Below are 326,991 nucleotides of genomic sequence, written 5' to 3'. Positions count from 1 at the left end.
TGATGTTGAATGTTTATGCAAATTTATAACGATAAATTATTATACAATGAAAAAAGAGAACAGCATTAGCAGAAGATCATTTCTGAAAAGTTCAGCCCTAGCGGGTGCGCTTGGAGCAATTGGAACAGGTAGTACAGTTGGTGTATTAACTTCTTGTGGTGGAGGTGAAAGTGCGAACGCAATAAAGCCTTTGAAAGAACCCGGTACTTATTACGTGCCCGAATTACCAGATCTGGCAACTGATGGAAAAGAACTAAAAGCTGGTGTAATCGGTTGTGGCGGACGTGGTTCCGGAGCCGCTTTTAACTTCTTGAACGCTGCGAACGGCGTTACGATCGTGGCTTTAGGCGATACGTTCCAAGAACGTGTCGATGATTTGGCAAAGAAATTAAAAGATGAGAAAGGAATTGATGTACCGGCTGATAAACGTTTCGTCGGCTTGGATGCGTACAAACAAGTGATTGATAGCGGCGTAGATGTAGTGATCGTCGCCACTCCTCCCGTATTCCGTCCAGTTCATTTCCAATACGCCACAGAAAAGGGCAAACATTCCTTCTTAGAGAAACCTATCTGTGTTGATCCGGTTGGTTACCGTACCATTATGGCTACCGCAAAACAAGCTGCGGCAAAGAACTTATGTGTCGTAACCGGTACTCAACGCCATCACCAACGCAGTTATGTCGAGTCTTACAAGAAGATCATGGAAGGATTGATCGGTGAGATCACGGGCGGTACGGTTTACTGGAATCAGAATATGCTTTGGTATCGGGATCGTCAACCGGGATGGAACGATTGCGAATATATGATCAAGGACTGGGTAAACTGGAAATGGCTTTCCGGCGACCATATCGTAGAGCAACACGTACATAATATAGATGTATTCACTTGGTTCAGCGGATTGAAACCAGTCAAGGCTGTAGGTTTCGGTTCTCGCCACCGTCGTATCACTGGCGACCAATATGATAACTTCAGCGTTGATTTCACAATGGAAAATGGTATCCATATGCATAGTATGTGCCGCCAGATAGATGGTTGTGCAAATAATGTAAGCGAATTCATCCAAGGAACCAAGGGATCATGGAGCAGTGACACGATGGAGATCAAGGATTTGGCAGGAAACGTTATCTGGAAATATGATAGCGAGGCCGAAAAAGCGAACTTCAAGCAAACTGACCCGTATACATTAGAGCATGTAAACTGGATCAACTGCATCCGTGGTGGTAAACAAATCGAGCAAGCTTCTGAGACTGCTATCTCCAATATGGCCGCAATCATGGGTCGTGAGTCCGCTTACACGGGTACCGAGACCACTTGGGATGCCATGACTGCCTCTGCATTGGATTACACTCCGAAAGATTTGAACTTAGGAAAGATGGATATGAGCGGCTTCATCGTTCCTGTTCCGGGTAAACCAATCGACAAGAAATAATCCAGACTGTTTATGACATTAAATAGAAGAAACTTTTTAAGAACCTCCTTATCCGGCGCTGCTTTAGCGGTAGGAAGTACAGCCTTGGCCTCCTGCTCTTCCAAGCCGGCAAACACTGCCAAAGGAGAAAAAGGGAGCGACAAGCCCGGCAAGGACCTTGAATTAAAGCTTTCTTTCCAAGAGGGAATCGCCCCGGGTGAAAGTTTGAACGAGAAACTTGATTTTATGGAGAAGTTGGGCGTTGTAGGTTTTGAGCCGGGTGGCGGAGGATTAGCCAGCCGGGTAAACGAGATCAAGCAGGCCTTAAACGGACGTAATATCAAAGTGAGTGCCATTTGCGCCGGCTTCAAAGGCTTTATTCTTTCTACCGATCCAGCCATCCGCAAGGAATGCATGGATACGATGAAAGAGATCATCGCCGCAGCCAGTGAATTAGGTTCTACGGGCGTGATTATCGTTCCTGCCTTTAATGGTCAAGTCCCCGCCTTGCCTCATACGATGGAGACACGGGATTTCCTTTGCGAGCAATTCAACGAGATGGGAACTTTCGCCGCCCAGCATGGGACTAGCGTCATCTTTGAACCTTTGAACCGAAAAGAGTGTTTTTATCTACGTCAAGTAGCCGACGCCGCCTCTTTATGCCGGGATATCAATAATCCGGGTGTACGTTGCATGGGCGACTTCTGGCATATGACATGGGAAGAGACCTCTGATATGGGAGCCTTTATCTCCGGTGGAGAGTATCTCCAACACGTACACGTGGCCAGCCGCAAACGTCGCAGCATGCCGGGTGAGGATGGAGATGCCGATAACTATATCAATGGCTTCAAGGGATTGAAAATGATTGGTTATAACAACTACGTAAGTTTCGAGTGCGGATGTCAGGGAGACCGTAACGTGGTAGTCCCCGCCGCCGTCAAGTTATTACGTGAACAATGGGAACAAGCTTGGTAAGATGCCTTTAGTATATCCAAATATGCAATTGAGTGAGGTGGTGGAAGAACACCCCTCACTCATTCCCGTAATCAACCGGTTTGGGATTCGTCTCGGGCTTGGCGACAAATCGGTGAAGACGCTCTGTGAAGAACATTCGCTGGATACGGACTTTTTATTGACAGTGATCAATACCTTCCTCAACGAGGAGTATTTTCCGGAGAAGAAGTTACAAACTTTCCATACATCGCAGATCATTGATTACCTGACAAAGACGAACCAATACTATTTACGTTATCAGCTTCCCAATATAGAACGCCATCTAGGTTCCTTTATCTCGATGAGTACGCCCGGTAATCCTACTCTTGGATTGATAGGACGCTTCTTCTCCTCGTTCAAGGAAGAACTCATCGCCCGCATTGAGAAAGATGATAAGATATGGTTCCCCTACTGCATGTCGTTAAGTAAAAAGCTGGGAAAAGAACCGGCGGGAACGATCGATGGATTGCAAATCACCTCCGAGCAACGTACGGAAGATACCATCGAGGCCCTTTTAGCCGACTTAAAAAGTATCATGGTCAAGCATCTTTCGGGAGATTACGACGAGAATTTATGTTATGCCGTCCTCTTCTCCATCTGTAGTCTGGAGAAAGATATCAAACAACACAACCGGATCCGGTATCGAATCCTTACCCCCATGGTCTCGGCCATGGAAAAATTATGTATCTAACGATCTGAAATGCATCGAAACAAACAAATAGCGATCATACTGTCTGATACCCTAAGAAGTATTGGGCTGCAAAGCTTGCTGACCGACTACTTCCCCCCGGTAGAGGTTTGCTATTTTCCAAATTTCGAGATGCTTTCCTCCACAGGAAGCGACACCTACGATTACTATTTCACCGATTCAGATACCCTTGTGCTCAACGCAGATTTCTTCCTCCCGAGAAGAAACAAGACCGCCCTCCTCATCGACAGCAGCGAAGAACACGGGGCGCTCTCGTCTACGAACCGTATCACGTTACGTTCCTCCCAAGAGACCATTATCGAGCAATTGCAACAATTATTTACGAGCGACAGCTCCGGCAACACCACTACCGAAAACAACAAGGACCTATCCAGCCGTGAGGTAGACGTACTTCAACTGATCGTAAAAGGCATCACGAATAAAGAGATCGCCGATAAGCTGAACATCAGCCTGAACACCGTCCTTACCCATCGTAAGAACATCACCGCCAAGCTGGGCATCAAGACCGTATCCGGCCTCACCTTCTACGCCATCATGAACGGGATCATCTCCGGCGACGATATCGAACTATAGCGAAGCCAACAAACCAGCTTTCAAAATCACTACATCTAGTGATTGACCATCCTGTTTCTTTACCGTTTCTTCGCGATTGAAAAAATATACTAACAAAAGAAATTCGATGAAGAGACACTACTTAGGTATCATCGCCCTAGGTGCGTTGGGGCTGCAAAATGTATACGCCGAGGACATCAAGGCTAACGAGAACGACACGATAAAAACCTATAACATGGGTGAGGTAATCGTGACCTCATCCACGAAGGAGACAAATAATCTCCGCACGTTACCCGGTTCCGTATCGATCCTTTCCCCACAAATGATCTCCGGCAGGCAGATCGACGCACTAAAGGATATAAGTTCTTTCGTCCCGAACCTATACATGCCGGATTATGGGGCAAAACTAACCTCGGCCATCTATATCCGCGGTATCGGAGCCAGAAGTAGCGGACAATCCGTGGGCTTATATGTAGACAACGTGCCTTATCTGGATAAAAGCACCTTCGATTTCGAGCTGACCGATATCCAACGCATCGAGGTATTACGAGGGCCGCAAGGAACCTTGTATGGTCGTAACGCCATGGGGGGCATCGTAAATATCTATACCATCTCCCCGTTCGATTACCAAGGAAAGAAACTCTCCCTATCGGCCGGAAGCTACGGGCAATATAAAGTCAAGGCCTCCCATTATGCTAAGTTGAGCGAGACCATCGGATTCACCGCCGCTGCTTACTATGACCATAGCGACGGCTTCTACACCAATGCCTACGATGGGAAAAAGATCGATAAGGAAGACAATGTAGGCGGCCGATTCAAGTTAGAAGGTCGCTTCAATCCGAACTTCCGTGCCTCCTACTCCCTTTCCGTAGATTATACGGATCAAGGAGCGTTTCCATATGGCATGTTCATCGGAACCGGAAATACCGATCACAAGTATGTAAATCCTATCAATATCAACGATCCCAGCTCTTATAAACGGACTGTTATCGCCAATAACCTGTCCCTCGAATACCGAAATGAGCACGTGATACTGAGCAGCACCACCGGTCATCAATATTTCAAGGATGACATGAAGATGGATCAAGACTTCTCCCCTCTCTCGATCTTCACCCTCAACCAAAAGCAAAAGCAAAACGCTTTCAGCGAGGAATTGGCGATCAAGAGCAACACGAGGAATAATTACCAATGGTCCTTCGGACTCTACGGTTTCTACGATGATCTACATACGGACGGCCCGGTCGATTTCAAAGAAGATGGGATTAAGACCGTTCTCCAGCCCGTATTCGATCAATTGAAGAAAGATCACCCTAAGATGCCCTATCTAAAAATACTGGACGATCATCTTTATATTCCGGGTTCTTTCGACACCCCTTCTTACGGCCTTGCATTGTATCACCAATCCACTTATAACAACTTGTTCACGGAAGGTCTGTCAATTACCGCCGGTATCCGCTTGGATTACGAGAAGCAAAAGATGGATTACAATTCTGAGGCTAAGATGAGAATGGGTTTCGGCTTCGTAGAAAACGGACCGGTTATCGACATCGAGAAACTTTTCCCGATCCCAACCACCGTGATGGACGCCAGTGTCTCCCAAGACTTCTGGCAAGTACTTCCGAAAATATCTTTAAAGTACGAATGCTCGCCAAACACGTTCACCTATGTATCGGTAGCGAAAGGTTATAAGACCGGGGGCTACAACGTACAAATGTCGGCAGACGTGATGCAAAGCCAGATGCAATACGATATGATGAGCGCTTTCAAGGACATGATGCCGATCGAGGTCAAAGAACCTACCCCCATCGAGGAAGTAGCCGCCTACAAACCGGAGAAAAGCTGGAACTACGAGATCGGTATCCGTAGCGAGTTGCTATTCCAACGCCTAAGCGCAGAATTGACAGGTTTCTATATGGACATTAAAGACGTGCAGCTGACCAAATTCGTAAATAGCGGAAACGGCCGTATCCTCACCAACGCCGGGAAAGCAAAAAGCTACGGTATAGAGGCCTCCTTGCGTGCCCGCATCATCGATGGGCTAACCGCCGACGTTAATTACGGTTTCACCCATGCTACGTTCCGGGATTACAACAACGGGAAAGAGGATTTCAAGAACAACTTCATCCCATATACCCCACGTCATACCCTCAACGTCGGACTGCAATACACCCGCCTGTTCCGTAACGCATGGATAGACCAATTCTCCGCCTCCGCCCAATTCAGCGGTGTCGGAAAGATCTTCTGGACCGAGCGAAACGACATCTACCAGAAATTCTACGGAACGGTGAACGCAAAGGTAGGCGTACGCAAAGGTATCGTCAACGTAAACCTATGGAGCCGTAATATAACGAACACCCATTACTCTGCATTTTATTTCGAGTCATTCGGGAATCCGTTTATCCAACTGGGTAAGCCCTTCCAGATTGGTGCGGAGGTGGCGATCGCCTTTTAAGCGCAAGCATTCAATAGAAATAAAAAACGGGAGAGCCGGTTCTTATACCAACTCTCCCGATAACATTATTCTTAGTCTTCGACAGCCTACAGAGCAAGAGCTATAATACGTCTCTTCTAGTAAACGAATCCCCCTATATATATTCCATCCTTAGCCTCGAATATAAAACTATACAGATCTTTTTATAGATTCCTCAAAAGAAACCACATTATATTTTCCATCAAAATCATTACTTAATGACAAATCATAAGCATCATCATCAAAAGCACGTTGTACAAAACGAATCAGTTTTATACCTAGCCATACGAAAGGATTTAATAATGTAGTCAACCATATTTTATGACCACTATATTTCGCTATAGCATTTACCATAACAGAAGTGGAAGCGTACTCTATATTCTGCGGACAAAAAATCCCCTTAGAATTATTATCAATCAACAGTCTGATAAATTCACATAGATTATCAATAAAAATCAAGCTCTTTCTCTGCGGATAATCAGGAAACACAGGCAACTTTTGCCCGTATTTCACTAGTAAAGGATAATTCCCTTTGCAACCTTTACCATATATCGCTGGTGGACGAACACTGCATACCGCAAACGAATCGTCATTCATGGATTGAATAACTTTATCCGCCTGCAGTTTACTATCTCCGTAAAAGCTAGAAGGATTCTCATTATTCTTATCTGTGACAATACCACAATCATCTCCATAAACGTTCATTGACGACAAGAAAATGAATTGCTTCACTCCTGACTCTCTTGCTGTTTGGCATATATCAATCGTCATATCCCGATTAATCGAATAGAACAAATCCCTTAAGTCTTCCGTAATTTTTATATGAGCAATACCAGCGACATCTATCACTACATCAAAAGAAGAGAAATCTGTTTTCTTCCATTCATTATTTATTGTTCCAATAGAAGCAACTTGGTATTTTGAGGGGAATCGGTTTAACCAGTTTTCTATATTTGTCCCAATATAGCTACCGGCTCCTGTTATCAGCACTCTTTTCATTACTCTTATATCATTTGAAACTCTCCCAATCTCTTATAACAGCATCCCATGGTCCTCTATCCTCCTTGTCATATATATACACACACTTTGCATCTTTAAAATCACGCAACCATTCAGCTATAGAACATAAACCACCTTCTACACGCTTACTATAATCGATAATTTCACTCATGGAAGTAAAAGGCTCGAACTCTTTACGATCATTCGGATCAATATATCCGTTCATCATACCTTTCACCCAAAGATAAGGTAATGGCATTCCTGCAAATTTACAAGTAGGATTCCATGCCGATGCGCGGAAGTTTGTTTCCATGAAATAATAGGTTCCATCCTTATCAATCAAGAATTCCACTTCAAATACTCCTTCAAAACCAATCTCTTCAAACATGGCTTGCAGCCTGATTTCCATATCTTTATCAGTAAACATACAGACATCATGAAACGGACTATAATATCCTTGAATCAGATATTTCCACTTCATCTGTGTAATAATCTGCATTTCTTTACCATTTTTGATGGTATAACCCTCAAGTGCCATTTCATTTTGCTTATCGACAAAATGTTGTAACATAACGAGTGGACACGTTATCTTTTCTAAAGCCTCCACAAGTTCCTGCTTATTCTGACAAATAAACACATCAGATTTCCAACTACCCAAATTTGGAGAAATATCTTTAGTTATAATAGGATACCAAAGCCCATCTGGTACAGGATCTCCCTTTTTAATAACATACGAATCAAGTACATTAAATCCATGTCGTTTTGCACACTGTTGAATTTCATACTTATCCATGAATTCATTAATACGTCCGTTACGTCCTGCATTGTAAGTGATAAACTTATCTTTCCACTCCTCAAAGTGCAAATCAAAATAGCCTACAGACTTATCATCCGAAAACAGGATATAAGGTTTTTTTCCTGTTTCTTCAGATAGTCTTCCATATTGATTTATCAATAGCAGAAAACCATCTTTAACCGAATCTACACGGTGAAGCTCCGAGATGTATTTACTTTTTGTAGCCACCTCATATCTACGTTTTACAGAAATATATACAGGATTAATTCCTTGTTCGCCAAAAGCACGGATCATATTCAAAGGATTGTAATGCTCCAACGCAAACACAATAACCAAATGCCCATTATAGCTATTATTCATTATTACAATTATTTATTTCTATATTTACTTTCATTTTTATAAACACCTTCTCCTGTAACTACAACCTTAATAACTCCGAAGAAGGTCTTGAAGTCCAACCAAAAGCTCTGTTGCTCCGCATAATCAGCATCAAGCACCATTTGAACATCACGCTCTGCCGCTCTGTCATAGACATCAACAGTACAAAACATGCCAGGCATAACATCATAACGTTTGCAGAATCTAGCATTGTTCTTATATGGATTGAACTCAAAATCTAAAATCGGTCTCGGGCCGATAATAGCCATCTGACCAAGTAAAATGTTAAACATCTGAGGAAGCTCATCCAAACTTGTTCTTCTCAATACAGCACCAACTTTTGTAATACGAGTATCATCCGCACTAGTTACAACTCCACCTTTCTCAAAAGCACCATCACACATAGTACGAAACTTATAAATCCTAAAAGGTCTTTGTCCTTTACCAAGTCTTACTTGGCGAAACATAATGGGGCCTTTGCTGTCTAATTTAATTGTAATAGCAATAATAATCATAGGGATACAGCAAACCATCAATCCAAAAAACGAAAGTAATATTCCAATCAGTGGCTTAAAAAAGTTCTTATACATAAATAATGGTATTAACACTAAATTCTCCTCAAAGTACATTCAAAAGCTTCCGCATAATTCGTTCCCCACTGGCTACCCCTAACAGTGGCAAGACCTGTAATATATTCGACACTACGAGGATGCGGATAAGGGCGCATCACACCTCTGTACATTCCCAATGCCATAATCTTGGCATTCACTCCTTCTTTACCAACTTCCACGTAACAATTAGGACGGAACAGATTCATAGCGTTATTAATAGCCCATTCCGTGCAACTTGGCACCTCCATATACCAAAATTCATTCACTCGTTTCACCTCGGGCCTACGTTGGAACAAACGGATAGCTTCCTGACAAGCCATAGAAGTCTGCAAATGATCATTGTTTGTATCAGCGGGATGATGAGTAATGACAATATCTGGCAGACTCTCTTTGATAGCACTTTCAATAAACTGCACCAATTTCAAATGCGGCACCGTATTCATCTCTATATTAGGGAATACTCCTTCATATATTTTGTTTATTCCAAGAAATTTGGAAGACGCATTCAAGTTATTGTTTAATTCCTTATCCTCTGGACGGAAAGCCCTCGCTCTAGCTTCTGTACACATTAGACATACATCCACTATATGTCCCTCTCTAGTCCATTTGTAAATGGCCCCACCTGCACCTAAAACTTCATCATCAGGATGTGCTGCTACTATTAAATATTTCATAAGTATGGTACAATTAAATATTTTGAAATTTCCTTGGTTACATATGTAAAGAATCTACAGATTAAACCCCTAATCTTCTAATAAAATCGATTTTTTTAGATTATCTAAAATCTGACAAATAGAGTATTTTGGCTTCCAACCAAGAGCACATAATTTATTAGTAGACAACCTCAGTTTAGTTTCTGGAGCATATCCCATCTCGTTGTTAATCTCCAACTTAACTTTAATATTTGGATTGATTTTTTTTTGTATATATAATGCCAAATCTTTTGCAGAAATATAACTATCTTCATTTGCAACATTATAAGCTTGACCGTTATTTCCATTAAGAAGAATATACAGAATGGCACTTATTGCGTCCATAGTATAACAATATGGCCTAGCTGCATTTCCTGAAGAATGCAAAATAATATCTTTATCTTGAACAGCCAATCTACAGAATTGAACTATTACACGATTATCATCATTAGACACTCCAGCTCCTGTTGTTTGAGTTAATCTTGCTACTTTTACATTTACGCCATATTCCGAAGCATACAAACAGCAAAGATTTTCCGTAGCTCTTTTTGCCATAGGGTAACTACTACGTACAGCCATTGGTTCTAAATAGCCTTGAATATCTTCAGTTACAAGTATAGAATCATCCGTAATAGTCCCATACACTTCTAAAGAAGATAAATATACGAAACTCTTAACTTCTGACTTTCTAGAAAATTCCAAAAGATTACGAGTTGCTTGATAAATAATATCAAAAGTTTCTACCGGATGCTCTACAAAAAATTGGCTAGATGTTGGGGCTGCGCAATGAACTATATAGTCAATTGTACCAATTTCACTATAATCAAACTGACTTAGATCACACTCTATAAAATGAATATTCTTTAATTCAGCCTCATCAAACAGATCCACACCTTTCTTAATATTTCGTACTGGTGCTATAATATCAATATCCTGTTTTATTGCAAGTAAAGAATGAGCTAAGATAGAACCTATTAATCCTGTACATCCAGTAATCAAGAATCTTGAATGAGATAATCTATGTGATAGCTCAAATGATTGTGTAAAATCTCTTATATTCTGTTGAAGAACCACATTCATACTAGAACCCAAATATTTGTTGATTTTCATGAACTTCAACCATAGCCCTAAATATAAAATAATCAGTAGGTGTTGTTATTTTAATATTTTCCATAGGCCCCATTATTGTATTCATTTTATAGCCCATAGAACTCATTAAGGTACAAGAATCTATATAATCATGCCTATTCCTTTCTAATACTTTCTTATGAGCTTGCAATATATCATTCAATCTAAAGCTTTGAGGAGCACGGGCAATTTTAGAATGCTCCCGAGAAGGAATATCTAACGAACCATCATCTTGCGTAACAATAAAAGTCTCAGTTGCAGGAATACAAGTTATGCAATTACCCTTATCGTTAACCATGTTGATATTATCTGTTATAGTCTGCTGTGTTATAAGAGGTCTTACACCATCATGTATCAAAACATTAACATCATTCGCTTTTAGTTCTTTTGCATATTTCTCGGCAGCACAAAGACCATTATAAATACTATCTTGTCCAGTTTCACCTCCTGGCACAATACTTACGACTTTTGTGATCTCAAATTTCCTCAGTTGCTTTTCTAAGAAAGGAATCCAAGCTTTAATACAAACCACACAAATCGCATCTATATCAGGATGAGTATCAAATAATTCAAGGGTATAAATAATAACCGGTTTTCCTCGTAGTTCAAGGAACTGTTTGGGACGAGATATAGTGTTCATTCTTTTCCCCGAACCACCCGCAAAAATAATAGCAACATTCATAGTCATTCGTTTACATCTACTAGATAATATATTCCTCTATATTTTGTATAAGACTCATTTAAATCAATAAATTTTATAACTTCATATCTTGAAGACATATCTATTGATATATCTTTAGGAAGTGACATATAGTCTCCATAAATACACTTCATATAATAATCATATCCTGCTGGAATTTTAACCATATGCCCTTCAAATACCGCATCTACAGTATTAAAAATATCTCTATCATACAATCGGAATAATCCCTTAAATGATGATACAGTTTCTTTCACATATTTAGCTGTAAAGAAATCATATTGAGTCATTTTATCTTGATGTTTCTTCCAAATCTTATAACGGTTTTGTGAAGATCTAACAAGAGATAATAGAATTTTAGTAGGCAATCGCAAAAAAGAGCCTTGATTATCAGGAAGTCTTTGAACATTAAACACAGAAAACATTATAGAGTGATATATTTGTAAGGCTCTCTCTACTTTAGAGCTCGGACATCCTTCAAAAGGAATCACATCTATATAAATTCCATGATATATATCTTCATTCACTGAATGTCTGTTAACATAAGTAGTCCGTACATCAACTAAATTCATTGCTGCATGATGATAATTAACTTTTTCATCTGTACGGACAAGTACATAATGGCTGGTATCTGCTACTTGATCCCAAATCTCATACAATCGTTCGTAATCTTTTCTTGGTAAAAAGACATCCAAATCGTCATCCCAAGGTATAAATCCTTTATGACGTACAGCGCCCAGCATAGTCCCACCACCACACCAGTATGTAAGATTATTCTCCTCGCATATTTTTTTGAAATACAAGAAGATTTCCAAAAGCTTTAACTGCAATTGACGTACGGTGACTCCCTCAGAGAGCTCATAGTCCCTATATCTCTGATATTGGCTCATAACGATTTCTTTATAAATGCTTCAATACTTTGATAAAATCGATACCACAAGACCTTTGATAACGACACATGGAACGGCATGATTTTCATTCGCTTATAATCTTTTACTATTTTTCCCCAAAGCAAGCTAGGATCATGGAATATTTTATGAATATCATCTTTATAACTATGACTAAAATTTGCACCTACTACATTGGTTCCGTGTTGACGATATAAAATCGTGCTCTCATCTATATAGTCATATACACCCTTCTTAATGAGAATATATTCAACCCAATTATCATGAGCTCCCATAGTACCTTCAAATTGTCGGTAAGGAAGGAGTAATTTCTTAGCCGCAAGATTGAACATCTGTGTACAGCCATACGAGGCATGTCTATTTGTCCATTGTTTGTAAAAATCATATACAAAATCAGGATTACGATTATCCCCTTTCCAAAGTGATGGCATCAATACGGTTAAATCAGCGTCAACAACAGTCAAGTCCGTAAAGACTCCAATAGCTGTATTTTCACCATATTTTTGCTCCAATTCTCTAAGATATGAATAGGTTCGCTCTATTTTATTTTCCATCCATACATCATCTTGATCACAGAACATATAATAATCAGCATCTACGACTTTTAATAAATACATAAATGAACGTCCAGCTCCCATATTCATAAACTCATCACGTAAAAGATGAATCTTATTCGGATTTTTCTTTGCATATTCTTGCAAAATCATCCTTGTATCATCTGTAGATCCATCATCTCTGATATATAGTAACCACTCTTTATTTGTTTGTTTCAATATAGATTCTATTTGCTCTTTAATAAATAATGAGCCATTATAAGTGGACATTAGAATTGCAATCATAATAATTTGTTTTTATAAAAAAATAAGAACATGAAAAACATGCATAAACGCTAAAAATAAATACACATCATATCCAAAGATATAAATACAATCTCATTCAACAATAAAAAGGTTAAGAAGCTATATACCTTATCTAGAACCACTCTTCCAACTCGTAAAGACAATTTTCATTCGCTCCTCCACTATCTTTTCCTTATAACCAAAGCAAACATCCTCATTATTTCATAGTTTTCAATACTTTTGCAGGTATACCTCCTACTACACTATAAGGTGGTATATCTTTTGTCACCACCGAGTTAACACCGACAATACATCCTTTCCCTATACGTACTCCAGGAAGGATAGAAACATTATCGCCTAACCATACATTATCTTCAATTACTGTACCTTCTTTGTAAATTAAAAGTCGATCTGCCGGCGGTATATCATCAGCTACAGATCTACCATGTGCATTGTCTGTAATCAAAACATTACGTCCCATAAGTACCCCATTTCCGATTTTGATGGAATAAATAGCTGTAATTTTAGCATTCATCCCAATATGACAATTATCGCCTATTGTAATAAAAGGATAAAAATTCTTTTGTACTCGATAAGAATTGTATGCTGTGAGCTCCATATTCTTATCTAAGAAAGTATTCTTTCCGATAGAGATATATTGGGCACCTTTTAAATAACAAAATTTAGGATTAATAAGACTTCCCGAGCCAAATGATTTAAAAAATCTCTTCATTACTCCCGTATAAAAACATCTCCAGAGAAATGGAATGAGACGAAAAATAATACTATAATTACAAACATAAGATAAACATCGCCCCATATTTACAAGTAATGATACTGTTATTTCTTTTATATTTAGCATTCTATTTTCTATAGAAAAAATAATAACGAAACAAGACGGGAAAAAAACAAAAATCGAGTAATTTGTTTCTAATCCCATATTTTCTACATAAAAAAGCATAAAATCGAAAACGAATAATCAGCATATGCCCCCCTTTAAATCCTTGAACAATCTCCTCTAATCTCCGTAAATAAGGGAGAGCATCATTACCACCTACTATAATCTTTCTAAAAAAGAAAATAGAACGATTCTTCAACACATGTTCATAGGATTTGCCACAATAGGTTCGCACTTCATCTATATTCTTTTGATAGAAATAAAGATGAGATTCAAAGTGTGATATATCGGTAATACATTTACTTATTGAACTTATATCGGCCAACACACGATAATAATAATCAGGCTTTACCTTTTCATAAGAAGAAGCATAATCATACTTTAATCCCAACATAATACTTTGGATATTAAAATCAGAATCTTGTAGAGATTTTAACCGTTCATCCCACTCTATACCATATTTTCGTAAGGAATCACTCCGATATATATTATTCCATACTACAAAAGGAAGATGAGGCAGTAAAAATAGCAACAAATCATCTTTAGTCTTAGGTGGTAAACCATAACGAATCGTTCCATCATTGTACTCCCTCTGAAAAGTAGCTGCTGGAAATATAGAAAAATCTAATTCGGAATGAGCTTCCATAAAACAAATCCGCTGAGAAAGACAATATGGAGCTATATAATCGTCCGAATCAAAAAAAAGAATATAACAACCTTTCGCTTGTTCGAAACCTATATTTCGACAAGTCTGGGCACCCTTTGGCAAACGATTTCGCTTAAAAAAACGAATTCGCTTATCTGATTTTTGAATGTGCTGCAATAAAGTGAGCGTTTTCTCATCAGAGCCATCATCAACCAATAGTAATTCCCAATCTTGATAATCTTGAGCTAGGATGCTATTTATCATCGTTTGTAACAATTCCCCTTTATTGAATACGGGGATTACAATAGATGCTATAGGAACCATTACAATATATTTATTAAATTGCCTTTTACCTTATAATTCAATAGATAAAAAAGCGTTACCAACAGAATGACAAACACTTATCATATTAACTTTAGATTGATCAAAAATATTGGAAGAATAGATAAAATTCATACTATATATTTTTGTCATAATAAAATATAGATACCGCACACAAAAACACCCATGATTCTATTTCTAAAAGCCAATAAGGACGTTGCCAAAACGACATAATAAAAAGAAGAAACATTCCAAATGCTAATCGTGAAGGAAAAGCATAAATCACAGACAAGAAGAACAAAAATAAAAGAGACAGACCAATAAACCCATTAGCCATAATGAAATTTCGGTAAGAGCTGTTAGCCGTATTCGCAAATTTTTCATTCATAAAAGTACTTCCTTTTCCTACAAGATACTCAGAAGTACTCAATTTGTCATATGTCTGCATAAAATCGTAAGTATTTCTGTTATTGCCCTGTACACCTTTTTCTTCATCATAGGCCAATCGATTTATAATCAAATTCTGGATAATTCCATCTGGACTATAGGAGAGATAGCACCAACCTACACAAACAAACAAAACGATCACTAAACTCATCTTACTAATTTTGCGAAAAGAAATCTCTGGTATCAACTCATATATGAACCACCCTGCTACCAATAAAACATAAGCAGCTAAAGAAAAACTAAAAATTAACGAAATTAACATAATTACGTTCCGGAAATCCTTCATGCTATATCTATTAATATAAAGCAACAGAGCACAAAACATCCCCAAATGTCCTGGTTCAGTAAAAATACTATGGAAACGTAGAAAATCACCATATGCCGTTATAAAAAAGTAATAGTTAAGAAATGGAGGATACCATGTATTGATTGGATGCCTAATCTCCATTGGCTGTAAAGGGAATTCCAAAAAGATGATAAAGACATATGCTACAAAAGAAATAAAAAGAATCAACGAAATAATATTGATAGTAAGATCCTTGAGACGTACTTTTTCTTCCTTTTGCATCGAAACAATAAAGAATAACGGAAGAATACGCTTGATAAGCTGAACAACAGGAGTTTGAAGCTGTTCTGCTTGATAAATCCCCATCCATAAGTAAAATAAAAACAGAAAAAAGGCTGGCAGTCTATAACGATTTGAAATCTTGCTCCTTAACAAAATACGACAAACAAGGAACAACATAATAGAGATGTTACCAACCAGTATATCCCCCCACAAAAACCATGGATAACATGATTGAAAAATAACAATAAACGCAAACAGAACACTACACTGCGACAATATATGTTGTGAAGTATATTTTTTCATAATTTTTATTCTACCAATAAGTACTATTTTCAATGCCTACAAAATGACAAACAAAAGAAACAAAATATATTCCATTACATATGATTCCAGACAACGCAATGAAACTTAATAAATTAATAGACCGATACCTATTTATCTTTTTATCCCTAGTAAACCAAACCGTTTATTTCTATAAATCAACGATATAAAGCAAAAAACTTCCACTGCCACAGCCATCACCGTCACTGTGTACATATTAATATTTTCTATCACCCACAACAAGCCTATTCCTGCCAAGAAAAACAAACAATTACTGACCATTACCCGCATATAAACCGATGAATATCCAAATGGGACAAGGCGATTACCTCCCATAAAAATATTAAAAGAGACAAAAATCGCAGATACGCCCAATAATCGCATAATGACAGACGACTCCTTTATATATTCACCAGAGAAAAAGCGTACGATCCATTCACTTCCGGCAAACAAAGCGACATAAGCCAACGTAACAACCCCTGCCACCAAAAACATCACACGATTAACAAAACTAACATTACGTTCACGAGAAATCTTCGGGAAAACTGCTTGCGCCATCATGGAAATAGGTAACTTCATCAAATATAACATTTTATCCGCCATATCATAAATAGAAACCTCGGACATTCCCAAGAAGGAACCAATCAGCAATTTGTTTACGTTCACATAAATCTGGGTAGACACGATTGACACAAACAAAGGAGCACTCTCCTTATAAGCTAATTTTAAATCCCTTATTGGTATTACCGATAAGTTTATCCTCTCCTTTCCCAAAACGATATACAATGACAAACAACCCGCCAACATAGCTCCGATACCATTCAACAATGGAACCCATAAATAATCCTCCCGCTCACGAACAAATAAGAATATAGCGACCACGAACAGCAAACGGGCAGACAGGTTCACGATAGTGATATACTTCATCTTCTCGATCCCTTGGAAAAACCAGATGGGTAGAAGAAGCTCATTAAATGTCAATAAGAAAGAGAGAACATAGACCCAATAATAATCCTTGAAAAACGGAACTAAACTTATAATCAATAAATATACGACAAGGCAAATAAGCCATAATATCAATTTACATAAGTAAGTAGATGATACAATTCTAGATAAAAGCACTTTATCCTCCTTATAAACCGCCACTTTCCTCGCCCCAGACATATTGAATCCGAAGTTTATCACCAACGAGACATAGTTTATAATAGCTTGAGCAAATACGATCACACCATACAATTCCAACCCTATAACACGCAACAAATAAGGATAGGTCAACAAGGGGAATAGGATCGTAAATACCTGCAATATACTTAGGTACGAAAAATTCGCTAATACGGTTTTATTCCTACTTAGTTTGTCTTGAAAAAATACCATCTTATTAAATACGGGCTAATCCCTGAAAAAAATATCCCTTGTATAAACCTTCCCCGCTACATCATCCAAACAATTGTTATAACGATTAGCTATGATAGCATGGCTCATCTCCTTAAATCGGGCTAAGTCATTCACGACCATACTGCCAAAGAAGGAAATTCCATCTTCCAAAGTTGGCTCATAGATGATAATTGCCGCCCCTTTCGCCTTGATACGCTTCATCACACCTTGGATAGAGGATTGACGGAAATTATCACTATTCGATTTCATCGTCAAGCGATAGACTCCGATCACACACTCCTTCTCCTCTACCTGCCGGAAACTGTTCCGGTCGCTGTAACCGTAATAGCCGGCCTTGCGCAATACCTGATCTGCAATGAAGTCCTTACGAGTTCGGTTGCTCTCCACGATGGCACTCATCATGTTCTGAGGTACATCTTGATAATTAGCCAATAGCTGCTTGGTATCTTTAGGCAGGCAATAACCTCCATATCCAAAACTGGGGTTGTTATAGTGCGTACCGATTCGTGGATCCAAACCTACACCTTGAATGATCGCTTGCGAATCCAATCCCTTCACCTCCGCATAGGTATCCAACTCGTTGAAATAGCTTACTCGCAAAGCTAGATAAGTATTAGCGAATAATTTCACAGCCTCTGCCTCTTTCATTCCCATGAACAGGGTAGGTATATCCTGCTTGATGGCTCCTTCTTGTAACAAGGCTGCAAATATTCGGGCCGCCTCTTCCAATGCCGGAATATCAGCAATCTTACTTATCGCCTCGTTCTCAGCGTTGAATTGTTCATCAGCTATCAGCTTCGGCGTTCCCACGATAATTCGGCTTGGATATAAGTTGTCGTATAACGCCTTGCTTTCACGTAAGAATTCGGGCGAGAATAGTAGATTCAATTTCGAAACTCCCCTATTGGCATATTTTAAGTAAAGACTCCGGCAATAGCCCACAGGAATAGTCGATTTAATGACCATTATGGCCTCCGGATTAACACTTAGCACTAAGTCTATCACATCCTCTATATGATGCGTATCAAAGTAATTCTTCACCGGATCGTAGTTCGTAGGAGCTGCGATGACAATGAAGTTTGCCTCCCGGTATGCGGAGGCTCCATCTAACGTTGCCGTAAGATTTAGCTCCTTCTCTGCCAAGTATTTTTCTATGTATTCATCCTGTATGGGAGATTGCTTACGGTTAAGCATCTCTACCTTTTCTGGAATGACATCCACTGCTATTACCTGATGATGTTGTGCCAACAAAGTGGCAATACTTAGTCCTACATAACCAGTTCCGGCTACGGCTATCTTGATTTCTTTATTCATTTGATTGTTTTTTCGTTAGCACCAAACATTTCTCATCTTTCTGATTTTCAAAAAAGATGAAGTATTTATCAACCTACTCCTCCCAAACTCCGGCCTGCTTATCCCAAAGCTTAGCATTTGTACTAGACTGGAAGACTTTTTTCGGGGAAGATACAACAGGATTCACAGTTAAGTCATTTGTTTTATATCGGGAGGGACAGGAAGTAAGTGTTCAAATTAGGATATACTTCTTAATTAGGACACTTTTGAAGTGTCCTAACTGAGTTTGGTAAAAAAATTACGTTTAGGTTCCTTATTCGATAACCCAATCCCCCAACGTATGCCGCTCACTATCAAAATTAATCCCAACCTTTACGATCGGCAACCCACAAAGGGCGAAGCGCTCCGGGTAATTGCGCAAATTGATTTGCTCAAGGGCTATATCCGCGGTCTTGTTTAACTTCAATTCCACGACATAGAGTGTTGTCGGTGTGCGCATCACCATATCCACACGGCCTTTCGGGGTACGGACTTCCACGTTCACATACATTCCTAGCAGGCTGAAGATCGTGTAAAGCAAGGACTGGTAATGGCCCTCGTAATCCGTATTGTCACATTGGGGGATGGTGGACAGGAAGGTCTGCAACAGACGCAGGGCATCGTCCATCCGCTCTCCAGCGATCGCCTCGAAAAGAAGGGCTACCGTAGTAAGTCCATCCGCTGTGTATTGATGCAAATAATTGGGCAATAAACTCTTCATCAATCCCATACGTACCTCCTTGTTTGGGATGTCGAGCGTGTACAAATTCGTGAGCGAGGAATAATCCTTTATTGTGATGTAACCGCTCTGATAGAGCAATGGCGTAATATCGACCATCCGTTCCGTGGGTGCGTCAAACGACTCTGCCAAAACCTTGCGTGCGCCTATTTGCTGGGGTTTCACGTGATACTTGTTCAGCATCTCGATCAAATAGGTGGGCGTACCGCTACCGAACCAATAGGAATTTAGTTTACTGTCGGCCAAGGCGTTCAACAGGCTAAACGGGTTGTATATATCGGGCGAGGGCCACGTGAAATGGTAACCGTCATAATTCGATTTCAAGGCACCCAAGGCACCCTCCGGAGTAACGCCGAGGTTGTCGGCCAAACGACCGATATCCTCGCCCATCTGCTCACGCATTTCCTCCTCCGTGATGCCACAGAGGGCGGCGTACTCCGGGAGCATGCTGATGTTCTTTATATTGTTCAACTCACTGAAGATGCTCAATTGGGAGAACTTGGTAATTCCGGTCAAGAAAACAAAACGCAAATAAGGATCGCAGGCTTTCAGCGGACTATAGAAGTTACGCATCACGTCGCGAAGCTTCGGCAGCTCCTTCTCCTCATGCACCACGTCCAGCAAGGGAGCGTCGTACTCGTCGATCAAGACAACCACCTTTTGACCGGTCTGGGCGTAGGCACGTTTGATGAGACTTTCCAGACGTTGGTTCGTATAAATAGCGCTCTCATCACGTCCGTATATCTGCTCGTAACCATACAATTTCCTCTCCAGCTCACTCAGAAGCCGATCCTTGTCCATATGCTTCGCCGTGCTCATGTCGAAATGAAGCACCGGATACCTTGTCCACTCCTTCTCCAGGCGCTCGATGGCCAAGTCCTCGAACAATTCCTTTCGCCCCTCAAAATAACTATGGAGCGTAGAAGTAAGCAACGACTTCCCGAAGCGGCGGGGACGGCTCAAGAATATATAACCAGACGCACCGTGTGTCATTCGGTAGACCAATTCCGTCTTATCTACATACACATAATTCCCCTCTCTCAATTTGGAGAATGTCTGTATTCCTATCGGATATAATCGCCGCCCTTCCATCTTCGTCTCTGTTTATTGGTTCGTCAAGACAAATATAACGTTATTTCCCTAAACGATCAATTTTCAACCCTCTATTTTTCCATTCCACGCCTCATCGCCCTATACACCTCCTTGAGCGCCCCGGCCCCATACCCCATGAACTCCGGTTCATCCATCTCTACGCATAGTTCTTGTACCAAGCGGGTCAGACTCTGGGGATTGATACTCTTTTTTTTTCGCTTTGCTGTAGGTGGCGGTGCCTACGTGGGCCTCCGCACAAAACTCACGGATGGAGATTCCTAACCGCTTACGTGGAAATTCCACTAACTCATCAAATAAAATCTGGTTCAAATCTAAATTTTCCTTCATACTATGCTAATTTTCATTAAACAATCATTCGATATTTCAGCCTATAGGCTGAAACGCAGAATCAATTATTAGCAATAGCTTTAGAAAATTAATCTGAAATCCTATTGATATGGACCAACAAATGTCTTACTTCCTTCCTCCCATCACCAACACGCTTCCTACCGGGAACTGTACACTACGGGAAGTGTACCGATGGATCACCGAGGATAAATCTCTCGAGACGGTTACCAACGAATTACGCGCCTTCATCCGGGAAGGCCGGATAGCGGAATACCGCCAACTCAAACAGCGACAACTGCCGTTCGTAACGCCCCACGGCGTTTTTTCCCGTCGTAAGAGCGACGCTCTCATCTCCGCCTCGGGGTTGGTAGTGGTCGATATCGACCATCTCGCTTCTCTCGAAGAGGCCGAACAGCTCCGAGACCGCCTCTTTGCGGACCCCTATCTCGGGACCCGACTCGCCTTTGTCAGCCCCGGAGGACTGGGAGTGAAGCTTTTCATACCCGGAGACGAGACCGTTCGATGGGCCATGAGTTACATACAGCTCCTGTATGCCGACACCTTCAAGGGTGAGGTGGATACCTGTGGCAAGGATATCGCCCGCTGCTGTTTCTTGTCTCACGATTCTAACGCTAAAATATTCATACCATGAACAACGATCTTTCCAAACTAGTAGAAGCGGTACGGACGGCCCATGCCGACATCGCCCCCACTTACGCCGAGTATGTACAATTGGCTTTCGCTATCGCCACCGATTGCGGGGAGGCAGGACGTAGCGACTTCATCAGTCTCTGCGAGCCATCGCCCAAGTTCAACGCCCTACACGCCAACATGCTTTTCTCCAGTGCCTTGCGCACCGGAAACCAGAATGTCCATCTGGGCACCGCTTTCCACTTGGCCAAGCTGGCGGGCGTGGAAATAGGTTTCAAGTTTCAAGGTTTCACGAAACCCTTTTCCTCACACACACGTGTGAGTACATATAATACAGCCAATACGGTAGATCAAGCCCACGAGACCAGCGATCGGGAAACCGAGGCAAACGACGCCCCACTCCACATCGGCAGCGAGCCTTACACCTCCCTGCCACGGCTGGTACCCGGCTATCCATGGCCCTCGTTGCTACGGGACATCCTCGGTTTCGCCGATAATGCCGAACAGCGGGATATCCTTTTGCTCACGGCTCTCACCGCCCTAGGCGCCACCTTGGGCAAGACAGTACGTTGCCTCTATGGGATGCATTGGATCTATCCCTGTATCCAGCTCTTCGTGATCGCTCCGCCCGCATCGGGTAAGGGCATCATGGCGTGGCTGCGTAAGTTTATCGAGCCTATCCACCGGGAGATCCGCCAACAAGTGGACCTAGCGATGAAACAGTACCGCCAAGATTTGGCGGCCTATCATGCCTTAGGCAAGGAGAAAGCCAAGATGGAGATGCCCCAGATGCCTAAAAACAGTATGTTTATCATCTCCGGCAACAATACCGGGACGGGTATCTTGCAAAATATCATCGATTCGGACGGCACCGGTATCATTTTCGAGACCGAGGCGGATACCATCACCACCGCTATCGGGGGTGATTACGGGCATTGGAGCGATACGCTCCGTAACGCTTTCGACCATGCCGGGCTCTCGTTCAACCGACGGACCGATAACGAATACCGGGAATGCGACTCCACCTTCCTCTCAATGGTGCTCTCGGGTACGCCCGGACAGGTAGCGCCGCTTATCCCCTCGGGCGAGAACGGGCTCTTCAGCCGTGAGGTCTTCTACTACAAATCGCAGATCCGGGAATGGATCGACCAATTCTCCGTCGACGAGGTAGACGCCGAGAAGGAATTCCACCGGATGGGCTACGAGTGGAAGGCCACGATCGATCAGCTCAAGTGCCGGGGTACCATTACCTTGCGCCTCGACGAGCGGCAACAAGCCGCTTTCAACGACAGCTTCGTACGTCTTTTCCTGCGTGCCCGGCAATCCAACGGGCAGGAGATGAACAGTTCCGTGGTACGCCTCGCCATCAACCTCGTACGTTTCATGGAGGTGGTAGCCATGCTTCGTGCCTTGGAACAACCGGAACTATTGCTGCCGGCCCAAGGCATCAACAGCGACAACCTAAAGGACAAGATCATCGGAGGCTGGGAACTCCATATCACCGACGATGACTTCGCCGCCCTTCTGACAATGGCGGAGCCGCTCTACCTCCACGCCACCCATATCCTCTCATTCCTGCCTACCGGCGAGATCACCAGCCGAGGCCTCTCGGAAAAGGACAGTCTGCTCAGCTCCATGCCGGACGAGTTCACCACCGTCCAATGGATGGAGGCCGCCGAGCATGCCAACATCCCCAAGAACACCGCCAAGACATGGCTACGCCGACTATGCGACTCCGGAGCCCTCCTGCATGGCGAGCATAAAGGGATTTACTTGAAACCCTTATAATGTACGTACGTGTGTGTGAGGAAAGAGGGTTCATGAAACCTTGAAACTTGAAACCCTCCTATAGTCATTTTAAAATTCAATACAGATGAAAAAAATAGATCTCGCCCGTCAATATTGCCTGACAGGCACCCCTTCGAACGCTTTGCATAAGTTGAACCGATATATCCGTGACGTGAAAGGACTGAAAGAGGCCCTTATCCGTCATGGTTATCATTCGAAAGACCGCTCCATCACGCCGAAGCAAGTACAGATATTCTATGATTTTTTAGGGGAACCCTAAAATTCTTCTCCTAGAGCGAATAGGTGGAAACAAATGGTATATCCGGGCTTTCCGCCTATCGTATCTTTGCTACAGAAACAAAAACATCAACCTTGTCTCCTATGCGCTACTTTAATTATCAAGAGTTTGAAGACTCCGCCACGGCCCGGCGAGACGGGATCGACAACAGCCTCACCCCAGTGGCCCGGAGGATGGTCACGATCCTTGTGGAAATGCTACTAGACCCGCTACGGCGGGTCTGGGGCAGACCCATCGTCATCAGTAGCGGCTATCGCTGCCCCGAATTGAACATCCTTATAGGGGGAGCCAAGCACAGTCACCATCTCCTCGGTTGCGCCGCCGACCTGATAGCCGGCTCTCCAGATGATCATCGCCTCTTGTTCCGACTGATACAAGAGACGCACGAGCTGTGCGGACTCGAGTTCACTCAGCTCATTCTAGAGCCCGGCGCCCGATGGATCCATATCTCTTACGTACCCGGCAACCTTCGCTGTCAGGTTATCGATAAAGAAAAGTCACCTAATTGACTTAAGTCTTTCAAACCGAAGACTTAAATCAAGGAGCACGAAAAGCCAAGTCATCAAGCGTGAGGACTCAACTCATCATCCCCCAAGTTCTTTATGTATCACTTAAAATATCTTACGATTATGTCATTAAACTATTCCATTGCCATGATGGGCAACCCGTTGAAAAAAGAGGAACCCAAGAAAGCCTACGCCAAGGCGCAAACCAACGGCGAGCTCAGTCTAAAAGAGCTATCTACCCTGATAGCGAGTAAATGCACGGTGCACCAAGCCGACGTTTCGGCCGTGCTCATCGCCACCACCGAGTGCATGCTGGAAGGTCTGAAAGCCGGTAAGCAGGTGAATTTCGGCGATCTGGGTGCCTTCCGCCTCCAGATCAATTCCGGGGGAGCGCCAAGTGCCGACCTGTTCACCTCCGACTATATCAAGGGGGTGAACATCCAGTTCGTCCCCGGCGAGGAACTTCAAGTCATCTTCCAAGGCCTCAAGTTCAACCTCGTCCCCACCCGGGCCGCCCAAGCCGCCGTCATCAAGGCCCAGAAGGCCGGTAAGACAACAGTGGATATCTCCGGTAAGAACGGCTCCTCGGACTCCGAGTCGCCTGACGAGATTTAGTGTTACTTTTGGCTTGGCAGCCAATTGGCGTGTTACTTTTGGCTTGACCCAAAAGTAACCAAAAGGTCAAGGCTGACGCTGACGGGCTACTACGAGACCTGCGCTCGCTGTCGCATCCCAACTCGCTTCGCTCAGACAGGGATGCTCCGGACGCTCGCTACGGTCTCTTCGCTTCACGCCCGCCAGCTAAGGCCGTGCGAAAGGAAAGCGTCGCTTTCCTCTTATATCCTCCGTGGTATTTTAATTCTCAATTCTCAATTCTCAATTCATAAATTATAAATCAAAAATTCAACCATCATGATCACACAAACCTATCCTGCTCCGGAAACCTCTAAGAAGAGCGTTTGGAGCATTATCTTAAAAGTCATCATTGCCGTGGCCACCACAATCGCCGGAGCATTCGGACTACAAGCCTGCCAGATGCTCTAGTTTAAAGTTGGCTCTCACTCTTCACATCCCTCTTTACATTTAAGTACATGTGCGCATATCATATACATAATATAATACTTACAAAAGAGGGGGATGTGAGACCTCCTCACAGAGCCGGAAGGCTCTACATCCGGCCTAAGCGGACGGGCGTAAAGCGGAGAGACCGAAGCTAGCGGCAGGAGCGTCCCTGTCTGAGCGAAGCGAGTTGGGATGCGACAGCGAGCGTAGGTCTCGGAGTAGCCCGTCCGGTTAAGCCTTGAACTTTTGGTTACTTTTCTTTCAAGAGAAAAGTAACGACAAGCTATCCATCCAAGACCTCGTACTTAGAGTGCCGGCTTTTGAACTCGGGGACGATCGCCTTCATCTTGCCCACGATGGCCATATCGTCCCTCGAGCGGCCTAGGCCGACGAGTTCATCTATATCTTGGCAAACCGTATCATAATCGTACTCCCGTACCTTGGCGATCTTGATCTTCGGATGGAAGGTAGGCAACGTGATCTCCTCGTCGTTCAGTACCTCCTCGTACAGCTTCTCGCCGGCACGAAGACCCGTAAACCGGACCTCTACGTTCTTGGCGCCCGAAAGCTGAATCATACGTTTCGCCAAGTCGATGATACGCACGGGCTTGCCCATGTCGAAGACGAAGATCTCCCCACCGTTACCCATCGTACCCGCCTCCAATACCAACCGGCAGGCCTCCGGGATCAGCATGAAGAAACGGATGATATCCGGATGCGTCACTGTCACGGGACCGCCCTTGGCAATCTGTTCACGGAACAATGGGATCACGGAGCCGTTAGAACCCAGCACGTTGCCGAAGCGGGTCGTAACGAACTGCGTCACGCCTTCCACATGGCCCTCCTTGATCGCCTTGTCGAGGCTCTGCACGTAAATCTCGCAGATGCGCTTCGAGCAACCCATCACATTCGTAGGATTCACCGCCTTGTCCGTGGAGATCATCACGAACTTCCTCGTGCCATACTTCACGGCCAAGTCGGCGATCACACGGGTACCGTCCACGTTGTTACCCACACTCTCGCAAGGATTATCCTCCATCATCGGAACGTGCTTATAGGCCGCCGCATGGAATACATAGGCGGGGCGATGCTCCGAGAAGATCTCCTCCATGCGAGACTTGTTAGCGATGTCCGCCACCAAGGTATAGGCGTTGATATCCCGCCAATCCCTCGCCATCATCAAGCGGATGTCGTGCAAGGGGGTCTCCGCCTGATCTACCAAGATCAAGCGATCCGGAGTGAACGAGGCGATCTGGCGCACCATCTCGCCACCGATGCTGCCGGCGGCTCCCGTTATCAGGATGCGTTGACCACGAAGCAAGCGGCCCACCGCCTCCATGTCTATCTCTATCTTTTCCCGGGGAAGCAGATCCTCGATCTCAACCTTCCGGAGTTGTGTATGCGTCAAATCGCTCCTGCCATCCCATTCTTGCGCCGCCGGGGTCACGTAGATCTTGATCCCCGCCTCCGCCAAACGGGCCACCATATCCGGCTGTTCCCGGATGGAGTCGCTCTTCAAGGGGGAGACGAAAAGGATCGTCGCCCGCTCCCGGCGCATCGCATCGATCAGCTCCTCATCGAAAGGGTACACACGCACTCCCATCAATATACGATTCTGCATGTTCCCGGCCTCCGAGACGAAGCCTGCCAGCACGTACTGTGCGGGATCTTGGTTCTGGATGCTCTTCGCCAAACTGATACCGCCCTGCTTCACGCCGAAGATAAAGGCACGCTCAGCCTTCGACTGACGGAAGGTTGTCACGTAGAAATACTTCACGAACACACGCATCGCCCACATCAAGCTCATCGCCAGCAGGGAGGATAGCACAAGGTCTCGTTTACGGATATACACCAAGTAAGGCGAAAAATCCGTAAACTCTTGGAAGGTCACCACGCAAACCACACCGAACAGCACGGCGAAGCCCACCCGTTGCAAATCCACGAAGGAAGAGTAACGAATGATGCCCGAATACGTACGGAACAGCCTAAAGCCCACCAGATAAGGCACTAGGCAAACACCCCACGTGAGCGACAGGTGCCAAAAGATGCCCATCGTGGCGAAGATCCCGTTATTCAAGGCATATACCAGCAAGCCTGAAAACAGGATCACCAAGCAATCCAGCAGGATAATACTCCAATACGGCAACGCTTTCCTTGAGAAATACCACGTTGAGAGTTTAGAAAAAAGGTTCATCATGAATAAAATTTGGGGTTCATGTAAGCTGGGGCAAGCCCTCCACCTCACCGGCATGCCATCTTCGGTAGTCAGTCAAGGAGGATTCGGGGACGGTCAGCACCACGTAATCCGTCTCGTCCCGCCTCAAAATATGTTTACGGGCGTACGAACGCAACGAGCGATCCGTCACGGACACCATCACGATCGGGAACGGGTAGGCGAACAGGCGCAGCGGCGTGATCTCGCTATCCGGGAAGGTGAGACACAACTGATAGGCAGAACGCTCGAAAGCCACCCAATAAGGACCCGTACAATATAAATGGATCGAGGTACGGTTCATGCGCTCACGATCCATGATCTCGTTCAGATGCTCGTTTAGTAACGTAACCAAGCGTATGCCAGAAGGAAGAGAAGGCATGTTTTGAATTTTTAATTTTCAATACCCACGTGTTTTAGCCAGCGGTCGTAGTCGGCTAACCGACGGATCAAGGATAATTTACTCTTCTTCGGGGAGGATTCCCGACTCCACGGATCAATCAACTCGTGCGCACGATAATAATAGATACTGCTATCCGTACAACCATAAAGCGTAAGTAGTAATAATGCCAACGACTGCTCCGCACGGATCAAGGGTAAGAACGAGACGATCGTTCCGATCAACGACTTTTGCCGCTCCTCGTCCCCTAGTATCGTATAGGCGGGCAACAAGAGGGAATAGAGCTTGCACCGCATCACGGCAGAATCCAGCTGCAACTCCCCATAGGCACGCAAGGTCTCGGTCGCCAGCTCACGGTCTATAGCCGTAACGCCACCATCCCCCCAATGACGGCCCAACGCCTCATGAAGACCATTTTGTATCCGGGAATTGTCCAAACGGGTATATACATGCTTGCCTTCCTCGGCCAAGCTGATCACCTCATACTCGCCCGGCTGAACACGCAATAAAGGAACCCACATCCAGTTGTCCACGCATACCATTACCTCCCGCTCGCCAACACCGGGCTGTATTACTACACTTGCCTCAACACCTTTGAAACGACCATCCGTAATGCGTATCCGGTCACCTTTACGCAAATAACCCGCTTCCGGCACATACACCGGAAGCTCATCCGAGTAAGAACGAGCCACCCAACGCAAGTTTTCCATCTCACGATCGGAGACAAAAGGATATGAGCCACGGCCATCCACGCTAGGCAGGAAATTATACAAGGGAAAATCTCGTTTCAAACGGAAGATCTCATACACAGAAGAGCGGATAAACACATAATTGTAGAGCAACGGACGGTGAGTCTCCACCAAACGCCCCTCACGGCGATGCATCTCCACGAAAGAGGGGGCGAAAAAATCGAACGTAGGCTCGCCCAAACGCACCCTGCGATCTAACTCCTTCCGCAAACCCTTGGCTGGACCTTTGTGACAAGCGGGAAGAGATAACACATACCATCTTACGGTGTGGACATCACGCAATGGTAAAGGGGGAAGATCATGACCCATAGATACTTCAATGCCATATCAGCACATTCTATTAATACGCTGATAATCTAATACTTAAATCAAACATTCTTTTCTATTCCCGAAAATTTTAAAGCAATAGAAACCATGTCAATATCTCTTCTATCGGGACGTGGAAGATCGGCTACTTGGGAAGTAGCGTAAAAGATAGGAAATGATTATTACCCAGTTGTAGAGACGGAGCGTGCTCCGTCTCCCACCGTCTGGCAGTAATTTAAAATACCCATTTGAGGGGATGAGACGGGGCACGCCCCGTCTCTACACGATGTTCGTACGATTTTTTTGGGAGACGTGATGATGCAGGAAATATGAGGTCGTTTCGTCTCCATTGTCGTGCCCATACACCACGAATAGAAACGAAAAATTGAGGAAAGATAAATTCAGAAAACAAACAAAGCCTACACAAAGCCTAAAAATTGTTTGTTATTCGGTGTTTTTTACTAAATTTGCGGCGTGGAAGATTACGCTACTTCCCAAGTAGCCGATCGCCTACCCCACCTTTGATACATTATTATATATGCTCTCGAAGCAAGCCTTGTTCACCGCAGACATCTTATCCAAAGAGAAGCTCTTCAAATAGATTTGCGTCGTCTTGATCGATTGGTGTCCCAGCAATTCGCTGATCATCTCGATCGGTACACCCTGTTCCTTCAAGGTCGTGGCGAAAGAGTGACGGATTGAGTACGAGGTAACCATTTCCGTCACACCACAGGCATTTGCCAGTTCCTTCAAGGAACTGTTGAAATCAGCCAAGGCAGAGGTATATTCCCGGAAGGCCTCTTCACCCGTTTTCGTCCCACTCAAGAAAGTGAATAGATAAGGAGAATCCCTAAGCGTGTCGGTCATTAACGCAGCCAACAACTCCTTGGCCACAGGCTGTATCTCGACCAACATCGGCGTACCCGTCTTCTGGCGGTTATACCTCAAGACACCACTCCGGATATCACTCTTTTTCAAATGAGCGAAATCGACAAACGCCATACCGCAAAACAAGAACATCAAACACAATGCCCGCTGTGTTTTCCGCAGCCCCGAATCATCCAACGGAGCGGTCATCAACAAACGCAAGGATTCCGTAGGCAACGCCTTCTTCTGTTTGCTTTTCACTCCCATGAAAATCCCCTTGAACAAATAACGGGAAAAAGGAGCCTCCCCATTCTCCATCGCCAACCCATACACACGGCGAATCCTACGCATATAGGTAGACACCGTATTCCACGAGCATTCCCGGTCCCGCAAATAGTCTTGATACCTCAAAAGCATTTCCCGGTCGATACGGGTATAAGGAATCACCTCCTGCCCACAAAAACGCAGGAATGAATTCAAGGCATCTTGATAACTCTTGGCGGACGAATAACGTCCTTGCTCTCTCAATCGGGCTATATACATCCGCATACCCTCCGCTAAATCATACTGTTTCATATTTTCACGTATAAAAAAAGTAAATTACAATAAAAAACACGGTTAATTCGTGATTGTCTACTTACATTTGCAGAAAAACAAATACCATGGACAAGATCGTAGAAATAGCCCGGTTCACCTATCCGGCGGATGCCCAACCGCTGATGGCCCTGTTGAGGTCGGAAGGGATAGAATGTTATCTCCGCAATGAGTTAAGCAGCCAGATCATGGCCGGTTACGTAGACGTAGGCGGCGCACGGGTGGAGATTCTGGAAAGCGACGTTCCCCGAGCCATGAAGATCATGGAGGAAGGCGGTTACGACCTACCCCGGGAAGACGAGCAAGCGGAACCGGTAGAACAAGTCGCCGGATTCGCACGTCATATCCCTTTTCTACGAAAATATCCCTTAGAGAAACAAATCATGATCCTATTCGTCATCATAGCTGTCTTTTTGGCTTTGGTGATTTACTTCGGATCGCTTATTTCATCAAACTAAACAAATGTAATCAATGGCACGCAGAAAGATAACAAATAGTCAAGCCGTATGTATCACCTTACTATGGGGTGTCTTATGCTACATGCTGCTTGTATACAGCGAAACGATCAATTTCGACGTCATATTTGCCCTTGTAGCCTCCGCTATCATTGTGTTCGTTCCGATCTATAAGAATTTCAAGCATAGAGACGAATAACATTTCGTCGTTTTTTTAAACTTAATATATCTAAATGATATTTTTTATGCATTTTCTCTTTCAATTATTTGCTAGTGTCAAAAATTAGCTTACCTTTGCCACGTCGTTAAACAAACGGCGTACGGATAACAAAATGGTATAACATTCTAAATATAAAATTCAGTCATGAAGGCAAGTGAAGTTTTAGACAACTTGAAAAGAAGATTTCCGAACGAACCGGAATATCATCAAGCAGTATCAGAGGTTTTAGGGACTATCGAGGAAGCTTACAACGAGCATCCGGAATTTGAGAAAAGCAACTTGATCGAGCGCCTTTGTATCCCCGATCGCATTTTCTCTTTCCGTGTAACTTGGATGGACGATAAAGGACAAATCCAGACGAACATGGGTTACCGTATCCAGCACAACAACGCTATCGGCCCGTACAAAGGCGGTATCCGTTTCCACGCTTCCGTAAACCAATCGATCCTTAAGTTCTTGGCTTTTGAGCAAACGTTTAAAAATTCACTGACTACATTGCCGATGGGTGGTGGTAAAGGAGGTTCCGACTTTAGCCCGAGAGGAAAGTCAAACGCTGAGATCATGCGTTTCTGCCAAGCCTTCATCCTTGAGTTATGGCGCCATATCGGTCCGGACACGGATGTTCCCGCCGGCGATATCGGTGTAGGCGGACGTGAGGTCGCTTATATGTATGGAATGTACAAGAAATTGGCTCGTGAGAATACGGGTACATTCACGGGTAAGGGTATCGAGTTCGGAGGTTCCTTGATCCGTCCGGAAGCTACAGGTTACGGAAACGTATATTTCTTGTTGCAGATGCTGAAAACCCGCAACATTGATATCAAGGACAAGGTAGTTTGTGTATCAGGTTCCGGAAACGTGGCTCAATATACGGTAGAGAAATTAATCAGTCTTGGAGCGAAAGTTGTCACGATGTCTGATTCCGACGGTTATATCTATGATCCGGATGGTATCGACCGTGAGAAACTGGATTATATCATGGAGTTGAAGAACTTGTATCGTGGCCGTATCCGTGAATACGCGGAGCAATACGGATGCAAATATGTACAAGGCGCTCGTCCTTGGGGAGAGAAATGCGACATCGCTATGCCGAGCGCAACCCAGAATGAGTTGAACGGCGACGATGCCAAGACTTTATTGGCCAACGGTTGCTTCGCCGTATCCGAAGGCGCTAACATGCCTTCTACGCCAGAAGCTATCGACGCATTCCTTGAGGCCAAGATCCTTTACGCTCCGGGTAAGGCCGCTAACGCAGGTGGTGTATCCGTTTCCGGTCTTGAGATGACTCAGAACGCACAGAAGTTAAGCTGGAGCAGCGAGGAAGTAGACCAGAAACTTCAGAGCATCATGGAAAACATCCACGAGCAATGCGTAAAATACGGAAAGCAAGAGGATGGTTACGTAAACTACGTGAAAGGCGCCAACGTAGCCGGCTTCATGAAGGTAGCTAAGGCTATGATGGCACAAGGAATACTCTAGGTAATTGAAAATTGAGAATTGAAAATTAGTTAGAGAGGAGAGATTGATGATCATATAAGCGAGGGGGATAGGCTTTGAGAGGCTATTCCCCTTTCTTATTTCCGACGAAGTCCCAATTTTCAATTTTCAATTCTTAATTTTCAATTAAAAAGCGGTATCTTAGTGCCGTAAATCGATAAGTATGATAACAGAAGAACTTAGGAAGCTATACCAATCATATACCGGATCACCGGCAGAGGAAATAACAGAGTTACCGTCATCCGGCTCTAACCGCCGGTATTTCAGGATAAAAGGTCCTGAGACGTTGATTGGAGTTAGTGGCACTTCTACTGAGGAGAACGAGGCTTTTATCTATATGGCAAAACATTTCCGGGAGAAGGGCTTACCCGTACCGCAAGTATATGCCAGCTCGGACGACCATTCATTTTATATCCAAGAAGATTTAGGAGATACGCTTCTTTTCAACGCCATCGAGAAAGGCCGTAAAAGCAGTGTATTCGACGAGGAGGAACGCCGTTTATTACACAAGACGATCACCAAACTCCCCGACATCCAGTTCTTGGGGTCCGACGGTTTCGATTTCTCGTATTGCCATCCGCAAGCCGAGTTCAACCAACGGTCTATCCTTTGGGACTTGAATTATTTCAAGTACTGTTTCTTAAAGGCTACCGGGATGGAGTTTCAGGAAAATCGTCTGGAAGATGATTTCTTGAAGATGAGCGACGTATTGTTACGCAGTTCCTCCGCCACGTTCCTGTACCGTGATTTCCAGTCACGCAATGTTATGGTAAAGGATGGAGAGCCTTGGTTTATTGATTTTCAAGGTGGACGAAAAGGCCCGGTTTATTACGACGTGGCTTCCTTCCTTTGGCAGGCGAAAGCGAAATATCCGGAGGATCTGAGGAATGAATTACTATCGGATTATATCACGGCCCTACGTAAATATATCCCGGTAGACGAAGCTTACTTCCATAGCCAGCTGCGCCATTTCGTCCTGTTTAGGACCTTGCAGGTATTGGGGGCTTATGGTTTCCGGGGATATTTCGAGAAAAAACCCCATTTCATCCAAAGCGTCCCGTTCGCAATCGAGAACCTGCGGCAGTTATTGAAGAATGACTATCCGGAATATCCCTATTTATGCTCCGTCCTTCGTGAGCTTACCGGGTTGAAACAATTCACGGACGATATCCAGAAACATATGCTGGAAGTAAAGGTCATGAGCTTCGCCTATAAAAAAGGAATCCCGAACGACCCTAGCGGGAACGGAGGTGGATTCGTATTCGATTGCCGTGCGATAAATAACCCCGGTAAATACGAGCGTTACAACCATTTCACCGGTTTGGATGAGCCAGTGATCCAGTTCTTGGAGGATGACGGGGAGATCACGAACTTCCTCGAGCATGTCTACCATATCGTAGACGCCTCGGTAAAACGATATATGGATCGTGGATTCACCAATTTGATGATTTGTTTCGGATGTACGGGAGGACAGCACCGTTCGGTCTATTCCGCACAGCATCTGGCGGAACATCTTAACACCAAGTTCGGAGTAAAAGTACATTTAGTACATAGAGAACAAAATATAGAACAACTCTTTAACCCTACATTATGAAAGCTATGATTTTCGCGGCCGGTACTGGTTCCAGACTGAAGCCGTTAACCGATCACACGCCAAAAGCGCTTATACCTATCGGGGGCAAACCGATGCTAGAACACGTCATACTGAAACTGAAATCCTCCGGTTTCGACCAGATCGTGATCAATATCCACCATTTAGGCAACCAGATCGTGGATTTTCTGGAGGCGAACAACAACTTCGGTGTCCGGATCGAAATCTCGGACGAGAGCGATTATCTGCTGGATACGGGAGGAGGAATCAAGAAGGCCACTTCTCTTTTATGCGGGAACGAGCCTTTCTTGATACATAATGTCGATATCTTATCGAACGTGGATCTCAAGAAACTATACGATACCCATGTACAAACGAACCCGTTGGCTACCTTACTCGTCAGCCAGCGCAATACCTCACGTTATCTATTATTTAATAAGGAGAATAGACTGTGTGGTTGGCGTAATCATGAGACCGGCGAGGTAAAATCTTACTATCCCTATTTTGACCCGGATCAACACAACGAGTACGCCTTTAGCGGAATCCACGTACTCTCGCCCAAGATATTGGAGCTGATGGAAGAATGGACCGGAAAGTTCTCTATCATTAACTTCTATCTGGCTATTTGCGCCAAAACCGATATCAGGGCTTATATGGCGGATAACCTAAAACTATTGGATATCGGCAAGCCGGAAACCTTGGCCGCCGCCGAGGAATGGCTACGACAAAACATCTAACAAAATATTTCACACATGAAAAAAACTAGTTTTATCTACTTACTCTTGTTGATCGCGCTGGGCCTCAGCTCTTGCCAGCAAGAGAAGACTTTCAAGGTTCTTCAATTCAACATCTGGCAGGAAGGCGCTGTCGTAAAAGGAGGCTTTGACGCTATCGCTGACGAGATCGTAAGAAGTAACGCCGATTTCGTTACGTTAAGCGAGGTACGTAATTATCATCAGACCCGTTTTTGCGACCGGATCGTGGAAGCGTTGCAGCAAAGAGGACAAACGTACTATTCTTTCTACACCGAGGATTCCGGTCTGTTAAGCCGCTACCCGATCACGGATAGCACGACCGTCTATCCCTTGAACGATGACAGGGGTAGTATGTACAAGGCCATTACCCACATCGGCGATACCGAGGTAGCTCTTTACACCGCCCATCTGGATTATCGCAATTGCGCTTATTACGATGCCCGTGGATACGACGGAAATACATGGGACGAGGAACCTCCTGTCACCAATCTGGACACACTCCTATGGTTGAACGAGCAATCTGTCCGTGACGACGCTATCGCTTGCTTCCTGAAAGAGGCGAAAAAGGATCGGGAAGCCGGACGGATCGTTATCCTCGGAGGAGACTTTAACGAGCCTTCCCATCTGGACTGGACCGAGGCGACCAAAGACATGAGAGACCACCAAGGATTGGTTGTTCCTTGGCACGTATCCGTCATGCTGGAGAAAGACGGCTTCAAAGATACGTACCGTGAGATCTTCCCGAACCCTGTAACTCATCCGGGACTTACCTGCCCGGCAGACTGTAAGGATATCGCTTTAGAGAAATTGGTTTGGTCGCCGAAAGCGGACGATAGAGATCGCATCGATTTCATCCATTACGCTCCATTCGAGGGATTAACGCTTACAGATGTATGTATCATCGGTCCGAAAGGTGACATCCTCCGTGGGCAAAGAGAGACGGAAGAGACCTCCGACCCGATCATGACTCCCCTTGAAATCTGGCCTACCGACCACAAAGCAGTTCTTGCCACTTTCCACTTGAAATAAAAAATGGATTCGCGAGACCCGTCTTACCGGCTCGTCTCGCAAATCCACAAACAACTATCTTCTCTTGAAACGCTATCTTTTTATGGTTTCAATACCACGCCAAGACTTTTCTTCCCATCCATCTTAATCGTAATCGGAGCATCAAAACGTACATGACGAAGATATTCCGTCTCCTCTACGGCAGGTTGCGCATTCAAGAACGCCTCATCGAACCAACCATCTCCCTTAAATGGATTAACCGTAAAATAGCCCACTCCGAACGAAGTCAGGTTCTGGAAGAAATGGGTACCTTGACTCGGGTCTACCCGATAATTCTCCAATCCGCATTCCACGATCACCCGTGCGTTACTGATATGCGGCCATTTCACCGGGATACCCAACCAAGAGTCGCTGCTCCCCCATCGACCGGGGCCGACTAATACGTATCCTTTCTCCTGATCGGTAAACGAACGGTTCATCTTCTCGATCTCATAAGCGATCAACTGATTATTGGATGAATTAAAAGCGCCCGTCTTCACATAGATAATATCCTGTACGTCGCCAACGATACCATGCCCCAAAACACTGGTAGAAGAAAGGATGGTTTCCTCGTTCTTCACCAAGCTCAGATCCTCGTCCATAATCTCTTTATTATCTACGATCGGACGGATTTGCAACAGATAGAAAGTCGCCCTTGTATGATCCGACGGGTCCATGTTGACAGCGAACTCAATCTCTACCGGACGGCCCATTTCCTGCTGCCCGATCCGTAAGATCTGATCCAACGTATCCGCCAGCGGGAACACATCATGCTGTAGGATATTCACGAAAGAAAGGATCTTACGACCGCCCGGATAATAACCGTCACGGATAATCTGATCGTACGGATCGTATGTAGAGACAATATATTTCAAGGAACCCTCAGCGTCCGCCTCCTTCAAGCCCAGCTTCACCAAGTTAAAGGCATCATCCACCGAGAAGGCTTCCGCCATATTCTTCAAATCCAAGGCATAGAAACGAGTCTGCGTTTCCCTAAGAGCGAAATCCATCGTACTCATCTGCAAGATGCTATGGGGATGTCGGGGAGAGAAACGCAAGGTTTGCCCGCCATCGACGATATACTTACCCAATCCCAAGGCGATATTCGCGATCCCATCTTCCGCCTTCTCGTTACCGATCGGATAGAAATTCAAGGAACGGGCCACGCCCGACATCGTCGGATAGAAATGATCATTATAACGGGAGCCCACCACTTCTTGCAAGACGATAGCCATCTTCTCCTGATCGATCAAGTTCGAGGTAGCCGTCATATACGCCTTACTATCCTTATAAAAGACAGAAGCATACACCGCCTTGATAGCGTCGCTCACCGTACGGAGCATATCGTATTTCTCCTCGATCTTAGGTACCATATACGTAGAATAGATCCCGGCGAAAGGTTGATAATGCGAATCTTCCAGCAGGCTGGAGGAACGCACGGCGATCGGGCTTTTCACCACATCGAAGAAAGCCATCAAGTCCTCGATTAAACGGGAGGGCAAGCTGGCCCGCAAGAAATACCGGAGGATCGTCTCGTCGTCCGCATCGCCCAGCGCTACCGGATACAACTCGTTCGTCTCCATGAACTCGTCGAAGATATCGGTACAGATCACGACCGTCTTCGGGATATTCACGGCAAAATTATCACTCTCCAGCTTAGGGTATCGCTTCACCATCGCACCGATAAAGGCAAGACCTCTACCCTTACCTCCCAGCGAACCGTCGCCGATACGGGCAAAATTACTATACTCATCAAAACGATCCTTCTGATAAACCGCCACGACACCCGTGTTCTTCATCCGGCGATATTGCACGATCAAGTCGAAAATCAATTTCCGGGCCTCATCCATATCCTTATAGTCACTCACGTCCACATGCTTCAAAACCTCGGCGGGCGGAAACATGGCACGGGAATAAAAGAAACGGGAGAAATGATTCCGGGAGAGATGGTAAACCAGCGAGTCGTCGGGAATCTGAAAGACTTTCTTTTGAAGGTCTTTCAAATCCTTGATGCGCATGATCTCCTCTTTCGTATGCGGATTCAAGATCACGAAATCGCCGAAACCGAAACGCTGCATGATCTTCTTTTTCAAATCCTGCGGATAACTCTTGGAATTCTTATCGATAAACGAGGCGTTCAGTTCCTTCGCGTACACATGGTTGCTGGCCTCCGAAGATTCCAGCACGAAAGGAATGATCAAACCCGTTTTCCGTACATACTGTCCGAACTTATAACCGGCATACGGATCTTTCACGCCATTGTGCATAAAACTCATATCCGAGATAATACCCAACATATTATCCCGATACTGATCAAAAATACGTACCGCCTCCTCGTAATTCCGGGCCAATTTGATCTTCGGACGACCCCGCATACGCAACGTACGCTGGTGATCGTTCAACGCCTCCTTCGCGAACATTTGGCTCTGCTCCAGCACGAACTTATATAAATGAGGCAAAGCGGACGAATAGAAACGAATGGAATCCTCCACCAACAAGATGATCTGTACGCCCACGCTGGCCGTATCGTCCGGAGCGTTCATCTTATCCTCGATCAACTTGATAATCGCCAGTAACAACTCCGAGTTACCCAACCAGCTGAACACATAATCGATAGCGCTCAGATCCTCGTTGGCGATCCGCTTAGACACCTCTTTCGAGAAAGGAGTCAATACAACGATCGGGATATTCGGATAATGCACCTTTATCTCGCTCGCCGCAGCGAATATATCCCGGTTATCCATATTCGGCATGCAAATGATCAATTCGAAGTTCCGGTTCTTCAACTCATTCAAAGCCTCCTCCTCGGTAGTCACCTGCGTAAACCGGGGTGGGTAACGGAGGCTTAAGGAAGTATATTCGTTAAATATCTGCTCATCTACACGCCCGTCATCTTCCAGCATGAAGGAATCATATTTCGTAGCGATAAGCAATACATTATATATACGCTTATTCATTAGATTGGCAAACGGGGTGTCTCTGAACACCAAGTCTTTTAAGTTCGGTATACCGCTCATAATAGATTCTGATAGAATTATTCGAGTCAAATGTAAGGAAAAATAATAACTATTGAAACATGAAAGTACGCATTCTGACTCTAACTGAAGATTTTTAGGTTTTCACTGATAAAAAGTAAGCGAAACTCTTGGCCATTCCAAAGAATTACCTACATTTGCCAACAGAATGTTATCCTTTTAAAGAATATAAATGCTATGAAGACTGAAGTTATTTTATCAGCGCTAGAGGCAAAACATCCGGGAGAAAAGGAGTATTTGCAAGCAGTAAAAGAAGTGCTTTTATCAATTGAGGAAGTGTACAACCAACATCCGGAATTTGAGAAAGCGAAAATCATTGAACGCCTAGTTGAGCCGGAACGTATTTTCACTTTCCGTGTGCCTTGGGTAGATGATAAAGGTGAGATACAAGTTAACTTGGGATACCGTGTTCAGTTCAACAACGCGATCGGCCCGTACAAGGGAGGTATCCGTTTCCACCCGTCCGTTAACTTGTCTATCTTGAAATTCTTAGGATTCGAGCAAACATTTAAAAACGCTTTGACAACCCTTCCGATGGGTGGTGGCAAAGGTGGTTCCGATTTCGCTCCGAGAGGAAAGAGCGACGCCGAGATCATGCGTTTCTGCCAAGCGTTTATTCTTGAATTATGGCGTAATCTTGGTCCGGACAGGGATGTTCCGGCTGGCGATATAGGCGTAGGTGGCCGTGAGGTTGGTTATATGTACGGTATGTACAAGAAATTGGCTCGCGAGAACACAGGTACGTTCACGGGTAAGGGCATGGAGTTCGGAGGTTCTATCCTTCGTCCGGAAGCTACCGGCTTCGGCGCTCTTTATTTCGTACATCAAATGCTGGAGACTCACGGAATCGATATCAAGGACAAGACGGTCGCCATCTCCGGTTTCGGCAACGTGGCTTGGGGTGCCGCAACAAAGGCAACCGAGTTGGGCGCTAAAGTGGTTACTATCTCCGGTCCTGACGGATATATCTATGATCCGGCGGGTATCTCCGGCGAGAAGATCGACTATATGTTGGAATTGCGTAATTCCGGAAATGATATCGTAGCTCCTTACGCAGACGAATTCCCGGGCTCTACCTTCTATCCCGGCAAGAAACCTTGGGAACAAAAAGTAGATATAGCCTTGCCATGCGCTACCCAGAATGAGTTGAACGAGGCTGACGCTCGTAAGTTGATCGAGAACAAGACTTTGTGCGTAGCTGAGGTTTCTAACATGGGTTGTACGGCTGAGGCTGTAGACTTGTTCATCGAGCATAAGCAATTATTCGCTCCGGGTAAGGCTGTCAACGCCGGTGGTGTGGCTACTTCCGGATTGGAGATGACCCAGAACGCTATGCATATCTCATGGACTGCCGCCGAGGTAGACGCTAAATTACATCAGATCATGAGCGCAATCCACGAACAATGCGTAGCTCACGGTAAAGATGGCGAATATATCAATTATGTAAAAGGCGCAAATATCGCAGGCTTCATGAAAGTAGCGAAAGCTATGATGGCTCAAGGTATCGTATAAGAATAAGGTCAGTTTAGGCTAAATAAAAACATAGTTATGAATTCTTTGAACCTTAGTTATGGTTTGAGAATTTCATAACTATGTTTTTTAAGCTCATATCAGCGGACTTTCCCGGGGTTCTTAGCGATAAAATCCTTCCATCCCGTATACTTCTTTTCCGAGATCGGATTATTGGTTTGGAAATAATGACAAACAGCCGCCGCCAACCCATCCGTAGCGTCCAATTGCGGAAGCATAGACTCATCCGGTATCTTCAGATAGCGTTGTAGCATGCCGGCCACTTGTTCTTTCGCCGCATTTCCATTCCCCGTGATCGAGAGCTTGATTTTTAGAGGGGCGTACTCGAAGATCGGGATATCCCGCTCCAAGGCCGCCGCCATCGCTACTCCTTGTGCCCTTCCGAGTTTCAACATACTCTGTACGTTCTTCCCGAAGAAAGGCGCCTCGATAGCCAACTCATCCGGATGGTATTGATCGATCAAGGCCAAGACCCGTTCGAATATCTTACGCAGACGGAGATAATGATCCTCATATTTATTCAATTGCAGGATTCCCATAGCTTCCAGCTTCGGTTTATTCCCCTCGATCTTCAAGATTCCGTATCCCATCACGATCGTACCGGGGTCTATGCCTAATATAATACGGTCCTTGATCATTTAGGTAGCTCTATATCTTCCAACAGGGTAGAGAATCCTGCGATTTTCTCTTTATAACGTCCTATCAAATCTTGCTGCAAGGCTCCGCCTTCCTTACGCACCCACTCATTCAACGAATCGATATCCCTCGTATGAAACTGTACGGAAAAACTTTCACCTTCCTCATTCCGCGAATCCAAGATCCGTCTCAAATAAGGACTATAAAGGATACCGCTCTCGGAGGCTTTCGGTATATAACTATTCTTCAAATATTCCAGACACTCATCCACGATATCCTTATGGATATGAAAAGTCGTATTATAAACTATCATCTTCTTTCCTTTCTCTTGAAATTTCTTATACAAAGATAGCGCATATATCAAGAAAAGCCTTATATTTGCACATGAATTAACAAGACGGGGCATTAGCTCATCTGGCTAGAGCGACAGACTGGCAGTCTGTAGGTGATCGGTTCGAGTCCGATATGCTCCACAATTTAGCATATATCAAACATTTAGGGAATATCCAGCAACGGGTATTCCCTTTTGTCATTGATACTCTCTATGAGGCTTAGCAGGTATTGGTGTATTAGGTATCAGCCAACCTCTTGTCATAGTCACATATTCTGGGTAATCAGTTAAGACATGCGGCATTTAGTTTAAAACTCTTCTATACCCACACATTTATTTATTTTTTGTGAAGGAGGAATAACTCTTGAAACAGAAGGCTGTTGTGTATAGTTTTGCATAAAGGTTATTTTTAAGGGAAACTACAATATATTATTAATCCTAGCCCAATAAAATCAAGGCCAATTGTAATTGGTTTACAACACCTAGAAAATAATATTATGCAATGTAAAAATGAGGAAACCTTACGAGAAAAACAAGAAAGCCCCACTTTAAAATAAAGCAGGGCCAAAATTATTGTCAAACACTTCGAGCTTAAGCAAACTTAAGCGCAGTTTCATTTATCCTCTTACTCAAATCTAGCAGAGCTTCCGCAAAACGTTTACGTTCCTCTTCCGTAAATTGAGCGGGTTTACCATTAACCTTATTTCCATTTAAACGCTGGTAAAGCCAGTTCTTACTTTTTCCAAAATAAGCCTTCGCTATATAACTCAAAGAGATTGCATTCGCGACATCTCCTAATTCCAAAGCAAGTTTAACATCCTGCAATTCATTCTTAATCGCACGTAATCCTTCACGAGTAGAATCGACAAAAGCCTCACGTTCTTCCCCGGGCATTGATTCCATCTTACGGGCACGCTCTTCTTGAAACATCGCACGCTCCTCGGGAGACAGACTTTGGAACTTTTCAAAATCAGCCTGCATGTCCGCAGTTGGTAAAAATTTTGATAAGTCTCTCATAAATATATTATTTTTATCCCCCCAAAAGAGGGGTCTTGTTTATTACTCAGTTTTTTAGTTTTTCTTCGATCTCCGCAATCATATCCAAAATATCATTGATATATTGCTCGAACTCTGGATCTCCTTTTATTACTCGATTCCCTGTATGGAATTCAAAAAGCAACTTTAGGTTTTCCATTTGTTGAACGAGCTTCTCTCGCTCTTCTTTTGTCATCGACTTAAAATTTATCGTTAATACTCGTTTGGGTTGACAGCACAAATCTAATAATCCAAAGATTATTATACAAATAATCTTCGGATTATTTTCTGCAGTTTTATAGTACTAACAGATCATACCTGCACACCAACATTTGCTGAATGAATCCAGCTCTTCCCTCACTATTAGCAAGAAGGAATATAGGTCGTTATCCCTGCCTTGAATTGGTATGATAACGCTCAGAGCCGCATCTAGCATCTTATCGCCTTTACAGGATAAGGCTTGTACCCTTTTCTCCACCTCAAGGCATAATTCCACCTTGTCTGGCTCAGAACACCTTTGAAGTTTCACCATCAATTTCATAATGGCTCTACAATCGTACAATAAGGAAATTCGTTCTACAAAAGTGAATAATCCCATAAGACAAAATTTAAAGTTGCTTACCAGTTCCCTCTGGTAAGCTATTAAACACAAAAAAGGCGCAGGAACTACTGAATACTACCATCGTGAGGCTCTCGACTGCCCATCTCTAAGTAATAAACAATAGCCCTACGCCCCTATGGAGTATATTGTCCTTTCACAATGTGGAAAGGTATATAACAACATAGCGAGCGAGGACGTTCTTGCCTATTATCCTTAGAGATTGAAATTGTCGAGATTTCACGATAGGATAATATGTCAAACGCACTTCGTTAACTAAATATGTCTTCCATCAGTGACCTAACGCCTTAGGTGTGACGGACTATAATGAAAAGTTACTAAATCGTTTGAATTGGAAAGAACTTATGGCTTATTAAATGCAAGGTAAACTTAATGAATATATCTAGGGGGGGGTAGACATGAGGTCGTTCTTCTGTCCGGAATTAAAGGTAGGACATCTAAACTTGGAGCCCTATCGAGGAGTTAATTGTATGTAAATGGTATGTATTATCAACACAAAAAAAGGCAGCTACCATTACGATAGCTACCTTATCATGAAGAGCCGAAAGCCGGACTTGAACCGGCGACCTACGCATTACGAATGCGTTGCTCTACCAGCTGAGCTATTTCGGCAACATTTGTTTCTTTATTTCGGGCGCAAAGATACAGGGTTTATTTGACATCTGCAAGAAGATTCGCTAAAAAATCATCTAAATCCGCATCTAAATCTTTTAATAGAGGATCGTCCAGACGAAGCATATCATCGTCTATGAAGAGAAGTTCCTCTATCACAACAAAATCTTCATCAGTCAAGCTAACAGAAAGAGGTTTCATGAACCGGGGAGCGTCAAAAATATTCTTGGTGGATAAGATCGTAAGGACCGCCTTCACCGAAGCGGCAACTCGCTTATTGAATGCGTTCTCCTCCTCGTTCGAGTTCACCCAATCGAAGATAACGATCTTTTCGATCAAATGCTCCTCATCATCATAAATTTGCAGTTCCCCGCTTTCCGCATCGGCCTGCACATATAAGTCGCTTATAAAATTACCGGACTCATCCTTGGCCAGCTTTTCAATAGCCGACGTAAAAGCATTCTCGATGAGGGATTGAACCTTTGCTATATTTGCGTTCATATATTAATTCTCCTTTATTCGAATATGCGTCAAAAGTAATAATAATTCACCGAATAACGCCGTTAATCCTCACCAAATTGCACATTTAGTTTCTTATCGGAACGAATTCGTTCGGCCAACGCCTGCACATAGAGTTCCAATAATTTGGTACTCTTATCATTATCACCACTATTACGCTTGAATAAATCGTATGATTTATGAGCCCACTCATAGGCTTCTTTTAAATCTCCTCTCATCTCATGGCATAGGGCCAGATTAGAGGCCGCCTTCGCCCGGCTTTTCCAGTTTTCCGTACCCCGGTAAAGCCCGGACCAACGATCTTCCGCCATATCCCATTTCTCATTAGCCGCATAAGCGGAAGCCTCTTTCCAACGTGAACCCATTCCGGTAAAGTACCAACGAGTCTCCTTCTCCCAATGAGGAACAAAATTAGCGTAGACCTTCGCCCCGAAATATTTACCGGCCCCACGCAAAGCATTCTCCGGAGAGGGCAATACCTTATCCAAGATCGGCATATAATCCGCACTTTCCGCCCAATAAATACTATCTTTCATATGTACCGTCGCCAGTGGAGCCTCACGATCGGGAACGTAACTGCGTATCACGCCAGCCATCTGCACGTCGATCATTCCCATTACATACCCTTCGCCCAAGGTACCTACGCTTTTCTTCATATCGAACAGCAAGCGGTCGATGGAGATAACCGCATCGGCACCGGTCTCATCGCATAGCGACGCTACTTGCCCTTGGGTAAGTTTCGTATCCAGAAACGCCTGATTATCTTTTCGAACCGCATCATGGTAAAGCAATACGTCGTTAAAATAAGAAGCCTCCACGATAGCCTCCCCTAAAGTACGGCAAGCGTCAAACAGCGCACTATCCGCTTTCGCTTTGCAAGTATCCTGCTTTTCTCCCTGCAAGGTGTATTCGTAACCCGCATCCTCCGGTTGGGGAACGGCATTGTTTACGATAAGTACCTTGGCGACATTCTCAGGAAACGTCACCTCCGCAGGATTATACGTCTCGATACCTACATAATTAATCGTGCTACAAGCGGACAACAAACCCGCTATGCCTATAAAAAGAATGCTTCTCATCTTCATCTATTTAAAAGGGGGCGATTTACGCCCCCACATTATGTCAAATCACTCACAGCCTTGAAATAGCCGATAGACTCCGCGATCCCCAAGAATGGGTCTTTCATGTCTTTCTCGTATTCCAAGCTACACATTCCCGTGTAATTAACTTCCCGCATCATACGGATCAGCGCAGGGAAGTCGATCTTTCCACGACCGATCTCGATCCCGACTCCCGCCTTCGAAGAATCCGTCACGTCCTTGATATGCATATCAAACACCCGGGTATGGTATTTCTTCAAGTCGGCCACAGGATCACAGCCGTTTCGCAAGTCATGTCCGACATCCAGACACATACCGATACGGGGATCTAAATCCTTCGTATGCTCCCAAACGTCCGTAGCGTCGGGATACGTCTTAATATCAGGACCGTGTAAGTGGATGGCGTAATGGAAATCATATTCCTTCACTTTCTTATCCACATAGGGTAAAAGCTCGTAATTCGGGACACCGACGATCAACTTCACTCCTACCCGCTTCGCATAATCAAACGCACGGTCTATCTCTTCCTCGCTCTTCATATAAATAGGACCTACGGCATATCCCGTCACTTTATGGGCAGCGCATTTATCATGAAAAGCCCGAATCTGCTGATCCGTACTATTCAACGGCAAATGGAAATCCTTGATGCAAAGATAATGGATATCTAATCGTTCCAACGTCTTCAACGTCGTATCTAAATCAAAATTAACGAAAGTATATCCCGCCATTCCCAGATGGAATGGATTTACGGCCTTCGGAGCCTTTGGTTTTACAGGGTCCGGCAAAGCGGCCCGGGCGATCGTGGAAGTACCTAATAAAAGGGCACCCGCCAATCCTTGTTTAAAAAATGTACGTCTTGAGTGTTTCATGGTCTATTACAATATTATATATAATGTATACTGTTTATCGTGGGAAAATAACGCTAAAGGTAGAACCTACCCCTTGCTTGGAAGTCACTTCTATACGACCGCCGAGCTTTGTAACCAAGGCCTTCGAGATAGCCAATCCCAGCCCGACTCCATTGGTCCATTCCGTCAACTTGACAAAACGATCGAAAACCCGTTCCAATTGGTCATCCGGGATTCCCTCGCCTGTATCCATCACATAAAAGCGGATTCCCTGCTCCGTCACGTCATACCCGAAGCAAATATAACCTTTTTTCGTGTGCTTGATAGCATTCGTCAATAAATTAGTGAGGACTTGTGTTAATCTACTCCGATCGGTATAAAGCGTAAAAGGTTGGCAATCAACCAATCGAAGTTCTACATTTTCGGGCATGCGTAATAAAATGATACTATAGATATCTTTCATTAAAGCCCTCATTTCATGATTTGCCAAAACGAAATTCAACGTATTCGACTCGATTTTCGATATATCCAATACGTCTTCTATCAAGCGTTGCAACAATTCATTATTACTTTGTATAATATCGGAGAGTTCATGACGAGTTTCCGCATCTTCCTCATCAGCGATTACTTGCGAGAATCCGACGATGGCGTTCAATGGCGTCCTGATCTCATGATTCATGTTTGCCAAAAACGCAGATTTCAGATGATCAGCCTCCTCCGCTTTCTCTTTCGCGATCTTTAATCGTACCCCCGCACGATGACGGGTATAGGCGACTATACCCAAGCCCACACAAAGTAACAGTATCAAGATAAATCCCTCTCCAAGCATCAAGATACGGACATGCGACTTTTCCGCCTCTAGCTCCAGTTTCTTACTTTGTACCTCTAGTTTTTCCACCTCTCGTTGGGTTTTCAGCTTCGCTAAATCCTCGTAATATTTTACCCGCATAATCGAGTCGTGCACTTCTTTAGAATCTCTGTAAGCCCTAGCCGCTTCCATCCCTCTTCCAAGCTTATAATAGAGATCCGCCTTAAAATCCTCCACTGAGATCCAATCACTAAAGCGTTTCTTATCCAAGAGCATTAGTTCCAATTTGTTCGCCAAATCAATAGCCTTCTCATATTTCCCCGCTAAAGCGTAATAATTCATCCAAAGGAATTGAGGCAGAATTTGTTCGGCATTCATATTATTCTTCTTTTCGATATCCTCCATCATCCTCAAGTGCTGATAAACCAAGGAAGGCTCTTTTTCCGTCACGTAATACTGGGCCGAGTAATAATGATAGCGATCTTTTAAAAAAGCGACAGTATGTTCCGCATCCAATTGAGTAATGCCCTCTTTTTCGCACTCTTGTATACAAGAATCCAATTTATTCAAATACTCCAATCGCAAATCCTTCGTAAGCAACAGGCGTAACACGTAATACCAACGCATCCTAGAAACCTTACGTTCTTCCATGCTAGATAAGATCTCCCGGCTTAATTGAATACCCTCCTCATCCAATCCTATATTAAAATAGAAATTCGCTAAAGCTTGGTTTGCCATATCCACCCCATCCGGATAGTTAAAACGGGTCGCAAGATTCTTCAAGCTATCCACCTCCCGGATTACCAATCCCTGCATCCCCTCATTCGCTAAAGAATAGATATTCCATCCCTTCGCCCTACATAATTCCTCGATCCGGTTAGTCGCGATGAAAAGAGGTTCCGCTATTTTCAAATATATACGTAAGCTATCCGGATCTTGCATATAGTAATAACGCATCAAAAATAGGAAGGCATTTCCTTTGTAATAATCGTTACGTTGCCTCTTTGCTTCTTCCAGTAGCAAATCCGCATATACTTTATATACCTTGTTGTGCGTATTGGCATAAAGTAATTCGTTCAAGCGTATTAGTTTACTACTATCCGGTAAAACCTTGATTTCTCTTCGTAAGCTATCGACAAACGTGTCACCTTTCGCCCTATCCGAAATAAGCAAAGTTAAAATCAACGTCCAACAACCAATAAAAAGCAATCTCTTCATATATACCTTGAAAATTAGCACGACTATCTATTATTCAAATGTATCAAGGGCAAGCTCACGAAAAAGACAGATCCTTCCCCTAGCTTCGAGGTAGCCCATATCTTCCCTTGCATTTGCCCAACCAATCCCTTACAGATAGCAAGTCCAAGGCCGACACCTTTACCCCAATCATCCAGTTGTACAAAACGACTGAATATGGAATCAACCTTATCCTCAGGTATTCCCTCCCCACTATCTTGTATGAAGAACTCGACAAAGCCATCGGTCTTTTTATATCCAAAACGGATAAAGCCTTCCTGCGTATGCTTGATAGCGTTTGTCAGCAAGTTCGTCAAGATCTGAGTCAGCCTGTTCCGGTCTGTCTCCATCTCTAGATCCTCGCAATCATCCAGCAGAAGCTCCACCCCGTCGGGCATACGTAGCAAGATCACATTGTAAATCTCTTTCATCAAAGAAGGGATGTTCAATTCTTTATAGATAAGAGACATCGTATTGGACTCTATCTTCGAGAGATCCAACACATCTCCAATCAAGCGTTGAAGCAATTCGTTATTATTCTGTATGATATCGGCAAACTCTTGCCGGGTCTCCTTATCTTCCTCATCGACCAATACTTGCGAGAAGCCTACAATGGCATTTAACGGGGTACGTATCTCATGGTTCATATTCGCAAGGAAGGCGGATTTCAAACGATCGGCCTCCTCCGCCTTATCTTTCGCCTTCTCTAGTTGCAAACCATATTTATGACGGGAATAGGATATATACCCCAGAGAGCAACAGATCAAGAGCAACAAAGAAAGGCCTCCGCCCATGACCAACAATTTCGTACGCGAATGAGCGGCCTCCAATTCCATTTTCTTATTCGCCAGCTCTAACTTATCGATATCATGTCGCGTGCGTAAGTCCGCCAAATCCTTGTAGAACTTGGCGTTGGTAACCGAATCCTTCATCAAGATGTATTCGTGATAGGTCTTGGCCGCTTCCATCCCGCGCCCGACATCATAACAAAGACTCGCCTTATTCTTCATTATCACCAATGCTCCGACTATCCGTCCCCGTTTTAGGCAGTAGTCGATCAGCTCATTAGCTAAAGCGACTCCTCTGTCATAATCTCTCGCCGTCTGGTAATAGAGTAAACGTATATTAGCGAGCGTATAATCCTCATTCCGGATGTTATTATCTTTTACCAGTTTTTCCGCCTGAGCCAAATGTTTAGATATCATCGAGAGATCCTTCTTATCAATACCTAATAACGCATAGCTTCGGTGATACAGATACTTGACATAATACAACGGATTATCGATATCTAGCATCTCGATCCCTTTTTCCTCACAATCCGCTATATAGCCCTCAAGTTTCTCCAAGTAGAAAAGCCTCTTTGTCTCATTGATATCCTTATTCAGCAAATGTCTGACAATCGTAAATCGCTTAGCCAAGGGAGCGTCCCTTTCCTCCATAGCCCGTAAGACATCCTCATATAGGGCGATCCCCTCTTTGGTGAGTCCCGTGGCAAAGTAAAAATCCGCCAACGCTTGGTTCGCCATATCGATACCATTCGGGTAGTCGAATTTTGCGGATAATGCTTTTAAGGACTCAACCGCAGAAATCACGCTATCAGTTTCCCCATTATTTGACAAAGCATAAATATACCACGCTTTCATGCGGAATAAATCATCGTAGCGTTTATAATTCAGAAAGATAGGTTCGACTTTCTGCATGAAGAGATACATGCTATCGATATTCCTTGAATAATAATAACGGACTATCTGGAACAAGGCATTTCCCTTGTAGGTGTCATTTTTCTGCCGCTCGGCTTCCTCGAGCAGTCGATCCGCATAATACTTATAGTTCAAGCCATTTCCTTTGTCGCTGGCCAATTCATCAAGCTTTTCCAGCTTACTCACAGCCGGTAAATTCGCCACGATTTGCTCCAAACTATCTACATCGCTAGCCGCAGACACTGAGCCTACGAGTATTGGTGAAAGGGATAAATATATAATAAATAGTATATTTCGCATTTAAAGTTTACAAAATAGACATCAATTAGTTAACGTGTGGCAAGTTAGTAAAATTTAGACAACGGCGTATCATTATTTACAAGTTTAATATTATAATTTTCAACTCAATCAACAAAAAAGCCTATATCAATCAAAGAAAGATTGATATAGGCTCTTATTTCAAAGAAACAGCTGTTCTCTTTATTTTGTCAAGGCGGCGATACTTTCCTCGATAGACTTAATCTTCGATTCGGCATCGGCCTGCTTTTTCTTCTCCATCTCGATTACTTTCGCCGGGGCTTTGCTTACGAAATTCTCATTGCCTAATTTCTTCATGACAGAAGTCAAGAAACCTTTTTGGTATTTCAATTCTTCTTGAAGCTTAGCCAACTCTTCTTCCACATTGATCAGATTGCCTAAAGGTACGGCATATTCAGTCGTACGTACCAAGAACGATACAGCGCCGGCCGCTTTCTCCTCTACCTTGGAGATGGAAGAGAGGTTACACATCTTAGCGATCACAGCGTTGAATGCCTCATTGTGCTCACCCACGATCTGCAATTCCAGCGCATCCTTATTCGGTATATTCTTTTGCAAACGAATTGTACGGACACCGCCAACGATCTCTTTCACGATCTCGAAAGCATCCAAATAAGCGCTATCCGCAACAGCTACTTCCGGCATTTGGGCAACCATCAAGCTCTCACCTTCCTTACGAGGCTCAAGGGCTTGCCATAATTCCTCGGTAATAAACGGCATGAAAGGATGAAGCAAACGAAGCAAGGCATCGAAGAAACCGAGTGTAGCCTCATAAGTAGCCTTGTCGATCGGCTGCTGATACCCCGGTTTTACCATCTCCAGATACCATGAGGAGAACTCATCCCAGAACAATTTATAGACAGCCATCATCGCCTCGCTCAGACGATATTTACTGAAAGAATCGTCTACCTCGGCGATTGTCTTATCCAGCTGCATCTTGAACCATTTCACGGCGATAGCGGAAGCCTCCGGCTGGGCGATCGTATCGTCTACCGTCCAGCCCTTCACCAAGCGGAAAGCGTTCCATATCTTATTATTGAAGTTACGTCCTTGCTCGCACAAAGCATCATCGAAAGGAATATCATTTCCGGCAGGAGCCGCGAGCATCAAGCCCATACGTACGCCGTCCGCACCGTATTGCTCGATCAATTGCAACGGATCGGGAGAGTTTCCTAAAGATTTGGACATCTTACGTCCCAGCTTATCGCGAACGATACCCGTAAAGTAAACGCTCTTAAACGGCATTTTCCCTCTGTACTCATAGCCGGCCATAATCATACGGGCTACCCAGAAGAAAATAATATCCGGTCCGGTTACCAAATCACTGGTCGGATAGTAATAATTGATTTCCTCATTATCCGGGTTATTGATACCGTCGAACAGGGAGATCGGCCACAGCCAAGAAGAGAACCAAGTGTCCAATACGTCCTCGTCCTGACGCAAATCAGACATGGTCAGATTCGGGTTACCGCATTTCTCTTTCGCCAGTTCCAAAGCTTTCTCTTCCGTCTCGGCTACCACGTAACCGCCTTCCGGCAAGAAGTAAGCCGGGATACGGTGCCCCCACCAAAGCTGACGGCTGATACACCAGTCCTTGATATTCTCCATCCAATGGCGATAGGTATTCTTGAATTTCGGCGGATAGAACTTGATATCGTCGTTCATGACCGGCTCCAAGGCGATCTGGGCTAGATGTTCCATCTTCAAGAACCATTGCATAGACAATTTCGGTTCGATAGGCACGTTCGTACGCTCCGAGAAACCCACCTTGTTCTCGTAAGCCTCTACCTTCTCCAAAAGGTCAGCGTTACGCAAGTCTTCCTCGATTTGCTTGCGGACATCAAAACGATCCATGCCCACGTACAGGCCAGCGGCCTCGCTCAGCGTACCGTTATCGTTGAATATATCGATAGAAGGCAAATTATATTTCTCGCCCAACATATAGTCGTTTACATCGTGTGCCGGGGTCACTTTCAAACAGCCCGTACCGAACTCTATATCTACGTAATCATCCTCGATCACCGGAATCTCACGGCCTACCAGCGGAACGATCACTTTCTTTCCTCTCAGATGTTGGTTCTTCGGGTCGTTCGGGTTGATACACATCGCCGTATCTCCCATAATCGTCTCCGGACGGGTAGTGGCGACAATGGCGTATCCCTCCTCGCCTACGATCTTATAGCGAAGATAGTACAACTTACTATGCTCTTCCTTATAGATAACCTCCTCATCGGACAGGGCCGTCAACGCCTTCGGGTCCCAATTCACCATACGGACACCCCGGTAGATCAAACCTTTCTTATATAGATCGACAAAAACCTTGATAACGCTCTCCGAACGTTTCTCGTCCATCGTGAACGCCGTACGATCCCAATCGCAGGAAGCACCCAATTTACGAAGCTGCTTCAAGATAATGCCGCCATGCTCTTCTTTCCATTCCCAAGCATGCCGCAAAAACTCGTCGCGAGTCAGATCGGTCTTCTTGATTCCTTGCCCAGCCAAACGATTCACCACTTTCGCCTCCGTTGCGATCGAAGCATGGTCCGTACCCGGTACCCAACAAGCGTTCTTACCCATCATACGGGCACGGCGAACCAAGATATCTTGGATCGTATTGTTAAGCATATGTCCCATGTGCAATACGCCGGTGACGTTAGGGGGCGGGATTACAATCGTATACGGCTCACGGCCGTCTGGCTTTGACTTAAAGAAGCCGTTATCCAACCAATACTGATACCACTTCCCCTCTACTTCAGCGGGATTGTACTTACTAGCGATTTCCATATTTTTATAACTAATTAGTCTTTACACATTTCTCGATCCGCGAAAGTACAAAAAATATAGACAAAAAACGCTGAGCATCGGGAAATATAGTCGGCCGAGACAATAGGCATTCCCTGTCGGACACGCCACTATTCTACAAACCACGACGTGGTTTATACAGACCAAGCCGTGGATTGTACAGATCACGACGTGATTTATAAGGACCACGCCACTATTTTGAAAATAGAGTGAATGGCAATTACTTTTACATCCGGGGATTTGAAGGTTTATTCCTATAACAAGCAAACTATTTATAACGGTTTTTCTATTCCGCGCTATTGCAGTTTCGCGTAAATGCCTGTATCTTCGCGTACTATAAAAAATAGATATGAGAAAGCGATCTGAGTATAAAGGAGGGGATAATCGACGTAAACCCTCTAAAGAACGACGGGTAACGGTGGGTGAAAGTAACACTTTGCTACCTTTCCTGTTCGAGTTATTAAAAGAACAGAGCCGTTCATCCGTGAAAGGATTATTGAGCAGGGGACAGATCTCGGTAAACGGGAAAGTCACCCGGCAGTTCGATGCCCCGCTGAACCCTAACGATACGGTCGGAATCAACTATGGAAGAGGGAAGGTGGAATTCAACAACCCGTTACTTAGAATTGTTTGGGAAGACGACGACCTCATCGTGATCAACAAGCGGGAAGGTTTGCTATCCGTATCTACCGATCGTATCAAGGAGCGTACGGCCTACCGTATACTGAGCGATTACGTGAAAGAATGCGACCCTCGCAACAAGATATTCGTCTTGCACCGTCTGGACCGAGACACATCGGGTATCATGATGTTCGCCAAGAACCAGAAGGTAAAAGAGCAACTACAGTCCAACTGGAGCGAGGCTATCACGCAACGGACCTACGTGGCCGTGATAGAGGGACGACCGGAGAAAGACACGGATTTGATCGTATCCAACCTCGTGGAGAACAAGCATATGCAAGTGTACGTGACACAAGATGGTGACGGGAAGGAAGCGATCACACGCTACCGCCTCCTGCAAACGAACAATCGCTATTCGCTCGTGGAACTCGATCTGGAGACGGGACGCAAGAACCAAATCCGTGCGCAGATGCAATCCATCGGCCATCCGATAGCCGGAGACTCTAAATACGGGGCGGAGACAAATCCCGCCGGACGCTTGATGCTCCATGCCCGCAGGCTCTGTTTCATCCACCCGGTAACAGGCGAGGAGATGCGCTTCGAGACACGGATCCCGGAGAAATTCACATCGACAGCAAAGTAATCTATCAATAAAGGACAAAACAATGAAGAAGCTCATCAGTTCAATCATGCTGGCGCTAATAGCGCTGGTAGCGCAGGCACAAATACTTACGCCTGTCAAATGGAAAATTAAACTAGACGACAAGGGGGGCGCACCCGAGAAAGAGATCGTCTTTACCGCCACGGCGGACAAAGGTTGGCACCTGTATGACATGAACCTGCCGGAAGGAGGTCCTGTATCTACATCTTTCACATTCGAGACATTGAATGGAGCTGAACTGATTGGCCAACCGGTTCCTTCTGTAAAGCCGACCACGGTTTACGACGAGCAATTCGCCATGAACCTTCGTTGGTATCCGGGTACGGTATCGTTCATCCAAAAACTAAAGGTTACCGATCCCGCTAAATTCAAGGTAGAGGGCGAGGTGGAATTTATGGCTTGTAATGACGAGACTTGCCTTCCCCCAGATCAAATACCTTTCTCTTTCGATAAGAAAAGTATCCATGTAGATCCAGCTCTGGCAGCTAATAGCTCGACTACAGAGGTGGATAAAGAGGACGCCACGACCGTACAGCCGGATACGCAGGTCGTAGCGGAAGATGCTAGCGAGTTGAACACTCCGGACCCTGCCGCTAAAGAGACACCGGCTACGACATCCCCTAAAGCGTCCGACAGCTTAACCGACAGCCCGAATCTTTGGTCTCCGGTGATCGACCAATTGAAATCGTTCGGCGACGCTACGGTATCGGCGGCGGATACCTCTTGGTTATTCATCTTCTTCGCGGGTTTCTTGGGAGGTTTGATCGCCTTATTGACTCCTTGCGTTTGGCCGATGATCCCTATGACGGTTAGCTTCTTCCTAAAACGTACGAAAGATCGTAAGAAAGCGATTCGCGACGCTATCACCTATGGATTATCTATTATCGTAATCTATTTGGTTATGGGCTTGTTGATTACCGGTATCTTCGGTGCGAGCGCATTGAATGATTTATCAACGAACGCGATCTTTAATATCCTGTTCTTCTTGTTGCTGGTAGTATTCGCAGTCTCCTTCTTCGGAGCCTTCGAGCTGGTATTACCTGCGTCATGGACTAGCAAATTGGATAGCAAGGCCGATTCAACGACCGGCGTATTGAGTATATTCTTTATGTCGTTCACGTTGGTGTTGGTATCTTTCTCTTGTACGGGTCCGATTATCGGGACCTTGTTGGTACAGGCTGCTTCTATGGGTACGGCGGTAGGACCGGCTATCGGTATGTTCGGTTTCGCCTTGGCGTTATCCATCCCGTTCAGTGTCTTCGCCATCTTCCCGAATATGCTGCAAAGTATGCCGAAATCCGGCGGATGGTTGAATTCAGTGAAGGTCGTATTGGGCTTCTTGGAGTTGGCATTGGCTTTGAAGTTCCTTTCCGTAGCGGACTTAGCGTATGGCTGGCGTTTACTAGACCGTGAGGCTTTTATCGTGCTTTGGATCGTGATCTTCAGCTTATTGGGTGTTTATTTATTAGGAAAGATCAAGTTTAGCCATGATAGCGAAGTAAAATATGTATCTGTTCCTCGTCTGTTTATGGCGATTATCTCTTTCGCTTTCGCCATTTACATGGTTCCGGGACTTTGGGGCGCTCCGTTAAAGGCGATCAGCGCATTCGCTCCTCCGTTGTATACACAAGATTTCAATCTATACAAAAACGAGGTACACGCCGCGTTCGACGATTATGAATCCGGTATGGCTTATGCCAAGAAGGTAAATAAACCCGTCATGATCGACTTCTCCGGTTTCGGTTGCGTAAACTGCCGTAAGATGGAGGCTTCCGTTTGGACGGATCCTAAGGTGAAGCAAATGCTAGAAAATGATTACGTGCTAATCACTCTCATGGTAGACGATAAGACGAAACTCCCGCAACCCATCGAGATCCAAGAGAACGGAAAGACTCGTAAGCTGAAGACGATCGGTGATAAATGGAGTTATTTGCAACGAAGCAAGTGCGGTTCTAACGCCCAGCCATTCTACATCTTATTGAATGACGAGGGACAGCCGCTCGGACCTTCATACGCATTCAATGAGGATGTTTCCAAATACATCCAGTTCCTTCAAAACGGATTGAAAGAATTCAAGAAAGAACAACAATAAAACACATACAGAGGGCCGGGTTCTACCCTGCCCTCTTTCTTTTACAATCATTATCGAATAAGTAAATAATATGGCAACTAGAGAAGAGAAGATGGAAGCCTTCGGGCAATTACTCGACATTCTGGATGAATTACGGGTAAAATGCCCATGGGATCGTAAACAGACAAACGAGAGCCTCCGCACGAATACAATCGAGGAAACCTATGAATTATGCGAGGCCCTGATGCGTGAGGATAACACAAACATAAAAAAGGAATTAGGAGACCTGTTATTGCACATCGTCTTTTACTCCAAGATCGGCGAGGAAAAAGAAGCTTTCGATATCAAGGATGTCTGCGACAGCCTTTGCCAGAAACTGATTTACCGCCATCCACACGTATTCGGAGATACCTCCGCCGATACCGCCCAAAAGGTAGAGCAAAGCTGGGAGCAGCTTAAGTTGAAAGAAAAGGGGGGTAACAAAACCGTGCTGGAAGGTGTTCCCGCTTCCCTCCCATCCGTAGTAAAAGCGCATCGTATCCAAGATAAGGCCCGTAACGTAGGTTTCGACTGGGAACAACGGGATCAAGTATGGGATAAGGTACAGGAGGAATTTAATGAGTTGAAAACCGAGATAGACAGGATGGACGCAGATAAGATGGAAGCTGAGTTCGGAGATCTCTTCTTTAGCTTGATCAACGCTGCCCGCCTATACAAAATAAATCCGGACAACGCATTGGAACGCACGAACCAGAAGTTTATCCGCCGTTTTAATTATCTGGAGGAACATACGATCCAAGAAGGTCGTTCCTTGAAAGATATGACATTGGAGGAAATGGACCAACTATGGAATGAGGCCAAGGCCAAAGGCTTATAAAGCTAGGATAAGGGCAAAACAAAAGGGGAACCGACATCACGTCGCCACCCCTCCCTTAACTTAAACGCCAAAACTAAATCTAAACAAAAAACACAAATAATGATAATATTTTACTTTTTCTGTTTTTCTTCCTTCTTGTTGTCCCGACCACTCTTCATAAAATTCCGGACAAACTTATATTCCGCATTTCGGTATTTATAGACCTTTTCGGGAGAAAGTATCTTCTTGAATCTCTCAAAATACTCTTTTTCCAACTGTGCCTCTTTTATCTCAACATCCAGACATTCGTCTATCACTTTGTTATAATCAGCATCTGTCGGATTCTCCTTATGTCGAATTTCTTTTGATAACTTACGACATTCACGACCTACCTCAAATTTTTTCTGTCGCAACTCATTGCATAAAGGAATAAATTGTGCAGCTTCCTCAGGTGTAAGGCCAACTTCAGCCGTAATAAAAGCATTCCGCCTTGCTTCGAACGCTTCTCTATCAAAATGTCTTTGCTCTTTCTTCTCTTGTGCCGTAGCATTGAAAGAGAGTAGAACCGAAATCGCTACAAATGTAATGAAAAATATTTTATTCATACAAGTATTATTACAAAAATCTTCGATAAAATTACTATTTTAAACTTTATTCAGAATAGGAAAGTTCCTCATCTAAGAGATAATTGGCGTACTGAGCTTCCAAATACTCCAAATACTCCTCATCTTCTTCCGCTTCAATAGCGTCTAAAGCCGTTGTCGGGACTTCCGTCCGGACCAGTAAAGAATCAGACGCAGTACTACCATCGGAACCGTTTATTCCCACGATAGCCTTGAAAAACAAACCAAGACCAGCGAATACCGCAGCCATGTACAACCACGGACGAACACGATCCATTAAGGAAATCCGTTTCGCCCTCTCCTCCGGCTTCTCGGGGAGCTGACTCATGATCCGCTCCGTAAGCCCTTCCATATACCCTTCCGGTACAGTGAAAGGATTAGTTCCTTTCAAGCGATCTAGGTTGTTTTCTTCTTTTTTCATACTTTTTCTCTTTTTATATTGCTTTGACTGCGATTCGGGCAAAAGGTTTAAACCTCTTTTGTTAAAAACTCCTCGATTTTTTTCACCGCATGATGATACGAGGCCTTCAAAGCCCCGACAGAGGTACCTAGTATCTCGGACATCTCCTCGTACTTCATCTCCTCGTTATACTTCATATTGAAAACCAAACGTTGTTTCTCCGGCAAGGTAAGAATAGCGTTTTGCAATCTTACCTGTATCTCGTCACCATCGAAGTATTCATCCCCTTTCAAACGTTCCAGCAAAAAGGTATCCGCATCGTCGATAGATACGTTATTCATATTTCGCTGTTTATTCAGGAAAGTAATGCACTCGTTGATCGCGATCTTATAAAGCCATGTAGATAATTTGGCCTCACCACGAAAAAGCTCGATGTTCGTCCAAGCTTTCAAAAACGTATTTTGGAGTAAGTCGTTCGCATCCTCATGATCCAGTACCATCTTTCGTATATGCCAATACAACTTCTCGCCATACAAGCTTACGACCTTGGCGAAGGCCTCACGTTGTCGGGCCGGGTCCCGGAGCTGTACTACAATTTCGTCTTCTGTATAGGATTGCATTTTTTCTATTTTGGGAAGTGCCCAGAACAGGACTCGAACCTGCACGATCGCAAAACCACTCGCACCTGAAACGAGCGCGTCTACCAATTCCGCCACCTGGGCTTTTTTTAATCATTCTGAAGCGCAACCTATCGGTATTGCGCATACAAAGGTAATCGTTTTTTCCAATTAGCAAGCAAATGAAAATAAAAAAAGCGACCGTCCCTTCCGGAACGGCCGCCCATATCATTAATCACGGGAGTCGATTACATCATACCGCCCATTCCGCCACCCATACCCGGGTTCATCGGAGGCATAGCCGGAGTCTCTTCTTTCTTCTCTGCGATCACACACTCTGTAGTCAAGAACATACCAGCGATAGAAGCTGCGTTCTCCAATGCTACGCGAGTTACCTTAGCCGGGTCGATTACACCAGCCTCGCACAAATTCTCGAAACAGTCCTTACGAGCATTGTAACCGAAGTCGCCCTTGCCTTCCTTCACTTTCTGAACGATAACGGCACCTTCCTTACCAGCGTTAGCTACGATCTGGCGAAGCGGCTCCTCGATAGCGCGCTTAACGATCTCGATACCTGTAGTCTCGTCCTCGTTGTCGCCCTTCAGGCCTTCCAATGCATCGATAGCACGGATATAGGCAACACCACCACCGGGCACCGTACCTTCTTCGATAGCGGCACGAGTTGCGTGCAATGCGTCATCCACACGGTCTTTCTTCTCTTTCATCTCAACCTCAGAAGGAGCACCTACGTAAAGAACAGCTACACCTCCGGCCATCTTAGCCAAACGCTCTTGCAATTTCTCTTTATCGTAATCAGATGTCGTGTTCTCCATCTGGATCTTGATCTGGCCGATACGAGCTTGGATAGCCTCCTTGTCACCAGCACCATTTACAATGGTAGTGGTATCTTTGTCTACCGTGATCTTCTCAGCGGTACCTAACATATCCATTGTAGCACCTTCCAATTTCAAACCTTTCTCCTCAGAGATAACCGTACCACCTGTCAATACAGCGATATCTTCCAACATAGCCTTACGACGGTCGCCGAAGCCCGGAGCCTTGACAGCGCAGATCTTCAAGGAACCACGCAGACGGTTCACTACCAATGTAGCCAAAGCCTCACTGTCGATATCCTCGGCGATGATCAAAAGAGGACGTCCGCTCTGTACGGTCGGCTCAAGGATAGGAAGAAGGTCTTTTAATACGGAGATCTTCTTGTCATAGATCAAGATATACGGATTCTCCATCTGGCACTCCATCTTCTCTGTATCCGTTACGAAGTACGGAGAGATATAACCGCGGTCGAACTGCATACCCTCAACTACGTCAACTGTAGTTTCAGTACCTTTAGCTTCCTCAACCGTGATAACACCTTCAGTCTTCACACGTTGCATAGCCTCCGCGATCAACTTACCGATAGCCTCGTCACCATTTGCGGAGATCTTCGCTACATGCTCGATCTTCTCGAACTTATCACCTACAGCCTCAGCTTGGTTAGCGATGCTCTCTACAACCTTAGCGACAGCCTTGTCGATACCACGTTTCAAATCCATCGGGTTCGCTCCGGCAGTAACGTTCTTTAAACCGACACCAATGATAGACTGAGCCAAAACCGTAGCTGTAGTCGTACCGTCACCGGCGTTATCGTTTGTCTTGGAAGCCACTTCCTTAACCAATTGAGCACCCATGTTCTCGAACGGGCAAGTCAACTCTACTTCTTTAGCAACCGTTACACCATCTTTCGTGATGTGAGGAGCTCCGAATTTCTTCTCGATAATTACGTTACGACCTTTCGGGCCTAATGTTACCTTAACGGCATTAGCCAACTCATCCACACCTTTCTTCAAAAGGTCGCGGGCATCCATATCGTATTTAATCTCTTTTGCCATGATTGTATTTCTTTTTAATATTGTTGTTTATAAAAATGAATTAGATAATAGCTAAAACGTCTGCTTGGCGCATGATCAAGTATTTCTCACCGTCTAGTTCGATTTCCGTACCCGCATACTTACCATACAATACGTTATCACCAACCTTTACAACCATCTCCTCGTCTTTCGTTCCGTTACCTACGGCTACAATCTCACCCTTTAAAGGTTTTTCCTTTGCTGAGTCAGGAATAATAATTCCACCTAATGTTTTCTCTTCCGCAGCGGCCGGCTTAATCAGCACGCGGTCTGCTAATGGTCTAATGTTCATTTTCTTGGTATTTTAAATGTTAATAATATTACTTTTTTAGTTATGAACTTTATGTTCACGCCTAAGCCTATGCGAATAGTGTGCCAAACGAATTCACCCGGGTTCGACTGACAATATTTCGGACGAAATGGACAAATATCCGAAGAGATAACTGACAACTTGTCTTTTTGCATCTCTCAAAAGGATAATCAATCGACCAGCAGCGTATTCATGGAATATGCTTTTACGATCGGAGTATAGACTCGATCGCCGATGCGAATGGAAAGAGAATGATCATCACTGGTCTCATTGGCGATAATCAAGGCGATACTGTTATCCGGGTTACGGAATGCCAGCAGATTCGTATAGGCTCCTTCCGTTTCTAATTTATACGCACCGGGCTGGACATAATGGCTGACATGTTTCATCACGTAGTATTCCGGAGTATATCGATAGCTCTTGGTTTGCGGATCTACGACAACCAATGAGTTTTGCGCCCATCCCCAACGACTGATCCCTCCATTTTCCAAAGATATATTCCAATACATATAGGCAGAAACGCCATTATCCAGAAAATGTCGCATCAACCCCCAAGAATACATGGCACCCTTCCAATCGTTCTTGCCATCTCCACATTCTTGCTCGGTTTGGTAAAGCTTCAACCCGGGATAACGTTTGTGGATTCCGGCGATAGCTCCCTTACCCGCCCATTGGAAACCGACACCTTTTACATATTTACCACTAGCGGGATCTGTCAATACCGTATCAACAAGCGACTCATTCGCACGTTCCATCGTGCCGAACATAATTTCCACTCCTTGAACCTGCATGGCCGGCCCGAGATAATTACCGATAAAATTAGCCAAAGAAGCCGATGTCCAACAACAACTCGGGAATATTTGCGCAGAGTTGAACTCGTTCTGAGGCATTACGGCAAAGATTGGAATTCCTTGTTTCTTATAGGCCTCGATAAATTTAGAGAAATAGAGGGCATAGGCTTTCAGGTAAAGAGAGTCTTGGATAAACATATCCATCCCCTCATGGCCGACCTTATCGGCCGGCAAGCCATTTCGATACTTCTCGTCATAATTCTCACCCGTATAGGCAGAGGCATAGTGTTTGTTATATTTCATCCAAGCGGGAGGGCACCACGGGGAAGCCCACAAGCGTAAGTCCGGCTGATATTTCCGAGCGTTCTTGATAAAAGGGATCAAGGTTTGTTGGTCATTGGCGATGGTAAAATGTTCCATCGTGAAATCACCGTCTACCTCATCATACGAATACCAATCACGGGAGAAATCATTTGCTCCTACAGGCATCCGGCAAATCGTGAAGTTGGCTCCGACTCCGGGGAAGAAAAGCTCTTCCATGATTTCCTCGCGTACACTTGGCTCCAGCTTACTCAAGGAAAGCCAACCCAGTTCATTAAAACAGGCTCCGAAACCATCGATTTGTTGTTGATGCTTTTCTGTTAGAATTGTTATATCAATATTAGGTATCGTATCCGCAAGGGCGGAGATCAGATCGGGTTGCTCAGCCCAAGGGGTATTCTCGGTTGTCGTTACCCACTCGGCACGGGGGGTGAAAGAGCAGGAAGAAAGGTATAAAGATATTGAGAGTATAAAAACAGGTATTTTCATGGTCGTTTCATTAATTTATAAGTTTAGAACCATTTAAACACGGACTACACGGATGACACGGATAAATACTAATACCGTGTCATCCGTGTAGTCCGTGTTCCATAATCCACTATTCTCTAAAAGCGTTCTATCAGCTCCTCGATAGTCACAAGGGTTTGCTCACCCGTGAGCATATTCTTTAAGTTGATTTTATTCTCAGCCATCTCATTCTCTCCGACTATCGCGACGAACGGGATTTTCTTAGCGTCCGCATATCCCATTTGCTTTTTCATCTTAGCAGGCTCCGGATATAGCTCCGTACGAATACCGGCCTTGCGAACCTTAGCGATCAGCGGCAATAAATGAATCTCCTCTTTCTGTCCGAAGTTCACGAATAGAAGCTGTGTAGTCTTCAAAGACCCTTCCGGATATAAATCCAATTGGTTCAATACATCAAAGATACGATCAGCGCCAAAAGAGAAACCGACACCAGATACGCCTTCCATGCCAAACACCCCTGTCAGGTTGTCATAACGACCACCACCCGTGATACTACCGATCTGTACGTCCAAGGCTTTCACCTCGAAAATCGCACCTGTATAATAGTTTAAGCCACGAGCCAATGTCAGATCAAGCTCTAATTCCGCACGGATTGGCGTATGAGAGATGCGCTCCAAGATAAAATCCAATTCGGCTACACCTTTCAAACCAGTCTCAGACGCAGATAATACCTCTTTCAAGGTAGCGATCTTTTCTTGATTTGAACCCTGCAGCATAATGATCGGCTGCAAACGCTCGATCGCCTCCTCGGGTAAACCCTTGGAACGAAGCTCTTCATTCACGTTGTCCAAGCCAATCTTATCCAGCTTGTCGATAGCTACCGTAATGTCTACGATCTTATCCGCCTCGCCTATAATTTCGGCAATACCGGAAAGGATCTTACGATTGTTCATCTTGATACACACACGAATGCCAAAGCGATGGAACACCTCGTCCATAATCTGGATCAGCTCCACCTCATTGATCAAAGAATCAGAACCCACAACATCGCCATCACATTGGTAGAACTCCCGGTAACGTCCCTTTTGCGGACGATCTGCACGCCAAACCGGTTGGATCTGGTAGCGTTTGAACGGAAAACTGATCTCATTACGATGTTGTACCACATAACGAGCGAACGGAACGGTCAAATCATAACGCAAGCCTTTCTCACAAGCCTTAGCAGCAAATCTCAACGGGTTCTTTTCCATTAACTCCTCATCTGAGATGCCCGCGAAACAATCTCCGGAATTCAATATCTTGAAAAGGAGCTTATCCCCTTCCTCACCATATTTCCCCATCAATGTAGAAAGGTTTTCCATGGCAGGAGTCTCTATTTGCTGGAAGCCATACAAGTGAAATACTTCACGGATCGTGTTGAATATATAATTACGTTTCGCCATTTCCTCCGGCGAAAAGTCCCGGGTACCTTTGGGTATGGAAGGTTTTTGCATGATCTTATGTTTTAAATGATTATTCTGTCCGCAAAGGTAATGTTTTTGCTCGAAATAAATAAGAAAATAACAATGCCCACTGTAAGGAGCTTACAATCGCAGTTATAAGCATCTTACAATGGGCATTCTAACATCTTTATAATGGGCATTCAAAGAAAGCCTCCTCCGAGACTTATCAATCCCTGCTTCTTCCCCCCAAGAATATCATTATATAATATAATAATGTAGCAAGCGAACCTAACGCGGCGACCACGTACGTATAAGCGGCGGAACGTAAAGCGTCCTCTGCCTTATCATGCGTATAAGCATTTGTTATACCGGCATTGCTCAACCACGCTAAAGCACGTTGGCTGGCATTGATCTCGACCGGAAGCGTGATAAAGCTAAATAGCGTAGTCGTAGCGAACAAGATTATACCGAATAACAATAGCTGAGGAAACGTATGCAATAATAACATACCACCCAGCAACACCCATGTCATAATATTAGAGGCGAAACTAACAACCGGAACCAAAGCCGAACGCATCCGTAACGGAGCGTAAGCGGTAGCATGCTGCACAGCGTGACCGCACTCATGGGCGGCAACCGCAGCGGCGGCGATACTATTGCTATAATAAACCGACTCACTCAAGTTCACCGTCTGGTTAGCGGGATTGTAATGGTCCGTCAGATGTCCGGGTGTAGAAATCACCTTTACATCATAGATACCATTGTCATGCAACATCTTCTCAGCGACATCTTTTCCTGTCATGCCATTCGGCATAGGGATTTTCGAATACTTCTCAAACTTGCCCTGAAGGCGGGATGACACCAGCCAACTCAATAGCGCAAATCCAATAAATATAATCCAATACATACTCATAAATTTCTATCTTATTTAGTTTTATAAAACAACGACAAAAAGTTTGCCAAAGACAAAAATGGCAGGAGACACCCCTAGAGGAATGTGGTCTTCTGCCATTTTGTACGATTTATAACGAGTTTATTCTTCTGTATATCTGACAATCGTCTGCTCACGATCCGGTCCTACGGAAACGATCTTCACAGGCACACCCAGTTCTTCCTCCAAGAAAGAAAGGTAAGCGTTGAACTCCTCCGGGAACTCGTCCTCGCTCTGCATCTTCGTCATGTCCGTCTTCCAACCCGGTAACTCCACGTATACAGGTTCGATCGTATCATCGATCTCATACGGGAACTCATTAGTCTCGACACCATTCATCTTATAAGCCACGCAAGCCTTGATCGTATCGAAGGTATCCAACACATCACTCTTCATCATGATCAATTGGCTTACACCGTTGATCATCACGGCATATTTCAAGGCAACCAAATCAATCCAGCCACAACGGCGTTTACGTCCCGTAACCGCACCGAACTCATGGCCTAATTGACCGATCCTATCTCCCACCTCATCAAACAACTCGGTCGGGAACGGACCGCTACCTACACGTGTACAGTAAGCCTTGAAGATACCATATACCTCACCGATATTCCGGGGAGAAATACCCAGTCCCGTGCAACATCCGGCACAGATCGTGTTAGAGGAAGTCACGAATGGATAAGAACCGAAGTCTATATCCAGCATCGTACCTTGAGCGCCTTCCGCCAAGACCGACTTACCTTCCTTCAAATAGTTATTGATGACATGCTCGCTATCAATCAATTTGAATTGTTTGAGGTAGTTCAAGGCCTCCATCCATTGAGCCTCCATCTCGGTTATATCATATTCATAGTTCAATGAACGCAAGATCGCTTCATGTTTTGCTTTAGCGGCCGCATATTTCTCTTCGAAGTTATGCAATAAATCGCCCACACGAACACCGTTACGGCTAATCTTATCCGTATAAGTCGGGCCGATACCCTTTCCTGTCGTACCGATCTTTCCGGAACCTTTCGCGGCCTCATAAGCGGCATCCAAGATCCGGTGAGTAGGTAAAATTAGGTGAGCTTTCTTAGAGATATAAAGCTGCTTGGTGATATCGTGACCACTCGCTGCCAATGATTCCGCTTCCTGCTTGAACAATAACGGGTCCAGAACGACACCGTTACCGATTACGTTTATTTTTCCACCTTGGAAAATACCGGAAGGAATCGAACGTAACACATACTTTTCCCCGTTAAACTCCAATGTATGTCCGGCATTAGGGCCTCCTTGAAAACGAGTTACCACATCGTAATTCGGAGTCAGCACATCGACAACCTTGCCTTTGCCCTCGTCGCCCCATTGCAATCCTAACAAAACGTCTACTTTCATCTTTTCTATATTTATTATAGGCTATTAATATTCTTATTTAACTGACCTTTGCTGCTTAAACTTGCATTTACTGCACAGGCCATAAATGTACAAACAATAATACTCCGGCGTAAAACGAGAGACTTTCAAGTTTCTCATATCCGCTTTCAACGCACTGTTTCGCAGCTCCCGGATGGCCCCGCATCTCGTACAAACCAAATGCAAATGCGTATCGGCATAAATCCTCAACTCATATTGCACCGACTGGACGGTTATTTGATGACGCACCACCAAACCGGCATCAACCAGTACATCCAACGTATTATAGAGTGTTGCCTTACTGACATGGAAGTTGTCTTGCTCCAACCGATCCGAAAGCATACACACATCAAAATGACCGGGAAAAGCACATATCTCCTTGAATATAGCATATCTCTCCTCGGTTTTCCGCAGTTTCTTCTCCGTTAGATATTCGGTAAACAACGCACGTATTTCCGTATAAACTTTCGCTTCCATCTCCTAAAGACCGCACAAACGACAAAGTTAGCGCATTTATTTTAAACGCAAAGCCTTACCGATAATATTCAAACTCGAATTTTAATTCATTATAGATTTCTTGTAATTCCGGCGTGTTTCCCGCAGCCTCCTGAAATTCCTTGAAACCGTCTAGGATCCTTTCCGCATTCCCCTCGGATTGACGCCCATAAAACTTCATGGCTTGAATAGACGCTTGTTTCTCTTTCAGCGTAGACTTAAAACCCTTAGTCTCCGCTAAGCTGCTTAAGGTTTCTACCAAAAAAGATCCTAAAACCACAGAAGACAAGCTACCACCTCGCTTGAAATTCTCGGCCCAAGTAAGAAAGGCGACCGTGCGGGCGAACTCATTTTCCTTATCAGCAACCAGATCAAACGTGAAGTCCTCCATATAAGGCAGATGAACGAACAAGTTCCGGCAACAATGCTCCGCGATCTCTAAATAAGGAATCTCCTTGACCCAACGTTTCGCCTCATCCAAAGGCAACGTCTCGGCAGGTTGGAGAAATGTCGCCAAGATCTTAAACTCACGAATATCTTCTTTCCATAGAGCCGCCGCCAGTTCTCCATTCGGTTTATGCTTGCGGGCGATTTCTTTTATTTCGGGGTATGGAACCCCGAAATTTAACTTATATACGATACCTTTCTCACGCATACTCGTAGAAATCACCCCGTTCATCGCCAAACGAAGTTGCTTGCGGATCTCCCTTATCTCGTCTTGTAAACTTTCCATCTATTAATTATTATAAGTCGGCAAGAAAGAATAATCACGGCCATAACGAAGCATCTGATCTGTATAACCTTCCGTGTAGTCCAAGACAATATCAGTAACCTCACCGTTAGAGTTCTTTACCTCTTTCATCACAGGGTTGACAAAACCTTTATAGGGAGCCAAGTTTAACTTAGCATAGCGCTCCAAGACCTCCGCATGCAGTTCCGGATCTACTTTCACGCCGTATCCTTCAACAAGATTCTTTCCGGCCGCATAGTCACCCTCACTCTTGATACGTTGAATCTCAGCGAGCAATGTTCCAAACAACTCACGTAACCTCGGATAGTCATTCACAACCACATAGGTCTTTCCATCCCGTTTTTTCAGTTCGATCACATTCGCTTTCTTCCCTTTCTCGTAAGCCCACTTAGCGATCAACTGACGGTTACGCATATGTGCCTCCTCTACATTCTTGCCTAACTCGATACGAACCAACTGGGTCATCAAGCCATTCATTATATATTTATAGTATTCCGATTTATAAGCCTCGCCGTCCGGAAGCAATCCCAGTTCCACCAGCTTCGGATCTGCCAAATAATACAGGCCAAACAAATCCGCACGGGTTTCCTCCAGTGTAGAGCTATAGGCTTTCAGCGCATCCGGGTCCGTATTTTCCAGCAATTTACCGGAACCATGTCCCAGACACTCATGTAAATCCGTATGTAGATTATCCGTTAAGAAACCGTACTGCCTCATACCGTTCCGCTCCACGTCACTCCATACAAACTCTTCGCTAAAGCCATTTCCCTGAGATGCCTTATCATAAGCCTCCGTGATATTCTCTATCGTAACAGACTTCGAGCCATGATCTCGACGAATCCAATCCGCATTTGGCAAATTGATACCGATCGGGGTAGCCGGATAGCAATCACCTCCCAACATAGATACCGTGATTACCTTAGCGCTGACTCCTTTCACCTTCTCTTTCTTGAAACGCTTATCTACCGGAGAATGATCCTCAAACCATTGCGCATTATCACTGATGATTTTCGTACGCTTAGTCGCCTCCTTATTCGTAAAATTCACGGTAGACTCCCAGCTTGCTTTCATTCCTAACGGATCCCCATAAGTCTCGATAAAGCCATTCACGAAATCCACCTCCGAAGCTGTATCCTCTACCCAAAGGATCGAATAAGCATCGAACGTCTTCAAATCGCCCGTTTGATAATATTCGATCAATTTCCCAATGATCGCTTTCTGCGTATCATTCTCGGCGAAAGGCAAGGCTTGTCGCAATTGATCTACGATTTTTTCTATCGCGGCGGAATAAAGCCCTCCTACTTTCCAAACCTTTTCAACGACCGTACCGTTCTCTTTTACCAAACGGCTATTCAACCCGTAAGAAATCGGGGAAATGGTATCCTTTCCCATTTTCATTTGCGCATAGAAGTCCTCTACCTCTTTTTGACTGATGCCTCCCCCGTAATAATTATTAGAAGAAGCTTTGATCAGATCACCGTCACCGCTTTGTACGCTACGCTTTGGCATAACGCCCGGATCAAAGATTACCGGAGCGATCTCGATCATGAACTGATCCACGTTTTGATTCTCACGAAGAGGTAACTTCTTAGCGTCGATTTGGTGAATACAATCCATCAAGAACTCAGGAGAAAACCCCGGGGCAAACTTGTCCAACGCATAATGATGATGGATACCACTGGAGAACCACACCCGTTTCAAATAGGTTTCCAAAGCCTTGAATTGAGGGTCCTCCCGATCTCCCTTATAATTCGTATAAATAGCCTCCAGTGTCCTGCGGATCGCCAGATTATAGCGTCCATTCTGATCGAAGAATATATCACGTCCCATCAAGGCCGCTTCGGAAAGATGATATAATAGTTGCTTTTGTCGCAAGGACAGGGATTCGAAACCCGGAACTTTATAGCGAAGAATCTCCAGATCAGCGAACTGATCCACTACATAATTGAACTCCTTATCGGAATTTTGAGATGCCGTATCCGACTGTTGGCCTGTACAAGCCGTCATAACCATAGCTGTCATAAGCGATAACATTATTTTTTTCATATCTTACTACGATTTGCTTTTCCTATAATATATTACATCTAAAGTACATAGTTTGAAGGCCCGCATTCCAATAAGGGCCAACCGCAAAGATAGAGAATATACAGTCAATATCAAAGGTTTGAGATTTTTTCTCTACTTTTGTAAGTTCAAAAGCAAAGACAAAAAAGAGAATGGAAATAGCGGCATTAGTTTCAGGAGGAGTAGACAGCTCTGTCGTAGTGCATCAACTCAAAGAGGCAGGATACGATCCGACCATCTTCTATATCCGTATCGGTATGGAAGACAAGGATGGCTATATCGATTGCCCGGCGGAAGAGGATATCGAGATCACCTCATATATCGCCCGCAAGTATGGATGCCGGTTCGAGATCGTCTCCTTACACGACGAGTATTGGGATCGGGTGGTAAGCTATACGATCGAATCTGTCAAACGCGGTCTTACCCCTAACCCGGATATGATGTGTAATAAATATATCAAGTTCGGTTGTTTCGAGGAAAAATGGGGCAAGGATTTCGATAAGATCGCTACCGGTCATTATGCCACGACCACGGAGATAGACGGCAAAATATGGCTTTCTACCGCCAAGGACCCGGTAAAAGATCAGACTGATTTCTTAGGGCAAATCACCCGCCTACAGATACAGAAACTCATGTTTCCGATCGGGCATTTAATGAAAAGCGAGGTACGTGCCATCGCCGAGGCCCAGAAATTGCCGAGCGCCAAGCGTAAGGATAGCCAAGGCATTTGCTTCTTAGGCAAGATTAACTACAACGACTTTATAGAGCGTTATTTAGGGAAACGCCCGGGAAAAATCGTGGAACTAGAGACAGGTAAGGTCTTGGGTAAACACAATGGATATTGGTTCCATACGATCGGCCAGCGTAAGGGATTGGGATTAAGTGGCGGCCCTTGGTTCGTTATCCAAAAAGACATTAAGCGAAATATCATTTATGTCTCCAACGGCTACGACCCGGAAACGCAATATGGTAAGGTGATCAATATGCAAGGCTTCGATTTCATCACGGAAGATCCATGGGGAGAATTTGAGGGTGAGAAAGAAATCACTTTCAAGATCCGTCATACCCCGGAATTTACGCATGGCTACATCCGTCGTATCGGAGATCTATATCGTGTAGAATCCGACGAAAAGATTCAAGGTATCGCTCCTGGCCAATACAGTGTAATCTACGACAAAGACCATCACTTATGTCTGGGCAGCGGCATGATTATTGATGAGACCAAGTAACACATATTCAGATTTATTCTAAATAAAAAACGGTCGCCTCCAAAAGGAAGCGACCGTTTTTATTTTTCTATCTTATTCTATTAAATAGCATATAAAGAGCTGATAGACTCACCACTACATACACGACGGATCGCCTCTGCAAACATGTCAGCGACAGATAACACCTTTACTTTCTCGCATTTCTTAGCGTAAGGAATAGAATCCGTAAAGATCATTTCCGTTAAAGCGGACTGATCTACACGAGTAGAAGCCGGATCAGACATCACAGCGTGGCTGGCGATAGCACGAACAGACTTCGCACCATTCTCCAACATCAAGTTCGCGGCTTTCGTAATTGTTCCGGCCGTATCCACCATGTCATCAACCAAAAGGACATCCAAGCCCGTCACATCACCGATAATACGCATCTCGGCCACCTCATTGGCACGCAAACGAGATTTGTGGCAAATGACCATCGGCAAGCCTAAATACTTAGAATAGCTGCTGGCACGTTTCGTACCACCAACATCCGGAGTCGCGATACACAAGTTATCCAAAGGCAAAGACGTCTTGATATAATCCAAGAATACGGAAGAAGCATATAAGTGATCCACCGGCACATTAAAGAATCCTTGGATCTGATCCGCATGAAGGTCCATCGTAATCAAACGATTGATACCTGCCGTGCTCAACATATCAGCGATCAACTTAGCGCCAATAGAAACACGAGGCTTATCCTTTCTATCCTGACGAGCCCAACCGAAGTAAGGGACTACAGCAATGATTGAATGTGCGGAAGCACGTTTAGCCGCGTCAATCATCAGAAGCAACTCCATCAGATTGTCTGAATTAGGGAATGTAGATTGTACTAAGAATACATCTCTACCGCGGATAGACTCTTCATAAGAAACAGAGAACTCACCATCGGCAAAGTGCTGGATATTCATCTGTCCCAGAGGACAACCTAAACTGTTGCAAATTTTCTCTGCAAGATACCGGGAGTTCGTTCCCGAAAACACCAAGAAAGGAGTTTGTGCACTCATTATTCCGAATATTTATCTTAAAGTGAATAGATTTGAATTGTGCCGCAAAAGTACAAAACTTATTTACAATAACCTCTTTATATTTGGAAAACTTTCGCAGTTTGTAGAACTTAAATCAAAGAAAAAAGTCATCTAGCTTCATCGGGCAAGTATGTTAAGTTACTTTGCCATTTCACTTAAGTTACTTGCCCGATGAAGCTAGATGTCCCGTATCAACCACCTAACTCCACCAACGAATTATCTATACAGCACACCTAAACTTTTCAAGAAAGCTCTTATTTATGGAGAAAAGAGAACTTTAGCATCTTACCGGAATAAGCAGGGAGTTTCACTTGATAAGGATAAGCGTCTGTTAGCGTACTGATAGTCGTTTCCCCGGTTAACAAGTCGGTCAATTCAGCCGGTTTGTTATCCTCAAAATCAAGAGCCTTGAATGCCTCGACCGGGATATTTACCCATACACATTGGTCGGCACGGTCGAAATTCACGACAACCAGAAGTACCTCGTTCTTCCATTTGCGCAAGAACGCATACTGACGGTTCGGATTGAAATAAGGATTACCGGAGTTCGCGTACATCAAATCATAAAACGCTCCCTCGACAATAACCGGCTCGGATCGTACCACATTCAATAACTTAGCGTACATCTCACGCAACGAGCGTTCTGCCGGCGTTAATTTAGCCCCATCAAAGAGTCCATTATTATTCCAGTTTCGCAAACTCTCGACGCTCCAATAATCGAAGATGGTCGTACGGCCATCACGTCCACTGAAACCTTCCGCGTCCATTCCTCTTTCGCCAAGTTCCTGACCACTATAGATCATAACCGGATTCGTATTCATGGCAGCGGAGACAATCATGCCCGGAATACCCGGACGAGCATCCCCCGCAAAGAAATCAGAAGCGACACGCTGTTCATCGTGATTCTCCAAGAAATTCAACATATTTTTCTGGATTCCCTCCAACGATTGCCAACAATGCGATATATTACTAGCCGGAGCCTGTCCGCACATCACCGCACGAACCGTATCATAAAGACCAACCTTGTCATACAAATAATCAAAGTGTCCCGTATAAATATAATTCCTATACTCATCCGGATTATACACCTCCGCTATAAAGATCACATCACGCACCTTCTTCACCTGAGGAATCACCCAGTTCCAAAACTCTACCGGGACCATCTCAGCCATATCACAACGAAAACCATCCACCCCCTTATCAGCCCAGAACAACAAGATCTCCAACATTTTCTCCCACGTATTGGGAATGGTATTGAAATGGCAAGCACCACCGTGCATATAATCCACGCCGTAGTTCAGCTTCACCGTCTCATACCAATCGTTCTGGCTTGGATAGGCATCGAAATGATTGTTACCGGTCACCTTCGCCGGAAACTCACTATAGGCAAAATCCTCCTCACGCTGCGGATCAAAACGAAGCGTCAAGGTCTGCCCCGGAAGATAATAAAAGTTATTATTCACATCAAAAGCCTTGGACACATTATCCGTTTGACCTAAGTCCTCCACGAAAGGTTCCCGTGCGTCCGAGAAATATTGACGTGCCACATGGTTGGGTACAAAATCGATAATAACCTTCATCCCAGCCTCATGCGTACGTTTCACCAAATCCTCGAACTCACTCATACGGTTCTGGATATTATCCGCCAAATCCGGATCTATATCATAGTAATCTTTTATAGCATATGGAGATCCGGCCTTACCTTTTACTACGGCAGAATGGTCTTTCCGGATGCCAAACATGGTGTAATCGGTTTTTGTAGCGTGCTCTATCACCCCTGTATACCATACATGAGTAACACCTAGTTCTTTGATTTTGGATAAAGCCAAAGGAGTAAAAGCCGAAAACTTACCCACTCCATTCTCGGCTAAACTACCATTCATTACAGGAGATGGTCGCAGATTCCCAAACCAACGCGGGAATACCTGATAAATTACCATCTTGTTTTTTTGTTCCATTGCGTTCATCTATATATAAAGTTTTTGTGGGAAAGCGCTTTGTCCAGACAGACGATTTGTCACGGCATCAGGCCTTTCTTTCTTGCCGCGATCGCTTTCACCAAGGTTTCATATTTATTCTCATCCAACACTTTCTCAAAGCAACGGGCAGCGGCGGAATAGCCAATATTACAAATCACGTCTACATTCTCAAGATCGAATGTCTTATATAAGCCAAACTCCTCCGCCTCTATTAAGACATCACACATCTCTCGATCCTCCAGCGTATTTGCCCGGAACATATAATGATAAGAGCGCTCGGCGATATGGAATATGGTCTGCTTATATTTTTGCGGGATCAACGGGCTTACGTTCACCCCGATAATACGCTCACATTCCTCACGGATGATGGAGACCGGAAAGTTGTGAAATAATCCTCCATCCACATAATGAACGCCATTGATGACTACAGGACTGAAAATAATCGGGATACTACAAGAAGCTGTCACCGCCTCAACAATAGGACCACTCCTAAATTCATGGCTTTCGCCATTATCCAAATCAGTCGCGACAATCACCATCGGAATCTGCAAGTCCTCGATGTTCTTGGTCCGCAAGTGTCGCCTCAAGAAATAACGAAAGCGCTTACTATCGAACAAACCCGCCTTCGGAATCTGCAACTGGGCGAATTCCGAGAACTCACGTCCGGTAAAAAGCTCTTGGATCTCCGCCGCCGAATAGCCATCGGCAAACAAGGTGCCCATTAAAGCTCCCGCACTGGTACCGACTATAATATCCGGTCTTAGCGCACATTCTTCCATCATTCGAAATACGCCGATATGCGCAAAACCTTTCGCTCCGCCTCCGCTAAGCGCCAAGCCCAACCTATAGGGTTTATGGTTTGTCTCTTCTGCCATTTATTTCTTGTCTCTTAATCTGGTAACAAATATGCTGTTTTTTTTAATTAGAAACATTATTATTAGGGAAAAAGTTTCCATCCTCTTTTATTTTTGCTACATTTACACGGAAAGCAAAGGTGTTGTCACATTGTTTTCTTAAGTATAACATTAAATCTACCATGTTATGATTACGAGTATTTTCTGGATTATTCCGTTAGCGTCTGTCCTAGCGCTAGCATTTGCCTGGTTCTTCTTCAGGCAAATGATGAAAGAGAGTGAAGGAACTGAGTTGATGAAAAAGATCGCCTCCTTTGTGCGTGAAGGGGCGATGTCGTATCTGAAACAGCAATACAAAGTAGTCGCCTCGGTTTTCGTTGTCCTAGTAATCTTATTCTCTATTATGGCCTATGGCTTCCATGTGCAAAACGAATGGGTCCCGATCGCCTTCCTGACAGGAGGTTTCTTTTCCGGATTAGCGGGTTTCTTAGGCATGAAGACAGCGACTTATGCCTCGGCCCGTACGGCGAACGCAGCCCGCACTTCCTTGAACAAAGGCTTACAAGTCGCTTTTCGAAGCGGGGCGGTCATGGGCTTAGTCGTTGTAGGACTTGGATTGCTGGATATCTCATTCTGGTATATCCTGTTAAATGCTTTCATCCCAGACGAGGCTTTGGACCCGACCCATAAACTCACCATTATCACGACAACCATGCTTACATTCGGAATGGGTGCCTCCACGCAAGCCTTGTTCGCACGTGTGGGAGGAGGAATCTATACGAAAGCCGCCGATGTCGGAGCGGATTTAGTAGGTAAAGTTGAGGCTGGGATCCCGGAGGATGATCCTCGTAACCCGGCGACAATCGCCGATAACGTAGGCGACAATGTAGGTGACGTCGCCGGTATGGGAGCCGACCTATATGAATCTTATTGCGGTTCCATCCTAGCGACCGCCGCATTGGGAGCCGCCGCGTTCGTTTCTTCCGGAAGCGTAGAATTACAATATAAGGCGGTTGTCGCCCCAATGCTTATCGCTGCTGTCGGTATCATTTTATCTATTATTGGTATTTTCGCCGTCCGTACGAATGAGAACGCGACGATCAAGCAACTATTGAAAGCCTTAGCCATAGGAACGAACTTGAGTTCCGTATTGATCGCTATCTCCACGTTCGGGATTCTTTATGTATTAGGCATGGAGAATTGGTTCTGGATCGGTTGTTCCGTGATCGTAGGTCTGCTAGTCGGAATCGTGATCGGGCAGGCGACGGAATATTATACCTCCCAATCCTATAAACCGACCCGGCTCGTCTCCGAAGCGGGACTGACTGGACCGGCAACGGTTATTATCTCCGGTCTCGGACTGGGGATGCTCTCTACGGCCATCCCGGTACTTGCCGTCGTGGTCGGTATTATTTGTTCCTTCTTGTTCGCCTCCGGATTCGACTTCACGAACGTGGGCATGGGATTATACGGAATCGGTATAGCTGCCGTAGGTATGCTATCGACCTTAGGTATTACGTTGGCTACAGACGCTTACGGTCCCATAGCGGATAATGCCGGAGGCAACGCCGAGATGTGTAACCTAGGGAAAGAAGTCCGCAAGCGTACAGACGCATTGGATTCATTAGGAAATACGACTGCCGCTACAGGTAAAGGTTTCGCTATCGGTTCCGCCGCGTTAACCGGCTTGGCTCTGTTGGCCTCTTATGTAGAAGAGATCAAGATCGGTTTGCTCCGTTTAGGAGAGACCGTCCTGAACTTTACCGATGGCAGGAGTATCGAAATATCTAAAGCCTCATTCTCGGACTTTATGGTATATTATGATGTTACCTTAATGAATCCGAAGGTGCTGGCCGGAATGTTCCTAGGTTCCATGATGGCATTCATGTTCTGTGGCCTTACGATGAACGCTGTAGGACGTGCGGCCGGGCACATGGTGGAGGAAGTTCGCCGTCAGTTCAAGGAAATCAAGGGTATTCTGACTGGAGAGGCACAACCGGATTATGCCCGTTGCGTTGAGATCTCGACGAAAGGAGCGCAACACGAAATGGTACTTCCCTCCGTTTTAGCTATTATCGCCCCCATCTTAACCGGACTCATATTTGGTGTGACGGGTGTTGTCGGATTATTGATCGGTGGATTAAGCACGGGCTTCGTATTAGCCGTATTCATGGCGAACGCCGGAGGAGCATGGGATAACGCGAAGAAATTCATCGAGGAAGGAAACCACGGCGGCAAGGGTAGCGAGGCGCATAAGGCAACCGTTGTCGGCGATACGGTTGGCGATCCGTTCAAAGACACTTCCGGCCCGAGTTTGAATATCCTTATCAAGCTGATGAGCATGGTAGCGATCGTGATGGCGGGATTGACGGTGGCTTGGAGTTTGTTTTAATAGTTGACCGTTAGTAGTTGGCAATTGACAGTTAGAGAAGTAAATTGACAAATTAATAGAGAAAACTAAATAATTGTCAATTGCCAACTGTCAATTGTCAACTGTTTTGTATTTTTGCGTCGTAAAAACATAAAACAATTCAACAATGTCAATCTCACGCTTTAATGCTGTGGAGAAGGCATCCAACCGAAAGGCCGTGGAAGCCGTTACTCCCGAACACAAAGTATCTGAGTACTATGGCGAGAATGTCTTCAACCGGAAGGCGATGCAAAAATATCTCTCCAAGGAAACGTACAAAGCCTTGACCCACGCCATTGACAATGGCACACCTATCGACCGGGAAATCGCCAATCATGTGGCAGCCGGCATGCGTATGTGGGCACTGGAAAAAGGAGTCACTCATTACACCCACTGGTTTCAACCGCTTACCGATGGCACCGCCGAGAAGCACGACGCTTTTGTAGAACACGATGGCAACGGCGGCATGATCGAGGAGTTCAGCGGCAAGTTGCTCGTCCAGCAAGAACCGGACGCTTCCAGTTTCCCGAACGGTGGACTTCGCAATACCTTCGAGGCCCGCGGCTACTCCGCTTGGGACCCTTCCTCTCCCGCTTTTATCGTAGATGACACACTTTGTATCCCAACCGTATTTATCGCTTATACCGGTGAAGCGCTGGATTATAAGACCCCGCTGATCCGCTCTATCGAAGTATTGGGAGAAGCCGCCAAAGACGTATATCAGTATTTCGATGAGGATGTCAATAAGATAATTACTTACCTTGGTTGGGAACAGGAATATTTCCTTGTTGACGAGGACTTGTATTCCGCCCGTCCGGACCTCTCACTGACCGAGCGTACCTTGCTCGGACATGAGAGCGCGAAGAACCAACAATTAGACGACCATTATTTTGGCGCTATCCCCTCTCGTGTACAAGAATTCATGAAAGACTTGGAAACCGAATGCTATAAACTAGGTATCCCGGTAAAGACCCGCCATAACGAGGTAGCCCCCAACCAGTTCGAGCTAGCTCCTATTTACGAGGAATGCAACCTTGCCAACGACCATAACCAATTATTGATGTCGGTCATGAAACGTGTCTCCCGCCGTCATAATTTCCGTGTATTATTGCACGAGAAGCCATTTAACGGGGTAAACGGTTCCGGTAAACACTGTAACTGGTCTATGGGAACAGACAAGGGTGTAAACTTATTCTCTCCGGGTAAAGACCGTGAGGACAACCTGCGCTTCATCACCTTCGTGGTGAACACCATCATGGCCGTTTATAAATACAACGCTTTATTAAAAGCGAGTATCGCTTCCGCCACGAACGCACACCGCCTAGGCGCGAACGAGGCACCTCCCGCTATCATCTCCACTTTCCTCGGAACGCAAATCAGTGATATCTTGGATAAGTTCGAGAATAGCTCTATCGAGGACGCTATCGAGGTAGACGATAAAAAGGGCTTGCATCTTGGCTTCGGGCAGATCCCCGAACTGCTGTTGGACAATACGGATCGTAACCGTACCTCTCCTTTCGCCTTCACCGGAAACCGTTTTGAGTTCCGTGCCCCGGGCTCTTCCGTGAACTGCGGATCGGCCATGTTAGCGTTGAACTCCGCCGTTGCCTATCAATTGCAACAATTCAAGAAGGACGTAGAGGCTTTGCAAGCGGAAGGAAAAAGCAAGGAAGTAGCGATCTTCAAGGTGCTGAAAGCCTATATCAAGGAATCTAAGCCGATCCGCTTCGATGGAAACGGTTATTCGGACGAATGGAAAGAGGAAGCTGCCAAGCGAGGTCTGGATTGCCAAAACAGTGTTCCCTTGCAATATGACGCTTATCTTAAACCGGAGTCGATCGAGATGTTCACGTCTACCGGCGTACTTACCCAGAAAGAATTGGAAGCGCGTAATGAGGTAAAATGGGAAGTCTATATCAAAAAGGTACAGATCGAGGCTCGGGTATTAGGGGATTTATCCTTGAACCATATCATCCCGGTAGCCGTTCGCTACCAGAGCGTATTGCTGGATAATATAGCGAAGTTGAAAGAGACATTCGGCGATGACCCGGAATTCCGCGATATGTCGGAAGAACCCCGTCGCTTGGTTCGTAAGATAGCCGGACATATCTGTGCCGTGACCAAGAAAGTGGATGAGATGGTAGAGGCCCGCAAGAAAGCGAACCGCTTGACCGATATGCGGGAAAAGGCGATCGCTTACCACGACTCGGTAGCCCCTTATTTGGATGAGATCCGTGACCATATCGATGATCTGGAACTGATGGTGGACAACCAGATGTGGCCGTTGCCGAAGTATAGGGAACTCCTGTTTATCCGATAAAAAACACCAGTACTGGCGTTGCCTTGCGCCAGTATCGGCATAGCCTCACACTGATATAGGCGCAGCCTTATACCGATACTGGCATAAGGCTACGCCTATACTCCCGTTTACCACTTCACATAAGAAGCATTCATCAAGAAGTCATAATCATGTTTCATCGCTTGCAGCGGTGTCATATTATAACGCTCTTGCTCTATGAAGTAATCCTCTAATCCGGCTTTCTCCGCCACAGCGAATAAGGATTTGAAGTCTACGATTCCGGCGCCCATCTCCGTGCTGCCCTTTCCATCCGCATTCGCGTCTTTCAAGTGCCAGTTGGCGAAACGACCGGGATAACGGTTCACGTAATCATGACATTTAAAACCGCCATACACTAATTGAGCCGTATCGATCTGGAAAGTAACCAGCCCTTTGTCCGTATTCTCGATCATCACGTCGAACGGGATCTTCCCTTCCAGCTCATGGAATTCATCCACATGGTTATGGAAAGCGAAACGCAACCCGTTCGCCTTCGCGATCTCACCACATTTATTAAATTGATCCGCTAAACGCTTCACGTCCGAAAGGCTCTTGATATCTTTGGAGGGATAACCCGCCTGAACAATCCATTTACAGCCTACCTCTGCCGTATCGGCGGCATTCTTTTTCCAGAAGTCCCATCCCTTGGTATCACCCTCCGCCAGCAAACCGCTTCCGGTATGGGAACCTACCATACGGGCACCCAGATCCGCCAGATATTTCTTCATCTCGGCCGGGGATTTCCCGTAGAATTTGCCATCCCGGTAACCGGCGGCTTCCATCCGTTTATAACCGATATCCACCAAAGCCTTCATCGTACCGTCAAAATCCGTCTTCAAGTCGTCCCGGACACTATACAACTGTACACCTATCGCTTTCTCTTTCTTAGCCAAGATAGAGGCAAAGCCATTCGGTACTACACTCAGTGCAGCCACAGCGGCACCCGCTTTCAAAAAATTCCGTCTCGTTATCATCATACTATTCTTTAAGATTAACGTCGCTAAAGGTAGCAAAATTATTTCTACTTTCGCGCACATTTAAACAAACGATCATGCAAGGAACAAAAAATCTGACCGAAGGGGTCATCTCCCGGCAACTATTCAATCTGGCGATGCCGATCATGGGTACCTCATTTATCCAAATGGCCTATAGCATCACCGACATGGCTTGGGTAGGCCGGTTGGGAAGCGAGGCCGTAGCCGCTATCGGCGCCGTTGGTATCCTTACTTGGATGACGAACTCGATCTCTTACTTGAATAAAGTAGGCTCGGAGGTGAGTGTCGGGCAAAGTATCGGGGCGCAAAACGTGGAAGATGCCCGAGGATTCGCTTCCCATAACCTAACGATCGCCTTGATCCTCTCGCTTTGTTGGGGATTCTTGCTATTCGTTCTCGCTCATCCGATTATCGGCTTCTACAAACTGGAGGAACCGATCGCGTTGAACGCCGTGGAATATTTGAGAATCGTCGCTTCCGCATTCCCATTTATCTTCCTCTCGGCGGCGTTTACCGGGATTCATAATGCGGCGGGATTGAGTAAGATTCCATTTTATATCAGCGGAACAGGTCTTTTACTGAATATGGTGCTAGATCCTTTATTTATACTCGGCTTCCATTTGGGCACGGCGGGCGCGGCTTGGGCTACGTGGATCTCCCAAGCGGTGGTTTGCGGACTATTCGTCTATCAGCTAAAATGCCGCAATAAATTGTTCGGGGGATTCCCTTTCTTTGTCCGTTTAAAAGAACGCTACACCAAGCGGATCTTCCAATTGGGCCTGCCAGTAGCGTTATTAAATACATTCTTCGCGATCATCAATCTTTTTATGGCTCGTACAGCTTCCACCTACGGAGGGCATATCGGTTTGATGACGCTTACGGCAGGCGGACAAATGGAGGCGATCGCATGGAACACCTCACAAGGCTTCAGTACGGCCCTCTCCGCTTTCACCGCCCAGAACTACGCCGCACGCAAGAAAGAACGTATCTTGACCGCTTATCATACGACGCTTAAAATGACTTCTATCATCGGTGTACTCTGCACGTTGTTATTCGTCTTTTACGGTAGCGAGGTCTTCTCGCTGATCGTGCCGGAGCAAGCCGCTTATGAGGCCGGTGGTATATTTCTCCGGATCGACGGATATTCGATGATCTTCATGATGCTGGAGATTACCACGCAAGGCATGTTCTACGGTACCGGCCGAACGGTTCCGCCGGCGATCATCAGCATCTCGTGTAACACCTTACGCATACCTTTGGCCATCGGGCTAGCGGCAGCGGGACTGGGTATTACGGGTGTTTGGTGGGCGATCAGCCTTTCCAGCATGCTAAAAGGTATCGTCGCTTTCATTTGGTTCAGTATCTTACAGAAGAAGATCTTGTAAGCGGAACAATTCTTACCGATTTTCCGTACATTCGCGATTAAAATGACAATTAATTAAAAAACAACCGATATGGATAACAAATTCAAACCGGAAACCCTGTGCGTACAGGCCGGTTGGCAACCCAAGAAAGGAGAACCCCGTGTCCTCCCGATCTATCAAAGCACGACATTCAAGTATGAGACGAGCGAGCAGATGGCTAAATTGTTCGATTTGGAGGAAAGCGGCTATTTCTATACCCGCCTTCAAAACCCGACAAACGAGGCTGTAGCCGCCAAGATCGCGGCGTTGGAAGGTGGCGTGGCCGCCATGCTGACCTCATCCGGGCAGGCCGCTAGCTTTTTCGCTTTCTTCAATATTTGCGAGGCTGGCAATCATATCGTAAGCGCTACCAGCATTTATGGAGGTACTTATAATCTACTGGCCGTTACCTTGAAGAAGCTGGGCATCGATTGTACGTTTATCGATCAAGACGCGAGCGAGGAAGAGATCTCCAAGGCTTTCCGCCCGAACACGAAAGCGATGTTCGGCGAGATGATCTCCAATCCGGGCGTTATGGTATTGGATGTGGAGAAGTTTGCCCGCATCGCCCATAATCATGGCGTACCCTTGATCGTCGATAATACGTTCGCCACGCCGATCAATTGCCGTCCGTTCGAATGGGGAGCGGATATCGTTACGCACTCCACGACTAAATATATGGATGGCCATGCCACGAGCGTGGGCGGTTGTATCGTGGACAGCGGCAATTTCGATTGGGAAGCGCATGCCGAGAAGTTCCCGGGACTTTGCCAACCGGACCCTTCTTACCACGGATTGACCTATACCAAGGCATTCGGGAAATTAGCGTTCATCACGAAAGCGACTAGCCAACTGATGCGTGACCTCGGAGCGATCCAATCCCCGCAAAACGCATTCCTATTGAATCTAGGATTGGAGACCTTGCATCTTCGTGTACCGCAGCATTGCAAAAACGCCTTGGCGGTAGCGCAGTGGCTACAGAAATGTGATAAGGTAGCTTGGGTTCATTATCCGGAATTGGAAGGCAATCCGTACCATGAACTCGCCAAGAAGTATCTACCGAATGGCTCTTGCGGTGTATTATCCTTCGGATTGAAAGGTGGACGTGAGGTGGCGATCAAGTTTATGGATAGCTTGAAACTCGCCGCTATCGTAACTCACGTAGCGGATGCCCGTACTTGCGTGCTTCACCCGGCCAGTCATACGCACCGCCAGTTGAGCGATGAGCAATTGATAGAGGCTGGCGTAGCTCCGGACTTAATCCGCTTCTCTGTAGGTATTGAGAGCGCCGATGATATCATCGCCGATATTGAGCAAGCGCTCAATAAATAAGACATCTGTGCCATGCTGATGAAACGCTTGTGCCATCAGCGTGGCACGCTTGTGCCATCAGTGTGGCACGCCTGTGCCATCAGCATGGCACACCTGCATCTACAGCACGGTACTGCTATAAGTTCCTAGATAGGCAGGAATCTCCCCAGACGCGCCACCCAATTTGTCGTAATCCTCCCTAGGCTCGTTACCGGATGTTCCTCACGCAACAAATCCTCACGGAACTCACGAAGAATAAGCCAATCCGCCTGTTTCACCCAATGCCGGAAGACCGGATTCTCCACATGACTTTCCGAAATGGATAATAACACGTCCAGATCAAAACAATCAGCGACAACGCCTGCGCCAGACAAAGAGGCATCGTAAGCATTGCAAGCTTGCTCAATATGTGTAGGAACCATCAATACAGGTTTATTCAGATACATCGCCTCACATACGGATTCGAACCCGGCGGTCGTAGCATAAGCCTTCGCCCCCAACATATAACGTAGAAACAACGTATCATCCAGCTGATGGAAAGAAAGGCAATCGTCTATTTTCACCTCGGCTCGCTGATCTTTCTTATCCCAAAAGAAATGCATCGGAACCGAAGGATGACGGGAATGCCAAGAACGGATCTCCTCACTAAACCCGCTATTCAACAAATAACCATGCAAATAACTGCCGTTCGAGGGAACCGCATCCAAGACTTCTTGCCTTAATAAAGGAGGAACCACGACTATTCCTCCCAACGGCGCCTCACGCATCTTCCGGAAAGACAAGGCTAATTTTTTGACGGAGCCTATCGCCGTTAATCTCGTAAAAAATCGTAGCGACGCCAACGACAATGTGCTCTGCTTCGGGAAAACGAAGTCCGGATGCAAGAATAGATATTGATGGGCGATACATACCATCGTTGCTTTCGGACGGAGAATCAAGTAAGTCAGCCCCGTCAATAGCTCGTAGAAATTCACGACAACATCCGCATCCGTCTGCCGAATCATCCGGTCGATATAACGGATACTTCCCATGTATTTATGCAGACGCAATACATTATATAATACGCTACGCATCAAACTCACTTGTTTATTCTTAGCCGTCGGTAAAAAATTCGGACTCTCAAACGGATATACCGGCGATTGTATCTTATTCAAGAAGAAATCCGGCAAACGGCGGGCCGGGCTTTTTCCTACCAACACACCAACGATCTCATGTCCTTCGGCCATCAATTTCTGGCGTAAGGATAACGCTTGGGTCAAGTGCCCACGTCCCTCACCTTGTATGATAAACAGAATTTTCATACGGCATCCGCATATAGTTGTACATTATTATATGTAACAATATCCCACTCTCCTTGTTCATCCTCCACGAGAGCGGTCATGCTTTCCACCCAATCGCCGGAATTTAGATAATGCACATTACCATACCATACGCTCGCCGCTTGATGAATATGGCCGCAAATAATCCCATCCAAATGCTTGGCCTCCGCTAAGCGTACCAGCTCTTTCTCAAACTCCGAGATATAAGAGACCGCACTTTTCACCCGGTGTTTCACCTCTTGGGATAAAGAGAAATAAGGTTTTCCTTGCCGCTCTCTACGATGATTGTAAACCTTATTCAACCACAATAAAAAAGTATATCCCACATCCCCGAGCATGGCAAGCCAACGCATATGGGTCGTAACCGTATCGAAAATATCGCCATGTGTCACGAAATAGCGTTTTCCTTGTCTCGTCTTCAGTAAATAATCCTTTACGATCGATATATTGGAGAACTTAAAAGGAGCCAAGCTATCGAGAAAATCATCATGGTTCCCCACTACATAGATAATCTCCGTACCCCTTTTCTCCATCATCTTCATCAATACCTTAAAGAAATCGGTATGCTTTTGTTTCCAGCGTTTACCGGATTTCTTCAATTGCCAGCCATCGATGATATCACCATTCAAAATCAATCGATCGCAATCTACGTGCTTGAGAAAACGGGTGACCTCCTCCGTCCGGGAATGTTCCGATCCCAAATGGATGTCAGAGAGGACAATAGTCGGATAGTACTTTCTTAATATCATCTTTTCCTTGTTTAAGATGATACAAAAGAACACTTTCGGTATTACAAGTTCACGACAACCTAATGAAAAAGACATAACAAAAAGGCCAGCTCTTCACAAAGCCGGCCTTTTCTCGTTTAACTTTAAATATTAAAAAATTATGATGACATTTTACTTTACCTATTCTTCTGATTGAGTAGCCTCGTAAGCCTTTAACAACTTCTCTTGTACATCGGCAGGAACTAACTCGTAACTAGCGAACTTCATCGTAAAGGAAGCACGTCCGCCCGTAATGGAGCTTAGTGAAGTAGAATAGTTAGACATCTCTTTCAAAGGAACTTTCGCCAATAGTTTCTCAAATCCCTTCTCGCTATTCATACCCATAATCAAGGCACGGCGTCCTTGCAAGTCACTCATCACATCTCCCAGATAATCAGCAGGAACGGAAACCTCGACATCGTAAACAGGCTCCAAGATCTTAGGGCCAGCCTCCTTGAAAGCGGTACTGAACGCATTGCGTCCGGCAAGCATGAAAGAGATCTCATTACTGTCTACCGGGTGCATCTTACCATCGTATACGCAAATACGCACATCGCGAGCATACGAACCCGTCAACGGCCCTTGCTCCATACGAGCCATGATACCTTTTAGGATAGCCGGCAAGAAACGAGCGTCGATAGCACCACCAACGATACAGTTTACGAACACGACTTTACCACCCCAATCCAAATCAATTATTTGAGTATCACGAACATTCATCTTATACTCCTGTCCGCCGAAACGGTAGGTATCCGGAGCAGGCATACCTTCATAATAAGGCTCGATAATCAAGTGAACTTCACCGAACTGGCCTGCGCCACCAGATTGTTTCTTATGGCGGTAATCCGCACGGGCCGCTTTCGTAATCGTCTCACGATACGGGATCTTCGGCTCCAGATATTCGATCGGCAATTTATCATTATTCTCGATTCTCCATTTCAATGTACGAAGATGGAACTCACCTTGACCGGAAACGATTGTCTGCTTCAATTCCTTGGACTGCTCGATTACCCATGTCGGGTCTTCCTCACGCATACGTATCAAGATTTCCATCATCTTCTCGGCGTCAGCCTCATTCACCGGCTTGATAGCACGACGATATTTCGGATCCGGATATTTAATGAAGTCGAAACGATAATCACAACCCTTTCCGTTCAATGTATTACCACGGCGAACATCCTTTAACTTAACGGTCGCTCCAATATCACCCGCCACCATTTCCGTAACCGGGGTACGAGTTTGTCCGGCTACCGCAAATAACTGTGCGATACGCTCCTTGGAACCACGATCGGCATTCATCAAATCGTCACCTTCTTTTACTTTTCCTGATATCACTTTAAAATAGGAAACCTGACCAATATGAGGTTCCACGGTAGTCTTGAAGAAGAACAAGCTAGTAGGACCATTCGAGTCCGGAGTCACCTCTACGCCTTCCGTAGTAATCAGACGAGGCATCTTGTCGGTACAAGGAACCACGTTACCCAAGAACTCCAACGTACGACGAACACACATATCACGACCGGCACATACGCAGAATACCGGGAACATACCGCGAGTAACCAAGCCCGCACGGATACCGGCACGCATATCATCCTCGCTCAACGCACCTTCCTCGAAGAATTTCTCCATCAACATATCGTCGTTCTCAGCGGCGGCTTCCACCAAGGCTTGATGCAGCTCCATCGCCTTATCCATTTCCTCGGCGGGGATTTCCAATACATCAGGAACTCCACCTTCCGGTTTCCAACGATACATCTTCATTTTTAATACATCCACCACGGCATTGAAAGAAGAGCCGCAGCTAATCGGATATTGGATCGGAACGATCTTACTGCCCCAACGGTCTTTCAACTGGGCGATGGTTCCCTCATAGTCGGCTTTATCATTATCAAGCTGATTGACAACGAAAATCACCGGTTTATGAAATTGTTCAGTATACCGGAACTGGTTAATGGTTCCAACCTCAACACCGTACTGGGCATTCAATACCATCAGTGCCGTATCCGTGACATTCAGAGCGGAAACAGCTCCTCCCACGAAATCATCCGAACCCGGACAATCGATGAAATTCAGCTTCCGATCCTGCCACTCAACACTGAAAACGGTTGAGAAAACTGAGTATCCATACTCTTTCTCAACCGGGAAATAATCGGACACCGTATTTCCTGCCTCAACGGAGCCGCGACGTTTTATAACTCCACCCTCGTAAAGCATAGCTTCAGCGAGAGTGGTTTTCCCAGAGCCCGAACTTCCCAAGATAGAGATGTTCTTAATTTCATTTGTTTGGTATACTTTCATGATATCAGGATTTATTTGAGTTTAACAATACGTTTATTTGGCGTGAATCACTTTCACGAGGGCGCAAATTAGAGATTGTAAAGGAAAAAAGCAATTATCGCCCGGTGTTTGAGAACTATGTTGTGCAGCAGCAAGGTTTTTTGAAATTTAAATTATATCTTTGTGTAAAGATATAATTGTGTCCATACAGATGGCAGGTTTATACATCCACGTTCCTTTTTGCGCCAAGCGGTGTTTATACTGTGACTTTTTTTCCAATACGGAGATGAAGTATAAAGAGCCGTATATAAACGCACTTATAAAAGAGATGGAATTGCGGAAGGGATATATAGGAAACGAAGCATTAGAAACCATTTACTTCGGGGGAGGCACCCCCTCTCAATTAGACGAGAAGGATTTTGGCAAGATATTCGAGGCCATCTATCGTCATTTTGATGTAGCCAAGCAAATGGAGATTACCTTAGAGGCGAATCCAGATGACATGAAACGAGAATATGTATCGCTTCTCCGTAATTATCCTTTTAACCGGGTCAGTATGGGTGTACAGAGTTTTCATCCGGAAGATTTGCGTTTTCTGAATCGTCGCCATGACCGGGAACAAGCGATTAAAGCAGTAGAACTATGCAAGGAATATGGGATTACAAATATCAGTATCGATTTGATCTACGGACTCCCCAACCAAACGCAGCAAGCATGGGAAGAGAATTTGCGACAAGCGATCCGGTTGGATGTTCCCCATCTTTCCGCCTACCACCTCATTTACGAGGAAGGTACCGCACTTTACAAATTGCTGGAAGCGGGAAAAGTGACCCCCATAAACGAGGAGTTAAGCGTCTCGTTCTTTTCCACATTAATAGATCGGTTGGCAGAAGCAGGCTATTTGCATTACGAGATATCTAATTTCGCCCGTCCCGGGTTCTTCTCCAAGCACAATAGCTCCTACTGGACCGGAAAGAAATATCTAGGCCTCGGTCCTTCCGCCCATTCTTATAACGGGATAGACCGGGAATGGAATCCATCTTCTCTACCTATATATATAGACGGTATAGAAAATGGGCATCCGACAATAGAATCCGAGGATTTAGACCTATGCACCCGGTACAACGACTTCATCATCACCGGCCTTCGAACCATGTGGGGAGTCTCTTTCGCTGATATCCAGACAAAATTTGGCAGGAAGCTCCTTTCTTATTGTCAAAAGCAAGCTCAACCCCATATCAACCAAGGTCTCTTATTACAAACCGGTGACAAATTGATTTTATCCAAGTCAGGAATCTTCGTTTCCGACGGAATCATGAGTGATCTACTTTGGGTATAAAAATTAACAAAACCACCGCTTTCCCCAACAAACCTGTTAGTTAAAAGTACATTTCCTGCACATTTTCACGATTTTTGAGAAATAAAACGACGCATATTAAAAAACTATTACATATATTTGCAGCATCAAAAACAGCAAACAGTGCCATATTTGTATATAATATCAGGTTGCAACGGAGCAGGAAAAACAACAGCTTCCTTCACTATTTTACCAGAAATGCTAAAATGTAGGGAGTTTGTTAACTCAGACGAGATAGCCAAGGGACTTTCCCCTTTTAATGCAGACAGTATAGCCGTCGCCGTTGAAGCTAGTCGTATTATGTATAAGCGGATAAAGGAACTCATCGGTGCTGGTGAGACTTTCGCAATGGAAACTACGCTGGCCACCCGTTCAGTCGCAAACCTGATACGGGAAGCACAAAGGGAAGGTTATTATGTTACATTGCTTTACTTCTGGCTGAATACGCCGGATCTAGCCGTGGAACGTGTGAAAATGAGGGTAGCCGCCGGAGGTCACAATATTCCGGAAGCAACGATACGGCGTCGGTATGAGGCCGGTATCCACAATTTATTCGAGCTATACCTTCCTATTAGTGACTATTGGATGATAACTGATAATTCGATGTCTCCCATGGAAGTGATCGCCAAGGGATTCAAGAATGATAAAAGGGAAGTGTATAATCTAGATATTTTTACAAAACTTGAACATCATGAATGAGCAAGAAGTTAGAGAATTCGAAGAGAATATAGTAAAAGGTGCAAATATAGCTTTTCAGCGTTTGGTGAATCAGAAGAAGAAGGAAGACGGAGAGTTGGTATTCTCTCGTAACGGTCATATCTTCAGAGTCAAAGCTGTTGATCTTGACAAGATTTATTAAGTTATAGATATACATATACAAAAAGAGGAGACGTATCTTTCAAGGATATGTCTCCTCTTTTTGGCTTTATAGAAAAAGGAACTTAGGTTCATGGGCGAAGTATGTTAACATACTTCGGCATTTCAGTTAACATACTTCGCCCACGAAGTTAACTTACTTCTCTATCTTGAGAATTCCATCTCGTTCAATAAATAACCGGCTCCGGCATATTTATCGATTACGAATAGGACATAACGGATATCTACGATAATACTGCGTTGATAATCGGGCAGATATTGGATATCCCCTCCTACTCCTTCCCAGTTACGGTCGAAATTGATACCGATTAACTCTCCTTGTCCATTCAATACCGGACTACCGGAGTTCCCTCCCGTTGTATGGGTCGTAGCACAGAAGGCAACCGGCATTTTACCGTTAGGCATCTTATAAGGGCCAAAGTCTCCTGCTTGATATAATTCCTTCAAACGAGCAGAAACCACAAATTCCCAATTCGTAGAATCCTCCTTCTCCATGACGCCGTCTAAAGTGGTTTGATGACCATAATAATCGCAATCACGAGGACTGTAACCTTTCACCTGCCCATAAGTCAGACGAAGCGTAGAGTTTGCGTCCGGAAAACTAGCCAAGTCTCCATACATCGCTAAAAGTCCTTTCACATACGCACGATGGGCGATCGCATATCCGGCATCAAAATCAGCCAAGGCCTTATCTAACGCCTTTTTCTCATCCTTTACGGATTGTGCGAACAGAATCATCGGATCTTCTCTCAAAGTTTTGACAGACGGATGCTCCTTGAACGCATTGAAGTTCTTCTCGCTACCATAGATCGATTTATCAAACAGATAATCAACGAATTTATCCACATCCCCCTTAAACTTGCTATCGATTACGGAAAAATAAGCCGGCTGCGACTTCGGAGCGACCAAACGCCTATATTCCTTTAACATGACTTTTGCTATCTTCTTATCAACCATCGGCGCATAATCCTTATCAGCGAAACGGTGGAAAGCCCTCTCCAATTGAGTGACCTGTTTTTGCTGCTCGGAACGATCTTTCCCCTCCAAAGCCTCACAAACAGTCTCGATATCGGTCGGAACTTTGGAGAACTCGATGCCACGGCTCAATGCCTCATCCAACATCCAACTACGGAAACGCAAATCCTTACGATCATTAACGATCTGCTCCAATGTCAGAAGCGCTTCCGGATAAGCAGGCTCACACATCTTCTTCGACCAAGCGATCAAACGATCCTGCTCATCGTTTTTCACCTGCTCAAAATTACGTTTGTTGATCGCCCAGTTACTACCGATCGCATTCTTATAAGCGTTCGTAGAACCCGCATACTTACTAGCGTATTGAATCCGGACTTGCGGATCTTTCAGCATTTCTTCCAGCATCGCCTCTTGACGGAGATTACGGATATTGATACGTACCGCATTATCTATATCCCGACGTTCGGCTACCTCCCATGAGGTATAGTATTTATTGGTACGACCGGGGAAACCCATGATCATGGCATAATCGTTCTCCTCCACACCTTTTAAAGAAAGCTTTAGCCAACGTTTCGGACGAAGCGGGACATTGGTTTCCGAATAAGGTGCCGGATTTCCGTTCGCGTCGGCATACACACGGAAAAGAGAGAAGTCTCCGGTATGGCGAGGCCACATCCAGTTATCCGTATCCGCCCCGAACTTACCGATAGAGGAAGGGGGAGCACCGACTAAACGGACATCCGAATAGACCTTCTTGGTAAACATATAGTACTTATTACCTCCATAAAAAGCCTTGATCTCGACTTCCGTACCGGGGTTATCCTGTAAGAACTTCTCACCTACTTTCGCTTTAGCGAGGCCATTCAAGTACTTAGCGGACAAGAATTCCATGCTGTTCGGATCCGTGATCTTTTTCAGTTCCGTCCTCACATAATCCGTCACGTCGTCGATCTTATCGATAAAAGTAACCGTCAATCCCGGATTCGGAAGCTCCTTATCACGAGACATCGCCCAAAAGCCGTCCGTCAGATAATCATGTTCCAAGGTACTATGCCGTTGGATGCTACTATAACCACAATGATGATTCGTCAGCACCAACCCGTCCGGAGAGATCATCTCGCCCGTACAACCACCGCCAAAACGAACCACGGCGTCTTTCAAGGAAGGAGCCTCGGCGCTATACACTTCCTGATCGCTTAATCGCAGACCAAGGGCCTGCATCTCCGCAAACTTTTGTTGCTTCAATAAAGGGAGCAGCCACATGCCCTCATCGGCCAAGACCGGAAACGCCAATATAGCGGCCGCTACAGATAAAAAGAGTTTCTTCATGTATTTGAACTATTAAAAGGATGTTTTGTCAACATTGAATTATAATAACGGCGATCTCCACTTACCTCCTTACCCAGCCAAGCCGGTTTCTCAAAAGGCTCGTCCTCAGACGATAACTCGATCTCCGCAAGGATCAACCCTTCATTCGCTCCGTGGAAAACATCGACTTCCCACGTATGGCTGCCTCTGGGAACCAGATAACGAACCTTGTCGATCGCACCCGGCTCGCAAAGCTCCAACAACCGCTCGGCATCCACCAGAGGAATCTTTTGCTCAAACTCATAACGGCTCAAGCCTTTCTCATCCGAAGCGCCTTTGATCGTTAGGAATCCCTCCTCTCCCCGGATACGAATACGAACCGTACGTCCGGGCTGTGAGCAAATATATCCCTGCACGATACGGGTGGAGCTAACAGCCTCCGGTAAGAAATCACCGGAGACCAAGAATTTCCGTTCTATCTCAATGGCCATGTTGCGAGGTATCAGCCTTAATCGTTACCATCGTCGCACCAAAACCATATTCGCGGAAAGAAGCATCTTGAAAATAATGTTGTTTATAACGGGTCTTCAAATCCTTCTCGATCGCCTTACGCAGCACGCCATCGCCTTTTCCATGGATAAAGACAATCTTCTGTCCGTTATTAAGAGCGTACTGATCCATCACCTCACGGAATTTTCCCAACTGGTACGTCAGCATATCCGCATTGTTCAATCCATTCGTATTATCCAACAATTCGGTTATATGCAAATCGATCTCAAGGATAGCGCTATTCGTCGGCTTCTTTTTCACGATTTGCCGGGGAACCCTACGTTCCTCACGAACCTTTTGCTGCATAGCTTCCTTCAACTCTGCCGCAGAGACCAATAGTTCTCTCTCGGGCAAGTCATTGCGGATAATCGGATAAATCAAGGCATCCTCCTCAAAGAAATCATTCTCCATAAAGCAGTGAAGCTTGTAGAACTTAACCGTATCCAAGCGCAACTCTACAGATACGGCGTTTTTCAACGAATAGGGTTTATCCTTCTTGAAAGCGATCAGTTGCACGCAGATCCTTTCCAGATCATTCAACTCCGGCTTACCGAACTCCTCTAGGAATATTTTCGTATTCGGCTCGATAATCCCGTTATAACGGCTTGTCCAGCTATTATTCGTCCGGTTCATATAATTGAAGAACAAATAGTAATTGCTATCATTCACGAAATACGTCTCATAGCCGCATTGCTGGAACGCCTTCGGATCGACCGGGAGATAAGCCAGATACACATTCAGACGCTCTCCCTCCGGTGTCTCCTCGACCTTTTCCTCTTTGGGTTCAGGCTTCTTTGGGGAAGGAGTCTCTACCGGAGCCTGTACTTTCGGACGGTTCGAGCTATGCACTTGCATATCATTACCCCCAACCACGACACATTCCTTGATCAAGGCAGGAACCTCAAACCCATCCTCATCCTCAACCAACACTTGGTCCTTTCCACGGAATCCACGTACGACTCCACCTCCCACACTATTCAGGAAGCGAACTTTATCACCTATTTGAATACTCATATTCTATACCTTATTATATTATGCGCACAAAATTAGGGAATAATCCGCGAATCCGAAACCTATTTACTACTTTTGCACCCGGAATCCATACAAACGGATGTTTTTTAACAGGACAGAAGAAGTAATGAAGACGCAAGAAATACGTATTGAAGATTATAACTATTCGTTACCGGACGAACGAATCGCGAAGTTCCCATTGCCTAAAAGGGATGAGTCCAAACTTTTACTCTACCGTAACGGGGAAATAAGCGAAAGTATCTTTAAGCATATCACGGATTATCTTCCCCAAAACACCTTGATGGTATTCAATAATACCCGGGTCATACAAGCCCGCCTACTTTTCCAGAAAGAGACCGGCGCACGCATCGAGATTTTCTGTTTGGAGCCCATCGAGCCTCATGATTACGCCTTGATTTTTCAAGAGACCCGACGCTGTAGCTGGACTTGCTTGGTTGGCAACCTTAAGAAATGGAAAGAAGGCACTTTATCCAAAACGATCTTCATTAAGGATGAACCGGTCGTGCTGACAGCGGATAAGAAAAAGTCTCATGGTGACACACATTTGATCGAATTCACTTGGGATAATGAGGCTTATACGTTCGCAGATATCTTGGATGCCGCCGGGGTCTTGCCGATTCCTCCTTATTTGCACAGGGAAACAGAGAAGAGCGACCTACAGACCTATCAAACAGTTTATTCTAAGATAAAAGGCTCCGTCGCCGCACCGACCGCCGGACTTCATTTCACTCCGGAAGTACTTGCCGATATAGATGCTCGGGGCATCGGGCGGGAAGAAGTCACCTTGCATGTCGGAGCGGGTACCTTTAAACCGGTAAAAAGCGACACGATCGAAGGTCACGAGATGCACACGGAATTTATCTCCGTCCGCCGCAGTTCCATCGAACGTATCAAAAGCAACCTTGGAAATATCATCGCCGTAGGAACGACTTCCGTACGGACCTTGGAAAGTCTCTATTACATGGGCGTGATCCTAGATAATAACCCGGAAGCGACTTCCGAAGATCTCGTCGTAAAACAATGGATGCCTTACGACACCAATAACAACCGGCTGACAGCGGAGCGATCCCTTCAAAACATCCTCGATTATCTGGATAAGCATGATGCGGATACGCTGGTAACGGCTACGCAAATCATCATCGCCCCGGGCTATGAGTTCAAGATCGTAAAAGGAATCGTCACCAACTTCCACCAGCCCAAAAGCACCTTGCTCTTGCTGATCTCCGCTTTCGTAAAAGGAAACTGGAAATCCATCTATGAGTATGCCTTAGAGCACGATTTCAGGTTCCTGAGTTATGGGGATAGTTCCTTGTTATTGTAACAAACATACAATAAGATCCCATACAATTCGTTATATTTGCACGAATATATTCCAGATTGAATGAAAGCGCATTTTACTATATATGTTTTATTTTTGCTTATCGTATCTTCCTTGTATTCCTGCAAATCGGCGAAGTTGAGCGATGCCGAGGAGAAGCAGCGTATCGGGGAATACTATGAGGCAGCCGCCATTTATCGTAAGGTTTACACGAAAACATCCCCGAAGAAAAGGGATTTGCGCGGCTATATCGCTTACCGTATGGCCGAATGTAACCGGTTGATCAATAATACGGCGAAAGCGACTAGCGCCTATATGAACGCCATCCGCTATGATTACCCCGATAGCACCGTCTACCTACGCATGGGACAGATGTTACAGAAGACCGGACGTTATCCGGAAGCGATCAAGAACTACGATATCTATATGGAGAACGATCCTAGCAATTTATTAGCCATCAACGGCATACAAGGATGCGAGTTAGCTCCCGGATGGAAAAAGAACCCTACCCGCTACGAGGTAAGACGCATGGATAAATTCAATTCCCGCCGGGGAGAATTCAGTCCGATGCTGGCCGGAGATAAATACGACCAACTATACTTCGCCTCCTCCCGCTCGAAAGACAAGGACGCGAAAGTCAGCGCCATCACCGGGCAAAATAACAATAACCTCTTCCTTGTCAAGCAAGACGAGAAAGGGGCTTGGCTGGCTCCCGTAGAGCTCGAAGACGAGGTGAATACGGAATACGACGAAGGAACCCCCTCTTTCTCCCCCGATGGAAACACGATGTATTATACCTATTGCGCCCAAGATCCGGAAGGCCCTCGTACCGCCGAGATTTACATATCTACCCGAAGCAGCGCCAAATGGGGAAAAGGAACCCGTGCGACAATCGTAAAAGACTCGGTTACCGCCCTCGGCCATCCCTCCATCTCGCCGGACGGCAAATACTTGTATTTTGTATCCGACGCCGTGGGCGGTTTCGGCGGCAAGGATATTTTCCGTGCCCGGGTAGCGGGAAACGATTTCGGCCCGATGGAGAACCTAGGAGAAGAGATCAACACGCCGGGAGACGAGATGTTCCCGTATGTCCGGGATTCCGTCACCCTTTATTTCGCGTCCAACGGGCATCCGGGAATGGGCGGTCTCGATCTGTTCAAGGCCACGCAAGACAGTACGGGGAAGTGGAAGGTCGAGAACCTAGGAGCCCCCATCAATTCTATGGGAGACGATTTCGGTATCACCTTCGCCGGAAAAGAGGAACGGGGCTTCTTCTGCTCCAACCGCAACGACGCACGGGGCTATGACCATATCTATTCCTTTGAACTGCCTACGATCACCATCTTCATCGAAGGAATCGTAAACGATGTGGATGAATATCCGATCGAGGACGCTACCGTACGCATCGTCGGAAAAGACGGACTGAACGTGAAAGTCCCGGTCAAGAAAGACGGAACCTATCGTGTCGAGTTGGAACGAGACATCCGTTATGTCATGATGGCCAGCGCCCGTGGTTACCTCAACCAGAATTACGAGTTGCATACCGGCCCCGAGGAGAAAAACGAGACGTATATCGTGGATTTCTTCCTCTCTCCGATCAGCAAGCCGGTTGTTATCGATAACATTTTCTACGATTTCGATAAAGCGACCCTTCGTCCGGAATCCAAGAAAGCTTTGGACGAGATGATCAAGATGCTGAACGATAACCCGAACGTAACGATCGAACTGGGTGCCCACACGGACCGGAAAGGTACGGACCAGTATAACGAGCGTTTGGCTCAACGCCGTGCGCAATCGGTCGTGGATTACCTAATAGCGGGAGGTATCGAGGCGGCTCGTCTGGAAGCGAAAGGATATGGAGAAAGCGTTCCCAAGACGATCAATAAGAAGATGGCTAAACAATTCGATTTCTTGAAAGAAGGCGATGTGCTTACCGAGGAATTCATCCTTGCCCTGCCGCCGGAACAACAAGAGATCGCCGACCAGATCAACCGCAGAACGGAATTCAAGGTCTTACGTACAAACTATAACTTATTTTGAGGGAGCAAAGAGCGTGATCTCCTTAAAAGAGACTGGCCAATCGATCGCACTCATCAGCACATCGAAGGACAGGCGTTGCTGATAAGAGACCGAGGACTCCCTTGAATACAAGTCATGAGCTACCAAACCGATCATCATCTTAACCTTATAATGCAATTCCTTGGATAGTACCAAGCAGGCAAGTACACTCAAATCTCTCGCTTCTTCCCAATCCCGATCCGCAAAACACATCTCCTTTTGAAGTGCCGGATAATGACGAGTCCGCATGATCAGATCCGGATCACGGACCTCACACGCACCTTCCACTACATCCAATAATATACGACAGACAGCCAAACGTTGCTTTTTAATTACCTCCATATACGTTTCCCTCAAACCGGACCGTTCACCTTGTTCGGTATTTCTATATGCTACAAAAAAGAAGCGTGGGAACTGTTAATCTACTATTCGAAACTGAGGCATCGCCAAACACCCATCGGACAAATAATAAACAACAGCCCACGCCTTATTACGTATACTATTAGGCAGTATATATAACAAGCGTGAGCGTTTAGTTGCCTATTATCTCTGTCCGACTTGAAACTTGGCGATTTTCAGTTCCAAAGATAATATCTTAAACGCTTATCGTAATCACACTTTGATTCATAAACCCTTGAATTTCCACAAGAGTTTACTTTATCGATACAAATATAACGCTTTTTCTCATACATCATATGGATTTATTTTTCTCTTTTAAAATCTATTGGGAAAAGATAGCGTATACTCTCTAGCGATAAATTCTTCCACTATAAACAAGATGCTTCCGTGAGTAAAAAAGAGAAGCGCATATACATACTATTTAATGTATATGCGCCTCCACCATTATTTGGATATTTCCAAATCCGGAACTTTCTTCCTTATTTACTCTACCGAGAACTTATAAATACACTCACTCGCATATTTCTCGCCCGGACGAAGCACTACACTCGGGAATGCCGGTTGGTTCGGGCTATCCGGGTAATGTTGAGTCTCCAGACATAGAGCGCCACGATGCGGGTAAACCACACCTAACTTGCCTTTATCACCCGCTTTCGTCATTGAGTTGCCGGCATAGAATTGAAGACCCGGCTCGTTGGTGTAAACTTCCATAACGATACCGCTTGTCGGAGATACAACTTTAGCGGCTACCTTATTGATATCGCCGGCGGCGTTCAATATCCAGTTATGATCGTAACCACCACCGTAAACCAATTGCGTAAACGGATTGTCGATATCAGCGCCTACCACTACCGGTTTGCGGAGATCCATCGGAGTGCCTTCCACGGGTTCGATACCGGTCGGGATCAAAGTCTCGTCCACCGGGTTATATGTATCCGCATCGATCATGATCGTATGATCCATGATTTGCGAGCCGGGAACACCGGAAAGGTTGAAATAACTATGGTTTGTCAAATTCACGACAGTAGGTTTATCCGTCGTAGCCTCGTACTTAATATCAACGGCGTTATCATCCGTCAACTTATAGATCACCTTGATATCCAGATTACCGGGGAAACCTGCCTCACCGTCTTTCGATAGATAAGTCAACTCCAAGGTTTGGTCATCGATCTGTTTCGCGTCCCAAACTACCGCATGATATCCTTTCGGACCTCCATGCAAGCAATGCCCATTATTATTCTGTGGAAGTTGATACTCCGTTCCGTCCAACGTAAACTTACCATTCGCGATACGGTTGCCATAACGTCCGATCAAACCACCATAGTTATTATCCGGAAAAGCTACATACTGAGCGATATTATCATACCCAAGCACAACATCCGTCATCTTACCGTTCTTATCAGGCACCATCACGGAAACCAAGCGTCCGCCCCAATTCGTTACGCAAGCCTCAGCCCCTTTCTTATTCTTCAACACATACAAAGCAGTCGGCTTACCATCTACCTCAGATACAAAATCCGACTTCATCAAACCAGAAAGAGTGGCCTCTTCCGTAGCCGCCCTCTTCTCATTCTTACCTCCGCATGACAATAACATACACATTGCCATGACCGCAAAACAAAGTTTTTTCATCTCTTACCTTTAAAATTAATAAATGTTATTCTTCGGGCAAAGATACGCATTCTATCCACATGAGGTCCAATATCCTTACGCATTTTCTCGGGAATCCTTACCGATTTCTACTCGAAGTACTACACCCTTCCTCTTGACATCTTAATCATCCACCAATTGGTAGATGATCATGCAACAGCCGTTGGAAGATCATGCAACAGCTGTTAGATGATCGTCCAACAGCTGATAAATAAGCTAGACCTTCATACAAATCCCCTAATACCTCCCGAAGAAACAGCCAAGGATACATGAAGAAACCGTTTGAATCCTCAACCGATTTCATATTTTGACCCGTTATTCTAGTATAATACGATTCACTTTTGTACATTTGCACACTATTGTAATAAGTGAGTAATGAAACAATATTTAGAGCTGCTCAATAGAGTGCTTACCGAGGGAGTTAGAAAAGAAGACCGGACGGGTACGGGAACGATCAGCGTATTCGGTCATCAGATGCGGTTCAATCTGGAAGAGGGATTCCCGCTACTCACTACCAAGAAGCTGCATCTGAAGTCTATCATCTACGAATTGTTATGGTTCCTGAATGGAGATACCAACGTAAAATATCTGCAAGATCATGGCGTACGCATCTGGAACGAGTGGGCCGACGCGGATGGTAGCCTTGGGCATATATACGGTTATCAATGGCGGTCATGGCCGGATTATAAAGGAGGATCTATCGACCAGATCACCGAGGCCGTGGAGACGATCAAGCATAACCCGGATTCACGACGAATCATTGTAAGCGCATGGAACGTGGCGGACTTAGACAACATGAACCTGCCTCCTTGCCACGCTTTCTTCCAGTTTTACGTGGCGAACGGACGGTTGAGCCTACAATTGTATCAACGTAGCGCGGATATTTTCCTTGGCGTTCCGTTCAACATTGCCTCCTATGCCTTGTTATTACAAATGATGGCACAAGCTACCGGCCTTAAAGCGGGAGATTTTGTTCATACGTTGGGAGACGCCCATATCTACAGCAACCATTTGGAGCAAGTTAAGTTACAATTGACACGTGAGCCACGTGCGTTGCCACGTATGGAGATCAACCCGGACGTAAAGAGCATCTTCGATTTTAAGTTCGAGGATTTCAATTTGACCGGATACGACCCGCATCCCCACATCAAGGGAGAAGTGGCCGTCTGAGAATTGGCAGTTGACGATGGACAGTTGACAGTTAATTCATAAATCATAAATTACAAATCATAAATCAATAAGTCTATGAGTACAATTTCTATCATCGCAGCAATCGCAGATAAAAGCGCGATCGGAAAGAATCAGCAATTATTATGTCACATGCCTTCAGACATGAAGCGTTTCAAGGAATTAACCACGGGACATGCGGTAATCATGGGACGTAAGACATTCGAGTCTCTCCCTGTAGCGCCACTGCCCAATCGGAAGAATGTCGTATTGACGACTATGCCCGAGGCTGGTTTCGTGAATTGTTTCGCTTGCGAGTCTATGGGGGCCGCTCTGGATTTATGTGAGAAAGAGGACGAGATATTCATTATCGGCGGCGCGTTGGTATACAGACAGGCTTTGAGAATAGCCGACAAGATGTATATTACCCGCATCCATCATGAGTTTCCCGACGCGACCTCGTTCTTTCCCGTCGTAAACTGGGACCTTTGGGAAGAGACTGAACGTGAGGAGTATCCCGCAGACGAGAAGAACCCTTACCCCTACACCTACATCACCTACGTGCGCAAAAAATAAACATTAACGTACGTTTTACAACTTTTTGCTCTTTCTTTGTATCTATATAGGAAAGGTTTATTGTTAAACTTATAAAACCCAAAAGATATGAAGATAAGAGCAATTATTTTATCTGCCCTGATACTTTGCGGCATCTCGGCGGTTATTATGTATAGCCGGGCCGCCCAGCCTCAACAAAAAAGTTCTGTTATCACGCAAGCTATAAACGATAAGAATACCCCTATGGTGATCAAGAATCTTATCCTTAAAATGAAAGAACAGATGGAGGTAAACGATGATCAGTTCCCGGAACTGATCAAGGAGGTGGAGAATTACACCAACAGTTGCGCCGACTCGGCTTCCGTGGCGGTATTACATTCCATGCTGGCGGAGATGTATCAGAATTACTACCAACGGAACCAGTGGACCATCAACCAAAGAACCCAATTAAGCGGTTATATCCCGGAGGATATCCGGGTATGGACTTCCAACTTATTCACGGATAAGATCAAGGAAGAGATCGATTTATCATTGCGACCTACGGCTTTATTGCAAAATACGCCTGTCAGCAAGTTCAAGGATATTCTGGAGATCGGAAAGGACTCGCAAACCCTGCGTCCGACCCTCTATGAGTTCCTTGCCTTCCGGGCACTGGACATCCAACCGACCGTACAGATCTATAAAGACTTGATCGCCTTTCAAAATAAGGAGCCGAATATGAAATCGGTCCTCCTTACGGAATTGGATTACCTACGATTCCTTTACGGGGATAAAAGGGATAAAGAGTCTTTCGAGGCTTACATGAACGCATTGGATGAGCTTTACAGGAACTTAGCTTCTCAAAACTATGCCACCGAGATCTTAATCGCTAAATTGGATTTGGTTAGCGGCAGTATGTTTCGTTACGTCTCTACCCAATGGGATTCTATCAAAGCGGAAGAGGTGAAACTATGCGAGGAGGGTATCAAGCGGTATTCCGGTTACCCTCGCACGGCTATCTTAAAGAATCGCTTGGCGCAATTGGAACAACCTACTTTATCCGTATCTACAAACAATACGGTTTATCCGGGACAGCAACTGGGGATCAAGCTGGAATATAAGAATGTACAGAAAGTCATCGTACAAATCTATCGAAGCTCGAAAACACCTTTACAAGCGGCAGCCCATACATCCGCAAAAAAATCAAGTAGCAGCACCTTGGGACAACTCGTAAATGAGAAGACATTCTCTTTGCTACTGCCCAACAGCTATTCGCAGCAAGATACAACCTTACATATATCTATGGATCAACCGGGATTGTATGAATGTGTCGTAACCGTACCCAGACAACAGCTAAAGACGATCAATACGGTTAGCGTAACCCGATTGGCCGCGATCTATCGTAATCTTTCCGGTAATAAACAAGAGGTCATGGTTACCGACTATCTTAGCGGGAAGCCTGTTGAGGGGGCTATCGTTACCTATTACGGAGGTCAGCGTCGTAGCTTGCAAGAACTGGGTACCGTCAAGACAGACCGGGAAGGCTTGGCCACGCTTCCGGCGAACAGTCAAGTATTGGCGTTCCAAGCCAGCAGACCGGGAGATACCAACGCTATGTTGACAAATATCTATCCGATGGGTTCCGGCCGTCGATCGGAAAAGAACCCGGTAGAAGTCTCAATCTTTACGGATCGTGGGCTTTACCGTCCGGGACAAACCATTTTCTTCAAAGGTCTCGCCTATGTAAAAGACTCGAACGACCCGCATGCCGTGGCCGGACAGCCTTTTACGGTGACCTTATACGACGCTAACGGGAAAGAGATAGCCCAGAAGAAAGTCACGACCAATGAGTTCGGTTCTTTTAACGGAGAGTTCTCCCTCCCCAAACAGACCCTAAGCGGTGTCTTCCGGTTAAGTACCGGACAGATGAGCGTATATATTCATGTAGAGGAATACAAACGTCCGACTTTCCAAGCGTACTTCCTCCCGATCAAGGGAGATATCGCTTTCGGCGATTCCGTTACCATACAAGGCAAGGCGGCTACATTCTCCGGCGTGTCACTGCCCAGCGGAGATGTCACTTGGCGTATTACACGCAGGCCCTTCCTGTTGTGGAGGTATTTCCGTCCGAGCGCTCCGACACAAGTTGCGGAAGGGAGTACTACCCTTTCCGGCGATGGGACATTCAACGTATCTTTCCGTCCCCAAAAAGAGGAGGATACGAATCCATACGCTTCCGCATACCAGACCTACGAGGTATCGGCTACCGTAACCGATAGCAAGGGAGAGACCCAAGAGGCGAATTACACCTTCTCGGTAGGAGAATCCAGTATCGTCTTATTCACGAACCTACCGCCACAAATCGAGAAAGACTCGGTAAAAGCCGTAGTCGAAGCCCGGACAATCAATGGGGAGATGGTTTCCACCTCCGGTACTTTCAAGATCGTAGAACTGATCGCGAACCGATCCGATAAGAACAGCGGAGAGAGCTATAAAGAAGGCAAGCAAGTAGCTTCCGGTAGCTTTACCAGTGGCAAGGAGATCAGTCCAGCTATTTTCAACCCATTGCCCTCCGGACGTTATCGCATTTTAGTAGAAGCCAAAGATAGCCAAGGACGACCCAGTAAAAACCAGTCCGATTTCATCCTATACGGAAAGAACGACAAGCGTCCTCCCGTATTTACCCATACTTGGCTGCTGAAAGAGAAGACAACTTGTTTACCCGGGGAGGAAGCGGAGATCGTATTCGGCACCTCCGACAAGGACGCCTACGTACTCTATGAATGGTTTGCCGGAAATAACCGCATCCATCACGAGTTGATAAAGCTAAGCGACGCGAACCATCGGTTTAAGATCCCGTTCAAGCCGGAATATGGAGAGGGAATCATCGTATCCTTTACGTTCGTAAAAGAGGGTGAGCTATATATTACCCAAGTACCCGTAGAGCTTCAGCTACCCAACCGGCAATTAACCATCAAGCCGATAACCTTCCGGGATCGTTTACTTCCGGGAAGTAAAGAGAGCTGGAAATTCCGTATCACCGACGCGGACTCCACGATCGTATCCGCCGAGGTACTGACCAGCATGTATGATGCCTCGCTAGATAAAATCATACCATTCAATTGGTATTTCTCCCCGCGGCGAACGATCCTGCTACAAGCTCCCCGTTTCTCAACCGGAGCCGGATTCCAGCGTAGTTATCAATATGACCAGACAGAGGCCAAGTATATAAAAGTACCTCAATATCAGTATGACCGTTTAAATTGGTTCGGTCTATTCAAGGAGATTGTCATACGAGGATACGGCTCCAGCAACCGGGCTTTCGCCACGGGAGGTATCATGTTGAAATCCGCGGCAGCCCCAGTAGTGGCGGAATCCATGAACATCATGGAAGACAGCGCCGTGTTAGAAGAGCCTAGTGTGGAATCTACGGAAGGGGAACCCGTGTTCAGCCTATCCGATCCTTTCGCCAAAGAGAGCAGCCAGCCGATAAGTCCGGAGCAAATCCGGCAGAACTTCGCGGAAACCGCCTTCTTCTACCCGACCTTACAAACGAACGAGGAAGGAGACGTATTCGTAAATTTCACCCTGCCGGAAAGTAATACGACTTGGAAACTACAGATGTTGGCCAATACCAAAGACCTAAAATACGGTCTGCTTACGAAAGAGGTCATTAGCAGCAAACCCTTGATGGTTCTACCGAATCTGCCTCGTTTCGTCCGCCAAGGGGATGAGGTCAGCATCAGCACGCAAGTCATCAACAATTCCAAGGAAGCGGTATCCGGCCGTGTACGCATCGAACTATTCGATCCCGCTACAGACCAACCGATTATCTGCTTGAGCAAGTCACAACGTCCGTTTGAGTTGCAACCGGATAGCATCGCTACTGTAAGCTGGATAATCCCGGTCCCCAAACAGATCAGCCTACTGGGCGTACGTATCCTAGCCGACTCTGAAAAGGGAAGCGACGGGGAGCAGCAGATCGTACCGGTTCTTTCCAATCAATTGCTTATCACGGAAAGTACCCCGTTCTATTTGCTCAAGGAAGGAGAGAAACAAATCCGTATCTCCGGGAACTCGGAGGGAGCGACACCGTTCCGTCTCACGCTGGAGATGACCGGGAATCCGATTTGGTACGCGGTACAGGCATTACCAACGATCACACAGCCGAACAATGATAATATCTTATCTTGGTTTGCCGCTTATTACAGCAATACGTTGGCTTCCTATATCGCCCAAGCCCATCCCCGCATCCAGAAAGTGATCAACCAATGGACCGCCCAAGGAGGGAATGCCTCTACCCTCTATTCAAACTTGGAAAAGAACCAAGAGCTGAAGAACATACTCTTGGAAGAGACGCCTTGGGTACTGGCCGCCGATAACGAGACAGAGCAAAAACAACGCTTGTCTTTATTGTTCGACCTAAACCGTGCGGACGGATTACGGGAAGCGGCCTTGCAACAACTGATCCAACAACAGAACGAAGAGGGTGGATGGAGCTGGTTCAAAGGTTTCCCCGCGAGCCGTGCGATCACGCTTTCTATCCTGAAAGGTATGTCACAGCTTGTACAGCTAAACGCGATCCAATATGGGCAAGCGGAGAAAGAGATGCAAATGAAGGCCCTCAAGTTCTTGGACAAAAGTATGCAAACGGATTATGAGAACTTGCTGAAATACGATAAGAAATGGCAAAACGCATGGCCCTCGCCGGAGCAGGTAGAGTTCTTATTCGTCCGCAGCTCCTACCGGGATATCCCGGAACTGGGAGACGCCCGGGAAGTGATCCGTTTCTATACGAACCAAGCGGAGAAGCACTGGAATCAATATTCTTTAATCAGCAAGGGCGAAATCGCCTTGTTAATGCATCGAAACGGTAAAAAGGAGGTGGCGACAGCGATCCTGACATGGCTAAAGAAGACCGCTACGATCTCCGAGGAGAAAGGTATGTATTGGGCAAACAACCGCAGGGGGAGTGATTATTTCACCTCACCGATCGACACGCATTGCTTATTAATGTCCGTCTTTAACGAGATCGCGCCGGATACCCAGAATACAAACCGGATGAAACAATGGTTGCTAAACCAGAAACGTACACAAAACTGGGAATCCGTACCCGCCACGGTAAACGCCATTTACGCCTTGCTACTCACGGGTAGTGATTGGCTGAACACGCAAAACACCTGTGTAGCGACATGGGACGGCAAGACCTATAGTACAGCGGAAGGGGAAATCGCTACCGGTTACCTCAAAACGATACTTCCGAACGAGCCGGCAAATAGTTCCGCCAATCCCGTGCTCTCGATCCGCAAGGAAGGAAACACGCCGGCATGGGGAGCTGTTTACGAGCAATACTTCCAAGAGATCGACAAGGTAAAAGGACAAAAAGGGGTGTTGAGTGTCGAGAAGAAATTATTCGTCGAGACCAATAACGGTACCAACCGCCAAATCCGTCCCGTAACGCCGGAGCAGCCGCTCCGCATCGGAGACAAGGTAATCGTTCGGCTAACGATCCGGACAGACCGTGAAATGAATTACGTATTCTTGAAAGATCTACGTGCGGGCTGCTTCGAACCGGCCGATCAACTTTCCGGCCCGGAATCAAGAGACGGTATCTGGTATTACAGATCCCCGAAAGACGTATCCGAGAATTTCTTCATCAATCGTCTGCCGGAAGGTACGTTTGTCTTGGAATATCCGGTCTACGTATCCCGTAGCGGCGAATACGCCGGAGGTATCAGTACGATTCAATGTATGTACGCCCCGGAATTCGTGTCGCACACCGCCGGAGAAAGCTTGCGGATCATGCCCTAAACAAGCCTTTTCTTACAATGCCCGTTCTAACCTCCTTACAATGCCCAGTATAAGGAGGTTAGAATGGGCACCGTAAGAAGGTAAGAATGGGCATCGCAAGAAGCGTTATCTTCCTCTAATTTTCAATTTTCAATTCTCAACTTTCAATTGAAATGACTATCTTTGTAATTCGAATTAAAACTAAACGATAAGATGAAACAAATAGTTTTTATTTTCATGGCGATCCTGTTAGCGACAGGAATGGCTTCGGCTCAGAAGAAAGCAGTTATTTCCGCGGAAACAACCAGTTTCGACTTCGGTACCATCAAGGAAGCGGACGGAAAAGTATCCCATACGTTTGAAGTATCCAATACAGGCGATATGCCTCTGGTCATTACACGTGTAATCGCGTCTTGCGGATGTACGACCCCGGAATGGCCGAAAGAACCGGTAGCTCCGGGTAAGAAAGCCCAGATCAAGGTTACTTTCGATCCGGCAGGACGTCCGGGTCCTTTCACAAAGACCATTTCCGTATACAGTAACGGGAAAACCGGAAGCTTCATCATGAACATCCGGGGAGAGGTTGAATAAGAAATACGTAAAAAACCCCCAATTGGAATGCTGAATATAAAAAGGTTGATCCTTGCTCTTACAGCAATTATATCTATAACGACAGCTTGGGCACAACAAGGCGCCCAAATCTTGTCGGACGAGTTGACTTATAATTTCGGGACAATAGCCGAGGCCGATGGATTCGCCAGTCATACTTTCACCATAAAGAATACGGGAGACGCCCCTTTGGTCATCACCCGTGTTACTGCGTCATGCGGTTGTACACGGCCTGAATGGACCAAGTCGCCGATCGCTCCCGGTAAGACCGGTGAAGTTAAGATAACGTATAATCCGAAAGGACGCCCCGGCCCGTTTTATAAAACCGTATCGATATTCAGCAATGGAAAGAAAGGGAGTTACAGCCTAGCCATTAAAGGGAATGTCACCCCGAAACCTTCGCAACCGGTCTTTACGTATCCTTATTCTATCGGTGATCTGAAGCTGCATACGAAGACTGTTCTATTCAGCAGTATCCGTCCGGAGGAAACGTTGGGCGAGAAGATCAACATTAAGAACGAGGGAAAGACCTCGGCTACGATTCATCTGGGTAAAGTACCTCACTATCTCAACGTACAGGTGAACCCGGCTACCCTTCAACCGGACGAGGTCGGTGCCATTACGATCCTTATGGATGCCAAGGTCTTGAAGCGGAAAGGACGAGTCTCTACGCTTTTGCCGGTCATGGTACAGAACGCCGGAAAGAAGGAAGTATCCGGAGAGATCCAGATCTCCGCCAACGTGATCGATAATTTCAGCAAACTATCCGCTGCGGATAAAGCCCAAGCCCCAATAGCGGAATTATCCGGCACTTTACTGGAATTCGGCAAGCTACCGAACAAGAAAAACATCGTTCCGTTGATCGGTGGTAAAGTATCGGGTACATTTGAGATTACGAATGCCGGAAAGACTCCGCTCACGATCTACAGCGTCACTTGTGATGATGAGCGTGTCGATTTGTCCGGCGGCAAGAAAGAACTTAAACCGGGAGCGACCGCTACTTTCAAAGTAACCTTGCGACCGAAAGAGATAAAGACAAAACTTGAAGCACTTATTAATGTCGTATGCAACGACCCGAACGGGCCTATTCGCTTGATCAAGGTCACCGCATATAAATAATGAATTATTAATATGGAACATCCAGAAAACGATGATCAGTACAAGGGATTGAAAGTGAATAAGGGCATTGCGGATGTCCCTACCGTAAATCCTTATATAAAAAAGCGTGCCCAACGCAAGGTATATACGCCTTCCGAATTCGTGGAAGGTATCTTAAAAGGGAATATCACGATACTCAGTCAAGCGGTTACCTTGGTGGAAAGCTCTAAGCATGAGCACCAACAGGTGGCGCAGGAGATTATCGAGAAATGTTTGCCTTTCGCTGGAAAATCGGTCCGTATCGGTATTACGGGTGTTCCCGGAGCGGGAAAGAGTACCTCTATCGACTCTTTCGGCATGCACTTGATCAACCAAGGGCGTAAGCTTGCCGTACTAGCGATCGACCCGAGTAGCGAACGCTCGAAAGGTAGTATCCTAGGAGATAAGACTCGTATGGAGGCCTTGTCGAGAGAGAAAAACGCCTTTATCCGTCCTTCACCATCCGCAGGCTCCTTAGGGGGGGTCGCCCGTAAGACCCGTGAGACGATCGTATTATGCGAAGCCGCCGGTTTCGACACCGTATTCGTAGAGACCGTGGGTGTTGGACAAAGCGAGACGGCCGTACATTCTATGGTGGACTTCTTTCTATTGATCCAACTTGCCGGTACCGGCGATGAATTGCAGGGTATCAAGCGAGGTATCATGGAAATGGCGGACGGTATTATTATCAATAAAGCGGATGGAGACAATATCGATAAGGCGAATCTCGCCGCCGCTCAGTTCCGGAACGCCTTGCATCTTTTCCCACCTTCGGAATCAGGTTGGTTCCCGAAAGTATTGACTTATTCCGGTTATTACAACATAGGTATCAAGGAAATATGGGATATGGTCGGAGAGTATATGGAGTTCACCAAAAAGAATGGCTACTTCAACTATAAACGTAACGAGCAAGCTAAATACTGGATGTACGAAAGCATCAACGACACGCTGCGGGATAAGTTCTACCATAACCCGGCGGTAGAAGGCATGCTGGAACAAACAGAGAAGCAAGTCTTGAACAACGAGATCAGCTCGTTCGTGGCAGCCAAACGAATGATTGATTTATTCTTGGATCATATCGCTACGAAATAAAAGTATAAGAATGTCGCACGATCGGATCATGCGACACTCTTTTTCACTTGAACCTTACATCAATTCCTTTATCTTCTTTCGCTTTCACGGCCAACGTGCGTCCTTGTCTCTTTACCTCTCCTGTGATGAATTCAGGTATATTGTAGGATTTCATAAAGCGAAAATAAAAATCCGTATCCTTCTGGGGTAACAGGAAAGGTTTGCAAGCCTGTCCTTTCTCATCGATATAAGCGATAAACGGTCTTGTATACAAACCATCCATCCGCCGGCTGCTAAACACGATCCAACGGCTATCGCTACTCCATGAATGATAGCTTTCCACATCGTCGCTATTCGCCGCCTCCAATGGATAACTTCGCAGAGTCGATAAATCAATCATGTACAAATCGGCATCCTTATGCCAAATAGAGAAATTCCCATAACCGGACAAGGTATAGAGCAAATACTTTCCATCCGGGGAAACCCGGGGAAAAGAAACGCTTTTATCGATCTCCGATGCCTTATACAAAGTATCGACTACCGTCCCGAAACGGCGTGTAGCGGGATCGAATGAGACAGAGCATAGATCGTATCTCACTTGATCGTATTCCTTGGGCATCGTACGGGATTTAGCCGAACAGAAATAGAGCGTATTTCCATCCGGGGAAAATGTAGGGAAAGTCTCGAACGCTCCCTCTGAAGACAGCAGCGGAGAAGTCACGATCTCATGCTTTTGCGTATCATAGACGACTACATCCGAGGCTGAGTCGAATACCTCCACCCGATTCCTATCGTTCATATGAAACGCTTGCTTGGTTTTATTCACGGAGAAAGCGACATATTTTCCGGAAGGATGCCAAGAAGGATAGACTAGCGGAGAAAGGGTCTGATCGGTCTTCGTATTCAGCTTCTCCACTTTATCTCCATCGATCAATAAGGTACAAGAGTAGGTCTCACGCATATGGAAAAGCATTTTCTCCGGATTCTGCATACAGAAAGAATGGCAGTTCATACAGTTATTGCCGCTCATCTTATTTTCGATGATCGCGTTCTCCGTATAATTTTCCAAGTTACGTTGATAGATACCCATACGGTTCCACAACTCATAGCCCGGTTCGATTAAACGATAAGCCAACCAACCATCGACCGGCTCCTTCGCCACCTTGATGATGAAGGGGGCATACGCGATCCATTCATCATTCACGAAGGCTTGTACGGTTACATTCAGATGATTCCCGGAAGCGGCACGCAACAGCCTTTTCCAACCGGAGGCCGGGATCACGAAACAAGCGTCTTTCCCGGTCTTGATCTCTAATTTCTCCGGGCCACATTCGAGAATGGCACGGGCCTCAACGCAAGCATCTTTCAGCTTAAAATTCAAGGGAGCTATATTCGGCGGGATTGTCACATCCACATAATCCGGAAAGATCTCCGGCTTGACTTCCAGATTCTTCTGTATACGTACCGGACCGGAACAAGCCATCAAGCCCAGAATCATCCACAGACATATACATCTTATTATATACATTTTTCTCATCTCCTATTTAAACATATAATAATACCAATAGGTATCGCCATAAGAGCGATACATCAAACCGGGCAGCGCATTACTATTATTCCGCCCAGCGAGCACTTGCCTCTTATAATCGGTGAATCGCCCTACGATAGATTCCGAGACACCGAAACGTTTCCAGTAATCCGGATCTTTCTCCGATAGGATGATGACCGCCTCTTGAAAAGAGACCGGTAAAGAAGGGAGTAAATCCGTTCCGTAATAGGTTTCCACCAACGTCTTAAAGCGCGTCACATCTTTTGCTAAAAGATAGAACACGCCGGCATAGTGGAAAGCGGCTTTATTGGAAGGATTCTGCTCCGCCAAGCGAATCAAGTCCGTGTCGAATCCATCCATCTGGATCAGATGATTCTCAGCTAGCAGGTTCCTGCGCATATTCCCCAATAGAGGATCTGTCTCGACCGCCTCATCATTATACAGGAATTTCCGCTGCGCTTTGGCCCAATCCTTATAATAGAAAGTATTCTCTAAGACAGCGATATATTTCTCCGCGACCGGATAGGCTCCATAAATCAAGTTCGTTTGCACCAAACGTTGCGTCATGCGGGGATTTCCATCACATAAAGCGCCGATATTACTCTCGAATGCCATCTCTTGAGCCGCGGCGACATTTCCCATCGTAAAATAAACATCACTCAACAAGGCGGATATGGTGGTCGATTTATTCCATGCCACCATTAATCCACGAGGCCCGTGCTGCGTGTACTTAAACGCCTCATCCGCCAGAATACCTTTCCGGGCCAAAGCCATATTTTGGTAACATAAATAGAGTTGATTAGTGGTCGGCTCCTTACATGATACCAAGATCCGGTCCCATTGCTCTGTCCGGGTAAAATAGTCCATCATCTTCAAGCGGTATGATTTCTGTTCGCCATATAGATCGAAGCCTTTCCAGAAGATAAGCCCTAAGATAATGAATTGGGAGATTCCCAGCGCTAGACGCTTTTTACCAGCCCATGATTCCTTGTTTTTACAGAGGCAGGTTACAACCAACGCCGCATAGAAAGCGATCCATGAGAAATAAATTACCTTATCCGGCACCAAACGGAAATAATAATAACTATCCGGTAAAAAGACAAAGCGGTATTCTCCGATCACCGAGTAACGCACACATAATCCACCCAAGATCAACACGATCATCGGTAAAATCGCAGAATAATACCAACGGGGCGTCCGGCTCATGGCCTCATATCCGACCATGGATAAGGCAAACAACAAAGAGACCGGCCCGGCCAACCCAAAGAGTAACAGGGAGGCAAACAGACTTGCTATCAAACGAGGTATGAAATTCCTTATCCCTAAAACGAGATATAAAGCAAGCAGCATCATACCGAAGGCGACCGTTCCTTGAAACCTGTAATTAAAATCCCATTGCACAAACAACAAAGATAGGACGGGAAGCCAAGCCCATAAAATACCATGGCTTCGCGGATCGATCCGCCTCAAGATCGCCCAGAACAAGGCCCCTAGGCCTGTCAGCAGGGCCGCCGTTATCATAGCTCCCACATTCGGGAGAATGAAGAACTGCACCAAACAACCGGAGAGAACCATCGCTAAACCTCCCGGTTGCATTAACTTATCGATAATAAAAATGGGAGTCAACTGGAATAACTGGTTCTGCTCGACACAATAAAAGTGGTACTCACTGAATATCCTCAAGAAGATAAACAGAAAGACAAATACGATTACATGCAAGGCCACGCCGCTATACTTCTTCATGATATCAGGTTCTTCAAATAAAAACCCGGATGTACGCAATCGCTACATCCGGGTTCCTATTCGTATAAATATATGCCTTATTTAGATTGAAGAAACACGGAGCGTGTTCAACAAATCCCGGTTAATAGGCTTATCATTCTTGATCGCTTTAGAGAACGGTACATAGACGATCTGGTCGTTCTGGATACCCATCATCACGTTACGCTGGTCATCCAACAAGGCATCGATCGCGGCCACACCCATACGAGTCGCCAAGATCCGGTCTTGTGCCGTAGGAGAACCACCACGCTGCAAGTGACCTAAAATAGAGACACGCACGTCGAACTGCGGATATTCCTTCTTCACACGCTCAGCGACACCCATAGCGCCACCGGTTACCTCACTTTCGGCAACCAATACGATACTACTGTTCTTGGACTTACGGAATCCATTCTCGATCATCTCGGCCAATTGGTCTTTCTCCAAGGAGATTTCCGGGATAATAGCGGCTTCGGCGCCAGAAGCGATCGCTCCGTTCAACGCCAAGAAACCGGCGTCGCGCCCCATAACCTCCACAAAGAACAGACGATCATGCGAGGTAGCCGTATCACGAATCTTATCCACGCATTCCATGATCGTGTTCAAGGCCGTATCATAACCGATCGTCGTATCCGTGCCATACAAGTCATTATCAATCGTACCCGGCAATCCTACGATCGGGAAATTAAACTCCTGAGCGAAAATACGCGCTCCCGTCAACGTTCCGTCACCACCGATAGCGATCAAGGCATCGATCCCATGCTCTTGCAACTTATCATAGGCCTGTTTTCGTCCCTCGGGAGTCTTGAACTCCACGCAACGGGCGGTCTTAAGAATTGTTCCACCGCGTTGAATTATATTACTGACATTTTGTGTCTTAAACTCTTCAATCTCATCTAGGATCAACCCTTTGTAACCACGGTAAATACCTTTCACTCTCATTCCGTTATAAATAGCGGAACGTGTTACCGCACGAATAGCGGCATTCATTCCCGGGGCATCACCTCCGGACGTTAAAATACCAACACACTTTACTGTAGACATAGCGTCATTGATTTTAATGTTCTCCGGCAAAAGTAGTAAATATTTAGTTATCCTTCTGTCTTTCTCCCGGAAAGTTCACGTAATCTTAATCAAAATATCATTCCGAAGCATTCAGTTCCTTGATCCGGACCGCCACTTCCTCCATCAACCACTTGGGAGTGGATGTAGCGCCGCAAACCCCGACCCGGCGCACGCCCTCGGGCAAAGGCTCGGTAATCTCTGATACCTCGGAAATAAAAAGCGTATTCGGGTTCGCTTTCCGGCACTCCTCGAACAGCATCTTTCCGTTGGAACTTTTACGACCGGCCACAAAATAGACCCAATCGTGGCTGGAGGCGAACGCTTTTATATTCGGAAGACGATTCGCCACCTGACGGCAAATCGTATCGTAATAATTAAACTCCACCCCTTCCGCCATCCGCTGCTTGATCTCCGCCACTACCGCCTTGAATCCATCCAAGGACTTCGTGGTTTGGGAAAACAGACTGATCGCACGGGTAAAGTCCAGACGATCGAGGTCTTCTATTTTCTCGATAACAATCGCCGTGCCTTCCGTCTGGCCCACCAAGCCATTCACCTCCGCATGGCCTTTCTTTCCATAGATAACCAACTGGGTGTTATTCGCCCGGGTCTCTTGATAACATTTATGGATCTTGCGCTGCAAACGCAAGACGACCGGGCAAGTAGCGTCTATAATCGTGATATTGTTTCGCTTCGCTAAAGCATAGGTAGAAGGCGGCTCGCCATGCGCCCGGAGCAACACCTTCCGGTCTCTCAACCTTGAAAGTCCCTCATGGTCGATCGTATGCAGCCCCATATGCTCCAACCGCTCCACCTCCAAACTGTTATGAACGATATCGCCTAGGCAATACAGCGTATCCGTATTACCCAGCTCCCGCTCCGCGCTTTCTATGGCGGTGACAACCCCAAAGCAGAATCCGGAATCTTTATCTATCTCGACTTCTATCATATCTATAATATCATTAACAAACAAGCACTTACAGTTTTCTTAATTTTCAATCACAAGAAACTAAAGTTTCTTCATAACAAAACTAGAGTTTTCCCTAAGAGAAACTTTTGTTTCCTAGTAACGAAACTATAGTTTTCATTCGAAGAGACAAAAGTTTCTTTATAGGAAACTCCAAGCACTCGTTTATGAACCGATCGCTTTATGATATTGTTCCAGCAACCAAGCCTTTTGCTCGTCCAAAGTCATATGGGAATTATCCAATACCAAGGCATCATCAGCTTGTCTCAAAGGACTTTCCTCCCGGGTTGAATCTATATAATCCCGCTTCTTCACATTCTCCAGCACTTCCTCGTAAGAAGCGGGGATCCCCTTCGCCTCCAGCTCATCGACCCGGCGCTTGGCACGTACCTCCGGCGAGGCCGTCACGAAAAGCTTCAACTCCGCGTCCGGGAATACGACCGTACCGATATCACGGCCATCCATCACGATGCCTTTCGCCTTCCCCATCTCTTGTTGCTTAGCGACCAACGCACGGCGCACAAAGCCTAGAGTGGCTACCGGACTCACTTTATCCGCCACTTCCATACCACGAATCTCTTTCTCTACATTCACACCGTTCAAATAGGTATCTGGCCGGCCGGTCTCCGCATTCAAACGAAATGAAATATCGATATCATGGATAGAAGCCTTCAGCTCTTCCTCCTTAATCTTCTCTCCCTCAAAAAATCCATGCTGGATGCAATACAAAGTCACGGCCCGATACATGGCACCCGTATCGATATACGTATATCCGATCTCCTTGGCAAGATCTTTTGCCATGGTACTTTTGCCACTGGAAGAGTGGCCGTCTATAGCGATAACTATTTTCTTCATATATATACTAATGTATAGGTTTATTCTGTCACCTTCTTAAAATCGGCCAAGGTCGTAGATACGCTAATCATCATCGACATGGCGGACGGATGATATTTCGCCAGCGAGAAGCCCACGTCAAACATCTTGATCCTTACGCCTGCGCCAGCCGAGAAGCCGGAGAAACTTCCCCCGCCTTTCAACTTCATATCCATATTGACCTTCGGATTGAATCCTACGCCTACCCAAAAGTTCTCGGACGGGATAAAATCCACGCCGATGATAAAATGCTTCGCCAACGTCTTAACGAAAGAATCCCCTTCATACTCTTTATCCGTATTATCGATATAATCGAACTTCCAACGGTTCAAGTATTGGGCCGTCAAAGAAAAACGAATCGGGGCATGCGCCATTTTCTGCGTGATACCCATCTGGATATCCCAAGGCATCTTTTGTCGCTCATCCTCGTAAGCTTTCAGTTGCGCGCCGATATTCTTCAAGGCAAAACCAAAGGAAAAGCCCTTATCCGAATTATAATAACTCAATCCCGCATCCACGCATAAACCGATAGAGGTATAATCAGCCAGCCCCGAATACAAGAACTTCAACGACAATCCACCCCGCCAACGCTCGCTCAAGTCGCGGGAGTAGAAACCATTCACGCTGATATCTTTCGCCGAAAGACTTGCTCCGGTCACGACATTATCCGGCAACACCTCCTGGATATCGCCATAGCTTATAAACGTAGCGCCTACGCCCCAAGCCCCTTTCTCGCCATGCGCTTTCGTGAACAAGGCACTCCCTACGTTGATATCCGAGATGTAATTCATATAATTCAAGTTGATCATCCCATCCATCTCCGCGCCTAGCAACGCCGGATTATGAAAAATAAGTGAAGGATCTCTTTCTACCAACGCCACGGTATGCCCACCCAAGGCGTTAGCCCGGGTCGAGGTCGGGAAACGTAAGAAAGTATACGCCTCGCTCCCGTTTTGCGCTGAGACAGACAGTGTAACAACGAATAAAATCAGTATAAATAGTTTATTTCTCATATTTTCATGCAAAAAATCGTTCAAAGATACATTAATTCGGAAAAATGTTTTTACTTTACACCCGCAAATCTCAGAAATACGGATTTCACATTAACAGAAACGGGAAAAATGCCAAAAAGGTATATAATCGCTCTCATTTTTGTTTGATATATGAAATAATTTGTATTTTTGCAGAAGTGAAAAACACTTATAAATTATTATAAACGTATGGAAATTAAAAAATCACCGAAAGCGGACCTTGAGAAAGGTAAGACCCTAAGCATCCTTATGGGATTTGTAGTGGGCTTAGCTGTCTTGTTCGTGGGCTTCGAATGGAGTACCCGCGATGTAATGGTCGTTCAGGCTAGCGAGGGTGTAGCAGACATCATCGCTGAGGAAGAAGTGGAAATCACGAGACCGGAGAATACGCCTCCTCCACCTCCACCACCTCCAGCACCAGTTGTAACCGAGGTTTTGAACGTTGTTGAAGATGACGTTGAATTGGAACAGCAGGATATCTTATCATCAGAGGATGACCAAACCTCAGCGCAGGAGGCTGTTTATACTCCCCCCGCAGTTGTAGAAGAGGAAGAAGAGTCCGCACAACAGATCTTTACAGTTGTAGAAGAAATGCCGAAGTTCCCCGGTGGAGACGCAGAATTGCTGAAGTTTATCGCTAAATCAATCAAGTATCCGGTAATCGCACAGGAAAATGGTATCCAAGGTCGTGTAATCTGCGCATTCGTGGTTAACCGAGACGGATCAGTAGTAGACGCTGAGGTATTACGTGGTGTAGACCCATCATTGGACAAAGAGGCTCTTCGTGTGATCGGTACCATGCCTAAATGGACTCCGGGTAAGCAGAGAGGTAAACCAGTACGTGTTAAGTATACTGTGCCTATCACGTTCAGATTGCAATAGTATAACATTAAACATATCAAAAAGGCTGCTTCATTTTCGCAGCCTTTTTTTATTTCATAACTCCATTAATTGATACAGCTATGTTAGCATTCGAGAATATACTTCAAAGAATAGAGAGCGAGATCTCTCAACTACAATTCACCAATCCTCCCAAGAGCTTATACGAGCCGATAGAGTACATCTTGTCCCTCGGAGGGAAAAGAATACGTCCGGCGTTAACGTTGATGGCATGTAATATATATAATAATAGTATAGAGAATGCGATCAAGCCCGCTTTAGGTCTGGAAGTTTTCCATAACTTCACCTTGCTGCACGACGATCTGATGGATGAAGCTGATAAAAGAAGGAACAAACCTACCGTACACAAGGTATGGAATGCCAATACGGCGATTCTTTCCGGAGATGCGATGCTAATAGCGGCTTATCTATTAATCGGATCAACGGAACACGGTCACCTCAAACAAGTGTTGGATTTATTTACGCAAACCGCGGCGGAAATATGTGGCGGCCAACAATTCGACATGGAATTCGAGTCTCGCATGGATGTAAGCGAGGAAGAATACATCGAGATGATCCGGCTAAAGACAGCCGTACTACTGGCCTGCGCCCTTAAGACGGGTGCCCTACTCGGAGGTGCCTCACAGGAAGACGCAAGCAACTTATATGCGTTTGGTATCAATATAGGTCTAGCGTTTCAACTGCAAGATGATTTACTAGATGTATATGGTGACACCGCCACTTTCGGGAAAAACATTGGCGGCGATATCCTTTGCAACAAGAAAACATTCTTATTGATCAACGCTCTCAGACTGGCCAATAAAGAACAAGTGGAAACTCTCCGTAGCTGGATGGATAAAAAAGAATTCGACCCGGCTCAAAAGATACAGGCATTCACCTCTATCTACAACGAATTGCAGCTAAAACAATTAACAGAAAATAAAATCCAAGCCTATTACGACGCATCCGTAGAGAACTTAAACGCTTTACAAGTCGCCCCCGAAAAATTAACGATCCTAAAAGAGGTTTGTGATCATTTAATGCATAGACAATCCTAATCCATGAGCTTAATAGACACACATTGCCATTTATATCTGGAGGATTTCGATCCGGAGCAAGACGAACTGGCTCAAAAAGCAAAAGACTCAGGTATCGACACCCTGCTTCTGCCAAACGTAGACCTGACGACGATTGACAGAATGCACGATTTATGCGATCGATACCCAGAGTTCGCTTTCCCTATGATGGGATTGCATCCGACCAGTGTGGATAGCAATTATATCGATATCCTAAAACAAACGGAATCCTATCTATCTAAACGTACTTATTGCGGTATCGGTGAAATCGGGATCGATCTATATTGGGATAAGACTTATTTGAAGGAGCAACAAATCGTTTTCGAGGAACAACTGCGTTGGAGCATCGATCTGAACCTGCCCGTAGCCATCCATACCCGTGACGCATATCCGGAAGTTCTGGAATGCATACATAAAGTCGGAGCGGAAAGACTTAAGGGCGTATTTCATAGTTTTACCGGCACAACGGAAGAGCTGGAAGAAATAAAGAAACTGCCCACCTTCAAGATCGGGATAAACGGGGTTGTCACCTTTAAAAATTCAAAACTGTCCGAAGTCATCCGGCAAACGGATCTTGAAAAGATACTCTTGGAAACAGATGCCCCCTATCTTTCACCAGTCCCCTACAGAGGTAGACGGAATGAGCCTACTTACATATGGAAGACGGCCGAGAAAGTGGCGGAAACATTCGGCCTCACGCTAGAGGAAACCGTAAACGCTACTCGAAAAAACACATTAGAATTGTTTAAAAGCCTAAATAAACCCATATAGACACTTTTTTTCGAATGAAGTCAAAATTTATTTCGCGGATATTGTGTATATGTCAAGCAAAAACTATAGATTTGTGCACTGAAAAGATTGCATATGGGAATTTTTTCGTATTTTGCGGTCGTTTTAGAAGAAGCTAGGCGAATAATTGGAGAGATGCTCGAGTGGTTGAAGAGGCACGCCTGGAAAGCGTGTAAACCCCTAAAGGGTTTCGCGGGTTCGAATCCCGCTCTCTCCGCAGTGGAGAATACCATGAATTAATTAACAATAAAATAAAAACAAATAAGAGAATTATTAATCTTAAAAATTAAACACACAATGAAAAAGTTATTTGCAAAAGCATTCTTGGGTTTATGTGCCCTTGGAACTTCTACCGTAGCATTCGCACAGGATGCGGCTCCAGCAATTGAAGGAGGTATGTATCAAGCATTAAAGACAAAGTTTATCGAAGGTGGTGCCGACTTCATGAGTTTGGTCGCTATCGCTTTGATTTTCGGTTTGGCATTCTGCTTAGAGAGAATTATCTACTTAAACTTGGCTGAGACAAACTCCAGCAAACTGTTGAAAGGTATTGAGGATGCTTTAGACAAAGGTGATGTTGAAGGCGCTAAAGCTATCGCTCGCGACACAAGAGGCCCTATCGCTTCTATCGCTTACCAAGGATTGATGAGAATTGACCAAGGTATTGACGTTGTAGAGAAATCTATCGTTTCTTACGGTGGTGTTCAAGGCGGTCTTTTGGAAAAGAATATGTCTTGGATCACATTGTTTATCGCAATGGCTCCGTCTTTGGGATTCTTGGGTACTGTAGTAGGTATGATCATGGCGTTCGATAAAATCGAGCAAGTTGGTGATATCAGCCCGACGGTTGTAGCAGGTGGTATGAAAGTGGCCTTGATTACTACTGTAGGTGGTTTGATCGTAGCCTTGATTCTTCAGGTATTCTATAACTATTTGTTAAGCAAATTGGAGGCTATTTTGAACCAGATGGAAGATGCTTCTATCTCTTTGCTTGACTTGGTTATCAAATACAACGTCAAATTCAAAAAATAATAACGAATTATGGCAGTTACTAAAATAAGAAAAATATCCAGTTGGACTTTACTGATAAGTTCTATTATCAGTATCATTGTGCTGGGTATGTTTTATGCGGGTGGAGTCGTTGACCCTGCCGCAGAAATGAAAGAACCCATCTATACAGGGTTATTGATTAACTGGACTTCTGTATTGTTCTTCGTGACAATCATCAGTACAGTATTGTTTGCGGTTTGGCAATTCTTGACTTTGCTGAAGACTAACGCTAAATCAGCTATCATGTCTTTGGTAGTATTAGTTTGTTTCGTAGCCGTATTGTTCATCACCTATACAATGGGTGACGCGACTCCTTTAGCAGGCTTGAACGCAGACTCTCAAGTTTACAATACTCCGGGTTGGTTAAAGATCACAGACATGTGGATCATGTCTACAATCGTACTTTTGGTTCTGATCGTAGCATGTGTAGTTTGGGGTTCTGTAAAGAGAATCATGGGTAAATAATAGTAATAACGAACTGATAAAACAAGAAAGAAATGGGTAAGAAAAGAAAGACACCGGGTATCAATGGTTCTTCTTCGGCCGATATCGCTTTCATGTTGCTTATCTTCTTCCTTATTACTACATCAATGGATACAGATAAAGGTTTGGCAAGACGTTTGCCGCCCCCTGTACCTAAAGATCAGAAGAACGATACCGATGTTGACATCAAAAAGAGAAACTTGTTGGTTGTATTGATCAACAGTAATAACCAGATTCTCTGTGGTGATCAATTTGTCGATATCAAGCAATTGAAAGAAAGAATCAAAGAGTTCATTGATAATCCTTACAATGACGAACATAAGCCTGAACGTGTTGAGGCTGATGTTCCATTCTTCGGAAAGATGATGGTAACGAAGAACCACGTAATTTCTTTACAGAATGACCGTGGTACCGAATACCAAGCTTATATCGATGTGCAGAATGAAATCGCGGCTGCTTATAACGAATTGAGAAATAAGGTTTCTAAGGAAAAATTCGGGAAGAATTTCGCTGATTTGGACGAAGAACAACAAAAAGCTGTACAGCAGATTTATCCGCAAAAGATATCAGAAGCTGAACCTAAAAATTATGGAGGTAAAAAGTAATGGGAAAGTTTAGTAAAGCGGGCGGTCGTGAAATGCCCGAATTGAATACATCATCATTACCTGACTTGGTGTTCGCTTTCTTGTTCTTCATCATGATGGTAACATCTATGCGTGAGGTAACATTGAAAGTAGAGTTCCATGCTCCACAAGCTACAGAGCTTCAAAAATTGGAGAAGAAATCTTTGGTTACATTTATCTATGTAGGTAAGCCGACTAGAGATTTGAGAGCGAAGATGGGTTCTGAGACTCGTATCCAGTTGAATGACGCTTTTGCAGAGACTTCGGAAATTCAGGATTATATCGCACAAGAAAAGTCCAGTATGAAAGAAGAGGACCAGCCGTTTATGACAGTTTCTATCAAGGCTGATAAAGAGACCAAGATGGGAACGATCACCGATATCAAGCAGGCTCTTCGTGAGGCATACGCATTGAAGATTAGTTATTCCGCAGCACAACGTGTAGAGTAATAATTATTCAGATATAGCATTATAAAAAGGGGCGGGATTTATTTCCCGCCCCTTTTTTATTCCACTCCATAAACGTTTTGGTGAATAATGGTCTTAACTCGCTCAAAAGATTGCTCAAGATCAAGTTCCCCATGAGTCATCAAACGCATTTCTAAAAATGCCTCTCCCTTACGATAGGGAGGTTGGAAATATACATGGTGATCCAAGACAAACCCCAGACGTTCATAAAAACCGATTCTACGTTTACTCATCTCCTCTGTCGGCATCTCTACCTCTAAGACAACCGGATCTTCGTGGAGAGCTAAAAAACTTGTCATTGCTTTTGCTCCGATTCCTCCGTTACGAGCGGACTCGTCGATTGCGAAATGCTCCGCATAAACAAAGCCCTCAAATTGCCATCCCGTAATGAAACCCACATAAATACCATCCCGTAGCAAGGCATACATCTCGAAACGGCTATCTTCCTCCAAAAGCTTACGTACCAAAGAGAAATCACGACGCTCTTCCTCGGGGAAAGAACTAGTATATGTTTTCTCTACTAGATCCAATAAAGGATCGGCTATCTCCCGGACAGGCTTACTAATTATTACATGATCTTCGCTCATAAAAAAAATACTTAATAATTGAATAAAGAATGCTTACAAAATCAAAATAATCTACCATAATCTTTAGGTGATTATAAGATTATCATTATATTTGTATTAAATATGAAAGATATAATCTAACAGTAATACAAATATACTGAATATATGGCACATCATCAACTAGATGAACTGGACGAGAAGATACTTAAACTAATCATCGGCAATGCGCGTATGCCATTTTTGGAAGTAGCGAGGGAATGTAACGTATCCGGAGCGGCTATTCATCAACGCATACAAAAGCTGACTAATTTAGGGGTTATCAAAGGTTCAGAATTCATCGTGGATAACACAAAAGTTGGGTATGAAACTTGCGCATATATGGGGTTATTCCTAAAGTCTCCCGGACAATTTCCAAGCGTTACCGAAGCGCTGTTGCAGATACCGGAAGTCGTGGAATGCCATTATACAACGGGGCAATACGACCTGTTTATAAAAATATACGCAAAGAACAACCAGCATTTGCTAAGCATCATCCACAACAAGCTTCAACCATTGGGCTTGGCTCGCACCGAATCGCTTATATCCTTTAAGGAGGCATTCAAAAGGCAAATTCCTATTGATCTGGACGACGATTAAACAAAGGAAGCTATATAAGAAAAGGGTCCGTAATCCGGTTGAAACCGGTTACGAACCCTTTTTATCATGATCACTAAGCGCTATTAGAACTCAGCGTTATTCGGTGTACGCGGAAAAGGTATCACGTCACGGATATTTCCCATACCCGTAACGAACAACAAAAGACGCTCAAAGCCCAAACCGAAACCAGAGTGAGGCACCGTACCAAAACGGCGAGTATCTAAGTACCACCACATATCCTTCATCGGGATGCCCAATTCGTCAATACGACTCATTAGCTTATCATAGTCGGCCTCACGCTCGGAACCGCCGATGATCTCTCCGATCTTCGGGAATAATACGTCCATCGCACGTACCGTCTTTCCATCCTCGTTTTGCTTCATATAAAAAGCCTTGATCTCTTTCGGGTAATCCGTTAAAATTACCGGACGTTTGAAGTGATCCTCCACTAAGAAACGTTCGTGCTCGGAAGCCAAATCTACACCCCAATAAACAGGGAACTCAAATTTATGTCCTTTAGCGACAGCCTCTTCCAATATCTTGATTCCTTCAGTGTACGGCAAGCGAACAAATGAGTCTTTCAAGACCCCTTCCAGACGAGCGATCAATTCCTTATCGAACATATCGTTCAAGAACTTGATATCCTCCATACAGTTATCCAACGCCCATTGTACGCAATATTTAATGAACTCCTCGGCCAACTCCATATTGTCCGTGATATCATTAAAAGCGACTTCCGGCTCAATCATCCAGAATTCCGCCAAATGACGAGGCGTATTTGAGTTCTCAGCGCGGAACGTAGGGCCAAACGTATAAATCTGTCCCAAGGCTGTAGCTGCCAACTCACCCTCCAACTGTCCGGAAACCGTCAAGCTAGCCTGCTTGCCGAAGAAATCGTCCTCATAAATGATAGAGCCATTCTCATCCTTTTTCAAGTCGTACAAATTTTTGGTAGTAACTTGGAACATCTGTCCGGCACCCTCACAGTCGGAAGCCGTGATGATCGGCGTATGGAAATAGAAAAAGCCTCTATCATGGAAAAACTTATGGATAGCGTAAGCCATATTATGACGAATACGGAATACCGCTCCAAATGTATTCGTACGAGGACGCAAATGAGCGATCTCACGCAAAAACTCCATGGAGTGTCCTTTTTTCTGCAATGGATAAGTAGCTGGATCAGCCGTACCGAAGATCTCAATCTCGGTAGCCTGTATCTCCACATTTTGCCCCTTACCTTGGGATTGTGTCAAGATACCATTTACGCTGATACTAGCTCCCGTGGTAATCGGTTTCAAGAACTCATCACCCAATTTATCTACATCCACAACGATCTGAACATTATTAATTGTAGAACCGTCATTCAAGGCGATAAAATTCACCTGTTTGCTACCACGGCGGGTACGTACCCATCCTTTCACATTCACGGTAGTACCGAAAGCGTCGCTTTTCAGCACGTCAACAATTTTTGTTCGTTTAATTGTTTCCATCTGTATCGTTTTTTGTTATTCGAAAGCTCCCATCCTAAGAGCGTTCACTTCCCTTTCATTTAAGTAACGCCATTTACCGCGGCCTAAGTTCTTCTTAGTCAAACCGGCGAAATAAACACGATCCAATTTTGTCACATGATATCCCAACGATTCGAAAATACGGCGCACGATACGGTTACGGCCGGAATGGATCTCGATACCCACTTGGCTCTTATCGTCCTCGCTAGCATAGCTGATAGCGTCCGCATGGATCTCTCCATCCTCAAGCTCAAGGCCGTTGGCGATTTTCTCCATATCCTCGATAGCCACGTTCTTATCCAACCACACATGGTAGATCTTCTTCTTCTTGAAAGATGGGTGAGTCAATTTAGAAGCTAAATCACCATCGTTCGTCAACAACAAGACTCCTGTCGTATTTCGGTCCAAACGGCCTACCGGATAAATACGTTCTTGGCAAGCGTTCTTCACCAAATCCATCACCGTCAGGCGTTCTTGAGGATCATCAGAAGTCGTTACGCAATTCTTCGGCTTGTTTAATACAATATATACTTTGCTCTCAATCTGAACCGGCTTCTCGTTAAATGTAACAACATCTTGACGAGTAATCTTAGTACCCAATTCCGTTACCACGACATCGTTTACCTTAACAGCCCCTTTCTGGATAAACTCATCCGCCTCACGACGAGAGCAAACGCCAGCGTTAGATAAGAATTTGTTCAAACGAATCGGTTCGTTCGGATCCGCCAAGACTTCCTTATACTTGATCTGTTTCGGACGCATGTTGTAACCCTGCTGTCTTTGGAAACCACCTCCTCCACCGGGACGGCGATTATTATTGTAAGAAGGACGGCGATTATTTCCATATCCACCACCCCCTTGACGATTACCGCCATAAGAGTTATCGTTACCATACGAACGTCTGGGTGCGTAACCGTCCCCGCCGCTTGAACGTGAATCATTGTAATCAACCCGGGTATCACCTACTCTAGGTCTTCTTTTCTTCATACCATCCGCAGACATTCCCTCTCCGGAAGGACTAGCGGAATAAGCCTTTGCCGGGCCATCATAATTCGGACGAGACGGACGATTGTATTGTCCTCCCCCATTCCCATACGACGGGCGGTTATTTCCATAAGACGAGCGGCCGCTGTTGTAGCCACCTTCACGGTTGTTGCCATAAGACGGGCGATTATTTCCATACCCACCTTCGCGATTGTTGCCATAAGATGGACGACTATTACCATAGCCCCCCTCACGGTTGTTGCCATACCCGCCTTCACGGTTATTATCGTAAGAACGCGGACGGCTCGAACGATCCCCGTATGAAGGACGGTTATTTTCTCCATAAGACCGATACGGTCTACGTTCATAGCTACCCTCAGGTTTATTATAACCCTGATTGTAAGGTCTTCTTTCACCTTCTTGGTCTGTGTTTTCCCGTCTGATACTTGGTATCACTTTTTTTGGACGCGGTTGAGATTCATCTCTTTCTTCTGTACTCATTTGTTATAAATTAAACAATGGTTAAAAACTTGGTAGCCTCACGGCTACCTGTATTATCACTAAATTCCTGTATAATTATGAGGCGTTATAGCCCTTAATTCATCTTTAATCCGGTCGCTAACATTCAAGGTTTCGATAAACTCCTTGATAGATTGCTCCGTAACAGTCTGGTTCGTACGTGTCAAAGCTTTTAATGCCTCGTAAGGCTTCGGATAACCCTCACGGCGTAAGACCGTCTGGATACCCTCGGCTACCACAGCCCAGCAATTATTCAAATCCCTACTTAGGGCGTTCTCGTTCAATAACAATTTACCCAAGCCTTTTGTTAAGCTCTTGAAGGCAATTTCTATATGTGCCAAAGGCACGCCTACGTTTCTCAACACGGTAGAATCCGTCAAGTCTCTTTGTAAACGAGATACCGGCAATTTCGTAGCCAAATGCTCTAAAATAGCGTTAGCGATCCCTAGATTACCCTCAGCGTTCTCGAAATCAATCGGGTTCACCTTATGTGGCATAGCAGACGAACCGATCTCACCCGCCTTGATCTTTTGCTTGAAATACTCCATGGAGATATATTGCCAGAAGTCACGATTCAAGTCGATCAAGATCGTATTGATACGCTTCAAGCCATCGAAGATCGCTGCCAGATTATCATAATTAGAGATCTGGGTAGTCCACTCCTCACGTTTCAAGCCTAACACCTCACTAACGAACTTATTACCGAATGCCCTCCAATCATAATCCGGATACGCTACATGATGTGCATTGAAGTTTCCTGTAGCGCCACCGAATTTAGCGGAGATAGGAACGGCCTTTAACAATGCCAACTGTTGCTCCAAACGGTAAACAAAGACCATCACCTCCTTACCCAAACGAGTCGGAGATGCCGGTTGCCCATGTGTCTTAGCCAACATCGGGATATCCATCCATTCCTCGGCGTATTTTTTCAAGGCGCCGATCACCTCTTCCAAACCCGGATAATACACCTCTTGCAAAGCATCCTTGATCGATAAAGGCACAGATGTGTTATTAATATCCTGAGAAGTCAATCCAAAATGAATAAACTCGTGGTATTTCTCCGCAAGGAAATGATTTGTTTTTTCCTTAATAAAGTACTCCACCGCTTTCACATCGTGGTTTGTCACGCTCTCGATCTCCTTCACTCGTAAAGCGTCCTCCTCCGTAAACTCCTGATAAATCTTCCGGAGCCCCTTTTTTACTTCCGCCGCATTTAACTCGCTTAATTGCGGAAGAAACTCAGATAGAGTAATAAAATACTCGATCTCAACTCGCACCCTATACTTGATAAGTGCGTATTCTGAAAAATAAGCCGCCAGATTCTCAGCCTTATTCCTGTATCGCCCATCCACGGGCGAAATAGCAGTCAGTGTCGATAATACCATATACATTATTAATATAGAGTCGCAAAGTTAAGTCTTTTCCATTGAATAATAAGGTAAGCAATCGTTATTTTTAACTAAATGCCCCGTTTTTAGGACCATCAGACACTTACGTAGCCACATCCAAACAAAATTCATATTCATCCACATTTTTTCGTCAAAAAGTTTGGTGGTAATAAAAAAAGCCGTATCTTTGCAGCGCTTTAGAGAGATAAAGCGAACGAAAAATAAGTTTAAAGGGCGTTTAGCTCAGCTGGTTCAGAGCATCTGCCTTACAAGCAGAGGGTCGGCGGTTCGAATCCGTCAACGCCCACCTTTAAATTTATTATTTCACCGAAAGGTTTTCGGGCGTTTAGCTCAGCTGGTTCAGAGCATCTGCCTTACAAGCAGAGGGTCGGCGGTTCGAATCCGTCAACGCCCACCTTTAAATTTATTATTTCACCGAAAGGTTTTCGGGCGTTTAGCTCAGCTGGTTCAGAGCATCTGCCTTACAAGCAGAGGGTCGGCGGTTCGAATCCGTCAACGCCCACTTTTAATTTATTATTATACCGAAAGAACTTCGGGCGTTTAGCTCAGCTGGTTCAGAGCATCTGCCTTACAAGCAGAGGGTCGGCGGTTCGAATCCGTCAACGCCCACAGAAAATAAAGTCTGTTAATCATTAGATTAACAGACTTTTTTATTTATTCTCAACCGCACATTCACGCTTACTTCTGCTTTCGAGACAGAGGAACAGCTATCAGACGATCTAACGAGAATTTTCCGGGTCCCGTTATATACATCAGGATAAAAACCACCAAATAAATGAATGCTAACTCTTTCAAAGAAAATGGGTCATTCCCATGGATGACGAAAAAAGCCATTCCCATGGTAAAAATCATGGGGATCATCGCAAGCCGATAAAGGGCCCCGAATATAAAACCGATGGAGCAAGCAAGCTCCCCAAATATCGCAAGGCCCAAAGATATTGAATGCCCTACACCTAACGGATCAGGAAATGAGGCCGACATACTATCGAAATTTGTCCACTTTTGCATCCCATGAGATAATAGTAATCCACCGAAAAGCAAACGAAGCGCCAACAATAGTAATGAAATAGCCGTTCCATCCGGCTTCATTGGAAAAAGAAATTTGTAAATTACTGACATACTCTTCTGTTTTTAATCTTATCATTCTGTCTTTCTGATTATAAAACAAAATCAAGTTAAGGTTAGTTCAGTAAATATCCGTTTATAATCGGGGCTAAACTAAAAAAGCCCCCTTGATTTTTCAATCAAAGAGACTTCCTTTCCTTCGTGACCCGGGTGGGACTCAAACCCACGACCTTCAGAACCGGAATCTGACGCTCTATTCAACTAAGCTACCGAGCCAAAGACTGCGCAAAAGTACATATAATATCTTATTTAAACAAGTACAGGATAGAAATATTTCACTTCTGATATTTTGCATATAAGTCTTTTGTATATTCTGCCATTTTGCAAATAAAAACGATCATATTCTTGTTATTTTGCCATTAATCATTATCTTTGCCGCACATATTTTACAAACACAAAGTACAACAAGTATATGAGCTATCTTATTAAACCCGCAGGGTATAAAGCCTTACTTAACTTATCCCAGACTGAAATGGGAATCAAGAAGATCAAGGACTTTTTCCAGCAAAACCTCTCATCCGAGCTACGCCTAAGACGCGTAACCGCACCGTTATTCGTACTTAAGGGCATGGGTATCAATGATGATCTCAACGGGACTGAGCGAGCCGTTACTTTTCCAATCAAGGATTTAAACGACTCTAAAGCAGAGATCGTACACTCACTCGCCAAATGGAAACGACTGACACTCGCCGATTATCACATTGAAGAAGGTTACGGTATTTACACCGACATGAACGCCATCCGCTCAGACGAGGAGCTAGGCAATTTACACTCTTTATACGTGGACCAATGGGACTGGGAACGTGTAATGAGCGAAAGCGAACGTAAGATCGATTTCCTCAAGGAAATCGTCCGTCGCATATATGCCGCTATGGTCCGTACCGAATATTTAGTTTACGAGATGTTTCCTCAAATCCGCCCGACGCTCCCCCAACAGATTCATTTCATCCATTCCGAGGATTTGTTACAAAAATATCCTACCTTTACACCGAAAGAGCGGGAAGACGCTATTACCAAGGAATACGGGGCCGTATTCATTATCGGTATCGGATGCTCGCTAAGCAATGGAGAGAAGCATGACGGACGTGCTCCGGACTACGATGATTGGTCTACGATCGCCGAGAACGGACAAACCGGATTGAACGGGGATTTATTGGTTTGGGATGATGTACTAAACCGTTCTATGGAACTATCCTCTATGGGTATCCGCGTTAATAAGGAAGCCTTGCTACGCCAGTTGGATATTTGCAAAGCCGGGGAGAAAAAGGAACTATATTTCCACAAACGCCTCTTGAGCGGTGAACTTCCGCAAAGTATCGGCGGTGGTATCGGACAAAGCCGGTTGTGTATGTTCTATCTTCGTAAGGCCCATATCGGAGAGATACAGGCAAGTATCTGGCCGGAGGAGATGCGCAAGGAAGCACGTGCGGCTGGAATGATGCTTATTTAGTTAACAGCCAACTATTATATTATGGATGTAAAGATTGAAGAAAGCTGGAAAAAACGGTTAGCCGACGAGTTTGAAAAAGATTATTTCAAGCAATTGACCGATTTCGTTAAACAAGAATACCGCCAAGGTACTGTTTATCCTCCCGGTCCTTATATGTTCAACGCTTTTGAGCACTGCCCGTTCGATAAAGTGAAGGTCGTTATCCTCGGCCAAGATCCTTATCACGAGCCGGGACAGGCGCACGGACTTTGTTTCTCCGTGCAGGATGGGGTACCTTTCCCCCCTTCCCTCATCAATATATTCAAAGAAATACAAGATGATTTAGGGCATCCGGTTCCAACAACCGGCAATTTGATTCGTTGGGCAGATCAAGGCGTATTACTGCTAAACGCCACGCTCACGGTACGAGCGCATCAAGCCGGTTCCCATCAAAATAGAGGTTGGGAGACCTTTACCGATGCTGTTATTCATCGTCTGGCGGCTGAAAGAAGCCATATCGTTTACATATTATGGGGTTCCTACGCACAAAAGAAAGGTGCTTTCATCGATCCATCCCGTAATCTGGTTCTTAAATCAGCCCATCCGTCCCCTCTTTCCGCTTACCGGGGATTCTTCGGAAACAAGCATTTCAGCAAAGCCAATGATTATTTAATCGCAACTGGGCAAACTCCCATCGAATGGTAAGATCATTGAGAATTGAAAATTAGCTATACAATCCAATAATTTTCAATTCTCAATTTTCGGTTCTTAATACCACTGCTGTCCATCCCTATAATTACTTCTCTTATCATACTTCAAATCTTTCAATAAAGCAGAGCTTACAGCGATACTGAATGTATAGGATTTATAAGGACCAACCGGAACGAAACTAGCCGTCATTTGCCAGCAGTGCAAGTTACGAGTTACGTTACAAGTCATATAAGAAATCTTCTTAGCGTCAAAATCATAAGTAGCGTTAAAGTTAAAACGCCAGTTCTTTGTCGGCTGGATATTTCCGTTAAAGCTCAAAGAGTGAGTCAAGGCGTAATCATACTCCAGTTTAGAACGATTAAAATCACCATACCGCAAACTCAAACCATAACTAAACGAGAGGCTCCAAGGAATCTTGGAAATTAAATAGCCATCGGCATCTGTCTCACCGGTCTCTTTCTTTTTGCCCAACAGACGGCCACCACTTTCCTTGTTCTCGCCTTCTCCTCCTGCATCCGGGTTCAAGCCATCCGGATCTGCATTCGGATCCGTGGATGCCGATTGATTCCCAGATTTATCCGATGAACTATCACCTCCTCCAAACAACTTCTTAAACGTATCATTATTAAATGTATAAGAAAAACTGGTGCTAGTCCCTCTCAAACGACCAATACCCTTTCCTGCTTTCCAACGGGGAATATCGACACGCCGCCCATTCTCATCGTACGTATAGGTATCGAACTGACCATTCAAGTTCAACGTATAACTCTTGGATAATTTCAAACGTAAACCGACACTCAAGTCACTCCACTTAAATGAATCCGCCGCCATATTATAACTCATGCCTAACGACAGCTTATCGATCAGACTAATTTTCTTGAATCCAGTAGAGTCCTTATCCGAACGCACCTTCATCTCGATATTGTTATTTACGTCAAAACTGATATTTCCTTGTTTTCCCGTTCCCGGAACGCCATACATATTATGAGCGAACGGAGAATACGTATATTCACGATCCTCACCATTCGCGTCTTGATATACATAAGTCTCATAAAAACCAAAACGAGAAGAAGCGAAGTCCGGCTGGGCGCTTACCGTAATAGACGGCTCGAAGCGGTGACGGATCATCTCAACCTTATTACCCAAGAATGGCAACGGTTTATAAAAACCATACAAGGTAGTAGACGCAGAGATAGAAGCGTTAAAATCGTAAATACGATAAAAACCATACGTAGTGTCGCGGGCTACCAAAGCCTGTTTCTGCGTATCATATTCCTGTTCGATCTTGCTGGTGTACCAACGTTCCTTGTAATTGAAAGAGGGAGAAATATTCAAGTACTTGAGCACGGAGAATGTAGCGCTTACCGGAATCGAGTGCTGCATAGCATTCTGCCAATCTTTGATCAAATTCGATTTGAATAATAAGTTTTCTTTTGTCGTTATACTATTACTAAACGTACCGGAATAACTCATGGAGATCTTCTCGTACCAACGCTCCTTCCCGACCGGATGTTTCCGCTTGAAAGGGAAGATACGGCTCATCGTAACCGTCATGCTAGGCAAGGTTACGGCGATAGAAGAGTCACGGGTCGTCTGGTTTATACTCATCGTACCGGAGATCGTGAACGGGTTATTCGGGAAACGTTTCGTTACGTTGATGGATGAACTCTTCGTATTCTGGTTCACATCGGCATATCCATTCGCATTCGGGTATAAACTGTTCTGATTATTACGGTCATACGAAGAGGTCGAGAAGTTTACGCTCGCCGAGAAAGACAGATAAGGATTCGCCTTAGGGTCTTGCGTATGCGTCCAGTTAACCTTGAAGTCCTTGGATAAATTATAGTCTGGCAAGCCCTTATCTCCCAATTTCGTCACCAAATAAGAAGCATTAAAACTGCCCGAGAATTTATAACGTTTGCGGTAAGCCGACTTGGCCGACAATCCCCAAGATCCCTTGGTATAAATCTCTCCCAACAAAGCCAAGTCCATATAATCGCTCAAGGCGAAATAATATCCACCGTCACGCAAGAAGAAACCTCTGGTAGACTCGTCTCCGAAAGTCGGCATAATAATACCGGATGAATATGTACTCGAGAACGGGAAGAAACAGAAAGGTAACCCGATCGGATACAACGGCACGTCCTCCAAGACCAGATAGACCGGACCCGTTACGATATTCTTTTTCGGGCGCACCTTCGCTTTCGTCATCTGGATGTAAAAGTGAGGATGCTCATGCTCGTCGCAGGTCGTATACTTACCACCCACCATGTTCAAGATATCCCCTTCCATCTTTTTCGTTCGCCCGGCGGTAACATACCCTTCGCCCTGCTGGGTAATCACGTCCGTGATATATCCTTTCTTGGTACCAAAATTATACCGCATCGTCTTCGACTCATACTGCTGATCGCCCTCCTTAAACAACGGATAGCCAAACTCCTGCCCGATAGAGTCGAGTCCAAACTTAGCGAACACGATGCTACTATCCATATTCATCTCAATCAATTCGGACTGCAGCTCGATATTCTGGTATTTGACATCGCCTTCCCCGTAAAGATATGCCCAGTTGCCAGCCGTCATCACGATAGAATCGGTCGCTTGATAACTGACCGGAGCATCTAGCCCGGTCTGCTTTTCTGGAATCGAATCTCCCGCTAACGTTGTACTATCCGTAGGAGCCACCAAGAGAGAATCAGTCTGCGCCAAGCTATCGGCAGGAGCGACAATCTCCTGCGCCTGCACGCCCAAGCCTCCCAAGAGGAAAACGAATAGAATGATTAGGACTCTATATATCAAAAACATTACTTCGTTCTTTGCAGTGTGTTACAGCGTGCAAATGTATAATAAATAAACGAGCCCTTATGCTTTTATTCCCCTAAAAAGAGTTTACACCAGTGTTCAAACTGCTCAACTGTCTCATTTCCATACTTGGATAAGCTCTGTTTTATCTTATCAGCCGGTTTCTCTTTCGTCAATTTAGTCTTGCTAAAGAATTTATCAGCGAAACAGATCAATTGTTCTTCCAATGACACGGGACGCATATCCCGATGTGGAACAGGCAGGTTCCGTTCCTCGATCATGGCAAGCGAAAGCCCCGTTCCCGTATGCCTCTCGCAAACTAAGGCGTGGCGAGGATACCCCTCTTTCCGCATTAAATCGGCTCCCAGATAGCCATGGCAGATATAATCGGCCTCCCCATGGCAATCGATATCCGGTGCGTTACACAAAAAGATCCCTATGTCATGCAACATCGCCGCTTCCTCAATAAAAGTCAGATCCAGATTCATCTCCGGATGCAAACGGGCCAATGCTAATGCCTTATCCGCCACGCTGCGGCTATGAGTCACCAAAATCCGGTAGGCATCCGAACTTTCCGGATAATATTTCTTTATTATATCAAGAGGTTTCATCCTATTTATTTTTTTGCGAGACAAAAATAAACAATCTCTCTCACATATACTACTTCTCATCACTGATACCCCTGAAACCAATTGCCCAGTTTCAAATCTTTTATATCCGCACCTGTTTCCCGTTCGCCTCTCAAATACTCAGAGAAGTAATCGACCATCCGCCAGTAATAATACTCATTATAGTCATCAAAATGATGACGTTTTCCCGGTACGATCAACATATCAAAGCGTTTGCCAGCCTTGATCAACTCGTCCACGACAACAATGGTATTCGCCGGATGCACATTATTATCGATATCGCCATGGATCAATAACAGATGGCCTTTCAAATTCCTCGCCAATTCCTGATTGGTCGGGATGCGAATATCGAACGAGATATTTCCCATATCATCCGTGATCTCCTTTACCCCATGATGTTTCTCTCCCCACCACCGGTTATAAATGTTATTGTCATGATTGCCGGCACAAGATACCGCTACCTTAAAGAAATCCGGATAAAGCAGCATAGCCGCTGTAGACATGAAACCGCCACCGGAGTGTCCGTGTATGCCGACCCGGTTGATATCCATGAATTTATATCGAGCGCACAACTGCTCAATAGCTACTTTATGATCCGCCATCGGATAATCACGCAAATTTCCATATCCATAATTATGATACCACTTGGAGCGACTGGGATGCCCTCCCCTATGTCCCATGCACACCACGACAAATCCGGCTTGCGCCAAACGATCCGTACGAGGATTCATCGGGATGTAGCGAAAGAAAGTTCCCTCCTGTTGCGGTCCGGGGTATACATAGTTAATGACCGGATATACTTTCGTGGAATCAAAATCAAAAGGCTTATACATGACACCATACAAATCGGTCACCCCGTCGGCCGCCTTTACCGAAAAAGGCTCAGGGAATTTATAACCTGCCATGAATAATTGGGAGAAGTCACTCTCCTCCAAGGTCATCAATCGGTTACCTTGGTTATCATACAATGCCGTAGCCGGGATCGTATTGACACGAGAATAGTTATCCACGATATATCGCATGGATTTATCCATAGAGACCAGGTGGAAATAATCGCCCGGAGTAATCAGCTTTAAGCCCGAACCATCCAGATTCACCCGATACAAATGCTCGTAATAAGGAGTCGTATCTCCCTTTTCCCGGGCATTCGCCTTGAAGTAAACGACTCGATTCTTACTGTCCACGTCTACGATGGCGTCCACATGCCAAGGTCCTTTGGTGATACGGTTTTTCAAATTTCCTTGCGCGTCATATAGATACAGATGCGCCCAACCATCCCGTTCGCTCCAATGGATCAATTCCTTACCATTATCGGTCATCGCTAGCGGGCGGGTTTCCATAGAGGTATTTAGACGTTCCTCAATGATCGCTTTTACCGAATCCTCCCCGATCGTATACGAACAGATATCCACCCGTTTCATATCCCGGCTGACACGGGTCAAATAGAAGGTCTGGTTATCTCCCAACCAGATCGAGTTCCGAGTGAGTCCCGTACGCTCCTTATCCGGTTTGGAGGCTAGATTAATTATTTGATCTTTAAAACAATCCACCCGGATTTCTTTCCGCTTTCCGGCATTTTCCAAATCAAAGAGATATAAATGAACGATTGGAGAACCCGCCTCTCCCGGCATCTGATATTTATAGGTCTCAAGTGTAGGACGAGGTTTGGCGATCGAGTTAATCACCCATAAATCTTGCACCTCACGTTGATCCGACAAAGTCGCGACGAAATAACGACCATCGGGAGACCAGTTCCCCATTACATATTTCCGCTTATGGTCACATAAAGTATCGGTATTCAAGAAGGTCCGGGGCATACCAAAGCCAAAATCTTTTTCGCCATCCGTAGTCAAGGCGATCTCGGATATCGTCTTATCCTCCGGATTCTTCACGGCTTTCTCATAATCCTCATAACTCATGACATACAGATTCAGATCTTTCGCGAAGACGACCCGCTTTTTATCCGGCGATATATTCGCCCAACGGATTTTAGCAGGAATCTCGTCTTTCGTAATCCGAGTCAACCGGGAGGACGGATAATCATACGAGAAAAAATAGTTCCCGTTCGTACCCTTTATCGAGAAAGTAAACGTGCGATCATCTTCCTTTAAGCGTAAATCCTCGATAGGAAGTTGTTGTCCGGTAAAAGGCTCTCTCACGATCTCGCTTATCTGTGCCGCCAACTCATCCCGATCGAATAATAATCGTTTATTTCTCGAATCGGGGTCCACCAGATACCAGTTTGTCCCCTCACTCGTCTTATACTCGTACCAGAATTTGTCACTATTATTAAAATAATTGGGGGTAAGGGTATAAGAGAAAAGTAACTGTTCCGCATTCGACGGGGCGAAACGGCGTGCTTGCGTATATTCCGGCAGGACATCTTGCGCATAGGTGAAAGACGCCCACGACAAACTCAAGAAGGCTACCGCATAAAAAAGTGTTTTTACATTCATATTCTTAGTATTGTCTGTTATTCGCCTCAAAAGTATAAACTTTCTGTGAAAAACATTTCGTACTTTTGCGGTTAGTATACAGTTATTATATATGTAATGAAACAGATCTTTATATTTCTAGTCATACTTTTTAGCCTGACGCCAACGGTCTATTCACAAAACGCCCCGTTAAAGCTAGGTGCCGAGCGGATGGATGTCGTCACTCGTTTACTGAAGGGCAAGCGGGTAGGATTAGTGGTCAACCAGACTTCCATTTTGGAAAAGCGGCAGATTCATTTATTAGATGCGCTAGTAGCGGAAGGCGTAGACGTTAAGAAGGTGTTCGCTCCGGAACATGGATTCCGGGGAACCGGTGATGCCGGAGAGGAGATAAAAGACAGCCGGGACTTGAAAACAGGCATCCCCATCATCTCTATTTATGGGAAAAACAAGAAACCGTCCGCCGAGCAACTGGATGACCTCGACGTGATTGTTTTCGATATACAAGATGTAGGTGCCCGTTTCTATACCTATATCAGCACGATGCATTACGTGATGGAAGCCTGCGCCGAAAACAACAAAGAGTTTATCGTGTTGGACCGCCCGAACCCGAATGACTTCGTAGACGGACCGATCCGCCAGAAAGGATTCGAGTCTTTCGTCGGTGTCGATCCGCTCCCGATCTTGCACGGTTTGACCGTAGGGGAATTGGCATGGATGATCAATAAGGAAGGCTGGCTGAAAAGTGCGCCCGATACCTGCCGGTTAAAGATCGTAAAGATGGAGAATTGGAAACACGGAGATCCCTATTGGTTGCCGGTCAAGCCCTCTCCGAACCTCCCGAATGACCAGTCTATCCGCCTGTATCCGTCGCTTTGCTTTTTTGAGGCTACGAACGTTAGCGTGGGAAGAGGAACCTATTATCCGTTTCAAGTACTAGGTTTCCCGGACCCTAAATACGGGGATTTCACTTTTACCCCGACCTCCTTGCCCGGATTCGATACCAATCCCTTGCAAAAGGATAAAGTATGTTACGGCATCGATCTGCGGGAATATCCGTTCGAAGGAGGATTAACCTTGCGATTCTTCCTCGACTTCTACAATAAAGCGGGAAAGGATCAAGCCTTTTTCTTCTCCCGTCCGAACTGGTTCGATTTATTGGCAGGCACGAAGCAGCTCCGCTACCAGATCGTAAGGGGCTTATCCGAGAAAGAGATCCGGGAAAGTTGGAAACCCGAGCTGGATCAATACAAGGCCATGCGTAAAAAGTATTTACTTTATCCGGACTATCCTACTCAAAATAAAAAATAAGAACGAATGAATTATTGGGAATCGCATACCCAAGTCGCCGTACGTTTCCGCCGATTCGACCGGAAACGTTACGCCGCGTTCCGGAGTATGCACAAAGTCATTAACATTGGAGTCGTAACAGCAAGCACGTTACTATTCGCCCTGCCCGACACGGCGCAAGCCCAAAAGGTAATCGAGCCTAACCGGACCGGCGAGGAAGCTTCCGTAGAGCTGGAAGAGGTAGAAGTTACCGCCTCCCGTGCGCCTATCGCACGGAACCAAGCGACCAAGATCGTGACAGTCATTCCCGCCCGTGAGATCGCGGCGGCGCCTGTCACCAGTATCCAAGATCTTTTAGAATATGCCGCGGGAATAGACGTCCGGCAACGAGGAGAAGGAGGCACCCAAGCCGATATCTCCATCCGGGGAGGGACGTTCGACCAAATAGCGGTTCTCTTAAACGGGGTCAACCTCTCCAACCCACAAACCGGCCATTATAGTTTTGACCTCCCGGTGAATCTCTCGGACATAGAGCGCATCGAGGTGGTATCCGGCCCTTCTTCCCGTATATTCGGGGCCAGCGCTTTCGCCGGAGCGATCAATATCATCACGAAAACAGGAAAAGAGAACAGGATCTCGACCGACAATTACGCCGGAATGCATAAGCTCTGGAAACTGGAGGCTGCCATCAATCACGCGACCACTCATTTCGGACAGCGCCTTTCCGCAGGGTATGCCTCGTCCGGAGGGTATATAGACAATACGGACTTCAAACAATTAAATCTTTTTTGGCAATCGGAACTTAAAAGCGAGGAGGCCGATTTCCAATTCCAAGCCGGATACAACGACAAAGGTTATGGAGCGAATAGCTTCTACTCCGCTTCCTATCCCAACCAATACGACAAGACTCGCCGCTTCTTCCTCTCCGCCGGAGGAGAAACACATGGCAAAATCAAGTTCACCCCCAAGGTATACTGGACCCGACATTTCGACCGGTACGAGTTGTTCCGTAGCGATCCCGCCGATTGGTATACCGGGCATAATTACCATGAGACGGAAGTATTCGGAGCCAACCTCAACGCCACGACACAGTGGAAACTAGGAAGAACCAGTATGGGCGTGGAATTCCGAAACGAGGGAGTAAAGAGTAATGTATTAGGCAAGCCGATGAAGGAACCGCAGGATGTTCCTTTCGAGAAAGAGGGGCAATATCTAAAAAGCGATAACCGAAGTAACATCAGCTACTTTCTTGAGCATAACGTATTATTACGCCGCTTCACGTTGTCAGTCGGGGTCTTGGCAAACTATAATTCGGCCTTAAACGAAGGGATTCATTTCTATCCGGGAATAGATGCCAGTTACCGTATCGGGGACAATGTCCGTCTGTATGGGAGCTGGAACCGGGCATTGCGCATGCCGACTTTCACCGATCTTTATTATGAGGGTAAGACGAATAAAGGAAATCCGGACCTAAAACCGGAAGAAAGCGAGGCTTTCGAGGTCGGACTGAAATACAACACTTACTTCCTCCGGGCTCATATAGCCGGTTTTTACCGAAAAGGCAAGAACATGATCGATTGGGTGAAAGAGAAACCGGAAGATATCTGGGAAAGCCGAAATCTGACAAAAGTCGATAACCTTGGTTTCGAGACTAACCTGAGTTTATTACCGAGGGAACTGGGCAACGAACGGTTCTTTATCCGGAAAATAGAACTGGGATATGCGTTTATCCATCAAGACAAGGATAGTGAGGGGTATATATCGAATTATGCGTTAGATTATCTGAAGCACAAGTTCACGGCTCAATTAAGCCATTCTATCTGGAAAGGTTTTTCGGCCACTTGGTATGTCCGTTGGCAAGACCGGGCAGGTAGTTATACTAAATACGAGAATCTTAAGCCGGCTTATGAGGAACCTTACTCTCCTTATTGCTTAGTAGATATGAAAGTAAATTGGGAATATCAGCGGTTAAATCTATATGCGGAATTAAATAATCTGCTCAATTCCACTTATTATGATCTGGGAAATATCCCCCAACCGGGTATTTGGTTTAAGGCAGGATTCCGTTATAGTTTCAAATATTAATACCCAGTTGTAGAGACGGGGCGTGCCCCGTCTCTACAACTGGGTGATTTTATTTTTGCTTTTTGATCACCAACAACTTATCATTATTGGTCCCGAACAAAGCGATTTCCGTAACAGGAGCCGCCTCACCCTGTGCCTCAAAGCGCACCACCTTATTAAGCGCTTCCAGCAACTCACGTTCGCCGCTCATATCCGGGCAAGCCATTCGGGTAGTCGCTACCTGTGGGAACTTAATGATATTTCTATAAGCATCATTATATTCGATCTTCCCCATCAACCGATTGCAACCGGCATTTCCCGAAAGCCCTTGACGAGCCACGTCGAACACCAAAACCTGATGAGTCTCCTCGGGATTCAACGTCTTACCGTTCATCTCCACGACACCCCATTCACCATCCAGATCCGAGAAAGAAGCTACCACCGCTTTCTTGGATTTACAGCCGGCGAACAAACCGACGCCTACCAAAAGCAGGCAAATATAAAAAAGACCTTTTCGCATTAATTTCTCTCCAATACTAATAATACATTACCATCTTGGTCTACCAGCAACATCTCATTCTCATCTTTTCCGGCCTTCACGGAACGAACCTGATCCATCGATTGAAGCACGCTCGTCTCCAAATCCATATTCGGACAAGCCATCATCGTCGTAGCGCCCGGAGCGATCGTAATAGAAGATACATCTTCCGGATCTAACGTGATCGTCGTATTGAATAAATTACAGCCTGTATTTCCATGTAATTTCTTCTCAGCCATATTGAAGTCCATCTGCGGCAGGCCTTCTTCCAAGACTTTCTCACCTTTCACTTCTACCACATTCCATTTACCTTCCAACTTCTTCACATCTGTCTTGACGTCTGAACAAGAAAACATCATCCCAACGAAAGCGGGAAGCAAAAACGCATAAAACAATACCTTTTTCATCTTCATCATAATCTTTTATAAAATATCTATTGTAATTAGTAAGACGCAAATAGAAGGCGAAATGTTCCCAAGAGCACCCTGTTTTAGCTTATATTAACAGGATTCTTGATTAACATCCTCTTTTTCCACTTCTGCGTTCGCCACCGCAAACAGAGTACCGCTCCCCTGGAACACTCGTCCAAAGCAAAAGCGAACCACATCCCCGCTAAGCCTAATCCGAACACGATACCGAACATATACCCGCAGAACACGGCAAAGAACCACATACAGAATAACTCGATAATTACCGGGACCACGACGTCGCCTACCGAACGCAAGCAGAATAAGAACAGCAGTACCGTGGCCCGCCCTTGCTCCAAGAGTACATCTACCAGCAAGGCTCCCATCGCGATCGTTATAATCGCTTGATTCTCAGTAAATATCCCCAATAAAGGACGTCCCAGCAGATAAACCCCGGTACTAGCGACTAACGTAATCAGCAACGACCTCCTCCAAGCATACCAACTCAATAAATAAGCGGCTTGCTTCTTCCTCGCGCCCACCAAATTGCCGGTACAAATAGAAGTAGCTTGCGCGATCGACAAAGAAAAGATATAGCCGATTATTACGATATTCATCACATAAACACGAGCTGTCAAGTACTCATTACCCAGCATATTGATAAAGTAGACAATCGTCACCTGCGAGGCATCATACGAGATTTGTTCCGCTGCCGAAGGTAAACCGATCTTCAACACATCTTTCAACTTCTGAAACGGGAACGGACGGAAATAAGCCAAAGGGATACGAGGCACCAACCGCTTGAACAGCATGATAAACAAAAGTGTCATCGCCACTCCCCGGCAAACAGAGGTAGAGATAGCCGCTCCTTGTACACCGAGGGCAGGGAAACCGAAATGGCCAAATATCAACGCATAATTTCCAAACACATTCAATACATTGATCAGCAAGGTCACCTGCATCGCGTAATTCGGCTTGTTCGCCGCACGGAGCACCGCCGATATCGTAAAACTAACCGCTTGGAAGAAGCCGAACCCTCCGACAATGTGCATATAAGTCTCAGCGTCCGGCATCAGATCCGGACGGATATCCATCAGGACCAACATCTCCCTACCGAACAAGAAAAGCATCAAGCTGATCAAGCAACCTACGCCGGCGTTAAACAACAAGGAGGTTCCTAACACCTGAATAAAACTCTTATTATCTTTCGCCCCAAAATAGAGGGCGCACATGACAGACGTTCCGGTCGTGGTAATATTGAACAGCAGAAATACCATGTTCAGCAATTGATTAACCACACCTACCGCTGCCACCGCATTATCGGAATGATGGCTCAACATAAGCGTATCCACCACGCCTAAAGTCAACATCAGCAAGGTTTCCAGAAAGATAGGCCCTGTTAATTTAAATAATTTGCCTCTCAGCCCTCTCGGGGCACGGAATAGTCTATACATGTCCATTGATCTGCTTTCTACCTAAACACCTTTTTACGAGTCCGCGAAGGTACAAAGCTTTACGCTAAATAGGTTTCGCTATTTCTATTATTTTCCGTAAGTTTGTATCCGGTTGAATAATTTTTGATGAACAAACGAAGACAAATGGACAAGAAACTACCTATATGTATCGTATTAGCCATGTTGATGAGTTGTTTCTCCTGCAAACAGCCCCAACAGCCCACGGAAGACGCAGACATGGATACGCTGTGGGTGGATAGCTCACAACATCTGTATCAATACGGCATCTGTATCGATTCCTTGGACGTAAAAGAGTATTTGATGAAAAACGGGGATAATCCCGCCTCCATCTTCTCCGGGCTGGGCTTCACGGCCTTGAAAGCAGACAGTATCAGCAGGGCATCCACCCATGTCCTCGATCCGACGAAACTGCGAGCCGGCATGCATTATTACACATTTTCCACGGTAGATTCCTTGGAGACGATCCGATATATCGCCTTCGCCAAGTCGCTGACCGATTATGCCGTAATCGACTTGACCGGAGATACGATCAACGCCTATGAATTTAATAAGCCGATCACCCTCAAGAAAAAATATACGGAAGGAGTATTAAACTCTTCCCTATGGAACGTGATCAAGGCCAACGGAGGTGATCCGTATCTGGCGATCAAGATATCGGACGTGTACGCTTGGCAAATCGATTTCTTCGATATCAAGGATGGAGACTCCTTCAAGGTTCTATACAATGAGGCTTACATCGACGATACCACCGCCTTGAGCATCGCCTCTATCGAGGGGGCTATCTTTACGCATCAAGGCAAGGATTTCGTGGCGATTCCTTTCACCCAAGACAGTATCTTCGAATACTTTGATGAGGAAGGGAACAGCCTTCGCAAAGCGTTCTTGAAAGCACCATTAGACTTTTTCCGGATCACATCCCGTTTTACGAACGCTCGTTTCCACCCGATCCTCAAACGATACCGGGCGCATCATGGGGTTGATTACGCGGCACCGGCCGGTACACCGGTACGCAGCATCGGAGCTGGTACAGTTATCGCCAAGGGATATCAAAACGGCGGGGGCAATTTCCTGAAAGTGAAACATAACTCCGTATACACCACGACTTATATGCACTTAAGCCGCTTCGCCAAAGGAATCCAAGTAGGCAGCCATGTGCAACAAGGCCAAGAGATCGCTTATGTAGGCTCCACCGGACTCTCTACCGGACCGCATCTAGACTTCCGTGTCCACAAAAACGGGCAACCTATCGATCCGCTAAAAATGGAAGCTCCCCCTTCTGAACCGGTGAAACCGGCCTATAGAGATAGTTTCGCTTTCGTTAAGCGGCAAATCTTGGCGGAAATAGATAGCTTTCATGTAGCCACAGTTAGTAAAGCATCTGTTATATATGAGAAAGATAGTATCAACCATTTAAATAACTAGCGTATGAAATTCTTGGGGAATATAATATGGTTACTCTTCGGAGGGATTATAACAAGTGTAGAATATCTGATATCCAGCCTAATACTAATGATAACGATCATTGGTATACCTTTTGGCCTCCAGACCTTAAAATTAGCGATACTGGCTTTATGGCCTTTTGGCAGCCGTGTCGTAGACGAGGGGAATTCCGGAGGATGCCTGTCACTTATCATGAATGTGATCTGGATATTCGTCGGAGGCTTTTGGATTTGCCTTACGCATCTGGGATTCGGCCTTTTGCTATGTATCACGATCATCGGCATCCCTTTCGGCATGCAACATTTTAAGATGGCAGCTTTAGCCTTGGCGCCTTTCGGAAAGAGCATCCAATAAGGGAACGTCTGACTTTTCTGTAGAAGACAGACATCCGGCAAGAATTTAGGCTAGGATAAGGTATTATACCTATTTCTTTCTATACCTATACATTCTCGCTCCTTATTCTATTTCATAAATCACGGTATGGTACGTACAGACCACGCCTTGGTTTGTATAGATCAAGCCTTGGTCTGTAGAGTTCACGGCGTGATCTGTAGAATTATACTAGATATTCAAATGAATTCATCCGATATCTTTCAAGTATTCATAAAGAAGGAGGGAAGTATAAATAGCGTTCATATACATCTCCCTCATAGGGCCTAGGGGCGTTATAGCTCGATCTGGGAAACCGAAACCGGAGTATTCATGAAGATAGAGGCCGCCTCAGAAAACTTCTCTGCCGACTCCGTGGTAAGAAAACGGCAACTTCCTCCCTTCGTGAGTTTACGATCCATTTCCGGGTGACGCCCTAAATAATCTCGCAAACTCTCCGCTACATGCTCGCCTTGCGAGAATAGAGTGATTCCGGAAGGAAGAAAAGCACGGATCTTATCCATCAAAAGGGGATAGTGAGTACATCCCAAGATAAGCGTATCGATTTGCGGATCTACGGATAATAGATGGTCGATATACTTTTTCACGAAATAATCCGCTCCCGGAGAATTAAACTCATTATTCTCCACCAAAGGAACCCACATGGGGCAAGCTTCGCCTGTCACTTGGATATGTGGGTACATCCTGCCGATCTCTATCGTATAAGAATTGGACGTAATCGTACCGCTCGTACCTACGATACCGATATGTTTAGTACGGCTGATCGTATCCACTAACTCAACTGTAGGACGGATGACTCCCAATACACGACGATTGGGATCCCATGTAGGCAAGTCTTTTTGTTGGATCGTACGAAGCGCTTTCGCGGATGCCGTATTACAAGCCAAGATCACCAATTGGCAACCCGACTCAAACAAGCGCGATACCGCCTGACGGGTAAATTGATAAACGACCTCGAACGAACGGGTTCCATAAGGAGAACGTGCGTTATCGCCCAGATAAACGTAATCATAACCGGGCATCAACTGATGGATCTTATCGAAAATCGTAAGTCCGCCATAACCTGAGTCAAAAAGACCGATCGGACCGGGAGTTTGTGGAAACATATCAGAAACCTTCTTTTATAAAGTACAAAGGGTGCAATCCTTTCGGAAAACACCCCCTCTTTTATTCTATAGAATAAATTTTCTCGCTAATTACAAACCGAGTTTCGTACGAACAAACGGAGTTGCGTCTACTGCGTTAGTACCCGTATAAAGCAAAGCTGCCGGATCGATGATATACGTATATCCCTTCTCCTCGCCTACCTTCTGGATAGCCTCGTGCAACTTCTGTTGGATCGGTTGCAACAATTCCTGTTGTTTCTTTTGTACGTCTTGCTGAGCTACCTGAACGAAGTTATCCATACGTTCTTGGATATCTTGAATCTCTTGCATTCTTCTCAACTTGATATTTTCTGTCAATGAATCTTGCTGCGCTACGAAGTCTGAATATTTCTTTTGGTATTCATCTTGCATTTGCTTCAATTCAACTCTATATTTCTCATTCAAGTCTGCCATTTGTTTTTCCATACCAGATACCTCCGGCATAGCCATAAACACCTCTTGAGTTTTTACAAACGCAATTTTAACTTCCTGAGCGATAGCTCCCAACGGGAGAATCATCAACAATAAAACAATAAGTTTCTTCATTTTTACTATATAATTACTTTGTTATTAATCAAGCTTTCACACTTTTCATGCATAAAGCGCACAAATGTAAGCATTTATTTTGAATATCCTAACTTAATCAGCACTTCATTACTGATATCGATCTTCGGAGAAGCGAAAATAATGCTCATAGCTGAAGCTCGATCCCAAACAATTTGATATCCCTTGTCTTCCGAGATTTCTTTCACCGCATTATACACCTCGTCTTGAATCGGTTTCATCAAACTCTCGCGTTTCTTATATAACTCACCCTCAGGACCGAAATATTTACGTTTCAGATCTTGCGCCTCTTGCTCTTTCTTCACGATCTCTTCCTCACGTTTCGTTTTCATCTCGGCGGAGAGGAATACCAGATCGCTCTGATAATTCTTATACATATTCTGAGCTTCTTGCTGAATCGCTTCCACCTCATTTTGCCATTTCTTGGAAACTTGGCTCAACTGCTCATTGGTCATTTCGTAAGCCGGAATATTCTTCAATATATATTCCATGTCGATTAAAGCGAACTTCTGTGCCATGCCGGCAAAAGAACAAAGCAACATCAGACAGCTCAATGTGATAATCTTTTTCATACTCTCTTTATTTATAGTTCTACTTTATGACTGCAAATATAACAGAGGGTTTACTTACAGCCTACCAATATTCGTTAAAAGTATTTATTTAAATGTAGAGACGGGGCGTGCCCCGTCTCCACATACGGAACACGCCCCGTCTCTACATACGAAGCTATACCCGATCTATATTTTAGAATTCCTGTCCGATGATAAAGTGCAGGTTACTACCGCTACGTTTACTATTAGATCCATAATTCGGCTCGTCGAAACCATAAGCCCAGTCGAGTCCCATCAAACCGATCATCGGCAAGAATATACGGACACCGACACCAGCGGAACGTTTCAAGTTAAACGGATTAAAATTCTTCAAATCAGTCCAAGCGTTACCAGCCTCCACAAATACCAATCCGTAGATCGTAGAGGAAGGCTCCAGCAAGAACGGATATCTCAACTCCATAGCCAAACGAGAATAAGCGTATCCATAAGAGTTGTAACCACCATTACCGGCGATACTACCATTCTCATAACCTCTCAAACCGATCGTTTCCTGAGCATAGGTACTGGAGTAACCACTCATACCGTCACCACCCATATAGAAGGTCTCGAACGGAGACTTCTTATTTTTATTATAAGTACCTAAGAAACCATACTCAACACGGGTCATCAATACCGGCGTACGTTTCACGGTCAACGGAGCCAACGGAGAGAATATCTTCGCTTTGAACTTCCATTTATGATACTCGATGAATTTATATTTATCCGGGTCTGAGCTTGACATCGCTCCATAATCCTTATTATCAAACAAAGAATAAGGAGGCGTAGCCGCTACGGACAGCATAAATTGTGAACCCTTACGAGTATACAACGGGTTATCGATAGAGTTACGTTGCAACATCAACTCCAAGTTGATATTATGGCAATTTCCGTTATTAACCAAGAAATAATCCCAATCATGCATCATATACAGCTGATAGTTCAACGTCGCCATGAACTGGAAGTAGTCATCCGGCCAATTCAAGCGTTTACCATAACCAGCCGCTAAACCGAACATCATGATAGACTTATCCGGGTCGTAAGCATACTCATAACTATTATTGTAACCATAGTTGCCGTAATAGTTGCTACCATAGCCATAACCGCCCCCATAATAACCGGGATAACCATAGCCATAGCCCGGATAGCCATAACCATAACCGGAATTGGTCAAGTAATTGCTACTGATATCGGTTTGCTTTGAGAAATAAGCGCTGACAGACAATGTATTCGGTCGTTTACCGCCGAACCAAGGATCCATGAAGGAGATGCTGTAAGCCTGATAGTAACGCCCGTTCGTCTGGCCGCTCAAGGTCAATGTCTGTCCCTCACCTTGCGGGATGATGCCCTTATAGGTTTTCGGGTTCAAGAAGTTCTTCATAGAGAAGTTCGTAAACTTCAAACTTAACTTACCGATCACACCCGTCTGTCCCCAACCAGCGGAGAACTCGATCTGGTCATTCGCCTTGGAAACCAAGTTATACTCAATATCCACGGTTCCATTCTCAGGATCAGGCAGCGGCACCGGATTCATGTTTTCCGGGTCGAAGTGTCCCATCTGGGCCAACTCACGAACGGAACGCATCAAGTCGTCACGGCTGAACAACATACCCGGCTTGGTACGCAACTCACGGCGAACGATATCCTCATACAAACGGTCATTACCATTAATGATAATACGGTTGATCGTCGCCTGCGGACCCTCTTGGATACGGATCTCTAACGAGATAGAGTCATTCGCTACATCCACCTCTACCGGATCGGCGTTGAAGAACAAATAACCGTTATTAAAATAGACATTCGAAACGGCATCATCATCCGTACTCAAACGTTCGTTCAATTTCTTTTGATTATACACCTCGCCTGGCTTCATACCCAACACGGCCATCAAATAGTCCGTAGAATATTGCGTATTACCCACGAAGCGAATATCTTTCAAATAGTATTTCTCACCTTCATCCACTTTCAAGAAGATATCTACCTTCTTCTCGTTAAAGTTCGCTACGCTATCAAACAACAATACGGCGTCGCGATAACCATGCTCGTTATATTTAGCGATTATATTTTTCTTATCGTTCTCATATTCCTCAGTCGTGAACTTCTTCGTGCTGAACATCTCCATGATACTGGTTTTCCAGTCGTTCGGCAAGCTAAACTTCTCGTTCGTCTTCTTCATCGCCTTCTTCAACTCCCGGGCGGTCAGTTTTTCGTTACCCTCAAAATAGATACGATGGATCTTGGTCTTTTCATTCTTATCGATATTGATATCCACGATCACCTCGCCCTCGTTCGCGGGATCGTCCTTTTGCTCGATCTCGACATCCACGTTCTTAAAGCCTTTGCCATCGAAGAACTTCTGGATCACGATCTTGGCACGGTCCATGACGTTCGGTGTCACCTGAAAACCTTTCTTCAAACCCAGCTTCGCCTCCAAGTCCTCACGCTCGCCTTTCTTGATCCCGTGGTAATTGACTTGCGAGATACGCGGACGCTGCTTCAGCTGGATCTCCAGCCAAATCTGGTCGCCCTCGATCTTCGTTGCCAAGATCTTCACATCCGAAAACAAGCCATGTTTCCAAAAACGCTTCACTGCTGTAGTGATCTCTTCCCCCGGCACGGTAATCTCATCGCCTACCGACAAGCCCGAGAAGCCGATCAACACAAAATCATCATAATTCTTGATACCCGTAATCTTTATATCCGCGATCTTGTATTTCTTCGGAGCTAACGAGTACGAAATGACCGGCACTTCTGCCGGCGCCTCAACTTGGGTAGTGTCTATTTCTTGGGCAAACGCACCGCAAGCGAAACCCAAGCAAATAAAAAACAGCACTATTCTTTTGTACATATAACAGCTATTGTTTATAAGATTAATTGCTCACTTGTCTTACCGAAACGACGCTCACGTTGCTGGTAATACAATATAGCCTCATACAACTCTTCTTCTCTGAAATCCGGCCAAAACACATCCGTAAAGAAGAATTCAGCATATGACAACTGCCATAGCAAGAAGTTACTGATGCGTTTCTCTCCTCCGGTCCGTATCAAAAGATCGGGATCGGGGATATTTTTGGTCGTCAAGTGGTCCGAGACCATAGCCTCGGTTATATCATTGGGGTTTATTTTCTGTTCCAAGACCTCTTGGGCGAGTTGCCTAGCCGCTCTGGTGATCTCCCACCGGGAAGAATAACTAAGCGCCAGAACAAGTGTGGTTCCCGTGTTCGCCGAAGTCATATCGATACATTCTTGCAATGTATTATACGCATCCTCACGCAAGCGGGAAAGGTCGCCTATGGCGGTAAGGCGGACGTTTTTCTTCATCATGTCCGGAGTCTCCCGGTGAATGGCGGAGACCAACAAGCTCATCAATGCTTGGACCTCTTCTTCCGGACGATTCCAGTTCTCGGTAGAGAAAGTGTACAACGTCAGATATTTCAATCCGAGTTGAGTGACCGCATCCATAATCTTACGGACCGAAACGACGCCTTCCTGATGCCCGAAGCTACGGTCTTTCCCCTTCGCCTTGGCCCAACGTCCGTTCCCGTCCATAATAATTGCCACGTGCCGTGGCAAGCGATTCTTGTCTATTTTCTCAATCAACGACATTTTTTATCTTACTAATATTCACTTATATTTTTCGCATTGTTACAAGTACGGCACCTCGGGCCGAAATCCCATGTAACAGACAACAACAAGAAAGAGTACCAATCTTTATTCTTAAGAGCGCTACCCTTAACACCATACGGATCGTCCAACATGTCCTTTCCCTCTAGGCCATCGCCAAATAACTTACGAAACGAGAACTCGCACCCTAAATTAAGGCGGTTCTTGATCTTATATTTCATGCCCACGCCTAAAGGAATATTCGGGCTGGCGAAAGTCTTCCCGCCACCCGGAGCCACCGTCAGCCCAATGCCCACCAAGACATAAGGAGAGAAACGCTTCGCCCCCGCATAGTCGAACTTATCGCTATACGGGAAAAAGTTGAACTCCGCCTGTCCCCCCAACTCCATGATACTACGGTTGAAAGAGGTTTGGGCATTATTCGGAAAAACGTTCTCCATACCTTCGGTCTTACCGGAAACCTGTCCCCACATCAAGTTGGCTTTCAAGGCCCAACGAAAGTTGATGTTATACCGGAACACGGCTCCCACCGCCGGATTCATTCCTTTAAATATCGTATTCTTGTTGGCGTCACCCATATAAAAGGCACCACCAGCTATACCACCGATCTCGTACTTATATTCCTGCGCCCAAAGCGTAGGGACCGTACCCGCTAATAGGATGATTATGAGAAGCCGCTGAAAAAAAGTTGAAGTCATAAGCCTTGCTGTTATATATACCACACTTCTTTTTCTAACGCTAAAAGCCTCATAAAATTATACATCTCCTATCGAACTTTTCTATTCCTTCGGGATCAAACGATTGATACGGCCTCTCCAAAGTTGGTTCAAGTCATTGGAACCAGTGCTGGTCTTTCCCCCGAAAATGTTCACGAAATTCTCTTTATCCACAATAATTGAGGAAAAGCCTCTCGCCGCATAGTCGGTCGGTAACACCACCATCGAGTCGATCAACGACCAAGAAATACCATAATCTATCGATTGATACATATCTTTCAATGCCTTGTTCGAAGCGTCGATACCTCCGATCAAGAAAAACTTATCGTCATAATTCGTGATCATCGCTCCCTCACGCTTCGTGAAGTTTGCGTCACCGGAAGCCATCAACGCCCAAGAGATACCATCCATGGTCGCCCAAGTCGTATTAACCACTTGGTTGTCCGCGGTACGTCCGCCGGCGGTCATCAAGTACTCATGATACATTGCGGCATATTGGAGATTGCTAAATCCGGTAACAGGGAATCCGCTAGCCACCGCATCTCCGGCGATCCACTCCATGGATTCGTTCATCGCATAGAACGCTAGCTTTCCTTCCTGATCCACGATCGTAGCTAAGGCGGAAGGCTGTTTCGTGCCCTGCTTCACGCTACCCAAAACGTATTTCACGGAAGGGGCGTTCTCTACAGCGCTCCAAGTCAAGCCATCCTCGGATCTATATAATGTGCCATTTGTAGCCGGCACATATAAAGCATTGTTATACTCAGTAATCTGGGAGATCAAAAGCCCATCGGAAGGCAGACCGGCCAAGGATAATGACTGCCAGCCCTTAGGCGCACTTACCGAAGCGTAATATAATTGGTAAGGTTTACCGGACTCGGCGGGTTTCACATACATAAAGTAATTCTCCGATCCATTATAATCGTAGGTTACCACCTTCTGATCCTTCACGGTAATGCCAATCATAGGATTCGCGTACATACTCCAAACCATAGAGTCCGGAACCACTTGATGGATATTCACCTGCGCCATATAGACTTTTGTCGTGACTTGGTCATACGCATGAACCACGAACTTTACCGGAGCGGAGAAATCGATGGAATCCGACAAACTACTTAAATAATAAGTGGAATCGGGATAAGCCTCGGGACTAGCCTCCACGCCACCTATCACTGAAGAATTAGCGAACCCAATCTTACAAACCACTTTCTCGATCTTCGTACCAAAAGGTAAAGAGTCTATATTAAAAATCCGTCCCGTTAGCTGGTCTATCGTAAACTTCACAGTATCCAACCCCGACACAGAATCATGACTTAATGAAAAAGTATGTATCTGGCAATTCTTAATAGCTTCTACACCAACGATTTCATCTGACTTCAAACAAGAAGACAGCACTAACGCAAAACAACCTGTTATAAATAGTACTAATTTATTTTTCATCAAAAACATAAGTTTGTCGCATATAAAGGCACAAAAGTAGAAACATTTTTTGCTTTCACCCTAATACCTGCTAATATTTATAATATTTTAGTTGATTATATGAGCCTTAAAATTCATAGTTATGATTTTTCGAACTCATCGTTATGATTTAAAATTTCATAGTTATGATTTTTAATGCTCATAACAGAACGTCTAGAGATGCCGCTAACAGCCTCCTTTCCAAGCATCGGCGCATGCACCCCTTGATACAGGCGAACCGGAGCTGTTTCCACCCTCGCCTCGTCCCACACATCCGCTTCCACGAAAGAATTAATCAACTGGGCCCCACCTTCCACCAATAAGGAATCCAACTTCCGGGCAGCAAGATGATCTAGCACTTGCCGGATCACCGGGCCCTCGAAATCTATCCGGATATACTCCATGTTCTCTCGGTTTTCCACTTCCTTCTCCGTAAATATTAATGTACGTGAGAAACCATTCAGCAACCGATAAGAATCGGGAATAACGAGCCGGCGATCCAATACGACCCTAACCGGAGAATTACCGGACCAATGGCGCACGTTCAATGAAGGATTATCCAATAAAGCGGTCCGTGTACCGACCATGATAGCCGCCACCTCCGAGCGAAGTTTATGCACCAAGCGTGAAGTCTCCGGAGAAGACAAAACCGTGACCGGCTCCGACACGTCCGTACGCAAACGATCGATAAACCCATCCTCGCTCTGCGCCCATTTCAAGATAATATAAGGACGGCCTTTCGTTTGTAGCGTCATAAACGCCTTGTTCAACGCACGGGCTTCTTCCTCCATCACGCCTGTGACGACCTCGACACCAGCCTCACGCAACATCCGCACGCCTCGCCCCGACACCTCGGGAAAAGGATCCAAGCAACCGACCACCACCCGTGGAATCCCTTTCCGGATAATCAACTCGGCGCAAGGAGGCGTCTTCCCATAATGAGAGCAAGGCTCCAGACTCACATAAATCGTACTGTCTTTCAACAAAGACTCGTCTTTCACGGAAGCGATAGCATTCACCTCGGCATGCGCCTCCCCACATTTCCTGTGAAATCCCTCACCGATAATACGGCCCTTATGCACAACCACCGCACCAACCATCGGATTCGGACTGACATTTCCCCTCCCTCCTTTGGCCAACTCGATGCAACGAGCCATGTATTTCTCTTCAACCTCTACCATAATCTTTGCATATAAACGGTTTTTACACTACTTTCGCGATAAAACAAGAGTAAGATATGACTGAGACCATCGCCTACATCCGAAATTCCCTCAAAGATATTTATCCTCCCGGCGAAGCCCAAGCGCTCGTCCGGCTCATCATGGAACGTGTTTGCGGTCTTTCTACCCATCAACTCCTGTTAGGCAAAGGTAAAGAATTATCTGATACGGAGAAATTTAAAATCAAGGAGATTGTAGAAGGACTGCGTTTATACAAGCCCATACAATACTTATTAGGCATAGCGGATTTTTACGGGATGGAGTTTAAGGTGACGCCGGACGTATTGACTCCCCGCCCGGAAACCGCCGAGTTGGTCGAGCGGATCATCACGGACTACCGAGGCCAAGCCCCTCGTATATTAGATATTGGTACGGGAAGCGGCTGTATCGCTATTTCCTTGGCGAAACATCTTCCGAAGGCTGAGGTAGCGGCGGTAGATATATCGCCCGAGGCACTTGCCGTGGCCGAGGAGAACGCCCGACTGAATCAAGTTTCCGTATCTTTTCTCGAATTGGATATCCTTTCCGAAGGTTATCCCAGTTTCATGCAAGGAAAACTAAAGTTTCACGTAGAAGAAACAAAAGTTTCACGTAAGGAAAACAAAAGTTTCACGTACATGAAACCAAAATCCCATACGGAAGAAACCGCTGTTTCTCCTATAGGCAACTTCAATTGCATCGTCAGTAACCCTCCTTATATAATGGATAAGGAGAAAGCGACCATGGAAGCGAACGTTTTGGAGAACGAGCCTCACCTGGCCTTGTTCGTTCCCGATGACGATCCGCTTCTCTTTTACCGGGCCATCGCCCGCTTCGGACAAAGGCATTTGGCGGAAGGCGGGCATCTATACTTCGAGATCAACGCCCTTTGCGGAAAAGAGACCGTAGCGATGCTACGTCAAGAGAATTACACCGAAGTCGAATTAATACAAGATTTATACGGAAAAGACCGTATCGTAAAAGCAAAAATATGAAAGAGATAACCGAACCCGAGATGTTGCACCGGGCAGCCGCCTATTGCTCCGCCGCCGAACGCTGCATACAAGACGTACAGAAAAAGATCGATGCCGCCGGACTTCCTCCCGACGCCTCCGAGCGTATCATCGCCCGATTGCTGAAAGAGCGGTTTATCGACGAATCCCGTTACACCCGTTTCTTCGTGAACGATAAGCTACGGTTCAATAAATGGGGACGGGTAAAAATAGGCTACGAGCTTTATAAGAAAAACATCCCCTCCCCGATCCGGGAAGAATCGCTCGCCGCCATCGACGAGGGAGAATACCGTTCCATCTTACTCGATTTACTAAAAAGCAAAAAGAAATCGACCAAAGGAAAAGACGAGCGGGACCTATTCAACAAGTTACTCCGTTTCGCCGCCGGACGAGGTTTCGAAAGCCGGATCACGTTGGATTGCCTAAGCCAATTATTCAAAGGAACAGACTGCGAGGATTATGCCGACGACATGGAATAATCTGCTCAACCTGTTTTTCCCAAACTTATGTAAAATATGTAAACGACCACTCGTCGAGGGAGAAGAACAAATTTGCCTGAAATGCCTATGCGACCTGCCGCACACGGGATATCATCAACTGGTGAACAACCCCGTCGAGCAACTTTTTATCGGAAAGAACCGGATCGAATATGCCACCGCTTATCTACGATACGAGAAAGGCGGAAAAGTACAAAGCCTGATCCACTCGCTCAAATACCATGATAATAAAGAGCTGGGCTATCTACTCGGACGGCAGATAGCGAGAGAGCTCCAAGCGGATCACAGCCCGATATGTACCGTAGACCTCCTTATCCCCGTTCCCCTGCATCCCCGCAAAAAACGGCAAAGAGGTTACAACCAGTCCGAATGGATCGCCTCCGGCATCCGTTCCATATGGGATATCCCCATCGATACGCGAAGTCTAGCCCGCACCACCCACACAAGTACCCAAACTCGTAAGGCCATTTACGACCGTTGGTTAAATGTATGTTCTATTTTTAATGTCATTCATCCGGAAAGCTTAAAAAACAAACATATCCTGCTCATAGACGACGTGATCACAACCGGAGCCACGATTTCCGCTTGCGCAAAGGCTTTATCAGGGATTCCGGGCATACGCATCAGCATTTTAGCCCTATCTGTCGCATAAATATTAATAAAAAATTAACGTACGATATTCAAGGTAATGTCATTCAGTTTATCTATTTTTGCAAACTGATATAAATATAGGATTGTATGAAAACACTGGAAAGTTTAGTAGCAGAAAAATTATTAAAGATTAAAGCCGTAAAGTTGCAACCGGCCAATCCGTTTACTTGGGCATCCGGCTGGAAATCTCCGATCTACAATGACAACCGAAAGACTCTTTCTTATCCGGTCGTTCGTAGCTTCATTAAATTGGAGTTGGCTCGTGTGATTAGTGAAAAATTCGAGAACGTAGATGCCATTGCCGGTGTTGCTACAGGCGCGATCGCTCAAGGTGCTTTAGTAGCCGATTTATTAGGATTGCCATTCGTATACATCCGCTCTACGCCAAAGGATCATGGATTGGAAAACCTTATCGAGGGAGAATTGAAACCGGGTTCTAAAGTAGTGATCATCGAGGATTTGGTATCTACCGGAGGTAGTAGCTTGAAAGCCGTACAAGCCGTACGTAACTTTGGTTGCGATGTTGCGGGTATGGTAGCTATCTTTACCTATGGATTCCCTGTAGCGGAAGCCGCTTTCAAAGACGCTAAAGTAACATTGACTACATTGAGTAACTACGACGCTGTCTTGGAAGAAGCTGTCCGTACGCATTACATCGATGAGTCTGAGATCGCGGTTCTTCAGGAATGGCGTAAAGATCCGGCTAGCTGGGACCCGAAATAAGTAATAAACAAAAAAACACTCAATGACTGAAGAATTTGTGAGTGAGGTCAAACAGATCCCACACAATGATGAACGTATCTTCACGATGTTGTCCGATCTTTCCAACTTGGAACGTATCAAGGATCGCATCCCGCAAGATAAAATAAAAAATTTTGAGTTCGACAGCGATACCTGTAGTTTCGCTGTCGATCCCGTTGGTAAGATTACCTTCCAGATCGTAGAAAGAGAGCCGAATAAATTAATCAAGTTCACGACGACCAACTCTCCTGTTCCCCTTTTCTTGTGGATACAATTGAAACAGGTGGCCGAGGACGACACACGGTTAAAAATCACGGTTCGTGCCGATCTGAATCCGTTCTTGAAACCAATGGTATCGAAACCTTTGCAAGAGGCTGTGGATAAAATCTCGACCGTTATCGCCTCCTTGCCTTATTAATTCCTTTTTCATTATGGCTCAGAAACTTTGGGAAAAAAATGTACAGGTAGATCATGAAGTAGATATCTTCACGGTAGGTAAGGACCGTGAGATGGATCTTTACCTCGCTAAATATGACGTATTAGGCTCTATGGCGCATATCACGATGCTGGAAAGTATCGGTTTGTTGACCAAAGAGGAACTAAACGTCTTATTAGCAGAATTACGGAATATATACGCCGTAGCGGATCGTGGAGAATTCATCATCGAGGAAGGCATCGAGGATGTGCACTCGCAGGTGGAACTCATGCTTACACGCCGTTTGGGCGATATGGGCAAGAAGATCCATAGCGGGCGTTCCCGCAATGATCAGGTTCTATTGGATCTGAAACTTTTCACCCGTTCGCAAATACAAGAATTGGTTGAGTTGGTTTCCGGCTTGTTCGACGTTTTGATCTCCCAGAGTAACCGGTACAAGGATGTACTGCTTCCCGGATATACGCATCTACAGGTAGCTATGCCCTCTTCGTTCGGACTTTGGTTCGGCGCTTACGCGGAGAGCTTGGTAGATGATTTGCAACTTATGCAAGCCGCATACCGTATTTGCAACCGTAACCCGCTGGGTTCCGCCGCCGGATATGGTTCATCCTTCCCGCTAAACCGCCAGATGACTACGGATTTATTAGGTTTCGACTCGCTGGACTACAACGTGGTATACGCTCAGATGGGACGTGGCAAGATGGAACGCACCGTAGCTTTCGCTATGGCGGGTATCGCCGCTACGCTCTCCAAGTTAGCGTTCGACGCTTGTATGTTCAATAGCCAGAACTTTGGCTTCATCAAACTGCCGGATCAGTTCACGACCGGCTCCAGTATCATGCCGCATAAGAAGAATCCGGATGTATTTGAGTTGACACGTGCCAAATGCAATAAGCTTCAAGGCTTGCCTCAGCAAATCATCTTGATCAGCAATAATCTTCCTTCCGGTTACTTCCGGGATCTCCAGATCATCAAGGAAGTCTTCCTACCGGCTTTCGACGAGCTGAAGGATTGCTTACGCATGGTAACTCATATGATGCGTGAGGTGAAAGTGAACGAGCATATATTGGACGATGATAAATATTCTCTATTGTTTAGCGTGGAAGAAGTGAACCGCCGTGTCTTGGCCGGAATGCCTTTCCGTGACGCTTATAAGCAAGTAGGTTTGGATATCGAGGCCGGTAAATTCGTTCCTTCGAAGAGCGTTAACCATACACACGAAGGCAGTATCGGTAATCTATGTAACGAACCAATCGCCACCATGATGCGTAGCGTGATAGGTTCTTTCTCTTTCGAACGGATGAACGAGGCTGAAAAGAAATTGGTCTATGGATAAGATAAGACGGATATTTCCACTTTTGATCTTGTTTACGCTATTATCTTGCGCAGATACGATAGAAATACGTATCCCCACTCGTCAAGTCTATATTGAGCTTGATCTATCTTTTAATGATAAAGTCTTAAGTGCAACAATGGCGCATAAGATATACACACAAAAAGATGCAAATCAATATGGAGAAAAAATGGGCTTTGGTGGTGTCTTAGTTTATCATGGTTTATCTAGTATTGGTACAAGCACTTTCTATGCATTTGATGCCGCTTGTCCTTATGAAGCATCAAGTAACGTAACAGTAGAAGTTGAAGAATCTGGTATATATGCGATTTGCCCAAAATGTGGCAGTAAATATGAGTTATTAAATGGCTTCGGTAATCCTGTAGAAGGACCTAGCGCAGAAGCTAAATATAGATTACAACCATATACAGTCGAAGTTAATGGTAATATTATTCGCATTTATAATGATTTTTTTCGCTAAAAGATTTGGTAGTATAAATATTTGTACTACCTTTGCACTCGCAAAAGAGAAACAAACAATGCGGAAGTAGCTCAGTTGGTAGAGCATAACCTTGCCAAGGTTAGGGTCGCGGGTTCGAGTCCCGTCTTCCGCTCAACTCTTAGAGAAGAGGTGGATGCTCGAATGGTGGAATCGGTAGACACGAAGGACTTAAAATCCTTTGGCCATTGCGGCTGTGCGGGTTCAAGTCCCGCTTCGAGTACGATCTAATTTAATTGCGGAAGTAGCTCAGTTGGTAGAGCATAACCTTGCCAAGGTTAGGGTCGCGGGTTCGAGTCCCGTCTTCCGCTCGCTTCCAAAAGGCCTCGCTGTTCGAAAGAATAGCGGGGCTTTTTATTTCTAAAATATAATCGTATCTTTATCTTCAATTAAAGTGAGGGTTATGGAATTACGTACAGCGAATGTTACCCGATATATCATGCCTCTGCGGGAAGGCGGATCATTGCCTGCTTTAGCGGAGGCAGACGATGAGTTTAAATATGTCGTTAAGTTCCGGGGAGCCGGACATGGGACAAAAGCCTTGATAGCCGAGGTGATCGGAGGTGAGATCGCTCGTTGCTTGGGTTTCCATGTACCGGAATTGGTCTTCCTGAATCTTGACGAGGCTTTCGGGCGGTCGGAAGGTGACGAGGAGATACAAGACTTACTACAAGCAAGTCAAGGGCTCAATCTGGGATTACATTTTTTATCCGGAGCCTTGACTTTCGATCCGGTAGTCAATCGTGTAGATCCCAAACTCGCCTCACAAGTCGTATGGCTCGATGCTCTTTTGACAAATATAGACCGCACGGTCCGGAATACGAATATGTTGATATGGAATAAAGAACTTTGGCTCATCGATCATGGAGCTTCCTTATTTTTCCATTTCTCATGGGTAAATTGGCAAAAACATGCGATCGGCCCTTTCATCCATATCAAGGATCATGTATTATTGCCACAAGCGACGCTGCTGGAGGAAGTAAACAAAGATTTCAAACGTATCTTAACGGAAGAGAAAATTCGTGAGATCGTAGGTCTAGTACCCGACGATTGGTTGCATTGGAACGATAGTCCCGGTACGCCTCAAGAGATACGTGATGTATATATCCGGTTTTTAATTGACCGAATCGCCCATTCTGACACGTTTATAAATGAAGCTCGACATGCAAGACAAACACTTATATGAATATGCCGTAATCCGTATCGTACCGAAAATCGAACGGGAGGAGTTTATCAATGTAGGCCTTATCATGTTCTGTAAACGGCCTAAATTCATCAAGGCTCGCTATCATGTAAACGAGGAGAAACTTCGTCTGTTCACATCAGATATAGATAAGGAATCTTTGTGTACGAATCTCCACGTTTTCGATAAGATATGTTCCGGCGCGAAGGATGGAGGTCCTATAGCCAGCCTAGATATTCCGGAGCGCTTTCGTTGGCTTACCGCCATAAGAAGTGCCTCTATCCAAACCTCGCGTCCACATCCCGGTTTTTCCAACGATCTAGAACAGACATTTGAGAGATTATTTCAAGAATTAGTCTTATAGATAATAAACATAAATCTCCGTATCACGATAAAAGAAAAAAGACGGATCGTCCAAACAACCCGTCTTTCCTTATAGAACTAATAGATATTATACTTATCCTCTTAAGTCCGCATCCATAGCGGCGGCAGCCTTACGACCGTCTCCCATCGCCAGAATCACGGTAGCTCCACCACGAACGATGTCACCACCGGCATACACATCGCCTAAAGCGGAGCGCATACTGTCTTCCTCCACTACGATCGTACCCTTCTTGCTCACCTCCAAGCCTCCAAAGGCACGGGGTATTAATGGATTCGGAGATACACCGACGCTAACGATCACCTCATCCACATCGATTGTTTCGATAGCTCCCTCGATAGGTACCGGACGACGGCGACCAGAGGCATCCGCCTCACCTAGCTCCATCTTCTGCAAGCGCATCTGCTTAACACGACCTCTTTCATCTCCTATATATTCAATCGGATTATGAAGCGTCAAGAACTCTACACCTTCTTCCTTCGCATGTTTCACCTCTTCCAGACGGGCAGGCATCTCCTCCTCGCTACGACGGTAGACAATCATAGCACGCTCAGCGCCCAGACGGCAAGCAGTACGGACAGAGTCCATAGCTGTATTGCCACCTCCGATCACGGCCACCTTCTTCCCTTGTAGCACCGGCGTATCACTTTCCGGATTCGCCGCATCCATCAAGTTTACACGGGTCAAATACTCGTTGGACGACATCACGCCCACAAAGTTCTCACCCGGAATGTTCATAAAGTTAGGCAGACCGGCGCCACTTGCCACGAACACGCCCTTAAAGCCATCCGCATGCAAATCATCATAACTGATCGTCTTACCCACGATACAATCTTTCTCAAACTGTACGCCCATCTTACGAAGGCCATCAATCTCCACGTCCACGATCTTATTCGGTAGGCGGAACTCCGGGATACCATATTTCAATACACCACCGATCTCATGCAATGCCTCGAACACAGTCACATCATATCCACGCTTCGCCATATCTCCGGCAAAAGACAATCCGGCAGGACCGGAACCTACCACGGCAATCTTGATACCGTTCTTCTCCGCAATCTCCGGAACCGAGATATTACCGCTCTCACGTTCGTAATCAGCGGCGAAACGTTCCAAGTAGCCAATGGCAACCGCTTCCTTACCCATTTTCAAATGGATACACTTGCTCTCACATTGTTTCTCCTGCGGACAGACACGACCGCAAACAGCGGGCAGGGCACTTGTCTCTTTCAAGGTCTTAGCGGCCTCCAAGAATTCCCCACGCTCGATATTCTTGATAAAAGTAGGTATATTGATATTTACCGGACATCCCTGCATACAAGTAGGATTCGGACAATCCAGACAGCGCTCGGCCTCTTGCATAGCCTGTTCTTTTGTCAAACCTAAGTTAACTTCCTCCAAACGGGTACGACTCCGGTATTCCGGGTCCAACTCGTTCATCTTCACACGGGGGATATCCGCACGTTCTTTATTTTTCTTGCTTTTGCGAAGCGCCTCCCGCCAAGGTTCGGCACGACGAGCAGCGATTAATTCTTCTGTTGTCATGATTCAATTACGTGGTTTCGTTATTTCTTCTCTATATCCTTATAAGCGCCGAGGCGCATGATCATCTCATCAAAATCCACTTGATGAGCATCGAACTCCGGTCCGTCCACACAAACGAACTTGGTCTTCCCGCCTACCGTAATACGGCAAGCACCACACATACCCGTTCCGTCCACCATGATCGTATTCAAGGAAGCTACGGTAGGAATCTCGTATTTCTTTGTAAGAGCGGAAACGAATTTCATCATAATAGCCGGACCGATCGTAACGCATAAATCCACCCTCTCCCGGTTGATCACGCTCTCCACGCCATTCGTCACCAAGCCTTTCATACCATACGATCCGTCATCGGTCATGATAATTACCTCATCCGAGTTTTGGCGCATCTGCTCCTCAAGGATCACCAAGTCCTTGGTACGGGCCGCCAATACGACGATCACACGATTTCCTGCCTTATGGAAAGCCTCCACGATCGGCAACAACGGAGCGACACCTACGCCACCACCGGCACAAACAACCGTTCCAACCTTCTCGATATGGGTAGCCTGCCCTAACGGACCCACCACATCCGTGATATAGTCACCCTCGTTCAATTCACAGATCTTACGGGATGAGCCGCCTACCGCTTGGATCACCAAGGTGATGGTACCTTTCTCGGTATCCGCCCCGGCAATGGTAAGAGGTATACGTTCGCCTTTTTCGCCAACCTTCACGATCACGAAGTGACCGGCCTTGCGGGAGCGGGCGATCAAAGGAGCCTCGACTTCCAGCTTCACCACGTTGGCTGAGAAATGTTCTTTACTTACAATCTTATTCATTATAATCGCTACTGTTGATAGTTTGTCTTGTTTTGCTGGCAAAAATAAGATAAAAAAGTGAATATAGCCCTATTTTCCTTAACAAAAGGCTTTATTCAAACAAACCTTCATCACGCACTAACATCAAAATAGCGGAATGAGGAACAATCAAGAACTTCTCGTCATTAAAATTGATCTCGTAAGCGGCATTTTGCAAATAGACAGCCAAATCACCTTCACGGGCTTGAAGCGGCAAGTATTGCACCTCCTCCCCTTTCTTTTTCTCCCAGACCTCATGCTCCTCAGATTGAGAAGGCAACGGATATCCGGGCCCCGTCTTTATGATATAACCCGCTTGTATCTTCTCCCCTTGTTGAACCGAGGGAGGCAGATACAATCCGGTCTTAGTCTGGCTCTGTGGATTCTTAGGCTTGATCAATACTTTATCGCCTATCATCAGAAATTTATCGATGTCTTTTTGATCTATGGATAGTTGCATGATTATAAGATGTTAAATTTTTATTTCGCGAACTTACGGAAAGTTTACCGAACAAAAAACCCTGTTCATCGAATAATTCCGCCAGTTCACTGATTCTATTTTTTATACTTCTCTCCTTAATTTACATTTGCACCGTTAGGACTTGTGAAAGCCCTAACAAACCGGTTCATCATACAGACCGGCAGAATAGGTAAACATTAAAGAAAAGGACACCTGCCGGTGTCCTTTTTCTTTGCCCAGACGGATAAAAAACAAAAGAATTCCACCAAAAGTTGTTCGCCGATTAAAAAGGCTTTTTCACCGAATAGATAAAGGCATTCATTGATTTTTATTGGTCTTCGTCTAAACAAACCTTAATATTGCCTCAGTTTACTAGACTTTATTAACCTATTTATTATGAAACACAGACATGCGATCTTTAAAAGCAGGCTAGGATTGGCCTTATGCTTTTTATTGGCAGGCGGTGCTATCATACCGCAAAGTTCCGTATTAAAAGCGGAAACCTCCGTTACGCAACAATCCCGGAAAATAACGGGTACGATCACCGACGCTAAAGGAGAGCCCCTATTAGGTGTTAACGTAGTCGTAAAGGGTACCACGAACGGAACGATCACCGATCTGGATGGTAAATACGTATTAGAAGTAGAGCCGAATGCCATTCTGGTCATCTCTTACATCGGGTACGTAACTCAACAAACACCTGCAAGCGGGAACGTCATGAACATTATCTTAAAGGAAGACACCCAAAATCTAGACGAGGTAGTCGTTGTCGGTTACGGTACCCAACAGAAAAAGGACATCACAGGTTCCGTAGCGGTTATCGATACCGAAGAGCTATTGGCGTCTTCCGGTTCTTCCGCTACACAACAGTTGCAAGGTAAAGCGGCGGGCGTAAACATCGGTACCTCCGGTGCTCCCGGTTCAGCCACGATGGTACGCATCCGAGGTATTAATTCCATCAATGACAACGGACCTTTGTATGTTATCGATGGCGTATCCACTCGTGACCAAGACCTAAGCTCTATCAATCCCAATGACATCGAGAGTATGCAAGTATTGAAAGACGCCTCTTCCGCTGCGATCTACGGAGCGCAAGCAGCGAATGGCGTCATTTTGATCACGACCAAGAAAGGGACAAAAACGGGACAACCGAGATTAACCTATGACGGATATTACGGTTTCTCTAAAACAGGTAAACGCTATGACGTCTTAAACGCTTATGACCGTATTGATGTTGAATGGCAAGCCTCGAAAAACAATCTGGACCTAACGGGAGCTAGCGCCAACGGAGAATTACCTTACCACCAGCAATTTGGAAGCACTTCCGACTCTTGGGTTAATCATCTCCCTAATTACATGACCGTAACCGGCGCCGGTGGTAGCACCTCCATCGATCCTAGCGATTACGATCAAGCGAACAACGTTGTCTATGCGCCCGTAGGCGATACGAACTGGTGGGATGAGATCAGTCAACTCGGTTGGATGCAGAATCATCAGCTATCCTTGTCCGGAGGTACCGATAAAGGGCAATACACCATGAGCATGAACTATTTCGACCAGCAAGGTACCGCTATCGAATCTTATTTCACACGCTATCAAGCACGTGCTAATTCGTCGTATAACGTCCGCCCATGGTTGCGATTCGGAGAGAACCTAACTTATAGTTTTAGCAAAAACAACGGACTTAGCTTCTCAGGTACAGAGTCCAACATCTACTCATGGACTTATCGGGCCTCTCCTTATGTACCGGTTTATGACTATGCGGGCAATTATGCAGGCTCCTTATTCGCCGGGACCGGCAATTTCCAGAATCCTGTAGCTATTCGTGAAAGGAATAAGGATAATTATGCCACTACCCAACGTATATTTGGCAACGTATATGGAGAGGCAGACCTATGGACTGGACTGACTTTTAAAACAAACTTCGGTATCGATTATCGTAATGACTATTCTTACTCGATGACTAAAAACAACCCGGAGTTCTCCGAGTCCGGCGGTCAAAATAACTTTTACGAAAGTAATTACTTTAATTATCGTTGGGTTTGGACCAACACGTTATCTTTCAGCCGGACATTCAATGAGATCCATTCCTTGAACATCTTATTGGGAACAGAGGCTATTCGGGACGGTTTAGGCAGATCCCTCAACGCACGTAGATATAACTATTTATTCGAAGACAATACCAATACATACACCTTGGATATGGGCGAGAACAATAGCCAACGTACCAACTCTTCCACTTACAATGGAGAATTCGCGCTATTTGGTATGTTTGCCCGTGCAGACTATGGATATAAGGATAAGTATCTATTAACCGGTATTATCCGCCGGGACGGTGTTTCCCGTTTCTCGGAAAATAATCGTTACGGAGTCTTTCCATCTATCTCCGCCGGTTGGCGTATGTCAGAGGAGGCATTTATGGAACCAAGCCGAGATTGGCTGGACGACTTAAAGATACGAGCCGGTTACGGCGTCACGGGTAACTCAGAGATTCCTGTCGCAACTAATTTCGCCAATTTGTTCACGACCAGCACCTCCTATACGAATTACGACATGACCGGAGCGAACAATAGCGAGACAACCGGATTCCGCCTCAGTACCTACGGTAACACTGATACGAAATGGGAAATGACCAAGATGGTCAACTTGGGTCTGGACGCAACCTTCCTGAATGGTAAATTCAGCGGTTCATTCGAATGGTATACGAAGAAGACATCCAATATGTTGATACAAGCGGCCTACACCTCGATGGCCGGAGAATCCGGAAGCCCTTATATCAACTTCGGAGATATAAAGAACACCGGTTTCGACTTCATGTTTAATTACCGTGACCGAAAAGGAGACTGGGCATGGGATCTATCCTTGAATTTATCCCATTATAAAAATGAGGTCTTGAAACTCGCAGAAGCTGACGATTATTCTCTATGGGCTAGCGGTACGCGCATCGAAGGATACGTAACCCGTACGACAAAAGGACATGCCGTGTCTGAATTCTGGGGGTTGAAGCAAAATGGTTTTTATGAGTCCGTAGCCGATGTTATGGCAACCAAGCCATTCGGACAAAGTGATATCACAGAGGCAGACGCTGCCGCTTATGTCGGCCGCTTCCGTTTCGAGGACTTGAACGGAGACGGCAAATTGGATGATAGCGACCGGACCTTTATCGGCTCTCCTCATCCGGACTTAACCGGAGGCCTCAACGCCACGTTAACATGGAAAAACTGGGACTTTACTATGTTCTGGAACTTCTCTATCGGCAATGACTTATATAATAACACAAAATATTTTACCGATTTCTGGACTTTCAACGGTAATAAATCCTCACGCCTCAGAGATCAATCATGGACATTGAATGGCGATAACAGTAATGCTATCCTTCCTATGCTGAATACGGAAGATAACTATTCCGGAGCTTATTCTAGCTCTTATTACGTAGAAGACGCCTCCTTCTTACGCCTGAAAAATCTCGTATTGGGATATTCCTTGCCTAAGGAATTACTCAAGAAGGCTGGTATCCAGAATCTCCGCCTGTATTTACAAGCCGAGAATATCCTTACGATCACCGGATATACAGGCTTAGACCCAGAGTTTACCAACGCTTATTTACGGCAAAGCGATTCTGACAACGATGGAGCCGGACGTGTAGACTTAAAAAGAGGAGTCGATATGGGAGGCTGGCCTACAACCATGCGGTTCTTATTGGGCGTGAATTTTACTTTCTAAATCCATTTTATAATAAAAACGACTAGTATGAGACATAAAATATTAATAGTAAGCGCAGCTACTTTATTTACCTTGAGTTCTTGCGGTGAAGATTTCCTGTATAAAGCTCCTCAAGGCAGTATTGACCAAGAAGCATTAACAAATGCTGAAGGGGTTGAGTTATTGGTGGTCAACGCTTATGCCGGTTTGACCCGGCCGACCGGATATGACAATATGTTCAATTGGGTATTCGGTGGTGTATACGGAGGTGACGCTAATAAAGGCTCCGAATCCAATGACCAATCCGTATTGAACTCCGTAGAGACGTATGCCGTCACGGCCACAAACGACTATTTACAGAATAAGTGGAAAGACGCATATTATGGAGCACAACGTTGCAACTTAGCACTCAATGTGATGAAAGAAGCGGCAGACATGGATGAGACAACCAAGGCCTACCGGACCGCGGAGCTAAAATTCTTACGTGCCCTATTCATGTTCGAAGGGGTAAAGATTTTCGGGCCGACCGGCATGCCCTATATCGACGAGACGATCGCCGCTGAAGAAAATGACCCGAAAGTTCATAACGGTACGGACATCTATCCTAATATTTTAGCAGACGTAGAAGCGGCCATCGAAGGATTACCCGAAAAACAGACCGAAGTGGCACGCCCTACGAAAACAGCGGCAAAAGCGTTAAAGGCTAAAATACTAATGCAACAAGGTGATATGACAGCCGCCAAACCGATCTTGGCCGATATTATCGCAAACGGATTAAGCCCTAAAGGAGAGAGATTAGCCTTACAAGATGATCTGGACGCAAATTTTAACGCAACTACCGAAAATGGGAAAGAGTCTATTTTTGAGGTACAATTCTCTGTCGGAGCCAATAATAACGGGAATTACGGATTTTTACTGAATTATCCTCATAACACAGGCCCCGGTGGATGTTGCGGATTTTATCAACCCTCTTACGAACTGGTAAACTCATTCCAAGTAGACGAAAACGGACTTCCTTATCTTGATGGAGAGTACAGAAATAAAAAATCCGTAACAGAACGTGTTACCGATTATGATTACATCTCTAAGAATGATAAAACAATCGCCGTGGACCCTCGTTTAGATTTCGCCGTAGGACGTATGGAGATTCCCTATAAAGATTGGGGATTGCCTGCTAATGATTGGATACGAAATGTAAGTAGCGGTGGTGTATTCCTACCGAAAAAGCATGTCTATAGCAAAGCGGAACAGGATGCCGGATTAGCTGGCTCCACCTATTCATCCGGCTGGGCTCCCGGTTCTGCCATGAATTTACAATATCTATGCTTACGTGATTGTAAATTGTTATACGCGGAATGCCTAGCGAACGACGGAGAATTAAGTGCCGCCATGCAGCAAGTAAACGATATCCGTGAACGTGCAGCCAAACCGGACAATATCATTTATCTGGAAGACGGAACGCCTGCCGCCAATTATTTAGTGAAACCTTATCCATCCAGTCACGCCGCATTCAGCAACAAGGAAACTTGTATCAAGGCGATTCATATGGAACGTAAGCTGGAACTTGCGATGGAAGGACAACGATTTTTCGATCTGGTTCGTTGGGGAGGTGATTATATGAACAAGGAATTGACGGCATATATAAATTATGAGAAGCAATACCTAACTAAATTCTATGGTGTATCCGCTCCAACCGCTTCTAAGACGATGTTCCCGCTTCCCGAGACAGAGATCCAGACCGCAGGAAACGATGAGAACGGCCAAGCTTATCTGGTACAAAATGATGCTTGGAAATAGTCCAATCTCATCCTTCTTATAAACAGAAAGGCGGGCTTCCCGAAAGAAAGTCCGCCTTCACGATTCTTTGTATCTACATTAAATAGAACGTCCCTTGAACACATTCGACTCGCTCGAAGGATAGAGATTTCCCGTAAAGGATATACGGTTGCTATTAAAGTTAGGCGATACCGTGGCAGTACATTTATTCGTACCTTTCGCCATACGGAACGTAACCCTAGCGGATACCGCTACACCCTGCACATTCATCTCGTACATAACGTTTCCTTTTTTGTCAGTCTTCATCTGTACACCGGAAGTTGTTCCATCAACCGTTATACCTCCTATTCCGTTAGGACCGGCCGCCGGAGTATTAAACGCTAACTGAATGGTAGCCTTCTCACCCTTCACCGAAACGAAGTTCGTGTTCGGAGTAACATAAACAAAACTACCGCGCTTAAACTCTATACGATCCGCTTCCAATACGAAATCCTTATTCTTCAAAGCTTGCACCGCTTGTTCAAACAATGCGTTAGCCTCGGCTTCCTCCGCAGCTTTCTTCGCTGCCTTCTCTGCTTTCTTTGCTTCTTTCTCGGCCTGCTTCGCAGCTTTCTCTGCTGACTTGTCCTGCTGTGCCATCATCGACCCTGCACCAAATAATAAAACGGCGAGCAATAATACAATCTTCTTCATATTAACTCATTTTTAAAGGTTTGTCTATAAAAGTACTTTTATACATACAATAAAAATACAATTAACATCGACATAAGTTCATCTTTAACCCTTATTTTTCACGTTTTTAACATGATACCATAAAAAGCCCCATGCGGTTACCGCCGCGATGAAATCGGAGAAAGGTTGCGCTAGCCAAACGCCATCCAATCCCCAGATCGGAGGAAATAGCAGAATAGCCGGTATCAAGAATAAAACCTGCCGACTTAGACTCAGAAACATCGCTTTCCATGCGACACCGATACTTTGAAAAAACTGGCTGATCGTAATCTGGGAACCGACAACGAAAAAGACCAGCATCGTCAGACGTAATCCATTATCCGTAATCGACACCAATTCGGCATCCGTCGAGAATACGCTAACGATCAGTCTCGGGAATAATAAACTGACGATACATCCTACCCCTGTAATCAAGGTCGATACTATAATAGACAACCGCAAGGTAGCCAATACCCGGTCATGATGCCCAGCGCCATGATTAAACCCGACAATCGGTTGCATCCCTTGGGCGATACCGATAATCAACATAACCAGCAGCATGGCGATACTGGAAATAATACCGCTGGCACCAATCGCCAAATCGCCTCCATTCTCTTTCAACGCATGGTTCATGATCACCACAACCACACTGCCCGCCAGCTGCATGGAAAATGGAGACATGCCGATCGTAAATATATTCCAAATAATGGAACCTTTCAACCGGAAATATTTCGTATGGAAACGTACAATACTATCCTTGCTGATAAAATGACTCATCACGAAAGCGGCACCGGCGGCCATGGAGATCACCGTAGCGATAGCGGCACCCTGTATCCCCATATCCAGCCAGAAGATAAAGATCGGGTCTAGGATCACGTTCAATACGGCACCGATCATCATCGTGAACATCGCCTTTTTCGGATATCCGGAAGCACGCATCACGGCATTAAAGCTAAAGCTTAATGTAGCCAGCAAATTACCCGGGATAGCGATATATAAATAGTCTTTCGCATAAGGTATCGTCTGCTCGCTTCCTCCGAACCACGTTAACAAATCATCCAAGAAAATCATACTGGGGATAATCGTCAAGGCTCCGATAATGAATGTCAAAGTGAAAGCGTTTCCTAATACATTATCTGCCAGATCATTCGCCTTACGGCCTAGATGAATGGAGACCCTTGTAGCGGCTCCCGCACCGATCAACATTCCAAATGCCTGCATAAAGAGTAGTATCGGGAAAGTCAAAGTCAATCCGGAGATAGCTAGCGCACCCACTCCTTGTCCGATAAATATACGATCTACGATATTATAAAGAGCATTAACCATGGTCCCGATAACGGCGGGAATCGCGTAATGTACCAACAAACGGCCTATATTCTCATTTTCCAGCCGCCATGTAATCTCATTTGACATATATAACTTATGATTTATGAATTATGATTGAGATCATCTCCGCCACACTTCCTACGATTCTCGTGCCCTCTTCCGCAGGGAACTGAATACGCAGGCTATCCGGAGCATTACAATAAACACTTATATAATCCTCGCTAACCAACGAGGGCTTAAAGCCATTCCGGATCAAGGCATTCCCAACCCAATAAGAAGTCATAAAATCCCCCTCAACCCCAATAAGCTTTGTTGGAGCTGCCGTATTCAATTTCCCGGTATTCGGATCAAACACGATTCCTTCCTTGCTAAAGAAAGTCTCGAAAGCTCCTCCCATAATCAAGTCCTCCGGCGTTCCACATGCCATTGGGCGACTTTTCTCCTGTAACCATAGACAGTCTCCCAGCTGGATCGCCAAATCAAGATCATGCGTCGATAGCAGAATCGCTTTTTGTTGCTCTACCGCTAAAGTATGTAACAAGACCATAGTCTCTATCCGACTTGTCACATCTAAAAAGGCCGTCGGCTCATCCAACAATATGATGGGGCATTGCTGTGCCAGCGCTTTGGCGATCATGGCTTTCTGACGCTCGCCATCACTAAGTTCCGACACATAATTATAAGCCTTATGAGCGATACCGGCGGCAGCAAGCGATTCCTCGATAATCCTGCGATCTTCCTGCCTTAATTGTCCGAAAAAGCCGGTATAGGGATGTCTTCCTAAAGAGACCAACTCGTAAACCGTTATTCCACCGGCATTTGTCTTCTCCGTGAGAACAACACCTACCATCCGGGAAAAATCACCTTGCGAGTAAGAGGCCAACGGCTTTCCTTTCAATTCGATCTCGCCCCCCAGAGAGGGCTGGAAGCCGCACAGCGTACGCAATAAGGTAGACTTTCCCGCACCATTCAACCCGAGAAGGCAAGTCACCTCGCCCGGATATAAATTCAAGTCGAGGGCATCATGCACCAACTTTAGGTGTCCACCTTTCAAAACATATCCAATACTCAGATTTCTTGTCCTTATAACTGGAATCCTTTCCATAACCACTAATTAAAATATTGAATATTTTTCCGGTTCACGATTACGTAAATAATAACAGGCGCCCCAAGCATAGGGGTAACGGCATTCAATGGCAGGATCGTATTACTGCCCGGTACCACCATCAGCATATTACATAGAAGAGCAACGCAGGAACCTGTCAGCATTGTAACTGGCACCAACATCTTATGATTGGAAGAGCCTAACATCAACCGGGCGATATGTGGAACTGCTAATCCGACAAAGGAAATGGGGCCGCAAAAAGCAGTAGTTGTAGCCGTTAATACTCCCGTACACAAAAGAATCGCAATCCGTGTTCGTTTGATCCGGATACCTAAATTAGCGGCATACATTTCTCCCAATAATAAGGCATTCAAAGGCTTGATCAGCAAGATCGCTAATAACAGCCCGATTAACGCACAAGTTCCAAAGAATGGTAATTGTTCCAAGGATACACCGGAAAAATTACCAAGCCCCCACATCACGAACGCATGTACCCGGTCTGTAGATGAATAATAATTCAAGATAGAAATAACCGAAGAAGCTAGATAGCCAATCATGATTCCGATAATCAGAAGCATGACATTATTCTTCACTTTTGCCGAAAAATAGATAATCAGTCCCAGTATCACGCAAGCCCCCACAAAGGCCGCGAGGATTACCGCCATATATCCGCTGATCGGCCAATCCGTGAACTGCCCCAACGTACCACCGAAATAGAGCATGATAGCGGCTACTCCAAGATTAGCGCCATCACTAATGCCCAATATGGAAGGTCCCGCCAACGGATTCCGGAACAATGTCTGTAATAGCAACCCGCTGGTAGCCAAGGAAGCCCCCGCCAATAATGCGGTTATAGCCTGAGGCAAACGAGATTGCAACACGATATTCTGCCATGCGATCTTATCAGATCCCTTCCCCAGCAAAATATCCATCACGTGATCCAAAGGAATCGGTACGGCCCCATACGCCAGCCCTCCCACAAAGAGCACCAAAAGAACCACCCCCAACAACGGATAAAAAAGCAGTGCTTGTTTGTTCATGGCGCGAAGGTATACAAAAAAGCGGAGTTATGTTATACTTCTCCCTACCTCACGAAGAAAACCAAAATATTGCTCACGTACGCAATTATTAGGAATACACATTCTTAAACGATCGCCTCGAGTACCACACATCGTAAGCAAACCGTAATAATAAAGTAGACTACGGAAATTATCTATATCCGTTACCCGTTCGGCAGGAAAGGATGTATGTAAGTCCACCAAGATCTCTCCTTTTGCCGCGATTTCCTCGATGGTACCCATACGATTTTCCTCCTGTACAGAGTCACGATCAATACGTGCCAGCATCTTCAGCTTACTATAGTCCGTTCGGATATTCTTATCGGCCATTTCTACCGGGGAACAATGAAAATCAACTTGCCAACGTAAATAATACAAAGTCATATCACAGTTAAAAATCCGATCGTCACCCAAGCTCTCTCTTGCGAAACAGTAATTATCATACCAAGGCTTCATTTCCGTAATCATAGCCTCAGCATCCCCTTTGAGCATATCGTTCTGCTGATAATAACGGAACATCTCACGAACATCCGTTTCATCAAAACCCATCATGACATTAAAACGAGGATCTACCGAGATATTCCAGTCTATATTATATCCACTCGACAAATCATCCAGCGTCACAGGGCTTACCCCCATCATGAATATACGGTCAAACATTCCCTTGAATTGTTTGAAATACTCCCGGTAGAAACCACTGGCGTGAGTCAAGTCATGAAACATTCGCTGCCCATGCTCACTCAATATCACATTGGTAAAGTTGTCGTACTCATCTATAATGAGATACAGGGGATATCCCTTTTCCTTCGCTTTTACCTCTATGTAAGCCAGCTTAGACTTCGCGCTTTCTATATGCTCGACGGTCTCCTTAAAATCAGCGTCATAATAAGCTGCGTACACATGCGCGAACTGATTAATGATTAAGCCACAATAGTCATTGAAGCTTGTCATCAGGTCCGCTCCCGGCATCGAACAGCCCGCTTTAGAGAAATCGAAATAAAGTACCTGATACTTATTCCTTTCACCGGTTGGATGCGTACCAATCCAGAGATCTCCAAAATATGCATCAAAATCATCCTGACGCAATATATCATAATACGTACGCATCATGCTAAGGAATACGCTCTTGCCAAACCGTCTCGGACGGATCAAGAAAAGATAGCTAGGCATCTTCTCGATAAGCGGAAGGTACATCGTTTTATCCACGAAATAGAAATTACCATTCCTTATTCGATTGAAATCTGATATTCCGTAAGGGATTCCTTTCACTTGACTCATACTGAAAATATTTTGTTGTTTGGCAAAGTTAAGGCATTTTATGGAACAAGCATTATAATATAATGAAAGATGATACATCTTATCGCTGCAACATGATACATCTTGTTATTGTAAGATGATACATCTTATAGGGAAAAGACGCATCATCTTTCATGGGGATAAATTTGGTAGGGTCCCATACGCCAGTCCCTCTGCAAAAAGCCTCAAAAGCCCCCCTAATAATCGATAAAAAAGCAACGTCTGTTTGGGGCAGTAGAACCTCAGTGGGGATAGGCGTATGAGTTAGCTATACCCACCCTTTTGATCAAGGAGAATTTCATCCGTATCGGCACAAGCGATAAGCACTAGTGCCTAGGACCTGCACAAGTAGTCCTTACGGCCCACGCCGGTAGTCGCGCATAAAAAAGGTTGTGCCAGTGTTTTGGCACAACCTTCTGCTCTTGTCTCTTTTATTTTCCAATGGATCTTCGGATTCATAGAATCCAAATACATCAGATTATACAAAACGAGCTAGACAAAGTATAAGCATACCTCATCTAGCTCCGAAAAATCCTTATTTGAACGCAGGATAACCCGGGTTCTGAGTCAATTTATCGTTAGATTGATAAGCATCTTGAGATATAGGGAACAATTTCAAATAAGCATCTGTCTTTCTCACACAATTTGAAGCAGCCCACATACCTTTGTCATAGACCCCGAAACGGATATCATCCTGACGGTTGTGCATCTCCCAAGACAATTCGAGTCGACGCTCAAGAAGGATATCATCCAGCGTAACAGTAGCGTAATTGTGATTGGAATCACCAAACGCACGTTCACGGACTTGATTAACCAAGCTTGTGGCCTCAGACGCACTACCACCACTACGAAGCAATGCCTCTGCTTTCATTAAAAGAACATCCGCATAACGGAACACATGGAAGTCATTACCCATAGCGTCTGTCAAAGTCGTTGAGTACGGCCATTTTTGGCAACGTGCGCCATCGTGCTGATTTACCGCTCCCCAAGTTGTTCCATCATATTCCGTACCAGCCAACATAGTAACATCGATCGTATGGTTCAACAAGAAACCATGGTCTGTCTCAATAGGCTCACCGGTCGAGGCATTATACATCTGGCCGATCAAGAATGTAGCTTCCTTACGAGGATCGTCATCAGAGAACAATTTAACATATTCCGGCTGCGCACAAACACCATTCCAAGCAGAAACACCGTTAGAAAGAGCCAACTGATCTTTGTAGTGCAACGTACGGTTCATCAATTGCCAACGATTATCCTTATCCGTATCCGTCTCTGAGAACGGAGCGGCCAAGATCGCCTCACGAGAACTCTCGTTCGTCAAGGAGAAGTTTGCCTTAAAGTCCGGCTCTAATATATAACCCATCGCCATCACCTTGTCGCAACACTCTGCGGCCATCTGGTAAGCATTGTTACAACTTACACCCCAAGCTTCCGCATTCAAATATAATTTAGCCAACAACGTATAAGCTGCACCTTTCGTAAACTTAGCATAACCATTTTCACGACCCGGACAAGTTTCCGCAATCTCTGTCACTTCTTTAATCAACCAATCAAACACGGCCTGGCGAGGTTGGCAAGCCGGAAGTTCCTTATCCGCATAATCAGTAACCAATGGAATATTGCCCCAATCGTCCATCATCTTGTAAATCCAAAAAGCACGGATACCTCGGATTTCAGATGTATATAGAGACATCTGTTCGTCCGATAAGAAATCAGAAGATTCCACTACCTTCAAGTTGGCATTACAAGTACCGATAGCCTCAGAAGCCGTAGACCATGCTCCCTTGATCACAGAAGTCTGCGAAGTCCATGTGTGCATGTAGATCTCACGATACTGACCACCATCATACCAGTCGCCACCCTTACGGGTAGGAGTAACAGCATCAGATCCCGACATCACATCCAGCGCAATAAAATTTCCATCCGCAGGATAATTCTTCAATGTCTTATACACGGTCCCTACCAACACACTGATCTCCGAATCAGTATAACCGAATGAATCCGCAGGGACATTATCGTATACCGTTTCATCCAAGTTCGTACACGCTGGCATAGAAAAAAGGAGAGCCGTGCCAGTCAAGAACGATATTATATTTCTTTTTTTCATAACGAATGCATTTAAAATTAGAATGATAAGTTAACACCAAATGTAAATGAACGAGCCTTCGGCATATAGTTACGCGGTTCGATACCCGGTGACAGACCGGCATCCGTATCGCTAGCCTCGCCACGGAAGAGTTCCACTTCCGGATCCAAACCGGAATAGCTTGTGATTACGAACAAGTTCTGAGCAGCTACATAAATACGGGCTTTGTCTAGCCAATCAATCTTCTTCGTATTGAATGTATAACCAATAGACATATTATCCAAACGGGCGAAAGAGGCATTCTCCAAATAATATGAGCTTACACGTGAATTCTCTCTCAGTAACATCAAGTCATCACCTTTCATAGCGTTAGCTCCGGCTACATAGGTATTATTACCATAAGCGGCACGCGGGTTGTTCAACAACTTGCCACCGATCTGCCCACGTAAGAAGAAGCTGGCATCCCAATTCTTCCAAGTGAAGGTATTGTTCCATCCAAATGTCAAATCCGGCTGGGAATCACCTACGTATGTACGGTCATCGTCCGAGATTTGTCCATCCTTATTGACATCTTCCATAATAAACTTACCGTTTTCATCAATGCCGTTACATTTCAACATAAAGAACTGACCGACCGGATAGCCTTCCTCTACCACATGAGAAGTCACGCCGGAAGCGCCGCGGATCCACGGATCACCTACATAAACACGGCTTGTTGAAAACAGGTCGTTAGACAACTTCGTGATCTCATTCTTATTGTGAGACAAATTAATAGAAGTATTCCAGTTAAAGCTCTTATTTCGGATCACGTCTAAGTTCAACATGACCTCGATACCCTTATTGCTCATATCACCAACGTTGGCAGCGATCTTTTTATACACATACGTTGGAGTCGGTACAGCATAGTCATAAAGCATATCGGAAGTCTTCTTACTATAATATTCTACCGTACCGCCCAAGCGACCGTTAAATAACTGGAAGTCTACACCAATATTAAACATAGCAGTTGATTCCCACTTCAAATCCGGGTTCGGGTTCTGCGTGATACGGAAAGAGGTAGATGTACCACCACCGTTATAATAAGTACCATACGGCTGATATAACTCCAAGCTCTTATAAGGCTTCAAACCATCTTGATTACCTGTCACACCATAACCAGCACGCAACTTCAAGTCGTTCAACCAACTGATATCCTGCATAAAGGCCTCTTGAGAAATACCCCAAGCAGCAGATACAGACGGGAACCATCCCCATTTATGATTAGCACCGAACTTAGAAGAACCATCACGACGCATCGTAGCGGTGATCATATATCGCTCATCGTAGCTATAGTGCGCACGAGCAAAGAAAGAGATCAATTTATAGTCATTCTTGCTGGAAGTCACATTACCGATCTTCAAATCGTTACCAGCTTGGATAGAGTTGGCACCCATAGATGCTACAGAGAACTGTGTTGCCAAAGATTCTTGCGACTGATAACCGTTGGTTTCCCAAGAATAACCCAGCAAAGCGTTCAGTTTATGTTTTTCCTCCGCACCGAAAGACTTGTTATAGTCGGCCGTCCATTCCATCAACTCACGATCCCATACGAAGTTACGTCTCTTGGCATAGCCATTCGAGCTATCACCCAAAGAGTTTCCAGCACCACCACCTAACGCATTGTCGGGGCTTTCCCATTGGCTATAATCGCTAGTATAACGACTCTTATATAAGTTCGCCTTTACGTTCAGGCCCTCAATTACTTCAAACTGCACATCGCCTTGTCCATAGAAATAATTATTTTTGAATAATTTGTAGTTTTCATCTTGGGCTTTCACCATGTTACCTTGGTTATAAGCGTTGTCGTTACCCGTAAAATAAGAGCCATCCTCATTGTAAATCGGAACGACCGGAACATTATTGTAAGCAGCGATGAAATAGTCGGCAAACGTAGCTTGCATATCTGTCAAGGTAGCAGCTCCCGTCAAACCAATACGCAAACGATCATTGATTGCTCGTTGCTGGAATTGGAAGCGGAAACTGTGACGCTTCATCCAGTTATCGCGAGCGATACCCTTACGGTCTAAGTAAGTATAAGACGCACGATAGTTACTTTTGGAAGAACCTCCAGACAATGACAAGGCATGATTCTGAGAAATACCCGTACGTAATAAAGCACCGAACCAATCAGTATCAGCGTTATATTTGTCATATTGCGAGATGTCACTACCCAATTGTTTGTTCACATCACGCCATTCGGAAGCATTCAGCATATCCGGTTTGTTAGCAACCTTATCCATTGTCACATAACCATCATAATTAATCTGAGTCTTAGCTCCCGAACCTCTCTTGGTCGTAATCAAGATAACACCACCTGCGGCACGAGAACCATAGATAGCAGCAGAAGAGGCATCCTTCAATACGGAAATAGACTCGATATCTGAAGGAGAAACCGTAGACATATCACCACCGGGAACACCATCGATAACGATCATAGGACCTTGATCGTTTTGCAAGGTAGAAGTACCACGCAAACGAATCTGAGAGCTACGAGTCACATCACCAGAGCCAGAAGTAATCTGCAAACCAGCCACTTTACCTTGTAGCAAATCTGAAGCATCACGATTAACACCCTTGTTGAAGTTTTCCTCGGAGACATTGGCTACAGATCCGGTAATCTCCTTACGAGTCTGCGTACCATAACCGATCGCAACAACCTCACCCAAATTTACTACGGATGGAGCTAATTTAACGTCCACTTTGTTACGTCCTTTAACACCTTCTTCCAAAGTGTTATAACCAATAAAAGAGAATTGAAGAACGGCTTTTTTCAAGTCGTTAAGCGTTAGAGTGTAATTACCGTCAATATCGGTAATCGTACCATTGGTAGTCCCCTTTTCTACAATGTTCGCACCGATGATGGGCTCACCTTGTTCATCTAGAACTTTTCCTTTAACAGCGCCAGATTGGGCAAAAGCCGCTGTCATGCAAAAAGACATCAACACTGAAAGTATCACTACCTTACAGCGTCTGAAAGAATCAAATGTTTTCTTTCGTTGCATAATTACTTAATTTTTAGGTTAACAATCATTGAATTCACAAACACAATTGAGAATTTTCGAGGCAAATATAATAACTTTTTTAAAATTAAACCATGATAATGTAAAAAAACATTACATAAAACCATCCATACTTTGTTTTGATGATTGATTTATTTCACTCTATTGTGTAATACTCATATGGTACCTGATATACCTAGATGCTACCATGCTTGATTTTTTATTACGGAAAAATATTGAATATGTTTGATATTAACAAAGTATACGTAGCATGATTCTAAACCATGGTACTAGATGAACTTGGTGAACCCATCATCGGTGCGAACATCGTAGAAAAGGGAACTACCAATGGTACTATCACTGACATGGACGGTAACTACAGCCTTACCGTAAATGATTTAAAAAAGGCTGTTCTTCAAGCATCCTTTATTGGTTATAACACGATCGAAGAGAGTGTTAAAGGACGTAGCACGGTAGAGATTAAGTTATCTCCATCCGTAGTAAACTTAGGAGAGGTCGTGGCGATCGGTTACGGTACGCAGACCCGTAGGGAGATCACAGGATCCGTGGCGAACGTATCCGAAGAAAGTTTTAACAAAGGTATCACACGTGACGCTTCCGACTTGTTGCAAGGCAAGGTAGCTGGTTTGACGATCACTTCCGGCTCCGGTGATGTGACGCGTGGATCTACGATGCGTTTGCGTGGTACATCCACGTTGCAGAACGACCAAGGTCCGTTAATCGTTATCGATGGTATTCCCGGTGGTGATATGTCGACGGTAGCTCCTTCCGATATCGAGTCTATCTCCGTCTTGAAAGATGCCTCCTCCGCCGCTATCTACGGCTCTCGTGCCGCTGGTGGTGTAGTATTGATTACGACCAAGAGAGGTTCTGGCTCCAAGACACAAATCAGCTATGATGGTTATGTTGCCTTTGATCAGATGGCCAATAAGCCCGATTTAATGAATGCGGACGAATGGAGAGGTTACGCAAATAGCAAAGGTCTAGACTATAGCGTATACGACCAATATGGTGCCGACACAGATTGGTTTGATGAACTGACTCGTACCGGAGTTTCTCAGAACCATTCAATCTCTTTGTCTGGTGGTGGTTCTAAGAACAACTATCGTGCGTCCTATACCTATTTGGATCGAAATGGTATCATGCGCGATAACGATATGCAACGCCATAGCTTCCGCTTCCAGTTCCAGCAGCGTGCGATCAATGACCGTTTGCGTATTGGTTTGGCTGGATCTGCTACCTTGACAGACTCACATGTTCCGAATGGTGACAACTTCGTGTTGGCATACAGCATGTTGCCTGTTTACCCAGTTTATAACGCTGATGGTTCTTACTTCACGAAAGTTAATGCGGAGTATGACCAAGGTAATCCTGTTCAAAACCAAAATCTGAACGAGCGAAAAAACAGCAACGTTTATTTTTATGGTGCCGGTGATATCCAATTTGAGATTATCAACGGATTGAACATCAAGGCAAATTTATATAAGAGCCGTTTCTCTAATGAGTATAGCCGCTATGACGACTCTCGTACGACGGTCGGACAGGGTAATAATGGCTTTGCGCAAAAACGTAATCGGGCATGGGATCGTAACTTGATGGAGTGGACTTTGGACTACAATAAGTCTTTTGGTGCGGACGAAAAACATAAATTGAATGCGATTCTCGGTTACTCTTGGGAGGATAACACATATTCTTATTTCTTCGCTCAAAACCGCAACTTTTTGATCAACGATTTGTCATATAACGCTTTGCAATCCGGAGCCGGATTAAAGACAGGCGACGTTGAGTCTGGTAAGAACTACTACAAATTGATCTCTATGTTCGCCCGCGCTCACTATAGCTATGACGAGCGTTATATGATTACGGCTACCGTCCGTCGAGATGGTTCCTCTAAGTTCGGTGCGAATCATAAATGGGGTACGTTCCCCTCTGTTTCCGCAGCTTGGGGTATCTCACAAGAGGCATTCATGCAAGACGTAAACTGGATCAATGACTTGAAGTTACGTGCGGGCTACGGTGTTACCGGTAACCAAGATGGTTTACAGCCGTATAAGAGCATGGAGCTTTATGGCATGTCCGGTATCTATTATGACAATGGTAATTGGGCTACATCTTATAAGATTTCCCAGAATGCCAACCCGGATTTGAAATGGGAGTCTACGGCTATGTTAAACATCGGTTTAGATTTCTCTTTGTTCAATGGCCGTTTAGGTGGTACAATCGAATGGTATGACAAACGTACATCAGACATGCTTTATACTTACAAGGTTCCGACTCCTCCGTATGTTTACGACCGTATGCAAGCCAATGTAGGTGATATGAAAAATACAGGTATCGAGGTTTTGTTAAACTTAGATGTGATCCGTAACAAGACATTCAACTGGAATATGTCATTGAACTTGTCCCACAATAAGAATGAAATCACGAAGTTGTCAAGCGATCTTTATACGACAGACCGTATTTATACAGGCGATCCATGGATCCGTGGTGCTTCTGGCGTAACTTCTCACGTAGTAGAGGAAGGCCGTCCCGTAGGACAATTCTTCATGCTGGAATGTACGGGTATCAAGGACGGAAAATATATCATTACGGATTTGAACGGTGATGGTGAGATCTCGGACGATGACCGCACATACGTAGGAGACGCACAACCAGACTTGACATTTGGATGGCAAAATAATTTCACTTGGAAGAACTGGGATTTCAGCTTCTTCTTCCGTGGAATGATCGGCAACAAGGTATTGAACAACCCGCGTGCGGCTTATGCGAATAATACGTACTTGATCGGTACAAACGCATTAGATGATGAATTGACTTATACGATGAAAGAATCTTCTCGCGTATGTTCTTATTATTTGGAGAATGGTTCGTTCATCCGTTTGGATAACTTGGCCTTAGGTTACACCTTCGATACGAAGAAGATTAATTGGTTGGATAAAGCTCGTCTTTATTTCGCCGCTCAGAACTTATTCGTAATTACTGGATACAAAGGTTTAGACCCAGAGGTTGAATTGTTCCGTGGTGAATCTTCCGATACGGATGCTGGTTTGTCTCCGGGTATTGAGCCTCGTCAATTCTTCCCGAAGGCACGTACCTTCACATTGGGTGTTAATTTAACTTTCTAAATTAAATCGTTATTAATTATGAATAAAAAATCAATTATATCATTATTTACTGGTGCTGCACTAATGTTTTCCATGCCCTCCTGTACGGATTTGGATGAAACGGTGTATGATAAGATTCCAGCAGAAAACTTCGGTAAAACCGATGGTGAAATCAATTCGATCATTGGCCCTGCATACAATACATTTAAAAGATATTTCTCTGACGCATGTATTGCTTTATCGGAATGCTCAGGAGATATGGCGGTCGTACCTACCCGTAAAGGTGGTGACTGGTATGATGGTGGTCAGTATCGTGAGTTACACATGCACGCATGGACTGCGAATACCTCAGCCGTGAAAAACGCATGGTCAAGATCTACGGAAGCGATCTCTGCTTGTAACTTAATTTACGAGACTATTAGTACTTCCGCATTGGAAGAATCCGCAAAAGCTAGAGCGTTAGCGGAAATCCGCGGTGTACGTGCGTTCTGGATTTATTACCTGATGGATAATTGGGGAAATGTTCCATTGAGTATAGATTACAATGACACAGAACTGCCCACTTGCAAAACAAGGAAGGAAGTTTATGATTGGTTGGTTAAAGAGGTAAACGAGATCAAGGACTTGCTTCGTGAAGATGTTTCTGACGCTAGTTATGGAAAATTCACGAAAGGTGCCGCTTATACCTTATTGGCAAAGTTGTACCTAAACGCAGAGGCTTGGGGCGTAGACTCTCCTCGATATAAAGAGGCCGCTGACGCTTGTGATGTCGTGATGGGGCTTCCTTATATATTAGAGGCTAACTGGAAAACAAATTTCCAAGTAAATAACCAACAATCAAGAGAAGCTATCTTGGCTTGCTGCTTTAGTGCGAACGATACGGAATGGCAAAATCAATTACATTACCGTACTTTGCACTATAAAGATAATATACCTCTTGGAGCTACTTTCAGCGCATGGAACGGTATTTGCGCACAGCCGGATTATGTATTGCTATTCGACAAGGAAGATCCTCGCTATGAAGGCTCTTTCTTAGTAGGTCCAAGTATCGACCCTGCTACTGGGAAAGTGTTGATCACGGCACACGACCGTCCTTTGATACACACTCCGGAAGTTACAGTTATCCCCGGAACGGAACGTGATGGTACGATTTGGGGTGACGTGAACCAAGAAGACGGCGCTCGTTGTAACAAATGGACTTTCGATAAGTCCTTAACTAATGCGATGGAGAATGATTTCCATATCTTCCGTCTGGCTGATGTATATTTGATGAAAGCAGAGTGTTTGATACGCACAGGAGGCAACAATGCGGAGGCTACACGTTTGGTCAATGCGGTCCGCGAACGTGCTTACGGTAACTCTAACCACAATTACGCATCCGTAGATCTAGAAAAGATCGCCTTAGAACGTAAGTTCGAGTTGGCATGGGAATGCCACGCACGTCAAGACAATATTCGCTTTGGAACTTTCCAAAACGCTCGTTGGCTGAAATCTGAAACGAAAGGGAAAGACTACATGAATATCTTCCCGATCTCTCAAGACGCATGGCAAACGAACCAGAACTTAAAACAGAACCCGGGTTATCCCGCATTCTAAAATATTCTATGGGCTAGATGAGACTTTTTAGGTTTCGTCTAGCCCTTTTTGTATAATCTTAAAATAATACGAACATGAAGAAGTATTTGATTTTACTTGCGATGTTACTCGTCGCCGTTGCGAACTATGCGGAAAAGCCCGCTAATTATGTGGAAGCCTCCCAAGAAGCGTATAGAGCTTCTGACCCTCTGATGCTAGAAGGATATTTTACAGGTGATACTTTCTCCGGGCAGATTGAGTTGATGACCGCAAACCAGATTCCCGGATACAATACACCCACAAGGCTTACAATTGTCGTAAGTAATCCCGTATTATCTTCCTATAATTGGTCTGTCTCCGGTAATGGTATATCATCTTATATCTCTGATAGCCATTTATGTGAAATATTCTTCAAGACAGGAGGATCACGTGGCTGTACGGTTACTCTATCAGGTCCTCTTGCGTCTACCGGTCAACAGGTGACAAAGGTTTTCGGATTCTATTGATGTTGAAAGTGAAGACATTCTTAGAAAGTAATGCCCCGTCACCAACTTATTCGTAAGTCTGTGACGGGGCGTTGCTTGTTTTGTATCTTCTATTATTCTATTGGATATTTGTCAATACCATAGACCTTTTTTATATGAGGATCAATGTAGTAGATTCTTTGCCTCTTCTTGTCCCCCGATCTTGAATATTGCGCTCTTACCTACTAGGCGTTTGAAAGAATGAACGTGTGCCCAAATGCTTATGGGCATTAGGGGAGCGTTACAGTATGTCCGATACCCTATCTGTCAGGAACTACCGCTCCATCCTCTCCTTCTCCTTTATCAACCCATTCCGATACGCATAAAGCAGTTTCTCCAAGTCCTTGATCTGGCTTTGAAGATCCGCACCCTTATCCGTATCTTTCACCATCTGGCGATGGGAGCTTAATTCTACCACGATCGTAGTGGATTTGATATCCAAGCCTTCCTCGATCGCTTTCGCCCGGGATTCGAAGGGTTCGTGTTGCACAAGCTGGAAACCACGGGAGTGATATACTAATGTATAGCCCGCGATACCGGTTTCCAAATGATACGGACGGGAGAAACCGCCATCGATTACCAACATCTTGCCATTCGCCTTGATGGGATTCTCACCTTGATTGGAACGGACAGGGACATGTCCGTTGATGATATGCCGATGCATACCGGTCACCCCAAACTCATCCAATATCCTATCACAAATTTCCTCTTGCTCTCGTAACGTATAATAAGCGCCTTTTTCCTCCTTATGAGTCTCGGCCTCTTCGATAAAGGCACGCTCGAAAGTAGCCATCTTGCTTTTATCGAATAACGGAGAGTCCTTGCCGCCCCAAAGATACCAGATATAATCATGCGCATATTCCACTTCTTCCTGCTCCCCGGTCTTGAAATAAGCCGTACGGATCAGTTGGTCTACACGGTCCAACAAAGCACGGCCCTTATAATCCTGCCCCAAGATACGTACTGACTTAAACGTCCCATCCGGATTCATCGGGATAGAGGCATGAAACAGTAAATTGGAATTACAAACCTGATACATTCCCCCATGCCGGAAGAAACAACGCATATGCTTTTTCATCTTCTCGCTGCTCTCAAAAGAATGCAAGATCTTTCGGATCAAATCCTCCTCCTCAATAGAAAGACGATACGGATCTTTCGGGTCTAAAGTAGGCCAGTTAGTATCTTTAAGCGTATAATCCTTTCCATCGATATGAACCACTCCCCGCTTCAGATCGATATGGTGCAACAACATCCGGTCATCCATCTCAAACTCCGGACGGCGGCGGATGATCTCACCCTCCAGCTTGAACTGGATGATGGTGATCGCCTTGTGCATCTGGGCGATCAAACGGGTGGTCTTCTCATCCATTGCATTATCGGCGAACTTTGTTTTCGGCATGAATAACGCACAAGGGTCATCCCCGTACGCCTCCATCGCGAAAGTGGCCAACGGCAAAAGATTGATGCCATATCCATCCTCTAAGGTAGCCATATTACCAAAGCGTAAACACATACGAATCACGTTGGCGATACTTACCAAATTACCGGAAGCGGCTCCCATCCATAAGATATCATGATTACCCCATTGAACATCGAAATTATGGTAATCGCAAAGGATATCCATGATCAGATGAGCGCCCGGACCCCGATCGTAAATATCGCCGATGATATGTAACAGGTCGATTGTCAACCGTTGGATCAAGTTACACATAGCGATAATGAAATCGTCCGCACGTCCCGTGGAGATGATCGTACAAATAATCTGATCCACATAAGCGGATTTATTCGGCTCTACGGAAGACTCGTGCAATAACTCCTGAATAATATAGGAGAACTCCTTGGGTAAAGCCTTACGTACTTTCGAACGGGTGTATTTGGAGGACACGTTCCGGCAAACACGTACCAATTGATTCAAGGTCACTTGATACCAATCTTCCAGATCTTGCTCTTGGCTCTTAATCAGTTCCAGCTTATCCTCCGGATAATAAATCAAGGAACAAAGCTCCTTCTTCTCGGATTCCCGGAGCGTATTACTGAAAATCTCGTTCACCTTGCGCTTTACGGCACCGGAAGCGTTTCTCAGCACATGGCTAAAGGCTTGATCCTCGCCATGTAAATCACTCAAGAAGTGCTCCGTACCCTTCGGTAGGTTCAAGATCGCCTCCAGATTAATGATCTCCGTACTGGCATCCGCGATCGTCGGGAAACTCCGTGCCAACAATTGCAAATACCGTAAATCATTTTGTACAGATTCGGCTATAATATCTTTTGTCATCTTATCTCTTATTTATACGCGAATATAAATAGATCCGGTCATTTAAACCGAACCTGCTCCGGTTTATTTTTCTCGGCTACTTGCTGGATCTCATAGGGGCTGACCTCTACGGCGCCTTTCGTCAATTCCGGAATATTGTAGGAATACAACTGATAGTCATACTTATCCGGATCTTCTTGAGGCAATAAGAACGGTTTCGAAGGCTTACCATCTTTCCCTATATAACAAATATAAGGTAAAGTATATAAACCGTTATCCCGGCGGCTACTAAATACGACCCAATCACTATTACTACTCCAAGAATGATAGCTATCCGTATCCGGGCTATTCAACGCAGACATATCCATCGCTGTCCGATTCTCCAAATCCATCATCCGGATCTCCGCATCCGGGTGCCAAATAGGGAACTGCCCATAAGCGGTTTCCGTGTACATCAGGAAACGCCCATCGGGAGAGATACGGGGAAATGTATAGCTCAAGCTATCCGCATGTACCAACGTATCGATCGGGAAGCTGATCTCGCCACGATCCGGATCGAACGCGACACGGCAGAGATTATAACGTACCTTATCATAATTCTCCGGCATCTTCTGGGCCGGGGCCGTACAGAAATAAAGCCATTTACCATCCGGAGAGAACGCGGGGAAAGTCTCGAATGCATCTTTTGTGATCAATGAGGCTTTCGAAAGGATTTCTTTGTTTTTCACGTCATACACCACCACATCGGACTCCAAGTCGAACACTTCCATCTTTTTCTCTTTCACGGAATGGAAAAACTGTTTGATATCATTTACCGATGTGGTGATATAGCGCCCGGAAGGATGCCAGAAAGGATACGTCATATTACTGATCGTCCCATTCGTTTTCGTATTCAATTTACTGATTTTCTTGTCTTGGACAATATAAGTTCCCCCATTCGCCGCACGCATATGGAACATCATCTGCCCCGGATCTCCCATACAGAACGAATGGCAGTTCATACAATTATAGCCGGTCATATCGTTACGGATAATCGGCTGTTCGTCAAACGACTCCAAATTCCGCTGATAAATACCCACAATATGCCATTTCTCGTATCCCGGCTCTATCAAACGGTATACTAAATGAGAGTCGATCGCTTGATCACTGATATAGACAGAGAATGGTGCCCATTTAGTCCACTCATCACCTATCTTCGTGGCGATCGTAACAAAAAAGGCTTTTCCACGGTTCGCACGTGTCAAGCGAATCCAATCCTTCATCTTAAAACGGATCGTATTTGTCCCATGATATTCAAATACTTCCGACTCACTACCTTCTATTTTCGCATAGCATTCATCCGCTGGTACATTTATCCGGAAATTCAACGGAGCTATATTATAAGGTATAGTCGTCCCTTTATAATCCGGAAAAATAGGAGGCGGGGACATACGTTCGTTCGTGACATTCGTAATGCCTTCCGGATGCAAGGACCAAAAGCCTAAATATACGACTATAGTGAGAACTTGTATTATTAGATATCCGATCACAAAATTTCGGACGATCTTTCTTTTCTTTGTATTATCCATGTATTATTGTCGTTTAGGAGTCGGGATAAATTGAGCGTAATAATAATAGGTATCACCAAACTGTTGCTTCAAGGCTGCCGGCGGCATAGAGCGTGCCACTTTCATGAATTGCAGGAAGCGATTCTGCACCTCCTGACTGATCGGGAAGCTCCGGAACGCCTCCGGATCTTTCTGTACGGCCGCGAAGAACAAGCAAATAGCTTCTTGATAAAGCACCGGGAATGCCTCACCCCGTTCTTTCATCAATTCCATATAATGCATAAAAGTCATCAAATCCTTATAAACCAAAAGATATCCCATCCCATATTCGAAAGCCGGACGGTTATCGGCATGATCGTCGATCAAAAAAGCCAATGCGTTCGGAAAGATCAAGGTCAGGTCCAAAGGATTATCGGTAATCGGAAGCATCGCCCGTTTTGCCGCTATCCAATCTTCCGACGCACAAGCCACGGAGTCCAATAATGGACGTTGAGCGGTTGCCCAATCCCGGTAATGCGGGTTCGATTCCAGTATCTTGATATATTTTTCCGCCGCACGATATTCGCCGGTTACCAGATAAGTCTCCACCAAACGCTTCATCAAACGAGGTTGCACGCAACGTTGTGAACTTAATACCCCCACAAAGGCGAAACGTTGGGCGGCGTTCACTTGCCCGACTTGCCAAGCCACCTCACTCGCCTCGATCAATCCCATCCGGCTTTTCGGATCGTGCGGAATAAAACCACCCTCACCGATCTGGGGGAAACGCATCAAATCGGAAGTAAAACGTCCGGTTTTAGACAAAGCCAAGTTCAGATAAATTAAGGCATCCATATCCCGGACCGAATGCGCACGAGCATGTGAGACAATCTTCTGCCATTCTCCCAGCCGTGCATAGTAATCATACCGATAGGCCTGCTCCATCGGGTCTTTCTTATAGAGAATCCCGGCGACCATCGCTATCAAAAGAAAAACGTAAGAAACGATTCGTTTCCAAGATTCCTTACGGATAAAAACCCGGTTCCTTACATAATAAAGAATTAAAACGATCAAAGGATACAAAAGCCCGATATATCCTAAAGAATTAGGTATCGGATATTCGGGATGGCATAGATGTTTGCTGAAGAACGCTTCCCGCATCGGAAGAATATAAACCGTACGCATGGCGATCAACGGTAGCAAACCTCCCCAAGCGATAGCGATAATGGCTACTCCAAAACGAGCCTTATCCTCTTTAGCACAACACTCATAAACCGCGATCAATAAGGCCAACAATAAATTAGCGGGTGCCGCAAAAAAAATAAGAGCCCCCCAAAAACAAGAAGCCAAAGAGATAACGAAGCCAATCAATCTTGATTGAAGTATACAAATACGCAAGAACCTGCACGAAAGCGAGCATCGTCAACAAGGCGATTGACTCCTGCGGATAGATCCAAATTAAAAAAGAGGGAAGAATAGCCGCCAACATAGAGGCACGCACCCCACAAGCTTTTAAGTAAAGGAAAAAACAGCCGGAGATCAGTCCTAATAATAAAGCGATCACTACCGAAGCCCCATAAGGATGGATAAACGCAAGCGATAAGAACTCAGTCACATATTCATTCAATCCACCCGGTTCGGCCAATCGGTCTTGGAAATAACTACCGGTAGTCTGAAACATCATATACTGCTCCAGAAAACGATACCAATACCGAAAATTCAACTCTATGAATAGGAAACTACCTATAATAAAAAGGAATAGTATAATGGTATTATTGTTAACAAATAGTCTATTCTTCATTCTCCAACTGTTTTTCGGATCGTAAAGATAGAAAGTATATAGAAGACGGCAAAAGAAAAAGTTTAATTATTATATTGAACACGGAATACACGAAACACACGGACTGATACTATATACCTCAGTGTATCGCTGTGTGTTCCGTGTGTTCCGTGTTCAATCCTGTACTTACATCTGCTGCTCGCCGCCGCCAGAGCCGCCGCTCTTCACATCATCGTTATTGATACCGCGTTTTACTTTCTTGATAGCATCTTTCAAGGTACCGAAACGATAGGATACGCTAACTTGTAACATGCGCATCGTTCGGTAATTGGTCTCACGGCGGAAGAACGTATCGTCTGAAGAAGTGTTTTCCATCTTCATTCGTTTCCAGAACGGGTTCTGGAAAGACAACTGAACCGAGAGCTTTTTCTTCAAGAAATCCTTATTTACGGAGATTCCCGTAAAATAGAATGGAGAACGTTTACCCTGCAACTGAATCCAAGGAGAGAAATATCCTCCATGCAAGTTCAAGCGAAAATCCATCGGGAAATTAAACTGCGTACCGGCGAATATACGTCCGCTGAAACCACTGTTCGCCATATCATTCATATCGCTCTTCAAATCCGTATAATCCACACCTCCATTCATATAAATACGGAACAAAGGAACCGGGTTCCAATTTGCGTATACGAACAAGCCCGTAGATTGTTTCTTTCCTATATTACCATAAGTAGTCTGGAAAATACCCGGGTTCTTCGGATCGATAAAGGTATATTGCTCGATCGAATTATTCACGAACGTATAAGTAGCGCTCGCGTTAATGCTGAATTTCTGGGCGAACATACTATAGTTCAAGTTAATATTATTACTTTTCTCAGAGTCCAGATTCGGGTTACCGAAGGATATATTCTGCGGATCCGCATTGTTTACATAAGGATTCAAATACCAGATACCCGGACGCTGGATACGCATATTATATCCCAAGCGAAGCTGTTGCGCCATGCTCAGTTGATAAGAGATCGTAGCGTTTGGCACCACGTCGAAATAATGGGTGTCAAAATTCATATCGGGAGCCATCTCGTATTTCACATCCAAAGAAGTTCCTTCCGCACGGACACCCGCTTTCACGCCAAACTTATCAAACTTCATCGAATAGCCCAGATAAGCGGAATAGATATGTTGGGTATGACGGAAATGGCTATCCTTGGAAGTAACATCTTCCCATATATTCAGCGAATCGTTGAAAGCGGTACGATCTGTATTACTCCGGCTCTGGCGGAATATGTATTTCGCGCCAACCTCCAAGGTCTGGTCCTTCCATGTAGGAGTCGTATAATCCACCTGTCCGGTGTGCTCATTCGTAGAAGCCTTATTGATATTATTTTGCGGATAGCCGAGCCAAGGATTGTAATTCACGACATTCTCTAATTCCGTATAATCCTTACTATCATTCGGAGAATGGCTGAAACGGTAAGAGACCGTCAGCAACTCATCTTTCTTATGGGTAGAGTGCTGGTAATCCACGTTCACGTCCGTAGAACCAAATGTCTCTGTCGTTTCCGAGTTACGGTTATAACTGTAGACCGGATTATGATTGATATCCTGCATATTCACGTTATACTCCGAGAAACTTTTCATCTCGCCACGGAATAAGTTCGCGCCAACGGTCAATAGATTCAAAGAGTCGATCTCATAACTTCCCTCCAAATAACCGAATTGGAACGGTCCACGGCTCTTTCTACGTCCATTTTGTGTCAAGAAGTGTTCCCCGTCATTTTGCAAATCTTCCCGTACGGAGTTAGCGTCATTCCATGGGTCCCGCTCCCGATTATAGTTATAGTTGGCGGTAAGTCCTAATTTTCCGGCTTTTAGAGATACATAACCACCACCGCCTACACGCCCCAACGAACTACCGTTCACACGAACCGTACCAGTATATCCTTGTAGAGCATTTTTCGTTGTAATGATATTAATAATACCACCGATACCCTCGGCGTCATACTTAGCGCCCGGGTCTGTGATCACCTCTATGTTTTTCACGGAATTGGCCGGCATACTCTTTAATACCTCAGCAGGATTATTACTCAACAGGTTAGAAGGTTTACCATTCATGTAGATCTTGAAGTTCGTGGAACCTTTCAATTGGATTTGGTCATCTCCATCCACGGTTACCATCGGCACTTTGCGCAACATATCCAACGTATTGTTGGTCTGTGCCTCGGGGTCATCTTCCAAGCTATAGGTAAGTTTATCGATCTCAGCCTTCACCAAAGGTTTCTGCGCCGTAACCGTCACTTCCCCCAGCCGCTGGTTATCCTCCTGCATATATAACTTACCCAAATCCAAGTTCCTCTGTTTATCCGAGATCGTAAATGTTTTCTCGGCAGGAGCTTTTCCTATCGATTGCATAGAGATGATGTATTTGCCGGCACTGCTTAAAGGTGTCTGAAACTTACCATCCACATCACACGCTAAAAGCTTGACCGGCTTATCGGGGGTTTTCGCTAAAGCAATTCTCAACGTCGCATAGGGTACGGACTCGTTACTCAGCGAATCTAACACCTGTCCCTTAATTGAATAGGAACCGGTTTTATCAGCCTGCGCATACAGAGGAAGCGCAAGGAACAGTACCCAAAATAAGGCAAACAATTTTTCTTTCATACGTTCATCATCTATTACATAATACTATACTTATCTCTCAACTTTTTGTACTAAATCACACTGTTTACGATTGATTCGTACAAATAAAGACATTAATATACGTTCGTAAGCATTTTTTCCTCACAAAAAGTCTGAAAAAACTTTATTTTCATACAAAGACGAGCTTTGATACCGATAAGTTGCATATTTCCTCATCTATATCCTTTATGAACCGCTCTCCAAAGCCTTTACATCATCGTTCTTTATACCACGTTTCACCTTCTTGATAGCGTCTTTCAAATTACCGAAACGATAGGAGATGCCTATACCAAATGTACGCGTCGGAGAATAGCTGATATCTTGCCTATGGAAAGTATCGTCGTAGATCGTAGCCTCCATTTTCCTGCGTTTCCAAAACATATCGTAAAAATAGAGGGATACGGACAGTTTCTTCTTCAAAAAATTCCTGCTCACATAGACTGTAGCGAAATTCAACGGCGAACGCCTCCCTTGCAGCTGTATCGCCGAAGAGATAAAGCCTCCATTCAGATTCAACCGGATATCGAGTGGTAAGTTAAACTGAGCCCCGGCGAAGACACGCCCGCTAAAGCCACTGTTCGCCATGTCATTCTTTTCGCTCCTCAAATCCGTATAGCTCAAGCTTCCATTCAAGTTAACGCGGAACAGGGGGATCGGATTCCAACTACCGTAAACAAAAAGGCCGGTAGTCTGCCTCTTCCCGATATTCCCGTAAGTAGTCCGGAAAATTCCTGGATCCGCCGGATCGATAAACGTATACCGCTCGATTGAGTTATCTATAAATGTATAAGAGATACTTGTATTGAAACTGAACTTTTGGGCGAATATACTATAATTCAGGTTCACACCGTTACTCTTCTCCGAATCCAAGTTCGGGTTACCATAAGAGATGTTCTGCGGATCCGCATTGCTCACATACGGATTCAGGTACCAGATACCCGGTCGTTGGATACGCATATTATATCCCAGACGAAGCTGCTGGCTCATACTAAGCTGGTACGATACGACAGCGCTTGGCACCACGTCGAAGTAATCGTTCCCGAAATTCATATCCGGTGCCAGCTCATACCTCACTTTCAAGGAAGTCCCTTCTGCCCGCGCACCAGCTTTCACCCCGAATTTCCCAAATTTCATCGTATATCCCAGATAGGCGGAATAGATCTGTTGCGAATGATCGAAATGGCTATCTGCGGGAGTCGCCTCCTCCCACATTTGCGATGTCTGGTTGAAGGCCTTACGATCCGTATTACTCCGGCTCTGACGGTAGATATACTTTATGCCCGCCTCCAAGCTCTGATCTTTCCAAGTAGGTGTAGTATAGTCAAACTGCCCGGTATGCTCGTTCGTCGATGCCTTATTGATATTATTTTGCGGATAGCCCAACCACGGCTCGTAGTTACGAATATCCGTCAACTCCGTATAATCCTCGTTATCGTTCGGGGAACGACTGAAACGGTACGAGAGAGTGAGTAGTTCGTCTTTCTTGCGCGTGGAACGCTGATAATCCACATTCATGTCAGCTGAGCCGGACTTGCGGCTCGATTCCGAATTACGATTATAACTATAAACGGGGTTCCGGTCGGCATCCAGCATCTTCACCGCATATTCCAAGACGCTCCTCGTGGTTCCGAGGTACAGACCAATCCCTACAGTCAATAAGTTCAACGAATCGATCTCATAACTACCTTCCAGATTCCCGAAATGATAAGGGGCTCTCGATTTACTACGTCCCACCTGATTCAGATAATGTTCTTCCTTATTATTCAGATCCTCACGCATGGAAGAAGCATCGTTCCAAGGCGTATTGTCACGGTCACAGTTGTAATTGGCAGACAATCCGAACTTGCCGGCTTTCAGCGACAGGTAGCCGCTCCCGAAGATACGCCCATTGGTGATGGTGTTCAAACTTACCGATCCCGTATAACCCTGCAAGGTGTTTTTCACCATGATGATATTGATAATCCCCCCAATTCCCTCGGCATCATACTTCACACCCGGCTCCGTGATAACCTCGATGTTCTTCACCGAGCTTGCCGGCATGCTTTTCAACACTACCGACGGATTATTGCTTAACAAATTCGATGGCTTACCGTTCATGTAAACCTTAAAATTTGAAGACCCCTTCAACTCAATCTTATCCTCACCGTCCACGGTAACCATCGGGACCTTACGAAGCATTTCAAGCGTATTATTGGTCTGTGCCTCAGGATCATCCTCCAGACAGTAAATGATCCTGTCGATCTCTGCTTTCACCAAAGGTTTCTGCGCCGTGACCGTAACCTCTTCCAAACGCAGGTTATTATCCTGCATAAACAGCACGCCGAGATCCATGACTTTCCGTTCATCCGAAAGGGTGAATACCTTCTCTGCCGGAGCCTTCCCGATAGATTGCATAACGATAATATACGTTCCGATGTTATTCAGCGGAGTCTGGAACTTCCCATCTATATCACACGCCAACAGCTTGATTGGCTTCTCCGGTGTACTTGCCAAAGCGATTCTCAATGTGGCATACGGTACGGATTCATTTGTCAGTGAATCCAGCACCTGGCCTTTAACCGTAAAAGAACCGGCTTTATCCATTTGCGCATACAGCGGAAGCGCAAGGAACAGTACCATAAATAAGGTTAACAACTTTTCTCCCATACATGCGTCACTTATTACAAAACACAATATATTCCACTCATAACACTGCGTTTACGATTTATTCGTACAAATAAAAACATTATAAACATTCGTTGGCTATTATTTCTCACAAAAAGTCTAAAAAAAGAAATATATCATTATTTTTGTACATCTAATTTTCTAAATAACAACATTATGAGAACTATTTTTTGTGTATTAGCCACTTTGATGTTAGGTCTAGCCGGTATGCAGGCCCAGAGTTTAAAAGCCATTAAGTTGAATGCCCCCGACAAGACCCGAGGCGCTTCGGTGATGAAAGCCTTGGCCAATCGTCACTCTGAACGTGAGTTCGCCAACAAGAAGCTCAGCCAGCAAGACCTTTCTGATTTGATGTGGGCCGCTATCGGTATCAACCGGGAGGATGGAAAACGTACCGCCGCTTCCGCCTTGAACAAGCAAGACATAGATGTCTATGTACTTATGGAAGAGGGCGCTTATTTGTATGATCCAAAGGCCCACCAACTAAACCCGGTAGCGGAAGGTGACCATCGTCCGTTAATCGGTGGCAAGCAAACCTCCGTGAACTCTGCCCCTGTTTGCCTGTTGATGGTTTCTGATATTTCTAAGTTCGGCAACGTGGGCACACCGCAAATGCGCGAGCGCTTTGGAGCGTTAGACGCAGGATTGGTCTCTCAAAACATCGCCTTGTTCTGTTCCGGATGTGGTTTGGTTACGGTTCCCCGAGGTAGCATGGAGGCTGATGCTTTGAAAAAAGTGTTGAAGCTATCCGACTCCCAAATCCCAATGATTAATCATCCCGTGGGTTACGCGAAATAATAGGATTATACACGTAGGCTCACGAGAATAATCTTGTGGGCTTACGAGGATTCCTCACCGTGTTGCTGGGTGAAAAAGTGAGCATCATTGAATTACTCGAGAGCAAAGGTAATCAACTCACCGCCGACGATAAGTTCAACAAGGTAGACATCAAGGCCAGAAACCATATATTTACGTCCTTAAGAATACGGTCTTACAACACAACTTAGGGGCGTAAATATACAAGCCAAGCGATCAAGGCCAGCAGAACGAATATGATCACCAAGATCGTATTCCCCCACCGGATCAAAAAAGAAGGCATCTCGCCGATCATGTTGCGGACTTTCTCGCTACGCAACTCGATACGGTCTTGATCCGATTCCGCTTTTTTCTTCATCTCATTGTATGTTGACATATCCTTAACTCCCCAACTCTAATTGATTCTTCACTAAATTATAATAAGCACCCTTGCGATCGATCAGCACGTCGTGGGTGCCTACCTCCACGATACGGCCCTTGTCAAGAACGACTATTTGATCGGCGTTGCGTACGGTACTTAATCGATGGGCGACGATTATGACTGTCTTACCCCGGTAAAAGTCCGTCAAATTCTCTACTATAGCACGTTCATTATTCGCATCCAACGAATTCGTCGCCTCATCGAAAAAGAGATAAGAAGGGTTCTTATAAACCGCACGGGCTATTAAGATCCGTTGACGCTGGCCTTGGCTTACGCCTTGACCATCCGAACCGATAACCGTATTATATTTCAAGGGGAGACGATCGATAAACTCCTCTATATTCGCGATACGGGCCGCCAACAACAAACGGACCTTGTCTATCTCACCGTCATCAACCGCTATATTGCGGGCGATGGACTCGGAGAACAGATAACCGTCCTGCATCACAGCACCGCACTGGTCGCGCCACCACGACAAGCTAAAGGAACGCAGGTCATTGCCTCCCACACGGATATCCCCCACGACCGGGTTATAATAGCCCAGCAATAATTTGATCAACGTAGTCTTACCACTGCCACTCGTACCCACGATCGCCGTGATCTTCCCGCTTGGGATACGGAGGCTCACTTGGTCCAGCACCTTCGGGGAATGGATGCCCTCATACTGGAACGTCACGTTACGGATCTCCACATCCCGGTTATTCCCGTTAAAGCCCGTTATCATGCGCTCTTCCGTCTCCTCCTCCTCCCGGTCGCGGATCTCGCTCATCCGTTCCAGACTAATCTTCACGTCTTGCCAACTATAAAGAAACTGCACGAACTGTTCCACCGGAGCGTTCAACTGCCCGATAATATACTGTATAGCCAACATCATACCCAACGACAGGCTCCCCCCGATCACAGCCGTAGCGGCAATCACCGTAATCACGATATTCTTTACCTCATTAATCAAGATACTGCCGGCCTCCTGACTCTGTTGCAGCCGCATCGATTCGATGTTCGTCCGGAACAAGTCCGCTTGTATATCCTCCCATTCCCAACGGCGGCGGCGCTCACAATGCTGGAGCTTGATCTCCTGCATGCCGTTCAGCATCTGCATCGTCTTCGACTGGTTTCGGGCCCGCTGCTCAAAATAGGTATAATCCAGCAACCGGCGTTTCTTCAAGAAAAGCGTCACCCATATCGCATATAAGGCGCTACCTAGCACGAATATGCCAAATATCAATCGGTTATAATAAAGCAATACCCCCCCAAACACGATGAAACTGAAAGCGGAGAAGAGCACCGTCAATGTCTGCGCCGTGAGAAAACGTTCCACCCGTTCATGGTCGTGGATACGCTGCAACAAGTCTCCCGTCATTTTCGTATCGAAAAACGACATGGGCAAACGCATCAACTTAATCAAGAAATCGGAGAGCAAGGAGATATTCACCCGAGCGCTAATATGCAATAAGATCCAACGGCGGATAAAGTCCACGGAGGCACGGCTCAGCACCAGCATCAATTGTCCCACCAAGATCAGATAGATCAAATTCAAATTCTTTCCGGCTATCCCTTTATCCACAATCGCTTGCGTAAGAAACGGGAAGATCAATTGCAAGACGCTGCCTAGCGCCAGTCCGAGCAACAATTGGATAAAGAAACGTTTATAGGGTTTCATGTATCCCCACAAGAAACGGAAAGGATCTTTCCCCGTATGCCGTTCATCTTTCCGTTCGTAAAATGCGGGAGTCGGCTGCAAGGCCATCAATATCCCTTTTTCCTCCCCTCTCGAACGGGTACTGATCCACGCATTACGAAACTCATCCTCATTGATCCGTAATAGATTCTTGCCGGGATCGGCAATATAGAAAACATATTCACCATCCCGTTTCTTTTTAGCGTCATAGAGTACGACGAAGTGATCCTGGTTCCAATGGAGGATACAGGGGAAAGGGCGTTGATCCACCATCTTCCCCAGGGTCATTCGTCCACATATCGTACGGAATCCTATATACTCGGCGGCATCAACCATACCCAACAAGGAAACTCCTTCTCGAGAGACAACGCAAAGCTTTTGCATCGTCTCGGCGGAATACTCCTTGCCGTGGAACTTGGCGATCATACGAAGGCAAGTGGCACCGCATTCCATGGAGTCTGGTTGTTTGATATGAGGGAATTTGTTCATTTTTTTATTCACATCTTATTACTTCATTTCACAATTCACAAGAAAAAATAATGCACACAGAAAGCTTCTTTTATTTTTTTGTAAAAAATATCAGTGTTCAAACCTAATGAATACTGTTTGAATTCTTCTTGTGAGACAGGCATTACCTTCTTCGATGGAAAAACAGATACAGTAAAATGATTTTTCATATAATCTAGGTATCTTGTAATCTTTAAAGCACCTAGGTTGTTTTCACCGTAGAAGAAAGTCTTGTTATGAATAGACTCTTCGATTTGAGACAGCAGAAATATCCAAAAAACATTTTTAGCGGTAGAGCCTATAAATGAGTTACCCAGCAAAGGATGTATCTTTAGCAAATCACAATGTCCTTTTGGTTGGTTAGTGAAAAATAATTGAGAGTCGTTGAATAATGGCGATATTGATTGGAAACATTCGGTGTCTAAATTAACATAGAGTCCTCCATGAAGATACAATATCATGTATTTAGCTAGGTTTAAACGTTGCCGTTGGGTAAATACAGATTTATACAGCAGATAGAAATCAGAGAAATCAGAGAATAGTAAGCTCTCAACCTCAGCTGAACACCAAAGATGATAGTCCCAATCAGGATTATACTTTTTCCATGTATTGGAAAGTATCCTTAGATTACAGGGCATCATGTCCTCACTGTCTGCAATCCATATCTGATGTATGATCTTATTCATTAAAAACTAATTATTTTATGATACTACGTACAATGTTAAAACAGATGATCTTGTTTCCTGACAGGATTTGATCCAATAGTAGATTAGATTCAATAGGTAAACAATCTACCATAGTAGTTAGGTCACTAACAAATAACTCATCAAACCACGGGATGTTTTTATCGTTTAATACAGTCTTTCCATAATTGTAGTAATGAATTAGACCTTGCAATCCTGTATCAAATGAGAGATCCTCTAGTCTACGCAAGTCTTGCCGTAGGATATATCTATTAATACGTAAAATTGTTTCGGTTATATCTTTGTGTAGAAAACCATTTTCCAACAAATACACCAATCCCCAAGCTACACCAGCCAAACCTGTAGCTAAATCAACAGATTCTTTATACGAGAGATTCTCTAATAAATCCATAAGCAACCCTTCCGCTAATTCATTATACTCCGATTCTCCACTATAGTTACTATAATGGAAGAACAATATAATCATTCCCATTTTCCCATTGTATAATCCGACATTTGAGATTAAGTCCACCCTAAACAATGCTTGATGTGTTGCTTTAATAACCGTGTCTCGATCCAAATCAAATAAAAGATTCCGTACCATCCGTATTGTCATTTTTCTTATAAACACTCAGCTTCTTATCCCAAGCCCCGAAAAAATAATGCGCACAAAAGGCATTCTTTATCTTTCCATAGAATAAATCAGAACCAACACCTTTCCTATAGTTTTGAAAATCCTCCTTACAGACGGGAGAAACCAAATAAGAAGAAAGCGTAGATGCACCATATTCATCCCTTAACTGATTAATAAGCCTAGATAACATATATGGACCAGTAGTATTCAATACGATATCATCTCTATAGATCCTGTTTTTAACAGTAAAATCTATATCAGACAAGATGCGTAACCAGCCCTTATGATTATTAGATGAACCCATAAAGGCGTTTCCTACCACTCTCTGCTTTGATCCATTAAAACAGACCCAATGCTCAGGAGGTTCCATTCCCAAAAAGAATGACTTGTTTTCTACAAGAGGGTCTATAGATTTAAAACATTCAATATCTAAATCCACATAAACTCCACCATGGCAATATAAAATCATGTATCGAATCATATCCAATCTCTGTATATTAAAAGGTAAAGAATGATAAAGATTAGCCCACTCTGGGAAATAAGAATCCACCAATTCTACCATCTCCTTTTTATTCCAAAGGTGATATTCCCAATTTGGGTTAAATCTTTTCCACGTACATGAAAGGATCCTCAACTGGAAAGGTACATTATCACCATCCCATATTTGATGTATTACTTTTTCAATAGCCATAATCAAAACCTATCCTCATTAGCTAAAGATTCATACTTTTTGTTTATCTCAAGAAATGAGTCGAAACCCGATTTTAAAATCGTAGAGTACTCCTTTATGAGATTTTCCAACATTTTTCGATGCTCTAGCATGATCTCCGTAGCATTCCTAAGATAGATGCCACAGGTCTCTCTTAGCATATTGTATATATCATTCTTTAGATCTGAAGGAAATAAAGTCTCTAGTATAAGTAACTTATTATAGACAAAATAGTTTAGATCCATTTCGTATGGGAAACCAGTTCTGAATATATGGCCAATCTCCGTATCCTTGATAAGATAACATCCTCCTCCTTCCATCCAAGCTTTGATACTGATGTAGGGTTCCTCAAATCCATATTGTTTCAATCCTTCATAGCCTCTTATATACTGCCAATATCGTTTTGAGGAACAATAGGTTGCACCATATACACTGGGTATTTCAACAATCTCACGTTCGGGATGCAAATCTTTTCTCATCCACGTAGGATTTAAGATGTTATTCTTGTCTTGGAAATTGATATATGCGCCAAAATGCGGTTTTCCTTCGACAAAGTTTCCATTCAAGTCTAACGTCTTGCAATTAGCGCAATACACCGCTCGTTGATTGTCACTTGTCACCTCTACGATTCTTTTCCACCAGTCATTATCATAGAATCGCATATGTCCATCTACAGTCAAAAAATAATCGGTCTCTATCATTCCGATACCTAAATCTCGAGAAAAAGCAGGTCCTAAACGTTTTTTATTCACCATGTACTTAACCTTATATACCCTTCCGATCTCCTCATAATCAAAAGAGTCGGTCGAGGCATCATTGATCAGCAGGATGTCCACATTATCTCTTGCTGTTTCCCTAATGCTTTTAACGGTCTCGCATATTTCAGCACCTTCATTCAAAAAGGGTATGATTACTGTTAAATTCCTCATGGTTTTTGATCTTAATAAAAATATTCATCTATCTGTATATCCTAATCATTTTACGATTCCTGCATCTTCATCCACATAATTATAGATTTGTTTCTGCGATCCCTTGTACTTACGCCCTAGGTCAAAGTTCCAAGCAATACTGAGCCTTACCTGGTTTCCCTCGTTTCTTACGTAAGAAGCCGTACTCTTTTGAACGTACGCTGAGTTCAGTAACTCTTTTTGGGGTGTCCCATCTGGCAAGAACAGATTTTGCACGCTCAACTCATATTGTATGGATTTATGTCGATAGCGGAGCGAGATGTTTGCTCGAGCAGGAAAAATCAGAACTGTCTCACCTGACTGCATCTTTGACTTGATCGTATAAGAGGCAGATAAAGACCAGTCCTTATAATTTCCTTCCAATTGGAAGCCACCAAATGTATTGGTCAAAGATTGCTCAAAATTGTTTCCTTTGTCTATATATCGGTTCAGTACGCCAAAAGCAGACAGATTCAATCGATCTCTCACAACCTCCCAATTTGCATACAAATACCCTTGGATATGCTGATGGAACTTTTGATTCTCCGGATGATACTCTAAATAATGATGGCCTTGGTCTTCCCGCAGGTAAATAGAATTATTTATGAGGTTACGAGTGTACTGGTAGAACAACCGAGGGGCGAAGGAGAAAGCACCCTTACGAAAATTGAACGTAAAATTGTTGGCATAGGTCTCAGCAGGAACCACATTTGGATTTCCGACAAACAATTCATAAGGGTTTTGCCATTGCTTGAAATCACTCATATAATTCAGAGTAGGCAAAAATTGCAACATAAAAAAGTTATACCTAAATGAGATATTCTCCTTGAAAGAATAGGCTAGTGTTAGTATCGGTCGAAACTGCCACTTCGAAAAATGGGTATCCTCTTCCTTGAAATATATCCTAGAAAAGCCTGCCCCTACTTGATAGCTGAACTTGCTTAATGCACCTTGCAACTGGGCATACCCATACACGTCCGAATTATTCATCGTATTGGTAACATCCGCTCCCTCCATGGTATAAATATTCTCTGTGTGAGATTGCGTAAAGCGTAATCCGACGGAGAAATCAATAGCTTGACTGAACCGGTTCTCATAGATGGCTTCTGCTTGCAGAGTTTGTTTCTTTCCATCTGTATTGTATGAATAGTTATACAGGGATTCATTCTGATTATTTTCTTGATAGTTTCGAAAATAATCAGAGGAAATATACGTCGCTACCACATTAGTTAAAAAAGTTTGATTCTTACCGAGTTCTTGTTGAAAATAAAGATCAATTGATGGCGTATAATTTCTGTTTTTCGTATGAAGTAAAGAGGTGTAATTCATTTTGTTTAATTCATCTATTACATTTTGTTTTGAAACTTGATCAGGTACGCTAAATTGATTCCGAAAAACCACGTTAAAGACAGTCTTTTCCTCATTGTGCCAATTGTAAGAAAGAGATAGGTCATGTCTCTCCGATTTTATGGGTTCTTTCACTCCCTCTTTGGATAATACAAGTTTTTGATTCGGCAAAAACAGCTTCAAGTACTCATCCTTAAAACTGTCTTTATACTTCGAATAGGAGATACGGTAATTCAAGCCCAACTCCGACTTTCGGTTGTTGTATTTTAGAAAAACTTGGTCGTTCGTATAAGGTGAAGTAAGAGCTATCTGAGCATTTCCTCCAAGGGATAATCCATACTCTATTCGTTTCAGAACGAAATTTATCACGGTGCCGACATTGCCATAGCGCATGCCTGGCAAATCGATATATTCCACTTTTTTAATCTTTTGTGGATCGAGGGCAGTAATCTCATCTATTGTCACCTCAATATCATTAATGCGTAATTGTACGGGCCGATCGTTAATGGACGAAATTGAACGATCGCCCACATTTACGATTAATCCCGGCAGCATGAGTTGGTGAATCATCTCCAAGGCAGAGAACGACCTTTCTACGATTCCTATAGGGGGGAATATCACCTGTCGGTCCATTTTCGTATAATTGTCTGCCGAAACCACAATCTCATCCAATTGTTGAGTGACCGGAATAAGCTCGATAGTTCCAAAGTCTAGATTCTCCTGCGCATTCCTTACGTCTATCAAGGTTGAACGAAATCCTATATTGGAAAAACGCAATACATAATCGCCTACTTTGGGAATATTAATACGAAACTTTCCATCCGCTTGCGTTGCATCCTGGGAGACAACAACCGAGTCGGAATTTAGCGTAAGAATACTTACGCCCTCGATACATTCACCTGTTTCCTTATTAACGACTATTCCTGTTACAAGAATTGCATGAATATGAAAACTCACTAGCAAGGAGAAGAAAAGCAATAATTGTTTCATAGCACATTATCTATTTAAGGTGTAATCTTTGTTAGATTTTAGATTTCTTGCTTTGCAGAAACATTTGCTCCGCCCAAAGAAGTAGATATTTGTCGATAGACATACCCATATGTTGCATGGAGCATACTTTATGCAAATCTTTCCAATTTAACTCCATACACTTTTGGCTGCAAGGTCCCATACAAACAGGAAGCATCTTACAAGCCAAGCACATAGGATTCTCAAATGTAGTTCTACCAAGCCTTTTTGACAGAGTAACTTGATTCCACACGATATCTCCCGCATGGGTTAATATGCCTTCTGCATTTTCTTTCTTTAAGGTTCGCCCATTACAACGGTATACATTGCCATCATAATTTATGATGGCAAAATCATAATCTTCCGCAGGACAGGAATAATCTCGAATTTTCATATTCCCAGACTGAACCGTAAAGCCTTCTTTTTGGAATTTACGAATTGTTTCTAGCAATAAGGATCGTTGCTCTTTATCACCGGCAGATTCCATTGTTTGCCAGACACGTTCCATGTGGACTAAAAATTTACTACGATCCAAGCCTTGTAAATCCTTGATCAAAGGATCTATATTTCCCAAAGTCGCATCATCATAATTTATTCGAAGGGTTACCACAAAATCTTCTTCCAAAGCAGGAATGTTATCAGAGATAAGGTATAATGAATCCAGTATTTTATCGTATGTTTCCGCATTATTGATTTTCCCTATACGCACTTTGTCATGTTTCTCCTTGTTCCCATCCAATGTTATTTGAAACACAGGATTCGTTGATCGCAATTTGTCTATATTTTCCTTATTGATAAGGGTTCCATTGGTTATGAAAAACGAAGTGTAGTTTACACCAGCTCTTTTACAGATCTCACGAGCCTTATCTGCTAAAGGATATGCTATCTCATCGAAATAGAGTAAAGGTTCTCCTCCAAAGAAACTCAAAACGAAAGAGTCCACTTGTCTTAACTGAACTTTTTTCTCTATGTATTTCAATATGTTTTGCTTTACTTCATCGCCCATCTTCGAGTTTGCCACATGGCTCTCATAGCAATACCAACATTTTAAGTTACAGTCTTGAGTAGGATAAACCATCAATCGTAATCTTCGGCTAGGACTAAATGTCGCAATTTTATGCTTCAGTCTTATTTCTGCCAACTCATCCCGTTCGTCAGAGATCAAGAAACCACTACTTACTAAAGTATCATAATGCGATTTAAATGTTCTCTTGAAATCAGACTCTGCCATAGACATGAATGAGTCATATACATGATTACTTACACAGATGAGAGTATGTGTAAATGAGTTATAACAAATAACAAAACCTTTTTGCTTAACAAAGATATTATAATTACTTTTTTTCATAAACGTTTTCTTTTATGGCTACACAAAACTCGAACGCAGCGGTTCTAATATTAAAAATATCCGAACCGCCGTTCCTTTGATTAAGCCCCAGAGCAACCCGTTCCACATGTGTTACCACAATTATTACCACAATTGGTTCCACAGACACTACCACAATTAGATCCACAGCTACGTGTAGCCCCACCTCTTACAAGAAAAAGCTCATCATCAGAAAGGACAAGATCATCAAATAGTAGTCGTTCTTCTTTCTCTATTTGTCTCATAACATTATAGTTATAAAGTCTAAAATTCTCTCTCTAACACTTTTCCAAAATGGCAGAGAGTTTAACCAAAATGGAAATGTATACAACAGAATAAAATCGTCTTCCAAGAATGATATTTAAGGTTCTTTGAGGAAATATGGCACACCTCGTCCATTCTCAACCCAATACCATTCGTCTGTCTCTTCATCATAAATCCATTCACCACCCTTAATGGCGGAAAGTTCTTCCTTCGACAACAAATCACCAGTTTCCATATCTATATGCTTTTTAGTCTGTTACAAAAATATAAGTAAAATTTCGTACTATATCTAACAAACACCTAATTTTTGTCTAACAAAAAGCTAACAAAACGAGAAAAACGTATCTTTTTTAAGATTATTCATTATCTTCACATCCAAAATAACGAATATATCATGAAACACTCCTTATATATTACGACCATTATGTTGCTAGCCTTAACACTCTCCCAAGGATATTGGTTATACAATATATATAACGCTGAAAAATATAAAACGCAAGAAATCCTTGAAGAGCTATTCGAAGAGGCTATCAAGCAAGAAATGTCCAAGCGAATGGTTCGCAACAAACCGAAAGACCTCAGCAACCCCAAAAGAATCATAAGAAGAGCTAGTGATATGACACCAGAGGAACGAGCCAAGCTAAAAGGAGATACCATAACCTTATCACAAATAAAAAATCGGAATCTAAAAGATAACTATGCCGACCTTTTAACGCAACGTATGCAAGACGGTCTACGTAATGCGAATAAACCCTTAAAACCAAATGTATTAGACAGCCTATTCAATAAAACATTAACTGATCACAATTTACAAGCAATATCTTATATAGAAATATCAGACTCTACCCGGCAAACCGTAAATACGGTAGGAAAAAAATTCAACCTTTCATTTTATAAGTTCCAAACAGAAAAGCTTCCGATAGGAACGCAAGGATTACAATATGTACAGGCTTTCGTTAAATTACCTCTTTCTGACATTGTCCAACGAATGCTCTTGGCTTTTACCGTATCTTGTCTAATCATCCTTACCTCGGCGAGCTGCCTATATTATTTATTAAGAACAATACGTAAAGCCCACGCCCAACTCCGAGACCGTGAAATAGCCGTTCACAGCGCCATCCACGACTTGAAATCCCCGCTGAACACAACATATGCCTCTATAGATTTTATCGCTAGCCAAGAGAAAGAGCCGATGAAAGCTAACATATTAAATATCGGAAAAACACAAATCCGACAATTGATAGAGATCATCGAATCCATGCTATCCCTACTGAAAACAGCGGATGGAAAAGAGAGCGCACGAAGGTCGTCTATAGAAATCAAGTCATTTATCGAGCAAACGTATCAAGCGATAGTTAGGCTCTATCCTAACAAGAACCCCTTGTTCAAGCTTGAGAAAAGCGAGGATTTCCCCGACATGATCGAAGCTGATACCGTTCGTCTGGAACGTTGCCTACGGAATTTGCTAGAGAACGCATTGAAATATTCGGATGACGATGTACGAATCACCGTAACGTTGACTATGAAAAACAACCATTACCGAATAGCCATAAAAGACACCGGTTGGGGAATCCCCAAGAAAGCCCAGAAGAAACTCGGACAACAATTCTTCCGGGTGAAACAAGCCGACAAGCCAGCGCAACCGGGATATGGATTAGGGTTGAGTAGCGTAATGCTAATGGCTAAAGAAATGGGCGGCTCCCTAACTTTTCAGAGCGAGAAAAATGTAGGTTCAACATTTTTCATTAACTTGCCGGCCGAAAACACATAACACGATATGGAAGATAAGCTGAAAGTGATCTTTATTGAAGATGACCCAAACCTTGGATTAATCATCGTATTGGCCTTGCAAAGTAAAGGATACGAGGTTTACTACGCCAACACGTTAAGCGGTATTCAAGACATGATAGAAAAAGACTACCCTAATATCCTGCTTCTCGATCTGGAAGTTGGCAATCAAAACGCATTGGATTATTTGCCTTTTATTCGTTCAAAGCATCCTTCATTGCCTGTACTGATAGCCTCTTCCCACAACGAAGGGGAGGAAATAACACGCTGCTATGAAGCCGGAGCTAATCATTACACCAAAAAACCGTATGATATACAAGAAATAGATTTCCTAATCCAAAGGTTTTGTAAAAAGGCCAGTCCGATATCAAATAGTATATCTATTGGAGATTACCAACTGGAACTCTCCACTCATAAATTATTCTATAAACAAGAACAGTCAAAAACATTAAGTCCTAAAGATTTCAAGTTATTCTATCTGTTATCCGAGCAATTAAATCAGCCAGTAAGCAGAGAAAAGCTTTTTCATGAAATATGGGATGGGCAAGAAGTTCATGATAGCCTAAACAACAGCATCTCGCGTTTGCGCAAATTATTGGAAAAAGATACCACACTTTCAATAGATGCCGTAAAAGGAGTTGGATATATATTATCAAAAAAAGACCAACTCTCCTCATCGTAATTAAGGGGGCTTATTGTAGATTTCTAGATACGCCCTTGTTCCCTATCACATGATTCGGGAAAAACACGTACGACTTTTTTGAAAAACACGTACGACTTTTCCCAAAAACACGTACATGTTTTGAGTAAAAGATCATCCTGTTTTTAGCATACTAACAATCAGTATATTATATAATTCTTTTCATTACCAAACTTATTGTTTGGAATTTATATCGATCCTATAGGGACGTAGCGTGCAGCGTTTGCTACCTAAAGAGTTTTCATTATCTTCGCGGAAAATTAATTGAGATGTGGACGTTCTTTATCATACTTCCAATCCTGTATCTTGCAGGGAATATTTACATTTATCTAAAGGGAAAACAGGCTTTGAAAAGCCAGTCTACCGGAGTTAAAGTGTTGTTATCCATTGTTTTTTGGGGAGGAGCTTTATCGTTCTTCAGTAGTTTTCTATTCCGGAATCTGGATATGCCGGCTTCTTTCGCTCAAACGGTTTCTCAAGTAGGAACAGGATGGCTCGTGTTCACTTTATACATGGTATTGGCCTTGTTAGTATTTGATATCTTACGGCTTTTCCACCTACATTTCAAATACTCATTCTATTTATCCTTATTCTTAACACTCAGCTTATTAGGATATGGAAACTATAATTACCAACATCCTGATACACGAGTTATCAACATGGTTATCAACAAACCGGCCAATACCGATGGACAGCCGCTGAAGGTCGTAGCCATTAGCGACATACACTTAGGATACGCTACCAACAAGACAATGCTTGCCGGATATGTGGATATGATAAACGCCCAACGCCCGGACATCGTTCTTATCGGTGGAGACTTGATAGACAACAGTGTCGCACCTCTGCGATACGAGCATATGGAAGAGGAACTGTCCAAGATCTACGCCCCATTAGGCGTTTATATGGTACCGGGTAACCATGAGTATATCAGTGGCATAGAGGATAGCGAGAAATTCATAGCGCAGACGCCCATCGTACTTTTAAGGGATTCCGTGGCTATCTTGCCCAATCAGATCCAACTCATAGGACGGGACGACCGGCATAACAAAGGACGGAAAACTTTAGGTCAGCTTACCGAGAACCTTGATAAAAGCAAACCTGTTATCTTACTAGACCATCAACCCTACGATTTAGAGAAAACGGAAGAGGCTGGCGTAGACTTACAGTTTAGCGGACATACACATCGAGGACAAGTATGGCCGATGAACTGGATCGTGGATCATCTGTTCGAATTAAGTTACGGGATTAAAAAAATCGGAAATAGTACGATTTATGTCTCATCCGGCTTATCTTTGTGGGGACCGCCTTTCCGTATCGGAACGGACAGCGAGATGGTGGTGTTCAATATTACATTCAAAGAGTAAAGATGAAAGTATTTATTCAATCGATCGTAGCGCAGCTATTACTAAATCCGTATATTTTCTGGAGAGGATATCAAGCGCTTCCTCCTAAGAAAAGTTGCCGGATTCCTTTTATCTTGTTTTTCGTACTCGAACTATCGCTTTATTTTTTCGGATTTATTTTTAGGAATGAACTACCTGATAACGTGATAATCACGATCCAATACATCTGTAACACTTGGTATATAGCGTCCATTTATATCACTTTATCTCTCTTGGTACTTGAGTTGATCAGGCTCTCCCAACGTATCAAGCCATGGTTCCCCAAATGGATGAAAGAGCATTGGCAGCAAACCAAGCTAACCCTGTTTTTTCTTATCGTATTCGGTGTTACCGGTTTAATGATTCACGCATACCATACGGTAATGAATCCGATTGTTAAGAACGTATATATCACGTTGCCCAAAGCCGCGGGGGATCGGGATAGCCTGACTATTGTCATGATGAGCGACTTACATATCGGAGAGGTTATCGGGAAGGACTTGGTACAAAAATATGTGGCGCTCAGCAACGCACAGCATCCGGATATGGTGGTATTAGCGGGGGATATCATGGATTATGAATCCCGGTTCGCAGAAAACGCCCACATCGAGGATGATTTAAAACAATTAAAAGCTCCGTTGGGCGTATATATCGTTTACGGGAATCATGAATACCGGGCAAACCGGAACGCGAAATATCGTTGGCTGCAAAAGACCGGAGGTACGCTACTAATAGACTCGGTGGTCCAACCGGACTCAACTTTTTATTTGATAGGGAGGGATGATTTCATCAACAAGAAACGAAAACCGCTTCATTCGTTGATGGAAGGATTGAATACGGAGAGACCGATTATTGTATTAGACCATCAACCTTGGTCGTTCGCCGAGATGAATATGAATGGGGTGGATTTGGGGCTGCACGGACATACGCATAACGGGCAGTTATGGCCTTATCCCCTGCTGATGAAACTTGTGTATGAATGCCCGTACGGATATTATAAGAAAGGGCCTACGCAATTCTATGTATCTTCCGGCATTGGTATAGCAGGACCTCCTTATCGGGTGGGAACCGTCTCGGAATTGGTCGTATTGCATATCCGCTTCAAAGCCCCCAAACAGACTGGCGAAAGAGGGAAAAGCACGATGCCCATTCAAGGGAGCTGACAATGGGCATCGTAAGCTGGCTTGAATGGGCATCGGCAGAAACCCGCTTATTCGGTACCCTTGGTGGCCGCTTCCAACTCAACCGGCACGCTCAATGTACGCCTGTATAAATCCGGATCGCCCAATACCTCCAACGCTTTCTCCAATACAAGATCATCTTTCAAGCTTTCTTGCAACTCTCCTCGTTGGTAATAATAACGTTTTACGATCTCGGCGGCCATTACTCGTTTCACCTCATCCTTGAAACGATCGAAATCTTTTTCCAGATTAGGAGTCAGCTTAGCCTCTAATTCCTTGAACGCAGTAGAATCCTCCTCCAGATACCCCTCGAACTCAGCCACTTCTTTCAAGTTCTTCAATACTTTCTCGCTTTGGCGGTCATAGGTGAAATTCTTGGACTTGGCGTATTGCTTCAAAGCTTCGAAATCCTCATCGGAAACCGTAAATTCCTCGATGGGAGCGATCGTCTTATGCTTTTGTACCCAATCCGTAACGAAGTCGAACAAGACCGTATCCGCCGCCAAATAATACATCATGGTAGGCACTTTCGGCTCCTTCACCTCAAACTCCGGACGTACGCCACCCCCATCACGAACCGGACGCTTCTTGGACGTATAGAATACGGAAGTCAAGCTATCCGGAATAGCAGCCACGCTACCATCCTCTTTCCGGTGCGAATAATCGATTTGCTGGATGCAACGACCACTCGGGATATAGTATTTACTCATCGTGATTTTCACTTTCCCATTATAAGGCAGGTCACGAGGAGCTTGCACCAACCCCTTACCAAACGAACGTTGTCCCACCAACACGGCACGATCCATATCCTGCAAAGATCCCGATACGATCTCAGCGGCGGAAGCCGTACCTCCATTGATCAATATAGCCAACGGCATTACCGTATCCAAAGGCTCCGTAGAGGTTCGGTACGTACGATCCCATTGCTTGATCTTTCCTTTCGTTGAAAGCACCTCGCTGCCTTTCGGTACGAACATACCTACGATTTGTACGGCACCTTCCAGCACGCCGCCGCCGTTACCGCGCAAATCCAGTACCAAAGACTTAATATTATGATTTTTCTTTAAATCCAAGAATGCCTCTTTCACCTCTTGAGCACTCTTGATAGTAAATGCCTTTAGATAAATATAACCGATACTGTCATTCTTAACCCCGTAGTAAGTAACTTGAGGTGTCGTGATCTGCTTACGGGTAATCTCGAACTTCCGGGGTTTCTTCTCGCCCGGACGTTGGATCGTCAAAACCATCTTCGTATTCGGAACACCTTTCAACAACTCGCTGACCCGGGAGTTTGTCGCCTTGGAAACATCGATCGTATCGATCGCCAAGATCAGATCGCCCGGCTTCAGACCCGCTAAATCGGCCGGCATTCCCTCGGTAGGCTCGGCAATCATCACGCCTCCCTCGTTGTTACGCTGACGGATCAAGGAACCGATACCTCCGTATTCGCCGGTCGTCATCAGACTCAATTCCTCCGTTTTTTGCTCAGGATAGTATTCCGTATAAGGATCTAAACCAGCCAACATTGCCTCGATTCCCCGCTGAACGGTTTTATCCACATCCACTGAATCCACGTAGAACATCTCTACTTCTTTCAATAAAGAATTGAAAATGTCTAGGTTCTTACTCACCTCAAAGCGGTTATCTTTTTGCGCCCATCCCGGCACTACGCTACTTGCGACGAACAGCAAGCAAAATAAACCTATAATTCCTCTTCGTTGAACCAATCTGTACATACAATATTTAGTTAATTAACGGCATAAATGTAAGGAATAATACGCCGCCTAAGCCAATATCCCTTTTACTTTTAACTTTATTTGTTCCCATTTATCATACGGAATCTCCGGGCCAACCACGTCGATCACATAGCCCGCCAACATCGATCCGATGCGTGCGGATTGTACCAAAGACGCTCCTATGGATTGACCGTACAAGAATCCGGCGGCGAAGTTATCACCGGCGCCAGTCGTATCAACAGGCTTGCCCCCCTCAGCCGGGACAGAATAAAATTGACCATGACTACCGATCAAGGCACCTTCCTTTCCCAAAGTGACCAATGAGACCTCTACCAACTCAGACAAGGTATGTACGGCCTCAGCAGCCTTCTGCCCGGTAAAAGCCTCAGCCTCACTCTCATTAGAGAACAAAATATCCACATATTTAGGAATGATATCCTCCAGCATTCCTTTAAAAGCATTCACGATATTGAAGTTCGACAAATCCAGCGCTACTTTCAAGCCCAACTTTTTAGCCTTCTCCATCGTAGAACGAACCAACGGTTCGTTTACGAGCAAGTAACCTTCTATATAAATACATTGATATTTACTTAGCATCTCCTCGGTGATCTCATCCGGGGTTATTGTCGGGGCCGGGCCAAGGAAAGTCCCCATCGTACGTTCCCCATCCGGAGAAATCATCACCGTACAGCTACCTGTAAGTCCGTCCGTCTTGATAAAATAGGAAGTGACACCCGCTTTTTCCAACGCATCCTCATAAAATCCGCCGATCGAATCATCCCCGATCTTACCGATAAAACCGGAATTCGCCCCTAAAGAAGACATCGAACGCATCGTGTTGCAGACAGATCCTCCCGGGGTTTGCGTACGTGGCAAGCCGGCTAAAGTTGTACGGATAGCGATCATTTGTTCCCTGTTAATCATATCCATAGCTCCTTTCTGTATCCCGATTTCCGATAGGACATCATCATTTTCAAGCCTCAATAAAACGTCAACCAAAGCGTTTCCTAAACCTATTGTATTCATTTTTTCGTAATTTTTTTCGCAAAGATATTGCATATTTCGAAAATACCCCGTACTTTTGCAGTGCAATTTCAGAAAGGGGTTACGGAATAACCTTTGAAAGAGCGAAAAATTCTTCCTTAGCTCAGTTGGTTAGAGCATCTGACTGTTAATCAGAGGGTCCTTGGTTCAAGTCCAAGAGGAAGAGCGAAAAGACATCGGGAAAGACTGAAAAACATTCTTCTTTAGCTCAGTTGGTTAGAGCATCTGACTGTTAATCAGAGGGTCCTTGGTTCAAGTCCAAGAAGAAGAGCGAAAAGAGTTTTCATATAGAGATTAAAAAGTTAAAAACTGATTCTTCCTTAGCTCAGTTGGTTAGAGCATCTGACTGTTAATCAGAGGGTCCTTGGTTCAAGTCCAAGAGGAAGAGCAAAAAGAGAGAGATACCTATTAATAGGTATCTCTTTTTTCTTTTGTTCTTTTTCCGTTATTCACAGGGTTTTCAACAGGGTTATTAACAACCCTGTAATCCTCCTACCCTCTCCAAGCGATTAAAAATAAGTTCTTTAATTCTTCCGCAAGGACTCCACGACGCATATTGGGAAGATGAACGTTATCCCGCAAATCAGCGGGCATGTCTTTAATAAGTACATCCGACTCCTGCGAAGCCTTATAAATAAACTCCGTATCAAATAAAAAGCGATTCACCTGAGTTGAGGCCAAAAACGATTTTCCCCGCTGGTTAAAACCTTTCAAACCTCCTTGAGCATCCGTATGCGTTAATCCTAGAAGCGTAAAATTCAATATACGGGAAGCATAACTCATAATCTTTCTTCGAGTACTTAAATGGGTATAATAAGTATGATTCCGCACGGCGATAACGACATCATATCCCGATTCCAACCATTCTACCATCCGGCAGATAGAATCCGCCTCATACGGAAAATCATAATCCGTATATAAAGTAATGGATGAGGTGGAATGAGACAAGCCAGCCCTAACAGCGGCTCCTTTTCCCTTATTCGTATCATAACTTACGATCATCGTATCAGGGAGAGCCTCCAGAAGACGTCCCACCGCATCCTTCGTAAATCCTCTCTTCGAAGCGTCATTCACGACGATAAAACGAAGTGAGCGACCTTTAAGCATCTTTACCAATTCCGCATGTTTCTCGATCATCAAACGTTCCCAGCCTTCTTGTGGGTTATAACAAGGCAAGATAAGGTCGATCGCCTCCTCTTTACCCGGGAGAGTCTTCGGCCGATGAAGCGGCTCTGAAAAATCCAATGTCAATTGCTCCCATACGATCTTAAACCAGATCAACACACAAGGTAGTGCTTTCAACGCATAAGGAATAACATACGTTTTCCGGATATAACAGGGAAATATATCTGTAGGGGAAAGGGATGTCAGAATAAAACAGAAAACGAATAGTACCGTATTCAAGACAGGAGTCGTCTTACGGGTAGGCGTACCTATATACCAAAGGCAGACGGCTATCATGGCTCCCAAATATCCGCTATTCTCTGTTCCGGAGCTAAAAAGAACCATGAACAAAAGAGTAGAGCAAAGAAAATGCATGCGGAACCGCCGGTTATCATATTGATTTATCCTAAAATAAGGAGCAATAAATAAAAGTAGCCCGGGGATAACCAACCAGAGATCACTATACGTATTGACTCCCGAAATCTTACGAACCATCCCCAACAAAGAGATATTTGTATAAGGAGTAAATAAATTCTCTACATTCTTATCGAGAAGTACCTCATACCATTTCACGTATTGACTTACCACATATTGAGGAGACGTATATAACATCGGAAGAACATACAAGACTATGCCCCAGAAAATAAGTCCTTTCAAAAAGGCGATCCGGCGTTTTGAGAATAGCAGGAAAGCAAGACCGACAATGCCATAAATCTTAGTCATCGTACCCAAGACAATCATTAGCGCCGCCCAAAACTCCTGTTTCCGCTCAATAAAAATAAACGAGAATAAAATCATGCCGGCTATGGCTATGTTAAATTGCTGCATAAGAACACACGTAAATAACTCATTCAAGCATACCCAAATGACAAACGCCTGTTTCCAATCCGCCAATCCGAGTTTACGGATAGCCATATAAAGCAGCAAGCTATTCGCGAGACACCATAGCAACATCCCGATATAAGGAGAGAAGAGGGAGAAAGGCGCTATTATAGCCGTAAAAGGAATCCCGTATAAAAACCGGTCGTGGTATTCATTCGGATAATATATATAAAGGTCTTTCAACTCTAACGCATGGAAAAAGGAAGCCCTATAAATCATAAAGTTATTATAAGTCCTTCCCACAGGTAATTTCAATAAGCAAGCGACAAGGGCCGTCGCAAACCAAACAAATCCGACAAACCTCGGATTCTTAAATATCGGGCGTCTAAAAAATACTCTCAACATATCCTTTTTTATTCGTTACAACTCCACTTTCAAATAAAACTTCTGACAGCCTATATGTTCAAAAGACTCGCCAACGCATAAAAACCCCTATCTAAAACAGTAGAAAAAACGTAAAAAGCATTTTTTTAAGTATTATCTTCGCGACATGGGAAAGAATAAATTAGCTAAGTTTGACGATATGGCGGGCTATCCGCACGTATTCCAATACCCTTTCGCCGCCCTACAAGAAAAAGGGTTTGATATGAAAGGACAGTGGCATGAACGTTTTTTCAAGAACGACCATCCTATTGTTTTGGAATTGGGATGTGGAAAAGGGGAATATACCGTAGGTTTGGGAAAGCTTTTCCCAAATAAGAATTTTATTGGTGTCGATATCAAGGGAGCACGTATGTGGACCGGCGCGAAAGAATCGCTGGAAACCGGGATGAAGAACGTGGCTTTCCTACGTACGAGTATCGAATTGATTTCCTATTTCTTCGCTCCGGGCGAAGTAGCCGAGATCTGGATCACATTTCCAGACCCTCAAATGAAAAAGGTCAACAAGCGTCTGACTGGAACCCGTTTTATGAAAATGTATCGGGAAATCCTTTCCGGAGATGGTATTATCCATTTAAAAACGGACAGTAACTTCATGTATACCTATACGTGCGAGATGGTAAAAACGAACCATTATCCCGTATTGTTCAGTACAGACGACCTATATCATTCCAATCTGGCGGATGAGATCTTATCCATCAAGACCTATTACGAGCAACAATGGCTGGATCGTGGCTTAAACATCAAATACATCAAATTTGTTTGTGAGGAAAGAGAGCGATTGGTGGAACCTGACGTAGAAATAGCGTTAGATCCTTATCGTAGCTTTAATCGCAGTAAACGAAGCGCTTTGGCTTCTGGTAAATAAAAGAATGACTTAAAAAAATCAACAGATATGACAATCTATCCGAATCTGATTATTGAGGCGTTGAAGAACGTTCGTTACCCGGGTACGGGAAAGGACATCGTTTCCATGGGCCTCGTAGAAGACAACATTCGTATCGATGGTATGAATGTCACCTTCTCGTTATTATTCGAGAAGCCAAATGATCCGTTTATCCGCTCCGTAGTAAAAGCCGCGGAGACAGCTATCTTAACCTATGTAAGCCCGGAGGTGAATATCAAGGGAAACATCACGGTAAAAGCCCGTCAGTTAGCTCGCCCGGAACCGGATAAATTATTACCGCAAGTAAAAAATATTATCGCCGTATCTTCCGGTAAAGGAGGAGTTGGTAAAAGTACCGTTGCCGCTAATCTAGCTGTCGCATTGGCTTTACAAGGATATAAGGTAGGATTGCTGGATGCCGATATATTCGGGCCGTCCCAACCCAAGATGTTCAACCTAGAAGAGGCTCGCCCTTATATGGAAGAGGTAGAGGGCAGGGAACTGATCAAGCCGGCCGAAAATTATGGTGTCAAGATGTTATCCATCGGCTTCTTCGTAAATAAAAACGACGCGGTCCTATGGCGTGGAGCAATGGCTAGCAACGCATTGAAGCAATTGATCGGCGACGCCAACTGGGGTGAGCTTGATTATTTCTTAATCGATTTACCTCCCGGAACGAGTGATATCCATTTGACAATGGTACAAACACTAGCGATAACCGGAGCCGTGGTGGTAAGTACGCCGCAAGAGGTTGCTTTAGCGGACGCTCGTAAGGGTATCAGCATGTTCACTGGAGATAAGGTTAATGTCCCTGTTTTAGGATTGATCGAGAATATGGCTTGGTTTACCCCTGCGGAATTACCGGAAAACAAATATTATATATTCGGAAAGGAAGGTTGTAAACGCCTAGCTGAGGAACTGAACGTGCCGTTACTGGGACAGATTCCTATCGTACAAAGTATCTGCGAAGGAGGAGATCAAGGTAAGCCGGTAGCGTTGAACCCGGACTCGATCACAGGAAAGGCATTCCAAGAATTGGCCGAGAATGTAGTCAAGCAAATAGACTATCGCAACGAGCATCTGGCTCCGACAGAGCGAGTAATTGTAACCAAGAAATAAAGATGATTTATACGTATATACGTGTGGTCTCGCACGTATATACGTATCGTCCTACACGTACGCTCGCATGGGCCTACGCCTATATACGTATCAGCCTATGCGAACGTACGTATAAATTCAGCCCACAATATACTTGGCTTTCTTACCGCAAATCTTCCTGATACCCAATACGATCAACCAAGATACAGCGAATGCTACCACAGAAGCGGCAGGAATCTGTAAACCCAATGGGATATTCAAGGCTCTCGCCAACAGCACACTGGGTCCCGTAAAGAAATAATGTACCATATAGATACCGAAACCGCATATGGTTAAGTTCGCCAACATTCGCTTAATCGTATCCGACTTAACATTTACCTTCTTCGCCAGTAAGAAGATAGGAATCGTCATCATCACCACATTGGGAGAACAATAATAAAAGAATAACTCTAACTGTTCCTCCGTGTAAGCAGGCAAAGCGGTCGTATAGCGGAAACCGAAGAAAGTAATGGCATAGCCTACGACAAACATAGGAATGCCTATCCCAACGATCTTTCCTAACGACCAATCATGATTCCTCAGATAATGCCCCAATAGCAAGTAACCGTTAAACCCGGCGAAATAATAAAGCATACTGAATTCATTCCATGAGCATCCACCCCAAATGTAAGGAGATACGAATTCCCGATAATAAGGAATAAACAAAGTCACTCCCCAACCTGCCAGAAACCATAATTTCGCCTTATCCGAAACTTTCTCGACCCAAGCGGAGAAGATCGGCAAATAAAGATATAAACCTATCAGTAAATAGATATACCACATATGTACATCCAACAATGAGAAATTGAACGGTATCTGGGCGATATAGCCTAAAGACACACTCAACGATTGACGAGTCACCTCTTCTCCCGAATAAGGGAAAAAATCAAGAATAAGTTCCGGCCTCAAACCAAGCAGCCCCGTAAACCAAGGAAATAAATTATAAATAACAGACCAAATCAAGAAAGGCCAGAATACACGCAATATCCTTTTCTTATAGAAAATAGAAGTCTCTTCCCGGACCGGTAGCAACAAGGCTCCCGTAATCATAACGAACAGAGGTACACAAGGACGAAGAAAAGCCCCATAGGCAGCTCCCCAAAACTTAATATTCCCAATAATCGGAGAATCTCCGGGATAGAAATTAAACGGGTCTGTACAATGACAGCAAACAACAGTAAACATGGCTATCAAGCGTACGACATCCAGCCAAACTACGTGTGTTTTCACGGTAGGATTTGTTACATTTTGCATAAAGTAGATCGATTGTGTTTAGATTGACGGCGAAAATACAAAATAATCCAGCCGAATAGGAGATTCAGCTGGATTTCTAACCTCTATTAACGATATTCATTAATATACAAAGTCTTTCCTACGAATAAACGCCACCGTACGATGTATTTCCGTGTACATGATAATATCCTCATCGATAAATGGCACCTCTTTCCGGTAATCCTTCAAGAACTTCTCTAATACCGGAGAAGTCCTAGCCGGACGACGGAACTCGATTCCTTGTGCCGCATTCATCAACTCGATCGCCAAGATATGATCCAAATTGTCCATGATCTTAAACAACTTCGTCGCCGCATTCGCTCCCATACTCACATGATCCTCTTGCCCATTACTGGACACGATAGAATCGCTGCTCGCCGCATAGCAATACATCTTATTCTGGCTTACCATACTGGCAGCCGCATATTGAGGGATCATGAAACCGGAGTTCAGGCCGGGATTAGCGACCAAGAACTCAGGCAATCCCCGCAAACCCATGATCAATTGAGCGACACGACGTTCCGATATATTTCCTAACTCAGCCAAGGCAATCGCCAAGAAATCATAAGAAATCGCCAAGGGCTGACCGTGGAAATTACCGCCGGAAATAATCTTATCCTCCTCCGGGAAGATCGTCGGATTATCCGTCACGGAATTTACTTCGGTAAGCAGGACATTCGCCACATAATTGATAGCGTCCTTCGTAGCCCCATGCACTTGAGGGATACAACGGAATGAATACGGGTCCTGAACATGTTCCTTTTTCCGGGCGATAAACTCACTTCCCTCCAATAGCCGTCGAAAAGCGGCCCCGGTCTCGATTTGTCCGGGATGCGGACGCATCTGCTGGATACAATCCATGAAAGGATCGATACGCCCATCGAAAGCCTCCAAAGATAAAGCGGCGATCAGATCCGCTTTCTTGGACAGGCTAAACGCACGCATCAAGGCGAATACGCCATTGGCGCTCATAAATTGCGTACCGTTCAATAAAGCTAACCCCTCCTTGCTTTTCAGCTTCACAGGCTTCCAAGCGAACTCGTCCAATACGCTGATCGCTTCCCGTTTGCGGCCCTTATAATAAACGTCACCCACGCCGATCAGAGGCAGGAACAAATTCGCCAGAGGCGCCAAATCACCGGAAGCACCTAAAGAGCCACGATCATACACGATCGGAAGCACGTCATTATTGAAAAAATCCAGAATACGTTGTACGGTGATCACCTGTACGCCACTATGCCCCAACGAAAGGGCATGCGCTTTCAATAACATCATCAAACGGACGATCACCGGACTTACCTCATCCCCTACGCTACAGGCATGACTTTTCACCAAGTTCTCTTGCAAGGTGCTCAATTCGTCCGGAGAGATATTCTTATTACATAAGGAACCGAAACCGGTAGTAATCCCATACAAAGGCCCCTCCTGCTGCTCGATTTTATGATCCAAGTAATCCCGGCAACGCTGGATGCGCTCCTTCACCTCGAGTGAAAGCTCCAACTTCATATTTTGAGTAAGTATCCGTTCGACTCCCTCAAAAGAGAGAGGCTCGGAACCCACATAATAGACATTGCTCATATGCTATAATTTAGTCTTCACCCAATCCAATAACTTTTGCTCTACACGGATAGCGTTCGCCTCCAGTTCATCCGCTTTCTTCCGCATCTTTCCGACGAACACCTCGTCTTGGATGGACGTTAAGTTAATTCGGACATTCAATAAAGCCCCCAATACACAAGTACGGGCAGCCATCATCGCCACGCAAGCATCCGTGACGGCATTCTGATTACCTTTGTGAGCCACATAGATAATCGTCTCCATTACGGAACCGATCTCCTCCGCCACCCTCATCGGAACAATAGCCGCCTCTTTAGTAGCGCTCTGTATCGCATTCGTACGGATCACCTGTTCGTCAGGCGTTTCTTTCGGCAACTTAAAAGCTGAGAATACACGATCATAAGCCTCGCTGTCCTTATCAATATATTCAGTAAGACGCTCACGGATCAAAGCCGCCTCGATAGCGATCGTTTTCATTTGTCCTTCCACTTCCGCATATTTCTTTTTGCCAACAGTCAGATGGGCCACCATCTCTGTCAAAGCTGCCGCTATAGCGCCATTCAAGGCAGATATACTTCCACCACCGGGAACGGGAGCACTACCCGCCGTTTCCGCCAAAAAATCTTTAATTGTCAAGTCTGCTAACATAGTATTTTGATTTAAATGATTCAACAATTCTTATCTTACATCATATAAAGTTCCCCGTCCTTAATTACGGTATCCACGAGATTCATTCCCACATGATAAGGTAGAAACTTATAAGACGGGTATTTCAGCAAGATCACGTCCGCACGTTTTCCCACGCTGATACTTCCAATCTCGGAGGCACGTCCCACAGCTGCGGCTCCATTAATGGTCAATGCCGTTACCGCTTCTTCAGGGGTCATCTTCATATAGATACAGGCCAAGGCTATCATCATCGGGATCGAGGCAGAGAAACAACTTCCCGGATTTAGATCGGAAGCTAAAGCCACCGCACAACCGGCATCTATCATTTTCCGGGCAGGCGCATACGGCTCATTCAAGGAAAAGGCAGTCAGCGGAAGTAAGGTAGCTACGACACCCGCTCTTGCCAGACGTTTGATGCCTGTATCCGATATATGTAATAAATGATCAGCACTTACACACTTCAAGGAGGCCGCCAGTTCCGCCCCTCCGAAAGGAACGATCTCATCCGCATGCATCTTCAATTTAAAACGATGATGACGGGCGGCACGAAGCAAGCGCTCACTCTGTTCTAACGAGAAAACGCCTTTCTCACAAAACACATCACAAAACGTAACCGTATGTTCGGCTCGTATGGCAGGAAGAACTTCCTCGATCATATAATCCACATAATCGTCCGTACGACCGGCAAATTCAGGAGGAACAGCATGAGCTCCCAAAAAGGTCGATACGACATCCATCGGATGAGACTCATTCAGGTCCGACATGACACGAAGCTGAACTAATTCTGTTTGCAAATCCAAACCATAACCACTTTTCCCCTCCACCGTGGTAACACCCATGGAGAATAACTCATCCAAACGTTCTTCCCCTCTGTCCCATAGTGTATCGAAATCACTTTCACGGGTAGCTTTCATCGTATTCACGATACCTCCACCACGCTCCATGATCGACATATAACTATCTCCCCGCAATCGCCAAGAGAACTCCTCCTCCCGGTAACCGCCAAAGATAAAATGCGTATGGCTATCAACAAATCCGGGTAACACCGCTTGGTTCTCCGCCCGAATCTCCAAATAATCCTCCGCATGGATGTTTCGAAGTACCTCCTCCGTAGGTCCTACATGCGTAATAACCCCATCAGACATCGCTACGGCTCCATCCTCGATAACGCCTAAATCAGACATCTCCGCTCCCCGTCGTGCCTTATCCCCATGACAAGTGACGATCTGGGCAGCATTCCTGATTAATATCTTGCTATTCTCCATACGCTATTCCATAATACGAGCTTCCAACACCTGATTCATTGAGAAATCCTCCAATCCCAAATAGTAAGAGGCCGTATCGATCAACGCCTCCATAGGAACCAAGCCGATAATCTCACTCCCCACCACCGGAACACCATATCTGCGAGCTTCGATACGAACTAACTCGAAGGCCCGGTACAAGGCCGTACGGGTATAATCGGTCATATTAATAGAGACCTGTACGATACCACGTTCCTTCAACTCAACCCCCATCGCTTTACAATAGCGTAAACCTCCGCCGATGAAACGGATTTTCTTCGCTATATCCGTAGCGATCTGCAATTGATTCGTTCCTAAGTTCACATTATAGGCGACCAAAGGCATGCGGGCACCTATGGCAACCGTACCGGCTGTCGGATGTCTTTCGGCCGGACCAAAATCAGGTTTCCACTCCGGTTGATGGATTTTCTCTGCCATCCCCTCAAACTCTCCTTTACGGATCGCCGCCAGATTCTCCCGGTAAGGGGCGGAAGCCGATTTCTCATATAAGAAGACCGGCACGGCATAACGAGCGCCCACTTCCTCCCCTACTTCCTTAGACAAGGCGATCGCCTCTTCCATCGTACATCCGCGAATCGGTATAAAAGGAACAACATCTACGGCCCCCATTCGAGGATGTTGACCGCTATGCTTGTTTAAATCGATCAGCTCAACGGCAACTCCAATGGCCTCCAATACGGCTTGTTTTAAAGCGACTGGCTCCCCTACCACGGTAACAACCAAGCGATTGTGATCCTCATCATTACTATAGTCCAACAGTTTAACACCCGTCTTAGCCCGGAAAGGCGCTACGATCTTATCTATCTTCTCCAGATCCCGTCCTTCACTGAAGTTAGGGACACATTCCATAATCTTATTCCAAGTACTCATACCTTTTTATTTAATGATGTTTGTACGATTTCATGAATAAACGCCCTCTCCGGGATATACGGGAGGGTAATATGATACTGTTCGCCACGGTTCTCATTGAAAGTAGCGCTCGTACGCATCGCATTCGGGTTACGAGCCCATGAGCGACGGGCGACACCCCCCATCACGTCCCATATCATAGCAGAGCGAAGTATCTCGTCCACCCGCTCACTACCATCGAGAACCATACCGAAACCTCCGTTTATCGCCTTACCGATACCAACCCCTCCACCATTATGAAGAGCGACCAAGCTCATACCCCGGGCGGCATTTCCAGCGAAGCACTGCACCGCCATATCAGCCATCACATTGCTTCCGTCCCGTATATTAGAGGTCTCACGGAATGGAGAATCCGTACCGCTCACGTCATGATGGTCTCGTCCCAACATAATCGGGCCTACCTCCCCATCACGTACCATTCGGTTAAACTCAAGGGCGATCTTCAAGCGCCCCTCAGCGTCTTGATATAAGATCCGGGCTTGCGTACCCACCACCAAACGGTTCTTCTCCGCGTCACGTATCCAATTATAATTATCCATATCCTGCCCTCTTCGAGTCGGATCGATACACGCCATAGCCGCATGATCCGTGCGAATCAAATCTTCCGGCTTACCGCTTAAACATACCCAGCGGAAAGGGCCATACCCATAATCAAATAATTCCGGCCCCATGATATCTTCCACATAAGAAGGCCATATAAAACCATCTTTCTCGTCCACACCGTTACGGGAAATCTCATGTACACCGGCATCATAGATCGCTTTCATGAAGGAGTTCCCATAGTCAAAGAAATAGGTACCCCGGGCAACCAGACGCTTGATCACCTCGAAATGTCGCTTCAACGTTTTATCGACCAAAGCACAAAAGTCTTCCCGGTGATGAGCCAATAATTCCGTACGTTCCTCAAACGTCACGCCTGCCGGACAATAACCACCTTCATAGACCGCATGACACGAGGTCTGGTCACTCAAAAGGTCGATGGAAAGCCCCTGTTTATCGGCATATTCCAATAAATCCACGATATTGCCATGAAAAGCGATAGAGATCGGTTCTTTCTTACGAATCGCCTCATCGGCTAAGGAGAAAGCTTTCCCCATATCATCCGTCACATGCTGGACCCATCCTTGGCATCGGCGTGTCTCGATACGGGAAGCGTCTACCTCGGCGATTATACTGGCAGCACCGGCAATCACGGCGGCTTTAGGTTGAGCGCCACTCATTCCTCCTAAACCGGAAGATACAAACAGATAGCCTCGCAAATCCTTATCTTGTGGAATCCCTAATTTCTTACGTCCGGCATTCAACAAGGTATTAAACGTACCGTGTACGATACCTTGCGGGCCGATATACATCCAACCTCCGGCCGTCATCTGTCCATAATTAGCGACTCCCATCTGGGCGGCGACATGCCAATCCTTTTGGTTATCGAACATTCCCACCATCATGGAGTTCGTGATAATCACCCGTGGGGCATCCGGCTTGGAATGAAACAATCCCAGAGGATGCCCGGATTCGATCACCAAGGTCTGCTCCTCGGTCAGCTCCTCCAAATACTTCTTAATCAAACGATATTGCATCCAATTCTGGCAGACCTGCCCAGTCTCGCCATACGTAACCAACTCGTAAGGGTACAAAGCGATATCAAAGCAAAGGTTATTATCGATCATTACTTGAAAGGCCTTTCCCTCGATACATTTACCTTTATATTCAGAGATAGGCTTCGCTTTCAGGTCTCCCTGCGGACGGTAGCGATAACCATAGATCCGTCCCCGGGTCAATAATTCCTCCATGAACTCAGGAGCTAGCTTCTCATGTAATTCAACAGGGATGTAACGAAGCGCGTTCATCAATGCCGTTTCTGTTTGAGCGGGCGTAAGCGAATAGCCGCGATCGGGAGCACGGCGAATACCGGAAACGAAGGAAGGATATTCCGGCAAATAGTTATCAAGATGTATTTCCATAACGTGAATGATTTAGTAGGTGCTTACAATCTGCAAGGAATTTCACGGATTCAGCGCCGACAAGTTAGCGATTATCCAAATCCCAGCCAATTATCATTCCATGTTTAGAAGCATAAAAAAGCCCCCGTCTCTCTCATCCACCCTAAGGGAAAGAAAGACGGGGGCATAATTATAATTGTTCAGTAGTAGAAGTTGTTTCGTAAATACAATAGTCCGTTAGTTTTCACAAAAGAAATCAAAAATAAGTTTTGACAGCAAATTCAAATTGTTCTATGAATATCTTCTTGAAAGCGGCAATGTTATTCTGTTCATAGAATATCAGCATAGCTTTTTTGTAGTCTATGGAATCAACCGTTCTGAATGAGATTGGGCAATAACCATTGGCTATCAGTATGGCATTGCTTGTGATACGGGCAGTACGTTTGTTTCCATCCGAAAATACCTGAATATAAGAAAGGAGAACCAGTGCAAGTAATGACTTCTCAAAGATATTGTCTTTGCCATTGATAAGTTTACAGGAATCTTCCAATGCCTCACGAATCTGGAACTCGTTATCAAGGGGACGATAGTTCGTACCTGTGATACCCACACGTCGGCATCGTATGTTTCTTTCCACACCTAAGTCCTTGGTCAGTAAAGAATGGATGTCCTCTATGCGGTGGACGGATATTTCCTTAAGATAGTCGGGCACATTGAGAACAAAATCAAGCGCATCCTTGTGATTGAGCAGCATGATAGCTTCTTCCCTTGTCTTACCAGTAGCTTCCTGTCTTTCTTTCAGCAGGCGCTCCGTTTCTAGCAGGGAATAAGTATTGCCCTCGATTTGTGAAGATTTCCACGACAGGTCAACTCCCAGTCTTTCCATCTCCTTTTTGTAATCTGTTTCAGAAAGTTCTTCAAGGTGGGTTCTGAAAATAGACTGAGCTTTATCCAAACGTTTACATTCCTCTTCTGTGAAAAGTGAAACCTTTGGCAGAATCTGTTTTATGAGTTCGAAATTGAAATTTTCCTGCACAGTACGATCATCCATTTCATTCTTGAAATAGGTATCAATATCCAAAGGCATCGTTACCTGAGCTTGTGGAGTAAGCGAGTATTTGGTAGCAGGTCCTTTTCCATACACTTCTATAAGACCTTTGCTGACAGCATCAGCCAAGAGTCTTTTCATGGTGCTGTCGCTTGGTGCATTTACCAGCATGGAAGCTATCGCTCCTCTATTTGATAGCGGATGATAGTGCAATACCTGTAGGATTTCTGTTTCGATAGTCATAACATTCCTTTCACTAAATCGGCTCAAAAGTACTAATTTTCCTTGAACTATCGGCTCAAATTGAGCCGATATTCGTATCTTTACCGCAATATTTGAGCCGATTTGCAATATTTTCCCAATACCCAATGCGTAGGAACACGATCCTAGCTCTCTCACACATGGTCATAAACTCCGCTCTCGAATAGAGTAAGACTTTGGGACGAAGGAAAAGTTCAGCTAAAGAACACAAAAAGGGTACATCAAAAAATGACACACCCTCCTCGTAACAAAAATAAAATCTTTATGATTAGCCTTTACTTAGGCCTACGCATTGAAACGAATTTAGCTCATGAAAGTTGTTAAAATCAACGCTCAATCAAGCCCCTTATACCTCCAACGATATACTCAATATCCCGATCCGTTACATACGGACCGGAAGGCAAGCACAACCCGACCTTAAACAAAGATTCGCTCACCCCATTCACGTAAGCCGGACAATCCTTATAGACAGGTTGCTTATGCATCGGTTTCCACAAAGGACGGGATTCTATACCCATCGCGTCAAGTCCCACACGCATCGCCTCGACATTGGCATTCGGCTCGCAATCCGTATGTGCGTTCACCGCTGCGTGAGTCACACCGCCCGCACCACCAACAGCACCTTGTACCGTTGCTTGATAAACATTCTCCTGCCCTTTCACCCTCAATAAAGGATCCAAGACAATCGTATTCAACCAATAGTTACTATCAAAACGACCGGAAGGATTCTCATGCAAGGTGATCCCTCTCACATCCTTCAACAGTTCCCGGTATAAATCACACGTATGCTTATGATGAGCCACATGAGCATCAACCACCGTCATCTGACCACGCCCGATACCCGCACAAATATTCGACATCCGATAATTATACCCGATCCGCTCATGCTGGTAATACGGATAAGCCTCCCGAGCCTGCGTAGCGTAGAACATGATCTCCCGCTTAGCCTCCTCATCCGGACAAATCAACGCACCATCACCACTGGTCGTAATCATCTTATTCCCAATTCTATAAATTTTGTTCGCAGCGAAGATATATCTTTCAATTAATAGCCATTTTTGACTGCTTACATAATTAAATCTACGTTAAACTGTTTCAATTATTTAGGAAGGCAACATAGAAGGTTCTCGATAATGTACTCAACGTCTTCCTCAGTCATCTTTGTGTTCAGAGGAAGTGTAATCTCGTTCTCAAAGAATTTGTATGCATTAGGATAATCCTTGATATCAAGGCCCTTTGCTTTATATGCGGTCATCATCGGGAGTGGCTTATAGTGTACGTTGGTTGCGATACCACGCTCTGCCATCTGCTCAATGATGCTGTTGCATTGCTCACGTGTTTTACCAGGAAGACGAGTGATGTAAAGATGACCACTACCAGCCCAATCTGCACCATAATGCTTCAAGCCTACAATGCCATATGGAGCCAGAGCTTCGTCATAACGCTCAATGTACTTCTTACGCTTAGCCAACATCTCAGGATAACGCTCGAACTGGATAAGCCCCAGAGCAGCCATAATGTCAGTCATGTTGCACTTGTACCAAGGGCCAATGATATCATACTCCCAGGCACCCAACTTTGTCTTAGCCAACGCATCCTTATTCTGACCATGGAGCGAGAAGAGCTGTGATAGACGATAGATGAATTCATTCCAAGTCTCACCCTCTATGAAAGGTACAGGACTTCCGCAATACACTTGCTGGCGTTCCACCTTCTCGTTTCCGAAAGGCAGGTTCCATGTCATTGCGCCACCCTCTGCAGTAGTGAAGTTCTTAACAGCATGGAAAGAGAATGAAGAGAAGTCCGCAATCTCACCAGCCATCTTACCATGGCGAGAGGCACCAAATGAGTGGGCACAGTCGTTAGAAACCACGATACGTCCCATCTTAGCCTGAATGTCATTAGCAGGACGATAGAGCGCCTTGATCTCTAGGCGGTTCACCACTTCAAAAATCTTCTCTACATTAGCGCATATACCAGCCAAGTCAACAGGTACAATTACCTTCGTACGCTCAGTGATTGCTGCAGCCAGCTTCTCGTAGTCCATCTCAAAATCCTGATGATCGTTACCATCATTCTCTGCATAAGCCGCCGGACGGATATCCACCATCTTTATGGTAGCACCCACATGATCAACCACCGAAGCAGATGCTGTATAGGTATATGCAGGCATAATCACCTCGTCACCAGGACCAACGCCCATCACATGGAGCACCATCTCCATGGCAGCCGTAGCCGAGTTCAAACATACAGTTTTCTCCGTATGAACATATTCCGAAATTATCTTCTCCAACTTCTTTGTACGAGGGCCAGTAGTTATCCAACCACTAAGGATTGCGTCACGAACCTCGTGGGCTTCAGCCTCCGTCATATCTGGGGGTGAAAAGGGAATTTTCCTTCTTTTCAAATCAGTACTCATTATACTTGTTTTTAAAAATTAATCTCGTATTTATCTCTCAGTAATAATCTCTTTAAATGTTTGGAAAATAAGTTTGATATCATACCAGAATGACGCATTCTGCACATATTCCAAATACAGCTTTATCTTCTCCTGCATAATCACGTTGATATAATAGTCCTCAGGATCTTTTGCTTTTTCCATCAACTCATTCTCATTGCGGAATTTAATTGAGGCAGGGTCGGTGATACCAGGACGAACATCCAAAACATGCATCTGTTCCTCTGTCCAGTAGTTTACATAGTGACGAACCTCTGGACGAGGACCGACAAGACTCATCTCACCAAGAAACACATTAATCAATTGAGGGAACTCGTCCAACTTATATTTTCGTATAAAATATCCAGAACGAGTAATTCGAGGGTCTCGACCTCCAATAGTTACCAAAGAGCCCTTATCTGAACCTACACGCATCGAACGAAACTTAAAAATACGGAAATCATTATTATTTCGTCCTACACGAACCTGACGATAGAACACAGATCCCTCGGAATCCAACTTAATCCAGATTGCCATAATGAGGAATATGGGACTTAATACCAGTAAACCGCAGCCACTGGCAAAAACATCAAATAGCCGTTTCATATATACGTTTGATTATTCAAAAAAAAGAGATGCTTTTCGGTTAATATTAAGGTCATCATTGTACAAAGTAAACGCTATCCAGTTCTAATATACAACAGTTGGAAGAGAACCTGTCATTGTGACTATAGCTTCATTATCAAGCGTCCACTTACTCCTAACTATGAATGTACTCAATGAATGTAAGTATTGGAGTTGAATACACTATTGACTATTTTGTCAACTTGTATCACTTATATCGTACCGTTATCAACGTGAATATTCTGACCAGTGATACTCTCTGCCTTCTCGCTTACAAGGAAAGCAACAGTTTCTGCAACTGAACGGATACTAGTAGCTGCCTTGAGTGACGTACGGGCATAAATCTTGCCTCTTTGTTCCTCTGTAAGAGTAGAGCTCATAGCGGTTGCCATGAAGCCAGGAACTACGACATTTGAGCGGATGCCGAGGGATCCCCACTCGCGAGCAGTATCCTTTGAGAATGCTTCGAGTGCACCCTTAGAAGAGGCATACATTGCCAATCCCTTGTAGCCTGTGTGAACAGAGATAGAAGAGATATGTACAATAGATCCCTTCACCTTGTGAAGAATCATGTTGCGAATAACATTCTTGGTCATCATCATTGGAGTGAAGACATTCACGTTGTACATAGCCTGAAGTCGCTCCAAATTGAGGTTGGTCACAATGTCATCGTATGCAACAGCTGCATTATTTACATAACCGTCAATCTGTACCTTGTTGCTACAAAAGTCTTTGAAGACATTATGGCGTACGTTTTCACAATCAGCAAGGTCAACACTCTTGAAGAAGACGTGATCAGGGCACTCTGCTTCCAGAGCCTTGAATTCATCGGTATAGCTACGAGCAATACCATATACGTTGTTGCCTTGTTCGAGTAGGACACGACAAATTTCGAGACCTACGCCACGAGAGCAACCTGTAACAATAATATTTTTACTCATGATCGTTTGAGTTTACCGGTTCTTGTTAATTCGAATTGTTCTACAAACTTAATTCTGCGTGGAATCTTGAAATCCTGCAGCTGTGAGGTAAGCGCCTTCTTAATATCAACATTGGTGAGTTCAGAACTATCTTCCAACTGGATGTCAGCACAAAGCACGCTACCGAGGACTGAATTTGCCCTACCATAGACAAGCACTTGCTTCACGCCATCGATTGCTCGAAGGACATTCTCCACTTCTCCTGGATTGACCTTGTAGCCTCCCACATTGATGAGCTCGTTCTTGCGACTCTTGAAGCGGAACAGTCCTTGCTCCTTGTCTACCCACTCGATGAGATCACCAGAGTGATAGTAATTACCCTCGAACTTGAAACTGTCGGAACGTCCAAGAAGTGACTTATGGATAAGCAGCTCGTCATCAACAACTGTAAACTTATCGCGAATCTTCTTTGGTATCTGGAAGCAATCGCCCTTGGCTGCGAACAACGATCCTGCCTCGGTTGAGGCATACACGTTATTAATCTTTGCCGTTGGAAAGATCTTCATAATGGAGTCATACAGATGCTGTTCAGACTTCTCGCCACCCAAAGTGACACGAATCACGCTCTCGTATGCATGCTCGAAAGGGAGGAGCAAACGATAGAATGTAGGAGTAGCTGACACATGAGTAATCTGATACTTGCCAATCAGCTCGTAAACATCAGCCCTCTGCTTGTTGAACACGTTGATGAGGGTATTCTGGTTCTCGAATGCTTGAAAGAACACCTGTAGACCTGCCATGTGAGTAGGGTTGTAGGCATACGCCCACACCTGGCCCTTGTACTTATCGCCAAGACGAACGCTACGAGTCAAGGTGTCAACGGTATGCACCACCTTCTTAGGCTGACCAGTAGTTCCTGAGGTGAAGATGGTGATCTCTGATGAAGACTGCTGAAGCGAAGCCACCACATCGTCCATCGAAGCAAATGATTTCTGCTCGATAACTTTTGTCTGGTTCACCTCATTCTCGTCCACACCATCAATCTCCGAAGGATTCAAGTCCGAATCCAATAGAACCAGAGGTCTATTTGCAGTCAGAGCACGGATTAGGTTAACGAAATAGACGTATACATCCCTTGTCTTGAGCAAAGGACAATATTCTATCGCATGATTAAGCGAGCAGAACAAGTCCTCGTATGTATAAGTCTTATCGTTATCTACAAGAAATACTGCCATTGCATTTAGCTAAGTTTTGCATAAATCTCACCAACAGTATTAACGAGACCATCCTCGAAGATGTCAATATCGAACTCATCCTCGATGCGAACGGTAAGTTCTGCGAGATCGAATGAAGTAAGGCCTAGATCGTCACGGAGCTTATCACCCTCGTTGAGGGTTACAACAGCTTCCATATTCTTAGAAGCACGAATATCATTAATAACTTCTAATACTTTAGTCTGCATAATGTTTTATTTATTAATTGGTTCATAGAATTTTGTTTCAGAAAGGTCAGCAGCGACACTACCCCAAGACAGCCCCACACCAAAACCACACATAATGGTCTTTTTGAGGTCATATTGTTTCTGACTGCAAACATCACTCAGCAGAAATGGTATGGTAGCAGGTCCAGTATTGCCATAGTCCTTGCAGTTGGCAGGGGCCACTTCAGCAGCAACTTTTAGTTTTTTACGAACATAGTTTACCATAAATTCATTTGCCTGATGAAGGGCATAGAATCCTACATCTTCCTTTACCCAATCCATGTACTCAATTAGTGAGTTCACATTTTTATGTACCTCGGTTATTGCAAAATTAAAAATGGCCATACCATCCATGAAAAGGTCATTCATAGTACGGCCATTCTTGTCCTCATCCCACTTTAGAACGCTTGTTTCCTCAGAAACTGGCAAACGGAAACCTCCAGCAGGAACTATCAAACGATCAGCTCCACTTCCATCACTTTGAATATGGAAGCCCATAGAAGTATTTCCTACGGTTACAAGGCTCGCGGTACCGCAATCACCGAACACCATTCGAAGTGATTTATCATTAGGATTCATCATGCGTGATGTCGTATCACCAGCCAATACGAGTACATTCTTGCAAGCACCGGTAGTTATCCAAGAAGCAGCCTGAAATAAACCATAAATAAAGCCAGAGCAACCATAATGAATGTCAATACAAACAGTGTCCTTTGACAAACCTAAACGGTCTTGAAGTGCAATAGACGTTGAAGGCAGAATCCAATCGCACGTCTGGCTAACGAACACAAGTCCGTCAATCTCATCCTTATTGATTCCATCCTTTTCCATTAACGCTTCAGCTGCCTTCTGGCACATGTCAGAAGAACACATGTCTTTGTCAGCAATGCGAGCACGTTCTACACCTGTTGCCTTCATAATGTTGGCTACCTCCGTATCACCATACTCTGCACCAAGAGAAACCATTTCTAGAATATTCTTTGGCAACCATGAAGCCACGGCCTTAACCTGAACATTGTTAAGAATTACTTTCATAATTATTCATGATTATTGAAGGGTAAAACCACCATCTATCACAAGATTTGTGCCTGTAGTGAACGAAGAAGCGTCACTTAGAAAATAGATAATGGCATGTGCTACCTCTTCTGGTTTGCCAAATCGCTTTAAAGGGTATTTCTTCATTTCTTCAGAAAGTTGCTCCTCTGAAATAGTTCCTGTATCCCAAATATGTGTATTTATTATACCTGGACATACCGCATTTACTCTAATATTTTTACTTGCAAGATCCAATGCAGCATTCTTAACAAAACCACACACGGCAGCCTTAGATGTAGAATACATAACGTTGCCAACTCCTGCAATAACAGGTCCAGAAATAGACGAAGTAAATACAACAGATCCATTCTTTTCTAGTTTTTTCTTTTTCAATAATTGCTGCATCAAAAGAATTGGAGCCAAAGTATTGACAGACATTATCTGCTCCATTTTATCACGAGTGATAAAATGAGTCGGTAGTATGATGGAAAGTCCCGCATTATTGACAAGTCCATCAATTGATGGGCATTTCTCAACAATTGTTGAAATATCAACATCACATGATAAATCAGCCACAATCATTAAATGACCATTTCCCATCAATAAATCATAGGTCTGCTGTAATTTGGCCTCATTACGACCAGTCAATACAACCTTGGCACCCATCTTAGAACACTCAATGGCTGTAGCTTTTCCTATACCAGAGGAGGCTCCTGTCACCAAAATAGTTTTACCCTCAAGTGAAAAAGGATTATACATACAGTTCACTTCTTTGAAGATATTAGTTCAAAGAGTTCCTGGATAGTGTTGGTCTTGCGCATTTCGTCAGCCCTAAGCTGTACCTCATACTCATCATCCACCATTGCCATCACGCTAAGAGCAACCATGGATGACCATCCATCTAATTCTCGGAAGTTTGTTTCAGCACTAATTGTTGAAGCATCAAGATCGTCAAACTGATCTGCAAAATTCACAATAAAATCTTTCATTGATGCAATTTTTAAATGTTAATCGTAATTTTATTATATAAATCTGAATTTTATCTTTGTTAAATCATATACCATCTCTGTTCTTTCTCTGCCGTCAGGGAGTGTAAATGTAGAAACAACCTTAGCTCCATTAATCTTATGAAATTTAAAGATCTGCTTATTAATTGTATCTACTTCAATAAATAAATCTTTCACTCCCAATGTTTTCATAATCGACATGAACATGTCATTCATAGAAATTGCGGCTTCAGGATCTTTTCTATTTGGCAACCATCCCCAATATTCACCTCGGGCACCTTTAGAAGAGACATAATGATTATTTGATTCACCTTTAGTTGATTTGAATCTATCAATTGCTGCCTTAATTAATTTCGGGTTTGATATTGCAGAGGTAAATAATGGCCACAGAAATGAAAATTTGTTATCACGCATTGATTTCATCTGCTTACTTGCATCTAGTGAACCGCTGCTAAAACCTACTATCAGTCCGTTCTCATCTTCTGCACAAACTATAACTTCGTTTGGATCATTAAGCATTACCTTATAATATTGCTTAAGGAAAGAATAATTTACCTGCGCAAAAAAACCTTGGTCATATTTATCTCTGATGTGCAAGTGAACATAAGCAATTTGCTTTGCATCACTTGGCTTAGCTAATCTAAATCGAATATTTGCCATATATCAAAATATTTTACCAATAACAACCACCCTCTACCGCAAAAGCATTCTTAGGTCTATCTTTGGCATCAGGATAAACGAAATACTCATTGATATAAGGCTTAAATTCATCATTCTCTTCATATCGCTTGCAAGTTATTCCAAATAGAAACTGAAGCACACCTCCCATGTGAACAGCCTTTTTGCCCATACGTTTGATATGAGCAGCCAGCGGAAGGGCGTATGCGCCACATCCTAGCAGAGCAATATCAAAATCCTTCTTGTCAATTTCGCTTTTCATCCAGTCAAGTGCATCGAACCAAGTGTCAAAGCCAACAGGATTGCCTGCAATTGACTGCACAGCCTTAATGGTCTGCAATGAAGTAAACTCAGGCAACACCTCGCTGTTCTTGAATAGTTTCTTCTTTTTGTTTTTGTACTGACTCTCGATGGTCTCAGAAAAAGGATGCACTACAAGAATCTTTTTCCCTTTTAGAGAATAGGTCCAAGGATGTTGCTGGGAAAAAAACGAATCCAAAGTTGACTTATGGACATATTTTTTATGATTAAACCAATTACTAAAAAATAGTTCTTCGATTCGCCACCTTACGAACAAGTCTATATCTTTGCAATCTTCTTTATAAAGAAGATAAAACTGTTTAAGTGTTCTCATTGAAACTGGGAAAAAACCGGCATTCATTCTCATATTTCTCTTTGATCTTGACAATAATGGAAAACTCAAAGGAAAATATCGGATTAAAAATAATGCTTGAAACTCAACACTTCCTATTCTTGATATCATGCTTGGATTCTCAGATTCGAGCAGCCGAGATATTTCTCTGATATCAGTCTCTAAATCATGTTTTCTGGGTCCTAAGAATTCATGAATACGATCTGCAAATTCAAATGTTCTATACTTCACAATATTAAATTTTAATCCATGTAGGCAAATACAAATCAGAATATTCCAACGTATTATGCCATTTATGTGGGCATATAATAAAACAATTTTTACGCTGGTTCAAGTATGCACCCCACCAAGAGAATGAACTGTTTGCCAATATGTTGCATCTAGCGATGGACAGGAGTTGCATATCGCGATAACTATCGGCACCTCGGTTGTGTGCAATAAAATGAACCTTTGCATCACCAAACTCATTCCTCATATTTTCCATACACCATTTCTGGTCATTTGAGAAAATAAAGAACTCTGGGCTAGTAATCAAGTTATAGGCCTCACGTATTGCATTACGATAATAATCAAGTGTGCATATACCTCCAAAAGAGGAAGATCCGACATAATCACCACGACGAATGTGTACAGTCACAGAGTTATCTTGTTTGAGAAGAGGTTCCAATTCCAAATTCTCCTTTGTATCGAATGGACGAAAAGTAAACTCTTTAAGAATCCTATCACGATATTTATCAAAGTAGAGTGGAGTCATCCAGTAACCATCAAAATAGCAGTCATCTATTACAGACAAAGCCTCTGGTATAAACACATACGGCTGCTGATCTGTCACAAACTCTGTCTTTCGCTTTGGAAATATGCGACGAACAGCTCGAGCAAGAACTTGATTAGGAATATAGAACGAAACCTTCATCAAATCCTTCGGTCTGGCAGGTTCTAAAGTCGCATTCGGGAATACCTTGTCTATCTCATAACCATTATGATAAAAGTTATTGCCATGATAAACCTTAATGAAAGCATTTTTATAATGTTGAGTATCAATAAAAACCTCCTCATTGGGATATTTCGCCTTCAACGCTACAGCAAAAGCATACTGAAACATCTGGTTACCTAGACCTCCTATGATATTTACGATTTTCATATACTAATCTTCAAAAATTTTTAATCTTGCAAAGGCTTCATCTAGTATCATTTCTACATCATATTCCCTTGCTGTAAGAATTGCATTTTTCCTTAATTTTTTGCGCAAATCAATATCTGAAATAAGTCTATTCATTGCGGTAGATAATGCTACTGCATCCTTAGGGGGAATAAGCAATCCATTATAACCATCAACAAGGACTTCACCATTAGCATGGAAGTCTGACGCAATAACTGGCACACCAGCTATGAATGCATCTAACAATGTTCCAGGAAAACCTTCACCCTTGAAATATGTAGGGAATAGTAAAACATCATACTCGGATAGTTGTTTATAACCATCTTCTACACTCACATCAAGAAAGCCTTTATAATTAATATTTAGGTAATAAAAATCCTTAAAATAGCCTTCATCATATGGAGGCACTAAAGTTCCGTAAATATCTAAACAAATGTTTTTATTACCTAAAGACTTAAATGCTTGGATTATTTCTTCGATTCCTTTTTGTATTAATACTCTTGAAAAATACACAAAACGTATTTTCTCAAAAATAGCTTTATCAATTGTTGGTTTAAATATTACTGGTTTAAAATTCGGAACCATTGCACAGTTAGTAATTGATAATTCCTCTAGGTCACGTTTCAAATAATTACATTGAACTACTACTTTAGTAAACACATCATATACTCTTCGGTTTTTAAGAGATACGTTTTTGAGATCTATTGCCAAATCTCCTCCTGCAACCCAATAGAAAATTCTCCGTTTTAGATGAGTTAAATTTAGTATTTTTGCTATATAATAAGCACCTCTAGTTGATATTGACAGAATGATTGGCTCACTTCTTTTAGTTCTTACAATATATATTAGAGACATAATTAACGACAATACGGATTTTTTTTTCCAAGTATCAAAGACTCTACAGTCAACATTTTTAGAGAGTATATATCTCAAAAAATGCTGATTCTTTGTTTGCACACCACCACCTGTACTTGGGCTATTTAATTGAATACTTCCTATAAAAGTTAATCTATTCATACTTTTTTCCACCTTAATTTGTTGACAAAGTAAATCCAATTTGCTTTGCAGGAACACCTGCTACTATTACATTATTAGGGATATCCTTATTTACAACAGATCCAGCCCCAATAACAACATTGTCGCCAATTGTTATAGGTCCCAAGATTATTGCTCCGACAGAAATATAAACATTGTTTCCTACATTGATACTACATTTAGAGCCAAAATTCATAGCATTACGTTTTCCAAATAAAACATTAGGAAGAACTGTGCAATTTTCTCCAATATGAATCCAACTATCACAACGAAGAAAACCTAGATGTACAATCATGACACCTGGCCCAAAAGTATTAGGAGCAACAAACATATTTGATTTTATTCTGCTGTGATTGTATCTATATTTCCAATACAACAGAAATACCCTCTCCAATAGAGTACGTTTTTCTAAATTTAGGTAAAATTCATAATGCCTCAATACACGAAAAAATTCATATATATAATAATTTTCATATCCTCCCAATCTTTTTATCATACGCTTATAAAAAGTCTGGGAACCAAACCCTAGATTATCTCGCTTTAAATATTCTTGCAGATCTTTTCTTGTAAATATCATAAACGTGATGTTTAGTTCTGCTTATTAGGGGGTTATCGCAAGAACCCCCGATAATTGATCTTTATATTAGATAATCGAGAATATATGTAGGCTGATGGAATAAACATATAATACATATACCTAAAGAAATTCACAGACTGTGATCTCACCAATGAGAAAAAAATGCATCCCATAATTGCGAACATAAATCGATTAAATCTTTCATTATTAGTTAAAATAAAACGATTCCATATTGACAATCCTAAACCTATCACCAATCCATTATATACAAACCCTAAAAAGCCACAAAAGATATAACCTTCAGCAAAAGGATGAAAAGCCCATCCCTGAGAGGCGCTTACTTGAGAACTAGGAAAAAGAGAATCTGCAATCAAAAAATATAACCAATCACCTCCCAATAATGGAAATGTTTTTATAATCTGAGAATTAATAACCATTAATGGATCAATAATATTTTTGCCAATAACACCAACCAAATTATACGCTGGCGCTGTATAATCTTGTTTAAGTAAAATTTCTTCCAATGTCCCCTCATTAACACCTCCTCTTAACGAATAAGTAAAACTCGCTAAATATAGAAACGTAATAGCGATAAAAGACAAAACAAAAACTTGTTTAATCCTTATCTTACGTCCATATATCCATAAAAGTACAAGTCCCAATACAACTGCAAGGATATCAGAACGAGATCCTGATAGAATATTATAGATAGTATAAAGTAGAATATTATATGCAGTAAAAACTTGCATATACCATTTTTTCTGTTCCATAGCAACCATTGGGAATATCACGAAAGCAGGCAACCACTTAAACATTTGGTCAATTATAGTCATCAAAATATTCTCGTTTCCCATCGATCCATTTTCCACTAAGGATTGGTAAGAAATTTTCACCATATTGGTAACTAATAAATATGAACTTAAAAAACTAAACACAAGAACAAAAAAATAAACTATTGATTTTGAATTTCTCCTCCTATAATATACAACATTATAGACCTTATGAATTTTGGATGTATGATTTAGGACTATAAATAACGTAATCAATGAAAAGTTAACAAACCAATACAATTCACACCAAACATCTTTTCCCCAGTATGCATCATATAGATATGGAAAAAATCTATAAGTAATTTCTGTCGGTAATAAATACAAATAAAGAACCATACAAAAAATGGCATAAAATCTATTCCTATTCCATAACTTCAATATACATGATACCCATACAAAAACTTGAAAACACAACAATATTATATCCATATTAATATCATCCATAGGATTAAAAGTTTAGCAATTAATCGAATTCCAATATATATAATTAACTAAGCAAAAACATTGTACATTATCATCAACACAAGCCATTCATCACTAACAATTACAATTAGATAATCATAGCCAAACACCAATAAAATATCATCAAAAAACTTTCAAAAAAGTTTACTTTTTATCACATGTGCAATTTTTTCATTGACAGACAAAATCATTTCATTAACTAAAATCTTGCATAAAAGCAAATCTGCTAAAACTGTATACAAGACTCCACTTATCAGTAAACAAACTATATTATTCAAATAATAATTGAGAATATTTTTATAAAAGAGATACAAGAATATTGCAATTAAAATTAATAAAACAATTTGACTAAGCAACTTTACTATATCTTTAAACCAAAACACTTTTGCTAATGAATTTATATAAAATAGAGAAATCAAAGCAAACAATCCCATAGATATAGTCTCAACAAATCCAACAAAGATATAATTTACTTGTGTTGAAAATATAATCGAAGAAAAAAAGAAAATAAATGTTACTAACCCACTAAAAACCGCAAATATTTTTTGCTTATTTAATGAATAAAAAACATTCCTCGTCAAATTCATTATTGCAATCAGCACTCCATTCACAAGATATATAGGAAGAACTGAAGATAATCCAATAACAGCTTCATTATCAAATTCCCCTCTTAAAAAAAGAACACTTATTATTGGGCAAGCAAATACGGATGCAAAAACAGCAACAAATGTTGAAAAAACAACGACGGCTTCTATTTGTTTCCAAAAATTAATAAATCCTTGGTTAACTATTTCCTTATTCTTTGAAGAAAGAGACCTAGCAAGATCAGGGAAAGAAACGGTTGACAACCCCATACTTGCAGCAACAGAAAGAAAACCGCAAAAACTATGAGAATAACCTAAAAGCGAAACGCCACCTTCATAATCTAGTTGTCCGGCCCACAAATATGCAATTGAAGCAAACGAATGGAATGGAAAAAAAGATATAATTATTAGTATAATATTTTGGACAACTACAAAAGAGTCCATTTTGGTATACGATTGGGATTTCTTGAATAAATTACCATAATATCGATTTACTATATAAGAAATAAAGGCTGAAAATAGCATACCAAAAGCAATAGAATTTACTCCTATAACCTGATGAAGAATAAGCACAAATAATATAATAAAAATGTATACTAGTAACTGAGATAAAGATACAATTAAAAAATTTTTGAAATAATTTTGAACAGAAGAAAGAAAACCATTAACGATTGACATGTATGCATTAATCCACAATAAAAAAGCCAACAATAAAGAAAGATTATAATATGTTTTTTCTATGGGACCAACAATGTAATCCATATTAAAATATGTAATTACAAAGCCAACAACAGCTATAAGCAATGCTATTTTTGATACACACTCTTTTATAGTCCAAATATAAGAATCTAACTCAACTGAATCTATTCGAGCAAAAATAGGGAAAAACAAAGATGAAAAAACAGCACCAGACGCACCTGTTATAATCGCAGGAATGGAGAGCAACGAAAAATAAATATCCATCTCTTTCCCTGAGCCAAAGAAATAGGCATACAACAATTGGCAAACAAAGCCTAATATACCACAAACAATAAAAATAAGACTAATAACGAATGTTTTTTTCATACATTTACATATGTCAACCTTCAGAACATCGTATTACAAATTCCTAAATCCGACAGAAACAATGAAATTTTACTTTGAAAGAAATGTTCCGATACTAAACAGTAACATGCATATCATAAAGATCCAATATTGAGGAGTACTTTCAAGAGTCTCCCTTTTATTCATTACGCATGAAAAAAATCTTTGGAATTCTTCTTTTTCTGTAAATAAATTCTATCGCTTATGATATAACTTCATCATATCTAGGAATGGCAAAGTTCTGATTGATATTATTGTCTTCGAACATGAAGTTCTATGGCTTCTCGATGATTATGGCAAAATATCTTACTGTCTAACACCACAAGTGCCTGGTATCTACCTCCACCGAAACCATGCATTTTCCACGCAAACACGTCATATCCTTGCCTTCTATGACAGAACAACCCTCCTTTTAAGGAGCTATTTGAAGCCGTTGGTGGTATGAACCACATACAAATGTACTACCTATACAACGACTTTCCAAATTGGAATATTACTTTACGATACCTTTTTCAAGATACTCAGCAAGGTTCATCTTGCGAACACCTTCAGCAGCATGATCAGCAGCGACTTTAGCCATATCATGCTTAACCATGAGCTCGACGAGTTGCTCGAAGGTGGTGGTCATAGGATTCCAACCAAGTTCATTCTTAGCCTTGGTTGGATCGCCCCAGAGATTCACCACATCGGTAGGACGATAGAAATCTTCAGATACGGCTACAACGACCTTGCCTACAAGAAATTCAGGGCCAGATATTACAATACCTTTCTCATTAATGCCTTCACCTTCCCAACTAAGTTCTATACCAGCGTGATGGAAAGCGAGAGTAGCAAACTCACGAACAGTATGCTGTACACCTGTAGCAATAACGAAATCTTCTGGCTTATCGTGCTGGAGGATAAGCCACATACACTCAACATAATCCTTGGCATACCCCCAGTCGCGAAGGGAGTCTAGATTGCCAAGGTAGAGGCAATCCTGCTTACCCTGGGTAATGTGTGCAGCAGCGAGAGTTATCTTGCGGGTTACGAATGTCTCGCCTCTACGCTCAGACTCGTGGTTGAAGAGGATGCCTGAGCAACAGAACATATCATATGCCTCACGATACTCCTTCACAATCCAGAAGCCATAGAGTTTAGCGACAGCATATGGTGAATATGGGTGAAATGGGGTATTCTCGTTCTGGGGAACCTCCTCTACCTTACCATAGAGCTCAGAAGTTGATGCCTGATAAATCTTACAGCTCTTCTCAAGGTGATTGGTACGGACAGCCTCCAGTATGCGAAGAACACCTGTTGCATCTACCTCTGCAGTAAACTCAGGAGCATCGAAAGACACTTGAACGTGAGACTGAGCAGCCAAGTTATAAATCTCTGTCGGCTGCACCTTGTCCACAAGCTTCACAAGCGACATAGAGTCGGTGAGGTCAGCATAATGCAGGTGGAAATTTGGAGTTCCTTCGAGGTGCGCGATACGCTCACGGAAATCTACTGATGAGCGGCGGATGATACCATGGACCTCATAGCCCTTGGCCAAAAGAAATTCAGAGAGGTAGCTACCGTCCTGTCCAGTAACACCTGTGATAAGTGCAATATTCTTTGACATAATTGTATTTTTTGCGTTATTGAATTGTTTTCAACTTATGCTCTCCTCGTACCATTCGAAAAGCTTCTGAACACCATCTTCAATATCAACCTTATGTGTCCATCCAAGAAAATGAAGCTTGCTGACATCTATGAGCTTACGCATAGTACCATCAGGTTTAGCGGTATCAAACTCAACTGTTCCGGTGAAACCTACTGCCTTGACTACAAGTTCTGAAAGCTCGCAAATGGTGATTTCCTTCCCTGTACCCACATTGATGTGACAGTTGCGGATCTCGCCAAGGCTTGGGATTGCGCCACCACGACCAGTTGAGTGGTTGCGATCAACTACACCATCCGCTTTGTTGCCGTAATGGACTGATGAGTATTTCTCGATACCAATGATGTCGGAGAAGTTAACGTTGAGAAGAACGTGAACTGATGCGTCTGCCATATCCTCACTCCAGAGGAACTCACGAAGAGGCTTACCTGTGCCCCAGAGGTTCACCTTGTTGTGCTCTATACCATAGAAGGAAAGGACTTTGAGAATCTCAGCTTCTGAACTGTTGCCATCAATGACATAACGATTTTCCTTGATATTTGCTCCTACAGGACGAATATTGAGGTCTTTGCGAATAGCTTCCCAATTACCATCGTTGATGAGCTTTGCGAGATAAACCTTACGCATCATGGCTGGCATAACGTGCGAATTCTCCAGATGAAAATTGTCATTAGGACCATAGAGGTTGGTAGGCATTACGGCAATATAGTTGGTACCGTACTGGAGATTGTACGACTCGCACATCTTGAGACCAGCAATCTTGGCAATGGCGTATTCCTCGTTGGTGTATTCCAATTCACTAGTGAGGAGGCAGTCCTCCTTCATGGGCTGAAGCGCATTCTTAGGATAGATACAGGTAGAGCCAAGGAAGAGGAGTTTCTTCACATCATGAGCATATGCCTCGGAAATAACGTTGCACTGGATCTTCATATTCATCATCAGAAAGTCAGCACGATAAAGACTGTTGGCCATGATGCCACCTACAAAGGCAGCTGCTAGTACTACAGCATCAGGCTGCTCCTCATCGAAAAACTTTTTTACAGCATACTGATCTGTGAGATCAAGATCCTTGTGAGTGCGACCTACGAGATTGGTGTAGCCTCTCCGCAAGAGGTTGTTCCAAATTGCGGAACCTACGAGGCCCCTATGGCCTGCAACATATATTTTGCTTGATTTATCTAACATATGATTAATTTGAAAATAAAAAAGCGTGTTTCACTCTGAATTATTTTTATTGTGCGGAATAATCATTGAACCCACAGATCCACATACTATAATGCAGATTCAAATAAAATAATATATCAATTACTCTTTAAGGAATGCACAAATGGTCATTTATCAACGCATATATAATATGTTGAATACCATTCTGCAAATGCTCTAAGACCATCACGCAAAGAAGTTGATGGCTTAAATCCAAAATCTTGTTCAAGAGGTGTAGTATCTGCATATGTTACAGATACGTCACCAGGCCGCATTGGGACAAGTTCCTTGTGAGCCTCAAAATCGTAGTTCTGCGGTAGCACCTTGGCACGGATGAGCTCCTCCTGTAGGATAGAGACGAAGTCAAGAAGGTTTTCAGGTGAATTGTTACCGATATTATATACTTTGTACGCTGGGATTGGAAGTCCATCTTCTCCATTCTGCTTCTCGGGAGCGTGCTGCATGATGCGAACTACACCCTCGACGATATCATCGACATAGGTAAAGTCACGCTTGCAGTTTCCATAGTTAAAGATCTGGATGGTCTTGCCATCACGAAGCTTGTTGGTGAATCCGAAGTAGGCCATATCAGGACGGCCTGCAGGTCCATATACAGTGAAGAAACGAAGACCTGTTGATGGGATATTGTAAAGCTTCGAATAAGCGTGTGCCATAAGTTCGTTACTCTTCTTGGTGGCAGCATACAGGCTGACTGGATTATCCACCTTGTCATCTGTTGAATATGGAACCTTCTTATTAGAACCATAGACTGATGATGATGATGCATATACCAAATGTTCAACTTCATGATGACGGCAAGCTTCAAGAAGGTTGTAGAAACCGATAAGATTGCTCTCTATGTAGGCATCAGGATTGGTGATAGAGTAACGAACTCCTGCCTGAGCTGCGAGATTTACGACAACAGCTATCTTGTTGTCAGTAAATATCTTCTCGACAGCAACCTTATCTGAGATGCTTGCATGAACAAACTCCCAATCTCGGTTAAGAGCCTCTATTTCTTTGAGACGCTCGTACTTGATGTTGACATCGTAGTAGTCTGTGATGCTGTCAATACCGATTACCTTGATATTCTTTATATCCTTAAACAAACGCTTAACGAGATTAGATCCGATAAAGCCTGCTGCTCCAGTAACGAGAACGGTCTTGCCCTCAAGATTTACATTATACTGTACCATGAGTTAATCACGCTTAAATATGTCACGAGTATAAACCTTCTCAATCACATCATCGAGGCATGAGTCATAGCGGTTGGCGATGATGGCCTTTGACTTCTGTTTGAACTCCTCAAGATTGTTGATTACCAGAGAGCCGAAGAATGAAGTACCATTTTCAAGAGTTGGCTCATAGATTATGACCTCTGCGCCTTTGGCCTTGATACGCTTCATGATACCCTGGATTGCAGACTGGCGGAAGTTGTCAGAGTTAGACTTCATAGTCAAGCGGTACACACCGATAACACATTCATGCTCTTTAGCGGCATCCCATACAGCATTTTCATTGTAATAGCCAGCCTTGCGAAGTACGGCATCGGCAATATAATCCTTTCGGGTACGATTAGACTCCACAATCGCAGACATCATAGCCTGTGGCACGTTTTCATAATTGGCAAGAAGTTGCTTGGTATCCTTTGGGAGACAATAACCACCATAACCAAATGACGGGTTATTGTAGTGAGTGCCAATACGTGGATCGAGACCAATGCCATTAATAATTGCCTGTGAATCGAGCCCCTTTACTTCCGCATAGGTATCAAGCTCATTGAAATAAGAAACTCGAAGAGCGAGATAGGTGTTGGCAAAGAGTTTGACAGCCTCTGCTTCCTTCATACCCATGAATAGAGTCGGAACGTTCTCCTTGATTGCACCCTCTTGAAGAAGATTCGCAAAGATCTTGGCGTAATCTTCCGCATTTGGATTGCCAATAGCTGCAATTGCCGCATTCTCCTCATCCCAGTTTCTATCTTGATCAGAGGGGAGTACTTTAGGATAGCCCACGATAATTCTCGAAGGTTCCAAATTATCAAGTAAGGCCTTGCTTTCACGAAGAAACTCTGGAGAGAATAGAAGATTGAAATAATGTCCCTTAAGAGATGGATCTGTCATAAACTTGAGAGCATACTTCACATAAAGCGAACGGCAATACCCAACAGGAATGGTTGATTTAATGACCATCACGGCATCCGGATTGACGTTCAATACCAAATCGATCACATCCTCTATATGATGTGTATCGAAGTAATTCCGCAGCGGATCATAATTGGTGGGAGCCGCAATGACTATGAAATCGGCATCACGATAAGCCGCCTCGCCATCAAGCGTAGCTCGCAGGTTCAAATCTTTCTCAGCGAGATATCGCTTGATATACTCATCTTGAATCGGTGATTTCTTACGGTTGATAAGATCCACCTTCTCCGGTATCACGTCCACCGCTGTCACCGGATGATGTTGTGCCAGCAAGGTAGCGATACTCAATCCCACGTAACCGGTTCCGGCCACGGCGATCTTGATTTCTTTATTCATATTGATTATTTTTTTTTTAGCCCTAAAGTACTTTTCATCTTTCTGATTTTCAAAAAGATGATTCACAGTTAAGTTGTTTGTTTTATACCAAAAGTAACAGGTAGTAAGTATTCAATTTAGGACATACTCCTCATTAAGACACTTCAAAAGTGTCTTAACCGAGTTCAGTAAAAAATATTGCGTTTACCTTCTTTATTCAATCACCCAATCCCCCAACGTTCGCTTCTCCGTATCGAAATTGATCCCAACCTTTACGATGGGTAATCCGCAAAGGGCGAAGCGCTCCGGGTAATTGCGCAAATGGATTTGCTCAAGGGCTGTATCCGCGGTTTTATTCAACTTTAATTCCACGACATAGAGGGTGGTCGGGGTGCGCATCACCATATCCACACGGCCTTTGGGGGTACGGACCTCTACGTCCACATAATTGCCTATCAACGTAAAAATCACATAAAGCAATTGTTGGTAATGTCCCTCGTAATGCGTATTCTCGCAATAGGGGATCGTGGAGAGAACCGTGCGCATCAAAACTAAAGCGTCGTCCATATCGCCATTATAAATCTTCTCCGCCACCAACGTATTCAACTCGGCGGGGCGTTGCACATAGTTAGGCAACAAGCTGCGCATCAAGCCGATCCGAACCTCCTTGTTCGGGATATCCAACTGATACAGGCCGCTGAAACGGGGATGCCGAAGCACCGTCTTCGGTGTTTCTTTTTAATCATATAAAAGATTTTTTATAGGCGGATTTCAAGAGCGACGTGATGTCGGTTTTGTCTTCCGCCTGTATTTTTGCTATCGAAAAAAATACGATTCATTCAATTGATATAGAAGTTTTTAGGTGTAATAATACTAAAAAAGCACTTCGACTGTCCGAGTGGCAGCATCATGAAACATCTAAGAGAGTTCGTAACTTCAGTACCTGAATACCGTAGAACCGGGAAAGGCAATTTCAAGCATAAACTTGAAGACATACTTATGCTTGTCATATTGGGCAGGCTCAGTAAGTGCATTACCAAAACCGAGATACTCGAGTTTGGCAAACGTTATCCTATATGGATAATTAATCGACAGGATGAGATGGCGAATCAATTCAATCCAACTCCTCAAACTGGGAGTTCTGGCTCTTGAACTCAGGGACGAAGGCTTTCATCTCCTTCACCATCAAAAGGATTTGGACACGGAGAGACAATTCGGTTAATACATTAATATGTTCTACTACATCCTTATAGATATACTCACGAACCGCCGCTACTCGAATCTTCTCGTGAGGGGTCTCTTTCGTGTTCTCCTTGTTGTTCAGTAGCTCTTCATACAATTTCTCGCCGGGGCGAAGACCAGTATACTTGATCTCGATATCCTTGTCTACCTGCAACCCGGACAGTTCAATCATGCGCTTCGCCAAATCCGCTATCTTCACCGGCTCACCCATATCGAAGATAAAGATCTCACCGCCCTTACCCATTGTACCGGCCTCTAATACCAGACGACAAGCCTCCGGGATGGTCATGAAGTAACGGATGATATCGGGATGGGTGACCGTCACGGGACCTCCTTGAGCGATTTGTTCACGGAAACGGGGGATAACCGACCCATTGCTACCTAGAACATTGCCAAAGCGGGTCGTAATGAAACGTGTCTCGCCTTTCACCTCTCCTCGCTCAATCGCAAGGCTCAGACTCTGTACGTAGATCTCGGCCAAGCGTTTGCTACATCCCATGATGTTCGTGGGGTTCACCGCCTTATCCGTACTGATCATCACAAATTTCTCCACGCCATAGCTTACAGCGGCATCTACCATCACACGAGTACCGAACACGTTTGTTCGGATCGCCTCGCAGGGGTTCTCTTCCATCAAGGGGACATGCTTGTAGGCCGCCGCATGGAACACCACTTGGGGGTGCCAGTTGCGGAACACATAATCCACACGGTCCGGGCTGCGAACATCGCCGATCACCGGAACAAAGTTCAGTTCCTTGTATTTCTCTTCCAATTCCAAACGAAGATTATGCATCGGGGTCTCAGCGGAGTCGAAGCAAACCAACTTCTTAATCGGAAAATGAGCCAGCTGGCGACAGATCTCGCTACCGATACTGCCGGCGGCTCCCGTGACAAGCACGGTCTTCCCTTCCAACAGATTGCCGATCTCATCCAGATTGATATGGATCTCCTCACGACCTAGCAAATCCTCGATACGGATCTCTCGAACAGAACGCTTCGCCTCACCTCCACGTAGCTCCTCCATCTCCGGGACTACCAATGTCTTCAAGGAGGCCTGCTCGCAATAACGGATCAAACGGTCACGCTCCTGATGGGCAACCTTTATATTGGGGAAGAGAACGCCATCCAAGCTGTTGCGAGGGATCAAGCGATACAGATCCTCCACGTTCTCGATCTGGTAGACCGGTAACTCCGCGATCCGGATGCTTTTCTTGGAATTGCCAAAGGAAAGGAAGCCCATGATGCTATAATTCTGCATGAATACCTGACGGTTCGCCGAGGTAGCGATCATCACGCTCTCCTCCTCCGTGCCAAAGACCAGTACCCGCTTGCGTTTCTTGCCGAGTTGCAGGAGGACGCTGTTATAGACATTGATCACGAAGACACGCAACGTGACCAACATCACGATCGTCAACGTACTGTCCATGATTCCACCCAACCAATAGATAGAAGGGCTGAAACGGGCTTTCAACAGCCAAAGCAGCAGGAACATTAAGAGCGACTTGCCGATCGCAGCACCACCGATCCGCCACAAGCCACGCAGCGTGGAATGGCGAATAACCCCATGATATGCTTTGAACAGCAAGAACGAAACGATACTGCCCACAAATGAGGAGAGGCCTACTTTCAGCACATCAGACTCTCCTATACGTATATGCAGAATGGAGAACATTCCTAGTACGCCCAGCAACGACACGGAGAGCGAAACGAAAAGGTCCGCACTAAAAATGATCCAACGGTTGATATACCGCAAATTCACCAGACGGCCTAAGGCCAATCGCCATCTGCCCTTATGAAAATCCATCATTTGTATTTTGTTTGTTTTATATTCAGTGCCCTAACTTTTCCCAACGGCGGCGCCTGTGACTCGTGGCGTCCCGAAGCGGCGGGCGTAATACAGCTTTCCGTCCGCAAGATCGTACCATCACCTTGGTGGATGATTTGGATCGCATGGGTTGCATTGGGCAGGATCTGCACATTACAACCGTAGATATGGAAGACGAAACGTGCTTGTTCCGCCCGCTCATGGTTTTCTGTCATATCGTAATTTTTTCAGTAAGGTTATCACTTTTCGTTTCCCTTGGAAAACGAGGTATATATGAATTGCCCTGTGAAATATATATCAATTGCCTAACGCAGTATATATCCTCGGGCATATGCAGTATATCTTCTCAAAAACGGCCAGTTGAGCGGTGTCTGAGACGACTGCTCCACGCATCGTTGATACGGGCACGGATGTTGCTGACGCTTTTACCCTTCGTGATTCGGGGGGTGATGGGTAGAAAGAGGCGGATGAAACGCTCTTTGACCATCTCCTCGGGGGTTATTTTCAGCTCGTTCTCTTGCATGACCAGAATGACTTGGGCCAACTCGGTAACTGTCCGGCACTCGACGATCTGCGCAAGATAGCGTTCCAGATCCTCTTCTTTATTTATATAGGCACGAAAACGGATCGTTTCAGGCATGAGACCGGATCTACCGTCCCCCTCTTCTAAGGAGGTCTCCCCGCAATATTCCCCCACATAGAAGTTCTGGATGGCTTCCGTAGCGTTGGGGAGTATCTGGTTATTGCCGCCGTGTATGGTAATTGTTATATCAGACATAAGGTATATATGAATCGTTTGTCAATGAAAAGTAAACAGTTTGTCAACGGTTATCAACGGATTTGATTTCGCTATCCGGGGGTTGTACTTTCGCATTGTCAACAATAAGTTTAATCTTTTAAAAAAAGAAGTATGATTAATTATTCAACTTACATGTGGAAAAGTCCACTGGATGAGACCGCAAAGGAACAGGCGTACGCCAAGAACCAAGTGACGAAAGTGATGAGTTTCGATGATTTCGTGAAGCACATCTCAGATCACAACGGTGTTTTCACACGCGGCACGGTAAAAGGCGTGGTAAGCGACACCTGCTCATGCCTAGTGGAACAATTGCTGAACGGCTACAAGGTACAATTCGGCGAACTAGGAATCTTTAGCATCTCCATTACCTGCGAGCCGGCCGCTACACTCAAGGACTTCTCCAGCGATAATATCAAGGCGGTGAACATTCTATTCAATCCGGGTATAGACTTCGAGAACCTACGTTCTAAGGCAGAATTCAACCTAGTAACCAGCCGTGCGATCCAAGCCGCCTCGCTGAAGGCGGTAAAGGAGAATAAAGACACGGTAGACTTGGCAGCGTTGAAGAAAGGAGACTCAGAATCTCCCGATGAGATCTAAATCCTACCATTGAGAAATACGGCTCTTAAACCATGAAGCTTATTTTATTCATTTATTTAAAGACTACAAGTATGAAAAAAACAAATTGGAAGAGCGTCTTGCTCTACATCATCCGTATTGTCGAACTGGTCATCACCGGTGCCGCCGGTGGAGCCGCTAGCGGTTGGATCGGATGAGAACCATCACGCTGATTATCGTGCATTGCTCTGCCAATAGGCAGGGCAGCACTTTACGGATGATGGACATCGACCGCCTGCATCGCTCACTCGGCTGGAAAGGTTGCGGATATCACTTCGTTATCCCGACCGATGGTACGATCGAGACCGGTAGGCCCCTTGAACAAGTGGGCGCTCACTGTAAGAACCACAATCGGTACAGTATCGGGGTTTGCTATATCGGAGGACTCGCCAACGATGGAAAGACTCCCATGGATACCCGAACGGAAGCCCAACGAGAAGCCCTACAGGGTTTGCTTCGTGAATTGCATCAGCGATTCCCCAAAGCCCTGATCGTGGGACATCAAGACTTGGACCCGTCGAAATCCTGTCCCTGTTTTAATGTAGTGAGCGAGTTTTCCGATTAGTTTAACGCAGGGAGTCCCTTCACCTCCCTCGTATGCCATGCTTGGTAGGCGGGAGCGGAGAGTTCAGGTACAGTCAATAACTTGTAATCCGCCCCGTTCTGCTTAGCTATATGTTTTCGTTCATACAAACGAAGGGAACGATCCGTTACGGAAACCATGACAACCGGAAAAGGATAAGCGTACAGGCGCATCGGCGTGATCTCACTATCCGGAAAGGCACGACGCAATTGATAAGCGGAACGTTCGAACGCAACCCAATAAGATCCTGTACAATATAAATGGATCGAGGTCTGATTCGCACACTCACGATCCATGATCTCTCTCAAATGCCCTTTCAGCAATAGCATCAAACGGATACCGGAGGGAGTTTCGCTTTCCTTTCTCATGACAGTCTACTATTTAATGTTTTAACCAAATATCGTAATCGTGTAAACGCTGTATCAACAAGGCCTTGCTTCTCTTAGGCGAAGGGTCATCCCGCCAGGGATCTACCAGCTCATGCGCCATATGGTAATACAGGTTGCTATTCGTGCAGCCGTAAAGCGTGACGAGCAGTAAGGCACGAGAATTCACTGCCTTAACCAATGGAAGCATATTGCGTAGGGTGGAATGCAAGCGTTCAAACTCCTCTTCCTGAGCCAACAGCTTATAGGCCGGAAGGAGTAATGAGTAAACCTTGCAACGCATCACATCGGTCTCCACACGAAGGGAGGCGTAGCCCTTCAGTACCTCATGAGCCAAAAGCTCGTCTTCCTTTCCCAATTTGCCCGAGAGATAATAACGCCCCAATGCCTTATGCATACCTTCCGATAAACGATCGTTATCCAAATGGGTATAAACGTGCTTGCCTTTCGTATTCAACTCGATCAGCTCATACTCGCCTTGCCTTACCTCAAATAGAGGAACCCACATACAGTCAAGGATACGTACCATGACATCCTTATGACCTCCACCCGGTTGCACCACCACCTCAGCCTCCATCCCCATGAAAGAACCCGAGGTGATACGTACACGGTCACCTTTCAGCAAGCGACCGCTATCCGGTACGTACACCGGAAGCTCATTGGAATAAGATTCTGCCATCCAGCGTAAGGTCTCCATCTCATGATCTGACAGGTAAGGGAAATAAGAGTGTTCGCCCACGGATACCCGAGGAAGAAGATTATATAAGGGCATGATACGTTTCAAACGGAAAATCTCATTCTCCGAAGCATGGATAAACACATAGTTGTATAAAAGAGGCTTCCTCGTATTGACCATCTTGCCTCCCACCTTGCGAGCCTCGACATACGAGGGGGCAAAGTACTCGAACAAGGGTTCCCCACAACGTTTACGACGGGAAAGCTCGGCATCTAATCCTTTTGACGAATAGATATTATCACGTCCCCCAACAGCGGTAGGAAGCGTCAGTACGTACCAGCGTACAGCCTCCTGGCTACGGCGATTGCGTATATGCTTCATAGCTCTATCTGAGCTATTACTTGTCATGATATTCATTGAGGAAGATAATTCAGAGCCTTATCAAGATATTCTTGTAATACCCTAATAAATAAACACTTATATGAAAACAAAAAGGAATTACTGAAAATTTGCATCCCTTCAATACTCATGCTACTTGGCGAGTAGCCTTAACAAGAGGAGTAAAAGGATATCCCTTAGTTGTAGAGACGGAGCGTGCTCCGTCTCATCCTCTCAAAATGGTATTTTAAGTTACTATCAGGCGGTGGGAGACGGAGCACGCTCCGTCTCTACATGATGTATGTAGAATTTACTTCGGATAACGTGATGATTTCGGGAATACGAGGCCATTTCGTTTCTATTGCCATGTCTATACATCAGAAATAAGAACGAAGATTTAAAGAGAATCAAGGTTGAAACACAAACAAAGCCTAATGTTTGCTTGTGTTATGTTATTTTTTACTACATTTGCGGCATGAAATGAACGCTACTCGCCAAGTAGCAGTCAGTTTGGCTACTCGCCAAGTAGCGTACTTTTCTTCACCCTACTTTCGGCGCATAATTATACACACTCTCGAAACAAAGTTTGTTTACGGTCGAGAGCTTTTCTAAAGAGAAACTCTTCAAGTATATTTGCGTAGTCTTGATAGATTTATGCCCTAACAGTTCACTGATCATCTCAATCGGTACGTTTTGCTCCTTCAAGGTCGTGGCGAAAGAGTGACGAATCGTGTATGAGGTAACCCGAGTACGAATACCGATGGATTCCGACAGTGTTTTCAATCTGCGGTTAAAACCTCCTAATACGGTATTATATTCCTTGTAGGCATCCTCACCGGTCTTCATTCCCTCTAAAAATGGAAACAGATAGGGCGAATCCTCGGTTGTATCGGCTGCCAACTCATTCAGCAGCCCTTGTGCCTCCACTGGAATCTCCACCTGTATAAGGGATCCGCTTTTCTGCCGATAATAAGACAAGATCCCTTCCTTGATATCCTCCTTTCGCAAATGCGCCAAATCTACGAAAGCCATCCCGCAAAACAAAAACATCAGGCAAAAGGCTGATTGGGTCCTCTTCTGTTGCGGATCTGTCACCGGGCTTGTCATCAGCAAGCGTAAGCTTTCCGAAGGCAACGCCTTTTTACGTTTACTCTCAACCCCCGTAAACACATTCTTAAACAAATGAGGAATATAGGCAGCCTCACCCACCTCTACGGCTAAATTATAGATGTGACGAATCCGGCGCATATAAGTAGATACCGTGTTACGAGAACATCCCTTGGCCAACAGCCAAGATTGATAACGCAAAAGTGTATCCCGATTAATATACGCATAAGGAATCTCTTCCCGGCCACAAAAACATTTAAACGACCTCAACGCATCTTGATAACTCTTCGCCGTGGAATAACGCTTTTTCTCACGCAGGCAGGTGATATACGTAAGTACACCCACCACAAAATCATTCTCATTCATACTTTATCTCCTTAAGAATTAATACATAAAAAAATCCTCTATCTCTCCGTTTACACGGGAAAGATAGAGGATCTTCATAAAATCCTTAAAGAAATATATTATTTTCCGGCTTTCTCAGCAGCAGCTTTCTTATTGATCTTCTTCTTCTGCAACTCGTAAGCGATCGGAGTAGCGACGAACAAAGTAGAGTATGTACCGATAATGATACCTAATAAGATAGCGAACGTAAAGCTTCGGATCGTGCTACCGCCCAAGATGAAGATACACAATACAACCACCAACGTAGTCAATGATGTATTAAATGTACGACACAAGGTAGAGTTCAACGCATCATTGATCACTTGATAACGATCACGCTTCGGATACAAAGCGATCGTCTCACGGATACGGTCGAATACAACCACGGTATCATTGATAGAGTAACCGATAATCGTCAAGATAGCTGCGATAAACGTCTGGTCTACCTCCATTGAGAACGGAAGAACCTTCCATAACAAGGTATAGAAAGAAATGATACACAATGTAGTCGTAGCAACAGAGGCGAACGCACCAACAGAGAATGACACATCACGGAAACGAAGCAGGATATAAGCGGCCATACAGATCATGGCGAAGATTACCGCTAAGATAGCGCTATTCTTGATATCGTCTGCCATGCTAGGACCCACCTTCTGCGAACTCTGTATGAAAGTAGTCGTGAACTCATCTAATGTAGTTCCCTCCGGAAGTAAGGACTTCACGCCCTCAAACAATTTATTCTCGATCTCTTGATCTACCGTAGGATCATTGTCTTCGATCTTATAGTTGGTAGATACACGCACTTGATCCGCTGTACCGATCTGGATAACACTAACAGAACCGTCTAACTGGGCATCCAGCATATTACGAACATCGTCTGTCTTCACCTCTTGACTGAAACGGATCACGTAGTTACGTCCACCCGTGAAATCGATACCGTTATTCAAACCGATCGTCATCATAGAAATAGCACCCAATACGATAATAGCGGCCGGAATCAAATAACCGACTTTGCGAGCACCCAAGAAATTGATCTTCGGGTTTGTCAGCAAGTCTTTCGTCAGAGAAGTCGTGAATGTCACGTTCTTCAATTTATCTTTCGCTAACAATGCCTCATAAACGATACGAGTCAAGAACACGGCTGTAAGGAAGGAAGCGAACAAACCGATGATCATCGTCGTAGCGAAACCACGGATAGGACCCGTACCGAAATAGAACAATACGATACCGGTAATGATAGATGTCAAGTTTGAGTCGAAGATAGCGGAGAACGCATTGCTGTAACCGTCGGCGATCGCCTTTCCTAAAGACTTACCGGCGCGAAGTTCCTCTTTCGTACGCTCATAGATCAATACGTTCGCATCGACTGCCATACCTAGCGTCAACACCATACCGGCAATACCCGGCAAGGTAAGAACCGCTTGGAAAGAAGCAAGGATACCCATCGTGAAGAAAATGTTCAATACCAAAGCACCATCGGCGATCAATCCCGGTACCAATCCATAGAATGCGCACATATAGATCATCAACAACACCAATGCCAACACGAAAGAGATCACACCGGCATTGATAGCCTCTTGTCCTAATGACGGACCAACGACGTCTTCTTGAACGATATGTACGGAAGCAGCCATCTTACCCGATTTCAATACGTTCGCTAAGTCCTTCGCCTCTTCCGGTGTAAAGTGACCGGTGATTTGTGAACGACCTCCCGTGATCTCATCGTTTACGTTCGGAGCGGAATAAACCATCTCATCCAAAACGATAGCGATCTGGCGACCGATATTCTCTTTCGTCAAACGAGCCCAAGCCTTAGAGCCTTCGGCATTCATAACCATGTTAACCATTTGCTCTGAACGACCGGCTTGTTGCATAAAGTCAGCGTTAGCATCTGTTACTACGTCACCACCTAAAGCGGGACTTCCGTCACGGTTCGTTACCTTCAAGGCATATAACTCAAAGAACTGCTCTTTATCATCGATCGCCTTTACACCCCATTTTAAAGCCAAGTTACGAGGCAATACCTCTTTCACTTGTTTCATGTTCAGGTATTCGCTGATCTTCTCCATATCTTTTGCTTGAGCGATACCTACCGTCGAACCCGGAGACAACTGACCGTTGTACTGGCTAATCTGCAATAAAGCAAATAATGGATGTTGCTTAGCGAACTCTTCCATGCTTTGATTAGCTTCCGTATCTTTTTTATCTTGACCAAGCTCAGCCAACAAAGAATCGGCCTCACTTACATTCGCATCAGCGGCATCAGCGATTTTCTCAACATTATCGGTAGCTACAGAATCAGCGGAAGCCTCCTTACTTAGGATAGTAGCCAATACATTATCAGCGGCAACCAATTGTTGATAGATTTCCGGTAACTTATAAGTTTCCCAGAATTCCAAGTTAGCGCTACCTTGAAGCAACTTACGAACACGTTCCGGTTCTTTCACACCCGGCAACTCAACCAAGATACGACCCGCCGTCTCCAAACGTTGGATGTTCGGAGAAACTACACCGAAACGGTCGATACGAGTACGCAGTACGTTGAATGAGTTATCAATCGCACTCTGCAACTCTTGTTTCAAAACAGAAACAACCTGAGCGTCTGAACTCTGGGGCGTGATTTTATCTTTTAACTCGAATGTACTGAAAATAGCGGAAAGACGTGCGCCGCTATCCAACTTCTTATACTCCTCAGCGAAAAGGTCGATGAAATCTTTTTGGCTAGTCGCTTGATGCGCGTAAGCTAAATCCAACGCCTTGTTGAAATTCTCGTCTTGGTTGTTGTTAGACAACGAACGGATTACATCCGCCACGTTCAACTCAAGGACAACGTTCATACCGCCCTTTAAGTCAAGACCTAAACTAATTTCCATTTCACGGCATTGCTTAAGCGTATAGCCTAACCATACCTTCTGAGTAGATAGTGAGTCTAAATAAGCACTCTCTTTCGCAGGATCTCCACCCGCATACTCAGCGGCTTTACTGTTGTAATGTTGCGTCACGAACGAGAACGACAAATAGAACAAACAGACAAGCGTAAGTAACACCGCGAAGACCTTTACAAATCCTTTGTTTTGCATCTGAATCTTAGGTTTATGTTATTACATTATTTATATTCGTTTTTTCACAGGGTGCAAATATAGACTTTTTTTCTTTGATAAAGAGCAATTAGTATAATTATTTGTCACGCTCATAGTTTATTTCAAACGCAAATGTATATCTTTGGGGCTAAAATAATAAGGAAAATATACCATGAAACAGTTATTATTCGCTCTGTTATTTATCCCCGCCCTGCTATTCGCGCAAGAGGATCAACACTATCTGGCAGGGGCCGTTCCGGTTGCAGACGGTAAAGTCGTTTTTACCCGAGAGATTAATGCCCCCTCTTTAAGCAAGGCACAAATCTACCAACAACTATTAAAATGGGGACAAGAAAATTTTAACACAAAGGAAAGTAGAGTAGCTTATCAAAATGAGGCAAAAGGCGAGATCGCCATTATCGGGGAAGAATATATAGTATTCTCCAGCACAGCCTTATCCCTCGATCGGGCGATGATGAAATACCGTATTATCATTGAATGCAAGGAACATGCTTGTACCCTGCAACTTGCGGGCATCCGATATGAATATAACGTGTCTTACCAGAACGAGCCGGAGAAATACCTAGCCGAGGAATGGATCACGGACGAGTATGCCTTGAATAAGAGCAAGACGAAATTGAACCGTATCAGCGGTAAGTTCCGTAAGGCCACGATTGACTTCGCGGATAAGACGTTTGATAGCGCAGCCAACGCATTAGGCGCACAGTTGCTGACAGCCGCACCGGTAGAACCAGTATCCGCTCCGCAACGGGAAACACGACCTGTGGCACCGATGGAAGGTTTCGTAGCGTTCCAAGCGGACAAAATACCCAGCACGATCCTCCAGATGTTACCGGACAACGCTTTACAGATCAAAGCCGTAAAAGGAAATACGACCGACGCAAACGTTGAATGGAAAGGCATAGGCAATATGTTCGGTAAAACGATCAGTACAATCTCCATATCCAAAGATAGTCCTGCTTATAAAGCGATTGGCAATAACGACGTATATCGATTATCCTTCTCCAAGCCCGGCACATCTGCCGATGCGCCATGGATTATTATCGAGTGCCGTAAACAAGGCGAGACCTCCGAAGGACAGCAAACGATGTTAATCGGCGAGATTACGAATGTATGGATCAAATAACGAAAAAGAGAGTTGCATTTATGAAAAAGATTCTATTATTAATATATATGATGTTCCCTGTGCTAGTCATGGCGCAGGGGCATAAAGGCGAGGTAGACGAATGCGCCCCCATGAAAAACGGGAAGGTATGCTATAGTGATGATGTAGAGATCGAGAATACCTCTAAACTAGAAATATTCAACGCTATTAACGCATGGGCTAAGAAATCTTATGGAAAAGATGTCTTCTTATCCAACGTAAACTCGAACAAGAACAAAGGGACCATCTTCGTAAGCTCTAAGGTTGAATTATTGTTGAATGATACAGACAAGACTATCATTAAATATAAAATGCGTATCACCTGCTTCGACAACCGATACACGATCGAGGCGAGCGATATCGTATATCAATACGATCCGCTAAACGATAAAAAGTACAAGACCTATAAAGCGGAAGATGTGATCGCCAATAATGGGGATAGCAATACGATAGCGCTGATCAAAGATCCTAAGCTATTCTGTAACGCTACCTTCTTCTTTGTCGAGAACTTGTTCGCCGACGTATTTGACGCTGCGCAGAACGCAGAATCCGAGTGATGAAACCCTTTTATTCAAGTTTCAGATAACACCATAACGGGTAGTGGTCTGAATAAGCGACCTTATCCACGGAACAATTCATAGAGGTCATGTTCGGGGAATGCAGGATATTATCGATACGGAACCAGAAGAAATTTTGATTATAGGTAATACCCATTCCCCGGCCAGACTCGGCAAAGGCATCCGTCAAATCCCCTTGGATCGTACGGTGCGCATAAGAAATAGGCGTATCATTAAAGTCACCGCATACCAAGACATAATCTCCTTTAGCGTTCTTAATCTCTTCTGATACCGCTTCCGCTTGCTTAGCCCGAATCCGGAAAGCAGGTCCTAGCTTTTGCTCGAACGCTCCTTTCAAATCGTCCAACCCATCCGAGCTAAAGCTCTTTATAAGGGATGAATAACGGGTCCGATCCTCCATCGTCAGTTTAAACGATTCCAAATGGTTATTAATCAAGGTCAACTTCTTTCCCTTGATGTTCACTTCATGTACGGAAGAGCCGTTATAATCCGAATCGTATTTCACCATCCGGGAATTCGACAGCGGATATTTGGAGAACACAGCGATGCCGAAACTCTGGAATTTCGTGGAGCTTTGATAAAATACGGAACGATAAGGATACATGCTCAACGCATCATAGATCTTAGAGGCAGTAAGGCTCTTCTCTGATTTAGCCGTGGCATATTCCTGCAAACAAACAATATCCGCGTCCGAGTTAGCGATATATTGGATAATCTTGTTCGGAGCTATCTTCGTATGATTCTTGTACCCAAAAGCCATCACATTATAAGTCAGCACCTTCAGTACCTCTTCCCGAGGAACATCCTTATGCGAGTGAAACGGAAAATAGCGTTTCACGGGACCCCAACATAACAAGAAGGAGAATATGCCGATCAATAAGAACTTCCATTCCCATAAGAACAGCCAATAGATAATAAAGCAAAGATTGACTACACATAAGACAGGAAAGGCTAATCCCAGATAAGATAACGTCATACTCGTCTCAGGAGACACCCGATCCGAATAAGCCGAGACTATCAACAATACGACAGCCACCACATTCGCTACGACGAATAAGAATTGAAGAAAAATCCGTAGAGTTTTCATAAGTATCTGTTATTTCTTACTGGCGTCGAAAAGTCGCTTTTTCTCTTCAGCGGAAAGGCTCTCATAACCGGAACGTTTCAATTTATCCAGTATAGTATCTAGATCCACCGACTCCTGATGTTTGCGTGCGTTATACTCATAATCCGTCTCGTTACGTTTATAAGTCACACGCATCTTCGGTTTCCGTTTGCCCAAATTCACGAACCAGTCGATCAACCGATTCATTGGAGCGGTCAAGTCCTTTCCATTACGAATACGGGAAGCGAACCACATACCAAACAAAGCCCCGCCGATATGGGCGATATGTCCTCCCGCATTATCAGAAGTCATCGCCAACAAATCGATCACCAGCGTAAAGATAGCCAAATAAATTAATTTGATCCTTCCGATCAAGAATAAATTAATCTCCAAATCCTTCCGGTAAAACGACACAGCGAAAACGATCGCCATAACAGATGCCGAAGCCCCCATCAAATAGCTAAAAGAGGCCACGTTCTGGAAATAAGGGAAAATATTATAAGCAAGGACAAACAACACCGCACCGGCAAGACCTCCCAATATATACAAGCCTCCCAACTGCCGCTCACTGAAGAAATTCAAGAACAATCCCCCGAACCAATACAACCAAAGCATATTGAACAAGATATGCAAGAAGTCAAAATGAGTGAACATATAAGTAAACAACGTCCACGGACGGAAGAGCAAAAGTTCCGGAGAAGCCGGCAACTGCAAATACTGCAAGAAAGGCACCCCTTGCACATTAAAGAGCATAAACAATACGCTGGCCAAACGTATCAAGATAAACAAGCCTACATTTATATATATCAGTTTCGACAGGATATTACCCGACTGAAACGTACGCTTCAAATTAGTAAAAATACCGTCCATTGTCTGCATCTTTCTTTTTCCAATAACGAATTAAGAAATAACCGAATAACATACCCCCCAAATGAGCGAAATGCGCTACCGTATCGCCACCAAAACTAGCCACACCCATAAATAGTTCGGCAAGACCATAAAATATTACGAAATATTTGGCTTTAATCGGGATCGGTATGAACATCAAGTACAAAGGAACATTCGGGAAGATCATCGCGAATGCCAACAAGATTCCGAATACGGCACCCGAAGCGCCAATGGTCACGAAATAATTCAAGAACTCGCTTTTGCTGATAATCTGGGCTCCATTCAAGTTTATCATGTCTTGGCTAGCGAAGATCACATCCCGCAAATTAAAGAACCATACCACCTCTTGTACCAAACCGGCGCCTATACCCGTCACGAAGTAAAAAATCAAGAAACGTTTGGGGCCCCATACGTTCTCCAATACCCGGCCGAACATATAAACGGCGAACATATTAAAAAACACATGCGCGAACGAATGGGTATCGTGCATGAACATATAAGAAACGATCTGATAAGCCTTGAAGTCGGTAGCACCCGGGAAGTGAAGCCCTAATAAATCCACCAAATCGATGCCGACTTTCGGCAGTGCAAGGCTGGCTACCCAAAATAGCAAGTTTATAATGATAAGATTTTTCGTTACCGGCGGGATACTATTCAAGAACCCCGAATTTGTCTGATTCATCATATACTACGTTAATTTAGCGGCAAAGGTAAATATATTTTAGCCGTTTTTGCCCATAATAATACTAAAACATATGTAAATCGGTAAAAAAAGTAGGTTTTTCTTTTGTGATATTTCAAAATAAAACTACATTTGGAGCCGTCTATCGGTTATCATAGTTTTGTTTAATATATTAACAGTCAAACCATCATGAACAAATCAGAATTTATTAGTGCAGTCGCTGAAAAATCAGGTCTCAGCAAAGTGGATGCTAAAAAGGCAGTAGAAGCTTTTGTTGACACAGTTTCTAACGAATTAAAAGAAGGCGGTAAAGTCGCTCTACTTGGCTTCGGTTCATTCTCAGTGTCAGAGAAGGCCGCTCGTAAAGGTGTTAACCCGAAAACTAAAGAAACCATTGAAATCGCAGCTCGCAAGGCCGTGAAGTTCAAGGCTGGTGCTGAATTGAACGAGCTAATCAAATAAGAAACACCATTATTCTCTATAGAAGAAGGATACGATGCAAATTGTATCCTTTTTTTGTGTACCTTCGCGTACAAATAAAATCCGAATTATAGTTAGACGAATATGGTTATCGAACAACAGATTACCGGAGCTATCATAGCCGGCATCAAAGAGCTGTACGGAGCGGATGTCACCGCTAGCCAAGTGCAGTTACAAAAAACGAAAAAAGAATTCAAGGGGCACTTGACCCTAGTCGTATTCCCATTCCTTCGCATGTCGAAGAAATCTCCGGAGCAGACCGCTCAGGAAATCGGTGAGTACTTGTTGAGAAACGAGCCAGCGGTAGCTGAATTCAATGTAATCAAAGGATTCCTTAACCTGACGGTCGCTTGCTCTTGCTGGATCGATTTACTAAACTCGATCAATGAGCAGCCCGCTTACGGTATCATTCCGGTTACCGAGCAGTCGCCTTTGGTTATGATCGAATATTCCTCTCCCAATACAAATAAACCGCTTCACTTGGGCCATGTCCGCAATAACTTATTAGGATACAGCTTATCGAAGATCATGAAAGCGAACGGTAACCAGATCGTAAAGACGAATATCGTAAACGATCGTGGTATCCATATCTGTAAATCCATGTTGGCTTGGCAGAAATGGGGAAATGGAGCTACCCCAGAGTCTACCGGAAAGAAGGGTGACCATCTGATCGGTGACTTTTACGTATTATTCAGCAACAAATTAAAAGAGGAGACCCATGCGTTAGAAGCGAAAGGCCTTACCAAGGAAGAAGCCGAGGCTCAATCCACCTTGATGGCGGAAGCCCGTGAGATGCTTCGTAAATGGGAAGCCGGAGACAAAGAGGTGCGTGCGCTTTGGGAAATGATGAATAATTGGGTATACGCCGGGTTCAACGAGACCTATAAGATGATGGGCGTAGATTTCGATAAGATTTATTACGAGTCTCAAACCTATCTGGAAGGAAAAGGCAAGGTGATGGAAGGCCTAGAGAAAGGGATTTTCTATCGCCGTGAAGACGGCTCCGTATGGGCTGATTTGACGAAAGACGGGCTGGATGAGAAATTATTGCTTCGTGCGGATGGAACTTCCGTCTATATGACGCAGGATATCGGTACCGCCAAGCTGCGCTTCGATGATTACCCGATCAATAAGATGATCTATGTGGTAGGGAACGAGCAGAATTATCACTTCCAAGTATTATCGATCTTATTGGATAAGTTAGGCTTCGAGTTCGGCAAGGGATTGGTCCACTTCTCCTACGGAATGGTAGAGCTACCGGAAGGTAAGATGAAGAGCCGTGAGGGAACGGTCGTAGACGCCGATGATTTGATGGCCGAGATGATCAGTACCGCACGCGAGATTTCCCAAGAATTAGGGAAATTGGACGAGATGACTCCGGAAGAGGCTGAGAATATCGCCCGAATCGTAGGTCTTGGCTCCTTGAAATATTTCATATTAAAGGTAGACCCTCGCAAGAATATGACGTTCAACCCGAAAGAGTCTATCGACTTCAATGGGAATACGGGACCGTTCATCCAATATACCTACGCCCGTATCCGTTCCGTATTGCGCAAAGCGGCGGAACAGGGCATCGCATTACCGGAGCAGTTACCGCTTACTTTCGCCATTTCCGAGAAAGAAGAGAACCTGATCCAAATGATCGCCGATTATGCGGAGATCGTGAAAGAGGCAGGTAAGCTATACAGCCCGGCCTGTGTCGCCAACTATATTTATGATCTGGTAAAGGAATACAATCAATTCTATCACGATTTCTCCATCCTTCGCGAAGAGAATCCGGAATTGAAGAACTTCCGTTTAGTCTTATCCGCCAATGTAGCTAAGATCGTGAAATCCGGTATGGATTTATTAGGCATCGAGGTTCCGGAAAGAATGTAACGATAGAAGATGAACATAAACGAGAAAACAAGAAAGGCTCTCCTTCGATTTCAACAAAATGAAATCACGGAGAGCCTTCTCTATACGCAACTCGCCGCTATCGAGAAAGATCCAAGCAACAAGGAAGTATTACTACAGATAGCGAATGACGAGAAAGGACATTATACGATCCTGAAAAAGTATACGGGGCAAGAGATCTCCCCGAATAAATTACGCGTCACCAAATACTACTGGTTGGCACGTATCTTGGGGATTACTTTCGCCATTAAGCTAATGGAAGGTAGCGAGGAAAGCGCCAAGAATGATTACGCCTCTTATGATGAGTATCCGGATTTGCAACAAATCGCACGTGACGAAGATGAGCATGAGCAGAGGTTGATCGCCTTGATCAATGAGGAACGGTTGGAATATATGGGTTCTGTCGTACTGGGGCTAAATGACGCTTTAGTAGAATTTACAGGTGCTTTAGCTGGCTTTACCCTTGCCTTGAGCGACTCTAGATTAATAGCGTTGACCGGAAGCATCACTGGAATAGCCGCCGCATTATCCATGGCTTCCTCCGAATATCTATCTACCAAGTCCGAGAATGGAAATGAAAACGGGAAACATCCTGTTAAGGCATCGATCTATACGGGAATAGCTTATATCTTTACGGTAGTCGCCTTGGTCGCTCCATTTATCTTTATATCGAACGTATTAATGGCTTTAGGGCTTATGCTCATCATAGCGTTAAGCATCATCGCCCTTTTCAACTATTATTATTCCATAGCGAGAAGCGAGAGTTTCCGGAAGCGTTTTACCGAGATGGCAGTACTTAGTTTTAGCGTGGCCGCATTAAGCTTCTTGATCGGATATGCGTTAAAAGAATTTACGGGCATCGATGTCTAAAAAAATCATAGTTATGTTTTGAAAAATTCATAGTTATGAGTTTAGTAAATCATAACTATGAATTTTTAGAGCTATAATCAAGCCTTTTTCCGTGTCGTACGTTTCTTCGTCGCAGCAGGTTTTTCTCCCGCCTCGGCGATTATCTTCTGGCATTCCTCCAAGGTCAAGTTCTCTGGTTTCTCTATCGTCTTAGGAATTCTGTAATTCTTTTTCTTATAAGAGATATAAGGGCCGAAGCGACCATTCAAGATTTCCATTTCCGGATCCTCATCGAACTTCTTGATAAATCGTTGCTCATCTTTTTGTTTTTTTGCCTCGATCAACTCGATAGCTTCCTCGGCTGTTATCGACAAAGGATTCAAGCCCTTCGGTATGGATACGAACTTTCCGTCATGACGGATAAATGGGCCAAAACGTCCGACAGCGGCAACCATGACCTTACCTTCATATTCACCGATCGTACGGGGTAGATCAAACAATTTCAAGGCTTCTTCCAAAGTAATCGTCTCGATAGACTGCCCCTTCATCAAGGTAGCGAATTGAGGTTTAGGAGCCTCTTTATCCTCTGGGTGCGCCTGCCCGATCTGTACGACTGGGCCATAACGACCGATCTTCACGAAAACAGGTTTGCCGCTCTTCGGATCGATACCCAATTCACGCTCACCCACTTTATGCTCCGTACGGACAGAGGCTGCCTCTTCCACGATCGGATGGAATAGTTTATAGAATTTATCGATCGCGTCCGTCCATACCATCTCGCCTTCCGCTACGGCATCGAATTCCTTCTCCACGCTCGCCGTGAAGTTATAATCCATAACACCCGGGAAATACTCCATCAAGAAATCATTCACGACCGTACCGATATCGGTTGGCATCAACTTATTCCGGTCCGCTCCTACGATCTCCGTCTTTTGGACTTCCTTGATCGTATGCTGAGCCAAGGTTATGATATTATAAGTACGCTCCGTTCCTTCCTTATCCCCTTTCACGACATACTCCCGATTCTGGATCGTCTGGATCGTAGGCGCATAGGTAGAAGGACGACCGATTCCCAATTCCTCCAAACGGCGAACCAAACTTGCTTCCGTATAGCGGGGAGGACGTTGCGTGAAACGTTCGGTAGCGACGATGTCCTTCATACTCAATACCTCGTTCAAGGTAACCGGAGGAAGAAGGCCGTTTTCCTGTTCCTTCTCATTCTCGTCATCAAAACTCTCGCGGTACACCTGAAGGAAACCGTCGAAAGTAATGACCTCACCGGTAGCCACGAACTTCTCTTTCTTGCCGCCGATGCCTACGGAGATCGTCGTACGCTCCAACTCGGCGTCCGCCATCTGGCAAGCGATCGTACGTTTGCGGATCAATTCGTATAATCTCTTTTCCTGAGCGGTCCCGCTTATCTCATCATGGCTGATATAGGTCGGACGAATCGCCTCGTGCGCTTCTTGCGCTCCCTTGCTCTTGGTATGATATTGACGGAATTTATAATATTTCTCACCGTAGGTATCCAAGATAGCTTCTTTTGCCGTCCCCAAAGCCAAATCACTTAAGTTCACGGAGTCAGTACGCATATACGTGATCAATCCGGACTCATACAGGCGTTGGGCGATCATCATGGTCTGCGAGACCGAATACCCCAACTTACGGGCGGCCTCCTGCTGCAAGGTAGATGTCGTAAAAGGAGGGGCTGGTGTCTTACGCACCGGCTTTTTCGAGATATCATCGATCGTGAAAGAAGCGTCCTTGCAAGATTCAAGGAATGCCTCCACCTCTTCCTTATCTTTCAAACGACGGTTCAGCTCCGCCTTGAGGATTGTCGTACCATCCGGCAAGATAAAGCTAGCGATCACACGGTAGGCGGCCTCCGAGACAAACTCGTTGATCTCTCGCTCCCGCTCTACGATCAGACGTACGGCAACCGATTGCACGCGCCCCGCGGATAAAGCCGGCTTCACCTTACGCCAAAGAATGGGGGATAGCTCGAAACCCACGATACGGTCTAAGATACGACGGGCTTGCTGCGCGTTCACCAAATCGATATTGATATCTCTCGGCGTCTCGATCGCATGTAATATAGCGTTCTTGGTAATTTCATGAAAAACGATACGTTTCGTATTCTCAGGTTTCAATCCTAATACCTCATATAAATGCCAAGAGATGGCCTCTCCCTCCCGGTCCTCATCGGAAGCCAACCAAACCTGCTCGGCTTTCTTCGCTTCGTTCTTCAATTCGGTCACGAGTTTCTTCTTGTCAGAGGGAATCACGTATTCCGGGGCATAATTGTGTTCGAGGTCTATACTGAAATCTTTCGTTTTCAAGTCGCGGATATGACCATAGCTAGACATAACCTTATAGTCCTTTCCGAGGAACTTCTCGATGGTTTTTGCCTTGGCGGGTGACTCCACTATTACCAAATTCTTTTGCATATCTATTTTTTGCTGGTTAGAAATCGGGTGCAAACTTACACAAATAATTAACGTACGCGGTATATCGGTCACTAAAAAAGCGTTTTTTCCTATACATTATATATATAGTCACTCGTTTCTATTTACCTTCGCGAGACAAAATCAAAAGGTTATTCAAAAATATGGAAGAGATAAAGCGACTTATTTCAGAGAATAAACTAGAAGAAGCGATCCGGCTCTTGGACGCTTACCTCACGGAGCAACCGAGATCCGACGAGGCTTGGTTTCTCCTCGGAAAAGCTCATTATAAACTAGGCAACGTACGCCTAGCCCTCAACAGCTACCTACAAGCGATAGAGATCAATCCGGAAAGCCCGGCACAAGCGGCCTACGATATGGCGATCAAGGTGCTGGATTTTTATAATAAGGATATGTACAACCATTAAGAAGACAGAGCACCCGTACCCAAATAAATTCTAGAAGTACAAGTAACTCGACTTTATGCATTTATGAAGTTAGTTGTTATTGATATAGCGTTTATTTGTATAATGCTCATTTACAACCTATAACGTAAGCTCTTCATAATAGGCATCGTTAAAGGCTTACAATGGGCATTATAAAGTGCTTATAATGGGCAATGTTAGGTGCTAAGAATGCCCATCGTAATTTGTAGAGACGGGGCGTGCCCCGTCTCTACAAGATATACAATGAATTTATGTTTCTTTAGATTTCAATCTTCCATGGGAGTAATCGTATAGTCATGCGGACAGAAGAAATGATAAAAATACAGAAAATGCTTTTTTCATATAAGTAAACTTTAAGAAATTACCTTTATCCAAATGATTATCCTTTATAAGTCAGCGCCAACATCGTAATATCATCGCTCTGCATAGCGCCGTTCACGAATGATTGGACGGATTCGGATATACCTTCGATCATGGATTTGGGGGATTGGTTCTTTACGGAGCTACAAGCCTCTACCAAACGGATATCTCCATATTGCTCATTCCGCAGGTTCATCGCCTCACTGATTCCATCCGTATAGAGGAACAAGCTGTCTCCCGCCTCCAGTTTCAAGGATTGTTCTTTATAAGCTAATCCCGGCACGACTCCCAAGGCCATCCCACCAGTCATCGGCAAAAGAGATACCTTATCGTTCTTACGAATCCAAACCGGACGATTATGCCCCCCATTGCAATAAACCACGTCGCCCGTATGGATATTCAAGATCGCATAAAAAGTAGTGACAAACATCCCATTGACACTCTCACGGCACAATAGATCATTCGATTCCTTCATGCAGACCGCCGGGGAAAGCTGCCTAAGCGCCGTAGCACGGATCACCGTACGGCTGATCGCCATGAAAATAGCGGCGGGAATCCCCTTATCCGACACGTCAGCGATCGTAAAACCCAGATGATTATCGTCCACCAAGAAGAAATCATAGAAATCACCCCCCACGGCTTTCGCCGCACTCATGGTCGCATAAAGATCGAATTGCTTATATTGCGGGAACGGAGGGAACTGCTTCGGCAAGATCGATTGCTGTATCTCACGTGCCACGTTCAAGTCGTATTGTATCTCCTCTAGCTGATGATGTTCCTTTTGGGCCTCCTTGATAAAAGAAATCTGCTCGACCGCCTTCTCGATCGTACGTTCCAGATCCTCCATATCGATCGGCTTGGTAGCGAAGTCGAAAGCACCATGGTTCATGGCGGTACGAATATTCTCCATATCCCCGTAAGCCGATACGATGATACATTTCAAGGCCGGGTTACGCATCTCGTTAATCTTCGTCAGCAATGTCAAACCATCCATCTCCGGCATATTGATATCGCTCAATATGATATCAAAGTCCGGATGGTCCAACATCATCCTCAACGCCTCCAAGCCATTATGGGCAAAGGAGAACTCATACTCTCCCTTACGGATCTTCCGACGGAAATATTGGGTTAGCAACGCTTCCAGATCCTGTTCGTCGTCTACGCTTAATATCTTGATCGCCATAATTCTTCTGTTTATTTCGTTAATGGAATAAGGAATATGAAACGGGTAAACTCACCCTCTTTCGATTCCACCTCTATCTTCCCGTCATGCTTCTCCTCTATAATGGATCGAGTGATAGATAGCCCCAAGCCAGTTCCCTCTCCCACCGGTTTCGTGGTGAAAAACGCGGAGAATATCTGCTCCCGGATATTCTCCGGCATACCGATACCATTATCCTCGATACTTAATCTTAAAGAATCTCCCTCCTTCCGTAGATCCACGGATATAACCGGCTCATACCCGATCGGCGAGAGCTTGGATTTACTATAGACCGCATAGCAAGCGTTATTCATGACATTCAATACCGCACGGCTCAAATCCTGCGGGATCACTTTCAGCATCGGAAGCCCCTCCTCGTAATGCTCCCGGATCGCAATATTGAAACCTTTATAGTTCGCTCGCATCGAATGATAAGCCAGCCAAACATATTCCTTCACCAGATTCTTGATATCCGTAGGGATGTACTCGTCATCCTTCCCTCTGGAATAAAGCAAGATACCCCGGATGATACTTGTCGCCCGGTTTCCATGTTCCTCGATCTTCTTCAAGTTACCATGCAAATCGTTAACGATCTCGCTAAACTCCTCATGCAAGGCGGTCAGCTTCTCCCAAGATTCCGGAGGTAAGACATCTTTCTCTTCTTCTAATATATCTTCCAAGTCATCCACTAACTTAGAGGACAGCTTACTGAAATTGATGACAAAGTTGAGCGGATTCTGGATCTCATGCGCAATCCCGGCACTCAACATACCTAAAGAAGATAATTTCTCTAAGTTCTTCACTTGCAAACGTAGCCGTTCTATTTCCTTACTCTGGTCTTCCATATCTATTCCTCCTCTTTAGGCGGTGTAATTGTTTTCGGTTGATATACAGGGATCGTAATTAGAAACTGGGTATATTCTCCTTTCTTACTCTCCACCTCGATGGTTCCCCGATGGTTTTGCACGATCTCACGGCATAGGTAAAGCCCTACGCCGGCCGCTTCCCCCGTTGTCTTTGTCGTGAAGAAAGGAGCGAATATCTTATCTTTTATATTCTCGTCGATACCGGACCCGTTATCCCGGATCGTTATTTCCAGCATATCCTTATTGACTTTCAATCCAAGGAATATCTCCGGACTAAAAGTCACGGTCTCCGATTTCTTCAACAGGGCATACATGGAATTTTTCAATATCCCGGCCAGAACCTTACTGAACTGCTCCACGTTTACCTCCATCATCAAAGACAGCGTCAAATTATCGAAAACAATCCGGATATTCTTCTCTTGAATATCCTGCTCATACGTTTTCTTCAATTTATCCAAGGCGATCCGGCATAATCCGTTTATGTTGGTAAGCGTAAGATTACCTCTTCGGTCTTTCAGCAATTCCTCCATCGCCTTAACGATACGGACCGTATTGAAACCATGCTCAGAGATCTTCTCCAAATTACTGGTCATCATATTCAGCAAATCTACCGAGTCATCATACACATCCGGTTTCAGATGCTCTTTCTGACTATCCAGATTTTCCCGGAGATCCTTGGCCAGCCCCGATGTCAGATTCGCGAAGTTATTGATATAATTCAGTGGGTTCAAGATACGGTCCACCAAACCTTGGGTCAATTGCCCTACGGTAGCCATCCGTTCCTTACGGACCAGCTCGTCCTGCGCCTCACCCAAGGCTTTCAAAGCCGCCGCCAATTTCTCGGATTCCTCTTGGATCGCGTCTTTCTCCGAACGGATCTCCTGCGTACGCTCCTCTACCTCTTTTACCAAATACTCTTTTTGTTTGAGTTTCCGCTTGAAAACCAACTTAGAGATCTGGCAAAACAGAATCAAGAAAAGCAATCCGATCCATTCTTGATGACCGAACTTCACAGATACACAAATACCGACCAAGCTACCCAGCGTAACCCGCTCGCAAAGTTTAATCCGCCTTTTTAACCGATCGATCTCAGTATGTAAATCCTGTATCATGATGAACCTCCTTTCCTAACTATAAATAGGCAACGTAATCGTAACTTCCGTATATTTATCTTTCTCCGACTCGATAGCGATCGTACCCTTATGGTTCAACACGACCTCCCGACTCAAGTAAAGACCTGTTCCTGCCGCTTCCGCGGTCGGTTTGGTGGTAAAGAACGGAGAAAAGACTTTCGTCTTTATCGTTTCTTCTATACCGACGCCATTATCACGGATAACCACTTGCAACTTATCCGCTTGAATACGCAATACCAACGAGACAGAAGGCTGATATCCCGGCTCTCCGGCCTTTTTCAAGACCGCATATATACTATTATCCAATATCTGCGACAAGGCTTTTCCCATCTGATCGATATTCACCTCGATTGTCAACGGTACGGAAAGCCCGGAGAATGATAGATCTACTTGATTCTTCTCGATCTCCTTCGCGTAATTCTTTCGCAAGATATCCAGATTGACCCTACATAAATCATTAATATCCACGCAGGTTCGATTCGCCGAATGATCTTTCAGCAATTCTTCCATCGCTTTTACGATTCGCACCGTGTTATCACCATGCTTGGCGATCTTATCCAGATTGCCGGTCAAAAGAACCAGCAGTTCTTGCGTATCATTATAATTATCGTGTTTACCGGTCTCTTCGTCCTCATCGATATTCTGCTTGATATCTTTCGCTAATGCGGCAGACAAATGAGCGAAGTTATTGATATAATTCAAGGGATTCAAGATACGATCCACCAGACCTTTCGTTAATTGGCCGATCGATGCCAGACGTTCCTTACGAACCAACTCGTCCTGAGCGTCCGCCAAAGCAGAAAGGGCACGGGATAGTTTCTCCGACTCCGCTTGCATCGCATCCCGCTGGAAACGCAATTCCATCGTCCGCTGCTCCACGAGATTAGAGACGAACTGTCTTTTTCGCAGACGGAATTGCGTATAATACTTTAACAGGAATAGAAGGACTACGGCTCCCACCAAATAATAAACCAGTTCTTCCTTCTTCTGGTAAACCGCCAAGGCGATCCACGCCGTCCCGATCACGGTCAGCGTCTCGATCACCCGCATCCTCCAGCGAAGGCTTTCCAGTTGTTTGATATTTATGTCACCCATCCTTCCTATTTTAAGTGTTAGAAATTGATATTCACGCCAATCATCGCACTAAAGCTTTGCAAAGGATATCCGTAATATACCTCATACTTCTGGCAAAGGATATTATTCAACTTAGCGTAAACACCAAAGGTATCGTTGAAGGTATAGGTACCTGTTAGGTTTAGCTCGTTGATGTTGTTCATCTTATACTCGCCCGCTCCACCTAATTGGGTATAACGTCCAGTAGCCAAATAATAGTCCAGCAATACGGAGACATTCTTTACCGGACGAACCGTCAAGCCTGCCGTCACTTCCATCTCAGGTTTGCCCCAAGCATGGGCTAGTTCCCCGTTAGCTTCCCCACCAATCCATGTATCACCAAAATTCGCTTTCCAATTATTATATACTCCCTTTAAAGACACATCGAACAATTGTTGATAACTATACTTCAAGTTAGCGCCAATAAAAAGCTGTTTCGTATCGATATCAGACATAGCCTCGCTGAAATTCCCGAAGTGATCTCTATCATAAATTCTCGACGGCAAGAAAAGCACATCGCTGCTCGTTATCTTATAACCGGCGAATACATCGAACCAAAATCCCGGAGCCACGCCACTCTTTATACCTAAAGTAGCATCCAACCAATTACGGGAGGGGGCGATCTCTTTTGTAGGATTTACATAACGATTCACCAAAGAGGTCTCATACATACTATTGGAATATAACTTACCACCAGCGTTTAAGTAAAGCAAGGTCTTATCTGCCACCTCTATGTCTGCCGCAATATTGGGTGAAGCCATGAACTTACTATTATCACCGGTCACCAACATCACATTAGCACCCAATTTCAAGTTCCAGCTATCCCCCTCTACCTTATAATATGGGGAAAGGATTACTTCCGCATGATTCTCGAACTCATAAGTATAATAGGTACCTGATGTAGTTTCTTTTTTTCCGGGTAAACTATAGTTGAAATACTCTACCTGTCCACCCAAGCCAATCCGCATATTCCCGTTAAAACCGGCATTCAAATCGAATTTAGCGTCAAAAGTATGTTCTGTAGGACCATCCGCTGGTTTGCCCAGCCCGTATTTATGGGAGAAATTTATATAGCCCAAATCCAGTAAGTACCCGAACGGCGCATCTTCCTTCGACTCAAATCCGATATTAGCAGCTATCGTCTGGTTTACTTGGTTTGTTTCCCGATCCACTCTATCCAAACTACCCTCTGCCATCATAGACCAAGCATCCGCAATAGGCAGTCCATAATAATTAAACGCCGAATATCCGTACTTCGCACCAATACTAAATATCGTCTTATCAAAAACATGCTTGAAATTGATGCCTCCCAGATTATCGTTGATCTTCGCCTTCACCTTCTCATCGTCCATCTGAATATATTTCACCTTTCCATTCGTAGAACGATGTGAATACCAAATATTCAACTTATCCTTCTCGGTACTCAAGATATGATATCCCAAATCACCGTTTATATTCAGATATGTGCCTACACCGAAGTTAAAATATCCCCGGCGCTTGTTGTTATCCATCTGCGTCATGATATTTCCGGAAGGCAACAAACTAATCTCTTTCTGCGGATCGGCGGCGATCGTATAATTCGAGTAATCGATCGGGATCTTACGAACCTCCGGCTCTTTCACCACGGGAAGCGTATTTACCTTGCTGGCGTCCTGCACGGAAGGATCATACTCCCGTTCAAGCGTCATCTCTCGGTTCAGGTTCTTTTCTTTCGTAACATCCTCTTGCGCACTCGCAGCAGCAGCCGAACCCAGCAAAGCTACCACACACAACGCCTTTACATTATATATAGTCTTCATCGCTTTCTTTTATTTCTTTAGTTTACCCAATCTGTCTTCGATCATCGCGGCGATCTCATCATCGCCCTTGTAGTTGTTTTGCAAACTGGTCAGATATTGACGAGCTTGAAAATCATCACCTTGGCGGATATAAATATCAGCCAACAAGATAAAGCCCCGTGCCAACCAATATTGGTGAGGCGTACCGTTCTCGATGAAGTTCATCAAGACAGTCTCGGCATTCTTATCATCCTTATTATCATAATACAATTGAGCCAATAGATATTTAGCCTCCGCCCCGTGTATCGTACGGGTATCCTTGCTGATCTCTTTCAAGTCGGCCAACGCCTTGTTCTCCTGCTTCAAGCTGATATAAGCCTTCGCACGGACATAACGGGCCTCGGACATAATCTCGGGAGATAGCTTCGGTTCCTTCAGTAAATCGTTGGCGGCAAGCAAAGCCTCTTGCGGCTGACCGGTCAACTCGGCGCAACGCATCAAGCCCAATTTAGCGGCCTCCTTATTCTCCGGATTCTCCGCTACCGCCTGTAGGTGTTTGAAACTTTCCATAGCGGCGGCGTAATCCTTATCCAGATACTCGATCTCAGCTTTACGAGCCCAAGACTCTTCCCTGAATTTCGTATCACCGCTCTCCAATACCAACGAGAACAGACGTTTCGCCTCCTCCAGATCTTTCTTGGCAAAAGCGATACTTGCCAAATAGAAATTAGCGTTCGAGCTAAACGCTCCCTGCGGGAAGGTTTGCAAATAATTCGTCAAGCTACGACGAGCGCCCTCATTATCGCCTCGCATAAATAACTTCTCGGCTGCCAAATAGGTCAAGGAGTCTTGCTCACTCACCTCGAAACGAACATTTCCACCTAATGAATTCGCATAGGCGGCAAACGAATTGATATCGTTCAACTCGATATATACGGACTTCAAGTCTTGCAAGGCCACTTTCGCCTCCTCGCTACCCGGATAATTGCTAATCACGCTCTTATAAGCCTCGGCCGCTTTCTCCGGCTGATTGTCGTTGAAGTAAATCAAACCAAGCTGTACGCCGGCCTTACGAGCCAGACTGCTTTGCGGGAAATCACGCATCAATTGCTCAAAGCTTGCCGCAGCCGCTTGATTATTATCCAATAACACGTAAGAACGTCCTTTCTCGAACAAGGCATCATCCACATATTGTGATTCCGGGAAATCACGGATCAAACGATCCATTACGCTGATCTTTCCCTTATAATCTTTCTGTAACCCAAGCAAGAAACCCTTCTGATACACCGAATAATCTCCGGCGGACGGTTGCAATTGCGCCGCACGGGTATAATTCTCTTCCGCCATAGCGAACTGACGGTTGTGGAATAAACAATCGCCGATACGATTATAAGCGTCCGCATAAGCCGGAGTCTGCTGATTGCTTTCCAGATTCACGTATTGACGGAAGCGGTTCAACGCCTCTCCATACTCTTTCAATTTGAAGTAGCTGTAACCTAAGTTATAATGTGCCAAGGCATACATATCCGTATTACGTTGGCGGGTATTATTCAAATAGGTACGATAATCGGAAATCGCCTTATTATACTCACCTTGACGATAATAAGATTCCCCACGCCAGAAATAAGCGTCGTTACGAGATTCCAGATTATAAGCGCCCAGTGAGATCGCACGGCTGAAAAGATCGACCGCCTTATCCAATTCCATATTCGTGAACGCCTGCGTTCCCAACTGGAATAAGATATCTTGTTTCGCCTCCAAGATCTTCGTACTCGGATGCTTGATCTTATCGATAGAGTTCAGAGCCGCTTGATAGTTCTTGGTAGTCAAATAAACCTCCACCAGATAATCGTTTACCTTATCGGCATATTTGGAATTCGGGAAATCATTCAAGAAATCCTCGAAGATTGTCACCGACTCGCCAAAGCCCGTGAAAGCGGTCTCGTGGATCAATAAAGCGTAATTATACATAGCCGCCTCTTTCACTTGCTTATCGAAAGAAGAAGTCGCGGCAGCCTCGAAGGCCATACGGGCGTTATTCTTATCTTTTAATTTCAGATAACTTTGCCCCAGATACAGATAAGCGTTCTGCGAAAGGGCGTCGTTCTCACGAACGGTCCGTCCCAAAGCGTTCACGGCGCTACTGTAATTACCCTTATTGTAATAACATACGCCCAAGATATATAAATCGCCCCTCAACGGGCTATCCGTCGAGGATACATATTTACTCAGCATATTAATCGCTTGATCCTCATTTCCCAGATGATAGTAGGCGTTACCCATGATACGGTAAACCTCGCTATTGTTCTCGCTATCCGGATAAGAGGCTAACAATTCCTTGCCTTCGCTGATCACTTTCTCGTATTTATTCTGTATAAAATAAATTTGCGTGATATAGTACAAAGATCGCTCCTTATAATCAGGCAAGTCCTTCAAGCGGGTAAATTCCACCAAGGCATTGTTGTATTTACCGGTCGCGTAATCGATATAAGCGACATAATAGGTAGATGCTTCCCGGTACTTCGTTCCGATCTGCTCGATCCGTGCGAAATAACCACGGGCCTTCTCCATATCCCCGGTTTGCAACAAGGAATAAGCCAAACGGAAACAATAAGCCTCCTGTTGTTCCGGACTTAGCATATCAATGTTCGATTCGTTAAACCAAAAGATAGCTTTCTGATACTCTCCCAGTCCGAAATGGGCGGAACCGATCAAGAAGTTCACCTCGTCCGCATGACGGGAAGCCGGGTACACATCCAGATAATCTTTCAATAACTCAACGGCATTGGGACGACCTTGCTCATAAGCAGAGTAGACCAACATATAATCGGCTTCTTGAATCAAGTCGGCATCCGTGGAATGCTGTTTATACGCCTCCAGTTTATCGATGCAACCTGAATAATTCTTCAAACTAAACAACTCCTTGCCTTCGACAAACAAACGGTTCGGCGCATCAAATTGGTACGATCTCTGCCCGCTTGCCATGTGGCTGCCTACTACCAGACACAGCGGAATAAGTATTCTTTTCATCACTCATTTGCTTTTTAATACAAGCACTTACTTCAGTGCCTATTCGTTCTAATTCGCAAATATAAGTAATATGCGCCAAACAGCAGGCAAGTTCTATCAATATTTACCAAGATAGATCGGTACCGCCTTTCGGATAGAGTCTAAACCGAAGTCTTCCGGATTCACATCCTCCGGGTGAAGGATCACGATCTCGGCGGCATCATCTTCCGCATGCACGTTATTGAAATCATCTACCAAACACTCATAAAACATATCCAGCGTATGCACCTCAAAGCCGGAATACATATATAAATTAGGCAAGGAAAACAAATAACGACAATTCTGGATATGCAACCCCGTCTCCTCCCTTACTTCCCGGCGAGCGGCCTCCTCCCCCGACTCAAACATATCGACGAAGCCACCGGGCAAATCCAATGTACCCTTAGCCGGCTCTTTTCCTCGGCGAACCAGCAATAACTCCCCCTTAGCGTTCTTTATGAAACAAGCGACAGCCGACGACGGGTTGAAATAATAAACAAAACCGCACGCCATACATTTTTTCGCTTTCTCGTTATGTTCCACGAAAGCTTTTGCCCCGCAAACCGGGCAAAACTGAAATTGATACAACGGATGTCTCATACTTTATGATTTATAATTCAATTAAAAACAACAAGCCGCACCTAAATATAGATGCGGCTTGCCTTATTTCGCAAATGTCTTTTCGTTATACGCAAAACCGGATTTAGACTTCCAAACCAGCGCTTTGGTCTCTTACTTCCCAACCCAAAGCACTTGCTCCTAATACGGCAGCATCGCTCTCTTTCAATTGAGAGAATAATAATTTAGTCTTACCTGCGTAAACTTTCAACATATTTTTCTCCATTGAACGTTTAATCGGGTTCATGATCAAATCACCAGCTTTCGTAAGACCGCCAAACAAAATGATAGCCTCCGGGCTAGAGAATGCTACGAAATCAGCGAAAGCCTCTCCCAACATAGAGCCGGTAGCCTCGAAAATCTCAAGAGCGATCTTATCATTCTTCATAGCTGCGTCGTATACGTCTTTTGAAGTGATTTCATCCGGATCCAAGTCGCGAAGAACACTCTCGTCCTTACGGATTTCCAGATATTCACGAGCCGTACGAGCCACACCGGTAGCTGAAGCATAAGCCTCCAGACATCCTTGGCGACCGCAACCGCACTGACGACCATTGTTACGACGCATGATAACGTGGCCCAACTCGCCGGCAAAACCGTCATGTCCGTATACCAAGTTACCACCGATTACGATACCGCTACCCACGCCAGTACCCAAAGTGATCACGATAAAATCTTTCATACCGCGAGCGGCTCCATAAGTCATCTCACCGATAGCGGCAGCGTTGGCGTCGTTTGTTAAAGCAACAGGAATACCATCGATCTGTTCGCTGATCAATTGAGCCAAAGGAATCTTACCTTTCCAAGGCAAGTTCGGAGCGAATTCGATACATCCGTTGAAAAAGTTTCCGTTCGGAGCACCTACACCCACACCTTTAATCTTATCCGGACCACCAGCCTGATCAATAACAGACTTCAGACCTTTAGCAAGTTCCGCTACATAGTCATTAACGTCTGCATATTTACCAGTCTTAATTGATCCACTATACAAGATTGTTCCTCTTGCGTCAACTACACCAAAAACAGTGTTGGTACCACCTATATCGATACCTACTACATAAGGCTTCTCCATGATTTTATATTTAGGATTAATAATGATTTTCCTCTTTCTGGGTAGCAAATATAAGAGGTTTAACACAAGTTGCAATACGATTTGAAGAAAATTTTACAGATTCCTGTCATTTTATCTTCTTTTTTCGAAAACTTATGTTAAGCAACATTGTTATATAATAATGGAGAATTATCGCAACGGTAATATCTCGATCCAATAGTCATCCGGATCATTAATAAAATACAATCCCATCTTGGTATTCTCGAAGCAAACCGCTCCCATTTCCTTGTGGTATTTACGTACCTCCTCATAATCGCCGGCTACCCGGAAACAAAGATGGCTCTCATTGTCGCCTAGCTCATAAGGTTCTTTCCGGTCACGCAGCCAAGTCAGCTCCATCAAGAAACCGGTTTGCTCATCCGTTAAATAAACCAATATAAAAGAACCGTCTTCTGCGACCTTTCGATGATGCTCTTTCAATCCCAACGCTTTGTTATAAAAAGCGATACTTTTCTCCAAATCCAATACGTTAATATTGAAATGGTCAAATCTGCCTTTAACTTCCATACCTAAATAAATTTATATGTTTTCTAAAACCTATACATTAATAATATATTATATATCGGTACCCTCACCCGGTACAGAAAGGACAACATACCGGCAACCTTTCGATTCGGCATACGGGGCAAAAGCCATGACCTCCGCCGGACGTTCCCAGAAATGCATCGGCACAAAGATACCGGTCTTTATCCGGTCGATGAATTGTTGGGCACCTCGCATAAAATCGGTCCCTAAGCGGGGATCTACCGGAAACATGACAACATCCATCGCCTGCGTATATTTCGCTATTATATCCAGTTCTTTCAGGTAATTCCCTTCCGCCTCCGCAACTTCCTGTGGAGTAGACTCATCTTTCCAATGCCAATTATTCAAGTCTCCGGCATGAAAAATCAGTTTACCTTGCGCCTCGATCAAAAAAGAGATACCGACATCGGTCGATCCGAACGCCCTAATCGTTAAATGCTCATCTTGGTACACATCTCCCTTCTTCATATAAAAAGCGTCCTCGGCTTTTGCCCGGCGGCGTTTCAAGATATCCTTGGAGAAAATATATTTGATATCGTCTTTCTCCTCTTTCCATTTCAACACGTCCGGATTAAAATGATCCGGATGGAAATGTGATGCCAAGACGTACAACGTCCCCGGACGTTTTAATAGCTCCCCACGCACAAACCCCTTCGCCGGGCCCGGATTCGTATCTTTGAAATAATCGATCAAGATGGAGAAGCCTTCCGCCTCTACAACAAACCCGCTATGATAAATATACACCAGTCTCATCCTATTCTCTTTATTTGTTTATTAAAAAACACCGAAACCCTCCGGGTTGTTGACTTCATGCCGCAAATATACAAAACGGTCAGACATATCACATGCCTGACCGATACAGATTATTAACCTACGATTTATTTCCAATTCTCATTCTGGACTAAAACGCCTTCCATGGTCACGATTTGATCATTCGGGATCGGAAGAGTTACCCATTTAGCGTTATAAACGCAGTTGGCAAACTTTCCGAGATGCCTCTTCTCGTAAGTGATATAATTACTTATCTCATCGTACGCTATTCCCCAACGAGCTAAGTCGTACCAGCGATGACCTTCCATCGCCAACTCTAATTTACGCTCGAAACGTAAAGCGGCTAAAGCACCATCCTTGCTGTTGAATTGCGAATCCGGATACAAACCTACACGATAATTAGCCGCAGCGTTCGAATCCAACTTCCCATTCACTTTATCATCCAAGACATAAGATGTAGAAGTGGGCAACATCGTGGCAGCATCAACGCCCTTCACATACGAGTTTGCCGCACGGGCACGTACCTCATTTATATACTTCCCGGCCTCCTTATAATTTCCGTCGTGAATCAAGACTTCGGCATACCAAAGTAAAACATCCGCATAACGGATCAAATGGTAATTCTTGGCTGTAGAACTCGTCTCCGTAGATACGCTCGTACCGCCTTTATCCGCTTTTTTCGGTTGCCGCTTCTTATTCATATAAGGACCACCATTCGCGATATCACGTACCCACCCATCCAAGATAGAAGGAACCGTCCAGTCCCAATAAGGGACATCAAAACGACCGGTACTGATATCCAGACGAGGATCGGTAAAAACCTCTAAATCCGTATGTGGAATATTATCTGTCAAGGTAGTCAACGCCGGTTTATCTTGATATGATTTATCCAGATACGGCAAACCACTCTCGTCTACGATATGTGAGTTTACCAACTCATAGGAAGGTTGATAGAAACCCCATCCGGATGTACCCATACCTCCCGGAGGAGCCGTATGCCATGAACCTTCGATAGAGTTCGTGATTACCTGAGAACCAGAGATAGTCCGCTGTATATCGAACACGGACTCACCGCTCCAATCGGCACTACCTGCCGTAAACAAATCCTCATAAGTATCCGCTAGTTTGAATTTCGTGCCATTATTATCCTGCCCATTCGCGATAATAGCCTCCAATAAAGCCTTGGCATCCGCCCAATGATCGGAAGTACCATTCGTACCGTTATAGGGTGAAGACTGATACAGCCTCAATTTTGCCAAGAAAGCGGCGGCGGCCCATTTATTGACACGCCCTTTATCGCTCGCCCAAATATCCGGCAAGTTATCATAAGCGAACTGTAAATCCTCAGCCACCTTATCCCATATGTAAATATAATTGCCAGACTCATCCACATTGGAAACTTTTGGGTTTACATCGCTAGCGAACTCCTCGCTTCCCACGTAAGGAATAGCGGCACCAAATAATTTCATTCCCTCAAAATGCCAGAATCCGCGGAAGAATCGGGCTTGGGCGATCGCTTCGGTATAAAAATCCTTTGATACGCCTTTTACGGAGGAAAGCTCGTCCTTGATTTTATCGATCATATTAATCACGTTGTTCGCACGATAGACACCTTCATAAACCACTTTCCATTTGGTATTCAAATATCCGTTGTCCGTAGTGATCGCATACGTTTCCAAGTTCGTAAAGTCAGACTGGTCCGTAAACGTAGACCCTTTATTCGCGCTTCCACCCAGTACATCGCCATAGGCATAATTTGTCAAAGGAGCCGCAAAATACTCCTGTGTAAGCATCGATGAATACATTCCTGTAATCGCATAATTTACGCCTTCCTGATTCAGTAACTCTTCTTCACTGACCGCACCCACCGGCTTCACATCCAAGAAGTCAGAGCAAGAGGTCATCGCTCCTAATGAAGACGCCACTAACATTGAATATATAAATAGTCTTTTCATACTGTTTTTTTTAATCGTTATCAATATCCTTATCGAAAATCCTTTTAGAAAGAAATATTCACGCCTAAAATGAACTGGCGTGGCATACCATAAGAACCGTAGTCGATACCTTTCATCATATCGTTACTGCTATCTTCATTATTGCTACGAACCTCCGGATCCAAACCTGAATAGCCTGTTAATGTAAACACATTGGAAACCTGACCGTAAACACGAATCTTCTCAAATTTGATCTTATTCAAGATACTCTTTGGCAACGTATAACCGAGCGTCAATGTCTGCATACGCAAGTATGAACCGTCTTCTATATAAGTAGAATTGGATTCATTAGCCGCCTCCGTACCTTCATTAGATGTACCAGCCCATAATGGATAGATACCATCCGGGTTTGTAACGGGATCCCAAGAGTTTTCCAAGCGATCTTTAGAGAAGTTACTTTGTAATGCCCCGAAATGCGTATAATACTGATAATGTTTATACAAGTCGTTACCTACAGAGAAATAAAGGAATGTACTCAAATCAAAACCTTTCCAACCAACACTAAGGTTCACACCTCCCGTGAAGTCCGGATGCGGATTACCGATAATCGTACGGTCTTCCGCCCCAATCTTTCCATCTCCGTTCACGTCACGAATCTTATAACGACCTACCCATGATTGAGGATTCAAGCTGGCCTCGTCCGCCACGGCATACGGTAAAATCGTTTTTCCATCCGCGGTCTTATAGTTCAGCACATCTTGTTCACTCGTATAGATTCCGTCCACTTGATAACCGTAGAACATCGCTACCGGTTGACCAACCGTGGTGATGTTTACCTTACTCAAACGCGTATTCGTAAATAGATCCGAGGAACCTAATTGGGTAACCTTATTCTTATAGGTTGAGATATTGGCGTTTACCGAGTAACTAAAATCACCGACTTTATCTCTCCAGCCCACACTGAAATCAAGACCTTTATTCTGCATATCGCCAATATTGATCTTTGGCTTAGTAGCGTTACCGGCCAAAGCGGACCAGTTAGCGTTCACCAACAAATCTGAAGTCTTCTTAATATAATAATCGATACTTCCGGTCAAACGATTATTCAACGCCGTTACGTCTAAACCGACGTTAAACATCTTGGTTGTTTCCCACTTAGCATTCACATCACCCAGATTTGAGATCGCATAGCCCGGAGACGCCCCTGAATCCGCACCTGTGATTCCATATAAATAATCATTTCCGGTCGCATATTGAAACGCATAATTATAGGCTCCGATATTAGAGTTACCGGTCGTTCCATAACCCGCACGCACCTTTAAATCATCCAACCACGTACGTGTCTTTTCCATAAAGACCTCATCCGACATACGCCAGCCTAAAGAAAGAGAAGGGAATGTACCCCAGCGGTTATCCTCGCCAAACCGGGAAGAAGCATCCCGGCGAACCGTTACAGTTGCCAAGTATTTACCTTTATAGGAATAATCGCCACGGAAAAACAAGCCGAACATCGTACTTTTATCAAACATTTTTCCTTCATTCTTCATATTGTCGGAAGAACCATTGTTTAATATCCATGTATTGGGATTATTCTCGAAGATATAATCATAGCGAATGGCTTTCATACTTCGTCCCACACCAAATTTCATAGCTTCCGTACCGATCATAAATGTCACGTCATGATCTTCATTGAATTTCGTCTTATAAGTCGCCGTATTGGTCCACTGATAATCCAACCTCCAATTCGCGTTTTCCTCCAGATAATTTTGAGATTGCCCCTCTTTATTGGTAGCGATCGTCTTCTCACTCAACGCTTGGCTCCACATACCCATCAAACGAACACTGAACTGCGTACGAAGACTCAGGCCTTTGATCGGTTTCAACTCGGCGAAAGCCGCACTTTGCAATCGCATGAAACGAGTCCAATCATCCTGTTGATTCATGGCTGTCTGATAAGCCGTATTCGCACGTCCACCTTCCGAGGCCTGTGATCCCGCATAATCGCCACCTACATTATAAACAGGTACCCATGGCTGGATCGTATATGTTTGGGCGAATACGCTCGCATCCCCTTGACGACCCCGCTCACCGCCCATCTCCATTACGGCGATATTGGAATTCTGGCCTATCGTGAAATATTTATTCGCGTTATAAGTAGAGTTGGCACGCAGTGAATAACGTTTAAAGAAAGAAGAGATAATCGTTCCTTCCCGATTAGTATAGCCTAAAGAAGCCGAGTAAGTTCCTTTCTCTCCACCTCCTAATAAAGAGATCTGATGATCCTGTACTTTACCCGTACGAGTCACCATATCATACCAATTCGTTCCTTTCTGGGCCTCCGCTTCCGAATATCCATCTTCCAACATCTGGTAATAAGCGGAGCGTGACCACGAATTACTACCATCCGGTTTATAGGAAGCCACCCACGCATCGATACTACCAAACTGCGAGATTACTTGATCTTTTGATAAACCGGCCGGTTTAATCGCATAAGGCATCGTCAATTCATCTTTATCGTTCAACGATCCGAATTGAGGATGAGCGGTGGGTGTTTGTCCGCGATAATCCCGCACGTTTCTCATACCTTGTGCTTGCCATTCCATCGCCTCCCATCCATTCAACAAATCATAACCACTATTCGCCATCTTCGCCACACCAAAGTAACCATCATAAGATACTCGTACCCGGCCGCTTTTAGTTCCTTGCTTTGTCGTGATAATGATTACACCATTCGCTCCTTGCGCACCGTAGATCGCAGTAGCGGAAGCATCTTTCAAGACTTGCAAAGACTCGATATCATTCGGATTGACCGCATCGATATCCACATTCGAGACACCGTCCACAACAATCAATGGGTCCGAACCATTCAACGAGCCGACACCACGGATACGGATAGTCGTCTCACCACTAGGTCCACCCGAGTTCGAGATATACACACCGGAAGCCTTTCCTTGCAAGGCTTCTGAGAATGTCGCTACCGGAGTCTCCTTCAACTCTTCCGTAGATACGACAGCGACAGATCCCGTAATATCTTTCTTCGCTTGGGTACCATAACCTACAACAACGACCTCATCCAAGGCTTGTGTGTCTTCCGCTAATTTTACTTTGATATTGTTCTGGCTATTCTTCAGAGAGATCTCTTGAGTTACATAGCCAATGTAAGATACCACCAATATGGTATTATCCGGCACACCATCAAGTATGACCCGTCCGTCCATATCGGAAATATTTCCGATAGTTGTCCCTTTAATAAGGACATTCGCTCCAACAATTGGTCCAGCTTTGTCTGAAATAGTGCAAGTGACTCTACGTCCATCTTGTTGCAGGGCATTGCCCCTTACGTCTGGTACTAAATCGCCTACTTCTGTGGCCATAACTGGACTTGTGCCACATAGAAACAAAGAGGCTCCTAGAAACACCTGTTTCCATAATACTACATTTCTCATACAACATTAGATTTTAAGGTATAAATCAATAAAAAACACAATCTAACAGCAAAATGATCTTTCTATATACAATAACATTCTAGATTTCAGCAAATTCTTGAATACTTATGGTCTAAATGTTTTTTCATAAAACGACTAATCGAAACGATCGTTTAAATCTTGCGTTTTTGAAAAGAGGAAATGATGATTTGAAAAAGAAAATCTTTTTTTAGATCGATGAAGGGTTATCTCTCCCATTAGCAATAAGATAAAATAAAAAAAAATCAACAAAAAGTTGCACGTGTCGAAAAAAAAACAGACCTTTACAAACGACTAATAGAAACGATCGTTTAGACTAGTCGTTTTTTTAGTATTATGAAAGATAGCAAGAAGCGGCTTTTATCATTAAAGACATGATAATGAAGAAGCTACACAAATGAAGTTGAGAAGAAGAGAATGATGTTTGCCTATTTTGAGATGTAAACAGATGTAACATACCCTAGAGGTATGGCAGAGTAGTGAATTCATTTTGTTAAAAGTCTGTGTTTTTTATTTTATTATACCTTAAATTCTAAATTTGTATGAGAAATGTTGTATCATGGAAGCCATTAGTCTTAGGAGCTTCTTTTCTTCTGTACGGAGCCGGAACTGCTTTTGCTACAGAAACAGATTATTTGTATCCAACATCCAGTACAGGACTTATGAGCGTACAGCAAGATGGACGACAAGTTAACTGTACCATCGTAGACAAATCTGGCCCTATCCTCGGAGCTAATGTAGTCGTAAAAGGGACTACTATCGGAAACATCTCGGACATGGACGGTCGTGCTATAATCGACAATGTGCCCGCAAACGCAGTCTTAGTAGTATCTTACATCGGATACGTAACTCAAGAAGTGCATCTTAAAGATAACCAGACCTCTATCAAAATTACATTAGTAGAAGACTCCCAAGCCTTGGACGAGGTTGTCGTAACGGGTTATAGTACCCAAGCGAAGAAAGACATTACCGGATCCGTGGCCGTAGTCTCTACAGATGACTTAAAAGAGACTCCAGTATCCAACTTCGCCGAGGCCTTGCAAGGCAAGGCAGCCGGTGTATTCGTACAGGCTGGTGGCGGTCCGTTGGGTGAGACTACGATCCGTATCCGTGGTGTAGGCTCCGTGAATGGTTCCGACCCGTTAGTGATCGTGGATGGTGTATCCGGTGTAGATATCGATGCCGTGAACCCGAACGATATCGAGTCCATGCAGATCTTGAAGGATGCCGCCGCCGCCGCCATCTATGGAGCGAAAGGAGCGAATGGCGTTATCATCATCACCACCAAACAAGGAAAGAAAGATGACCGTGTAAAGGTTTCTTACAACGGTTATTTCGGTGTGGCCAAGATGGCTAATAACGGTTATGATCTATTGGACGCATGGGAAGCGATGGAATTCCAAGAAGAAGGTCAGCGTAACCTGTTGAAATATCGCGGTTTGACCACGACTCACGCACAGTTCGGCTCAATCGGAGCAGATGGTTCAGGCCATTTAACAATGCCTTACGCACTGAAACCTGCTGGTTATAGTAAGGATCAAGTCATTCAAGAGTTTGGTTCAATCGACGCATGGATAAAATCCTATAAGGATGACGGAACAAACACATGGTCTCGTTCCGCTTACTACCAAATGCTGGAGGATGGTTATTCAGAAGAAGAAGCTCGTAAAGGTACAAACTGGTACGACGAGGTAGTACAGACCGGTAAGGTGCAGAACCACGAGATCTCAGTAACAGGTGGTGGCGAGAAGGCTACCTACTCGGTAGGTTTAGGCTACATGAACCGTGAGGGTACAATCAAGGAGTCTTGGTTCCGCCGTTATTCTTTGCGTGCAAATACCAACTTCTTCGTAAACAAGTGGTTCAACATCGGACAAAATACGAATCTCGCCGTAATAGAGAACTCCGGTGAGCGGGGGCGCCAAGGTGACGACAACACATTCGGTAAGACTTTCTCCATCCAGCCGTGGGTACCTATTTATACGGTAGGTGGAGACTATGCGGGATCCGTGAACAATGAGGGTGGACGTGCGGAAAGTGCCGTGATGTCTGTTAACCACGGTAAGGATAACCGCCGTCGTTTCTTGCGTGCGCAATCCGCTATCTATGCGGAGATCAAACCATTGGAAAGCATTGGTGAGGACTTGACGATCCGTACGCAGTTCAGTGCCCGCTTAAGTGGCGCTTGGGACTTTTGGATGAACAAGCGTACTATCATGACCAACAAGGAGGGACGTAACAACAACGAGTTCTACGAGAACGCCAGTTATTGGTTAGGCTACCAATGGACGAATACGGCCACTTATAAAAAGACAATCAACGAAGACCACTCAATCGGCGTAGTATTAGGAACAGAAGCTATCCGCGAGGGCTTAGGCCGCGTGATACAGGCCGGCCGTATTGATTACCAGTTCGAGGATGACCCGAACACATGGCAAATCGACAACGGTTCTGCCGCCAACTTACGTAACAGTGGTTACATGCACTCACCCAGCACCATGTTTGGTATCTTCGGACGTGCTGATTACGCTTACCAAGGCAAATACTTGGCTACCGTGACCGTTCGTCGAGACGCATCCTCTCGATTCTCCGAGAAAAACCGTTGGGGTACATTCCCTTCCATATCTTTGGGATGGCGTATGTCAGACGAGAATTTCATGGAAAAGACTCGTACATGGTTAGACGACTTCAAGTTGCGCGCCGGTTACGGTACGACAGGTAACTCTAATATCGGAGCATACAACTGGGCATTCCGCTACGGTACAGGTAACACGTGGCTCTATAGCATCACCGGTAGTGATACGGACGTAATGACAGGATACGGTGTTACGGCCTTAGGTGATATCGATGCGAAGTGGGAAACCTCTAAGATGTTGAACGTAGGTTTCGATGCGACAGTCTTCGACCAACGCTTAGGCATCAACTTCGACTGGTACCTAAAGAAGACCTCCGATATGTTGATCGATGCGAACTGGTCTGCTTTGGCTGGTAACGCAGACAAGCCTAAAGTAAATATCGGCGACATGGAAAATAAGGGTGTTGACTTGAATTTGACATGGCGCGACAAGGTCGGCGAGGTAGATTACTCGATTGGCGTGAACCTTTCTCACTATAAGAACAAATTGACAGAGATCGGTACGGAAGCCGGTATCTTCGAAGGTACTCGTATCTCCAACATGAATGTCATGATGAAGGGGTATGCGGTTGGTATGTTCCACGGTTATCAGGTGGATGGTATCTACAAGAGCGAGGATGAGGTTCGCAACTATAAGAATGATGCTGGAGGCGCAGTATTACCATACGGTACGGCAGACGCCGCTTCGTTAAATCCGTCTCAATACGTAGGTCAATTCAAGGTGAAAGATGTGAACAACGATGGTAAGATCGACGCAAGTGACCGTACATTCATCGGTAACCCGCATCCGGACTTGACTGGTGGTGTTAACCTAAGCGTAGGCTGGAAAGGTTTCGACTTGAGCACTTACTTGTACTTCTCCGTAGGTAATGACATCTTTGCCATGTATAAATACTATACACACTACGGTTCTTTGCAATCTGCTTATTCAAAAGATCGTCGCGACAACTCTTGGAGCCCGGAGAATCCAAACGGAATCTACCCGATGTGGGCAACCGCTACAGGAGAAAGTACGATTGCGGCCAACGAATCTAATTCCAGCTACATAGAGGATGGTTCCTTCTTGCGTATGCAAACATTAACGTTGGGTTATACCTTGCCGAAAGCATGGATGAACAAGATCAAATTCGACAAGATCCGTATCTATGGTCAGATCTCTAACGTATTCACATTGACCGGTTATTCCGGATTGGATCCTCAGGTTCGTACGGATGATGGTTCCGGTAATTCTAAAGACCGTAACATGGGTACAGACTATGGTTCATACGGTATGCCACGTCAATTTATCCTTGGAGTTAATGTTACGTTCTAAAACTAGGAATGAAAATCTGATTATATTAACAATTAAGTAGAACAATAATGAAAAAAATATTTATATATTCCGCAATGGCGGCAGTTCTAGCCTTAGGAAATACGTCTTGTTCGGATTTTCTAGAGGTCAAACCCGCTGGTTCAGTAAGTGAGCAAGATTTCGTGTCAGCGAAAGGGGTAGAGCAATTGGTGACAGGTATGTATGCAAAAATGCACGACAACTCCTATTTCGAGGCAACATTGAGTAACTATGTATATGGCGACGTGATGGGCGGTAGTGCCAATAAGGGCTCCACGTATCAAGACCAACCGGACTTCACAAGTTTGGAGACCTATACGTTTACCACAGACAACGGTTACCTAAACGTGAAATGGAAAAAATGCTATAACGGTGTTTTCGTGGCAAACAACGTGATCAAGTTGGCAGACATGGCCAAAGAAGAAATGTCAACGGTCAATGGAGAGGCGAAAGACAACTATACGGAAACGATCGCACAGGCACGCTTCTTCCGTGCTTTCTGGCATTTCGAGGTTGTAAAATTATTTGGAGCCGCTGTTCCTTACGTGGACGATCTGGCTATGCAAGAGAACGTAAACCCGCAGGTTTCTAATGTAGACGAGAGTGGTAACTACATTTATATTTGGGATAAGATCATCGATGACTTACAATTTGCGTACGACAATCTTCCAGATCGCTGGACTACCGACAAGGGGCGTATAAACAAATGGGCCGCAGGTGCCTTATTGGCAAAAGTAAAAATGTATCAATCTTCTCCATACGATGGAAAGAACGGCTCACAAAACCGTTGGACTGAGGTCAAGAGCCTTTTGGAGGAAGTCATGGCGAACGGTAAAGACAATAACGGCACAAAATACAAATTGGCTGACACATATGAGGAGCTTCACATCGCAGGTGAAGCCGATTGGACTGGCGAGTCTGTATTTGATATCCAAATGGCAATCACTGGTACTGTGGAAGAAACTTCCAGTATCAACGGACCATGGCACATCGGTTTTAACGGTGCGTTAGGTACAGGAGGTTGGGGATTCTATCAGCCCTCCAACGATTTGGTAAACTCACATATCGTTGACGCAAACGGTCTGCCGATGATGGATGGTCAGTATAAAAACAGCCCTGCGCTTACGACGCTAGACGCAAACAACATTCCTCATACGGATCTAACGGTTTACACCGACCCGCGTCTGGATGTTTCAACCGGACGTTTCAATACTCCGTTCTGGGATTGGACAGTTCCTTCATCTTTGGATGGTTGGGTACGCGATTATAGTAATGGTGGCTTGTACCTGAACAAGAAGAACATCCCGCGTAAGGCAGACAAGGGTAGCTTGTCTATCGTAACAGTAACGAACTCTTCTGCGAAGAACTTCCACCTGATCCGTTATGCAGACGTATTACTATGGTACGCCGAGGCATTGATTGAAACAGGCAACCATAAGGAGGCCGGTAAATATATCAATCAAGTCCGTGCCCGTGCCGCCAACGGATATGTAAAGGCTGCCGATCCGAATAATGGTATGGCAGAGACTACATCCTCATATGTATTAGAGGACAAGGTAAACGGAAAGACTCTATCGAATGCCGCGGCTAACTACCGTATCGGCTTATATCCCGATTCTCAATTCGCTTCCAAAGCATCTGCGACGCAAGCGTTACGTTGGGAACGTAAGATTGAGATGGCTCTTGAAGGTCACCGCTGGTATGATTTGGCTCGCTGGGGTATCATCGCCGATGAGTTGAACAGCTACGCTTCTTATGAAAAGAAATTCTTATTGAAATATGCGAATAGCGTTTACAACGCAAAATGGTGCGTATTGCCTATTCCATTGAATGAGATTCAAAAGATGGACGGCCTCTTGGTTCAAAATGAAAATTGGAAATAAACAAGTGGGTTAACATTAATATCGGGTAACCAGGCATGTGATATGTGTGGTTACCCCCTCACAAAAGCGAAAAGCGAATGCTTATTCGCTTTTTTCATTTTAAATACATATCTTTGTTTGACTTTAAATCATAATGAAACGTATACTCTAGCCATGAGATATAAACAAATACTCTTCGGTTTGATACTGTTTGCCATATTAGGGGTTTTCTTGCAAATAACCAGCAAGTTTCATTTCTTTTATATCGAGCAGCTTCAACTATTCCAATTTTCCGGAGACTATCTTGCGGATAAAATCAGTTATCCGGGAGGTTTATCTTCGGTCATCGGGGAATTTTTGACACAATTTTTTATCACCCCTTATCTCGGTCCCTTTATCTTTGCCGCATTGCTCACTGGCATAGGGCTTACCATGAGGGCTGTCGTAAGACAAATCACCCCGGAAAAAGAGTTGTATCTGATTTACTTACTCCCCGTCTTATCCTTATTATTGGCTCAATACGATTTCAATTACTTACTACAAGGAACAGTGGCCTTTTTAATTTGCCTACTTTGTTTGAATGGGTGGATACGGATCAATAACTTTCGATTCCGATTATTTACGGCCCTACTTATCACACCTCTACTTTTCTGGATAGGAGGGCCTATAGCCGGATTATTCACGGTCTGCGCATTCATCAAGGAATTATTCGGCCAATTCAAACAAGGAGTTGTCTTCTTGGTGATCCCCATCGAGTTTACACTCATAGCGACCAGTTGCGTATGGGCGACAGTCATTACCGATTATCATTTCGCGTTCCTACCGGATGCCTATTATCATCCGATCTTACAAGCTCCGAATGTCATATATTTTTCCTGGGTCAGTTTGCCGCTTTCGCTGATCTTCGCATTTACATGGCCTAAAGGCACTTCGAAAAAGAGAGATTGGATAGAGATCTCCGTACAACTTATCATAATTCTCGCACTTTGCAGGTTCGGGATACCAAAATATAATGATCAAAAATCTTATCAACTAAAGGAACTAGATTATTATGCCCGAAACGGACAATGGGATCAAATCATCCGGAACTGCCAAGGTCCGATCAAGAATTACTTATACTTGACTTACCTAAACAACGCCCTTGCTGAGAAAGGCGAGTTAGGAAACCGGATGTTTGCGTTCGATCAACACGGGCCTCAAGGATTATTAGCCTCTTGGAATAAGACTTCTTCCGTATCGACCTTACTTAGCGACGCCTATTTTACGCTTGGAGAAATCGCCTTATCGCAAGAGATGGCATTTGAAGGATATGTCACCGTGATTGGGGCCGGTAATCCCCGGAACCTACAACGTCTAGTCCAAACCAACTTGATTTACGGTACATATCCAATCGCAGAGAAGTACATCGATATATTAGAGAAGACTTACGCTTATCACGACTGGGCAAAACGACATAGGGAATTTCTATATAATGATAAAGCCATAGAAGAAGATCCGGTACTGGGGATTAAACGAAAAGGACTTCCCCTTCGTAACAACCTTTCCGGTGTAAACGGGTTAGAACATGATTTATTGATCCGGGCAGAACAAAACCCGGAGAATCAGATTCCCATCCAATTTGTCGGAGCCATCTATCTTTTATCCAAGGATATGAAATCTTTCCAAACATTCATTGAGAAATATTACGGTACATCTACACTTCCTTCCCTTCCGACGAGTTTCCAAGAAGCGGTTATTTTACTAGCCGAGAAAGACTCGGATTATTGGAGACGGTTCAACGTGTCCGAAAATGTCATCCGGAAATTCACAGGTTACAGGAATCTTGTATTGCAGAACCGGAATAACCCACAGCTACCCCAATTGATAAAAAACTCTTTTGGAGACACCTATTGGTCTTATTACCTTCTTAAATGATTCATTGCCATGAAAAAGCACTATCTATATATTATATGTGTATGTTTTATCGTACTGGGGATATTTTCATGTTCAGACACGGTTCCGGTAAGCAAGGAAACCTCTGAGAAACCGATATTATACCCAGATTACGCAGATGTAACGATACCGAATAATATCGCTCCCCTGAATTTTAAAATACAGAATGCACATACGGAAGCGTTCGCTGTTTTCTGTTTTGAGGAAGTGAAGTTGCAGGTGAAAGAAAAAAAGGGGCAATTCCATATTCCTGCCGCCAACTGGAAAAAGCTACTTAGGAAAGCGACAGGCAAAACGATACAAGTAAAACTTTATGCTAAGGATAAGGAATGGCTGAGCTATCCGGAATTCTCGTTGTTTATCGCACAGGAACCTATGGATTCCTATCTAGCCTACCGTCTGATAGAGCCCGGATATGAACTTTGGAACCAGATGGGTATTTACCAACGGAGCCTGGAAACCTACGAACAAAGTCCCATTATGGAAAATAAACACAGTGGACAAAATTGCATGAATTGCCATTCATTTTGTATGCAAAACCCCAACAAGATGTTATTCCACATGAGAGATAAATACGCCGGGACTTATTTGATAGACGGAGATAAAATAGAAAAATTAAATACGAAAACGGAGCAAACAATTTCCCCCTTGGTTTATCCCTCTTGGCATCCCTCCGGGAAATACGTGGCATTCTCGGTAAACCAAACGAGCCAGAGCTTTCATTCCAATGACAAAAACAGGGTCGAGGTTTTCGATAGCCAATCGGATGTAGTGGTGTACGATACCGAGAAACATGAGATCATCAGTACTCCCGCTATTCGTACGAAAGAGGCTTTTGAGACATTCCCTACCTTTTCCCCCGACGGAAGAACGCTTTATTTCTGTACCGCCGAGGCACGTTCGATGCCCCACGAGTATTCGGAGGTAAAGTATAATCTTTGCTCCATAGCGTTTGATCCGGTAACAAGGAGTTTCGGATCAAAGATAGACACATTATATAATGTACGAGAGAATGGAAAAAGTGTCTCTTTTCCCCGTGTCTCTCCCGACGGGAAATTCTTGTTATTCACCTTATCGGGCTACGGGAACTTCTCTATCTGGCATAAAGACGCTGATTTATATCTTCTGGATATCGAGAGTGGTTTTTTCCATCCCTTACGAAACGCGAACAGCACAGACACGGAGAGTTATCATTCGTGGAGTAGCAACAACCGATGGATCGTTTTCAGCAGCCGACGAATCGACGGATTATATACCCGACCTTATTTCGCCTATATCGACGAGAGCGGAAATGCCTCCAAACCGTTCCTATTACCACAGGAAGATACGGATTTCTACCACCGGTTCATGAAATCATATAACATACCTGAATTTATCACAGGAAAAGTATCATCTAATATACGGAAAATCAGTAAACTTGCCAAAGGAAGTAAGGGGATTGACGTTACTTATCATAAATAAATCGAATCTGGGAAACATACATAAAGTAAAAAGAACATGAATAACTTAAGCAAAAAGATCACACCTATTCTTCTGCTCTTATTATGCACCAGCCTTCTAGGGTTACATTTACAAACCACTCAAGAAGCAACCTTCTTTTACCGGGAACAACAGCAGATTTTCCTGTTCGATACCGAATATGTATTGAATATACTTAAGACAATTGGAGGATTGGCTACGATTTGCTCCCAATTTATTATACAGTTTTTCAAGGTGCCGCTGATCGGATCGCTGGTGACCGCCTTGATCGGTGGAATCTCCGGTTGGTTATTCTGGCTGACCTTACGAAAGATACATCCGGCATTATATCTTATGCCCTTGGCCTTTCTCCCCATCTTATTCCAATATCTTTACCTAATGAAAGATAGCTATCATTATGAAGGGCTGATAGCCATGTTATTTTGGTCATTGGCTCTTAGCCTGTACAGTTACGGGACACGAAAATTTAATTGGACGTACCGTACCTTAATCGGTTGCTTGCTGGCGACCGGATTGTTTTACACGATGGGATCTGTAGCTATATTATTCGCCCTTAGCATCTTACTATTTGATATATTACAAAAAAGCGAACGCTGGTACGCAAGCTTCATCCCTTTGATCCTGCTGCTTATCGTAGGTTCTCTATGCGTTCTAGGGGGCAGTAAACCCGATTATGACTATGTATTTTGGATGAAAGATTACGTAGAGTATTTCATTGATCTGGAACCATTCTACGGTTTCTCTTGGCAAGTAGCGTTACTCGTTATGCTTCTATTCTCCCTATCACGTTATTTAGATCACATAAAAACCTATTTAAAAGCTTTAGTAGCCGTAGCATTACTTGCCTTATCCGGTATGTATTATACGCAAACGGCTCTTCAACAGAGGAATAAAGATTTCTATACGTTGATGCAAATGTTTCATTACATAGATACCGAGCAATGGGACGCCATAATCTCGTCCACCGATCTGAACTATAATAACTATTTACACCTGAATTGCTTAAACCTTGCCTTATCCCACAAGGGTGTCATGCAGACTGATTTATTCAAATACCCGCAAAGCGGAATACAATCTTTGGTCTCAAAGTACCAAGCGCATATAGAGGAAAGTTTCCTGTTCAGCCAGATATACTACCATGTAGGAATCACGTCCTTGGCATACAATTTCGCTTTTGGTACCTCGGTAGGAATTACATACGGCAGTCCCGTCATGACTAAATTATTAATAAAATCCCATTTGATATACGGACAGTATCCCGCGGCCGAGAAGTTTATATCCTTATTGGAAAAGACATGGGCCTATCACGAATGGGCCTCCTCGCAACGAAAGTTCTTATATAATGACCAAGCGGTGGAGAGCGACCCGGAATTAGGTACAAAAAGAAAAAGCCTATCCAGCGACAAAGACCTTTTCGCCAATATAATCGGATTGTTTGATAACCTAATGATTATATTGGAAGAGAATCCCCTGAATAAAGCCGCATTGGATTATACGATCGGTACGTTATTATTATCGAAAGACCTGCCCGCTATAAAAACGTTTGTTGAAAGATTCAGTGGGACGGAAGTACTCCCCGCATTACCCGAACCCTTGCAACAAGCCGTGATCTCTTATGCGGAGCATGATCCGGAATATTGCCGCAAGTATGGGGTAACCGATAAAATCCTGTCCGAGTTCTCGATATTCAAGCAACGTGTATTGGGACTAAGGCATGCCCGACAAAATGTAGCGACTGGAATAGCCGACTATCAACCTACTTTCTGGTACTATTTGATACTCTCTAAATAAAACACATATGGAAAGACAGACTTACACAAATACAAACCGATATCTTTTCCTTTTTCTCATCGCCTTGATGGTTTCATGCTCCAAAAGCGACGTACAGATCGCCAAGAGTCTAAACAAGGAAATCGCCATTTATCCGGATTACAAGGATGTGACCATCCCTGTGAACATCGCCCCGCTCAATTTCTCTATCGCCGATAGCAGTGAGCACTGCCTTATCATTAAAGGGGAAAAGACTCAACTCCAAGTCTATAGCGATGAGGGGCTCTTTGAGATCCCACAAAAGAGATGGAAAGCCTTATTGAAAGAGAATGCCGGAAACCAAATAGAATTGACCATCGCTAAACGCATACAGGGCGAATGGAACGCCTATACGCCTTTTCATATGGACATCGTAAATGATTCCATTGATAAATATATAGCCTATCGGTTATTAGCCTTGAGTAATGATATGTGGAACAGGATGGGTATCTATCAACGAAACTTGGAGAATTATGACCAAAGCGTGATTTATGAGAATAACCTAACCGACTATAACTGCGTAAACTGCCACACGTTTTCCTCCGGGAACCCGGATAAAATGATTTTCCATATGCGAGGCAAACACGCCGGTTCCGTACTGATTGATGGAAAGAAAATCACCAAGCTAAATACCAAGACTCCCGAGACCGTCTCAAACTTTGTCTACATGTATTGGCATCCGAATGGTAACTATCTGGCGGCCACCGTATGCGATACCTACCAAAACTTCTTCATCAATAATCCCAATACGCTGGAAGTATTGGATCATAACTCCGATATCGTGATCTACGACGTGAAGAAGAACGAGGTATTCTCTTGCGAAGCGTTAAATTCCAAAGACGCATGGCAAATATTCCCAGCGTTCTCTCCCGACGGGAAGAGCCTCTATTTCAGTTCGACCGCCGCCGTAGATTCTATTTCTAAGAATTTCAGACAAATGACCTACAGCCTATGCCGTGTCGACTTTGACCCGGAAACCCGCACCCTAGGCCAGCAAGTAGATACTTTATACAATGGCCGGGCCAACCACAAAAGCGTATCCTTCCCTAGAATCTCACCGGATGGTAAATATCTGGCTTTTACCCTACAGGAATATGGCGGTTTCGGGGTTTGGCATAAAGACGCTGAATTATATATGATCCGCCTATCCGACGGAAAGACGTACCCGCTGAGCGAGGCGAACAGCGCCGAAGGAGAAAGCTACCATTCATGGAGCCACAACAATCGTTGGCTGGTATTTAGCAGTCGCAGGTTGGATGGATTATACACACGCCCGTTCTTTACCTATATCGATGATAAAGGTACGGCCCATAAACCATTCCTCCTGCCGCAAAAAAATCCCGTAAAATATTATAAAGACCTGTTGTGGACTTACAACCTCCCGGAGTTTATACAAGAAAAGGCCCAAGTAGATACGCATGCCGTGATGGAAACCATGAGAAATACAAAAGGAATCCAAGTAAAATAAGAACAATAGCTAGGGTGGGCGAAAGGAGATAAGGATGTCTGTTTGGTTAAATCTACCCACCCTTAGCTATTGATCTGTTTGCTCACTCTTTTATCTTCACCGAGAATAGAAATAGAGCGTTTCAAATCAACGCCCATATTTCCATTTGTTGTATTCATAAAATAAGTACAAACTTTCGGCAATCAGATTTCACTCTTTAGTGAAACAAACATATGTAATCTGCGTTTATAGATTATCAAATGTCTCTTTAAAAACTTGAGACAAAAATAAACTATTTTGATAGAAAAATAGGTCTGTAAATATTCACATTTTATTCACAACACACACCAAAACGTTCATTTATCCTAGGAAGCATCACAATTTAACATCTAACCGCTCCATCATCACTCCGGTCTTCTCCCTTGCCTCCGTCACATCCAAACCACGAGCCAGCAAGACGGCCATACGGCGATGTCCATGAACTTCCGGTTTTCCAAAGAAACGCATCTGCGTATCGGGTTGTTCCAAGACCTTATCCAGATTCCCCAAAGACAACCGGTCACTGTCCCCTTCCACTACGACGGCACGGGAAGCTCCCGCTCCATGAAACACGATATTAGGGATCGGCAAGCCAAGCACCGCACGGGCGTGCAAAGCGAATTGAGACAAATCTTGCGTAATCATCGTCACCATTCCGGTATCGTGCGGACGGGGGGAAACCTCGCTGAATATGACATCGTCTCCTTTAATGAATAATTCCACGCCGAAAATACCACGTCCGCCTAAAGCCTCGGTGATCTTACCGGCGATCTCACGGGCTTTCGCTTTAGCGGCAAGGCTCATGGCTTGCGGTTGCCAAGACTCCCGGTAATCACCGTCCACCTGAACATGTCCTACGGGTTCCAAGTAAGACGTTCCTCCGATATGCCGAACCGTCAGCTGGGTAATCTCATAGTCGAAATCCACGAAACCTTCCACGATCACCTTACCCGCTCCAGCACGTCCGCCTTCTTGGGCGTACTGCCAAGCACGATCGATATCCTTTTCCTCACGAACCACGCTCTGTCCGTGTCCGCTCGAGCTCATGATCGGCTTCACCACGCAAGGCATACCGATTACCTTCACCGCTTCCTTAAATTCCTCCTCGGTCTCGGCGAAACGATACGGCGAGGTAGGCAAGCCCAGCTCCTCGGCCGCCAAGCGGCGGATTCCCTCACGGTTCATCGTCAGCCAAGTGGCACGGGCGGTAGGAATCACATGGTATCCCTCTTCCTCCAGTTCCATCAAAGTACGGGTAGCGATCGCTTCCACCTCCGGCACGATATAATCCGGTTTCTCTTTCTCGATGATCTCCCGCAAGGCATCGCCATCCAGCATGGAGACCACATAGGAACGATGCGCCACTTGCATGGCCGGAGCGTCCGGATACTTATCCAAGGCGATTACCTCCACGCCATAACGCTGCAACTCTATTACAAACTCTTTCCCCAATTCGCCCGAGCCACAAAGCACGACTTTAGTTGCCGTAGCCGATTTGGGCGTACCAATTGTTACCATAAATCTTTCTGCTATTTGAATTTCGCCGCAAAGGTAAGGGTTTAGATAAAGATAGCCTAGGGCTTTTTTCTTTATCTATTAAGTGGAAGAAGCAGAGAGATTCATTATCTATCAGTTGTTGGACGATCATGCACCAACTGTTGGATGATCGTCTACCAATTGGTGCATGATCGTCCAACGGATGGTAGAAGATGTATACATATAGTACCGGCACGTAAAGTTACCGCACGTACAAGTTAATAGATATAGATGGTAGAGCTAAACCTTTTCGATCAAAACCTTTTGTTAATATTACATAATTATAAGTACCTTGCGATACAAGGTATCTTAGTAAAGCATATATTTGTGACCAAATGATAAAAGTGTTCACCAACAGTGTAACTTATTTAGCAAACTGTACGTCTAATATATAAAGTAACTACATAATATGATGATTCAACTGAGAGGAATAAACAAAACGTACTTCAACGGAGCCCCCCTGCACGTTTTGAAAGGTATCGACCTAGATATAGAGAAGGGAGAGATGGTATCTATTATGGGAGCGTCCGGTTCCGGTAAGTCAACCTTATTGAATATCTTAGGGATATTAGATACGTACGACACGGGCACCTATCAATTAAACGGGCAGTTGATTCAGAATCTCAGCGAAAGTCGTGCCGCCGAGCTCCGGAACCGAATGATCGGCTTCATCTTCCAATCATTTAACTTAATCTCGTTTAAGAACGCAGTGGAGAACGTAGCTCTCCCACTCTATTACCAAGGGGTCAGCCGGAAAAAAAGGAATGCCATGGCACTGGAATACTTGGACATGGTGGGATTGAAAGATTGGGCGGAGCATATGCCGAATGAGATGTCCGGTGGACAGAAGCAACGGGTAGCGATCGCCCGGGCCTTGATCGCCAAGCCGCAGATTATATTGGCCGACGAGCCTACCGGGGCATTGGATAGTACCACGACCGTGGAAGTGATGGAACTCCTCCGTAGCGTAAACCAAGAAGGTATGACCATGGTGATCGTTACCCACGAGCCATCCGTGGCGGAAGCTACCGACCGGATTATCCGGGTAAAAGACGGATTGATTGAATACACCGTAAACGAAGAATCGCATGTTTGATTTTGACAATTTTAGGGAAATATGGAGCACGATAAAGAAAAACAAGCTCCGTACCTTCTTGACCGGTTTCGCCGTATCATGGGGGATCTTTATGCTGATTACCCTGTTGGGAGCGGGAAATGGGTTGAGAAACGGCATCATATTCAACTTCCGGAGGTTTTCCGCCAATACCGTGGAGGTTTGGGGGCGCTATACCACCATGCCTTATAAAGGTAACCCCACGAACCGCAGGATCGAGTTCAAGGAAGCGGATCTCAGCGGCATCAAGATGGCATTCCCGGAAATAGAATACTGCTCGGCTACCATTTCGCAAACAGATACCATCTCGTATGGGGAAGAATACATCGTGGGCGACCTGCGGGGCGTATCCGAGGATTACAATTCCATTATATATATTAATGTAGCGAGCCAGAACGGGCGCTTCATCAATAAGATGGATATGAACGCTACACGCAAGGTAATCATACTAAGCCCCCGTATGGCGGAAGTGCTATTCCGTAACGAGGACCCGCTGGGTAAATACGTGAAATGCGGCAATATGATGTATCAAGTTGTCGGTATCTATGATGATGACGACAAGAGTAACAACGCACCCGCATATATACCGTTTACCGTAGCGCAACAACTTTATAATAAAGGCTTCGGGTTCGGCTCCATTTACTTTACGGTAAACGGGGTCTCCACCGAAGAAGAGTGCAAGGATTTCGAGAACAGGTTCCGGTCGTATATGGCCCGTAAGCACATATTCGACCCGACAGACAAGAACGCAATCGGTATGTGGATGACCGGCAATGAGATCCGTATGTTCAATACGATGACAGACGGTATCTTGCTCTTCATCTGGATCGTAGGTATCGGCACCTTGATGGCTGGTATCGTAGGGGTTAGCAACATCATGTTGATCACCGTACGCGAACGGACCCGGGAGTTCGGCATCCGGAAGGCGATCGGGGCGAAACCGGCCTCGATATTGAAGCTTGTCATCGTAGAGTCCATCATGATCACCGCCATATTCGGTTACATCGGGATGCTGATGGGAATCGGGTTGACGGAGCTAATCGACTATGGCATGACGATGAGCGGGATGAACAACGCTTCATCCGGAGGAAATCCCGGCGAGGATCTTACCTTATTCCGGCACCCGACCGTCAGCTTAGGGATATCGCTGGCCGCTACCGGGGTGCTGGTCGTAGCCGGGGTACTGGCGGGCTATTTCCCCGCTCGCAAAGCCGTGAATGTATCCGCTATTGAAGCCATGAGAACAGAATAAACCGAAAAGATATGTTTGACATAGACAGATGGACAGAAATATGGGTAACCATCACCCGCAACAAGACACGTAGCTTGATGACTTGCTTCGGCGTGTTCTGGGGAATCCTTATGCTGGTATTGTTGCTGGGTACCGGATCGGGATTCAAGAACGCCATGTTCAAGAGCGTCAACGGATTCGCAACGAATTCGCTATTCTTCTACGCCGATCGCACCAGCGAACCCTACCAAGGATTCAACAAGGGGCGAAACTGGAACATGAGGAACCGGGACATAGACGCCATCATACGAGACGTACCTAGCGTACAGGATATCTCCCCCATCCTTTGGGGCAGCCGCTCGGAAAAGAATATCGTTTACGGGATAATGACCGGAACGTTCAACGTGAAAGGCATATATCCGGCTTACTTCAATATCGATACGCAAGACCTATACTATGGCCGTTTATTGAATGAGATCGATATGCGGGAAAAGCGCAAGGTTTGCTTGATCGGCACGAAGATCAATGAGGTATTATTCCACAACGAGGACCCTTGCGGCAAATATATCCGGGTGAACGGGCTTTACTACCAAGTAGTAGGAGTGGTCAACCAAAGGGCATCGGGCCTGAATCTGGGCGGCCGGGGAGAAGAAACCGTCTTCATTCCGTTCAATACCATGCAGCAGACCTTGAACCAAGGCGATATCCTGCATTTCCTCGCACTGAGCGTGAAACCGGGATATCCGATTGAGACGACGATCGAGCAGGTCAAGAATATCATGAAGACGCAAAATCAGATCGCACCGACCGATCCTCAGGCGATAGGCGTAGTCAATATCGCCGCACAATTCAAGACATTCAATCTACTGTTTACAGGTATCGACATCTTGGTCTGGCTGGTCGGTATGGGTACCTTGCTATCGGGTATTATTGGTATCAGCAATATCATGATGGTAACGGTAAAAGAGCGCACGAGGGAGATAGGCGTACGAAGGGCTTTGGGAGCCAAGCCATTCGACATCATCTCGCAAGTCATGAGCGAGAGCTTGGTGCTGACTGCCTTGGCGGGCTTACTGGGATTAAGCGCCGGAGTTTTCTTCTTGGATTTGCTGGATAAGATATTGTCCGCCAATCCGACGAACGATCCGACCTTGCTGAATCCCGGCGTAAACATCCAAACGGCGGTAGCCGCCGCAGTGGTACTACTGATAAGCGGTTTTATGGCCGGACTGATTCCCGCATGGAGAGCCATGCAGATCAAAGCGATAGATGCCATCCGAGATGAATAATAACGAATCGATAATTAAAATAAAACTATATAATCATGAAGAATCGCATCGTAAAGAAAATCCTACGTATTATCTTATTAACGATCGTAGGTGCGGCGGTAATAGGCACATTCTATTTCTTATGGAAGAAGGCGCAACCGGTAATAACCGTTTATGAGGTCGTAACCCCCAAAAGGGATACGGTAGAGACCAAGACGGTGGCCACCGGAAGCGTGGAACCTCGCTACGAGGTAGAGATCAAGCCGCAGATATCCGGTATCATCTCCGAGCTAAGGAAAGAAGCGGGACAGATGGTACAGGCCGGGGAGATTATCGCCACGATCAAGGTCATACCGGAGATGGTACAGCTAAATAGCGCTGAATCCCGTGTAAACGTAGCGGATATCTCCCTAAAACAGGTGGAGGAAACCTATAAGAGAGATGAGCTGCTGTTCAAGCAAGGTGTTATCGCCCAAGAGGATTTCGATCTCTCGAAGGCCAACTACTTAAAGGCGGTCGAGGAGAAAGAGAACGCGCAAAGCGCGCTGGAAATTATTCGTGACGGTATCGCCAAGAACTCCAATGTAGCCAGTACCACGCAGATCCGTAGTACCATCACCGGTATGATACTGGATATCCCGGTGAAAGTAGGTAACTCCGTTATCCAAGCGAACAACTTCAACGACGGTACGACAATCGCCACGGTCGCCAACATGAATGACATGATCTTCAAGGGAAACGTAGACGAGACCGAGATCGGGCGCATTCACGAGGGAATGCCTATCAAGCTTACGATCGGAGCCATGGAAAGCCGTTCGTTCGAGGCCTTGCTGGAATATGTATCACCCAAAGGCGTTGAGAAAAACGGAGCCATTCAATTTGAGATCAAGGCAGCCGTGACGATCCCCGAAGATGCTTTCATCCGTGCGGGATATAGCGCCAACGCCGAGATCGTGCTAAAACGTGCGGAAGACGTTCTTACGATCCCGGAAAGCACGGTCGAGTTCCAAGGGGATTCCGCATTCGTTCAGTTAGTTAAACAAGAGCAACCGGAGCAAGTCTTCGAGAAACATCCGGTAAAGGTAGGTCTGTCCGACGGTATCAAGATCGAGGTTCAAGAAGGACTGGCCGCGACCGATAAAGTCCGGGGCGCAGCTATTGACCCGAATAAGAAATAAAAGAAAGATTGTATGATGAGAAGAAACTTATATATACTGGCAATCGCTTCCTTCCTGTCCGGAAACTATGTTTTCGCTCAGGATGCGGTGAAGCAATGGAGTCTGGAGGAGTGCATCCAATATGCCATCGAGCATAATATCGACTTAAAGCAAAAGGAGCAGGAACAGGAAAGCCGAAAGGTAGACTTACATACCAGCAAATACAGTTGGCTCCCGGCCCTAAACGGCAGTCTTGGACAGAGCTTCCAGTTCGGACGCTCCACGTCTAAATCCGGGGTGATCGTGGACCAGAACGCCGCCAATTCCACATTGGGGATCAATCTGGACATGCCTTTATTTGACGGGTTAAAAATACCGAACGATATCGCCGCCCGCAAACTTGATCTAAAAGCGTCTATCGAGAACTTGAATAAGGCGAGAGAAGACCTATCCATCAATATAGCTTCCTACTACCTGCAAGTACTTTATAATAAAGAGCTGCTGAAAATAGCGCGACTGCAAGTGGAACTGGACAAGGAGCAGGTGAATAAAACGGAGGCCATGGTGAACGCCGGAAAGGTGCCTCTTTCCCAACTGTATGATATCAAGGCCCAATTAGCGAAAGATGAGGTCACGCTTACCGAGTCGCAAAACAATGTGAACCTCGCTTTATTGGATCTTGCGCAAAGTCTGGAACTAGAGCGAAGCGACCGGAATTTCGATATACAGACTCCTGTAATTGAAGATGCTGTGGCTGATAATATGAGCAGTATCCTACCTCCGGAAAACATTTACGATCATGCGGTTACGTTCAAGCCTCAGATCAAGGAACAACAGTATTTGCTAGAGAGCCAAAAGAAAATGTTGCGTGTCGCGCAAGCGGGCTATTACCCCAAGTTAAATTTCGGGGCTAGTTACAGCAATGGATATTATCATTCTACTTCCGGAGGTGAATTTGCCGATACTCGTTCCTTTAGCGAGCAGTTTAAGCAGAATGGGCAAAAGATCGTCGGATTCTCATTGAGCATTCCACTTTTCAACCGCTTCCAAGTACGCAATAGCGTTCGTACCGCAAGGATCAACATTATCAACCGGGAATTGCTGATGGAAAATACAAAGAAAACATTATACAAGGAAATCCAGCAAGCGTACTACAACGCAACGGCTTCCCAAGAGAAATATACGGCTTCCGACAAATCCGTCACGGCGAGCAAGGAAGCGTTCAATTATGCCCAAGAGCGTTACAACGCAGGTAAAAGCACTGTCTTTGAATTTAATGAGGCTAAAACAAAATACGCGCAAAGTCTAGCGGAACAGGCACAGGCCAAATATGATTTTATCTTCCGTACGAAGATTCTAGATTTCTATAATGGCAATCCGATCCGTTTATAAACGTTAATTAACACTTCATTTTTTTCATTATACACACAAAGTTTAAGGGAAGATGGTCTTTATGGACATCTTCCCTTTCAGCATCCATTAAGGCATTTAGTCTGCACAGAACTACAGTTAAAATACTTATCAAAAAAATGTACATACCAAGACTCTAGAAATTCACAGCCGCAAATATACTAATTTTTATTATAAAAAAGCAAACTGTTATAAAACATTCTAAAACTAATATAATATTGATTGATATTGCCAAATTCAATTTAGTTGTACTGGGGATCTTGTTGCATTATGATAGCTGGCAGGAGAGTTTTTGGTCTTGGCTATCTGTCTGTTAATTATGCTGTTAAACATAGTTCTGTGCAGACTATGGTCTCTCGAAAAAATAATGTGTGTCTAATTAACAAACAAATTCATTCTATGAAGCACAAATTAACGCTTGTACTACTCTCATTCTTTCTGGGAGTGCAGTGTATGGTCGCCCAGCAAATGAAGGTGACCGGTGTAGTGATTAATGAAGATGATGGGGAGCCTGTTATAGGTGCATCCATCGTAGTAAAAGGAACCACTATTGGAACCATTACCGATTTAGATGGTAAATTTGAGTTAGAAACTCAGAAAGATGCTAAGCTAATTATTTCTTATGTAGGTTTACGGACTCAAGAAACTACAGCTCAGCAAAACATGAGAATTGTTCTTTCTTCAGATTCTCAAGCTATAGATGAAGTTGTTGTCGTAGCTTATGGTACCGCAAAGAAAAGTTCTTTTACAGGTTCCGCATCCACGGTGGGTGCCGCTTTGATGGACAAACGTCCATTGAGTAACGCCCTCTCCGCATTAGAAGGAAACACTTCCGGAGTACAAATGACTTCCTCTATCGGACAACCGGGAGAAGCTGCTAAGGTAACGATCCGTGGTTTTGGTTCTGTAAACGCGGATAATGCTCCTTTATATGTAGTGGATGGCGCCATCTTCAGTGGTGATATCTCTTCTATCAGCCCATCTGATATCGAATCAATGACAATTTTAAAAGATGCCGCTTCTACATCTTTGTATGGATCTAGCGCAGGTAACGGTGTGGTTTTGATCACGACCAAGAAAGGTTCTACCAGCAGTGGCGCAGGTGTTACCTTGAGTATCTCACAAGGTTGGTCTAGCAGAGCTTATAACGATTACGCAAAAGTAGGTGTATACGATTATTATCCTTTGCAATGGCAAATGTTGAGAAACGCAAATATGTCACTCGGACAAAGTGCTGCCGACGCTGCCGCTAATGCTTCTAAAGATATTATCAACAAATTAAAATATAATCCTTTCGTAGGAATCGCCAATGACGCAATCGTGGGCACAGACGGTTTATTGAATCCATCAGCCTCGGCTTTAAAATGGGGTGAGGACCTTGATTGGGAAGATGCCGCTTACCGTACCGGACATCGCCAAGAATATAATGTAAGCTACAATACAAAAACAGAAAAGAGCGACACATATGCTTCCATAGGCTATCTGAATGATAAGGGATATATGATTAAGACAGACTTTGAGCGTTACAACGCACGCTTGAACTATAATATCTATCCAGTGAAATGGTTCAAGAGTGGATTGAATTTAGGTTTAAGTCGCACAAATTCCAATTATTCTACTTCTACTTCTAGCAACTCCGCTGGTTATGGTAACTTATCTCGTTTCATTCGTTCTATGGCACCGATCTATCCGGTACATAAGCATGATATTGAGACAGGGGCTTATTTGGATAAAGAAGGAAACGTAGTTACTGATCCGGCTTTATATACCTATGATTATGAAGGAGCCCGTATCTCCAGCAATGGACGCGACGGTATCGCTGAGGCCCTGTGGAACGATCGCTTGATGTCTACCACAAACTCTAGTGCCCGTACTTATGTAACGATCACTCCGATCGAAGGATTGAACTTAACAGTGAACTACGCATTTGACAATAAGGATGAACGCCGTAGAGTATATGAGAACCCAGAGGTAGGTGACGGAACCGCAGGACCGGGACGTTTGAACATCCGAAATAGAAACTACTTGACCCAGACTTTCAACCAATTGATCAATTACACAAAGACTTTTGGTAAACATAACATCGAAGCTTTGTTAGGCCATGAGAACTATAGCTACCGCTTCCAACATAACTATGGAATGAAGACCAACGAGATCGTTTCCGGAACATACGAGTATGGTAACTTCGTAAACGTAAGCTCAATGGAGTCTTACACACGCGAATATAAGAAAGAAGGATACTTCGCTCGTTTGAACTATGATTTCGATGATAAATATTATGTAACAGCCTCGTATCGTCGTGACGGTTCCTCTCGCTTTAGCAAGGATAACCGTTGGGGTAACTTCTGGTCATTCGGAGCATCTTGGCGTATCAGCCAAGAAGATTTCATGGAAAACTTGACTTGGGTGGACAATTTGAAACTGAGAGCATCCTACGGTGAAACCGGAAACGATGCCATCTATTATACAGATGATGACACACAACAGGATTACTATCCTTATCAAACCTTGTATAATTTGGGTATCAACAACGGTTCGGAAGCAGGTCTCTACTTCCCGACTATGGCAAACAATAATTTGAAATGGGAGACACAGGTTTCTACCGACGTCGCTTTAGAATTCGGATTGTTCGGTCGCTTAAATGGTACGGTCGAGTTCTTCCGTAAGGCCTCCAGAGACTTGTTATTCAATGTTAGCCAGCCGTTATCCAGTGGTGTCGAAAAGATCGTACAAAACATTGGTAAAGTTCGTAACCAAGGTGTGGAAATCGACTTAAACTACCAAGTATTAAAATCAAAAGATTGGAAATTATCAGTCGGCGCAAACGCTACATTCATCAATAATAAGGTGACTCGTCTGCCTGATGCCAACCGGAAAGATGGTATCATCAAAGACTCTAAGAAATTGATGGAGGGACATTCAATCTATGAGTTCTGGTTACGTCAATGGTGGGGTGTTAATCCTGATAACGGAGATGGATTGTATATCTTTGATGCCGAAAACAACACCGATGCGAATGGTAATATTAAAGATGCGGTAAAAAAGACACTTGTAGAGAAAGATGGTCAAGTATTGACAAACTCTTATAGCTATGCGAAATATGATTTCAGTGGTTCTGCCGTTCCGAAAGTATATGGTGGTTTCAATATCAATTTGAGCTATAAGGCATTCGACCTTTCTACCGTATTCTCTTATTCATTAGGAGGTAAGGTGCTTGACTCGAGTTATAGAGGATTGATGGATGTAGGTGAGTTCGGTTATGCGGTGTCACCGGATCTACATAACGCATGGACAACTCCGGGCCAGATCACAGATGTACCTCGTTTGGACAATAACTCAGGTCATGCGACTAGCATCGGACAATCCTATTCTACACGTTGGTTGACAAACGCAAATTACTTGAACTTGCGTACTGTAACTTTGGCTTACAACTTGCCTAAGTCTATCCTAAACGTTATCAACATCAAGAGTGCACGCGTCAATGTCAGCGCAGAGAACTTATTCATGTTGAAAGCCCGTCAAGGTCTGAATCCGCAAGCTAACTATGCCGGAGTATCTTACAATGAATATATGCCGGCTAAGAACTTTACGATCGGTTTAAATGTATCGTTCTAAATTCATAATACATCAAACAAAGGAAAAGATATGAAAAATATACAATTATTCAAACACATCGCAGCAGGACTGCTTCTAAGTGGCTCTCTGGTCGGCACAAGCTGTTCCAGCGATTATATGGATACAATCCCAACCGAGAACGTTTCATTCACGACAGTATCCACTTCGCTCGACAATCTTTATCTTGCACTGAACGGTATTCATCGTAAGATGGTATCTCAAGACTTAGGCAACCAAGGTTTGGGAGGTGAGCCCGGTTTCATCATCGGTCGAGAAGCGTTGGCTGATGATTTGACATGGGACACGCAGACTTGGCATCAAGGTTTCTTAAACTGGAGTTATCCAACGAACGCAACAAGTTCGTACAACTCCGGTGAGTGGGAAACTTATTATAAGTTCATTTTGAATGCAAACAACATCTTGAAAGCGTTGAATGATAACTTTAGCGATGAGTCAAAACTCACAGATAGCGAAAAAGCGCTTGCGAACCATATCAAGGGCGAGTGTTTGGCAATTCGTGCATGGAGTCATTTCAATCTAGTACAATATTATGCGAAACCATATCGTAACGGACAGGACAACTCTCAACCGGGAGTTCCTTATCGTACGAGTCCGGAAATCGAGCCTATGGCACGTAATACGGTAGAAGAGGTGTACACGAAGATTCACGGGGACTTAGACGAAGCGTTGAACTTATTGGCAGACTATGAGCCAAATGATAAGAATCATTATAGCCTAGCATCGGTTTACGGATTGAAAGCACGTGCTCTTCTGACTCAACAGAAATACGCAGACGCAGCTACGGCCGCAGTGAATTCTATCAATGAAGCAGAGAAAGATGGCTGTAAGATCATGTCTCAGTCTGAATTGATGAATGGTTTCGCTAATATCACTTCCGCTACGAAAGAGGCTATGTATGCCGCTATGACGCAGAATGACCAAACAGTTTATTTCTACTCTTTCTATGCGTATATGTCTTGGAACTTCAACTCCAGCTCTATCCGCACAGGTATCAAATGTATCAGCCAAAGTACTTACGACTTAATGTCGCCAACCGATCTTCGCCGTCAATGGTGGGATCCGACAGGAAAGGCAGAAGTACCCGCAACTTCTTACAACCAGCGTGTTTATCAGAACCGCAAGTTCACGGCACGCTCTACAGCTGATGCTGTAGGTGATTTTGCCTTCATGCGTATCAGCGAAATGTACTTGACAGCAGCCGAGGCTTTCGCTCGTTCCAATCAAGACGCAAAAGCAAAGGAATATTTGCAAGCCTTGTTGAAAGAACGTGATCCAGAGTACAAGGATTTGGGTAACACAGGCGCAAAACTAGCGGATGAGATCATGACACATCGCCGTATCGAACTTTGGGGCGAAGGTTTCCGTTGGTTCGACTTGAAACGTCTAGGTTTGCCATTGGATAGAACCGGTTCTAATTTTGACGCTACTTTCTGTGGCTTCTTGCACAAGGATCCGAATGCTGATGGCTGGATCTTCGAGATTCCAAAAAAGGAAACAGATTTCAACGACTTGATCGAAAAGAACTATTAACACTCTTTTTACGTTAACTTACATTAATCACAATCCCCAAAGTATACTTTAACAGGTTATCTTTGGGGATTTCTTATATCACTATTTATGAAAACAAATCATTTATTTTCAGCTCTGCTCTCTTTAGCGCTTATATGTCCTGGAATAGCGCAAGAAACACATTATCAACGTCCTCCTGCAGTTATCGAGGAAGTGGCCTTGGCCAAGCTTTCTCCTATCATCCGAATTAGTGATAACAATCAGTGGGCACTCCAGTTAGAGCGTTCCCCGTACCGGTCTATCGCCAAGCTTGCGCAACCGGAGCTTAAATTAGCGGGAATGCGTATCAGTCCCGAAACATTCAATACGAGCCGGCAAGCCGAATATACGGGTGCCAGTTTAATGAACATCGCTACTCAAGAAGAAATCAAGATAGAAGGAATTCCTGACAACGCAGTAATCACAGAAGCCTCATTCTCTCCTTCATCCAATAAGGTAGCTCTATTCGTGGAAGAAGCGGATGGCGTATACCTTTATATCTGTACCCCGGAACAGCCCATAGCGCAGAAAGTAAGTACCCGTAAAATCAACGCGACAAGTGGAGCGGAGATCTTATGGATTAGCGACAATGAGTTTATTACGCTTATGGTTCCGGGAAACAGGGGTAAGGCACCAAAGAAACCCACAGTTCCATCCGGTCCCATCATTCAAGAAAGTACTGGAAAGGTGATGCCCGCTCGTACCTATCAAGACTTGCTGAAAAATCCATACGACGAGCAATTATTCGACTATTATTTCACCTCCCAATTGGTACGTATAAAAGAGGGCATTGTGTACGAGATCGGAAAACCGGCAATCTACGGCAGTACGCTTTCATTATCCCCGGATAAATCTTTGCTACTTATCGCGACAGTTCATCGTCCGTATTCCTATCAAGTACCGGTATATAACTTCCCACAAAAGTTCGAGGTCATAGACTTACAAGGCAATTCCATTTATACGTTAGCGGATAATCCAACCGTCAATATTCCGATGGGATATGACACGACCTCGCCTTATCCCCGTCAATTCGGATGGAGATCGGATCAACCGGCTACCGTTTACTGGGCGGAAGCGCAAGATAAAGGAGATCCTAAGCAAAACAAGACTGATTTCATGGATATTATCTACCAAATAAGCTATCCGTTCAACAGCGAGAAACAGGAAGTCGCAAAGACAGAGAAACGTTTCCGCAACATCCTGTGGAATGACGATGCTTTCGCTTTATTGATCGAGACTTCCCGGGAGACTCGAAAAAACAGGACATTTACTTTTAAGCCTTGCTCTTCTGAGTCTCCGGTTCTATTATTCGATGTATCCACCGACGATAATTACAACAATCCGGGAAATCCACTTACGGTTAAAAATGCGTATGGCAAATATATCGTTTATACCAATAAAGCCCACAATGAGTTATTGATGCTTGCCCAAGGTGCCTCTCCTAAAGGGGATATGCCTTACCTTAGCCGTTACAATTTGAAAACAAAAAAGAACACGGAACTTTGGCGCTGCGAGGACGGATATTATGAGACCATCCTAAAGGTAGCGAATCCGGAAAAGCTGCAATTGATCACTTCACGTCAATCCATTACAGAACCGGCGAATCTCTGCTCTCGTGACTTGAGAAAGAAAAAATTCGCTCAATTGACTCATTTCGCCAATCCATATCCGGCCATGGCAAACGTTAGTAAACAAAAGATTAAATATAAACGTGCCGATGGATTGGACTTAACCGCAACGGTATATCTCCCTGCCGGATATGATAAGGCAAAAGAAGGCCCGCTACCCGTCTTGATGTGGGCTTACCCAAGAGAATACAAGAGCAAGGCCGAGGCATCCCAGGTACGTGGTTCCCAATACATGTTCACGAACATCAATTACGGATCACCAGTCTATTGGGTATTGAGAGGATACTGCGTAATGGAGAATGTCGAGATGCCGATCGTAAGCACGAGCGAGGGAGCGGAGCCAAACGATGATTTCATTGAGCAATTGACAATGAACGCCGAGGCGGCCGTAAAAGTTATTTCCGAGATGGGTGTAGGTGATCCGAATCGTGTAGCCGTAGGAGGACATTCCTATGGAGCTTTCATGACAGCGAATCTATTAACACATACCAAACTGTTCAAAGCCGGCATCGCACGTAGCGGGGCTTACAACCGTACGCTTACCCCGTTCGGCTTCCAAACAGAGACCCGTACTTATTGGGAAGTACCGGAAATATATAATGCCATGTCGCCATTCATGTCTGCCGATAAACTACATGGAGCTTTATTAATCATACATGGTGAGATGGATAACAACTCCGGAACCTTTCCGATCCAATCCGAGCGCCTGTTCAGTGCCCTAAAAGGCCACGGGGCGATCGCACGTTATGTCGTATTGCCCTATGAGAGTCATGGCTACGCCGCCAAAGAGAACATATTACATCTATTGTATGAATGTGACCTATGGCTGGATCGTTACGTCAAGAACGCAAAAAAGTAAGTAGTACTGACTTTGCCAATGAAGTATATATCCTCTGGCATGAGAAGTATATCTCCTCTAACCAATGAAGTATATCTTCTATGAGGAAGCCAGCCGGCAGCCACCAATTGCCCTAAAACAACGATGCCCATCGTAAGGTTATAAGAATGCCCATCGTAAACTCCTTACAATGGGCATTCTTAACTCCTTATGATGGGCATTCAAAGAAAGCCCTATCTGAGATTCGTTTATTTTAGCAATGAACAAGGACAAAGATGATCCTTCTCGATATCCTTGAAATAGTTATAAGTACCTACCTTAAGATCCGCGCAAGCCGCCTCATCGCAAACAATGATTCCCTTCGGATGCAACTGCAAGGCGGTAATTGTCCACATTTGGTTCACGGCACCCTCAACGGCTTGTTGCAACGCACGAGCCTTGTTATGACCATTTACCATGATCAATACCTCCTTAGCGTCAAGAACCGTACCTACACCAACCGTTACAGAAGTCTTCGGAACTTTATTCACGTCATTATCAAAGAAACGGGAGTTAGCGATAATCGTATCTGTAGTTAACGTCTTGATACGAGTACGAGAACTCAAAGATGAACCCGGCTCATTGAACGCGATATGGCCATCAGGACCGATACCACCCAAGAACAGGTCTACGCCACCGACCGCTTTCATGCGAGCCTCATAAGACGCACACTCAGCCTCCAAATCCTCGGCGTTACCATTCAAGATATTTACGTTCTCCGGTTTGATATCGATATGACTGAAGAAATTATTCCACATGAAAGAATGATAGCTTTCCGGATGATCTTTCGGAAGGCCGACATACTCATCCATATTGAAAGTGATCACGTTCTGGAACGATACGACACCCTGCTTGTTCAATTCAATCAGGTTCTTGTACATACCCAGCGGAGAAGATCCGGTAGGCAAGCCCAGTACGAATGGTTTTTCAGCGGTTGGATTCGCGGCTTTGATCTTCGCTGCTACATAATTGGCAGCCCATTTTGAGAGTTGCTCGTAATTAGGTTCGATAATTAATCTCATAACGTTACGCTTTTTTTAATTGAAAATTGAAAATTGGAAATTGAAAATTAAAGGATTCCCAATCTACGCATCTCGCCTTTCTTTTGTTTATAAATTAGATCTATTGTTAATAGCTTTCGTTTTATCTGTTGTCGGAGCCTTTAGACTTTTCAATTCTCAATTCTCCATTTTCAATTTCCCAGCCATTTCCTTGCCCAAGGCTAAACACTCCTCGTATTTAGTAGCGCTTAAACCTTGCTTCTGCTCAACCGGCGTACCGACAGTCTCCCACTTCATCTTCTCGCCAAAAGCCGCCAAACGTTTCACGGCGGCTCCAGCCCATGTGAAAGACCCGAAATAACCGAAAATACGATTTTTCACCTCACGCAACTCGATCTTACTCAACACAGCTTCCACCTCTGGGAACAATTGATTGCTATAAGTCGGGCTACCTACGATAACTCCCTTATATTTGAACACATCTTTCAAGATATAAGAAGAAGGGCTTTTGCTAACATTATGCATCACAATATTCTTGATGCCATTATCAGCCAAAGAAGCGGCGATCGCCTCAGCCATCTGCTCCGTGTTACCATACATGCTGCCATAAATAATAACCACGCCTTCCTCACCTTCGTAGCGGCTCATACGGTCATAGATATCGATCGCTTTCGACGCATATTCACGCCAAACAGGTCCATGGGTAGAGCAAATCGTCCGGATATCCAAGCCCGAAAGCTTCTGTAATGCCCTTTGTACTGGACTTCCATATTTTCCGACAATGTTGGAGTAATAGCGAATCATCTCTTCCCAATAATGCTCCACGTTCATCTCCGTATCGATCACACCACCATCCAATGTGCCATACGTACCGAACGCATCCGCAGAGAATACGATTTTATCCGTAACGTCATAAGTAACCATCACTTCCGGCCAATGCACCATCGGAGCCATATAAAATACAAGCTCATGACGACCCGTATTCAAGGTATCACCCTCTTTCACCTCAAACAAGCCTTCCTTGATGCCATGATATCCTTCCAGCATTCCGAAAGTCTTATTGTTTCCGACAATCTGTACGTCCGGATATTGCTGACGCAACAAACGGATACTTCCCGCATGATCCGGCTCCATATGATTTACCACGAGATAATCCAAAGAACGTCCGTCCAAGGCATCCGCTACTTTTTTCAAGAAAATATCAGAGTAACAAACATCGACCGTATCTATCAATACGGTTTTCTCGTCTACGATCAAGTACGAGTTATAGGAAACGCCGTATGGCAACGGCCACATATTCTCGAAGAGGGCCTTTTGACGGTCATTAACTCCTACATAATAAACTTTATCCGCAATTTCTTTTAACTTGTACATCTTTTTTAATTGATAATTGATAATTAAAAATTGAAAATAACAAAGCGTGTGCTCTCTAATTTTCAATTCTCAATTTTTAATTTTCCATTTCTTAGCGCTCTCCAGACAAACCAGCACCCTGCCAAAACAAACGGGATACTTAGCCATTGCCCCATATTCAACATCATTCCAGCCTCGAAAGGCTCTTGGTCATTTTTCACGAATTCGATGAAGAAACGAGACCCGAATACGCATATCATAAATACGCCGAAGATAAGTCCTTGCTTTTTCCATGCCTCTTTCTTGAAATATAGCCACATACAGATAGCGAACGTCACCAGATAACAAGCGGCCTCATACAATTGCGTCGGATGGCTCGGAGCTGTAAAAATAGGCTCCGCCCCCATTCTCCATGCGTGTAAATTATCGATAAAACGAAATCCCCAAGGCAAATCAGTGGAATGACCGTAAATCTCATGATTCATCAGGTTTCCCAGACGAATCATAGCAGCTACCAATCCTGTCGGAACCACCAACTTATCGAAAGCCCATAACATACTTTTATGGCTTACTCGCTTCGAGTAGAAATAAATGGCGATAATTATACCTAACGTACCACCATGGCTAGCCAATCCTCCCTCCCAAATCTTGAAAATCTCAATCGGGTTGGCTAAATAATATTCCGGCGCATAAAACAAACAATGCCCCAAACGGGCACCAATCACCGTACCGAGCATCGTATAAATCAAAAGGGAATCGATCCATGCGGGCGGCAGTCCCTCTTTTTTCCACATCCGCTCTACAATCATATAGCCAATAGCGAAACCGATCGCGAAAGCCAATCCATACCAACGAATCTCCCGGGAACCGATGGTAAAGATAGCGGGATCGGCAGTCCATGTAATAAAGTCAAGCATAATTATTTCAGTTGGCAATTGACAATTGACAGTCGACAATCGCAAGTCAGGATTTCCCGAACTGTCAATTGCCAGCTGTCAACCATCAACTTATATTAAACGAGTCTTCTAATTAAGTTCTCTCCCTCGCCGTACAGCATATCGATTATCGGCAATTCGATCATCGTATATGCGCCCGGTTGTTGCTTCAAGCTCGCACGGGCGACAGAAACTAAGATCTGAGCGGTCAAGGCAGGGTTATTGATCTTCATATCGAATTCGATCAACTGGTTCTGAGTCTTGCCCGATACACCTTTACGAACCAAGTTCACGCCATGTCCCATATCCAACAGGTTATCAACACATTCAACCTGCATTACATGAGTCTCATCATGAGCGAAATAATCATCCGCCTTGATAGCGGCAGACACTTGCTTGAAATCGTATCCGTCTTCCACCTCGATATAAACCATACGACGGTGCACGCCCGTTCCCAAAGGAATCGTCATACTTAAAGCCGCTTTCACGCCTTCGATAGCCTTCACGGCAACCGTATGCCCCATACTCATTCCCGGACCGAAGTTCGTATAAGTAATACCTTTCGGCACCATCGCTTCTAACAAAGCACGTACCACAGAGTCGCTTCCCGGATCCCAACCGGCAGAAATTACAGCTACCGTATTATGAGCCTTCGCTACAGCATCCAAAGAACGACGTAAATCCACGATACCTCCGTGGATATCGAAACTATCCACCGTATTGATGCCTAAAGCCAGAATCTCTTTCGCATGCTCTTCCACGCTGCGTGTAGGAGTAGCCAAAACCGCTACGTCAACCTTATCTAACTTGGTGATGCTATCAGTAACCGTGTATGCCTTCAACTCGTCCGGAATATCATTCGGATTACGACGAATAATACCTGCTACCTCAAAATCCGGGGCAGCTTCAAGGGCCTCTAACACATATTTCCCGATGTTGCCATAACCTACGATGGCGGCTCTAATTTTCTTCATACTCTAGTTTTTACTTTTCAACCAACCGCAAAGTTAGACATAATTTAGAGCTTTAACAATAAGGAATACAGTTTTTATATCATTTTCAGAATGATATAGATCCTCACTCTTTCACGAATGAATCCGGATAGGTAGTAAGCTGCTCTACACCGGCTTTCGTACGAATCCAAGTCTTGAAGGTGCGGGCTCCCTCGTTCAATTCGATTATACGAGCTCCGTTAGGCAAATGTATGTATTCCGTCGGACCTCCGGTAAAACGACCGTAAGCCAATAGAACATCATGCCAGCAAACCGCATAATCGTCATCATGATCATGGCCGACAAATACCCCCATCACGTCCCCATTTTCTTTAATCGCCGTAAATAAACCGGAATTCAACGCCGGAGCGCATGCCTTTTCTCTACGTATGCCATATAGTTGGGCATTCTCATCGGAAGCCGCTTGATTAAACTCCGGCAATGCGATATGGAAGAAAGCCAAAGAAGGAACCGGCTCTCCCCCGTTATTCCGGGTAAACTCCGCGCTTTTCTTACAATACCAATCGATCTGGTCACGCTTAATATAATCGTATCCTTTTACCCCCTTGATAGTTGAATAGGTATTCGAATCGATGCAATACAAGACGAAAGCATCTTTCTTTCCGTCAGAGGAACGTACGGTCAAGGCGTAATTACCCACGCCTGAGATTTCGGGAACCTCATCCGCCGTTAAACTATACGGTAGGCTTTCGGCTACTTTCAGCAACTCCTCTTTTGTCGCCCCCTGCTCATTATCATGATTTCCGAAAACAATGGAGAATGGTATTTTACGGTCGGAGACTGTCTTCAATACATTCCGCATATTTTCCAACGCAGGCTTGCTATAGATAATATCTCCCGTAAAAATCACCAAGTCCGGTTTCTCGTCATCCAACACTTGGTTCATACGCTCAAAAGCGATGTCCGAACGAGGGTCTTGCCATTTCACATGCAAGTCCGTAAACTGTACAATCTTAAACTTCTTATCCGGATTAAACTTCAACCCCGGTTTTTGGGCAAATCCCAAAGAACTCAAGCCGGCGGCCAATAACAAGGCCCCGGCAAACATCCACTTTCTCACACTCATCAAATCTCGTGTTTTTTGTAATTAATAATTATTTATTCCTTTCCGAAACAAGCGTCGAACGCATGGGCGGAAGGTTGGAAATCCACTCTCTTCACCAATTCGCAAGATTCCCGTGCCCCATGTTCCCGATCCATAGCGCTATCTTCCCATTCCACGGAAAGCGGACCTTGATAGCCAATTGAATTCAAAGCACGGATAATCTCCTCAAAATTAATCTTTCCTCGTCCTAAGCTACGGAAATTCCAATATCGACGGGGATCGCCGAAAGTAACATGACCGCCGAATATACCCACCTGCTTAGGGGTATCACTCCAATATACGTCCTTCATATGCACATGGAAGATACGCTCCGGAAACTGATAGATGAAATCCACATAGTCCACCCCTTGATATCCTAGATGACTCGGATCATAGTTAAAACCGAAAGCAGGATGGTTATTTACCGCCTCCAATGCCCTGCGTGCGGAAAAAGTATCGAACGCGATCTCTGTAGGATGTACCTCCAACGCAAAACGTACACCCAGTTTCTGAAACTCATCCAAGATGGGCGTAAAGCGACGGGCGAAATCATCATACCCCTTTTGTATCATAGCGTCCGTTACCGGAGGGAAAGAATACAAATAATGCCAAATAGAACTACCCGTAAAACCTACAACCGTATCGACTCCCAACATCTTTGCCGCATGGGCGGTCCGGATCATCTCCTCGGTAGCCCGTTGGTGAACCCCTTCCGGATCGCCATCTCCCCAAATGTAATCCGGCAAGATTGCCTTATGACGCTCATCGATATTATCGCAAACAGCTTGTCCAACCAGATGGGTAGAGATCGCATAAAGCCGTAAGTCATATTTCTTTAACAGATCCTTGATTCCTTGATAATAAGCCGTATCCGTACGTCGGACATCCACATGATCGGGAAGTCCCAATTCCACACCGTCGTATCCGAATTCTTTCGCTTTTTGACAAACTGTTTCTAGTGATAAATCTCCCCACTGGAGGGTATATAATGTTACAGGACGTGCCATATATAGTATTATTTTTAGTCGATTATTTTTATCCATTTATTCTCTGTCGATCCGGTAGCTACAATCGTCTCGATAAACCGCATGCCACGGACACCGTCTTCGGCGGAAGGGAAATCCAAGGTCTCAGGAGCCGGTTCCTCACCAGCCAGAATCGATCGCAAAGCCAAGGCGAAATTCCGATACAAATTAGCGAATGCCTCTATATAGCCTTCCGGATGCCCGCCCGGCGTACGGGAATTATGAGCGGCGATACCCGACATATATCCATTGGAAGTACGGATGATCTCCACCGGACGATCCGGCCAACGCATAACCATCGTATTCGGTTCTTCTTGACGCCATTCCAACCCACCTTTCTCTCCATACACACGAATATTCAAGCCATTCTCTACACCTACGGCGATCTGACTAGCGGTCAGCACCCCTTTCGCGCCTCCCTCATAACGGATCAATGCCGCCCCATCATCATCTAAAAGACGATCCGGCACGAAGGTATTCAATTCACCGCATAATTCCACGGCCTTCAGCCCTGTTATATATTCCGCCAGATTAAACGCATGAGTCCCGATATCCCCCATGCAACCAGCCTTGCCCGACCGACCGGGATCCACCCGCCAAGCCGCCTGCTTATTAACATCAGCGCAATCATTATATAGCCAGCCTTGAGGATATTCCACATAAATACGGCGTATCTTACCTAAATCCCCCCTGCGTATCCTTTCCCGAGCCTCCTTCACCATCGGGTAAGCGGTATAGGTATGAGTCAGCATAAACAATTTTCCGGTTTCCTTCACTTTGTCTCGTAATTGCTTCGCCTCATCCAAGGTATATGTCATCGGTTTATCCAGTACGACATGGAAACCATGTTCCAACGCCATCATGGCCGGACCGAAATGCACATGATTCGGGGTAACAATAGACACAAAATCCATCCGTTCGCCTTCAGGCAGGGCGGCCTCTTTCTCTATCATTTCCTGATAAGATGCGTAAATACGATTATCCGGTAAAAATAAAGATTGTCCGGTAGCCAATGAATTCTCCGGGCGAGAACTGAAGCATCCACAGACCAACTCGATCTGTCCGTCTAAATTAGCGGCGATACGATGAACGGCCCCGATAAACGAGCCTTGTCCTCCACCGACCATTCCCATTCTGATTTTTCGTTTCATGGTATTATTCCGTTTTATTAAACTAAGGTAATTACATTGTTGATTCACAAAGCTATGAAAAATAACCCTGCATACGCCAATTTAACAGCTTAATATTTTTTAATTCACAAAATATATCGTTCCTTTGCGTCAAACATTTACCAAAAATATCAACTATGAAGAAAAATGAATTAGTGGCTATCGCCTGTCTGCTTTGTTTTTGTTGTTGTAATGGAACGGAAAAGGAAGTACCTAACCCCGACCTACAAGAGGAATTATCCCCCATACAGTTTACGATCGATTTACAAAAGGAAGTATTACCCTTCCCCGTAACCAAGAGTATTCCCGAGCTGAATATCCCTGAGCCTATTCCCAAAAATCCCGATGCCGAGGAAGATCCTTCTACACCGGATATCGACCCGGATAATTTATACAACCGGATCGATTATATCGTATACCAAAGCGGAAAACCGGACATTCTGGTAAAACATAAGCAATTCACGCCTCAAGATCCGGATTTCACGATCATTTATGATTCACTGCCCTCCGGCAACTATCATATTTGTTTCCTAGCCCACTCAGACAAGAATATCTCCGTGTCCGGACAAACCGCACTATTCAGTAAAGTATCAGATACGTTTCATCTTTTTCTCACCCAAGAAGTACAAGCGGGAGAAAGAATCATTAAAGATATCACCTTACAAAGAATCGTCGGCAAAATAGAGTTCATATCCGCCGATGCCGTACCTAAAGCCCTAAAAAGCTTCACGATAAATGTCTCCAATTATCAAAACAAGATTGATTTAACCACCGGGAATGGCATTTCTCAAAACACGCCTTATACACAAACCGACACTTTTAACGACTCTGATATCGGGAAAACAAATTTCTCCCATTCCTTCTTCACGTTTATCCCGGCTCCGGAATTCATGCTCAAAGCACACCTCTCGGCCAAAAATCAGATAAATGAAGTAACCCGGGAAAGAGAGGTTAATGACATCCTGCCTCTCAAAAATCACATTATTCGTTATACTGGGATTCTCTACACCCCGAAGGAATCAGACGATACCTTCACCCTTGATATATTAAACGGTGGCAAATGGGATAGCCCCATCGACAAAGATCTAAAAGATTAATACAAAGCCGATGTGCCAAATTTGACACACCGGCTACCTTTTTCCTAACCTTCACACTTATTTTGCGTCTTCTATCTTGAAGAGAGCGTTAAATCCCGTCAAACTAAAGGTCTCACGAACCACATTCCGCATACCGATCAAACGTAAAGACCCTTTCTTGGCAGTCGTCATTTTTTGTAATATTAAAAACAATCGGAGGCCCGCACTACTCACATATTCCAAATCAGAACAATCGACACATACTTTTACTCCCGGATTCTCCCATACCGGCAAAACCTTTTCCTCGCATTCGCGAGCCGTATTCGTATCCAATCTTCCTTTGATCTTAATTACAGTCTCTTCACCTTTTTGGTCAATAACTACTTCCATATCTTTATATTTTATTCGGTTATTTTTTTCTTCATGATAAAGACATTCCGCTCATCTACTCTCTGATAAGAGACCTCATCCATAATCTTCTTGATCAAGAAAATACCCAACCCTCCGATTGGACGGTCTTCGGCAGATAAAGTAATATCAGGGTCTTTTCTTAAAGTCGGATCGAAAGCAATCCCATGATCTATCAAAGTCACGATCAATTCCCCACCTTCCCTGACCAACGAAATGTCTACGGCATCCTCAACATCTCCCTTATACGCATAAAAAATTATATTTGAGACAGCTTCTTCCATCACCAGATTCAGGCTCATCATGAAAGCGGTGCTTAATCCCAATTCTTCTCCAGCTTCCTCCAAGAACTGATTCATCATGGAAAGCTCATGAATATCGTTCTTAATGCGTAATGTTTTTTGCATATATCTGAAAATTTTGCGCTAAAGATATAAAAAAAAGAAATATCCTTTCCTTAAATTTGTATCTTTACCTCCGAATAGTATTTAAAGGTATAGAGTTATGGCTAAAAGATATTTAATAAACATATTCTTATTGATCGCCGTCTTATGCGGGTTCAGTAGTTGCGAGGAGGATCCGTATTATGATCCGTATGAGGAAATCACCTATGATTTATGTAATTATGTATGGACAGATTGGTTTGTCGTAGACGGTTTAGATTGTGAGCAGCAACTTACATTTAATCCGGATGGGAAAGGATGGGATACAAGAATTTATCATTACCCAAGCGGACGCATAGATCGAGAGGAAATTCCATTCTACTGGGACTGGGACAATTACTATACCGATATACTTTATATGGACTATGAAGACGGCCAGACGGTCTTGAAGGACATATGGATAAGCGGCCGAACTTTTGAATGTCAATACAATGGCGAATGGGTGACGTTTAAAGCCTATTAAATGATACTCACCTCTGTTGCGATCATATTAAGGGTATTATCGAATCCGCTTGGTAATGTTTTCCAAAAGCAATTAACCAATCGGTATAACCACCCTTTATTAATCAACTTCTTGACATTCCTACTATTGAGCGTATTCTGTATCATCCCGGCGATCCAAGTTCGCTGGCTTGAGTTGCCTTTCGAATTCTGGAAATATTGTATTCTAGCCGGAATCGTGGGAGCTACCGGGAATGGATTCTTAGTAAAAGCTTTACAATGCGGGGATCTATCGGTACTGGGCCCCATCAATTCCTACAAATCCGTAGTAGGTATTATTGTCGGTATCTTCTTATTAGGGGAGATCCCGAACCTATGGGGTATCGCAGGAATGTCACTGATCGTATATGGGAGCTATTATGTTTTGGATACGATGGATGAGCATTTTTCCTTGGCTCTTTTAAAACGGAAAGAGATTCAATACCGGATATGGGCTATGGTCCTTACAGCTATCGAGGCGGTCTTTATCAAGAAAATCATCTTATATTCATCCACCACCATCTCGTTCATTGTTTGGTGTTGGTTTGGCGCGATTTTCTCTTTCGCTCTTTTATTCGCTTTCAAGGTCCATCTTGTCAAAGAATTCAAGCGAATCAAAATACGGGATCTTTCCTCCTACTTTTATTTGGTCCTTTGTATCGGCACCATGCAATACACCACCAATTACGTATTCGATCATATGGAGGTAGGTTATGCGTTAGCCTTGTTCCAACTCTCTACGATCGTAAGTATCTTCTTAGGATACCGTATATTCAAAGAGGAAAATATAACGAAGAAATTGATTGGCTCCGTTATCATGGTAGCGGGATCGGTCATGATCATCTTATTAAAATAATACATTGAGCTTATTTACAGATCAACCGTTCTATCTTATCCTTAAGCGGAAATAGATCTGTTTGAATGGTTCCCCACACTATCTCATCCCGAATCTGATAATACCCATGCACTAACACATGGCGCATGCCTATGACCTCATTCCATGCGATCTCTTGATGTTCCTCCCGAAATTCCTTTGTAATCAAATAAGCCGCCTCCCCTATAATCTCCAAATTCTTGATGACCGCAAAACGCAATATCTTGTTCCTGGAATACTCCTCAAAAGTCACATCTGTCGTGAACTCAATGACATTATTTATCGCCTCCAGCATATGCCGTAGACGTGTATCGTCTTTAGGCTTCTCTCTCATATACCAATATTTTATCCCGATCTACAGAAGAAACGGCAAAATCCTTCAATTGTCCTTCCTCCACCAAATCAACCTTACGATGCAACAATTGGCTTAGAGCTTCCACCATACCAGCATACTTGAATAATGTAATACGAGCGTGGGAGTCAAAACGAACCAGAATATCAATATCGCTATCCTTCGTCTCCTCTCCACGTGAACAGGAACCAAACACCCATGCTTTCTCTATTGGTTGCAAAGAGAAAAAGCCTCTTAGCTTATTAATTATCTGTTGTTTCATCTTTTAGTGATTACCTTGCGCAAATATAAACAATATTCTCACCACAAGAAACAACCTGCAGTAAGAAAACGCTTATTTTATTTACTCTCTCTTTATACAAGAGACAAAAAAACGTTTAACAATAAGGAGATCAACTTACTTGTTTTGACCAAGTTTGATAAAAAAGAGAGGAAATAAAAGTAGTCTCGCCGGGAATACCAATAATCACTATAAACACCTATAAATCAATTTAATAATTTAAGACAAAGATCCTGCGGTAAGAATAGCGGTAATAAAACCTCTCCTTAATCGTATCTGTAAACATCACATTTGCACTGCGAAATCAATATTTATATCCAAATTACACTGCCATACAGCGGTATCGCAAGTAGTTTATTTAACTCATAAACATCCAAAGGGAAACAGAGGAATGATAGAAGCCCCCTGCTGCCGTCCACAGGTACAAGGCCTCCCCCTAACAATCGAACCCCAGTTATCTACCACGCTCCATATTCTATGCATGCCGTACCCTTCTGGGGATCTATACGCATTGTGAAG

The 326,991-nt window shown here is 44.4% G+C and carries 263 protein-coding genes, 15 tRNA genes and 4 pseudogenes; 109 read left to right on the top strand and 173 right to left on the bottom strand.

Going from position 1 to position 326,991, the window contains the following annotated elements:
• Positions 1–46 precede the first annotated feature (46 nt).
• The 5 genes from DWY79_RS06860 (at position 47) to DWY79_RS06840 (ending at position 6,114) form a co-directional block, all read left to right on the top strand.
• Entirely contained in the window at positions 47–1,429 is a 1,383-nt protein-coding gene (locus DWY79_RS06860) for a Gfo/Idh/MocA family oxidoreductase (protein WP_036616106.1), read from the top strand.
• A 12-nt stretch (positions 1,430–1,441) separates the two neighbouring features.
• Positions 1,442–2,383 (top strand): sugar phosphate isomerase/epimerase, encoded by a 942-nt coding sequence (locus tag DWY79_RS06855; RefSeq protein WP_122369070.1) that lies wholly within the window; start codon positions 1,442–1,444, stop codon positions 2,381–2,383.
• Between the two features lie 22 nt (positions 2,384–2,405).
• On the top strand, positions 2,406–3,092 hold the full coding sequence (locus DWY79_RS06850; RefSeq protein WP_005858717.1) for a LuxR family transcriptional regulator: 687 nt from the start codon (positions 2,406–2,408) through the stop codon (positions 3,090–3,092).
• A gap of 9 nt (positions 3,093–3,101) precedes the next feature.
• Complete coding sequence (locus DWY79_RS06845; protein WP_087346345.1) at positions 3,102–3,683, top strand: LuxR C-terminal-related transcriptional regulator; 582 nt, start codon at positions 3,102–3,104, stop codon at positions 3,681–3,683.
• 106 nt (positions 3,684–3,789) lie between these two features.
• On the top strand, positions 3,790–6,114 hold the full coding sequence (locus tag DWY79_RS06840) for a TonB-dependent receptor (protein WP_122369069.1): 2,325 nt from the start codon (positions 3,790–3,792) through the stop codon (positions 6,112–6,114).
• Positions 6,115–6,282: 168 nt separating this feature from the next.
• Here DWY79_RS06840 and DWY79_RS06835 read toward each other — a convergent pair whose 3' ends face one another.
• The 15 genes from DWY79_RS06835 to DWY79_RS06765 all read right to left on the bottom strand — a co-directional run bounded on the left by DWY79_RS06835 (position 6,283) and on the right by DWY79_RS06765 (position 21,290).
• Positions 6,283–7,131 (bottom strand): NAD-dependent epimerase/dehydratase family protein, encoded by an 849-nt coding sequence (locus DWY79_RS06835; protein ID WP_012056202.1) that lies wholly within the window; start codon positions 7,129–7,131, stop codon positions 6,283–6,285.
• A 10-nt stretch (positions 7,132–7,141) separates the two neighbouring features.
• Positions 7,142–8,287, bottom strand: coding sequence for a biotin carboxylase (locus DWY79_RS06830; RefSeq protein ID WP_122369068.1), 1,146 nt, complete (start codon positions 8,285–8,287; stop codon positions 7,142–7,144).
• An 8-nt stretch (positions 8,288–8,295) separates the two neighbouring features.
• Positions 8,296–8,895: a sugar transferase gene (locus tag DWY79_RS06825; RefSeq protein ID WP_122369067.1), complete on the bottom strand. Its 600-nt coding sequence runs from the start codon at positions 8,893–8,895 to the stop codon at positions 8,296–8,298.
• A 17-nt stretch (positions 8,896–8,912) separates the two neighbouring features.
• Positions 8,913–9,590, bottom strand: coding sequence for a PIG-L deacetylase family protein (locus DWY79_RS06820; RefSeq protein ID WP_122369066.1), 678 nt, complete (start codon positions 9,588–9,590; stop codon positions 8,913–8,915).
• Positions 9,591–9,659: 69 nt separating this feature from the next.
• Entirely contained in the window at positions 9,660–10,718 is a 1,059-nt protein-coding gene (locus DWY79_RS06815; RefSeq protein WP_227805602.1) for an NAD(P)-dependent oxidoreductase, read from the bottom strand.
• A complete protein-coding gene (locus DWY79_RS06810; protein ID WP_036616126.1) occupies positions 10,690–11,418 on the bottom strand; it encodes a 2-C-methyl-D-erythritol 4-phosphate cytidylyltransferase in 729 nt (242 codons plus the stop codon). Before DWY79_RS06810 ends, DWY79_RS06815 begins: the two co-directional genes overlap by 29 nt.
• A 2-nt stretch (positions 11,419–11,420) precedes the next feature.
• A complete protein-coding gene (locus DWY79_RS06805; RefSeq protein WP_122369065.1) occupies positions 11,421–12,326 on the bottom strand; it encodes a phosphorylcholine transferase LicD in 906 nt (301 codons plus the stop codon).
• On the bottom strand, positions 12,323–13,183 hold the full coding sequence (locus DWY79_RS06800; protein WP_121773136.1) for a glycosyltransferase family 2 protein: 861 nt from the start codon (positions 13,181–13,183) through the stop codon (positions 12,323–12,325). Before DWY79_RS06800 ends, DWY79_RS06805 begins: the two co-directional genes overlap by 4 nt.
• Positions 13,184–13,400: 217 nt before the next feature.
• Complete coding sequence (locus DWY79_RS06795; protein ID WP_158593839.1) at positions 13,401–13,916, bottom strand: DapH/DapD/GlmU-related protein; 516 nt, start codon at positions 13,914–13,916, stop codon at positions 13,401–13,403.
• Positions 13,917–14,046: 130 nt separating this feature from the next.
• Positions 14,047–15,051, bottom strand: a complete 1,005-nt coding sequence (locus DWY79_RS06790) for a glycosyltransferase family 2 protein (protein WP_122369063.1) — start codon at positions 15,049–15,051, stop codon at positions 14,047–14,049.
• Between the two features lie 133 nt (positions 15,052–15,184).
• Positions 15,185–16,366, bottom strand: coding sequence for a hypothetical protein (locus tag DWY79_RS06785; RefSeq protein ID WP_121773133.1), 1,182 nt, complete (start codon positions 16,364–16,366; stop codon positions 15,185–15,187).
• A gap of 132 nt (positions 16,367–16,498) precedes the next feature.
• On the bottom strand, positions 16,499–17,758 hold the full coding sequence (locus DWY79_RS06780; protein WP_122369062.1) for an oligosaccharide flippase family protein: 1,260 nt from the start codon (positions 17,756–17,758) through the stop codon (positions 16,499–16,501).
• 15 nt (positions 17,759–17,773) lie between these two features.
• Complete coding sequence (locus tag DWY79_RS06775) at positions 17,774–19,093, bottom strand: nucleotide sugar dehydrogenase (RefSeq protein ID WP_122369061.1); 1,320 nt, start codon at positions 19,091–19,093, stop codon at positions 17,774–17,776.
• Between the two features lie 292 nt (positions 19,094–19,385).
• Positions 19,386–20,942, bottom strand: a complete 1,557-nt coding sequence (locus DWY79_RS06770; RefSeq protein ID WP_122369060.1) for an ATP-binding protein — start codon at positions 20,940–20,942, stop codon at positions 19,386–19,388.
• Positions 20,943–21,089: 147 nt separating this feature from the next.
• Complete coding sequence (locus DWY79_RS06765) at positions 21,090–21,290, bottom strand: hypothetical protein (protein ID WP_005868570.1); 201 nt, start codon at positions 21,288–21,290, stop codon at positions 21,090–21,092.
• A gap of 109 nt (positions 21,291–21,399) precedes the next feature.
• Here DWY79_RS06765 and DWY79_RS06760 point away from each other — a divergent pair, with 109 nt between their 5' ends.
• The 6 genes from DWY79_RS06760 to DWY79_RS22550 all read left to right on the top strand — a co-directional run bounded on the left by DWY79_RS06760 (position 21,400) and on the right by DWY79_RS22550 (position 25,577).
• Positions 21,400–21,942: a BT4734/BF3469 family protein gene (locus DWY79_RS06760; RefSeq protein WP_122369059.1), complete on the top strand. Its 543-nt coding sequence runs from the start codon at positions 21,400–21,402 to the stop codon at positions 21,940–21,942.
• Complete coding sequence (locus DWY79_RS06755; RefSeq protein ID WP_122369058.1) at positions 21,939–23,729, top strand: DUF3987 domain-containing protein; 1,791 nt, start codon at positions 21,939–21,941, stop codon at positions 23,727–23,729. Before DWY79_RS06760 ends, DWY79_RS06755 begins: the two co-directional genes overlap by 4 nt.
• An 85-nt stretch (positions 23,730–23,814) precedes the next feature.
• The gene (locus DWY79_RS06750; RefSeq protein ID WP_005868558.1) at positions 23,815–24,009 is read left to right on the top strand and encodes a DUF4248 domain-containing protein; all 195 of its coding nucleotides are present in this window, start codon (positions 23,815–23,817) and stop codon (positions 24,007–24,009) included.
• A 101-nt stretch (positions 24,010–24,110) separates the two neighbouring features.
• Positions 24,111–24,536, top strand: coding sequence for a D-Ala-D-Ala carboxypeptidase family metallohydrolase (locus tag DWY79_RS06745; protein ID WP_122114813.1), 426 nt, complete (start codon positions 24,111–24,113; stop codon positions 24,534–24,536).
• Positions 24,537–24,656: 120 nt separating this feature from the next.
• The gene (locus DWY79_RS06740; RefSeq protein WP_005868556.1) at positions 24,657–25,148 is read left to right on the top strand and encodes a DsbA family protein; all 492 of its coding nucleotides are present in this window, start codon (positions 24,657–24,659) and stop codon (positions 25,146–25,148) included.
• A gap of 297 nt (positions 25,149–25,445) precedes the next feature.
• A complete protein-coding gene (locus DWY79_RS22550) occupies positions 25,446–25,577 on the top strand; it encodes a smalltalk protein (RefSeq protein ID WP_005868555.1) in 132 nt (43 codons plus the stop codon).
• 301 nt (positions 25,578–25,878) lie between these two features.
• Here DWY79_RS22550 and DWY79_RS06725 read toward each other — a convergent pair whose 3' ends face one another.
• The 4 genes from DWY79_RS06725 to DWY79_RS06705 form a co-directional block, all read right to left on the bottom strand.
• On the bottom strand, positions 25,879–27,792 hold the full coding sequence (locus DWY79_RS06725; protein WP_008777944.1) for a nucleoside-diphosphate sugar epimerase/dehydratase: 1,914 nt from the start codon (positions 27,790–27,792) through the stop codon (positions 25,879–25,881).
• A 16-nt stretch (positions 27,793–27,808) separates the two neighbouring features.
• A complete protein-coding gene (locus DWY79_RS06720) occupies positions 27,809–28,189 on the bottom strand; it encodes a hypothetical protein (protein ID WP_008772577.1) in 381 nt (126 codons plus the stop codon).
• Positions 28,190–28,200: 11 nt separating this feature from the next.
• The gene (locus DWY79_RS06715) at positions 28,201–29,265 is read right to left on the bottom strand and encodes a transcription termination/antitermination protein NusG (RefSeq protein WP_005858746.1); all 1,065 of its coding nucleotides are present in this window, start codon (positions 29,263–29,265) and stop codon (positions 28,201–28,203) included.
• Positions 29,266–29,772: 507 nt separating this feature from the next.
• On the bottom strand, positions 29,773–30,705 hold the full coding sequence (locus DWY79_RS06705) for a site-specific integrase (RefSeq protein ID WP_005858747.1): 933 nt from the start codon (positions 30,703–30,705) through the stop codon (positions 29,773–29,775).
• A gap of 86 nt (positions 30,706–30,791) precedes the next feature.
• Between DWY79_RS06705 and DWY79_RS06700 the strand changes: the two genes are divergently transcribed.
• From DWY79_RS06700 to DWY79_RS06675, 6 genes are all read left to right on the top strand, one after another.
• Positions 30,792–31,181: a DUF2007 domain-containing protein gene (locus DWY79_RS06700; protein WP_005858748.1), complete on the top strand. Its 390-nt coding sequence runs from the start codon at positions 30,792–30,794 to the stop codon at positions 31,179–31,181.
• 13 nt (positions 31,182–31,194) lie between these two features.
• Positions 31,195–31,377, top strand: coding sequence for a hypothetical protein (locus tag DWY79_RS06695; RefSeq protein ID WP_005858749.1), 183 nt, complete (start codon positions 31,195–31,197; stop codon positions 31,375–31,377).
• A 165-nt stretch (positions 31,378–31,542) separates the two neighbouring features.
• A complete protein-coding gene (locus tag DWY79_RS06690) occupies positions 31,543–32,877 on the top strand; it encodes an NADP-specific glutamate dehydrogenase (protein WP_009017039.1) in 1,335 nt (444 codons plus the stop codon).
• A 181-nt stretch (positions 32,878–33,058) separates the two neighbouring features.
• Positions 33,059–34,489: an RNase adapter RapZ gene (locus tag DWY79_RS06685; protein WP_005858754.1), complete on the top strand. Its 1,431-nt coding sequence runs from the start codon at positions 33,059–33,061 to the stop codon at positions 34,487–34,489.
• Positions 34,486–35,223 (top strand): nucleotidyltransferase family protein, encoded by a 738-nt coding sequence (locus DWY79_RS06680; RefSeq protein WP_005858756.1) that lies wholly within the window; start codon positions 34,486–34,488, stop codon positions 35,221–35,223. Before DWY79_RS06685 ends, DWY79_RS06680 begins: the two co-directional genes overlap by 4 nt.
• A gap of 15 nt (positions 35,224–35,238) precedes the next feature.
• The gene (locus DWY79_RS06675) at positions 35,239–36,270 is read left to right on the top strand and encodes an endonuclease/exonuclease/phosphatase family protein (RefSeq protein WP_008779375.1); all 1,032 of its coding nucleotides are present in this window, start codon (positions 35,239–35,241) and stop codon (positions 36,268–36,270) included.
• A gap of 80 nt (positions 36,271–36,350) precedes the next feature.
• On the opposite strand, the gene DWY79_RS06670 is transcribed toward DWY79_RS06675, so the two are convergent.
• Positions 36,351–39,305, bottom strand: coding sequence for a PEP/pyruvate-binding domain-containing protein (locus DWY79_RS06670; protein WP_022193195.1), 2,955 nt, complete (start codon positions 39,303–39,305; stop codon positions 36,351–36,353).
• A 195-nt stretch (positions 39,306–39,500) separates the two neighbouring features.
• On the opposite strand from DWY79_RS06670, the gene gdhA reads away from it, so the two are divergent.
• Positions 39,501–40,835 carry an NADP-specific glutamate dehydrogenase gene (gdhA, locus tag DWY79_RS06665; protein ID WP_005868539.1) on the top strand — a complete coding sequence of 445 codons (1,335 nt, stop codon included), beginning with the start codon at positions 39,501–39,503 and terminating at the stop codon, positions 40,833–40,835.
• Positions 40,836–40,933: 98 nt separating this feature from the next.
• On the opposite strand, the gene ruvC is transcribed toward gdhA, so the two are convergent.
• Both ruvC and DWY79_RS06655 read right to left on the bottom strand, forming a co-directional pair.
• Positions 40,934–41,491, bottom strand: coding sequence for a crossover junction endodeoxyribonuclease RuvC (gene ruvC / locus DWY79_RS06660; protein ID WP_005858764.1), 558 nt, complete (start codon positions 41,489–41,491; stop codon positions 40,934–40,936).
• Positions 41,488–41,802, bottom strand: coding sequence for a DUF4286 family protein (locus DWY79_RS06655; RefSeq protein ID WP_005868538.1), 315 nt, complete (start codon positions 41,800–41,802; stop codon positions 41,488–41,490). Before DWY79_RS06655 ends, ruvC begins: the two co-directional genes overlap by 4 nt.
• An 86-nt stretch (positions 41,803–41,888) precedes the next feature.
• Between DWY79_RS06655 and DWY79_RS06650 the strand changes: the two genes are divergently transcribed.
• Positions 41,889–41,962: transfer RNA gene (locus tag DWY79_RS06650), tRNA-Ala, on the top strand.
• Positions 41,963–42,411: 449 nt separating this feature from the next.
• Here DWY79_RS06650 and DWY79_RS06645 read toward each other — a convergent pair.
• The 10 genes from DWY79_RS06645 to DWY79_RS06605 form a co-directional block, all read right to left on the bottom strand.
• Entirely contained in the window at positions 42,412–42,837 is a 426-nt protein-coding gene (locus tag DWY79_RS06645) for a DUF5053 domain-containing protein (protein WP_008772583.1), read from the bottom strand.
• Positions 42,838–42,883: 46 nt separating this feature from the next.
• On the bottom strand, positions 42,884–43,051 hold the full coding sequence (locus DWY79_RS22705) for a hypothetical protein (protein WP_008772584.1): 168 nt from the start codon (positions 43,049–43,051) through the stop codon (positions 42,884–42,886).
• A 108-nt stretch (positions 43,052–43,159) separates the two neighbouring features.
• Entirely contained in the window at positions 43,160–43,453 is a 294-nt protein-coding gene (locus tag DWY79_RS06640) for a hypothetical protein (RefSeq protein ID WP_122377459.1), read from the bottom strand.
• A 560-nt stretch (positions 43,454–44,013) separates the two neighbouring features.
• A tRNA-Thr gene (locus DWY79_RS06635) sits at positions 44,014–44,086 on the bottom strand.
• Positions 44,087–44,125: 39 nt separating this feature from the next.
• Complete coding sequence (locus tag DWY79_RS06630) at positions 44,126–44,587, bottom strand: hypothetical protein (RefSeq protein ID WP_122143979.1); 462 nt, start codon at positions 44,585–44,587, stop codon at positions 44,126–44,128.
• A gap of 62 nt (positions 44,588–44,649) precedes the next feature.
• Positions 44,650–45,684: a DUF6340 family protein gene (locus DWY79_RS06625; protein WP_036618298.1), complete on the bottom strand. Its 1,035-nt coding sequence runs from the start codon at positions 45,682–45,684 to the stop codon at positions 44,650–44,652.
• Between the two features lie 38 nt (positions 45,685–45,722).
• The gene (locus tag DWY79_RS06620; protein ID WP_122369056.1) at positions 45,723–46,574 is read right to left on the bottom strand and encodes a sugar phosphate isomerase/epimerase; all 852 of its coding nucleotides are present in this window, start codon (positions 46,572–46,574) and stop codon (positions 45,723–45,725) included.
• 34 nt (positions 46,575–46,608) lie between these two features.
• The gene (locus tag DWY79_RS06615) at positions 46,609–48,579 is read right to left on the bottom strand and encodes a HAMP domain-containing sensor histidine kinase (RefSeq protein ID WP_122369072.1); all 1,971 of its coding nucleotides are present in this window, start codon (positions 48,577–48,579) and stop codon (positions 46,609–46,611) included.
• Between the two features lie 23 nt (positions 48,580–48,602).
• Positions 48,603–50,540 (bottom strand): sensor histidine kinase KdpD, encoded by a 1,938-nt coding sequence (locus DWY79_RS06610; protein ID WP_233563945.1) that lies wholly within the window; start codon positions 50,538–50,540, stop codon positions 48,603–48,605.
• A gap of 237 nt (positions 50,541–50,777) precedes the next feature.
• The gene (locus tag DWY79_RS06605) at positions 50,778–53,399 is read right to left on the bottom strand and encodes a valine--tRNA ligase (RefSeq protein WP_005868508.1); all 2,622 of its coding nucleotides are present in this window, start codon (positions 53,397–53,399) and stop codon (positions 50,778–50,780) included.
• 367 nt (positions 53,400–53,766) lie between these two features.
• Between DWY79_RS06605 and DWY79_RS06600 the strand changes: the two genes are divergently transcribed.
• The 3 genes from DWY79_RS06600 (at position 53,767) to mazG (ending at position 57,647) form a co-directional block, all read left to right on the top strand.
• Positions 53,767–54,681 carry an RluA family pseudouridine synthase gene (locus tag DWY79_RS06600; protein WP_005868506.1) on the top strand — a complete coding sequence of 305 codons (915 nt, stop codon included), beginning with the start codon at positions 53,767–53,769 and terminating at the stop codon, positions 54,679–54,681.
• Between the two features lie 22 nt (positions 54,682–54,703).
• Positions 54,704–56,791: a cytochrome c biogenesis protein CcdA gene (locus tag DWY79_RS06595; RefSeq protein ID WP_122369054.1), complete on the top strand. Its 2,088-nt coding sequence runs from the start codon at positions 54,704–54,706 to the stop codon at positions 56,789–56,791.
• Between the two features lie 70 nt (positions 56,792–56,861).
• Entirely contained in the window at positions 56,862–57,647 is a 786-nt protein-coding gene (gene mazG / locus DWY79_RS06590; RefSeq protein WP_005858781.1) for a nucleoside triphosphate pyrophosphohydrolase, read from the top strand.
• A 110-nt stretch (positions 57,648–57,757) separates the two neighbouring features.
• On the opposite strand, the gene DWY79_RS06585 is transcribed toward mazG, so the two are convergent.
• The 13 genes from DWY79_RS06585 to DWY79_RS06525 all read right to left on the bottom strand — a co-directional run bounded on the left by DWY79_RS06585 (position 57,758) and on the right by DWY79_RS06525 (position 70,120).
• The gene (locus tag DWY79_RS06585) at positions 57,758–58,231 is read right to left on the bottom strand and encodes a hypothetical protein (RefSeq protein WP_005858783.1); all 474 of its coding nucleotides are present in this window, start codon (positions 58,229–58,231) and stop codon (positions 57,758–57,760) included.
• A 46-nt stretch (positions 58,232–58,277) separates the two neighbouring features.
• On the bottom strand, positions 58,278–58,670 hold the full coding sequence (locus tag DWY79_RS06580; protein WP_009017030.1) for a hypothetical protein: 393 nt from the start codon (positions 58,668–58,670) through the stop codon (positions 58,278–58,280).
• A gap of 47 nt (positions 58,671–58,717) precedes the next feature.
• Complete coding sequence (locus DWY79_RS06575; protein ID WP_008772592.1) at positions 58,718–59,269, bottom strand: RNA polymerase sigma factor; 552 nt, start codon at positions 59,267–59,269, stop codon at positions 58,718–58,720.
• Between the two features lie 18 nt (positions 59,270–59,287).
• Positions 59,288–59,371 (bottom strand) — tRNA-Leu (locus tag DWY79_RS06570).
• Positions 59,372–59,514: 143 nt separating this feature from the next.
• Entirely contained in the window at positions 59,515–61,155 is a 1,641-nt protein-coding gene (gene groL, locus DWY79_RS06565; protein ID WP_122369053.1) for a chaperonin GroEL, read from the bottom strand.
• Positions 61,156–61,195: 40 nt separating this feature from the next.
• Positions 61,196–61,465 (bottom strand): co-chaperone GroES, encoded by a 270-nt coding sequence (locus tag DWY79_RS06560; protein WP_005858788.1) that lies wholly within the window; start codon positions 61,463–61,465, stop codon positions 61,196–61,198.
• Positions 61,466–61,653: 188 nt separating this feature from the next.
• The gene (locus tag DWY79_RS06555; RefSeq protein ID WP_122369052.1) at positions 61,654–63,084 is read right to left on the bottom strand and encodes a glycoside hydrolase family 30 beta sandwich domain-containing protein; all 1,431 of its coding nucleotides are present in this window, start codon (positions 63,082–63,084) and stop codon (positions 61,654–61,656) included.
• A 116-nt stretch (positions 63,085–63,200) separates the two neighbouring features.
• A complete protein-coding gene (gene hisS, locus DWY79_RS06550) occupies positions 63,201–64,556 on the bottom strand; it encodes a histidine--tRNA ligase (RefSeq protein WP_005868495.1) in 1,356 nt (451 codons plus the stop codon).
• A gap of 175 nt (positions 64,557–64,731) precedes the next feature.
• Entirely contained in the window at positions 64,732–65,418 is a 687-nt protein-coding gene (locus DWY79_RS06545; RefSeq protein ID WP_005868492.1) for a zinc metallopeptidase, read from the bottom strand.
• A 120-nt stretch (positions 65,419–65,538) separates the two neighbouring features.
• Positions 65,539–66,810 (bottom strand): adenylosuccinate synthase, encoded by a 1,272-nt coding sequence (locus DWY79_RS06540; RefSeq protein WP_122369051.1) that lies wholly within the window; start codon positions 66,808–66,810, stop codon positions 65,539–65,541.
• Between the two features lie 33 nt (positions 66,811–66,843).
• Positions 66,844–67,305: a Fur family transcriptional regulator gene (locus tag DWY79_RS06535; protein WP_121961214.1), complete on the bottom strand. Its 462-nt coding sequence runs from the start codon at positions 67,303–67,305 to the stop codon at positions 66,844–66,846.
• Positions 67,306–67,360: 55 nt separating this feature from the next.
• Positions 67,361–68,056, bottom strand: a complete 696-nt coding sequence (locus DWY79_RS06530) for a DNA alkylation repair protein (RefSeq protein ID WP_121961215.1) — start codon at positions 68,054–68,056, stop codon at positions 67,361–67,363.
• A 3-nt stretch (positions 68,057–68,059) separates the two neighbouring features.
• Positions 68,060–70,120 (bottom strand): dihydrofolate reductase, encoded by a 2,061-nt coding sequence (locus DWY79_RS06525; protein ID WP_199705197.1) that lies wholly within the window; start codon positions 70,118–70,120, stop codon positions 68,060–68,062.
• 170 nt (positions 70,121–70,290) lie between these two features.
• On the opposite strand from DWY79_RS06525, the gene mnmA reads away from it, so the two are divergent.
• Positions 70,291–71,367 (top strand): tRNA 2-thiouridine(34) synthase MnmA, encoded by a 1,077-nt coding sequence (mnmA, locus tag DWY79_RS06520; RefSeq protein ID WP_005868490.1) that lies wholly within the window; start codon positions 70,291–70,293, stop codon positions 71,365–71,367.
• Positions 71,368–71,447: 80 nt separating this feature from the next.
• On the opposite strand, the gene DWY79_RS06515 is transcribed toward mnmA, so the two are convergent.
• The 3 genes from DWY79_RS06515 to DWY79_RS06505 form a co-directional block, all read right to left on the bottom strand.
• Positions 71,448–72,389: a ribose-phosphate pyrophosphokinase gene (locus DWY79_RS06515; RefSeq protein WP_008772599.1), complete on the bottom strand. Its 942-nt coding sequence runs from the start codon at positions 72,387–72,389 to the stop codon at positions 71,448–71,450.
• 275 nt (positions 72,390–72,664) lie between these two features.
• Positions 72,665–74,368: an alpha-amylase family glycosyl hydrolase gene (locus tag DWY79_RS06510; protein WP_008777935.1), complete on the bottom strand. Its 1,704-nt coding sequence runs from the start codon at positions 74,366–74,368 to the stop codon at positions 72,665–72,667.
• A 59-nt stretch (positions 74,369–74,427) separates the two neighbouring features.
• Positions 74,428–75,264 carry a patatin-like phospholipase family protein gene (locus tag DWY79_RS06505; protein WP_057326598.1) on the bottom strand — a complete coding sequence of 279 codons (837 nt, stop codon included), beginning with the start codon at positions 75,262–75,264 and terminating at the stop codon, positions 74,428–74,430.
• A gap of 166 nt (positions 75,265–75,430) precedes the next feature.
• On the opposite strand from DWY79_RS06505, the gene DWY79_RS06500 reads away from it, so the two are divergent.
• Together DWY79_RS06500 and DWY79_RS06495 are read left to right on the top strand one after the other, a co-directional pair.
• Positions 75,431–77,635: a sodium-translocating pyrophosphatase gene (locus DWY79_RS06500; RefSeq protein ID WP_057327919.1), complete on the top strand. Its 2,205-nt coding sequence runs from the start codon at positions 75,431–75,433 to the stop codon at positions 77,633–77,635.
• 145 nt (positions 77,636–77,780) lie between these two features.
• Positions 77,781–79,973 carry a glutamine synthetase III gene (locus DWY79_RS06495; protein WP_048928163.1) on the top strand — a complete coding sequence of 731 codons (2,193 nt, stop codon included), beginning with the start codon at positions 77,781–77,783 and terminating at the stop codon, positions 79,971–79,973.
• A 107-nt stretch (positions 79,974–80,080) separates the two neighbouring features.
• Here the strand turns inward: DWY79_RS06495 and DWY79_RS06490 are convergent, their stop codons facing one another.
• Complete coding sequence (locus tag DWY79_RS06490) at positions 80,081–80,968, bottom strand: TIM barrel protein (protein WP_008772604.1); 888 nt, start codon at positions 80,966–80,968, stop codon at positions 80,081–80,083.
• Positions 80,969–81,042: 74 nt separating this feature from the next.
• On the opposite strand from DWY79_RS06490, the gene DWY79_RS06485 reads away from it, so the two are divergent.
• Together DWY79_RS06485 and DWY79_RS06480 are read left to right on the top strand one after the other, a co-directional pair.
• Positions 81,043–82,371, top strand: coding sequence for an MATE family efflux transporter (locus DWY79_RS06485; protein WP_057326597.1), 1,329 nt, complete (start codon positions 81,043–81,045; stop codon positions 82,369–82,371).
• 69 nt (positions 82,372–82,440) lie between these two features.
• On the top strand, positions 82,441–83,721 hold the full coding sequence (locus DWY79_RS06480) for an O-acetylhomoserine aminocarboxypropyltransferase/cysteine synthase family protein (protein ID WP_122369049.1): 1,281 nt from the start codon (positions 82,441–82,443) through the stop codon (positions 83,719–83,721).
• 125 nt (positions 83,722–83,846) lie between these two features.
• Here DWY79_RS06480 and DWY79_RS06475 read toward each other — a convergent pair whose 3' ends face one another.
• From DWY79_RS06475 to DWY79_RS06465, 3 genes are all read right to left on the bottom strand, one after another.
• A complete protein-coding gene (locus tag DWY79_RS06475; RefSeq protein ID WP_122369048.1) occupies positions 83,847–85,001 on the bottom strand; it encodes a glycosyltransferase family protein in 1,155 nt (384 codons plus the stop codon).
• Positions 84,998–85,768 carry a UDP-2,3-diacylglucosamine diphosphatase gene (locus DWY79_RS06470; protein WP_005868472.1) on the bottom strand — a complete coding sequence of 257 codons (771 nt, stop codon included), beginning with the start codon at positions 85,766–85,768 and terminating at the stop codon, positions 84,998–85,000. Before DWY79_RS06470 ends, DWY79_RS06475 begins: the two co-directional genes overlap by 4 nt.
• Positions 85,769–85,927: 159 nt before the next feature.
• Positions 85,928–88,084 carry a translation factor GTPase family protein gene (locus DWY79_RS06465; protein ID WP_122369047.1) on the bottom strand — a complete coding sequence of 719 codons (2,157 nt, stop codon included), beginning with the start codon at positions 88,082–88,084 and terminating at the stop codon, positions 85,928–85,930.
• A gap of 190 nt (positions 88,085–88,274) precedes the next feature.
• On the opposite strand from DWY79_RS06465, the gene hemW reads away from it, so the two are divergent.
• From hemW to DWY79_RS22700, 3 genes are all read left to right on the top strand, one after another.
• Positions 88,275–89,402 carry a radical SAM family heme chaperone HemW gene (hemW, locus tag DWY79_RS06460; RefSeq protein ID WP_122369046.1) on the top strand — a complete coding sequence of 376 codons (1,128 nt, stop codon included), beginning with the start codon at positions 88,275–88,277 and terminating at the stop codon, positions 89,400–89,402.
• A gap of 117 nt (positions 89,403–89,519) precedes the next feature.
• Positions 89,520–90,119 (top strand): zeta toxin family protein, encoded by a 600-nt coding sequence (locus tag DWY79_RS06455; RefSeq protein ID WP_005858862.1) that lies wholly within the window; start codon positions 89,520–89,522, stop codon positions 90,117–90,119.
• Positions 90,112–90,279: a hypothetical protein gene (locus tag DWY79_RS22700; RefSeq protein ID WP_005858864.1), complete on the top strand. Its 168-nt coding sequence runs from the start codon at positions 90,112–90,114 to the stop codon at positions 90,277–90,279. The genes DWY79_RS06455 and DWY79_RS22700 overlap by 8 nt, the downstream gene beginning before the upstream one ends.
• A gap of 161 nt (positions 90,280–90,440) precedes the next feature.
• Here the strand turns inward: DWY79_RS22700 and DWY79_RS06450 are convergent, their stop codons facing one another.
• From DWY79_RS06450 to DWY79_RS06440, 3 genes are read right to left on the bottom strand one after another with little or no spacing between them, the layout of a single operon-like run.
• Positions 90,441–92,600 (bottom strand): S46 family peptidase, encoded by a 2,160-nt coding sequence (locus DWY79_RS06450; RefSeq protein ID WP_057326595.1) that lies wholly within the window; start codon positions 92,598–92,600, stop codon positions 90,441–90,443.
• Complete coding sequence (locus DWY79_RS06445; RefSeq protein WP_005858868.1) at positions 92,597–93,070, bottom strand: CYTH domain-containing protein; 474 nt, start codon at positions 93,068–93,070, stop codon at positions 92,597–92,599. Before DWY79_RS06445 ends, DWY79_RS06450 begins: the two co-directional genes overlap by 4 nt.
• Positions 93,060–94,142 (bottom strand): DUF2027 domain-containing protein, encoded by a 1,083-nt coding sequence (locus DWY79_RS06440; RefSeq protein ID WP_122369045.1) that lies wholly within the window; start codon positions 94,140–94,142, stop codon positions 93,060–93,062. The genes DWY79_RS06445 and DWY79_RS06440 overlap by 11 nt, the downstream gene beginning before the upstream one ends.
• 124 nt (positions 94,143–94,266) lie before the next feature.
• On the opposite strand from DWY79_RS06440, the gene DWY79_RS06435 reads away from it, so the two are divergent.
• Both DWY79_RS06435 and DWY79_RS06430 read left to right on the top strand, forming a co-directional pair.
• Positions 94,267–95,481 (top strand): S-adenosylmethionine:tRNA ribosyltransferase-isomerase, encoded by a 1,215-nt coding sequence (locus tag DWY79_RS06435; RefSeq protein ID WP_122369044.1) that lies wholly within the window; start codon positions 94,267–94,269, stop codon positions 95,479–95,481.
• Between the two features lie 60 nt (positions 95,482–95,541).
• Entirely contained in the window at positions 95,542–97,518 is a 1,977-nt protein-coding gene (locus tag DWY79_RS06430) for an OmpA family protein (RefSeq protein ID WP_122369043.1), read from the top strand.
• On the opposite strand, the gene DWY79_RS06425 is transcribed toward DWY79_RS06430, so the two are convergent.
• Positions 97,510–97,878 carry a hypothetical protein gene (locus DWY79_RS06425; RefSeq protein ID WP_036618242.1) on the bottom strand — a complete coding sequence of 123 codons (369 nt, stop codon included), beginning with the start codon at positions 97,876–97,878 and terminating at the stop codon, positions 97,510–97,512. The two genes, DWY79_RS06430 and DWY79_RS06425, sit on opposite strands and share 9 nt — an antisense overlap.
• 540 nt (positions 97,879–98,418) lie before the next feature.
• On the bottom strand, positions 98,419–99,567 hold the full coding sequence (locus tag DWY79_RS06420; protein WP_122369042.1) for an aldose epimerase family protein: 1,149 nt from the start codon (positions 99,565–99,567) through the stop codon (positions 98,419–98,421).
• Positions 99,568–99,960: 393 nt separating this feature from the next.
• Here DWY79_RS06420 and DWY79_RS06415 point away from each other — a divergent pair, with 393 nt between their 5' ends.
• The 6 genes from DWY79_RS06415 to meaB all read left to right on the top strand — a co-directional run bounded on the left by DWY79_RS06415 (position 99,961) and on the right by meaB (position 109,914).
• Positions 99,961–100,755: a thymidylate synthase gene (locus DWY79_RS06415; protein WP_005858887.1), complete on the top strand. Its 795-nt coding sequence runs from the start codon at positions 99,961–99,963 to the stop codon at positions 100,753–100,755.
• A gap of 75 nt (positions 100,756–100,830) precedes the next feature.
• Positions 100,831–101,328, top strand: coding sequence for a dihydrofolate reductase (locus DWY79_RS06410; RefSeq protein WP_005858889.1), 498 nt, complete (start codon positions 100,831–100,833; stop codon positions 101,326–101,328).
• A gap of 87 nt (positions 101,329–101,415) precedes the next feature.
• Positions 101,416–107,097 (top strand): alpha-2-macroglobulin, encoded by a 5,682-nt coding sequence (locus tag DWY79_RS06405; RefSeq protein ID WP_122369041.1) that lies wholly within the window; start codon positions 101,416–101,418, stop codon positions 107,095–107,097.
• A 192-nt stretch (positions 107,098–107,289) separates the two neighbouring features.
• Positions 107,290–107,667, top strand: coding sequence for a DUF1573 domain-containing protein (locus tag DWY79_RS06400; RefSeq protein WP_005858893.1), 378 nt, complete (start codon positions 107,290–107,292; stop codon positions 107,665–107,667).
• Positions 107,668–107,694: 27 nt separating this feature from the next.
• Positions 107,695–108,804, top strand: a complete 1,110-nt coding sequence (locus tag DWY79_RS06395) for a DUF1573 domain-containing protein (RefSeq protein ID WP_005867942.1) — start codon at positions 107,695–107,697, stop codon at positions 108,802–108,804.
• A gap of 12 nt (positions 108,805–108,816) precedes the next feature.
• Positions 108,817–109,914 (top strand): methylmalonyl Co-A mutase-associated GTPase MeaB, encoded by a 1,098-nt coding sequence (gene meaB, locus DWY79_RS06390; RefSeq protein ID WP_005867941.1) that lies wholly within the window; start codon positions 108,817–108,819, stop codon positions 109,912–109,914.
• A 43-nt stretch (positions 109,915–109,957) separates the two neighbouring features.
• Here the strand turns inward: meaB and DWY79_RS06385 are convergent, their stop codons facing one another.
• The 6 genes from DWY79_RS06385 to porQ form a co-directional block, all read right to left on the bottom strand.
• Positions 109,958–111,430, bottom strand: coding sequence for a PD40 domain-containing protein (locus tag DWY79_RS06385; protein WP_122369040.1), 1,473 nt, complete (start codon positions 111,428–111,430; stop codon positions 109,958–109,960).
• Positions 111,431–111,433: 3 nt separating this feature from the next.
• Positions 111,434–113,185 (bottom strand): DUF6057 family protein, encoded by a 1,752-nt coding sequence (locus tag DWY79_RS06380; protein WP_122369039.1) that lies wholly within the window; start codon positions 113,183–113,185, stop codon positions 111,434–111,436.
• An 81-nt stretch (positions 113,186–113,266) separates the two neighbouring features.
• A complete protein-coding gene (gene pfkA, locus DWY79_RS06375) occupies positions 113,267–114,247 on the bottom strand; it encodes a 6-phosphofructokinase (protein WP_005858904.1) in 981 nt (326 codons plus the stop codon).
• Between the two features lie 97 nt (positions 114,248–114,344).
• Positions 114,345–115,217, bottom strand: coding sequence for a 4-hydroxy-3-methylbut-2-enyl diphosphate reductase (locus DWY79_RS06370; RefSeq protein WP_009276154.1), 873 nt, complete (start codon positions 115,215–115,217; stop codon positions 114,345–114,347).
• 183 nt (positions 115,218–115,400) lie between these two features.
• The gene (cmk, locus tag DWY79_RS06365) at positions 115,401–116,090 is read right to left on the bottom strand and encodes a (d)CMP kinase (RefSeq protein WP_005867936.1); all 690 of its coding nucleotides are present in this window, start codon (positions 116,088–116,090) and stop codon (positions 115,401–115,403) included.
• 20 nt (positions 116,091–116,110) lie between these two features.
• Positions 116,111–117,121 (bottom strand): type IX secretion system protein PorQ, encoded by a 1,011-nt coding sequence (gene porQ / locus DWY79_RS06360; protein ID WP_022193218.1) that lies wholly within the window; start codon positions 117,119–117,121, stop codon positions 116,111–116,113.
• A 207-nt stretch (positions 117,122–117,328) separates the two neighbouring features.
• Between porQ and DWY79_RS06355 the strand changes: the two genes are divergently transcribed.
• The 8 genes from DWY79_RS06355 to DWY79_RS06320 all read left to right on the top strand — a co-directional run bounded on the left by DWY79_RS06355 (position 117,329) and on the right by DWY79_RS06320 (position 122,488).
• Positions 117,329–118,021 (top strand): energy transducer TonB, encoded by a 693-nt coding sequence (locus tag DWY79_RS06355; protein WP_048928203.1) that lies wholly within the window; start codon positions 117,329–117,331, stop codon positions 118,019–118,021.
• An 80-nt stretch (positions 118,022–118,101) separates the two neighbouring features.
• Entirely contained in the window at positions 118,102–119,076 is a 975-nt protein-coding gene (locus DWY79_RS06350; RefSeq protein ID WP_122369038.1) for a polyprenyl synthetase family protein, read from the top strand.
• Between the two features lie 3 nt (positions 119,077–119,079).
• Positions 119,080–119,865, top strand: coding sequence for a TatD family hydrolase (locus tag DWY79_RS06345; RefSeq protein ID WP_048928151.1), 786 nt, complete (start codon positions 119,080–119,082; stop codon positions 119,863–119,865).
• A gap of 147 nt (positions 119,866–120,012) precedes the next feature.
• Positions 120,013–120,100: transfer RNA gene (locus DWY79_RS06340), tRNA-Ser, on the top strand.
• An 80-nt stretch (positions 120,101–120,180) separates the two neighbouring features.
• Positions 120,181–120,915 (top strand): MotA/TolQ/ExbB proton channel family protein, encoded by a 735-nt coding sequence (locus tag DWY79_RS06335; RefSeq protein ID WP_005867929.1) that lies wholly within the window; start codon positions 120,181–120,183, stop codon positions 120,913–120,915.
• Positions 120,916–120,924: 9 nt separating this feature from the next.
• On the top strand, positions 120,925–121,398 hold the full coding sequence (locus tag DWY79_RS06330; RefSeq protein ID WP_005867928.1) for a hypothetical protein: 474 nt from the start codon (positions 120,925–120,927) through the stop codon (positions 121,396–121,398).
• Between the two features lie 32 nt (positions 121,399–121,430).
• Complete coding sequence (locus DWY79_RS06325) at positions 121,431–122,021, top strand: biopolymer transporter ExbD (RefSeq protein ID WP_005858924.1); 591 nt, start codon at positions 121,431–121,433, stop codon at positions 122,019–122,021.
• Entirely contained in the window at positions 122,021–122,488 is a 468-nt protein-coding gene (locus DWY79_RS06320; protein WP_005867927.1) for a biopolymer transporter ExbD, read from the top strand. The genes DWY79_RS06325 and DWY79_RS06320 overlap by 1 nt, the downstream gene beginning before the upstream one ends.
• A 56-nt stretch (positions 122,489–122,544) precedes the next feature.
• Here the strand turns inward: DWY79_RS06320 and DWY79_RS06315 are convergent, their stop codons facing one another.
• Positions 122,545–123,093 carry a GNAT family N-acetyltransferase gene (locus tag DWY79_RS06315; protein WP_122369037.1) on the bottom strand — a complete coding sequence of 183 codons (549 nt, stop codon included), beginning with the start codon at positions 123,091–123,093 and terminating at the stop codon, positions 122,545–122,547.
• A 144-nt stretch (positions 123,094–123,237) separates the two neighbouring features.
• Between DWY79_RS06315 and DWY79_RS06310 the strand changes: the two genes are divergently transcribed.
• Positions 123,238–123,708 carry an Lrp/AsnC family transcriptional regulator gene (locus tag DWY79_RS06310; protein ID WP_005858930.1) on the top strand — a complete coding sequence of 157 codons (471 nt, stop codon included), beginning with the start codon at positions 123,238–123,240 and terminating at the stop codon, positions 123,706–123,708.
• Between the two features lie 83 nt (positions 123,709–123,791).
• On the opposite strand, the gene asnS is transcribed toward DWY79_RS06310, so the two are convergent.
• Genes asnS through purB form a run of 3 tightly spaced genes read right to left on the bottom strand, consistent with a single transcriptional unit; the run spans position 123,792 to position 128,104 of the window.
• Positions 123,792–125,198 carry an asparagine--tRNA ligase gene (gene asnS / locus DWY79_RS06305; RefSeq protein ID WP_008772638.1) on the bottom strand — a complete coding sequence of 469 codons (1,407 nt, stop codon included), beginning with the start codon at positions 125,196–125,198 and terminating at the stop codon, positions 123,792–123,794.
• Between the two features lie 15 nt (positions 125,199–125,213).
• Positions 125,214–126,701, bottom strand: a complete 1,488-nt coding sequence (locus DWY79_RS06300; protein WP_122369036.1) for a pseudouridine synthase — start codon at positions 126,699–126,701, stop codon at positions 125,214–125,216.
• A 59-nt stretch (positions 126,702–126,760) separates the two neighbouring features.
• Positions 126,761–128,104 (bottom strand): adenylosuccinate lyase, encoded by a 1,344-nt coding sequence (gene purB / locus DWY79_RS06295; RefSeq protein ID WP_122369071.1) that lies wholly within the window; start codon positions 128,102–128,104, stop codon positions 126,761–126,763.
• A 235-nt stretch (positions 128,105–128,339) separates the two neighbouring features.
• Here purB and DWY79_RS06290 point away from each other — a divergent pair.
• The 4 genes from DWY79_RS06290 to DWY79_RS06275 all read left to right on the top strand — a co-directional run bounded on the left by DWY79_RS06290 (position 128,340) and on the right by DWY79_RS06275 (position 128,737).
• A tRNA-Val gene (locus tag DWY79_RS06290) sits at positions 128,340–128,414 on the top strand.
• A gap of 33 nt (positions 128,415–128,447) precedes the next feature.
• Positions 128,448–128,522: transfer RNA gene (locus tag DWY79_RS06285), tRNA-Val, on the top strand.
• Positions 128,523–128,555: 33 nt separating this feature from the next.
• Positions 128,556–128,630: transfer RNA gene (locus DWY79_RS06280), tRNA-Val, on the top strand.
• 32 nt (positions 128,631–128,662) lie between these two features.
• Positions 128,663–128,737: transfer RNA gene (locus tag DWY79_RS06275), tRNA-Val, on the top strand.
• A gap of 69 nt (positions 128,738–128,806) precedes the next feature.
• Here the strand turns inward: DWY79_RS06275 and DWY79_RS06270 are convergent.
• Both DWY79_RS06270 and DWY79_RS06265 read right to left on the bottom strand, forming a co-directional pair.
• Complete coding sequence (locus DWY79_RS06270) at positions 128,807–129,247, bottom strand: DoxX family protein (RefSeq protein WP_005867918.1); 441 nt, start codon at positions 129,245–129,247, stop codon at positions 128,807–128,809.
• 148 nt (positions 129,248–129,395) lie between these two features.
• Positions 129,396–129,469 (bottom strand) — tRNA-Arg (locus DWY79_RS06265).
• Positions 129,470–129,665: 196 nt separating this feature from the next.
• Here DWY79_RS06265 and asnA point away from each other — a divergent pair.
• Complete coding sequence (gene asnA, locus DWY79_RS06260; protein ID WP_005858945.1) at positions 129,666–130,703, top strand: aspartate--ammonia ligase; 1,038 nt, start codon at positions 129,666–129,668, stop codon at positions 130,701–130,703.
• A gap of 21 nt (positions 130,704–130,724) precedes the next feature.
• Complete coding sequence (ung, locus tag DWY79_RS06255) at positions 130,725–131,387, top strand: uracil-DNA glycosylase (protein WP_057327877.1); 663 nt, start codon at positions 130,725–130,727, stop codon at positions 131,385–131,387.
• A 63-nt stretch (positions 131,388–131,450) separates the two neighbouring features.
• Here ung and DWY79_RS06250 read toward each other — a convergent pair whose 3' ends face one another.
• The 3 genes from DWY79_RS06250 to DWY79_RS06240 form a co-directional block, all read right to left on the bottom strand.
• A complete protein-coding gene (locus tag DWY79_RS06250; RefSeq protein ID WP_122369035.1) occupies positions 131,451–134,195 on the bottom strand; it encodes a putative LPS assembly protein LptD in 2,745 nt (914 codons plus the stop codon).
• A 65-nt stretch (positions 134,196–134,260) separates the two neighbouring features.
• Complete coding sequence (locus DWY79_RS06245) at positions 134,261–134,803, bottom strand: HDIG domain-containing metalloprotein (RefSeq protein WP_005867908.1); 543 nt, start codon at positions 134,801–134,803, stop codon at positions 134,261–134,263.
• Between the two features lie 59 nt (positions 134,804–134,862).
• Positions 134,863–137,277, bottom strand: a complete 2,415-nt coding sequence (locus DWY79_RS06240) for a DPP IV N-terminal domain-containing protein (RefSeq protein WP_122369034.1) — start codon at positions 137,275–137,277, stop codon at positions 134,863–134,865.
• Between the two features lie 96 nt (positions 137,278–137,373).
• Here DWY79_RS06240 and DWY79_RS06235 point away from each other — a divergent pair, with 96 nt between their 5' ends.
• Complete coding sequence (locus DWY79_RS06235) at positions 137,374–138,567, top strand: exo-beta-N-acetylmuramidase NamZ domain-containing protein (protein WP_122369033.1); 1,194 nt, start codon at positions 137,374–137,376, stop codon at positions 138,565–138,567.
• Positions 138,568–138,573: 6 nt separating this feature from the next.
• Positions 138,574–140,631 carry a TonB-dependent siderophore receptor gene (locus DWY79_RS06230; RefSeq protein WP_122369032.1) on the top strand — a complete coding sequence of 686 codons (2,058 nt, stop codon included), beginning with the start codon at positions 138,574–138,576 and terminating at the stop codon, positions 140,629–140,631.
• A gap of 49 nt (positions 140,632–140,680) precedes the next feature.
• Here DWY79_RS06230 and DWY79_RS06225 read toward each other — a convergent pair whose 3' ends face one another.
• The 3 genes from DWY79_RS06225 to DWY79_RS06215 form a co-directional block, all read right to left on the bottom strand.
• Positions 140,681–141,130 carry an META domain-containing protein gene (locus DWY79_RS06225; protein WP_008772651.1) on the bottom strand — a complete coding sequence of 150 codons (450 nt, stop codon included), beginning with the start codon at positions 141,128–141,130 and terminating at the stop codon, positions 140,681–140,683.
• Positions 141,130–141,555, bottom strand: a complete 426-nt coding sequence (locus DWY79_RS06220; RefSeq protein ID WP_005858961.1) for an META domain-containing protein — start codon at positions 141,553–141,555, stop codon at positions 141,130–141,132. Before DWY79_RS06220 ends, DWY79_RS06225 begins: the two co-directional genes overlap by 1 nt.
• Before the next feature lie 83 nt (positions 141,556–141,638).
• Positions 141,639–143,009 (bottom strand): MATE family efflux transporter, encoded by a 1,371-nt coding sequence (locus DWY79_RS06215; protein ID WP_044545557.1) that lies wholly within the window; start codon positions 143,007–143,009, stop codon positions 141,639–141,641.
• 126 nt (positions 143,010–143,135) lie between these two features.
• On the opposite strand from DWY79_RS06215, the gene DWY79_RS06210 reads away from it, so the two are divergent.
• Both DWY79_RS06210 and DWY79_RS06205 read left to right on the top strand, forming a co-directional pair.
• The gene (locus tag DWY79_RS06210) at positions 143,136–144,452 is read left to right on the top strand and encodes a M23 family metallopeptidase (RefSeq protein ID WP_370449925.1); all 1,317 of its coding nucleotides are present in this window, start codon (positions 143,136–143,138) and stop codon (positions 144,450–144,452) included.
• A gap of 3 nt (positions 144,453–144,455) precedes the next feature.
• Complete coding sequence (locus tag DWY79_RS06205) at positions 144,456–144,824, top strand: YccF domain-containing protein (protein ID WP_005858967.1); 369 nt, start codon at positions 144,456–144,458, stop codon at positions 144,822–144,824.
• A gap of 311 nt (positions 144,825–145,135) precedes the next feature.
• Here DWY79_RS06205 and murI read toward each other — a convergent pair whose 3' ends face one another.
• The 8 genes from murI to ribD all read right to left on the bottom strand — a co-directional run bounded on the left by murI (position 145,136) and on the right by ribD (position 154,135).
• Positions 145,136–145,966 (bottom strand): glutamate racemase, encoded by an 831-nt coding sequence (murI, locus tag DWY79_RS06200; RefSeq protein ID WP_122369030.1) that lies wholly within the window; start codon positions 145,964–145,966, stop codon positions 145,136–145,138.
• Positions 145,967–146,056: 90 nt separating this feature from the next.
• Positions 146,057–146,551, bottom strand: coding sequence for an OmpH family outer membrane protein (locus tag DWY79_RS06195; RefSeq protein WP_005858972.1), 495 nt, complete (start codon positions 146,549–146,551; stop codon positions 146,057–146,059).
• Positions 146,552–146,625: 74 nt separating this feature from the next.
• Positions 146,626–147,141 (bottom strand): OmpH family outer membrane protein, encoded by a 516-nt coding sequence (locus DWY79_RS06190; RefSeq protein WP_005858974.1) that lies wholly within the window; start codon positions 147,139–147,141, stop codon positions 146,626–146,628.
• Between the two features lie 172 nt (positions 147,142–147,313).
• Positions 147,314–150,004 carry an outer membrane protein assembly factor BamA gene (gene bamA, locus DWY79_RS06185; RefSeq protein ID WP_122369029.1) on the bottom strand — a complete coding sequence of 897 codons (2,691 nt, stop codon included), beginning with the start codon at positions 150,002–150,004 and terminating at the stop codon, positions 147,314–147,316.
• A gap of 14 nt (positions 150,005–150,018) precedes the next feature.
• Positions 150,019–150,762 carry an isoprenyl transferase gene (locus tag DWY79_RS06180; protein ID WP_008772657.1) on the bottom strand — a complete coding sequence of 248 codons (744 nt, stop codon included), beginning with the start codon at positions 150,760–150,762 and terminating at the stop codon, positions 150,019–150,021.
• Positions 150,763–150,773: 11 nt separating this feature from the next.
• Positions 150,774–151,478 carry a DUF6089 family protein gene (locus tag DWY79_RS06175; protein ID WP_122369028.1) on the bottom strand — a complete coding sequence of 235 codons (705 nt, stop codon included), beginning with the start codon at positions 151,476–151,478 and terminating at the stop codon, positions 150,774–150,776.
• 81 nt (positions 151,479–151,559) lie between these two features.
• A complete protein-coding gene (locus DWY79_RS06170; protein ID WP_005867894.1) occupies positions 151,560–152,936 on the bottom strand; it encodes a DUF6242 domain-containing protein in 1,377 nt (458 codons plus the stop codon).
• Positions 152,937–153,055: 119 nt separating this feature from the next.
• The gene (gene ribD / locus DWY79_RS06165; protein ID WP_005867892.1) at positions 153,056–154,135 is read right to left on the bottom strand and encodes a bifunctional diaminohydroxyphosphoribosylaminopyrimidine deaminase/5-amino-6-(5-phosphoribosylamino)uracil reductase RibD; all 1,080 of its coding nucleotides are present in this window, start codon (positions 154,133–154,135) and stop codon (positions 153,056–153,058) included.
• A gap of 56 nt (positions 154,136–154,191) precedes the next feature.
• On the opposite strand from ribD, the gene DWY79_RS06160 reads away from it, so the two are divergent.
• The 12 genes from DWY79_RS06160 to DWY79_RS06105 all read left to right on the top strand — a co-directional run bounded on the left by DWY79_RS06160 (position 154,192) and on the right by DWY79_RS06105 (position 160,870).
• Complete coding sequence (locus tag DWY79_RS06160; RefSeq protein ID WP_122369027.1) at positions 154,192–155,148, top strand: HemK/PrmC family methyltransferase; 957 nt, start codon at positions 154,192–154,194, stop codon at positions 155,146–155,148.
• The gene (locus DWY79_RS06155; RefSeq protein ID WP_008772662.1) at positions 155,145–155,645 is read left to right on the top strand and encodes a regulatory protein RecX; all 501 of its coding nucleotides are present in this window, start codon (positions 155,145–155,147) and stop codon (positions 155,643–155,645) included. Before DWY79_RS06160 ends, DWY79_RS06155 begins: the two co-directional genes overlap by 4 nt.
• A complete protein-coding gene (locus DWY79_RS06150) occupies positions 155,626–156,315 on the top strand; it encodes a ComF family protein (protein WP_122369026.1) in 690 nt (229 codons plus the stop codon). Before DWY79_RS06155 ends, DWY79_RS06150 begins: the two co-directional genes overlap by 20 nt.
• Positions 156,316–156,401: 86 nt before the next feature.
• A complete protein-coding gene (pyrE, locus tag DWY79_RS06145) occupies positions 156,402–157,037 on the top strand; it encodes an orotate phosphoribosyltransferase (protein WP_008772664.1) in 636 nt (211 codons plus the stop codon).
• Between the two features lie 22 nt (positions 157,038–157,059).
• Positions 157,060–157,473 (top strand): polyketide cyclase, encoded by a 414-nt coding sequence (locus DWY79_RS06140; protein ID WP_005858994.1) that lies wholly within the window; start codon positions 157,060–157,062, stop codon positions 157,471–157,473.
• 13 nt (positions 157,474–157,486) lie between these two features.
• On the top strand, positions 157,487–158,827 hold the full coding sequence (gene argH, locus DWY79_RS06135; protein ID WP_122369025.1) for an argininosuccinate lyase: 1,341 nt from the start codon (positions 157,487–157,489) through the stop codon (positions 158,825–158,827).
• A complete protein-coding gene (locus tag DWY79_RS06130; RefSeq protein WP_122369024.1) occupies positions 158,820–159,305 on the top strand; it encodes a (2Fe-2S)-binding protein in 486 nt (161 codons plus the stop codon). The genes argH and DWY79_RS06130 overlap by 8 nt, the downstream gene beginning before the upstream one ends.
• Before the next feature lie 60 nt (positions 159,306–159,365).
• Positions 159,366–159,438: transfer RNA gene (locus DWY79_RS06125), tRNA-Gly, on the top strand.
• A gap of 23 nt (positions 159,439–159,461) precedes the next feature.
• Positions 159,462–159,546 (top strand) — tRNA-Leu (locus DWY79_RS06120).
• A gap of 15 nt (positions 159,547–159,561) precedes the next feature.
• Positions 159,562–159,634, top strand: a tRNA-Gly gene (locus DWY79_RS06115).
• A 92-nt stretch (positions 159,635–159,726) separates the two neighbouring features.
• Positions 159,727–160,509: a HipA family kinase gene (locus DWY79_RS06110; RefSeq protein ID WP_057326578.1), complete on the top strand. Its 783-nt coding sequence runs from the start codon at positions 159,727–159,729 to the stop codon at positions 160,507–160,509.
• Positions 160,487–160,870 (top strand): DUF3037 domain-containing protein, encoded by a 384-nt coding sequence (locus DWY79_RS06105; RefSeq protein WP_005867882.1) that lies wholly within the window; start codon positions 160,487–160,489, stop codon positions 160,868–160,870. The genes DWY79_RS06110 and DWY79_RS06105 overlap by 23 nt, the downstream gene beginning before the upstream one ends.
• A 93-nt stretch (positions 160,871–160,963) precedes the next feature.
• On the opposite strand, the gene gltA is transcribed toward DWY79_RS06105, so the two are convergent.
• The 3 genes from gltA to DWY79_RS06090 form a co-directional block, all read right to left on the bottom strand.
• The gene (gltA, locus tag DWY79_RS06100) at positions 160,964–162,433 is read right to left on the bottom strand and encodes an NADPH-dependent glutamate synthase (RefSeq protein WP_122369023.1); all 1,470 of its coding nucleotides are present in this window, start codon (positions 162,431–162,433) and stop codon (positions 160,964–160,966) included.
• A gap of 20 nt (positions 162,434–162,453) precedes the next feature.
• Positions 162,454–163,251: a sulfide/dihydroorotate dehydrogenase-like FAD/NAD-binding protein gene (locus DWY79_RS06095; protein WP_005867880.1), complete on the bottom strand. Its 798-nt coding sequence runs from the start codon at positions 163,249–163,251 to the stop codon at positions 162,454–162,456.
• Positions 163,252–163,342: 91 nt separating this feature from the next.
• Positions 163,343–163,729, bottom strand: coding sequence for a co-chaperone GroES family protein (locus DWY79_RS06090; protein WP_005859009.1), 387 nt, complete (start codon positions 163,727–163,729; stop codon positions 163,343–163,345).
• A 396-nt stretch (positions 163,730–164,125) separates the two neighbouring features.
• Between DWY79_RS06090 and DWY79_RS06085 the strand changes: the two genes are divergently transcribed.
• Together DWY79_RS06085 and DWY79_RS06080 are read left to right on the top strand one after the other, a co-directional pair.
• Complete coding sequence (locus DWY79_RS06085; RefSeq protein ID WP_122369022.1) at positions 164,126–167,452, top strand: TonB-dependent receptor; 3,327 nt, start codon at positions 164,126–164,128, stop codon at positions 167,450–167,452.
• Positions 167,453–167,479: 27 nt separating this feature from the next.
• On the top strand, positions 167,480–169,228 hold the full coding sequence (locus DWY79_RS06080) for a RagB/SusD family nutrient uptake outer membrane protein (RefSeq protein WP_122369021.1): 1,749 nt from the start codon (positions 167,480–167,482) through the stop codon (positions 169,226–169,228).
• Between the two features lie 78 nt (positions 169,229–169,306).
• On the opposite strand, the gene DWY79_RS06075 is transcribed toward DWY79_RS06080, so the two are convergent.
• The 7 genes and pseudogenes from DWY79_RS06075 to DWY79_RS06045 form a co-directional block, all read right to left on the bottom strand.
• On the bottom strand, positions 169,307–169,900 hold the full coding sequence (locus DWY79_RS06075) for a DUF4251 domain-containing protein (protein ID WP_005859017.1): 594 nt from the start codon (positions 169,898–169,900) through the stop codon (positions 169,307–169,309).
• A gap of 84 nt (positions 169,901–169,984) precedes the next feature.
• The gene (locus DWY79_RS06070) at positions 169,985–171,331 is read right to left on the bottom strand and encodes an MATE family efflux transporter (RefSeq protein WP_005867849.1); all 1,347 of its coding nucleotides are present in this window, start codon (positions 171,329–171,331) and stop codon (positions 169,985–169,987) included.
• 7 nt (positions 171,332–171,338) lie between these two features.
• On the bottom strand, positions 171,339–172,349 hold the full coding sequence (locus DWY79_RS06065) for an ABC transporter ATP-binding protein (protein WP_122369020.1): 1,011 nt from the start codon (positions 172,347–172,349) through the stop codon (positions 171,339–171,341).
• A gap of 5 nt (positions 172,350–172,354) precedes the next feature.
• Entirely contained in the window at positions 172,355–173,389 is a 1,035-nt protein-coding gene (locus tag DWY79_RS06060) for an iron ABC transporter permease (protein WP_009016971.1), read from the bottom strand.
• Between the two features lie 48 nt (positions 173,390–173,437).
• Positions 173,438–174,685: pseudogene (locus DWY79_RS06055) on the bottom strand (AAA family ATPase); the annotation flags it as partial.
• 553 nt (positions 174,686–175,238) lie between these two features.
• Positions 175,239–176,813 carry a RagB/SusD family nutrient uptake outer membrane protein gene (locus DWY79_RS06050; protein WP_048928124.1) on the bottom strand — a complete coding sequence of 525 codons (1,575 nt, stop codon included), beginning with the start codon at positions 176,811–176,813 and terminating at the stop codon, positions 175,239–175,241.
• Between the two features lie 17 nt (positions 176,814–176,830).
• Complete coding sequence (locus DWY79_RS06045; protein ID WP_008777904.1) at positions 176,831–179,833, bottom strand: TonB-dependent receptor; 3,003 nt, start codon at positions 179,831–179,833, stop codon at positions 176,831–176,833.
• A 281-nt stretch (positions 179,834–180,114) separates the two neighbouring features.
• Here DWY79_RS06045 and DWY79_RS06040 point away from each other — a divergent pair, with 281 nt between their 5' ends.
• The 3 genes from DWY79_RS06040 (at position 180,115) to DWY79_RS06030 (ending at position 185,036) form a co-directional block, all read left to right on the top strand.
• Positions 180,115–182,976 carry a TonB-dependent receptor gene (locus DWY79_RS06040; RefSeq protein WP_122369018.1) on the top strand — a complete coding sequence of 954 codons (2,862 nt, stop codon included), beginning with the start codon at positions 180,115–180,117 and terminating at the stop codon, positions 182,974–182,976.
• An 18-nt stretch (positions 182,977–182,994) separates the two neighbouring features.
• Complete coding sequence (locus DWY79_RS06035; RefSeq protein WP_005867840.1) at positions 182,995–184,551, top strand: RagB/SusD family nutrient uptake outer membrane protein; 1,557 nt, start codon at positions 182,995–182,997, stop codon at positions 184,549–184,551.
• A 74-nt stretch (positions 184,552–184,625) separates the two neighbouring features.
• Positions 184,626–185,036 carry a hypothetical protein gene (locus DWY79_RS06030; RefSeq protein ID WP_005867839.1) on the top strand — a complete coding sequence of 137 codons (411 nt, stop codon included), beginning with the start codon at positions 184,626–184,628 and terminating at the stop codon, positions 185,034–185,036.
• A gap of 292 nt (positions 185,037–185,328) precedes the next feature.
• On the opposite strand, the gene DWY79_RS06025 is transcribed toward DWY79_RS06030, so the two are convergent.
• The 5 genes and pseudogenes from DWY79_RS06025 to DWY79_RS06005 form a co-directional block, all read right to left on the bottom strand.
• Positions 185,329–187,329, bottom strand: a complete 2,001-nt coding sequence (locus DWY79_RS06025) for a fructose-1,6-bisphosphatase (RefSeq protein WP_008772677.1) — start codon at positions 187,327–187,329, stop codon at positions 185,329–185,331.
• Between the two features lie 38 nt (positions 187,330–187,367).
• Positions 187,368–188,876: a PD40 domain-containing protein gene (locus DWY79_RS06020; RefSeq protein ID WP_034531564.1), complete on the bottom strand. Its 1,509-nt coding sequence runs from the start codon at positions 188,874–188,876 to the stop codon at positions 187,368–187,370.
• A 3-nt stretch (positions 188,877–188,879) separates the two neighbouring features.
• Positions 188,880–190,635, bottom strand: a pseudogene (locus DWY79_RS06015) (DUF6057 family protein).
• 165 nt (positions 190,636–190,800) lie between these two features.
• The gene (locus DWY79_RS06010) at positions 190,801–193,275 is read right to left on the bottom strand and encodes an outer membrane beta-barrel family protein (protein WP_122144024.1); all 2,475 of its coding nucleotides are present in this window, start codon (positions 193,273–193,275) and stop codon (positions 190,801–190,803) included.
• Between the two features lie 204 nt (positions 193,276–193,479).
• A complete protein-coding gene (locus DWY79_RS06005) occupies positions 193,480–195,939 on the bottom strand; it encodes an outer membrane beta-barrel family protein (RefSeq protein WP_122144025.1) in 2,460 nt (819 codons plus the stop codon).
• Positions 195,940–196,113: 174 nt separating this feature from the next.
• Between DWY79_RS06005 and DWY79_RS06000 the strand changes: the two genes are divergently transcribed.
• Positions 196,114–196,755, top strand: a complete 642-nt coding sequence (locus tag DWY79_RS06000) for a SagB/ThcOx family dehydrogenase (RefSeq protein WP_122144026.1) — start codon at positions 196,114–196,116, stop codon at positions 196,753–196,755.
• A 205-nt stretch (positions 196,756–196,960) separates the two neighbouring features.
• On the opposite strand, the gene DWY79_RS05995 is transcribed toward DWY79_RS06000, so the two are convergent.
• The 9 genes from DWY79_RS05995 to DWY79_RS22695 all read right to left on the bottom strand — a co-directional run bounded on the left by DWY79_RS05995 (position 196,961) and on the right by DWY79_RS22695 (position 206,572).
• Positions 196,961–197,149 carry a hypothetical protein gene (locus DWY79_RS05995; RefSeq protein WP_122369017.1) on the bottom strand — a complete coding sequence of 63 codons (189 nt, stop codon included), beginning with the start codon at positions 197,147–197,149 and terminating at the stop codon, positions 196,961–196,963.
• 4 nt (positions 197,150–197,153) lie between these two features.
• The gene (locus DWY79_RS05990) at positions 197,154–199,361 is read right to left on the bottom strand and encodes a peptidase domain-containing ABC transporter (RefSeq protein WP_122144028.1); all 2,208 of its coding nucleotides are present in this window, start codon (positions 199,359–199,361) and stop codon (positions 197,154–197,156) included.
• Between the two features lie 35 nt (positions 199,362–199,396).
• Complete coding sequence (locus DWY79_RS05985) at positions 199,397–200,065, bottom strand: glycosyltransferase family 32 protein (RefSeq protein WP_122144029.1); 669 nt, start codon at positions 200,063–200,065, stop codon at positions 199,397–199,399.
• A gap of 10 nt (positions 200,066–200,075) precedes the next feature.
• Positions 200,076–200,666, bottom strand: coding sequence for a lanthionine synthetase LanC family protein (locus DWY79_RS05980; protein WP_158593838.1), 591 nt, complete (start codon positions 200,664–200,666; stop codon positions 200,076–200,078).
• Entirely contained in the window at positions 200,644–201,387 is a 744-nt protein-coding gene (locus DWY79_RS05975) for a glycosyltransferase family 32 protein (protein WP_122144031.1), read from the bottom strand. Before DWY79_RS05975 ends, DWY79_RS05980 begins: the two co-directional genes overlap by 23 nt.
• Before the next feature lie 2 nt (positions 201,388–201,389).
• On the bottom strand, positions 201,390–202,334 hold the full coding sequence (locus DWY79_RS05970) for a glycosyltransferase family 2 protein (RefSeq protein WP_122144032.1): 945 nt from the start codon (positions 202,332–202,334) through the stop codon (positions 201,390–201,392).
• A gap of 45 nt (positions 202,335–202,379) precedes the next feature.
• Positions 202,380–204,689: an outer membrane beta-barrel protein gene (locus DWY79_RS05965; RefSeq protein WP_122144033.1), complete on the bottom strand. Its 2,310-nt coding sequence runs from the start codon at positions 204,687–204,689 to the stop codon at positions 202,380–202,382.
• A 31-nt stretch (positions 204,690–204,720) separates the two neighbouring features.
• Complete coding sequence (locus DWY79_RS05960) at positions 204,721–206,055, bottom strand: radical SAM/SPASM domain-containing protein (protein ID WP_122144034.1); 1,335 nt, start codon at positions 206,053–206,055, stop codon at positions 204,721–204,723.
• A 379-nt stretch (positions 206,056–206,434) separates the two neighbouring features.
• Positions 206,435–206,572, bottom strand: coding sequence for a hypothetical protein (locus DWY79_RS22695; protein WP_181987512.1), 138 nt, complete (start codon positions 206,570–206,572; stop codon positions 206,435–206,437).
• Between the two features lie 159 nt (positions 206,573–206,731).
• Between DWY79_RS22695 and DWY79_RS05955 the strand changes: the two genes are divergently transcribed.
• The 4 genes from DWY79_RS05955 to DWY79_RS05940 all read left to right on the top strand — a co-directional run bounded on the left by DWY79_RS05955 (position 206,732) and on the right by DWY79_RS05940 (position 211,370).
• Positions 206,732–208,108: a sensor histidine kinase KdpD gene (locus DWY79_RS05955; protein WP_122144064.1), complete on the top strand. Its 1,377-nt coding sequence runs from the start codon at positions 206,732–206,734 to the stop codon at positions 208,106–208,108.
• A gap of 6 nt (positions 208,109–208,114) precedes the next feature.
• Positions 208,115–208,807, top strand: a complete 693-nt coding sequence (locus tag DWY79_RS05950; protein WP_122144036.1) for a response regulator transcription factor — start codon at positions 208,115–208,117, stop codon at positions 208,805–208,807.
• A gap of 287 nt (positions 208,808–209,094) precedes the next feature.
• The gene (locus DWY79_RS05945) at positions 209,095–210,189 is read left to right on the top strand and encodes a metallophosphoesterase (RefSeq protein WP_122369016.1); all 1,095 of its coding nucleotides are present in this window, start codon (positions 209,095–209,097) and stop codon (positions 210,187–210,189) included.
• Positions 210,190–210,191: 2 nt separating this feature from the next.
• On the top strand, positions 210,192–211,370 hold the full coding sequence (locus tag DWY79_RS05940) for a metallophosphoesterase (protein WP_122369015.1): 1,179 nt from the start codon (positions 210,192–210,194) through the stop codon (positions 211,368–211,370).
• 47 nt (positions 211,371–211,417) lie between these two features.
• Here the strand turns inward: DWY79_RS05940 and DWY79_RS05935 are convergent, their stop codons facing one another.
• Together DWY79_RS05935 and DWY79_RS05930 are read right to left on the bottom strand one after the other, a co-directional pair.
• A complete protein-coding gene (locus DWY79_RS05935; protein ID WP_005867822.1) occupies positions 211,418–213,124 on the bottom strand; it encodes a S41 family peptidase in 1,707 nt (568 codons plus the stop codon).
• Between the two features lie 48 nt (positions 213,125–213,172).
• Positions 213,173–214,150 carry an adenosine kinase gene (locus DWY79_RS05930; protein ID WP_009016953.1) on the bottom strand — a complete coding sequence of 326 codons (978 nt, stop codon included), beginning with the start codon at positions 214,148–214,150 and terminating at the stop codon, positions 213,173–213,175.
• A 110-nt stretch (positions 214,151–214,260) separates the two neighbouring features.
• On the opposite strand from DWY79_RS05930, the gene DWY79_RS05925 reads away from it, so the two are divergent.
• The 3 genes from DWY79_RS05925 (at position 214,261) to DWY79_RS05915 (ending at position 214,556) form a co-directional block, all read left to right on the top strand.
• Positions 214,261–214,334, top strand: a tRNA-Asn gene (locus DWY79_RS05925).
• A gap of 31 nt (positions 214,335–214,365) precedes the next feature.
• Positions 214,366–214,439: transfer RNA gene (locus tag DWY79_RS05920), tRNA-Asn, on the top strand.
• A 43-nt stretch (positions 214,440–214,482) separates the two neighbouring features.
• Positions 214,483–214,556 (top strand) — tRNA-Asn (locus DWY79_RS05915).
• Between the two features lie 104 nt (positions 214,557–214,660).
• Here the strand turns inward: DWY79_RS05915 and DWY79_RS05910 are convergent.
• Entirely contained in the window at positions 214,661–216,559 is a 1,899-nt protein-coding gene (locus tag DWY79_RS05910; protein WP_122369014.1) for a glycosyltransferase 87 family protein, read from the bottom strand.
• Positions 216,560–216,704: 145 nt separating this feature from the next.
• On the opposite strand from DWY79_RS05910, the gene trmB reads away from it, so the two are divergent.
• Both trmB and DWY79_RS05900 read left to right on the top strand, forming a co-directional pair.
• On the top strand, positions 216,705–217,463 hold the full coding sequence (gene trmB, locus DWY79_RS05905; RefSeq protein WP_122114796.1) for a tRNA (guanosine(46)-N7)-methyltransferase TrmB: 759 nt from the start codon (positions 216,705–216,707) through the stop codon (positions 217,461–217,463).
• 27 nt (positions 217,464–217,490) lie between these two features.
• Entirely contained in the window at positions 217,491–218,600 is a 1,110-nt protein-coding gene (locus tag DWY79_RS05900) for an Mrp/NBP35 family ATP-binding protein (protein WP_005859141.1), read from the top strand.
• Between the two features lie 117 nt (positions 218,601–218,717).
• Here DWY79_RS05900 and DWY79_RS05895 read toward each other — a convergent pair whose 3' ends face one another.
• The 31 genes and pseudogenes from DWY79_RS05895 to DWY79_RS05740 form a co-directional block, all read right to left on the bottom strand.
• Positions 218,718–219,872, bottom strand: a complete 1,155-nt coding sequence (locus tag DWY79_RS05895; protein ID WP_122369013.1) for an acyltransferase — start codon at positions 219,870–219,872, stop codon at positions 218,718–218,720.
• Positions 219,873–219,971: 99 nt separating this feature from the next.
• On the bottom strand, positions 219,972–221,468 hold the full coding sequence (hutH, locus tag DWY79_RS05890; RefSeq protein ID WP_005867816.1) for a histidine ammonia-lyase: 1,497 nt from the start codon (positions 221,466–221,468) through the stop codon (positions 219,972–219,974).
• Between the two features lie 3 nt (positions 221,469–221,471).
• Positions 221,472–222,095: a cyclodeaminase/cyclohydrolase family protein gene (locus tag DWY79_RS05885; protein ID WP_005867815.1), complete on the bottom strand. Its 624-nt coding sequence runs from the start codon at positions 222,093–222,095 to the stop codon at positions 221,472–221,474.
• Between the two features lie 35 nt (positions 222,096–222,130).
• The gene (gene hutI / locus DWY79_RS05880) at positions 222,131–223,381 is read right to left on the bottom strand and encodes an imidazolonepropionase (protein WP_005859151.1); all 1,251 of its coding nucleotides are present in this window, start codon (positions 223,379–223,381) and stop codon (positions 222,131–222,133) included.
• Between the two features lie 3 nt (positions 223,382–223,384).
• The gene (gene ftcD / locus DWY79_RS05875) at positions 223,385–224,290 is read right to left on the bottom strand and encodes a glutamate formimidoyltransferase (protein ID WP_036611367.1); all 906 of its coding nucleotides are present in this window, start codon (positions 224,288–224,290) and stop codon (positions 223,385–223,387) included.
• Complete coding sequence (locus tag DWY79_RS05870; RefSeq protein ID WP_122369012.1) at positions 224,287–226,290, bottom strand: urocanate hydratase; 2,004 nt, start codon at positions 226,288–226,290, stop codon at positions 224,287–224,289. The genes ftcD and DWY79_RS05870 overlap by 4 nt, the downstream gene beginning before the upstream one ends.
• A gap of 235 nt (positions 226,291–226,525) precedes the next feature.
• Entirely contained in the window at positions 226,526–227,560 is a 1,035-nt protein-coding gene (locus tag DWY79_RS05865; protein ID WP_122369011.1) for a Fic family protein, read from the bottom strand.
• Positions 227,561–227,904: 344 nt separating this feature from the next.
• Positions 227,905–228,582: pseudogene (locus DWY79_RS05860) on the bottom strand (DegT/DnrJ/EryC1/StrS family aminotransferase); the annotation flags it as partial.
• Positions 228,583–228,677: 95 nt separating this feature from the next.
• Complete coding sequence (locus tag DWY79_RS05855) at positions 228,678–229,997, bottom strand: DegT/DnrJ/EryC1/StrS aminotransferase family protein (protein WP_005867804.1); 1,320 nt, start codon at positions 229,995–229,997, stop codon at positions 228,678–228,680.
• A 30-nt stretch (positions 229,998–230,027) separates the two neighbouring features.
• On the bottom strand, positions 230,028–230,621 hold the full coding sequence (locus DWY79_RS05850) for a sugar transferase (protein WP_005867802.1): 594 nt from the start codon (positions 230,619–230,621) through the stop codon (positions 230,028–230,030).
• A gap of 230 nt (positions 230,622–230,851) precedes the next feature.
• Positions 230,852–231,580 (bottom strand): SDR family NAD(P)-dependent oxidoreductase, encoded by a 729-nt coding sequence (locus tag DWY79_RS05845; RefSeq protein WP_005867801.1) that lies wholly within the window; start codon positions 231,578–231,580, stop codon positions 230,852–230,854.
• Entirely contained in the window at positions 231,577–232,794 is a 1,218-nt protein-coding gene (locus DWY79_RS05840; protein WP_122369010.1) for a fatty acid--CoA ligase family protein, read from the bottom strand. The genes DWY79_RS05845 and DWY79_RS05840 overlap by 4 nt, the downstream gene beginning before the upstream one ends.
• A gap of 5 nt (positions 232,795–232,799) precedes the next feature.
• Positions 232,800–233,021, bottom strand: a complete 222-nt coding sequence (locus DWY79_RS05835; RefSeq protein WP_005867797.1) for an acyl carrier protein — start codon at positions 233,019–233,021, stop codon at positions 232,800–232,802.
• 6 nt (positions 233,022–233,027) lie between these two features.
• Positions 233,028–234,074 (bottom strand): 3-oxoacyl-ACP synthase III family protein, encoded by a 1,047-nt coding sequence (locus DWY79_RS05830; protein ID WP_005867795.1) that lies wholly within the window; start codon positions 234,072–234,074, stop codon positions 233,028–233,030.
• Between the two features lie 12 nt (positions 234,075–234,086).
• A complete protein-coding gene (locus DWY79_RS05825) occupies positions 234,087–234,833 on the bottom strand; it encodes an SDR family NAD(P)-dependent oxidoreductase (protein WP_005867794.1) in 747 nt (248 codons plus the stop codon).
• Positions 234,834–234,838: 5 nt separating this feature from the next.
• Positions 234,839–235,063, bottom strand: coding sequence for an acyl carrier protein (locus DWY79_RS05820; protein WP_005867792.1), 225 nt, complete (start codon positions 235,061–235,063; stop codon positions 234,839–234,841).
• Between the two features lie 33 nt (positions 235,064–235,096).
• Positions 235,097–235,741, bottom strand: a complete 645-nt coding sequence (locus DWY79_RS05815; RefSeq protein ID WP_122369009.1) for a hypothetical protein — start codon at positions 235,739–235,741, stop codon at positions 235,097–235,099.
• A gap of 13 nt (positions 235,742–235,754) precedes the next feature.
• Entirely contained in the window at positions 235,755–236,642 is an 888-nt protein-coding gene (locus DWY79_RS05810; RefSeq protein ID WP_233554130.1) for a hypothetical protein, read from the bottom strand.
• 4 nt (positions 236,643–236,646) lie between these two features.
• The gene (locus DWY79_RS05805; protein WP_005867692.1) at positions 236,647–237,552 is read right to left on the bottom strand and encodes an alpha-1,2-fucosyltransferase; all 906 of its coding nucleotides are present in this window, start codon (positions 237,550–237,552) and stop codon (positions 236,647–236,649) included.
• A 3-nt stretch (positions 237,553–237,555) separates the two neighbouring features.
• The gene (locus DWY79_RS05800) at positions 237,556–238,587 is read right to left on the bottom strand and encodes a glycosyltransferase (protein ID WP_122369007.1); all 1,032 of its coding nucleotides are present in this window, start codon (positions 238,585–238,587) and stop codon (positions 237,556–237,558) included.
• Between the two features lie 13 nt (positions 238,588–238,600).
• The gene (locus DWY79_RS05795; RefSeq protein ID WP_122369006.1) at positions 238,601–239,182 is read right to left on the bottom strand and encodes a maltose acetyltransferase; all 582 of its coding nucleotides are present in this window, start codon (positions 239,180–239,182) and stop codon (positions 238,601–238,603) included.
• Positions 239,183–239,214: 32 nt separating this feature from the next.
• Positions 239,215–240,078, bottom strand: coding sequence for a hypothetical protein (locus tag DWY79_RS05790; RefSeq protein WP_233554131.1), 864 nt, complete (start codon positions 240,076–240,078; stop codon positions 239,215–239,217).
• Positions 240,079–240,608: 530 nt separating this feature from the next.
• Positions 240,609–242,123: a lipid II flippase MurJ gene (locus DWY79_RS05785; protein WP_122369004.1), complete on the bottom strand. Its 1,515-nt coding sequence runs from the start codon at positions 242,121–242,123 to the stop codon at positions 240,609–240,611.
• Positions 242,124–242,634: 511 nt separating this feature from the next.
• The gene (gmd, locus tag DWY79_RS05780; RefSeq protein WP_005867685.1) at positions 242,635–243,747 is read right to left on the bottom strand and encodes a GDP-mannose 4,6-dehydratase; all 1,113 of its coding nucleotides are present in this window, start codon (positions 243,745–243,747) and stop codon (positions 242,635–242,637) included.
• Between the two features lie 30 nt (positions 243,748–243,777).
• Complete coding sequence (locus DWY79_RS05775) at positions 243,778–244,971, bottom strand: GDP-L-fucose synthase (RefSeq protein WP_005867684.1); 1,194 nt, start codon at positions 244,969–244,971, stop codon at positions 243,778–243,780.
• 146 nt (positions 244,972–245,117) lie between these two features.
• The gene (locus tag DWY79_RS05770; protein WP_005867683.1) at positions 245,118–246,185 is read right to left on the bottom strand and encodes an NAD-dependent epimerase/dehydratase family protein; all 1,068 of its coding nucleotides are present in this window, start codon (positions 246,183–246,185) and stop codon (positions 245,118–245,120) included.
• A gap of 3 nt (positions 246,186–246,188) precedes the next feature.
• Positions 246,189–247,529 carry a UDP binding domain-containing protein gene (locus DWY79_RS05765; protein ID WP_005867682.1) on the bottom strand — a complete coding sequence of 447 codons (1,341 nt, stop codon included), beginning with the start codon at positions 247,527–247,529 and terminating at the stop codon, positions 246,189–246,191.
• Positions 247,530–247,721: 192 nt separating this feature from the next.
• Positions 247,722–248,204, bottom strand: a pseudogene (locus DWY79_RS05760) (PD-(D/E)XK nuclease domain-containing protein); the annotation flags it as partial.
• Positions 248,205–248,622: 418 nt separating this feature from the next.
• Positions 248,623–250,557 (bottom strand): nucleoside-diphosphate sugar epimerase/dehydratase, encoded by a 1,935-nt coding sequence (locus DWY79_RS05750; protein WP_122369002.1) that lies wholly within the window; start codon positions 250,555–250,557, stop codon positions 248,623–248,625.
• Positions 250,554–250,790 (bottom strand): hypothetical protein, encoded by a 237-nt coding sequence (locus tag DWY79_RS05745; protein WP_036617756.1) that lies wholly within the window; start codon positions 250,788–250,790, stop codon positions 250,554–250,556. The genes DWY79_RS05750 and DWY79_RS05745 overlap by 4 nt, the downstream gene beginning before the upstream one ends.
• Positions 250,791–250,921: 131 nt before the next feature.
• Positions 250,922–251,353 carry a hypothetical protein gene (locus tag DWY79_RS05740; RefSeq protein ID WP_005859229.1) on the bottom strand — a complete coding sequence of 144 codons (432 nt, stop codon included), beginning with the start codon at positions 251,351–251,353 and terminating at the stop codon, positions 250,922–250,924.
• A 132-nt stretch (positions 251,354–251,485) separates the two neighbouring features.
• Between DWY79_RS05740 and DWY79_RS05735 the strand changes: the two genes are divergently transcribed.
• Positions 251,486–251,974 (top strand): hypothetical protein, encoded by a 489-nt coding sequence (locus DWY79_RS05735; RefSeq protein ID WP_005859232.1) that lies wholly within the window; start codon positions 251,486–251,488, stop codon positions 251,972–251,974.
• A 172-nt stretch (positions 251,975–252,146) separates the two neighbouring features.
• Positions 252,147–252,557, top strand: a complete 411-nt coding sequence (locus tag DWY79_RS05730; protein WP_121961494.1) for an N-acetylmuramoyl-L-alanine amidase — start codon at positions 252,147–252,149, stop codon at positions 252,555–252,557.
• Here the strand turns inward: DWY79_RS05730 and DWY79_RS05725 are convergent.
• The 4 genes from DWY79_RS05725 to secDF form a co-directional block, all read right to left on the bottom strand.
• Positions 252,554–252,943 carry a hypothetical protein gene (locus DWY79_RS05725; RefSeq protein ID WP_048927193.1) on the bottom strand — a complete coding sequence of 130 codons (390 nt, stop codon included), beginning with the start codon at positions 252,941–252,943 and terminating at the stop codon, positions 252,554–252,556. The genes DWY79_RS05730 and DWY79_RS05725 overlap by 4 nt on opposite strands.
• Before the next feature lie 13 nt (positions 252,944–252,956).
• Positions 252,957–254,054, bottom strand: a complete 1,098-nt coding sequence (locus tag DWY79_RS05720) for a transcriptional regulator (RefSeq protein WP_122369001.1) — start codon at positions 254,052–254,054, stop codon at positions 252,957–252,959.
• 501 nt (positions 254,055–254,555) lie between these two features.
• On the bottom strand, positions 254,556–255,488 hold the full coding sequence (locus DWY79_RS05710; protein WP_122369000.1) for a site-specific integrase: 933 nt from the start codon (positions 255,486–255,488) through the stop codon (positions 254,556–254,558).
• A gap of 98 nt (positions 255,489–255,586) precedes the next feature.
• Positions 255,587–258,586: a protein translocase subunit SecDF gene (secDF, locus tag DWY79_RS05705; RefSeq protein WP_122368999.1), complete on the bottom strand. Its 3,000-nt coding sequence runs from the start codon at positions 258,584–258,586 to the stop codon at positions 255,587–255,589.
• A gap of 172 nt (positions 258,587–258,758) precedes the next feature.
• On the opposite strand from secDF, the gene DWY79_RS05700 reads away from it, so the two are divergent.
• Together DWY79_RS05700 and DWY79_RS05695 are read left to right on the top strand one after the other, a co-directional pair.
• Entirely contained in the window at positions 258,759–259,733 is a 975-nt protein-coding gene (locus DWY79_RS05700; protein WP_005867667.1) for a DUF4468 domain-containing protein, read from the top strand.
• A 20-nt stretch (positions 259,734–259,753) separates the two neighbouring features.
• Positions 259,754–260,308 (top strand): DUF4468 domain-containing protein, encoded by a 555-nt coding sequence (locus DWY79_RS05695; RefSeq protein ID WP_005859247.1) that lies wholly within the window; start codon positions 259,754–259,756, stop codon positions 260,306–260,308.
• Positions 260,309–260,318: 10 nt separating this feature from the next.
• Here the strand turns inward: DWY79_RS05695 and DWY79_RS05690 are convergent, their stop codons facing one another.
• Genes DWY79_RS05690 through DWY79_RS05680 form a run of 3 tightly spaced genes read right to left on the bottom strand, consistent with a single transcriptional unit; the run spans position 260,319 to position 263,007 of the window.
• A complete protein-coding gene (locus tag DWY79_RS05690) occupies positions 260,319–261,416 on the bottom strand; it encodes an endonuclease/exonuclease/phosphatase family protein (RefSeq protein WP_008779258.1) in 1,098 nt (365 codons plus the stop codon).
• Between the two features lie 9 nt (positions 261,417–261,425).
• On the bottom strand, positions 261,426–262,304 hold the full coding sequence (locus DWY79_RS05685; protein ID WP_122297728.1) for a rhomboid family intramembrane serine protease: 879 nt from the start codon (positions 262,302–262,304) through the stop codon (positions 261,426–261,428).
• On the bottom strand, positions 262,285–263,007 hold the full coding sequence (locus DWY79_RS05680) for a rhomboid family intramembrane serine protease (RefSeq protein WP_005859254.1): 723 nt from the start codon (positions 263,005–263,007) through the stop codon (positions 262,285–262,287). The genes DWY79_RS05685 and DWY79_RS05680 overlap by 20 nt, the downstream gene beginning before the upstream one ends.
• Before the next feature lie 186 nt (positions 263,008–263,193).
• On the opposite strand from DWY79_RS05680, the gene DWY79_RS05675 reads away from it, so the two are divergent.
• The 3 genes from DWY79_RS05675 to DWY79_RS05665 all read left to right on the top strand — a co-directional run bounded on the left by DWY79_RS05675 (position 263,194) and on the right by DWY79_RS05665 (position 266,250).
• On the top strand, positions 263,194–263,466 hold the full coding sequence (locus tag DWY79_RS05675) for an HU family DNA-binding protein (protein ID WP_005859256.1): 273 nt from the start codon (positions 263,194–263,196) through the stop codon (positions 263,464–263,466).
• Positions 263,467–263,568: 102 nt separating this feature from the next.
• A complete protein-coding gene (gene argS, locus DWY79_RS05670; RefSeq protein ID WP_005867661.1) occupies positions 263,569–265,362 on the top strand; it encodes an arginine--tRNA ligase in 1,794 nt (597 codons plus the stop codon).
• Positions 265,363–265,371: 9 nt separating this feature from the next.
• Positions 265,372–266,250, top strand: coding sequence for a VIT1/CCC1 transporter family protein (locus tag DWY79_RS05665; RefSeq protein ID WP_005867660.1), 879 nt, complete (start codon positions 265,372–265,374; stop codon positions 266,248–266,250).
• A gap of 77 nt (positions 266,251–266,327) precedes the next feature.
• Here the strand turns inward: DWY79_RS05665 and topA are convergent, their stop codons facing one another.
• Complete coding sequence (gene topA, locus DWY79_RS05660) at positions 266,328–268,676, bottom strand: type I DNA topoisomerase (RefSeq protein WP_008777893.1); 2,349 nt, start codon at positions 268,674–268,676, stop codon at positions 266,328–266,330.
• A gap of 161 nt (positions 268,677–268,837) precedes the next feature.
• Here topA and DWY79_RS05655 point away from each other — a divergent pair, with 161 nt between their 5' ends.
• A complete protein-coding gene (locus tag DWY79_RS05655; protein ID WP_005859264.1) occupies positions 268,838–269,101 on the top strand; it encodes a tetratricopeptide repeat protein in 264 nt (87 codons plus the stop codon).
• Between the two features lie 397 nt (positions 269,102–269,498).
• On the opposite strand, the gene DWY79_RS05650 is transcribed toward DWY79_RS05655, so the two are convergent.
• From DWY79_RS05650 to DWY79_RS05595, 12 genes are all read right to left on the bottom strand, one after another.
• On the bottom strand, positions 269,499–270,662 hold the full coding sequence (locus DWY79_RS05650) for a PP2C family protein-serine/threonine phosphatase (RefSeq protein WP_122144948.1): 1,164 nt from the start codon (positions 270,660–270,662) through the stop codon (positions 269,499–269,501).
• Positions 270,663–270,673: 11 nt separating this feature from the next.
• Entirely contained in the window at positions 270,674–271,525 is an 852-nt protein-coding gene (locus DWY79_RS05645) for a sensor histidine kinase (RefSeq protein ID WP_005859269.1), read from the bottom strand.
• A gap of 2 nt (positions 271,526–271,527) precedes the next feature.
• The gene (locus tag DWY79_RS05640) at positions 271,528–272,658 is read right to left on the bottom strand and encodes a sensor histidine kinase (protein ID WP_008779247.1); all 1,131 of its coding nucleotides are present in this window, start codon (positions 272,656–272,658) and stop codon (positions 271,528–271,530) included.
• A 15-nt stretch (positions 272,659–272,673) separates the two neighbouring features.
• Complete coding sequence (locus tag DWY79_RS05635; RefSeq protein ID WP_005867656.1) at positions 272,674–273,774, bottom strand: sensor histidine kinase; 1,101 nt, start codon at positions 273,772–273,774, stop codon at positions 272,674–272,676.
• A 17-nt stretch (positions 273,775–273,791) separates the two neighbouring features.
• On the bottom strand, positions 273,792–275,591 hold the full coding sequence (locus tag DWY79_RS05630; protein ID WP_122368998.1) for a TonB-dependent receptor: 1,800 nt from the start codon (positions 275,589–275,591) through the stop codon (positions 273,792–273,794).
• Positions 275,592–275,600: 9 nt separating this feature from the next.
• The gene (locus tag DWY79_RS05625) at positions 275,601–278,600 is read right to left on the bottom strand and encodes a tetratricopeptide repeat protein (protein ID WP_122368997.1); all 3,000 of its coding nucleotides are present in this window, start codon (positions 278,598–278,600) and stop codon (positions 275,601–275,603) included.
• Between the two features lie 96 nt (positions 278,601–278,696).
• On the bottom strand, positions 278,697–279,218 hold the full coding sequence (locus tag DWY79_RS05620) for an NUDIX domain-containing protein (RefSeq protein WP_008772740.1): 522 nt from the start codon (positions 279,216–279,218) through the stop codon (positions 278,697–278,699).
• 103 nt (positions 279,219–279,321) lie between these two features.
• Positions 279,322–280,308 carry an ROK family protein gene (locus DWY79_RS05615; protein WP_005867650.1) on the bottom strand — a complete coding sequence of 329 codons (987 nt, stop codon included), beginning with the start codon at positions 280,306–280,308 and terminating at the stop codon, positions 279,322–279,324.
• Between the two features lie 168 nt (positions 280,309–280,476).
• Entirely contained in the window at positions 280,477–280,854 is a 378-nt protein-coding gene (locus tag DWY79_RS05610; RefSeq protein WP_005867648.1) for a VOC family protein, read from the bottom strand.
• A gap of 48 nt (positions 280,855–280,902) precedes the next feature.
• Complete coding sequence (locus DWY79_RS05605) at positions 280,903–281,625, bottom strand: MBL fold metallo-hydrolase (protein ID WP_057326178.1); 723 nt, start codon at positions 281,623–281,625, stop codon at positions 280,903–280,905.
• 125 nt (positions 281,626–281,750) lie between these two features.
• Positions 281,751–283,598, bottom strand: a complete 1,848-nt coding sequence (locus DWY79_RS05600) for a RagB/SusD family nutrient uptake outer membrane protein (RefSeq protein ID WP_057326179.1) — start codon at positions 283,596–283,598, stop codon at positions 281,751–281,753.
• A gap of 44 nt (positions 283,599–283,642) precedes the next feature.
• On the bottom strand, positions 283,643–287,023 hold the full coding sequence (locus DWY79_RS05595; RefSeq protein ID WP_122144944.1) for a TonB-dependent receptor: 3,381 nt from the start codon (positions 287,021–287,023) through the stop codon (positions 283,643–283,645).
• A gap of 560 nt (positions 287,024–287,583) precedes the next feature.
• On the opposite strand from DWY79_RS05595, the gene DWY79_RS05590 reads away from it, so the two are divergent.
• The 6 genes from DWY79_RS05590 to DWY79_RS05565 all read left to right on the top strand — a co-directional run bounded on the left by DWY79_RS05590 (position 287,584) and on the right by DWY79_RS05565 (position 299,556).
• Positions 287,584–290,988 (top strand): TonB-dependent receptor, encoded by a 3,405-nt coding sequence (locus tag DWY79_RS05590; RefSeq protein WP_057326181.1) that lies wholly within the window; start codon positions 287,584–287,586, stop codon positions 290,986–290,988.
• 47 nt (positions 290,989–291,035) lie between these two features.
• Complete coding sequence (locus DWY79_RS05585; RefSeq protein WP_048927181.1) at positions 291,036–292,889, top strand: RagB/SusD family nutrient uptake outer membrane protein; 1,854 nt, start codon at positions 291,036–291,038, stop codon at positions 292,887–292,889.
• A 153-nt stretch (positions 292,890–293,042) separates the two neighbouring features.
• Positions 293,043–294,782 carry a DUF6057 family protein gene (locus DWY79_RS05580; protein WP_122368996.1) on the top strand — a complete coding sequence of 580 codons (1,740 nt, stop codon included), beginning with the start codon at positions 293,043–293,045 and terminating at the stop codon, positions 294,780–294,782.
• Positions 294,783–294,791: 9 nt separating this feature from the next.
• The gene (locus DWY79_RS05575; protein ID WP_122368995.1) at positions 294,792–296,261 is read left to right on the top strand and encodes a PD40 domain-containing protein; all 1,470 of its coding nucleotides are present in this window, start codon (positions 294,792–294,794) and stop codon (positions 296,259–296,261) included.
• A 36-nt stretch (positions 296,262–296,297) separates the two neighbouring features.
• Positions 296,298–298,070: a DUF6057 family protein gene (locus tag DWY79_RS05570; protein WP_122368994.1), complete on the top strand. Its 1,773-nt coding sequence runs from the start codon at positions 296,298–296,300 to the stop codon at positions 298,068–298,070.
• Between the two features lie 7 nt (positions 298,071–298,077).
• Entirely contained in the window at positions 298,078–299,556 is a 1,479-nt protein-coding gene (locus DWY79_RS05565; protein ID WP_122368993.1) for a PD40 domain-containing protein, read from the top strand.
• Between the two features lie 354 nt (positions 299,557–299,910).
• Here the strand turns inward: DWY79_RS05565 and purT are convergent, their stop codons facing one another.
• Positions 299,911–301,092 (bottom strand): formate-dependent phosphoribosylglycinamide formyltransferase, encoded by a 1,182-nt coding sequence (gene purT, locus DWY79_RS05560; protein WP_121961512.1) that lies wholly within the window; start codon positions 301,090–301,092, stop codon positions 299,911–299,913.
• Positions 301,093–301,522: 430 nt separating this feature from the next.
• Here purT and DWY79_RS05555 point away from each other — a divergent pair, with 430 nt between their 5' ends.
• The 8 genes from DWY79_RS05555 to DWY79_RS05515 all read left to right on the top strand — a co-directional run bounded on the left by DWY79_RS05555 (position 301,523) and on the right by DWY79_RS05515 (position 314,961).
• Positions 301,523–302,206, top strand: coding sequence for an ABC transporter ATP-binding protein (locus DWY79_RS05555; protein ID WP_199705199.1), 684 nt, complete (start codon positions 301,523–301,525; stop codon positions 302,204–302,206).
• On the top strand, positions 302,199–303,476 hold the full coding sequence (locus DWY79_RS05550) for an ABC transporter permease (protein ID WP_005859307.1): 1,278 nt from the start codon (positions 302,199–302,201) through the stop codon (positions 303,474–303,476). Before DWY79_RS05555 ends, DWY79_RS05550 begins: the two co-directional genes overlap by 8 nt.
• A gap of 11 nt (positions 303,477–303,487) precedes the next feature.
• Entirely contained in the window at positions 303,488–304,744 is a 1,257-nt protein-coding gene (locus DWY79_RS05545; RefSeq protein ID WP_122368991.1) for an ABC transporter permease, read from the top strand.
• Between the two features lie 35 nt (positions 304,745–304,779).
• The gene (locus tag DWY79_RS05540) at positions 304,780–305,901 is read left to right on the top strand and encodes an efflux RND transporter periplasmic adaptor subunit (RefSeq protein WP_122368990.1); all 1,122 of its coding nucleotides are present in this window, start codon (positions 304,780–304,782) and stop codon (positions 305,899–305,901) included.
• A gap of 12 nt (positions 305,902–305,913) precedes the next feature.
• Positions 305,914–307,272 carry a TolC family protein gene (locus DWY79_RS05535; protein WP_122368989.1) on the top strand — a complete coding sequence of 453 codons (1,359 nt, stop codon included), beginning with the start codon at positions 305,914–305,916 and terminating at the stop codon, positions 307,270–307,272.
• A 417-nt stretch (positions 307,273–307,689) separates the two neighbouring features.
• Complete coding sequence (locus DWY79_RS05525; RefSeq protein ID WP_121960642.1) at positions 307,690–310,905, top strand: TonB-dependent receptor; 3,216 nt, start codon at positions 307,690–307,692, stop codon at positions 310,903–310,905.
• 30 nt (positions 310,906–310,935) lie between these two features.
• On the top strand, positions 310,936–312,456 hold the full coding sequence (locus DWY79_RS05520) for a RagB/SusD family nutrient uptake outer membrane protein (protein WP_048927167.1): 1,521 nt from the start codon (positions 310,936–310,938) through the stop codon (positions 312,454–312,456).
• Between the two features lie 87 nt (positions 312,457–312,543).
• The gene (locus DWY79_RS05515) at positions 312,544–314,961 is read left to right on the top strand and encodes a prolyl oligopeptidase family serine peptidase (RefSeq protein WP_122368988.1); all 2,418 of its coding nucleotides are present in this window, start codon (positions 312,544–312,546) and stop codon (positions 314,959–314,961) included.
• A gap of 227 nt (positions 314,962–315,188) precedes the next feature.
• Here the strand turns inward: DWY79_RS05515 and nagB are convergent, their stop codons facing one another.
• The 7 genes from nagB to DWY79_RS05480 all read right to left on the bottom strand — a co-directional run bounded on the left by nagB (position 315,189) and on the right by DWY79_RS05480 (position 322,541).
• A complete protein-coding gene (gene nagB / locus DWY79_RS05510) occupies positions 315,189–316,001 on the bottom strand; it encodes a glucosamine-6-phosphate deaminase (protein ID WP_005859323.1) in 813 nt (270 codons plus the stop codon).
• A 156-nt stretch (positions 316,002–316,157) separates the two neighbouring features.
• Positions 316,158–317,354, bottom strand: a complete 1,197-nt coding sequence (locus DWY79_RS05505) for an FprA family A-type flavoprotein (RefSeq protein ID WP_122368987.1) — start codon at positions 317,352–317,354, stop codon at positions 316,158–316,160.
• Between the two features lie 62 nt (positions 317,355–317,416).
• Entirely contained in the window at positions 317,417–318,250 is an 834-nt protein-coding gene (lgt, locus tag DWY79_RS05500; protein ID WP_005859327.1) for a prolipoprotein diacylglyceryl transferase, read from the bottom strand.
• Between the two features lie 95 nt (positions 318,251–318,345).
• A complete protein-coding gene (locus DWY79_RS05495; RefSeq protein WP_122368986.1) occupies positions 318,346–319,242 on the bottom strand; it encodes a diaminopimelate dehydrogenase in 897 nt (298 codons plus the stop codon).
• A gap of 103 nt (positions 319,243–319,345) precedes the next feature.
• Complete coding sequence (locus DWY79_RS05490) at positions 319,346–320,347, bottom strand: metallophosphoesterase family protein (RefSeq protein WP_122368985.1); 1,002 nt, start codon at positions 320,345–320,347, stop codon at positions 319,346–319,348.
• A 32-nt stretch (positions 320,348–320,379) separates the two neighbouring features.
• Positions 320,380–321,372: a sugar phosphate isomerase/epimerase gene (locus tag DWY79_RS05485; protein ID WP_005859333.1), complete on the bottom strand. Its 993-nt coding sequence runs from the start codon at positions 321,370–321,372 to the stop codon at positions 320,380–320,382.
• 14 nt (positions 321,373–321,386) lie between these two features.
• Positions 321,387–322,541, bottom strand: a complete 1,155-nt coding sequence (locus DWY79_RS05480; RefSeq protein ID WP_122368984.1) for a Gfo/Idh/MocA family protein — start codon at positions 322,539–322,541, stop codon at positions 321,387–321,389.
• A 155-nt stretch (positions 322,542–322,696) separates the two neighbouring features.
• Between DWY79_RS05480 and DWY79_RS05475 the strand changes: the two genes are divergently transcribed.
• Complete coding sequence (locus DWY79_RS05475; RefSeq protein ID WP_122368983.1) at positions 322,697–323,656, top strand: hypothetical protein; 960 nt, start codon at positions 322,697–322,699, stop codon at positions 323,654–323,656.
• A 57-nt stretch (positions 323,657–323,713) separates the two neighbouring features.
• Here DWY79_RS05475 and DWY79_RS05470 read toward each other — a convergent pair whose 3' ends face one another.
• Positions 323,714–324,025 carry an STAS domain-containing protein gene (locus DWY79_RS05470; RefSeq protein ID WP_005859339.1) on the bottom strand — a complete coding sequence of 104 codons (312 nt, stop codon included), beginning with the start codon at positions 324,023–324,025 and terminating at the stop codon, positions 323,714–323,716.
• A gap of 11 nt (positions 324,026–324,036) precedes the next feature.
• The gene (locus DWY79_RS05465; RefSeq protein ID WP_005859341.1) at positions 324,037–324,450 is read right to left on the bottom strand and encodes an ATP-binding protein; all 414 of its coding nucleotides are present in this window, start codon (positions 324,448–324,450) and stop codon (positions 324,037–324,039) included.
• A 97-nt stretch (positions 324,451–324,547) separates the two neighbouring features.
• Between DWY79_RS05465 and DWY79_RS05460 the strand changes: the two genes are divergently transcribed.
• Both DWY79_RS05460 and DWY79_RS05455 read left to right on the top strand, forming a co-directional pair.
• Complete coding sequence (locus DWY79_RS05460) at positions 324,548–324,949, top strand: hypothetical protein (RefSeq protein WP_008772763.1); 402 nt, start codon at positions 324,548–324,550, stop codon at positions 324,947–324,949.
• Positions 324,950–325,822 carry a DMT family transporter gene (locus tag DWY79_RS05455; RefSeq protein ID WP_036633345.1) on the top strand — a complete coding sequence of 291 codons (873 nt, stop codon included), beginning with the start codon at positions 324,950–324,952 and terminating at the stop codon, positions 325,820–325,822. It begins immediately after the preceding gene.
• Between the two features lie 10 nt (positions 325,823–325,832).
• On the opposite strand, the gene DWY79_RS05450 is transcribed toward DWY79_RS05455, so the two are convergent.
• Both DWY79_RS05450 and DWY79_RS05445 read right to left on the bottom strand, forming a co-directional pair.
• The gene (locus DWY79_RS05450) at positions 325,833–326,174 is read right to left on the bottom strand and encodes a DUF86 domain-containing protein (protein WP_122368982.1); all 342 of its coding nucleotides are present in this window, start codon (positions 326,172–326,174) and stop codon (positions 325,833–325,835) included.
• Positions 326,158–326,454: a nucleotidyltransferase family protein gene (locus DWY79_RS05445; protein WP_005865085.1), complete on the bottom strand. Its 297-nt coding sequence runs from the start codon at positions 326,452–326,454 to the stop codon at positions 326,158–326,160. Before DWY79_RS05445 ends, DWY79_RS05450 begins: the two co-directional genes overlap by 17 nt.
• Positions 326,455–326,991 lie beyond the last annotated feature (537 nt).

This window comes from Parabacteroides sp. AF27-14 (assembly GCF_003635425.1).
In the GTDB taxonomy this organism is placed as follows: domain Bacteria; phylum Bacteroidota; class Bacteroidia; order Bacteroidales; family Tannerellaceae; genus Parabacteroides; species Parabacteroides distasonis.
Note: the sequence above shows the minus strand (reverse complement) of the source record. Positions and strands in the feature narration are given on the sequence as shown.

What these genes read in the sequence shown, in the direction of transcription:
- DWY79_RS06860 (WP_036616106.1), top strand. Translation starts at nt 47, where the DNA reads ATGAAAAAAGAGAACAGCATTAGCAGAAGATCATTTCTGAAAAGTTCA.
- DWY79_RS06855 (WP_122369070.1), top strand. Translation starts at nt 1,442, where the DNA reads ATGACATTAAATAGAAGAAACTTTTTAAGAACCTCCTTATCCGGCGCT.
- DWY79_RS06850 (WP_005858717.1), top strand. Translation starts at nt 2,406, where the DNA reads ATGCAATTGAGTGAGGTGGTGGAAGAACACCCCTCACTCATTCCCGTA.
- DWY79_RS06845 (WP_087346345.1), top strand. Translation starts at nt 3,102, where the DNA reads ATGCATCGAAACAAACAAATAGCGATCATACTGTCTGATACCCTAAGA.
- DWY79_RS06840 (WP_122369069.1), top strand. Translation starts at nt 3,790, where the DNA reads ATGAAGAGACACTACTTAGGTATCATCGCCCTAGGTGCGTTGGGGCTG.
- DWY79_RS06835 (WP_012056202.1), bottom strand. Translation starts at nt 7,131, where the DNA reads ATGAAAAGAGTGCTGATAACAGGAGCCGGTAGCTATATTGGGACAAAT.
- DWY79_RS06830 (WP_122369068.1), bottom strand. Translation starts at nt 8,287, where the DNA reads ATGAATAATAGCTATAATGGGCATTTGGTTATTGTGTTTGCGTTGGAG.
- DWY79_RS06825 (WP_122369067.1), bottom strand. Translation starts at nt 8,895, where the DNA reads ATGTATAAGAACTTTTTTAAGCCACTGATTGGAATATTACTTTCGTTT.
- DWY79_RS06820 (WP_122369066.1), bottom strand. Translation starts at nt 9,590, where the DNA reads ATGAAATATTTAATAGTAGCAGCACATCCTGATGATGAAGTTTTAGGT.
- DWY79_RS06815 (WP_227805602.1), bottom strand. Translation starts at nt 10,718, where the DNA reads ATGAAAATCAACAAATATTTGGGTTCTAGTATGAATGTGGTTCTTCAA.
- DWY79_RS06810 (WP_036616126.1), bottom strand. Translation starts at nt 11,418, where the DNA reads ATGAATGTTGCTATTATTTTTGCGGGTGGTTCGGGGAAAAGAATGAAC.
- DWY79_RS06805 (WP_122369065.1), bottom strand. Translation starts at nt 12,326, where the DNA reads ATGAGCCAATATCAGAGATATAGGGACTATGAGCTCTCTGAGGGAGTC.
- DWY79_RS06800 (WP_121773136.1), bottom strand. Translation starts at nt 13,183, where the DNA reads ATGATTGCAATTCTAATGTCCACTTATAATGGCTCATTATTTATTAAA.
- DWY79_RS06795 (WP_158593839.1), bottom strand. Translation starts at nt 13,916, where the DNA reads ATGAAGAGATTTTTTAAATCATTTGGCTCGGGAAGTCTTATTAATCCT.
- DWY79_RS06790 (WP_122369063.1), bottom strand. Translation starts at nt 15,051, where the DNA reads ATGGTTCCTATAGCATCTATTGTAATCCCCGTATTCAATAAAGGGGAA.
- DWY79_RS06785 (WP_121773133.1), bottom strand. Translation starts at nt 16,366, where the DNA reads ATGAAAAAATATACTTCACAACATATATTGTCGCAGTGTAGTGTTCTG.
- DWY79_RS06780 (WP_122369062.1), bottom strand. Translation starts at nt 17,758, where the DNA reads ATGGTATTTTTTCAAGACAAACTAAGTAGGAATAAAACCGTATTAGCG.
- DWY79_RS06775 (WP_122369061.1), bottom strand. Translation starts at nt 19,093, where the DNA reads ATGAATAAAGAAATCAAGATAGCCGTAGCCGGAACTGGTTATGTAGGA.
- DWY79_RS06770 (WP_122369060.1), bottom strand. Translation starts at nt 20,942, where the DNA reads ATGGAAGGGCGGCGATTATATCCGATAGGAATACAGACATTCTCCAAA.
- DWY79_RS06765 (WP_005868570.1), bottom strand. Translation starts at nt 21,290, where the DNA reads ATGAAGGAAAATTTAGATTTGAACCAGATTTTATTTGATGAGTTAGTG.
- DWY79_RS06760 (WP_122369059.1), top strand. Translation starts at nt 21,400, where the DNA reads ATGGACCAACAAATGTCTTACTTCCTTCCTCCCATCACCAACACGCTT.
- DWY79_RS06755 (WP_122369058.1), top strand. Translation starts at nt 21,939, where the DNA reads ATGAACAACGATCTTTCCAAACTAGTAGAAGCGGTACGGACGGCCCAT.
- DWY79_RS06750 (WP_005868558.1), top strand. Translation starts at nt 23,815, where the DNA reads ATGAAAAAAATAGATCTCGCCCGTCAATATTGCCTGACAGGCACCCCT.
- DWY79_RS06745 (WP_122114813.1), top strand. Translation starts at nt 24,111, where the DNA reads ATGCGCTACTTTAATTATCAAGAGTTTGAAGACTCCGCCACGGCCCGG.
- DWY79_RS06740 (WP_005868556.1), top strand. Translation starts at nt 24,657, where the DNA reads ATGTCATTAAACTATTCCATTGCCATGATGGGCAACCCGTTGAAAAAA.
- DWY79_RS22550 (WP_005868555.1), top strand. Translation starts at nt 25,446, where the DNA reads ATGATCACACAAACCTATCCTGCTCCGGAAACCTCTAAGAAGAGCGTT.
- DWY79_RS06725 (WP_008777944.1), bottom strand. Translation starts at nt 27,792, where the DNA reads ATGATGAACCTTTTTTCTAAACTCTCAACGTGGTATTTCTCAAGGAAA.
- DWY79_RS06720 (WP_008772577.1), bottom strand. Translation starts at nt 28,189, where the DNA reads ATGCCTTCTCTTCCTTCTGGCATACGCTTGGTTACGTTACTAAACGAG.
- DWY79_RS06715 (WP_005858746.1), bottom strand. Translation starts at nt 29,265, where the DNA reads ATGGGTCATGATCTTCCCCCTTTACCATTGCGTGATGTCCACACCGTA.
- DWY79_RS06705 (WP_005858747.1), bottom strand. Translation starts at nt 30,705, where the DNA reads ATGAAACAGTATGATTTAGCGGAGGGTATGCGGATGTATATAGCCCGA.
- DWY79_RS06700 (WP_005858748.1), top strand. Translation starts at nt 30,792, where the DNA reads ATGGACAAGATCGTAGAAATAGCCCGGTTCACCTATCCGGCGGATGCC.
- DWY79_RS06695 (WP_005858749.1), top strand. Translation starts at nt 31,195, where the DNA reads ATGGCACGCAGAAAGATAACAAATAGTCAAGCCGTATGTATCACCTTA.
- DWY79_RS06690 (WP_009017039.1), top strand. Translation starts at nt 31,543, where the DNA reads ATGAAGGCAAGTGAAGTTTTAGACAACTTGAAAAGAAGATTTCCGAAC.
- DWY79_RS06685 (WP_005858754.1), top strand. Translation starts at nt 33,059, where the DNA reads ATGATAACAGAAGAACTTAGGAAGCTATACCAATCATATACCGGATCA.
- DWY79_RS06680 (WP_005858756.1), top strand. Translation starts at nt 34,486, where the DNA reads ATGAAAGCTATGATTTTCGCGGCCGGTACTGGTTCCAGACTGAAGCCG.
- DWY79_RS06675 (WP_008779375.1), top strand. Translation starts at nt 35,239, where the DNA reads ATGAAAAAAACTAGTTTTATCTACTTACTCTTGTTGATCGCGCTGGGC.
- DWY79_RS06670 (WP_022193195.1), bottom strand. Translation starts at nt 39,305, where the DNA reads ATGAGCGGTATACCGAACTTAAAAGACTTGGTGTTCAGAGACACCCCG.
- gdhA (WP_005868539.1), top strand. Translation starts at nt 39,501, where the DNA reads ATGAAGACTGAAGTTATTTTATCAGCGCTAGAGGCAAAACATCCGGGA.
- ruvC (WP_005858764.1), bottom strand. Translation starts at nt 41,491, where the DNA reads ATGATCAAGGACCGTATTATATTAGGCATAGACCCCGGTACGATCGTG.
- DWY79_RS06655 (WP_005868538.1), bottom strand. Translation starts at nt 41,802, where the DNA reads ATGATAGTTTATAATACGACTTTTCATATCCATAAGGATATCGTGGAT.
- DWY79_RS06645 (WP_008772583.1), bottom strand. Translation starts at nt 42,837, where the DNA reads ATGAGAGACTTATCAAAATTTTTACCAACTGCGGACATGCAGGCTGAT.
- DWY79_RS22705 (WP_008772584.1), bottom strand. Translation starts at nt 43,051, where the DNA reads ATGACAAAAGAAGAGCGAGAGAAGCTCGTTCAACAAATGGAAAACCTA.
- DWY79_RS06640 (WP_122377459.1), bottom strand. Translation starts at nt 43,453, where the DNA reads ATGGGATTATTCACTTTTGTAGAACGAATTTCCTTATTGTACGATTGT.
- DWY79_RS06630 (WP_122143979.1), bottom strand. Translation starts at nt 44,587, where the DNA reads ATGAACGCAAATATAGCAAAGGTTCAATCCCTCATCGAGAATGCTTTT.
- DWY79_RS06625 (WP_036618298.1), bottom strand. Translation starts at nt 45,684, where the DNA reads ATGAGAAGCATTCTTTTTATAGGCATAGCGGGTTTGTTGTCCGCTTGT.
- DWY79_RS06620 (WP_122369056.1), bottom strand. Translation starts at nt 46,574, where the DNA reads ATGAAACACTCAAGACGTACATTTTTTAAACAAGGATTGGCGGGTGCC.
- DWY79_RS06615 (WP_122369072.1), bottom strand. Translation starts at nt 48,579, where the DNA reads ATGAAGAGATTGCTTTTTATTGGTTGTTGGACGTTGATTTTAACTTTG.
- DWY79_RS06605 (WP_005868508.1), bottom strand. Translation starts at nt 53,399, where the DNA reads ATGGAAATCGCTAGTAAGTACAATCCCGCTGAAGTAGAGGGGAAGTGG.
- DWY79_RS06600 (WP_005868506.1), top strand. Translation starts at nt 53,767, where the DNA reads ATGAGAAAGCGATCTGAGTATAAAGGAGGGGATAATCGACGTAAACCC.
- DWY79_RS06595 (WP_122369054.1), top strand. Translation starts at nt 54,704, where the DNA reads ATGAAGAAGCTCATCAGTTCAATCATGCTGGCGCTAATAGCGCTGGTA.
- mazG (WP_005858781.1), top strand. Translation starts at nt 56,862, where the DNA reads ATGGCAACTAGAGAAGAGAAGATGGAAGCCTTCGGGCAATTACTCGAC.
- DWY79_RS06585 (WP_005858783.1), bottom strand. Translation starts at nt 58,231, where the DNA reads ATGAATAAAATATTTTTCATTACATTTGTAGCGATTTCGGTTCTACTC.
- DWY79_RS06580 (WP_009017030.1), bottom strand. Translation starts at nt 58,670, where the DNA reads ATGAAAAAAGAAGAAAACAACCTAGATCGCTTGAAAGGAACTAATCCT.
- DWY79_RS06575 (WP_008772592.1), bottom strand. Translation starts at nt 59,269, where the DNA reads ATGCAATCCTATACAGAAGACGAAATTGTAGTACAGCTCCGGGACCCG.
- groL (WP_122369053.1), bottom strand. Translation starts at nt 61,155, where the DNA reads ATGGCAAAAGAGATTAAATACGATATGGATGCCCGCGACCTTTTGAAG.
- DWY79_RS06560 (WP_005858788.1), bottom strand. Translation starts at nt 61,465, where the DNA reads ATGAACATTAGACCATTAGCAGACCGCGTGCTGATTAAGCCGGCCGCT.
- DWY79_RS06555 (WP_122369052.1), bottom strand. Translation starts at nt 63,084, where the DNA reads ATGAAAATACCTGTTTTTATACTCTCAATATCTTTATACCTTTCTTCC.
- hisS (WP_005868495.1), bottom strand. Translation starts at nt 64,556, where the DNA reads ATGCAAAAACCTTCCATACCCAAAGGTACCCGGGACTTTTCGCCGGAG.
- DWY79_RS06545 (WP_005868492.1), bottom strand. Translation starts at nt 65,418, where the DNA reads ATGAGTATGTATTGGATTATATTTATTGGATTTGCGCTATTGAGTTGG.
- DWY79_RS06540 (WP_122369051.1), bottom strand. Translation starts at nt 66,810, where the DNA reads ATGAAAGTAGACGTTTTGTTAGGATTGCAATGGGGCGACGAGGGCAAA.
- DWY79_RS06535 (WP_121961214.1), bottom strand. Translation starts at nt 67,305, where the DNA reads ATGGAAGCGAAAGTTTATACGGAAATACGTGCGTTGTTTACCGAATAT.
- DWY79_RS06530 (WP_121961215.1), bottom strand. Translation starts at nt 68,056, where the DNA reads ATGGAAAGTTTACAAGACGAGATAAGGGAGATCCGCAAGCAACTTCGT.
- DWY79_RS06525 (WP_199705197.1), bottom strand. Translation starts at nt 70,120, where the DNA reads ATGAAAAAAATAATGTTATCGCTTATGACAGCTATGGTTATGACGGCT.
- mnmA (WP_005868490.1), top strand. Translation starts at nt 70,291, where the DNA reads ATGGAAATAGCGGCATTAGTTTCAGGAGGAGTAGACAGCTCTGTCGTA.
- DWY79_RS06515 (WP_008772599.1), bottom strand. Translation starts at nt 72,389, where the DNA reads ATGAGTGCACAAACTCCTTTCTTGGTGTTTTCGGGAACGAACTCCCGG.
- DWY79_RS06510 (WP_008777935.1), bottom strand. Translation starts at nt 74,368, where the DNA reads ATGGAACAAAAAAACAAGATGGTAATTTATCAGGTATTCCCGCGTTGG.
- DWY79_RS06505 (WP_057326598.1), bottom strand. Translation starts at nt 75,264, where the DNA reads ATGGCAGAAGAGACAAACCATAAACCCTATAGGTTGGGCTTGGCGCTT.
- DWY79_RS06500 (WP_057327919.1), top strand. Translation starts at nt 75,431, where the DNA reads ATGATTACGAGTATTTTCTGGATTATTCCGTTAGCGTCTGTCCTAGCG.
- DWY79_RS06495 (WP_048928163.1), top strand. Translation starts at nt 77,781, where the DNA reads ATGTCAATCTCACGCTTTAATGCTGTGGAGAAGGCATCCAACCGAAAG.
- DWY79_RS06490 (WP_008772604.1), bottom strand. Translation starts at nt 80,968, where the DNA reads ATGATGATAACGAGACGGAATTTTTTGAAAGCGGGTGCCGCTGTGGCT.
- DWY79_RS06485 (WP_057326597.1), top strand. Translation starts at nt 81,043, where the DNA reads ATGCAAGGAACAAAAAATCTGACCGAAGGGGTCATCTCCCGGCAACTA.
- DWY79_RS06480 (WP_122369049.1), top strand. Translation starts at nt 82,441, where the DNA reads ATGGATAACAAATTCAAACCGGAAACCCTGTGCGTACAGGCCGGTTGG.
- DWY79_RS06475 (WP_122369048.1), bottom strand. Translation starts at nt 85,001, where the DNA reads ATGAAAATTCTGTTTATCATACAAGGTGAGGGACGTGGGCACTTGACC.
- DWY79_RS06470 (WP_005868472.1), bottom strand. Translation starts at nt 85,768, where the DNA reads ATGATATTAAGAAAGTACTATCCGACTATTGTCCTCTCTGACATCCAT.
- DWY79_RS06465 (WP_122369047.1), bottom strand. Translation starts at nt 88,084, where the DNA reads ATGAAAGTATACCAAACAAATGAAATTAAGAACATCTCTATCTTGGGA.
- hemW (WP_122369046.1), top strand. Translation starts at nt 88,275, where the DNA reads ATGGCAGGTTTATACATCCACGTTCCTTTTTGCGCCAAGCGGTGTTTA.
- DWY79_RS22700 (WP_005858864.1), top strand. Translation starts at nt 90,112, where the DNA reads ATGAATGAGCAAGAAGTTAGAGAATTCGAAGAGAATATAGTAAAAGGT.
- DWY79_RS06450 (WP_057326595.1), bottom strand. Translation starts at nt 92,600, where the DNA reads ATGAAGAAACTCTTTTTATCTGTAGCGGCCGCTATATTGGCGTTTCCG.
- DWY79_RS06445 (WP_005858868.1), bottom strand. Translation starts at nt 93,070, where the DNA reads ATGGCCATTGAGATAGAACGGAAATTCTTGGTCTCCGGTGATTTCTTA.
- DWY79_RS06440 (WP_122369045.1), bottom strand. Translation starts at nt 94,142, where the DNA reads ATGAGTATTCAAATAGGTGATAAAGTTCGCTTCCTGAATAGTGTGGGA.
- DWY79_RS06435 (WP_122369044.1), top strand. Translation starts at nt 94,267, where the DNA reads ATGAAGACGCAAGAAATACGTATTGAAGATTATAACTATTCGTTACCG.
- DWY79_RS06430 (WP_122369043.1), top strand. Translation starts at nt 95,542, where the DNA reads ATGAAAGCGCATTTTACTATATATGTTTTATTTTTGCTTATCGTATCT.
- DWY79_RS06425 (WP_036618242.1), bottom strand. Translation starts at nt 97,878, where the DNA reads ATGGAGGTAATTAAAAAGCAACGTTTGGCTGTCTGTCGTATATTATTG.
- DWY79_RS06420 (WP_122369042.1), bottom strand. Translation starts at nt 99,567, where the DNA reads ATGAAAAAACTTTGTTTTGCGGTCATGGCAATGTGTATGTTATTGTCA.
- DWY79_RS06415 (WP_005858887.1), top strand. Translation starts at nt 99,961, where the DNA reads ATGAAACAATATTTAGAGCTGCTCAATAGAGTGCTTACCGAGGGAGTT.
- DWY79_RS06410 (WP_005858889.1), top strand. Translation starts at nt 100,831, where the DNA reads ATGAGTACAATTTCTATCATCGCAGCAATCGCAGATAAAAGCGCGATC.
- DWY79_RS06405 (WP_122369041.1), top strand. Translation starts at nt 101,416, where the DNA reads ATGAAGATAAGAGCAATTATTTTATCTGCCCTGATACTTTGCGGCATC.
- DWY79_RS06400 (WP_005858893.1), top strand. Translation starts at nt 107,290, where the DNA reads ATGAAACAAATAGTTTTTATTTTCATGGCGATCCTGTTAGCGACAGGA.
- DWY79_RS06395 (WP_005867942.1), top strand. Translation starts at nt 107,695, where the DNA reads ATGCTGAATATAAAAAGGTTGATCCTTGCTCTTACAGCAATTATATCT.
- meaB (WP_005867941.1), top strand. Translation starts at nt 108,817, where the DNA reads ATGGAACATCCAGAAAACGATGATCAGTACAAGGGATTGAAAGTGAAT.
- DWY79_RS06385 (WP_122369040.1), bottom strand. Translation starts at nt 111,430, where the DNA reads ATGAGAAAAATGTATATAATAAGATGTATATGTCTGTGGATGATTCTG.
- DWY79_RS06380 (WP_122369039.1), bottom strand. Translation starts at nt 113,185, where the DNA reads ATGAAGAAGTATAGCGGCGTGGCCTTGCATGTAATCGTATTTGTCTTT.
- pfkA (WP_005858904.1), bottom strand. Translation starts at nt 114,247, where the DNA reads ATGTCTACAGTAAAGTGTGTTGGTATTTTAACGTCCGGAGGTGATGCC.
- DWY79_RS06370 (WP_009276154.1), bottom strand. Translation starts at nt 115,217, where the DNA reads ATGATAGAAGTCGAGATAGATAAAGATTCCGGATTCTGCTTTGGGGTT.
- cmk (WP_005867936.1), bottom strand. Translation starts at nt 116,090, where the DNA reads ATGAAGAAAATAGTTATCGCTATAGACGGCCACTCTTCCAGTGGCAAA.
- porQ (WP_022193218.1), bottom strand. Translation starts at nt 117,121, where the DNA reads ATGAGAAATAAACTATTTATACTGATTTTATTCGTTGTTACACTGTCT.
- DWY79_RS06355 (WP_048928203.1), top strand. Translation starts at nt 117,329, where the DNA reads ATGGAAATTAAAAAATCACCGAAAGCGGACCTTGAGAAAGGTAAGACC.
- DWY79_RS06350 (WP_122369038.1), top strand. Translation starts at nt 118,102, where the DNA reads ATGTTAGCATTCGAGAATATACTTCAAAGAATAGAGAGCGAGATCTCT.
- DWY79_RS06345 (WP_048928151.1), top strand. Translation starts at nt 119,080, where the DNA reads ATGAGCTTAATAGACACACATTGCCATTTATATCTGGAGGATTTCGAT.
- DWY79_RS06335 (WP_005867929.1), top strand. Translation starts at nt 120,181, where the DNA reads ATGAAAAAGTTATTTGCAAAAGCATTCTTGGGTTTATGTGCCCTTGGA.
- DWY79_RS06330 (WP_005867928.1), top strand. Translation starts at nt 120,925, where the DNA reads ATGGCAGTTACTAAAATAAGAAAAATATCCAGTTGGACTTTACTGATA.
- DWY79_RS06325 (WP_005858924.1), top strand. Translation starts at nt 121,431, where the DNA reads ATGGGTAAGAAAAGAAAGACACCGGGTATCAATGGTTCTTCTTCGGCC.
- DWY79_RS06320 (WP_005867927.1), top strand. Translation starts at nt 122,021, where the DNA reads ATGGGAAAGTTTAGTAAAGCGGGCGGTCGTGAAATGCCCGAATTGAAT.
- DWY79_RS06315 (WP_122369037.1), bottom strand. Translation starts at nt 123,093, where the DNA reads ATGAGCGAAGATCATGTAATAATTAGTAAGCCTGTCCGGGAGATAGCC.
- DWY79_RS06310 (WP_005858930.1), top strand. Translation starts at nt 123,238, where the DNA reads ATGGCACATCATCAACTAGATGAACTGGACGAGAAGATACTTAAACTA.
- asnS (WP_008772638.1), bottom strand. Translation starts at nt 125,198, where the DNA reads ATGGAAACAATTAAACGAACAAAAATTGTTGACGTGCTGAAAAGCGAC.
- DWY79_RS06300 (WP_122369036.1), bottom strand. Translation starts at nt 126,701, where the DNA reads ATGAGTACAGAAGAAAGAGATGAATCTCAACCGCGTCCAAAAAAAGTG.
- purB (WP_122369071.1), bottom strand. Translation starts at nt 128,104, where the DNA reads ATGGTATTATCGACACTGACTGCTATTTCGCCCGTGGATGGGCGATAC.
- DWY79_RS06270 (WP_005867918.1), bottom strand. Translation starts at nt 129,247, where the DNA reads ATGTCAGTAATTTACAAATTTCTTTTTCCAATGAAGCCGGATGGAACG.
- asnA (WP_005858945.1), top strand. Translation starts at nt 129,666, where the DNA reads ATGAGCTATCTTATTAAACCCGCAGGGTATAAAGCCTTACTTAACTTA.
- ung (WP_057327877.1), top strand. Translation starts at nt 130,725, where the DNA reads ATGGATGTAAAGATTGAAGAAAGCTGGAAAAAACGGTTAGCCGACGAG.
- DWY79_RS06250 (WP_122369035.1), bottom strand. Translation starts at nt 134,195, where the DNA reads ATGTTTTTGATATATAGAGTCCTAATCATTCTATTCGTTTTCCTCTTG.
- DWY79_RS06245 (WP_005867908.1), bottom strand. Translation starts at nt 134,803, where the DNA reads ATGAAACCTCTTGATATAATAAAGAAATATTATCCGGAAAGTTCGGAT.
- DWY79_RS06240 (WP_122369034.1), bottom strand. Translation starts at nt 137,277, where the DNA reads ATGAATGTAAAAACACTTTTTTATGCGGTAGCCTTCTTGAGTTTGTCG.
- DWY79_RS06235 (WP_122369033.1), top strand. Translation starts at nt 137,374, where the DNA reads ATGAAACAGATCTTTATATTTCTAGTCATACTTTTTAGCCTGACGCCA.
- DWY79_RS06230 (WP_122369032.1), top strand. Translation starts at nt 138,574, where the DNA reads ATGAATTATTGGGAATCGCATACCCAAGTCGCCGTACGTTTCCGCCGA.
- DWY79_RS06225 (WP_008772651.1), bottom strand. Translation starts at nt 141,130, where the DNA reads ATGCGAAAAGGTCTTTTTTATATTTGCCTGCTTTTGGTAGGCGTCGGT.
- DWY79_RS06220 (WP_005858961.1), bottom strand. Translation starts at nt 141,555, where the DNA reads ATGAAAAAGGTATTGTTTTATGCGTTTTTGCTTCCCGCTTTCGTTGGG.
- DWY79_RS06215 (WP_044545557.1), bottom strand. Translation starts at nt 143,009, where the DNA reads ATGTATAGACTATTCCGTGCCCCGAGAGGGCTGAGAGGCAAATTATTT.
- DWY79_RS06210 (WP_370449925.1), top strand. Translation starts at nt 143,136, where the DNA reads ATGAACAAACGAAGACAAATGGACAAGAAACTACCTATATGTATCGTA.
- DWY79_RS06205 (WP_005858967.1), top strand. Translation starts at nt 144,456, where the DNA reads ATGAAATTCTTGGGGAATATAATATGGTTACTCTTCGGAGGGATTATA.
- murI (WP_122369030.1), bottom strand. Translation starts at nt 145,966, where the DNA reads ATGTTTCCACAAACTCCCGGTCCGATCGGTCTTTTTGACTCAGGTTAT.
- DWY79_RS06195 (WP_005858972.1), bottom strand. Translation starts at nt 146,551, where the DNA reads ATGAAGAAACTTATTGTTTTATTGTTGATGATTCTCCCGTTGGGAGCT.
- DWY79_RS06190 (WP_005858974.1), bottom strand. Translation starts at nt 147,141, where the DNA reads ATGAAAAAGATTATCACATTGAGCTGTCTGATGTTGCTTTGTTCTTTT.
- bamA (WP_122369029.1), bottom strand. Translation starts at nt 150,004, where the DNA reads ATGTACAAAAGAATAGTGCTGTTTTTTATTTGCTTGGGTTTCGCTTGC.
- DWY79_RS06180 (WP_008772657.1), bottom strand. Translation starts at nt 150,762, where the DNA reads ATGTCGTTGATTGAGAAAATAGACAAGAATCGCTTGCCACGGCACGTG.
- DWY79_RS06175 (WP_122369028.1), bottom strand. Translation starts at nt 151,478, where the DNA reads ATGACTTCAACTTTTTTTCAGCGGCTTCTCATAATCATCCTATTAGCG.
- DWY79_RS06170 (WP_005867894.1), bottom strand. Translation starts at nt 152,936, where the DNA reads ATGAAAAATAAATTAGTACTATTTATAACAGGTTGTTTTGCGTTAGTG.
- ribD (WP_005867892.1), bottom strand. Translation starts at nt 154,135, where the DNA reads ATGGTAGAGGTTGAAGAGAAATACATGGCTCGTTGCATCGAGTTGGCC.
- DWY79_RS06160 (WP_122369027.1), top strand. Translation starts at nt 154,192, where the DNA reads ATGACTGAGACCATCGCCTACATCCGAAATTCCCTCAAAGATATTTAT.
- DWY79_RS06155 (WP_008772662.1), top strand. Translation starts at nt 155,145, where the DNA reads ATGAAAGAGATAACCGAACCCGAGATGTTGCACCGGGCAGCCGCCTAT.
- DWY79_RS06150 (WP_122369026.1), top strand. Translation starts at nt 155,626, where the DNA reads ATGCCGACGACATGGAATAATCTGCTCAACCTGTTTTTCCCAAACTTA.
- pyrE (WP_008772664.1), top strand. Translation starts at nt 156,402, where the DNA reads ATGAAAACACTGGAAAGTTTAGTAGCAGAAAAATTATTAAAGATTAAA.
- DWY79_RS06140 (WP_005858994.1), top strand. Translation starts at nt 157,060, where the DNA reads ATGACTGAAGAATTTGTGAGTGAGGTCAAACAGATCCCACACAATGAT.
- argH (WP_122369025.1), top strand. Translation starts at nt 157,487, where the DNA reads ATGGCTCAGAAACTTTGGGAAAAAAATGTACAGGTAGATCATGAAGTA.
- DWY79_RS06130 (WP_122369024.1), top strand. Translation starts at nt 158,820, where the DNA reads ATGGATAAGATAAGACGGATATTTCCACTTTTGATCTTGTTTACGCTA.
- DWY79_RS06110 (WP_057326578.1), top strand. Translation starts at nt 159,727, where the DNA reads ATGGAATTACGTACAGCGAATGTTACCCGATATATCATGCCTCTGCGG.
- DWY79_RS06105 (WP_005867882.1), top strand. Translation starts at nt 160,487, where the DNA reads ATGCAAGACAAACACTTATATGAATATGCCGTAATCCGTATCGTACCG.
- gltA (WP_122369023.1), bottom strand. Translation starts at nt 162,433, where the DNA reads ATGACAACAGAAGAATTAATCGCTGCTCGTCGTGCCGAACCTTGGCGG.
- DWY79_RS06095 (WP_005867880.1), bottom strand. Translation starts at nt 163,251, where the DNA reads ATGAATAAGATTGTAAGTAAAGAACATTTCTCAGCCAACGTGGTGAAG.
- DWY79_RS06090 (WP_005859009.1), bottom strand. Translation starts at nt 163,729, where the DNA reads ATGCAACTATCCATAGATCAAAAAGACATCGATAAATTTCTGATGATA.
- DWY79_RS06085 (WP_122369022.1), top strand. Translation starts at nt 164,126, where the DNA reads ATGAAACACAGACATGCGATCTTTAAAAGCAGGCTAGGATTGGCCTTA.
- DWY79_RS06080 (WP_122369021.1), top strand. Translation starts at nt 167,480, where the DNA reads ATGAGACATAAAATATTAATAGTAAGCGCAGCTACTTTATTTACCTTG.
- DWY79_RS06075 (WP_005859017.1), bottom strand. Translation starts at nt 169,900, where the DNA reads ATGAAGAAGATTGTATTATTGCTCGCCGTTTTATTATTTGGTGCAGGG.
- DWY79_RS06070 (WP_005867849.1), bottom strand. Translation starts at nt 171,331, where the DNA reads ATGTCAAATGAGATTACATGGCGGCTGGAAAATGAGAATATAGGCCGT.
- DWY79_RS06065 (WP_122369020.1), bottom strand. Translation starts at nt 172,349, where the DNA reads ATGGAAAGGATTCCAGTTATAAGGACAAGAAATCTGAGTATTGGATAT.
- DWY79_RS06060 (WP_009016971.1), bottom strand. Translation starts at nt 173,389, where the DNA reads ATGAACAAACAAGCACTGCTTTTTTATCCGTTGTTGGGGGTGGTTCTT.
- DWY79_RS06050 (WP_048928124.1), bottom strand. Translation starts at nt 176,813, where the DNA reads ATGAAAAAAAGAAATATAATATCGTTCTTGACTGGCACGGCTCTCCTT.
- DWY79_RS06045 (WP_008777904.1), bottom strand. Translation starts at nt 179,833, where the DNA reads ATGCAACGAAAGAAAACATTTGATTCTTTCAGACGCTGTAAGGTAGTG.
- DWY79_RS06040 (WP_122369018.1), top strand. Translation starts at nt 180,115, where the DNA reads ATGGTACTAGATGAACTTGGTGAACCCATCATCGGTGCGAACATCGTA.
- DWY79_RS06035 (WP_005867840.1), top strand. Translation starts at nt 182,995, where the DNA reads ATGAATAAAAAATCAATTATATCATTATTTACTGGTGCTGCACTAATG.
- DWY79_RS06030 (WP_005867839.1), top strand. Translation starts at nt 184,626, where the DNA reads ATGAAGAAGTATTTGATTTTACTTGCGATGTTACTCGTCGCCGTTGCG.
- DWY79_RS06025 (WP_008772677.1), bottom strand. Translation starts at nt 187,329, where the DNA reads ATGACAAAAGATATTATAGCCGAATCTGTACAAAATGATTTACGGTAT.
- DWY79_RS06020 (WP_034531564.1), bottom strand. Translation starts at nt 188,876, where the DNA reads ATGGATAATACAAAGAAAAGAAAGATCGTCCGAAATTTTGTGATCGGA.
- DWY79_RS06010 (WP_122144024.1), bottom strand. Translation starts at nt 193,275, where the DNA reads ATGAAAGAAAAATTGTTTGCCTTATTTTGGGTACTGTTCCTTGCGCTT.
- DWY79_RS06005 (WP_122144025.1), bottom strand. Translation starts at nt 195,939, where the DNA reads ATGGGAGAAAAGTTGTTAACCTTATTTATGGTACTGTTCCTTGCGCTT.
- DWY79_RS06000 (WP_122144026.1), top strand. Translation starts at nt 196,114, where the DNA reads ATGAGAACTATTTTTTGTGTATTAGCCACTTTGATGTTAGGTCTAGCC.
- DWY79_RS05995 (WP_122369017.1), bottom strand. Translation starts at nt 197,149, where the DNA reads ATGTCAACATACAATGAGATGAAGAAAAAAGCGGAATCGGATCAAGAC.
- DWY79_RS05990 (WP_122144028.1), bottom strand. Translation starts at nt 199,361, where the DNA reads ATGAACAAATTCCCTCATATCAAACAACCAGACTCCATGGAATGCGGT.
- DWY79_RS05985 (WP_122144029.1), bottom strand. Translation starts at nt 200,065, where the DNA reads ATGAATAAGATCATACATCAGATATGGATTGCAGACAGTGAGGACATG.
- DWY79_RS05980 (WP_158593838.1), bottom strand. Translation starts at nt 200,666, where the DNA reads ATGGTACGGAATCTTTTATTTGATTTGGATCGAGACACGGTTATTAAA.
- DWY79_RS05975 (WP_122144031.1), bottom strand. Translation starts at nt 201,387, where the DNA reads ATGGCTATTGAAAAAGTAATACATCAAATATGGGATGGTGATAATGTA.
- DWY79_RS05970 (WP_122144032.1), bottom strand. Translation starts at nt 202,334, where the DNA reads ATGAGGAATTTAACAGTAATCATACCCTTTTTGAATGAAGGTGCTGAA.
- DWY79_RS05965 (WP_122144033.1), bottom strand. Translation starts at nt 204,689, where the DNA reads ATGAAACAATTATTGCTTTTCTTCTCCTTGCTAGTGAGTTTTCATATT.
- DWY79_RS05960 (WP_122144034.1), bottom strand. Translation starts at nt 206,055, where the DNA reads ATGAAAAAAAGTAATTATAATATCTTTGTTAAGCAAAAAGGTTTTGTT.
- DWY79_RS22695 (WP_181987512.1), bottom strand. Translation starts at nt 206,572, where the DNA reads ATGGAAACTGGTGATTTGTTGTCGAAGGAAGAACTTTCCGCCATTAAG.
- DWY79_RS05955 (WP_122144064.1), top strand. Translation starts at nt 206,732, where the DNA reads ATGAAACACTCCTTATATATTACGACCATTATGTTGCTAGCCTTAACA.
- DWY79_RS05950 (WP_122144036.1), top strand. Translation starts at nt 208,115, where the DNA reads ATGGAAGATAAGCTGAAAGTGATCTTTATTGAAGATGACCCAAACCTT.
- DWY79_RS05945 (WP_122369016.1), top strand. Translation starts at nt 209,095, where the DNA reads ATGTGGACGTTCTTTATCATACTTCCAATCCTGTATCTTGCAGGGAAT.
- DWY79_RS05940 (WP_122369015.1), top strand. Translation starts at nt 210,192, where the DNA reads ATGAAAGTATTTATTCAATCGATCGTAGCGCAGCTATTACTAAATCCG.
- DWY79_RS05935 (WP_005867822.1), bottom strand. Translation starts at nt 213,124, where the DNA reads ATGTACAGATTGGTTCAACGAAGAGGAATTATAGGTTTATTTTGCTTG.
- DWY79_RS05930 (WP_009016953.1), bottom strand. Translation starts at nt 214,150, where the DNA reads ATGAATACAATAGGTTTAGGAAACGCTTTGGTTGACGTTTTATTGAGG.
- DWY79_RS05910 (WP_122369014.1), bottom strand. Translation starts at nt 216,559, where the DNA reads ATGTTGAGAGTATTTTTTAGACGCCCGATATTTAAGAATCCGAGGTTT.
- trmB (WP_122114796.1), top strand. Translation starts at nt 216,705, where the DNA reads ATGGGAAAGAATAAATTAGCTAAGTTTGACGATATGGCGGGCTATCCG.
- DWY79_RS05900 (WP_005859141.1), top strand. Translation starts at nt 217,491, where the DNA reads ATGACAATCTATCCGAATCTGATTATTGAGGCGTTGAAGAACGTTCGT.
- DWY79_RS05895 (WP_122369013.1), bottom strand. Translation starts at nt 219,872, where the DNA reads ATGCAAAATGTAACAAATCCTACCGTGAAAACACACGTAGTTTGGCTG.
- hutH (WP_005867816.1), bottom strand. Translation starts at nt 221,468, where the DNA reads ATGAGCAATGTCTATTATGTGGGTTCCGAGCCTCTCTCTTTTGAGGGA.
- DWY79_RS05885 (WP_005867815.1), bottom strand. Translation starts at nt 222,095, where the DNA reads ATGTTAGCAGACTTGACAATTAAAGATTTTTTGGCGGAAACGGCGGGT.
- hutI (WP_005859151.1), bottom strand. Translation starts at nt 223,381, where the DNA reads ATGGAGAATAGCAAGATATTAATCAGGAATGCTGCCCAGATCGTCACT.
- ftcD (WP_036611367.1), bottom strand. Translation starts at nt 224,290, where the DNA reads ATGAGTACTTGGAATAAGATTATGGAATGTGTCCCTAACTTCAGTGAA.
- DWY79_RS05870 (WP_122369012.1), bottom strand. Translation starts at nt 226,290, where the DNA reads ATGGAAATACATCTTGATAACTATTTGCCGGAATATCCTTCCTTCGTT.
- DWY79_RS05865 (WP_122369011.1), bottom strand. Translation starts at nt 227,560, where the DNA reads ATGACTATCGAAACAGAAATCCTACAGGTATTGCACTATCATCCGCTA.
- DWY79_RS05855 (WP_005867804.1), bottom strand. Translation starts at nt 229,997, where the DNA reads ATGAGTACTGATTTGAAAAGAAGGAAAATTCCCTTTTCACCCCCAGAT.
- DWY79_RS05850 (WP_005867802.1), bottom strand. Translation starts at nt 230,621, where the DNA reads ATGAAACGGCTATTTGATGTTTTTGCCAGTGGCTGCGGTTTACTGGTA.
- DWY79_RS05845 (WP_005867801.1), bottom strand. Translation starts at nt 231,580, where the DNA reads ATGAGTAAAAATATTATTGTTACAGGTTGCTCTCGTGGCGTAGGTCTC.
- DWY79_RS05840 (WP_122369010.1), bottom strand. Translation starts at nt 232,794, where the DNA reads ATGGCAGTATTTCTTGTAGATAACGATAAGACTTATACATACGAGGAC.
- DWY79_RS05835 (WP_005867797.1), bottom strand. Translation starts at nt 233,021, where the DNA reads ATGCAGACTAAAGTATTAGAAGTTATTAATGATATTCGTGCTTCTAAG.
- DWY79_RS05830 (WP_005867795.1), bottom strand. Translation starts at nt 234,074, where the DNA reads ATGAAAGTAATTCTTAACAATGTTCAGGTTAAGGCCGTGGCTTCATGG.
- DWY79_RS05825 (WP_005867794.1), bottom strand. Translation starts at nt 234,833, where the DNA reads ATGTATAATCCTTTTTCACTTGAGGGTAAAACTATTTTGGTGACAGGA.
- DWY79_RS05820 (WP_005867792.1), bottom strand. Translation starts at nt 235,063, where the DNA reads ATGAAAGATTTTATTGTGAATTTTGCAGATCAGTTTGACGATCTTGAT.
- DWY79_RS05815 (WP_122369009.1), bottom strand. Translation starts at nt 235,741, where the DNA reads ATGGCAAATATTCGATTTAGATTAGCTAAGCCAAGTGATGCAAAGCAA.
- DWY79_RS05805 (WP_005867692.1), bottom strand. Translation starts at nt 237,552, where the DNA reads ATGAAAATCGTAAATATCATAGGAGGTCTAGGTAACCAGATGTTTCAG.
- DWY79_RS05800 (WP_122369007.1), bottom strand. Translation starts at nt 238,587, where the DNA reads ATGAATAGATTAACTTTTATAGGAAGTATTCAATTAAATAGCCCAAGT.
- DWY79_RS05795 (WP_122369006.1), bottom strand. Translation starts at nt 239,182, where the DNA reads ATGATATTTACAAGAAAAGATCTGCAAGAATATTTAAAGCGAGATAAT.
- DWY79_RS05790 (WP_233554131.1), bottom strand. Translation starts at nt 240,078, where the DNA reads ATGGTGAAAATTTCTTACCAATCCTTAGTGGAAAATGGATCGATGGGA.
- DWY79_RS05785 (WP_122369004.1), bottom strand. Translation starts at nt 242,123, where the DNA reads ATGAAAAAAACATTCGTTATTAGTCTTATTTTTATTGTTTGTGGTATA.
- gmd (WP_005867685.1), bottom strand. Translation starts at nt 243,747, where the DNA reads ATGTCAAAGAATATTGCACTTATCACAGGTGTTACTGGACAGGACGGT.
- DWY79_RS05775 (WP_005867684.1), bottom strand. Translation starts at nt 244,971, where the DNA reads ATGTTAGATAAATCAAGCAAAATATATGTTGCAGGCCATAGGGGCCTC.
- DWY79_RS05770 (WP_005867683.1), bottom strand. Translation starts at nt 246,185, where the DNA reads ATGGTACAGTATAATGTAAATCTTGAGGGCAAGACCGTTCTCGTTACT.
- DWY79_RS05765 (WP_005867682.1), bottom strand. Translation starts at nt 247,529, where the DNA reads ATGAATAAAGAAATCAAGATCGCCGTGGCCGGAACCGGTTACGTGGGA.
- DWY79_RS05750 (WP_122369002.1), bottom strand. Translation starts at nt 250,557, where the DNA reads ATGATGGATTTTCATAAGGGCAGATGGCGATTGGCCTTAGGCCGTCTG.
- DWY79_RS05745 (WP_036617756.1), bottom strand. Translation starts at nt 250,790, where the DNA reads ATGACAGAAAACCATGAGCGGGCGGAACAAGCACGTTTCGTCTTCCAT.
- DWY79_RS05740 (WP_005859229.1), bottom strand. Translation starts at nt 251,353, where the DNA reads ATGTCTGATATAACAATTACCATACACGGCGGCAATAACCAGATACTC.
- DWY79_RS05735 (WP_005859232.1), top strand. Translation starts at nt 251,486, where the DNA reads ATGATTAATTATTCAACTTACATGTGGAAAAGTCCACTGGATGAGACC.
- DWY79_RS05730 (WP_121961494.1), top strand. Translation starts at nt 252,147, where the DNA reads ATGAGAACCATCACGCTGATTATCGTGCATTGCTCTGCCAATAGGCAG.
- DWY79_RS05725 (WP_048927193.1), bottom strand. Translation starts at nt 252,943, where the DNA reads ATGAGAAAGGAAAGCGAAACTCCCTCCGGTATCCGTTTGATGCTATTG.
- DWY79_RS05720 (WP_122369001.1), bottom strand. Translation starts at nt 254,054, where the DNA reads ATGAATATCATGACAAGTAATAGCTCAGATAGAGCTATGAAGCATATA.
- DWY79_RS05710 (WP_122369000.1), bottom strand. Translation starts at nt 255,488, where the DNA reads ATGAATGAGAATGATTTTGTGGTGGGTGTACTTACGTATATCACCTGC.
- secDF (WP_122368999.1), bottom strand. Translation starts at nt 258,586, where the DNA reads ATGCAAAACAAAGGATTTGTAAAGGTCTTCGCGGTGTTACTTACGCTT.
- DWY79_RS05700 (WP_005867667.1), top strand. Translation starts at nt 258,759, where the DNA reads ATGAAACAGTTATTATTCGCTCTGTTATTTATCCCCGCCCTGCTATTC.
- DWY79_RS05695 (WP_005859247.1), top strand. Translation starts at nt 259,754, where the DNA reads ATGAAAAAGATTCTATTATTAATATATATGATGTTCCCTGTGCTAGTC.
- DWY79_RS05690 (WP_008779258.1), bottom strand. Translation starts at nt 261,416, where the DNA reads ATGAAAACTCTACGGATTTTTCTTCAATTCTTATTCGTCGTAGCGAAT.
- DWY79_RS05685 (WP_122297728.1), bottom strand. Translation starts at nt 262,304, where the DNA reads ATGGACGGTATTTTTACTAATTTGAAGCGTACGTTTCAGTCGGGTAAT.
- DWY79_RS05680 (WP_005859254.1), bottom strand. Translation starts at nt 263,007, where the DNA reads ATGATGAATCAGACAAATTCGGGGTTCTTGAATAGTATCCCGCCGGTA.
- DWY79_RS05675 (WP_005859256.1), top strand. Translation starts at nt 263,194, where the DNA reads ATGAACAAATCAGAATTTATTAGTGCAGTCGCTGAAAAATCAGGTCTC.
- argS (WP_005867661.1), top strand. Translation starts at nt 263,569, where the DNA reads ATGGTTATCGAACAACAGATTACCGGAGCTATCATAGCCGGCATCAAA.
- DWY79_RS05665 (WP_005867660.1), top strand. Translation starts at nt 265,372, where the DNA reads ATGAACATAAACGAGAAAACAAGAAAGGCTCTCCTTCGATTTCAACAA.
- topA (WP_008777893.1), bottom strand. Translation starts at nt 268,676, where the DNA reads ATGCAAAAGAATTTGGTAATAGTGGAGTCACCCGCCAAGGCAAAAACC.
- DWY79_RS05655 (WP_005859264.1), top strand. Translation starts at nt 268,838, where the DNA reads ATGGAAGAGATAAAGCGACTTATTTCAGAGAATAAACTAGAAGAAGCG.
- DWY79_RS05650 (WP_122144948.1), bottom strand. Translation starts at nt 270,662, where the DNA reads ATGGCGATCAAGATATTAAGCGTAGACGACGAACAGGATCTGGAAGCG.
- DWY79_RS05645 (WP_005859269.1), bottom strand. Translation starts at nt 271,525, where the DNA reads ATGGAAGACCAGAGTAAGGAAATAGAACGGCTACGTTTGCAAGTGAAG.
- DWY79_RS05640 (WP_008779247.1), bottom strand. Translation starts at nt 272,658, where the DNA reads ATGATACAGGATTTACATACTGAGATCGATCGGTTAAAAAGGCGGATT.
- DWY79_RS05635 (WP_005867656.1), bottom strand. Translation starts at nt 273,774, where the DNA reads ATGGGTGACATAAATATCAAACAACTGGAAAGCCTTCGCTGGAGGATG.
- DWY79_RS05630 (WP_122368998.1), bottom strand. Translation starts at nt 275,591, where the DNA reads ATGAAGACTATATATAATGTAAAGGCGTTGTGTGTGGTAGCTTTGCTG.
- DWY79_RS05625 (WP_122368997.1), bottom strand. Translation starts at nt 278,600, where the DNA reads ATGAAAAGAATACTTATTCCGCTGTGTCTGGTAGTAGGCAGCCACATG.
- DWY79_RS05620 (WP_008772740.1), bottom strand. Translation starts at nt 279,218, where the DNA reads ATGAGACATCCGTTGTATCAATTTCAGTTTTGCCCGGTTTGCGGGGCA.
- DWY79_RS05615 (WP_005867650.1), bottom strand. Translation starts at nt 280,308, where the DNA reads ATGGAGAAGCCTTATGTAGTAGGTATCGATATAGGTGGTACCAACACT.
- DWY79_RS05610 (WP_005867648.1), bottom strand. Translation starts at nt 280,854, where the DNA reads ATGGAAGTTAAAGGCAGATTTGACCATTTCAATATTAACGTATTGGAT.
- DWY79_RS05605 (WP_057326178.1), bottom strand. Translation starts at nt 281,625, where the DNA reads ATGAGACTGGTGTATATTTATCATAGCGGGTTTGTTGTAGAGGCGGAA.
- DWY79_RS05600 (WP_057326179.1), bottom strand. Translation starts at nt 283,598, where the DNA reads ATGAAAAGACTATTTATATATTCAATGTTAGTGGCGTCTTCATTAGGA.
- DWY79_RS05595 (WP_122144944.1), bottom strand. Translation starts at nt 287,023, where the DNA reads ATGAGAAATGTAGTATTATGGAAACAGGTGTTTCTAGGAGCCTCTTTG.
- DWY79_RS05590 (WP_057326181.1), top strand. Translation starts at nt 287,584, where the DNA reads ATGAGAAATGTTGTATCATGGAAGCCATTAGTCTTAGGAGCTTCTTTT.
- DWY79_RS05585 (WP_048927181.1), top strand. Translation starts at nt 291,036, where the DNA reads ATGAAAAAAATATTTATATATTCCGCAATGGCGGCAGTTCTAGCCTTA.
- DWY79_RS05580 (WP_122368996.1), top strand. Translation starts at nt 293,043, where the DNA reads ATGAGATATAAACAAATACTCTTCGGTTTGATACTGTTTGCCATATTA.
- DWY79_RS05575 (WP_122368995.1), top strand. Translation starts at nt 294,792, where the DNA reads ATGAAAAAGCACTATCTATATATTATATGTGTATGTTTTATCGTACTG.
- DWY79_RS05570 (WP_122368994.1), top strand. Translation starts at nt 296,298, where the DNA reads ATGAATAACTTAAGCAAAAAGATCACACCTATTCTTCTGCTCTTATTA.
- DWY79_RS05565 (WP_122368993.1), top strand. Translation starts at nt 298,078, where the DNA reads ATGGAAAGACAGACTTACACAAATACAAACCGATATCTTTTCCTTTTT.
- purT (WP_121961512.1), bottom strand. Translation starts at nt 301,092, where the DNA reads ATGGTAACAATTGGTACGCCCAAATCGGCTACGGCAACTAAAGTCGTG.
- DWY79_RS05555 (WP_199705199.1), top strand. Translation starts at nt 301,523, where the DNA reads ATGATTCAACTGAGAGGAATAAACAAAACGTACTTCAACGGAGCCCCC.
- DWY79_RS05550 (WP_005859307.1), top strand. Translation starts at nt 302,199, where the DNA reads ATGTTTGATTTTGACAATTTTAGGGAAATATGGAGCACGATAAAGAAA.
- DWY79_RS05545 (WP_122368991.1), top strand. Translation starts at nt 303,488, where the DNA reads ATGTTTGACATAGACAGATGGACAGAAATATGGGTAACCATCACCCGC.
- DWY79_RS05540 (WP_122368990.1), top strand. Translation starts at nt 304,780, where the DNA reads ATGAAGAATCGCATCGTAAAGAAAATCCTACGTATTATCTTATTAACG.
- DWY79_RS05535 (WP_122368989.1), top strand. Translation starts at nt 305,914, where the DNA reads ATGATGAGAAGAAACTTATATATACTGGCAATCGCTTCCTTCCTGTCC.
- DWY79_RS05525 (WP_121960642.1), top strand. Translation starts at nt 307,690, where the DNA reads ATGAAGCACAAATTAACGCTTGTACTACTCTCATTCTTTCTGGGAGTG.
- DWY79_RS05520 (WP_048927167.1), top strand. Translation starts at nt 310,936, where the DNA reads ATGAAAAATATACAATTATTCAAACACATCGCAGCAGGACTGCTTCTA.
- DWY79_RS05515 (WP_122368988.1), top strand. Translation starts at nt 312,544, where the DNA reads ATGAAAACAAATCATTTATTTTCAGCTCTGCTCTCTTTAGCGCTTATA.
- nagB (WP_005859323.1), bottom strand. Translation starts at nt 316,001, where the DNA reads ATGAGATTAATTATCGAACCTAATTACGAGCAACTCTCAAAATGGGCT.
- DWY79_RS05505 (WP_122368987.1), bottom strand. Translation starts at nt 317,354, where the DNA reads ATGTACAAGTTAAAAGAAATTGCGGATAAAGTTTATTATGTAGGAGTT.
- lgt (WP_005859327.1), bottom strand. Translation starts at nt 318,250, where the DNA reads ATGCTTGACTTTATTACATGGACTGCCGATCCCGCTATCTTTACCATC.
- DWY79_RS05495 (WP_122368986.1), bottom strand. Translation starts at nt 319,242, where the DNA reads ATGAAGAAAATTAGAGCCGCCATCGTAGGTTATGGCAACATCGGGAAA.
- DWY79_RS05490 (WP_122368985.1), bottom strand. Translation starts at nt 320,347, where the DNA reads ATGAGTGTGAGAAAGTGGATGTTTGCCGGGGCCTTGTTATTGGCCGCC.
- DWY79_RS05485 (WP_005859333.1), bottom strand. Translation starts at nt 321,372, where the DNA reads ATGGCACGTCCTGTAACATTATATACCCTCCAGTGGGGAGATTTATCA.
- DWY79_RS05480 (WP_122368984.1), bottom strand. Translation starts at nt 322,541, where the DNA reads ATGAAACGAAAAATCAGAATGGGAATGGTCGGTGGAGGACAAGGCTCG.
- DWY79_RS05475 (WP_122368983.1), top strand. Translation starts at nt 322,697, where the DNA reads ATGAAGAAAAATGAATTAGTGGCTATCGCCTGTCTGCTTTGTTTTTGT.
- DWY79_RS05470 (WP_005859339.1), bottom strand. Translation starts at nt 324,025, where the DNA reads ATGGAAGTAGTTATTGACCAAAAAGGTGAAGAGACTGTAATTAAGATC.
- DWY79_RS05465 (WP_005859341.1), bottom strand. Translation starts at nt 324,450, where the DNA reads ATGCAAAAAACATTACGCATTAAGAACGATATTCATGAGCTTTCCATG.
- DWY79_RS05460 (WP_008772763.1), top strand. Translation starts at nt 324,548, where the DNA reads ATGGCTAAAAGATATTTAATAAACATATTCTTATTGATCGCCGTCTTA.
- DWY79_RS05455 (WP_036633345.1), top strand. Translation starts at nt 324,950, where the DNA reads ATGATACTCACCTCTGTTGCGATCATATTAAGGGTATTATCGAATCCG.
- DWY79_RS05450 (WP_122368982.1), bottom strand. Translation starts at nt 326,174, where the DNA reads ATGAGAGAGAAGCCTAAAGACGATACACGTCTACGGCATATGCTGGAG.
- DWY79_RS05445 (WP_005865085.1), bottom strand. Translation starts at nt 326,454, where the DNA reads ATGAAACAACAGATAATTAATAAGCTAAGAGGCTTTTTCTCTTTGCAA.